Genomic DNA, 457,513 nt, shown 5'->3' on the forward strand with positions numbered 1-457,513 from the left:
TTCGCCACCGGCAAGGCGGCGCCCCATCCTGATGGCGCCAACGCCCTGGCCGTGATCGTGAACGGCGTGAAAGCGGGCAAGAAAGCCATGGTCAGCGGCTATGTGGACTCATCCGGCAGTGCCGCCGCCAACGAAGAGGTCTCCAAGCAGCGCGCCTTTGCCGTGCGCGATCTGCTCAAGACCTTGGGTGTAGCGGAAGATCAGATCGAGTTGGCCAAGCCCGACAACACCAACGCGGGCACAGGCGCACAGGCACGGCGAGTGGAAGTCACGTTGAAATAAGCCAACTTCCCCTGCAAAACAAACCCACCAGCCGGTGGGTTTGTTTTTTGGGGCTCCTGTCTGTGACAATGGCATGATCCGGGTGCACCGCAGCCCTAGTGTCCTGAATTGCAAATTCGTTGAATAAATCTACCGAGAATCAACATCATGCGGCGTTGCAAAGCCTCGCGATACCACTCGCGGTATCGCTGCGTTTTGCGCCTTGCCTGATGTCGATTTCGGCAGATTTATTTATCAACGAACTTACAACTCAGGACACTAGAACGTGTTCACGATCTTAGTTTCCTGCCTCAGACCATAACCGGTATCCGCCTCATGAGCGTTCCAGACAATTCCGCCAACCCGGTGCGCGCGCCGCACCAGCCGATCGCGGGCTACTACCAGACAGAAGCCGAACGCGCCGGATTCCTGCGCGAAATCTTCGACAGCACCGCCGCCGACTACGACCGCGTGGAACGGACCCTGGCCCTGGGCAGCGGCCCCTGGTACAGGCGCCGGGCGCTCGAGCGTGCCGGGCTGCAGCGCGGCATGCAGGTAGTGGATGTCGGCTTCGGCACGGGGCTGGTCGCCACCCAAGCGATCAGCATCATCGGCAGCCCCGACCTGCTGATAGGGGTGGACCCCAGCCCGGCCATGATGGGCGCCAGCCCGCTGGTCTCGAAAGTCAAGCTCGTGGAGGGCAAGGCCGAGCGCATTCCCCTGCCGGATGCCAGCGCCGACTTCATCAGCATGGGTTATGCGTTGCGCCATATCAGCGATCTGAGTGCGGCATTCAGCGAGTTTCACCGCGTGCTCAAGCCGGGTGGGCGCCTGTGCGTGCTGGAAATCACCAAACCGGAGAGCCGTCTGGGCACCGCCGTCCTGAAAGGCTACATGCGAGGCTGGGTGCCGCTTATGGCCAAGCTGACCGGCGCCGGCGCCCATACGCCTCGCATCTGGCGCTACTACTGGGACAGTATCGAAGCCTGCGCGCCTCCCGAGCGTATTCTGGATACTTTGCGCGCCGCCGGACTGGCTGAAGCGAACCGCTATGTGGAGCTGGGCATTTTTTCCGAGTACCGCGCACGCAAGCCTGGTTGACGAGCCGGGGATCCGCAAAAAGCAGCGGTCTCGGCGCTGGTTCTCCGCATCGCTGCTATTCGCACCACTGCTGGGCGGTTGCGCCTGGCTTCCCCGCCCCCTCGAAACCCCTATGCATAGCCAGCTTGAAAGCGTCCATCCCGATCATCGTGCGGATACCTTGATCGTGCTGCTGCCCGGTGCCTACGACGCGCCGAAGGACTTCGTCGAGCAAGGCTTCGTGACAGCCCTGCGGGAAGAATCCCTGCCTGCCGATCTGCTGCTGGTGGATGCGCACACGGGCTACTACACCGCGCAGCAGATCGTGGAGCGTCTGCGCAGCGAGGTCATTGCGCCGGCACGTGCACAAGGCTATGCCCGTATCTGGCTGGCCGGCATTTCCCTGGGCGGCTATGGCTCGCTGCTGTTCGCACGCGAGCATGCAAAGATGATTGACGGCCTGTTCGTGATGGCGCCGTTCCTGGGCCGGCGGGATCTGCCCGCCGCGATCCAGCGCGCGGGAGGGCTGGCCGCCTGGGACGGTCAACTGCCGGATGCGGATACACACGATCTGGAACTGTGGCGCTGGCTGCGCGGCTATGTCAGCAGCCCTGAGGAACGTCCGCCGCTTTATCTCGGCTATGGTGACACCGACCGCTTCGCCTTCAGCCACCGCCTGCTCGCCGCCGCCTTGCCGCCCGAGCGGGTATTTGTCACTCCAGGCGGCCATGAGTGGGCACCGTGGCTGCGGCTATGGCTGCGCTTTCTGGGTTCGGGATCTTTGCCAGCCCATATTCCTTTGTAGGACCGGCCCCTGGGAATCACCGGATTGAACACGAGCCGCCAACGGCTTAGCATGTGAAATTACCTTGATGATCCTGGAGGTTTCCCATGAAAACCATCGTAGATCAGTTGGCCAAGTACGCGGAGTACCACCGCGACCGGCGCAATATCGCCACCCATTTCATCGGCATTCCCATGATCGTGCTGGCAGTACAGGTTCTGCTGGCGCGCCCGGTGTTGATGCAAGGCGCCATACCCATCACAGCCGCGCTCATCATCAGCGTGCTGACCGCCATTTATTATCTTCGGCTCGACAGGCCGCTCGGCCTGCTGATGACAATTCTCCTCGCCATCGGCCTATGGATGGCCCAGGCAGCAGCTGACCAGTCCACTGCCACCTGGCTCTGGATTGGTATCGGGTTGTTCGTGGTGGGCTGGGTCATCCAGTTCGTCGGCCACATTTACGAGGGACGCAAGCCGGCCTTCGTGGACGATGTCATCGGGCTCATCATCGGGCCGCTGTTCGTTGCTGCTGAATTGGTGTTCCTTATTGGCTTGCGGCGGGATCTGCAGCACGCGATAGAAGAGCGCGCCGGCCCCACGCGTACGGGCAAAATCCACGCCACATCCTGAAACCAGGCCCTGGAAAAACACCATTTCCGCATGCAACTCAATTTCATCGCCAACAGCGCCATTGCTTCTCTCTCCGGCCGCACCCTGCCGGTCATCGACCCCTCCGACGGCCAGCCTTTTGACGAAATCCAACGCAGCAACGAACGCGATATAGACGCAGCCGTCCAAGCCGCACGCGAATGCTTTGAGGGCCCATGGAGCGCTCTCTCGGCAGCCGAACGCGGCCGGCTGCTGATGGCGCTTGCCGCCAAGGTGAGTGAACATGCCGAAGAATTGGCCGCCCTGGAGCAGCGCGATTGCGGCAAACCCACCAAGCAGGCCAAGGCCGACGCCGCTGCGCTGGCCCGCTATTTTGAGTTCTATGCCGGCGCCTGCGACAAGCTGCATGGCGAAACCTTGCCTTACCAGGCGGGCTACAGCGTGTTTACCTGGCGCGAGCCGCATGGGGTCACCGGCCATGTCATCCCATGGAACTACCCCATGCAAATCTTCGGCCGCAGCGTGGGCGGTGCGCTGGCAGCGGGCAATTGCTGTGTGGTCAAGCCCTCGGAAGACGCCTGCCTGAGCCTGATCCGCGTAGCGCAACTGGCCGCCGAAGCCGGGTTTCCAGCCGGCGCGATCAACATCGTCACTGGCTACGGCCACGAAGTGGGCGACGCCCTGGCCCGTCACCCGGGCATCGACCACATCAGTTTCACCGGCAGCCCCAGCGTGGGCACCCTCATCCAGCAAGCCGCCGCTGAACGGCATTGCCCGGTCACGCTGGAGCTTGGGGGCAAAAGCCCGCAGATCATTTTTGCCGACGCCGATCTGGACGCAGCCGTTCCGGTCGTCATCAATGCCATCGTGCAGAACGCAGGGCAGACCTGTTCCGCCGGCTCGCGCGTGCTGATCGAGCAACCCATCTACGAGGGCCTTTTGGCCCGTCTGGGAGAGGCTTTCCAGGCGCTCCGCGTGGGCCCGGCGGCGATGGATCTCGATGTCGGCCCGCTGATCCGCCAGACCCAGCAACAACGCGTCTGGGATTTCCTGAGCGATGCGCAAGCAGCCGGTATTCCGCTCGTGGCGCAAGGCGTGGTGGTGGAAGAAGCGCCTGAGTCAGGCTTTTACCAGGCGCCGGTCCTGCTGGCCGATGTGCCGGTATCGCACCGGCTGGCGCAACAGGAAGTGTTCGGCCCGGTGCTCTCGGCCATGTCCTTCAGGGATGAAGACCACGCCGTGGAGCTGGCCAATGCCACCCGTTTCGGCCTGGTGGCGGGCGTCTGGACGAATGACGGCGCCCGCCAGTTCCGTATGGCCCGGCGTGTGCAGAGCGGACAGGTGTTCATCAACAACTATGGTGCTGGCGGTGGGGTGGAACTGCCATTCGGTGGGGTGAAATCATCCGGATACGGCCGTGAAAAGGGCTTCGAGGCGCTCTATGGCTTCACCACCCTGAAAACCGTCGCCATCAAGCATGGCTAAGAAAGTGTTCTGAGAACGTGTTCAAAGGAAACTCTCATGCGCGTAGCAGGTAAATCCATCATCATCACCGGCGCTGGCGGCGGCATCGGGGAAGGCATCGCCCGGCGGCTGGCGGAGGAAGGTGCCAGCGTGATCGTGTGCGACATCGACGCCCAGCTCGGCGAGCAGGTAGCGGCCAGCATTCGTACTTCCGGCGGCAAGGCTGTTTTCTGCACCGCCGACGTCACCCAGGGCGATCAGGTGCAGGCGCTGGTTGAAGCCACGCTGAAAACCAACGGCAAGCTCGATGCCATGGTCAATAACGCCGGCTGGACGCACCGCAACCGCCCGATGCTGGAAGTCAACGAGGCCGAGTTCGACAAGGTCTACGCGGTCAACATGAAAAGCATCTACTGGAGCGCGGTCCACGCCGTGCCCGTGATGAAAAAAGCGGGCGGCGGCAGCTTCATCAATATCGCCAGCACCGCAGGCATCAGGCCTCGGCCGGGGTTGACCTGGTACAACGGCAGCAAGGCGGCCGTGATTGTCACCTCCAAGTCGATGGCAGCCGAACTGGGCCCGGACAACATCCGGGTGAACTGCATCAACCCGGTCTTCAATCCCGACACCGGCCTCTCGGCCGAGTTCGCAGGCGGCCCGGTGGACGAGGCACGCCGCGCCAAATTCCTCGCCACCATTCCGCTCGGGCGCTTCTCCACGGCGCTGGACGTCGCCAATGCCGCGCTTTACCTGGCCAGTGACGAGGCCGCCTTCATCAGCGGCGTGTGCATAGAGGTAGACGGCGCGCGCTGCGTCTAGGATGTGTTCAAAGGAGCCCGGAGCAGCCTCACATCCAGCGCGCCAACTGTTCCACGTCTTCTGGAAACAATTGCCCCTTCTCGGCCTGTGCCACGCGGCCATCCTTGCCACGCACCACCACCACCGGCAAACCTTCAGGCTTGGGAAACACCTTCGCCACCTCGGGACTGACCCATGCAGCCGGGAAGGTATAGCCCTTCTTTTTCAAATAAGCCACGGCTTCCTCAGACTTTTTGTCTATCGACAAGGTCAGCATCTGCAACCCGCGCCCGCGCTGGCTTTCCCAAAGCTTTTGTATTTCAGGGCTCTGCTGGGCACAAAATGGGCACCAGCTCGCCCACCAGTACAACACAAGAGCTTTGCCTTCAGCCTGTGCGGGTTGGAAGCTTCCGCCGCCCAGCAGAGGTACGGCAGCCAAGGAGTAGGCGGAGCCCACGTTCGGTAACGGCGGCTCGGCTCTTTTTTGCGCCAATGCACTCGCCATGAACGAGGGCGCGGCAAGACAGGCGGCCGCCTGAACGACACGGCGGCGCGACAAAGGCATGGCAGTCTCCAATTTCATGACGGAATGGTACCGCGCCATGCCCCTGCCACATACATATGCTTGAGCAGTCATACATAATTCAGCCCATATCCTTATGGCTGAACGCGTGATTCCACTGATCGATCAGCGTAGCCGGCTGCTTGCCGTGCCGCGCGGGGCGCAGCTATTGCCCAAATCCGGGCAACTGGTGGACACGCTGGGCCGCCCTTTGCGCGATCTGCGTATCAGCGTAACCGACCGCTGCAACTTCCGCTGCAGCTACTGCATGCCCAAGGAAGTCTTCGACAAGGACTACCAATACCTGCCGCATGCCAGCCTGCTGACCTTCGAGGAAATCACACGCCTGGCCCGCCTCTTCGTCAGCCAGGGCGTGCACAAACTGCGGCTGACCGGCGGCGAACCGCTGCTGCGCAAGGGCATCGAAAGCCTGATCGAACAATTGGCCGCCTTGCGCACCCCGGACGGTGAACCGCTCGATATCACCCTGACCACCAACGGCGCCCTGCTGACACGCAAGGCCCGGGCGTTGAAAGCGGCCGGGCTGAAGCGCGTTACCGTCAGCCTGGATGGGCTTGACGATGCGGTCTTTCGCCGCATGAACGACGTCGATTTTCCGGTAGCCGAGGTGTTGGCCGGCATCGAAGCGGCCCATGCGGCAGGGCTCGGGCCGCTCAAGGTGAACATGGTGGTCAAGCGTGGTACCAATGAGCAGCAAATTCTGCCCATGGCCCGGCATTTCCGGGGTACCGGCATCACGCTGCGCTTCATCGAATACATGGACGTCGGCGCCACCAATGGCTGGCGCATGGACGAAGTCATGCCTTCCGCCGAAGTGATCGATCTGCTTCAGTCGGAGTTTCCGCTGGTTCCTCTGGAGCCCGCTTCCCCCGGCGAAACCGCCGAGCGCTGGGGCTATGCCGGCGCGGACGGCAGGTACGATCCAGCCCTGGGCGAGATCGGCGCGATCAGCAGCGTCACACGCGCTTTCTGCGGCAGTTGCAACCGCGCTCGCCTTTCCACGGAAGGCAGCGTCTATCTGTGCCTGTTCGCGAGCCAGGGATACGATCTGCGCACGCTGCTGCGCGGCGGTGCGAGCGATGATGAAATCCAAAGCGCCATCACCGCCATCTGGCAGGGCCGCACCGATCGCTACAGTGAATTGCGTGCCTCCCTGCCGTCACAGCCCGGGCAAGCCAGCGCGCGGCGCGTGGAGATGAGTTACATCGGCGGCTGACTTCACTTGTGTATAACCGGGGCATGACTGACATTGCCGCCTCTCCCCCTGCCGCCATCACTGCCCTCCTTCTTGCAGGCGGCCGTGGCTCACGCATGGGCGGAGTGGACAAGGGGCTTCAGCTCTTTCAAAATCAGCCGCTGGCCCAGCACGCGCTGCAGCGCCTGCGGCAGCAAACGCTCCCCCCAGCCCAGTTGCTCATCAACGCCAACCGCCATCTGAGCGAATACGCCGCGTTCGGCGCCCCTGTCTGGCCAGATGCCATAGCCGATTTTGCAGGCCCCTTGGCAGGTTTTCTGGCAGGCCTCGATCACTGCGAAACCCCTCTGCTGCTGACCGTACCTTGCGACGTACCCTACTTTCCGCTCTCGCTCTGCGAACGGCTAGCCCAGTCCCTGCGCACGCAGCAAGCCGAGATCGCCATGGCTGCCGCCTTGGAGGATGGGCGGTTGCGCACCCAGCCGGTGTTCTGCCTGCTCCGCACCAGCCTGGCGAAAAGCCTCGCACACTTCCTGGAAAGCGGCGGCCGCAAGATCGACGCCTGGACCGCGCAACACCAGACCGTGGTGGTGGCTTTTGATGCACCCGGCGACGACCCTCGCGCCTTCGCCAATGCCAACACGATTGCGGAACTGCGGCAATTGGAGCAACCATGAGCCGCCCGGTGATCCGTTTTCTGACAGCCCATGACCTGCCTGCCTACAAGGCACTGCGCGACGGCGGACTGAAGAACGACCCTGAAGCCTTCAGTTCCGATTTCGAATCCGAGGTGCATCGCCCTGTAGAAAGCTATGCTGCGCGGCTCGGCCAGCCGCCTGGTAACGATTTCATTCTCGGCACCTTCGGGCCTGGCGGCGCCCTGCTGGGCGCCGTGGTCTGCGTGCGCGAAGCGCGCCTGAAGACCCGCCACGAAGCCAGCCTGGCCGGCATGATCGTGGCGCCGCAAGCGCGCCGGCAAGGTCTGGGGAAGGCGCTCTTGACCGAATTCGATACGCAGGTGCGCCGCATTCCCGGTATCGAGCATGTCGTGCTGGGCGTGACAGCCAGCAACGCGGGCGCCGTGCGCCTCTATGAGGGCGCCGGCTTCGTACGCTACGGACTGCTGCCTCGTGCGATCAAACTGGCTGACCGCTATTTCGATACAGCGCTGATGGTCAAGACGTTATGAAGGCCATCGCGAAAAGCACGGCGCAAATCGCGGATCAGTTGCAAGCTTACGATCCGCAAGCACTACCCGCCGAAAGCGTGAATACGTTTCTGGCGGAGCTGGTCTCGCCTCTCGCTGAAACCGAAAAGGTGTCGCTTTTCGACGCCCTGGGACGCGTCCTGGCTGAGAACATCGTCTCGCCCTTGAACGTGCCGCCGCACGATAACTCGGCCATGGATGGTTTTGCCTTTGACGGCGCCCAACTGCAGCCAGGTACGCCGTTGCGGCTCACTGTCGTTGGCACGGCTCTGGCCGGCAAGGCCTGGCAGGGTAGGGTTCATTCAGGCGAATGCGTGAAGATCATGACCGGCGCGGTCATGCCCGCGGGGCTCGACACCGTGGTGCCGCAAGAATTCACGCAAGCCGACGGCCCTGCCATCAACATCCCGCCAGGTGCGCTCAAAGCCGGTGACAACAGGCGTCACCGGGGCGAGGATCTCATGGCGGGCCGGACTGCTCTTCATCAGGGCGAACGGTTGGGCTCCGCCGCGCTGGGTCTGTTGGCCAGCCTGGGGATCGCTCAGGTAATGGTCTATCGGCGCTTGCGTGTAGCCTACTTCTCCACGGGTGACGAAATCCTCTCGCTCGGCGAAGCTCCGCGCGAAGGCGCGGTCTACGACAGCAACCGCTACACCGTGTTCGGCATGCTGACACAGCTAGGCTGTGAAGTGATCGATCTCGGCGTGGTCCGCGACGACCCGGTACTGCTCGAAACAGCCTTCATCCAAGCCGCCCGTGCCGATGCAGTGATCACCAGTGGCGGCGTGAGCGTGGGCGAAGCCGATCACACCCGCCAGATGATGAAAAAACTCGGCGACATCGCGTTCTGGCGCATTGCCATGCGCCCCGGGCGGCCAATGGCAGTAGGACGCATCACAGCCGAGCCGGATCATCAGGAAGGCCGCGCCCCGTCTTCCACCAGTGCGGTGCTGTTCGGCTTGCCGGGCAATCCTGTCGCCGTCATGGTGACTTTCATCGCCTTCGTACGCCCCGCCCTCCTGCGCATGATGGGCGCACGACCCGAACAGCCCGTGATGCTGCGCGCCGTCAGCGAACATCCCATACGCAAGAAGCCTGGCCGCACCGAATATCAACGCGGCATCGTCACCCAACACGCGGATGGCCGCCTCACCGTTCGTCTTACCGGCAACCAGGGTTCTGGCGTACTCTCTTCAATGATTCAGGCCAACGGCCTGATCGTGCTGGACCACCAGCAAGGCGCCGTGAAAGCGGGCGAAGAGGTCAGCATCATGATGCTGAATGCTGCTTGAGACAGGGGCCCTCCAAGAACGTGTTCTAAAGGGCCCCCTCAAGCCCCACTCACTTACGCATCAACACCTTCAGCGCATTCTGCAGGCGCCGTGCAGCGGCCTCGTCATGCGGCGCAGCCAGCACCTTGCCGGCATCGGCTGCCCAGGTATCCACAGGCCCCGGCTCGTTGCGCTTGGTCAGCAATTTGAGTTGCAAGGCCCGGCGCGCATCCAGATGCTCCGCAGGCGTAGGTACCTCGGCAGCCATTTCCAGGCGGAGCAGAGGCTCGGCGGCGTTGCCTTGCGGGTTGGCCTGCAGGGCCTGAACCCAACCATTGCGGGTACCGCCGCTCACGCCGCGGCCCAATTCCTGAGCGCTTGGCAGTTGCTCTGGCTGGCGGGCAGCCCAGGCACCCAGCAATTGGGTCAGGGTTTCACCATGCGCTTGGGCAGCCAGCTTCCGCAATTGAGCCTGCGCATGTTCCATGGCGTCGCGTTGGGCGCGGAAGGCCGTATCGCCAAGACGCGGGCCACGCTCGGGCCGGTCGCCAAAACGGCCGCCACGATCGCCGAAGCCGCCTGGGCCTCTGCTGTCGCGGCCATCACGGCCAAAACCGCCACGGCCACCATCGCGCCGATCACCTGGGCGACCATCACGGCGGTCGCCGAATTTACCGCCGCGGCCCGCCGGTGCGGGTTCAACCTTGCGCGCGCCAGGACGATCGTCACCACGCATGGCGACCAGAGGCTTGGCGGACTTGGGAGCGGCGGCCGGAGCGGGGGCGGCCTCGGCAGCCGCATCAGCAGGAGCATCTTCCGCTGTGGTTTCGGCCGCAGCTTCGGCGGCGGCGGGGGTTTCGCTCGCCTGTGCTTCTGCCGCCTTTGGAGCGGACGCAGGCGCCGCGGCAGCCTCTCCGCGCGTGGCGGCTTCCAGTTGCGCCAGTGCCGCGCGGATGCGCTGGGCATCGCCGCTGGCATTGGCCGATTCCAGGGCCTTAGCTGCGTCGAGCACGGCACGGTCATGCGCGCTCATCGCGGCAGCGGCCTGCTCTCGCTGCTGTGTCTTGCGGTTGAAAGCCTCGTCGATCGGCTTGCGGAAAGCATCCCACAGTTTCTGCTCGAACCGGCGATCCAACGGCACCGTCTGGGCCTCGGCTTGCCAGCGCTGCTGCAAAGCCTTCACCGCGTCGATCCGCAGCATGGGCGCAGCGCCCAGCGCCTCGGCTTCAGCAATCATGGCCTGACGGCGCTCGGTGCTGGATTTTTGCGCGGTTTCCAGCGGTGCGGCGGCCGTGTGAATGGCTTCTTTCCACTGTGGTTGCAGTTCGGCAAAGGCTTTTTCAGCCAGATGCCCGGCATTGCGCCAACGCTCGGAGAACTGATGCAACTGGCGATTGAAGGTCTTCCAGTCAGCTCCCTCGCCAGCGCCGGTATTCTTCGCGCCCCAGGCCTTGACTTCCTCGATCAGAAGCAAACGCTCGGCCTTGTGCGCAGCCGCCTCGGCACGCACCGTGGTAAGCCACTGCTCGACGAACTTGTGCGCCTCGTTGCAGGCCCGGTCGAAGCGCTTCCAAAGGCCATGGTTGGGTGCGCCCCCTGATCAGTCGCCTTCCACTCTTCGCGGAGCTTGCGAATGGTTTCCTGCAGCTTGCGCCCACCCATGGCAGGCACGATTTCATACGCTTCTTCGGCGGCTGATGCAGCAGCCGGGGCAGCCACCGGCGCGGGTGCTTCGGCGCTCTCGGTGCCGGCAGACGCAGTCTCCCCTTCAGGCACCGCAGTCTCGGAAGCGGCTTGTTCAACCACCTCAGAAACAGCTTCAGCAGCGGCTTCGGCCTGCGTGGGCTCCGGTGCAATAGCTGGCGCCGGAGCTGCCCCTCGGCAGCCACGGATGGCTCAGCGACGGTTTCGGCAGCTGGCTCGGTCACTGCGGCAGCGGCTGGACGAGGCCCCTTGATCTTGCGTTTGACCAAAAGCGCCTCTGCTTTGGCCACCAGTTGCTCGCGCACCTTGTCGGCGCTCCAACGCTGCCAGCCCTCGAGTTCGCCAGCCGAGACCAGCGCGGCATGCACACGGGCTTCCAGCGCATCGTCGATCAGGCGGCCATGCGTCTTCAGCGACTGGCGCAATGCCGCCGTGGCGCTGTGCGTATTCTTGGTGTTGCCGCTGGCAACAGCCTGCTCCAGCAGCATGACACCCGCCTCTACGGCCTTGCTAGCCGCGGCGCGCTGCTCGGGATCGATAGCTGGCTTGGCCGGGCGCTCAGGCTTCTCGCTGGCTGCGGGCGCCGCAGGCTCGCCACGGGCGGCACGCAGTTCGTCGGCCCAAACGGGCACTGGCGGCAGGGGCGCGCCAGCATCTTCCGCGGCAGCCACAGTCTGGGAAAGCGCGGCACTGAAGGCGTCCCATACGGCAGCCAGTTGGCTTTGAGCGGCTTCGATCTGTGGCGGATAGCGCATATCTACGCTCGGCCACTGGGGATCGTCCTGCAGCGCGCGCGCCTCGGTACGCCAGCGGTCGACATCGGCCGTGATGCCGGCCTGCGCCGTCTGGGCATCGCGCCAGGGTTTGGTGGACAGCAGCTCGATGCGCTGAGCCAGCAGCAAAGCTGCTTCGCGCTGCACCATGACGCGCTGTTGCAGATCTTCCACTTTCTTGATGCGCTCGACCAGCTCACTGCGCAAGACGGACAAAGGCTCACGCGACAGCGGAGCGCCAGCCTTGGCGGCATCGCGCTGCCAGGCCAGGGCGTCGGCAATATTCAGGCGTGACGATTGCAGCAATGCCTCGGCCTTACCCGCCCATTCGGCCGCCACGGCCTCCTGCCCCTTGGCACGGCGCAGTTCGTCGAGCTTCTCGCGCAGCGCCTTGGCGGCGCCCTTGTCCTTGGCTGAAAGCTCCTTGAATACTTCCTGCATCTGCTCGGCGGAAGGCTCTGTCGTCAGCCACTCCCGCACTCGCTGAGCACGCTCACCCGACGTGGCGGCGGAAAAAGCGCCACCGGTGAGCTCGTCGAGCGGATGTGCTTCCGGTGCCGGCTTGGCGGCTGCCTGCGGCTCTTCGGGCTGGTCTTTAGGGTCGCGAGAGAAGGGAAACATAAGCTTCAAAAATTAATCGCCAAAGCGGTGTGAACCCGATATTTTCGCCGGATTACGCATGTAAGGACTCAAACGGAAAAAGCAACCGCTCAGAAAGCCCGCAGGCTTGCTGTTTCTCCCTCTTGGAGAAAGGGAAAAAGGCTGGCTTTTCTCTCTATTTTGAAGGAAGGTTGACACAAGGTCGCGTTCACCGTCCCGGGAACTGTCGATCCTGGCCAAGAGCCTATCCAGCAGGCATTGTCGCCGCTAAAGCCACTCATGCCCTTGACCGGAATCTGAAGCATGACACATTTTATTCGTCCCACCCCCCGGCGACTCTGCTCCTCACTCTATATACCGGGGGCACCAGGCCCCAGGGGCTCCTCGCCCCTACTACGGGCAGTAACCGGTCCGCAAACAGTGCGTCAAGAGCATATTCGAAGCGCTTTACCGGGCGCTCAGATTCAGCTCAGCCCGCGGCGTCCACTGGGCTGCCTTGCCCTGCGTTCCGGAAGCACTGGCCGCGCTGGCGGCCTCCGCCGCGGCCGCGGGAGCGCCCTTGGCAGCCTCGCCCGTACGCGCGGCCCCAAGGAACAAACGGTCCGCGGGAAGTTTCTTGCTCGTCAGGTAGTCTTTCACCGCCACGCCGCGCTGCACCGCGAGCTGGCGCATGGCATCTTCACCAACACTGATATGGGCCAGCAAAAGCGCCTCCATCTCGGGCACAGATACGTTCTTGGTGATGCCGAGGGCATTGCGTGGTTTGCCAGGCAGATCAGCTCGCCGGTACACCTGCTTGAGCAGGGCGGCGTATTCCTCGTCACCCAGGGCCTGCGCATTGGCTGAAGCGCTGGCCGAAGCCGCACTCGCGGCAGGCAAAGGTGCCGACGCGGCGCCCTGGCCCTTCGGCGCTGCCGCCGCGCCGCTCTCGCCGCGCTTTTCCGCATCCACCAAGGCCTTCAGGCGCTCACGCCGCCAGCCATCGCGCTCAGCCTCCAGGCTGGAGGTCCCCACCACGGTCACTTTCAACGCCGGCCTGTCGCTCAGCGCCTTGGCAATCTTGTCCAGCCGCGAGCGGGCGTCCGCACTCAAGGCCGCACTGCCGGGCGCGAATGGCACGTTGGCCAGATCATCCCCCCTGATCCGCCTCCCAGCGCACGCGCCAGCAAGGTAAATGGTGCGGTAATGGCGCGGCCAATCAGGTTCACGATGGCTTTGAAAATAATCGGGCCGATGCTGAATTGCGGGTCGTTGAGCGACCCGCTGATGGGCAGATCCAGATCGATCACGCCATTGCTATCCGCCAACAGCGCCGTCGCCAGCTTCACGGGCAAGCTGGCCGGAGCACCTTCCACCGCCTCACCAAACTCCAGTTGGTTCAGCACCAGGTTGTTGGTGGCCGTCAGGCGCCCGTCCGGCTGGATGGTGTAACCCACATCCAGGCTCAGCTTGCCACGCTCGATACCGTGGCCGGCATACTTCACCGAATAAGGGGTCAACGGCGGCAGCTCCAGATCGCGCACATGGCCTTTGATATCCAGCGCCAGCGGTTTGGCCAGCGGATTGAGCTTGCCCGTGATCTCCAGTGCAGCGCTGCCTTCGGCCCGCCCTGTCAATTGAAGATCAGCCATTTGCGGCGCAGCGGCTGGCGCCACGGAGGAGAATGCACTCAAACTGCCATTCAGCTCGGTCAAATCCGCCGAGTAATTGGGCCGGATGAATCGATCGGAAAACAGCACTTTGCCATTGGCAAGCTGAATCGGGCCGAAGCGGATCACCGGCGCATTGGGATCGGCCGGGCTCTGCGCCGGGGCGGCCACTGAGGCCGGCGCGGCTGGCTCCGAGGCGCCAGCGGAAAATTCCCCCGATGCAGGCATGTTGCTGGCCATTGGCGAGGGGGCGCCTCCCCCTGCCGAGGCGGCTGAAGCACTTGAAGCCGGCGCAGACTCCGCGCTTTCATCGGACTTCACAATGTCCTGAAGATTGATTCGGCCATTGGGATGAATGATGAGCCGGGCAAAGAAATCCGAAAGCAAGGTGTTCTTCACCTCCACCTGCGCCGGCTTTTCAGGCTCCAGTGCCACCTCCAGGCTGCCAAGCTTGAGCAGCTTCCAACTCAGGAACTCCTCACCCAGGCCACCTGCGTTGGCAGTAGGCGCCACCGGCGCTTGCGAAGCCCCTGCTGTACCGGCAGATGCCACCGCCGTGGTAGTCGTGGTGCCGCCCGGGCTGCGCCGAGTGGTGGTGTCGGCTGGCTTTTCCGGCGCGTTGGCATCGGTAGCCGACGTGGGGCGGCTGTGGGTACGCAACTCTTCCACCAGGGCATCACCGCTCACCTTGACGCGTGGACCCTTCGATGTATCGCTATAGGCTACTTGCCCCTTGAAGCTGGTGTCGGCCCGCAAGATATCGATGTTCAGCGCATCGCCAAAATAGGGCTCGAAAGCATGCACCGGCAGACGCCGCGCATCCACGGCGCCCTGTGCCGCCAGCGGAGCGAGGCCCACCGTACCTTGCCAGGAAAGGCTTCCCGGCTCCGCCCGGCCTGTACCGAGCAGCGCTGACACGGTCACCGGCATGGGCTTGCCGCTGTCGAGATCGATTTTCCTGGCCTCCAGCTTGAGCCTGGTCAGCTCCGCCCTCACTGGGCGGGACATGGCGGCATCGCGCCAGCCAATGGCGCCACCATTCAAAGCGAATGCATCGACCACCACTTTCCATGGCGCGTCGTCCTTCGGACTTCCAGACGATTTGGCGGGCGGCGCCGATTTGGCCTCCTCCTTGGATTGGCGCAGCCAGGATTCGAACATCCAGCGCTTGTCCGCATCGCGCTCCACCCGCAGCTTGGGCTCGGAAATCGAGAGCTTGCCCAAGCTGGCAGCGTGGGTGCGCAAATCTATATGTGCATCCGCCAACTCAATCTGCTTGATAGAAACCAGTTGCCCGTCATTGGAGCGGGACTTCCTGCCACTGGAACGTGACGGCTTTTTCCCGCCGTCGCGTTGTCCTGAAACAGCCGCCGCGCCATCCGCCAGTAACAGATTGCTCAGCACCAGCCGCTCGGAGGTCAGCTTGATCTCAGGTGGCGCCCATTGCAAGCCCAGTTGAGCGTCCAGGTTACCCGTCAGGTTGGGAATCAGGGCTTGCGCAAGATATGGAGAAGCCAAGGCCAGCGGCAACCGGTCTATCCGGGCGGTAACATCGGCCTTCTGGTCAGTGGCCGTGCCCTCGAACGCCAGGGAGGGCGCGCTGCCTCCAGCGGCGGCCTCTTCCGGCTTGGCGCCACGCGGGGCCAGCCGTACTGCGGCTTTTCCGCTTGCATCGGTCAACACAGCAGAGCCCTTGAACGACAGCGGCTTGGCAAAAGGGTAGCCAATGGCTTCGGCCGCCAACTCGAACTCCTCCAATTGCACCTTGGCAGCAGGTATCTGGCCTTCTTCCGTCCCTTCGTCGGTAAAGTGAATCGTGCCCCCGTGCACCGCCAGCTTGTCGATCGCCACTTGCAAGACTGGTGCCTTGTCCGCTTCGGCCCCTCCCTGCGCGCTTGCTTTCGGTGCGGCATCGCTCGCGGCCACCTGGGCTTCAACGGCGACCTTTTCCCCCTCTTCCGTCTTCTCCGCCTTGCCCTCATCCACCGTCACCAGCAGATTGATAAGACCTTTCTTGTCGCGCCGCACAGTGACGTTCGGACCGTTCAACTCCACCGAGGCCAGGCGCACAAGCTGCTCCAGTGGCCGCACCTCGGCCAGCTCGACTTTGAGCGCATCAAAAGCCAGCGCGTCCGCGCCTTGCCCATCGACGGATTTCAGCCCACTGACTTCGAAACGGCCCCCAAGCCGGAGCGAAGGCTTCGGCGTCTGCTCGAACCCGAGGCTCAGATCGGCGTCCAGAGTCGCGGCCTTCAGCTTCAGAGGCAATCCAGCCGGTATGTAGCCGATATAGGGTCCCAGATCCAGCTTGGCGAGCCGCAGCACAGCGCTGGTCTCCAGCGACTCCGCGAAAGGCAATGACTGCGCGGTGGAGTCGAATTGGCTTCCATTGGCGACGAAAGCCAGATGCGGAAGAACCTTGACCTTGATCTTGGACGGCAGGTTGCTGATGAAAGGCAGCGTGAGCCGCAGGTCGCGCACCTCATGCTTGCGGCCGACAGACTTATCGTCAAAGTCGATCGCACCGCCGTTCAGATCAATGTTGTAGACGGCAAAGCGCCCAGGCTCGCTCTCTTTCTCCGGCGGCGGCCCAGCAGACAGGCGCTTCAGAATATCGTCGAAATCGTAGTGCCCTTCGCCCTGGTGGGTCACGTGCAATACCGGTTCATCGATCTGGAGCCCATCGATCACCGGCGCCAAGCGCCATATGGATTCAATATCTGCATTGGCATACAGGCGCTTGAGAGTGAACTGCGGCGTCTGGCCGTCAGCACCGGCTATCGCCAGGTCCTGCGCAGTCAGCTCCAAGGTCCAGGGCTTGAAATCGATGGCACCTATGCTGACCTTGCGGCCCAATTGCTCGCTGGCGATTTTCTCGCCCTGCCACTTGGCCAGCGGCGGCACCACCAACCAGAGCAGCAGCCACAAGCCGAGCAGAACGGCCGCGGCGTAGACAGTCCGGCGAATCCACCGGTTTGCAAGAGTCCCCCTGCGCTCCTTGGTTGGTACAGGTGGGGTCGGGGGGAGATTGTTCGGGCCTTTTTCTTGCATTGCTCCCGCATTGTCCACGCAGACGGCGATCGCGAAATCAAGCGAAAGCAATACAAGTTGCAAATAGCTACGAAATCGAGAAAAAACCCCCGCCTCCGCCGCCAAAAGAAAGCCCGGCGCTGACCTGAAGTCGAGGCGCCGGGCCCTTGGCGGCGTGACAAAAGCGTCAAATGCCACCGGTTCCGCTTCGGGAAGCTTGTTGTTCCCGGAAGACGGTAGAAGGCAAGGTATTGCCTTCAAGGTTTGGCTTGGGGTTTGCCTGTCCGATGTATCAGCTACAGCAGATTGGGGCTCCTTTTTGCCTGGAGTGTCCGAGAACCTCGGACGGCCCCACTGTACCCCGAGCCTGCCGCGAAGCCAAAATGAATATTTCAATCCGGCACCACCGCCGATTGAGCGCCTCAATGCCCCTAAAAAAGTGCTCCGGCAACATCGCTCGCGTGCCTCGGAAATCGGGTTTTCTTATATCGAATTTAGAGTTTTTCATCAGTTTTTATTATTGACTGGGTATTAGAAGCCCTCCTAGAATCGCGGCATCCGACATGAATCCCAGGAATTTTCCTGGTCTGCTGCCGATCCTGGCAGGCCCGTGCGACGAGAAGGACGCAAGCAGCGCCAGTTATTTAAGGCGCGCGGCACGGGCTACATACTGAACCGACCCCCATCGGCGAACATCATTTCTTGTGACTGATGAGCACAGAGTGCCGCAGTCACCGGTGATTCGACGGCGGCAAGATAAGGAATGCTATGACAGCGTCTGGAATCACCGGCCTCGCGCGCGGCTTGCGCACGTTCTGCGGTGATGTAGCTGAAGGTTTTTTGAAATCATGCACAACGGCTTTGCCCTGGTGGGCTTGGCTGTGGTGTTCAGCGTCATCACGCTCGGCACGCGCCCTGACCTACGCCAGCAAGGCGAGGAACGCCTGACGGCGTGGCTGACTGCGCGCCAGGCGGCGGCTTCCGGCATCAAACCGGAACCCGGCGCCATTGAGCGCGCCACAGCCGCCAATCCTGGAGACCTTCCTCGCGAGCAGGCCAATGTGGCCTACTGGATTGCCAAGAAGTACCGCGTTGCGCCTGAGCCCTTGGCGGCGCTGGTAGCCGAAGCCTATGAGGTCGGCCGCAGCGCCCGCCTCGATCCCACACTGATCCTGGCAGTGATGGCTGTCGAATCCAGCTTCAATCCCTTCGCCCAAAGCGCCGTGGGTGCGCAAGGGCTGATGCAGGTGATGACCGAGATTCACTCCGACAAATACGTGCACTTCGGCGGCCAGTACGCGGCATTCGATCCCAAGACCAATCTGCGCGTCGGCGTCAACGTATTGCAGGACTGCATCGCCCGCGCCGGCTCCATCGAAGGCGGCCTGCGCTATTACGTGGGCGCGGCCCATCTGCCAAGTGATGGCGGCTACGCCGAGAAGGTGTTGGCCGAATACGGGCGCCTGAGCCAGGTCGCCAAGGGCCGGCCGCTGCCGGTCATCAACCCGGCGCCGAAACTGCGCGCGGCGACCAAGCCGGCTGCGCCCGTCGCGCCACCGGCGCAACAAACCCCCGCTCCTGCCGACTCTCTAGAAATCGCTGCGCTATCCTGATTCCACGGTGGCCGCTCGTAGAGGCCACCGGATCCACTTGTTCTAGGAAATAGCCGAGGGTCCGAACAGATATTGGAGTACGCCGTCCGGGTTGCGCACCGGCGTGCATTCGATCCCCCAGATACGCTTCATCCGCTCTGGTGTCAGTACTTCGCCCACTGGCCCGAAGCAAGCGGCCTCGCCGTGCGCCAACAAGAGAGCGTCGTCGGCATAGGACAGCGCCAAGTTCAGATCGTGAAGCACGGCCACCACCCCTACGCCCTGGTTATTCGCTCTGTCACGCAACAGACCTAGCGCCTGGTGTTGATGAGCCAGATCCAAAGCCGCCGTAGGTTCGTCCAGCAGCAGCCAGCGCGCCGCCTTGCCAGGCCGCGGGCCCCAGATCTGCGCCAAGGCCCGGGCCAGATGCACGCGTGCCTTCTCCCCGCCCGAAAGCGTGTTGAAGATGCGCGACGACAGCTTGGCCACATCCGTGGCTTCGAGCGCGCGCAAAATGATTCCTGCTTCATCCGCATCAGGTTGCTGGCGGTGAGGATACCGCCCCAGTTCCGCCACCTCATGCACGGTGAAATTGAATGCCACCGCGCTGTCCTGTGGCATCACGGCACGGCGCAATGCCAGCTCGCGAGGAGAAAACGACCGGATTGGCCGCTCATCCAGCAACACCTCGCCGGCGTTGGGCCGTCGCTGGGCAGAGAGCAGTGACAGCAGCGTGGATTTCCCCGCGCCATTGGGACCCAGGATCGCAGTGAAACGGCCCGGCTTCAGCGCCGCCGAAACCCCCTCCAACAGGGTTCGGCCTTCCACCACCACCCGGGCATCGATGCATTGCAAGGTCATACCCGGCTCCTGAAACGGCGCAGCATCAGCAGGAACATCGGTCCGCCAATGAACGCGGTAAGCACCCCCAGCGGCAACTCGGCGGGCTGCACCACAGTGCGCGCCACAGCGTCGGCCACCAGCACCAAGGCTGCACCCAACAGCGCCGAGCCAGGCAGGACCACGCGGTGATCGGGCCCCGCGATCAAGCGCACCCAGTGGGGCGCAATCAGGCCCACGAAGCTGATGATGCCCGTGGTCGCCGTGACCGCGCCCACCGCCAGCGCCGCAATGAGCACCACGGCCCGTTTGGTGCGCTCCACATTCACTCCCAGCAGCGCCGCCTGCGCTTCTCCCAGGGCAATCGCATTGAGCGGCCGGGCGCAAGCCATGGCTGCCGCGCAGGTGGCGGCCACCAGCCCGCTCACCAAAGCCACCGCACTCCACCGCGCGCCGCCCAGGCTGCCCAGCAGCCAGAACTGGATATTGCGCAATTGCTCGTCGGTAGATACGAAATTCAGATAGCCCAGGCCGGCTCCCGCCAACGCGTTCACCGCCACCCCGGCTAGCAGCATCACCCCGATGTTAGTACCCGCAGGCCCCTGCGAGAACAGATAGATCAACAGGGTCACGCCCAGGCCGCCCGCAAAGGCCGACAACATCAATGTCCAGCTGCCCAGGGAGTGTTGCAGTTCGGGAAACCATTTCTGGCCCAGGACGATCGTGACCCCCGCAGCCAGAGCGGCACCACTGCTGATGCCGATCAACCCAGGGTCCGCCAAGGGGTTGCGAAACAAGCCCTGCATCAGAGCGCCCGCCACCGCCAGTCCGGCGCCCGCGGCAACCGCCAGGAGCAGGCGCGGCAACCTGATATTGAAGAACACCAGTTGTTCCGGAGAATCTGTCGTACCACCGGACAAGGCGTTGCCCAGCAACCGCATCAGTTGTCCGGGCGAGATCTGATAGGCCCCGCTAGCCCCACCCCATAGGAAAGCCAGAACCACCAGCAGCAAACCCAACGCCAGCGCGCTGCGGGCCGGCAACCGCGCCGGCACGACTCCGGCGCTCACGTGTAAAGCCGGCTGTGGACTTCCTGCACCGCCTGGGGCAGGCGTGGTCCGAAACTCAGCAGCAAAAGCGCATCCAGAACCACTACCGCGCGCTTGCGGTAAGCCGGCGTCAGCGCCAATTCGGGCCGCTGCCAGAATTTGTCGATACCGCCCAGAGCCTGAATGCCAAGATCCGTAGTGAGAATAAAGTCAGGTGCCGCACCAGCCATCGCCTCGGCCGTCATGGGCCGATAGCCTTTGAAGCCCGAGAGCGGATTCAAGCCACCCGCATAGCGGATCATCGCGTCAGCCGCGGTCTCGAGCCCCGCGACCTGCGGCGAAGGACCGTGCGAGAGGATGAAAAGCACACGCGGCTTGGGCTTGCTTTGCGCGGCCACCTGGCGGGTGACCTGCTCCCATTCGGCATCAAGCCTGGTTTGCAGCTCCCGCGCGGCTTCTTCGCGCTGCGCCGCGCGGCCCACCGCGCTCACCTTGGCCTTCACGTCATTCCAGGTGTGCTCGGTTTTCACCAACTCGACCTTGACCCCGGCGCTGCGCAGTTGATCCAGCACGACCGGCGGCCCGGCCTCGGTGGTGCTGATGACCGCGTCGGGTTTCAGCGACAACACACCTTCTGCCGAAAGCTGGCGCATATAGCCCACTTTAGGTGTCTTTTGGGCCGCCTTCGGATACAGGCTGGTGGTATCGGTGCCCACCAACTGCGCCTCGGCCCCCAAGGCATAGACCACTTCAGTAATCGAGCCATCAATGGTGATCAAGCGCGGCAAATGCGACGGACTCTTTGACAGGGGCGATGGCGCCGGCTGCGCATGCAGCCCGAGCGGCAAGCCGGCAGCCAAAGCGGTTGCCAATACCTGGCGGCGTGAAGGATGTGGCACGCTAACTTCTCTCACTTTACTTTCAGGCAGCAACAGCAGAAGACGGCGCTACTTTGTTCACGATGGCTCGCCAATCTTCGCGCTCAGGCTGCCCTGGCTTGCGAGCGCCAAAGAACATGGCCATCAGCTCACCAGTGCCGTCGAACACTTCGACCGAAGTCACCGTGCCATCGGCAGTGGGCTTTTCCACCACCCAGGCATCCGTAATGGCGTCTTCGCGCATATGCAGGCTGAAATCCGGGTCAAGCACATTGAGCCACTGCGCGCCGCGGATTTCCATGGGCTCCACGCGGGTCACCGGGCCGGTATGGATCTGGATGCAACCAGGGCTGCCCACGAACACCATGATGGGCGAGCCCTCGAATGCAGCTTCCTGCAATAGTTGACGCGCCACAGTCAACGGCGCGCGGCGCGTGAACCTTCCGTCCGCCAGACGGAAGCTCTGCTGCCGCTCTGCCCCGAACTTCTTCAACAACGCGAAGAATTCATGGGTGTCCTTCATGGCCTCCCAATCGGTCAGCAAGCCGCCCGTATCAATGGCACCATCGCTTTTCACAGCTTCAGCAGGCGCGCGCGGCGTGAATTCGGGGCTCAGGGTGGCATCGCCAAAGCGCTGCATCACCGCCTCGAAAGTGCCCCTGTCGGTGGCATCGCGGCAGAACACCTTGTGTACGGCCAAGCCATGCGCATCAAAAAACTGCAGGCTCAAGGCAGCAGGCGTTCCCGGCTGAGACGCTGCTTCGGTCACGGCGAAGCCCGCTTTCCAATGCATGAAGAAAAGACGCAGATCAATCGCCTCGCCCAGCGCCAGGCCTACTGGTCCGGTGGCCGACAGTTTTTCGTATACGCCGGTTTTTTCATGCACCGTGGTTTCGTTGCGGGTCAGCGCCATCACGGGACCACAACCGCCTAGCGCCTGCAGGATCTCCAGCCACACGCCGCGCAGCGGCACGGTTTTCAAGGGCCTTTCGTGGGTGCCCGCATGGGCCGCCAGGGCAGCTCCCTCGCTCACGCCAATCGATTCAGCGGCATCCTTGGCGCGCTTGCCCGAAGCTCGGGCCTCGGCAAAGCGCTCTCGTAAAGTTTCTGCGTTCATGGGTTCAATTAATTGGTTGGATGAAAGCGCCCCCGGCCATGGAAAGTCAGGGGTCAAAAGCCGCATCGCGGCTCAAGCAGACGAGAGACTCAGTTCCCGCTGGCTGGCTGAATGCCGAACTCAAATGTCCAGGTCTGAGCGCCGGAATAGGCCGGCGTGGCCGCTGCATATGCAATGCTGGCCAGGCGCATGCGCGCGTAGCTGTTGCCCTCGCCCGACTTCACCAACGTCCCGGCATCGGCATTGGCACCCAGTTGGTGCTGGCTCAGGCCCGCGGCGGCACCGGCAGCGTCGGTGGGGTAGTAGTTGTACCAACCGAAATTCAGGGCATTCGGGTAGCTCCCAGTGTAGGCGGGCGTGAGCTGAGAACCGATGGAATCCTTCACCCAACCCGAAGCCGAACTGGGACCGGTCAGCGCGCCGGTCAGGTCGCCCAGCGTGTCTGCCAGATTCGTGGTCGCGCTGAACTTGGCCACCACGGGAGTGCCATCGGCGCCATAGAAGCCGGCAGGGGTCTTGCTCAGGTAGCCGCCCACGGTAGCGCTGCCGGAGGTACCCCCATTGAGCTTGACGTTGTAGCGGTTGAAGGCGATTTGCCATGAACCCGATTCGGTGGTGGTGGTCTTGTTCGCCAGGTCGTAGTAGACCCAGCCCTGGGTGGCATCCACCGTAGCGGTATTCACCACTGCAGGATTCGACTCATCGACCCAGCGGAACGACGGCCAGCCGGAAGTGGTGCCCGTGGCGCCACCGTAGTAGCCAGTCATTTGCAATGCGTATACCGCGCCTGCTGCGCCAGTAATGTCCGCCGATGCGCTATTGGTGGTCAACAGGAAGACGCGGAAGTTGGGATGCAGCTGATGCGTGCCCATCAGGTCATACTCAAAGGCGGCGACCTGGATCTCGTTGGTCCCAGCAAAAACACTCTTGGCCGTATCAGCGGCATACAGCGTGGCTGGGATGGCCCCGCCGGTGGGATCGACCAGAGCATCTTCCCATTTGAGCAGATCTGTCCAGGTGTGCGCAAAGGGCGTCCCGAAAGCGCCGCCCTGGCCACTGCCGCTGGGGCCGCTGTTGGTGAAAAGCTCAGCCGAGCGCCCGCCGCTTACCAGCTTGACATCCCAAGTGCCTCCCGAGCAAGCCGCTTCGGCTTTGGTATCGAAGTCATAGCAGACAGACTCGCCCGTGGCAGGCAATACCACTTTCCAAGTCGCGCTCTGCGTGAACTTGTTGGTCACCACGGGCGTCGAGCCGCCGTCGTCGGTTCCATCGGAAGAATCACTGCCGCCGCCGCATGCGGCCAGGCTCATCACGGCCACGGCCACGGGTAAGTATTTGAAGAATCGGGTGTTCATGGTTTTCTGCCTTTTGGTGGTGGTGGTTATCAAAGAGCGTTGCCGAAAGCGAACTTGGCGCCAACGTAGATGTAGCGGCCCGAGATGGGTCCGTAATCACTGGTATTGGAAAAATCGCGCTGGCGGTTGGTCAGGTTGTTGACGCCGAAAAACAGCGTCACTGACCGCCCGATCTTGTGGTTCAGGCTCAGATCGAGCGTGGTCCAGCCTGGCGAGCGCGCCCCCGTGGCGGTATCCACGAGTTCACTGCTCTGGTGGCGCAGGCGCAGGCCCAGCATGGTGTCCTGCTGAATACGCCAGTCAGCGCCCAGCCGCACGATATCCCGAGGCCGGCGAGTGAGCACCTGGCCCGTGGTTTCATCTTTAGTGCTCGTGTAGGTGTAGGCGGCATTGAGCCCCAGCGACGGCGTAGCGCGCCAATTCGCACTGATATCGAAGCCGCTGGTGCGCGCGCGCGCCACGTTGGAGTAGGTGTAGGAAGCAATGCCGTCCACCACCGTGGCGTTGGCCAGATCGGTCTGGATCAGATCGCGCACGCGGTTGTAGAACGCGTTGACGTCGATCGACAGCTTCGATCCCCTGCTGAGAGTGGCGCCTAGCTGGAAGCTATTGGACGACTCGGGTTTGAGATTTGGATTGCCGATCACCCGGTAGCCCAGCGCGCTATGATCAAACAGGTAGTAGCGCTCCTTGAGGTTGGGCACTCTGTAGCCCTGCCCTACGCTGGCGCGGAACACGCCTTTCCAATCTTCACCGTTGAGCAAGTTGGCGCGTACGCTCACCTTGGGTGCCCAGTGGCTGCCAAAATCGGAATCGTTCTGGCCGCGAAGACCCAGCAACACTTCCCAGGTATCGTTCAACAGAATATCGTTCTGAACGAATATCTCGGTGTTGGTACGTTTGGCATCTCCGGCCGTGCCCAACTCGGAGCCTCCATTGACCGTCTGGCCCAGCGTCTCGTGATGCCAATCGGTGCCAATCATCCAGAGCTGACGGCCCCAGGCGGGCAGATCGAGCTGGGTACTCAGATGCTGCATGCGCTGCTTCGAACGGCGGTCGCTGGCCAGCACTTCGTTGGAGTAGCCAGGCGAATGGCTGTCATATTGCTCATTCACGCCCTTGACCTGCGCCCGCATCCCGTTGGCAAAGCGCCAATCCACTCCGCCGCTGACGCGGTCGCGCGTGATGCTCTCCAGCTTGCGCTGCGGCACATTCGCCGGCGGTACAAACAGGTTGTATCGCTGCGTATCATCTTCCGTGTAGTGAGAAGCCTCGAGCCACGCACGCCCATGGCGGCTGGGCAGCCACTCGCCCCGTACGCTTGCCTGCTGGCGCAAGTTGGCATCCCCCTGGCGCGGGTAGGCATCCGGATCCACACCGAAACCCGCGTTGTCCAGCCGATCGCCTGAAACCGACAGACGCCACTTTTCTCCGCCGCCACCGAGATTGAAACGTGCATGGCGGTTATTCGCGCTGAAGGAGCGGCCGCTGTCGTTCTGCTGCCCGTAACTGCCCACATCCACCTGAGCCGTTCCGCCAAAGCCAGCGGCCTGCCGCCGTGTGATCACGTTCACCACCCCGCCCATGGCGGAACTGCCATATTGCGCCGAACTTGCGCCTTTGACGACCTCGATGCGCTCCACGTCATCCAGCAGGTATTGGCTCAGATCAACGGTGGAACTGGTGCTGGCGGTAATGGGCAAACCATCGATCAACACCAGCACCTGGTCAGCGCTCAGGCCCTGCAAGGAAAGCTCATAGCCCGATTTGCCCAATACCTCGCGCAACTGCAACCCTGGCACATTCTCCAGCGCCTGCTTGAGCGTGCTGGCGTTCGTGCGCTCGATTTCTTCCCGTGTGACCACTTCGGTACGTACGGGCGTCTCATCGATCTCGCGTTCGGTTCTCGTCGCCGTGATCACGACCGGCTTGAGGCTGGGCGCCTCAGCACTCGGGACTTCGGATTCCTGCGCCTGAACAGAAGCGATGGCAAGCCAGGGGAGCAACCAGCAGGCAGAACGGGGAAGGGAAGCAAACATGAAGGATGAGCAGCGGATTTCGGCAGCACGCGCGCGCCAAGAGACGCGCATGCTCAGAAAACGAAAGCCTCATTACACGAATGAGAAAGGAAATAGGAATGTCAATAAGAATCATTCCTATTACCAAATATAACATGAATGCTCGCCAACTAAACCCTCGCCATCCAAGATCCTCGGTCGTCGGCTAAACTTGCCAACGTGCGCAACTGGCGATAGGTGTCCTCCAAGGAGGCACCGACGTGGAACCGGGGCAGAACTGCCTCCGAACACCACGGGGGAGCGCGCCGCCGGCAGGCTTTTTCTGCACTGGTGTTCCAGCCGTTCGCCTGGGCAGCCCGCAAGAGACGTTCTTCGTAAGTCATGAAGAGCATCTCTGGGGACGTTCCCTTCCACCGAAGGACTGCCACATCATGTACGACCGCAAAAATCTCATCGAACAAACCGATCCCGATGTCTGGGCCGCCGTTCAGGCCGAGCACCAACGCCAGGAAGATCACATTGAGCTGATCGCCAGCGAAAACTACGCCTCCCCTGCCGTGCTGGCTGCCGCCGGCACGCAGCTCACCAACAAATACGCTGAGGGCTACCCAGGCCGCCGCTACTACGGCGGCTGCGAATACGTCGACGTGGTGGAGCAACTGGCCATCGACCGCGTCAAGCAGCTCTTCGGCGCCGATGCCGCCAACGTCCAGCCCCACTGTGGCGCGTCGGCCAACGAAGCCGTGTTCCTGGCATTCCTGAAGCCCGGCGACACCATCATGGGCATGAGCCTGGCTGAAGGCGGCCACCTCACGCACGGCATGCCTCTCAACATGAGCGGCAAGTGGTTCAACGTCGTCAGCTATGGCCTGAACGCACAGGAAGCCATTGACTACGACGCGATGGAGAAAAAAGCGCACGAGCACAAGCCGAAACTGATCGTTGCCGGTGCCAGCGCCTACTCCCTGTCCATTGATTTCGAGCGCTTCGCCAAGGTAGCCAAGGATGTTGGCGCCGTCTTCATGGTCGACATGGCGCACTACGCCGGCTTGATCGCTGGCGGCCAATACCCCAACCCCGTGCCGCACGCCGACGTGGTCACCAGTACCACGCACAAGAGCCTGCGAGGCCCCCGCTCCGGCTTCATCCTGATGAAGGCCGAGCACGAAAAAGCCATCAACAGCGCTGTGTTCCCCGGCCTGCAAGGCGGCCCGTTGATGCACATCATCGCTGCCAAGGCCATCGCCTTCAAGGAAGCGCTCTCACCCGAGTTCAAGCAGTATGCGCTGCAGGTGCGCAAGAACGCCCAAGTCGTGGCCGAAACGCTGATCCAGCGCGGCCTGCGCATCGTGAGCGGCGGCACCGAAAGCCACGTCATGCTGGTCGATCTGCGCTCCAAGAACATCACCGGCAAGGAAGCTGAAGCTGTTCTCGGTGCCGCGCACATGACGATCAACAAGAACGCCATTCCCAACGACCCGGAGAAGCCCATGGTGACCAGCGGCGTGCGTATCGGCACCCCCGCCATGACCACCCGTGGTTTCAAGGAAGAGGAAGCCCGCATCACCGCCAATCTGGTGGCCGACGTGCTGGACAACCCGCGCGACGAAGCCAACCTGAACACGGTCCGCGCCAAGGTCGCCGAACTGACCAAGCGCTTCCCTGTGTACGGATGAAGCACCCCCTGAGTGGCCTTCGGCGCCTTCCCCTACGCCGGGCGCCCCCTTACTCTTCGGGAGGGGGACAACGCCAATGGCCGGCTCAGGTCCGTCCACGGCGTTCGACGTATGGCCTGCTCTGCGGCCCTTCCGCTCACGCGGCCAGGGCAGATTGCAATGGTTAACCAAGAGGTAAACTGCGGATGAAGTGCCCTTTTTGTGCTCACACCGAGACGCAGGTAGTCGACTCCCGCATCTCCGATGAAGGCGACTTCATCCGCCGCCGCCGCCAATGCGCGCACTGCGCCAAGCGCTTCACGACTTACGAGCGGCCGGACCTCAGCTTTCCTTCCATCGTCAAGAAGGACGGCCGGCGCGTGCCTTACGCGCGAGCCAAGCTCCAGGCCTCACTCGACCTGGCTCTGCGCAAACGCCCGGTCAGCACGGAGCAGCAGGATACCGCCATCGAGCGCATCGAAGAAAAGCTCCTCGCCGCCGCCGCGCGGGAACTCCCCTCCTCCCGCATTGGCGAACTGGTGATGCGAGAGCTCAAGAAGCTCGACAAAGTGGCTTACGTGCGCTTTGCCAGCGTGTACCGCAGCTTCGAGGATATCGACGAGTTTCGTGCGCTGGTGGACGAAGTTCGGCGCTAGTCAGGCCTCCCGCCTCAAATTGCGGTAGCTTTCGCATTGCGGCGGCCATCTGCAGCCGCTATCAGGCCGCCGCCCAGGCTCCACTCCACAACCTTCGCAGAGCCAAAGGCGTAAGGATCATCGCGGACCTTCAATCCGCCCGTCTCGCCCGTCCCTATTCCACACGGATAGTGTTGCTCGATCAGCACCTCGCGTTCGCGGCTCAAGCACCAACGCGGCTGCGCGACGGCTTTTGCGGGCGTCAGCCCCTGATCGACCAGGCCAGAGAGCACTTGAGCGAGCGTAGCCGTCTGGCTCAAGCCCCCGGGGGATGCCAGAGCCCATCTTGGCAAGCCATCACGCATCACGAGCACTGGGCACAGTGTGTGCCGCGGGCGTTTGCCCGGCGCCACGCAATTCGGGCCGCCCGGTACCGCGCTGAAGCCGAGCATGCGATTGTTCATCAGGATACCTGTTTCAGCATCGAGGCACGCTGCACCGAATGGACGGAAGACACTTTGTACCAGCACTGCCAGATTGCCATCGGCATCGCCAGCCACCACACAAGCCGTGCCACCAGGGAGTTCCTGCGGTGTATCGAGGGGCTCGCGCATCGCTTGCCGCATTGCATCCAGCAGAGGGCTTAGCTGGGTTTGGCTCAAGGAGGGCTTGCCGTCATGGACCAGGCCCTCGCCAAGCACGAAGGCTGCGCGCATGGCCTGCAGTTGGGCTTCAAGCCTGGCAGGCGCCGGCAATGACGATGGTACGGTTTCGAGCCCAGCCAGTTGCATCAGGAGCAACAGCCCAAAACTGCTCGGAGGCAGTACGTGCACCTGATGGCCGCGGTAGTGACCTTCCAGCGGTATCGTCCACCGTGCCTGATAACGCCTAAGATCCTCGCGTGTAATCAAGCCGCCAGCGCGCTCCACGAAATCCGAGAAGCGATCCGCCAGTTGTCCATCATAAAATTCGCCGGCACCGTATCGCGCAATGCGGGAAAGGCTTTCTCCGAGCGCGGGCTGGTACAGCATGGGTTCGGCGCCGCCGCCAGCCATGAAAAGCCCCCTGCAACCGGGATCGGCGGCCAGATTGGCACGACACTCAACCACGAACTCGCGCATGCCGGAAGCCCTGGGAATACCGCTCGCAGCACCGCTCACCGCCGCCGAAAGCACATCAGCCCATGCCATCCGGCCAAAGCGGGTATGCAGCAGGCTCCACCCTGAGACGATGCCAGGGACCACCGAAGCTCGCGCGCCCCGCCGCGGAATCCCTTCCGGGAACGCTTCCGGAGTCGCTCCCGAAGGAGCCACTCCCGCGGCGTCAAGGCCGTGAATCATGCCAGTCGCTGCGTCCCGGTAAAGGCCGAGCATGTCGCCACCAATGCTGTTGGCATGCGGAAGCGCCACCGCCAGCATCGCCGATGCCGCGACGGCCGCATCGGCCACGTTGCCGCCCTCCCGCATCACCGCAGAGGCTGCTTCGGCCGCTGCGGGATGCCCAGCAGCCACAGCGAAGCGCCGGCCGCGCGCGAAGCTCGCCGGATATGGGGTTATCGAACTCATCGTCGATCCGTTGCAGCGTAAGGAACGAGTCGCCGTTGAATCTGCTCGACCAGCATGATCGACAGGTATCCGAATAGCGAAATCAGCACGATACCCACGAACATGCGCGAGATGGAGAAGAGCTGCCAGGAAGTCCAGATGTAATAGCCAATCCCGCTTTTGGCGCCAATGAACTCTGAAGCTGCGATCAGCACGAAAGCGTGGCCGATGCCCAGCTTGATACCCGTAAAAATGTTGGGCAGAGTTGCCGGCAGCGCAATGCCCGAAAGCTTCTGCCGGAGCGAAGCCCCTGCGTTGCTCGCCACGTCGAAGTAGATCGGGGGAATCTGCAGCACACCACTCAATGTGCTGAAAAAGACGAGGAAAAACACCCCGATCGCCACAAGCATGAACTTGGAGGCATCGCCCAAACCGAAAAGCAGTAGCAGCAGCGGAAAAATGGCGACCTTCGGCACCGTGTAAAGCGTGCTGAATATTGGCGTGAGCACGAGCCGAGGCCATTTGTACAACCCGAGCCAGAGGCCTAACACTACTGCGGGCAGCATGCCCATCACGAAGCCTATGCCTACTCGCCACAAGGTAGCACGGGTATGTGCAGCAATTTCGCCATTGCCGAGATCCTCCAGGAAGGTATCGAAAATGGCGCTTGGGGGTGGGAAAAAGCGCACGTCAAGCCAGCCCAGTCGGCAAACAGCTTCCCACATTGCAAGCAGCAGTATCGGGCTGAACATGGCCGCGATCTCTGCCAGTTTTTCCGCCCGTGAAGGGCACACAAGCCTGTGCAAGCGATCTGTTTCCTGCTCCACGCCGGCCTCTGTCGAAGACAGCGGCGCGGTGCGCTCCTGCCGGACAGTGCTGGTGGTACTGGCGCTCATGCGGCCTCCCGGTTGTCGTGCGAAAGGCCAAGCAGGCGCCAGATTTCGTAGCTCAACTCACCAAACCGCGGCGAGCGCCGCAATTCGATGACATTGCGCGGACGCTCAAAGGGCACCACGATGTGCTGCAGCATTCGTCCTGGCCGGTGAGACATCACGAGCACGCGGTCAGAAAGCACTAGCGCCTCCTCCACGCTATGCGTGATGAACACCACCGTTTTTCCGCTTCGCTCCCAGACGCGCAGAAGCTCCTGCTGCAGTAACAGACGGGTTTGCTCGTCGAGCGCGCCGAAAGGCTCATCCATGAGCAGCACCGGCCGATCCGCGGCCAGAGCGCGCGCCACCGCGGCACGCTGCTTCATGCCGCCCGAGAGCTGATGCGGATAAGCGCGCCGGAAATCGGCCAGCCCGCACAGTTCAAGCAAGCGCGCCACAGGCTCGGCCCATTGTGCGGCTGCAGCACCCGCGACCCGAAGCGGATAGGCCACGTTCTCTTCCACCGTGAGCCAGGGAAACAGGGATTGGTCCTGAAAGACCATACCCGGCCGCCCGCCGCTCACGGTGATGTCGCCCATGACCACCGACTCCAAGCCCGCGAGCAAGCGCAGCAGCGTACTCTTGCCACAGCCCGAAGGACCGACGATGGAAACGAATTCACCCTCCGCCACTGAAAAGGACACCCCGCTCAAAGCCACCACGGAGCGTTGCTGCCGCTCGTCGTAATAGGCGTGTGAGAGATTCGTGGCCGTGATTGCGCTGCTGGCCATGGTTACCTCTTGTCCAGCAGCGCCGCGGCCTTGGCAGCCACCTCGCCCGGATAGAGCGCCGCCCAGTCCAGTGGTTTGCGATAGGAGAGCTTGCCAGCCTGGCGAAAAAACGCCTCCTGCGCCTGAACGGAGGTCAGATCAATAGCGCCGGATCTGTCGATCGTCGGCAACCCGATACGATTCAAGACAGATGCGTCGATCTTCATGTACTTGAGCATCAGCGCCTGCGTGGCGGCATCTTCCCAACCGCCATCCTGCAGGTGGCGCACCGCGCGCAAATAGCCGGCGAGCATGCGCACCACCACATCCTGCTTGGCCTTGAGGAAATCGGCATTGACGAGAATAAAGCCCACCTCCGTGCCACGCGCATAGTCACCGGGCAACAGCTTGGCAATATTTTTCTGTTCGAACATCGTGGCGAAAGGCTCGAACACCACCCCCGCGTCGATAGCGCCATTCGCGAATGCTTGGCCGAAAGTAGGTACCGTGAGATGAATGACCTGCACGTCAGGCAATCCCAGCCCGCCTGCCTTCAAGACCTGGGCGGCGAAATACTCTGTGAAAGCCCCCGCACCAAGCACGCCTACGCGCTTGCCCTTGAGCGAGGACACGGTAGTTCCAGCCTGGGCCATCGCAGGGGACAACATGAAATGTACGGATGAGCGGCCCTTGGTGGGCACGCGCGCCAGGTCCGCCACCACCACCACCCCGGAGCCCGCTGCGGCAGCATTGAACACGCCTGCGCTCCAACTGGCCCCGCCAGCCGTCACGAGGCCACCGGCCACCATCGGCACGGTTTCGGCGGTGGCATCCTTGGGCAGCAGTTCTACATTGATATTGAAATCATCGAAGTAGCCTTTCTCCTTCGCCACGAAAAATGGCGCGTAGTCCGTGACCGGCAGATAGAGCAGCGAGACCTTATCCTTGTTCTGCGCCATGGCTGGCAGCCCAAGGGTGCTCGTGGCGGCGCCCAGCATGAAATGCCGCCGCAGGATGCTGGTGGAGGAGGTCATACCGGACTCCGCTTCAGATCCTGCCGAATTGGGGGTGATCGAACACCGGGATGCGAATACCCCAGGGCGCCATGTTTTGCCGGATCTCCCCAACACTTTCTATCAGTGCCGCCAGTTCGCGCTCCGGCGTGGCGCCGCCCAAACCAGCCTCCGCGGTGATGTTGTTGGCATCGATCAACGGTTGCGTATGCTCGTTTGGCAGCATCCAGATGCAGTGAAAACCCTTGAGTTCTGAGTTTTCCATGACATCGACCGCGATGCGCTCCATCTCGGCGATCAACTCCGGCGTGAAATTCTTGACCCGATGCGCCATGTAGCGCCAGCCAAACTGGATATGGCGCGTTTCGTCCTTCAGGATCAGACGTACCAGCTCCTTGGCCACAGGATCGGTCGCGCTGCGGCGGCGCTCTTCGAACATCTTCGCGGCAATGGTCTCGCCGATGCAGATATGGGCGATCACGAACGCTTCGAACGAAATATCGGGATTCAGTACCTTGTCGCGTATACCGCGATGGCTCGTGCTCTTGGGAGCCTGCTTGGGCGGTGCGCTCAGATAGCCCCCCAGTTTCTCCGCGAAAAGGTAGGACGCCATGCAGTGGCGCGTTTCCTCCAGCGTCTGGACCGACCAAAAGAGCTTGGCATCGATTTCACGATCCGCCTCCATGATGAGGCGCAACAGAACGGCAGGACTTTCCGCGGTACCGGTGTATTCGGTCCAGGCGCGCCGGCTCCAGTACAGACGCGCAGCGTCGAGCTGCTCTCGGCTGTACTTGCTGGCATCGAATTGATCCCATGGAATGGCCGTATTCGGGTCCCAGGCATGCTTGTTCGCCTTGTCCCACAGTTCGCGGATATCCGGAAGGGCTGGCTTGAGCTCCAGAGGAAACCGCTTTTCCTCGAAGTCCAGGACACTGCGGGGGCGGGACTCGGCCATGACAGCGCTCATCAGTGGTCTCCTTTCGTTTATGTGAGCACAAGTATTGGCCGCCGCTATGATTCCCGCAAGAACATAATTCTTCATAGCGATAACGAAAGGTTTTCATTAAATTGAACCTCCGACACATCCGCTGTTTCATTGCCGTGGCAGACACGGGGAGCATTCGCGGCGCGGCGCGTAAGCTCGGCATCACACAGCCGGCCGTCACCAAGGCGGTCCAACAATTGGAATCCTCCCTGGGCACGCCGCTGTTGATGCGAAGCGTCAGCGGCACAGTACTCACCTCCTACGGCGTGGCCTTCCTCGCACGCGCACGATTGGTAGATGGCGAACTGGGGCGCGCACGCGAGGAACTCACGCAACTTACCGGACAGTTCACGGGTTCCGTTGCGATCGGACTTGAACCCACGGTTGCCGAGTTGATAGCGCCGCAGGTGATCTCCGAATTTCAAGCGCGGCGGCCAAACATCACCGTGCGCATCGTCGGTGGCTTACCCACATCGACCTTACAACGCGTCTGTGATGGCAGCCTGGATTTCGTGGTCGGATCAAGGCCCGTAAGCGGTGTTCCGGCTGTCATCGACTCTTGGCCGCTCTATTCGATGAGCTTCGCGATCGCAGTACGCAGACGCCACCCGCTCGCGCGCGCAAAATCTCTCATGGAATTCGCGCATGCACAGTGGATCCTCACCCGCTCGGCCGCCAGCCCCGACGGCCCTCTTGCGCGCGCGTTCGCCGATCTTGACCTTGAGCCGCCACACTGCCGCCTGCTGTCGGATTCCCTGGTGGCTACGCAGAGTATCGTGGCCGCGACCGACTGCGTCAGCCTCATGTCGCTGAGATCGGTCACTCAAGGGATCATGCGGCAACAATTGGTGACGGTAGAAGTACCGCAGTTGAATATCGTAAGTTCCGAAGAGCTTTTCTTCAGGCGCGATGCCCCGTTGCCTCCTGCTGCTCTCGAGCTTGCGACAGCGCTGCGCGAGAGTGTGCAAGCATCCAAGGCTCTGTAGCGCAGGTTGCGGCCACAGGCAACACCCCTCACACGCTCCAAGCCCTGCTGATCAACCCCCGAAACCAACGCAAGGCCGGATCATCCTCCAGGTGCTGATGCCAATAGAGCCTGTATTCGATGGGCGGAACATCAAAAGGCAATGCGTAGCGCTTCAGGGTTTTGTACAGCGCACCGCCCTCCATCAACCGTACGGGCAGCGTCAGCAGCAAATCCTGATGCGTGGCCAAATCCCTGGCGGCCGCATGCGACTGAACGCGCACAGTCACGTCCCGGTGCAAACCCGCACGCTCAAGCGCCGCATCCTCAATGGTCAAGCCGGAGCGCCGGGAGCTGACTGCCACATGCGGATGGTCCAGATACTCTTGCAGCGTGATACCCTCTCCCCGCACCGCCGGGTGGCCGGCTCGTGCCACCACACATAGCTGATCAGCCCCGGGCAAGCGCTCCTGCATCAGCCCATCCCTGACACGCACAGGCGTGTCCAGTGCGCAATCAAGCGCGCCCGTAGCCAGTTCGTCGGCCAGACGCGCCCTGTCAAGAGGCAGGCAATGAAGCCTCGATCGCGGTGACGCCAGCAACAAGCGCTCATACAGCCTGGGTAGAGCGATAGTCTCCAGTGAATCACGTATGCCCAAGCGAAATACTCTCGGCATGCTCCCGGGATCGTACCCGCGCGCACCCGCCAGGGTGGATTGCAGACTGGTCAGCGCGGCATTCACAGGCCCCATGACTTGGCGCGTGAACGGTGTCGGCACTATGGCTGAGCCGTGCCTGACGAACAATTGATCGCCCAATGCAGCGCGGAGCCTGCGCAGCGAATGGCTGATGGCCGGTTGCGTGACGTGCAAGCGCTCGCTGGCGCGCGTCATGCTGCCTTCCTGGAACACGGCTTGAAGTACCACCAGGAGATTCAGATCCAGGCGTTCTATATGAATAGTACTCATGTATGAGCATTTATAAAATTCAGTTGAATAATGTACAAGACCCTCTTACGCTGATGCCTTTCCCAAGTCACGAAAGCAAGCGTCTTGAACACACTTTCCCTGCCGCCAGGCCAGCAAGTGCTGGTCACCGAGTTCGCCGACGATCCTGTCAGCGCGATCGAGCAGCATCTCCGATTGGTGGAGCAAGCCCCTCCTGATCTGGCCCAGCTCAAGCCGGACGAAATTCTGGTGCGCATCCGCAGTGCCGCCGTGGCCTGGGTCGATCTCCTGATGACCAGCGGGCAATATCAGCACATGCCCGAGCCCCCTTACACCCCGGGCATGGAATACAGCGGCGACGTGCTGGCGGTAGGCAGCGATGTCGCTCCCAGCCAAATCGCTGTAGGCGATCGCGTATTCGCTGATTTCATGCAAGTGGGGCCTCGCTCCTACGACGGTTATCAGAAGGCCAGTGGCTATGCGACCTACGCCGTGTTGCCCGCACATGCCGCGTTTCGCATCCCCGACGGGTTCTCATACGATGAGGCCTGCAATCTGCTGGGCAACTACGAAACGGCCTATCACTGCCTGATTACACGAGGGCAAGTCCAGGCGGGTGAAACCGTGCTGATCACGGGCGCTTCCGGCTCGACAGGCATGGCTGCGGTACAAGTGGCCAAACTGCTGGGTGCCACAGTCATTGCGACGGGGCGTTCCGATGAAAAGCTCGCCCTGGTTCGTGACATGGGTGCCGATCACGTCGTGAATACGCGTGCCGAAGAAGGCAATGGCGTGCGGCGGTTCAGGGATGAGATCAAAGCCCTTACGGGCGGCCGCGGTGTCGATGTCGTGTACGACACTGTCGGCGGGGACACCTCTCTGGAATGCCTTCGCGCCATGGCCTTTGGCGGCCGGCTTCTCATCGTGGGCTGGACGTCCACCCCAGATGTTGCACGCGGCAAAGGCCAGCGCGGCGCCCCAAACGCCAACCAGTTGCCCACCAACATCATTCAGATGAAGAGCTTGACCATCATGGGCAGTCCAGCCGTCATCGCCGTCAAGCAAAATCCATCGCTGCGGCCCCCACGGGTAGCCCAGATACTCCAGTGGGTCACCGAGGGGCGGATCCGTCCGCATATCTCGCACCGTTTTCCCCTGCCAGCGTTTCGAGAGGCCATGCTTGCACGTTGGCGGGGCGATGTGCTGGGCGGTTGCGTCCTCCATCCGTGAAGCCTCCGCAAGAGCGCATCCAAGGGGCTATGACGGTCCGGAGGATTGCGCCACCTCCATCAAGGCATCGATCACCTGTTGCATTCCAACGGACAATTCCAGCCTGGAGTGCCTGAGCACGCCCAGCGGCGCAAAGATATCGGCCAACCGGACCGGAAGAATGGCCAAGGCGCCACGGGCTTCGTGGTACCTGGCAATCCCCATCGGCAAGATGGAAAGATGATCGCTGTGATCCATCAGCATCAGGTTGGTCATGGCCGAAGCGGATTCGATGTAGGAATCCACGGGGATGCCCTCTCTCCGGATCAACAGATCCAGCGCCTTGCGCACAGGACTCCCGGAAGGCGGCAGTATCCAGGGGTACTGGGTCAGGTGTGCCCAAGTGCATTTTTTCCTGCCCGCCAAAGGGTGTGAACAAGAAGTCACCACGCACATGGGCTCCTGGCGCAGCGGAATACAGATCAGCTCCGAATGAGCCGAGAAATCTTCGAGCCTGGCCACCACGAGGTCGATCTGACGAGTCTGCAGCTGAGGCATCAGTGTTTCCAGGGATCCCTCCCGGACCACCAGGGACACTTCGGCCGCCCTCTTGCGCAATGCCAGCAAAGCCTGAGGCACCAGGAACGCCGCGGAAGAGGAATTGGTGCCCAGCACCACGCGTTCACGGCCCGCATCGGCTTCAGCCATGCAGTCCGCGCCAAGCCGATCCAGATCGCCCAGGATCCAGCGCGCGTGGCGAATCAATGTCTGTCCATAGGGCGTTGCAAAGGTGCCCTTGGGTGTACGCGTGAACAGGGCGGCCCCCATCAGCGCCTCCAGCTCCGCCAGCATCTTGGATACCGCCGGCTGCGTGGTCGCCAGCCTGCGTGCCGTCTCCCCCACGTGATGGGTTTCTTCCAGATCAACTACCAGCTTGAGATGGCGCAAGCGCAATCGTCCGCGCAAATACCAGTTCTCTCTCAATCCGGGAGGGCTTTTGCCAGTCACGCTCATATCGTTTTTGCAATGTCATTGGCCAATATCGTGATTAGACAGCAATGGCCCCCATTCCTACCATCGGGGCTTGGACATTGAAAAAAGAGACAAACCACTATGAAGCCTCGTCGAACATGGCTGATGGCCGCGTGCTGCCTGTGCTCCCTCGCATCCGGACCTGCGATGGCTGCCGATGCCTATCCGGACCGCCCTGTCACCATCGTCGTCCCCTCAGTGGCTGGCGGCGCAGCCGATGCGGTGGCCCGCACCGTGGCGCAGGGCCTGTCCAAGCGGCTTGATGCTACCGTGGTGGTAGACAACAAGCCCGGCGCCGGCTCGACACTGGGCGCATCGCATGTCGCCAAATCGAAGCCTGACGGCTATACGCTACTCCTCGGCATCGACGCCACGTTTGCTTCCGCGCCTTATCTGATGCCGGTCCAGCCGTTCCGGCCAGTGGAAGATTTTCAGCCGATCGGCACCTTGGCCGTGTTTCCCTATGTCCTGGTGGCCTCGCCCTCGGCCCCTTTCCAATCGGCAGCCCAACTGGTGGAGATGGCACGAGCTCAACCCGGTCAATATACCTACGCCTCAGGAGGTGAGGGATCGATCCACCATCTCATCATGGATGCATTCCAGAAGAGCGCACAGATCCAGCTCCGGCATGTCCCCTACAAGGCGGCACCCCAGGGATTCATCGACATGATGGGCGGTCATGTGGATCTGATGTTCATTGCTCCTGGCACCGGAGCCGGTCCCATCAAATCCAACAAGATCAAGGGCTTGGCGCAAAGCGGCTCCAAAGTGCTTGCCGACCTGCCGGAGATCCCGCTGCTCAAGGACAGCCCCATTTCTCGCAACTTCGTCTTCGAGTCGTGGTTCGGCCTGTTCGCCAGAAAGGGCACACCTGCAGAGGTCATCCAACGGCTTGATCGCGCGCTATCGGAAGTCATGAACTCCGCCGAAGTCAAGAACCAGTTAACGGCCCAGGGTATCACTCCACGCTTCGAGCCGGCCACAGCGCTCGCCAAGCGCGTGGAAGACGATACCCGCCGCTTCGCACCAGTGGTCAGCCAACTCCGGAAACAAAGCGATCAGGATACCCAGAGATGAAGCGGCCCAACATCCTCTTCATTACCACCGACCAGCATCGCGGCGACTGCTTCGGCTTCGCGGGACGCAGGGTCAAGACACCACACCTGGATCTGCTGGCACAGTCGGGAACGCGCTTTTCCGCCTGCATCACGCCGAATATTGTTTGCCAGCCTTCTCGCGCGTCCATTCTCACAGGCCTATTGCCTTTGACCCATGGCGTCTGCGACAACGGGATCGATCTGGACACCACCACAGGAGAAGCCGGCTTCGCTGGCAGCCTGGCAGCCAGCGGCTACCACACCGGATTTGTGGGCAAAGCGCACTTTTCAACCCACCATACTTTCGCCAAAACCGGCCGCCCGGAATGCCAGTTCAGCGAGCCCGATTACGGCGCCGGCTGGTACGGCCCGTACATGGGTTTCGAGCATGTGGAACTCGTCGTCGAAGGGCATAACTATTGGCTTCCCACCCCTCTTCCGGGGGGCCTGCACCATTCCCGCTGGCACTATGGCGACGGGCTCGGGGAACTCCGCAACGAACTCTACAAGAAGGATCTCGGACCACCCACCGGCGCCCCGCAGACCTTCTTCTCCGCGCTGCCCGTTGCCTGGCACAACTCCACCTGGGTCGGTGACCGCGCCATCGACTTCCTTGAGCGCCATGGCAGAAAGCCCGGCACACCTGAGCCTGGTACATCTGCTCAGGAACCCTTTTGCCTGTGGGTTTCGTTCCCGGACCCCCACCACCCGTTCGATTGCCCCGAACCCTGGTCCAGGCTCCACCATCCGGACGAGGTGGATCTGCCCGAACATAGAACCACCGATTTCGAACGGCGGCCGTGGTGGCATCGGGCCAGCATGGAAACCCGGCCGCAAGGCAGCGCGGAAGTACAGGCTGTACGGCAGAACTTCTCCCGGATGCCGACACCGGACGACAAGCAACTGAGACACATTACCGCCAACTACTTCGGCATGATCTCCCTCGTCGACCACCAGGTCGGGCGCATTCTCGATGCCCTGCGCCTGCAGGGACTGGATGAAGAAACGCTGGTGGTTTTCACCTCGGATCACGGCGATTGGCTCGGCGACCATGGCCTGATGCTCAAAGGCCCGATGGCGTATGAAGGGGTTCTGAATGTCGGGCTCATTGTCCGCGGGCCTGGTGTTCAGGCCGGCGTGTCCGTCAGAGAGCCTGTGTCCACGCTGGATCTGGCAGCCACGTTCTACGACTATGCCAAGGCTTCAGCGCTGGCCCCTGTACATGGGCGTAGCCTGCGGCCCCTGTTGGAAAGCAGCCGACACACGCGCGATAGCGCCTTGAGCGAATGGAATGTCGCGGCCTCCAGATGCGGGGTGGAGCTGCAGCTGAGAACCGTGCGTACACGCGACTGGAAGTTGACACTGGAGGCGCATTCCGGTGCGGGCGAAATGTACAAGCTCAGCGATGATCCGACGGAAATGGACAATCTGTACGATGACCCAGGCTACGCGGCCGTCCGCAAAGAGCTTCTCGACATAATTGCCTCACGCCCTCGCGACCAGCTTCAGCAGCCATTGCAACCTTCCGGCATTGCATAGCCCTCCAGCCGGGGCGGAGGGATTCCTCTACCCCTACCGCGCCCTGGCAACCCGCGCTGCAGAAAACAATCCAATCGCAGGAGCCATGGCGAAAACCGCGAACAACCACATCGCGGTGGCTGAGGTGCCCGGCACCCCGCCTGGATCTATCAAGCCCGCCATGTTCGCCACCATACCTGCCAGGGCGGCTCCAAGCGCGGTCGCAAACAACTGAACAGTGGTGATGGCAGCGGAAGCGAGACCTTGCTCGTCCGCGGGAGCGACTTGCAGCACGCGTGTCAGCAGATGGGGCCAGCCGATACCAACGCCCGCACCGGCCACCAGCAGCGCCACGCAGATCGGCGCGAGCGTCTGCCATGTACCGATGCTCGTACCTGGAACAAGAACTGCCAGCGACGCCATGCCGGCGAGAACCACTGCCGGTGCCAAGCGGATATTGCGCCCCACGCGATGCCCCTGCACCCCCGAACTCCAGATGGAGCCCATCGTCCATCCTGCCCCCATCAACGCAGCCAGATAGCCCGCCATGAGTGGCTGCTGCGCATGCAGAACCTGAAGAAACAATGGCACGAATATTTCGCTGCCGGTCACCGTGACGGCCAGCATCATCATCGACAGGAATACGGGGCCGAGGGCGGCATTGAGGCTGAATGACCCTCTGGGCAAAAGCCTCTGCTTCGCGGTGCGCTCCACCCCCATCAAGACAAAAAGAAGCAGCAGGGCTGCGGCTACACCCGCCAGGTTCGACAAAGGATCGGGCGCGATACTCCCCACTGAAACCGCCGCCACGGCCAGACTCAGCAAAAAGAGTTGCGCCACAGGCAGGGCCGGCCGCTTGCCGCGCGCACCATCCGCCTCCCGATCACGTTTGGGCAGCACGCCGAAAGCCAGCAGCGCAAAGAGTGCGATCACCGGCACCATCGTCCAGAATGCCGCACGCCAATGGCCGAGCTCGGCAAAGACACCACCTACGGCGGGCCCCACCAGCGTGGCCACGCCCCACATGCCCGAAACAAGCGCCATAGCTCGGGGCCACAGAGACTCCGGAAAAACCAGTCTGATCATCGAATAGGAGAGGGCTACCAGCAGTCCGCCGCCAAGCCCCTGAATGAACCGCCCCGCCAACATCATGGGCATCGTCAGTGCCAACGCGCATGCGACCGTGCCAAGACCGAAGACGAATGCTGCCACCACATATGCGAGACGCGGCCCGGAGGTCTCGAGCAACCTCACGGACGTGGCCGACCCCACGATGGAGGCCACCACAAAAAGCGTCGTGTTCCATGCATAGTAATCAAGACCACCAATATCGGCTACTACCGAAGGCAGGATGGTGGTGACCAGATAGACGTTGACGGCATGAAGGCCCACGCCTCCCGCCAGTGCAATGGACCTAATGCTGTTGCGGCCGCCGAGCAGCGCGCCCCAGCCTGTTTGAAGCTGTGACATTTTTCGTGTGGCCCTGTCCTTCATGAAAAGAACGCCAGGCGGGAAATCGAAGGAGAAAGAACTGGAGAAGCGCGCACTATACGGGTTGCCCCGCCCCCCACCCCAGCGCCTTGTACAAAGCCACTACGTGAAGATATGAAGCGGTTTCGGCTTGCGCGATCCGCTGCTTCGTCTGGAACAGCGCCCGCTGGTTTTCCAGCACGGCTTGATAGCGTCCGGTGCCCACACGGTAGCGCTTTTCGGCAATCTCGAACGCAGCCTGCGCGTGACGAGCGGACTTCAGCAGAAATGCCAGATGGCGCTGATGCCCGATCAGTTCCGTAACGGCATTTTCAACATCTTCCTGCGCGCGCAACAAAGTCTGTTCATAACCCGCGAAAGCGCCTTGTGAGATTGCTTCCGCCCCGCGCAGCCGCGCACGGGCATTGCCCAGGCGCAACCCCGGCCAACTCAGGCCTGGCGCCAATTCAAAAGCACGCGAAGCAGCGCTGCCAAGATCGCCACCGCGCAATGCAAAGAAGCCAATGAAACCTCCCAGATTCAAGCGGGGATACAAATCGGCAGTGGCGGCCCCCACATTTTCCACGCTCGCCGCCAGCAAGCGCTCGGCCCGCACCACGTCAGGCCACCGCCGAATCAAGCGGTCCGCGTCGCCCACCGGCAGTTGCAATGCCTGCGGCGCGGCTGAAAGCGCGGCTGGACCTGCCAAACCTTGACCAGGGCGCTGGCCTGCCAGCACATCCAGGCGATAGTGTGCTTTCTGCAAGGCTGCGGTCAATGGCGGAATCGCAGCCTCGCTATGCAACAGGTTGGTCCGCGCGTTCTCGACCTCTTCAGGTAGACCCGCACCGGCCCGCAAGGCCGCTTCGGCCAGAGAGACTGTTTCGCGCCAGCTATCAGCCTCCTGCTCCGCCACTTCGAGCTGCCGCTGCATCCCCTGCGCCTCGAACCAGACTCGCGCCACTTCCGCTGCCACGCTCAAGCGCGCCAGTTCCAGCTCCGCCTGACTGGCTTCGGCATAGGCCATGGCGGAATGGCTCAGCCGATCGAGGCGGCCAAAGAGGTCGATTTCCCACTGCACATCGAAACCGGCTTGCCATGACTCGGAAAGGGTTCGCACAGGCGGGCCTCCACCGTCCGGCTGTTGGCTGAGGCTGCGTGTGTAACCCGCGGTAGACGTGACACCGGGCAGGCGATCGAGCTGGCGTTCATCGAAGATGGCGCGCGCGGCCAGCAGGTTGGCACGGGCGCGCCGGATATCGTGGTTGTGTGCAAGCGCAGCATCCACCCACTGCGTAAGGCCCTCGTCTTTGAAAAAACCCACCACCGCGCCGGCATTGCCTCAAACGAGCCGACGGTTGGCAACACCACCTCCACTGGCGGGCTGGCCAGCACGATGGGCGGTGTTTCCGGCTCTATATATCTCGGACCCACTGCGCAACCAGAAACCACAAAGGCTGCCGGCCATATCCATGCGTATCGCAACTGTCTTCCCATGGTGCTCCCTTTCATAGCGCGGCGGCGCCTTCAGTGTTTCCGACCTCCGCCAACGCCCGGGCACGGGCTGTTTGAACACGATGATCGCGTGCCAACCAGCTGTAGACCGTGGGTAACACGAACAAAGTAAACAGCGTGCCAACCACCATGCCGCAGGCAATCACCGTCCCCAAGCCAAAACGGCTGTTGGCTCCCGCACCGCTGGCAAATAGCAGAGGCATCACACCGAAGACCATCGCACCAGTGGTCATCAGCACCGGGCGCAGGCGGATTTGTGCCGCCTTCATGATGGCCTCGCCTCTGCCCAGTCCTTCATGCAACTGCAACTCGTTGGCAAACTCGACCATCAAGATGCCGTGCTTGCTGATCAGCCCGATCAGCGTCACCAACCCGATCTGCGTGTAGATATTCAGCGTGGCCCACCCGAGCGCCAGCGGCAGCAGCGCCCCGCATAGCGACAGAGGCACCGTGATCAAGATGATGAGTGGATCGATCAAGCTCTCATACTGCGCGGCCAGCACGAGATAGATCACAGCCAGCGCAGCCAGGAAGGCGAAAACCAGCGCATTGCCTTCCTGCACATATTGACGCGATTCCGATTGCCAGTCGTGGCTGAAGCCTGGCGGCAAATCCGTCACGGCCTTTTCCAGAAAGCCGATGGCCTGCCCGAGTGAGACACCCGCCGCGGGAATGGCCTGCAGGGTGGCCGAGTTCTGCTGGTTAAACTGGTTCAACCGATTGGGCTCGACCTGCATATCCAGACGCACCACTGAGGACAGCGGCACCAAAGCTCCATCGCCAGTACGTACGTACTGCCGAGCCAGCGCCAGTGGTGTCAGCCTCTGATCGGGCGTGCTTTGCGGAATGACGTCGTACGAGCGCCCCAACAGCCCAAAGCGATTGACATAGTTCTCGCCCACCAGCACACCGAGAGAATCACCAATGTCCCGCATCGCGATCCCCAGGCTACCCGCCTTGGCTCGGTCGATTGACACCTGTACGACGGGGCTGTTGTATTCGAGGTCGCTGTCCACCACCACAAACAGCCCGCTCTTGCGCGCCTTGGCTTTCAACTCTTCCATCGCCCCATACAGCTGCGGATAGTCTTGCGCGCTACGCAGGACGAGTTGCACCGGCAAGCCGCCGCTGCCCCCTGGCAGCGGCGCCATCTGGAACACGAAGATGCTGCTGCCTTCGATCTCGCCCACGGCCCTTTGCAGTTCCGCCACGATCTCATGCTCCTTGCGGCCGCGCTGGCTCCAATCAGACAGGTCAATGCCGCCAAAACTCGCCGCTGGGCCATCAGTGCCATTGATGATCCAGGTGCTCGTGGTTTCCGGTATGGCCGCCATGATGCGATGCAGATCTCCAGCAAATCGCTCGGCGTAGCCGAGATTGGCATATTGCGGCGATTTCACGGCGGTCAATACCGACGCCTGGTCTTCCGGCGGCGCCAATTCACGCTGCGGCAGTTGGTAGAGCAATGGCAGACTGACGCACACGAGCAGCGCGAAACTACCGCTCAACCAGCGATGCCTCAGCGAGAAATCCAGCACCTTTCCGTAACGGCGGGTCAAACCGCCGAAAAAGTGCTCCGCGAGCCGCGCCATGCGCCCCTCCTGCTGCTCCGAAACAAGCAGCAACGAGCTCATCACCGGCGAGAGTGTCAGCGCCACCAGTCCGGAAACCACGACCGCGCCGGCCAAAGTCAAGGCGAACTCACGGAATAGTGCCCCCGTCAGGCCACCCATCAAACCAATGGGCGCATACACGGCAGCCAACGTCAGAGTCATGGCCACCACCGGCCCGGCGATCTCGCGTGCCCCTCTCAATGCGGCCGCTACTGGGGTCTTGCCTTCCTCAATATGGCGGTGCACGTTTTCCACGACCACGATAGCGTCATCCACCACCAATCCGATCGCCAGCACCATCGCCAACAGCGTGAGCAGATTGATGCTGAAGCCGAAAGCCAGCATCAAGCCCGCCGCACCCAGCATGGACAAGGGAATCGCCACCACAGGAATCGCGACGGCGCGAAGTGAGCCCAGGCACAACCAGATCACCAGCACCACGATCAGCACCGCTTCAACCAGGGTGCGCATGACTTCGTCGATCGAGGCCTCGATGAAGCGGGCACGCTCATAACCCAAGTCGGCCTTCACTCCTGGCGGCAAGGTTTTTCTGATCTCCGGCAACAGCTTGCGAATGCCCTCCACGATGACAAGCGGATTGCCCTTGGGCGTGGGGTAGACAGACAGATAGACTGCCGGTTCTCCATTCATGAGCCCGCTTGTCTGGGTGGCTGCAGCGGCCAACTCCACGGTGCCGACATCACGCACGCGCACCAAGCCATTGCCGTCGCTTCGGATGACGAGCTCCCGGAATTCCTCCACGCTGGTGAGATCTGAATTGACCCGCACGTTGGAAACTACATACTGTCCGCGCACCTGGCCCGGCGCGGCCTGGTAGTTGTTGTTACGCACTGCTTCGGCCACATCGGTGGCCGTCAGACCTCGCCCTGCCAAGCGCTCCGCATCGAGCCAGAGGCGCATGGCCAGGCGCTGGCCGCCATCCGCCTGTATCTTCGCCACGCCATCAATGCCGGACAGCACGGGCTCGACCGTGCGGGACAGATAGTCTGTCAGCTCGGGCGTGGACAAACTCCCCGTGGAAAAGCCCACGTAAGCCACCGCGGTCGAATCGCCGGCAGAAAGCTCGACCACAGGGTCATAGGCACGCTCTGGAAGTCTATAGCGCACCTGGTTGACTTTGGCCATGGTTTCGGTCAACGCTTGGGTCGAGTTACGGTTCAACTCCATGCGCAGTGTCACGAGGCTGCGGCCCTGCATGGAGGAAGACGAAAGATAGTCAACCCCTTCCACCGAAGAGACGGCCTGTGCGATGGGCTGGGTCACAAACCCTTGCATCAATTCAGCCGACGCGCCGGGATATTCGGTACTGACCGTGATGGTGGATGTCTCCAATGCAGGGTATTGCCGGATCGGCAGCTTACCCAGCGCGAACAGTCCCAGCAGAACGATCAGGCTGCTGACCACCAGCGCCAGCACCGGGCGGCGCACGAACAGATCAGTGAATTTCATGAGCTTTGGCCTTCCCTTTGGCCTTCCTTCTGACCGTCGGCAGGCCATGTATCGCGCAGAGAGTCATGCATCTTGGCCTCCACTTGCATGCCATCGCTCAGCTTGATCTGGCCAGAAACCACGACCTTCTCGCCCTCCTTGAGGCCGGATTCGATCTCTACCCGTCCCTGCCACCGTTCTCCCGTCTTGACAGATACTCGCTTGACAGTCAATGCGTCCTGTTCGCTCTTCTGCGCGACGAACACCGTCTGCCCATAGGCCGTGTAGGTCACAGCCGTTTCCGGCACGGTCAGCACGGGGGAAGGCGTCTGCGGCCGTACCTGAATGGCAGCAAACATGCCGGCTTTCAACGCCCCCCCGGCGTTGGACAAATGGGCCTGTACCTGCACCGTGCGGGACTTGCCGATCATCGGATCGATCGCCGCCACCTTGGCTTTGAAAACCTTCTCCGGCCATGCATCCACACGGACGTCGACAGGCTGATCCACGCGCAGATGGCTCACGGCCTGTTCAGTCAGGGAGAAGTTCACATTCAGGGTGCTCGCGTCGACCAGGCTGGCAATGGCGTCTCCCGCCTGCAGGTACTGTCCCTCATGAACGCGGCGGATCCCTGCGGCACCGTGGAAAGGCGCACGAACGGCTTTCTGGGCGATCACTGCCTTGATACGCCTCAGTTCGCTTGAAGCCATATCGTATGAAGCCTGAGCGTTGTCGAGTTCCTCCCGCGTCGCTACCTTCTCTTCCTGCAACTGGCGCGTACGGGCCAGCACAGTCTCTGCTCGGCGCAACTGGGCTTCCAGTCGCTGTTGTTCAGCCAGTTCAGGCGCATCGTTGATCTGCACCAGCACATCGCCCTTGGCCACTCGCTGCCCGGATACAAAGGCTATGCGCGTCACGCGCCCGGCAGTCTCCGAAGCCAGCTCCACCTGCCGAATAGCCTCCAGTTCGCCCACGCCATGAAAGGCGCGCTCCGCGTCCGTGCGCTCTACTACGGCCAGCGCCACCTTGGTGGCCGGCCAGCCACCACCTTCGCCCTCCCCTGCCGAGGTACACGCGGCCAATGCCGCCACACAGGCCACCACCGCGGTGCCAATGGATTTGCGCATACGCATTCACTCCTGAAGATGTGCCAGGGCAACGAAAACTGCCTGGTCTTGAGTTGTAGGGTGATTGGCAACTGGGGTTGCCAGATTCAATGCAGCGCACTATAAAACCTCAAGTTAACTTGAGGTCAACGAGAAAGGTTATTGGATATGACAACGAAACAACAGGTGGACTTCTCCCGATTGATGACGGTAGGAGAGGTCTCTCATCGGGCGGGCGTCCCCGTCTCCACCCTCCATTTCTATGAGTCGAAAGGCTTGATCGCCAGCATGCGCAGCGAAGGCAATCAACGGCGTTTCCCGTCGACGGTGCTGCGCTATATCGCCATCATCAAGGTAGCGCAGCGCACCGGCATTCCCTTGGAAGAGATCAAGGAAGCTATAGGCCGGTATCCCCCAGGCAGCAAACTGACCGCCGCCCAATGGCGGGCACTTTCATCACGCTGGCGCGAGAGCCTGGACGAGCGGATCAGGAAACTGACCAGGCTGCGCGATGAACTGAACGGCTGCATCGGCTGTGGCTGCCTCTCCATGAAAGACTGTCCGCTGCGCAATCCTCAGGATATCTTGGGTGAGGAAGGTCCGGGAGCCAGGCTTCTGGAGCGAGCGTAATACGTAGGATGCAGCCTGCCGCTCAACGCCGTCCTTGCGCGGTTTTCCCGCACGCCAGCGCCGCCGCTGCGAGCATGATCGCTGGCAGGCCGTAAAGCCATGATGCCGGCAAGACAGGCAGCAGCACGCCCGCGGTCAGAGGCCCCAGCCCGGCGCCGATATCCCGCCACACCGAACGCGCAGCCAGTGCCCGTACCCGATCGGGACCGGGATGACGGTGCGCCACAATAGGCGGCAAGAGGGGAAGCTGCAGCGCCCGCAACACCACGATCGCGGCCGCGCAAGTCCATAACCAGCCGAGGCCAAAGCCGATCAGCGCCAACGCCGTCAACAGCGAAAGCACCACCAGCAGTTGCTCCGCGCCCCAACGATCGGCCATGCGCCCGCCGAGCGGGCTGAGTGTGATCTCCGCGCCGTAGCGAAGTGCCATGAGCACCCCAGCCATCACCACGGCACCACCCGGCCACACATCCTTGCCCAGCACCGACAGCCCGATGATGAAAAGCCCGTCCAGCGCGAAGCCCTCGAGGAAAGACCAGGTGTCCAGCGCATTCGGAAGCCTGGGTCCTCTGCGCTGGGTGGAAATGCCCAGGTGCGGCTTGCATGGCAAGCGCCTCGCGGCCAACAGACCGCACAAGGCCACCAGGGCTAGCACGACAAAGATCCAGCGCGGGCCGGCGGCCTCGCTTAGCACCGCGGCGGCAGGCAACGCCAGCATCGGCCCCAGCGCGATGAACGCCTGAGCGCGGCCGGAACGCGCTGCAGCCCCTGCTGGCAGCGACGTGGCCAACACCTGCGTGGAGAGATTCAAGGCAGCGAAAGACAAGCCCCAGAGTAGCCGGAGCGGCAGCAAGGCCCAGAAGCCCGTCAGCGTAGCGCAGCCCAACGCACAGACAGCAGCCGCGCTCACGGCCAACGTACATGTCAAGCGGTCTCCATGGCGGGCATAGAAGCGCGCCACCCATCCATAGCCGGCAATACGTACCAAACGGTTGGCCGCAAGCAAAATTCCCGCTTCGGCCAGCGAGATGCCAAAGGCTTCGCCATACATCGGCAAGAGCAGGTACAGCACGACATCAGACGGTAGCGCGGCAGCCAAAGCCATCGCGACATTCCGGGAATCGCGGTTCGCGGTTTCATGGAGGCTGGCGTCCTGGGTATGGGTATCGGCCTGTACGGGCTCCCTGATCGAGGTCTGCATGGCGGAATCGTCCACTATCCGCATGCCGCCGGCAAACGATATTGCGGGTTGGATATGTGTGCGAAAATCTCACGTATGTCGCTTCGCCTGCCGCCTCTGAACGCCGTGCGCGCTTTCGTGGCTGCGGCACGCCACCAGAGCTTCACCAGGGCAGCCGCGGACCTCCACGTCACCCACAGCGCCGTGAGCCGGCAGATCAAGAGTCTGGAAGCATATCTTGGCGTGGCGCTGTTCGAGCGGCATGTCCGCCAGGTGATCCTGACAGTCGAGGGCCAGGCCTTTTACGCGCAAGCCGACGCCGGATTGCAGCAGATCGGCAACGCGGCGAAAGCCTTGATGGCGCGAGCCCCAGCCCGCTCGGTACGGATCAACGTGCGGCCGTCATTCGCCGTACGCTGGCTGATTCCACGCTTACCTGATTTCGTGGCCCAATATCCGGGCATCGAGCCCGAAGTCATGACCAGCACCGCCTCGCCGGAAAAAGCCTCCGAGAGCTTTGATGTCGCCATCCGGCGCGGGCTGCAGGGATGGCCGCCTTCGCTCCAGCTGCATCCCTACCTGAAGGACGAAGCTCTGGTGGTCGGCGCACCCGCCCTGTTCCGCGAGAAAGCCCATCGAGTAAAGTCCCCCCGCGACCTGGCGGAACAAGTTTTGCTCTGCGCCCGATCCCGCAAAGGCGATTGGGACGACTGGCTTCGCCAATCAGGTACCGCCCGCTTCAAGCCAGCGGGCCGCCTGCACCTCGATCATCTTCATCTGGTTCTGCAAGCCGCGGTGGACGGCCTGGGCCTCGCCATGGCGCCGCGCTCGCTGCTGGCTCACGATCTCCAGCAACGGCGGCTCATATCACTGCTGCCGCAGCACAGGCTTTCTCTGGACCGCTACTACTATGGCCTCGCACCCGATGCGCCGCCTGAAGTGCAGTTTTTCGTCAAATGGCTGGAAGACGTGCGACTGGCGGAAGAAGCCGCCCCTCACACCTGAAAAGCAAACATCAAAGCATGAACTCACCCACCCATCACGCTACAGCCACTCATCTTTCAACGGGAACGTCAATGGAAACCAACGCGTTTGCAGACGAACCGCCTGGAGTCCTGTTCGGGCTTCCCATGCGGATGGCTCAAACCATGGCCATCTCCGGAGAGGCCATCGGCGGCGATTTCGTCCGCCTGCGCATGCGGCATCAGGAGGATTACACCAATAGCCGGGGTGACGTGCATGGCGGAGCGATTGCCTCGCTCCTGGACTGCGCCCTGTCGGCCGCGGTCCGCGCGCACGATCCTGCGAATTTTGGGGTAGCCACGATCGATTTGACATTGCACTTCCTCTCCGCAGGCGGAGGCGATCTGATCGCATCCGCCCGGTGTGAACGACGCGGCCGCTCGATCAGCTTCGCGCGCGGGGAAGTCCACACCGAGGACGGTACGCTGGTCGCCATGGCGAGCGGAACCTTCAAGCTCATGGCGCGCCAGCCCGCCACACCAACCGTGTAAACCGCAAGTCCTATCCACCTACCAGCGCCAAGCGGCCCGGCAGTTTCCTGACCAGGTCATCCACCGCCAACCGGGTTTTCAGCGGCACATGGGCGCTGTAGGGGCACAGCGCGTTGATGACATACGACACGCTGGGCAGGCCGGGCAATACTTCGCGCAATTCGCCGCTTTCGAGGTGCCTGCACGCCAACAGGCCCGGGTCGCGGAACTCACGGTTTGAGGCGCCAAGATCAGCACTTCAACTTTTTATGCCGCTGGCGTTGCAGCAGCAATTGCTGCTGCACTTGCTTGAGGTCTACTCCCTTGGCGGCTCTCTCTTGTTCTTCAGCGCGTCCCATGCGGGCATCCAGTGAATAGCATTCCGCCATTTCCTCTGGGGTAAGGTTGTTGCGGTATCTCCGATGCCTGGTTGCCCGCTGATCTGGAGTTTCCCTAAAAACCGGCCTGAAGATATCGGCGGCCTGCTTATTCCATTCTTCGGCCCGTACCTCCGCTCCCTTGCTGCTCTTGCCCGACAGCTTGTCCAGCCCTCGTGTCGGCCTCACGTCCACCCGTTTGGCCCCCATGCACGGCTCATCAGAGTAGCTGATCTTCCCATTCATCTCACACCGATAGACCTGCGCCACCGCCGCGCTGCTCAGCAGCGTCAGGGCGATAACCATTGCGGCCCAATTTCTCATCCTCATTTACCCCCCATCCATTTCCCGAAATTGTCGCAAAATGTGTCTTCACTGAGAAGAGGCTTTGGAGGAAGGCAATGGCGAGACGAGGAAAGTCCAGCACGCTTGAAGATCTCATGGATCTGGTGGCCATGCTGCCTTGGTGGGCGGGTGTGGCATCGGCATTCGCCAGCTACTGGGTGCTACATGCCATTGCAACGCGCCCCTTGCCCATAGGGGGATCTACCCGGCAGGGAGACTTGCTCACGACCGTCATCTGGCAAGGCCTCGCTACCGGCGGTCAGTATTTACTGCCCCTGATCTGCCTCGCGGGCGCCGCCGTATCGGCGATGCGCCAAAAGCAGCGCCGCGCCCTGTTCGAAGCCGCCTCCACGAGCAAGAGCGCCGATGCGCTGCAGGGCATGACGTGGCAGCAGTTCGAGTTGCTGGTCGGGGAAGGATTCCGGCGGCGCGGGTACTCAGTCAAGGAAGTCGGCGGCGGTGGAGCTGATGGCGGCGTGGACTTGGTGCTGACCAAGGCTGGCGAGAAATCATTCGTGCAATGCAAGCAATGGAAAGCCTACAGAGTGGGCGTGCCCATCGTACGAGAGCTGTATGGCGTAATGGCCGCGCACGGCGCCGCGGGAGGTTTCATCGTGACCTCCGGGCGCTTCACGAAAGAGGCCGCCGCATTCGCCAGTGGACGCAACATCCGCCTTGTCGACGGAGAGGCGCTCATGCAGCTTCTGCGCGAAGCCCGCAAACAAAAAACCGAAGTAGGCGCCTCATCTTCCCGTGAACCTGCACCCCTAGTCACAACGGCATCGAGCCCCCCGCGAGCAACCGTCGGCACGGATCAAATGGCAAAGCCGACGATACCGCTCGAACCAAGCTGCCCGATATGCGGCAAACCTATGGTACAGCGTGTTGCGAAGCGCGGGCCCCTAGCTGGAAAACCATTCTGGGGATGCTCTTATTTTTCTGGTGGATGCCGCGGCAAGCGCGAGATCGAGGGCACCTGACTGCAGTATCAGTCTCGAGACCAAGGACAATGACAAAGTCGAGCACTGCAATTGCCCCCTCAACTTATGGACAAGAATACTTGACGATCGACGTGCAGTACGCCAGAGGAGAAATCCATGAGCAACCCAAGCCGGAGCAGCCGTCAGAATGCCAGACTGACGGCCATCGTGATCGGGGCTATCGCGGCCGTCTTCAGCGCTGGTGTCGTGTCATGGGTTACACCAGATGGCAATCTCGTCGTCACATTGGTGCCAGCCCTGGCAGTCGGTCTAGTTGCATACGGCGTTGCGTCATGGTTTTTCCGTCGTAGCCGATCTAAGTAATGAGCCGCCATCGGACAGAAGAACCAACACCGCCTAAAGTACACGCGTTGAGATCTGCATGCCTCCGTATCGAATTGGTGCCAAGTTAGATTTGACCAAAAAGAGACGGATCATCGCGACCACAGACTATTTGACTGCTTCAGGCTGGGAGCGGTCGGTCAACCTTGGTCACCCGATGACCGCTGTCGCCGAAACCTGACGTTTGGCCGACGTGAACCGCGAGGGACCCCGATTGACCGAAAGCGGCTAACCCCTGAGGGCTCGGCGAATTGAACTGCGGCAGCAGTGTCAAACGCGAACGCATGGTGCCGCTCGCCCATGCGCGCTTACGCTCGAAGCATCACACGCACATTTTCAGTCTGTTCGTCGCCGAGGACTTCCATCCAGACTTGCTCTGGGGTCGGTGCGGCCAGCACGATACCAAAGGACCAGAGCAGACGCTCAATATGACAGCCCAGAAGGACAAGATCGCTGTCGCTTGACATTCGTTCCCGGGATTCAAAGAACCGCTCGAGATCTAGCGCGAAGAGCTCGAACCAATCACCCAGGCTAGCCTCTTCCAAAGCCTTGAAGCTTTGGCTTGTTCTCCAGCGCCGGACATGTTCGCCAGTACACGCACACGCGTTCGCTGTAGCACACAGCATTTGCTCTAGATGACCTAGAGCTAGAGTCAACGCGGCGTCTACGTTGCGATGCTCCATGAAGTGCAGACGAGCGTCGGCGATTCCCTTCATGTTGCCCGCGAGCGCCTGACGGTAGAGGGCGTCGGTCGCTGCAAACTCCTCTGCCGAAAGACAACCGAGTTGGGAAAGGCGCATCCCGAAGTAATGAGAGCAGAAGAAGTGCGCGATGCGAAGACCAATCACTTCAAGTGTCGGTCTCGGTTGGGATAAGACGCCCCGGAGACGTTCGGAAATTATGGCGTAGTACGTGGCCCGCCCCGCCTGATGCAGAATTAGCGCGGCTGCAGGACGTGCAAGGGGGCCACCTTTGACAACTTGGTTGACAGATCCGGTGGTGACGAACAGTTCGCTTGAGACACCGTGCGAGGTCTCAGTGACGTGACAGGTCCCCAACTGCACCATCTGGGCGCCGCAATCGTTCAGCGCCATGCCTCTCTGCCGCAGGGACCGCGCGACGTCGTCTGTAATGACGACGGCTTTCACCGTCCGCAAGCCGTCGTGCAGTTCCGCGACATTCATCAAGTTCCGGACCGCGGCCTGCGCCTTGCCACTCTTGCGGCTGGAGGGTTCGAACTTGACGGGCACCCTGACTGGGGCCTGCATCTTGCGACTGACTTCGGCTGAATCGCTTGCGTTCGCGGCGGGTGCCGCGAAAGCCTCGCCCTCAATGAGTTTGCCCATGTAGTCTGCGACAGCTTCGCCGATATGCGCGGCGGCGTGGGTTGATTGGGCATCCACACACGAGCTGATGAAGAACTCCAGTGAGCACTGCGCAAATGCCACATTCAGCACCGACGTCTCCAGCTCCGGGGCAACAGTGCAGCCCACCAGCACCTTGCTGGAGGAAATCGGCATCACCACTCCAGCGAGCTCATCGTCGTTTACCAGCGAATAGGGCTGCATGCCGGTGAAATGAGGGTTGGGCGAGCCTATCGCCAGGCAGTCTGGGAGCACGAAATGCTCCGGCGCATCGACCGCAATGATTCGCCAGTTCATCTCTTTGAGTCGGTCCACGCGGGCCTTTGGCGCCAAGTCCCTGTCCAAGGCTTTGCTGTGGCTGCTGACAATCAGGCCAGGCACTTTGTCGAGGAGGACTTCCAACTGCTCCAGGACCGTAGCCGCCAACGTTGGAAACATCTGCCGGAACTTCTCGCGTGCCCGAAAGTGGACCAGTTTTCCGAAAGCATTCCGGAAGTGCTCCGGCATTTCACCGAACTTCGCCAGGATGTCTTCCTCGATTCGCTCGACAAACATTGAGTCCTGCTTGAGCGAGTCGATCCCGAGTAGGGTACGTGCTTTCTCGTCACTGACCATCGAGTCCACAAAGTGGTCCAGCAGCTCGGTAGCGGCCACAGAGAAGCTACCGCGGACGAAGGCGGAACGGATAGTCAGGTGCACAATGACTGCGGCCGCGACGTTTGCGTCGACCGGGCCAATGGGGGACTCGCGGAGCGCGGTGACCGCTGGCGACAGCACCAGTTCTTCGTACTTGGTGATTCGGTCGTCCAGCGTCTCCTCGTCTGACGGCTCCGAGTAGAAGTCCCGCTGTGCAGCGACACCCTCAGTGGAGGACAGGTAGGGCTCTTGCCCCTTCTTGAAGACGTAGACCTGGGTCTTCTTTCCTTTTGCCTGCCCGAACCCCCGCTGCAGTGCCTGAGGGATGAAATGTTGTTTTCGACCTGCCACTCTGATCTCCTACCGATCAGCAGGGACGCTCTCTTGCGATCCCTTGGCGACCTTAGCGCGATAGCCTGCGCTCGGCTCCTTCAATCCCGCGACGCCCTGAATCGCGCCCTCGTCGATCAGGAACGCGAGAGCGGCAGCTCGCCTGACCCTGCCGTCCAACCCTTCCGGGTCCACTTCCCCGCCTTCGAGCACGAGCGCTTCAAACTCTACGGTGCGGCTGAGGAGTTGGTCGGTGGAGGCGTGCGGCATAAATTGAAGTTCTCGGCCTTGAGTTCTCGTCATCAACTCGGGGCTTTGTTTTCCCACCTCCGGCAGTAGTGATCGTCGATCCCTTGCTGTACCCATGCGCCCAGTTGCTCAGCGTGCTCAATCGCTTCGAACAGCTTTTCCCTGCTGATGTGGATGGTTGCAGAGAGGAAGTCGCTTGAGCTCGCATCGGCGCCTTCGTCCTCTGGGCGGACAAAAAATGGCCTGGGATATGCCTGCAACGACTTATCGTCGTGCGTCAGATGATCCAGGACAAGGTCCGAATGCTGCGCGCGGTTGCGAGCCAAGACGACCTGTTTGAGTACATCTAGGTCGGCAGGACAAGCGGACCAATCAAGCTCGAAGCCTTCAGCAAAGCACGCCACGTAGCCTGCGATGAAGCCTGAGTCGAAAGCCTTCTTGAAGCACTTCGCGCAGGGTGGTTCAGACCATGTTCGTCGCTCCCAGGTAACGAAGAACTGCTTCAATGCATCGGACAGCATTGAGACCGCGGCACGACCAATCAATTCATGTTCGACGTCAGCCTGGAGCCACTCTGCGAGAAAGGCTGGCTCGCCACTCTCGTCGTACGGAGGATCATCGAAAGGTGGGAGGGCATCCTTGATGCGCCGCTTTGTTTCAACAAAGGGCGCTGACGCTGCATCGTAGAAGTGCCGGATAAGGTCCGTACGTTGCTTTAGGAAGAAGTAGACGTCCATGGACACAGGCCACAACGGTCACAATTCCTGGTCATCAGCCGCTTCAGCTACGCCGAGAGGCTGCGCTGCCAGGGCACCGGTGCTGGACATCAACCGCAGAATCTCTCGAAGCTTCTCCAGCAATTCGTCGAAGGTCAGCACTGTGACGTCCTTCGAGCTGTGGCGAAACAGATCGAAAGAGCGCTTCTGTTCGACTGTGGCTGGAGTCCTTCCGGCAACTACCACGCAGTGGACGGCAGCAGCATGCGTGTTCTTGAGGGACGGATCGTGTGATTTCGCGAGAAAGTTGGCCATCAACTGGTAGCGTTGGTCGAGCGCCTGGGCCATCGCGCTTGTTAGGTCCTTGTGTGGGGCATGCAAGTCTCCGCGAAATGTCTTGCTTTCGATGAGCGGCGTCGACGGCCGCTTGATTTCAATGACTGCGAGGCTGCCGGTAAAGTGCTGAGCGAACAGGAAGTCCACAATGCTCTCGCCGGCGCCCTTCAGCATTGTTCCGCCGACGTACGCTTGCTCTTGAACCAAGAAGACTGGATGCGCAAATGCCAAGCTGAGGACGAAAGGATTCGCCTTAAAAAAGGCCTGCCACTTCGGCTCGGGCAAGTTCTTGGTGAGCATCTCCTCAATCTTGAGGATGAGCTGCTTCAAGGTGACATGCTCGATGACGGACTTGAGCTTGAACAGCTCGGCTGGCTGATTGGCGGCCACCTTTGCGGCGTCCTCGCACACGACCGCAGCTGCGGCCAGTGTGTCGTTCTCACTTCGGTTCTGTGACCGTCCACCCAGCTTGACCAACTCGTAAATTTCACCCGGCTTAACCTTGGCAAAACGGCGCTCGAACTTCTGCGGATCGGCCTCGTGAAGCAACTCATTGAAGGCAAGCAACCTACGGTCGCGGAGGGACTGAGCGCGAGCGCGGTTAGTGATTGAGTCGATGGACCGCTTGATGGCCGCGAAGCGGTCCAGGCCGAGTTTGAACTTGGGTAGTTCTACGGACGCACCATCCCCGGGCTCAATCACCAACTCGGTGACTCCCTCGATTTCGAGGATCGCATCTGGGATGAGCCGGTACTCCCATCTAAAGCCCAGGCCGTACTTCGCATGCCGACCAAACCCCGTCGGAAGGTCGTCAAGCATGCCGTCGAAGTCGTCAATGTCCTCTGGGAGATGCCAAGGAAAAACTTCGTCACCGAGGACCGTGATGGTGGTCAACTCGTCGTACTTCGGTGTCAGGAACGCCGGGCGATAAGATGCCGACACCAGCGGAAACATGGTGAGCGCGCGCTCGGTCACCCTTGCAAGAAGAACTGACTGCTGAGTCTTCTCCGCCTCGTCGTTCAGGCGTGCCTCGCCGTGCGCGTAGACCTCAGCACAGTCCTCCCCACCACGATTAGTTCGACGAAGTGATACATGCATCGCTTCGGCATCGGGCCTAGTTCCGGGCTCCAGAACGTCGGTCGGCTCCGACCGACCGGAAAGGTCAAAGTCGAGGTCCTCTTGTTCAGTCTGAGCTTCAATAGCCCGCGTCATCTACTGCTCCCCCGTGCTCGTTGTCTTTTCAATCTCATGCAATCACTCTGAAGCGCTGACATTGTCAATGTCTGCAGTTAGCTCGGACGCTCTCCGGGCGTCACCTACGAAACCGACGGAAGTCGATGACGTCACCGGCATTTCGGATAGGGCTAGCTGAACCAGCATCTCTCGCTCTGGAGTCTCGAAGCATCGCTAGGTCCATAACCTGACCTGGCGCTTCAAAGTAACGCTCTCGAAGGTGGCAGAGCTTCTCAATGTCTAAGGTGGATGTACCAAGGAAAAAAGGAATACGCTCCGCCGACAGCACACCCTCGCTAACTAGAAGTTCGATGCTTCGGCGAAGTAGTCGTGGTTTCTCGGGCGCCCATGCTTGGTCTCCCGGCTCCGACTTGACTCCCCATCGTGCTGACCTTCGCTTGAACAACGCCAGCTTTTCCTCATCGCTCAGGATGCGCAAAGCATGTAGGCGCATGAGCATTGCGGCAACAGAAGTACCCCATCGCTGCTTCAGGGAAAGCAGGCTATCCAAATTCACCGGCAGCCTGACCTCATCCGCAAACGTCTGTGCCGGAAGAAGCAACGCACCAGCAAATTGGTGCGCTTGCCTCTCCATGAGGTTGTAGGCTTCTTTGTCAGGTGGAGGTGGAAGGTCTCGATGGAGAACCAGGTGCCCAATCTCGTGAGCGAGGTCGAACCTGCTCCGGAATGCGTTTGCCTTGTCAGCCGACAAATGCACGAGGGGGCGACCACCAAGTTCTTCACTCCAGCAAGATAGCCCCTCGATGACCGGAATTTCGGTCTCCTCCCGTACAACCACTATGCCGGCACCTTCCGCTGCCAGCAACAGGTCCTGAATCGGCCCCTTACCCAACTGCCACAGTGCGCGGCACTCTTCGGCTGCGGACTCAATGTCGGCGCCGGTAATCTGGTCCGCACTTGTGAAGTCCCGATGTGGAAGGTTCAGGCGAGGAAAGTCAACATGCTCCGACAAGAGCACCGCGACCTCCTGAAGCATCGTTGTGCGAGCTTCAAGCCTCTCTCGACCAGATTTGAGAGCGGACGCGTTGCTTCGGAAGAGCGGAGCAGAAACGCGCTTCATCGGCAACCGGGTGAGCCACTCCGACTTCACATTGAGCACGCTGGCCAAGCGCTGAAAGGTCTCGGCTTCAGGAGACTGGTCGCCCTTACACCACTTCGTAACGGTCGACGCTGCAACACCGACCAGGGCAGCAAGCTGTCCCTTGGTCAAGCCGCGAACCGAGAGCAACTGCTTGAGCCGCTCCGGTTGAAGGTCATCAATTCCCTTGGTCATCACCAGTTTTCTTGTTTGGAACGCTCTTGAGTACAGGCTTAGCGTTGTCGGGCTGGACCACAGTCTCAGGAGCTTCGTATAGCGCCAAAATCTTTGACAGAGGTTGGATGTACAGCCACGACCGCAAGTCGGGCGCCGGCAGGGCCACCATCACCGTGGTCAGCTGAGGCAGACCGTTCTCGTCCTGACCATCCATCACGCCGAGAATGAACAGCGTGGCCTCGGAAATCTCACCATCCGACTTGGCGAACAAGTCGTTCTGCACATAGCGTCGCTCGATGGCAGTGTTGATTTTCGCCAGTTGCGGTCGCGTCTTACCGCGTCGAAGATCAACCCACTTGTGACCGGGAACATTCAACCGCGCGACGTTGAATTTGCCCAGCCGCCCAACCACGACACGGTTACCGCGCAGTGCGGTGGGGTTGGCGCCGTGCGCCTCCAGCGCAACGAACATTGTTTCGTTCAAGGCGAAGTGTTTGTCCTGCCCGCCGGCAGAGCGACGGTGACCAGGCGCGAACCGAGCCCCGTATTCGCGTCCCTTACGGTCTCCGTCCCGGTACGCGTCTTCGAGCGCCATGAAAGCGTCCTTCGCAACGTTCGCGACGATCAACTTCTCAAGCTGGGCTTGGCCTTCAATCGAACTCATGATGAGCGGTGGAGAATTTCCGATGACGTGAATCATACTTCAAAAAGTTTCGTGTAGACTAGGATTTCTGACGAATTCTAGCGTTTAACTGTTGTTTTGTACAGTCGTCGAGGTCATCGAATTGAACAGCCCCGCGCTGCGCAGTCAGCGTAGCTATGCCCCCGTGAATACTTGACTCCTGCGGTGCACGATCCTCCCTCCAGGGCAAGGTGGGGTGTCGCCGCTCTCAACCAACTGGAGCCTTTGTGGCACGTATCCGTCGTCTTGAGATTCGGAACTTCCGGTCCATCCAATCTATGGATTGGGCCCCCTCCGCCGGCGTCAACTGTCTCATCGGGCCGGGCGACAGTGGCAAGTCCACCGTCCTCGACGCGATTGACCTCTGCCTAGGAGCGCGTCGCACGAGTGCCTTCGGGGACATGGACTTCTTTTCCATGAACGTCGACGTGCCCATCACCATCAGCGCCACGCTTGGGGAACTGCCCGCGTCGCTGATGGATATTGACGTGTACGGCGAGTTTCTGAGGGGCTTCAACCTGACCACCGGGTTGGTAGAGGATGAGCCAGGGGTTGGCCTAGAGACTGTCATTACGCTGCGCCTGCAGGTGGCGGCCGATCTTGAGCCCTCCTGGTCGCTGTTCTCCGCACGTGCGGAGCAGCAGCAGCTCGAGCGCACGCTGCCCTGGAAGGAGCGCTTTGCTTTGGCGCCGGCTCGGATAGGTAGCTTCGCGAGTTCAAACCTGTCGTGGAGTCGCAGCTCGGTCCTCAACCGGTTGACGGATGAGCGGGTGGAGCTAGGCGCCGAGCTCGCGCGCGCGGCAAGACAGGCAAGAACGAACTTCGGGAATCAGGCGGCGGCCCATCTCACCCAGACGTTGGACGTGGTTCGGCAGACTGCGCACAACTTGGGCGTTCCGGTCGGTGCCATGCCTCAGGCACTCCTGGACGCACACTCCGTGTCAATTGGCGACGGTGCCATCGCCTTGCACGGCGAGACAGGGATTCCGCTCCGCTCACTAGGGACGGGTTCATCGCGGCTGCTCGTGGCTGGCCTTCAGCGTGCGGCGGCCGGTTCTGCGCCGATTGCGCTGGTCGACGAGGTCGAGTACGGACTGGAGCCTCATCGACTCATGCGATTCCTCGATTCTTTGGGCGCGAAAGAGGTAGCGGTGCCTCCCTTGCAGGTGTTCCTGACCACGCACTCGCCTGTCGCCCTGCGCGAGCTGTCTGGTGGTCAGCTGTTCGTTGTCAGGCCCGCGGGTGGCCACCACGTCGTCAAGCCTGCGGGAAGTAGCAATGAGGTGCAGAGCACCCTTCGTGCTGATCCGGAGGCATTTTTAGCAAAGTCGGCCATCGTGTGCGAAGGGGCCAGTGAGGTTGGCTTCGCCCGCGGGCTTGACCAAGCTTGGGTGCAAGCCGGCCAGCGCTCGTTTTTGGCCCTCGGCGGTTCGTACGTCAACGCTGGTGGGGGAAGCCCGGACAACAGCTTCGCCCGAGGAGCCGCGCTGCTGAACCTGGGCTATCGAGTGCTCGTGTTCATAGATGCTGACAAACCGTGTGCCCCAGGCGTGGCTGAGGCGTTTGTGGCTGCCGGCGGCCAGGTGCTCACGTGGCGGCAGGGTTTAACCCTTGAGGATGAGATGTTTCGGCATCTCCCTGATGCTTCGCTGGACTCGTTGTTGGCGAAGGCCGAAGAGGTCGTTGGCGCGGACATGATGAACGACCACGTTCGTACGAAGTCCCAGGGCCACCGTACTTTGGCTGAAATCAGGGCCGAGCGACAGCAAGGAGCCTACCTGCCCGCAACGCGTGAACTTCTCGGCATCGCCTCCCGTATCCGGAACAACGGGTGGTTCAAGTCGTTGACGACCTACCAGGAGGTCGCGAAAGACATTGTCGCGCCGGCCTACGGCCCCACCACCGAGGCGGGGTTCAAAACCGTTATCGAGCAGCTCTGGGGCTTCACCAGTGCCGCCTGAAATTGACCTCTTAGCTATTGCGAGGGGCTCGGTCACAGCTCCGGCCGGGTGCGGCAAGACCCAGCTGATTGCAGACACCCTCACAGCGCACGCGCATCCGCGTCCAATCTTGGTGCTCACGCACACGAACGCCGGGGTGGCGGCCTTGCGCGCCAGGCTGAAGCGCGCTGGTGTTCCGCGCTCCGCCTACCGCGTCTCGACCATCGACGGCTTTGCAATGAGGCTGATCGCGCGGTTCCCCGGCAGAAGCGGGCACAACCCTGCGATTCTGGAACTGCAGCGTCCCAACACCGACTACCCGGCGATTCGCGATGCGGCGCGGCAACTGCTCGTAGCTGGACATGTCCGTCAGCCGCTGAGCGCGACGTACGCGAGGCTGCTCGTTGACGAGTACCAGGACTGCAACCTAGTCCAGCACGCCATCGTCTCCGGGCTCGCGGAGACTTTGCCAACCTGCGTCCTCGGTGACCCGATGCAGGCGATATTCGGCTTCGGCGCGAATCGCTTGGTGCATTGGGACAACGAGGTCCAAGTTGCGTTCCCGGCCGCTGGTCAGCTCGGTACACCGTGGAGGTGGCGCCTTGCAGGTGCGGACAACCTTGGGAACTGGTTGCTCGGCGTCAGACAGCAACTGCAGGCAGAGCAACCCGTTGATCTGCGTACGGCGCCAGCCGAAGTTCGCTGGGTGCAGCTGAATGCGGGAACAGAAGTCCAGCAGCGTCTGGTGGCCGCCAGGACCGAGGCACCGAATGCGCAGGGAACTGTGCTCATCATCGGTGACGCCATCAACGTTCAAGGGCGCTACCAGCTAACGAGTCAGACCCCTGGCGCAATGACCGTCGAATCCGTCGACCTGCGCGATCTAGTCAGCTTCGCTGGCCAGTTCGACCTGCGGGGAGGCCGCCCTCTATCACAACTTGTCGAGTTTGCTTCGAGCGTGATGACTGGTGTCGGCGCGGCCGCGTTGCTGCCCCGCGTCGAGTCGTTGCGGACCGGGAGAGCGCGGACCCCACCAACACCAACTGAGGCAGAGGCCGTAGCGTTCGTGGCGGAGCCGACCATGCAATGCGCGCTACGCGTTCTACAAGCCCTCTCAAACCAGCCTGGCTCCCGCGTATACCGCCCTGACGTGTTGCATAGCTGCCAATCAGCCATGCAGGCTGCCGCAGGTGGCGAGATCGATCTGCTGAGCGCCGCTGTCCTGGCCCGCGAGCGCAACCGTCACCGTGGACGCCCGATTGCGCGACGCTCCGTGGGGAGCACTCTCCTGCTCAAAGGGCTCGAGGCAGACGTCGCAGTTGTACTTCATCCGGAGCTGATGACGGCTCAGAACTTGTACGTCGCGTTAACGCGCGGTGCGCGCCAAGTCGTTGTCTGCTCGCCAACCCCAGTCATTACGCCGGTGCGTGCTCGATAGGCGGTCGTCCGGTACCTAGCGAACGAGCTTGTCGCGGCACCTAAGCATGAACTGCTCGTAGAGCGGAACGAACAGGTGGGCCTGTTCGTTGAGCACGCGCGCCTCTTCTTTCACCCATTCGGGTCGAGGGCCCATAGCTCTGAGACTGTCCGAAAAAACGGAAGCGAAGGTACCGTTTCCGACGGGAACGGTCTTTTCTACAAGGTGGTCAGATAGCTCAGCTGCAGCCTTGTAGAGCGCCTCGAGGCCTGCCTGCAACTCCTTGTCGATGAACTGCTTCTCGGGAGAGTCCCAGGTTTCGTAGAAGTCGAAAAGTGGCTGGATTGCCTTGCGTTGGAACGGCCCCCCGAAATCGTGGTCGCGAAGGAGTCTTATCGCCGGCTCGAACCCGAGAGTGGCTTTGAGGTCGTCGTACAGGCGCTGGTCGTGCGAAGGCTCTTGCGCAGCTACCGCCCCGCCCCGCAGATGGGGATAGTGCTGAAACAGCCTGGACTCGTCGCGCGTCAGATCGGCCCAGACGTCTGGCCAAAACAGGACGGCGACCTCGAAGGTGCCGGCCTTCGAACGCTGCTCAGACAAGTCGCGCACAAATTCCTGCAAGTGCTTGTCTGTGTCGGCGGTGGTAACCACGAAAAGCTGTTGCAGCGCAGGCTTGAAAGACTCGGCCTTCTCCACCTCGGCGCTAATAGTTGCTGCCGTGAGGCCATCCAGAGTGTTCTTACACTGAAGGCCCACCAAGCGCCCTTTGTCGTCCTGGCCGAAGATATCTACGCCGTCTTGCCGCTGGCCTTGCCTACCATGGCGAGTGAACTCAGGGTTGTCCCAACGATTCTTCGCTGCGGAGCACACGATGGCCTCGAATTCGTCCCACGATCTGGGCGGTGGCATGCGTAAGTCGGCGAGGGTTGGCATACGGCATTATCCGAGCAAGCACATGGCGAGGCTTTACCACCGGAACGAACAGTGACCAGTGGGGCGTCGGTCTCTTCCGTGACGAGTTCATTGTTTTTTCCAGTCCGACGTAAGGAGATGGAAAAACCTGAGGCACCGCATCACGAACGTCGATGTCTGGTCAGTGCTTCAGTGGCAGCTATCGATCACAGAGCTGACGCTGGCGCAGCGGACTCCAAGGGCAGCAATCGCTGCAAAGCAGGCATTGCTGATGAAGCTGACATGGCGGCAGCGCGTCGCATCCTGACTCAGGGTTTACCAAGGATCGCTCTTCAAATCTCTAAGCTATGTATTTCAAGTGAATGACTGGGTAAGCTCGTCCTTGTCCGTCAAGCGAAGAACGACCGGTGCGACTGAATCCCATTTTTTCGTAGAAGCCTATCGCTTGAACATTCTGCTCGTTGACATCGGTTGTCATTCCGGGATGTAACGAAAGGCCATGGCTCACGAGTGCAGCACCAATGCCCATCCCTCTGTAAGCGGGATCAACGAACAGGGCCTCCATGTGCTCCTTGTCGATGTACATGAATGCCAATGGGTAATCATTCCCATCCACAGCAAGCCAGAGCGAAACTTGAGGCAGAAAATCACAGACCATCTCATCGATAGCTCGGCGATCTTCCTTGGACAGAAAGCCGTGGGTGGCATCAACTGCTCGGCGCCAAATTTCAACAGCACGTTGGCCCTCATCAGGACGGGAAGTTCGAATATTGATCATTTTTAATAGCGCGCCGCAAACGATGAGATCAGGCCCGGAGGGCTCATTTACGACGATGGCTGACACAATGTACGGAGCCATCGTCTATAGCGTCGTAAGGCCGAGCAGGCAAACAACCAATATAACGCAAAAGAACACTCCGAGAGTTGCGGCAACTCGGTCCGTGAGAACCCGCTCTCCATCTCGCACAAAAGTCAGTGCTCCTGCCGCTCCGTAAATTCGGCCTTCGTTCCCGCGCTCGCCACGCCACCGTCCTAAAGTAAGCAAGCAGATCACCATCTTGCCTACAGCGACAAAAAGAACATCAACCAATAGCCAGACAACGAATCCAACAATTGCATCGATCAAGGGCGAACGTCCTCCGTTGGCGTGCGGCTCAACATCATCTCAAGTTTTTCTACGGCGAGGATACGAGTACGTTGAGCCTGAGCATCGAAGATCGCAATGTGCGACGGGGAGCTGTCAAGCACAAAGCCTGTGGCGACAACATCACCACCCCTCTTCAACTCAACACAGGGAGCTCTGGAAAGCTCGCAACCTTTTCTGTACTCCACAGCCTCTTTCTCCGCTGCGGCCCTACCGGCGGTTTCTCCAAGGGCAGCTGGAACTGCCATAAAGGCTGTCAGTAGGATAAGCGCGCAGGGAATCGCGCTCGCAAACAGTATCGTGAGCAGCATCTGCCGAATGAATCGTCGCCGCCAAGCGGGCTGCCGCAGCAACCATGCAGGTACTTCGGCTGCGGTACCTCCTATAGGCGAAAGCAGGATAAAAATATAAAAACCGAGTATGACTGCTGAGGCCACAAACCAGTGCAGGTTACCTAATATGGCACCCAGGATGGCTATGAATCGATCAACTACTCCGTAGTACCCGTTGATCAAAATCCAGTCCGTCGTTTTAGGAAATAAGCTTGCGTCTATGCCCCAGTATTTGAGGTAGAACCTATGTCTCACATCGCCAATTAGGTGAAGGGTGACGGTGCCCGCCGCGACGATGGCAGTGGACAAACTGAGCACCGTTGGCCAACTCAGGGGGAGCAATCTCCGGGGTCGGGAAATTTCCTTGGTTTGCGGCATGTGGGCACTGTATCCGCAACAGGCGTGCTCTGGTTCATAGGGTCGCCGGATAGGCCAAATTTTGCCCGCAAAACACGCTGAGTCGCCGAGTACCGCTCGATAGTTCGCAAAACGCGTCAATTGACTAAAAACTGCGGGAGGCTTTCACTAGGCGCCAAGCCTCAGTTGAGAAATCCCCATCATTTCAATAACTTAAGGAGATCCCCACAATCACAGCGAGTGTGAATTTTGATTGGAGCGGGTGAAGGGAATCGAACCCTCGTATGAAGCTTGGGAAGCTGCCGTTCTACCATTGAACTACACCCGCGTGCCGCCGATTCTAGCCGAGCTTTTGGGGCACGCTCCAGCCGCTTTGCACGGCTCCCTCCAAAGTAGCCGGATATGGCCCCTCAATGTAGTCTCCGCAGGCTGCCAGCCCTGGAGCAATGCCTGCGGATGGACGAACCAGTGCGGGTGTGCAGGCGAAGGTAGCGCGCTTTTCGATGATGGTTTGCAGTGGCCTGACAGTCAAGCCCAGTTGGCTCTTGGCCTGTTCGGTCACGGCCCGCTCCAGCGCCGAGCGTTCGCCCTGACTCGCGCTGATGACGAAGGCCAGAAGGCGTGAAGGTTCTTGGCTTTGCGTGATCTGATCCCGATCGAAGACGAACTGCGCCGGATACTGGTCATTGGACCGTAAAGCGAGCAGCGGCCGCGCCAGCAGAGGCGCGGAGCCGGAGGACTCTGCCTGGGCGTATACGGTAGCGATAGCCTGAAAGCGCAGTGCGGCGGCTTGGGCTGCCCATGCTTTCATGTTGCCCTGCAGAGGCTCTTCTGTTTCTGGCGAGGAGTCTGCCAGGATGCGTGCTGATTCAGACGCGGAGACGGCCAGCACCACACTGTCAAAAAGCTCGCCCTCGATCTGCCATTGCGATGCTTGCCGCTTCAGCGCCTCGATTCGCCGGCCTGCAACTACGCGCGCGCCACGCTCACCCAGCCAGCGGCCCGCAGCAGCAGGAAATAGCGCGCTCAAATCGCAGCGCGGCAACAGGAAATTCGAACCACCGCGCTGGCTGAACAAACCATCGTGCAGCACACGCAGAAACACAGTGCCACTTGCCTGCTCCACCGGAGTGTTGAGCGCAGAAACACAGAGCGGTTCGATGAACTCCTTCATGAGCCTGGGAGGCAACCCGGCGCACAGATCGGCCACACTGGTATGTGCTTCACAGCGAAAGCCCGCGCGCTGCCAGCGGCTGGCAGTGCGCAGCAGTGCCAGCTTGTCGCGCCACCTCCAGCCGCGTGCACGCAAGATGCCCGCCAGGGCGTCCAGCGGGGTCGGTAGATCGGGTAATGACAAGCCGGTGCCGTCGGGAAACATCAGCGCCATGGGCAGGCGCAGCAAGGCTTTCTCGGGGTCGACATTGACCAGACGCATCAACCGCAGTGTGTCGGTGTAGGCGCCGATGAGGATGTGCTGACCGTTATCTACCAGGATCTCACGGCCGTCCGGCAATGTGAGCGGCACCCCTCGCGCGCGGCCACCTAGCGTGCGCGCGGCTTCGAATACGGCGACCTGATGGCCGTCCTGCACGGCCCGCACGGCGGCGGCCATGCCGGCCCAGCCGGCGCCAATGATAGCGATGCGTTGGGGAACGGCGGTGATGCGCAAACCGCTGACCCTCACCCCTACCCTCTCCCGCATATGGGAGAGGGATGAAAGCCATTGGATGGCGGGTGCTTGCGCTTCATTCAGAAGCGGCCCAAAGCCTGCATCTTCCAGGCCAGCCACAGCTTGCGCAGCGGAGTCAATGCCACCCGCTGGTGCAGCACCCGGTAGCCATCCGCTTCAATCTCACGCAGCAGCGTGCGGTAGATGCTGGCCATCATCAAACCTGGCTTCTGGGTGCGGCGATCTTCGTCAGGCAGCAGTGCCAAGGCCTTGTCATACATCTGATGCGCGCGCGCCACCTGGAACTTCATGAGCTCGGTGAAACGGTCTGAATACACGCCTTTGATGATCTCGTGCGCCTTCACGTCAAACTGCTGCAGTTCGTTCACGGGCAGGTAGATCCTGTCGCGCCGGGCGTCTTCGCCCACATCCCGGATGATGTTGGTGAGCTGGAACGCCAATCCCAGTGTGTGAGCATATTCAGTGGTCTGGGGCTGGGCCTGACCGAAAATGCGGGCGGCTACCTCCCCCACCACGCCAGCCACCAGATGGCAATAGCGTTGCAGCGCGGTGAAGTCCAGGTAACGGGATTGGGTCAAATCCATCTGGCAGCCTTCGATCACGGCCAGCAGGTGGCGCGCCTCGATGCCATATTCAGCCGCATGCGGCATGAGCGCCTGCATCACCGGGTGCGTGGGCTCGCCGGCGTAAGCGCGGCCCACTTCCGATTGCCACCAGGCCAGTTTGGTAGCCGCCACTCCGGGGTCGCTCACCTCATCCACCACGTCATCCACCTCCCGGCAGAAAGCGTAAAAGGCCGTGATGGCGGCGCGGCGCGGCGCGGGCAGAAACAGAAAGGCGTAGTAAAAGCTGCTGCCCGAGGCGGCAGCTTTTTGCTGGACATAATTTTGCGGGGTGGTGCTCACGAGGGAGATTGTCCCATTAGAGTTCCTCCTACATCCGCAGCATGCGCCACAGAATGACTGGCGCGTCGGATTTGCCGACGGTGGGGCGTTGGCTCAGGGTGGCATAACCAATGGCAGAGATTTTGTCGAGGATGCGCAGGCCGCCCTGCACCACGGCCCGCAATTCCCACCCTCCCCGGCCTGGAATGCGGTGTACCAGCGGGGCGCCCGAGAGCATCATCGTCCTGGCGTCAGCCGCGCACGCGGCGATCAGGCGCGTTGTTTTCTCGTTCTGGCGCAGTTCGGGAAACTGGCGCCCCGGATCGGTCATGCGAATCCCGTGCGCGGCGCATTCCGCCAGCGGCAGGTAGTAGCGTCCACGCGGAATATCCACGCTCAGGTCTTGCCAGAAATTGATCAGTTGCAATGCGGTGCAGATCGCATCGCTCTCCGCGAGCGCCTCTCGGCTGCTCACGCCGTAGAGGTGCAGCAGCAGGCGGCCCACGGGGTTGGCTGAGCGGCGGCAGTAGTTCAGCAGTTCAGCCCTATCGGCATAGGCCGCCTTGGCCCTGGTCTTCGCGACATCCTGCTCAAAGGCTGAAAGCAGGTCATCCAGCGGTTGCAGCGGTAGTTTGAAGGCTTTTATCTGGCTTGCCAGCGGCCCGAACACCTGCGCCCAACGCGCTGAGTGCGCATGGCCTTGCACCACGGCAAGCAGATCGGCGCGGTAGGCGGCCAGATCGGTCAGACGCTCTTCGGCGGAGGCATCACCCTCATCGGCGATATCGTCGGCTGTGCGCGCAAAATGGTAGATGGCCGCGATAGGCGGCCTCAGCTTGGGCGGGCATAGCCACGAGGCTACGGGAAAATTCTCGTAGTGATCGATGGAGGAAGAGCGAGACGCGGGCATGGGTTGGGAATTCAGGGCCGACTCAAAAAGACTTTTCCGATATGACGGATGCGTCATAAGCCTGGATATTGTGACTTGCAAGCCCGCGTTCGCATGGACCTGTCCGCCCATCGGCGAAAATGTGAAGGTTCTACCTCGCACCACCGCCTATGACTCCCCTGCTACGCCGATGGGCCGTTATCACCTGTAGCCTGTTGGCAAGCTTGATCGCCCCGAGCGCCTGGAGCAAAGACTGTGCGCCGCCTTTCACCCTCCCGACAGAGGCCGCACTCACCGCAGCTGCGCAGCAGGCGCAGGATCGGGGCTTCCTCTGGAAAATCAGCAAGCAGGACAGCACGTCCTATCTGTACGGCACCATGCATCTCGGCCGCCTCGATTGGTGGGCGCCGGGCCCACGCGTGACGGCCGCCCTGGAAAGCAGCCGCGTGCTGGCGCTGGAGATGGATTTGAGCGACAACGCCACAGCGACCAAACTCACCCAAGGTATGCGGGCCAAGAAGAATGATCCGCGCCTGCCTTCCGAACTGGCCGCACGCCTGCGCCAGCAGGCGGAAGCCGAATGCCTGGACTGGCAGCCTCTGCAAAATCTGCGGCCTGAGTTTCAGCTCAGCACTGTTCTGGTCATGTCCGCGCGCCGCCAACAACTGGAAGCGGCCTACGGGGCTGAAACCATGCTGACCGCCCTGGCACGGCGCCAAGGCAAGCCGATTCATGCCCTGGAAACAGTCGACGAACAACTTCATGCCTTGCAAGCCTCCGATTCAACTGAGCTCAAGGAGATGATCGAAAGCAGCCTGAAGGACATGGAGGCAGGCAAGGGCCAGGAAATCCTGGTCAAACTAGCCACCGCATGGGCCGCGCGTGATGCCACCGCCTTGCAAAGCTACGATCAATGGTGCGACTGCATGGAGTCAGAGGCTGAACGAGCCATGTCGCGGCGCCTGCTTGATGACCGCAATCAGGTTCTGGCTGGGCGCATCAATGCACTGCACAGCGCCAGTGGCCCGGTGTTCGTCGCAGTAGGCGCCCTGCACATGTTCGGTCCGAGCGGTCTACCCGCACTGATGAAGGCGCTGGGCTATACCGTCGAAGCGGTGTTCTAACCGTGTTCTGCTAGTCAGGCTCAGGCGTTGACATCTACCACGACGCGCCCGCGCACCCGCCCCTCGAGCAAGCGTGCAGCCGTCTGCGCTGCCGCAGCCAGGCCAATGGTTTCCGTGTTGCTCGCCAGCACTTCCTGAGGAAGCTCGCGCACCAGCCGATCCCATGCTTTGACGCGCTTCGCATAAGGCGCGTTCACGCTGTCCACGCCCGCCAGGGTGACTCCACGCAGTATGAAAGGCGCGACAGTCGCCGGAAAATCCATACCCTGCGCCAATCCACAGGCAGCCACCACACCACCGTATTGAATGCTCGCGCACACGTTGGCCAGCGTGTGGCTGCCCACGCTGTCCACCGCGGCGGCCCAGCGTTCTTTCTGCAAGGGCTTGCCGGCCGCATTCAGCGTGGAGCGATCCACCAACTCCTTGGCGCCCAGCGCCTTCAGGTGCTCGGCTTCGTTCAAGCGCCCGGTGGAAGCGTGCACTTCAAAGCCCAACCGTGAAAGCAACGCGATGGCGATGGAGCCCACCCCGCCATTGCCACCCGTGACCAGCACCGGTCCGCGATCGGGGGTCATGCCATTGTCTTGCAGCGCCATCACACATAGCATGGCGGTGTAGCCCGCTGTACCGATGCTCATGGCTTGCGAGGGCGTCATGCCGGCGGGCAGCGGCACCAGCCAATCAGCCTTCACCCGCGCCTTCTGTGCCAACCCACCCCAGTGGGACTCGCCCACACCCCAGCCATTGAGAATGACGGCATCGCCCTTCTTGTAGCGCGCATCGCTGGATTCAAGCACCGTGCCGGCAAAATCGATTCCCGGCACCATGGGGTAGCGGCGCACCACAGGTGCTTTGCCGGTGATGGCCAGGCCATCCTTGTAGTTCAACGTCGAATGGGCCACCTGCACCAGCACGTCGCCCTCAGGCAATTGGGACTCATCCAGCTCGGTCACGGAGGATTGAACCGAGCCTTCCTCGGTCTTGGTAAGCAAAAGCGCCTTGAACATGGTCTTCTTCCAGTCATTGAAAAGCGAGCCTAACTATACGGCGTGTGATACAACCACGTAGACTGTGGCGCGAGATACCATCCGCCTGCTATGCCCCGACATCTGCATCCCCGCGATTTCGCGCACGACGCCCCGGCTGTCGCTCATGCCTTGATCGGCGCCACAATGCTGGTTGACAGCGTGGGCGGCATCATCGTGGAAACCGAAGCCTACGACCGCACTGAACCGGCTTCGCACTGCCACCCAGGCCCCACGCCGCGCAATAAGGTCATGTTCGGCCCTCCCGGGCATGCCTATGTATATCGAAGCTATGGCATGCACTGGTGCCTGAATTTCGTCTGCCGTGAGAACGGCCACGGCGCCGGGGTACTGATACGAGCCATCGAGCCCACACATGGGCTGGATCGCATGCGCGAGCGGCGCGGCTTGCAGGACGAGCGCTTACTGTGCGCCGGACCGGGGCGCCTGGGGCAAGCGCTTGGCATCACGCTGGAGCACTACGGTTTGCGTCTCGACAAGCCGCCTTTCGAGGTCTGGGCCGCCCCTGCCTCCATCACACCGGTGCAAGTGCTGACCGGGCCCCGCATTGGTATCAGCAAGGCCGTGGATCTGCCCTGGCGTTTTGGATTGGCGGGATCGCGCTTTCTGAGCCGGCGGTTCGGTTGAACATCGCGTCAACCGCGGCGTCAACGGCCTCGCAGTTCAAGGGCAACTGCCTCCAGTCTGCGCAATGCCGGCGCGCAATGCCTTGACGGCAGCACCGTCGTCCGCCCCGAACACGTCGCGCGTATAGGCGCATCCGTATGTCGGAGCGGCTACCGTGGCGGCGGTCAGCACGTCGTCACCGGCCGGTTTAATACCTGCAGTTTCCCACTGAATCATGGCGTCGAAAGCTTCCACCTGCTCAGCGACAGTGAAATCGCAGTGGCTGACACCACGGATGGCGCGCTGCACCAGGTTGCCGCTGCTGCCCCCTGCGGCTGCGCGCTGCGCATAGGTCTGCTCCATGCTGAACGGCACGAACAGATCGCCCAGCGTGTGGATGGACACCACCGGCACACTGAACTTGCCGTTGACCTGCGGCACCCAGCGCAGTCCGTCGCGGCGAAGCCGGTTGGCTTCTGGGTCCCCCTGCAGGCGCTGCGCGCTGGCGTTGAGGGCGGCACTGCCGGCTGCGTCGCCGTCTATGACATAGGTCACCTTGGTGGTATCGATCACCGGCTCGGTCAGTACGCCGTCGAGGGCGCTATTTACGTTGAACGCGATACCCCAGGTTGAAGGAAAGCTGCCGCCGAAGGCCCAGCCCTGCGTGAACATGGGCCGCTCACCGCCAGTGAGGTTCTTGACGACCGACAGGTAGGTCATGCCCAATGCCGTAGGCGTGATCTTGGTGTCACCGCCGCCATCCGGAAACTGGCTGAACAGCTGCCCCGTGACGCTGCCCACAATGCTGGCCCATTGATCACGCGGCGTATTGGTGTAACCGGTGAGCGCCTGGGCAGCCATCTGCATGGCGCCGAATTCGTTGAACAGCTCCCTGTCGCCCACCACGCCGCACATGGGCACCGCGCCATCGTAATGCACCTTGTTGTTGGCGTAGTCCAGCGTCTCCTGCTCCACCGCCGCTGCCGTCACGTGGCCGCCCATCGAGTGGCCCGTGATATAGATCTTGCTTGGTTTGGCCAACGATCGGCCGTTGGCGGTCGCGATATCGTTGAAAGCCAGCGCCAGGGCGTTGGTGTCCTCGACGCCAGCACGCACATCGTAATAATTCTTGCTGTAGCTGGACGCAGCCCAAGCATAGCCCTGCTGGATGAGGTGGCGGCGAATGGAGGGGTCCGACACTCCGAGCATGTTGCCGTTGCCGGCGTAGCCATGCGCGTACATCACAAGCTTGCCGTTCCAGTTGGCCGGCACCTCCACATGGTAGGCGGCACCCTCCCGCACGCCAGACCAGCGGCTGGTGGTACTCATGTCCACCACATCACCAGCCGCAGCGGCCATCGGCGCGAAGGTGGGCGCCACAGTACCGGTCGAGAACGTTCGCGAATCCTGGGGACGCGTCTCTTCCGGCTCGTCGCCATCTCCGCCACACGCGGACAAAAGCACGCCCACGGCCAGTGCTACGAAGGTAGTACGGTGCTTCAGCATCATGAAAGAGGTCCCTGCAGTGGTTTATTGGAATTCGCGAGCACAGCCCCGACCGCGCACGCTTCTGGGTGTTTTCTGGCATTTATCCACCCCCCAGACCCCTGAAGTATTCGGATTTACCCTCGAAGCTATCCACCGGGAGGTACTTTGAAAGTGTCCGTGATGTGCTTCTCAGCACGCTCCAGCGCGGCTCTGGCCTGGATCAACCACCTCCAGATTCGACGGCCTGAGTAATGAAGCGCCCTACATCTATCAGCTTGGTTTGACATGATCAGCGATGCTCAGGCTTGTCTTACCTTCTGTAAAGTTGAATTGAATGAACATTTAATTCACAATTTCTGATGCGTAATCTGAACCTTGATCAATTGCAAACACTCGTCGCCATCGCGGACCTCGGCACGTTTGCCGCGGCGGCGCAAGCGCTCCACCTCGCGCCACCCACCGTGAGCCTGCATATCAAAGAGCTGGAAACACGCATGGAGGCGGCGCTGGTGGTGCGCGGCAGAAGGCACGCCGAAATGACGCCAGCGGGCGAGGTGCTGGTCCAGGAGGGACGCAAGCTGCTTGCCGCCAGCGACGACCTCATCGAGCTGGTGCAGCGCCGCGCCGCCGGGCGCGAAGGCCTTGTCAGAATCGGCGTATCGGCCGGTGTCAGTACCCGGCTTTTGCCCTGGATGCTTGCCGCGCTCAGCAAGAAAAATCCGGGAATCGAGGTCAAGCTGGAAGCAGTCGGCTCAGCCGACTCCATGCGGCGCCTGAAAGCGGGAACGCTCGACGTCGGCATCGTGGCCAGCCCTCAACCTCATGTCCCGGAAATCCAGCTGACCCCTTGGCGCAACGATCACATGGTGGCGCTGTTGCCTGCCACCTGGAACGCTCCGGAGCTGGTCACACCCGAATGGCTGGCCACCCGCCGATGGGCTTCTTTCGCGCCGGCGACCCAGATGCATGGCCTCATTGCAAGCTGGTTCGGGCAGGCAGGCCTCAACCCTCGGCCATTCCTCTCTCTGAGCTACCCGGGCGCCTTGAAAAGCCTGGCGCTGGCCAGCCAAAGCGCGGCCATTCTGCCGCTTGAGGAAGTCGAAGAGCTGCAGGACTCACCGGAGGTGCATGTGCGCCGCCTGCATCCCGACCTCATGCGCCCCATGGCCGTGGCACATCGGCGCTCTTCTGCGCGCAGCCTGACGATCGGTCACGTACTGGAGGTCCTTGCTGATTTTTCTTAGGTATTCGTGATTTTTCTTCTGGAATGTCAGCGTTGTCCGACAGCGGGGAGCGTGAAAAGCCGATGACAAGGGCTATTCCGAAGTTCACAATAGCCTTCAATTCAAGCGCGAAAGAATTCGAGCCCACTAGATCTTGAGCTGTTCAGAATGACCACCTTGTTCCGCCCGTTCGTCATAGCCTCCTGCGTTGCAGGAATGCTGCTGGCCGCAGGTTGCGCGAGCGGCCGATTCGCCAGCCAAGGCCGGTTCTTTCAATATGCTTCGGCAGAAGGCAAGGTCTTTGCCGAATACGATGCGCACGACGCCACCACATGCGCCGCCCATTTGGCCAACCTGAGAAAAAACAATTCTCACGGCGCCGATACGCTGCGCTGTTCCGCCGATTCAGCGGCTGCAAGTCTGCCTGTGAGCGCCGGTGCTGCAGACATGCAAGGCACAGATTTCAGCTTCAAATTTGCTTCCAGGGAAGAGTGCCAACGCATGCTTCCCGCCATTACCAGCGGAGGCCGCATCTCGCGCCAGTGCTCTTAAGTATTACCTGATCAAGCCGCAGCCATTTCCTCCTCCCTTCCTCCTCAGGCTGCGGTTTTTCAAGCGATGATCTTGCTTCGGCGGATCATCGCTTTTTCTTTGTGTGGTCTTCCCTCGCGAAATTGCGCCTGCGTCTGACACGGAAATTCTTCCGTTTCACGCACAATGCACTGGTACTTTCACACCATCCAGGAACCTGCATGAGCGACGTCCCCAACTCTTCGCCGCCCGCCGACTACACCCAGGGCCGCGATGGCATGGCCCCTGGCCAGACGGCCAAGGCCCATGCACGCGCCCGCGTTGAATTTCGTGCTGGAGATGGGCCACTCATCGCCATAGAGGCGGATCACGCACTGGAGCTTGAGCGCGCGGAGCAGAGCATGGTGATCAGTTGGCAACAGGACGGCCAACCCATGAATGCCGCCATTCCGGTGGTTGAATTCAACGAGTACATCGATACGGGCAAGATCGTCATCGATACTTGATCGTGTCTTCAAGCTTTCGGCGCCCTTTCCCCTGGCTCACGGTCTCATCTCGCGCATCAGTACATACAGGGCTTGGGCTGGCACCGAAAGGCTGCGTTCGCGCTTGCGCACCAGGTAGATCTGCCTATCCAGCCCCGGCAAGGCGAGCGGCCGTGTAACAAGCCCGGGCTTGTTGAAATGAAAGAGCGTCAATGCCGGCACCACGCTGATGCCCAATCCTGCCGTGACCAACCCTGCCACCGTAGCCAACTGCTCCACCTCCACCAAGGTCTGCATGGTTTCGGGGAAAAAAGCAGCATCCAGGTATTGGCGCACACTACTGTGCCGTGCCAGATGGACGAAAGGCCAACGCCGAAGATCAGCAACTTGCACCCGACGGCGATGAGCGAGCGGATGGTCGTCTCTACACACCAGGTGAAATCCATCCACGCAGAATGGCTCCGCCTGCAGTTCGGGCGCATCGACGCGAATCGCAGCCAACGCAAAGTCCGCTTCACCAGCGGCTACGCGCGCAATGCAAGGTTCTGAAAGCTCATCGGCCATCCCGAACTCAACACCGGGGTAACGCTGCAAGAAAGCTTGCAGCACGCCAGGCAACCATCCGGCCGCCAACGAGGGCAATAGCGCAATTGCTACGCGGCCGCGCTTGAGTTCCGCAGTGTCCTGCATGCTCTGCCAGCACGCGCGCATCTCGGCCTGGATCCGCAAGGCCGACTGCATGAAACGCTCACCTTCGGGGGTAAGCAGAACATGGCGCGTGCTGCGGTCGAACAAGCGCAGCCCAACCGACTCCTCCAGCGCCCGGATCAAAGCGCTGAAAGCCGGTTGCGACAGATGGCACTGCGCCGCAGCCCGGGTGAAATGCTTCTGCTGGGCAAGCGCCAGAAAGGCATCAATATCTCGTGATGAGAGATTTATTCTCATTACAGATTAATTAATCTTAATTATCAATTTTACAACATAGCTTTGAATTCCTATATTGCAGTAGGCGCTTGATGAAAATCACCCGTCGTATCTTCTATTGCCTACTGAAATGCCAGGAACCACCCCCAATGCCCTGTATGAAGGAACCTTCGACCTGGGTCCTTTCGCTTTTGAGCAAGGCGGGCAGATCGATTCGCTTCGCATTGGCTATGCCGCACATGGCCAACTGAACGCGGCTCGCAATAATCTGTTGCTGGTGCTGCCGGGTACGGCCAACACGCGGCACAGCGCCGATGGCTATATTGGCCCAGGCAAAGCCTTCGATACGGATCGCTATTTCGTTGTCGCCACCGATGCCATCGGTGCGGGCACCTCGTCCAAACCATCGGATGGCCTAAGGAGTGAGTTTCCCCGCTACACGGTTCGCGACATGGCGCGGGCGCAACACGCCTTCATGGCCGCGGCCTTCGGCGTGCACCAAGCAGCTGTCGTGGCGGGCGCATCCATGGGCGCCTTCCAGGCCCTGGAGTGGGCCATCCACTATCCCGATTCGCTCGGCAGCGCGATCCTCATGGTGCCTGCTGCACGCACCGGAAACATCATGAGAGCGGTCGTCCGGGTCGCGCTCGAAGCTGTGCGGCTCGATCCCGCCTGGAACGGAGGTCACTATTCCCAACCACCACTGCACGGATTAAGAGCAGCAGGAAGGCTGTACTTCCCATGGACCGTGACCGACGCTTACCTAGAGAGTCTCAGCGAATCGGCCGTAGAAGAGGAGCTTCAGGGTACGGTCGCACGTGCAACCCAATGGGATGCGTGGGACTTCATCCGACGCTATGAGGCCTCTGCCGGCCACGACATCGGCATTCCCTTTGGCGGTGACATGGCGCAAGCCCTCTCGCGCATTGCTGCGCGAATGCTGATACTGCCCAGCTCGACAGACCGTCTCCTGCCTCTCGATTCAGCACGCATCATCGCCAGCCATGTGGCGCATGCGCGCTATGTGGAAGTGCCGAGCGATCGTGGGCATCTCGGGTGGCGCGCGGTAGAAGGCTCGCCGGCAACTCAGCTCATCACGGACGAAATCCGACTATTCACCACGAAAGACAAACCATGCTGAAAAGACGTTCCCTGCTGGCTGCCGCTGCATTTACCCTTTATTCGGCAGCCATGGCCCAAACCTACCCAGCCAAGCCCATCAGGCTGATTGTTCCGTTCGCAGCCGGGCAAGGTGCTGACGCCGCCGCGCGCATCGTGGCACAGAAACTTTCAGAGAACGTCGGGCAACCCTTGGTCATCGACAATCGTCCAGGCGCAGGCGGCATCATCGGCACAGAGGCAGTCGCCAAAGCCGCTCCTGATGGCTATACCCTGCTGGTCGGCTCCAACGGCACGCACGCGGCCAACTCGGCGCTCTATGCGCGCCTGCCGTACAAGGTGCAGGAGGATTTCGTGCCCATCGCCTACATCGGATCAGTCGCCATGGCCCTGATCAGTTCCCCTGCTTACTCAGGCAAGACCCCGCAGGAAGTCATATCGGCAGCGAAAGCCCAGCCCGGAGCACTTAGCGTGGCGCTGCCGAGCTCCACCTCCCGCGTGGTGCTGGAGATGCTGACAAAAGCTTCCGGCGCCGCCTTCAATCCGGTGCTCTACAAAGCCAGCAGTACCGCCACCACCGATGTCATGGGTGGGCATGTGCCGCTCGCCATCGACACCGTTATTGCCGCGGCGCCGCAAATCGCCTCGGGCAAGTTGCGAGGCATTGCCGTGACTTCGAAGCAGAGAACCGCGATCCTTCCGCAAGTGCCCAGCTTCGCCGAGAGCGGCCTGCCCGCCATCGACATCGCCGCATGGAACGCTTGGTTCGCACCGCAGGGCACTCCGCCGGCGGTCGTTGCCAAACTCAATTCCGAGTTGGGCAAAGTGCTCAGTGACGCTGATGTTCAGGGCAAACTCCGTGCACTGGGCTATGAGCCTGATGGAAAGATGGGGCCTGCTCAGGTAAGGGAATTCGTACGCTCGGAAGAGAGAAAATGGGGAGATCTCATTCGAGCTGGGGGCATCAAGGCTGAATAGGCCCACCCTCTGCGAGCCGCCCGCCTCTCACCACAGAATGATCTGCGAGCAGCGGAACAGCGCCATCTTGCGGCCTTTCTCATCCTTCACGGTTGCTGACCAAACCTGAGTCGATCGCCCCAGGTGATCGGCTACGCATTCCACGCTGATCACCCCTTCCTTGGTCGTGCCGAGGAAGTTTGACTTCAGCTCCAGCGTGGTGAATCCTTTGGCGCCTTCAGGCAGGTGCGCCACAGTCGCATATCCCGCGCAGGTATCTGCCAGCACGATCACCGACGCCGCATGCAGGAAGCCATTGGGGGCCATCATCCAGGGGGCGACCGTCATCTCCATGGTCATACGCCCTTCCGAGACGGTCAGCGGCCTCAAGCCATAAGTGTCAGGCAGCGTGCCGCGTTGGCGTTCGATGAATTTTTCAATCGTTTCGGTGGTGCGAAGCATGTGTTTTCCTTTGGTCATGCAGATAGCCGCCAAGATAGCGTTCAGTTCTGGGTATCGCGGATCATCAAGGCAGCCAACGCCAGTACGGAAGCCACGGTCAATACCGTGCCTAAGGCAATGATAGGGCTCGGGCCTGCGAAACTGGCCAGTGTCGTCATGACACCTGCAAGTGCCATCTGAAGGCCGCCCAGCAAAGCGGAGGCCAATCCCGCCTGCTGGTTAAACGGTCCAAGCGCCATGGCCGTTCCCAACGGATTGACCAGACCCATCCCAAACAGATAGAACACCATTGAGAGCGTGAAATACGCGAGGCCACCGCCGCCCATGCCGGCCAGCAAACCCAACGCACCGATCAAGGCCACGAGGCATCCCGCGCGTGCCACCCTAGCAGCCCCCCAGCGGCCAGCCCAACGTGGTGCCAGCATGCCGGACGCAAACACCACGAATACGGTACTCGCGAAAAACATCCCGAGCTGCAGTGCGTTCAAACCCATCCGCGCCATCAGAATCGCTGGCGTGGCCGCGAAGAAAGCGTACAGCCCGCCCAGAATTACGCTCACAGCAAAGGCGGTGCGAATGAAGCGGACATCGGTCAACAGCGCTGCATAGCCTTGCAGCACCACCTTAGGCTCTGCCACCACGCGGCGACTGGCCGGATGGGTTTCGCCAACAACGACCATATAGGCCAGCGCCAGCAATACACCCAGCAACCCCATCAATGTAAAGCTGGCTCGCCAGCCGGGTCCATACTCCATAGCACTGCCCAGCAACGGAGAGAAACCGGGCGCGGCCGCCATGGCCACCATCGTCAACGCCAGTGTGCGCGCAAGTGCTTCACCTTCGAACAGATCACGCGCAATCGCACGCGAAAGGACTGAGGCTGCACACACTCCAAGTGCCTGAATCACCCGTCCAGCCACCAGCATCGGCAATGTCGGCGCCCACGCGCAGATCGCACTGCCAGCCACGAACAACAGCAGCCCGCCAAGTACGAGCGCGCGGCGCCCCCATCTGTCCGACAACGGGCCGACAAACAACTGCCCGATAGCGAAAGCCAGGAAAAAGCTCGACAGGACCACGCCTATGTCGCGCGTGTCCACCCTCAAATCGGACGCCATGCTCGGAAAGGCCGGCAAGATGATATTGGTGGACAGGGTGCCCAGGGCGGCCAACCCGGCAAGCACCGCCAACAGGCGGCCACTGAGAAGATTTGAAGCAAGCCGAGGTACGGCGGCTGAAAAAGAAGCGCGGGTGTTCATGATACGAAGCAAGAAGGCAAGGAATATGCGTTCAAAGCTGCTCCAGCACGGTGGCAATACCCTGCCCTCCGCCTATGCATTGGGTGGCTAGCGCGTAGCGCCCTTGCTGGCGCCCCAGCAATGCGGCTGCCTTGCCGGTAATGCGCGCGCCGGTGGCGCCCAATGGGTGGCCGATAGCCAAGCCACCTCCGTCGATGTTCACGGTAGACATATCCAGTCCCAGATCACGAATGCATGCCAGTGCCTGCGACGAGAACGCTTCGTTGATCTCCACTACGTCGATGTCGTCTACCCCCAAACCGGCGCGCGATAGAGCTTTGCGCGTGGCCGGAATCGGTCCGATCCCCATGACCGCCGGATCAACCCCAACGGTCGCGAAGCTCCGCACCCGTGCCAGCGGGCGCAAGCCATGGCGCGCGGCAAAGTCATCGCGCACCACCAGCACCGCTGCGGCGCCATCGGTCAGCGGGGAAGATGTGCCGGCCGTCACGACGCCGTCAGCCCGGAAAGCGGGCTTTAGGGCAGCCAATGCGTCCAGCGTGGTACCCGGGCGGATACAACCATCGGCGCTGATCACTTCGCCATCCGGCAGGCGGATCGGCACGATCTCGCCGGCCAGCAAGCCCTGTTCTCGAGCTGCTGCGGCCTTCTGGTGAGACTGCAGCGCCAGCAATTCCTGGTCGGCGCGGCTGACGTCCCAACGCTCCGCCACGTTTTCCGCCGTTTCGCCCATGGAAATATAGGCGCTGGAATGGGCCAGCAATTCGGGATTGGGTGAGAAGTTGAAGCCGCCCTGCGGCACCATGCTCATCGATTCCACACCGACGCAGAGGAAAGCGTCGCCCATGCCTGCTTCGATCTGCGCCGCGGCGATATGCACCGCCTGCATCGAAGAGCCGCAGAAGCGGTTCACCGTCACGCCGCCAACCAACTCTGGAAGGCCTGCCAGCAACCCGACGATGCGAGCCAGGTTGTTCCCCTGCGCGGCCTCGGGATAGGCACAGCCCAGGATCACATCCTCCAGCAGCGCCGGATCCAGGTCCGTGCGCTGCATCAAGCCTTGCACGACCTGGGCGGCCAATGTATCGGGCCGCACCTCAGCCAGGCGCCCTTTGCGAGCGAAGTGAAAAGGCGAACGCGCATACGCGGCGATGACTGCTTTCATGGCTCTTTTCCTTGAAGAAATGTGTTTGACCAGGTGAATGTTGAGGCCTGAAGACAATGGCGTAAATGACGTATATAGTCACGAATCAGGACATCACCCCAGAACGGACGGTCTCCATGCATCGCATCGGCTACGTACTCCCTGAAGGTTTTCAGATCATGGCGCTCAGTACCCAAGCGGTGTTCGAGATCGCCAACTTCGCGACAGGCCAGCCTTTCTATGCGCTGGAAACCTACGCCGTCGGGGGTTCCGTACGCTCTTCGACGGGCATCTCGCTGCAGGCGCGCCCTCTCACCGCGCGCAGTACGGCAGATACCTGGCTGGTGGCCGGAGGTGTTCTGCCGTTGTCGAAGCCCATGGCGCCAGAGCTGCCCAGCCTGCTCGGTAAAGTCGCCGCACGTGCCCGCCGCGTCGCCGGTCTGTGTACAGGCGCATTTCCGTTGGCGGAGGCAGGCCTGCTCGATGGCCGGCGTGCCACCACCCATTGGTATTGGGCCGAAGCCTTGCAGGAACGCTACCCTCTCGTGCAAGTCGATGCCGACCGCATCTACATTGCCGATGGTTCAGTATGGACCTCCGCAGGCATGACCGCGGAACTTGATCTCGCACTGGCGTTGGTGGAAAACGACCTGGGCCCCAAGCTGGCACGCTCCGTGGCCCATCGCCTGGTCATGCACCAACGCCGTGCGGGCGGACAATCGCAGCACTCGGAGATGCTCAAGCTTGCCCCCAAGTCAGACCGCATCCAGCAAGCCCTGAACCATGCGCGAAAAAATCTGGCGCAACCGCTCAGCGTAGAGGAGTTGGCCGAAGCCGCGAGCCTGAGCCCTCGCCAGTTCAGCCGGGTTTTCACCGCTGAAACAGGCCAGTCGCCAGCCAAAGCCGTTGAGGGCCTGCGGCTGGAAGCTGCGCGCCTGATGATCGAAAGCAGCCGGCATCCGATGGAGGTGGTGGCAAGAGAAACCGGCTTTCGGGATCGGCGCCACATGCGCGAAGCCTTCATGCGTGGCTTTGGCCGGCCGCCGCAAGCTGTACGGCGTGAAGCAGGAACGCGGAGATAACCCATGCGCGGGAATGCCGGTGCCAAAGCCATGATCTTGACTAAACTGCTTTCGCATTAGCCTTTGGAATTCTTAGCAAGATGCGAATGGAAGACGCCATCATCACAACCACCGCCATCGAAAAGCCCTCTATGGCAATGGCGATGCAGGCACTTGAATCCGCTGCTTTCGCGGCTTGGCCCTCAGAGCACTCTTCCGACCTGAACGGCTGGAATCTTCGGCTGGACCGTGGCTATACCAAGCGCGCCAATTCATTGAATGCGACCGCACATTCGCAGCATTTGTCCGAAGCTGACCTTGATTCGGTGGAGGCCCGCTTTCGGCAACTTGGATTGATGCCAACCATCAGATTGACCTCGTTTTCCTCGGCGCCGGAAGCAGACGAGTTACTGGAGCAGCGGGGTTATCGCCATTCCGATTTATCCCTGGTGATGACACGAGCGCTATCCGGTGCCGATGACCGCGGCCAAGAAAAACAAACAATACTGGAAGAGGCGGAGGAATGGCTGGAAGCGTTTCAGGCAATTTCTGGCAAATCGGGCGATGACCAAACCATCCACCTCGATATTTTGCGGCGCATCAAACACCCTGTCGCATGGGCCGCGTACCCTGCTTCGGGCTCACCGCAATGTTGCGGTCTTGGTGTTCTGGTCGGACAGAATCTGGGATTGTTTGACATTGCAACCCACGCCGATCATCAACGCCAGGGGCTAGCTCAGCAGTTATGCCGCGGACTTCTGGCTTGGGGACATCGCCGCGGAGCGCGCAACGCTTTCCTGCAAGTGATCGCGGCCAATAGCTTTGCCGTCCGCCTTTATGAAAAGCTGGGCTTTCAGGTAGCGTATAAGTATTGGTACAGGATTCGTTAGAGGAGACTAGCTTGCATTCGAGGCACAGTGTTTCTGCCGCTTTTCTCGCCGCAGCCTTGGCCTGCTTGCCAGGGACGAGCGCGGCTGACGATCGCGCCGGCAAATCCGAAAAACCATCCGCATCCGCAACGGAAGCCTCCGCAGTCGAAACGCGCGCCGTCTTTCGCGCCGTCACCAAGGAAGATGAAAGCTTGCGGACGTACGTGCACTTGAAGGTCTTGCCACGGACTAAGCTGCCATTCACGACCTTGCGCTTTCATGTTCGCGACCCAGCCATCCTGGCCGGCTTGAGAGAAGGTGCTAACGTGAAGTTCCGTGCCCAGCGGATCGATGGCGAAAACACCCTGACAACGATTCGTGCCGTTCCCGCTTGCGTACGTTTTCAACACTGTGATTAGCCCCGCCAGCGTTCATTCAGGCGTGACACGCAGAATAGAGGTGGCGCCATCTGCCCCTTCCCCATGCCGACCTCATCTGTGCGCTTAATGTATGAAACCGCTGTCACCGCGCTCCGCGATGCTGCTTCGGAAAGACTCCGCGAAGGCGCGAGCGAAGAAGACGTCGCCCGTTGGGCCGTGAAGGAACGAAACGCACTCAAGCAAGAATACCGAGATCACACGCCCGCTCCAATTCTGACGCGCATCGTCGCCAAAACACAGGCACGCTACGGCAACTCGATGGGACCCACCGCCGACCAGCTCCGGGCGGCCGGCAAGTCATGGAAGGAAATCATAGATTCCGCCACACGCGCCGGCGATCACGGAGCGGCCTTCTTCGGCCAAGACTAGCCTGCCCTACTTCTATTTTGGCCGGACAAGATCGGGCGAATCCTTAGCCAATTGTTCCCACTGCTTCTTCTCGGCACTCATCGCGTCGCGCAACTCCCCCGGAGTACTCCATTTCGAAGCCGCACCCATCTCCTGAAGCTGCTTTTTGATCCGGTCCTGAGACATGATGTCCTTAGTCAGCGTTGCCAGATCGTTGACGATAGATTTGGGAGTGCCTTTGGGTACGAACAGACCGTACCAACTGCTCAGGTCGATATTCACACCAGCCTCGGAAAGCGCTGCGGTGTCCGGTAACGATTCCTGGCGATCCTTGGTAGTGACGGCGATAGGCTTCAATTTGCCAGCCTTGAAGTGCGAAATTCCCGCGGGCACCAACGTGAAGCCCGTATCCACTTCTCCGCTCATGACCGCCAGGAGCGATGGTGCACCACCTTTGTAAGGCACATGCAATATGTTGATGCCAGCAGCCTTTTTGACCAGCGCCACATACAGATCCAGTTGCGCGCTCGATATCGAGTACTTCCCGGGCTTTTTCTTGACCTCCTCCAGATAATCCTTTGCCGTATTGAATGGCGCGTTCGGTCTGGCCGCGATGACGAATGCCTGGCTGGAGACAAGACTAACCGGATCCAGCGCCTCCCCTAAGGGAATGGACGGATAGGGGCCGAAGATGGGATTGATCACCTGCCCGCCGGTCCCGAACAAAAGCGTATAGCCATCCGGCTTGGCGCGCGCGACCCACTCGGCCCCGATGTTGGTGTTGGCGCCAGGCCGGTTGTCGATCACCACGGCCACACCCGTCTTGTCGGTCATTTCCTTGCCGAGAAGGCGCGCAATGATGTCCGTGGTCCCTCCCGCCGCATAGGGAACCACCAGCGTGATGGGTTTGGCGGGGTACTTTTCCTGTGCGTGGGAAATCGATGCAATGGCACTTCCCAAAAACACGCAACCCGCAACGATCCGGGCCGCAAGTTTCGAGTATCTGTGAGTCATGGCGCGTCTCCTGTATTTATTTGCTCGTCTTATCGAATAATCTGGGCGGCACGCAAGGAGGCGATTTCCTCCTCGCTCATTCCAAGCTTTGTCGCCAGGACCTGATCCGTATCAGCACCAAGCAAGTGGCCGGGCTCCCGTATCCCGCCTGGGCTTGCGCTCAGTTTGGGCACCACGCCTGGCAAGACCACTTCACCAAGCCGCGGGTGCGCGACCTTCACCAGCATGTCGCGCGCAGCGAAGTGCGGATCGGCGAAAACGTCGGCAATGGTGTAGACCTTGGCCACCGGCACACCGGCCGCGTGCATCTTGGCGACGATATCGGCGGCCGGGCGTTGCATGGTCCAAGCTTCGACCATCGCATCGACTTCGTCGACTCGCCTTCCGCGCTCGATCTGCGTCGCATAGCGCGTGTCCGCAGCCCACTCTGGGTGATCCATGGCCGCTGCCAGCCGGCCAAAAATTGCATCATTGTTGGCGGCAATCAAGACATAGTTGTCGTCGCGCGTGGGATACAGGCTGTTGGGCGCCGTATTCATCAAGCGCGGGCCTTGGCGCTTGGGCACCACGCCCAATCGGGGAAAGGACGGAACGTAGCTTTCCATCATTGAAAAGGCTGCCTCATAAAGCGCCGCATCAACCACCTGCCCCTTGCCGCTGCGGTGCCGCTGCTCAAGCGCCAGCATGGCACCAAAGGCCGCGTAGACAGCCGTGAGGTAGTCCGTGACCGCCAGTGCCACCCGCGCTGGCGGGCGGTCGGGGTCGCCCGTCAGGTGCCGCACGCCGGCAATTGCCTCACAGATCGCCCCATAGCCCGGAAGATGGCTGTAAGGACCGTCCTGGCCATAGCCGCTGATCCTCACCATGATCAATCCGGGATTGTCACGGCTGAGTTCATCGTAGCCCAAGCCCAGCCGCTCCAGCGTTCCGGGCCGAAAGTTCTCGATCAGGAAGTCAGCCGATTGCGCCAACTCATGGACCAGCGCCCTTCCTTTCTCAGTCTTGAGGTCGATGCAAACCGTACTTTTGTTGCGCAGCATGCTCGCGCAGTACAAGGATTCGCCCTCATCCTGCAATCCCATATTGCGAGCCGGATCTCCTTCAGGGGGTTCGATCTTGATCACTTCGGCGCCAAAATCGGCAAACAGGCGGGCACAAACAGGCCCGGCAATCGTGGAACTCAACTCCAGCACCCGATACCCGGTCAAGGGCCCGGGTGCACCCGTCTTCGCGTCAATCATTGAGGGTTTCCTTTTCTGCATCAGCGCGTGGCGAGTCCAAGATCGGTCAGAACCTCGCGCGAGTCCTGATAGGCTCTCGCCAGTTCGCCACGTGTCTGAGTCGCGTTACGGTAGCGTGGCTCCCATTGGCGCGACTTGACAAATTCAATCCACTCCGGGTCGCTGCTCACTTTCTTGAAGAAGTCGTTCCAGTAGGCAATGGCCTCGGGCGGCACCCCCTTGGAAGTCATGACGCCTTGCGCGCTATCGTAGGTCGCGTTCACGCCCAGTTCTTTCCAGGTGGGAATGCTCGAAAACGGTCCATCCAGCCTGCTGCCGGACGCAACGGCCAGAACCCGGATGCGGCCGGCCTGCATCTGAGCCAGCACATTCGGAGTAGTGGAAGCCATCACATCGAGGTGCCCGCCAAGCATGTTCGTCAGCGATTCCTGGGAAGACTTATAGGGCACCACGACCATCTTGGAGATATCGACCCCAGCGGCCTTGAGTGGCTTGGCGGCCCCCACGTGGATGTGATTGCCAAGCGAGGTCGCTACACCCAACGACAGGCTGTTTGGATTCTTCTTCAAGCGCTCGACCAGATCGAGCGCATCGCGGATCGGTGATTCCGTGCGCACGGATACCGTCACGTACTCGCCGAACAGCAGTGCGAGCATGGTGTAATCTTCGAAGCCAACCGGTAGCTGGCCCATGATCTGGTTGGTCAATAACGAGTATGTAATGACCGACAGGTAGTGAGGATCGCCCGGATGTTGATCCAATGGCGCCAAGGCCATGCGCCCCGCGCCGCCTGGCTTGTTCTCGATGACGATGGGTTTGTCGATCAGATGGCGCTTCTCGGCGATTTCGACGATCTTGCGAGCAGCTTGATCAAGAGCCCCGCCAGGCCCAGCAGGCACGGTATAGGACACCTGCCGCGTCGGCTTCCAGCCCTGCGCATGGGCGGGCGCGGAAATCCCTGCGAGGATCGCTATCCCGGCTACCGCTACCCGGAATCCGCCCGAGATCCGAGCGAGAGTTGCACGCCGGTGGCCGATAGCCTTGGCTTTTGCGTGCTTAGTTATTGTTCGAGTCATGGTGACAGTCTCCTTGGAGTGATACCTGAAATTTCGAACGCACCGGTTCAATCCGGCGTCAGCGCAACCCGCGCTTCTTCAATCCTGTCTGCCGCGCGCAAAGAGCGACGGCGTCGCCGAGCCAGTAGCGGATAGCATCCCTGGTTTCGCTCGGTTTGATGATGTCGGTAATGCCGAATCGCTCTGCCGTGCGAAAGGGCGAACTGAGGCGGTGGTAGTAGGCTTCAAGTTCATCGCGGCGTGCCGCCGGATCCGCTGAAGCCTCGATATCTCGCCGGTAAGCTGCCGCCACGCCACCTTCGATCGGGATCGACCCCCAGCGGGCAGTCGGCCAAGCCACACGATAGTTCAATGACCGCCCCTCGGGCCCGTGCTTGGGGCCGTGCATGCCACCGCCCACGCCGAAGGCGCGCCGCATCATCACAGACATCCACGGCACGGAGGCCTGCTCGATCGCGGCAATGGCGCGGATAGCGTCGCGCATGGTGCCGGCCCTCTCGGCGTCGAGTCCGAACATGACACCAGGCTGATCGACAAAGTTGATGACCGGGATATGGAACGTGTCACACAGATCGACGAAGCGCTCTGTCTTGCAGGCAGCCGCCGAAGTCAGCGCGCCGCCCATCACGCGAGGGTCATTCGCGAATACGCCGACCACATGGCCATCGATGCGCGCGAGCGCGGTGATCGTCGAGCCACCAAAGAGCGGAGAAAGCTCGAACATGCTGCCCTCGTCAAGAACCGCGCGCAGGATCTTGCGCGGATCATAGATGCGGCGGCGATCCTCTGGAATCGCCTGATCCAGCCACAAGGCTTGGTCGGTGGATGGCGCGTTGAAAGATTGGCGAGCGGGAACCTCGAACACATTGGCAGGCATGTAGGAGAGGAAAGCGCGAACCTGGGCAAAAGCATCGAGTTCGGTTTCGGCCACGTTATTGACCACGCCAGACTGCTTGACGTGCACCTGCCAACCGCCGAGCGCCTCCTTGTCGATCTCCACGCCGATGCCCTGCTTGACCACCGGCGGCCCCCCTGCAAACACCTGCGAGGCACCTCGCACCATGACGGAAAAGTGAGAGGCCGCGACCTTGATGGCACCCAGCCCCGCACACGCCCCCAAGGCCACGCCCACGACCGGTACGTGCGACAGAAGGGAAATCGATGGCCAGCTCGAATAGCCGGGAATCTTGGTGGACTGCTGCTGTTCGAGAAGCTTGACGCTGCCCCCGGCGGTGTCAACCATCCGCACCAGCGGAAGCTGCATCTCATGGGCGTAGCGTTCGGCATAGACCCACTTGTCGGACACCGTGGATTCAGAGGACCCGCCTCGGATGGTGAAATCATCAGCCGACAACACCGTGCGGCGGCCTTCGACCTGGCATGTGCCGATCACGGCGTTGGATGGGGTGAACGCCTTGAATGTCCCTTCGTCGTCGTACTTGCCCTTGCCAGCGAGCATGCCGATCTCCCGGAAGCTCCCTGGATCGGCGAAATGCTCGATGCGTTCGCGTACGTTCAGCCGGCCACGTTCGCGGTTTTTCTGGACGGCCTCCTCGCCACCCATTTGGCGGGCGCTGTCACGCCGCGCAGTCAACTCTGTATATCGGTCTTCAGACTGAAGCATGTTTGGCTCGTTCCTTGGAGAGGGGCTTTCGCCCCGGTTGCTCGTGAATCAGCGGGGATGTCTTCTCCTCGCCTTCAAGCGCGGCCAGCGCGGCGTCTCTTGAACCGCGCATCCGGCGGCGCACAAGTTCGGCTGCTTTTTCGCCATTGCCCCGGCTGACCGCTCTGACGATGGCATTCCAGTCACTCAGAGAGCGTGCCATGCCCTGCTCTGTGCCAAAACCAAGCCTGGAATAGCGCAGCATCTGAAGCGCGAGGGACTGCACCATGTCATAAAGCAGCTCGTTGTCGCACAGAGCCCGCAGACCGGTGGTCAGGCGAAATGAGGCAAGGGTGTAGTTGTCGTGCGACCCAGACCGCGCCGCCTCTTCAAGCTTGGCCACGCCCGACTGCAGCCGATCAGCAAACTCGGCCGGATGGTCTCGCATCATGGCGACGTAGCTGGTAGTGATCAACGAGGCCCGTATCTCAAAGATATCCGCCAACTCCTTCGGGCTATAGGTGGAAACGCATGCCCCCTTGCGCGAGGTGATCACTAGAAGACGATCGCGCTCCAGGATCCGTAGTGCTTCGCGAACTGGAGCCCTGCTGACATCGAGAACGGCGCAGATTTCGCTCTCCAGAACCCTTTGCCCGGGCTTCAACCGGTCCAGCACGATCATCCCGGCCAGCCGCGAGGCGATCTGCTCGGCGATGGAAAGCGACGGAGGATCTTGCCCGTCACAACGCAGCAGCACTCGCTGGATATCGCTCGTGAACTCGCTCACCGGCTCCAGGAGCGCAGCGAAGTCCGGAAGGTTGGCTGTCTTTTTTCTCGCCATATTGTGATTATTGTCGACATGAATTATATTTTCAAGCATGCAATTCGAGTTCAAGGAGTTCAATTGATGTCAGGGCCAGAGACAACGACCTTTGAAGGGTTGGAGCAGGAATTCAAGAAGCGTTCAGATAAGGCATTGGCCATGGGCGGGCCCGCCAAGCTGGCCGCGCGGCATGCGGCAGGATTGCTGAACGCGCGCGAACGCATTGACCATCTTGCCGACCCAGACTCCTTCACCGAGTTCGGCCTGTTCGCACAATCGGCCCGTGAGGCAGACCGGGACCGAACCCCGGGCGACGGCAAGATTTCCGGCCTGATCCGCATCGGCGGCCGCTCTGCCGCCGTGGTGTCGAACGACTTCACGGTGATGGGCGCCTCAAGCGCCACGACGAATGGCCGGAAAGTCGGACACGTCAAGGACATGGCGACCCGCCGAGGCCTGCCGATAGTCTTTTTGGGGGAGTCCACCGGAGCGCGGATGCCGGACGTCATGGGGGCGCGTGGCATCGGCGCCGGTGATCGCCCAACGCAGTATCGGCGCATGCGGGAAACACCCTGGGCTTCAGCGGTGCTCGGGCATTGCTACGGTTCCTCATCCTGGTATGCCGCGCTTTCTGATTTCGTCGTGATGCGCAAGGGCGCCGTCATGGCCGTCTCCAGCGTCAAGCTGACCTCCATGGCCATCAGCGAGCGGATGGAGCCGGAGGATCTTGGCGGGTGGCGCATGCATACCGATGTGACCGGCATGGTGGACGCCGCCGTCGATACCGATGAAGAAGCACTCGATCTGGTCAGGAAATTTCTCTCGTACCTGCCCTCACACCATCAGGAAGCCCCTCCCCGAGAAGCCCCCAATCCTGATCTGGTCCCTGACGCCAGCCGCCTGCAAGCCCTGTTGCCGCTTGAGCGTACGCGCGTCTATGACATGCGCAAAATCCTCGATTGCATCGTTGATCGCGACTCCAGACTTGAGCTGAAATCACGCTACGCAAAGAATATAGTGACCTGTCTGGCACGGATTGGCGGGCGCGTGGTCGGGATCATCGCCAACAACCCCTTGCACAAGGGAGGCGCCATTGATGTCGATGCTTGCGAGAAGGCCACTTCGTTCATCGTGCTGTGCGACTCCTTCAACATTCCCCTGTTGTTCTTCGTTGATCAACCGGGTTTCCTGATCGGCATTGAAGGTGAACGGCGCGGCGCAGTGGGCCGGGTCATGAACTGGATGAACGCGCTGTCTCTGGTGACGGTTCCGAAGTTTTCCGTGATTGTCCGCAAGACCTATGGGCAGGCTGTCTTGAACATGGGTGGAGGCGGCAACTCCGATGTGGTGTTGATGTGGCCAAGCGCCGAAGTCAACTTCATGGATCCGAGACATGCCGTGACGATCGTGCATGGCGTCCGGCGCGAAGAAGATCCTGAGCGCTACGATGCGCTGCTCGCGGACATGGCCAAGGAAACCTCGGCCTATGAAATGGCTTCCCCCTACAACGGACACATCGTGGTGCTTCCCGAGAAAACGCGCGACACATTGGGGGAGTTGCTGGACTCGGCAGGGCTTGGCCTTACCGCAGGCGTAGGCGAGCATCTGATGCGGACATGGCCGACCAGCTATTGAACTGGCATGGGAAGCAGTTTGCAATCACTTTCACACACTAGGCAAGGACGCACAACATGGCAAGCATCAAGGTTCATTCCGAAGTCACGGGTTCGGTCTGGAAGCTTTTAAAAAAACCGGGTGAACAGATCTCGGAGGGCGACGAGATCATGTTGGTCGAGTCCATGAAAATGGAGATTCCCGTGATCGCCGACGAAGCCGGTACCATCACGGAAATCATGGTGGCGGAAAGCGATCCCGTGCAGGAAGGACAAGTCGTTGCTATTATCGCGGCGGACTGATCACCACCTCGGGCGTGTTCACGCAGGAGATCAGGTAAGAACTCTTGCCCCCAAGTGAAATCCGACGCTCTCCGCTATCGAATCATCCCATTGATCGTGGCGTGTCCCCTGTTCTTGCAGAACCTGGACACCTCGGTCATGGCCACCGCCCTTCCCTCCATCGCTGAATCCTTGCGGATTCCCGTGCTGGACCTCAATCTGGCGATCGCGTCTTACGTCATCAGCCTGGCCGTTTTTCTGCCGGCAAGCGCTTGGCTCTCCGAGCGTTTTGGCTCGCGCCGGGTATTCTGCGCTGCTGTTCTGGTCTTCTCGCTCGGCTCCGCGCTTTGCGGGGTAGCGAGCACGCTGCTGCAACTCATCCTGTTCCGGCTGCTGCAAGGCGCTGGTGGAGCCATGATGGTGCCCGTGGGCCGGAGCATTCTCCTGCGGAGCGTGCCACCGGATCGCATGGTGTCAGCCATGGTCTGGTTCACGATACCTGGGGCTATCGGCCGCATGATGGGCCCCTTCTTTGGCGGCGCCATTGTCACGATCGCCTCTTGGCACTGGATCTTTCTCGTCAACATTCCATTCGGTATCCTCGGCGTGGCCATGGCGATGATGTTCATCGACGAGGACGAGAAGCCGACGCCGGGGGCGGCTGTCGATATGGATGTACTGGGCCTGGCCATGCTTGGCTCGGGGCTTCTGGGCCTGCTCGGCGGCCTGGAACTCTTTGGCAAACACCTGTTGCCTTCCGCCGTGGTGACCGGGATGATCCTGGCAGGCACGCTGGCGCTGCTGCTCTATGCCGCTCACTGCCGCAGGCATCCCAAGCCCATCCTCGATTTCTCGGTTCTGCGTTTTCCGGTTTTTCGAACCTCGGTCATGGGAGGCATGCCCGTCAGGGTTGCGGCCATCGGCGCGCTTCCGTTCCTGCTGCCGCTGCTGTTTCAGATCGGCCTCGGCATGTCTCCGCTGAAGTCGGGCATCGTCACGATGTTCGTCGCGGTAGGGAGCCTCGCGACCCGGGCAGCGCTCGCGTATGTCATCCGCAGATTCGGTTTCCGGACCCTCCTGGTAGGCGCTTCGCTGATCATGGCATGCCTGATCGCCAGCTACGGCCTGTTCGGAGCGCAGACCCCCATCTGGGTGATCTGCTGCCTTCTGTTTGCCTGCGGCTTGGCAACTTCCATGGTCATGGTGACGCTAAACACCGTGGCTTACACCGACGTCCCCCGCGACCGCGCTCCGCACGCCACGGCGATGTCGTCGATGGCGCAGCAGCTGTCCATCGCGCTTGGCGTCGTCATAGGCGCCTCGGCGGTTTCCTTCAGCAGCTACCTGCACCATCCGGAAACGCAGGGTTTGCAGGCCGGCGATTTTCCGGTGGTGTTCGCGGGCATTGCCTTGATGACCGTGTGGTCCACCGTGGCATTCCGGACGCTGAGCCCCAACGATGGGAACGAACTGCGGCAGCAGCGGTGATCCTTGCGGTCGCTCGGCTCCGGGTAGTCTCTAACGACGTGCCTGGATCATCTTCCAGCCGTTGCCCGATGGGTCGCGGAAACCGGCATCGACCGTGCCGTAGCGTTCTACCGGCTCCTGCGTGAATTCCACACCCCGGGCCCGCATTTGTTCGTAAGCAGCGCGGCAGTCGTTCACGGTCAGAACGAGCGGAGGCATGGCGCCCTTCGCGACAACTGCGCGCACCGCCTGTGCCGTTGCGGCATCCAGCACCGGAGGGCCTGGGACGAACAGACCAAGCTGGAATGATGCCTGCTCCGGGTGTTGCACCGTAAGCCAGCGATAGTCCCCGTTTTTCACGTCGGTGTGCACACGGAACCCGAGCTTCTCGACATAGAACGCAAGCGCCTCATCCTGATCACGCACATACACACCAACTACCTCAACACCTTGCATCTTGGAATCTCCTGTTGTTGAGGCTCGTTTTTATCGTGTATTGCCTGACGGCGCTTCTCCGAAACTGCTGTCGCAAGAATGGGGCGCTGGATGGCTCCGACAATGCAGACTGGTACGCGGCTGAACTCATGGCCCGCTGCTCTGGCGCGCCTTCGGCTCACGCTCGGGCTATCGCCCGTGATGTCGCGAAAGGTACGTCCGAAGGTCCCCAGGCTTGTCCAGCCCGTGTCAAAGGCGATGGTGGTGACAGGCAGATCTGTGTCGCGCAGCAGCGCCATGGCCCGCTCGATACGCCGTGTGAGCAGGTACCGGTGGGGCGGAGTGCCAAAGGCTTGCCTGAAGGACCGCGCGAAATGAGCCTCGGAGACACCACTGACCTCAGCCAGGCGCTCAACCGGCCATTCCTCGTGGGATGCAGCGTCCATGCGGTCCTTCGCTCGCAGCAGGCGGCGCAGCAGTTCAGGGTCCTGGTTCGCAGGGCTTTCATTCATTCCGGGATCGTAAACACATTCCAGCAGCGTGTTCGTGACCTCAAGATTGCCTTGACCTACCCCCCACGCCACGCCATCGTCATACCGGCGAAAGCCGGTATGACGAGGGTAAAAGAACCTGCGGGGAATCATGAACACCCTCTAAGATGCCGGGATGACACTCCCTTCGGACTCCCCCTCCAGCTTCGACACGCTCCCCATTTCCCCTGCTGCCCGGGAGAATCTCCGCCGGCTCGGCTATCTGGAAATGACCGCCATCCAGGCGGTCAGCCTGCCCGCCGCCCTGCAAGGCCGGGATGTGATCGCTCAGGCCAAGACCGGCAGCGGCAAGACTGCAGCATTTGCCTTGGCCTTGTTGGCCAAGCTCGACGCCCGCAGCTTCGCGGTGCAGGCCCTGGTCCTGTGCCCTACCCGTGAACTGGCTGACCAGGTCACGACCGAAATCCGGCGGTTGGCACGCGCCGAAGACAACGTCAAGGTGGTCACGCTCGCCGGTGGCGTGCCGCTGCGCGGGCAAACCACCAGCCTGGAACGCGGGGCGCATGTGGTCGTTGGCACACCTGGACGCGTGATCGACCATATTGATCGAGGCCATCTCAATCTCGATGCGCTCAAGGCGCTGGTGCTCGACGAAGCGGATCGCATGCTGGACATGGGTTTTGTCGATGACATGACGAAGGTGGCGCGCCAATGCCCAGCAGAGCGGCAGACCTTGCTGTTCTCGGCGACCTATCCCGAGGGTATTGCCAAGTTGGCGGCCCAATTCATGCGCGACCCCATCACGGTCAAGGTGGAGGCGCAGCATAGCAGCGAACAGATCGAGCAGCGCTGGTACGAAGTGCATGAAGACCAGCGGCTGCCTGCGGTGGCACGTCTGCTCGAGCACTTCCGGCCAGTCAGCACGCTCGCATTCTGCAACACAAAAGCGCGCTGCCGCGCCCTGGCTGAACTGTTGCAGGCTCAAGGCTACAGCGCGCTCGCGCTGCACGGCGATCTGGAACAGCGCGAACGCGACCAGGTGCTTATCCGCTTCGCGAACGGCAGTTGCTCCGTGCTGGTGGCCACCGATGTCGCCGCACGCGGGCTCGATGTCGCGGGACTTGCCGCCGTCATCAACGTGGACATCTCGCCCGATCCGCAGGCGCACGTCCATCGCATCGGCCGCACCGGCCGCGCGGGCCAGACGGGACTCGCGCTCAGCCTTTCGACACTGGATGAAATGGGCTCTGTCGGGCGCATCGAACAACTACAAGGCAAACCTTCCGTCTGGCATGAGCTCACCGAGCTCACACCAACTGCGGGCGGCCGGTTGCTGCCGGCGATGGCCACTATCCACATCCAGGCCGGGCGCAAGGAGAAAATCCGTCCTGGCGACGTGTTGGGCGCACTTACCGCCGATCTCGGATACACCCGTGAACAGATTGGCAAGATCGACATCAATGAATTCGCGACCTATGTGGCCGTGGAACGCAGCATCGCCCACGAAGCTGCTGCACGCCTTGGCAACGGACGCATCAAAGGCCGCACCGTCAAAGCGCGCCTGTTGAAAGACGCATAGAAATGACTTTGGGAGTGAAGGAGGACGAGGTCGAGATCACCACCATGCGGGCGCAAGGCCCGGGTGGCCAGAACGTCAACAAGGTCTCTTCCGCAGTCCATCTTCGGTTCGATATTCGTGCATCGTCGCTGCCGGCCGCGATAAAGGAGCGCCTGCTGGCGCTGCCGGGCCGCCGGGTCACGAAAGACGGCATTCTGATCCTGAAAGCTCAATCCGCCCGCAGCCAGGAGCAGAATAGGGCACAGGCCCTGGCACGCCTGGAAGCAATCGTGATGGAAGCCTCGCAAGTGCCGGAGATCCGGCGCCCGACAAAACCAACCTATGGATCCAGGCAGCGCCGGCTGGAAGGCAAGGCAGTGCGCTCGCAGGTCAAAGCTGCACGCCGGAAAGTGCAAGAGTAGACTTTTTCTCAGAAAGACGTCCGGTCCGGCTCCCGAAAATCGAGTGCACGCAGCATCCGCGCAGTCTCCAGCGTCAGCCGGTTGAGTGGCCGCGCGGCCGGCAGCGCGATCACCAGCATGTTCCACATGGCGGGCGGACCGATCGGTGCCCAGACCGCGCGCGGCGGCTGCGAGCCTTGCAGCAATGCGCTTTCAGGCAGGATCGAGCACGCGAGACCGGCCTCAACCACGCTCATCGCGCTGTGCACAGCGCCCACTTCAGCCACAAGGTTCAGCCTCAGCTTGCGCGGCAACAACATGGCGTCGACGAGCGTGCGGATCGGGTTCGGGCTGCTGGGCAGCACCATCGGTTCGTCCTGGAGCGCATGCAGGCTAATTTGTGGCGGCAACCGGCGGCCGGACGGCGCCATCAGCACCAGCCGCTCGCGCATCAGCTGCTCATAGCGCAATAGTGGAGTGGGCGCGGGGTCGAACAGCAGGGCAACATCGATGCGGCCGGCGATCAAATCCTCTCGCAGCGACAGGCTCAATCCTTCGCTGACCGACACCATTGCATGCGGCAACCGGCGCCGGAACTCACGGACCAGCGGCACGCACAAACCGGTCGCCACGCGATGCGGCAGGCCCACCACCACGCTTCCGCGCGGCTCGTCACGCATCTCCTTCAACTCGAAGCGGGCCTGCTCGGCCGCCGCCAGCATCGGCCGAGCATGCCCCAGCAATGTCTGGCCGGCCTCCGTGACGGCGACGCCACGGCCAGTGCGCTGCAGCAACCGCTGGCCCAGCTCCTGCTCCAGCAACGCCACCTGACGGCTCAAGCTGGGTTGAGACAGATTGAGTCTGGCGGCGGCGCGGCTGAAGCTGCCCTGCTCAGCCACGGCAACGAAGTATTCGAGCTGGCGCAGATCCATTGAATTAAGACATAACTGGTATAGGCGATATTTAGTTTATCTCTAACCAACATTAATCGACACTGCAGACATGCCCAAGCCCCGTGAAATGCCATGAATAGATTTGAATCCAAGGTAGCCATCGTCACCGGAGCCGGGTGTGTCGGCAGCGGCTGGGGAAATGGCAGAGCCATCGCGGTTCGTCTGGCGCAGGAAGGCGCGAAGGTACTGGCCGTGGACCGCGACCCGGCACGCTTGGCCGAAACACTCGAACTCGCGGGCGATGCACGCGAATCCATCGTGACGCACACCTGCGACGTCACGTCGTCACCAAGCGTGCATGGGATGGTGCAAGCGTGCCTGGAGGCTTTCGGCACCGTGGATGTGCTGGTCAACAATGTCGGCGGTTCGGCGGCCGGCGGACCGGTGGAGATGAGCGAAGACACCTGGGACAACCAGGTGGATGCGAATCTCAAGAGCGTGTTCCTGGCCTGCAAGCACGTGCTGCCGGTCATGCTGGCAAAAGGTGGCGGGGCCATTGTCAACATGGCCTCCACGTCAGGGCTGCGCTGGACCGGCGCCGCCCAGGTAGCCTATGCCGCCACCAAGGCAGGCGTGATCCAGCTTTCACGCGTGGTGGCCGTGCAGCACGCCGCCGGTGGCGTACGTGTCAATACCGTGGTGCCGGGTCAGTTGCACACACCGATGGTGGAGGCCCGGCTGGCAGGCCAACGGGCTGGCGGGGACGTACAGGCGCTCCTGGCAGCCAGGCTGGCGCGCATTCCGCTCGGTTTCATGGGCGACGGCCGTGATACGGCCAGCGCAGTGCTGTTTCTGGCTAGCGAAGAGGCGCGCTTCATCACCGGCACGGAGCTGATCGTGGACGGCGGCATGACCGCTCGCTGCGACTAGCGTGGATTTCGATGTCGAGATAGTCCAGAACGACTTCATAACAACTTCATAAAACATCCAGGAGACATACCGTGAAGAAAAGAAATTGGCTGCTGTTGGCGGCCGCGCTGTGTGCGGCGCCACTGTCAATGGCGCAAACGGGCAACGCCAAGCCCATCAGGATCATCGTGACTTTTGCTGCCGGCGGGCCGGTCGACTTTGTGGCCCGCACCATTGCCGGCCCGATGGGCAAGGTGCTCGAACGCACCGTGATCGTCGAAAACAAACCTGGCGCCAACGGCGCTATCGGTGCCAGCGATGTCATGCGCGCCGAACCCGACGGCAATACCCTGTGGTTGACCAGCGTGGGCGCGGCGGCCATCAACCAGTCGCTGTATGACAAGCTCCCCTATGACATGCAGCGCGACTTCTCACCTGTATCGCTGGTCGTCGACAACAACGAAGTCTTCGTCGTCAAGACGGAAAATCCGGCGCAGGACGCGACCGACCTGATCGCGCGCGCCAAGCGCGGCAAGGAACCCTTGCCGATCGGATCGTCGGGCACGGGCAGCATTCCGCATCTGGCGCTGGCGCAGCTGGAGTCGGCCACAGGCGCGCAACTGCTGCATGTGCCCTACAACGGCATGGCTCCCGCGCTCAACGATCTCATGGGCGGCCAGGTACAAGGGGTATTCGCAGATGTGCCCGCGGTCATGGGGCACCTGAAAGGCGGCCGCCTGAAGGCCTTGGGCATGGCCTCGCAACGGCGCCACCCCGGGTTGCCCGAGGTCAAAACCTTCGAGGAGCAAGGCATCAAGGGAATGGACACCAACAATTGGTATGGCCTGTTCGTGAGCGCCAAAACGCCCGCCGAGGTGATCGACACGCTCAACAAGGCGGTACGGCAGGCGGTGGCCGATCCGGCTACCCATAAGCGGCTGGCCGACTCTGGTGCCGAACCCAAGGCATCGACGCCGCAGGAGCTGAGCGCCCTGCTCAAGGCTGACACCCAGAAATGGGCTCAACTGATCAAAATTCGCCACATCAAGGTCAGCCAATGAACGCGGATCCATCACGCCCCACCCGCGTTCCGTTGATAACGCCCGGCACCCGGCCCGAACTGGCCAGCATCGAACAGCGCATCCTGCACGAGCGCGGCCGTATTTCACTGCTTTACCAGGTTCTCCTCAACAGCGCACCGATCGCCGAGGGTTGGGAGGCCATGCTGACAGCCGTGCGCAACCGCAGCAGCGTACCGGCTGACTTGCGCGAGCTCATCATCCTGCGCGTTGCGGTGCTCAACCGTGCCCGCTTCGAGTTCGACGCACATGTGCCGCATGCCCTGGCGGCGGGCATATCCCAGGCCAAGATCGACGCGTTGCGCGGCAATACGTTGCCAACCGATCTGACCGAGACCGAGCGCCTGGTGCTGACTCTGACAGATCACATGACACGTGACATCGAGGTGCCTGATGCGGTCATGCAACGTGTCGCCGAACAATTCTCAGACACCGAGACGGTCGAGCTGGTCGCCACGGCAGCAGCGTACAACATGGTGTCGCGGTTTCTGGTGGCGCTCCGCGTGGGGCATTGACAAGGCACATCATCCATGGACGATCTGATCCACGAGTGGCGCGGCGATACACTCCCCGTACCTGGCCACCGCAGCGGTCCAGAATCCTTCCATTGCCGTGTGGCAGGCGCTGGAGGGCAGCGCCTGGCGCATCTATGCGCCCAACCCGCCGGCCCTCGCGCTCGGCTGGCAACGCCTGCAGAAATTGCGCTGCATCGACGGGGCCAGTGCGGGTGCGGGCGCGCCCGCACCCATCCACTACGTGGTGGAGGCGGACGTCTCCGCATCGAACGAAGAAGAGTTCAATGCATGGTACGAGACCGAACATTTGCCGGGACTGGCACTGGTGCCGGGCGCGATCCGGGCACAGCGCTGGCGCCGTCTGGAGGGGACACCGAGGTATGTGGCCTGTTATGACCTGCTGTCCATCCAGACGGTAGAGCATCCCGCGTGGTTGGCCGTGCGCCACACCCCCTGGAGCGACCGCGTGCGGAAGATGTTCCTGAACACCCAGCGCACGATGTTCCGCCGCGCCGCACTCCCGCCTTGAACCCTGCCGACCGTTCCACGATGCCCCAAAACGATCCGCCTCCCATACAGACCTATTCAGATACGCCTCGCACGCCTGCCCTCGTGCTGCCGGCCGGAGCCTGTGACAGCCACGTGCATGTGTTTGGTCCGCGCGCACGCTTCCCCTACGCCAGCACGGGCAAATCCCTTCCCGCTGAAGCACCTAAGGAAAAGTTGTTCGCGCTGCACCGGCGAATGGGCATCGAACGCTGCGTCATTGTGCAATCGACGGTGCACGGGCTCGATAACCGGGTCGTGGAAGACGCGATCGACGCGAGCGGCGGCCGCTACCTGGGGATTGCACTGGTCCCGCCTGACGTATCCGATGCGGAGTTGCTGCGCCTGGCCGAGCGCGGCTTTCGCGGCGTACGCTTCAACTTCATGCGTCATCTGAGCGGCGGTGCCGACGTGACGGACATATTGGCGCTGACTCCACGCCTGGCCGCCGTGGGTATGCATCTTCAGGTGCACTTCGAGAGCGCGCTCGTGCACAGCGTCGGGCAAGCCCTGCGTGCCAGCCAGGTGCCTGTAGTGATCGATCACATGGGCCGGATTGATGCCATGCTGGGCGCAGATCACCCGGATTTCCGTGCGCTGATGGCGCTGCTGGAACACCCGCGGATGCATGTGAAAGTCAGCGGCATCGACCGTATCGACAGCAGCCGCCACGCCGGCAGCGGGTACCCCGATGGCGTGGCGATGGCACGTTTACTGGTCAAACGCTTTTCCGAACGCTGTGTCTGGGGGCTCGACTGGCCACACCCCAATCACACCCATATACCGGACGACGGGGAGCTCATAGACGCGCTGGCACAGATCGCCCCCGATGCCGCCCATCTCAAGAGCCTTCTGGTGGACAACCCCCAAAGCTTGTATGGCTTCAAATGAATATTTTCTTCTACATTTTATGATGCAACCATGAAAAATGGCCTGTGATCCGTGCACAATCCGCCGACACATGGAGGGAGCCCTGGCTCCCCTTTTTTGTGGCGGCAGCTCGCGCACGCGCGTCAAAATGCCAATACCAGAATTCATGACTGCTCATTTATGACCAAAAACAATCCATCGCGTGAATTCACCTTGCGCGGCGTTCTTCTGGGAGCGCTCATTACCCTGGCCTTCACGGCTGCCAACGTCTACCTGGGTCTGAAGGTCGGGCTCACGTTTGCTTCGGCTATTCCCGCGGCCGTGATTTCCATGGCGCTGCTGTACCGCTTCAAGGACTCGAACATTCTTGAAAACAACCTCGTTCAAACCCAGGCCTCAGCCGCGGGAACGCTCTCGTCGGTGATTTTCGTGCTCCCGGCGCTGCTCATGCTAGGGCTCTGGACAGGCTTTCCGTTCTGGCAGACGGCGCTGATCTGTGCGGCGGGGGGCACGCTGGGGGTGCTTTATACAGTGCCCTTGCGCCGGGTGATGGTGGTGCAGTCCAACCTGCCCTATCCTGAAGGTGTAGCCGCGGCCGAAGTGCTCCGCGTGGGCGAAAGCCAGCGCCACCGGAGTGAAAGCGGCTCTGCCGGGAGTCCGCAGAATGCCGGGCTGCGTGACCTGGGTTGGGGCGCTGGCCTGGCGGCGCTGTTTGGCTTCATGAGCAGCGGCTTGCGCGTGCTGGGCGAAGCCGTCAGCGTCTGGATTCCTGCAGGCAACGTGGCCTTCCGTGTCGCGGCGGGCTTCTCTCCCGCACTGCTGGCTGCAGGCTATCTCATGGGCATGGCCGCGGGCATTTCCGTGCTGGTGGGATTGGTGCTGTGCTGGGGCATCGTGGTGCCGTGGCTCACGGCTTATGCCACTCCAGCTGCAGGGCAAGCCGTGAGCGAGCTGGCCAATCAGCTCTGGAGCAGCAAAGCCCGTTTCCTGGGCGCAGGGGTCATCGGTATCTCCGCCTTGTGGACAGTGGGCACTTTGGCCCGGCCGATCATCCAGGCCATCCGCAATCAACCAGCCCGGGCATCAGACCCTTCCGCCACAGCCCGCGACGAAACCGACAAGGACATGCCGCGCAGCTGGATGCTGGCCATTGGCCTCGTGGCGCTGGCCGTGCTGTTCCTGGTGGTCAGCAGCTTCGTGCAGCAATACATGCCCGCACTGAGTGACGGGGCCCGTTACGGCCTGTCCGCGCTGTGCATCGTCTTCGCCGCGGTATTCGGCTTCCTGGTGGCGGCAGCTTGCGGGTACATGGCGGGGCTGGTGGGCTCGTCGGCCAGCCCTATTTCGGGCATCGGCATCATCGCCACCATTCTCATGGCGCTCTCGCTGCTGGCGCTGCATGCGGCCGTGCCCGCATTCGCAGACAGCATCTCAGGCAAGCTGGGTGTGGCGCTGGTGCTGTTCATGGTAGCGATCGTCCTGGCCATGGCCGCCATCTCCAATGACAACCTCCAGGATCTGAAGACCGGCTACATGGTTGGGGCCACGCCCTGGCGCCAGCAGGTCGTGCTCATCATCGGCTGCCTGGTTGGGGGCGCCGTGATTCCCCCCGTGCTGGACTTGCTCTACAACGCCTATGGCTTCGCGGGCGCGCTGCCACGGGAGGGCATGGATCCGAACCAGGCTCTGGCCGCACCGCAAGCCACGCTCATGAATCAGATTGCCACTGGCATCTTCAGCAACTCTCTGGACTGGAGCATGCTGGGGCTGGGCATCGCGGTCGGGGTCGTCGTGATCGTGCTGGATGTCATGCTGCGCCGTACCGGCCGAGGCGCCTTGCCGCCGCTGGCTGTAGGCCTGGGCATCTATCTGCCGCCGACCATCGGCCTCACACTCACCATTGGCGCCGTGCTGGGCTTTTTCATGCAGCGCGCCATCAAATCCTATGGCGAACGTGCAGGGAAAACCTGGGTGGCCGCAGCCGAAGAGCGTGGCCTGCTGTTGGCCTCAGGGTTGATCGTGGGTGAAAGCCTGATGGGCTTGCTGATCGCCGCGCTGATCGGTTTCAGCGGCAAGGACGCTCCCCTGGCCATCGTGGGCGACGGCTTCGCCCCCGCCATGTGGCTGGGATTGTTGGGCTTTGCGGGCTTGTGCGCGTTCTTCTACAAGCGTGTGGTGCGCGCTTCCTGACCGAGGAGAGGCCTCCGAGATTTCTCCTGGCCTCTCAAGCTCAGAACTTCATATTGGCTTCGTTGATGCGAAAGAGACAGTGCTCGGCCAGCCAGTGTCCCTCTGGCAAGGCCGGGTGCTGAAAAGTGGCCTCGTCCCTGCGCATACCCAGCCGTTGCATCACGGCTTGAGATCGAAGGTTCTGCAAAGCGGTGAAAGAAACCACCTCTTCCAACCCCAGCGTGGTGAAGGCAAACCGCAAAGAAGCGGCAGCGGCCTCAGAGGCATAGCCCTTGCCCCAATGGGCTCGCGCCAGCCGCCACCCCACTTCCACACAAGGTGAGCAAGGCAAGGCTGCATCGGGTGTGTGCAACCCGACCATGCCAGCAAATGCACCACTGCTCCGCTCTTCAACAGCCCAAAATCCCCAGCCGCGCTCCTCGATGAGGGATTGGCAGCGCAGGGCAATGGCATCGCTTTCCGCGCGCGAGAGCGTGGCCGGAAAATAGCGCATCACTTCCGGATCGGCATTGAGCGCCGCAAACGCGGGCAGATCTTGCGCGCGCCATTGCCTCAGCCGTAAGCGTTCGGTCTGCAGCGTCTGCGATGAAGTAATGGGAACGGCCATCAACCTTTCCTGTGAGGATCTGATACTGAAAGTGCGTCACCTGGCAATGAGCCATCCGAAGCAGGGGCGCGCAGGGGCATTTTCTGCCTGCGCACGCGCAGCACCGGCCATACACGTTCACCCAACGAAACCAGGGCAATCACCGCGAACCCGGCAGGCACACCAAACACGCCTGCCGACATCGGCAGCACACCAGCCCACAGGCCGCCAGGCGCTGCTCCCCACCAGGCGCGTAGCGCCGGGCTGGCCAACAGCATATAGGCCACTGTCAGGCCAGCACCGGCCAGCATCCCAGCCACCACACCACGGCGCGTCGTGCCTCGCCAGAAGATACCCATCACCAACCCGGGGAAAAAGGTAGACGCTGCCAGCGAGAACGATGCCGTGACGAGCGAGATGATTTCCGCCGGCTTGAGCACCGCCACGAACGCGGCCAACATGGCGGTGGCCAGCAGCGCGAATTTCGAGAGGATCACATGGTTTTCAGAGGTGCGCACCATGCCATCCGGGCCAGTGGGAGCTGTATCGTGCACCAGCGCGTTGCTGATGGTAAGCAGAAGGCCATCCGCGGTTGATAGCGCAGCCGCCAGGCCACCTGCAGCCACCAAACCGGAAACCACATAGGGCAAGCCGCCCAGCTCAGGGGTGGCCAGCATGATCATGTCAGCCCCCAGCCTGATTTCTCCAAACTGGAGAATGCGATCGCCGTTCACGTCGGCCACCGAGACCAGCGATGGATCAACCCGCCCCCATTGCGCAATCCAGTTGGGTAGCGCATCGAAACTGCTGCCGACCAGGCCCTGCATGATTTCGTACTTCACCAACACCGCCAATGCCGGTGTGGCCAGGTAAAGCAAGGAAATGAACCCGAGCGACCAGGCCACCGAACTGCGGGTTTCAGCGACCCCTTGCGTGGTGTAGAACCGAGTCAGCAGATGAGGCAGGCTCGCAGTGCCCACCATGAGGCAAAACATCAGCGCCATGAAGTTCAGGCGGGAGGCCTTGAACTCCTGTTGTTCCGCTGGTGAGCCATCGGGATCGCCCGCGAAGGCCTGGCCATGGCGCGGCAAGCCACCAAGCGGCTTGGCTCGTTCGTTGGCTTCGTTCATGGCGCGCGTCCACCGCTCCACCGCGTCAGCCGCGTTGCGCGGAAGAGCCGCCAGTTCACGCCGCGCTTGCATGATGAGCGAAAAATCCACGCCCTGTGCCTTGAGCATCCGAATGCGTTCTTCAAGCTGGGCCCGATCGCTCGCCAGCGCCGCCGCCGGGTCACGCAGCCGGGCGGCGTACTCCTGGGCACGTTCCTGATAAATGGCGCTCACAGCCTGCTCGGCGGGAGACTCGATCAGTGCTTTCTCGAGCCTCTCGATCTTCGGCAACTGCGCACCGTAAGCCACCGGCGCGAGCGGTGTGCCCAATTGCTTGTACGCCAGCCAGGAAACCGGAATCATGAACGCCAGCAGCAACACCACATACTGCGAGACCTGAGTCCAGGTAATGGCGCGCATGCCCCCCAGAAAGGAGCACAGCAGCACGCCCCCAAGACCAAGCAAGATGCCGATTTCAAACTGCACGCCGGTCAGGCGCGAAGCGATCAGTCCGATCCCGTAGATCTGGGCCACCACATACATGAACGAGCAGCCCACGGCCCCCGCTGCGGCCAGCAAACGCGGCCAATAGCCGCCAAAACGCACAGCAAAGAAATCCGGCACGGTATAGAGCCGCATGGTACGCAGGCGCGGCGCGATCAACAGCGCCACGAGGCAAAACCCCCTGTCCAGCCCAGCACGTAAGCCAGCCCGCCTGGCTGAGTCGCGGTGCCCGCGAAACCCTGAAGATAAAGCGCACCGGAGAGGCTGATGAACGACGCCGCGCTCATCCAGTCAGCGGCGGTGGCCATGCCGTTAAACATGGGCGGAATACGCCTGCCAGCCACGTAGAACTCATCAGGATCAGTGGTCCGGCCCCAGATGCCTATCATGGCGTAGAGCATCACCGTGGCAAATAGAAAGATCGGGCCGATCCAGGCACGCGAAAGGCCGGCCTGTTCGGCCCAAGCCATCAAGGCCAGGAAAGCAAGGAATCCTGCAATGAACAGCAGCAACGCCCGGCGCAGGCGTGATTCGTAGCCTCTCGCTTCAACGTTCATTGGCAGCGCCCGCGCGCTTGCGCTCTTCGCGATTTTTCACGATGGCATAGACCACCACGATGCCCAGGAACACCAGCACGGCGCCCTGGGCAGCAAACCAGAAATTGAACGGCCAGCCCGCCACGACCTGTTGCAAGTCGCGCGCGAACCAGCTCACACCGAAGGATGCGACCGCCCACACCACGAGCAGCAGCACCCGCAGCCCATCAAAGCTGCGGGACTCAGCGGTCGTCTTGCCTAGCTCGCGAGCAGGGTCCATGTGTCGATCACGCTGTCTGGATTGAGCGAGATCGAGGCGATGCCTTCTTTTGCCAACCAATGGGCAAAGTCGGGGTGATCGCTGGGGCCTTGGCCACAAATGCCGACATACTTGCCCGCCGCCAGGCATGCGCTGATGGCACGCTGGAGCATGGCCTTGACGGCAGGGTCTCGCTCGTCGAAATCAGCGGCCAGCAACTCCATGCCGGAATCACGGTCAAGGCCGAGGGTCAGTTGGGTCAGATCGTTCGAGCCGATCGAGAAACCGTCGAAGTATTTCAGGAATTGGTCAGCCAGGATGGCGTTGCTGGGCACCTCGCACATCATGACTACCTTCAATTCATTCTCGCCGCGCGCCAAGCCCTGCTCAGCCAGCAGTTGCGTGACCCGCTCGGCTTGGCCCAGCGTGCGCACGAAGGGCACCATGACCTGCACATTGGTCAAGCCCATGTCGTTACGCACGCGGCGCAAGGCTTCGCACTCCATGGCAAAGGCTTCGCGGAAGTCGTTGCTGATGTAGCGCGCCGCGCCACGGAAGCCCAGCATGGGGTTTTCTTCCTCGGGCTCATAGCGGCTGCCACCGATCAGCTTGCGGTATTCGTTGCTCTTGAAATCCGAGAGACGCACGATGACCGGCTTGGGCCAAAACGCCGCGGCAATGGTCGCCACGCCCTCGGCCACCTTGTCCACATAAAAAGCGCGGGGCGACGCATGGCCACGTGCCACGGACTCAACGGCCTTCTTCAGATCGCCATCGACCTGCGGGTAGTCCAGGATGGCCTTCGGGTGCACGCCGATGTTGTTGTTGATGATGAATTCCAGGCGAGCCAAACCCACACCCTCGTTGGGCAACTGCGCGAAATCGAAGGCCAGCTGCGGGTTGCCGACGTTCATCATGATCTTGGTCGGGATCGGCGGCATGACGCCGCGCTTGACCTCGGTCACTTCGGTTTCAAGCAGGCCATCGTAGATGTGGCCGGTATCGCCCTCGGCACAGCTGACCGTCACCAAGGTCCCGGTCTTGAGTCTTTCGGTGGCGTCGCCGCAACCGACGATGGCGGGAATACCCAGTTCCCGCGCGATGATGGCCGCGTGGCATGTACGGCCGCCGCGGTTGGTCACGATGGCGCTGGCGCGTTTCATCACCGGCTCCCAATTGGGATCGGTCATGTCTGTCACGAGCACGTCGCCAGCTTGAACCTGGTCCATCTCGGAGATGTTGTGCACGAGCCGCACCGGGCCGGTACCGATTTTCTGGCCGATGGCGCGGCCTTCGGCCAACACTGCGCCCGTGCTCTTCAGCTTGTAGCGCTGCTCCGTCTTGCCCTTCTGCTGGCTCTTCACGGTTTCGGGACGTGCCTGCAGGATATAGAGCTGGCCGTCAACACCGTCCTTGCCCCACTCGATATCCATGGGCCTGCCATAGTGCTTCTCGATCACCATGGCATAGCGGGCCAGTTGCAGAACGTCGTCGTCGGTCAGCGAATAGCGGTTGCGCTGCTCGGTGGGCACATCGATGGTTTTCACCAGTTTGCCGCTGGCGGCCTTTTCCTCCGGAGTGGAGAACACCATCTGGATAAGTTTCGAGCCCAGGTTGCGGCGGATCACGGCCCGCTTGCCAGCCTTGAGCATCGGCTTGTGCACATAGAACTCATCAGGATTCACGGCACCCTGCACCACTGTTTCACCCAGGCCATGGCTGCTGGTGATGAACACCACTTCCTCGAACCCGCTTTCGGTGTCGATTGTGAACATGACGCCCGCCGCGCCCAGATCGCTGCGCACCATGCGCTGGACACCTGCCGACAGCGCCACACCGGCGTGCTCGAAGCCCTTGTGCACGCGATAACTGATGGCGCGATCGTTATAGAGGCTGGCAAACACCTCCTTCATCTTGTGAAGCACGTCGTCGATGCCGACCACGTTGAGGAAGGTTTCCTGCTGGCCCGCGAAGGAGGCGTCAGGCAGATCTTCCGCTGTAGCGGATGAGCGCACCGCGAAGCTGGCTTGATCGTTGCCAGCGCTCAGGGTAATGAACGCCTCGCGGATGGCCTTTTCCAGATCAGCCGGGAAAGGCTGTGCCTCCACCCAGCCCCGGATTTCAGCGCCAGCGGCGGCCAGTGCGCGCACATCCTCGGTATCCAGGGTGCTTAACCGGGTCTGGATGCGGTCAGCCAGACCGTCGTGCGCCAGGAATTGGCGAAATGCATGCGCCGTGGTGGCAAAGCCGGTAGGCACGCGCACCCCTTCCGGCCCTTGGGTGGGCAGTTGGGAAATCATCTCGCCGAGGCTGGCGTTTTTGCCGCCAACCGCCTCGACGTCAGTCATCCTCAGTTTCTCAAATGGCACGACCAAGGCGGTCGGCTCGAACAGTGCAGACATGGGAAAGCTCCAGAAGTTGAAACCGTTGGAGCGCGCCTCACCCGGACAACCCGGGCAAAACCAAGGCGCGCGCTGCCCGTTCGCATGGATAGGCGATGGAGTTGTGCTTGTAGGCCACTCTCCAAACGTGCGGGCTGAATTCGCATAATGGGGGGATTTTATGTTTTTAGCCAACCGAAGGAATTCTCCCCATGCCTCAGCGTACCGTCTTTTTCGTCTCCGACGGCACCGGCATCACCGCCGAGACCTTTGGCAACGCCATTTTGGCGCAGTTCGATTTCCAGCCGCATCGGGTGCGCCTGCCCTTTATCGACTCGCCTGACAAGGCGCATCAAGCGGTACGGCAGATCAACCACGTGGGTGAAGTCGAAGGCAGGACACCCCTGGTTTTCACCACGCTGGTGGACAAGGAAGTCCTGAACGTTATCCGCACTGGCTGTAAGGGAATGCTGCTGGACATGTTCGGCACATTCGTCCATCCGATCGAGCTTGAACTGGGTATCAAGAGCCTGCATCGCGTGGGACGCTTCTCGGATGTCAGCAAAAGTCAGGCCTACCATGACCGCATAGAGGCAATCAACTACAGCCTGGCGCACGACGATGGCCAGAGTAACCGCGACTTGGCGGCGGCCGATGTGATCCTGGTGGGCGTGAGCCGCAGCGGAAAAACCCCCACCAGCCTCTATCTGGCGATGCAGCACGGGCTGAAGGCCGCCAATTACCCCCTGATCCCCGAGGATTTCGAGCGCCAGCAACTCCCTCCTGCACTCGCGGCACACCGCAAGAAGCTCTTCGGGCTGACCATCGCGCCCGAACGGCTGTCCGAAATCCGCTCCGAACGCCGCCCCAATTCGCGTTATGCGGATCTGGAGAATTGCCGTATGGAGGTGGCAGAGGCCGAAGCCATGATGCGCCGCTCAGGCATCCGCTGGCTCTCCACGACAACCAAGTCGATTGAGGAGATTGCCACCACCATCCTGCAAGAGCTACGGCCAGAACGGCTGAGCTACTGACACAGTATGCAGATTAAAGCCCCAGCGCCGCGATGCCGGCGCGGGCGATCTGTGCGTCTTCGCTCGATTTGACGCCACTCACGCCCACGGCACCCAGGCATTCGCCGTCTTTCATGATCGGCACGCCACCCTCTAGCATTCCCTCGATCTGCGGCGCGGAGAGGAAAGAGTAACGGCCACCGTTGATCATGTCTTCGTAGATCTTGCTCTCGCGCCGCCCCAACGCCGCGGTGCGTGCTTTTGCCTGCGCAATATAGGTACTCACTGGCGCCACCCCATCCAGGCGCTGCAGGTGCAGCAGATGGCCGCCCTCGTCCGCAATGGCAATGACCACAGCCCAATGATTCTTCACGGCCTCGGCTTCGGCGGCAGCGGCAATGGCCTTGGCGTCTGCAAGTTCGAGCGTGTGCTTGGTTTTCATGGTCCAGTCCTCAGATGATCAGATACAAAAAAGATACAGGAGCATAGCCTCTTCAGGGTATCTACAGGTCTCTCTCAGCGCATTGATTTTCACAATACAAAAACACATTTCGGGACGCTGCACGCATCTTTTTGATTTTCAAGGGAATTTTTCATTCTTTCCGTACTCCATACGTACAATGGGACGCTGAGCCGCTGTTGCAGCGTCTTGCATTCCTTTACCTTAGCTTTACTTGCTTTTCGTTCACCACCAAGAGGAGAACCCAACGCATGAATGATCGAGTCCAACCTTTCGGCTACGCTGACGCCTCTGGCGGCGGCCTGGTCTCACAAGAGCAGCGCAACAAAGTGCTGCGCAACACCTACTGGCTGCTGGCGCTCAGCCTCGTGCCCACCGTACTGGGTGCATGGCTTGGCGTGGCCACGGGCATCACACGCAGCCTGACAGGCGGCGTCGGTCTGATCGTTTTCCTGGCAGGCGCCTTCGGCTTCATGTTCGCCATCGAGAAGACCAAGAACTCTGCTGCCGGCGTGCCGGTCCTGCTGGGCTTCACCTTCTTCATGGGCCTGATGCTCTCGCGCATGATCGCCATGGTGCTGGGCTTCAAGAACGGCTCCGAGCTGGTCATGACCGCCATGGGCGGCACGGCAGGCGTATTCTTTGTCATGGCCAGCCTGGCCAGCGTGATCAAGCGCGACATTTCCGGCATGGGCAAATGGCTCTTCGTCGGTGCGCTGGTCATCGTGGTGGGCGCCATCGTCAACGTGTTCGTCGGCTCCACGACCGGCATGCTGGTCATCAGCACCCTGGCCATTGGCGTGTTCAGCTTGTTCATGCTGTATGACCTCAAGCGCATCATCGATGGCGGCGAGACCAACTACATCAGCGCCACATTGGCTCTGTACCTGGACATTTTCAACGTGTTCCAGAGTCTGCTGGCCATCCTGGGCATCACCAGCGGCAACGACTGACGCCCTGATCCTCCACAAGGGCCCCAAAAATGGGGCCCTTTTCTTTGGATCTAAAAAAATCTTTGCAATCCAGATGGCCGCACTCAGGATATGCCTCATCTGGCAGCTATAATGCGTAGTTCGCGGTGGCTATAGCTCAGTTGGTAGAGTCCCAGATTGTGATTCTGGTTGTCGTGGGTTCGAGTCCCATTAGCCACCCCACCCTATAGAAGAAAGCCCGCTACATCCGTAGCGGGCTTTTTGTTTGTGGCCTTCCTTTAATTCGAGCCCCACCAAACACCGCTCCAAGCTCCTATAAACTGAGGCGCCCACCATCGGGCTTCATCTGGAGCATTCCATGCGCAAGTTCTTGATTCTGGCGGCCCTGGCAACCGCATTCGCCAGCCCAGCCTTTGCCGCCAACAAGCAACAGGAAGTCATGAAATCCTGCAACACCGCCGCCACCGGCAAGAAAGGTGACGAGCGCAAAGCGTTCATGAAATCCTGCCTCTCTGACGGGCGCAAAGCGCAGCAGGAAAAAATGAAGACCTGCAACGCAGATGCCGCCGGCAAAAAAGGTGATGAGCGCAAGGCGTTCATGTCTCAGTGCTTAAGCAAATAGAAAACGCTTGCAGTCGCAGGAGGCGCGTCACGCACGAGCCTTCCACATGGTGACTATTCTTTCATTCACGCGATAGGCAGCAGGTCTGCGTCACCTTTCCAGCGCCCCTGGATCCTCTTCCGCGTGAGAATATGACAAAAAAAGTCCCGGGATCTGCGGGACTCTTTTCAGTCTGCTGGCCAGCCCCTTGTATGGAGCCAGCCAGAAACAAATCCATCAACGCTCGGCGGCAGTCACCGGCAGTTCGAGGGATGGCGTTGGCACCAGGATTTCAGCCTTGTAGCGAGTCTTCAGCATGTCGTAGTACGCCATCGCTTCCGCCGTACCCCAAACCTGCTCGTAACGAAGAAGCTCCTGCGCAGCCACATCGGCCGCGGGGGCAGTTCTTGGAACGATCTTGTTGACCCGGGTCACGGCGTATCCCTCTAACCCTAGATCAACACCCACGAAAACCGGCGGCTTGGTGGCGTCTGCCCGCAACACGGCTTCCACCAGTTTGGCAGATTGTTCGTGCGGATTCTCACGCGAAAGCACGACGGGCGCGGGCAGCGTGGTGGCGCTGTCGGGCTTGGCACGCCAGGCAGCCAGGCGAGCTTCGCCTTCCTTGCGAGCCATCTCGGCGCCGCGGTCCTTGATGAAAGCGGCGCGCACTTGGTCCTTCACTTCGGCGAAAGGCTTGGCGTGCGCTGCGGTGTATTGCGTGATCCGGCCTGCAGCCAGTTGGTTAGGACCGATTTCAATAGCTTCCGTATTGCGCTTTTTGCTGAGAGATTCAGACGAGAACAGCGCTGACAGGAACTTGGAGGAAGCCAGTGCCCCGCTGGCACCAGTCGCGGGTGCGCGCGCCACGTTGTTCGCGGTTTGAACAGGCAGCTTCAGCTTGTCTGCAACGGGCTGCAGGCTGTCAGGCTGCTCGAACACGCCGTTGGTGAAGTTCTCACCCATTTCGCTGAACTGGCGCTGCGCCTGCTCGGTACGCATCTGCTCTTCCAGCTTCGGACGCAACTCCTGGAAAGACGGAATCACCGCGGGCTTGATATCCGTCAGTTCGATGATGTGATAGCCGAACTCGCTCTCCACCACGCCACTGACATCGCCTTTCTTGGCCAGTTCGTAGGTGGTCTTGCTGATGGTGGGATCAATGCCCTTGTCGCTTTGGAAGAAGCCCAGATCGCCACCATTGGGGGCGCTCATGTCATCTTGCGAGGAGCTTTTGGCCACAGCGGCAAAGCTGCCAGGCGTTTTCTTGATTTCGGCCAGCAACTCTTCCGCCTTGGCCTTGGCTTTCTCGCGTTCGGCAGCCGGAGCCCCCTTGGGCGCATTGATCAGGATGTGGCTGGCGCGCCGTTCTTCCTTGGTACCGAAAGCGGCCGCGTTCTGGTCGTAGTAGGTCTTGAGTTCCTGCTCGCTCACGGGCACTGACTTCTTGACGCTCGCCAGATCCAGCACGATGTATTCGATGTTGGCCGACTCAGGCGCCTGGTACTGGGCAACATGGCTCTTGTAGTAGCCCTCGAGGTCGGCATCCGTCGGATTGATCTTGCTCGCGAAATCAGCCGGGGAGAAACGCGCGATCTGCACTTCACGCTGCTCCAGGAAAGCGCCGAGCGCCAAATCCGACTGCGCCTGGCTGGCCAGCCCGCTGGCCACCACACCACCCAATACCTGACGCGCGGAAAGATCAGCACGCACGTTGGCTTCGAAGCTTTCAGGCGTGTGGCCCTGGCGCGCCAGCAACTGGCGGTACAGGTCCATGTCCAGCGAGCCATCCGGCTTGCGCAACGAGGCAATGGTGGAATCGTTCTGCAGCTCGGCAGTCAGGCGCGCGTCGGTAGCCACCAGATGCTCATTGGTGGCGGCAGCGGCAAGCACACGGTCTCGCACCAGGCGTTCCAGCGTGCTGTATTTCATGGCCGGGGTATCCAGCATGCGCAGGTCGATGTTGGGATTGGCCGCACGCAAGCGATCGATTTCCTGCCGGTGCGCATTGTCCCATTCCGTCTGCGTGATGTTTTTGCCGTCTACGCGGGCCACCTTGCCGGTGCCTTCGTTCATGCGGCTGTAGCCATCGATGCCGAACAAGACAAACGATGGAATGACCAACAGGAACAGGACCACCATGATGATCCTGGTGTGGTTACGAACAAAATTGAACATGCACGAAACTCTGTTTGGCTGACCGAAATAGAAAAGGCGAACCACTGTTCGCCTTCGTTTTGGTGGGATTTGGAGCCATTTTACTTCTTTAGCCCCACCCCTCAGAACGCAGCGCGCCAGCCAGCCTGCGCAACCCTGGCCGCCTCGAAAGCATTGATGTCAAAATTAGTTACATTGATGCATATCCGCCATGAGCGAGGAGGCCATCCATGACACAGAAAATCGTGCAGATCAGCGCTGGACGAGACCGCTCCATCGCGCTGGACAACGAAGGACGCGCCTGGGGCTGGGGCAGCGTGAAAGTACTGGGCGCGGCATTGCCTCCCGGCTATCCTGCGGACTTGTGCCTTTCCAACCCGACCGAAATTGGCCACAACCGGTATGCGCAACCGGTACCGCAGCGCCTGAATCCAGAAGGTCTGCCCTTTGCCCTGGTCGCCGACGGCCATGCGGATACAGTCGCCGTACGCCGCGAAGGTACCGTTCTAGCGTGCCGCCCCGTGGTGTCGCCTGAACACGGTGTACAGCGCGCGCCTGTCGCCGGCCTGCCCGGATCGCCCACACAAGTGGTGCAAACCGAATCGGCCGCATTTGCGTTGTATGCCGACGGCACAGTGTGGTCCTGGGGCATGCGGGTGCAAGGACAGCTGGGGCGCGACAGCGACAGCCTGATGGCCGCCCCGAAAAGCATCGATGCGCTCCCTCCTGTGGCCTCGCTGGCAGCCGGCCATGGCCATGTGCTGGCGCTTGACCGCAAGGGCCGTGTCTGGACCTGGGGTGCCAACGCGGCAGGCCAATTGGGCCAAGGCGACCTGATTCAGAAAGGCGTCCCGCGGAAGCTCGATTTGCCGGTGCGCATACGCCGTATTGCCGCGGGCGACACGCACAGCCTTGCGGTAGATGATGCGGCGCGCCTATGGGCCTGGGGCTCCAACCATCATGGCCAGGCTGGCGAACTGAACGCACGCCACATTTCCCGGCCTACCCGGGTAGGCACACAGTTTCCCGTCGCCCAGATCGATGGCGGCATGTTCTATTCCGTGGCCACCTCGGTCCACGGCGACGTCTTTGCCTGGGGATGGAACGGACTGGGGCAACTCGGCGCGCAAGTGCCCTCCGCATCCGCTCGCCCCGTGCGCTTGAAAGCCCTGAGCCGTGTCACACAGCTTTCGGCGGGAACCAGTCATGTTCTGGCGCTCAGCGAGCAAGGCGTGCACGCGTGGGGCAACAACCGCTGTTCCGCCTGCGGGGATTTCCCGTCCGTCGAGGTACTGCCTCGTCCCAGCCTTGTAGCCCTTGCTTGAAAGACGGTGCCATGACCTCTTCGAATTCCCTCGAAAACACCAGCCGGCCTTTCGCGCAGCCACGCCGCCGCGACGTTCTTCAATGGATGTTTGGCCTGACGGCTGGCACAGCCGTGTTGCCCTTGGCCGGTTGTGGCGGCAGTGGCAGCGATGCCGCCACCGAAGACACGCTCCCCGAGCCGCAGGTGCTGACGGCCGCCAATGGCAAGCTGGAACTGGAGCTCAAGGCCCAGTACACCACCCAAGCACTGGACATCGCACTGAGCCAGGCGCCGGCCTACCCCGGCGTATCAACCCGGACCGCCACCTATCTGCGCAGTTTCAACGGGCGTTATGCGGCCCCCACGCTGGTGCTGAGCCAGGGTGACACCCTGCGCATCCTGCTGAACAACCAGTTGCCGCCGAACACCCGGCAAACGGGCGTGGGCTATCTGAACTTCCAGAACAGCACGAACCTTCACTTTCATGGCCTGCACGTGGACCCCCGCGAGATCCGCCCTGGGGTTTTTGGAGACTACGTGGTCGATACCGCCGAAGGCGGGGTGCTGCCGGGGCAGACCCGGCAGCACGAGCTGGCCATTCCTTCCGACCACACCAACGGCATCTACTGGTATCACCCTCACCTGCACGGATCGTCGAACGTGCAGGTCTCAAGCGGCATGTTTGGCGCCATCATCATTCGCGACCCGTCCGACCGCTTCATTACCTCGCCCGACATCCGCGAGCGCGTGATTCATGTGCACAAGCTCAACCTAAATGACGGACGCACGGACTCCTTCAAGGACTCCGTCAATGCCCCGACCTCCGCCTTTCTGCTGAACGGGGCCTACCAGCCCACCATCGTGATGCGGCCGGGTGAAGTGCAGAACTGGCATCTGATCAATACATCCTCGTTCTACCCTTTCAATCCAGTGCTTGATGGGCACACGCTCTGGGGCTACGCCAAGGACGGCAACGTCTACGATCGCCGGTTCAAGCCTATGAACGCCGAAACCACAGGCCAGTTTGACGACGCCCACTGGCCGGGGAATGCACTTTTTCCGGGCAACCGCCACTCACTGGTCGTCAAGGCCAGCGATACACCCGGCACCTACTATCTGCGCGCCATGAAGGCGCCGTCCAGCGAGGTGGATGAAGAAATCGTGGCGCGTGTGGTGGTGGAGGGCTCGCCGATGAGCACCCCCTGCCGTCCGCGTCCGATCTGCCACGCTACGACGATCACATTCCGATTACGGATCAGGAGCTGGCGGACCATGGCGGCAAGCAGCGCAATCTGGTCCTGGCCGTGCTCAACAAGGACGATGAGCGGGTGATGAAACCTATCCCTGAAGGTGAAGACTGGTTCGCGCCGCCCGAGGAAGGTTTCATGACGGACAGCGTCTTTGCAGCCGGCTCAGTGGGAAGTAAGCTCATCCCCTTTCAGTCTTCGCTGACGGTCACCCAGACCGTAGCGCTCAATGCCGTCGAGGAGTGGACCATTCATAGTCTCAATGGCTACCCGCATCCATTTCACATCCACGTGAATGACAGCTACGTCGTGAAGATCAATGGCAACCCAGTCACGCCGTTCTGGGCAGACACCATACCGGTCCCCATCAATGGCAACGTGACCTTCCGTATGCGCTTTTCAGACTTCTCCGGCAAGTTTGTATGGCATTGCCACGCCCTGGATCATGAGGACATGGGCATGATGCAATTGGTGGACGTGGTGGCCTGATCAAGCTGAAAGGGCAACGAAAAAGGGCTTAGATCTCTCTAAGCCCTTCTCGTTTTTTTGACGTTTTTAGGTGGTGGGTGCTAACGGGGTCGAACCGCTGACCTACGCCTTGTAAGGGCGCCGCTCTACCAACTGAGCTAAGCACCCCACCGGATAACGCCGGAATTAGTTCAGTGCATCCTTCAAGGCTTTGCCCGGACGGAATTTTGGCACCTTTGCTGCCTTGATTTTAATCGTTGCGCCAGTACGCGGGTTACGGCCCGAGCGTGCCGCCCGCTTGCCAACGGCAAACGTGCCGAAGCCAACCAGTGAAACAGTACCGCCCTTGCGCAAAGTTGTCTTGACGGCTCCGATTGTAGCTTCCAATGCACGGGTGGCCGCAGCCTTGGAAATATCTGCGTTCTTGGCAATGTGTTCGATCAGCTCGGTTTTGTTCACAAAGGTGCCCCTCGTTTCAAGAATTGTGAATTTGGTCAAGCAACTCTGGACGCGCATTGGATGCGCTGCCCATATTCTTCCCTATTGCTCGGCCGGCCATTTCAGCGCTGAATGTGGTTTGTGTCCACAGCCAGTCCATGTGTCGCCAGCGAACCGCTGAATCACCAGCGAGGGAGCATTCTAGACCGAATTACTCGTCTCACTGTGCTGAATCACTCTACATATGCGCATGCGCAACACTACACAACACATGCTCACACTTTAGGTGCCCTGACCACCAGGCTCACCCCTACTGCCGTCAACGCGGTGCCGAGTATGGTCGTCGCGGTAATGGGCTCACTGAACAGCACCCAGGCGATAAGTGCCGTGGTGGGGGGCACCAGGTACATCAGGCTGGCCACGGAGGCCGCCGCGCCGCGCTGGATCAGCATATAAAGCAGCGAGCTGCCACCCAGCGTGAGACCCAGTACCGACCACGCCATGGCGCCAACGACCTCGGCATTCCATTGCACCGAATCAGGCTCGAGCCATGCCAGGGGCGCGGTCATCAGAGCCGCTGCCAGCAACTGCACGGCGTTGGCGCTGCGTACATCGCAGGGTTTGACGAATTGTTTTTGATAGAGCGTGCCGGCGGTGATGGCCACCAGCGCCACGAGTGCCCACGCCATGTTAGTGACGGTCACGTGATCATTCGGGCTGCCATGGGTGAGCTTGTTCGACACCACAAGCACCAGACCGGCAAAGCCCAGCAACAAGCCAAGCCACTGCCGGCCGCTGACCCGGTGAGCGGCTCCGCCCGCAGAAGAAAGCCAGATGGCTGTCAGCACGGGCTGGATACCGACGATCAGCGACGAGAGCCCGGAACCCATGCCGCCCTTGACTGCCGCCCACACGCCTCCCAGGTAGAGCCCGTGCATCAGCATGCCAGTGATGCCCAGGTGAACCCATTGGAGCCCGGTTTGCGGCCAGCGCACGCCCGCCATCACGATCCAGAGCGTGAAGCAGACCACGGACAGCAGGTAGCGCAGTAGCAGGAACGTGAACGGCGGCGCATAGGGCATGGCGTAGCGCGCCACGATGAAGCCCGTGGACCAGATGAGGACGAACACCGCAGGCATGCTGCGGATCAAGGTGCGGCTATCGGCAGTGCCGCTCATTTCGCATGAGCGCGAATGTCCGGAAGCGCCTTCTGCAGGTAATAGATCATCGACCACACGGTGAGCACGGCAGCTATCCAGATGAGCACCGTGCCCCAAAGACGTGTATCGATCAGATCGAACACTCGGCCATCGTAGAGGAGGAAAGGGATGGCGACCATTTGCACCGCGGTCTTGACCTTGCCGAGCATGTGCACCGCCACGCTCCTGCTGGCACCGATCTTGGCCATCCATTCGCGCAGCGCCGAGATCGCGATTTCGCGGCCGATGATGATGAGCGCCACGAACACATCGGCACGCTGCAGGTGCACCAGCACCAGCAGTGACGCGCACACCAGGAATTTATCGGCCACTGGATCGAGGAAAGCGCCGAACGAGGACGTCTGGTTGAGCCGGCGTGCCAGGAAGCCGTCGAGCCAGTCCGTCCAGGCGAAGACGATGAACATCGCGGTGGCCACCAGGTTGCGAGTTTCGGCCGCCAACGGCAGGTAGAACACCCCGACGATGAGCGGAATCGCAACGATGCGTGTCCAAGTCAGGATCGTGGGGATGGTGAAGAACATGGCAAGGATTGTGGCATGACCGAAAGGAAATCAATGCAACGCCCGATATATCTCCTCAGCCAGTTGCCGCGAAACCCCTTCCACCGTGGCCAAATCTTCCACGCTGGCAGCCTCCACACCACGCACTCCGCCAAAACGCTGCAGCAGGCGCGCACGGCGCTTGGGGCCGATGCCGGGGATTTCCTCGATACGGCTGCCGCCCACGCGCACCCGGGCGCGTTGCGCGCGCATGCCGGTAATGGCAAAGCGGTGGGCCTCGTCGCGGATCTGGGCGACCAGCATCAGCGCAGCTGAATCCATGCCGAGATACACGGTTTCACGCCCATCGGCGAACACCAGCTCCTCCAGCCCCACTTTGCGGCCTTCGCCTTTCTTGACGCCGACGATCAGCGAGAGATCCAGGCCCAGGGAGGCAAAAACCTCGCGCGCCATCGCGACCTGCCCCTTGCCGCCGTCCACCAGCACCAGATCAGGCATGCGCGCGGCGGAGGAGGTGTCCTCGGCCTGCATGGCTTCCGCGACCTTGCCGTACCGGCGCTGCAGTACCTGGCGCATGGCGGCATAGTCATCGCCCGGGGTGATTCCCTCGATCTTGTAGCGCCGGTATTCACCGGCCTGCATGCGATGGCTTTGGAACACCACGCAACTGGCCTGCGTGGCCTCGCCAGCGGTGTGGCTGATGTCGAAGCACTCGATGCGCAGTTGCTCGATGTTGTCTGGCGCCAGATCCAGCGCTTCCACCAGCGCCCGAGTGCGGGCCTGCTGCGAGCCCTCTTCCGCGAGCAGCCGCGCCAGTTGCAGCGCCGCATTCTGCTGGGCCATTTCCAGCCACACACGGCGCTGGCCGCGCGGCGCGTGCTGGGCGCTGATTTTTGTGCCGAGCTCTTCCGACAGCGCCTTGAGCAACGCAGCGCTCACAGGCTCACTGGTGATCAGCGAGGCCGGCACGGGTACACCCAGGTAATGCTGCGCGATGAAGGCATGCAGCACCTGCGCCTCCACGGTACGCTGCTCCTCATCGTCCCGTTCCGCTGCCAGGGCCTGCGCATCTTCCACATGCGTGGGAAAGTAGGCCCTGTCTCCCAAATGCCGCCCGCCGCGCACCATGGCGAGGTTGACGCAGGCCCGCCCGCCCTGCACCTTCACGGCCAGGATGTCGGCATCGGCATCCGACCCCACTTCCACCGCCTGCTGGTGCAGCACGCGCGAGAGCGCCTGCATCTGGTTGCGTATCTCGGCGGCCTGCTCGAACTCCAGCGCGGCCGAATGCGCCATCATGCGGCTTTCAAGCGTTTGCAGCACGGTCTGCGTTTCGCCGCGCAGGAATTGCTCGGCATGCCGCACATCACGCGCATAGTCCTCCACGCTGATGTGGCGCACACAAGGCCCCGTGCAGCGCTTGATCTGATAGAGCAGGCAAGGCCGGGTGCGGTTGGCGAACACGGTGTCTTCACAGGTGCGCAGGCGGAAGACCTTCTGCAGCAACAGAATGGTTTCCTTGACGGCCCAAGCCCCCGGATAGGGGCCAAAGTAGCGGTGCCGCTTGTCGGTGGCGCCGCGGTAATACGCGATGCGGGCATAGGCATCAGGTGCAGGAGAACCGGTGCCGTCGTCTTGCGGCGCTTTCAGGCCGCTCCCGGTGATCTTGAGATAGGGATAGCTCTTGTCGTCGCGAAAGATGATGTTGTAGCGCGGCGCCAGCGTCTTGATGAGGTTGTTCTCAAGAATCAGCGCTTCGGCTTCCGAACGCACCACTGTGGTGTCGAGCCGGGCGATCTTGCTCACCATGTGGCCGATGCGGGTGCCGCCGTGGTTCTTCTGAAAATAGCTGGACACACGCTTTTTCAGGTTGCGGGCCTTGCCCACATAAAGCACCTGGTCGGCCGCGTCGTAATAGCGGTACACCCCAGGCAAGCCGGGCAACGAGGCCACCTGAGCCAAAAGCTCGGGACTGTGGGCAGGCAGCGCCTCGGAAGGCGTGGGGCTCTCTGGTATTTCTGGCAACGGCGGAAAATCGCTCATGGCGGAAGTTTAGGCACAATGCGGCGCGTGCATGATTCCACGCCCCTTCTCACCTGGGATATCTTCTGCAAGGTCGTCGATAACCATGGCGACCTAGGGGTCTGCTGGCGCCTGTCTGCCCAGTTGGCAGCACAGGGCCAGCGCGTGCGCTTATGGGTGGACGATGCCGGTGCCCTGCCCTGGATGGCCCCTGGCGCGCTCGAGGGGCATTGGCCCGGCGTACAGGTCATGCCCTGGCGCCAGCCCATGCCCGCCCTTGATCTTGAAGGCCTGCCATTGGCCGATGTCTGGATCGAAGCCTTCGGCTGCGAGGTCCCGCCCGAATTCCTCGCGTGCTTCATGCCGGCGGTTGAATCCGCCGGCCAGGCGCCGGTCTGGATCAATCTTGAATACCTGAGTGCCGAAAGCTACGTGGAGCGCATGCACTGCCTGCCCTCACCCGTGCTGCAAGGATCTGCGGCAGGACAAACCAAATGGTTTTTCTATCCAGGCTTCACTCCGCGCACGGGAGGCCTTCTGCGCGAACCCGATCTGGAAGCCCGCCAGGCGGCATTCGACCGGGCAGCCTGGCTGGCAGCGCACCAGATTGCCTGGCACGGCGAACGCCTGGTTTCCTTGTTCTGTTATGAGCCCAAGGCGTTGGGCGGCTGGCTGAATCAGTTGGCCCAAGGCCCGGAACCGACGCGCATGCTCGTCACGCCAGGGCGTGCCGCGGCGGCCGTCCAGGCCGCGCTCTCCGGCCAGCAAGCTCAAAGGGAACCTCCTCAGTGGGGATCTCTGTCGTTCTCGTACCTGCCTTACTTGCCCCATGGCGCTTACGACGAGTTGCTGTGGGCATGCGATCTGAATTTTGTGCGCGGGGAAGACTCCGTGGTACGGGCCCTCTGGGCAGGCAAACCCTTTGTGTGGCATATCTACCCGCAAGACGATGACGCCCACCATGCCAAGCTGGATGCTTTCCTGAACTGGCTGGATGCGCCCAGCTCATTGCGGCATTTTCACCACACTTGGAACGCCATCAGCCCCGAGCCTTTACCCGTGCCGGACCTGCCCGTCTGGCATGCCCGCGTGCAGGCGGCCCGCGAACGGCTGCGCCTGCAGGAGGGCCTAGCCTCGCAGTTAATGCAGTTTGTAGCCGAAAAGCGATAGAATTCAAGGCTTTGCGGAAATTGCCGGACCGCCCTGGTGTGCCAGAGTGCTCAGTTCGCCACCTTTTCGCCTCCGCTGCAGCGCGCCAGGATCAACAGACACCCCCAGTGCATGAGCAGCGCTGCTCATCCTTCACTCACTGGAACATAGCTATGAAAATCGCCCAGGAAATCCGCGCCGGCAACGTCATCATGCACGGCAAGGACCCGATGATCGTTCTTCGCACCGAATATGCCCGCGGCGGCCGCGGCGCTGCCACCGTGCGCATGAAGCTCAAGGCCTTGCTCAACAACATGGGCACCGAAGTCGTCTTCAAGGCCGACGACAAGATGGACCAGGTCATCCTAGACCACAAGGAATGCACCTACTCCTACTTTGCCGACCCTATGTACGTCTTCATGGACGGTGAGTACAACCAGTACGAAGTCGAAGCCGGCAACATGGGCGACGCGCTGAACTACCTGGAAGACGGCATGGCCGTTGAAGTGGTGTTCTACGACGGCAAGGCCATCTCCGTCGAACTGCCCACTTCCATCGAGCGTGAAATCACCTGGACCGAGCCCGCTGTGAAGGGCGACACCTCCGGCAAGGTGCTGAAGCCCGCCAAGATCTCCACCGGCTTTGAAATCCCGGTGCCGCTGTTCGTCTCCCAAGGCGACCGGATCGAAATCGACACCCGCACTGGCGAATACCGCAAGCGCGTCTGAAGGCAACCGCCCGAAACGGCGGTCACCCTCCATGAAAAAGGCTCCGAAAGGGGCCTTTTTCATTTGAAGCAAGGCATTCATGCTGGGTTTCTAGCTTCTTTTATCATAGCGATCATGGACACCACCGAAGACATCAAGGACTCATCCCACTCTTCGCTTGCCGATGCCTGGGCTGAACTACAGGCCCACGCCGATCACGGCGAGCCTCTGGAGCCGGACGCCTACCGCCTGGCCTTCGCCGATCCCGAATTCCTGCTGCGCAAGGAAATCCGCGGCATCCGCTTTCAGTTGGAACTGCTTAAGCCCGAACTGGGTCTGCAGGCTGCTGGCGTGCACAACACCATCGTGGTATTTGGCAGCGCCCGCTTCGTGTCGCCAGATGCCGCAGAAACCCAACTTGCCGCCGCTCGCGTACAGGGTGATCCGCAGCTCATCGCCCTGGCTGAGCGAGCACTGCGCACCTCTGCGTACTACGAGCAATCGCGGGAATTCGGCCGACTGGTGGCTCAGTACAGCCTCAGGCTGCCCCAGGAAGAGAAGCTGTTCATCTGTACCGGCGGCGGGCCAGGCATCATGGAAGCAGCCAATCGAGGCTCCCACGATGTGGGTGTACCGTCTGTCAGCTTGAACATTGCTCTGCCGCATGAACAATCGGCCAACCCCTACGTCACGCCGAGCCTGTCGTTCAAGTTCCACTATTTCGCGCTGCGCAAAATGCACTTCCTGATGCGCGCAAAGGCACTCATCGTGTTTCCCGGGGGATTCGGCACATTGGATGAGCTATTCGAGGTGCTTACCCTCGTGCAGACAAAGAAAGCCAAGCCTGTTCCCATCGTGCTGTGCGGCCGCGACTACTGGAGCCGCATGCTGCACCTGGATACGCTGGTCGACGAAGGCACCATCTCGCCCGACGACCTGCATCTGTTCACCACGGTAGACACGGCCGCCGAAGCATGGTCGGTGGTTCAGAATTTCTACAAGCTGTAGGCGCCTTCCTCAAGAAAAGGGCAGTTGTTCATCCGATCGGAGAGCGCGACACTTCGCGCACCGATCGAAGTCGTACGGTGCGCTGAAAGAACAGGCTATTGGGCACGCGTAGCCAACTAGGCTCCTTTCCAGGCTCAGCCTCTTCACGCAAGGTGGTGTAGATGAGGTTGATGTCCATCACCTCGCCGCCAAGCCCTGGCTTGTCGCCCCCTTCAAGCAGCTCTATGTGGTCGTGCAGTCCAAACGGGCGCGTCACGAAAATCAACAGAGCGCAGAAGATGTTGGAGAGCACGCTCCAGGCCGCGAAGAAGGCAACTGCGGCCACAGTGGCGAAGCCGGTGAACGCCGTCCAGATCACCGTGCCCGAAACGCCCAGCCGGTCCATGATCAGCAACAGCGCTGCGCTGATAAGAATAAAGCTCACCAGCCGCCGGCTGCCGACGATCAGCTCAAGCGGGAGCTGCTTTTCCCGGCCTAGCCGATTGATGAACCGGTGCAACAAGGAGCGCAGCAGCAACGCTGCCAGGATCACCAAGGCCGACTGCAAGCCGATGGCAATGAGATCGATCCACGGATGAGCCCAACCGGGCAGAATATCTTTCAAGTGTGTCATCAAGGATGGGAGTCATAGGCGTGCCAATTGCTCTCGCGCGAAAAGCATCGAGCCTCTTGGCTCAGCGAATCGAGCGTAGCGCCGGCCTGGGATATACCGGCGTATTCGCCGGATTAGGGCGTGTTCCCACTAAATTCGCCCCCGCGCCGGGGACTGCCGCGCTGTAGTGCAAGGCGCGCCTTGCCGCCAAGGTGCGATCCTTGGCAAGAGGCGCAACGCAGCAATACGGCGCGGCAGTCCCCGGCCCGAAGGGTGAGGTATTGGCCAGCCGCACTCGGCGTTGCCAACCCTCGCCGGGTGTCCAACCCGGCTGCGGTTGGCGCCTTGATTGCCGCTGGCCAATACCTCACGCGGGGGCGAATTTAGTGGGAACACGCCCTAGCTTGAAGCGATGAGCGTTTCGCGGAGAACTCGCTTCAGCACCTTGCCATAGCTGTTCTTCGGAAGCGCATCTTCCCACACATAACGCTTCGGCCGCTTGAACCGGGCGATGCGCTCAAGGCAGTGAGCATCCAGTTCCTGCTCGGCAACGGAAGCTCCCACGGCTTTGACCACAAAGGCCACGACCACCTCCCCCCATTCGGCGTCGGGCACCCCCACCACGCAAACTTCCGACACGGCCGGATGCGTCAGCAAGGCCTCTTCAACCTCTCGTGGATAGATGTTGGTGCCGCCGCTGATCACTACATCCTTGCTGCGGTCGCGCAGCGTCAGGTAGCCTTGCTCGTCCAGCGAGCCCATGTCGCCGGTGTAGAGCCAGCCATCACGCAAGGCATCCGCCGTCCCCTTCGGATTGCGCCAGTAACCCGCCATCACCACATCGCTGCGGCAGATGATCTCACCTGTCTCACCGGCAGGCAGATCGCGGCCATTCCCATCCACCACACGAACCTGCGTGCCGGTTCGCGCGATACCCACCGAGCCGAGCAGGCTGGCCTCGCGGCTCTCATGATCGGCCCGCCGCAGCCAGGTGATCGTCATCGGCGATTCGCCCTGTCCATAGATTTGCACGAAAACCTGGCCGAATGCCGCAAGAGCCTTGTTCAGTTCCTCGACGTACATGGGACCGCCGCCATAGATGATGGTGCGCAGCCCCGACGGCCTGCGGCCCCCAGCCGCCTCTGCCGCGAGGCGAAGTCGCTGCACCATGGTAGGCGCAAGGAAGGCTCCGCAGCCGGGATGCGCGTCGCACAGATCGAGAAATGTGTCTGGCTCAAATCCCGGTGGGTCAGGAATCACCTGCCGGGCACCCCGGGCCACATAAGCCGGAATGTAGATCCCCGAACCATGCGACATGGGCGCTGCATGGATCTGGCTGCAGGTCTCGTCGATGGCCTCCACATCGGCAAGGTGCGACACCGTCATGGCGATCAGGTTGCGCTGCGTCAGCATGGCGCCCTTGCTCCGGCCAGTGGTGCCGCTGGTGTAGAACAGCCACGCCAGCGCTTCAGGTTCGGTCGTGCGGGGCTCCGCAGGCGCGCCGCTGAAAAACGCTTCGTAGCCCGCTTCGCCGATGGTGATCACCCGATCGCCCGAGTGCGGCAGCGCCTCACGCAACCCCGGCGCAAGCGCTGGCGAAGCGAATAGCCAGGACGGCTCCGCATCCTGCGCAATCTCAGCGACTTCTCGGGGATGCAACTTATAGTTCAAGGGAACAACAGCGCTGCCAGCAGCCCAGGCGCCGAAAACCAGTTCCAGATACTCTGGACAGTTCTCGCTGAAGATGGCGATGCGCAGCGGCTCAGCGCCCAGGGCACCTGCCAACCGCAGAGCCCGATCGTGCAGCTGTGCCCAACTTTGCACGCAGCGTGTTCCGCTGAACACCGCCTTGGCCTCTGGCCAGCGCCGCGCAGTGCTTTCGAGTAGAGAGAAGAGGTTCATAGCCTTGATTACTTCCACACGCCTCTCAAGAAACTGCCATCCCAAAAGCAAGCACCGCTTCCATGACTATTTGCCAGTCAGCGTCGCCATCTCCTCCAAGCTGGCAGGCTAACCAGCATGATAGTGGGTTGCTCGCGAATCACGGCAATCCGTGGCACCAGTCAGCAATCAACCGGCAACAGGCACGCTTGTGCTCTGGTTGGTCGAAGAGGTAGTGCTTGGCACCCTGGATCGGTGTGAGCCATTTCCTCTCGTGCTTCACGCCTTCATACAGCATCCTTGCATGACCGGGGTAACAGCCAGGATCCGCCGTTCCATAGATCACATGCACCGGAACTTGCACGGTATTCAAACGCTCCGGTCCATTGCCGTTGGAAAGGCGCATGCTCCATTGCGACAGCCATGAACGCAAACTCGTATAGTGCCCGATCGACGCGGGAATGAAGTTGGCGACTGCAGGCGGCCCCCATTGCGTGGTAGCCGCTCGATCGGAAGGATCCAGTGTCAGATCGACGTTGCGTGGATCCGCCATGGTGCCGTGCACCACAAAGGGAAGATCATCCACCCGGCCGTCTGTCTTCTCTTTCAGCAACGCCAATTGGTCGAGTGCCCATTGCGTGATGCGCTCACTGCGGGCCAATTGAGCTGCTTTGTAACGGTCCAGAAAGGCCGACGTATAGGGAGGTTTGTTATCCGCGTGGAAGAGATCCAGCTCGGGGTCGCGACGGAACGGGTCATGCTCATCCCAAATGGCGGGATCCAGCTTCTCGGTGAGCACGATGTTGCGCCCCGGGTGGGCCATGAGCATGATGAGCGCGTCGGCTGGCGGCAGATCGGCCCTGGTCAGATCCGGCGCCCCCCGCGGGCGGCGCTGTGATGGTCGGCTTTTCGGCCTGGTTCTGATAGAGCGCCACCAACCCTCCCCCGCCTGAGTTGCCGATCAGCACCACGCGCTGATACCCCTCGTTGCGCAGATGGCGGATGACGGAACCTATATCCACCACGCAGTGCTCCAGCAGCAGCATGGCCTCATTGCCTATGTAGCGCGTGCTCATGCCAATAGCGTCCACGCCGCATTCGGCCAAGGCATCCAGCGCGTAGTGCCCCATGAAGTTCGATGAGGGGTGAACCACCACCACGGCGGTCCTGGCGATAGGGCCGCCGATACCGGACGCCCGGTGCCGCGTGCACCATAGCAGGCCTGCACGGCGGGCCACGCCAGATTGCACATCCATATCCCCCATGCTCTGCATGGGAACGGCCAGGAGCTCACGCCGGTTCATTTTCAAGTTCATTTCTTGCATCAGCGTGCATTCCAGGAGGTGTAGTAATCAGCGCGTTCACTGCCCAACGCGGCCCCGCCGAGGAGCAGCGGCTTGAAGGTGTCGAGCATCACGGCGCACTCTTCGGTATGTTTGCCCACGCGTGCCGCGCCGCCCTGGTAGGCATCGGGATGTGGTCCATGGATGTGGCCCGCAGGGTGCAAGCTCAAGGCCCCGCGTTCGATGCCGCTGCCTTTGCGGCTGAAGAAATTGCCTTCCGCATAGAAAATCAGCTCGTCCGAATCCACGTTCGAGTGATAGGAAGGGATGGGCATGGCCCGCGGGTCATAGTCGAGCATCCGGGGCACGAAGTTGCAGAACACGCAACCGGGTGCCTCGAACACCTGATGGACCGGGGGCGGCCTGTGAAAGCTGCCCGTGATCGGGGAAAAATCGGCGATGTTCAGCGCATACGGGTAGTTGCAGCCAAACCAGCCCACCACATCGAAAGGATGGCGCTGGTAGGTGTAGCGAGTCAGGCCGTTGCGGTTCTTGACCAGCACATCGACTTCACTGCCCTCCATCAGCAACGGTCCCTGTGGCCGGCGCAAGTCGAGTTCGGAGTAAGGGGCTTCCTGGTTGTATTGGCCGTAAGCCGTCAAGTAGCGCCGAGGCGGCCGCACATGACCCGCAGTCTCGAAGACCAGTGCGCGAAACGGCTCACGACCTGTAGGCACCCAGCGGTGCGTGGTTGCCTTGGGGATGACCACGTAATCCCCGCGAGCCACATCGATGCTGCCGAAAACCGTCTCCAGGCGTGCGGCACCATCGTGCACATAGAGCAACTCGCCTCCCACGGCATTGCGATAGAGAGACGAAGGCCTTTCACTGACCATGAACGAAACCCGCACGTCCACGTTACCGCAGAGCACTGTGCGGTCCAGCACGGGATCGGCCGTGGCCTGCAGGTTCGCGGTGGTGAAAAGGCGTGGCAGCAGCGGGTGATTGGGCGTGAGCTCTTCCTCAGCGCAAGCCATGAGATCGCACTGCGTCACGGCCGAGGGCGCGTAGCGATGGTAGAGCAGTGACATGTTCGAGGAGAAACCCTCTTCGCCCATCACCTCCGCCGCATAGAGGCCACCTTCAGGACGTTGGAATTGGGAGAAGCGCTTGCGTGGGATATCACCCACTTGCATGAAATAGGGCATGGCGAGAACAAGAGCAAATGAAGGAATGTGATGGCGCCGAGCGTATAGAGCAGCCCCAAAAGTGTCATCCGGGTTTACGACAATAAAATAAAACACTGTTCCAAAATAATATCGCCATCCAGTTGATCGCGGCAAGGCGCGATCCGATCGAGGACGAGATGGAACTGACTTTCGAGGAGTACTTTCCCTACACGCACTACGCGGCCGCCGTGCCCGAGTTGTCCAAGGGCCGCGAAACAAAGCGGCACCGCGTGGTCATTGCCGGCGGTGGCCCCACGGGGCTGGCCCTGGCCCTGGGCCTGGCCAATCATGGTGTGGCCAGTGTGGTGCTGGAATCTGACGATACGGTGTGTTCAGGCAGCCGGGCCGGAGCCTTCACGCGCCGTACGCTGGAAATCCTGGAACAACTGGGCGTCATTGATGAAGTGATGAGAACGGGCCATTCCTGGAGCACGGGCTGGACCTACTTTCGCGATCGGGAAGTCTTCCGGCTGCAGATGCCGCATGACGACAGCCAGAAATACCCGCCGGCCATCAGCCACCTGCAGAACTACATCGAGCAATGCCTGGTGCATGCAGCCGAGCGCCGCAGCGACCTTATTGATTTGCGCTGGCAAAGCCGCGTGCATCAGATGGAGCAGCTTGAGAGCGGTGTTCGGGTGACGGTGCAAACCCCACAGGAAAGCTACACCCTGGAGACCGACTGGCTGGTGGCATGCGATGGTGGCCGCAGCACCGTACGAGAACTCATGGAGTTGCGGATGCAGGGCCAGCGGCATGAAGGCCGTTACGTCATCATCGATATCCGCATCGATACCGAAGGCCTGCCCGTAGGACGCCGCTGCTGGTTCGATCCGCCGTCCAAGCCAGGCGGGACCTTGCTCATGTACAAGAAGCCCGGCGGCATGCTGCGCTTCGACTATCAACTGCGGGACGAGGACGACGAGGCAGAGGAAATGAAACCCGAGCGCGTGTTCGCTCAGGTCGACAGGCACCTGCAAATGATGGGGATCCACAAGAAATGGAAACCAGTCTGGATGAGCCTGTACCGGGCCAGCGCCCTCACCCTTGAGCGCTACCGGCACGGGAGGGTCTTGTTCGCAGGCGATGCGGCCCACCTGGTCCCGATCTTCGGTGTGCGCGGAATGAACTCGGCCATCGATGATGCACACAACCTGGCATGGAAACTCGCTTACGTGGTGCGTGGATTAGCCGGTGCGCCTTTGCTCGAGACCTACAGCCAAGAACGCGTCTATGCGGCCCGCGAAAACCACCGCTTTGCCTCCAAGAGCGCCGAGTTCATGGCCCCTCCCACACCCGCAGCCCGTCTGATGCGCGATGCGGTACTCTCCCTGTGCACCAGTGACCCTTGGTTTAGCAGCCTCGTCAATCCGCGGCAGCACTCAGCCATTCCGTTGGTGTCATCGCCCTTGAATATGCCAGGGGATGTGTCCGATGTCTTCCATTGCGGCCCACGTCCTGGTGACATCCTGGCCGAGTGCCCGCTTGAGTTGAAGGGCCAGCCAGGCCACCTCAGCGATCTGCTGGGACCACGGTTCACCCTGCTCCACTTCAGCGTTTCGGGTGTCTTGCCTGTCGAATGGAAAGACACCACTGCCACGCTGTCATCTCGTGTGCCACTACAAGCTCACACGATCGCACGCGCCAAGTCCGAGCATGCGTCTGCGGTCGATGTCTCAGGCCGCCTCTTCACCATGTACGACGCCGCACCCGGCACGATCTATCTCGTACGGCCGGACGGTCACATCATGGGCCGCTGGAAACATCCGTCCCCTTCCGTACTCGAGGAAGCCTTGGCGCGAGCTCTGCAAACCGAAACGGAGACATTGTGATGAACGACGAAGATCTGGACGTGCTCTACACCAAGCTGTGCGAAAGGATGGGATCACTTGATCCGTCACAGGTGCAAATGGTGTTGGCTCGGCTGGCACTGCTCCTGATGAAACGCGTGGACGCCAGACAAGCCGTGGACGAAGCGATCGAACTCGCTCTCCAGGTGGAGTAGGGCCTTGAAGCGCCCCAAGAGGTGTTGCAAATCCAAAACCTTCGAAACCAAGGAGACATGACATGAGCGCATTCACACGCATCCTGGGCCTGGCAGCCCTTCTCGCCTGTGCGGCCCTGCCAGCCCAGGCCGCCGATGCATTCCCGCAAAATGGCAAGGTGCTGCGGATTATCTCGCCCCTCTCGCCTGGAGGCTCCTCCGACGTACAGGCCCGGGCCATTGCCAACAAGCTGTCTCAGCAACTCGGCATTCCCGTGATGGTAGAGAACAAACCAGGTGCGTCCACAGCCATTGCCGTGCGCGAACTGATGCGTTCCCCGCCCGATGGCTATACCGTGCTCTATACGATCACAGTGACCACCAGCCAGCTTCCGCATCTGTATGAGAAGCCTCCTTTTGACGTGTTCAAGGACATGACCCCGGTAGGCGTGGCGGCGCGCACCCGCACGATCCTGGTGGCAACGGCGAAGGCACCCTACAGCACGCTCAAGGAGCTCGTCTCCTACGCCAAGGCCAATCCAGGAAAAATCAACTACGGCTCCTACGGGCTCGGCTCATCAGGCCACGTGAACGGAGAGTTGCTCAAAGCCAATGCGGGTATCGACATCGTGCATGTGCCCTACAAAGGCAGTACCGATGCCGTACGTGACCTGCTCGCGGGGCAGATCCAGATCGTTTTCGATGGTCCCAGCACAGCCATTGCCAACGCCAAAGGCGGTCTGGTCAAGATCCTGGGCGTCGCTGACAAGGAGCGCTTGCCGGCCATTCCTGAAGTACCCACTCTCACCGAGGCAGGCGTTTCCGGTATCGATCTCCCAGGCCTCGAGCAGTTCTTCGTGCCCGTGGGCACGCCCAAGGAAATCGTGAACAAGCTCAACAGTGAATTGATGAAGGCGGTCCGCTCCCCCGAGGTTTCCGAAATGTATGTCCGTGGCGGCTCCACCGTGGTGGCCAGCACACCCGAAGAGCACGCTCGCATGATGCGCGAAGACAGCGCTCAGTGGGGCGCAGTCATGCGCCGCCTGAACATTCGCGCGGATTGATACGCGGACGCTGAATATCCAAAAGACATCTTCTCGTGCACGTTTTTCTGATCTATGCCGCCTGCGCCATTGCAGGCGGCTTTGCCCTCCGGGTGACCGACCCCATTATCCCCATGGTGGCGGAACAGTTTCACGTCACAGCGGGCCAAGCGGCGTTGCTCACCACCTGCTTTGCCGTCCCCTATGCCATGGCGCAACTCGTACTGGGGCCGTTGGGTGATCGTTTCGGGAAAGCTCAGTGCATTCGCGTGTGCGCGCTCGGACTGGGCGTGGCATTGATGGCAAGCCTTCCGTCCCTGGGCTTCGGAGCTTTGCTGTCTACGCGCGTGTTGGCTGGTATTTTCGCCGGAGGATTGATTCCTCTGGTGCTGGCCAGCCTTGGTGACCGTTTCGAGATCAGGGAGCGGCAGGTCATGATCGGCCGCATGCTTTTTGCCATCATCTCAGGGCAGATGCTAGGCTCTGTGCTGGGCGGTTTCATGGGAGCCCGATGGGGCTGGTGGAGTGCCCTGGCTTCGGCGGCCAGTGTCGCCGTGCTGGCGGCCGTACCGGCCTGGTTCGGCTTGCGGCAACCGTTGCCCGTACCGGCCCCCCCATCTGGCGCAGCTCTTTCGCCCCTCCGCGGCTATAGGCAAGTCTTCCAGAACCCCAAGGCACCATGGGTCTATGCTTGCGTTGCGGCGGAAGGCATCCTTTTCTTCGGTTTCTTTCCGCACGTCAGCGCGCTTCTCGGCAACACAGGGACCACATCGGACCCTGCTCAGGCTGGCTTGGTCCTCGGAGCTTTCGGCATGGGCGGCTTGTTGTACGCCGCCATGGTCCGCCGGCTCGTGACGCGCCTGGGCATCGCGCGCATGTGCTTGTGGGGGTCACTGATGGGTGCCGCATGTTGCGGATTGTTGATACTGAGGCCTGGAATGGAAGGCGCCGCGGCCCTTCTGTTTGCCGCCGGTTTTGGCTTCTATATGTTGCATAACTCGCTGCAGACGCAGGCGACCGAGCTGTCCCCCGTAGCCCGAGCCTCCGGAGTAGCGTTGCTGGCTTTCAGTTTTTTCGCGGGGCAAGGCCTGGGACCTCTGCTCTTTGGCGCACTGCTCAAGCATGGAGGAATTCAAGGCGCGTTGTCGGCAACGGCCATGGGAATGGCCGTGCTCGGCCAAGTGGCAATGCGTTATGTGTGTCCGCCTCTAGAATCCAAAGCGACTTCCGCTTCCTGACCTATGCCATGACCGACGACGCGCTGAACCCCGCCGCCACCTCCAAGGACGAAGTCAGCGCGCTTGCGCGGGGCCTCGCCGTTCTGGCAGCTGTTGCCAAGGCGCCGGGCCCTGTCAGCAATCGTGAATTGGCAGACGCCACCAAGATTCCCAAAGCCACGGTCTCACGCCTCGCGGCCACGCTGGTTTCAGCGGGCTATTTGCGGCAGCAGCCAGACAGCGAGCGCTTCGCCCTGGGAGCCGGGGTGATGGAACTGGGCAGCGCCTACCTCCGCAAGTTCGATCTGCGCAGCCATGCCCGCCTGCACCTCGCCGAGGTCGCGGAGTTTGCGGGCGCAGCGGTACATATGGGTGTACGCGACAGACTGGACATTGTCGTCATCGACGCTATCCGGCCGCACTCCGCCGTCATCCTCTCCCGGTTGGATGTCGGCTTGCGGTTGGCCATACCCTCGTCCGCCATGGGACGGGTATATACCGCCGCTCTGGACACAACCGCACGCACAGACCTTCTGTCAGATCTTCGGCAAGCGGCCGGCAAGGAATGGCGTAAACAGGCTGCCCAGTTGGAAGCGGCTGCAAAAGAATATGCCGAGCATGGTTACTGCTCCTCCTTCGGTGACTGGCATCGCGACATGCATGCGTTGGGAGTAGCCATTCACGGTCCTGGTGGCGAGCTGTACGCCGTCAGTTGCGGAGGCCCAGCCTACTTGCTGACCGAACGTGTCATGCGCGAGAGGATTGCTCCCCGCCTGCTGGATGCGGCGCGCGCGATTTCCAAGGAAGCCGGACAAGCGTGACTCTGGTTCTTCCTCGGCTCCTGGCGAACCGTCTCGCCAGAAATCAAGCAGGTCCGCTCAAAGCGGAGGATTGAACAGCGCATTGAGCTGCGAGCCAGGCGCAGCATCCGCGAACCCGTCGAAACGGCCTTGTTCAGCGAGCGTTTGCGCGGCACGTGTGAAGCCACCCCAGGCAGACCGCGCCAGCGCACCACCGACGCTGATGCGGCGCACGCCCAATGCGGCTATCTCGGCGACTGTCAGGGTACTCGCCGAGCCGACCAGCAGATTGACCGGCTTCGGGGCAACGGCCGCGACCACCGCCGCGATATCTTCCTTGCGGCTGATGCCCGGCGCGTAAAGAACATCCGCGCCCGCTTCGGAGTAGGCTTTCAGCCTGACGATTGTGTCCGCAAGATCCGGCCGTCCAACAATGAAGTTCTCTGCACGCCCCACCAACAACACTTCGCCGCCAGCGTCGTCGATGGCTCCTCGCGCTGCTTTCATCCGGGCAACCGCGTCCGCAACTGAACGGACAGGATCGGCCGCATCACCCGTCGAGTCCTCGATGGACAAGCCAGCGACACCTGTCGCCACGGCGCGGGCCACGCTCTCCCAGACGCCCTGCGGGTTCTCGGCGAAACCCCCTTCGAAATCTGCATTCACCGGGAGATCGGTCGCCTCTACGATGTCTCGGAGATGGGCCAGCACTGTCTCAAGGGACAGCTTGTTATCGGCCTGGCCCAGCGACCAGGCCAGCCCGGAGCTGGTGCTTGCCAGGGCCTTGAACCCGAGGCTTTGCAAGTATTTCGCGCTGCCAATATCCCAGGGGTTCGGGATCACGAAGCAACCGGACACATGCAAAGCCCTGAAGGCCTTGCGCATTTCCGAGATCTTGGCGGGAGTGTGTGCCATGGTGTGTTCCTTGCAGCTCCAGCGCCGATACAAGTATTCGACTGGAGGAGATGCTATGCGTCAGCCAAGCATAGTCGCCTTCCTCAAAGAGCACAATGTACCGCTCGATACGACAGAGAACGACCTATTCGGGTGCATGCAACGAGTCCGCGCGTCGGCACTACCGAGCACGCATCAAAAGACTCTCACACCCAAACAGCTTCAACCCAGTAACCCCATATCAGTTCCCATTGGATCGACCTAGTCCCTGAGCTTCCATCGACAACCCAGCGCCCCTGATAACATTAGTTGACTAAATATAGGAGGCGTCATGAAGATATATGCGCATCTCGCGTTTCGGGTTGTGTTTGCATTTGCAGTTCTGTGTGGTGGCTCAATGGTCAAAGCTCAGGGGCTCTATTTCGACCCAGGAACGCTAAGCTTCTCAAATACTGAAGCTGGAAGCACATCGGCTACACAACAGATCACGGTGACCAATTTCGACCCAGTTGCCCTCACCGTGACGGCTGTCACGCCGCCTGCCAATCCCGCGTTTGAAGTAACCCACGATTGTCCGGTTGGCATCTATCAGCCGTTCGCCTCCTGCACAATTGAAGTCATCTTCACCGTGCCAAATGCCGCGGGCTCAGTGCAAGATGTCTTTCAATTCGAAAGCATCACCTATGGCACTCAGGACATAAGGCTCTCGGGGAACTCGGATGGCGCGCCAGTCAGCACAGTTACTTCCGTACCGACCATCGGCCAATATGGAATCGGGCTACTCAGTCTCTTGATTGGAGCCACTCTAGTCTGGAGTAGATACGGAAAACGCTTTTGCTGAGCTTTGAGGTTGACAGAGAAAGTAGGATTCTGTGTTGATAAGTTATTTTCTTTACACGAGCCGGTTGGTCCCGGAGGCCAACGTCGCGTGCGTAAGCGAAATTGTGAAGAAGGCTCGCCTCGCCAACGCAATTTCAGGGATCACAGGCGTTCTGGGATTCGACGGAGAGAAGTTTGTCCAGTACGTAGAGGGTCCCTCAGCCGCCATCCTCGAACTTCTTGCTGCAATTGAGAGAGACCCCCGTCATACCGACTTTGACATCAAGGCCCAGGGCGAAAGCATTGCTGAACGAAGATTCCAGGAATGGCAAATGGGATATGCTGACCTGGAAGAATTTCCCTTTGATTTTCGAGGCTTGCAGGTCTTGCGTGACCATGCTGCCCTCGAATACTTCCAAGAAAACGCAAAACTGATGGACTTCGCCTAGGGACGCTCTGCACAAATCGAACAGTAAGCGGGCGCTGCGGATCGGGATGGGCTGCAAGGCGCAAACCGCAGTGATACCGGGCGGTATCGCGAGGATTTGCAACGCGGCAGAGCGCCCGAGTCCGCAGATGCACGCGGCGATTGATTTGTGCAGAGCATCCTTAGGACACTCAAAGCAAGAAAAAACCGCCACACGCCTAGAGTTTAGGTGTGTGGCGGTGATCTTATATGGTGGGCTGGGGTCAATTGAAAGATCTTCTAGAAACCCTGTAAATACTAGGCATAGGTGAGATCTCTTCGTTCTTATACCCCCATTTGTACCCCCAACAGATTTTGGCTATGGGCGAACTAACCGAAGCCACTATTAAAAACCGAATTGGCACCACCGACCGCCGCTTCGTGGCCGCGACATGAAGAGCCGGTACGAATAGCCTCTTCCAGGCAGATCCGGCACGTTGGCGATCGTCCTTGCCAACCGCTGCGAATACCGAATGCTGACCGGAACTGGATCGTAGAGAGCGTCGTTGTTCCAGTCCATCTTCGTCAACGCTAGCGCCTCGTGCGCAATGAGATCCAACGAGCCCTTGTCGACATGCCTGGTTAGTTGCAGCGGCTTTGGGATGCTTTTCTTGCCCTGAAACTCAGCTTTTCAGCGGTTGTGGCCGGTGGTCGGCGACGGGCGTAAGTACGCTTTCTGCGGTCAAGCCAACGGTGACCTTTCTCAAGATACCGCATCGGCGGGCACCACTAGTGCCATAACCACCCTGAGCAAGACCGACACGGGCCGAGCCCTCGATTCCACGCTTGAGAACCTGTCGCAAGCCATGGCGCGCGGCAACACCGTGCAGCTGATCGGCTTCGGCGCTTTCAGAGTATCGAACCGCGCTGAGCGCGCCGGCCGTAACCCTGCGACGGGTGAAGCGATGACCATCAAGGCCAGCAAGGTGACCAAGTTCACGCTTGGCAAGGCTCTGAAGGATCGAGTGAACGAGAGCGCCTTATAGGCGTCACACTGATCTGCTCAGACAGGCCAGTGCGTGCATAGGCGTGCCAGCTCTTGCTCCAATGCGCCCAGTTCTTCATTGAACGCTCGCAACTCGGCGATGGTGTACGCTGTGCTTTGTGGCGAGCCCGAGGGGAGCCCTAGGACGTTGACGATCTTGTGCCGGCGAGCTTCAACGACCCATCGCCCGAGGACCATCAGGTTTCGCTGCTCTCGAGCTGCATGTGCTCGCTCGATCCAGCGGTCCAAAGCCGTTCGTCGCTTCGATCCAGCCGGGAACTTGGTGGCCACGTGCTTCGAAAACATATCGAGCCTCGCTTTCACGTTCTGGCGCTCCAACGACTTGGACAGCGCTTCCAGCCTGGCACCGTCGTTGGCCCATGCAAGGCAGAGTCCAAGGCACACATCCACGCACGAGAAGAAGAACGTCTGTCCAAACAATGACGCGGCATCCGTCTGAATGGCCTCGTGGCGAGCCCAGAGCTGGCCCGACGTTTCATTGGGATCAGGTATAGGGTCGGGTTCCAATTCTTGCGTGATTCGGTTGGTGATCAGATTCACTCCAACCCTAACGTGCGTTGCTCGACGGTCGCCGTGATGGAATGAACCCAAAGCAGGCCCCTTGAAGGGGCCTGCTCCCATCACTTCTTGCGGGCAGGTGCTGGTGCGGGACGGCGAATGGTTTCCACCGTCGTCGTTGCAGGCCGGCGCTGCGCCTCACGCACGGGAATAAACTCTCCGGTGCGTGCATCACGTCCAATTTTCTGAGGTACGGTCTTGCTCATGTTGTGCTCACTTTCCTATCGCCCGAAGGCAAGTCGACACTCCGGACGGCTTCAAAGCGTGGCTGTGGCAAAATTCGAGCTGCAGAGGCGCGGGATCTTGCACGGTTTCGCTCCCTTCCCGGTCCGGTAACGGGTCGGCGTGGGCGCCGAGGCGGCAACCTCGGTGCACTACGTTCTTTTGGCCGATCAGGCACCTCCCTGAGTTTGGCTGCGCACACGAGCGCGTTGGCGTACTGCCAGGTTTTCAGCCTGGAAGCGCGAACGCACAATCTGCGCCATTTCGTCGTAAACCGGTGCCACTTTCAACGGATCAGCGATGGTGATGATCAGAGAGAAGGGCTGTGCCCGCGCGGTCTCGTTTGCATGCTCGTGCCGGGTCAGCAGTTGCAGCTTCAAACGCCAACGGTTACCCTTTTCCCCGCTTTCGCCCATGTCGCCGTGGTAGGTGCGTACCGGCGCCCACTTGCGCAAGGTCTCGACTTGGTAGGCCTCGTAGAGCATGCCGGGATTGCGGTGTTCGGGCGGGACCAGTCCCTTGAACTTCTGCGTGATCTCACCCGTCGTACGAGAGACGGTGTCGTGGTAGACGCCCAAATGCGCATCGATGTGTGACTGGCAATACTCGGTGCCCCAGCGCGATCCCCGCGCTGGCGAAAAAGCCAGCGTCATCCAGATCTCACCGAAGTACCTGCCGTTCTGGTAGAGCGAAGGCGGGTAAGGGAAGTGGTCCCACTCCAGGAAATTGCCCGGTCGCAGTACATCGTCGAAAACCAAAGTCGCGCTGTGCGGCGTGCACTCCAGGCAGTACGGCACGGTCGCCGGCAGGCCAAAGCCCAGATAGTTTTCCTCGCCGTCGGGCACGCGCAGGCCAGAGCGGGGATCGCGGGCATGGTGGGTCAGCAGGGCGCGGGCAAGAACCGGGCTAGGGCTGGGCGTGATCTCATGGTAGATCTGGGCCAGCGTGCGTGATACCAGTGGCGCTGCAAAACTCGTGCCCAGGTCCTCGGCGATCCCGGCGTCGGTCAGGGACCGAATCCCGTGCACCGTGCTGCCATCTGTCGTGCAGCTGCCGCCGTAATGCACCAGGTCCGGCTTGATGACGTAGTTAGGGCCGGCGCCGTGCCTCGAGAAGCTGCTGGGCTGATGCTGCTTTGGGCCGCCCTGGCGGAAATCGACGTGGGAGATCGCACCGACCGTGATGCCCAGCACGCTGTCTGCGGGGGCGGTGATGCGGCCAGTGTCCTTCTGAGAGTCGGTGCGCGGGTAGTCCAGCAGCGGTAGTTGCTGGTAGTTGCCCGCACTGATGACGAAGGAGACGTTGAAGCGCTCCTGCAGGTTGTCCAACTCGTTGGCCAGTTCCGAGAAGTCATCAAGCGAGCACACTTCGTCAGTTCCCAGCGATAGGTTCCAGACGCGGTACTTGTTCGCATGCTCGGTCAGGGCCTGTTCGAGTGAGACCAGCAGGTCTTGCTCCATCAGGGCCAGAGTGTCGCCCCGGTCGGGATCGTCGTTGGGAATTACCTGGAGGTCGAAAACGCCACAGGGGCCGTTGTCGATGCCGGCGATTGTGGGGTTGAGCTGCGCACCGAACGTGACCAGGCCGGCCACGAAGGTCCCGTGGGCCTTATTTTGGTCATAGGGTGGAGCAACCTGAACGTCTCGTCCGACAACCCAGCTGGCGAGAGCGGTGTTGCGGTCGGACACGCCGCTGTCGACCACCACCACCACCGGGATGTCGTCCTGGCCAGCTGCACGCACCGGCAGGTCTGGCAGCGCCTGGTTGATGGCAACCTGGGGTCTCACGGTGCGAATCAGGGGCATCTGCGAGATCGAGCGCACGCCTACGATGCGCGACAGCGCTTCCACATCTTGAACCGAACGGCACTCCACCGCGAATGTCCAACTGCGTGTGGCATAGCCGCTGGGATCCACCACCACACCTAGGTCGGCACATCTGTGGAGAAAGTCCTCCACCAACAGCGGTTGCTCGTCGAACTGGCCGTAGTCAAAGAGCTTGACGCGGGCCATGAAGCCGCGGCGCGTGCGCGGGCAGCGCTGCAAGATCTCCTGCGCATCGCGGCTGCCTCGACGCCAGTTGGGCGTCACCGTCTCGATCGACTCGATGCTCGACAGTTCCTTGACAACCTTGTCACTGTCGTTGTCTGTGATCAATGAGCGCAGCGCGCTCAGGCCGTCCGCCGTGGCCATGATGAAGAGTTCGTCCACCCGACCCACACCCACGATGGGGCAGGTCCGTTCCGAGAACAGCCGCAGCGGCCGGTGCGATTTGGCCGTTGCCTTGGCGATCACCTTGACTCGAACCGGGGCTGCGCGCGTCTTGCTCAAGTGCGGTGTGAGCGCCTGGGTCACGGCCCCGACCTGGTTGTCCAGCCGCTGGCGGTACGCCCTGTCTACGTCCCGAAACGGCGCGCCTGCGCCGCCGCCGCCTATTACGGGTCGCTCGATGCCTTGGTCGGGCATGATCAGCTTGATCGGCAATCGCTCGCCGCTACGCGGTGGTCCTTCAGTCGCCATGGTCCTCTCCCTCCATCTTGGTCATGCGGTGCACCGTCGCCTTCGACAGCCCCAGCAACTCGGCTAGCACGGCCAAGCTGTAGAGACGTTCATCGCGTGCTCGCAGCAAATGCACCAGCGAATTGGCGTCCTTGCCCTGCAGTTGGCTGGCAAATCGCGTGCCTTGGTGGTCCAAGGCAAGGTTGAGCAGAATCGGGAAGATGTCCTTGAGGCTAGTGGGTTGGCCGCTGGCCATCTGCCTGCGGCGCAGGCGAGCGGACGCTTCACGGATGTCGGAGCCGGTAAACCCTTCAGAGAGGTCGGCCAGCAGTGTCAGTTCGCGCTCACTGAAGCTCAGGGGCCCCAGGAAGTCCCCCCACATGCGCTGCCGCTGCTCTTGATCGGGCAGGTCCAGGGATACGCGATAGGTAAACCGCCGCCAGACTGCCGCATCGAGCAGGTTCTCGTGATTGGTGGCCGCAAGCACGATGGACTGGCCGCCCAGGCTGTCGAGGTTCTGAAGGAAGCTGTTGACCACACGCTTGAGTTCGCCCATTTCCTGGTCGTCTCCGCGTACCTTGGCGATTGCGTCGAACTCGTCCAAGAACAGCACGCACGGGGTCTTCGCTGCGAAATCAAACAGGGCACGGATGTTCTTGGCCGTGCTGCCGAGAAAAGAGGAAATCAGTCCATCGAGCCGTGCCACGTACAGGTCGAGCCCCAGCTCGCTGGCGATGTAGCGCGCCAAGCGGCTCTTACCGGTGCCAGGTGCCCCGTACATCAGTAGACTCATGGCGCCGGCCAGATCGCTCATTTCCACCAAGGAGCCATAGCTCTTGGCCACGCTGACGAATTCGTGGACCACATCCCACTGCGCCTGTGTCAGTTGCAGCGGCGGCTCATCGCGGCCGCGCAGCTTGACCTGTTCGACCAGCGGAAAGCGACTTTCAGAATCGATCGGTAGCGCGCGGGCAAACCGAGCCTCGGCCGGGCGTAGTTGATGGTCGTTTTCTTCAAGGGCCTTGCGCAGGCGGTTGGCAGTGGCGGCATCGCCTGCCGCCTCCAGTTTTTGGGCCAGAAAGGCGGTGTAATTGCGCACCTTGTCCACATCAAGACGAAGTGCTCCGTTGACGATACGAACAAGCTCACTAACAAAACGAACATCATTAGACATGAGACGATTATCCATGAATTATGGACGATGGTCAATGTTTTGGGGACGATTTCAGCGCTTCTACATCGGCAACCTTCAATCATGCGCTCAAGACCGCCGCCCCAAACGGCTGCACGCCGTACTACGCCAAGATGGGCGTTACCGCGCAGCGCCTCTCACGGACGACGGCTCAGCATTTCGCTCGCGCGAACTCCGTCAAGCCTGCAACGAGTTGGCATCAAGCAGCGTTTCACCAGGCCCTACAGGCCGCAGACCAACGGCAAGGCCGGGCGCTTCATCCAATCAGCTCTGCGAGAGTGGGTTTGTGGCTGGACTTACCAGAATTCTGCCCAGCGCACCGCGGCTCTGGCTCGCTGGCAACTCCATTGCAGCCGCCATCGCCCGCACAGCGGTATCGGCGGCGTCGGGCCGAGCTCCAGACCCAGCTCTTCACGAAACAACGTCTTGATGCTTCACAGCTACCAACCGAAACCATCCTTGGTATCGAAGAATCGGCCATCCCCAGCGCCGATGCCCATCGCGCTTAAGTACAACCGGCGAGTGCAATGCGCTCGGCGCTCATTCGGTCCATGGCAAGCTCTACAAGGCCTAGAACGGGCGCTGTCCAAGCGGCGGCAACTCGACAGCGATGTTGTGCAGCTCCCGCACGAGATGCTGCACATTGACGTGCAGTTCGGGCCCATCGGACAGGTCCACGTACATGCGCCCCGCTAACTCGTCGGGCAGTTGGCGAGGATGGCCCGACTGCCGGATGACGGGAATGAACTTCGCCGTGCCGGCTTCCCTCATCATCTGCGCGGTGACCAGCATCTGCTCATAGCCCACACCGCCTTGCCGCTGCTGCGCCTTTTGCACGTAGGTCTCGGTGCAGATCATCAGCACCCGATCGCTCTCCCGCACACTGCGCGCCATAAAGTGGGCCAAGTCCTCCCCAGGGCGCACATGCCATTGGTCGAGCACCACTTCGATACCGCTTTGCCGTAAGACCATGGCCAATTGCGTGACCCATGCCCGATGCTCCGGTGAATCCCACGAGTACGATATGAAGGCCTTGGGCGGACGGCGCAGTGGTTCGAGTTTGGCCGACGGCAACAGTCCGGCGTGGTGCAGGACGGCGGCCAGGTCGATGTTCTTCACGGCCCAGTGACTGCGATTGACTTCCCATTTCGCTTCGATGTCGAGCTCCGGCAGGATCTGCATCAGACGCTCCTGTGGAATGGGCGCCACGGCATTGTCGAAATTAAAGGTCAAGGCGAATTCCCGCTGCCTGCGGGTAATGCCGGTGATCCGTCCCACGCGTGCCGGTGTATTTAAGAATTTCTCGTACGCGAAGAGCGTCGGTAACGACCTGAGTGCTGCCAGTGCCGCATCATCCAAGGCTTCGAATTTCTGCTTGACCTGGGCATGGGTGTACTCGAAGACCCGGTCGTACTCCATCACCCAGGACGTACCGGTCCACGCGGTTTCGTTCCCGGACATCAACAGGTTGTAAAGCGGATTTTGAATAGTCATGGCTGGAATCGTGCGATGGCGTGATGCATAACCGCCGACTGCGGCATCGGCAAAGTTTGCCATGTCTACACGAGTGCAGCGGCAAACGAAATATGGGAGGTGGATTCAGACGTGGAAGGTGTGGTGGTTCTCGCATCGGTCAACGCGGGGAGTGAGTCATGTTCGTGTTCGCGCTGGAGGTGCCGCTGCTGCAGCCGCCGCCTGCCCCTGCGCCCGACTTGGACACCGGCGCGGCGTGGGCGTGCTCCGCGACTGCCATGTGCAGTTCGAGCGGGTGCTGTACTGCGCGCCGTTCACGCTGGTCGGAAAGATGTCGGCGCCGATGCAAAAGCAAGCCACCGGCTGTCGAACTTGAATGGCGGGTTTCAAGAGCTGGGGTCGCTCAGCTCCACGGACTCATTGGCGAGTTGAGACTCCTCGCAACAATGCCATCTGATCCCTCAACAACTGATTAAGCGCCCGCTGAAGTCCCCTCAATCGCTCTCGTTGACCCCCCTTAAAAGCATTGAGGGCCGAGCGTTGTTTGCCGTCAGTACTCCGTGGCCCGGTTGACCGGCGCCAGGGTTTTAGCTCTTGAATGCATTCTGCCTGCCGCTTTCGCTGCTCGTCAGTCCACTTTCTTGCCGCCATCTGCTTCCTCCACTATCAGTTCGATTGGCGCATTTCTCTTTTTTCTCTCGCGCGACGGTATGACGCCGTTGTTGACCTGCTGGTTTTGCGCCAAATTGGCCTGGCGCACAAACGAAATCTGCTTGGGTCGCTTGACCTCGATCAGAGCTTCTAACGTCGCCCTGCTATTGGACTGAGCCTTTAAAGCAAGCTGAGTGTAGACCTGAGTAGCTTGCCACGTGGATTGGCTCTTGGCTTGCAGGGCGAGCTTTGTGAACATGCTCTGCGTCGCGGGTTTCGGCAATGAGTGCAGGAGTGCTCATTAGGGTCTCTTTGTATCGGAGATTGAACTTTGCCAGACATTAATCGATGTCGGGCGTCTCCTTCAAGGCACATGAACGGGTCGCGCTGCAGAGCTCTCGAGTCTCCTGCTTTGATCAACGCGCCGGATCGTCCCCACCGGGATAAAGCCGTGTTCACTAAACACGCCAGTTAAACGGCAATCTATGCAGCTGCCCCGTAGAGCTCTGCAATGAACCCGTTTAAATCGCCGCCCAGGGCCTCGACCCACAGCTTGAGTTCAACCACATCAAGTCTGCGCACGCCAATCTCGCATTTGCTCACATCAGCTTGCGTCCAATCCAAACGCTGAGCGAGCTCGACCTGACTCACCCCGGCTGAGGTGCGCTTGGCTCGCAGCAGTTTCAACATCTGCTGGTATTCGCGGGAATAGAGGGACTTCTGCATGGGTAATCGAGACCCATGAGCTTCCATGCGAAAACAGAATATGCGAAAATCGCATAACCATTGGAGGGCAGCCCAGGTCACTCCATCGCCAAGCTCGGAAGCGCATCGCAGCTTGGGTTGGACCAGGGGCTAGAGCGAAACAAACAACTTTCAAATTGAGGAGTCCTAATGCGATATCACGCCCTGTCTTCACTCGTTCTGGTTACTGTACTAACGGCTTGTGGTGGAGGCGGCGATGGCGACTCATCTAACCCACCTGCTCCGCCCCCACCTGTGGTCAACCCCATGAGTGGCGCTTGGCAGGGAACTGCTCCCGACGGCAGCGTTTTGAACAGCATCATTCTTGATGACGGCAAGCTCTGGCTCGTCGGTTTGCTGAACGGCAGTCCTTCGGTGCAGGTCTCTGCCAACACTGAGGCCTCCGGTGGAAGCTTTCGCTCTTCCGACGTTCGATATGTCGACTATGGCTCGGGCCGCTTTTTCAGTGGTGCGTTACAGGGCACCTATGCTGCAGGCAGCTCAATCACGGCTACCTTATTGCTCAATGGGGCTCAGGCAGGGTCTTACAGTTTGACTCCTATGCCAAAAACCACGTTCGACTACGACCGCGCGGCCTCCCTCAGTGATCTCGCTGGTTCGTGGACCTCAGGCAAGACTCGAATCCTGGTCGGCGCCAATGGTGCTGTTCAGACTGTGGATAGCACGACTGGTTGCAATAGCAATGGAACAGTGGCGCCTCACGCCAGCAAAAAGAACGTATTCAACTTGAGCGTGACCTTCAGTGCGTCCCCATGCGCACTGCCGGGTCAGAAGCTCGATGGCATCGTGGTTACCTGGGCGGCAGGTGGTCAATCCACGCTCCTGGCGACCGCACTGAATCAAAGCGCCAGCCTTACGCTCGTGGCTGCTCGCCAGTGAATTCAGTCTGCCCTTGACCCTTTCCACTTCAAGAACCAGGAAGCTCTAGATGCAAGGTTTGAATAGATTGAGATCTGCCGCCCTCACTGGCCTGGTGGCTGTTGCTGGCGTGCTCAGTGGCTGTGCCAGCACCAACTCCATGGCACCTGTGGGAGGTGCTGCACCCATGATGTTCCCACTCACTGATGAGCAAGCGGACAGAGTGTTGGCCACTGCCATGGCCAGTGAATTCACTGGTTCGCCGATCTCACGAGTAGAGTTTCCCAACAAGGGATACACCACCACAATACGGTTTCTGTTTGATTCCCACCAGATTACTGCTGTTCGGATCCCTGCAAAGGGCATCGATGGCACCCAACCCGTTGACGGATACTACTTTGAGGTCAACGATGCGGGAACACTCTTGATTTCCGGCCGAAGTCGGGCCACCAAGGTGTATGAGCGGGTCGTGCACGAAGCAGGACTGTTGGCGAAGTCGTTGCCGCAGCGCCGATAGGCCGCACCCCATTTCAATACTTCATTGCCGTGATAGCTGAGGCACGCTAGTGCCCCGCGAAACCTCTGGCAATTCAGGCGAAAACACTGCGTAGTGCGTGCGTACTGATTGCGTCAAATAAAACGGCTCGCAGCTATCTCCATACGGGCCCCGCGCTCAAAGGCGCGTTGGCGAACGCTGGGTTCTGGTGGCGCCTGCTACCGGTTTAGCCCTAGTGGGGAAGGCCCTCGTGATTCAGGACAGTTCTTCTTCACGGCTCGTGCTCAGGCGGGCGAGCGGGGTAAACGGCCAGGCTCGACGGCGCGTCGGAATAGCTGGGCAAGCGTTTCTGCCGCATAGGACAAGGGGACGTCACGCAAGGTCACGAGACCCAGGGTCACGGGGGGAAGGACCTCGCGTATCGGCACGCGCACGATCTGCTCGCCATAAACGGGCACCGAAAGCATCTCGCGCGGGCAAACCAGCAGCGCATCGCTGTGCATCAGCAGGCTCCATGTCACCCCGAATGTGTTCACCTCAATGCAGCGCGCCGGCGGCTGCAGACCGCTGGCCTTGACCCATTCGACGAACTGGATGGCCCGGGAGTCGATGGAGGGATGAACCAGCCAGTCGCAACTGGTGAGGTCATTCCAGGATCGTGCACGAGCTTTGGGGTGGCCTTTCCTGCATGCCACGATCATCTCTAGAGATTTCCATGGCTCAAGCGTCAGATCCGGTGGTAAGGCATCGGTGACTGCGCCGACAGCCAAGTCCACTGACCCTTGACGAAGCCCTGGCACCACCGCGTTCATGAGTCCTTCGACCACGCTCAGGTTTGCTAGTGGGAGCTCCTTGCGGAACTGCGTCGCAACCTGCGGCAGAACGGTCAAAAAGGCGACGGGCGTCAATGCCACGCCCACATGCGCGTGCTCGCCCCCGCGAAGTTGGCGAATGTCCTGACGTGCCAGTTCGTATTGCGCCTGGGCCAGTTGCAGGCGCGGGGTGAGCCGCTTGCCGAAATCGGTCACATTGATTCCGCGCGATGACCGCACAAGCAGGGGTGCATCGAGTTCTTCTTCCAGCTCGCGGATGGCCTTGGTAACGGCCGCTTGAGTTAGGTTGAGACTGCGCGCCGCGCCCCGGATGCTGCCCACCTCCACAACCCGGAGCCATGCCCGTATCTGATGGTCTCTCATCTGCTTGCTACCTGAAAACTCCAAGTTGTCACTCCCTAAAAATTATAGTCTTTTGCTTGTCGTTGAAGAACGATAGATTCCAGACTCGCATTGGAAGGAACACATGAAACACCTCTTGATCTTGTCTCGCGCCCTGGCGATTTCCCTCGCATTGACGACCACGTTCGCCTTGGCTGATTGGCCGGAGCGCCCCGTGCGGATGGTCGTTCCGTATGCCGCCGGGTCGGGCGTTGACGTCGCCATGCGCCCTGTGGCCGACGCGCTTGCGCGCGAACTCGGGCAGCCGGTGGTAGTGGACAACCGTGGTGGGGCCGGCGGCCTCATCGGCACGCAGGTGGTGGCTACTGCAGCGCCCGACGGATACACCATCGGCTTCGGCAACGTGGTGACGCTTGCGATAAACCGTTCGTTCTATACCAAGCTTCCGTACGACCCCGAGAGCCTCATCCCGGTCGGCTTGGCGGTAGGTAACCCCTACGTTGTCATCGCGCGCAACGACTTCCCGGCGTCGAACTTCCGGGAACTCATTGCATATGCGCGCAGCAATCCGGGCCGCGTGATGATGGGCTCTCCGGGACACGGGAGCGCCGGGCATCTCGCCGCAGCAATGATCGAGAGTGCCACAGGGATCTCGTTCTCAATGGTCCCGTACAAGACGGGCTACCAGGGTGTGGGAGACATGGTCAACAAACAACTCGACGTGATGATGGAGAACATTGCTGCGGTCGGGCCGTTTGTTGCCGATAAGCGTGTCAAGGCGCTTGCCGTGACCAGCTTGACCCGGGCAGTGAGCATGCCTGGCGTGCCGACCGTGGACGAGAGCGGGATACAGAAGTATGAAATTCTTGCCTGGGGCGGACTGGTTGCGCCTGCGGGCACGCCCAGGCCTGTTGTGCTCAAGCTTAATGCTGCCTTGGCGCGTGCAATGCAGGACCCCAAGGTGACAGCGGCACACAAGGCGCTTTCCATCGATGCTCACCAATCGACTCCTGAGCAGTTTGCCGAGCTCATCCAGCGCGAAACGGTACGCTGGGGCGAGATGGTCAAGCGCACCGGCGTGAAAGCGGACTGACCGCAGGGAGGCAGAAAGAGTGCTTAGCCCATCTTTATGGATGCCGTTCACCGCCCACGGTGCCTTCCAGAAGTCGCCCCGCATGCTGCACAAAGCGGATGGGGTGTTCTACCAAGCTGCGGACGGCCGCCGTGTTCTGGACGCCGTATCCGGACTTTGGTGCGTCAATATCGGCCATGGTCGCTCACGCATGGCCGAAGTGGTCGCCAGGCAGATCGCCGAACTTGACTACGCACCGATGTTCCAGATGGGGCACAGTATCGGCTTCCGCTATGCGGAAAGGCTGCTTTCCTTCGCACCTTCAGGCTTTGGCCGAGTGTTCCTTGTCAATTCAGGTTCTGAAGCGGTGGACACGGCTCTCAAGCTCGCCCTGAAGTTCCAGAAGGCCCGGGGGGAAGGCGCAAGGACGAGGCTGATTGGGCGCGAGCGCGCTTACCACGGCGTGGGGTTTGGCGGCATTTCCGTGGGAGGAATGCCCGGTAACCGGCGCGATTTCGGGCCGCTGTTGCCAGGTGTAGATCACCTGCCGCACACCCACGGACTGCCGGAAAATCGGTTCAGCCGAGGGCAACCCGCGGCCGGCGCCCATCTTGCCGACGAGCTGGAGCGGATCATCGCCCTACATGACGCCTCTACCATCGCCGCTGTGATCGTAGAGCCAGTCGCGGGCTCGGCAGGCGTTCTCGTGCCGCCAGTTGGATATCTCGAGAAACTGCGCGAGATCACGTCGCGGCACGGAATACTCCTGATCTTCGACGAGGTCATCACTGGGTTTGGCAGGGTGGGCAGTCCGTTCGCGTCCCAGCGACTGGGAGTGGTTCCTGACATGATCGTCGCCGCCAAGGCCATTACGAACGGCACCATTCCCATGGGTGCTGTTCTCGTGCACGGCAGCTTGGTTGACGCCTTCATGGTGAAGGAAAATGAGATCGACCTTTACCACGGCTACACCTCTTCGGCCCATCCTGTCGCATGCGCAGCTGCGTCTTGCGTGCTGGATGCGATTGCGGATGAGTCATTGCTTGAACGCGCCCGCGAACTGGAGCCGTCCCTGGAGCAGGCCATACATGGTCTGCGGCACCATGCGCTGGTAACGGACATCCGGAATATTGGCCTGATGGGCGCGGTGGAGTTGAGCCCCGACGAAGGCGCGCCAGGCCGCCGCGGCCATCATGTACTGCAAGGCTGTTTCGAAAAGGGCCTGCTGGTGCGAGCCACCGGTGACACCATCGCCCTCGCTCCGGCACTGGTGTCAGAGCCAGAGCACATCAACCGCGCAGCGGAAATTCTGGATGACGTTCTTACTAACCTGCATTGACACGCCATGCGTACATCGATCATGAAGTCCTCCCCTGAGTTTGCAAGAGAGATTCCGGCCGCCGTTGCGGCCATGAGCAGGGCGCACTACGCGTTGCTTGAAGCGAATATCGGTCTGGCTGGGCTGGGCCCAGCCGATGTCGGGTACTCGGACCGGGTCAGGGTCATAGATGCCGCTGTGCTGCTGCTATCCAGAGCGAAATGGCTTTACGGCCGGGCGACGGGGGAACTCGCAGATTTCAGTGGTCGTACCGAATCCGCCGCCGATCTGGTTTTAGCCGCCAGCCTGTTCGCAGAGGTGGAAGCAATGGCAGCCGTGAGCAAGGCACCGGACAGCCAGGCCCTGCGCCAAAGCGCTGACATCCACGCTGCCGTCTCCTGCAACGGCACGGAAATCCAGTACTTCCAGGATGTGCCCATCGTCCCGAGTATCTGTCCGGTGGTGGTGCTGGTCGGCAACTCCAAGGAAATGGGCGCACAGTATGTTCGCCAATGCGTTCAGATATTTGGGCCGTTTGTTTTTTCGGCCGTTGCCCGCAAGGAACTGGACGCCGCCCACCTTGATGTCCTGCGGCAATGGCGCGAAATGATGTCGCGGTATACGCCGGAGATCCTGGAAATGGCTGAAGGCATGTCCATAGCAGCTGCAGAACTCGGCATCGCCGTTTCGACAGATCAGGCCTTGTCCATGTGGACGGACATCACAGCGCCCTCCACCGCTCTTGCGCCGATTGGCGTGCTGGATGCGGTGGGCGGGGGCAGGATGAATGCTTATTTTGGCGCCGACGGTAGCACTCCAGTCGAAGCTGAAGATCTCTGCAGCGGATGTGCCGCCTGGGGCAGCGCGTCGGCAGATGGCCAACTCCACTACGCGGCTTCGACCGATCATGACTGCACCTTCCAGGCCACGATCATCGCGTTTCCAGACACCGGCCTTCCGTTTATCTACACGCCCTTCTCCGTCAATGGTTCCATCCCTGGCACGGGCCGCTTCGGATTTGCAGGCCACCCGGGCCACAACCTCGCGGGGCTTGCGTATGTGCACCACGGCGGCGGTGGCAGTTGCGGCGAGCCCCCCGAAAGCTGGGGTTTCGGCGTACCGCGCGGTGCCGTGACGATGCATGTGCTGCGCTACGCTCAGAACGTGCACGAGGCCCGCGAGATGGTTCTGAACATGCCCACCGGCAACGTGGGCCGTCTCTTGGGCACGACCGGCGGTTTCTATGCGGATGCGAGCGGCGGCTTTGTGCTGGAAGAAACGCAGCCGCAACTCGTCGCAAGAGAAAATCAGGTTGACGCAAACGGCGAAACACATTCAGTTCTGTATGCGACCAACAATGTGCAAAGTTCGGAACTCGGCGAATATGGACGACGGTGGGGGATGGAATACAACGTCGAAGCTGGATGGCATACGCTGGACGGAGGCTTGCTAGCGACCGGCTCTCCGGGAGAGATGACGCGGCGGCAGTGGAGCGCTTCAAGCGAGTCGAGAAACCGCTTCTTCTATCGGCACCTTGTCGTCCAGGAAAAAAATGGACTGCTGACTCGCTTCGCGCGCTGTTTTCCATTCCTCCACAGTTCGGCAATGAACTCTGGCGGGCAACGGAATCGCGACTTGTCCGGGGTCAAAAGTTGGCAGGCTCCCCGGCGCATCGGCTCAACGCGTTCGTTTCTTCGGGCAGTCCCTCAAGCGGCCTGTATACAGGCTGTGTGGGATCTCTGGCGCACCGCTCCCTCACGCCCAACCGCCCCGGCCATGGCTACTTTTACGTGGACGAGACATCCACCAGTTGGTCCTTGCAATTAACGGGATCTCCCGCAGCAACCATCGACGCTGCACGAAAGTGCGCCTGCCGATTGCTTCTGCAAGCCGAACGAGCCATGCAAGATAAAGCCGCCAACCTGCCGGAGTGCAGCCTGGTGCACGGATGGCTGGAGCAAGCGCGAGAGGCGTTTGAGCTGAGTTCCGCACATGAGACTTCCGGTGCCGACGAGGCCGCGCGCCAACTGCGAGCCCTAACGCGAGCGCAGGTGAGATCTAGCCAGATACTCGATGCCTTGGCCACCTCCGCGCGCAAGCCCCTTCAGAACGCCATGTAGGGCTCAACTCTAAGTTTTCGCTAACGGCACTGTACAGCGTCGCTGCTGGAACCGCTCTTTATTCGTTTGACCGGCGTTGACCAGCAACATACATCAACGAAAGCTGCAGCCATGAGACTGTCAATCGCGCTCACTTACTGCGTAGTTGATGCTGTTCTGGGCAAAGGATTTGGCGCACGGTGGGCTTCGGTGCGGTCAGCCCTGCCAAACTTGACGAACTCGCAGTTAATGTTTGCCCCGAGCCTCGGCCTCTTTTTGTCCTATGATCTACTCGCTTGATACATCGCTATCGGGCTCCAGGGGTTAACGAGAACGCAGTATTGACAGGAAAAGCGCATTCTCTTTCGCTCGCAATGAGTTGTCTCTCTGAGAGCTGCGGATCTCGTGGTTCAAAGGGAGTATCTCGTGAGCTAGAACGGGCGATTTTGATGGCATGGTTTCCTCGAAAATGAATGAGCATTGATCGAATGCATGGCCACTTTTACATGCCGCTATTCAGTGAAAAGAGCGGCAGTGGCGAGTGGAGCCGCAGAGGTCGAACCCTACACAGGGTAGGGTTCCGGTCAGACTACATGCTCAGCCGACCCGTCTCCGACAAAAGCTCCATCAGCGGCAGAGGATCCCTGTGAACGTGCTCATCAATCATGGGCCAAATCCACTCATGTCGACTTGGCAGATCCAGTTGAAGGAGGGAAGACAGCACTCGCTCTGCCGACTCCCTTCTGGTTCTCGCAGGCATTTTGGGTTCCAAGTGTCGAAACCCATATGGCACAGCTACATCCTTACTGAATGCGTGGATCAACCTATTCAGGCCGAGTTTGTCGATGGGCCGGCATCCCTCGTAAAGGGCGTCGCGGGCAGGACTCAGAAGTACATGCATATGGGGATGCTCCTCATCCATGTGCACGACAGCCAGAAGCACCGGTAGAGACATGGTTCTGCGGATCCATTCAAGGCTCGTCGTGAAGTAGCTCCTGAAATCAATTTGGCTTCTGGCGGGAACGCTGATCAAGACCTCGATCGCTTGACAATAGTCACGTCGCTTGAATTTGTGTGCGTTGTGGCACGCTTGCTTCAACTGGTCGGCCTTTTCAACCAACATGGAGGCCTGGTTCGGTCCTTCCAAGATCTCATTTAAGTGAGTTCGATCCGCCTCGATAGATTGATCATGCTCGGGCGGCATGAACTCCCGAAGGTTGTGCTGAGCCGCTGCAAGCAAGCTCTGGGGTCTGCGACCTCCAATTCGAGAAAGGCCGATGCTTTTCGCACGAAAACACAAAGCAGGCGCTTTCATGCAACCTCCTGAGTCTGGCCAACGGAAGCCACGAAGCGGTCTATGTCGTCTGAACGCCAAACGGTGAGGCGTTCCCCAAAAGCATGGCCGCGCGGAAAGCGGCCTGTTTTAATGCCGGCGTACAAAGTGGAGCGGGAGACCCCAATGCGTTGCAGAACTTCCGGCAATCTCACCAACCGGAGCGGTTGCGGATTTGCGGGCAAGGCGGCGTTGAAGGAGGCGGAGTTGAAAATGCCAGCCGAGGCTGGTTGAGTGGCAGATGTGTTGATATTCATGATCACATTAGTCTTTGTTCGACCCGAAGGCCGAGGGAAGGGCAATGAGTAAATCGTCCCGATCGGTTTACGGTCGATCACACCGGCCAGGCGTAAAGCTTGGCATCGAGGAATAAGCGCTTGTAGAACCTCCTTAGCTGTCAGTGCATCAAGTTGATGCATGAGAGGATGGTATGGACCCAGGCGGCCTGATGGGAGAAACTCCCCTGATTCGAACCCAAGGATTTCTAGACCGAAATGTGGCCCTTTCCTACCCGCGGCAGTAGAGTCGCCGTTATTGCACCGACACCCAAGGACCTTCCGGACTTCAAACTTTTCGAGAAGTCGGACGCCTCAATGAAGCTGTGGTTACCTCAGATCCTGGTAGACCGCATCAACTGGATCAGCCGGGAAGTGGACGTCAGCAGGCCAGACATCGTTCGCGCTTGCTTATTCGAGCACCTCTATGGACGAGTGGCCATGCTGGCTCTCCATGCACACAAGCGCCGTCAAGACGCCGCGCGAGCACCACGGCGCGAGGAAGGCCCATTTAGTGATGAAGTAGATGAGGACCTCACAAGTGACGCGGCGGAGTTCATCCGGCTTCTCAATCAGCACGGAAGGGGAACTTCCCAAAATGCTAAGAGTTCAGCGGGCTCAGATGCCGGCCATCGCGGGCGGTTGGACGTGATGCTCGCTGGCACCAGTCAGGACATCATCCCCAGTGTTACTCGACAAACGTCGTTTGATCTTCAAATGCTGGGTAAGTCAGACGGGGACCTGACCTTCACCCTTCCACGGCGCCTCAAAGAGGACTTGGCGGATCTCGCTGCCCGTCACAAGCTCACGCCCTCGTCGTACACACGCAAGATGCTGGTGCTGATGCTGCTCGGTGAGCCTGTTCACACCTCGTGGCAACAGGCGATCGGTAAGATTTCGAAAGACGTTGAGCGGCTTGAGCAGGAGGACTGACGGCCGCAAGCTACCGAGCTGGGTCCGCGAGCTCAGGCGACTTTCAGCGGCATGACGACAACGTTGTTCCCAAGACGCAGTTGATCCAGGTAATCGGCCCACTGCTGCACCTGCTGCTGTCTCTTGCTGATGTACTGAGTCCGGTTGTAGCTGCGTCCATTGGCATCTTGGACCGCATGGGCCAAGTTAGCCTCGATGGCCAGGGGGTCCAGATCAAGCTCGTCGACCATCATGGTTCTCGCGCTGGCCCTGAATCCGTGCCAGCTCTGCTCTTTGCCATAGCCGAGGCTGTACAAGGCACTGCGCACAGAGTTATCAGACATAGGACGGTCATGATCCCGTTGGCCGGGGAACACATACCGGCCATGGCCAGTCAGAGGGTGCAGTTCACGTAGCAATGCCACGGCTTGCCTGGGCATAGGCACGGCATGGGGGTCGCCATTTTCTTTCTCTTCCACCACGCGCTTCATCTTCGCAGCTGGAATCGTCCACATGGCCCCATCCAAGTCAACTTCTGCCCACTCCATCATGCGCAGGTTACCTGGACGTTGATAGAGCAAGGGGGCAAGAAGCAAGGCAGTGCGCACCAACGGCCCACCTTTATAGGCATGCATCGCCCTGAGCAAATCACCAAATCTCTGAGGGTCAACAATGGCGGGGAATTTCGCACCCCGGTAAGGGGTGAGACGCTTTTTCAGCCCTTCAGTGATGTTGCGTTGTCCTCTGTCGGCAGTGGGAAGCCAATACTCATACACTTGACGCACCAGCATTAAGGCTCGGTCGGCGGTCTCCAAAGCGCCCCGGTCCTCCACCTTCTGCAGTACCGATAGCAACTCCATGGGTTCGATTTCTGCCATGGATCGCTCACCTAGCCATGGGAAGAGGTCACGCTCCATTTGACGTTGGGTTCGCTTGGCGTGCTCTGGACTCCACGAACCCGCTTTCTTGGCATGCCAATCCAGGGCAATGGCCTTGAACAGATCGCCATCTTGCGGCCTGGCTCTCAGCTTCTCGCGCTTACGGACCTGCACAGGGTCCAGGCCTTGAGCTTTCTGAAGCTTGGCCGCATCCCGCGCTTGCCGAGCAGCCATCAAACTCACGGCAGGATAGCCACCCAAAGCGAGCTTCTTCTCTTTGCCATCAATCCGGTATTTCAGAAACCAGCGCTTTGACCCGTTGAGGCCAACTTCCAGATACATCCCACCAGAATCTGCATGACGAGCGTACTTACGATCAGGGGGGCAGGTAGCCGTACGGCAGCGGGCGTCAGTCAGCATCAAGGGGCTCCACGAGGGGGTACATGATAATTTGGGGGTACAAACCCGGCTCAATCATATATCCAGTCGCCTCGTACCCCCGTCCGTACCCCCTCCCCGTCTCGGCTGCCGCTGGACCTTTTCGGACGACCTCAGACTGGAAGTAGTTGATTTTCAAAGAAAAAAGGCGTTCACCGGATGTCAGTGAACGCCTTTGAACGTTGTAATGGTGGAGCTGGGGGGATTTGAACCCCCGTCCGCAAACCTTCCTCGCGCAGATCTACATGTTTAGCGTTCTGGTTTGAATCTCGCTACCCGGATCGCGCAGACGCACGCTATCCGAACAGCCAGTACCCTTGAGTCTCGCCTGCATTCAAGGTACCCGAACACAAGCCAGCCGATGTAAATTCCCCCGCAGCCGGGAGGTCTTGCGACCCCCTTGCCCAGCCCATCGGCCTGCTGTTGCGAGGCTCACCGGCAATTAAGCGGCGAGTGCGAAACGTTCGTCGTTTGCAGTTAGTTTGTTTGAATCTGTTTTACGAGCACATTCAGCTCGACATGCACCACTGCGATTCCAACCCACGTCGAAACCAATGCAGCCCCGTGAGTTGTCTATTTTAGGCTCAATCCAGCAAATTCAAGAGCTCATCCGGGCTATTAATGATGGCATCGGCTTGCCAAGCGGCCAAATCCCCCACACTGCCGAGGTAACCGTAGCCCGCCGCCACGGTGCCTGTGCCAGCAGATTTGCCCGCGATCACGTCGCGCTCATCGTCTCCCACGTAGATGCAATACTCGGGCTGAACACCAGCCCGGCGCATGGCTTCGAGCACCGGTGCGGGGTGCGGCTTCGCGTGCGGCGTGGTGTCTCCGCTCACGATGGTGACCGCATCCGTGAAAAGCGGCATGGTGGCGGTGAGCGGAAGGGTAAAACGCTCGGCCTTGTTGGTGACCACGCCCCAGCTCAAACCGCGGGCCCGCAAAGCGTTCAGCAACTCTTCCACCCCCGCAAAGGCACGGGTGCTGTAGGTCATGCGACGCTCGTAATTGCTGAGAAATTCTTCGCGTAGAACGCCATAGTCGGCATCTTGAGGCGTCAAGCCGAAAGCGACGCCCAGCATGCCGCGCGCGCCAGCGCCAGCCATGGAGCGATAGGTATCCAAGGGTAAGGAGGGCATGCCGCGGGCTATGCGCATTTCATCGGCGGCCAGCCCCAGGTCAGGGGCGCTGTCAATCAAGGTACCGTCCAGATCGAACAATACGCAACGAACGTTGGGAAATATCGGCATGGTCAGATGCTGGCCGGTTTGCGAGTCGCCAGCATGTAGTTCACGCTGGTGTCCGCGGAAAGCCGGTAGCGGCGTGTAAGGGGGTTGTACTCAAGGCCTCGGCTGCCCGCGGAATCAAGGCCGGCATCGCGGCAGTAGCGGGAAAGCTCGCTCGGGCGGATCAAGCGGGCATATTCGTGGGTGCCTCTCGGCACTAGGTTCAACACGTATTCCGCACCGACGATGGCCATCAGGAAAGACTTTGGGTTGCGGTTGATGGTGGAGAAAAAATCCAGCCCCCAGGCTTGGCCAGTGCGGCGCAGGCGCGAACGATGGATTCGGGATCCGGCACATGCTCCAGCATTTCCATGCAGGTGACCACGTCGAATTGCGCAGGCATTTCAGTGGCCAGGGCCTCTGCGGCGACCTCACGGTAAGCGATGTGCGGCGTTTGCGCCTCCAGCGCATGCAGCTGGGCCACCTTGAGGGATTTCTCGGCCAGATCGATGCCCAGGACATCCGCCCCTTTGCGTGCCATGGCGTCGGCCAGGATGCCGCCGCCGCAGCCCACATCCACCACGCGCGCGCCATTCAGCGGGCGCATGCCGTCGATCCAGCCGAGCCTCAGCGGATTGATTTGGTGCAGAGGAGCGAATTCACCTTCCAGATCCCACCAGCGATGCGCCAGCGATGAAAACTTGGCCAGTTCGGCAGGATCGACGTTTGCTTGGTTCATAGGGCGCATTGTCCCACCGGCGTGAGGCATAGTGCGTGCCCTTACTTGGCCTTCCCTGCGGAGATGTCCTGGATCATCCGGGTGGCAAGATACAGGCGCGGCACGATGGTGTTGATCTGCACGTATTCGGCGTTGTTCGAATGCGCACCGTAGCCCGAGAGGCCAAAGCCCTCGATCACGCCTCCCTTGGCTTTCAGGGCTGCAAATGCGGCATCGGTACCACCACCCGTGGCCTTGTCGACGACCTTCATCGGGATCTGCAGTTCCTTCTCATAGACGCCTTGGGCGTACTTCGCCAGGCTGCGGCCAACCTCGTTGGCTTCGAGCGGCGGGCGACGCACTTCGAACTTCAGGTCCACCTTGGCCTCTGGCAGCAGTTTGTTGGACACCTTCTGCTTCATGGCCTCTTCGAGAGCGGTGAAGTCCGCCACGCGTAGCGCGCGCGCGTCGGCCTGCGCAGTGGCCTCCGCAGGAATCACGTTGCGGTTCGTTCCAGCCTTGGAGACCGTCCAGTTGAGCTTGAGGCCGCTCTGCGGTTTGGACAACTCCTTCATCTGCAACAGTTGGTGCGACAACTCGTAGAGCGCATTCACACCATCTTCGGGCTTGGCGCCGGCATGGGAGGCCTTTCCGGTCACCTTCAGGTAGGCAGCGCCAATGCCGCTGGTGGCCAGGCGCAGACTGCCGTCGGTGCCACCGCCTTCGAATGAGAACACGGCATCTTGCTCGGCGCCAAGGCGGGTAATGGTGCTGCGCGCACCGGGAGAGCTGATCTCTTCGTCGCCGTTGATGAGCACGGTGAGCGTGCCGTAGTCTTCGTAGCCCAGTTTCTTGAGCATCTCCACGACATGGATGATCAGCGCCACGCCCTGCTTGTCATCGGAGATGCCCAGGCCGTAGGCTTTGTCGCCCTCGACACGGAAAGGCTGATCTTTGATCATGCCCTTGAGGTAGACGGTATCCATGTGCGCGATCAGCATGATGCGGCTCGTGCCCTTGCCCTTGTATTCGGCGTGCACCATGGGCCCAACCTGCTCGGGAGTGTCATCGAGGCGATAGACGTCGGTCGCGGGAATGACTTCCACCTTGCCGCCCTGTGCACGCAGCTTCCCGGCAACATACTCGGCGATCTGCTTGACGCCCTCCACGTCCTTGCTTCCGGACTCGATATGTACCAGGTCCTTCAAGGTATCGAGCAAAGGTTGTTGCTGCTGCTTGGCCAGCTCCTGGACTGCAGCTTGAGGTGCTGCGTACGCGAAAGTGCCTGCGGCAGCCAGGGCCAACGCCGTGAATGAAATCCTGTAGAAATTGCGACGCATGAGAAATGCTCTCCTATGAGGTGTCTGCGCGAACCGCAGGCATAAAGTGCTGAACATAAATTGTATGAACTGCAATGGCACCCGCGACTCGTGCCAAGGCTCAGGTCAGGGATTCAAGCCGTGCAACCGCGCGAAATCCGCGCGCTCGCTTTCCACATCCCGCTGGGTAATGCACGCCTTGGGAGGAGGCTGTTGACGGGAGCTCCAATAGGCCCGGTAGGCTTGGCTTTGATAGGGATCCACCACCACATACCCCGAGCGCTCGGGACATTGGGCCGTATCGGGGCAATCGCGCCATGTTGCACCATAGATGACCCTGCCGTCGCGGGTCATCCCTGGAAACGCGCTGGCCAATACACGGTAGCGCCCATGATCCAGGCGGAAGGTCTGGCGCTGCACACGATCGAACACATAGACGTAACCCAGATCACTGTAGGTAAGCCAGGTCTGCTCAGCCCCACGGCCGGGAAATCCAAAAATGACCTTGCTCGGCGACAACCCCATATCGACTCTCAGATCGCAAGGGTGTTGTTTGCTCGCGGTCCCGGTAGAAAGCCCATAAACCCGCATGGAGGGCTGGCCTGCTGAAGGCATCTGTGGTACAGCGGAGAATTCGGTGCCGTCGACCGAAATCATTGGCAAGGCGTACACCCCGCCGTCCACGGCTTGGCGGCCCTGGCAAATGAACTGCGGCCCGGTGACGCCGACCACACGAGCCGTGCGTCCATCGTCCTTGACCTCCGTGGTGGCTATTTGCAGAGGGCCCGTGCCCTGGTTGTCCGCATCGGCGTTCTGAGGCCAACTCAGCGAACGGATATAGATACTGCCTGGTGCGCCCAGCGTCACCGGCGGCGTGGCCCCCGGGCCAGCAGGAACGCCCATTTCAGAAGCGGCGGCATAGAAGCCGGTCATACCGGCCTCGAACAGCGGGCGCGCCTCGGTCTGCTTGTTCAGTACGTCCGCAAAACGGTAATGCTCGCCCGTCACGTCCACCAGATAGCGCCAGGTGCCCTGTACCGGAAAGGCCTCATTGGAAAACGGGGTTCGATAGGCTTTCACGGCCCCCTCCCCCAATGCCGGCAACTCCATCAGGCTGACTTTGCCCAGCTTGGCGCCCGAATAGGACCTCAGGATGAAGCGGCCGTCAGGGCTCACACGCTCATAGGAACCAAGGGCCGCCATGCCGTTGTCGTCCGCGCCCACTACCGCGGGATTCAGAGGAAGGTAGGTCAACGGGGGAATGCAGGCGTCCGCGCTCTGCGCTGACGCGATCATGGGCAGCAACGCCCATGCAAAGGTAAGAAGCGGTCTTGCAGGGCCACACCGCAGGGCAAAAGTCAGCAGCATGTAGTGGACTTCAACTGCGCCTCTCGGGCGCGCAAAACGGCAAGCCATGGGCCATCAGGCATGACGCCCAGCACAGGCCAGGGATGGGCTTTGCCGCAGCGAATCACCAGACTGGCAGGCGAATGATTGAGCGCACCCAAGGCGGCGGCCTGGTCTTGTTCAATAGCAGGGGTGTGCAGCAGGTCGGGTTCACCTGCGGCCTCGGTCGCCTCCGCCCATTCGCTGGGCGGCACCCTGGGATCACGAACGCCCACCACCTTGAAACCCACCGCTTCGGCCGCTCTTTTCATTCGCGGCCATTCTTTCAGGGCATAGGGCATGCGCGGGGAAAGGACCATCATGACACTGGTCGCGCGCTCCAGATCCGGCTCAGCCCCAGCCTGACGGCAAGCTTGTGCCCCGGAAACGCTTGAAAACAAAAAAAGCCCTGGGAGCATGAGCCCCCAAGGCTTTTTGAATCCGCTGAAGACGGAAATTACTTGGCGGCGCGGGTGCCGACCACTTCAATTTCCACGCGGCGGTTCTTAGCGCGGCCTTCGGCGGTGCGGTTGTCAGCCACCGGCTGGCTCTCGCCTTTGCCTTCGGTGTAGACACGGTTACGCTCGATGCCCTTGGAAACCAGGTAGGCTTTCACGGCCTCGGCACGACGCACCGACAGTTTCTGGTTGTAAGCGTTGGAACCCACGGAGTCGGTGTGGCCAACAGCAATGATGACTTCCAGGTTGATGTCTTTGACTTTGCCAACCAGATCGTCCAGCTTGGCGCGGCCTTCAGGCTTCAGCACGGACTTGTCGAAGTCGAAGAAGGCGTCGGCAGCGTAGGTCACCTTGCTGGCAGCCACAGGAGCTGGAGCGGGCGGCTTGGCAGCAGGCGCTGGTGCAGGGGCAGGTGCGGCAACAGGAGCCGGAGCAGGAGCAGCGGCAGGCTGCAGGGCACCGTCGCAGTTAGGAGCAGCGGTAGCGGGAGTCCAGTTGGCATCGCGCCAGCACAGTTCGTTGGTGCCGTTTTTCCAGATCAGGTTGCCGTGGCCGTTGCGCCAGTTGTCGGAATTGATCGTCGAGCCGGCAGCGAAGGCGGAACCAGCCACGGTTGCGACAGCGAACATGATCGCTACTTTGTTCAGTTTCTTCATGGTTCTCCTCATGGGAAAAAAACCGCAGCCGGGCTGCGAAAAGTCGGACGCTTCAAGTGACCACCACCAAAAACGTTGAGACGATTGTGCCACACGTCACCCCGCAATCCGCCCCGAACCGGTGTCTGAGCGGCCAGACAGGCGCGGATTTCAAGCGATATGTTGCTTTGGTGCTACAGCACAATGGGCCTAAAATCATCGCCTTTCGTCCGCCGCCCGGTCGCTACTATTAAATATGACTTCATTCGCCAAAGAAACACTCCCTATCAGCCTGGAAGAGGAGATGCGGCGAAGCTATCTCGATTACGCCATGAGCGTGATCGTGGGCCGAGCCCTGCCGGACGCGCGTGACGGCCTCAAGCCCGTCCACCGGCGAGTGCTCTTCTCGATGCATGAGGCCAACAACGTCTGGAACCGCCCCTACGTGAAGTGCGCCCGCGTGGTCGGGGACGTGCTGGGCCGCTTCCACCCGCACGGTGACTCGGCCACGTACGAAGCGCTGGTGCGCATGGCGCAGGACTTCTCGTTGCGCCACCCCCTGATCGACGGGCAGGGTAATTTCGGCTCGGTGGATGGCGACAACGCAGCGGCCTACCGGTACACGGAGTGCCGGCTGGAGAAGATCGCCTCCGAGATCCTGGCTGACATCGACAAGCAGACCGTCGACATGGTGCCCAACTATGACGGCAAGGAATTGGAGCCCACGGTGCTCCCCACCCGTCTGCCCGCGCTGCTGATCAACGGCTCCGGCGGCATTGCCGTCGGCATGGCCACGAATATCCCGCCGCACAACCTCAACGAAGTGGTGGATGCCTGCCTGCACCTGCTGCACCACCCCGAGGCCACGATCGACGAGTTGATGGAGATCGTGCCGGCCCCTGATTTCCCGACGGGCGGCATCATCCACGGCATCCAGGGCGTGAAGGACGGCTACCGCACCGGCCGCGGCCGGGTGGTCATGCGAGCCAAGGCGCATTTCGAGGACATCGACAAGGGGCAACGCCAGGCCATCGTCGTAGACGAAATCCCCTACCAGGTCAACAAAAAGACCCTGCAAGAGCGCATGGCCGAGTTGGTGCACGAGAAAAAGCTCGAAGGCATCAGCCACATTCAGGACGAATCCGACAAATCCGGCATGCGGCTCGTAATCGAGCTCAAGCGCGGCGAAGTGCCCGAGGTCGTGCTGAACAACCTCTACAAGCAGACGCAACTGCAGGACACCTTCGGCATCAACATGGTGGCGCTGGTCGACGGCCAACCCAGGCTGTGCAATCTGAAGGAACTGCTCGACGTCTTCCTGCAGCACCGCCGGGAAGTGGTCACCCGGCGCACGGTGTTCGATCTGCGCAAGGCGCGCGAGCGCGGCCACGTGCTCGAAGGCCTTGCGGTCGCGCTGGGCAATATCGACGAATTCATCCGCATCATCCGTAACGCCCCCACCCCGCCGGTGGCCAAGGCCGAACTGATGGCACGCAGCTGGGATAGCAAGCTCGTGCGCGAAATGCTCACGCGCACACGCGAAGATGGCGTGACCATCACCGCAGATGACTACCGCCCCGAAGGCCTGGAGCGTGAGATGGGCCTGCAGACCGACGGCCTCTATCGCCTGTCCGATACGCAAGCCCAGGAAATCCTGCAGATGCGTCTGCAGCGCCTCACGGGCCTGGAGCAGGACAAGATCGTGGCCGAATACAAGGAAGTCATGAGCGTGATCGAGGATCTGCTCGACATCCTTGCCAAGCCGGCCCGTGTCTCCGCCATCATCAGCGACGAGCTGACCGCGCTGAAAACCGAGTTCGGCCAGACCAAAGCGGGCGCGCGCCGCTCCCTCATCGAGCACAACGCTCAGGATCTGGCCACCGAAGATCTGATCACGCCTGTCGACATGGTGGTCACGCTCAGCCATGCCGGGTACATCAAGAGCCAGCCACTTGGCGAGTACCGCGCGCAAAAACGCGGCGGCCGAGGCAAGCAGGCCACGGCCACCAAGGAAGACGACTGGATCGACCAGCTCTTCATCGCCAATACGCACGACTACATCCTGTGCTTCTCCAACCGCGGACGGCTTTACTGGCTCAAGGTGTGGGAAGTGCCCTCGGGCTCACGAGGCTCGCGCGGGCGGCCGATTGTCAACATGTTCCCGCTGGCCGAGGGCGAGAAAATCAACGTCGTGCTGCCGCTTACTGGCGACGCACGCAGCTTCCCGGACAACCGCTACGTCTTCATGGCCACGTCCATGGGCACCGTGAAGAAAACAGCGCTCTCCGAGTTCAGCAACCCGCGCAAGGCCGGCATCATTGCCGTCGACCTGGACGAGGGAGACTTCCTGATCGGCGCCGCACTGACCGATGGCGCCCATGACGTGATGCTGTTCTCCGATGGCGGCAAGGCCGTGCGTTTCGACGAAAACGACGTCCGCCCCATGGGCCGCAACGCGCGCGGCGTGCGCGGCATGCAACTCGACGACACCCAGGGGGTCATCGCGATGCTGGTGGCCGAAGGAGAGGCCGGAAGCGAAAATGCGGAACCTTCGGCGCGAACCAGCGTCTTAACGGCCACCGAGAACGGTTACGGAAAGCGCACCAGTATTACAGAGTACACACGCCACGGACGCGGCACCAAAGGCATGATTGCGATTCAGCAAAGTGAGCGCAACGGCAAGGTCGTGGCCGCCACTTTGGTCGGTGCCGATGACGAAATCATGCTGATCACCGACAAGGGGGTGCTCGTACGCACTCGCGTCGCCGAAATCCGGGAAATGGGCCGCGCCACTCAAGGTGTTACCCTGATCTCACTGGACGACGGTTCCCAGCTCAGCGGCTTGCAGCGCATCGTTGAAAACGATGCTCAGGAAGCCGTTGCCGATGAAACACCAGACAACACTCCGGAGTAAATCTTGAAAAAAACCTTGGCACAACTTCCACTTGCCATTCTTTTCGCGGCCTCGTTCATGGCCTCGACGCCCGCTGCGGCACAGAACAACGATGCCAAGCGCGCTCTGGCACAGAAAATCTCGCAAATCCAGCAGAAGGCCGACAGCGGCGCCATGGCCGAGCAACTGACAGCCAGCGCAGTGCAACCCCTCATCGCCAGCTGGTCCGAGCGACTCGATGAAACCGTTCCGCCCGCTCGCCAGAAGGAAGTGCGCGACAAGCTGGATGTGGAGTTGAAAAAATTCGCCGAAACCTCGCGCAAGTCCATTGAAGGCCAGATCGCCAAGTCGGCCGACGCCGCGCTGGTGCCCATGCTGATGGAAAAACTCTCCGAAGACGAGATGAAGACCATCATCGCCTACCTGGAATCGCCCGCCGCGGCCAAGTTCCTGGCTCTCGGCCCTGATGCCACCACGGCATGGGCCAAGAAAGTGGTGGAAGCCACGCGCCCCACGGTAGAAAGCGCAGCCAAGACCTTCGACGCCGCAGCCACCAAGATCGTCGGCGCGCCTGCACCCAGCCCAGCTGGAAGCAGCCCCAAGAAGTAAAAACTCGAGTTTGAGTCCGGCAACGCCGCGCAAGTAAAAGTAACTTGCGCGGCGTTGCCGTGTACGATCGTCCTTTTTCAGCCTCTCCCGCTCTCGCGCCATGAAACCGACTCCCGTGCAATCCGACGCCCTGGCTCACCTCCGTGTGCAGATCGACAGCCTGGATTCCCAACTGCTTACCCTGTTGAACCAGCGTGCCAAGGTAGCCGAAGAAGTCGGCGCACTCAAGCGAAACGAAGGCACCCCGTTTTTCCGGCCCGACCGCGTCGCGCAAGTCATCGCCAAGGTGCAGGATGCCAACCCAGGCCCCCTGCTCAATCAGCACATAGGGGCCATTTGGCGAGAGATCATGTCTGCTTGCCTCGCACTTGAGGTGCCGCAGCGCGTGGCCGTGCTGGGTCCGGAAGGCACATTCACCGAACAAGCGGCAGTGGAGTTCTTCGGCAGTGCCGCCAATCTGGTCCATTGCGCCAACTTCGATGAGGTTTTCCACGCCACCGCAGCCGGAACAGCCCAGTTTGGCGTGGTGGCCGTCGAGAACTCCACCGAGGGCGTGGTCGCCCGCACGTTCGATCTGTTCCGTCATTCACCGGTTCATATCGTGGGTGAAGTCAGTCTGCTGGTTCGCCACAACCTGCTGCGCCAGGTCACCGGGCTGGAAGGCATCGAAGTGGTCATGGCTCACCCCCAAGCCCTGATGCAATGCCAAGGCTGGCTCTCCACCCATTTGCCGCACGCCGAGCGCCGCGCCGTCTCCAGCAATGCGGAGGGTGCTCGCCTGGCCGCGGGCAATCCGGCTTGGGCAGGGCTGGCCAGCGAACGTGCCGCCGCGCAGTTCGGCTTGCACATCGTCACGCACGCCATCCAGGACGAAGCCTACAACCGTACACGCTTCGCCGTCATCTGCCTGCCGCAGACCCTGGCCATGCCGGTCGCCACGGGCAAGGACTGCACCAGCCTCGTGGTCTCGGTGCCCAATACACCTGGTTCGGTGCACGACATGCTGACTCCGCTGAAAAAGCACGGCGTCAGCATGACGCGCTTTGAATCGCGTCCCGCCAAATCAGGCCAGTGGGAATATTATTTCTACATTGACCTGGCTGGCCACCCCACCGAGCCCCACGTGGCGGCGGCATTGGCAGAACTGCAGCAGCTCTGCGCGTTCTACAAGGTACTGGGCGCTTACCCACTGGCCCAAGATGTTTGAGCAGTTAGGCCTGATCGGCTGCGGGCTGATGGGCGGCTCGTTTGCCTTGGCCATGAAGCGCGCCGGCCTGGTCCGCCGCGTGGTGGGGTACAGCAAATCGCCCTCGACGACGGAGCGGGCGCGCCAGCTTGGCGTCATCGACGTCGAGGCGCCCTCTGCGCTGCTGGCCGTCTCTGGAGCAGACCTCGTGCTGCTGGCGGTACCGGTGGCAGCCACCGAATCAACGCTCAAGGCCATCCGCCAGTTGATTGCCCCCAATGTGCTCATCATGGATGTCGGCTCGACCAAGCGCGACGTCATCGATGCCGCCCGCCGCGTGCTCAGGAACGATGTGGGTGTGTTCGTACCCTGCCACCCCGTCACGGGGCGTGAGGTATCCGGGGTAGACAACGCCATTGCCGATCTCTATGCCGGCAAGCAGGTGGTCCTCACCCCCATCGAGCGCACCCGCACCGCCCAGCTTCAGAAGGCGGAGCAGCTCTGGCGCGCGCTGGGCTGCTCAGTGGTGCGCATGTCTCCGGAAACGCATGATTCGGCTTTTGCCGCCATCAGTCACCTGCCTCATCTGCTGGCTTTTGCGCTGATGAACGGCATCACCAGCCAAGAGCAAGGCGCCAACTTCCTCTCGCTGGCCGGCCCTGGTTTTCGCGATTTCAGCCGCATTGCCGCCGGTGACCCCGAGATGTGGCGTGATGTGCTGATCGCCAACCGTGAAGAACTCGCGGCCCAGGCCGGCCATTTTCAGCGCGCGCTGGGTGAATTCCAACGCTTGATCGCGGAGGGGCAGACAGACGAGCTGCACCGCTTGATTACCCGGGCCAGCCAAGCCCGTGCCGGCTGGCGAATGACCTCCGGCAGCGCCGACTGACCAGCCCATTTTTCTCCTTCCATCGTGTTCGATACCGCGTTCCTCGATATTCCCGCCCTCGGTACCGCCAGCGGCACCGTACGCCTGCCTGGCTCCAAAAGCATCTCCAACCGCGTCCTGCTGCTGGCTGCCGTGTGCGAAGGCCGCACGGCCATTCACGACCTGTTGGACTCCGACGATACCCGCGTCATGCTGCAAGCGCTGCGCCAGCTTGGATGCGGAGTCACCCTTGAAGAGGGCCGCACCATCGTCGAAGGCATCGGCGGCAGAACACGCAACCGGCAGGCCGAGCTCTTCCTGGGCAATGCCGGCACCGCCATGCGGCCCCTCACCGCCGCGCTGGCCGTACTCGGCGGCGACTATGCCTTGAGCGGCATCGCCCGCATGCATGAGCGGCCCATCGGCGATCTGGTCGATGCACTGCGCGCGCTCGGCTGCCAGGTCGAATACACCGGACAACCAGGCTTCCCCCCGCTTCGCATCGGCGAGCCCGTGCTGAAACTCGACGCCCCCGTGCCCGTGCGCGGCGACGTCTCCAGCCAGTTTCTCACCGCGCTGCTGATGGCGCTGCCGTTGGCGGCCAATCGGCCGGGTGCCGGCGATATCGTCATCGAGGTCGTGGGCGAGCTGATCTCCCGCCCCTACGTGGAGATCACGCTCAAGCTGATGGCCCGCTTCGGCATCCAGGTGCAGCGCGAGGAGTGGTCTCGCTTCGTCATTCCAGCGGGTAGCCGCTATCGTTCGCCAGGTGAGATCCATGTGGAGGCTGACGCCTCTTCGGCCAGCTACTTCATCGCCCTTGGAGCCATTGCTTCCAGCCAAGGGGCGGCGCTGAAAATCGAAGGCGTTGGGCAAGATTCGATTCAGGGCGATATCCGCTTCGTGGAAGCTGCCCTTGCAATGGGAGCCCGAGTGCAAAGCGGGCCCAACTGGCTGGAAGTCTCCCGCGGCAGTTGGCCGCTGAAGGCCATCGACCTCGACTGCAACCACATCCCCGATGCCGCCATGACGCTCGCGGCCATGGCGCTGTACGCAGACGGCCCGAGCCGGCTGTACAACATCGCCAGTTGGCGCGTGAAGGAAACCGACCGCATCGCCGCCATGACCGCCGAGCTGAGCAAGCTGGGCGCCGAAGTCGAGGAAGGCCCGGATTTCATTCGCGTCAGCCCGCCTGCCACCTGGCGGGCAGCCAGCCTGCATACCTACGACGACCACCGCATGGCCATGTGCGGCTCTCTGGCCGCCTTCAACCCCGCGGGGCTGCCGGTACGCATCGAAGACCCGAAATGCGTTGCCAAGACCTTTCCCGACTACTTTGAAGCCTTGTTTTCCGTGGCCCGGCCCGCCGCCAGCGTCCCGGTGATCTGCATCGACGGTCCCACGGCTTCCGGCAAAGGCACCCTGGCCGGCGAACTGGCCCGGCGCCTTGGCTACCACTATCTCGATTCCGGCGCCCTTTATCGGCTGACAGCGTTCGCGGCCCGCCAGCAGGGCCTGGAACTAGACGCCGCCCATGAAGCCCGGATCGCCGAACTGGCGCGCGCACTGCCGGTGCGCTTCACTTCGGAGCAGATCTGGCTGGCAGGGCAAGACGTGACCGAAGCCATCCGCACCGAAGCCGCCGGCATGGACGCCTCACGCGTTTCCGTGCTGCCCGGCGTGCGCCAGGCCTTGTTCGATCTGCAGCGCAGCTTTGCCCGCCTGCCCGGCCTGGTGGCCGACGGGCGCGACATGGGCACCGTCATCTTCCCGGACGCCCCGCTCAAGGTCTATCTCACGGCAGATGCCGCCCAGCGCGCGGAGCGGCGCCATAAGCAGTTGATTTCGAAGGGAATTTCCAGTAAAATCTCCACCCTTCGCGCCGACTTGGAGGCGCGCGATGCGCAGGATAAGACCCGCGCAGCCGCGCCCTTGAAGCCAGCCGAGGACGCATTGCTGCTGGATAACTCCCAATTGACCATTGAAGCTTCGGTCAATCAGGTGCTTGGATGGTGGCAGGAGCGACAACCGTTCTGACGTTCAGGCAGCCTTTCGTTTCGGGTTGCCCTGCTGTTCACATCTGCGGCTCGAACCATGCGTTTTTTCGTTCCACCGGGCTTTTGCCGCACCTGCGCGGCGTTCGGGCCAGGTGGTTTTTTGCAACTTAACCGTGGCTTGGGCCACACCCAGACCGCAGGCAGCTTCAACAAACGGCGGCAATTCCGCCACCGTAAAACCTGCTTCGCGGATTTCAGGAAACCTTAATGTCTGAATCTTTTGCCGCCCTGTTCGAAGAGTCCCTGCAGCGTACCGAAATGCGCCCGGGCGAAGTCATCACTGCCGAAGTGGTGCGTGTCGAACACAACTTTGTCGTCGTCAATGCCGGGCTGAAGTCTGAAGCCTACATCCCAATCGACGAATTCAAGAACGACCAGGGCGAAGTCGAGGTCGAGCCGGGCGCTTTCGTGCCTGTGGCCATCGGCTCCATCGAAAACGGCTACGGCGACACCATTCTGAGCCGTGACACCGCCAAACGCCTGGCCTCCTGGCTGGCTCTCGAGAAAGCCCTCGAATCTGGCGATTTCGTCACCGGCACCACCAGCGGCAAGGTCAAGGGCGGCCTGACCGTGCTGGTCAATGGCATCCGCGCATTCCTGCCGGGTTCGCTGGTTGACACGCGTCCCACCAAGGACCTGACTCCCTACGAAAACAAAACGATGGAGTTCAAGGTCATCAAGCTTGACCGCAAGCGCAACAACGTGGTGCTGTCGCGCCGCGCAGTGGTTGAAGCCAGCATGGGCGAAGAGCGCGCCAAGCTGATGGAAACGCTGAAAGAAGGCGCCATCGTGAACGGCGTGGTCAAGAACATCACCGAGTACGGCGCTTTCGTCGACCTGGGTGGCATCGACGGCCTGCTGCACATCACCGACATGGCCTGGCGCCGTGTCCGCCACCCCTCCGAGGTGGTCACCGCCGGCCAGGAAATCACTGCCAAGATCCTCAAGTTCGACACCGAGAAGAACCGTGTCAGCCTGGGCCTCAAGCAGATGGGCGACGATCCCTGGATGGGCGTCAGCCGCCGCTACCCGCAAGGTACGCGCATGTTCGGCAAGGTCACCAACATCGCCGACTACGGCGCCTTCGTCGAGCTGGAGCCCGGTATCGAAGGTTTGGTCCACGTGTCCGAAATGGACTGGACCAACAAGAACGTTGCACCTTCCAAGGTGGTGTCGCTGGGCGACGAAGTCGAGATCATGGTTCTCGAGATCGACGAAGACAAGCGCCGCATCTCCCTGGGCATGAAGCAATGCCGTGCCAACCCATGGCAAGAGTTCGCTCAGAACACCAAGCGCGGTGACCGCGTGAAGGGCCCGATCAAGTCGATCACCGACTTCGGCGTGTTCGTCGGCCTGGCCGCCGGCATCGATGGCTTGGTGCATCTGTCCGACCTGTCCTGGAACGAGCCCGGCGAAGCCGCTGTGCGCAACTACAAGAAGGGCCAGGAAGTCGAAGCCATCGTGCTGGCAGTCGACGTCGACCGCGAGCGCATCAGCCTGGGCATCAAGCAGCTCGACCAAGACCCGTTCACCACCTTCGTGACGGTGAACGACAAAGGCCAGATCGTGTCCGGTCAAGTCAAGACCGTGGACGCTCGTGGTGCCGAGATCGATCTGGGCAACGACGTGGTGGGCTACCTGCGCGTCTCCGAAATCAGCCGCGACCGCGTGGAAGACGCGAGCCAAGTGCTGAAAGTGGGCGACGAAGTCACCGCCGTGGTGGTCAATGTCGACCGCAAGACGCGTAACATCCAACTGTCCATCAAGGCCAAGGATGCTGCCGACCAGCAGGAAGCCATGCAATCGCTGAACCAACAGGCTTCGCGCGAGCATGCCGGTACCACCAGCCTCGGCGCGCTACTGCGTGCCAAGCTGGACTCCAGCGACAAGTAAGCCCATCCCCGAGCGCCTTGCGGCGCTCCCCCTCAAAGGGGGCGCACTCAGCGGCCGGGCCAAGCCCGCTCCACGAGTGCCCTGAGAGGGGATCGGGAAGATGGTTAAGTAGCAGGACTATGTAGGAGCGGTTTAGCCGCGGATCACCCTGATTCGCAGCTGGCACCGCTCCTACATTTATTTCATGGTATGGGTGGGTAACTGACTTTATGACTCGATCAGATCTCGTTGAATTGCTGGCCGAGCGGTTTGGGCAGCTCACGCATCGCGATGCCGAGGCGGCCGTCAAGACCATTCTGGACACCATGAGTGACGCGCTGACGCGCGGACACCGCATTGAGATCCGCGGTTTTGGCAGTTTCTCCATCAATCGCCGCGCACCGCGCCTGGGACGCAACCCGCGTACCGGCGAAAGCGTGCAGATTCCTGAGCGGCGTGTGCCGCATTTCAAGCCTGGCAAGGCGTTGCGCGAAACGGTCGGCTCACAGCCTGTGGATGCCGAAGAGGCTACACTACGTCAAGGTAAATAAGTTCTCGCGTACTGCACTAGAATCTTCCCGCTCGGGAAGAGAACTTATGACCAAGCTCACCCGGCTGCTGAAGTGGATACTGAAGGCAGCCATTTTTTTGCTCTGTTCGCTTTCGCGCTGAATAACCAGCACGATGCCACGGTGCACCTGCTTTTCGGCCATCAATGGCGAGGGCCCATGATGCTGATCGTGCTAGCCGCCTTTGCGCTCGGCGTAGTGGTGGGCGTGTTGGGCATGCTGCCCGGCTGGTGGAAGCGGCGCACGCCTCCAACCGAGCCTGCAACGCCCGCTGGAGCCTCCGTGCGAGGTGAGGATTCGCTGCTGCCCACTCCACCGCATGGACTTTGATTTTTTCACCTGGATCCTGCTCGGTCTGCCGCTTGCATTCGCACTCGGCTGGCTAGCTTCGCGGCTCGACTTGCGCCAGTTGCGCATCGAGAACCGGCAAGCGCCAAAAGCCTATTTCAAGGGGCTCAACTATCTGCTGAACGAACAGCAGGATCAGGCCATCGATGCCTTCATCGAAGCGGTCCAGAAGGATCCGGACACTTCCGAGTTGCACTTTGCCCTGGGGAACCTGTTTCGCCGCCGTGGAGAATATGAACGCGCCGTGCGCGTGCATGAGCACCTGCTTTCGCGGGCTGACCTGGGTAAAGAAGACCGTGAGCGGGCACAGCATGCGCTGTCTCTCGATTTTCTGAAAGCCGGCCTGCTCGACCGGGCCGAGGATGCCTTGCGCAAGCTGGAAGGCACGCGCTTTCAGGAGCAAGCCTGGCTGACCCTGTTGGCCATCTATGAGCGCTCCCGGGAATGGCCCCAAGCCGCTGAGATGGCTCAGCGCCTCCAGAAGACCGAACACGGCGATTTCACCAGCCGGCTCGCCCACTACCTGTGCGAACAGGCCGCCACCGCGCTGGTCCGGGAAAAGGATCCGGTGGCTGCACGTACGCTCCTGGAAAAAGCGATCCACGACGCACCGCATACTGCCCGCCCCCGCATTCAGTTTGCCGCGCTTTTAGCCAGCCAAGGCAATCAGGCTGGGGCCTTCGACATGCTGGTCAGCGTCCAACAACACGCTCCGCAAGCTTTGCCCCTGGTGGCGGCGGAGCTGCTCCGGACGGCGCAGGCCAGCGGCCAGCGGGAACGCGCGATCGCGCTGCTCGGCCAAAGCCACGCCGAATCACCCTCCCTGGATGTCGCTGAAGCCATCGTGCAAGGTGAAATCGCGGGTGGCAAGCCGGTCGACGAAGCACGCCAATGGTATGTGCAGCACATGAAGCAGGAGCCTTCGCTGATCATGGCGGCGCGCTGGCTGGCGCACGAGCCTTTCGCACACGAGCAGGCCCACCCTATCGTGCAGCAGTCCCTCGATCACGCCGCCCGCCCCTTGGCTCGCTACCGCTGCGCGGCGTGCGGCTTCGAGGCACAAGCCTATTTCTGGCAATGCCCCGGCTGCCAAGCCTGGGACAGCTTTCCACCACGCCGCATTGAAGAGTTGTAGCCTCACAGAGGCTAAGATGCTGGCCCGGGCCCGACGTGGGCCGTTAGTGACAGGTTGAGTTTTCGTGTTCAAGAATCTGATGCTGTATCGCCTCGGCCCAGGCTGGCCGACGACGGCGGCGCAACTCGAAGAAGCGCTGGCCAGCGAGCCCTTTACAGAATGCGGGGCCACGCAACAAAAATCCAGCGGATGGGTCCCCCCGCGCGGCCACGAGCATGGCGCCATGGTCGAAACCGTGGCTGGCCAATGGATCGCGCGCCTCGCGATTGAAACCAAGGCCGTGCCGGGCGACGCCGTGCGGCGCAAGACGCAAGAAGCCATCGATCACATCGAAAAGACCACCGGGCGAAAACCTGGCAAGAAGGAGTCGCGTGATCTCCGTGACGACGCCTTGCTCTCGCTGCTGCCCCAGGCCTTTCCCCGGCGCGGTCAGGTCACGATGTGGATTGATCCGGAAAACCGTTGGCTCGTGCTCGATGCCAGCGCCCAGGGCAAGGCTGATGAGATCATCACCAGCCTTTCACGGGTCGCCGGCCAAGGCTTCAGCGTGAGCCTGCTGCAAACGAAACAGTCCCCTCAGGGGGCCATGTCGGCCTGGCTGGCCGCTGAATCGGCCGACGAACTACCTGATGCCTTCCATGTGGAGCGCGAATGCGAGCTCAAGGGCAGCGGCGAAGAGCCGGCCGTGGTCAAATTCAGCCGCCACAACCTGGCTACCGACGAAATTCGCCAGCACATCCGGGAGGGCAAACTCCCCACCCGGCTGGCGCTGGGCTGGCAGGGCCGAGTGGGCTTCTCGCTCACACAGACGCTGCAGTTGAAGAAAATCGCCTTCCAGGAGGGCGTCTTCGAAGAAACCAGCGCTCAGGACAAGGAAGAAGATCGCTTCGATACCGATGTCGCCCTGGCTACGGGTGAGTTGGGTGCATTGATTCCCGATCTGATCGAGGCACTGGGCGGAGAAGCCGAACCCGGCGACCTGAACGTCAACGCGCCTGCGGCACCTGCTGCTGCGCCGCAGGCCACGGCTCCACAAGGGGCACCCGTTCCTGTCGCGGACGACGAAGATCCGCCCTTCTAATTTGAAGCCTGCATAGGAGACCCACCATGCATGCCGTCATTGCCATCTGTCTGGGGGCCTGCTTCGGTGCACTGGCCCGTTGGCAACTCGGAACCTGGCTGAATCACCCCGGCGCCTGGATGCCTTGGGGCACTCTGGCGGCGAACCTGATTGGTGGCTACGTGATCGGTCTTTGCGTGGCGTATTTTCACCATCACCCAGGGCTTGATCCAGTTTGGCGGCTGATGCTGGTCACCGGCTTTCTCGGCGCGCTGACCACGTTTTCCAGCTTCAGCGCAGAGGTGGTCGACATGCTGCTGCAACAACGCTACCCGCAAGCGGTAGGCACGGTGATCATTCACGTGGCAGGCTCGCTGCTCCTGACCGTGGCCGGATTGAAGACAGCGCTGGCGCTTATGGGCAGGTAGCGCAGTTCAAGTAACTGCGTACCCTATGTTTCAGGGAAGAAGGTTGCGTTGCAAACGCTCTTCAATGCTTCAACCCAGCGCCAGCACCACGGCGCTTTCTTCGATCCGCGCCCAGGCCTTGCTGCCAATACGCAAGCGATTGGGCCGCGCCGCAAAACCCACCAACTGCTGACCAGAGCTCAATGTCAGCGCTAGTTCGTCGTTCAAGGTGCCGCGCGCTACCCGCAGCACTCGGCCAGCCAGGGAATTGCCCCCACGCTCCCCCGCTTCGCGTGGTCCACTGCCCCCCGAGGGGGCTTTTTTTGTCTCGGGGCGGCCCAGCGACAAAAAATTGCCCCCACGCTCCCCCGCTTCGCGTGGTCCGCTGCCCCCCGAGGGGGCTTTTTTTGTCTCGGGGCGGCCCAGCGACAAAAAATTGTCCCCACGCTGCCCTGCATCACCGGCCTCCATTCGCACCGCCGTCGCCTTGCAAAGCGCCAGTACCTGTAAGCCCGGCTCCAGAGACAACAGCTCGATGCTCTCCCGCGTCACGAGGGAAGCCAGCTCATCGCCTCCCGGCAGCGCCAGCACGACGCGCACCACGGGATCGCGGTCACCCGCACTCTCCAGTCGGGCTACCGTGCAGGGCAGATGATTGCGCATGCTGGTACGGGGGCCGGTCAGCGCGCCTACTGAAGGCGAGTTGATACGCTGAAGCACTTCGCGCCGGGCCGCGTCCATCTGCCCGGCCGCCTCCAGCAACCGCATACCGGCGAGCGTAAGCCGGGCCCCGCCACCCCCTGTGCCGCCCACACTGCTGTCGACCAGCAGTTCGCCAGCCAGATTCGTGAGCGTGTGAACGGCCTGCCATGCCGCCTTGTAGCTGACGCCTGCCGAGCGGGCCGCCTGCGAAATGGAACCATGTTGGCCCACCAGATGCAGAATCTCCAGGCGCTTGTCAGCTCGCGCGTAGCCGAGTGAGTTGGCGGAAAGGGGCTTTGTTTTCATGTGCCCTATTTTGAGCCCTGGCGCACTGGAAGCGCACCAGAGAACAGCCCTCGCGCATTCGTACTCAATCCAAAGGCACGATCCGGATCGAAGAGGGATCGGTGGTCTGCGCGCCGGCCACGGCCGCAAACAAGCGGCGGTTGGCGGTATCAACCGCTACGCCCCGAATAGCAGGCCAGCCGGTCGCCAGTGTCTTGACCGCTCCGCTGGTACTGACCTGGTACAGCGTGCCGCCGCTGCCGCCCATGTAGAGTGTGCCATCGGACGCGGCCGCCATGAGATCCAGGCCGTCGAGCGTGGTGAATGTGGCCAGCACTTGGCCGCTATCCGCCCCAAGCGGCTGAACACGGGCGTCTGTCAGTGAATAGGCCGTGACCCGGGCCGTATTCTGGTCCGTCACGATGAGGCGATCGCCTGTCACCGCCAAACCGACCGGTTTGCCCAGCCCCCTGACGAGTTCCTGCTCAGTGCCCTGGCCACCGTTTACCGCCAGTTGGCTGATGCTGCCGGTACCGCCTTTGATGAACCAGCCGTCCACCAGCGCGCCATCGGGCGTGGTCGTGATGCCGATGCGCCGGCGGAGCGCCTCCAGACCGCTCAGGTTGAAGGGCGCCCCCGTCTTGGGAACCGCGACCACCGTGCCGTCCGTGCCGAATCCAAAGCGGGTGGTGTAGAAGGTGCCGTCGGAGGTGCGGGTCAACTGGCCAAGCGTAGCGCCACTGGCAGGGGCCGGCGGCAAGGTAGCCTGGACGTCGAAGCTCTCGTCGCCATTCCAGACTTTGATGGTGTTGGTGGCATCATCGGTCAGGTACAGCCTGGATTCGCCCGCATCCCAATACAGGCCGTTGAGCTTGGCTTTGATAGCGATCGTCGTCGGCCCGCGGTCGATGTCGCCGCTGCCACCGCACGCGGCAAGAGACAGCGCTGCGGCAACCACGCCGCCCAGCAATACACGGGTGTAGTGCTCCCAGGAAACGCCTTGCTTTCTGGAAGGAATCGTCGTTGTGTTCATTGTCTGCCTCGCTTTCTCTGTGTCAGGTAATGGCTGGGGTTGTGGTTGAATACCGGATCGTTATTCTATAAATGAATAGCGATGACGCTGAACAACCATGACACTGAGGAGACCCCCATGCAATACCTTCTTCTCATTCGCTCCGTTCATGACATGAGGCGTGGATTACACTCGCTATTCCTTCATTGAATAGCGAGACCAGTCAGCAACTTGTTTCGCCCGTTTTTCCCAGAGGAGTTTCACATGCGACCCCGTCTTCGCCGTCTGCTTACCCTGAGCGCTGCCCTGGCTTTTACAGCCATCACCTCTGTCTCTCATGCGGAAACCGTGCAGGTCGCCGTGGCCGCCAACTTCACCGCGCCAGCCAAGGCACTGGCCGAGATCCTGGCGAAGACCACAGGCCATGAGGCCAAGCTCTCCTTCGGTGCCACTGGCGCTTTCTATACGCAGATCAAGAACGGCGCTCCGTTTGACATCCTTCTGGCCGCGGATGACGAGCGTCCTGCCAAACTGGAAGAAGAAGGCGGCATCGTGCCCGGTTCGCGCTTCACCTATGCGATCGGCCAATTGGTGTTGTGGTCTGCCAAGCCTGGCTTCGTGGATGATCAGGGCGCGATCCTCAAGGGCGGCCAGTTCAACAAGATCGCCATCGCCAACCCCAAGCTGGCACCCTATGGTGCTGCGGCCATCGAGGTCATGGAAAAGCTGGGCCTCACCGCCGCGCTGCAACCGAAACTGGTCACAGGCGAGAGCATCGGCCAGACCTATAACTTCATCTCTACCGGCAACGCCGAGCTGGGCTTCGTGGCGCTGGCACAGGTGCTCGACGGCGGCAAGCTGAAGAACGGGTCCATGTGGGTGGTGCCGGCCAAATACCATGCGCCTATCGTGCAGGATGCCGTGATTCTCAAGCGCGCAGCCGGCAACCCCGCCGCCAAGGCCTGGATGGATCTCATGCGTTCGCCTCGCACCAAGGATTTCATCCGCAGCTACGGCTACGAAGTGAAGTAATCTTGAAGGTATAAGAACGTGTTCACAATCTCCTCGCGGGTCCGTTGCGCCGAGACGCTGAACATGCTCTGACTCCCTTCCCATGCTTGACGCCACCAGCCTTGCCGCCATCCGCCTGTCGATCGAGTTGTCGCTCCTGACAACGCTGATTCTGCTCGTGATCGGCACACCGCTGGCCTGGTGGCTCGCACGAGGGCGCTCCCGCTGGCGTGTGCCCATCCGCACCCTGGTGGCGCTGCCGCTGGTGCTGCCGCCCTCCGTGCTCGGGTTCTATCTGCTGATGGGGCTGGGGCCCAACGGCCCATTGGGCCAACTCACCCAGGCCCTGGGCTGGGGGCTGCTTTCATTCACTTTCTGGGGTCTGCTGCTGGGCTCGCTGGTGTACTCGCTGCCGTTCGTGGTGCAACCGCTGGTCAACGCCTTCGAGTCCTTTGGAGACCGCCCGCTCGAAGCGGCCGCCACCCTGCGTGCCGGGCCCCTGGATCGCTTCTGGCATGTGGCGCTGCCGTTGGCACGCCCCGGCTATCTGACCGGTGCGGTCATGGGTTTTGCGCACACGTTGGGCGAGTTCGGTGTCGTGTTGATGATCGGCGGCAATATGCCCGGCAAGACCCGCGTGATCTCGGTGCAAATCTACGACCACGTCGAAGCGCTCGAATACACCCAGGCACACTGGCTGGCTGGCGGCATGCTGGTGTTCTCTTTTCTGGTGCTGCTCGCGTTGCATTGGGTCCAGCCGCGGCGGGAGCAGCACGCGTGAATCAGGCTTCAGCCCTCCTGCCCTCCTCTTCGCGCTCACCTTTGCAAGTCCGCGCACGTGTCACACATGGCAGCGGTCCGCAGGCCTTCACCCTGGATGTCGATCTGCCACTGCCCAACCGCGGCGTCACCGCGCTGTTCGGCCCTTCGGGCTGCGGCAAGACCACGCTGCTCCGGGCCGTGGCTGGCCTGATACGCCCGCGCCCAGGCAGAATCGTCATAGGCGGCGACACTTGGCAGGATGACGAAACTGGCATCTGGCTGCCCACGCACAAGCGCTCGCTGGGCTATGTGTTTCAGGAAGCCAGCCTGTTCTCCCATCTCTCGGTGCAAAGCAATCTGGATTTCGGATTGAAGCGAGTACCCGCCGGCGAGCGCCGCATCGCACTCGATCAGGCTATCGAGTTGCTGGGCATCGGTCATTTGCTGCCTCGCCGGCCAGCCCAGCTGTCAGGCGGTGAACGCCAGCGCGTAGCCATTGCCCGCGCGCTCGCCACCAGCCCACGCCTTTTGCTGATGGATGAACCGCTGGCAGCGCTGGACGCTGCCCGCAAGGCCGAACTCTTGCCCTACTTTGAGCGCTTGCAGCATGAGCTGGCGCTCCCCATTCTTTATGTCAGCCATTCGCTGGACGAAGTGGTTCGCCTGGCCGCGCATCTGGTGCTGCTGGACCATGGCCGCGTGCTGGCCAACGGCCGCACTGCGGCATTGTTGACCCGGATGGACCTGCCGCTGGCGCATGGCGACAATGCCAGCGCAGTACTCGAAGGCGAACTGGCAAGCATTGACGCTGAATGGGGGTTGCTGCAAGTGCACTTTGCCGGTGGCCTGCTTCAGTGCGTTCAAGCAACGGGAAGCCGGCCGCGCCATGTGGGGGAACATCTGCGCCTGCGGGTACTTGCACGCGACGTCAGCCTCACGCTGACACCTGCCACCGATACCAGTGTTCTCAACGTATTGCCGGCCACCGTGCGCTCGCTGACGGACGATGGCCCCGCACAGGCCCTGGTCACGCTGGATCTGGAAGGCACGGCCCTGTTGGCACGCATCACGCGCAAATCAGCGGATGCCCTTCAACTCACGGCGGGGCAATCCGTCTTTGCGCAGGTCAAAGGGGTTGCTGTCCTCGATTGAGGGTGGCAGGTGCAACGCCGCGCCGCCCACGTGGCGCTTTCAAAAAGCTTACACCCCCAGGGATACCCCCCTTATACCTCCCCTGGCAGCGCTCATTACAATCGTTCACCACTTTTTGCCCATCAGTGCGCGCGCCCAACCGGCAAGCCACCCGGCATTTTCAGATATTGCGCCATAGAAACCGGAGACCCCGATGCAAGCGCTGCTCAAGCTATCCAGAGCCATCGACTGGCTCAACGCCCAAGTGGGCAAGGCCGTCATCTGGCTGATTTTTGCCGCCACCGTGATCAGTGCACTGAACGCGGTGGTACGCAAGGTGTTCAACTACAGCTCGAACGGGTTCCTGGAAGTCCAGTGGTATCTGTTTGCATGGTCTTTCCTCGTGGCAGCCGGCTACACTCTGTTGCACCGGGAGCACGTACGTATCGACGTGCTGAACAGCAGGTTGTCCAAGCGCACGCAAGTGTGGATCGACATCATAGGCTTTGCCTTCTTCCTCACCCCGTTGTGCCTGGTGGCCATCGATCTGTGCATTCCAATGCTAGTCGAAAAGTATCAATCGGGCGAGATGTCGGGCAACCCAGGAGGCCTGATCCGGTGGCCGGTATGGCTGTCGCTGCCCATTGGTTTCGTCCTGCTGATGCTGCAGGGCTGGTCTGAGCTGATCAAGCGGATCGCTTTCCTGCGTGGCCAAGGGCCCGACCCCATGGGGCGGCTGACCGATAAATCGGCCGAAGAGGAATTGGCAGAAGCCCTGCGCCAACAAGCCGCCGCCCAGGCGGAGGCCAACGCATCCACTCCTGCCCCGCAGGCGCGCTGATCGGCAGGAGCGATATTCATGGAATTCATCGTCACCAACTATGCCCCGATCATGTTCGGGGGGTTGATCATCTTTCTGCTGCTGGGCTTCCCAGTGGCCTTCAGCCTGGGTGCCTGCGGACTGGCCTTCGGTTTTCTCGGCATCGAGCTGGGCATTTTCCCTTCATCCGTGATCGCCTGGCTGCCTCAGCGGCTCATCGGCATCATGGCCAACGACACCTTGCTGGCCGTGCCTTTCTTCACCTTGATGGGGCTGGTGCTCGAACGAAGCGGCATGGCGGAAGACCTGCTCGACTCCGTGGGCCAGGTTTTCGGCTCGCTTCGGGGAGGCCTGGCACTGGCCGTGGTGTTCGTCGGCGCCCTGCTGGCAGCCACGACCGGCGTGGTGGCGGCCTCCGTCATCTCCATGGGCCTGATTTCCATGCCCATCATGCTGCGCTACGGCTATGACCGGCGCCTGGCCAGCGGTGTGATCGCGGCCTCCGGTACGCTGGCGCAGATCATCCCTCCATCGCTGGTGCTCATCATCATGGCCGACCAGCTCGGCCGCAGCGTGGGCGACATGTACAAGGGCGCCTTCCTGCCGGCCTTCATGCTGGTGGGCCTGTATGTGCTGTGGATCGTGATTCTGGCCATCTTCCGCCCGCAGGTGCTGCCTGCACTGCCACCCGAAGCACGCACCCTGCGCGAGCCTGACGGCAGTGCCGGCTACACCTCGCTGGGCGTACTGGCAGCGATTTCAGCCCTGGTGTCCTACTTCCTGGCTAGCCACATGGCGGACATTCACACCTGGTGGCAAGGGGAACTGGTGGAGTCCGTGCCCACCGACGAGAAGGTCGTGGTCGCCATGTGCGGCGGCGTTTTCATTGCCTGGTTGATTGCCATCGTAAACCGCTTTGCCAAGCTGGGGATGCTGTCCAGGCTGGCCGAGCGTGTCACCTTCGTGCTGATCCCGCCGCTGCTGCTGATTTTCCTGGTGCTGGGCACTATTTTCCTGGGCGTGGCCACGCCCACCGAAGGCGGCGCGATGGGCGCGGTAGGCGCGATCATCATGGCGTGGATGCGGGGCCGCATGAGCTTCTCACTGCTCAAGCAGGCATTGGCGTCCACTACCAAGCTGGCCTCGTTCGTGATGTTTATCCTCATCGGCGCCACCGTGTTCAGCCTGGTGTTTCAGGCCGCCGACGGCCCCAAATGGGTGGAACATCTGCTATCTGACCTGCCCGGCGGCCAAGTAGGCTTCCTGCTGCTGGTCAACTTCATGATCTTCTTCCTGGCGTTCTTCCTGGATTACTTCGAACTTTCGTTCATTGTGATTCCGCTGCTGGCGCCGGTGGCCGACAAGCTCGGGATCGACCTGATCTGGTTCGGTGTGCTGCTGGCGGTGAACATGCAGACATCCTTCCTTCATCCGCCGTTCGGTTTCGCCCTGTTCTTCCTGCGCTCGGTCGCCCCAGAAAAGCCCTATGTCGACCGCGTGACCGGCAAAGTCATGGACCCTGTCACGACGATGCAGATCTACAAGGGTGCTATTCCGTTCCTGCTCATGCAGCTGATCATGGTCGGCATCCTGATTGCCTTCCCCACCCTGGTGACGGGCAGCTTGGACAAGAAGGTCGAGGTGAACATGGAAGCCGTCGGCGCACAGATGATGGACGCACTCAAGAATAACGAGGGTTACGGCAGCGACAATCCTTTCGCCTCGCAACCGGGTGAGGCTGCATCTGAGAGCAGTGACGCCTCCGCTCCTGCACTGGAAGCGCCGGCCAGCGAGGAAAGCGGTTACGGCGCCGATGACCCTGCCAAGGCGATGGAAGATGCCTTGAAACCGTCGGAGGCTGCTTCGGGCGCCCAGTAGCCTCACTGCCGGAAAGATGCCTTGGGCGTACACCGAGCCCAAGGCTGAATCCAATCCGCCGGTCACAAAACCATCGGCCACAAAAAAACCACCTCCCGGTGGTTTTTTTGTATGAGAGCGCCGGTAAGCGCTCCCTCCAGTACGCCCTCAGATCTTGACGCTGTTGATGTACTGGTTGAACGGGAACTCCGAGAAGCGGTTCCACAGGATCTGGTCGCGCTGGAAAGCACGCATGTCCTGGTGGATCTTCTTGAACTCTGGTGACTTGGCCTCGTGCTCCTTGAACACTTCCATGGCGCTCTTGAAGCCCGCGTCGATCACGGCCTTGGGGAACGCCTTGAGTTGGGTCTTGTTGGCCACCAGGCGCTTGATGGCGATGGGGTTCACGGCCTGGTACTTGGAAGTCATGTCTGCCGCGGCCACCGCACCGGCCGCCTTCAGGATGGCCTTGTTCTCAGGGGAGAGCGCGTTGAACTTCTTGATGTTGATGAAGAACTCCAGATCGGCGCTGCCTTCCCACCAGCCAGGGTAGTAGTAGTAAGGCGCGACCTTGTTGTAGCCCAGCTTTTCATCGTCGTACGGGCCAACGAATTCCACGGCATCCAGCGTGCCTTTTTCCAGCGCCTGATAGACATCACCGGCAGGCATGTTCTGCGCCACCACGCCCAGCTTGGCCATGGACTCGCCGAACACGCCGCCGCCCATGCGCATCTTCAGGCCCTTGAAATCGGCCACGCTCTTGATTTCCTTGCGGTACCAGCCGCCCATCTGGGTGGTGGTGTTGCCGGCGCTCATGGTGCGGAAATTGTACTTCTCGAAGAAGGCATCCAGCAGCTTGCGGCCGTTACCATGGTCTTTCCAGGCGGCCATTTGCAGCGTGGTCAAACCAAAGGGCACTGCGCAGCTGAAGGCGAAGACAGGGTCTTTGCCGGTGAAGTAGTAGGCCGCGGTTTCGGCCATCTCGATGGTGTCTTTTTCCAGCGCGTCGACCACGCCGAAGGCCGGCATCAGTTCGCCCGCGGGGTGCACGGAAATCTCGAACTTGCCGCCCGACATCGCCTTCACGGTTTCAGACAGCTTCTCGGCGCTGCCGAAGATCGTGTCCAGCGATTTCGGGAAGCTCGAAGCCAGACGCCAGCGCACGGCCGCCTGGGCATGCACGGCGGGCGCTACACCAGCGGCCAGAACGCCGGCAATACCGGTGCGCTTGATGAGTGAACGACGATCCATATTGAACACACTCCTTGACATGAAGTAACGAATTTCAGAAACACACAGTGTAGGGGCAGTACTTACCCCAAGCCATTAGGGATTCACCTGTCGATCGAAGCATGGGCTTGATCGCCAGCAATCTCCCTGCAATTGCTGGTGCCTTGGCGTGAAGTGCGCGGGGAACGAAAACGATCCGAGGCCGCGTTCAGAACGTGCCTACGATTTCAGGCCACGGCTTTCAGTGTTGGAGAGACCGTGGCCGCACCGGCCAGCAGATCGCCGAAGCGCTGCCGCACGGAGGCCTCGATGCCTGCGGCATCCAGCCCTTGCAGGGCAAGCAGCTTGCCAGGATCGCCCTGCTCGATGAACTTGTCGGGTAACCCAAGCTGCAGCAGCGGCTTGATCATGCCTTCGGCTTGCAGTGCCTCGCTGACCGCGCTGCCTGCGCCACCCATGATGGAGCCCTCTTCCACGCTCACCAGCGCGTCGTGGCTTCCTGCAACCTGCCTCAGCAGTTCGGTGTCGAGCGGCTTGGCCCAACGCATGTTGACCACGGTCGCATTCAGGCGCTCAGCGGCCTCCAGCGCCGGATAAAGCAAGGTGCCGAACGCCAGGATGGCGATTCGAACACCTTCCCGGCGAACTTCGCCCCTGCCGAAAGGCAGCGCATCCAGCCCTGGGAACGGCTGCACTCCCACGCCAGCGCCACGTGGATAGCGCACGGCCACCGGATGATTCTGCTCGTAGGCAGTGGAAAGCAGTTGCCGGCATTCGCGCTCGTCCGCCGGGCAAGCCACGCTGACATTGGGCACCGTGCGCATGAAGGCAATGTCGTAATTGCCGGCATGCGTGGCGCCATCAGCGCCTACCAAGCCCGCCCGGTCCAGCGCGAAGACCACCGGTAGGTTCTGGATGGCCACATCGTGAATGAGCTGATCGTAGGCGCGCTGCAGGAAGGTGGAATAAATCGCAACCACCGGCTTGAGCCCCTCGCAGGCCAGGCCTGCGGCAAAAGTCACAGCATGCTGCTCGGCGATGCCGACGTCGTAGTAGCGGTCCGGAAAGCGCCTGTGAAATTCCACCATGCCCGAGCCTTCGCGCATGGCGGGCGTGATGCCGACCAGGCGCTTGTCCTTCTCGGCCATGTCGCACAGCCATTGGCCGAAGACCTGCGTGAAAGTGGTCTTCGGCGGGGTGGCCGGCTTGACCAGCCCCACGGCGGGATCGAACTTGCCAGGGCCGTGATAGGCCACAGGGTCAGCCTCGGCCAGCTTGTAGCCTTGGCCCTTCTTGGTGACCACGTGCAAGAACTGAGGGCCGTCCAACTGCCGGATATTTTCCAGAGTGGGAATGAGGGAGTCGAGATCGTGCCCATCGATAGGGCCAACGTAGTTGAAGCCGAATTTCTCGAACAACGTGGCAGGCACCACCATGCCCTTGGCCTGCTGCTCCAGCCGCTTGGCCAGCTCGAAGAGCGGCGGCGCCACTTTCAGCACGTTCTTGCCGACATTCTTGGCGGCGGCGTAGAACTGGCCGCTCATCAACTGGGCCAGATAACGGTTGAGCGCACCCACCGGCGGGCTGATGGACATGTCGTTGTCGTTCAGCACCACGAGGAGCTTGCAGTTCTCGACGCCCGCATTGTTCAAGGCCTCGAAGGCCATGCCTGCGGTCATGGCGCCATCACCGATGATGGCGACCGCGTGCCGGTCCTCGCCCTTTTGCCGCGCCGCGAGCGCCATGCCCAGTGCAGCCGAGATACTGGTCGATGAGTGAGCGGTGCCGAAGGTGTCGTATTCGCTCTCGGCACGCTGCGGAAAGCCTGAAAGCCCCCCAGTTGGCGCAGCGTGGGCATGCGGTCGCGCCGGCCCGTGAGAATCTTGTGCGGGTAGGTTTGGTGGCCCACGTCCCACACCAGGCGGTCGTACGGCGTGCTGAAAACATAGTGCAGCGCGATCGTGAGCTCCACCGTACCCAGGTTGGAGCTGAGATGGCCGCCAGTGCGCGCCACGTTCTGCAGCACACAGTCACGCACCTCATCGGCCAAGGTCTTCAACTGCCCGCGCGGCATACGCCGCAGATCTGCGGGGCCATGGATGGTATCGAGAAGCGGATAACTCATATCAGTGATTCATTTCAGCCAACCCTAAGGGCCGCGGAGCAGGCCACACCAGGGCACCCGCGGAGCTGGCTCCGCCAGGCCGCCGGGTGCGTCCCCCTTGGGGGGAAGGCGCGCAAGCGACTCAGGGGGATCTCATTTCTGTCTTTTTACCACCAGATCGGCCAACGCGCGCAATCGCGACACGCTGGGCAGGCCGCTCTCCAGCAAGGCGCGATGCGCCTCTGCCAGCAGTTCGTCGGCGAGCGCCTGGGAGCGCTCCAGGCCCATGATCGATACGTAGGTGGGTTTATCAGCCGCCGCGTCCTTGCCGGCGGTCTTGCCGAGCACGGCTGAATCGGCAATGACATCGAGAATGTCATCCACCACCTGAAACGCCAGGCCAATGGCCTCGCCGTATTCGGCGAGCGCTGCCTGGGCGGTAGGCGACAAGGGCGAGTGGGCACAGGCGGCGCCCATCATGACACTGGCCTGCAGCAGCCTGCCGGTCTTGAGCTTGTGCATGCCGCGCAGTTCAGGCTCGGATAGCGCCCGCCCCACGCTGGCCAGATCGATCGCCTGCCCGCCTGCCATGCCATTGCCCCCTGCGGCACCCGCCAGCAGGCGGCACAGGTCAGCCTGCATGGCCGGCGGCATGGAGCCATCCGCTGGGGTCAGCAGTTCAAAGGCCAGCGCCTGCAAGGCGTCGCCAGCCAGCAGCGCCAACGCCTCGCCAAATTGCACGTGGACCGTGGGTTTCCCCCGCCGCAGCACATCGTTGTCCATGCAGGGCATGTCGTCATGCACCAGGGAATAGGCGTGGATCAGCTCCACGGCGCATGCGGCGCGCAAGGCCGCCGGCTCATGGCCGCCAGCGGCCTCGCATGCGCCGAGCACCAGCAGCGGCCGCAGTCGCTTGCCGCCATCGAGCACGGCATAACGCATGGATTCACCCAGCCCGGCAGGCGCATCAGGGCGTACCCATTGCGAAAGCGAACGCTCCACCAGAGCCAGTTGGCTCGCCATCCAGGGTTCGAAATCGAGCAGCGAGAACGTCATTCGGGTGTCCATGGCTTGACTACACCATCCTCCAGCAGCCGCACCTGATCTTCGACCGCCTGCAGGCGGTCGCGGCAATAGGACAGCAATTCGGTACCACGCTGGTAGTGGGCCAGCAGATCCTCGAGCGGCAACTGGCCGGATTCGAGTCCGGCGATGAGCTGCTCGAGTTGCTGAACTGCTTCGCCATAGCTGGCGGCAACCGGCGAACTTTCGCTGGCGTTGGTTTTCTTGGACATCTGGAGATCAATGGGCAATTGGGTATTTTATTTGGTTATCCATACAGTGCGAACCCCAGGGCTGCTTGGCGGGGCCCGAGGCCCTCGTGCTTCCCCGCGCGGTTCCTTCTGGCCAAGAGCAACCTCACGATCGGAAGGGAAGCCTTCACTGTTATAATTTAAAGTTCCCTTGGCATTGCTCAAGGGATTTCTATGCGCCACGTCTTCCGGATCCAATCCGGATGCACAAGCGCTTCCTTCCTGCCCCTTCATAGGGGGAGTCCTGGATCGGAACACCATGTCTGATTTGAGTCTTCAATTACAGCAGGCGGCAAGCCAACTTCCCGTCTCCAGTTATTTCAGCCAAGCGCTGTTCCAGCGCGAAATGGAGCTTATCTTCCAGCATGGCCCCCGTTACGTGGGGCACGAGCTGGCGGTGCCGCACGCGGGCGATTACTTCGCCTTGCCACAGGAAGCCGGCGGCCGCGCGCTGGTGCGCAATGCCAACGGCGGCGTGGAGCTGATCTCCAACGTGTGCCGCCACCGCCAGGCCATCATGCTCAAGGGCCGCGGTTCACTGCAGGGCCAAGGCAAAGGCCATGCCGGAGGCAATATCGTCTGCCCGCTGCACCGCTGGACCTATTCTCCCCAGGGAGAGCTTCTGGGGGCGCCGCATTTCAAGCACGACCCTTGTCTGAACCTCAACAATTACAAGCTGCGCGAATGGAACGGCCTGCTGTTCGAGGACAACGGCCGCGACATCGCCGCCGATCTGGCAGGCATGGGCCCGCGCCATGCGCTCTCGTTCGAGGGCTATGCGCTTGACCATGTCGAGCTGCATGAGTGCAACTACAACTGGAAGACCTTCATCGAGGTCTATCTGGAGGACTACCACGTCGGCCCCTTTCACCCCGGCCTGGGCCAGTTCGTCACCTGCGACGACCTGAACTGGGAATTCGGGCGCGACTATTCGGTGCAGACCGTAGGCGTCGCAAGCCAGTTGGGCAAGCCCGGCAGCCCGGTCTATGAGCGCTGGCACCGCGAGCTGCTCAAGTACCGCGAAGGGCAAATGCCCTCTCACGGCGCCATCTGGCTGACCTACTACCCCCATATCATGGTGGAGTGGTATCCGCACGTGCTCACCGTCTCCACGCTGCACCCGGTCAGCGTCGACAAAACGATGAACATGGTGGAGTTCTACTATCCTGAGGAAATCGTCGCCTTCGAGCGCGAATTCGTCGAAGCGCAGCGCGCCGCCTACATGGAGACCTGTATCGAGGACGACGAGATCGCCGAGCGCATGGACGCGGGCCGCAAGGCGCTGCTGGCGCGCGGCGACAACGAGGTCGGCCCCTATCAAAGCCCCATGGAAGACGGCATGCAGCATTTCCATGAGTGGTACCGGCGGACCATGGGCGCCACCATTTCCACCTGAGAATGTCCTGACGACCACCCGCGCACGCGCCAGCGTGCGCTTTTTTTGGAGAATCGCCGCCCATGCACGCCGTCTGGATGATCGCTGCCTCGTTCTTTCTTGCCAGCATGAGCGTGTGCGTGAAATACGCCTCCCCCTATTTCAGCGCATTGGAAATCGTGTTTTACAGAGGCGCGATCGGCATGGTGTTCCTGTTGGTCATAGCGCGCGCTCGCCGTGTTCCCCTCCGCACGCCTGTGCCCATGATGCATGTGTGGCGCAACGTGGCAGGTGTGGTGGCACTGGCCGCTTCGTTCTATGCCATTGGCCATCTGCCACTGGCCACGGCAATGACACTCAACTACATGAGCGGCGTATGGGTGGCCACCTTCCTCATCGGCGGCACTTTGGCCATGGGCGATCTGGCCGGCATCCGCCGCCAGGGCCCGCTCGTGTTGACCGTGCTGGCCGCCTTCATTGGCGTGGTGATGATGCTGCGCCCCACGTTGGAACAGGATCAGATCTTCGCTGGATTGATCGGGTTGCTGTCAGGCATGATGGGGGCGATGGCCTACGTGCAGGTGGCTGCGCTCGGGCGTGCGGGTGAACCCGAAACACGCACGGTGTTTTACTTCTCGGTCGGCGCCACCGTGGCTGGCGCAGCAGGCATGCTTGTACAAGGGGCGAGCAGCCTCACGCGCATCGAAGCCTTGTGGCTGCTCCCCATGGGGGTGCTGGCCGCGCTGGGCCAGTTGTGCATGACGCGGGCCTATACCCGGGGGGCGGCGATGGTGGTGGCCAATCTTCAATACTCCGGCATTGTGTTCGCCGTGCTCTATGGCATGCTGCTCTTTGGCGACCGGATTCCTCCCATGGGCTGGGCAGGCATGGCACTGATCATTGCCAGCGCCATGGCAGCCACCGCCTTGCGCACGCGTGCGGCCCCGAACCTGCCCGCCGAGGAGCCTTGAGCCCCTGCCGGACTCTTTGGCCTACCGCGCCCGCAGATTGCCTTTTTCGTCCGCGATCACCACCTCCACGCGGCGATTGAGCGCACGGCCTTCGGGCGTCGCATTGCTGGCGACCGGGTAGCTCTTGCCGTAACCCCGCACGGTAATGCGCGCCGCATCCACGCCCCGCATGAGCAGCGCCTGCTGCACCGCCTGGGCCCGGCGCTCGGACAGGGCCTGGTTGGTGGCGTCAGAACCTACCGAGTCGGTGTGGCCTTCGACAATGAGCTTTCGATCAGGGTATTGCCGAAGGAAATCCGCTAGTTGGTCCAGCCGCTGGCCCGCCGTGGGCAGCAGATTGGCTTTGCCGAACTCGAACAGCACATCACCCAGCGTCACCAGCAGGCCGCGTTCGGTTTGCTGTGCTTGCAACTCCTTGAGCTTGACTTCCAGCGCACTGGCGCGCGCATTGGCTTGCGCCGCCTGATTCTGGGCGGCCCGCGCCTCTCCGCGTGCGGTTTCAGCTTCGCGGGTGCGGGCATCCAGACGCAAACGATTGGCCTGGGTGTTGGCCTCCTTCACGCCATCCTCGGCGGTACGCCCCTGCGCCACGGCAAATGCAGTGCCGGCACGCTGGCGCGCAACGTATGCCAAGCTGTCAGCCTCCGCTGCGTCCTTGTCGTCGCGCCAGGCTCGTTCAGCACGAGCCATGGAGTCGGTGGCCTCCTTCAGCTCCAGCGGCGCATGGCGGGCCACATCAGGGTTGGCGGCCACGCGGTTGACTTCAGCGCGGGCCGTTTCCAGGCTGGCAGGCGGCATGCGGGTAGCACAGGCACCAAGAAACAGGGCAGCCGTGACAGCGAATGCGGTGGGAATGAAAACACGTTGGGTCATGGGAACTCCTCTTGTTGGGCGCGTATCACTTGGTGGCAGCGCCGCGCTGCAGTTCGTCATTCAAGGTGCGCACGGTGCCTTGGACTTCCTGCAAGGCTTGCGCGCTCCGCGCCGCCTGCGCCTTGGCTTCCGCCAGACGGGCATCAGCCTGCGCCTGCTCGGCCAATTGGCGTGCCTCGTCATAGTCTTTGTTAGCCATGGCTTTCTCGGCACGTGCCAGCTTGTCGCGCGCGGCTTGCAACTCCACGGGTGCGGCCGCAGCGGTGCCTGGCGCAGTAGTGGCGCGATCCACCGTGGATTTGGCCACGGCCATCTGTTCGCGCGGCGGATTGCCAGCGCAAGCTGCCAGCACGAGCAAGCCAGCCAAGGCGGCGGCCAACGCGGAACGCGTGTGAGGAGATGAATGCGGTTTCATGGAGTCGGTCCTTTCCTTGTACGGCGGACAGAATGGCCAAGCCATCACATCCCGCCTGAGCGAAGACTCCAGAAAATTCTAGGCAGCAGCCTGGCCCGCGAGGTGTCAGTTCAGCCGCCGCATGGCTGGCGGCTTTGTCCGACAAATGCGTAGGCTGTCAGACCATCAATGCATAACCGCTCATGCTTGCTTCATCGCATTGCAATGCGTGACGAAATGCTGCAGGCACCTCAACGGTTCAATGCTCGTGCTCATGCTCGTGCGCATGTTCATGAACATGGGCTGGTTCCCCATGATGTTCATGCGCGCCACCGAGATTTCCTACCAGCACGACCAGGCCCATGCCAATCGCCAGCCAGGTCAGTTGCGCCAGCGTTTGCGGCGCGCTGAGGCGCTTTTGCAGTTGCGGAATCAGATCCGCCAGCGCCACATAAATGAAACTGCTGCTGGCAATGACCAGAAAGTACGGCAGCCATTCATGCATCTGCCCTACCAGCGCATAGCCCACCAGCCCACCAAGAGCCGTGACCGCACCGGCCAGCGACACTTTGGTCAGAGCGGCGCGGCGATTGCTCGAAGAGCCTCGCAGTACGGCCAGATCGCCCATGTGGTGCGGAACTTCATGTGCCAGAACCGCCAGTGCGGCCAACACCCCCAGGCGCATGTCGGCCATGAAGGCAGATGCGATCAACACTCCATCGCCAAAGCAATGAACGCTGTCCCCGGCCAGCACAGCCCAGCCGCCGCCCTGATGCTGGTGCCCATGCGCATGTCCGTGCCCAGGCGAGTGCTCATGCCCCGCATGCGAGTGGTGGTGCGAGGTATCCGCGCCATCGTGCATGGCTTCGGCCAGTGTAGGCAGCGCGGGGGCATGCTCATGGCCGTGGTGCCACAGCTCTGCCTTGTCGAGCAGGAAGAAGAAGATCAACCCGCCCAGCAACACCAGAAAGAGCGAGTGCGCATCGACATGGCTCTCGAATGCCTCGGGCAACAGATGGGTGAATGCGGTGGCCAACAGTGCACCGGCTGCCAGGCTCAACATGTGCTGGGTATAGCGCGCCAGCACGCCGAACGACAACACCGCGGCAAGCCACACACTGCCGATGCCGGCGATCAAGGTGCCGAGAAGGATCGATATCAATAACATGGGGCCGACAAAAAACAAAAAAGCCCCCACGCTGCGCCTTCGGCTAGCGGCCCCCAAGGGGGTGCTTTCTTGCCTTGGGGCGGCCCGGCGACAAAAAAACCGCCCAGGCGGGGCGGCTCGCATGAAGACGCGGCAATCGCAAATCAGGAAACGCCGTGCTGCTTCAACCAGTCCAGAGCCCGCTTCCAGCCGTCTTCGGCGGCTTCCTTGCGGAAGCTTGGCCGGTAATCTGCATGGAAGGCATGCGGCGCATCTGGGTAGATCACGAACTGAGAGGCCTTGGCGGCCGCATTGCCCTGCTCACCAGCTTTCGCCAGTGCAGTTTTCATCTTATCAATCGTGTCAAGCGGTATTCCGGTGTCAGCCCCGCCATACAACCCCAAGACCGGCGCCTTCAACTGGCCGGCCAGATCGAGCGGGCTCTTCGGAGCCAGCGCCGTGGGGTCTCCCACCAGGCGGCCATACCAGGCCACGGCGGCTTTCACCTTCGGGTTTTGCTCGGCATAGAGCCAGGTCTGGCGCCCGCCCCAGCAGAAACCCGTCACGGCGAGCTTGTCGGTATTGCCACCGTTGGCCGCCGCCCAGGCCACGGTGGCATCCAGATCACCCAGCACCTGAGCATCGGGCACTTTGGAAATCACCTCGCTCATCAACTTGGCCATTTCGCCATAACTTTGCGCATCCCCCTGGCGCACGAACAATTCGGGCGCCAGTGCCAGATAACCGGCCTTGGCAAAGCGCCGCGCAGTGTCTGCAATATATTCATGCACCCCGAAGATCTCCGACAGCACCAGCACCACGGGCAAGCCCGTCTTGCCGGCGGGCTGAGCCCGATAGACCGGCATCTTGAAGCCAGCCACATCCACCATCACCTCCCCCGCTTCCAGGCCTTCGGCAGAAGTCTTGATGGCCGTCTGCGCCATGATCGGCAAAGTAGCTGCCGCATATCCCACGCCTACGCCCAACTTGAGCGCGGTACGGCGGGTGGGCACGGCGGACAGGCCGGACGGCCCATCCAGCAACGCCTGCGCATCAGTGACATGATCGTTTTTCAGCATGGCAGCACTCCAGGGTTGGTGAAAACGCGTCAGTCTAGACGGGTTTTTTGTCACCTGGCCGTTTTCAAGGCAAAAAGCTGCCAACTGAACTGAGCGCAGCTTTGAGCTCTCAGCCGTTATATAATCGTTGTTTCCAATAATTCGCCGACGTAGCTCAGTTGGTAGAGCAACGCACTCGTAACGCGTAGGTCACCAGTTCGATTCCGGTCGTCGGCACCATCTCTAAAACCGCACAGTTCAATGAACTGTGCGGTTTTTTTCGCCATCAGAAAAAGCTCGCCTGGGAATCAGCGGACCACGTGATATGGCAAAACGCGGCGCATGGAACCGGGCTCCGCCAATGGTTACTTAACCAAAGTCATCGTGACGGGCGTGGCGGACACTCCTGCGCCCCAGGATCTCCAGGAGTAACGACCATGCCGCGCTCGCTTCACCAAACCGTCAACAGCCCCTGCAGCGCCTCCGGAAAAGCGGCTTGGCCACAAAAGAAATCTCCTGTCTCGGTAGGCTCCGGCTACGCGAGAAAGTCGCTTCATGCCCACAGGTTGCCATCGAAAGCCCCGCCATCGCCATGCCACGCCGAAACCGAGACAGCGCTGATGGCTCTGGTGACGGCGGTGCGGGATGCCGAGGAGGTCTTCGAGACGCTGAACAGGCACACCGATTCGGGCCGCCAGGAGCTCCTGGCGCTGCTGACGCGTTTGCGTGGCCGTCCCGGATGGCAAAACACATTGGCAACGCGCAACCACCGCCTGGGCCTGCACTTGACAAGCCAGGAATTGGCCGAGTTGGCCGCCTGCCGCAGCGGCCTGTACAGATCCCCCGCCGGCCAGATGGTGCGTGCGATCGTCAATGCCGCGCGCAACCGCTGTTTGAAAACCGACGCCGCGCTTGCATCCCAGCGGACCGAACTCTCTTTAACGGGAGACGAACTGCTTGATCTGACCGATCTCTGGGCTGGGCTGCCGTTCGACTTCGAAGACAAGCTGAAGCAGGCCAGAAGCATCCACAGAGCGGCCAAGGAGCGGCAAACGATCCAGTCAGGCTTTTCCATGATTCGGGCCGCCAGAGCATTTATGGAGGCCACGCGGCGCGACGCCACCAACCCTGCGGATCGCCGTCGGTTCACGCCGCAGGAGATTAACCTCGCCCGTACCCACGGCGAACGCCTGCGTGACTCATACGACTTGCAGCTCGCGGACGCCATGCTGCAGCAGGCCTGGGAACGCTATAGCGCCACCCTGGCTGCAGGAAACCAGCCGATCGGCCTGATGCTATCCGCATCGGACTTGAGCCAATTGAACCAATGGCGCGACAACTTCCTGGCCGGTTTCGAGGACGATCTGCACCAACTCAGAATGAGTTACCGCCAACCGGTGGCCGGAATACGGGTCATGCGCGCGAAGAAGCCCGCCTCGCGCACCTCCACGCTCTACGCGCTGCGCCTGGACGGCAGCCAGGCCGCCACGACTATCCAATTGAGCGGACTTCAGTTCTGGGGCGAGTTTCTGCTGGAGAGTTACTATTTGACGTTGCCCTTTGCCGTCATGATCACGCTCTAGCGCAGTGAACCAGCCCGCCATGCAAGCTCCCAACCCGACCTCCGCGCCCCGCGAATTTCTGCTCCACTTGTTGGACGTGGCCGTTGCCCGTGCGCAGCCCTCGCACTGCCTGCCGGCCTTTCTACCCGCCCCCCCAAAGGCCGCACACTGGTGCTGGGCGCAGGCAAAGGAGCCGGTGCCATGGCACATGCAGTGGAAGCGGCGTGGCCGGCGGATACGCCGCTTTCGGGCCTGGTGGTGACACGCTACGGGCACACGCCCGCACGCCCGGCGGGGGTGACACCGCGCATCGAGGTGGTGGAAGCCGCTCATCCGGTCCCCGATGCGGCTGGCATGCAAGCCGCTGAGCATCTTCTGGCCTTGACCGGCGGGCTGACCGCCGATGATCTGGTGCTGTGCCTGATCTCTGGCGGCGGATCGGCGCTGCTCACGCTGCCGGCGGAGGGGTTGAGTCTTGAGGACAAGCAGCGCATCAACCGTCAGTTGCTGGCCAGTGGTGCCGGTATCCACGAGATGAACGCTTTGCGCAAGCACCTTTCACGCATCAAGGGCGGCCGGCTGGCTGCCGCTTGCGGTCCTGCCCAGGTGCTGACGCTGGCCATCAGCGACGTGCCGGGCGACGATCTTGCCGTGATTGCCAGCGGCCCCACCGTGGCCGACGAAAGCACCTGCGCTGAAGCGCTGGCCATTGCCCGGCGCTACGGGATCGAACTACCGGCCCCTGTGACCGCTGCACTGGAAAGCGGCGCGCTGGAAACCCCAAAACCCGGTGATGCACTGTTCGCCCGCCACTCGGCGCGCCTGATTGCCGCCCCGCGCCAGTCGCTCGAAGCCGCCGCCAGCGCAGTTCGCGCCGCCGGGCTGGCTGCTCACATTCTGAGCGACGAAATCGAAGGTGAATCACGTGAAATCGGCAAAATGCATGCGGCCCTGGCGCGGGCCGTCGCGCATGGCCAAGGAGCATTCGAGAAGCCTTGCGTGATCCTGAGCGGCGGCGAAACCACGGTCACGCTCGGCCCGGTAGCTCCTGGCGTTCAACCGGGGCGTGGCGGCCGCGCCAGCGAGTTCTGCATGGGCTTGGCACAGGCACTGCAGGGGCAAGCCGGTGTCTGGGGCCTGGCGGCCGACACCGACGGCATCGATGGAGTGGAAGACAACGCCGGCGCCCTGGTCACCCCCGATACGCTGGCCCGCGCGGAAAGCCGGAAGCTCACCGTGCTGGAATACATGGCGCGGCACGATGCCTATGGCTTCTTCGAAGCTCTGGACGACCTTGTCGTGACGGGCCCCACGCATACGAACGTCAATGATTTCCGGGCCATTCTGGTGACGTGACACCAGGGAACCTGCGCACCGTCCGCCAGGGCGCTCTTTTTTGATATGCATCAATGCTTCTCCCGCTCCGGCACGGCAAAGTTCGGCCATGTTTACCCTCATGCCTCTGGAAGACTCGCCAGGTGATATCTGGACGCTGCCGGCGGGCACCCAATTGATGCGGCGTGCCGATGCCGCTTCCGCCGATGTGCTGCATATCGATGCAGGCCGCGTCGCGCTGGGCGTCGCGGAAAGCGGCGTTCTGGCACACCAGATGGGTACTGTCGAGGGCCCTTCGTGGCTCAATGCAAGCTGTGCCGTGCTGGAACTTGCGCCGGTAGTGGATGCCATCGCCGACACCGAGGTGCAGGTGCGGCGTGTACCGCTCGATGTATTCGAAGCGAGCCTGGCGGAGTTGCCCAGCCCGGCGCTGAAAGTACTGCGCGACGTGGCGCTCGCTCATCGGCAGCAAGCCGAACTGGTCGTCAGCCGCCTGGCCAAGGATGCGGAAGCCCGTTGTGCCGAGTGGTTGCTGCGCCATGCAGAGCCAGCGGAAGACGCACCTAATGCCTTGGCCGTGCCACTGCGCCGGCGCAAGCGCCTGATCGCGGCGGAATTGGGTATCGCACCCGAAACATTCTCGCGTGTGCTGCGCCATTTGCGCGAGCGCCACCTGATCAGCGGGTCAGGCCGCGTACTGAATCTGACCGATTTGCACGGGCTGCGTGTGCTCGCGGGAGCTTGATCTCCAATAAGAAGCAGACTAGGAGCAGACGAAAAAGAAAAGCCCCTTTCGGGGCTTTTCTTTTGGGGGCACTATGCGATCAGGTGGCGACGCGCACCGCCCGCAGCTTCAGGGAAAACTCGCGCAGCGCGGTGATACCGCTCTCCTCGGCACGCTTGCACCATGCCTGCAGATCAGCTGTGAGCTGCTCGCGGTTGCGGCCGGTGTTGAGCCAGATCTGGCGCAGCTCTTCGCGCATGGTCACCATTTTGTCCAGCACGGGCCAAGTGGCGCGAGCTTGCGTCAACTGCGCAGCAGCGGAAGCAGGCACTTTTTCGGCATCGCGGTGCAGCCAGCGCGTGGCCGCCTTGACGATCTGGGCATCTACGGCGCCTGCCTTCAGCGCGGCCACTTCCTTGGCCAGTTGATCACGCATCTGACCAGCGTAGCCTGCCATCACCTCGTAGCGGTGGGCGATGACGGCTTCCAGGGTTTTTTCGTCCGCCACGGGACGCACTTCGCCATAGGTGAGGCGCGGCGGCGTTTTCTTCGCGTTGGCCAAGCCCAACTTGGAAAGCAGGCTGATATAGACCCAGCCGATATCGAATTCGTAGGGCTTGACGGAGAACTTGGCCGACGTGGGATAGGTATGGTGGTTGTTGTGCAGTTCTTCGCCACCGATGATGATGCCCCAGGGCGTCAGGTTGGTGCTGGCGTCTTGCGCCTCGAAGTTGCGGTAGCCCCAGAAGTGGCCCACGCCATTGACCACGCCTGCGGCCCAGAACGGGATCCATGCCATCTGCATGGCCCACAGTGCGGCGCCCAAAGCGCCGAACAGCACCACGTCGATGATCAGCATCAGGCTAATGCCCCATATCGAGTGACCGCTGTAGAGGTTGCGCTCCAGCCAATCGTCGGGGGTGCCGTGGCCGTAGCGGTTCAGGGTGTCTTCGTTCTTGGCTTCGGCCCTGTAGAGTTCCGCGCCCTCCCACATGACCTTTTTCAGGCCGTAGATTTGCGGGCTGTGCGGATCTTCCTCCTGCTCGCACTTGGCGTGGTGCTTGCGGTGGATGGCTGTCCAGGCCTTGGTCGTCATGCCGGTGGTCATCCACAGCCAGAAGCGGAAGAAATGCTTGACCGCGGGGTGCAGATCGAGCGCACGGTGCGCCGAATGCCGGTGCAGATACAGAGTGACGCTGACAATGGTGATGTGCGTGAGCACCAGGCCGATCAGCAGCACCTGCCACCAAGCGAGATCCAGCACGCCGTTGGCCAGCCAGTTCACAGCGCCGTTCACCACCGGAGAATCAAGAAAAAGCGTCATAAAAAGGGAAGTCTTTACAAAATATCCCTGCTGACCGCAGGAACCTGGGTGCGCCACCGGCGCGGGCTGACGTGGAAAATCATTGGTATTCCCCGATGTTCTCCTGGATTTGGAGTAGACACCCGCCAGAAAGGTTCTATTTTAAATTCTCCGTCACAAAAAAACCATTCCATAGGTGACAGAAGGGCGTGATGCTTGATTTGCGTCAGTTTTTGGGGAATTCAACCCTTGTTTCTGCCCAAAATATGCCGTCGCAGCGCCGATTTGCCGCTTTCGCTGCAGGAAATGAGCCCTGAAGCTCAGCGGCTGCGTACCCAGGCGGCCGCGAAGAAACCATCGGTCGCGTGGCGATGAGGCCACAGGCGAAGGTACTGGCCATCGGGAGAACACAGGCTTTCGGCCTGTGGAACGCGCAGGGCCCCCAGTACACCGCCCAGGCCCAGTGTCGAAAAGCCGCTGTGCACGGTCTCAAACGCCTTGGCCACGGCTTCGTTTTCCTCTTCCAGCAGGCTGCAGGTGGCATAGACAAGCCGCCCGCCCGGTTTGAGCAGGCGCGCAGCGGCCGCCAAGATGGCATGCTGGCGTTCCTGCACGGCCAGGATTTCAGCCGCTGACGTTCGCCATTTCAGATCAGGGCTGCGCCGCAAGGTCCCCAGGCCGGAACAGGGGGCATCGACCAGCACGCGGTCCATCTTGCCCGCTAACCGGGCCAGCCGCACATCATTTTCATGGGCAATGGCGCTGGGGTAGACAATATCCAGCCCACTTTTGGCCAGACGGGGCTGCAAAGCCTGCAAGCGGTGGGCAGAGGTGTCGAAGGCATACAGCCGCCCGGTATTGCGCATGGCCGCGCCAATGGCCAGGGTCTTGCCGCCCGCGCCAGCGCAGAAATCAGCCACCATCTCGCCCCGGCGGGCGTCCAACAGCAATGCCAGCAGTTGCGAGCCTTCATCCTGCACCTCGATGGCACCGCGCAGATAAGCATCATTTTTTGAAAGTGAGTGCTTACTCTTCAATCGTAGGCCCCAAGGAGAATACGGAGTCGCTTCGCTCTCGATAGCGACTTTTGAAAGCTCGGCTTGAATCTGAGCGCGCTTTTCCTGCAGGAGATTGACGCGCACGTCGAGCGGCGCGGTATCAAGAAGGGATTGCGCAAGCGGAAGGAACTCGCCCTCTCCCACCTGAGCCTGCAAACGCTCGGCCAGCCAATCGGGCAGGTTGTGACGACAGGCCTCAGGCCATTCGCTCAATGGCGCTTGAGCGGCCTGGAGGCAGCTTTCAAGCCACGCGGCTTCGCTGCTCTCCAGTACAGCCAGCCACCGGCCCGCGTCCGGATCGCCTGATGCCAGGGCCAAAAGGGCCAGCCTGCGTTCGCGCGGGCCCTTGCCCGTGCTCGCCAGTTGATCGAACCAGCGCAGGCGGCGCAGCACGGTATAGGCCGCATCGGCCAGAAGGGCACGTTCACGCGGCCCCAACGAGCGTTGTTCGCGGAAAAAGCGCTGTGCCACAGCATCGAAGGGGTGCTCGAAAGTCAGCGCCAGCCGGAGCAGTTCGGTAGCGGCAGTGAGCAGGGCTTTGGGAGGTATCACGGGTTTAACTTCAATGCTGAAGCCACTCGGCAACGGCGCGCGGGTAGATCAGATGTTCCTGCGTCAACACTCGGGCTGCCAGGGTATCTGCCGTGTCGCCGGCCAGAACCGGAACCACGGCTTGCGCCAGAATGGGACCGTGATCCAACTCCGCGGTGACCAGATGCACCGTGGTGCCCGCCACTTGGCACCCTGCCTCGATGGCTCGCTGGTGCGTGTGCAACCCGGGAAAAGCCGGGAGCAGCGAGGGATGAATGTTGATGATACGCCCCGCGTAGTGCGCGACGAATTCCGGCGTGAGAATGCGCATGAAACCGGCCAGCACCACCAAGGCGGGATCGTGCGCGTCGATCGCGGCCTGAAGTGCCGCATCGAACTCTTCGCGCCTCGCATAGGATTTGTGATCGACCACGGCCGTGGCAATGCCCGCATCGCGGGCCACCTGCAGGCCCGTGGCGCCGGGCCGGTTGCTGATCACCGCCGCGACGCGGGCTCCGATGCGCTCAGCCCAGCGCTCGCGGCCGGCAGCATGCACGATGGCTGCCATGTTGGAGCCGGTGCCAGAAATCAGGATTACGATGTTTTTCATAACGTCTCCTGGGATTATCCTTGGGAGATGACTCTCCGCTCTCTGACTCCCATTGAAGCCCGTGTGCTGGCCACCCTGATGGAAAAAGCGCGTACTGTGCCCGACACGTACCCGTTGTCCCTCAATGGCGTCGTGACGGGGTGCAACCAAAAGACCAGCCGCGAGCCGGTGATGAACGTCAGCGAGGCCGAAGCGCAGGAGGCGCTTGACGACCTGCGCCGCCTGGATCTGGTGCGCGAGGCCAGTGGCGGCCGCGTGGCCCGCTACGAGCACAACTTCCAGCGTGGCGTGGGCGTGCCCGAGCAGTCCTCGGTGCTGCTGGGCCTGCTGATGCTGCGCGGGCCGCAAACCGCGGGCGAGCTGCGCATCAATACGGAGCGCTGGTACCGGTTTGCCGACATTTCATCGGTGGAAGGTTTTCTCGAGGAGTTGCGTGAGCGCTCCGAGGAAAAAGGCGGCCCGCTGGTGGTACGCCTGCCGCGCGCGCCCGGCACGCGCGAGGACCGCTGGGCCCATTTGCTGTGCGGCCCTGTCAACGAAGCCAGCCTCGCGCACGCGGTGAGCCCACTGAGCGCGCCCGCCAGCGGCACGAACGAGCGGCTGGCCGCACTGGAGGCCGAAGTAGCCGCGCTGAAGGCCACTGTCATGCGCCTGTGCACTGAGCTGGGGGTGTCACCGGCCGGACCGGCCGGCGCGGCACCTCATGATACAAACGCAGAGTCAACGGAGATAAATTGATGGATCTCGCATTCACCCCCCAAGAGCAACAGTTTCGCGAAGACATTCGCGCCTGGGTCGCAGAGGCCCTGCCCAAAGATATTTCGGACAAGGTCCACAGCGCCCAGCGCCTCTCGCGCGACGACATGCAGCGCTGGGCCAAGATTCTGGGCAAGAAGGGTTGGCTGGGCTACGGTTGGCCCAAGCAGTTCGGCGGCCCGGGCTGGAACGCAGTGCAGAAACACCTGTTCGAGGAAGAACTGGCCATGGCCGGCGCGCCGCGCATCGTGCCTTTCGGCCCCGTGATGGTGGCCCCCGTGATCCAGGCCTTCGGCAACAAGGAGCAGCACGAGCGCTTCCTGCCCGGCATTGCCAGCGGAGAAGTGTGGTGGAGCCAGGGCTACAGCGAGCCGGGATCGGGCTCCGACCTGGCCTCCGTTCGCACCAAGGCCGAGCGCAAGGGCGACAAATACATCGTGAACGGCCAGAAAACCTGGACCACGCTGGGCCAGCATGGCGACTGGATGTTCAACCTCGTGCGCACCAGCACCGAGGGCAAGCCGCAGACAGGCATCTCCTTCCTGCTGATCGACATGAAGTCGCCCGGTTTGACCGTGCGGCCGATCAAGCTGCTCGACGGCGAGTGCGAAGTGAACGACGTGTTCTTCGACAACGTCGAAGTGCCGGTGGAAAACCTGATCGGCGAAGAAAACAAGGGCTGGACCTACGCCAAGCACCTGCTGAGCCATGAGCGGACCAACATCGCCGACGTGAACCGCGCCAAGCGCGAGCTCGAGCGCCTCAAGCGCATCGCCAAGGCCGAAGGCGTGTATGACGACCAGCGCTTCCGCGATCAGATCGCGCTGCTGGAGGTGGACGTGGTGGCCCTTGAAATGATGGTGCTGCGGGTACTGTCGGCCGAGAAGTCGGGCCGGAACTCGCTCGACATCGCGGGCCTGCTCAAGATCAAGGGCAGTGAAATCCAGCAGCGCTACACCGAGCTCATGATGCTGGCCGCAGGCCCCTACAGCCTGCCTTTCATCTATGAAGCCATGGAAGCCGGCTGGCAGGGCGATCAGGCCGCCGCGGCGGGTCTGCAGGGTTTCCCTGGCGGCGATGTGGCCAACGCGCCTTTGGCGCCGAACTACTTCAACTATCGCAAGACCACCATCTACGGCGGCTCCAACGAAGTGCAGCGCAACATCGTCGCGCAAACGGTTCTCGGCTGAAGCCGCGGCCCAACAGATCAAAGGCAGAAAAACATGGACTTCGATTTTTCCGACGACCAGCAAGCCCTGCGGGATGCCGTCGCCAAGTGGGTTGAAAAGAGCTACGACTTCGAGCGCCGCCGCAAGATCGTGGAGGCTGGCGGCTTCGACCGCGGGGTGTACGGCGAGTTGGCCGAACTGGGCCTGGCAGGCATCTACATCAGCGAAGACAACGGCGGCCTGGGCATGGGCCCCGTGGAAGCCATGGTGGTTCTTGAAGAGCTCGGGCGCGGCATCGTCTGCGAGCCACTCGCGCAGGCCTTCGTGACGAGTGCCACCATTCAGGCCTACGGTTCGCCTGAAGCCAAGCAGCAGTGGCTGCCCAAGATTGCCAGCGGCGAGGCGCTGGTGGTGCTGGCGCACCAGGAACGCAAAGCCCGCTACCGCCTCGATGTGTGCGAGGCCAAGGCCGCCAAGGCGGGCAGCGGCTACACCGTCACGGCGCTGAAGAACATCGTGCCCGCGGGCGACCAGGCCGACGCGTTCGTGGTGCCAGCCGCGCTCGACGGCAAACTGGCCTTGTTCCTGGTGGAGCGCTCCGCACAGGGTGTGAGCACACGCGGCTACCTCACGCAGGATGAAGCCCGCGCGGCCGATCTCAAGCTCGACAACGCCCCTGCCCAGCTCATCACCGCTGATGGCCTGGCGGCGCTGACCTTCGCGGTGGACATTGGCATCACCTGCGCTTGCGCAGAAGGTGTGGGTACGATGGACAAAACCGTTGCCATGACGGTCGAGTACATGAATCAGCGCAAGCAGTTCGGCGTGGTCATTGCCAGCTTCCAGGCGCTGCGCCACCGCGTGGCCGATATGAAGATGCAACTCGAACTCGCCCGCAGCATGAGCTATTACGCCAGCCTGAAGCTGGGCGAAGCGGAAGCCGACCGGCGGCAGGCGCTTTCCCGCGCCAAAGTGCAGCTGGGGCAGTCGATGCGCTTCGTCGGCCAGCAATCGGTGCAATTGCACGGCGGCATCGGAGTGACCGACGAGTATGCGGGCAGCCATTATTTCAAGAAGCTCACGCAGCTTGAAATGACCTACGGCGACACGATGCACCACCTGGGTGAAGTGTCTGCCCGCATGCAGGAAACCGCTGGGGTATTTGCCTGATTCAGGGTATCAGGGCTTTCTCAGTTGCAGGGGCGTATCACAAGGCACCCTACCCTCTCGTCATTTCTGCGAGGGCGGAAATCCGGGGAACTTGGGAAGGCTGCTACTGGATTCCCGCCTTCGCGGGAATGACGAGGGGACGTTTAGGCGCCCTCACGCACATGGGGCCGGGTTCACGGAAGAGATAAACGAACCCTCGCTATCATTGCGGCTACCCATTCGGGACTCGCTGCATGCCGACTACCACGACGCCCACCCACTCCCCTCGTCTCCTGCTGTGGCTCGTGGCCGTCGGCTTTTTCATGCAGACGCTGGATGGCACCATCGTCAATACGGCCTTGCCGGGCATGGCCCGCAGCCTGGGGGAAAGCCCGCTGCGCATGCAGTCGGTGGTGGTGGCCTACGCGCTGACCATGGCGGCGCTGATCCCGGCTTCAGGCTGGCTGGCCGACCGCTTTGGCACCCAACGCGTCTTCTTTTCAGCCATCGTCCTGTTCACCCTGGGCTCCGCGGCCTGCGCGGCGTCCACGCAGCTGGATCAACTGGTAGCGGCGCGCGTGCTGCAGGGCACCGGCGGCGCCATGTTGCTGCCGGTAGGGCGCCTGACCATCCTGCGCGCCTTTCCACGCGAAAAATTCCTGGAAGCCATGAGCTTCGTGGCCATACCGGGGCTGGTGGGCCCTTTGATCGGCCCCACACTGGGGGGCTGGATCGTCGAAGCGGTCTCCTGGCACTGGATTTTCCTGATCAACATCCCCGTCGGCGTGATCGGCGCACTGGCCACGCTGCGCTGGATGCCCAACTTGCGGGGTGACGGCCAGTCCCGCTTCGACCTTTCCGGTTACTTGCTGCTCACGGCCTCGATGTTGGCCATTTCGATCTCCATGGATGGCCTGTCCAGCCTGGGCCTGCGCCATGCCACGGTGCTCGTACTGCTGCTGGGTGGGCTGGCCGCCCTCGCGGCCTACTGGCTGCACGCGCTCAAACACCCTGCGCCGCTGTTCTCGCCGCGGCTCTTCGAAGTGCAGAGTTTCCGCGTCGGCCTGCTGGGCAATCTGTTCGCGCGCATCGGTTCGGGCGCCATGCCCTACATGATTCCGCTCACGATGCAGCTCAGCATGGGCTACAGCCCCGCGCAAGCCGGCATGCTGATGCTACCGGTGGCCCTGGCCAGCATGGCCATGAAACGCTCCACCACGCGCATCATCAAGCACTTCGGCTATCGCCGCGTATTGGCGGGCAACACCCTGGTATTGGGCCTGCTGATGGCCAGCTTCGCCCTGATGTGGCCCGGTCAACCGCTGTGGCTGCGTGTGCTTCAGATGGCGTGCTTCGGCGCCGTCAACTCGATGCAGTTCACGGCCATGAACGCCGTGACGCTGAAAGACCTGGACGTGGCGCGCGCCAGCAGCGGCAATGGCATGCTCTCCATGGTACAGATGCTCTCCATGAGCCTGGGCGTGACGGTATCCGCCGGACTGCTGGCGGTCTTCCAAGGCTGGTTCGCCACGCCGGACCCCCGCGAGGCGCTCAGCGCGTTCCGCGCCACTTTCGTCTGCATCGGCATCATCACGGCCTGGACAGCCTGGATTTTCTGGCAGTTGGGCAACGAAACCGGCAATCAGGCTACGCCCGAACATGACGCGGGAGATCCGGGGTAGGCCTAGCCGTGCAGGCGGGAATCCTTCGGTAAATGCGCCATGAGGAACTCCATCTGGTCGGCCAGGATACGCCGATTGCGCAATATGAAATCTTCCCACAAGCTGGGCACGTAAGGCGCATAGAGCAGCGGCATGCGCGCCTGCTCGGGCGTACGGTTGCTCTTGCGGTGGTTGCAGGCGCGGCAGGCGGTCACCACGTTCATCCAGATATCCCGGCCTTTCTGGCCTTGGGGAATGATGTGCTCCCGGGTGAGTTCGGTTTCGTGGAAATGGTCGCCACAATAGGCGCAGATATTGCGGTCGCGCGCGAACAGCTTGCTGTTGGTGAGGCCTGGACGCAGATCGAAGGGATTGATATTGGGCACGCCACGGGTGCCGATGATGCTGTTGACCGTGATGATCGACTGCATTCCGGTGATCGCGTTGTGGCCGCCGTGAAACACGGCCACCTGCGCACCTGCTTCCCAGCGCACCTCTTCCGCCGCATAGTGGATCACCGCCTGTTCCAGCGAAATCCATGATTGCGGCAAGCCCTGGGCCGAAAGCTTCAAAACCTTCACTAACGCCTCCTTCAAACAGCAATGAGCCACTCAACCGACAGCGTGATGAACCGGCAGCGCCTGCGTTTGGCTTGTGTTCCCGGTTCAAGTCACAATATACGCTAGTTTTAATGACACTTTCACGTCTCGGCTGCACGGGTGTTGCACAAGACGCTATCAAAAGAATATTTTCCCAATGAAGATCTACCGCGGCCTGCGCCACCCCGGCATCGCGCCGGGTTGCGCCCTCACCATCGGCAACTTCGACGGCGTGCACCGTGGTCACCAGGCCATGCTGGCGCTGCTGAGAAACGAGGCCGCGCACCGGGGCGTCCCCAGCTGCGTGATGACCTTCGAGCCGCACCCGCGGGACCACTTTGCCGCCGTGCTGCACAAGCCCGACCTGGCCCCTGCGCGCATCACCACCTTGCGCGACAAGCTGACCGAACTGGCCCGCTGCGGGGTCGATCAAGCCATCGTGCTGCCCTTCAATGCAGCCCTCGCCTCCCAAGCGCCGGAAGACTTCATCCACGAGGTGCTGCTGGAAGGCCTGGGGGTGCGCTATGTCCTGGTGGGCGATGATTTCCGCTTCGGCGCCAAGCGCGCGGGCGACTATGCCATGCTCGATGCCGCCGGCCAACGCCATGGCTTCGACGTGGCCCGCATGATGAGCTATGAGGTGCATGGCCTGCGTGTGTCCTCGTCAGCCGTCCGCGAAGCCCTGGCCGCCGGCAACCTGAAAGATGCCGCCGCCCTGCTGGGCCGCCCTTACTCCATCAGCGGACACGTCGTGCACGGGCGCAAGCTCGGCCGTGCGCTGGCCGAAACGGCGCCCGGCCGCGCGGACGGTTTTCGCACCCTGAACCTGCGCTTTTCGCGCCGCTCCCACGCCTGGAAGCCGGCCGCCAGCGGCATTTTCGTGGTGCAGGTTCATGGGCTGGCCGATCAGCCGCTGCCCGGCGTGGCCAACCTGGGTGTGAGGCCCTCGCTGGATCCGAATGACGTCAACGGCGGCCGCGTGCTGCTGGAGACGCATGTGCTGGATTGGCCCTCGCATCTGGGGCCCGAAGGGGCCTACGGTAAAATCATCCGCGTGGATCTGCTGCACAAACTGCATGATGAATTGCGCTATCACAGCCTGGCGGCCCTAACCGAAGGCATAGCGCGCGATTGCGCCGACGCACGCGCCTGGCTGGCCGCGCCTGCGGAGCGAATTTGAAGGGGCGGCGGACGCCCCTTTGCCTTGTCCGCTTCAGCGCCCCGCTCCCGATTCCATGGCCCCCTGCGCCCTCCCGGCGCAAGCGGCTGATTCGATTTTTGATTCGCTCCTATTTCCGCAAGGTTGTCGCCCCATGAGCACCGAGAACAAAACCGATTACCGCAAGACGCTCAATCTGCCTGACACCCCCTTCCCCATGCGCGGTGATCTGCCCAAGCGCGAGCCTGGCTGGATCCAGGAATGGGATGAGACAGGCCTTTACAAGCGCCTTCGCCAAGCCCGCGCCGGACGGGAAAAATTCATCCTGCACGACGGCCCGCCCTACGCCAACGGCCAGCTGCACAGTGGCCATGCCGTCAACAAGATCCTCAAGGACATGATCGTCAAGGCACGCCAGCTCAAGGGGCTGGATGCGCATTACGTGCCGGGCTGGGACTGCCACGGCCTGCCGATCGAAAACCAGATCGAAAAGCTCTATGGCCGCAATCTCTCGCGCGATGAGATGCAAGCCAAGAGCCGCGCCTATGCCACCGAGCAGATCGCCCTGCAGATGAGCGATTTCAAGCGCCAGGGTGTGCTGGGCGAATGGGACAACCCTTACAAGACCATGAACAAGCCGAACGAGGCGCGCGAACTGCGCCTGTTCAAGCGCCTGATCGAGCGCGGCTTCGTCTACCGGGGCCTGAAGCCCGTCTACTGGTGCTTCGATTGCGGCTCTGCCCTGGCCGAGGCCGAGATCGAATACCAGGACAAGAAGAGCAACACCGTCGACGTCGCCTTCGAAGCCGCCGAGCCCGCCAAGCTGGCCGCCGCCTTCGGCTTGAAGCAGCTGGACAAGCCCGCCTTCATCATCATCTGGACCACCACCGCGTGGACGATCCCGGCCAACCAGGCGCTCAACCTGGGGCCGCACATCGAGTATGCGCTGGTCGACACGCCCAAGGGCCTGCTGGTGCTGGCCAAGGCCCGCGTTGAAGACAGCCTGAAGCGCTTTGGCCTTGAAGGCCAGGTCATCGCGACCACGATGGGCGACAAGCTGGGTGGCCTGGAGTTCAAGCACCCGCTCTATGACGTCCATGAAGGCTACAAGCGCCTCTCGCCCGTCTACCTGGCCGACTACGCCACCGACTCTGACGGTACGGGTATCGTGCACTCCGCGCCCGCCTACGGTATCGAGGATTTCAACTCTTGCGTCTCGCATGGCCTGGCGCATGCCGACATCCTGAACCCCGTGCAGGGCGGCGGCAGCTATGCGGCCGATTTCCCGCTTTTTGGCGGGCTGGACATCTGGAAAGCCGTGCCGGTGATCATCAAGACACTGCAGGACGCCGGCCGTCTGCTCGCCACCAGCACCATCTCGCACAGCTACCCTCACTGCTGGCGCCACAAGTCGCCGGTCATCTACCGCGCAGCCTCCCAGTGGTTCGTGCGCATGGACGAGGGCGAGGGTGTGTTCACGAAGGACAAAGCGCCCGAGTCGCTGCGCACCACCGCGCTGCGCGCCATTGAAAGCACCGCGTTCTACCCGCCTTCAGGCAAAACCCGCCTGCGCGACATGATCGCGGGCCGGCCGGACTGGGTGATCAGCCGCCAGCGCTCCTGGGGCGTGCCAATCGCGTTCTTCCTGCACAAGGAGACCGACGAGCTGCATCCGCGCACCATGGAGATCCTCGACCAGGCCGCTGACATCATCGATCAGGGCGGCATCGAGGCCTGGAGCCGGGTGACGGCGGAAGAAATCCTGGGCGACGAAGACGCCAAGCACTACAACAAGAGCAACGACATTCTGGAAGTGTGGTTCGACTCCGGCTCAACCTTCGATCATGTGCTGTGCGGCACGCATCCGAACGAGCACCACACGAGCGGCCCCGAGGCCGATATGTACCTCGAAGGCCATGATCAGCACCGCGGTTGGTTCCACTCTTCCCTGCTGCTGGCCTCGGCTGTCCGGGGCCGGGCGCCCTACCGCAGCCTGCTCACGCACGGTTTCACCGTCGACGCGCAAGGCCGCAAGATGAGCAAATCGCTCGGCAACGGCATCAATCTGCAGGAAGCCAACAAGAAGTGGGGTGCCGAGATCCTGCGCTTGTGGGTGGCCGCGAGCGACTACTCCGGCGATATCGCTGGCGATGACAAGATCATGGCCCGCGTGATCGACGCCTATCGCCGCATCCGCAACACACTGCGCTTCCTGCTGGCCAACACCAGCGACTTCGACCCAGCCAAGGATGCCGTACCGGCTGGCCAGTTGCTGGAAATCGACCGCTGGGCGCTCTCCCGCGCCGCCGAATTCCAGAAGGACGTGCTCGCGCACTACGAGGTGTATGAATTCCACCCCGTCGTCGCCAAGCTCCAGCTCTTCTGCTCGGAAGACCTGGGCGGCTTCTACCTCGATGTCCTGAAGGACCGCCTCTACACCACCGCACCCCAGTCGCTCGCCCGCCGCAGCGCTCAAACCGCGCTATGGCAGTTGACGCAAGCCATGCTTCGCTGGATGGCCCCATTCCTCAGCTTCACCGCCGAGGAAGCTTGGAAACTGGTGGGCAAAGGCGATTCGATCTTCTTCGAGGAATACTGGTCGTTTGGCGAGCCTGATGCTGCGTTGCTGGCCAAGTGGGCGCGCATTCGCGAGATCCGCGATCTGGTCAACAAGGATATCGAGGCGCTACGCGAAAAGGGCGCCGTGGGCTCCTCCCTGCAAGCCAACGTGGTGCTCACCGCGCAGGCCGATGATCACGCGCTGCTGGCCAGCCTTGGCGAAGATCTGAAGTTCGTCTTCATCACCTCCGCCATTGAGCTGCAACAGGGCGAAACGCTCTCGGTCGCCGCCAGTGCTTCGAAAGACACCAAGTGCGAGCGCTGCTGGCACTACATGCCGGATGTTGGCCAGCATGCCGAGCACCCCACGCTCTGCGGCCGCTGTATCAGCAATTTATACGGCACGGGCGAATCCCGGTCGGTGGCTTGATGAGCCCCCCTGAGTCGCATACGCGCCCTCCCCCTGAGGGGGGACGCTTTCAGCAGCCTGGCAAAGCCAGCTCCGCGAAAGCCCGCGCATGGCTTGCTCCGCAGCCTCTCGAACGTTTACGTTTGATGGACTGTGCCATGGAGAGTGGACATGGCACGCGGTAGCAGCGGTGGAGGCCCTTCGCTGGCCGTGTGGCTGGCGCTGGCCGGGCTGGTGGTGGTGCTCGATCAGTTCACCAAGCAACTGATCCTGGGCAACTACCAACTGGGCGACAGCACCTATGTGACGAGCTTCTTCAACGTGGTGCGCGCCCACAACACGGGCGCGGCATTTTCGTTCCTGGCCGGTGCCAGCGGCTGGCAGCGATGGTTCTTCGTGGCCCTGGCCACCGCCGCCGTGCTGTTCATCATCTGGCTGCTGCGCTCGCACCCAGGGCAGAAGCTGTTCGCCTTCTGCCTGAGCATGATCATGGGCGGCGCGGTCGGCAACGTGGTCGACCGGTTGCTCCACGGTTACGTGGTGGACTTTCTGGACTTCCACTGGTCCTTCCTGAGCCCGCTCTTCTACCGTGGGCACTTTCCCGCGTTCAACGTGGCTGACATGGCGATCACGGTAGGAGCCATCGGTCTGATTCTGGACGAATTGAGACGGGTGAAGAAAAGCAGCTAGAGCCCCCATGGGAAGGCTCTGAGGGCCTCCCAGATTCAGGCCAGCTAAATCGCGCCGACCCGCGTGATTTGCGCCGATGGCGCATCACTCACTATGATGGACGCTTATTCCCTACCCAAAGGAGTATCGTCATGGCATCCATTGGAAACTCCCTGGCTGCGGCTCTCTCCAGGAACTGGTGGGTCGTGTTGTTACGCGGTGTGGTCGCGATTCTGTTTGCGGTGCTCACCTGGGCGCAACCGGGCATCACGCTGGCGGCCTTGGTGCTGGTGTTCGGCGCCTATGCAGTGATCGATGGCGTGCTCGGGGTATGGATGGCCATCAGCAACCGCAAGACCAATCCGCAATGGTGGGTACTGCTGCTGTGGGGCATTGTCAGTGTCATTGCCGGCGTGATGACCTTCGCCGTGCCCGGCATCACGGGCTTGGTGCTTCTGATGTACATCGCCGCCTGGGCAGTCGTTACCGGGGTGCTGCAAATCATGGCCGCCATTCGCCTGCGCAAGGAAATCGAAGGCGAGTGGCTGCTGGGCCTGGGCGGCCTCGCTTCAGTGGTCTTCGGCGGACTCATGATCTGGAATCCCGGCGCCGGCGCGCTGGCCGTGGCTTGGCTGATCGCGGCCTATGCCTTCATCTTCGGCGTGCTGATGGTGCTGCTGGCCTTTCGGGTGCGCAAGCTAGGTCAATAAAGTCGCCCTCATAGCCCGAGCATCAGGTTTCGCCAGCCGGTGATTCGGCGTGTCGCCAGAGCCAACGTGGCCTGGCGCTCAACCTGTTTCCCGGCTGAACGCCCGGTGCATTGCATCGGGCGTTCCTACGTGGAACTACCTGAAATGGCTGTTTCCAATCTCGAAACAGAAGGTTGCTTGGCGAGGAGCCTCAGGAAACACAAGGCCGGATACGCTGGCGAAGTGATGCTCCTGAGTATTTATTTGATTTGAACATGTTTGGAACCAGACGCCACGCCACCATTGCAGCCCGCGCGCATTGCATAGAAGACCTCAGACAGGAAGCCAGGCGTTATCTGCCGCGTGTCATGTTCGATTTTTTCGACGGCGGCGCGGAAGAAGAGCAGACGCTGTCCGCCAACCGGCAAGCTTTCAAGGAGACCTATCTCCGCCCCCGTGTCCTCAACAATGTGGAACGCGTCAACACCGAGATTGATCTGCTGGGTTTACCGGCCAGATTTCCGATCTGCATCGCGCCTACAGGCGGGGTAGGCTACGGAAGGCGCGGCGGCGACATCGCGATTGCCAAAGCCGCGGCCAGGTTTGGCATTCCCTACACGCTCTCGACATCGGCGACCGCTTCCATTGAACAGGTCGCGGAAGCCGCGCCAGGCAGGCTCTGGTTTCAAGCTTATATCCTGAAGGATCAGGCGTTTCTGCACAAGCTGATCGAAAGAGCCCGCGTCGCGGAATACGAAGCGCTGATGATCACCGTCGATCTCCCTGTGGGTGGTAAACGGGAGCGCGATCTCCGGAACGGCTTCCGAGCTCCCTTCAAACTGACCCCCCAGGTGGCCTGGGATGGCATTCAGCACCCCCGGTGGGCGGCCGTTGTGGCCATGCGCGGATTTCCGTTCACAGAGAATCTGCGAGGGCTCGACCGCGCGGCGCCGACCGCAGCGAACGCGGCTTCCGCGGTAGGCAGAAACTACGACCCCACGTTTGATTGGGATCGGCTCCGTCAGCTACGCGACCTTTGGCCCCGCAAGCTCGTGGTCAAAGGGGTCATGTGTGCTGATGATGCACAAAGATTGGCCGACATGGGGTGTGATGCGATCATCGTCTCCAATCACGGCGGCCGCCAGCTCGATGGCGCCATGGCGACGTTCCGCGCCTTTCCTGAAGTGCTTCGCGGCGCGGGCGGCCGGATTCCCGTGCTGGTGGATGGGGGTGTGCGGCGCGGCGTGGATGTGCTGAAGGCCTGCGCCGCGGGCGCGCGAGGCGTTCTGATCGGCCGCGCCACCCTGTTCGGCGCCATGGCCGCCGGGCAGGCGGGGGCCGAACGCGCGCTGGAAATTCTGACCGATGAGCTGGCGCGATCCATGCGCCTGTGCGGCGTTGCAGACGTTGCCCACGTCACGGCCGATCTGATCGGCTCCTGATGAACAACGATCTACCTTCAAAACGTGTTCAAGATCTCCTCACGGGTCCCCTGCATCCGAAAAACTGCGTCTGCCGCGTTGAAAATCCTCGCGATACCACGAGGTATCCCTGCGGTTTTCGCCTTGCATCCACAGCTTTTCGAACACAATGGCCCTCGCGATGAGATCTTGAACACGTTCTGAGAGAACCCGGCATGAAATGGATTCGCTTTACCACCGGCCCCACCACCAGCTATGGCATCGTTGAAGGCACGACGGTGCAGCCTGTCCGGGGAGACCCTTTCACAGGGTACGAACGCCTACCGCAGCGTCTGGACCTGGAAACAGTCAAGCTCGAGGTGCCCGTCATCCCCGGCACCTTCTACGCGGCGGGAATGAACTACGCCAGACACGTTGAAGAAGTCGCGCGAGCCCATGGCGTGCCGGCCCAGTTGCCGCGCCAGGCCGACATCGGATACCGCGCCAACAACGCCCTGCTCCCGCACGGCGAAAACGTGATCATTCCCGCCGATGCCGGCGACAAGATCCAGTACGAGGGCGAGCTGGTGGTGGTCATGGGGCAAAAGGCACGCAATGTCTCTGAAGCAGAAGCGCTCCAATGCGTCATGGGCTACACCATCGGCAACGATGTCAGCGAGCGGGATTGGCAGAAGTCGGACCGCACCTTCTGGCGCTGCAAGAATTCAGATACCTTCAAGCCCATGGGGCCGTGGATCGAGACGGATTTCGACATCTCGAACGCGAGGACACAGGTGCGTGTCAACGGCGCTGTTTCATACGAATTCGATACCGGCGCCATGATCTTCGGCGTATCGCATTTCATCAGCCGGATGTCTCAGTACGTGACCCTGTTTCCCGGTGATGTCATCTGGATGGGAACCGACGGGGCATCGCCTGATCTCCGGCACGGCGACACGGTGGAGATTGCCATCTCGGGTATAGGCGCACTCCGCAATCGCTTTGTGCGGGCCTCGGCATAATCAGGGCAGTGCCCACCGCATCCTCTCCAGCCCCGATGCCGTTCGTTGGATACAAGTCACAGCCTCTGCAGAGGCGGCTCTGCGGAAGTAGCGGGAAAGTGGTGTCTTCACCCCCAACCGAAATTGCGCTATGGATCGTCTGGCCTGTCTGCAAGTGTTTCTGGAAGTTGCCAACGCGGGTAGTTTTGCGCGCGCAGCCATGAAGCTGTCGGTGGCGAAAAGCACCGTCACGAAGCAGGTGGCCTGGCTGGAATCCACCATGGGTGCGCAGTTGCTCAACCGGTCGGCCAAGCAGGTCACCATGACCGAGGCGGGCCGCCGCGTGTTCGATGCCTCGAGCAATCTGCTGGAATGCTATGAGGCCATGACCTCCGAAGTGCGGGACTCGACGCGCTCCCCCAAGGGCATGATCCGGATCGGCACGCCTCCGTCATTCGGCACCTATCACCTCATCCCGGCCGTGACACGCTTCACCGAGCGCTACCCCGAGATAGAGGTCAGTGTGATGTTCGACGATGAAAGAGTCTCCAGCGTCTCCGACTCGCTCGATCTGTCGATCCGGATTCTGCCCGCGCTGGAAGACACGAGCAGCGTTGCCATGCCCCTGATGTCGAGCCCGCAGGTACTGGTGGCCTCTCCTGCTTATCTGAAGCGCCATGGACGGCCGCGCACGGTGCGGGAGCTGGAGCGCCACAATTGCCTGGTCCATACGCTCAAGTCCCAAAGCAGCATCTGGAATTTCGAGGGCGATCCGCCCCAGTCGGTGCGCGTGCGCGGATCGGTGAAATCCAACATGGGCGACGCGCTCAAGCAAGCTGCGATCCTGGGCAGCGGCATTTCCATGCACCCTATCTACATGGTGTCACGTGAAATCGAAACTGGCTTACTGGAGGTGGTTCTTCCGGAATTCGCGCCGCAGGCCAAGGCCGCGATCTATGCCCTGTACTCCACACGCAGGAACTTGCCCTCGCGTGTGCGCTGCCTGCTGGATTACCTGAAGGATTGGGCCCAAAGCCCCTCCACGCGGGCGTGGACGGGGCACAGGCCCTGAGGCCCTGAGGCCCTGAGGCCCTGAGGATCTGAGGATCTGAGGATCTGAGGATCAGGCGAGCACGATGTTCGCTTTCTGAATGAGATCCGTCAGCTTGAGCCGCTCTGCGCCGATGAGCTTCCCGAGGTCTTCGGGCGAGCCACCTCCAGGATTCAGGCCCCTGGCGTAGAAGCGCTCGCGCACGGCGGGATCGGCCATTGTCTCGGTGATGGCCTTGCTCATCTTTTCGACAATCGGGCGCGGCGTTCCAGCACGCGCCGATATGTAGTTGAAGGTGGCCATGTCATAGCCCGGCACTGTTTCCGAAACCAGTGGAATGTTGTTTGGAATGCCCGCCATGCGTTTTGCCGATGACACACCCAGCGCACGCAACTTTCCCCCTTGAATAAGCGGCAAGGAGACGGAGGAGCTGATGAAAGCCATTTGCAGCTCACCCCCGATGATGGCCGTCGTCACAGGAGGCTCGCTCGTGAACGGGATGTGCGTCAAATCGGTGCGGGTTGCCAAGCCGAACGATGCGCCTAGCAGGTGGCCGAAAGTTCCCGTACCGGAACTGCCGTAGTTGATGTTGCCCGGACTGACCTTGGCGGCATTGACCAGATCTTCGAGGCTCCGGTAAGGCAATGAAGGATTCACCACCAGGATGAATGAAGCAGACACGGCCAGGCTCACCGGAATCAGGTCTTTGAGCGGGTCGTACCGGACTGATTTCGGTGGAATGATCTGGGTGGATGGAATGCAGTAGATGAAGGTGTAGCCGTCCGCAGGCGCCAGGAGCCCCACGCTGGCCGCCACTGTTCCGGAGCCGCCGGGCTTGTTTTCGACAATGATGGGCTGCCCCAACCGCTCGGAGACCGTCTGCGCGATGATGCGGGCGGTGGAATCCGAACCGGCCCCCGGAACAGCCGGCACCATCAGGCGGATGGGCTTCGCAGGCCATGCGGCCTCTGTGGCGCTGGCCGCGCGTGAGGCCAGCAGGCCGGGAGCAGCCACCGACGCGTACAACGCGGCAGGAATGGCTTTGAGAATGGTTCTGCGCATATGGTCTCCTTGTGGTTAACGGGAAGCAGGTTCCCCAAAATGGCCTCAAAGCAGGCCGCCAAACGTGCACCCAGACTCCAACCTCCAGCCGTGGCTGGAATCTGTCGTTTGCAATGGATGTTCCGGCCCGCAGGCAGCGGTGTCTTCACCGCGGCCCGTGCGGGATCACGCGCCAGGCGATCCCGGTGGTTCCGGCGGTGTCACCACGTTACGCAGCGGCTCTCCCGCCACGTACCGGGAAAGGTTTTCCAGAAACGCCTGAACTGTCCGTGGGCCATAGCCTGTCGAGGCCGCGGCCAGATGAGGTGACATCAAGGTATGGGGCGTCTCCCACCAGTCCGAAGTGGCACCCAACGGCTCCCCGGCGAACACGTCGCTGTAGTACCCCGCCACGCGGCCACCGATCAACGCCGAGCGAAGATCCGCGTCCGCCACCACCTCTCCTCGTGCCACATTCACGATACGTGCGTGCGAAGGAAGACGCGCCAGGAAAGGCGCGTTCACGAGCCCACGGGTTTGGGCCGTCAAGGGACACGCGAGGAATAGCCAATCGGTCTCAGGCAGCGCTTCCGCAATCTGGCTGAAATCGAACATATGCTCAAAATCCGGCAGTGGCTGAGCGCTCCTGCGCACGCCTGAAACGTGCATGCCCATGGCGCCCGCAATGCGGGCAATCGCCTGCCCGATCGGACCCGTGCCCACCACCAGAGCGCGGCTTCCATCGATATCGTCGGGCCATTGGTCACGCGGAGGCGTTGCCCAGATTTTTTTGGTTTGCGAGTTGACCCAATGGGGCACGTTCTTCGCGAGCGCGAGCATGCCCGCAATCGCGGTGTGCGCCACCGCCTGAGCGCTGGCCCCAGACGAAGTGGTCACCACCGCCCCTCGCCGCATGGCGTTCTGAAGCACCTCGCGGTCCGCACCCGCCGCTTGTGTATGAATCCAGCGCAAGGCGGAAGTCCTGTCGGCCACCCGGGAAAAAGCGCGCAGCCTGGGGTGCGCGCCCCCGGCGTCCTTGCCCCCCATCAGATCAAGTGAAAGAAACGCCACCTCGACCCGATCCAGATGGGCGGGAAACTCGTCCGTCAATGGATCGGTGATGACCAGCTCGCACGGAGCCGGCACGATCCGGCGCACCGCATCGGCGTGGTGCCTGGCAAACTCTTCGGTCACGAGCACATGCATCAGGAAGACTCCGCGATCGAGGCCGGCACGCCACCGTAGAGCGACCATCCGTTGGCCGCCATGGAGCCCGCGTCTATCGGCAGATCGATCCCGGTGATGGCGGAGGCCTTGTCCGACGCCAGGAACTCGATCCCCTCCGCGACCTCTTCGGGCTGAATGCGCCGGCCGAGGGCAATCTGATCCTCGATGTTGGCGGCATAGCGGCCTGGCGGACGGGCCAGCACCCTGGCCACCAGGGTCGCGCCGGGCGATACGGAATTCACCCGCACACCAGACCGCCCCCATTGCCCGGCAAGGTTGGCCGAGATGTTGACCACCGCGGCCTTCGTGGGCCCATAGGCGTGAGTGGGAGAAGATTTGTGCGCGTTGACCGAAGCCACGTTGACAATGCTGCCGCTCCCCCTTTTGGCCATCCTCACACCAAACACACGATTGGCGAAGAAGGTGCCTTCAATATTGACCTTCAGGATCTTGCCGTACAGATCCATGGGAAACGCTTCGGGGGCATAGCGCTCCTGAAACATGGCAGCGCATACGACAAGCGCCTGCACAGGGCCGTGTTGCGCCTCGATCTCCGCCGCCAGTGCTTCGACGCCGGCCTGATCGCTCACGTCAATGCCGTAGGCAGGCCCCCCGACTTCATCGGCCACTTTCTGCGCGTCCGGCAATGAAAGATCCGCCACCGCGACACGCCATCCGCGGGCCTTCATCAAGCGCGCAGTAGCCGCACCAATGCCGTTTCCGCCGCCAAGAATGACCGCCAACTTTCCTTCTGACATTCCAACTCCTTGATTTCAAAGCTTGTACGAGGGATCGATCTGGTCGAGGCGCCGCAGCAAGGCCGGCCACTCCAGCATCCCGTACCGGCGCACCACACCGGGCTTCCACTGCGAATGCGCGTACTTCACGGCCTCCGCGTTCGGGATGTTCAACTCCGTATTGCACGACATGGCATCTATCTGTGATCTGCAGGCGAGCTCCAGACGGTACATGGCATTGAACGCCTCGGGAACTGACTCCCCCAGCGTCAGCAGACCGTGATTGCGCATGATCATGACCTCGGCGTTGCCCATGTCCTTCACAAGCCGCTCGCGCTCCTCCAGATCAAAAGCCTGCCCGGTGAAGTCGTGATAAGCGACGCTATCGAACCTGGTGGAGCTTTGAGTCAGGTAAAGCAAACCGCACTTCAAGGCGGAAACGGCCATGCCGGCGCGGGTGTGCGTATGCATGATGCATTTCATCTCGGGCCGCGCGGCATGAAGCGCGCTGTGCACCACAAAGCCTGCCCGGTTGACGCCCAAATCCAGCTCGGATTTCATGATCACATTGCCATCAATGTCGATCTTGAGCAGGTTCGATGCCGTGATCTCCGTGTACAGCAAGCCATAGGCGTTAATCAGGAAGTGGTTGGGCTCTCCAGGCACTTCAACGGAAATGTGATTGGCGATCATGTCGGTCATGCCATACACATCGGTGAGTCTGTAGGCCGCCGCCAGCGCCACACGCGCCGCCCATTCTTCAGCGCTGACCTTGTCGCGGACCGAACGCACTTCCATGCTGGTTTTCATTCAAAACGTCTCCTGCTTGTTCAATTCAAAAAAAGGGCCACAAAGGATCTTCGGTGGCACGGGATAACAATCAATCGGCCTTCGCACGGATACCGGCACGCTGAATGATCTGCGCCCAGCGCCGGCCATCTTGCGAAAGCCATCCCTTGTATTCCTGCGGTCCGAGATGATCGATATTCACGCCAAAGGATTTGAGCTTGGCACTGACGGCAGATGTCATCAACGCCGCTTCAGCAGCCGCATCGACTTTTTTCGCGATAGCAGCATCCAGGCCCGCGGGCCCAATGATGCCCAGCGGGTGATCGTAGTCACCAAAGCCAGGGAAACCCAGCTCGGAGAGCGTGGGCACCTGCGGGTACTCCGCACTGCGCTTGGCCGCCGTGATGGCAAGAACATGAACTTTGCCGGCCTTCGCCATTTCCGATACGGCTGCCAGCGGCAGGAACATGAAGTCCACTCGGCCTGCAATGACCTCGTTGAGCGCCGGTCCCGTCCCTTTGAAGGGAATATGGTTCATGCTTGCCTGCGTGTACTGCTCCAGCAGTGCGGTCACCAAATGCGCCGCACTTCCGATGCCGGCCGACCCATAGTTCAGCGCATTCGGCGCGCTGCGTGCTTTCTGCAGAAGCTCGCCCATGTTGGAAAACGGCGAACTGGCTCCAACCACCAGCAGTTGAGAGCCTGTGACCAATCGGGTGATCGGCGTGAAATCCTTGATGGGGTCGTACCTGACACGCTCCGGATCCAATAGCGGATTCACGTAGTGAGACAGGCTATTGACCAGCAGCGTGTAGCCATCGGGGGAAGATCGCTGCACCATCTCGGTCGCAATATTTCCATTGGCCCCCGGCTTGTTGTCGATCACCACCGGCTGCCCCAGGCTCTTGCTCATTTCCTGCGCCAGCAAGCGCGCAATGATATCGGTGGGCCCTCCAGCGCTATACCCAACGACAAGCTTGATGGGCCGCTCAGGATATTTGCTCAGGGCTTGCGGCTGCGCGAGGGCAGCCACTGACGAAGTGAGCGTCAGCGCGGCCAAAAGGCGAAAAAAATGAAGTCCCCTCATTGTTTGGCATTCCTTGACTGCGTGGGATCGGGCAGCACACCTCTTGTGTGCACTTCGCACCCGGGTTCAAGTCTAGAAACGAATGGCCCTGACAACACACCTTGTTCGGGAATGCGAGGTTTCGAGATCGGAAACTGAATGAGCCTGCAACCCTCGCCCCGGCCGCCGTATCCTCGCGGCGTTTTGCTCGCAGCAATCAGACCGCAGAACTGCGAAGCAATTGCCCCGTCAGGAACTGGGCACGGGCGCCCGCCACGTAGCAGATCAAATCTTTCAAATGCGCAGCCACAACCGCTTCACCCACCTCGATGGCGTTCACGCGCAATGCACGCGGCGCGAGCTCACAGGCCAATGTGCGCACCATCATGCGCATCGCCGCACTCTCCCCCGCTCGTTGCCAATCCACAGCCTGCTCGGGCGGCAGAAGAAAGGTCAGGCTCGCATGACGCTCAAAGCGGCGGGCAAAGCCATTGACCGCCTCGTGCATGGACGATACCGAACCTCCATCCAAGGCATGAACATCAAGAACAGCCTGGTAGGTATTTTCGGCCGGAGACGCGGGAAGCAGCAATCCCGCCCAACGTTTCGATGCATCACCTTCGACAGACAAACACAGTGGCAGATCCAAGCTCATCGCCGGAGCTGACGCTGGCGCGTATGCGGCACTGCCACCATAAGCCCCCGATCCTCCGTCGAGTTGCAGCACTTCTCCGCGCAACGCGCGAGCGCCGGGACTGGCGAGAAAGCAAATAGCCTCCGCCAACTCCGCAGGCTCAGCCCAACGCCCCAACGGAATCTTCGCTAACGCCCGGGCCGGGTCTAGCCGGCCGCTCTTCACCAGCCGCTCATTGAGTTCGGTTCTGGTGAAGCCCGGGCACAGCACCGAAACGGAGAGATCATCGCGTGCGCGCGCCAATGCCAGCGTCTGGCCAATCAACCCCGCTTTCGTCAAACTGTAGTAGCCGCGAAAAGGAATGGACCTCAACCCAGCATTCGACGATACATTGACGATCCGGGCTCCCGGAGCAAGCCGGACCATCACAGCGGTCACCACCGCGCCAGGCGCCTCCAGATTCACAGCACGCATCACGGCTTGTGCCGAAGGCGTTTGCTCCACGAGGCCGCGACCGCTCGGATCAGCGATGCCTGCGTTGTTCACAACGGCATCCAGGGGTTCCTCGAGGCCGCCCAAAGAGGCGATCTGGATGGGATCCGCCAAATCGATGCACTGGGCTAAGTGTGTACCCGGAAGTGAAGCCACCGTCGCGTCCAGGGCATCTCGGTCCCGGTCGACAAGCACACAGTGCCATCCGCGCTTGGCAAACAATTCAGCCGCCGCACGTCCGATGCCCGCAGCCGCTCCCGTGATCAAAACCCGTCGTGTCATGGTGATGCGATAGAGATGTTTTCAGTCAAGCGGCCATGCGCGATGAGAGGGATATCATTCACTTTGCTTGGGCCGGGCTGGCGTAGGACGCACTCTGTTGATGTCTGGGTCTGGCCTGCCAAACGCAGCGCAAGCAGCACCGTAAGCGCGCGACAAATGGTATCAGCGCTCAAGCACGCAACTTGATTCGATTTTCGAACACCTCCTTTGTAGCGTACGCAATGAAAGAATTTCAAACGCTCAAGATCTTTGCCTTGGCCATGCGCAAGAGGAGCCTGTCTGAAGCGGCCCGCACATTGGGACTGTCGCCCGCGACGATATCGCGCCGGATCAGTGCGCTCGAAGCCGAGCTGGGTGTGCAGTTGCTGGATCGCACGAGCCGCACTCTCAAAGCTACCGAGGCAGGCAGCAAATTTCTACGCCACGCACAGCGTGCCATCGAGGCCATAGATGAAGCAGAGGCAGTAGCGAGAGAAGCCACGGATGTGCCAGAAGGACGCTTGCGGATCCATTCGAGGACCCAGACTGGCCTGAGGCTGATCGCTCCTCTCTTGCCCAAATTTGTGGAGCGGTATCCAGGTCTGCAGATCGAGCACGAACTGTCAGAGCACCCAGTGAACCTGGTCGAGCAGGGTTTCGACATCGACATCCGGACCGGTGTTTCCGACGATTCAAATTTCATCATCAAACGCCTGGCCAGTAGCGATGAGATTCTTGTGGCGAGCCCCGCGTTCGCGCAGGCCCACATGCACATTCAGCACCCCTCTGATTTGATGAACGTGCGCTGCCTCACCTACCAACGAGACTCTGAAGTCGCCCCATGGCACTACTTCGATGAAATGGGCGTCTCGCGTCAGCTCCCCGTGAAAGGAGTCATCAGCTCCAATAGCGGGGAGGTGCTTCGCCTGGCCGCCATCGGTGGCGCGGGGGTAGCCTTGCTGTTCGGTGCCACTGTGCGCTCATCCATCGCAAACGGCAGCCTGGTGCGCTTACTCCCGGAATACCGTTTCGTAGTGACTTCAGTTGCCAACGGCATCTACGCCGTTTTTCGCAGGAGCGACGCCTTGCCGGTGAAAGTCCGTGCATTCATCGATTTCATCTCCGATGAGCTAAAAGCCAACGAAGGCATCTAGCTGCTTTCTGCTTGGACATCCTGAACCGCAAGGCAGACTTAGGTCACACGATAAGTTCAATAAGTTCAAATTGACGTATGAGCAGTGGCAAGACGATGCGTGTGAGAATTGAACTGCACGAGCGGAACGGCAAATTTGCAGCGTGTCTTGCGGATCTTTCCAACGATCATGCGATGCGTTCCAATCTGCTGCGTGAAAAGGGTATCGCACTCCATACTTGCCAGCGCGTCCTCCAGGACCGGGACGCCCTCATAACCCTCACTCCATCGCCCTACCGCGAACCGCGGCCTGCCCTGCGGCTGGCTGAGAAACGCATTCATGACATCAGAATGACCTTCGCTCAGCACATTGGCAGCGAAGTAGCCGCTCTTGACCAAATGCGGATAACACGAGGACGTTTGGTTGACAAAGAAGCAGATCAGGGGCGGCTCCGCGGAGATGGAAGTCAGGCTCGACACCACGATGCCGGAGACCTCTTCTCCGGCTCCTGTCGTGACGATACTGATACCTCCTGGCAACGATCGCATCGCCGCGCGAAACTCGTCGATCGTCACCTCCTCGGTCGCCGTCGTCATATTGACCCGAACACGCAAATGGCCTTTGGCCGTCAAATCCCCCACCAGCGCCGCATTCGAAACAACCTTGGAAAAAGCAGCTTCCCAAACTGGATCTCCCGCCAGTCCGCTGATGAAGCGCACCACCGCGGGTGCGAGCGCGATGTAGTGTTCATCTTCGCGGTGGCCGATCTTGGCGATGGTACGTTCGAGCCTTTGCGCGGGCTGTGGGTCGATCAGAACGTCCAGCCGGTCTGCATCCATCGCCTCCCGAAGAACGACATTACCCGAATTGGTCAGGTGAACTCGCATGCTGCTTTCCTTGCGGCTTGGCGGGCGTCAGTTGGGTTTCATGCGGTGGCTGCCATCCGATTAACTTCCTTGCGAACCGCCGGAATGATCCGCTCCCCCCAGAGGTCAATCTGTTTCAGCATGGTTTTCTGATCGAAATCACCGAGCTGGGTCTGCCAGGCAATATGCTTCGGCCGAAGGATACTGATCTCGGCGAGCAGCTTGTCGATCACTTCGTTGACCGAGCCTACTGGCAAATTCGCGCGCATCTGCTCAAGGCTGAGATCCGTCTCTGAAGGGACCTCCTGGATCATGTAGCCGTCATCGGACTGTTGCCTCCGGTGCTTCAGGCTTTCCGAAAGCCGGCGTTGGAACCGCGCATTGTCCAGGTAGGCGTTGATCTCCGAGGCATTGTCCGAGGCATACCCGCAACGAAGCAGCCCGAATTTCACCTCGCTGTCCAAGTCTTTGCCGTTGTCCTCAGCGATCTTCTCCAAGCGGCCGCGCAAGCTGGCGAGCGCATCCGCCCCGCCCAGAAGCGCGGTCACAAACAGGTTATGCCCCTCCCGCACAGCGCGTCCAAGCGTGGCGGGATTTCCAGATGTGACCCACAACGGAGGCATCGGCTTTTGAGCACATCGTACGGCAATGGCGCTCGGTGGAATTTGCAGGTGCTTGCCTGAATAGGAAAAGGTGCTCTGAGTAAGCGCTTTGGGCAGTACATCGAGGAATTCGTTGTAAATAGCAGGTGCGTCCTCCAAGTTCGTGCCAAACCGCTCGAACTCAAACTGCTGATACCCCGACCCTACCCCCAACTCCAATCGCCCGCCCGACACCGTGTCAACAAACCCCACTTCGGCAAGAAACCGGGCCGGGTGATACAGAGGCAGAATGCAGACAGCGGTTCCCAGTCTGATGGTGGATGTCTTGCCCGCCACATGCGCAATAGTCATCAGGGGCGACGGCGAAAGGGAATAGTTGTTGAAATGGTGTTCCGCATACCAGGCCGCGTTGAATCCTGCTTGCTCGGCCGCTACGGTCTGCTCAATCGAGTTGCGAATGACATCCGCGGAGGTCTGGTGATAGCCGCGCTGCTGCGCCAGGGTAAAAACTCCAAATTCCATATCAAATCTCCAGGAAACAACCTCGGCTGAGCCGATGACTATTGAAACTTCAATGGCAAGGTGCCGGCGGCAGAGCGTCTATCCCGAGCAGAGTGGACACCAGCGGATACTGCGCTTCGGTCATTCTTTTTCCCAACGCAATCACGCATCCCGCGTCCTTGGCCGCTTTCAGCAAAGGCGTCATCTCGGGCACCATGATGATGTCGGAGACAATCTGATGAGGCGCCAACATCGAGTAATCAAAGAGAAGCTTGTCTTCAACTCCCATGCCCTGGGACGTGGTGTTGACGATGAAGTTCGCCTCGCGAACGTCCTCTTCAACCCCTCGGTCGCTTGCGCTCACCACACACTCCGGGTAGGCCCTGATGACCTCTTGTGCCAACGCGACCGCCCGCCCCATGTTCCGGTTTCGAATAACCAGTTCGCCCACACCTGCGGATGCGAGCGAAAACGCCACCGCACGGCCCGCTCCCCCCGCTCCGAACTGCAGCACCCGGCGGCTGCGGACATCGATGCCATCTTTGGCCAGGCCGTCCAGATATCCCTGCCCATCAACGTTGTCGCCGACCAGGCTTCCATCGGGACGGCGGGCAACCGTATTGACCGAACCGATCAGCGCAGCCCGTTCCGTCAAGGAATCCAGCAAGGGCAGGATCGCAATCTTGTGCGGGATCGTGATTCCGAAGCCAATGACGTTATGCATGCGCCGGATGCTTTGCACGACTAACACCAGATCTTCGGCTCTGACATGGAGAGGAAAACCGCCACGTCCAACCCATCGGCTTCATAGCGAAGATTTGAATGGTGTGACGCCATCACCTGTTGAACCGGATCGGCAAGAATGAACCGGATGCGCGTCTTCCCAGTGACTTTCATTGCAACCTCGCGAGAAATCCTGTCAGTCAGTTGGCCAGATAGCCACCGTCCACGGGCAAAACCACTCCCGTGATATGTGCGGCCATGGTGGAGGCAAGAAATACCACCGGACCGGCGATGTCATCTGGCTGAGCAGGGGTTTTGAGAAGCGTCCGCTCGACCATGGTCCGCAGGTGTTCCGGATTGGTGGCGATATGCTGGGTAAGAGGCGTCATGACCAAGCCTGGCGCGACCGCGTTGACTCGCACGCCAGAAGGCCCCAGGTCACGCGCCAGGAATTTGGTCAACTGCGCCACGGCACCTTTGGACGCGCCGTACACCGCATGTGCCCGCGTCGCGACGAAGGACGTCAGCGAGGCGACGTTGACAATAGCGCCCCGGGTGGCCTTGAGGTCGTCCGCGCTGGCCATGGAAAGATTGAGCACCCCCTTGACGTTCACGCTCATGACGCGATCGAACTCGGCAACAAGCGCTTGTCCTTCGGTGGCGTCCTTGCGCCCACTGACGCCCGCGTTATTGACCAGAACGCCGAGAGCGCCCCAGGAAGCTCGAATCCGGGCCACCACGCTCTCGCATTGAGCGAGGTCGCTGACGTCGAGTTGAAACACGCGGCACCGCTCGGGATGTACTCCCATCTGATCCACAGCCGCCTGAGCTGATTCAGCCTGGATATCGGCAATGGCGACGCGGCAGCCTGCCCGGAGGAGGCTTCTCGCACAGGCCAGTCCAATCCCTTGGCTTCCGCCGCTCACAAGGGCAATCGTGTCATTGAACATGGGTTCTCCTCTTGCTGCCCAGTTCATTTCACGGATACCGCCTGCTGGATCTTGCGCAGTTGGGGAACCCATCTGTCCGTCTCGGAACGCACGTAAGCGTCGTACTCTGCGGCGGTGCTGCCTTTGGCCTCGATGCCCATTTCCGCAGCTCTTGCGCGAAACGCGGGGCTGCTCAGTACGTCGTTGAATACCCGGTTCAACTCGTTGATGGTTTCGGTCGGTGTTCCAGCCGGCGCAGACAATCCATACCAGATGTTTCCGTCGAAATCGTATCCTTGCTCCTTGAAGGTTTCGACGTCGGGAAATTGCGGAAGCCGTTTGTCTCCCATGACACCCAACAATTTCAAGCGGCCATCACGCACATAGGGCATGGGCCCTGAGGGACCCGAACCGAGAATATCGATCTGTCCGCCCATCAGCGCCGTCAGCCCTGGAGTGTCGCCGTTGAAAGGGACATGGGTAGTCTTGAATCCGTATTTGGCTTCGAAAGCCACTGGCGCCAGATTGGTGATGATCGCGGCTCCAGGCGATCCGCGATTGATTTTTTCTGGATTCGCCTTGGCGTAAGCCACGAGGCTGCGAATGTCCTTGAAAGGTGAATCGCTGCGAGCCACGATCACTGTAGGTTGCAAGCCGATGTGAGTAACACCCCTCAACTCTTTCTGCGGGTCGTAGGGCAGCTTGTCGACCAGCACGGTGTTGCTGACCAGGAGTCCGAGAGACGAAAACAGAAGCGTGTGGCCGTCAGGCTTGGCGCGAGCCACCGTGCTTGCAGCAATCACGCCGCTCCCTCCAGGCTTATTCTCGACAACGACCGCCGTGCCTTTCTTGGCCAGTTCGTTGGATATCAAGCGCGCATACAGATCGGTTCCACCTCCTGGAGCGAAAGCCACGACGATCTTGATGGGTTGTGCCGACGGACCTGATGGGCTCTGCGCGAATGCGGCGAATGCGGTGGCAAAGAATGCCCAACAGGCAATGCCTGAGCGGATTTTCATTGGTGTCTCCGAATCTCTATTTGCGGAACTCGCGGATCACACAGGCTGAAACGCGAAAGCCTTTTCAAGGCAGCTTTGACTGAGATCTCGCATCGCCTCAAGTCCGAAATGAGTATAGAAGCGCAAGGGCTTCACATGGTTGTGCAAGATCTGCAAAGGAGGTATTACGGCTTCGCACAACGACGTCCTTCACGGAGGGAAAACCGGCATCAGCGATCAAGCGCGCATCGGCTGGCTGATGCGTCGCTGGCATCCTCTCGAGCGGAGGACGCCAGTCGAAAAGTCCTCCGCCACATGACCCAAGTGGAGATCATTTCCCGGGCGGAAACGAGAGATTGCCAACGCAGGTAACCCGCAGGCATGCCGCGCACATAGCATGTGACTCATTCGCAATCAATACGGAACAGATGGATGTTGAGCATCAGCAGGAACGTTGGCGGCTTGGGCGCAACCGTGACAGGCGTTGATTTGTCAGAGCCTTTGTCGGAAGGGAATTTCACCGCACTCTTTGCCGCACTGGGCGAGCACAGCGTCCTGCGATTTCCGGCCCAGTCCCTCACGCCCGAGAACCTGCGGGATTTTTCGGCGCACTTCGGGGTGCTGCAAAAAGGGTTCTCCGACAAGGGGCCATATGAGCGCGGAGTGCCGGAAGTCAGCATCCTCTCGAACATCGTCCGGGACGGAGTTCCCATCGGCATTGGCGATGCGGGCCAGGATTGGCATACCGACATGTCCTACAACCAGACGGTAGGCTTCACCAATGTGCTCTATGCGCTCGAAGTGCCCTACCGCGATGGCAAGGTGCTGGGCGACACGCTGTTTGCCAACATGTATGCCGCGTACGATGACTTGCCCGCGGAGTTGAAACAGCGGTTGGAAGGGCTGACCGCCACACACGATTTCAACAAATTCTGGGAAGAAATGCGCCGCCGGCCCGGGAGCGCGCGTGCACCGTTGACACCGGAGGAACGCGCCAAGCGCCCGCCTTCCGTGCATCCCATTTTTCTGACGCATCCGATCACGGGCCGGAAGGTCTTGTATTGCAACCCAGGGTATGCCATCCGGATCAACGAACTTCCCGAGAAAGAGAGTGATGCGCTGCTGGACACCCTGTTCCGCCATCAGCTGCAGGAAAAATACATCCATGCCCATCACTGGACCAAGGGCGATGTGCTGATGTGGGACCACATCTCGACACTGCATAACGCGGTAGCGGACTACCGCCCGCACGAACACCGGCTCATCAAGCGCTGCCAGGTGATGGCAGACAAGGTGTTCGATCGGGATTTTGTGCAGCGTGTGCTTGGCACGGCAACAACGGCTTGAGCCAGACCATGAATATCAACGCCCATGTTTTCAAGGCATGCGAGCAAGCCATCTCCCGGTTCTATGCACGGCTGGATGGCCTTGAAGCAGGGCCCGTCGGGGCCATGTTCGCCGCAGACGGGGTATGGCATCGGCAAGGGGCGGTGCTGCGAGGTGGTGCGGCAGTGGACGCCGCCCTGGCTCAAAGGCCGGCGGGACGCCGTTCGGCCCATTTGATCAGCAATCTCTTTTTCAATGCGCAGGATGACTTGCAGATTCGCGCCAGCTATCTGCTGCAGGTTTTCCGGCACGACGCAGGGCCTGAGGCAGATCCGCGCGATGCGGCTCCCATCGCCAGCAGCCTGCTGGCGATTACCCGCACCGAAGATCTGTATCAGCGCGCCGGGAACGGAGAATGGATGCTGCTGAACAAGCAAAGCCGCCCTTTGTTCACACAAAGTGGCGCATGAGCAAGCTCAACCGGTTTCTGGCACTGGACGACTTCGAGACCGCGGCGCGGCGCCACTTGCCAGCTCCCGTCTTTGGCTACATTTCAGGGTCCTCGGAACAAGGCCGCTCGCTGCGCGCCAATGAGGCTGTTCTGGAAAGCTACGGGTTCATCACGCGCGTATTGCGGGATGTCTCGCAGCGCTCGCAAAAAACCGAGCTCTTGGGCCAGACTTATGAGAGCCCTTTCGGTATCGCGCCCATGGGCCTCAGCGCACTCTCCGCCTATCGGGGGGATCTGGTGCTGGCCAGAGCGGCAATGAAGGCAGGAATACTTTCCGTGATGAGCAGCGCATCCCTGATTCCGCTGGAAGACGTGGCCCGCGAATGTCCCGGCATCTGGTTTCAGGCCTATCTCCCGGCCGAGGCGGCGCGTGTCGATGCGATGCTGGATCGCGTGGAACGCGCCGGCATCAAGACCTTGATGGTGACGGCGGATGTCCCTGTGCCGGCCAATCGCGAGAACAACGTACGCGCCGGTTTTTCGGCACCTCTTCGGCCTGGCCTCCGGCTGGCCTGGAACGGGCTGACCCGGCCGCGATGGCTGGCCGGGACTTTTCTGCGGACCTGGGCGCGCCATGGCATGCCGCATTTCGAGAATACGCACGCCACGCGCGGCCCATCATTGATCTCCTCGAAGGTGGTGCGGGATCTCTCCGGACGCGAGCGCTTCAACTGGAGCACCCTGGAGCGCATCCGCCAACGTTGGCGCGGCCATCTTGTGGTGAAAGGCGTCCTGCATCCGGATGATGCCCGGCAAGCGCAGCAATTGGGTGCTGATGGCGTGGTGCTCTCCAACCACGGCGGCAGGCAGCTCGATGGCGCGGCGCCTGCGTTGTGCATGCTGGAGGCTGCGGTACGCGCCACAGGCCCGCAATACCCCGTTCTCGTGGACGGCGGTTTCCGCCGCGGAACCGACGTGCTGAAAGCCTTGGCCCTGGGGGCCCGCATGGTGCTCGTCGGCAGGCCGTTCAACTATGCCGCGGCGGTCGCCGGGGAGCAAGGCGTGCGCCACGGCATATCACTGCTCCAGGCCGAGATAGACCGGAACCTGGCGATGCTGGGAGCACCAAACTGCGGAGAGCTGGGGCCGCATTACCTGCAGCGGATACCAGCAGGTTTTCAGTGACTGCGGAAGGCTAGGGTGTGTTCACACTAGTCTATTTTCAGCTGCGCGCTCTTGGCCATACCTTGCCATGCATCAATATCACTCCTGACCACGGCAGCGAACTGATCGGCGGTCTTGAAGGCCGGCAGTGTCATGTTCTGCGCGGCGAATTTCTGCTTCACATCGTCCTTGGCCAGGATCTTGCCAATTTCCTGGTTCAGCCGGTTCACGATCGCGGGCGGCGTGGCCCCGGGCGCGAAGATGCCGAACCAACCATCGGCCTCGAATTTGAAACCTTGCTCGCTCAGTGTGGGCAGGCTGGGGAGTGCGGGCGCGCGTATGGAACCCGAGACACCGAGTGCGGTCAGCTTGCCGGCATTGATGTGGGGAATGGGCGAAGCGATGTCCGTGAACGCCACCGGCAGGGTTCCCGCCATCAGGTCCGTGATTTCCTGGGCGGTTGTCTTGTACGGAATGTGAGGGATGAACAGCCCGTATTGTTTCTTGAGGCCCTCCATCACCAGATGCCCGGTGGAGCCATTGCCCCAGGATCCGTACGACAGCTTGCCTGGGTTGGCCTTGGCGTACTTCACAAAATCCTGGAGATTCTTGAAGTTTGTCGAAGGGTTCGCGAGCAGCAGGATCCCTCCCGTTCCGAACTGAGCCACCGGCGCAAAATCCTTGCGTACATCGAAAGGCAGCTTGTTCAGAATGATGGGATTGATGGCCACCGCCGACGAAGGTGCGATCAGGATCGTGTAGCCATCCGGCGCTGCCTTCGCAACGGCATCCATACCGATGATGCTGTTGGCACCCGGCTTGAAATCCAGCACGAGCGGCTGTTTGAGCGCTTCTTGCAAGGGCAGCTGGATGATGCGCAGCAGGTTGTCCATGGCCCCTCCCGGTGGGCCTGGCACGATGACCTTGATGGGCCGGGTGGGCCAGTCGGCTTGCGCCAGGGCGGCCGGAGCACCCAGGCATGCGGCGGTGGCCAGTAACGCGCGGCGGCGTGTGAGGGCGTGAACCATGATTTGTCTCCTGAAATAAGGGTTCTTCTGCGGCTCTTGTATTGCTCTTGTATCGGTCGGGCCTTGTTGATAATTTACCTGCCGGTTAGTAAAATGTCAATTGAGCGAGCTACTCGCGGCAAGACGACGATGAGGAGAGGCCACGACCTTCCTCGCACAACCAGGAGACAAAATGCTTGAACCGCTGATCGACGCGGCCTTCGAATACGCATTCCCGTTGTACGAAATGGCGCGCACCCGGCACCGCGCCGTGGAAGACTTGGCGAATCCGCGGCGCCACCAACCCAATACCGTTCAGCATGAGCGCCGTCTCAGCGATCACACCTCGCGCTGGATCACGGCGCCGAACAACGACACGCTTTACTCCAACGCATGGCTGGATCTCAGCGCCGGCCCGGTGCACATCCGAGTGGAAACCATGCCGGCGGGCCGCTATTGGTCCTTGGCCTTCCTGGACGTATGCACGAACCACTTCGGGATCGTGGGAGAACGCCTGGATGGCACAGGTCCTGTGGATCTCTGGGTCCTCGGGCCCAAGGAGCAGGAGAGTATGCCGGGCCGGCAAGAGATCCGCGCCCCGGGGAATGACGTGTGGCTGTTCATCCGTTGCCTGGTCGATGGCCCTGATGATTTGCCCCGAGCCCATGCCATGCAGGAACGCATTGGGATCACACCTCCCGCGACGGCAGCCTATCACCCTCGCGTGGTGCCAGTGTCCTCGCGCGATCCGCAGAATTTCCTGGCCGTGACGAACGAGCTCCTCGGACGGAATCCGCCACCGGAAGCAGAACGGGCGCTATTGGCTCAGTGGGCAGGAATCGGCGTGCGCCCCGGGGTTTCCGAAGCCTGGGCCGAGCTCGGCGATGACGCCCGGGCGGCCTGGGAGCGCCGCATCGGATTGGCGCACGACAAGCTCAGGCAAGCCTCCGCGAGCGGCAGGCGTGAGATGCAAGGATGGTTCGCTTCCGCCGCCGATATGGGTAATTTTGGCCAGAACTACCCGCTGCGGGCCTCCGTGGCACTGGGCGGCCTGGGTGCACTGCCGCCCATGGAAGCGATGTACTTCGTCCGCTTTCACGACGATGTCAAGCAACTGCTGGATGGCCGTCATCGCTACGTGCTGCACGTTCCCCCTTCCGGGATTCCAAGCGACTCTTTCTGGTCGTTCTCCATGTACGAACCCACCGCTGACAGTCAGCGCTTTTTTGTGAACAACCCCATCCGCCGTTACTCCATCGGCAACCGCACAGGCGGTATCGTTCTGAACCCGGATGGCTCGCTCGATATCGCCCTGCAGCACGACGAACCCGCGGATGCGCATCTGCGCGCCAACTGGCTGCCGGCACCGGCTGGTCCATTCCAGATCTCACTGCGTACCTACATGCCGCGCGCGGAGCTGCGTGAAGGCCGCGCCGCCATGCCCCGCATCGTCCGCCAGGAAAGGTAATTCCATGAAGCCCGCACATCCCAGTACCCTGGCTGCTCAAGCCCGCACCCTCGATGAACTCGATTTCACTGACCGGCGCGATTTTGAAGATGCCCGGCGCGGCTTCATCGACACTCTGCCGGAGGCCCATATCGAGGCCGATTCCGGCGGTGTTTCGTGGTCCATGCGGCCCTACGGTTTTCTCGCGGGCCAGGCACCGGCCACGGTGAATCCCAGCCTGTGGCGCATGTCGCAGTTGAACGCGATCCATGGTCTTTTTCGAGTCAACGAGCGGGTCTACCAGGTGCGTGGCTTCTCGCTGTCCAATGTGACCTTTGTCGAAGGCGATTCGGGTGTCATCGTGATCGACCCGCTGCAGTTCACGGAACATGCGCGCGCCGCCTTGGCGCTGTACCGCAAGCATCGCGGCGACCGCCCCGTGACCGCGGTGATCTACACGCACAGCCACCGGGATCACTACGGCGGCGTACGCGGAGTGATCAGCCCCGAAGACGTGAAAAACGGCGTGGAGGTGATCGCCCCCTTTGGGTTCACCGAGGAATCCTTCTCCGAATCCATTCTGGCGGGCGTGCCCATGCGGCGCCGCGCGCTGTTCCAGTTTGGCTGGTCCCTGGAGCCGGGCGAGATGCTGCACGTCGATAGCGGCCTGGGCAAGGCGGTAGGGCGCGGCGGTGATGGTTTCATCGCCCCCACCACGCTCATCACGCAACCGGTGGAGCGCCGGAAAGTCGACGGTGTGGACATCGTGTTCCACCTGACTCCGGGCACCGAAGCGCCTGCTGACATGAACATGCTCTATCCGGGCTTGCGCGTGCTCAACCTGGCCGAGAACGCCTGCCATACGATGCACAACCTATGCCCTCTGCGCGGCGCGAAGACGCGTGACGCGCTGGCCTGGGCACATTACCTGAACCAGGCCCTGGACCGCTTCGTGCCGCAGGTCGACGCCTTGATCGTCCAGCACCATTGGCCTGTGTGGGGACAGGAGCGCATCGGCGAATACGTGGCCGGCCAGCGTGACATGTACCGCTACCTGCACGATCAAACACTTCGTCTCATGAGCCACGGCCTGACGCCGAAGGAGATTGCGGAAGAACTGCTGATGCCCAGCAAGCTCTCGCGGCAATGGTTCGCGCGAGGCTATTACGGCGCTGTGGCGCACAACGTGAATGCGATCTACGCCCACTACCTCGGCCCTTACGACGGTAATCCGGCCCATCTCAATCCGCTGCCGCCGGCGCAGGCAGGGTCGAAGTATGTGGAATACATGGGAGGCGCGGATGCTGTCGTGGAGCGAGCGCAGGCCGACTTCAAAGCCGGCCACTTCCGCTGGGTGATCGAAGCGCTCAATCACGTGGTTTTCGCGGATCCAGGACATCGCCCCGCGCGAGAACTGGCCGCCGATGCCATGGAACAACTGGGGTATCAGTCAGAATCGGCCACCTGGCGGAACGCCTACCTTCTCGGGGCGCGCGAACTTCGCAGCACCTCCCAGGCGTCCACGCCACGCGGCGTCGGCATCAGCCCGGACGTCGTGGCAATTTTGCCGTTCAGCAGTTTCCTTGAATACCTGGGTATTCGCGTCAATGGACTCAGGGCTCAGGACATCGAAGCGCGCTTCGATTGGCGGCTGATAGATTCGGCTGGCGTGGACTCGCATCGTCTGGTGATTTCAAACGGCGCGCTCAATCACCTGCCAGGCAGCCACGGGGACCACGCTCACGCGGTGATCGACATGCAGCGCGACACACTTCCCAAGCTTTCGGCAGGGCGCGACGCCCTGCTGGCGGGGCTGGATGCGGGCGATCTTCAGGTGACCGGCGATGCGGCGCTGTTCCGCCGCTTCCTGGAGGCGCTGGATGAGTTTGATCCGATGTTCAATGTGATCGAGCCTTGAGAAGAAAGTAGAGTCCCGCACGGGCATGAACGCCCACCCTACGAGACTCTGCTCTTTCGCAACTCAGAGCGTGAGGATCGTCGAGCCCGTGGTCTGGCGCGCTTCCAGCGCCCGGTGCGCGGCCTGCACCTCGGCCAGCGGAAAGCGTTGATCGATGTGAATCTTCACCTTGCCTGAGCGCACCACGTCGAACAGATCGTCCGCCATTTTCTGGCAGCCCTCGCGGGTGGCGATGTGCACGAACAAGGTGGCGCGGGTCACATAGAGGCACTTGGCAGCCAGGGTGGCTGGCGCGAATGGCGGCACGGGGCCGCTGGCGTTGCCGAAGCTGGCCATAAGGCCGAATGGCCGCAGGCATTCGAGCGACTTTTCCCAAGTGTCTTTGCCAACAGAGTCGTACACCACCTTCACACCCTTGCCTCCGGTGATCTCTTTCACGCGCGCGGCGAAATCCTCGGTCCGGTAGTTGATCGCGTGCGCCGCGCCGTTGGCCAGAGCCAGCCGGCACTTCTCATCAGAGCCCGCGGTAGCGATGAGCTGGTAGCCCAGCGCCTTGGCCCACTGGGAGGCAATCAGACCCACACCGCCGGCAGCGGCATGCCACAGGATGTGATCGCCGGCCTGCAGTCCTTCCGCGGGCAGCGTCTTGCGCAACAGGTACTGCGCCGTGAGACCCTTGAGCATCATGGCCGCGCCGGTTTCGAAGCTGATATCGTCCGGGAGCTTGCACACCGCCAGCGCGGGCATGACACGCACTTCGCTATAGCTGCCTGGCGGATTGCTGGCGTAGGCGGCACGGTCGCCCACCTTCAGATGCGCCACGCCCTCACCCACCGCCTCCACGATGCCGGAGCCTTCCATGCCGAGCGTCAGCGGCATGGGCAAGGTGTACAGGCCGGTGCGCTGGTAGACATCGATGAAGTTCAGGCCGATCGCCTTGTGGCGGATACGGATCTGCCCTGGGCCAGGCTCTCCCACGGGCAACTCCACCAGTTGCATCTCTTCAGGCCCGCCTGGGCGATTGATCTGGACGGCGAGTGGCATGGCAGTGTGACTCCAAACAAGACTTGAGAAGCCGGATGGTGCCATGCCTGAAAGACCTTCATGCGCTGGGGGCAAGGCGCGGTCATGGCACGATAGCGGGGTGCGCCAATTTGACCGTCTTTCTCCTCTCACCATTGCCTTCCTGACCATCGCTCCGCTCCTGTGGGCCGGCAACGCGGTGGTTGGCCGCCTGGTGGCCGACCTGATACCGCCTCTCACCTTCAACTTCCTGCGCTGGCTTCTGGCGTTCTTCATCCTGCTGCCGCTGGCCGCTTGGGTATTGCGGCCCGACAGCGGGCTTTGGAAGCACTGGGGGCGATTTGCCCTGCTGGGGCTCTTCGGCACGGGGCTGTACAACGCCCTGCAATACCTGGCACTGCACACCTCCACCCCCATGAACGTCACGCTCGTGGGCTCCAGCGGGCCGTTGTGGTCGCTGGCTTTGGGTTACCTGTTTTTTGGGGTTCGCGTCACCCGAGCGCAAATGCTGGGCGCGGTGCTGTCCATCGCCGGGGTAGCCGTGATTCTGGCGCGCGGGGAATGGACTCAATTGACCACGCTTCACCTGGTGCCGGGTGATGTGTACATGCTGCTGGCCACGATGTCATGGGCCTTGTACTCGTGGATGCTGGCCCGCACCGCAGAGCCCAAGGGCATCCTCTCCGATAGCGCGGCCTTCCTGATGGCACAGCTGGTGTTCGGGCTGGGATGGTCGGGCCTGCTCAGCGCCGGAGAGTGGGCAGTGACCGACGCGCACATCCACTGGGGTATGCCGGTGCTGGCAGCCCTGCTCTATGTGGCCATCGGCCCCGCGGTACTGGCCTACCGCTGCTGGGGCGTGGGCGTGCAGCGGGCCGGCCCCGTGGTGGCGGGCTTTTTCTCCAACCTCACGCCGGTGTTCGCGGCGGTATTGTCAGCCCTGTTCCTGGGAGAAATGCCACGCCTTTATCACGTGGTGGCGTTTGTATTGATTGTGGCGGGGATCGTGGCTTCGTCGCGGCGCTAGTACGGCGCCTCAATGGCCGGGCAGCCATGAACGAAAGCCTGCGATCAGTATTTTCAAGCCCGCCGGAAACGCGGTGGCTGAATCCAGGGCCGAGAATGCGCCAATGAAAAACCGCGCGTGCTCCACCTCATTGAAAGGGTGCCCTTCCACCTGATCGCGAATGAACCGCTGGTGAAAGCGCGGCAACTGCCTGCTCACTTCCGAATAGGAGGAAGAGATCACGTAGAGCGACAGCAGGTGGTAGCCGGTCGCCGCCTGCTCGGGCTGAAAACCGCCTGACCGGAAGATTTTCGCCATCCGGTCGAGATAAAGCACGCCGTAATCAGTCTCGCCCTGAGGCACCTGCTGAAACAGCCGGAACCGGTTGTTCGACATCATGTAGCGCAGCACCCCGCCGTACTCCACGCCAATGCGGAATGCCTGCTGCGCGCCCTCCCAGAGATCCTCCTCCCAGTCGCCCGTCAATGGCGGCATACCCGCCATCAGTGCCTTGAAGTACAGGTTGGCCACACCGGAAATGAGGTCGTCGCGGCTGCCAACGTAGTAGTGGATCAGGGCTGGCGCCACGCCCAACTCCCGGGCCAGGCCCACCATGGAGATCTCGCTCAGCGGCTGAACCCTGGCCAGCTCGATCGCCTTGGCAAGGATTTGCTCACGGGTCAGCACCGGGGCAGCCTCGCCGTCCCCCAACACGGGTTTGGGAGGGCGCCCCCGCCTGCGCGGCGGGGCCTGATCGCCCTCTTTGGCGGCCGCTATTTCCACGACATCCTTCTGAAGCTGTTTCGCGTTCGATCTGCTCAAGACAACGATCCTCAGGGTTTACACCTATTAAATTAATACCGTCTCAATTATTTAATTGAGACCATATCAATTTTTTGCTCCACATCAAAATCCATGAACCAAGATCCAGATAAAGGAAAGGTCACCGCGGGCTTGCGGGGAGCGGGCTGGAACCCGGCTCGCATGGATCGGCCGTTTCGTACTACGCCTTACGCGCTACGCACCGCAGACGCGCAACGCACTCTGGGCCTGTTGTATTCCCAGTCAGGCCATGAGAAGACTGTAGTGTGCCTGATGCATCCGCGCGAATTCATCGGTACGCCCTATCTGGTGCCCGATGTCCTGGATGCCGGTTGCGCGGCCTGGGTGCAAGCCCCGCGTGCCATCGGCACCGACTTGCGGCTGGAACACGAGGCTGCACTGCTGGACGTTGCTGCCGGCATGGCTCATTTGCGCCAGTTGGGCTTCACTCGCATCGTGCTGCTAGGCAACTCGGGTGGCGCGGGCTTGTACGCCTTCTACACCCAGCAATCGCTCCGCGCCCCGGCCAGCCGCATCACCCGTACCCCGGGCGGGCGGCCCGTGAAACTGGCCGAAGCCGACATGCCGGCCCCCGATGACCTGGTGTTCGTGTCGCCTCATCCGGGTCAGGGCCAGCTGCTGCTGAACGGCATCGACCCCTCGGTGACCGATGAAAACGACCCCTTCTCCGTCGACCCTTCACTCGATCCGTTCGATGCCGCCAATGGCTTCGTGCCCGCTCCGGCATCTTCACGCTACAGCGCCGAGTTCGTCGCGGCCTACCGCGCAGCGCAACACGCACGCGTGGAACGGCTCGATGCTCGCGCACACGCCATGCTGGCCGAGCGCGCCCGCGCCAGGCAGCAGTTGAAGTCCGGAGACGGCAGCAAGGCGACTCGCCAGCGCGCGGCCCATACCCAGATCTCGCTGCTCTGGCGTACCGATGCGGACCTGCGCTGCTGGGATCTCTCGCTCGACCCCTCGGACCGTGAAGCCGGCACGCTGTGGGGACGGGATCCCTATGCCTCCAACTACGGTAGCGTCGGGTTCGCCCGCATGATCACGCCGGAATCCTGGCTGTCGACCTGGTCGGGTATCAGCTCGAATGCCAGCTTCGCCAAATGCGGGGCCGAAGTCACGCTACCGTCCTTCGTCATCGAATACACCGGCGACCAGGCAGCCTTTCCCTCCGACATGGACGCCATTTACACCTGCCTGGGTACCAGCGCCAAGCGGCGCGAACGCGTGCAGGGCAACCACCACGGCCAGCCACTCGCCGCCGGAGAGGAAAGCGGCCAGGTGCTGGCAGGCCGGCTGCTGCAGGAATGGCTGCACGCGCCCTCGAAATAACTCACACCCTATTCAATCCTGGAGACAACCATGCGCCTTTCCCTCACCCGCCGCCTGGCCGCAGGCGTTCTGCTGGCCTGCGCCGGCACCGCTTTCGCCCAGAGCGCGCCCTGGCCGGCCAAGCCCATACGCCTGCTGGTGGCGGCCCCTGCCGGCAGCGCGCCCGATCTGATCGCCCGCATCATCGGCGACAAGCTCTCGCGCCAATTGGGCCAACCCATCCTGGTCGACAACAAGCCCGGTGCGAACGGCATCATCGCCATGCATGCCTTGAGGGACGCGCCCGCGGATGGCTACACCCTGGCGCTGCCGCAAGCGGCGGCGGTGGTCGTGACACCGTTCACCTACAAGAATGCCAACTACGACTCCACACGTGATTTCGAGACCATCGCGGTGGTCGGCAAAACGCCGATGATGTTCGTGGCGCACAACGCGCACCCAGCCAAGACCCTGGCCGATGCCATCGCCATGGCACGCGCCAAGCCGGATACCGTCTCCGTGGGCAACCCCACCCGGACCTCGATCCCGCATCTGGCCTCGGAATTGGTGGCCCAGAAGGCCAATGCCCAGTTCCAGCAGGTGGCCTTCGCAAACACCGGACAAGGCATCCAGGCCGTGGTGGCCGGCGATATCGCCATGTATGTCGACGGCGTCGGCCCGCTGTTGCCGCTGACGAAAGGCGGCAAGATGCGCGCACTGGCGGTCGCGTCCGAAACAGAGCTGCCGGGGCTGGAGGGCATCCCCCTGGCCAACAAGACGGTACCCGGCCTCAGCGTCTACGGTTGGTTCGTCATGCAAGCGCCCAAGGGCACGCCCGCGGCCATCCTGGCCCGTCTCAACACGGAAGTGAACAAAGCCATGCAGGAGCCGGATGTGGTGGCCAAGTTCCGTGAGTTCGGCACTTATCCGACGCCAGGCGATATGAAAGCGGCGAAAAGCTTCCTCGCCGAAGAGAACGCGCGATTCGGTGGCGTGATCAAGACCTTGAACCTGAAACCGGAATAAGAGATTCGACCATGCGAACACCACTGCAGTATCAGGTGCAGGACCCCTTGCCCGGCGTGGTCTATGCACCGCCAGGCGACCTGCGGCGCTATCTCGATGCCGGCCTGCTGACGCGCGAGACCATGCCCGAGGCCCTTCGTGCCTCCTTTGCGGCCCACGGCCCCCGTATCGCACTGGCCAGTGCCGAGGGTGAACTGACTTATGAACAGCTCGATGAAACCACCGACCGGCTCGCCGGTGCCTGGCTCGAGCTAGGCTTGCGCCCGCTGGACCGCGTGGTGTTCCAGATCGGCAACTGTCCCGAATTGGTGCTGGGTTTCATCGCCTGCCTGAAGGCAGGCCTGATCCCCGTCTGTACCCTGGCCGCGCACCGCGAGCAGGAGATCGGGTACCTGGGCGTCCACTCCGCGGCCCGCATGCACTTCGTGCAGGGCGACGACCCGAAGTTCAACGATGTCGCCTTCGCCGAACAGATGCGCGGTGAAATTCCCTCCATGAAATGGACGGTCCAGGCACGCGGCGCCCGGCTCGGCACGGCGCTGCATTTGCGCGAACAGTTGGAAACCATGCCGCTCGCCCGTGCGCGCGAATTGCTGGGCCAGGTACACATCGATCCCTTCCAGGTAGCGGTGTTCCAGCTCTCCGGCGGCACGACCGGCGTGCCCAAGATCATCCCGCGCTTCCACAACGAATACATCTACAACATGCGCGCGGTCGGGCAGTTCCTGGGGTATGGCCCGGACGATTGCCTGTTCATGCCGATGCCCATGATGCACAACCTGAACATGGGTTGCTGCTTCGGCCCCTTCCTGCTCAGCGGCGGCACGGTGGCCGTCTCTACCGCCATGACCGCCGACGCCTTGGGCCAGGTGTTCCGGCAGTACCGCCCAACCTGGACAGCCATCGCCGGTCCGATCCTGGAAAAGCTCAAACCCGCGATCCAATCCGGCCTGCTGCCGCTGGACCGCCTGCGCGGCGTGATCAGCGCCAACAATGCGCCTGCCCTGCGCGCGCTTCTGAAAGCGCCGGTGCATCACATCTTCGGCATGACCGAGGGCGTGATCATGCTGACCCGCGAAGACGATCCTCAGGTCGTGCAAGACACCATGGTCGGCCACCCGGTGTCGGGCATGGATCAGGTGAAGCTGTTCCAGATCGGTACCGAGGAGGAGATCACCGAGGAGGGTGTGATCGGCGAATGCGCCTTCGCGGGGCCCTACACGATCCACGGTTACTACGACGCCGCCGACAGGAACGCGCAGACATTCACGAGCCACGGGTTTTACCGTTCCGGCGATCTGATGCTCTTCCGCGATATCGGCGGCGTGCGTTACTGGCAGTTCTGCGGGCGCACGAAAGACGTGGTCGACCGCGCGGGCGAAAAGGTCAACTGCGAGGAAGTGGAACTACTGGTGTCACGCCATCCCGCCGTCACGAGCGCGGGCGTGGTCGGCATGCCGGACAAGGTCTATGGGGAGCGCATCTGCGCATTCATCACGCTGGCTGACCAGCATGCCGCGCCCACGGTGGCGGCCCTCGGCATCTTTCTCCAGGAGCAGGGGCTGGCCCGCTTCAAGTGGCCCGAGCGCATCGAGGTGCTGGCCGAGCTGCCGCTCACCAAATCCGGCAAGCTCAGCAAGCCTCTGCTCAAACAATTGATTACCGACAAGCTCGCCGCGGAAGCGGCCGGGCATTGAATGCAAAGGAGTTTTCCGATGACCACCCCGACCAACCCCACCATTCCTCTTTCCGGTGTTCACCATACGGCACGGCCCACCTGGAAACTGGCTGAAACGGTGCACTTCTACCGCGACCTCCTCGGCCTTCCCCTGGTGCACGCCATTTCTGCGCGCGGCTGGGGGCCGGAAGATCATGCCGACTTCCTGCACTTCTTTTTTGATAGCGGCAACGGCAGCACCATTGCCTTCTTCTATTACATCGGCACCACGCCACCGGATTTCGCGGCCGCACGAGACGACTACCGCTACCGCGCGACCCATACCGCCTGGCGGGTGGAGACCCGGGAGCAGTTGCTGGATTGCCGCGCCAAAGTGGAAGCTGCCGGCATCCCGATCACGCACCAGATTCGCCACGAGACGATCGAATCCATCTATTTCAACGATCCCAACGGCTATATGTTCGAGGTGACCTGGCAGGTGCGGCCGTTCGAGAAAACCGATCGCGATGACGCCGCGCGCACCTTGGCCGCCGCCATCGAACTCGAAAAGCAGCGGCCGGAATTCAAACAGATTGATCAAGTCTGGGCGCTGAAGGGTGCGGAACTCGAAACAGCCTTCGCAGCGGAGGAAGCATGATGCCCACCATCTTCGTTCTCGACGTTCCTGAGTTTCGCCCCTTCGTGGATCATGCTCTTTCCGTGGAAGGATGCAGCGTACAAGGCCCCCGGCTGGGCTACTGGCGCCTGGCGCGTGCCGGCTCGCTCGAATTCACACGCAAGGCGATGGGCCTGAAACCCGCGGTCTGGCACGGCGCGCTCACCGCCGGCATGGTCGGGCGGATTACGCACTTCGACAACGACCGGCTTGTGGTGGAGGAATCATGAAAGTCGCCATCGTGGGCGGAGGCCCTTCGGGCCTCTACCTGGCCATTCTCCTCAAGCGGCGCCAACCCGAATGGCCGATCACCGTGATCGAGCAGAACAGCGCCGGCTCCACCTTCGGCTTTGGCGTGGTGCTGGCCGATTCAGGCCTGAACCGGCTCCAGGAAGCAGATGCCCAGGTGCACGCCCAGTTGATCGAGCAGATGCACTTCAACGGCAGCCAAACCATCAAGGTGAAGGAAGAGCCGATCGTGCTGAAACACCCGGCCAAGGGCGGTGCGATCACCCGCCTGACCTTGCTGCGCGTGCTGCAGAAAGAAGCCGCCGAACTCGGCGTCGGCATCCGGTACGGTGAACGCATCGAATACCCCCGGCATCTGGACGCCCTGGGTTTGGGTGATGCCGATATCGTGGTGGGCGCTGACGGCGTGAACTCAGCCGTGCGTGCAGCCTTCGAGCCCGAGTTCGGCACCTCCCGCCAGTACCTCCGCAACCACTTTGCCTGGTTCGGCACCGCCCGCGCCTTCGACAACCCGGCGCTCGTGTTCCGCCAATGGCAAGGCGGCTCCTTCGTCGCCCATTACTACGCGTACACGGACCATGCCAGCACTTTCGTGGCCGAATGCGACCATGCAACCTGGGAACACCTGGGGATGGAGGCCATGTCCAATGAGGAGCGGCAGGCGCTCTTCGAGCGCGTCTTCGCACCAGAGCTGGCTGGCGACCGGCTGATTTCCAACAACTCGAACTGGCGTCAGTTCCCGGTCATCCAGAATGCCCGCTGGACAGCAGGCAAGCATGTCCTGATCGGGGATGCGCACACCAGTGCTCACTTTTCCATTGGATCCGGCACACGGATCGCCATGGAAGACGCCATCGCCCTGGCCGACGCGCTGACCGCGCCGGGAACCATGTCACCGCTGGAACGCCTGGAGGTCTTCGTGAACTCCCGTGGCCCTGAGAAAGCCAAGCTCCTCGGAGCATCGCGTAAATCGTACCTCTGGTATGAAGACATCGGAGAGTGGATGCAGCGCTACACCCCGTTGGAATTCGTGCACGCTTTCATGACTCGCACCGGGCGAGTCGATGAAGGCCGCCTGGCCTCCCAGTACCCAGAGTTCTTCGCTCATCTGGTTCAAGCTGGTGTGGTCAGCGCCGCCACCATGCAAGCGGCAAGGCAAGCAGCATGATGGGCGATTTCGAACGCGTGGTGTCACGCGAGCCGCTGGTCATCGAGCGGCGGGTGCGCTGGGCCGAATGTGACCCAGCAGGCGTGGTCTACACCGGCAAGTTCACGGAGTATCTGCTTTCGGCGATGGCTCATGTGCTGGATACGCTGGCCGGGGAGCAACGGTACTTCAAATGGGCCGAAGCGCTGGGTATCGACACGCCATGCAAAGGGCTGGAGATGGAATTTCACAGCGCCCTGTGGCCTGACGATGTCTTCCGCATGCATTGCTCCGTGGCGGCTATTCGGCAGAGCAGCTTCGACGTGCTTGTGCAAGCCTATGAAATTGGTACCGAGCGCCACATTTTCACGGGCCGCTTTTCACCCATCTGCATCAGCCGCCAGGTGCGAAAGCGCGTGGACATTCCACCCCAACTCCTGGAGGCGCTCAGGCGCCTGTGAACCCGAGAAGAGAACACGCCACCATGATCAAGAATTTCCGAATCGGGCAGATCGTTCCCAGCTCGAACACCACGATGGAGACCGAGATTCCGGCCATGCTGACGGCACGCCAGCAGATCCGGCCTGCCGACCGCTTCACCTTCCACTCCAGCCGCATGCGCATGAAGAAGGTGGTCAAGGAAGAACTCGCGGCCATGGATGCCGAATCCGACCGCTGCGCCATCGAACTCAGCGACGCGCGTGTCGATGTGCTGGGCTATGCCTGCCTGGTGGCCATCATGGCCATGGGGCCGGGCTATCACCGCGTGTCTCAGAAGCGCTTGCACGAACGCACCGAGGAAAACGGCGGCACGGCACCAGTCATTACCAGCGCGGGCGCCCTGGTCGATGCGCTCAAGATCATGAAAGCCAAGAAGATCGCCGTCGTCGCACCTTACATGAAACCGCTGACGGAACTGGTGGTGGACTATATCCGGCGAGAGGGCCACGAGGTGGTGGACTACCGCGCGCTGGAGATTCCCGACAATCTGGAGGTGGGCCGCCATGATCCGGCCCGGTTGCCGGAGATCGTGCGCTCGCTGAACTATGCGGATGCGGATGCGATCGTGCTTTCCGCCTGTGTGCAGATGCCCTCGCTGCCTGCCATTGCCAAGGTGGAGGCCATGACGGGCAAGCCGGTGGTGACCGCCTCGGTGGCCACCACCTACATGATGCTCAAGGCGCTGCAGCTGGAGCCCGTGGTTCCCGGTGCCGGCGCGCTTCTTTCCGGCGCTTACGGGACTTGAGGCGTCAGTACGTCCCCGGATACAAACCGCCGTCCGGCAGGATATTCTGGCCGGTGAGATAGCCCGCCTGCTTGCTGCACAGGAACGCGCAGATCGCGCCAAACTCCTCTGGCGTACCAAAGCGCTTGGCCGGCACCACCTTCTCCTGCATGGCACGGACCTCATCGAGAGACTTGCCTGTTTTGTCGGCGGTGCCCTTGAAGGTACTTGCCAGACGGTCGGTATCGAACTTGCCCGGCAGCAGATTGTTGATGGTCACGCCTTTCGAGGCCAATTGCGGATTGCGTGCCAGGCCAGCCACAAAACCCGTGAGACCGGAGCGTGCGCCGTTGGACAGGCCCAGGATGTCGATCGGGGCCTTCACGGCGCTGGAGGTGATGTTGACGACGCGGCCAAAGCCCCGCGCGGCCATGCCGTCCACCACGGACTTCATCAGCTCGATGGGGGTCAGCATGTTGGCATCCACGGCCTTGATCCACGCCTCACGGTCCCAGTCGCGGAAATCACCCGTCGGCGGGCCGCCTGCATTCGTGACCACGATGTCGTAGTCCTGACGGGCAGCGAACACGGCTGCACGGCCTTCCGGCGTGGTGATGTCAGCCGCCACGGAAATGATTTCAGGCTTGCCGCCCGCCGCGCCCGCCCTCAGCCTGGCGGCAGCGGCCTCAAGCGCCTCCTGGCCTCGCGCCACCATGACGACGTTGACACCTTCGCTTGCCAACGCCTGTGCGCAACCCAGGCCAAGCCCCTTGCTGGCACCGCACACCAGCGCCCATTTTCCCGCGATACCCAGATCCATGCGATTTCTCCTAAGAACGTGTTTGGAATTCAGAGCGCGTTCAACGCCGTGTACGGCTGAACATGTAGATGCCGACCATGACCAGCAGTGTGCCAGCGGCCAGCCAAGGCGTGAACGGCTCGCCCAGAAAGACGATGCCCATGCCAATGGTAGCCAATGGGCCGATCATGCCTACCTGCGAAGCCAGATCGGGCCCCAGGCGCTCGATGCCCATCATCATCAGCAGCACGGGCACGGCCGTACAGAGCGTGCCATTGAGCAAGGACAGCCAGAGGACCTCCGGCGCCACCAACGCCGCCGACAAAGGCCGCATCAGCAGAAACTGCGCTATACAGCATACACATGCCACCGCGGTCGCCAGACCTGCCAGGCGCAACGACCCCAGCCGCTTGACGAACTCTCCACTATAGAAAAGATAGACGGCGTAGGTGCAGGTGGAGAGCATCACCAGCAAGGCACCCCAAGCGGTCGCCGTGCCGGGAACCAGACGCAACTCCACCCCGAACACCAACAAAGCGCCGCTGTAGCTGACCATCGCGGCCACGACTTCGGCGCTGCTGATGCGCCGGCCTTTCAGAATCCAGCCGAGGGCCAGCACCATGGTGGGTGCCAGGTAAAGAATGAGACGTTCCAGGCTGGCTGTGATGTATTGCAGCCCCACGAAGTCGAGCATGCTGGAGAGGTAGTAGCCCGAAAACCCGAGCCCCAGCACACCGGCCCAGTCGCGGCGTGTCAGCGGGGTTTGCCTCGCCCGGCCCACCAGGTCATGACGATGAAAAATGGCAGCGCGAACACCATGCGGTACATGATCAGCGTGGCTGGATCCACGCCATAGCGGTAGGCCAGCTTCACAATGATCGCCTTGCCGGCGAAACCGATGGCACCAACGGCCGCCAGGAATATGCCAGCCGCCATGCTGCCGGCGGCATTCGATTCTTTCGTCATCTTCCAGTCAAAACCCTGCGGCAACCCCATCCCGCCGCGCATCGCTGGCAGCCACGTAGCCCTCGACGGTAGGATCACCCACACGCCAGATGAACTGGCCGGCACCGAAATCCTGGTAGGAATCGTTGATGAGCTCCGTACGGTGGCCGCGCTCCACCAAGCCCTGCACGGCAGCCGCGTTCATGGTGGATTCCGCATTGATCGACAGACCTTGATTGAAGCGCCACCGCGGGGCATCGCACGCGGTCTGCGGATTCTGGCCATAGTCGAGCATGCGCACCAGCGCCTGCACATGGCCTTGCGGCTGCATGTTGGCGCCCATGACGCCGAAGCTCATCACGGGTTGGCCGTCCTTGGTGAGAAACGCGGGAATGATGGTGTGGAATGGCCTCTTGCCCGGCTCCACCACATTCGGGCTATCGTCCTGGAGGCTGAAGCCCACCCCGCGGTTCTGCAGGCTGATGCCGTAGGCAGGCTCCACGCAGCCGGAGCCGAAGCCCATGTAGTTGCTCTGAATGAAGCTGACCATCATGCCGCTCTCATCGGCGGCCGTCAGATAGATGGTGCCGCCTTTGGCCGGATTGCCGGCGCCAAAATCCTGCGCTCGATTCATGTCGATCAGTTTGGCGCGGCTCTTCAAGTAGCCGGCATCGAGCATTTGCGCGGGAGTCACCGCCATTGAAGAGGGTTCTGCCACATAGCGGTAGACATCGGCAAACGCGAGCTTCATGGCCTCGATCTGCACATGCTGGGAATCCAAGCCATCCACCGGCAAGGCCGCCATGTCAAACTGCTCCAGAATGCCGAGCGCGATCAGCGCTGCCATGCCTTGTCCGCTGGGCGGAATCTCGTGCAGCGCGTAGCCACGATAGTTCTGCGAGATCGGTGTGACCCATTCTGGCTGGAAACCGGCAAAATCCGCGGCCGTCAGCGCGCCGCCATGGCGCGCTGACATGGCCACGATGGCCTGGGCAATCTCGCCTTGGTAGAACGCATCGCCGCCACTCTCGGCAATGGCCCGAAGCCCGCGCGCGGCGGCAGGAAACCGGAACAATTCGCCAACTTGGGGCGCGCGGCCCCACGGAAGGAAACATTCGGCAAACCCCGGCAACGATTGCAGCTCCGGCGTGGCGGCGGCCCATTTCTGCCGCACCACCACCGGCACCAGATAGCCGCGCTCGGCGATCTCGATGGCCGGTTGCATGAGATCGGCAAAGGGCAGCTTGCCAAAACGCCGCGAAAGCGCGGCCCACCCGGCCACCGCACCCGGCACAGTGACGCTGTCGAATCCGCGCTTCGGTGGCGTTGCGGCATCACTGCCATATTTTTTCCTGAAATAGGACTGGCTCCAGCCTTGCGGTGCCCTGCCCGCGGCATTCAAGCCGTGCAGTTGCTGGCCGTCCCAGAGAATGCAGAACGCATCGCTGCCCAGGCCATTGCTAACCGGTTCGCAGATCGTCATCACGGCTGCGCCGGCCACGGCTGCATCCACCGCATTGCCGCCCCGCTCCAGCATGCGAAGCCCCGCCTGGGCTGCCAGCGGATGCGAAGTGGCAACGACGTTGCGCGCGAACACAGGCAAGCGAGTGCTCGTGTAGCGATTGGTGTAATCGAATGTCATGACTGGAAGTCCTGTCTGCGATCCTGGCATGGTACCGGCAACTGGCCAACACTCGTGCGCGCTCGACTATCGCAGCCGGGGCGACTAGGGCGTGTTCACACTAAAGAGACAACTCAAAAAAAACGGCACCCGAAGGTGCCGTTTTCTCGCTGTGCAGCTTTTTCAATCCTCGACGAAGGCTTCTTCGCGCTTGGATTTCACCGATGGCAGCAGCACGATGATCAGCAGCAGCAGTGCCATTCCCAGCAACACGGCCGACAGTGGACGCGTGACCAGCACGCTCCAGTCGCCGCGGGAGAGCAGCAGCGCACGCCGGAGGTTCTCCTCCATCATGGGGCCCAGAATGAAGCCCAGCAGCAAAGGCGCGGGTTCCATGCCCAGCTTGATGAAAGCGTAGCCAATGATGCCGAACCAGCCCACCATCCAGACGTCGAATGTGTTGTTGTTGGTGGAGTACACACCGATGGCGCAGAACAGCACGATGGCAGGGAACAGCCAGCGGTAAGGCACTGTCAGCAGCTTGATCCACATACCGATCAGCGGCAGGTTCAAGATGATCAGCATGGCGTTGCCGATCCACATCGAAGCGATCAGGCCCCAAAACAGTTCAGGGTTGCTGGTCATCACCTGAGGGCCAGGCTGAATGTTGTGAATGGTCATCGCACCCACCATCAGCGCCATCACGGCGTTGGGCGGAATACCGAGCGTCAGCAGCGGAATGAACGAAGTCTGGGAGCCCGCGTTGTTGGCGGATTCCGGAGCGGCGACGCCACGGATGTTGCCTTTGCCGAACGGCACTTCACCAGGCTTGAGCTTGGTTTTCTTTTCCAGGGTGTAGGCTGCGAATGCGGACAGCAGTGCACCGCCGCCAGGCAGGATCCCCAGGGTAGAACCGATCAGGGTACCGCGCAGGATGGCTGGCGTCATGAACTTCCAGTCTTCCTTGGTCGGGTAGAGGTGCTCCACCTTGCCGGTGAATACTTCGCGGTGGTCGTCGGGCATCGACAAGTTGGCCACGATTTCGCCGTAGCCGAACACACCCATGGCAATCACGATGAAGTTGATGCCGTCGGTCAGTTCAGGAATATCGAACGAGTAGCGTGCAACACCGGAGTTCACGTCGGTGCCGACCAAACCCAGGAGCAGGCCCAGCACGATCATGCCGATGGCTTTGATCAGGGAGCCAGAGGCCAGCACCACAGCGCCGATCAGGCCCAGAACCATGAGCGAGAAGTATTCGGCCGGGCCAAACTTGAATGCCACTTCAGTCAGCGGGATCGCGAAAGCAGCCAGAATCAGCGTACCGAAGCAGCCTGCGATGAAGGAGCCGATACCTGCGGCGGCCAGCGCCGGCCCTGCTCGGCCCTTGCGCGCCATCTGGTAGCCGTCGATCACCGTCACCACGGAGGATGATTCACCCGGCAGGTTCACCAGAATAGCGGTGGTTGATCCGCCGTACTGTGCGCCGTAGTAGATACCGGCCAGCATGATCAGCGCCGCCACGGGTGGCAGCGCATAGGTGGCGGGCAGCAGCATGGCGATGGTGGCCACGGGGCCCACGCCAGGCAAAACGCCGATCAGCGTACCGAGAATACAGCCGATGAGGGCGTACAACAGGTTTTGCAGCGTGAATGCGACGCCAAAACCTAGCGACAAATGCTCAAAAAGTTCCATGTTTCTGGCCCCCTCAACCGCCGATGAAGCTCGGCCAAACCTGGAACTGAAGTTTCAAGCCCCATACGAACGCCACCCAGCTGCCGATAGCCAGGACGGTGGCAAGAATCAGGACCTCGCCCCACTTGAATTGGGAGCCCGCCATCGCCGCCACGATCGTGAGCGCATAGATGGCCGCGATCATGCCCATGGCTGGAATACCCAGACTCGGGATACCGCCCAGCAGTATGCCGAACAAGAGGTTGGCCAGGACGATGAAGATCAGCGGCTTCCAAGCCCATTTGCCGATACGGTCGCCATCGGGTGTTTCCACCACGAGCGCCTTGAAGGACACGATGACGCCGATGATGGTCAGCACAATGCCGAGCATCATCGGGAAGTATCCCGGTCCCATTCGGGCGCCATCACCGACGGTGTAGTTGGTAGCGCCAACGGCAAAGCCGATGCCAACCCCCATGTACACCAATCCGGCGAAAAAGTCTTTCTGACTCTTGATCTGCACGAATCATCTCCAATATGCAGTTATTCCAGCGGCGATTGTGACGAGCGGATACGCGCGTCTTCATGTGGATTTCACCTATTAGGCCCCCGGAATAACCCTAATCAAGCTACCCCCTGAGTCGCTGTCGCGCCTTCCCCCCTAAGGGGGACGCAGCCAGCGGCCTGGCGAAGCCAGCTCCGCGGCCTTTTGATCTTGCGCCCTCTCCCGCCTGCTGATGGGCTTATGCCAGCGGCGGAGTGGCGGAGATGACTTCCTGCAGGGTGGTCACGCCCTCGGCTACCCGCAGTGCGCCGGCCAGGCGCAGGGGGCGCATGCCGTCGCTGATGGCCTGTTTGCGTAACGAGGCCAGGCCTGTGTTGCTCTGGACCTGGGTCTTGAATTCTTCGGTGACCGCGAGCAGCTCATAGATGCCCATGCGGCCTCTGAAGCCGGTCATGCGGCAATCGACGCAGCCCACAGGCTTGTAGGGGCGGTAGCTGCCGTTGTTGATCTTCCAGGGCTTGATGGCTTCGGTCAGCATCTCGGCCGAGGCCTCTTCGTCGAGCACCCTGCATTGCTTGCACAGCAGGCGGATCAGTCGCTGGGCCAGCACCCCGAGTACGGTAGCGCTCAGCAAGTAGGGCGGCACGCCCAGCTCCATCAGGCGCGTGAGCGCGGAGGGCGCATCGTTGGTGTGCAGCGTGGTGAACACCAGATGTCCGGTAAGTGCCGCTTGCACAGCCATCTCGGCGGTTTCGAGGTCGCGGATCTCACCGATCATGATGATGTCCGGGTCCTGCCGCATGAGCGCGCGCACCCCTTCAGCGAATCCGAAGTTGAGTTGCGGCTGTACCTGTGTCTGGTTGAGGCGTGGATCTATGTTCTCGATCGGGTCCTCGATGGTGCTGACGTTCACCTCTTCTGTGGCCACCCGCCGCAGCGTGGAATACAGGGTGGTGGTCTTGCCCGAGCCCGTTGGGCCCGTCACCAGAATGATGCCGTGAGGCCGCTCCACCAGCGCCTGCCAGCGCGCCGCGTCGTGCGAGGTGAAGCCCAGCGCAGCCAGGTCTTTCACCGCCGTGTCAGGGTCGAAAATGCGCATCACGAGCTTCTCGCCGAAGGCCGTGGGCAAGGTCGACAAACGCATCTCGATCTCGTCTCCACGCGGGTTGCGCGTCTTGATGCGGCCATCCTGAGGGCGGCGCTTCTCAACCACGTCCATGCGTCCCAGGAGCTTGATGCGGGCGGTGATGGCGTTCATCACCCCGGGCGGCACCTGGTACACCGGGTGCAGCACGCCATCGATGCGAAAGCGGATCACGCCCTGCTCCCGCCGCGGCTCCAGGTGGATGTCACTGGCACGCTGATCGAAGGCATACTGCCAGAGCCAGTCGACGACCTGGATCACGCCCTGGTCGTTGGCGTCCAGCTGGTGGCCTGTCTTGCCCAACTCCACCAACTGCTCGAAGCTGGCAGTACCCGCCGCGCCTCCGCTCTTTTGCGCAGCCCGCACTGATTTGGCGAGAGCGAAAAATTCAGCGGTGTAGCGCTTGATGTCCACCGGGTTGGACACCACGCGGCGCACTGGGCGCTTGGCCTGGCGCTCCACCTCGGCCACCCAGTCATCAATGAAGGGCTCGCTGGTGGCCACCACCACTTCATTGGGTGCGATTTGCACTGGAAGCACCTTGTGGCGCTCCGCATAGACCGCACTCATGGTGTCTGCCACCTTGCCAGCATCCACCTTCAAAGGGTCTATGCGCAAATACTCCAGGCCGGCGCGCTGAGCGAGGTATTGCGTGAGTTGCTCCACTTCCATCGGCCGCCCATCGGCAGCGGCTTCCACCCCCACGGCGGCCAGGCGGACCAGCGCCGGTTGGGCACTTTCGGCTTGCGAACACCGTGCGATGGTGCGTGCGGCTTCGGATTCGGTGATGACGCCATCTTCGAGCATCCACTCCACTAGCTGGCGCCAACGGACTGGGCCGCGGTAGGGAAACTGGTTCATGAGAAGAAGCGTCCGGCGTGGGTGAAGACGTGTAAACGCCTCAGGGGGCCAAATCTATCCCGCCCGATGGTGACAGGGCAGATTTGAAACCCACCCCTACGGTGCGAGAGCCTTCGGGCGGTTGCGGAGCAAACCACGCGTGGTAGCCGCGGAGCTGGCTTTGCCAGGCCGCTGGCTGCGCCTCCCTCCCGAAGAGAGAGGGGCGCCCGGCGTAGGGGAAGGCGCGTAAGCGCCTCAGGGGGTTCATCATCTCTCTAGCGCCTTGAAAACCTTCAGCCATTTGCGTGCCGGCAATTGCCAGCGGGCTTCAATGGCTTCGGCCTTGGCGGCCAGCGCGTCCCGCTTGGGCCTTGTGGGTGTGCGCTGCGCCAGCACCACGGCATTGCCTTCGCGTGTCGGCTTGAACGCCCATACAGCCCGTGCACCGAAGGCTTCAACGATCTGTGCCAGGCTACGCTCGAAGCTGGCGGAGCGGCCGAACAGGTTCACGGTCATGCAGCCGTCTTCCGTCAGCAGACGCCGGCAGTCGGCATAGAACTCCGCGCTGTCGAGTATGGGCGCTGCCGCATCGTCGTCATAGAGATCGACGGCCAATGCGTCCACGGTGGAAAACCACTCGTCCTTCTGGATTTCATGCCCGGCGTCTGCAATCACCACGCGCATCCTCTCGCCTTCCGGAGGCAGCCGCAGCCAGGCCCTGCAGACATCCGCCACGCGCGGGTTGATCTCGACTGCGGTGCAAGTCATGCCGAGTTTCTTGTAGCAAAACTTGGTGATGGCCCCGGCCCCCAAACCCAGTTGCATGGCATGGCGCCCCTTGACCGACTCGGGCGGCACGAAGAGCAGCCAAGCCATCATGCGCTGCACATATTCCAGATCTATGTCATAGGGCGCTGCCACGCGCATCGAACCCTGCACCCACTCGGTGCCCAGGTGCAGATAGCGCACGCCGTCGAATTCGGAGAGATTGACCTCGCTGGAGGCCGCTGCTTGGTTGGATTTCACAACAAGTATTATGGTCCCCGCTGGATTGGCCCCCCTGAGGCGCTTATGCGCCTTCCCCCAGGGACGCCACCAGCGGCCGGGCCAAGCCCGCTCCGCGGCGGCCTTGTGTGGCTTGCTCCGCAGCCGTCTGACACTTGAAGTCATCTGCAAGCGGACTGAGGTGCTCAGAAGGCACTCACCATCTCAGCATGCACTGGTGAGTTTTTTCTGCCACATCATCGCATCGCCCCAAGCGGAGTCCAACGTATAAGGGGCGAACCCCTCCTTCTCATACAACCGCCGTGCCGGCGCATTGCCCGCCAGCACTTCCAAGGTCAGCTTGCATGCTCCGCGGCGAATGGCTTCACGCTCGACGCATTCGAACATGGCCTTGCCCACCCCTTGTCCTCGCCAGTTCGCCAGCACCACCACGTCATGGACATTGATCAGTGGCCGCGCCGCGAAAGTGGAGAAGCCTTCCACGCAATTGATCAGGCCCACTGCCTGCCGCACGTCACCCTCACCAGCCCATGCCAGCACCGAAAAAATTTGCGGCCGAGCGGCCATTTCAGCTAGGAGCCGGGCCTTCACCTCAGGGGCCAGAGGCTGACCGCCGCCCGAGGGTTCGCTGGCATAGCCATCAAGCAGCGTGACAACAGCTTGCACATCCTGCGGGTCCTGATAGTGAGCCAAGGCCACGTTCAGCATGCAGATTCACCCGCCTTGAACAGCAGCGACCAACCGCTCCGCGCAAGTCTGCGCCTGCGCGGGGTCCTGGGCCTCCACCATCACGCGCAGCAGCGGTTCGGTACCGCTGGGGCGGATCAGCACGCGGCCGCCATCGCCCAGCTCTGCCTCGACCGCGCGCGTCTCGGCGGCCAGGCGCTGGTTGTTTTTCCAGTCCTGCCCCTCTTGCAAGCGCACGTTGATGAGCACCTGCGGAAACAGCACCACGCCGGCCAACAGCTCGGCCACCGTCTTGCCGCTTTCGGCGCAAGCTTGCAGCACTTGCAACGCCGAAACCAAGCCATCTCCGGTGGTGTGCTTGTCCAGCACCAGCAAGTGGCCCGAACCCTCGCCGCCCAGCGTCCATCCACGGCGCAGAAGCTCCTCGAGCACGTAGCGGTCACCCACCTTGGTCCGCACGAATTCAAGGCCCAGCTTTTTAAGTGCCACCTCCACCGCCTTGTTGGTCATCAACGTACCAGCCACGCCGGCCAATTGCGGGCTGCGCGCCGAGCCGCGCAGGGCGGTATCGCGCGCCAGCCGGTCAGCGGCCAGCAGGTACAGCAGCTCGTCGCCGTTGTACAAGCGGCCTGAAGCATCGACCATCTGGAGGCGGTCGGCATCGCCGTCGAGGGCAATGCCGTAGTCGGCCTTATGCTCCGCCACGGCACGCACCAGGGCATCGGTGTGCGTGGCCCCGACTCCATCGTTGATGTTCAACCCGTCAGGCGTACAGCCAATGGCAATCACATCGGCGCCCAGCTCGTGGAACACCTTGGGTGCGATCTGATACGCCGCACCATGCGCACCGTCCACCACGATCTTCATGCCGCGCAGTGTCAGGTCGTTGCTGAAGGTGCTTTTGCAGAATTCGATGTAGCGCCCATCGGCATCGGCCAGCCTGCGCGCACGGCCCAGGTTGGCCGAATCCACCCACTGGGCAGGTTCGTTCAGAATGGCCTCGACCTCTTCTTCCCATTGGTCGGGCAGCTTGGTGCCGCCCGCGCTGAAGAATTTGATGCCATTGTCCGGATAGGCGTTGTGGCTGGCGCTGATGACCGCCCCCAGGCTGGCCCGTTGGGCGCGAGTCAGGTAGGCCACCGCAGGCGTGGGCACAGGGCCGAGCAACACTACGTCGGCCCCAGCTGAATTAAGACCTGATTCGAGCGCGCTCTCCAGCATGTAGCCGGAAATGCGAGTGTCCTTGCCGATCAAGACGGTCGGATGACGTTCGTGGCGCCTGAGGACCCGCCCAACGGCGTGACCCAATCTCAGCACGAAATCCGGCGTGATGGGATCACACCCCACGGTGCCACGAATGCCATCAGTCCCAAAATATTTTCGGCTCATTTTTTTCTTGTATCGCTTGCGAAAGCAGCATTGATTTGATAGTTATCCAACACGTCTGGAGATTATCCAGGATCTAAATTTGGATACACCTTAGCGTCTGTTACGCGACGTAGGCGTCACGTTCCTGGCGCTTCACGAAGGCCATGATTCTCAACGCCTGCACCGTTTCCTGAACATCGTGCACTCGCAGCACCCGCGCGCCCCGCTCGGCGGCAAGCAACGCCGCAGCCACGCTCCCGATCACGCGTTCAGCCGGCGGCGGCGCTTCGGCAGCGTCGCCCTGCAGCGCCGCCCCGATGGACGATTTGCGCGACCAGCCGGCCAGCAAGGGAAAACCTGCGGCCAACAATTCTCTCTGGCGTGCCAGCAGCGAAAAATTCTGAGCCACGGTCTTGCCAAAGCCAATGCCCGGATCCAGCGTGATCCGGTCTTTATGCACGCCATATGCTTGCAAAGCCTGAGCTGCCCGCTCTAAAAACTGGAGCACCTGCGGCAATACATCACCTTCCATGGGCGCCATTTGCATGGTCTGAGGATCCCTGTGCATGTGCATCAGGCAAACACCGCAAGTAGGATGCCTGCCCACCACGTCCAGCGCATTGGGGCCGCCGGCGCTTGCCTCGCGGCGCAACCCCCAAATGTCATTGATGATGTCGGCGCCCAGGTCCAGCACGGCAGCCATGACCTCCGGCTTGTAGGTGTCCACCGAAATGGGCACACCCAGCTTAACGGCCTCTCGCACCACCGGAACCACGCGCGCCAGTTCTTCCTGCAGCGGTACGGCGGGGCTGCCAGGGCGGGTGGATTCACCGCCCACATCCAGGATATGAGCGCCCTCGCGCAGCATCTGCTCGCAGTGGCGCAACGCGGAGTTGCTATCAGCGTGCTGTCCGCCATCGGAGAACGAATCCGGCGTGACGTTGACGATGCCCATCACCTTGGGTTCACTCAAATCGATGTCGTAGCGGGTGGTTTTCCACAGCATGTGAGATGCCTCAAATAAAGCCCGGAGATAAAAAATGCCCCCACGCTCCCCACTTTGTGTGGTCCGCTGCCCCCGAGGGGGTGTTTTTTATTTTTGGGGTGGCGCGGCGATAAAAAAGCGGGGCTCAAAAGCCCCGCTTGCAATGGTGATGGTGGTTACTTTCCGGTTTTCACGTCAGGCCACGGTAGGCGCCGGATCGACCGGTTTAGCGGCCGGCGTGCCACCAGTGCCGCCGCCAGGCGACGATGGCGTGCGCGGCGTGAAGTCCTTGGGCGGACGGGGCTCACGGCCGGCCATGATGTCGTCCAGTTGCTCGCCGTCAATGGTCTCCCAGTCCAGCAGCGCCTTGGCCATGGTGTGCATCTTGTCCTGGTTGTCTTCGATCAGCTTGCGCGCCAGAGCGTACTGCCCATCGATGATGCGGCGCACTTCGGCATCGACCTTCTGCATAGTCTCTTCCGAGATGTTGGTGGTCTTGGTGACGCTGCGGCCCAGGAACACCTCGCCTTCGTTCTCGGCATACACCATGGGACCGAGCGCCTCGCTCATGCCATATTTCATGACCATGTCGCGTGCCAGATTGGTGGCGCGCTCGAAATCGTTGCTGGCGCCGGTGGTCATCTGGTTCATGAACACTTCCTCCGCGATACGGCCGCCGAACAGCATGCTGATCTGGTTCAGCATGTATTCCTTGTCGTAGCTGTAGCGGTCGTTCTCGGGCAGGCTCATGGTCACGCCAAGGGCGCGGCCGCGAGGAATGATGGTGACCTTGTGCACCGGATCACACTTCGGCAGCAGTTTGCCGATCAGCGCGTGGCCGCTCTCGTGGTAGGCCGTGTTGCGGCGCTCCTCCTCGGGCATGACCATGCTCTTGCGCTCGGGGCCCATCAGGATCTTGTCCTTGGCGCGCTCGAAATCCTGCATTTCAACCACGCGCGCATTGCGGCGTGCGGCCATCAGCGCGGCTTCGTTGCACAGGTTGGCAAGATCAGCCCCGCTCATACCGGGCGTACCGCGCGCAATGATGCTGGCGCTCACGTCCTGGCCGATAGGGATCTTGCGCATATGCACCGTGAGGATCTGCTCGCGGCCACGGATATCGGGCAGCGTGACATAGACCTGCCGGTCGAAGCGGCCGGGACGCAGCAAGGCGGCATCGAGAATGTCGGGGCGGTTCGTGGCCGCGACGACGATCACACCGAGGTTGGTTTCGAAACCATCCATCTCCACGAGCATCTGGTTCAAGGTCTGCTCGCGCTCGTCATTACCGCCACCCAGGCCCGCGCCACGCTGGCGGCCCACGGCGTCGATTTCGTCGATGAAGATGATGCAAGGCGCGTTCTTCTTGGCGTTTTCGAACATATCGCGCACACGGGCCGCGCCCACACCGACGAACATTTCAACGAAATCGGAACCCGAGATGCTGAAGAACGGTACCTTGGCTTCACCGGCAATGGATTTGGCCAGCAGCGTCTTGCCGGTGCCGGGAGGGCCGACCAGCAGCAGACCGCGCGGAATGCGGCCGCCGAGTTTCTGGAATTTCTGGGGATCCTTCAGGAAATCCACCACTTCCTTGACTTCTTCCTTGGCCTCATCACAGCCAGCCACGTCCGCGAAGGTGACCTGGTTGTTGTTTTCATCCAGCATGCGCGCCTTGGATTTGCCGAAGCTGAACGCGCCGCCCTTGCCGCCACCCTGCATCTGGCGCATGAAATACACCCACACCCCGATCAGCAGCAGCATCGGACCCCAGCTGACCAGCAGAGTCATCAGCAGCGAGCCTTCCTCGCGCGGCTTGACGTCGAACTTGACGCTGTGATTGATCAGATCGCCCACCAGCCCCCTGTCCAGATAGGTGGCTTGGGTGCGCACGCGCCGGTCATCATTCATGACGGCCACGATGTCCGTACCGCCCTGCCCCTCCTGAATGGTGGCACTTTTGACGCGGTTGTTGCGCACCTCATCAAGGAAATCGGAATAGGCGATGTGATTGGCACTCGCCATGCGGCCGCCATCGAATTGCTTGAACACGGTGAACAACACCATGGCAATGACCATCCAGACGGCGATCTTCGAGAACCACTGATTCTTCAAGGCCTTACGCTCCAGTCGAAAAAAAGCCGCTATATGAATTTCGCATCCCCGAGGGGATGTTTTTGCCTTGGGGCGGCCCGGCCGGCAAAAAAACTCGGCAATGCCGAGCATATGAAGCTCATTTTAGGGGTTTCAAGGCGCCAAGCGTGCCAAACAGCGCCACCAACCATGTTGGCAGAGGCTGCATTTGTAACGTTTTGGCACACCAAGCCTGCTGACACCGTGAAAACTTGACACGCGTCAAGCCATCGCGCCAAAGCAATGACGCCAAGGGATGGCACGGGCTAATTCTTCAGACCCATGCCCACCAAAAAGGTTTCCGACGATTTATCCCGCGACGCCTTGGGCTTGATCGGCTTGACCACGCGGAACGTTTCCTTGAACAACTTCACCAGTTGGCTGTAGCCGCTGCCGTGAAACAACTTGACCACCAATGCGCCTTCCGGTTTCAGGTGCGCCTGAGAGAAATCCACCGCCAACTCCACCAAATGCGCAATGCGCGCGGCATCGCTCGACTCGATGCCCGACAGATTGGGCGCCATATCGGACACCACCACATCCACCTGGCGTCCTGCCACGGCCTTCTGCAACTCGGCAAGCACCTCGGGCGCCCGGAAATCCCCCTGGAGAAAGGCCACGCCTTCGATGGGATCCATGGGCAGGATATCGAGTGCGATGATGGTCCCATTCAGCTCACCCACGGCTGCGCCGCCCGGAGACAGCTTGCGCCGCAGGTACTGGCTCCAGGCGCCCGGAGTGCTGCCCAGGTCCACCACCAGGTGGCCAGGCTTGATCAGGTGCAGCGCCTCATCGATCTCCTTGAGCTTGTAGGCGGCACGGGCACGGTAGCCCTCCTTCTGCGCCAGCTTCACATAGGGATCGTTGATGTGGTCGTTCAACCACGCCTTATTGACCTTTTTAGACTTTGTTTTAACCTTCATGGAGCGCCGATAATACGGCCATGCCTCAAATCGAACTCACACCTGCGGCGCGCAAGGCGCACCGCGCCGATGCCCATCACCTCGATCCCGTCGTGATGATCGGCAGCGATGGCCTCACACCCGCGGTGCACAAGGAGGTTGATGCCGCCTTGAATGCGCACGGCCTCATCAAGATACGCGTGCTGGGAGACGACCGCGCGGCACGCGAGGCGATCTATCAGCAATTGGCGGGGGAACTCAACGCCGCGCCCATCCAACATATCGGCAAACTGCTGGTATTGTGGCGCCCCCAGCCCGAAAAAGCACGCGCTGTCGATGAAGACCGTATGCCCGGGCCCAAGGACGTCAAGGTGCTCAAGTACAGCAAGCGCGGCGGCCAGCGGCCCGAAGTGAAGGTGCTGCGGGTGCTTGGCAACCAGCGCCTGACCCCCGGCGGCAAGATCAAGCGCACCAGCCCCAAACAGAAATCGGTCAAGAAGGGCCGCCACGACTGATGGCTTCCAGTCCTGCCGATTCGGAAGTGAAGGCGGATGCGGGCAAGCGCCACATCCTATGCATGAAATGGGGCACCAAGTACGGCCCCGAGTACGTCAACCGCCTCTATGGCATGGTGCGCCGGCACCTGACGGGCGATTTCCAGATGATCTGCCTGACCGACGATGCGAACGGCATCCGGCCGGAGGTGCTGTGCCGCCCCATCCCGCTGCTGGACTTGCACCTGAAGCCCGGCCAGCGCGATGGCGCCTGGAAGAAGCTCACCACGTTCGAAGCCGACCTGTACGGCCTGCGCGGCACCGCGCTCTTTCTGGATCTGGATGTCGTGGTCGTGGGCAGCCTGGATGATTTTTTCACCCAGCCGGGCGAGTTTCTCATCATCCACGACTACCCTCGCTTCTGGCGCTTCGGCGAACGCATCGTCGGCAATTCCTCGGTCTACCGCTTCAAGCTCGGTGCCCACGCCGATGTGCTGGCGCACTTTCGCAACCACATGGCCGAGGTGCAGAAGCAGCACCGCAATGAGCAGGAGTACCTCTCGCACTTCCTGCACCGCCAGGGCAAACTGGGTTACTGGCCTGCCTCATGGTGCCCGAGCTTCAAATACCACGGCATCCCGCCTTGGCCTACCAACTATTGGAAAGCGCCATTCGTTCCCAAGGATGCGCGCATCGTGATCTTCCACGGCGAGGTCAACCCGCCTGACGCTCTGGCCGGCAAGCGCAACAAGCGCTTTGCCTTTATCAAGCCGGCGCTTTGGGTTGCGGACGCCTGGAAAAGCTAGGCCCGCGCACGTCTGCTCTCTACTCTGTTCACCCGCGCGCAAGCCACTCGCTCAGGGCGGTTTTCTGGCGCGTCAAGTTGTGAACACAAGAAATCTCAGGGTTTCTCCTAGCTATTTTGTAGTACTTCTTGATCTAAATTAATTAACCGACCGGTCGGTTTTTACGAACAATCCGGTCGGTTATTGACTTGCATGCTCGCCTCGGCGCGTGCATCCCCACGATCAACACCTACAAGACCAGGAGAAGAGGGTATGTCAGACAAGCCTACGGGCATCAGGAGACTGGGCCGCCACGCAAAGCCCATCGCGCTCATCGGCGCCATTTGTGCACTGCTGGCAGGATGCGGCGGAGACTCCAATGACTCAGTGACACCGGGCGCTCTGAAAGCAGAGATCAGAAGAACGACTGGCGGAGTCCCTCACATCAGGGGCGACAACTATGCGAGCGTAGGCTTTGGCATGGGTTATGTCTGGGCCGAGGACCATGGCTGCGCCATGTCCGGCCGCTGGCTGACGGTAGGTGCCGAGGTGGCGAAGCGCTTCGGCGCCGACGGCCCGAAATTCGCGTTCGATGCCCGAAATGGCAATCTCGCCAGCGATCTCTACATCAAGAAGCTGATCGACGAGGGATGGATCGACAAGCTGTTGCAAAACACCGGGCCTACCGGCGTGTTGCCCGAAGTCCGTGAGCTGGTGCGCGGCTATGCGGCCGGCTACAACCAATACCTCAAAGAGGTCAAGAACGTTTTCAGGGACTCGCGGTGCGATGGCGCCGACTGGATCCGCCCCATCACGGAGCGGGACGTCTACCTCAATGCGACTTTCTGGGCCGACATGCTCACGGCCGTGCGCAACGAGCTGTCCGGCTTCATGGCAGCCGTGCCTCCTGGGGCCCCTGCGACACCGCAAAGCAAGGCAGCCGCCGTGCTCGCGGACATTCCAGCGCCGAAGGTCACGGCCAGCAACATGATCGCACTGGGCCGCGACGCGACCCAAAGCGGCCACGGCATGGTGTTCTCCAACCCTCACTGGGAATGGGGAACCGCCGATGCCATGGTGGGCGCCCATCTCACGATCCCGGGCAAACTCAACGTCAACGGCATGACATTCGGTGCCAGCCCGGTGATTGGCATCGGCCACAACGACAAGGTCGGCTGGGGAGCCACCTCTGCGGGTGCGTCAGTCACCAACGGGGTTCGCTACCGTCTGGACCTCGTACCCGGCTCCCCTACCAGCTACATGGTCGATGGCGTCCGGCATGAGATGACCCCCACGAAGGTCACCGTGCAAGTCCGCAATGCGGCCGGACAGCTCGAGCCCTACACCCATACGTTCTATGAGACCATCTTCGGTACGGTCTCGGCCTCCACCAGCCGCCCGTGGACCGCGGAGCATGCCTATACGTGGAAGCACAGCCCGCTGAAGGTATCAGGCTTGAACATGTGGCACATGTACAGCCAGGCCAAGACGGTGGACGATATCCATGCCGCGAACAGCGCAGCCATGGGCGTGGCCTGGATCAACATGGTGGCAGCCGACACCAGCGGCCGCGCCTACCGTGCGATGCCCACGCCGCTGCCTTACGTCACCGACGAGATGATGAAGCAGTGCGCCGTCGAGACCGGTGTCTTGAACGGCAGCAACGGCACCTGCGCGCCGAAGAACGACCCGGGAGCGCCGTTCCCCGGCGTTTTCCCGCCCTCCATGATGCCCTACCAGTTCCGGGACGACTACGTGTTCAACACGAATGACTCGCACTGGATCACCAACCTGAAGCAGCCGCTCGAAGGATATCCGGCTCTGTTCGGACCAGAACGGGTGGTGTTGAGCCACCGTACCCGCAGCGCGCTGCAGATGCTCGAGGAACGGATTGCGGGCACCGACGGTCTCCCCGGCAAGGGCTTCACCTTCGATCAATTCGTGAATGTCCTGTTCGATGGCCGCGAGTTTGCCCGCATGTGGCGGCCGGACCTGCTGGCATTCTGCGCGGAGCTCCAGACACGCCCGGACGCCCCAGCCAGTTTGCCGCAGGCCTGCAAAGCCATTGAGGCCTGGGGTGGAACCTATCACCTCGATGATCCGGGTGCGGTCTTGTTCCGCCGCTTCGTCGAGCGCACCGGCACCAGCGCCGATCGCTACACGGTACCGTTCGATCCTGCGGACCCCTACGGCACCCCGCGTGGCTTGAACAAATCCGATGCGGTGCGCGACGCGCTCTACGGTGCGGTGGACGATCTCGTCAAAAATGGCATCCCCCTGGACGCGCCGCTGCGGGGCTATCAATACCGGCTCGTCGGCTCCGAGCGCATCCCCTTCCTGGCGGCAACATTTTCCAGCGTCTCAACGGCAAGCCTTTCGCTGGCGCCAATGGCTGGGAAGGTACCAATGGCAGCAGCTTCATCTACTGGGTGGAGATGGCTCCCAGTGGTCCGGTAGGCAAGCAGATCCAGGTGCAAGGCCAGTCGTCCAACGACAAGTCACCTTACTTCTCATCCCAGACGCGAATGTACAGCGAGGGCAAGTACCTGGACATCCGGTACACGGAAGATCAGATCTCTGCTGATCCGAACCTCACCAGCAAGGTCATTCAAGGAAACGCGCCATAAAGCGCCACCAAGGCCCGCTCCTCAGCAACGGGCCTTGGGATCTCTTAGAACGTTTTGATCTAAATAGCGACAGATTTTTCGCCGTCATTCCCACCTACGCGGGAATGACGATCAATCACAGTCAATATCAAACTCGAAGCGGCTCTAAAAGCACGCTCACCTGTTGGCGAGCAGCTCCTGGCCATAAGAGCTGGCCAAAAAGAGGAAGGCTGCCATGTTCAGGATGACGGTGCCCCAGAACACCGTGCGAAACTCCATCTTCGAAGACTTGTGCCTGAGCGCCTGCTGGGCCACTAGCGCTCCGGGCCAGCCCCCCAGCAACGCCATGAGATGAAGCGTTTGCTCTGAAATTCGCCACGCACCGCGTTTCGCAGCCGACTTATCCACGGCGTAGGTCACGAAGGTGATCACACTGAGCCCCAGGTAAGCCCAAAGCGCCCAACGCGGCGGATGGCCAAGCGCGTACCCCAAAGCCAAAACGACAAGGAACACCGGAATAGCAAAGAGACTGGCAGTACCCCATTGAGCCGGCCTGTCTTTCCTGGCGCGCAAGGGAGCACGGCTTCGGGCTCGGAGCAGTTCGACGTTAGACGCGCGCTTCTTTCCCTGCGGCCCCATTTCCACCTCGAACGTGACGCGCTGAGCCACCTGGGGGCGTTCGCGTGGGTCGCGGAACGCCTTCGCATGAACAAAGATCTCTTGCCCGCCCTGGGTAGGTTCGATGAAGCCAAAGCCTCGGTCATCATTCCAAGACTTGATGACTCCTTCGAATCGCATGTTCTAGATGGCCTTGCCCGTACCAACCCCAACCAAAGGCCTACCGGTCAGGCGGGTGAGAATCGCCAGCGGGCTGGACTGAGGATCGACCTCACGCCCTGGAGGCAGGTACAGGGTCTGCTCCATCATGAACTGGCCGCTCATGACGGCATGAGTAGCCTGATCGGAAAAGCATACCCATACGCTGCCGGGCGGAAAGGGCATCCTGGTCTGCGTACCGTTCTTCTGATAATTCTCATCGAACTTCATCAGGTCATGCAATTGCAGCATGAGATGGTCGTACTCGCTGCGCAGCGATTTGGTGACGTGCAGCGCGTTCAGCGCCTTGGCTTGCCACAGACGGTAAGGCTTGGCCCGAGGCAGGAATTGCCGTGCCACGGCCTCGAAATCATCGCCCAGGCGCCATACGCGCGCCACGCCCTGCGGATTGAGGTTCGTGAACACACGCAGAATGCGTTCGCCGTAATTGGGGCGCGAAGGGAAGGCGTCGACGTGCATGCGCTGGTCGTCGGCACGAACGGACTGCGCGCGCGTTTCCACTTGCTTGGGCCGGAAACTGGTGGGTGCCAGGCGCAGCAAACCCTTGTACTCGGGCAGCAAGCCATCGATCAGTTGAATGGCCTGCTGGCGAAAGCGCCCGACCATGGCCGCCAGCGCTTCTTGTTCGTCCTCGCTGCCGGCTGCCCCCTTGAGCACCCCATCGGCCCCCAGGCTGACATTGCGTGTGCCGGCTTTGAGCATGTCCTCACGCAGCAGCGGTTGCTCCTCTGGCCGCAGCGCGAAGCCCAGTTGGGGAAAATAAAGCACCTTGCCGGCCTCCACCGCCTGAGTCCATTCGGGCCGGGAGTGGGCCTGGCTCCAGTCGGTCAGGCCGATATCGACAATGGGTGAATTCATGGCTGTTTTCGAGGATCGGCCATGCGCCAGAGCACGATGGCGGCGCACAGCCATTGCACGCCGTACATCACCGAGCCGGCGCTGTGCCAGAAGCGAAGATTCTCGCGCGCCACAATGCGCGGCGCCACGGCATATTCGACCAGCAATGCCAGCAGCAGGCCCAGAACGATGAACAGCATGGAGGCTTGAGGACGCTCTACCTTAGACGAATTCCCGCCCACCCGGTTGACCAGCATCAAGGCCACGCAGCAAACCGCCGATACCCAGGTTTGCGCCGTGAACAGCTTGGCTGCCATCAGGCCCGCCATGGCAGGCGTGGGCAGGTTCATGAACAACATCGGCACTACCATGAACCCTACGGCTGTCAGGCTTCCCCACCATAAGGCAGAAGCGAACAGAGGCAGGCGCACAGTCACGTCAAAGGTCTCCGATGGTCAGTGATTCTTCCGGTTCTGCAAAGCCTGCAAATCAGGCGTACTTGACCGCTATTACCTCGTAGTGCTTCACGCCGCCCGGCGCCTGCACTTCGGCGGTGTCGCCCTCTTCCTTGCCGATGAGCGCGCGCGCGATCGGGCTGGAGATATTGATCAGGCCTTGCTTCAGATCGGCCTCGTCTTCGCCAACGATCTGGTAGGTCACCTGCTCTCCGGAGTCTTCCTCTTCCAGATCCACGGTAGCGCCGAACACCACCTTGCCGCCGGCGTCCAGCTCGGTTGGATCGATGATCTGGGCGGCCGCGAGTTTGCCTTCCACCTCTTTGATGCGGCCTTCGATGAAGCCCTGGCGGTCCTTGGCGGCATCGTACTCGGCGTTTTCGCTCAGATCACCCTGCGCACGCGCTTCGGCGATGGCATTGATGACTTCCGGGCGATCCTTCGTCTTCAGGCGGTGCAACTCGGCCTTCAGCTTCTCGGCACCGCGCTTGGTAATGGGGATAGTGGCCATGTCTCAAATTTCCTTGCACAAAAGCGAAACCGCCGAGTGTTTCCCCTCGGCGGTGTCTGTCTGGTCATTATGCCTTGGATTGATTCATAAAACAGGCCCCTTCGATCGCTCGCGAAGGCGCGCATGCGCAACCTCGGAAACAATGACTTTCAAGATACTTTGTGATACATTTTAATTCAACAGCACGTGTTTGAACACGCTCCGAGCGCTCTCGAGGGTAGGAACTTTCAGTATCCATATAGGAGACCCCCGCATGCTCACTCGCAGAAATACGTTGAAGGCCGCTCTCGCCGCTTCTTTCACCATGCTTGCGGGCCCTGCACTTGCCCAGCAGATGTGCGCCGTACAGACCGTGCAGGGTCAAGGCCAGCTCAAGCCTGAAGAAGCGCTTGCCCTGCTCCGAGAAGGTAACAAGCGCTTTCTCTCTGGCCAGACCATGCATTGCGATTTGCTCCGGCAGGTGCGAGATACTTCCAGCGGCCAAGCCCCGTTTGCGGCTGTGGTGGGCTGCATTGACAGCCGGGTGCCTCCGGAATTGGTGTTCGACCAGCGCATCGGCGATATTTTCGCGGCCCGCATCGCCGGCAACTATGTCAACGACGACATCATCGGCAGCCTGGAATTCGCGACCCAGATCACCGGCGCCAAGGCCATCGTGATACTGGGCCACAGCGAATGCGGCGCGATCAAGGGCGCAGTCGATGACGCCAAGCTAGGCCTGCTGACTGGCGTGCTGGCCCAGATTCGCCCTTCGCTGGCCAAGCTCAATTACCAAGGCGTTCCCAGCTCCAAGGACAAGGAACTGGTACAGCGCGTGGCCGAGCAAAATGTGCGAGATGCGATGGCACGCTTGACGGCGCGCAGCGAGATACTGGCCCGGCGTGTGCAAGACGGCCAACTGAAGATCGCCGGGGCCATGCATGATGTCCAGACCGGCAGAATCAGCTGGATAGGCTAGCCAGCACGGGAGCAGCGCCGGGGCTAGGGCGTGTTCACACTAAATTCACCCCCGCGCCGGGGACTGCCGGGCTGTAGTGCAAGGCGCGCCTTGCCGCCAAGGTGCGATCCTTGGCAAGAGGCGCAACGCGGCAATACGGCCCGGCAGTCCCCGGCCCGGAGGGTGAGGCACTGGCCAGCCGCACTCGGCGTTGCAATTCCTCGCCGGGTGTCCAACCCGGCTGCGGGTTGCGCCTTGATTGCAGCTGGCCAGTGCCTCACGCGGGGGTGAATTTAGTGTGAACACGCCCTAGTCCTTTCTGCGCACACTCCAGAGCCCCAGGCCGGCAGCCAGCAGACCCAGGATCATCAGGCTGCCCTCGCCCGCGTCAGGTGCTGCGACGATCTCCTGCCCCTCCTTCGCCTCATGGGCAGATCTCGCTTTCGGCAAGACGCCCGCCAACACAGCAGCGTCGCGCCCATAGCCCGCATCTTGACTGTGTTGGTCTGGTCCGGGGGCACGGATCGGAAGATCCCCGCCGTTGAGATGGGATCGATGGAAGCCCGCGCCGGATTCATTGACCGGCCCCGCATACGCGATCGGATGAACAGCGCATGCGAGAACCGCCAGACTCCATGCGCTGTACAGGGATCGCGAAATTCTCATGGAAAACTTTGAAAAAGAACACCCATCCGACGGACTGTGGTCCGTCGGGCTGGAGTGGTGGTGAAAGAGAAACGCAGCACGCGCCTGCATGCGCATGGTGCTAGTGCCGCGCATGCGGGGCTGCGCGGAAAATGATGATCGAAGGACGGCCTTCAGGCCGGCTTCAAATCCGCTCCCACATAAGTGAGAGAGCGGAGTTTGGAGGGAACAATCAGGCTGCAGCTGCCAGTTGCTCGTGCATTTCCTGCACGGACACAACGGCCAACTTGTCCATGAATCTCATGCCTTCGACCGCGGCCTCGGCACCAGCAATGGTGGTAATGGTGGGCACGCGTGCCAGCAAGGCACTGGTACGGATGGCACGGCTATCGGCGATGGCGTTGCGGCGCTCTTCGACCGTGTTGATGACCAAGGCAATCTCGTTGTTCTTGATCATGTCCACGATATGCGGCCGGCCTTCAGTGACCTTGTTGACGGTCTCGCAGGGCACGCCAGCCGCCTCGATGGCAGTGGCTGTGCCGCGCGTGGCGATGAGCTTGAACCCCATCGACACCAGATCGCGCGCAATCTTCACGGCCGTCGGCTTGTCGCTGTTCTTCACGGTGAGGAACACCTTGCCGGCGGGCGTGCCGTCCGCCTTCAGCGCACGCGGCAGGCGTTCTCCGGCGCCCATCTGGGCCTTGATGTAGGCTTCGCCGAAAGTCTTGCCTACGCCCATGACCTCGCCGGTGGATTTCATCTCGGGGCCGAGAATGGTGTCCACACCCGGGAACTTGACGAACGGGAACACGGCTTCTTTCACGCTGAAATAAGGCGGCGTGACTTCCTGGCCGATACCCTGCTCATCCAGCGTCTGGCCTGCCATGCAGCGTGCGGCCACTTTGGCCAGCTGGACACCCGTGGCCTTGCTCACGAAAGGCACTGTACGGCTGGCGCGCGGGTTGACCTCCAGCACGTAGATGATGTCCTGTTTGCTGCCGTCGGGCTGCGGTTTTTCCTGAATGGCAAACTGCACGTTCATCAGGCCGACCACGTTCAGGCCTTCAGCCATAGCCGCCGTTTGGCGCTTCAGCTCGTCAATAGTCGGCTGCTTGAGGTAATACGGCGGCAGCGAGCAACCAGAGTCGCCTGAGTGCACGCCCGCCTGCTCGATGTGCTCCATGACACCGCCAATCAGCACCCGGCCGGAGGCATCGCGGATGGCATCCACGTCGCATTCGATGGCGTCGGAAAGGAAGCGGTCCAGCAGCACAGGAGAATCGTTGCTGACTTTCACGGCCTCGCGCATGTAGCGCTCCAGATCGCGCTGCTCGTGCACGATTTCCATGGCACGGCCGCCCAGCACGTACGAAGGCCGAACCACCAGCGGGTAGCCCAGCTCGGCCGCTTTTTCCAGCGCTTCGCCTTCGGCGCGCGCGGTGGCATTGGGCGGCTGGCGCAAGCCGAGTTCGTGCAGCAGTTTCTGGAAACGCTCGCGGTCTTCGGCGGCGTCGATCATGTCGGGGCTGGTGCCGATGATAGGCACGCCTTCAGCCTCCAGGCCGAGCGCCAGTTTCAGCGGCGTCTGGCCGCCGTACTGCACGATCACGCCAGTGGGCTTTTCCTTGTCGACGATTTCGAGCACATCTTCGAGCGTGAGCGGCTCGAAGTAGAGGCGGTCGGAGGTGTCGTAGTCGGTGGAAACCGTCTCGGGGTTGCAGTTGACCATGATGGTTTCATAGCCATCCTCGCGCATGGCAAGGGCGGCGTGCACGCAGCAGTAGTCGAACTCGATGCCCTGGCCGATGCGGTTGGGGCCGCCGCCCAGCACCATGATTTTCTTCTTGGTGGTGGGCTCTGCCTCGCACTCGGCCTCGTAGGTCGAGTACATGTAGGCGGTGTTGGTGGCGAACTCGGCGGCGCAGGTGTCCACGCGCTTGTACACGGGGCGCACGTTCAGCGCGCGGCGGGCTTCGCGGACAGCCTTGTCGGTGGTTTTGAGCAGTTTGGCCAGACGCCTGTCGGAGAAGCCTTTTTTCTTCAGCGTCAGCAGCTCGTCCTTGGACAGCTTGGCAAGCGCTTGATCACCATGCTGCTCGGTGTGCTGGTCCAGATCCAGCTCGATCTTCACGATCTCTTCGATCTGCACCAGGAACCACTTGTCGATCTTGGTGATGGCGTGCACTTCGTCCAGCGACCAGCCGGCCGCGAAGGCATCGCCCACATACCAGATACGCTCGGGACCGGGCTCGCCCAGTTCCTTTTCCAGTACCTCACGGTCCTGGGTTTTTTCGTTCATGCCGTCCACGCCGACTTCGAGGCCGCGCAGCGCCTTCTGGAAGCTTTCCTGGAAAGTGCGGCCAATGGCCATGACTTCGCCCACGCTCTTCATCTGCGTGGTCAGGCGGTTGTCAGCGGCGGGGAATTTCTCGAACGCGAAACGCGGGATCTTGGTGACCACATAGTCGATGGTCGGCTCGAAACTGGCTGGCGTGGCACCGCCGGTGATCTCGTTGCGCAGCTCATCCAGCGTGTAGCCCACGGCCAGCTTGGCCGCCACCTTGGCAATGGGGAAACCCGTGGCCTTGGAGGCCAGCGCCGACGAACGCGACACGCGCGGGTTCATCTCGATCACGATGATGCGGCCGTCCTTCGGATTGACCGAGAACTGCACGTTGGAGCCGCCGGTGTCGACACCGATCTCACGCAGCACCGCCAGGCTGGCGTCGCGCATGAGCTGGTACTCTTTGTCGGTCAGGGTTTGCGCCGGGGCCACGGTGATGGAGTCACCCGTGTGCACACCCATTGGATCCAGGTTCTCGATGGAGCAGACGATGATGCAGTTGTCCGCCTTGTCGCGCACCACTTCCATCTCGTATTCTTTCCAGCCAAGCAGCGATTCTTCGATCAGCAGCTCGCTGGTGGGCGAGGCTTCCAGGCCGCGCTTGCAGATGGTCTCGAATTCCTCGGGGTTGTAGGCGATGCCGCCGCCGGTGCCGCCGAGCGTGAAACTGGGGCGTATGACGGTGGGGAAACCCACGTGCTTCTGCACCGCCCAGGCCTCTTCCATGGTGTGGGCAATGCCCGAACGCGCGGAACCGAGGCCGATCTTGGTCATGGCCTCCTTGAACTTCAGGCGGTCCTCGGCCTTGTCGATGGCTTCGGGGGTCGCGCCGATCAGTTCGACGTTGTACTTGGCCAGCACGCCATTGCGCCACAGATCCAGCGCGCAGTTCAGTGCCGTTTGCCCGCCCATCGTGGGCAGGATGGCGAAACCGCCGGGGCGCCGGGCGCGCTCCTTGGCGATGATCTTCTCCACCGTCTGCCAGGTGATCGGCTCGATGTAGGTCACATCCGCCGTAGCCGGATCGGTCATGATGGTGGCGGGGTTGCTGTTGATCAACACCACTTGGTACCCCTCTTCGCGCAGCGCTTTGCACGCCTGCACGCCGGAGTAATCGAACTCACAGGCCTGGCCGATGACGATGGGGCCTGCGCCGATGATGAGGATGGTATCTAGGTCTGTTCTTTTGGGCATGGGAGCTGTCTGGAAAAGCGCGGCCTGGGGAAACTCGGGCTAAAAACGTGGTGGTTCGACGCAACCCTTCAGCCGCGCGCCTGTTCCATCAGGCTGGTGAAGCGATCGAACAGGTAGCCGATATCGTGCGGACCGGGCGAAGCCTCCGGGTGGCCCTGGAAGCAGAAAGCCGGGCGATCCTTGAACGCGAGCCCCTGCAAAGTACCGTCGAAGAGGCTGATGTGGGTAGGCTCCAGCGTGCTGGGCAGCGAAGCCATGTCCACCGCGAAGCCGTGGTTCTGGCTCGTGATGCTGACGCGGCCGGTGGCCAGCTCTTTCACCGGGTGGTTGGCACCGTGGTGGCTGTTGTCCATTTTGAAGCTTTTGCCGCCGGCAGCCAGCGCCATGATCTGATGGCCGAGGCAGATGCCGAAGGTGGGCATACCGCTCGCCACGATGTCGCGCGTGGCGGCAATCGCGTAGTCGCAAGGCTCTGGATCCCCAGGGCCGTTGGAAAGAAACACGCCGTCCGGCTTCATGGCCAGCACTTCGGCAGCGGAGGTTTGCGCCGGCACCACGGTGATCTGGCAGCCGCGCTCGGCCAGCATGCGTAGGATGTTGTACTTGACACCGAAGTCGTAGGCTACCACCTTGAAGCGGGGCTCCTTCTGAGTGCCGTAACCCTGGCCCAGCGCCCATTCGGTCTGGTTCCATTCGTAGGGAGTGGACGTGGTCACGACTTTGGCCAGGTCCAGCCCGGCCATGGATGGCGCAGCGCGCGCGGCATCCAGGGCAGCGTCGATATGAGCCTGGGTCACGGCCTGGCCGGCGGGCAAGGCGGCAATGGCACCATTTTGGGCGCCCTTGGTGCGGAGCAGGCGGGTCAGCTGGCGCGTATCGATGCCGGCAATGGCGACCGTGCCTTCGGCCTTGAGGTAATCGCTCAGGGACTGTTCAGCGCGGAAGTTGCTGTGCAGCAGCGGCACATCGCGGATGATGAGGCCGGCGGCTTGCACCTTGGCGGATTCGACGTCCTCGGCATTGATGCCGTAGTTGCCGATGTGCGGGTAGGTGAGCGTGACGATCTGCTGGCAGTAGCTCGGATCGGTGAGGATTTCCTGGTAGCCGGTAATGGAGGTGTTGAACACGACCTCGCCAACGGTGGTACCGGCAGCCCCAATGGACTGACCGATGAAGACGCTGCCGTCGGCGAGGGCGAGGATGGCGTACGGGAATTTCCCCTCGAGTGACGAAAGCACAGGGTTCTCCGGGTGGTTACGGTCGCCTGCGCATGCCGCGCCCGCGTCTTGGACGCGGGGTCTCTCGGAAGGAATGGGATGCCTGGCTGCGGTGGGGCGACGCTGTTTCGAGAAAAGCTCTTGATTATAGCCGCCAGCCACCTGTCCCCGGCCCCCGTAGGGACTGTTTTACCCCCTTTTTCCGAGACGGTGAAGAGGAATCAAGGGCCGGAGAGCTCACTTTTCCCCGCCGTTACCGTCACCTGCGCGCGGTAGCGCTGGCGTGCAGACAAATGGCAGCGGCAGCGGAGACATTAAGAGACTCCTCGCCGCCAGGTTGCGCGATGCGCACAGCCTGGGCCGCGCGTGCCATCAACTCGGCACCGACCCCCTGCCCCTCATGCCCCATGATCCAGGCACAAGGCCAGGGCAGCTTGCCTTGGTGCAGGAAGTCGCCCTCATGGGAACTGGTGACCAGCAACGGCACGCGCAATGCCGCCAGGCCTGGGACAGACAGCCCTTCCACCAGATCAAGGCCAAAATGAGCCCCCATGCCGGCCCGCAGGACCTTGGGCGACCAGAGCAGCGCGCTCCCTTTGAGCGCCAGCACCTGCCGGAACCCGAAAGCACCCGCACTGCGAAGGATGGAGCCGACATTGCCGGCATCCTGCACGCGATCGAGGATCACGGTGGGCGCATCAGGATTCAGGGCTGGCGCGGCGGGCATTTCAATCACGAACGCCATTGGCGCGGGCGATTCGAGGCCACTCATGTGCGCCATCAAGGTATCGCTGACAACGATATTCCGTCCAGGTGCACGTGCCCGGTAGGCCTCAGCTCCTGGCCAGCAGGACTCGGTGAACACCGCTATCGCGGGCGCTACACCCCGTGCCAGGGCGGCGCGGCAAAGGTGATCGCCCTCGACCCACACCCTGCCCTGCTTGCGATAGGCCCCGCTGTCTTGTGCGAGACGCTTGAAATCCTTGATCAGCGGGTTGTCCCGTGAGCTGATCCAGGTCGGTTCAGCGGTACTCACGGTGTGACCTCCACGCCCGCCGAAAGCACTTGCGCTACGGGCGAGAACGAACGCCGATGGTGTTCGCAGGCGCCATGCTGGCGCAACGCCACAAGATGGGCGGGTGTGCCATACCCCTTGTGCGCCGCGAAGCCATACTGCGGCCAGGCCGCATCCACCTCCACGCACCAGCGGTCACGGTAAACCTTGGCGAGGATCGACGCCGCAGAAATGGCAGGCACCAGGGCGTCGCCCCCTACCACGGCTTCGGCTCGCACCTTGAGCGCGGGAAGCCTGTTGCCGTCCACCAACACTTTCACGGGCGGCAGACGCAGTTGGGCCACGGCACGCTGCATGGCCAGCAAGGTGGCCTGGAGGATATTGATACTGTCGATTTCCTCCACCGAGGCCTGGGCGATAGCGCAGCACAGGGCTTTGGCACGAATCTCATCGTACAGCCGCTCACGCCTCGAGGGGCTGAGCTGCTTGGAATCAGCCAGCCCCTCGATCGGTTGGCGCGGATCCAGGATCACGGCTGCGGCCACGACCGGACCCGCCAACGGACCACGCCCAGCCTCGTCCACGCCGGCGATCAAACCCGGTGAATCCCAATCCAGCGGGCGTTGCTCAGCGTGCAAGAAGCGTTTCGATCGCATTGGTGGCCAGGCGAGCAGTATCTCGCTGCAATTCATAGTGCAGCGCGGTAAAGCGTTGTTCAATATCGGAAATTTTCTCAGGAGCGCCCAACCAATCCAATACTGCATCGGCCAAAGCCCGAGGAGTGGCGGCGTCCTGCACGAGTTCGGGCACTACGTACGGGGCGTCCGGGCGGTCCGCAAAGGCATGAGCCGCCATATCTGGAGGACGGTGCAGCCACTCGCGCGGCGCGCAAAGCACATTGGGCAAACCAATCCAGGGCAATTGGCGCTTGCGGCGCATCAACCAATAACTAAGGCCGGGCATGGCGTAAGCGATCACCATGGGACGCTTGAACAGCGCGGCTTCCAGTGTGGCCGTGCCGCTGGCGATCAGCGTGGCATCGCAGGCAGCCAGGACGGCATGTGACTGGCCCGGCACCACTTTCAGCGCGGATCCCAGACCGCTCGCCTCGGCTGCTGCCTGGATGCCTGCCAGCAGGTGAGGCACTGCCGGCACGGCGAATTGCGCGGTAGGGCGTGCTTGCCTGATCAGCCCGGCGGCCGCCAGAAAACGGGGCAGCAGATGCTTGATTTCAGCCGAGCGGCTGCCAGGCAGCAGCGCGATCACAGGGCTGCTCTGGTCGAGCCCCAGATCCCTTCGAGCCGCAGCCCGGTCCGGCACCATGGGAATGACACTCGCTAACGGATGACCCACATAGGTAGCAGCGATACCTTGCGCGGCGAGCAATTCTGGCTCGAACGGGAACAGGCAAAGCACATAGTCGGCCCCAGCCTTGAGCTTGAGGAGTTTTTCCGGACGCCAGGCCCAGAAGGAGGGACTGACGAAGTGCAGCGTTTTGAGGCCGGCGCTCTTCAGGCGCGCTTCCAGGTCGAAGTTGAAATCGGGCGCATCGACGCCAATGAACAGATCAGGTTTTTCCTGCACCAGCCTGTCCGCGAGCTGGCGGCGGATTCGCAGCAATTCCGGCAGGCGCGGCAACACTTCCAGATAACCGCGCACCGCGAGCTTCTCGGTAGGCCACCAGGCGTCGAAGTGCTGTGCCGCCATCTGCGGGCCGCCAATCCCGCGCGCCCGCAGACCCGGCCAGCGGGTGCGCAGACTCTTCAGCAGCAGGCTTGCCAGCAGATCGCCGGAAGGTTCGCCCGCCACCATCGCAATCGTTGGCGCTGCATCCATAAGAAATGACCCCCACGCTTCCCCGCTCCGCGTGGTCCGCTGCCCCCCGAGGGGGCGCCTTTCATCTTGGGAGCGGCCCGGCGATGAAAGATCAGCGAACGATGCCACGGGAGGCACTGTCCAGGAAATCCTGCATCAAACTGATATCAGCATCTGCCTCGGCGACCTCACCACGCAACGCATCGATCTGCTGGCGGGCGGCCTCCAGTGTCAGCCCCTTGCGGTAGAGCAGCCGGTGCATCTGCTTGATGAGCGTGATGCGCTCAGGTGAATAGCCGCGGCGCCGGAGTCCCTCGGCATTGATGCTTTGGGCCTCGGCCGGATTGCCAGCCGCGGTGACGAAAGGAGGCAGGTCCTGCGATAGCCGGGTTTGAAAGCCGGTCATGGCGTGCGCGCCTATGCGCACGAACTGATGGATCCCCGTCAGGCCGCCCACGAACACCCAGTCTCCCAGGTGCACATGCCCGCCCAGAGTGGCCGAATTGGCCATGATGATGTGGCTGCCCAACTGGCAATCATGCGCGATGTGCACGTAGGCCATGATCCAGTTGTCATCGCCCACACGGGTAACGCCCGCGTCCTGCACCGTGCCGGTGTTGATGGTGACGAACTCGCGGATGGTGTTGCCGTCGCCGATTTCCAGGCGCGTGGGTTCTCCGCGGTATTTCTTGTCTTGCGGGGCGGCGCCAATGCTGGCGAACTGGAAAATCCGGTTGTCCCGCCCCAGGGTAGTATGCCCCTCGATCACGCAATGCGGCCCGATCGTGGTGCCGGCACCTATCCGCACATGCGGACCAATGACGCTGTAAGCCCCCACGGCAACGCTCCCGTCAAGCTCTGCTTGAGGGTCAATCAATGCGGTCGGATGGATCTGTATCATTTCAGAAGATTCCGGCGAACGGCTGCATCCGGAAGGTGAGCTGGGCCGGCTCCAGGAATGTCATCGGACTTTCCGCATGGTGCACATGAGCGCCGCTTCGCAAGCCAGGTCATCGTCCACGGTGGCTTTGCAATTGAACTTGTAGATGCCTGCGCGCACACGATCTATGGCCGCGTGCAAAATGAGCTGATCACCCGGCTCCACCGGGCGTTTGAAGCGGGCGCCATCGATGCCGACGAAGTAGAAGACGGTATCGTCATCGAGCGAGATGCCTTCGGTCTGGAACGAAAGCAGGGCCGAAGCCTGGGCCAGCGCCTCCAGCATCAGTACCCCCGGCATGACGGGCCGCTGCGGGAAGTGGCCGGTAAAGAACGGTTCGTTCACCGTCACGTTCTTGAGGGCACGCAGTTGCTTCGCCTGAAGATCCACGTCAAGCACGCGATCCACCAGCAGAAAAGGATATCGGTGCGGTAGTTTGGAAAGAATCTGGTGGATGTCCATCATGGCGGGTTGCTTCCAGGCTGTTTTCTGTACCTATAGCCACTAGAGCCGGCTGGCGGGCCTGTTGAGACTGACTACGATTTTGGCGCCCACATTGTACAAGTGGGTACAAGCGGGGCCTCGGACACCTTCGCCGCCCTCAAAGAGCGCTTGAAATGGCGCCCGAGATCCCGCTCACCGGCCCTTTGGAAGCAATGCTTCCAACCGTTTGAGCCGCTCGCGCAGGCTGTGAATGTGTTTGAGCGTGGCCGCGTTCTTCTCCCATACGCCGTTCTCGTCGATCGGGAAGAAGCCCGTGTAATGGCCGGGTTTGAGAATCGAGCGCGTCACGATCGAGGCGGAGGAGATGTGCACGTTGTCGGCAATGGTCAGATGGCCGAGAATCATGCCGGCACCGCCCACGGTGCAATGCGCGCCGATGCGGGCGCTGCCCGCCACGCCCACGCATCCAGCCATAGCCGTGTGTTTGCCAATGTGCGTGTTGTGTCCGATCTGGATCAGGTTGTCGAGCTTCACTCCGTCCTCGATCACGGTATCGTCGAGCGCACCGCGGTCAATGCAGGTGTTGGCACCAATTTCGACGTCATCGCCGATACGCACGGCGCCCAGTTGTTCGATCTTGACCCACGCCCCGTCATGGTGGGCGAATCCGAAGCCGTCGCCGCCGATGACGGCGCCGCTCTGGATCAGGCAGCGGGCACCGATTGCGCATTCTTCAGCCACGGTCACGCGTTCCTTCAGAACCGTGCCGGCACCGATGCGCGCGCCGCGGCCCACGAAGCAAAACGCGCCGACACTGGCGCTGGGGTCAATGGAGGCCCCCTCTTCCACCACGGCGGTGGGGTGCACGCCCGGCACGGAAGACCGGCCATGGGCCTTTTTCCACAACTGCGTAAGGCGCGCGAAGTATAGATGAGGGTCGTCCGTGACGATGCAATCACCGCGCCGCTTCGCCTCCTCTGCCTGCGCATGCGCCACGATCACGCAGCCCGCGCGCGAGCTTGCCAGCAGGTGAGCTAGCCGCGGATTGACGAAATAGCTGAGTTCACTGCTTTCCGCGCCTTCCAGAGGCGCCAAGCGCGTAATGGCCCGCTCGGCGTCGCCAAACAGCTCACCGCCGAGTGCATCGACGATGGCCTTGACCTTCAGGCTCACACCACCTTGCCTCACTTGGCGCCGTTCAGCGCCTTGATCACCTTGTCGGTGATATCGAGCCTGGGGTTGATATACACCGCCTCCTGCAGGATGACATCGTATTTCTCAGCCTCGGCCACTTGGCGCACCACGCGGTTGGCGCGGTCAAGCACCTGTTGCAGCTCTTCGCTCTTGCGAGAGTTCAGGTCTTCCTGGAATTCGCGGCGGCGGCGCTGGAACTCGCGGTCTTGCTCCACGAGCTGGCGCTGGCGCGTCTGGCGCTGGCTGTCGCTCATGGTAGGCCCCTCGCGATCAAAGCGGTCGGAGGCGGTTTTCAGCGCCGTGCCAGCAGCATCAAGCTCTTTCTCGCGGCGGGAAAACTCCTGCTCCAGCTTGGCTTGAGCCGCTTTCGCGGGTTCGGCATCACGCAGCATGCGGTCGGTGTTCACGAACCCGATGCGCACGCCATCCTGCGCCATGGCTGCGGGCGCCATCAAGGCGGCGCTCATCAGCACCGCAACGCTTACGCAACGGAGTGTCAACTTCTTCAAAACGAGGTCCCGATCTGGAATTGCAATTTCTGAATTCTATCGCCCGGCTTCTTGCGAAGCGGCACGGCGAAGGCAAAACGCAGCGGCCCGAGCGGCGATATCCAGCTGAAACCAATGCCCGTGGAGGCGCGTAGCCCCCCGCACTGAGCTTTTCGTTGTCGCCATAGAGGCCGCCGATGTCGACGAAGCCAAACAAGCGCAGGGTGCGGTCATTGCCGACGCCTGGGAAGGGCGTGATGAACTCGGTGTTGAGAGTCACCTTGCGCGTGCCGCCGATGAAAGCGCCTGTCACGTCGCGCGGTCCCAGCGTGGACTGATCGTAGCCCCGCACCGAGCCCAAGCCGCCGGAGTAGAAATTCTTGAATACCGGGAATGGCCTGCCACTCAGGCCCTTGCCCCAGCCTACTTCACCGTTGAAAGCCAGCGTGTACTGCTTGGACAGCGGAATGTACTGCTGATACTGGTAGTTACCCTTGATATAACGGGCATCGCCCAGCAGACCCAGCTCACCCATCAAGCGCTGATAGCGGCCAGAGTTGGGGGCCAGCGCGCTGTCACGGGAATCGCGCGACCAGCCCAGGGTGAACGGGAAGGAGGTGCTCGAATAACCGAATTGCTCGGCGTAGGCGAGATAGGCCGCCGGGATGTTGGTGCCGGGCTTGATCTGCGTGCGCTCGGCATTCATGCCAAGGTACACGGTATCCAGCTCAGTCACGGGCACACCGAACTTCAGCCCGCCGCCCATGGTGACCAGGGTGTAGTTGCCCCCCTGATCCTGGTAGGGCTTCTGGGTCTTGTAGAAGACATCCACCGTGCGCGAGATGCCGTTCGCAGTGAAATAGGGATCAGTGGCGCTGACCACGACCGTACGGTTGTACTTGCCGGTGTTGAGCTGCAGGTCAAGCCGGTTGCCGGAGCCGAACACGTTGTCCTGCGACAGGCCGAAGGTAAACGAGAGCTTTTCGGCCGACGAGTAACCTGCGCCGATCGACACGCTGCCGGTGGGCTTTTCCTTCACCTGGACATTCAGATCCACCTGATCTGGTGCGCCAGGCACTTCCGCCGAGGTGATGGACAGCTCGGTAAAGTACCCCAGCCGGTCTACCCGGTCGCGCGAGAGCCTGATTTTCTCGCCGTCATACCACGAAGACTCATACTGGCGGAACTCGCGCCGGATGACTTCGTCGCGTGTCTTGGCATTGCCCTGGATGTTGATGCGCCGCACGTAGGCCCGGCGCGAAGGATCGGCATGAAGCACGATATTCACGCGGTTGTTGGCCCGGTCGACATCAGGACGCGGCTCCACGGTGGCGAAGGCGAAGCCATAGTCGCCGAAGTGATCGGTGAAGGCCTTGACGGTGGCAGCTACCTGGTCGGCGTTGTAGGCCTCGCCCGGCTTGATGGTGACAAGGGACTTGAACTCGTCGTCCCTGTCCAGGTAGTTGCCATCCAGCGACACGCCAGAGACGACGAAACGCTCGCCTTCAGTGACGTTGATGGTGATATTGATGGATTCCTTGTCGGGCGCCATCGCGACCTGGGTGGAATCGATCTTGAAATCGAGATAGCCGCGCGTGAGATAGTACGAGCGCAGTGCTTCCAGATCGGCATTCAGCTTGGCGCGCGAATACTGGTCGCTCTTGCTGTACCAGCTCATCCAGCCACCGGAATCGAGATCGAACAGATCCTTGAGCGTGCCGGTGGAGAATGCCTGGTTGCCGACGATGTCGATGCTCTTGATGCGTGCAGCCCGGCCTTCCGTGATGTTGAAGGTGAGATTGACCTGGTTGCGCTCGGTCGGGGTAACGGTGGTCACCACTTCGGCGCCATAGAGGCTGCGGTTGATGTACTGACGCTTGAGCTCCTGCTCGGCGCGGTCGGTCAAGGCCTTGTCATAAGGGCGGCCAGGCGCAAGGCCTGCATCGCGCAGCGCTCCTTGCAGCGCCTCCTTGTTGAATTCCTTGTTGCCGGCGAATTCGACCGACGCCACCGTGGGCCGCTCCTGGACGATCACGACGAGCACATTGCCGCTGACTTCCAGCCGCACGTCAGTGAAAAGTCCCAGGGCGAACAGCGAACGGATGGCGGCCGCCCCTTTGTCGTCGTTGTAGGTGTCGCCGACGCGCACGGGGATGGAGGCAAACACCGTGCCCGGCTCGACGCGTTGGAGGCCCTCCACGCGGATATCGGAAACAGTGAACGGATCGACCGCCCAGGCCATTTGCGCGGCGAAGGCCAGCGAAACGAAAGAGGCCACGGTGCGCAAGCGGAAACGGTGAGCTAGTAACTTCATGAGCGAGTGCGTTTGGAGCCGGCTTCAGTGCGGCAAGTGAATCAGCCTAGACGGTTGGCAACATCGTTGTACATTGCGATCGCCATCATGGTCAGCAACAGGAACATGCCTATATATTGAAGGCGGTCAAGCCAGACACCGGAAACGGGCTTACCCGTTACCATCTCCCAAAGATAATACATCAGGTGCCCGCCATCAAGGACAGGGATAGGCAACAGATTGAGCACGCCCAGGCTGACACTGATGAAGGCGAGAAACCCCAGATAGTAGGTCAAGCCGAGACTGGCGGACTTGCCGGCGTAGTCGGCAATCGCGATCGGCCCGCTCAAATTCTTCAAGGAAAGCTCGCCCACGATCATGCGGCCAAGCAGGCGCAGCGAGAGGGTCGAGACCTCCCACACGCGCACTACCCCTGCCCACAGGCCGTCCAGCGGACCATGGCTGACCAGCACCATATCCGGCGCGCCCCCCACATAGGCACCAATGCGGCCGATCCGCTGACCGCCATCCTCACGCAGATCGGGTTGCACTTCGATCGACATCGTCCGGCCAGAGCGCTCGATCTGCCAGGTCGTGGCAGGGGGCGGGCCGTCCTTGGCGGATGAGCGGATCAATTCCCGCAACTGTTGTCCGTCGACAATCACCGTATTCCCGATTTTCACCACCAGATCGCCGGGCTGCAAGCCGGCGCGCTCGGCGGCGGCGCCTTCGGCCAGTTCGCCGATTTCGGGGCGGGAAAGCGGGGCCAGAATACCGATCTGGCGGAACAGCCCCGCATTGACCTCATTGACCGAAAGCCCGGACAAGGGCAGCCTCAGCTCACGGCCTCGGCCTTCGGTGCCCGCAGAAACCTCGAGCAGCACGTCCTTACCGTCGAGCGCACCGCGGGTCAGCACCCAGCGCAGGCTTTCAAAGGAGGCCACAGGCTCCAACTCGTCTCCCACGAGGGCGGCTCGGCGCACTAATTCGCCCCCTTGCAGGCCGGCACGCTCGGCCAGGGAGTCGGCCACAGGGGGGCCAGCACGGCGCGCGGCTCTTCGACGCCAATCCAGCTCACCAGCGCGTACAGAAGCACAGCCAACACCAGATTGGCCACCGGCCCGGCGGCAACAATCAGGGCACGTGACCGCAACGGCTGCGTATTGAACGCCAGGTGGCGCTCTTCAGCCGCCACGGGCCCTTCGCGCTCGTCGAGCATCTTGACGTAGCCACCCAGCGGGAGCGCACAGAGGACGAATTCAGTCCCTTGCCCGGGCCGCTGCTTCTTCGGCTGCCAGCGCACCAACGGCCTGCCAAAGCCGACGGAGAAACGCAGCACCTTGACCCCGCAAGCCACGGCCATGCGGTAGTGTCCCCATTCGTGCACGGCGATCAGCACGCCCAGGGCGACGACGAAAGCGACCAGCGTTAGCATTCAGGACTCCCCCTGAGGCGCTTACACGCCCTCCCCCAGAGGGGGACGCCGCCAGCGGCCTGGCAAAGCCAGCTCCGCGGCAGCCCCGAATAAGCGCCATCTGGGAACGTCTTACTCTCACTTCGCACGGCGACGGACCTCTTCTTCAGCCGCGCGGCGGGCGGTGGCATCCAGGGCCAGCAGTTCTGGCAAGGAGCCCGGCGCCACGAGAGGGACGGCGGCCAGGGTGGCGGCATTGATCGCGTGAATATCGGAAAAACCGATGCGCTGCTCCAGGAAGGCGGCTACAGCGACCTCATTGGCAGCGTTGAGCACGGCGGTGGTTCCTTCTGGGGCACGTAGAGCGTCCCATGCCAGGAACAAGCCTGGGAAACGCTCACGGCTCGGGGGCTCGAAGTGAAGCCCGGCCAGCGTGGAAAAATCGAGCCGGGCAGCACCGCTTTCGATCCGCGCAGGCCATGAGAGGCCGTAGGCAATCGGCACGCGCATATCAGGCGTGCCCAATTGCGCAAGCACCGATGCGTCGGTGAACTCGACCATCGAGTGGATGATCTGCTGAGGATGAATCACGACTTCGATCTGCTCCGGGGTCAGATCGAACAGCCAGCGCGCTTCGATGACTTCGAGCGCCTTGTTCATCATGGTGGCCGAGTCCACCGATATCTTGCGGCCCATCGCGAAGTTGGGGTGCGTGCAAGCCTGGTCGGGTGTCATGCGCGGCAAGTCGGAAAGCGGTGTCTGGCGGAAGGGTCCGCCCGAGGACGTGAGGTGAATGCGGCTGATGCGCCCTGCCCAACCGGCAGGATCTTCCGGAAGACACTGGAAAATCGCCGAATGCTCGCTGTCGATCGGCAACAGGGTAGCTCCGCCTTCCCGCACGGCATTGATGAAGAGCTGCCCCCCTACGACCAGAGCCTCCTTGTTGGCCAGAAGCAGGCGTTTGCCCGTCCGTGCCGCCGCCAGGCAAGGGGCCAGGCCCGCAGCGCCGACAATGGCGGCCATGACGGTATCCGTACCATCATCGGAGGCAATGCGTTCGATGGCTTCCGCGCCGGCGGTCACCACGGTGTCCAGCCCGTTTTGGCGGATCTTCTCCGCCAGCGCGCAGGCGTGGGCTTCGCTGGCCATCGCCACAACCCGAGGCTTGAAACGTGCCACCTGCGCCAGCATGGCGTCCACTTGCGTGGCCGCCGTGAGCGCGACCACCTCGAAATGCTCAGGATGGCGAGCCACTACATCCAGCGTGTTGGTCCCAATGGACCCTGTGGAGCCGAGAATGGCCACACGCTGTTTCTTGATCATCTTCACGCAGCACCTCTGCTTACAGTCACCAGCATCATGGCCAGCGGCAAGACCGGGAGCAGAGCATCCACCCGGTCGAGTACACCGCCATGGCCAGGAAGCAGCCCGCTCGAATCCTTGACGCCGGCGCTGCGTTTGACCAGGGACTCCACCAGATCACCCACGACGCTCATGGCCGACAGAAAGACGCAGCCCGCCAGTAAAAACCACCCGCCACGCTCGTAGAGGCGCGTGTACAGGCTGGGGGAGCCTACCGAATAGGTCCGGTCAACCCAGATCCAGATGCAAGCCACCAGCAGCACGCCGAGCATGCCGCCCCATACGCCTTCCCAACTCTTGCCCGGACTGATGGCCGGCGCCAGCTTGGCTCGGCTGAATTTTCCACCCATCCCCCGGCCGACAAAATAGGCAAACACGTCCGCGGCCCATACCAGCACGAAAATCGACAACAGAAAATTGATGCCGACGGTACGGGCTTGCGCCATGGCCAGCCAAGCTGTGCACAGCACCGCGATGCCGCCCAGCCAGCGCAACCCGCGCGGCAGCCGTGGCCAACCCGGTACGCCGCGCTGAATCAACCATGCGCCGCCCGGCACCCCGACCAAGGCCGCCGCCAGCCAGAGCAACGGCATCGGCCGCTCCACCGCCCCGCTCCACCACATCAGAGCGCAGAGCAAGGCGCAGAGGGCTCCGGATGCGAGCGCCACCGCCCCGCTCCACCCCACCAGGCGCGACCACTCCCATGCAGCCGCGGCGATCAGCACCAGAGACAAGGCGATGAAAGGCGCGGGCGCCCGCGCGAACAAGGCCGGCAGCAGGATAGCCAGCAGAATCAGAGCGGTAATGACGCGCTGTTTGAGCATATCAGTGGCGCCCAACCGCCCGAAAGCACCGATGCGCTCGCCCGGTGAGCAGCAAGCGAAGTGAGCATGGATGCTTCATCTCAGGCCACGGCTTGCGTGCCAGCCTTGGCAACTTGCGCCGAAGTCTTGCCGAAACGCCGTTCACGTTGCGCGAAAGCAGCCAATGCTTCATCCAGCGCTGCCTCGTCGAACTCAGGCCACAGGCGGTCGCTGAAAAACAATTCGCTGTAGGCGCATTGCCACAGCAGGAAGTTGCTGATGCGCTGCTCACCGCCCGTACGGATCAACAGATCCGGGTCAGGCACATGGGCGAGCGCCATGGCGCGGCCCAGCGACTCCTCAGTGACGGGCTGACCGGCCCGCACCACGCTGGCGGCGGCCTGCACGATGTCCCAACGGCCGCCATAATTGAAGCAGACATTGAGCACCATGCCTTTGTTGCTGGCGGTCTCGGCCTCGGCCGCCGCCAACCCCGCGCGTACGCGCTCCGACAGCCCCGAACGTTCGCCGACGAAATGCAGGCGGATGCCCGCGCTCTTGAGCTCCGGCACCTCGCGCGTGAGCGCAGTGGCCAGCAGATCCATCAAGCTGCTCACCTCTTCGGCGGGGCGATTCCAGTTTTCGGACGAAAAGGCGAACACGGTGAGCACCTGCACCCCCGTTCGGCGCACGCGCGTATGCAGCGCCGTAGCGATTCAACCCCTTGACGATGGCCGGCCACCCGCGGCAGCAGGCGCCGATGCGCCCAGCGGCCGTTGCCATCCATCACGATGGCCACGTGGTGCGGCACGCTAGTGTGGCGGGATTTCGTCATACGCTGGCTCAAACAGCCATGATTTCCTGTTCCTTGGAAGCCACGAGCACATCGATCTCGGCGATGTGCTTGTCGGTGACTTTCTGCACGTCGGCTTCGGCGCGCTTCTGATCATCCTCAGAGGCTTCCTTGTCCTTCACCAGCTTTTTCACGGCCTCGTTGGCATCGCGGCGCAGGTTTCGGATGGCGATCTTGGCTGCTTCACCTTCCTGGCGCACGACCTTGGTCATTTCCTTGCGGCGCTCTTCGCTCATCGGCGGCATCGGCACACGGATGAGGTCCCCCATGTTGGCGGGATTGAGGCCCAATTCGCTTTCGCGGATGGCTTTTTCGATTTTCGCGCCCATGCCTTTTTCCCACGGCTGCACGCTGATCGTGCGCGCATCCAGCAAGGACACGTTGGCCACCTGCGACAGCGGCACATTGTTGCCGTAGTACTCGACGTGGATGGTGTCCAGCAGCGCGGGATTGGCCCGGCCGGTGCGGATCTTGGTCAGGTTGTTCTTGAAGGCCGCAATGGATTGATCCATTTTGCCCTGGGTGGTTTGCTTGATTTCGGCAATCGTCATATGAGTCTCTCCATCGTGGAATTATCGCCACGTACCGGCGCCGGCGCGAAACGCCAACAGCCGGCGGACTGAATCAGCCTTCGCGGGGCCCAAAAATAGAGCTGCTGCAGGCCTAAGAACGTGAACACGCTCTAAACGTGCACCAGGGTGCCTTCGTCTTCTCCCATCACCACGCTCTTGAGCGCGCCCGCCTTGAAGATCGAAAACACCTTGAGCGGCAGCTTCTGGTCCCGGCACAGGGCAAAGGCGGTCGCATCCATGATGCCGAGGTTGCGGCTCATGGCTTCGTCAAAAGTGATTTTGGCGTAACGGGTGGCCTCAGGGTCTTTCTTGGGATCCGCAGTGTAGACGCCATCGACCTTGGTAGCCTTGAGTACCAGCTCTGCCCCGATCTCAGCGCCCCGCAGCGCTGCCGCAGTATCGGTGGTGAAGAAGGGGTTGCCGGTGCCCGCGGCGAACACAACCACCTTGCCTTCTTCCAGGTATTGCAGCGCCTTCGGCCTCACATACGGCTCGACCACTTGCTCAATCGCAATGGCCGACATCACCCGGGCCGTCAGGCCGCTCTTGTTCATGGCATCTGCCAGCGCCAGCGCGTTCATCACAGTGGCGAGCATTCCCATGTAATCGGCCGTGGCGCGGTCCATGCCGGCGGAACCGCCCGCCACACCGCGGAAAATGTTGCCGCCGCCAATCACCACCGCCACCTGGACACCCATGTGAGTGACCTCAGCGATTTCGCCCACGATACGCTCGATGGTGGCGCGGTTGATGCCAAAGGCATCGTCGCCCATCAGGGCTTCGCCAGAGAGCTTGAGCAGAATTCGCTTATGGGCAGGTTTGGCTTTGGTCATCGGCAGGCTCCGGGGGGTGTGCGACGGTACGACAGTCTACAAGTGATTGATTCAAAAGGCCGCGGAGCTGGCCGTTGGGAGGTGTATTTCAGGAAAAAAGCGGCTAGCCACTCCGGACACGCCGCTTACCCTCACCCGGCTCTCTCCCGCGCGCGGGAGAGAGAATAAAAATCAGACGGCTGCGGAGCAAGCCATCTCAGGGCAACCGCGGAGCTGGCTTTGCCAGGCCGCTGGTTGAGTCCCCCTTTAGGGGGAAGGCGCGCAAGCGCCTTAGGGGGTTAGCTTTTTTACCCCTTTTTAGCAGCAGCGACCTGAGCAGCCACTTCGGCGGCGAAGTCGTCCTGCTTCTTCTCGATGCCTTCGCCCACCACATAGAGCGTGAAGCCCTTGACCGTGGTGCCGCGCTCCTTGAGCATCTGCTCAACGGTCTGCTTGTCGTTCTTCACGAACGGCTGGTTGAACAGCGACACCTCCTTGAGGTATTTCTGCACCGAACCTTCGATCATCTTGGCAGCGATATCGGCCGGCTTGCCCGATTCCTGGGCCTTGGCGGTCGCCACGCTGCGCTCTTTCTCGATCAGCTCGGCAGGGACTTCGCTGCTGGCCAGGGCCACAGGCTTCATGGCGGCCACGTGCATGGCGACGTCACGGGCGGCGGCTTCATCGCCTGCATATTCCACCAGCACGCCAATGCGCGTGCCGTGCAGGTACGAGGCAACCTGGCTGCCAGCCTTGCGCACGAAGCGGCGGAAGCTCATGTTTTCACCGATCTTGCCGATCAGGCCCACGCGCACGTCTTCCAGCGTCGGACCGAAATCGCCCATCGTGAAAGGCAGCGCACCCAGGGCAGCCACATCAGCGGGATTGTGCTCGGCCACCAAGTCAGCAGCAGCCTGCGCCAGAGCCAGGAAGCTGTCGTTCTTGGTCACGAAGTCGGTTTCGCAGTTCACTTCGACCATGGCGCCGGTTTCGCCCTTGATCGAGGCCGTCACCACACCTTCGGCGGTCACGCGGGAAGCGGCCTTGCCAGCCTTGGTGCCCAGCTTGACGCGCAGCAGCTCTTCAGCCTTGGCCATGTCGCCATCGGCTTCGGTCAGGGCTTTCTTGCACTCCATCATGGGGGCGTCGGTCTTGGCGCGCAGTTCGGCGACCATGCTTGCAGTGATTGCTGCCATCGGTTTGCTCCAATCTTTCAGTAAGGCGCCAACTCGGATAAGCGTCAGCGCACAAAAAACAATTTAAAAAAAGGGGCGCTACACGCCCCTGTTGCCGCAGGCCGGGACCGGCCTTGCCAGATCAGGCGGCGCTGCCGTCCTCGACTTCGACGAATTCGTCTTCGCCTTCGGCGGCCACAGCCTTGACCACGTCGTTGACCGCATTGGCGCGGCCTTCAAGAATGGCGTCGGCGATACCGCGGGCGTAGAGAGTCACGGCCTTGGCGGAGTCGTCGTTGCCAGGAATCACGTAGTCGATGCCTTCGGGCGAATGGTTGGAATCGACCACGCCAATCAGGGGAATGCCCAGCTTCTTGGCTTCGGACACGGCAATCTTGTGGAAGCCGACGTCGATGATGAAGATGGCATCAGGCAGGGCGTTCATGTCTTGAATGCCGCCGATGTCCTTCTCGAGCTTGGCCATTTCACGTGTGAAGGTGAGCTGTTCTTTCTTGCTCATGCCTTCGAGGCCGGCTTCCTGCTGAGCCTTCATGTCCTTCAGACGCTTGATGGAGGTCTTGACGGTTTTGAAGTTGGTCAGCATGCCGCCCAGCCAACGCTGCTCGACATAGGGCACGCCGGCGCGGCGGGCTTCTTCGGACACGATTTCACGGGCCTGGCGCTTGGTGCCCACCATCAGGATGGTGCCACGGTTGGCAGCCAGCTGGCGCGCGAACTTTTGCGCCTCCTGGAACATCGGCAGCGATTTTTCCAGGTTGATAATGTGGATCTTGTTGCGGTGACCGAAGATGTACGGAGCCATCTTGGGGTTCCAGAAGCGCGTTTGGTGACCGAAGTGGACGCCAGCTTCCAGCATTTCACGCATGGTGACGGACATGAGTATTCCTTTGACAAAGGTTGGGTCTAAAATCCAGCCCGCTCATTGCCCTTGGCCACTGCGGATTTCCATCGAGGAAATCCCAAGAACCCGGGGCAACACCTTGTAGGGACTGGTTTGCGATTTGTCTTGCCGGGCGCCACAAGTTGTAAAGGCACCATCAGCAAAACCTGTCGATTATAGCTCGGCGCAACAAACCCCTCTTCCAACCCCCTACTTCCCATCGCGCCGCAGCCACGTCAGCGCCGGCCGGCCGCTCCATCGAAGCCCCTGCCTCCTTCCATGAACATCGCCATCATCGGTGCCGGCATCATCGGCGTCACCACTGCCTATGAGCTGGCTGCCGACGGGCACGCCGTGACCGTGTTCGAGCGCCATACCAGCCTGGCCGAGGAAGCCAGCTTCGCCAATGCGGGCGTCATTTCAACCAGTTGGGCCACTCCCTGGCAAGCTCCGAGCATGGCGAGCAGACTGGGCCAGACCGCGCTGGCGCGCCCAGCCATGGTGCGCATGGTGCGCCCCTGGAATGCCGCAGATCTGGGCTGGATGCGCCGCTGGTCGGCGGCTCGCCAGCCAACCACCTATACCGCCAACCGGGCCCGCCTGCAGCGCCTGGCGCTCTATAGCCGGCATCAACTCCAGGAACTCTCCGAACGCCTGACCTACACCTTCGACCGCAAGGAAGGCTATCTGGTGCTGCTGCGCAGCGAAAAGGATCATCATCTGGCGCAACCCGGCATGGAGGCCCTGCGAGAGCTGGGTGTACCGTTCCACGCCATCAGCGCGGCGGAGGCCCGGCAGATCGAACCCGCCCTGCACCCGCACACCCCACTGGCCGGCGCCCTTCATTTTCCGCAAGATGAAGTCGCCAATTGCCGTCAATTTGCGGTCATTGTGCGCGATGCGGCCGAGCAGTTCGGGGCACGTTTTTTGTTCAATACCCCAGTCGCAGGCATCGACAAGACCCAACCCGCCACCCTCCACCTCGAAAACGGGGCCGGCACGCAGCGCTTCGACGCCATTGTGCTGTGCGCCGGAGCGCAATCCGCCTCCCTGCTGGCTTCACTGGGCATCGGATTGCCCTTGCGCCCAGTCTATGGCTATTCAATCAGCGCCCATATTCCCGAACCTATCAATGCCCCGCGCAGCGGGGTAATGGATGAGCACTACAAAGTCGCGATCACTCGCCTTGGCCAACGTGTGCGCGTGTCGGGCATGGCGGAAATCGGCGGCGGCCCCTCCCATCTCGAAGACCGCGCCATGCGCACGCTCTACAAAGTGCTGGCCGACTGGTTCCCCGCAGCCGCGCGCTTGTCGATGGGGGTGCAGATCTGGAAAGGAGCCCGCCCCATGCTTCCAGACGGCCCCCCCGTCATCGGTGCGAGCGGTATCCCCGGCCTGTGGCTGAACCTGGGCCATGGAGCCAGTGGCTGGACCCTGGCGTGCGGATCAGCCCGGGTGCTGGCCGACCAAATCAGCGGACAGGCCCCTCAGATAGATATGGAAGGACTGGGGCTCGAACGCCTTTTCGGACGTTAAGAACTACGATGGCCGGCCGCGCGGCGGCGCCTGCGAACGAATCAGATCCAAGGCACACCGTAGTAGTCATACACTTTCCGGCCATAGTCCTCTGTGTATTCTGGATGAGAATCCTGTGCATAGCGCGGCGCCTTTTCAATCTGCTCCTTGGAAAGCGAGATCACGTATCCGCCCATGCCGGTGTCGTACTTCATGGAATCCCAGGGTAATGGGTATCGGTCCGTCCCGATGCCCAGAAACCCGCCGAACTCCATGACGGCATAACGGACATGCCCGGAAAGCTTATCGATCATGAGGTGATCGATAGAGCCCAATTTATCCCCATTGGGGTTGTATACGGCCGTTCCGTTGACCTTGTCCGAAGAGATAACACTGGATGTCGTGTTCATGCTGATCCTCCTGTGGAGAGGGTTGATGGAAACGATGATGAGCATCACCGCAGCGAGAACTTCCAGTCTCGGACTTTGCGCAGCCAAGGGCTGTAGGACCAAGGCCCCCATGCACCCAAGACATCTGCCAGCAGGCCGGTCATCCGCCCAAAGCGCCATTTCACGTGCGCTTTGAGATTGTTTCTGGAATCATGCAACCATGCCGCGCTTATTCTCCCCCTTGAAAATCCGCTATTGCACGATACAGCGGCCACGCGCCTGATCGAACAGGCCGCAGCCCTGCAGAGCCCTCCCCACGCCCTGATGCAACGTGCCGGACTGGCCGTGGCCCGGTTGGCCCTCGCCCTGGCGCCGCACGCGCGGACGATATGGATCGCCTGCGGCCCCGGCAACAATGGAGGCGATGGATTGGAGGCCGCGATGCACCTGCGCCACTGGGGTTTGAACCCTGTGGTGACATGGCTGGGCAATGCCGAGCGAGCGCCTGACGATGCACGCGCATCCTTCGCACGGGCGCGCGGTGCGGGCGTGCATTTTGCCGACGAGCCACCTCTGCTCGAAGCAGATGACCTGTGTATTGATGCGCTCCTGGGTATCGGCGCCGCACGTGCGCCTGGAGGACGCATGGCCGACTGGCTCACCCGAATGGCGGTAAGCCCGGCGCTCAGGCTGGCTGTCGACCTACCCAGCGGATTGAACGCGGATACAGGCGAGTGGTTGGCGCCGGAAGCGGCCTCCTCAGGACCTCACACCCGCACGCCACGCCATCACACCCTGAGCCTGCTCACGCTCAAGCCTGGCCTTTTCACGGCGCACGGCCGCGACGCGTGCGGCACGCTTTGGTTTGATGATCTGGGTGTCACGCCCACAGAGCCCGCCACCGCCCGGCTGAACGCGCCACCCCCTTCCGCCCCGCGCCCGCACGCCAGCCATAAAGGTACGTGGGGTGATGTCGCGGTGATCGGCGGCGAGAGCGATGCCGCGCGCGGCATCGCCATGTGCGGAGCCGCCTTGCTGGCAGCCCGCGCAGCATTGCACGGAGGTGCCGGGCGTGTGTATGTCAGCCTGCTGGGCGATGCCGGCCCCATGCTCGACATGACAGCACCAGAGTTGATGTTCCGCCGCATCGATGCGCTGGAGCTACAGACCCTCACCGCGGTGTGCGGCTGCGGCGGAGGCGAGGCCGTCAGATCTGTGCTGCCTCAAGTACTGAAGACCGCACCGCGCCTTGTCCTGGATGCCGACGCCCTGAATGCGATCGCGGTCGACGCCGTCTTGCAAACGGCACTGGCTAACCGGGCGCCACAGGGGCAAGCCACAGTGTTGACTCCGCACCCGCTGGAGGCAGCCCGTCTTCTGGCCCGCCCCACCGCCCAGATACAAGCAAGCCGCCTGGCCGCGGCCCACGAACTGGCACAACGCTTTCAGTGTGCCGTCGTACTCAAAGGCTCCGGCACGGTCATCGCCGCCCCCGGCCATATACCGCGCATCAACCCCACAGGCAACGCGCGCCTGGCCACGGCCGGCACAGGCGATGTGCTCGCAGGCATGATCGGCGCCCAACTGGCTGCAGGAAGCGATGCCCTGGAAGCGGCCAGCACCGCCGTCTGGCGGCACGGCCATGCCGCCGACATCTGGCCCAGGGAAACCCCGCTGACGGCGGGAAGACTGTGCTGAGAACGTGTCCTAAACGAAAGGCCGCGGAGCAGGCCATCCCAGAGCACCCGCGGAGCTGGCTTTGCCAGGCCGCCAGGTGCGTCCCCCTGGGGGAAGGCGCGCCAGCGCCTCAGGGGGGCCTACCCCCTCCCCACGAACGGCATCTTGGTGGCCATTACCGTGTGGAACAACACATTGGCCTGCAAGGGCAAGTTGGCCATGTAAACCACCGACTGGCCGACGACCGCCACGTCCATGCGAGGCTCCTCCATCGTCTGGCCGTTGGCCTGCAGAATGCCGGCCGCCATGCGTTCGGTCATCTCGGTCGCGGCATTGCCGATATCGATCTGCCCCACCGCGATATCGTGCGCACGGCCATCCAGCGCCCCCGTCTTGGTCAACCCGGTCACGGCGTGCTTGGTCGCTGTGTAGGCGATCGAATGCGGGCGCGGCGCATACGCGGAAATGGAGCCATTGTTGATGATGCGGCCGCCGCGCGGCGACTGCGACTTCATCACACGGAAGGCCGCCTGCATGCAATAGAACATGCCGCTCAGGTTGACATCGACCACTGTCCGCCATTGCTCCGCGGTCAACTCGTCCAGAGGGACCGCCGGCGCCCCCGTGCCCGCGTTGTTGAATAGCAGATCAACCCTGCCAAAGGCGTTCACCGCTTCATCGAACAGGTGCTTGACCGCCACCGAATCAGCCACATCCGTAGGCACCGCCAACGCCCGGGCGCCAGCCCCCGACTCCTCGATGACCTGCTGCAGCGGCCCGGCCCGGCGGCCAGCCAGCGCCACTTGCCAGCCATCTGCCAACAGGGCCAGGGCGGCAGCCTTGCCAATGCCGGAGCCGGCACCAGTGACGATGGCAGCCCGACGTGCGGATGAACGCGTGGATGCATTACTCATGACTCATGACCTCGCCGTTCAACGCCGTGATTTCTTCTGTTTACCGCCTCGTGCCTTGGCCGCCGCCTTCTTGACAGCGGATTTCAGAGCCTCGATGGGCGAAGGATGGTGACGAACACCGGCAGCCGCCTCGATATCGCCCCGCTCCTTGTCTCGCGCCTTGCGCGCTGCACGTTTGGCCGAGCTCTTGGAGGGCACGCCGCGTTCGCCAGCCAGTCCCACCCCCTTGTCACGCAAGGCGCGGGTGGTCAGATCTTCGCCGTCATGCACCAGCCGGAAGTCGATCTTGCGGCCGTCCAGATCCACTCGGCTGACCTGCACGCGCACCCGCGTGCCCAGACCGTAGCGGATACCCGTGCGTTCACCACGCAACTCCTGCCGCACTTCGTCGAAGCGGAAATATTCACCACCCAGCTCGGTGATGTGCACGAGGCCTTCCACATAGAGCTCGTCCAGCGTGACGAACAACCCGAAAGTGGTCGCAGCCGTCACCGCGCCGCTGAACTCCTCGCCCAGGTGCTCGCGCATGTATTTGCACTTGAGCCAGGCCTCCACATCCCGGCTGGCCTCGTCCGCGCGGCGCTCATTGGCGCTGCAATGCAGGCCGGCAGCCTCCCAGGCGAGCAGCTCGGCAGAGGGCCGCTTGAGGGGCCGATCATCGGCACGCTGGCGCGAGGCCTTGTTCTTCTGCAGACGGCGGCTGAGTTTTTCATGGGCCTCGCCTGGCGTGGGCAACTCCGGCAACTGATAGCGGCGCTTGGCCAGGATGGCCTTGATCACGCGATGTACCAGCAGATCGGGGTAGCGCCTGATCGGACTGGTGAAGTGCGTGTAGGCCTCATAGGCCAGGCCGAAATGGCCGCTGTTATGCGGCGAATAGATCGCCTGGCTCATCGAGCGCAGCAGCATCATATGGATCTGCTGAGCATCAGGGCGGTCCTTGGTGGCCTCCGCGATGTGCTGGAACTCGCTTGGCTTGGGAACCTCGCTGACGGAAAGACCCAGACCCAACGCTTTCAGGTAATTGCGCAGAATGTCCTGCTTCTCGGGTGTGGGACCTTCATGCACACGGTACAGGCCGGCGTGCTTGCCTTGCTGAATGAAGTCGGCGCTGCAAACGTTGGCCGCCAACATGCATTCCTCGATCAGCCTGTGCGCCTCATTCCGGGTGCGCGGCACAATTTTTTCGATGCGGCCATTTTCGTCGCAGACGATCTGTGTCTCGGTGGTTTCGAAATCCACCGCGCCGCGCTCTGTGCGGTTTTTCAGCAACACACGGTACACATCGTGCAGGTTGATCAGATCCTGCACGCGCGCCTTCCGCTTGGCGGCCTCGGGGCCACGCGTATTGGCCAGGATCGCAGCCACCTCGGTATACGTGAAGCGCGCATGGCTCCACATGACTGCCGGGTAAAACTGATAGGCATGCACCTCGCCCTTGGCGGTCACAAGCATGTCACACACCATGCACAGGCGCTCGACCTCCGGGTTGAGTGAACACAGGCCGTTGCTCAGCTTTTCGGGCAGCATGGGGATGACGCGGCGCGGGAAATACACGCTGGTCGCCCGGTCATAGGCATCCACATCGAGCGGATGGCCCGTCTGCACGTAGTGACTCACATCAGCAATGGCTACCAGCAGGCGCCAGCCCTTGCTGCGCCCCACCTTGGCGGGTTCGCAATACACGGCATCATCGAAATCGCGCGCGTCCTCGCCATCGATGGTGACGAGTGCCACGTCGGTCAGATCGACGCGGCCGCGCTTGTCCTGGGCGCGCACCTGCTCAGGCAAGGCACGCGCCTCGCCGATGGCGGCATCGGAGAACTCGTGCGGCACGCCGTATTTGCGCACCGCGATCTCGATCTCCATGCCGGGGTCATCCACTTCGCCCAACACCTCCTTCACGCGGCCCACGGGTTGACCGTAGAGCGCAGGCGGCTCGGTCAGCTCGACCACCACGACCTGGCCTGGCCTGGCCTGGCCGACGGCCGCCTTGGGGATCATGACATCCTGGCCATAGCGCTTGTCTTCAGGTGCGACCAGCCACAAGCCTGCTTCATTCAGCAGACGCCCGATGATCGGATGCGGCGGCCTCTCGACGATCTCGACCACGCGCCCTTCGGGCCTGCCACGCCGATCCTGCCGCACCACACGTACCTTGACGCGGTCTCTATGCAACACCGCGCGCATCTCATTAGGGGGTAAATAAACGTCTGGTTCCCCATCGTCGCGGACCACAAAGCCGTGCCCGTCACGGTGGCCTTGAACCACGCCTTCAATTTCTTCCAACATTCCGCCGGATTTCTCCAAATTTTTGATATACAATTCGATCTTTCCTGAAATGCCCAGGTGGCGGAATTGGTAGACGCACTAGTTTCAGGTACTAGCGGGTAACTCCGTGGAGGTTCGAGTCCTCTCCTGGGCACCAACGATTATGTTGGCAATATGACTGGAAATTTGCCACAAGCATATTTCTTTTTAAAGAAAGCCACCTTCGGGGGGCTTTTTTGTTGCCTGATTCCATAAATATACAATTCGATCTTTCCTGAAATGCCCAGGTGGCGGAATTGGTAGACGCACTAGTTTCAGGTACTAGCGGGTAACTCCGTGGAGGTTCGAGTCCTCTCCTGGGCACCAACGATTATGTTGGGTAATACCACTGGAAATTTGCCATAAGCAAATTTCTTTTTAAAAAAGCCACTTCCAGGTGGCTTTTTTGTTGCCCGATACCACAGTTAATACCCCCACAAGCGGCCGCGGAGCAGGCCACTCAAGAGCAGCCGCGGAGCTGGCTTTGCCAGGCCGCTGGCTGCGTCCCCCGGGGGATGGCGCGTAGCGCCTCAGGGGAGAGAGTTAGATAGGGACAGCGACAAGATCATGTCCCTGGGTGCCCACGATGCGTGCGCGCGTAAATTCCCCTACCTTGAGTTGCTTGCTGATCTTCTCGGGCGGCAGCAGGTGCACCACACCGTCGATCTCGGGCGCATCCGCATAGCTGCGGCCCACACCGCCGCGCCGGCCCAGCGCGGGCGCTGAATCCACCAACACTTGCATCGTGGCGCCCACGCGTTCACGCAGCTTGGCAGTGGAAACCTCTTCGGCTACCGCCATGAAGCGCGCCCGCCTCTCTTCGCGCAGCTCAGCAGGCAACATGCCTGGCAATGCATTGGCCGTAGCCCCCTCGACCGGCGAGTAGGCAAAGCAGCCCGCCCGGTCAATGCGCGCTTCGCGAATGAAATCCAGCAGGTGCTCGAATTCCGCCTCCGTCTCTCCCGGAAAGCCGGCGATGAATGTGGACCGGATCACCAGTTCGGGGCACAGCTCACGCCAGCGGGCAATGCGCTCCAGATTCTTCTCGCCACTGGCGGGCCGCTTCATGCGGCGCAGCACGTCCGGGTGACTATGTTGCAGGGGAACGTCCAGGTAAGGCAGCACCTTGCCCTCCGCCATCAGCGGCACGATGGCATCCACGCTGGGATAAGGATAGACATAGTGCAGGCGCACCCAGGCGCCATGCGGTTCAGCCAGCTCGGCCAGCGCCTGCACCAGTTCGAGCATGCGCGTTCTCACCGGGCGGCCGTCCCAGAAGCCGGTACGGTATTTGGTATCCACCCCATAAGCGGAAGTATCCTGGCTGATCACCAGCAACTCTTTCACCCCGCCTTCGAACAAGGCACGCGCCTCCTTCAGGACATCGCCGATCGGCCGGCTGACCAGATCGCCGCGCATGGAGGGGATGATGCAGAAGGTGCAGCGGTGGTTGCACCCCTCGCTGATCTTCAGATAAGCATAGTGGCGCGGCGTGAGCTTGAGCCCTGCGTCACCGAAAGCGCCCGGCACCAGATCGAGAAACGGATCATGCGGCTTGGGGCAGTGCTGGTGCACCGCGTCCATTACCTCCTGAGTAGCATGCGGGCCGGTGACCGCCAGCACGGAGGGATGCAGCGATTTGACGAGATTGCGGGAATCATCCTCGGCGCCCGCCGCGCTACCGCTCGCGACGGTTTTCGCGCCCAGGCAGCCCGTGACGATCACCTTGCCATTGACGGCCAGCGCCTCGCCGATGGTATCCAGACTCTCCTTCACGGCATCGTCAATGAAACCGCAGGTATTGACGATCACCAGATCGGCGCCGTCAAAGGTCTTGCTCGTCTCATAGCCCTCGGCTGAAAGCTGGGTCAGGATCAGCTCCGAATCCGTTAAAGCCTTTGGACAGCCCAGACTGACGAAGCCAATACGTGGGGCGGGCGTGGAAATTTCACTCATACCCGGATTGTCGCAGGCCCGAAGACAAAGCACATCTGTCTTGTGGAAACCCTGCGAAGGTTCGCAAGGCTGCGGAGCAAGCCAAGCGGGGCCGCCGCGGAGCTGGCTTCGCCAGGCCGCAGGCGGCGTCCCTCGTTTTCATTGCCGGGCCGCTCCCAAAATGAAAACCACCCCACGGGGGGCAGCGGACCACGCGAAGCGGGGAGCGTGGGGGCCACTTTTCGGGGATGGCGCGCAGCGCCTCAGGGGGCGTCCTTTATCTCTTCATGCTGAAAGCATCCAGCATTTGCTCGGTCTGCTTCTGCATCTGCTCCTGCATCTGCAGGAAGACGTTTTTCGATTGTTCCAGATAGCTGCCCACCATGCCCTGCATCATGGGCGACTGCATGCGCATGAACTGAGACCAGGTCTCGGGCGTCAAACCCTGAGATTGTTCGGCCAGCTTGTTCTGGATTTCCATGAGTGACTGGATATTCTTTTCGATGCAAGCCCCCATGAAACCCTGCATCGCATGCCCATAGAAGCGGATGATATTGGCCAGCACCGCCTCGGTCAGCATCGGCGCCCCTCCGGCCTCCTCCTCCAGAATGATCAGCAGCAAAATGCTGCGCGTCAGGTCCTCACCCGTCTTGGCATCGGATACCACGAACGGTTCATGCGCCATCACCAGCGCCCGCACCTCGGTCAACGTGATGTAGGAAGACGTGCGCGTGTCGTACAGCCGCCGATTGGGGTACTTCTTGATCGTCCGCGGCGTCTTGGCTTTTGCTTCGCCCTGCGTCTCGGATGGCTTGTTACGTGATGTCATGAAAACTGAGACTCCCCCTCAGGCAAATGCTGCACTGCAACCATTCTAGGAGGGGCATGGGCAAAACCATGACAAGGCTTTCCCTTATACGCCGCACAAAAATCCCCATGGGCTTTCGCGCCTCAAGCGGTCCACCACCCCAAAATGGGGGGAATTCGGGTCAGCCTCCCATCAAACGGAGAACGTGGCTGAACGCCGCGTGGTAATAAGCTTCGTAGTTCTCCCGCTCCACAAAGCCAATATGCGGGGTGGCCAGGACATTGGAGAGCGCAATCAGCGCGCTGCTGGCGGTGCCGGCCGGCTCGCTCTCGAACACGTCGATCGCGGCGAAACCCGGCCTGCCGCGCCCGAGTGCAGCAGCCAACGCGCCGGGCGCAATCAATTCCGCCCGGGCTGTATTAACCAACAGCGCGTCCGTCTTCATGAGGGCTAGGTCCGCCGGGGTCACGATCCCGATGGTGTCAGCCACGAGCTTGAGGTGCAGGCTGAGGACATCGCTCCCTGCGAACAATTCGCGCCTGCCCTCATACGGCACATGGCCATCAGCAAGGGCCTGCGCGCGGGCACGGTCACTCCCCCATACCCGCACGTCCATACCGAACGCCTGTCCGTAGCGGGCTACTTGCCTTCCGACCCTTCCGTATCCCCAGATTCCTAATGTTTGCCCTCGGAGCCCGCGCCCAAGGGATTGCTGCCAGAGACCAGCGCGCAAGGCATTGGCTTCCTGCACCAAGTTTCTTCGGGACGCGAGTATGAGTGCCCAGCAAAGCTCGGCGGTCGGTGCGCCCGACCCGCCACCGTCCACAGTGTCAATGCCAAGCCGGTTGCACGCATCCCGGTCGATGCAATTGGGGAAAAGCCCCGCTGCACTGATCAGGCGCAGTTTGGGCAGCCGCTCCAGCAAGCGGGCTGACAGCGGTGTTCGCTCGCGGATGACGACCAATACCTGAAAATCTTTCAGCCGCTCCTCGAGCAGACCCTCATCGCGGACCGAGTCGTGAAAAATGGTCACGTCCCGGTCCTGGATCAACTGGTACGCATCCAAGGTGCGCACACACGCCTGATAGTCGTCCAGAATGGCAATCCGCATTTCGCTCTGTATCTTGTTCGGCATGTTGTTTTGAACCTCGTTCATTTTCAGGAGCATCCGCCAATTGAATCACCCGTTCGCGAAAGCCCTGAGCCCGCCGCCAGCGGCACCCCACAGCTAGGAGCCCCCGATGGATTCGCTTCGTAGTATCGAAATCTTCGTACAGGTCGTGCACCACGGGAGCTTGTCGGCAGCCGCCAGGAAGCTGGGGACCTCCGCTGCCTCGGTCTCGCGCCAAGTCTCGGCGCTGGAGGATAGCCTGGGCGCCAGGCTCCTCAATCGCACCAGCCGGAAGCTGACGCTCACCGAAGCGGGAGAAGCTTACTTCCACCACGCGGAGCAGATTCTTCATCATGTGGACGAAGCCACACAAAGCGTCACGAATCTCCAGCGCGCCCCCAGGGGAACGTTGAGGGTCCATTCCAGAATTCTGGTCGGCCAACTGTTCATCATTCCCGCCATCGCTGAATTCCTGATCGCCCAGCCCGAGATCAAGATCGACCTGATGTTGTCGAATCTCTCCGTGGACCTGGTGGAACAGAACATTGACGTCGACATCCGCATTGGTAAGTTAAGCGATTCCTCCCTGATCGCCAAGCGCCTGACGCTCAGCGACAGGGTGGTCTGCGCCTCGCCAGCCTATCTGAAGAGAAGCCCGAAGATCCGTCAGCCGCAGGACCTGGGCGCACATAACTGTCTCACCTACCGCCTCAGCAAAGGCAACGTCCAGTGGCGCTTCATGAACGGCAAAGGCGTTACCACCGATGTTCCTGTGAATGGATCGCTCCAGACCGATTATGGGCCGGCCTTGCGTACGGCGGCCCTCGCCGGATTGGGGCTCGCGCTCATGCCAGACTGGTCGGTTCGCGAAGACATCGAGCGCGGCACGCTTGTGCGCCTGTTCCCGGAATTCAAGGCCAGCTTCCTGGAGTTCGACAATGGCGTATACGCGGTTTATCAACGCAGCCGCCATATGTCAGCCAAGGTGCGCCTTTTCGTCGATCACCTTACCGGCCTGTTTGACAGATCGTGATGGCGGCTGCCTGATGCCGAAGCTTCCTGAGAACGTGCCCAACGTCAATCAACTGTGATCTTCGCTGATTCGATGATGCTCTTGTAGCGCTGGATGTCCTCATCGAGTGTTTTCGCGAACTCACGCGGCGGCAGAGCTTGCACCACATTGCCCTGCTCCTGCATCCGCGCTTTCACTGTGGGGCTTTCCAGGGAGGCTTTGAGCCCGCTGTAAAGCTTGTCGATCACCGGCGCCGGTGTCTTGGCTGGCGCGAAAACGCCCAGCCAGTAGACCGCGGAGAAATCCCTCAAGCCGCTCTCCGACACCGTCGGCACATTTGGCATGAGATCGGAACGGTTGGAGCTGGTCACCGCGATGGCGCGAAGCTTTCCACTCTCCACAAGTGCCTTGGAGCCGCCAAACGTATCAAAGACGAGTTGCACCTCGTTCCCGACCAGGCCCGTGATCGACGGACCGCCTCCTTTGTAGGCCACGTGAACCATCTCCATGCCCGCGGCCTTCTTGAACAGCTCCCCAATCAGATGGCCGGAAGAGCCCTGTCCTGCCGAACCAAAATTGAGCTTTCCAGGATGCGCCTTCGCATAGGCGATCAACTCAGCCACGCTCCTGACCGGCAATGCCGGATTCACGACCATCAAATAGGGTCCTGTCACTGCGAGCGTGACGGAAGCCAGATCGCGCTTGATGTCGTAAGAAGCGTTTTTCTTGAGCGTCGGATCTGTCGCGATGACCGAGGTGTGAAACAGCAGCGTATAGCCGTCGGCCGGTGCGCGCACCACCGCCTCCGTACCGATGGCGCCGGCGGCCCCAGGTTTGTTGTCCACGATGACGGTCTGGCTCAGACGCGGCCCGAGGTCCGCCGCCAGAAGCCTCGCCGCGGGGTCTGTCGAACCACCCGGTGGATAGGGAACGATCAGCCTGATCGGCTTGTCGGGAAAAGCCGGTGCCTGCGAGATCGCCGCCAGAGGCCAGGCCAGAATGCCGCCGACGATGGCAGCCAGCGCCGCGCGCCGCCATGAATCCATCATATTGAGTCTCCTTTTTGGTGTCATGAATATGGGCAGGGCCACTTGATGCTTTATTTCATGTGCGCGCCGGATGCCTCGATGATGGCTTTCCACTTGGCACGCTCGGAATCAACCTGCCGGGCAATCTCCTCTGGAGTGCTCTGGCTCACCAGCACGCCCAGTTCCAACAGCTTCTGCTTGGTTTGCGGTTGCCCCAATACCGAATTGACTTCCTTGTTCAAACGATCCACGATGTCTTTCGGTGTCCCCCCACGGACGGAAAGGTAGTTCATGGGCGATGCATCGAATCCGGGAAAGGTCTCGGCAAGCGTCGGTACGTCCGGCAGACTGGGCGAGCGCTGCTGATAGCCGACCGCGATGGCGCGCAACTGGCCCGAGCGGATCATGGGAAGAAACGCGGCCACGGTATCCAGGCTCCAGTCCACATTGCCGGCCACCAGATCCTGCAGTGCGGCGCCAGTCCCCTTGTAGGGCACGTGCACCGTGTCGATCTGGGCGACGGACTTCAGATATTCACCCGCCAGGTGCCCGCCTGATCCAATGCCGGGACTCGCGAAACTGAGCTTGCCAGGATGAGCCTTCGCGTAGGCAATGAATTCATTGACGTTTCTGACGGGCAGCTTGGGATTGACCACCAAGGCGTTGATGAACACGCCCAGACGGGCCACCGGCAGCAAATCCTTTACAGGGTCGTAAGGAAGCTTGCCCATCAGGAACGGATTGGTGATCTGCGGCCCGGGCGAGGTGTGCAGCAGCGTCATGCCGTCCGGAGCCGATTTGGCCACGAAATCCGCGCCAATGGTAGCGTTGCCGCCGGGCTTGTTGTCGACCACCACGGGATGCCCCAATGCTTGGGCAAGCGGCTCCGCGATGACCCTGGCCATCACATCCGAACCGCCCCCCGCGGCGAAAGGCACCACGAAGCGGATCGGCCGCGACGACAGGGCTTGAGCAAGCACGCCGCCTGCTCCCCAAGATGCCGCGGCAAGTACAAGGCTGCGTCTGGTGAACGCTCGTCCGAACGCCATGATGGTCTCCAAGTTCTCTTTCTAGGCAGACGAAACCGTATCACCGGGCCAAGCACTGAACCAGACCGATCAGGCGTGAAGCAGCTTTTCAGATTTCGCAAGCATGGGTTCCGCGGCCCTGCGGATGAAAAGGAAAAAACGCCCGGAGTTTGCAGTTTTCGTACAGCTGCTGCACGGCTCGCGCTCTTGTTGGAACCAGCTCACATCCGTATAACCAAGGGCATTCGATGCAACCCAAGAAGAGGAACCAGATGGCCGTTGGGCGATATACGACAGACTTGGACAAGGGCGATGTGCTCGGCCCTGTCGACTACACGATGAGCAAGTTCGTGGTTCGCGAGTACTGTCACGCGAACGAACTGCATCAGGAGTGCTACCAGGGCAAGGACGTGAGGTTCGCGCCCCCGACGCTGGTCCACCTGGACAAGCTCAAGCTTTACAAGGTCGCCTGCCCGGCTGGCACTGGACCAAGCGCACGCATTCACTACCAATACGACGCCACGATCCACGCCCCAATACCCGTGGGCGTTCCGCTGCGGGTCGCCGGGGTCGTCACGGACCGGTACACCAAGAAAGACCGCGAATATGTGGAGACGCGCATAGACCTTAAGACCGCCGAAGACGATCGTCCCCTGGTCACGTATCGCGACACCATCATCGTTTCCTACAGCCAGAAACAAAGCTAAGGAGGACCATGAAAATGAATAACAGCCAGCAGTTTCCTCCTGGAATGGAGTTCCGCCTCGCGCCCCGCCCGATGACCCGCGAACGGATGCGTTGGTATGTGGATATCCAGGAAACCGTTCAGGTGGACGACGGACGCATCCACACGCAACCCCCCACGATCCACGATGACGAGGAATACGCGCGCAAGCAGGGGCTTCCCGGCATCATCTCGGACGGCATGATCACCACGAACTGGATCCATGGCCTGCTGATCGACGTGTTCGGCGACAGCGCTGCCGGAACCGGGAGCCTTCGGACCAAATACATCGCCCCCATCTACGAAGACATGCTGGTCACGACGTGCGCGCGTGTCAGCGGCGTCACCAGGAACGAGCATGGCCACCCGGTGTACCAGATGGATGTCTGGTGCGAAGACGACACCGGCCGCAAGCTGACCGTAGGAGACGCCTGCGTGATTCAAGTAGCCTGAATGCAGGGATAAGCCCATGTGGAACATTCTCGAAGGTACTCGCATCCTGGATCTCTCCCGGGTCTTCGCGGGCCCGGCGGCCACGCAAATACTCGGAGACCTGGGCGCAGAAGTCATCAAGGTGGAAGAACCGGAGGTGGGCGACGAAGCACGCGGCTTCGGCATGACGCAGGAAATGGTGGCGTCCGGAATCACGGTCAGCCCTTCGTTCCTGGCCTTGAACCGCAACAAGAAAAGCATGGCCATCAACCTGGCTTCCGCCTCCGGCCAGGAGCTGGTGCGCAAGCTGATCGCCGGCTGCGATGTAGTGGTCAACAACTTCCGGCCCGGGACCATGGAACGGTACGGCCTGGGCTATGAATCCTTGCGCGGGCAACGCCCCGATTTGATCTTCTGCCAGTTTTCCGCGTACGGAGACCAGGGCCCCCTCACCATGATCGGTGCCAACGACCTGGCACTCCAGGCCCACAGCGGCCTCATGAGCATCACGGGTGAGCCGGACCGCCCTCCCGTGCGCTGCGGCACCTCCCTCGTTGACCTGCACGCCAGCCTGGCGCTCGTGGTAGCCATCATGGCGGCCTTGATGCACCGCCAGAAGACCGGCGAAGGACAAATCGTCGAGACCTCGTTGCTGCAGAGTTCGGCCCACCTGATGAACTATTTTTATGGCGAATACTGGGCCACGGGCGTTATCCGCAAACCCATGGGCACCGCCAACCACCTGAGCGTGCCCAACCAGGTATTCCCAGCCCAGGACGGGCAGGTGGTGATCATCGCCCCGGGCAATGAGATGTGGCTGCGGTGCGCGCAGGCCCTGGACGCCGAAAAACTGGACCGCCCGGAATGGCGCGGCCTGCTCGACCGGCAGAAATACCGCGCCGAACTTGTGCAGGCCGTAAGCGAGGTCACGCTCACGATGAGCTGCGACGACATCATCAGGCGGCTGGGCCCGGTCAAGGTGAATGTGGCCAAGGTCAACCATATCGGCGAGGCGGCGGACCATCCCCAGCTCGCGGCCGCCGATGCGCTGACCAGCTTCGAGATGAACGGTCAGCCCCTCAAGGCCGTCAAGTCCCCTTTCAATCTCAAAGGCACGCCAGGCAGGCCCGACAACCGGCCGCCTGAACTGGCAGAGCACACGGACGACATCTGCCGGGCGCTCGGCCTGACGGATGAAGAACTGGCCGCGTTCCGCTCCGCCGGCGCCTTCGCCGCGCCAAAAAGGTAAAGCTCGCGCAGAGCGAACCACTACTTCCCGAGGAAATCCGATGAAGAACCTGGACATTCAAGTGAAGGACCACATCGCGGTCATCACCATGAATCGCCCGCCTGTCAACGCCACCGGCTTGCAGATGCGCGCCGAAATCACCCAGGCCTTCGACGCGATGGGCGACCGCGACGACGTGCGTGTGGTCGTGTTCACCGGTGCCGGCAAAGCGTTCTGTGCAGGAGCCGATATCAAGGAACGAACCCAGCTCACAGGAGAAGCGGGCGAGTACAGCGCGCTCAACCGGCTCACGCGTGAGATGTTCTATTCGATTCTCGAATGCCCCAAGCCGGTGATTGCCGCGGTCAACGGCGCCGCCTTGGGCGCCGGGATGGCTCTGGCCTTGTGCTGCGACATTCTGCTGGCCAGCGAAGACGCCATTTTCGGCATGCCGGAAATCGACGTGGGGTTGGCGGGCGGCGTGAAATACCTGCAACGGCACCTGTCTCCGTCCAAGGCCAGGCGGATGCTGCTCACTGGGAAACGCTTCCCGGCTTCCGAGTTCCATCGGCTGGGGGTACTGGAAGAATGCGTGCCCGCCAAAGAACTGATGGACGCAACCATGGAAATCGCCCGTGAGATCACGGAGAAGAGCCCCGTGGCCATCCGCATGCTCAAGGAGTCCTTCGGCATGGTGGAGAACCTGTCGCTTCGCGACGGCTACCGGATCGAACAAAACCAGACCAAGGCCATGAGCAAGACACTCGATGCGGCGGAGGCACAACGCGCGTTCGTCGAAAAACGCAAACCTGTTTTCGTGGGGCGTTGATCATGAGACTGCAAGGATTCACCGCCATCGTCACAGGTGCAGGCGCGGGCTACGGCGCCGCCATGGCGCAACGCTTCGGAGCGGAAGGCGCCCGCGTCGCCTGCGTGGACATCAACCACGAAGCCGCGCAAGCCACCGCTGACGCCATGATCCAGCGCGGCCAGACAGCCATGGCCTTGCATTGCGACGTCTCGGACGGTTCGTCCGTCGCCGCCATGTGCGACGAAGTGGTCCAGCGCTGGGGCAGCTTCAACGCCCTCATCAACAATGCGGCGTTGACACAGAAACCAGCCCGCATCGCCAAGACGCCGGAACCCGACGTGGACAGGCTGCTGGCCGTCAACATCAAGAGCCTGTATCACATGGCGGTTCACGCCGTGCCGGTGATCCGCAAGGCGGGCAGCGGCTCAATCATCAACATTGCGTCGGTCACCGGCCTGCGCCCGCGCCCCGGCATGATCTGGTACAACGCCACCAAGGCGGCGGTCCTGTCCATCACGCAATCCATGGCGGCCGAACTGGCCGCCGACGGCATCCGCGTCAACGCGATCGCTCCCGTGGCCGGGCGTACACCGATGTTCGATTCCATGTTCGGCGAGCACCTGGATGAAGGCATCAACCGGGTGCTCGAAACGATTCCGCTGGGACGCCTCTGCGCCCCTGAAGACATCGCCAATGCCGCGGTCTACCTGACTTCCTGCGAGGCCAGCTACATCACAGGTATCGTTCTGCCGGTGGATGGCGGGAGGTTGGTGGGATAGAGGTTGTCACTCTCCCGCATGCGCGGGAATGACGGCCAACACGTTTTAAGCGCCAGCCCCCAAGGACATCTGCGCGCGGTTTTCCGCCTCGACCGCCTGATCAAACGCAGCCAGGCCGATCTCGTTCATCACACGTTTGTACTGTGCACTGACGCGCGGATCCAGAGCAGCCAGGCGCTTCGCCAAGCTCAGTGCCGCCTCGTCGAAGCCTGATTCCGGGACCAGGTGGGACACAAGCCCCCACCCAAACGCCTGCTCCGCCGAGAACTCGTCGCCGAAGAGCATCAGTGACTTGGCTCGAGCCAAACCCACGCTGGCAGCCAATGTGGCCGTCAGTCCGCCCGTCACGAACACACCCAGGGAAGCCTCCGGCAACTTGAACCGGGCGCTGATGGCCGCTACGGCGACATCCGCATCCAGCATCCATTCAAAACCAGCGCCAACGGTCCAGCCGTGAACGGCAGCCATGACGGGCTTGGGAATTGCAACCAATGCTTTCGACACGGCCTGGACCAACTCAAGATCCCGATCAGTCGGCGGCGCGCCTACATCCCGCCCAGCACAGAAAGCCCGGCCGGAGCCACGCAAAAGCATCACACGGACATCCTCATGGCGGCTTGCGGTCTCTATCGCGCCGAGCAACTGTTCGGCCAGATCGTTGTCGATGGCATTGAGCTTCTCCGGCCGGTTCAATGTGACGGTCATGACGCCATCTGAGACGTTGACCAAGATCTTGTCGGCATTCATACAGGACTGAAACTCCAAGGACATGTTGAGCAAGTATTTCCCTCTATTTTCAGCCATTGGGAACATCTGCTCCAACGCTTTGGCCGGCCGGCAGGCAGGCAGCACCTTGAAACAGTCTGTTGATGGGCTCTTTCGGTCCACAGATAGCTCAGGGGTGCAACGCTCGAATACCACGGTACTCGGGTCCAACTCTTCCGTCTGTACGCCCTGTCTTTCCACCCTCACCATGCGTGATTTCCCATTTGCGGAAAAATGTAGTAAATCGAATTAATATCAAGCACCCAGGCTGAAGGAACCCCGCCATGAATATGACACGTCGCGCATTCGCCGTGCTCGGCTCGAGCGCGGTGTCCTCAGCCTTTGCCGCGCCCGCACAAACACAGCCACAGCCACAGCCAACACTGCGGGAAAAAAAGCTCACGATCCTTGTAGCCCAACCGCCAGGAGGTATCTCGGACTCCTTGGCGCGCGCCATCGCCCCTACCCTGAGCGAAGGGTTGGGGCGAACGGCAGTGGTCGAGAACGTGGCGGGTGCCAGCGGCTCGCTGGCCGCGAGCCGCCTCCTGGCCGAGGAACCCGACGGCGACACGGTGCTCGTCGGATCGCCTTCCGAAACAATCCTCGCGCCACTCACTCTGCGCTCGGTGCAGTACCGGGCCACCGATTTCCGCCTCCTGGGCCTGATCACCAGCTCCCCGCTTGCCATGTACGCGCGTGGCGACTTACCCGCCAGCAATCTGGACGAACTTGTGGCTTTAGGGCGTCAAACCGGCGGCAAGATCCTAAGCTACGGCACCACAGGGTTCGGCAGCCTGTTCCATCTCCAGACGGAACGCCTGCTGGCGACCGCAGGCATGAAAGCCGTGCACGTCCCCTACCGCGGGGGAATGCCCATGCTGCTGGATCTGCAAAGTGGTATCGTCGATTTTGCAATGCTGCCTGTCGACACGCTGCTGGAACGCAAGGTGGCCAGCGGCAAGATCAAAGTGTTGGGCATCGCGTCGCCGCGGAAACTTGCTCGCTTTCCCGAAGCGGTTCTCTTCGACGAAAGCAAATCTGCCCCCCGCTTCGGCCACCCCACCATCTGGGTCGGCCTGCTGATTCCAGCAGCACTGAACGCCGGCGCCAGTGCCCACTTGCACAAGGCAGCCATGGACACACTTGGCGACGAGGAAGTTCGGGAGGCCATCGAACGAATCGGAGGCAAAATCCCGCCACCCATGTCCATGGCGGATGCCGCCCGCTTCTACGCGGCTGACGCCGCGAAGCTTCAAGCGCTGGTGAAAGCAGCTCAGATCCAAGAGGGCTAAAGCAGTCGTCAGCGGCGAGAGGTCTCGGCGAGATGCTCCACGGCGCGGAGGGCCAACCCGAAGGACTGAGCCAATCCGTTGCCCGGCAAATACCCATCGCCTCCATGGCCCGACAAACCGGCGGCGCATCCTCCCGCTGCATAGACGCCCGCCATGGGGCGATCTCCGGCATCCAGCACGCGGCCATCGCCGTCGGTGAGCAGTCCGCCCTGGGTATGGGCCAATGATCCAGTGACCCAGGAGGCACGGAAAGGCGCCTGCAATGGTTGCTCAAAGTGCGTGCGGCCCAAGGGATCGTTGGCCTCGCCTTGCGCACAGCGCTGTGCCAGTTGCACGCTCTCTCGCAACGCAGCCAATGGCACCTGGGCTTGCCGCGCCAATGCTTCCAGGTCGTCAGCCTCCATCACCCGGCCCGCGGCGCGTGCTGCCGCGTAAGCTGAATGGTTTCCCAGGCGCTGCTCGATGGCGGCGTCAAATACTTCCAAAGCCTGCTGGCCCGGTTGCCCCAGCACTTTGGCGGCAAGCGCGGAAGGCCCCACATCTTCACGCACGAAACGTTGTCCCGCACGGTTGAGCATGATGCCGCCCAGAGTGGGAATGGACATGCCCAGCCGCGTGCGGCCGTCAGGATGGGTGTGGCCTTGGCCTTGGTAGCCGTCCATGCCCCCCAGTGCCGCGCCCCAAGCCCGCGCCAGGGCGATGGTAGAGCCGTCCTGACTGGGTGCGCCGCTGTGCAGTGCGCCCGCCATCTCGGGAATGAACTCGGCCACCATTTCCGGCGCCGCACCAAAGCCACCGCCAGCCAGCAACAGGTGCCGTGCATGGCTCAGGCCTCCGGCGTGCTGCAGCGTGAAGCGCCCGTCACCACGGTCAATGCGCGAGATGCCCGTATCGGGATGGCACTGCAGTCCGGCGCACCGGCCCAGCGCCTCGCGCAGGCTGGCGTGCAACGCCGCTCCTGATGCAGGGGTGACGGAATGGAAGCGCACCGTCCGATGGCCAGGCGCCGGCACATCCGCGAGGAAACGCACGGGCACTCCAGCCTGCAGCAGAGACTCCACCACCGTGGGCAGCACCTCTGCCACGCTGGCGGCAATGCGCTCATTGCATGAAGTCCCGGCGAATTGCCGCAGGTCTTCCAGCCAGACCTCAGGGGAATCAGCGACCCCCGCATCGGCCTGCAGCCGCGAACCGGCAGCCGGAAACAGGCCGCCGCTGAGCAGCAAATTATTAGGCTGGGACCAGAAGGGATCGAACACGGCCACGCGCAGCCCCAATGCGCTGGCGCGCAGCGCGGCCATCATGCCCGCGGCGCCCGCCCCAAGAATGGCGAGATCGTAAGGAGTAGTAGACATCAAGAAGTGGAAAGCGACGAATGAAACCCCTGCTAGCGTGATCACCCAGGCTGGGGGCTCTCGCGTGGCGCCAAGCGGCGGCCTGTCACAGGGCTACTCTTGTTTGATGCCGGAGAGTTGCACCGCGCGCTGGAATTTCTTGAGTTCCGCCTGCTGGAAGCTGGCGGTCTCGGCGGGCGTGGAGCCCACCACCGTGGCGCCCTGTGCCTCCAATTGTGCACGGACGGCAGGGTCGTTCACAGCGCGCTTCACCTCAGCCGAGATCTTGGCCACGATGTCGGCCGGCGTGCCAGCCGGGGCCATCAGCACAATCCAGGCCGAAGCATCAAAACCGGGCAGGAACTCGGACATCGCGGGCACATTGGGCAATAGTGGCGAGCGCTTGGCCGAGGTGACCGCCAACGCGGTCACCTTGCCGGACTTGATCTGGCTCACCAGCGATGGCAAGCCTTCCACGCCCGTCTGGATCTCACCAGACATCACCGCCTGCACCGTCGGTGCACCACCACGGTAGGCGACATGGGTCATCTTCAGGTTGGCGTCGGCCTTGATCAGTTCCATCACCAGATGGCTGGTAGTACCCTGGCCCGAAGAGCCATGGGCGATGGTGTCGGGTTTGGCGCGTGCCGCGGCGATCAGATCAGGGATCGTCTTGATAGGCTGGTTGGGGTTGGCGACCACCACTTGCGGAAACGACACCATCTGCGAGACCGCCGTGAAATCCTTCACCGCATCGTAAGGCAGCTTGGCGAACAGCCAGGGGTTGATGGCCATGGTGCCGGGCGAACCCAGCAGCAGCGTGTAGCCATCCGGCTTGGCCCGCGCCGCGTAGTCTGTACCGATGTTGCCCGAAGCCCCCGTGCGGTTGTCGACGTTGATTGCCTGGCCCAGGTTCTGGGTCATCTTGGTGGCGATGAGACGAGCGACCACGTCCACCGCAGAACCAGCCGCAAAAGGGTTCACCATCATCACGGGCCTGGTGGGCCAGGCTGCGGCGGTAGCTTGCGCTGCAGCGCCGAGAGGCCAGGCTGCAACGAGGGCAGCGGTCATCAAACCGAGAGTGAAAGTCCTGCGGGAATTCATGGAGCAATCCTTGAACAACAAAAAGGATAAGTCCGCCTGGAAGTGAGGCGATGTGCTTGCGGCGATGTACGTGCTCGCGCAGTCTACAAAGCGCGTGGAATCAAGTAAATAGAACAATAGATAGGACATTTAAGCGGTCTATGATCCGATGCCGTGATCACCCCACCGCCTACCTCGAGAAGCTCTGGCATTGAGCCGCCCGCGCACCCGCACTACCCTCATTTGTTTTCGCCTTGCACGCTCGCGGGCAAGACCTTGAAGAACCGCATCGTGCACGCGGCCATCTCGCTGCACTTTCCTGTGCATGACGATGTGCCCGAGGGACTGATCGACTACCACCGCACGCGTGCCGAAGGCGGTGCAGCCATGTTGATCGCGGAGCCGGTAGGGATCGCTCCGCACCAAAGCAACCAACGTGTGCCGGCCTGGAACGGGCGGATGGCCTCGGGTCTTGCGCGTTGGGCCGAAGCGGTGGAATCACTGGACTGCCGCCTGCTCGCGCAGGTGCAGGACACGGGGCGCGGACGCCACATCCCGGGGCGGTACGCCAGCGCGATCGCGCCTTCGGCGCTGCCGGACGACATCACGGGCAGCATGCCCCGCGCCATGTCCGCATCCGATATCGGCGCCTTCATCGCGCACACCGCGGAGTCCTGCGCGCAGCTGCAGCGCGCGGGCTTCTCGGGTGTGGAAGTTTCAGCGGGGCACGGTCACCTGTTCCACCAATTTCTGTCGGCCTACTCCAATCATCGCGAGGACGAATGGGGTGGAGACTTCGAGGGACGCTGCCGCTTCCTGGTTGCCACTTGCGAGGCCATCCGCCAACGCTGTGGCAGCGGCTTCATTCTGGGAGTGAAGCTGCCGGGCGACGATGGCATCGCAGGCAGCATCGACGAGCCCACAGCCGCGGCCATCGCCCGCCACCTGTGCAGCCGCGTACAGCCGGACTTCCTCTGTTACGCGCAGGGCTCGCACCACCGCACGCTGGAAATGCACCTGCCCGACGGCACTTACCCGCGTCTGCCCTTTCATGCGATGGTGCGGCGCCTGGCCGCGCAGACCCCAGGCATCCCGGTGATGACACTGGGCCGCTTCACGGATCCCGCCGAGGCCGAGGGAGCGCTCGCACAAGGTGACATCGCGCTGGCCGGCCTGGGACGCGCGCTGATCACCGACCCTGCCTGGCCGCGCAAAGCCGCGGAAGGCCGCGCACGCGACATCCGCTACTGCGTGTCCTGTAACACATGCTGGAAAGTCATCGTCACCCATACGCCGATTGCTTGCGACAACAACCCGCGCGTGGGTAGTTTGCGGGAGCTCACGCCGCTGCCACTGGCCGCGCGGCCACGGCGCGTGGCTGTGGTGGGCGCAGGCATCGCGGGCCTGGAAGCGGCCCTCAGTGCCGCCCAGCGAGGCCACGCCGTGACTGTCTATGGCGCCTCAGCCGAGCCCGGCGGCAAGACAAGGCTGTACGCCGCGCTGCCGGCCGCCGAGTCGCTGTCAAGCATTTACGACTACCAGTTTGTAGAAGCGCAAAAAGCCGGCGTGCAATTCAAGATGGGCCACGCCGTGAGCACCGCGCAACTGATCGCCACGGCGCCGGAGGTGGTGGTGCTGGCCACGGGCGCCACCATGAGTTGGCCCCCCTGCCTGCCAATAGATCTGCGCGCGCAGGGCTGGTTGCCTGATCTCCGCGAAGCGATGGCGAGTCTGGCGGGCGTGCGGCAACCGCAGCCCGGGACGGCCGTGGTACTCGATATGGAGCAGACCGAGGGCACCTATGCGGCCGTGGAGCGACTGCGGGATCTGTTCGCGCATGTGGTGGTGTTGTGCCCGCGCGAACGCATTGCCGAGGACTGCAGCCTGGTCACACGCCAGCGCGTGCAGCGGCGCTTTCACGAACGCGGCATCACCGTGCACTGCCTGGCTGAACCGGTCTGGAGCGAGGCCTTCGAGGAAACCGCCACGCTGCATTGGCGCAGTGTGTTCGGCGGGGCATTGCAGCCCATTGAGGATGTGGCCCTCTTCACCTATGCCACGCCGCGCGTGCCGGATTCCGCCTTGGAACAGATGGAGCCGGCGCTGCAGGCCGCGGGCATCACGGTGCATCGTGCGGGCGACTGCCTGACGCCGCGCGGCGTGCTGGAAGCCACGGCTGAGGGTCATTTGGTGGGATCGAAAGTCTGAAGATGCATGCCTTTTGATGATGTGGCCCGCGCCATCCAAAGCGCCGGCAGCGGGTCTCGTCAGTTTGTCCAGCGGCGGGCCAAGGCCGGAGCCAAACCAAGCGTGCCTTTGGGTGCCGGCCGCCGGTAAGTTCCGGCCGAGGCCTTGCGCACGTTCAGCGTCACCAGGGCCTCAGCCTGCTTGACCGCTGCGGCCATTGGATCCACCACGGGCACCGGGATGCGCTCGCGCACCTTCGCGGCCAGGCCCGCGAGCGGAGCGCCGGCCAGGATCACCACATCGGCTTCGTCCTCTTCGACAGCCCGGTTGGCGAGATCGACGAGAAGTGCCTCCTTCTCGCTTTGAACATCGGAAATCGACGCAAAGGCGCCATCGAGCATGCGAATACCGGCCAATCGCCCTGCCAGCCCATTGGCTTCGACACAATCGGCATACCAAGGGCCGAGCGACTGCGCGAAGGTGACGACCGCGAAACGCCGGCCCAGCATGCACGCGGTCAGCATCGCGGCCTCGGCCATGCCCACCACCGGAATGTCGAACATCTCGCGCGCGCCCGCCAGCCCCGGGTCGCCAAAGGCCGCGATGATGGCTGCATCACAGCGCTCGGCATGCTCGGCCAGCATTTCCAAAGCGATGGCGCCCCCAATCTGCGCTTCCGCACGCGTGGCGATATAAGGGAAGCCGCGCGATGCGGTCAACGCCTCCAGCTCTGTGCCAGGGGCCGCTGCAGGTAAAGCGGCCTGCATCAAACGTTCGGTGATCGGCACACTGGTGTTGGGATTCAAAATCAGCACTTTCATCAAAATTCTCCTTATGTTCTCCGTCTGGTGCGGCCGATGCGGCTATAGCGGCTATGGCCTTGACCGCTCCGCCAGCAAGGGAAGAGCCGCCATCAAGGCGGCCGCGGCCAAAAGCAGATAAGACGTGCTGGTGCCCCACAACGAGCCAATCCATGCAAAGATGCCGGGCGCCAGCGCAAGGCCGGAATAGCCAAACATCAACACCGCCCCTGTCACCGCCGCAGCGGCCGGAGGCCCGGCGCGGCGCGCCACTTCAGCGATCATCACGCCGTTCCAGCCGCTGGCCGCCAGGCCCAATCCGAAAGCGAGCGCCCAGAGGGCCGTTTCCCCAAGGAACGGTCTCCCCAAGACAAGTACCGCGCAGCTCAGGGCCATGGCCATCCCCAAAAGGCCAAGCAGGAGAATCGAACGCTCCTTCCTCGCATTGACACGGCGCGCCACCCAACCCCATAGCAGCCGGCCGACAAATCCTCCAGCTTGCATCAGCGCCACGAACGACGCCGCGCGCGCCACCGTCCAACGCCAATCACTTACGACCTGCGTGATGAGAAAGGTGTTGAGGCACATCTGCATGGCCGAGAACGCACAGGTCGCGACAGCCAATCGGCGCAAGGCAGGCCTGGACCAGACCTCGTGCAGCGAGGCCAACATCCCTTGCTGAGGGCCGCGCGAGGCATCTGCCGCGATGGCTGCTCCCGGCAATACTCTAGCTTTCGGAACGCTGGCACACCACCACGCGGTCATGCCAGCGAGCAATGCTACGAACCCGAACGGCAACCCGGCGGACATCTTCGACAGCCAAGGAAGGGCAAGCGAGCCGGTCATGGCGCCGATCTGGTTACCCGTTTGCCGAATAGAAAACACCCAAGGACGTTGTTCTGCCGGTGTGGCGCGGGTCAAGACCGCCACGCTGGCAGGTGTCTCGGGACCATAAGCCAAGCCGAGCAGCACAATGGCGAGCCACATAGTCCACGGAGCGGCACCACCTTGCAACGAGGGCCACCATGCCAGCGGCACCATCGCCACAGCCACCAGGGCCGCACACACGGCGGCAGTTCGGGTGTCGCCCAGCCATTGAATCCAGCGCCCGGCAGAAAGAGACCCCAGCGCGCCCAAACCGAACAACAGCGTATGCAACAGTCCCAGCTGTGCGAGCGAGAGTCCCAACTGCGGCGCCAGGGTCGCCAAGCTGAAGGCGCCCATCGCGACAACCGCCTGCAGCGCAGTCATAGGCGGCAATGCACCGGCAACGGTGGCCTTGGCCGGCGTCAAACTCGCTGCGCCAGAATTCGCCGCCTGCATCATCGTTCGGCAATTCCGTTCATGTCCGGTGGTTCATCGGATACGCCGGCTGATGCCGGTCAGGCGCTCCATCACGACCATCAGGATCAGGGTGATGAGCACCAACAGGCTGGAGATGGCTGCAATGCTCACATCCAAACGGCTCTCCAGGTCCTGCCACATGCGGATCGGCAGCATGTCCGTCGCCGCGTCGCGCAGGAACAGCGAGACAGGCACATTGTCGAACGACGACATGAAGGCGATGAAGGCACCGGCCCCCACGCCGGGCGAAATCAGAGGCAGGGTCACCCGGCGCAAGGTGTAGAGACGGCTGGCCCCAAGACTGGCCGAGCTTTCCAACAGCGCGGGCGGCAGTTGCGCGATGGCAGCGATCGTCGTGCGGATCACGTAGGGTGCGGCGACCACGCTATGGCCGATCACCAAGGTTCCCAGCGACAGCGGGACACCCATTCGCGCAAAATAAATCAGGGCCGCGAGACCGAAGGCCAGCGTCGGCAAGATCAGGGGCGACATGAAGAAGCCATCGAGGACACGCGCCAACGCGCGCTCCGAACGGGCGATCGCCAGCGCGGCCGGCACGCCCAGCAGCACCGAGAGCAATGTAGCCCCGGCGGCCACCTTGACGCTGTTGACGAGCGCGTACAGCAATTGGTCATTGTCCGGCAGCTCCAGATACCAACGCATGGAGTAGCTTGGCGGTGGGAACTTGAGGGAATACCCGTCCGTGAACGAAACGATGATGACCACCACCGTGGGGGCCAGGAGCAGTACCAATGCCAGCAAGGCAATGCCTACGAACACCGCATGAAACGCGATGGTGGATGTGGTGTGGCGGCGGGCCATGTCAATGCTCCCTCAAGCAGCGGCGCGTTGGCTGGCGCGGCCCAATAAACTGAATGCAGCAACACAGGCCATCACCGCCGCAAGAAAGACCAGGGAAAGCGCTGCCGCGAACGGCCAGTTCTGCAGCGCCGAAGCCTGTTGGTAGATGTACATCGGCATGAACAGCATCTGTCCTCCGCCAACCAGAGATTGCGAGACGAAGGCGGTGATACTCGCCGTGAAGGTCAGCAGGCACCCCGCAACCACGCCCGGCAGGGTCAACGGCAGCGTGATGCGAAAAAAGGTGCGCCAGGCACTCGCCCCCAAGGCAGAGGACGCATCTTCAAGATTGGGGTCGAGCTTTTGCAAGGCAGTGATCAATGGCAATGCCATCAACGGTAGTTGCACGTTGGCCAAGGTCGTAATCACGCCGCCCCGGGTGTAGAGCAGCTTGAGCGGTTCCTCGACCCACCCGAGGTCCAGCAGCGCCGCATTCACAATCCCCTGGCGCCCCAGGATGACCACCCAGGCGAAGGTTCTGACGACCACACTGGTCAGCAATGGCATCACGATCACGAGCATCAGAATCGGCTGCAACCGCGCTGGCCCGTGAACGTAGCTCCACGCCAGCGCGTAGCCGAGCAGCAGGCACAGCAGCGTGACTTGCACACCCAGCCACAAGGTGTCGAACAGCACCTTGAGCGAGAACCCATCCCCGAAAAGCTTCGCATACTGGTCCATGCCAAAGCGTGTGAATTGGGGGTCCGCGTAGATGCTGACCAGCGCGAGCAGCAACAGGGGTGCCAGGAAGAAAATGACGAAGAACGCCGCCAGGGGCGTTGACAGCGCCAGGCTATAGCCCGTGGGTGAAGGGCCCTTGAGTGCGGCAGTGCTCATCGTCATCGCTCCGGCAGGTCAGACCTTGATTTCGCGGTTGAACCGGTCAATCCAGGCCGCGCGGTGCTCGTTGATCTTCTTCCAATCCTGGAAGATGAACTTGCGCTTCATCTCCTCTGCGTCCTTCACCAGCACGCGAGCGATTTCACCTTCCAGCTTGACCTTGGAGTTGGTGGGAACGATCAGATAAGGCTCCCGCATCAGCTTGCTCTGCACCTCGGGCGACATGGCCGTCTCGACCAGTTGAATCGCCAGTTCCTTGTTCGGGGTGTTCTTGACGATCTCGATCTGTGTGCGGAACGCAATCGCCCGCTCTTTCGGGGCAACAAACTCCACAGGCACGCCACGTGCTCTCAGCAATTGGATGGCATTGAAGTTGCCAGGCGCGATGTCGATCTGGCCCTGCTGGAACAGCGCCGCCAAAGCACCGGGGTTGGCTGCCACCGCCCCCACATTGGGCCGCAGCCGCTCGATCGCCTTGAAGCCCTCTTCGACATTGCTTTCGCTGCCGCCATGCATGCGAGCCAGCTCCACAAGAAACGCGGTGCCCAGCGTCGAATTGAGGTTGGTGATCCCGACACGTCCCTTGTACTCGGGCTTGAACAGGTCGTTCCACGACGTCGGCGGCGTTTTGATCTTCTCCGGGTTGTAGGTGATGCCCACCACCTGGAAAAACACAGCCGGCGCGATAGGATCTTGCGCGTCCGGAATCAAGTCCTTGAAGTTCTTGCTTTGCGCAAAGGGGAACGGCTCGACAATTCCTTGCGCCACGGCCGTCAAGGCCGGACCCGGATCATGCAGCATCACATCGATCGGCGGGTTGTTGCGCGCCGCGGTGACCTTGGCGATCTGGTCCACCGACAGCATCGGATCGAGCAGCATGTCTTGGCCGGTAGTGCGCTTGAAGGCGGGCGACATCACAGCCTTGTGCGCCTCTTCCCAACTGCCCGTGAAGGTTGCAAAAACCAGTTTGCGCGCCTGCGCATGGCCGATGCCGGGGAATAGTTGCATGGCCGACAGCGTGAGTGCGCTGCCTAACAAATGACGTCGGGAAATGTCCATGGCGGTCCTCGTTCAGTAAGTCAATGGGAAGGGTTGGCGGAGAAAGGGGGCCGCCTCAAGGGGCGGCGAAAACGGCAACGGCGGCAGGCGAAACAGGACGCACCCAGACCGGGGTTCCCGCCGCGCGCGGCAGCGTGCCTGCAGAACGCGGTTCGGCCAGCTTGAGGCGCTCGCCCTGCGGCGTCACGATCTCATGAACCATGGTGGCGCCGAGCGGCATGCCCAGTTCAACGGTCGCTTGCAGGGCGCCTTCGCCTTGGGTACACAAGGCCAGGTTTTCTGGCCGCACACAAACGAGCACCGCACTACCGGGCGCCAGGTTTGTCGCCGCGCGCGTTGCCATGCGCGTGCCGTCTTGCAGCTGAACCACGGCACCTTGCCCGTCAGACGCCACCAACTGGGCCGGCAACACGTTGGCGGTGCCGACGAACTGGTTGACAAAGTAAGTGGCGGGGGTGTCGTACACAGTCGAAGGCGCCGCGAACTGTTCGAGCCGCCCTTGGCTCAGCACGGCGACACGGTCAGCCATGGCCAGCGCCTCCTCCTGATCGTGGGTGACGATGATGGCGGTGGTGCCGGCAGCCCGCTGGATGCGGCGGATCTCGATTTGCATGTCCATGCGCAGGCTTTTGTCCAAAGCGGAGAACGGCTCATCCAGCAAAAGCACGCGCGGCTCAATGGCCAGTGCCCGGGCCAGGGCCACACGTTGTTGCTGCCCTCCTGAGAGTTGGCGCGTCAGACGGTCCGCGAGGTGCCCCATTTGCACCAGATCCAGCATCTCTTGTGTGCGCCGCTTGGCAGCGGCTTTGTCGGTGCCGCGTGCGTCGAGACCGTAGGCGACGTTTCGCGCCACGGTCATGTGCGGAAACAGCGCGTAGTTCTGGAACACGATGCCGATGTCCCGCTGCGCCGGCGGCAGTTCGTCTATGCGCCGGCCACCGACCACTACCTTGCCGGAGGTTTGTTGTACAAAGCCGGCAACGATGCGCAGCAGCGTGGTCTTACCGCAACCCGACGGGCCGAGCAGCGCTACCAACTCGCCTGCATTGATCTCCAGCGTCACATGATCAACCGCAAAGGCCCCGCTGTTATAGCGATGCGAGATGTTGTCCAAGGTGAGCGATTGGCCTGCGTTTGCTTGCATAGTGAGTCCTGATTCGCAAAACTCATGCCACTTTGTATCCAAAACATGGAAACATCGAAAACATTCAGTTTTTTCAATGCTTTATCGCTCTGGAATCGTTCTTGCTTGCTTGGCTCCAAGTCCGTTTTCAACTACTGTCTGGTGCACATTTTTTGGAAATTTCGCACCATATTGGATACAAAATGATTTCTTCGGTGCATCCAAAAACCAATACAACCCCGTTTCACCTTCTCAAGGCCCGCGAGATCGCTAGCGCCGTGCGATCAAGCGCCTGCTCCGCCTTCGATGTTGCCCAAGCCTTCTGCGAACGCATCGCCATCTGGCAGCCACCACTCAACGCCTTTGCCGACTTCGATCCTGCGGTGCCGTTGGCAGCTGCATGCGAGGTCGATCGCCGGCTGGCGGCGGGTGAGCAGCTACCGCTGGCCGGCGTGCCGTTCACCGTCAAGGACAATCTTTGGCTCGAAGGCCGGCCAGCCACGTTCGGCTCGAAACTTTTCGAAGGGTTTATCGCGCCCCGGGACTCCTGGGCCGTAGCGCGCCTGCGCGCGTTAGGCGCGGTGCCGCTGGGGGTCACCAACTGTTCCGAATTTGCCTGCAAGGGCATCACCGCCACGCCGCTGCATGGGCAAACCTCCAATCCATGGGATCTGTCACGCACGCCAGGCGGATCGTCGGGCGGCGCGGCGGCGGCGGTCGCGGCCGGGCTTGGGCCGTTAGCCCTTGTCACCGACGCCGGAGGCTCCACACGCAGGCCCGCGGCGCACACCGGGCTGGTGGGCATGAAGCCCACCCTGGGCCGTGTTCCCAATCCCTGGGGCTTTAACGACCCCAACCATCTGCTGTCGGTGATCGGCCAGATTGGACGCGATGTGGAGGATGTGGCCAGCATGCTCGACGCCCTGACCGCCTGGGCACCTGACGATCCCCTGTCCAGCCCCGCGTTTTCCCAACCGGACGTCATGGCACAGTTGAAAACACCGCTCCCGCGCTTGCGTTTGGCGTGGTCACTGGACTTGGGATGCGGGTTGCCGGTGGACGACGACGTCGCCGCAGCGCTGCAGTCTGGAGTCGACCGGCTCCGCACCGCGGGATGGGTCATCGAAGATGCGCATCCGCAATGGCCGGAGGCGGCGCGCGAGTACCCGCTGATTGCTTTGCAACAGGCCGGCTTGGCCCAGCTTTTTGGCGAGCGTTGGCGAACAACCCCTGAGCTGTTCGATCCGGACATTGGCGAACAGATCGAACTGGGCTTCAGGGTCAGTGGCCAACGCTTGGCGGAACTGCTGCGGCTGCGCGAACAGATCCATGCAAGCTTCGCGCGCTTTTTCGAGCAGTATGATGCACTGCTGTGCCCAGTGGCCCCCGTTGAAGCTTGGCCGCTGGGCCAATTGGGGCCACCACAAATCGGCGGCATGCCCGCAGGACCACGCGGGCACGCGGCCTTCACGCCATTGTTCAACTATGCGAACTTGCCAGCCCTGTCACTGCCCTGCGGCAGCGGGGCCCAGGGCCTTCCGGTGGGCTTGCAGATTGCCGGACCACGCTTCGCCGATGCCCGTGTGCTGCAGGTGGGGTGGCATGCGGAACAACTCTTGGGGCCAGCCCCGGCTTCGCCGTTGATGGCCTCGCTCTAAGAACGTGTTCATTGAGAGGGTGTGAACAACCTCAGCCGAAGAGCGCAGCCGCCAGGTCGTGTTCGTCGCCGGCAGGGAGTCGGCCGAGGCGCAGCGAATGTTCGATGTGATGCAGGTGTTCCACCATCAGCGCCGCCGCGGCATCGCTTTCACCGGCTTCGATGGCCTCGATCAACCGGCTGTGCTCGTCATTCGGACAGGCGGCTGCCATCGGCGCATCAAAGGTCAAGATAGCCAGACAGGTTAGCGGCGTCATCGCGCGCATCATGCGCGCCATCATCCCGCTGCCCGACAACTCCGCGAGCAACACGTGAAAATCACCCGAAAGCCGCAACACCATGCGGCGATCGCCCTTGGCGTGCGCCTCTGCCTCGCGGTCGGTATGCGCCCGCAGTTGTGCGATGGCCGTGGGCTGGGCGCCTTCGGCAATGCGGGCTGTCAGGCGGCGCACCACTGCGGGCTCCATGGAGCGGCGGGTTTCGAGAACGTCATGGGCTTCTTCTGCCGTGGGCGTGGTCACAAAGGCCCCCCGGTTCGGGATCAGCGTCACCAGTTGCTCCACAGCCAACCTTTGCAATGCGCCGCGCACTTGTGTCCGGCTCACGTGAAACAGTTCCGCCACACGCTCTTCGGCCAGTTTGGTACCAGGCAGAAGGCGGTATTCAACGATGGCGTTGTACACGCGTTGGTGGATGTCGGCCTGCGAGGCGGGTTTGCCGCGCGGGGCGAGCTTGTAGGCGCTGGATGAAGTCGAAGACATGCTTTGCATGGATACAAAAACCATGCCAATGGTATCCAAATTGTGATCCTATTTCTCAATTTTCCGGAAGTAACGGAACTGAGAGGAGGTCTTCATGACTTTTTGCAAATAAGAATCATTCTCGATTATGATGATTCGTCCACACAGTCGTTTCGAGGCCATTCATCCATGAACGATACCCCCGCCAAACCCGGGCTTGCCCCATACGGCGCGCCGTCCCCCTCCTGCAGACCGGCTGGCGATACCGCCCCAGGCGGCGAACGCGCTGCCGGTGTCCATGCCCGCCATTTGCCTGGCCCCCTGCTACCCGAGTGGAAGGCGCTTATGCGCAGGGGCATGAATGCGGATCGGGGCCGGGCGCCCGAGCAAGCGCAGGCGCTCTATCTGCTCGCACGGGACATCGCGCAGACATTGCTCGAGGGGTCAGCGGACCCGATGCCGGCCGACGACCGTGTCGCCGCTTTTGTGGTCACTCATCTGAACCTCTCGGATTCTTTCTCCGATGCGGGACAGCCGGAAGCCGCGGTCCCCCATCTGTGCAGTGCGCACCGGAAACTGATCGCGCTGCTGGTAGTTGACGGCGTGGCGTCCGACCTGCGCCAGGCGGCCTGGCGCCACTCCCGGGAAACCCATGCCGCGCTGATCCAGCACCTGTCCGAATACGGTGACCATCCCGACATCATGGCTGCGCTTCACACGGGGTGCATTCCCATGACCGCGCCCGAGACGCCCGCGCATTGATCTTCGCGCCCGCCTTTTCCTTCCGCACCCACTCCATTGCCACCATGCCTTACACCCTGCCTGAGCTCGGCTACACCTACAACGCGCTTGAACCGCACATCGATGCGCAAACGATGGAAATTCATTACACGAAGCACCATCAGACCTACGTGAACAATCTCAATGCCGCGCTGGAAGGCACCGAGTTCGCGAACCTTCCCATTGAGACCCTGATCGCCCGCACGGCGTCACTACCTGAAAATCTGCGAGCGCCCGTGCGCAACAATGGCGGCGGACATGCCAATCACAGCCTGTTCTGGAAAGTGATGTCCCCCACTGGCGGTGGCTTGCCCACAGGCGATCTCGCCAAAGCCATCGATGCCGAACTAGGAGGCATCGATGCCTTCAAGGATGCCTTCACCAAAGCCGCACTCACCCGCTTCGGCAGCGGCTGGGCCTGGCTATCGGTAGACAAGCAAGGAAAACTGGCGGTCGAGAGTTCTGCCAATCAGGACAACCCGGTCATGGCCGACATCGGATCGGGCAACACGGGGATTCTGGGGCTCGACGTCTGGGAACACGCCTATTACCTCAAATACCAAAATCGCCGCCCTGAGTACATCGCGGCGTTTTACAACGTGATTGATTGGCCCGAGGTGGCTCGGCGCTACTCGGCGGCACGAAGCTAAGTGAATACCGGCTTTCGCTGGTATGACGATGCGAGCGCCGAATGGCCGTTGATTTGGCCATGCAAAGGGCTCCCAACGGATGAGCAGATGAGGGCTGATTCTGCTGGCCCCTATGACTGGCGTCCTGGGATTTCGCGCACGCCGCCAATCCTGAAAAATCCCCCAGAAATGTTCCCAAGACATTTCCGGCAAAACAAAAAGCCTTCCAGGTCATTGATCTGGAAGGCTTTTTACCAATGGTTAGTTGGTAGGCGCGATTGGACTCGAACCAACGACCCCCACCATGTCAAGGTGGTGCTCTAACCAGCTGAGCTACGCGCCTGAAGATTCGAAGGGGCGTAGTGTAGCAGATCCTTTAGCGCCTTTTGGCAACACGCACACCAGAAACTTCCCGGACCATCCGCAAGACCTGCGCCAAGCGCTGTGTATCGGCTACTTCGACGGTGAAAGTCATCCAGGCCCAACCCTTGACGGACTGAGTCTTCACGCCGATCACGTTCATCTTCTCGCGGGCAAAGACATCGGAAATGTCGCGCAGCAAACCCTGCCTGTCTGTGGCTTCCACCGCCACGTCCACTGGATAGGCCACGCTTTGGCGGGCAGCGGAATCGCTCCAGCCCACATCGATCACCCGGTCTGGGTCACGCGCCAGCAGATCGCGGAAATTGGCGCAGTCACGACGGTGCACACTGACGCCACGGCCACGGGTGACAAACCCGCCAATCTCGTCGGGCGGCGCAGGTTTGCAGCAGCGTGCCGGCTGGGTGAGCAGCGAATCGAGGCCCACCACGAGCACACCGCCACGCGCGGTACTGGCCGGGCGCGCCTTGCGCAACAGCACCTGCTCGTCAGGATCCGGCTGCGGCTCAGGCGGGCGCAGCACAGTCTCGATACTGCGCAGAGAAAGCTCATCCTTGCCGACCGTCTCGAAGAGTGCGTCGGGTGTCTTGAAGCCCAGATCGCTCGCCAATTGATCAAGCGACAGCGCTGTGCGGCCCTCGCGCTGCAGCAGCTTCTCGACCATCTCGCGGCCACGCGCCACGGTCTCGCGCGTGTACTGGGCGTTGAACCAGGCGCGCACCTTGGCTTTGCCCCGTGAACTGGCCAGGTAGCCCAGGTCCGCATTGAGCCAGTCGCGCGAAGGGCCGCCCTCCTTGGCCGCGTTGATCTCGACCGTCTGGCCGTTCTGCAACGGGGTGTTGAGCGGCACCATGGCGCCGTCGACGCGCGCGCCGCGGCAACGGTGGCCCAATTCGGTATGCACCGTGTAGGCGAAATCAACGGGAGTCGCACCGGTCGGCAGCTCGACAATAGCCGCCTCGGGTGTGAGCACATAGATATGTTCGTCGAACAGGCCCTGCTGCGGCTCGCTGCCCGTGAGGTCGCGCTCCCAGGCCAGCAATTGGCGCAGCACCGCGATCTTCGCGTCGTATTCGCTGGCAGCCACCACGCCCGCATAACCTTTGGTGCCTGCCTCCTTGTAGGCCCAATGCGCTGCCACGCCGTGCTCGGCGTGCTGGTGCATCTCCGGGGTTCGGATCTGGATTTCCCAGGCCAGGCCATCGGCATCGCGCACCACAGTATGCAGAGACTGATAGCCGTTGATCTTGGGGCGCGCGATGTAGTCGTCAAACTCGTCAGGCACCGGGGTGTACTGCTCATGCACCCAACCCAGGGTGGCATAGCAATCTGCCACGGTGGGCACCAGCACGCGCAGCGCGCGCACATCGAACACCTTGTCGAAATCCAGCCCCTTGCCCCGCATCTTGCGCACGATGCTGGAGATGTGCTTGGGCCGGCCTGATACCTTCGCGGCAATGCCTTGCGCACACAGGGCCTCCTCGATGACGGCGCGGCGCTGGGCCATGGCAGCCTCGCGCTCCACGCGGCGCTCGTCCAGCAGCGACGCCACCAGCTTGTAGGTATCAGGCTCCTGGGCGCGGAAAATCAGGTCTTCCATCTCCCACTTGATCTGCCAGATACCCAGCCGGTTGGCCAGGGGCGCGAAGATTTCATGCGATTCACGCAGCAAGCTGGGTGAAGGCGGCCGGCGCATGGCCGCGCAATACCGCAAAGTCTGCAGCCGCGAGGCCAGGCGCAGCAGCACCACGCGCAGATCACGGCTGAAAGCCAGCAGCATCTTGCGCACGTTCTCGGCCTGCTGGCCGGCTTGCTCGGAACCTGCAGCAAGCTCCTGCCGGCCGGCGCGCGAGCGCTGCTGGACACGCTCCAGCTTGGCGGTTTCCACCGCAAGCCGCGCGAAACTGTCGCCGAAAACCTTGCCGATCACTTCGGCGGGCCGGTTGAGCTGCTCGCTGGCATAACTCAAATACACCGCGGCCTGCATGGCTTCGGAGCCACCGATGGTTGCCAGGATGTCCGCGACGGCATCCGCATGCGCAAGCACGTTCTCGCCTGTTGCAGTGACTTCGTCCGCAATCAGAGGCTCGGCGAAGGCACGGGCGCGGGCACGCACGTCATCCAGCGCCGGCAGGGATTGAGCCGTTGCCGTGATCAACTCTGCCACAGGCTCGCCGGAAGCCAGCATGGAGGTCGGCAACTGCTTCATGATGCGTTGGGATGGCCCAGCAAAAAATCAAGCACGGTGCGCACCTGATCTTCGGCCACCAGGGTAGGTGCATGGCCAATGCCTGCAAATTCAATGACCCGCGCGCGGGGTCCTTGCTCGGCCATGGCTTGCGCGGTAGCAGGCGACAGCAGATCCGAAACCGCGCCACGCAACACCAGCGTGTCGGCTGTGATCTGCCCATAGATCTGCCACATGGCCGCCTCGCCCTGAATCGAAGCTTCGCGCGTCAGGTGGCCATAGGGCACGGCGATCGCGGGATCGTAGTGCAGGCGAAAGCCGCCTTCCGGCAACGGCTTGAACATGGGGCGCGAGAGCGCCAGCCATTGCTCATCGGTGTGCGGGCCGAAGCTGGCGGAGATGGCGCGCATGGCCGCGGCCCCTTGCTCCACGGTGGCAAACGTGCCGCTCTTGCCCAAATACTGGCCGATCCGCTCCAATGCGCTCCATTCGATGCTGGGGCCAACATCATTGAGCACCAATCGGCGTACCGGCACCGGCAAGGGAAGACTTGGCATGCCCGCCAGCGACATGCCGATGATGCCGCCCATGCTGGTTCCCACCCAATCGAGCGTCTTCAAGGGAGCGCTCTGATGAAGCCGCGTCAGCATGGCCAGCATGTCGCCGACGTAGGTCGTGAACTGGTAGCCCATCGGGTCCTTGAGCCAATCGCTCTCTCCGCGGCCGACGACGTCCGGGCAAACCACTCGCACGGGCTCGCCCATTTCCGCGGCGCGCTTGAGCAGGGCCCGCGCCAGAACATCGAAATCGCGCCCCTGGCGTGAAAGGCCGTGCGCGCAAACAATCAGGTGCGGTGCTGCGGCATCGCCCCATTGCCACCAGGCCATACGGTGACCTTCAGCAGAATCAGAGCATTGGACATGATGCAGCGTGGGCTCGGTCATAGTATGAAGCAATTTAGGTACCGTCCCGGCATCGTAATTCAATTATCAAAGGAGACTAGCGTAGTGGGCCTCAGCCCTTCTCTCAGAGGGGGAGAAACCCTGAGAGCACGTTCACGATCTCCGCATGGATTCCGTGCGCGAAGCCCTTGGACGTGCTCCGAACGAGTTCCTGTACTCCCCCGAATAGGGGCGGCTAAAGCCCTTAGCGCGCCTGCACCGAGCCCGAGACAGTGACTTGCACCACACTCTTGCCCGGCTCGACCGCCACGGGCGCCGCATCGGCTTCCTTGCTAAAGCCGCGCGCTTGCATGGCCATGGGGCGCGGACCGGGGAAGCCCGCATCATTGCTGTCCACCGTGACCTCCTTCAGGCTATAGCCGCCGAAACCAAAAGCCTTGGTGATTTCGGTGGCGCGCGCCTTGAAGCGCTCGATGGCCTCGGCCTGCGCTTCACTTTGTACCTTGGCTCGCTGCTCCCGGCTCAAGTTGAAGGAAACGTTGCCGATGGACATGGTGGTGGCCCGTGCCGCAGCCTGGGTGATGCGCGGGAAATCCCGCCCTTCCAGCAACAGCTCTGCGTGGCCCTGCCAGCCATTGATCTTGCTGTCTTTGCCGTAGCGTGGATTGACACTGAAAGTGCCCGTTCGCACATCCATCTGTCCTGGCTGCGCGGTCTTCTTGACCTCCGCCAGTGCCGCATCGAGCGCCTTGCGCAACTCATCCTGCACGCCCGCGGCATTCGAGCCTTCGCGCGTGGCGGTGAGCGAGAGGGTCAGCATGTCCTGCACGACTTCCACCTGGCCCGCCGCCGAGAGATGAAACACGTTCTGCGAAGGGGCCGGAGCGGCCTGCGGCGCCTGAGCATGGGCTGCGGTACCGGCTGCGCATAGTGCCAGGGCGGCCAGCAAGGCGGTGCGGTTCTTCATGAGTAGGGTCCTTTGACAAAGTGTGAATCATGGCCTTTCCGTGGCTTGGTGCGACCGCGCCCGCCATAACGGAAAGTACAAAGATTGAAGTTGGTGCCAAAGGTGCCCAGGTTCAAGAGGGCGCGTCAGATTTCGGATTTCAGATTGTGAACACGCGCTCTATAAACAACACGCGCCCTGAAGTGCTCTTACGGCAAGCGAAAGTCAGCGGCGGACGGGCAGGATATCGGGCCCGGCCATCCGGCTGCCCGCCATACCGTTGCTCACGTCGGCCTGGCCTGCCGCGCGGCGCACCTGATCCCGCAGCTCCGACCGCTCTGCCGGCGTCAATCGGCGCTCCACCATGGTGGATTCTCCGCCCGATTCGCGCTGCTGCGTCTGAATCGTCATCCATAGAGCGCTTCGCTTGATAGGCTCATTTTGCGGGGTAGCCGAATAAGGCGCTGTGGCCTGCGTGATCGTGGGCTGCCCTTGCCCGGCGCCTTCGCCGACAGGCTGCGCCCACACCCCCCTCAGCAACGCGGTGGTGCCCATGAAAAGAACTGCGATTTTCGATACCATCATCATGACAAGCAGTACCTTCTCATAGGGTTGAGTATTTGTCCTACAGAAGTGCCCAATCACGGGCAACAGTTGTAACTCTGTGAAAACCTGTTCGGGAAAACCCCAAATGCGCCGGAAATCGCTGTAACAATGGGGCTGTTACAAATTCGACCAAGGACTTCGATGAGCCAGGTTGCCAACCGAACTGACAAGATTGCCGTCGTCGACGACGACGCGCGTATCCGCGATTTGCTTCGCCGCTACCTCTCCCAGGAAGGGTTTGAAGTGATTGTGGCGGAAGACGCCAAAGCACTGTCGCGCATCATGCTGCGCGACACCATTGACCTGATCGTTCTCGATCTGATGATGCCGGGTGAAGATGGGCTTTCCGTATGCCGCCGCCTGCGCGCAGCGGGCGACAAGACGCCGATCATCATGCTCACCGCCAAGGGCGAGGATGTGGACCGCATTGTCGGCCTGGAAGTCGGCGCCGACGACTATCTCGGTAAGCCCTTCAACCCTCGCGAACTGCTGGCCCGGGTGCATGCCGTGCTGCGCCGCCGCCCGCCACAGGAAGCACCGGGCGCGCCTTCGGCAGAGAACGAGAGCGTGGCTTTCGGACCTTTCCAGTTCGACCTGGGCGCTCGTACGCTCCACAAGAATGGCGAGGAAATTTCACTCACGACGGGTGAGTTCGCGATGCTCAAGGCGCTGGTGCGCCACCCCCGCCAGCCGCTGTCGCGCGAAAAACTGGCGCAACTGGCGCGCGGCAGGGAATTCGAGCCCTTCGATCGCAGCTTGGACGTGCAGATCTCGCGCCTGCGCAAGCTGATCGAGCAGGATGCCGCCAGCCCGCGCTATATCCAGACCGTCTGGGGTGTCGGCTATGTGTTCGTGCCCGATGGCGCGGGCTGAGATAACGCTGTTAATCTAACGGCCTATGGCGGCCGTTTCTGATTTCGACGAATCCAGCACTTCGCAGGTGCCGGATGCGGATGTGTTCGACACCATGAACGCACCGCTTGAATATGCGCCCGAATCCGAGGGTGCCGAGGGTGGTTTCAGCCTGTTCTGGCGAACCTTCTTTCTGCTCAGCCTGTTGCTGCTGGGCTCTTCGGTCGGCTGGTATCAGCTGTTCCGCACCCTTGAATATGAACCCCGGGTCATTGAGAACGCGCGGCAAGTGGCCTCGCTGGTCAATCTCTCCCGGGCGGCGCTGGTGCACTCCGATGCCATTGCCCGTGTCTCGCTCATCAAAACGCTGGCCGAGCAGGAGAAAGTACGCATCCTTCCACGGGAGCCTGGCGATAAGTTCGAGCTGTTCGCTCACACCGAGCTGGAGCAGCGCATGAACCGCGAACTGGTCGCCCGCCTGGGACGCGGCACCGTGGTGGCCAGCAGTGTCAACAACGAGCCTGGCCTATGGGTAGGCTTTGCCATCGAGGGTGACTCCTATTGGCTCCTGATGGACCGGTCGCGTATCGGCTCGCTGCTGGGCGGCAGCGCCTGGCTGCTATGGCTGGCTACGTTGGGGGTGATCTCCCTCATAGGTGCAGCCCTGCTGGCACGGCTGATCGACCGGCCGTTGCGCCAGTTGTCCATCGCGGCGGCGCGCGTGCGGGAGGGCGACTACCTGAAAAGCCGGCTTGACGAGCGCGCGCTGTCAAGCGAGGTGCGCGCGGTCAATATCGGCTTCAACCGCATGGCTGACCAGCTCTCGAAAATAGAGCAGAACCGGGCTGAAATGCTGGCCGGTATTTCGCACGATCTGCGCACCCCGCTGGCGCGGCTGCGGCTGGAAACCGAGATGAGCGTGCCGGACCCCGAAGCGCGCGAGCACATGGCGGCCGACATTGCCCAAGTCGACTCCATCATCAACAAGTTCCTCGACTATGCGCGGCCCGATCACGTGAACCTGCAGGCTTTGCCGCTGGCGGAACTGGTCACGGCCAGCGTGATGCCATTCACCGCGCGCGAGGACATGCAGGTGAAAATCGATGTGCCGGCCGACCTTCGTGTCATGGGCGATGAGATCGAGCTCTTGCGCACCCTGTCGAACCTGCTTGAAAACGCGCGCCGCTACGGCCAGACGCCAGGCACCAGTATCACGCAAGTGCATATTGCCGCGGCAGGACGGGACCACTGGGTCATCGTGCGTGTACGCGACCATGGCCCTGGCGTGCGCTCCGAGGTGCTTCCCGACCTGACACGGCCCTTCTTCCGCGGCGACACCGCCCGCACCTCGGCGACCGGCGCAGGGCTGGGCCTGTCCATCGTCGCCAAGATGGTGGGGCACATGGGGGGTACGCTGGTCATGAGCAACAGCTCCACCGGCGGGCTGGTCGCCACCATCCGCCTGCAGCAAGCATCGGATGCGCGCACAGGCTCCATGCTGAAGAAAAAGCGCTAGAACCAACCGTCCGAGCACACCGCCGATGAGCCTCCAGACCCGTTTCATGGGTGCCTTGCTGATCCTGGGCCTGGGCGCAGCGGCCTCCGCGCGCGCGGACTATCGGCCTGAAGGCACTTGCGACGGGCTTCCCGCCATTACCTCCCTCAAGGTGGCCCCTCAGTTCTGCCTGGCTTTGGCGGCATCCCGTCTGGGCATGCCGCGCGGCGTCCTGGCCCTGAGCAACCGGCGGCTGCTCGTGGCCGACATGGGCAGTTGGGATCCACGCCGCGGGCGCCTGCTGGAGTTGGTGCGCGACAAGGACGATGGCGCCTTCCGTGTGCAGGTACTGCTCAAAGGCCTGAACAGGCCACACGGGCTGAGGCAAGATGCCGAGGGAAGAATTCTGCTCGGGGAATCCGACCGAATCAGTTGGCTTGAGCTTCCTGCCAACGGGCAAACGGCGAAACTGCATCCCATTATCACGGAGCTGCCAGCGGACGGCCGGCATCCTCTGAAGACCTTTGCCGTGGGACCCAAAGGCGAACTTTTTCTGAATCTGGGCGCCCCTACGGACCATTGCGAACCGTCATCTTCAGCCGAAAAAAAACCGGCAACCGCCTGCAATGAAGGCACAGGCCCCCAGGCACGCGCGGCCGTGTGGAAATACGAGCGCGTCAGCCCCTCGCCCGAGCGCTGGGAGGGACATCCTTTTGCGCTGGGACTCAGAAACTCGATGGGACTGGCCGTACACCCGGAGTCCCGGCAGCTTTGGCAGGCCGAGAACAGCCGCGATACCCTGCCGGGTGACGTCTACTCGAAAACCCAGCCACCGGATGAGCTGAACGCATTGGCGGAAGGGAAACACTACGGGTGGCCTCACTGCACAGGAACCGACGTGTTCGACAAACGCTTTGGAGCCAAAAGCTGCGCAGACTTCACCTCGCCCGCCAAACTGATTCCTGCGCATGCAGCCCCATTGGGCATGATGTTCTATACCGCCAGGCAGGCTCCGCCAGAATGGCGTGGTGCGCTGGTCATGGCTTGGCACGGCTATCAAAACACCGGGCACCGGTTGATGGCATGGCGGTTCGACTCGAAACATCAGCCTCAAGGAAATGCCGCCCCCTTGATTTCCCGCTGGAACATGCAAGCCAACCGGCATCCGCTTGGCGCTCCAGTGGAGGTGACCCAGGACGAAAGCGGCCGGCTCTGGATCACGGAAGACCGGAACGGAACCCTGCTGGTACTGGTTCCCAAGAAGGAGGGCCACTGATATGCCATGGCCGCGCCTCGATACGCGCGTGCCTGTCTCACTCGAGCTTGATGTTGGCACGCCGGATGATGTCGCCCCATTTCTGATGCTCCGCCATCACATAGGCTTTGGCCTTGGCTTGGGTTGAGCCTGGCGTAGGCTCAACGCCAGACTGAATCATCTTTTCACGCACGCTGGCGTCGTCCTGAAGCTTCATGAGCTGGAGCGACAATTTCTCCAGAAGAAGCCGAGGCGTGCCGCGGGGCACTGCAAATGCAGCCCAGGTCATGGCATCGAAACCCGGATAGAACTCAGCCACAGCCGGAACTTCGGGCAGATCAAAATAGCGCGTAGGAGAACTCACCGCGAGAGCTCGAAGACGCCCCGCCTTCACATGCGTCATCGCCGCCGAGGTCGTCTCGAACAGCGTATCGATCTGTCCTCCGATCAGGTCAGTGAGCGCTGGCGCGGCGCCTTTGTAGGGCACATGAACGAGCTTGGTACCCGAAGTCGCCTTGAACATCTCCATGGCCAGATGATTGGTCACGCCGTTGCCACCTGAGCCGCAATTGAACTCTTTCTTCTTGGCGGCCGCGACCAGATCTGGAAGCGTCTTGAACGGGGAATCGGCTTTCACCAGCAGAATGAGCGGCGACCGGCCTACCAGTCCCACAGGCTCCAGATCCTTCATGGGATCGAAGCCGAGGTTGGAATACAGATGCGGCGCCACGGTCAGCGGCCCGCTCGACGTGAATAGAAGGCTGTATCCGTCAGGTGCCGATCTGGCCACGTCTCTGGCAGCCAGCGTCGCACCGGCGCCAGGGCGGTTGTCCACCACGAACGGTTGATTGAACTTCTTTTGCAGTTCATCCGAAAGGATGCGCGCCAGCACATCGCTCCCCTGCCCTGCGGGAAAGCCAAGAATGACCTTCACCGGGCGCTTGGGCCAATCAGTGGTGTCTGTCGCCTCTGCTCGAATGACCGAGGGAAGCGCCCCAAGGGCGCCCATGGCAAGTAAATGCCTCCGATGAACCATGGTGTAGTCTCCTGATGTGATCGAGATGCCGGTCTCCATCAACTGCACAACCGGCCCTTTTTCATTAAAGGCTCAACCACCGCGATCAACAAGAGACTTCCCCCTCTCCCGCCAAAGACATCATGAGTGTGATGACACGCGCCTTCTTCCTGCGGATGCGTTTGATCCGCCGATGTCTGCTTCAAAATTCATCGGCATGATGAATCCCAAAATACGGCGTAGCGCTCTCTACACGCCAGGCGCAAATCCCACTGTCCTTCAAAAAGCCGCCCGCTCGGACGCCGATGTTCTGATCTTCGATCTGGAAGATGCCGTCGCTCCCGGCGCTAAAGCCGATGCCCGCCAGCATGTGATCAAGGCACTTTCTGACCCCGCTCTGCGCGGGCGTTCAGTCGTTGTTCGCGTGAATGGTCTTGGCACACCATGGTGCGAAGAAGACGTGCGCGCCGTGGCGGGTGCTCCCATCGCGGGCGTGCTCTTTCCCAAGATCAATACCCCGCAGGACGCCCAAGCGGCGCAAACCATGTTGAACATGCACGGGGTTTCGCGAAGCGTCGACCTTTGGTGCATGATCGAAACGCCTCTGGCAATCCTGAATGTTCAGGCCATCGGCCAACTGGCCGGACAGCAAGGCTCACGGATCACGACCTGGGTGCTGGGGACCAATGATCTGGTGAAGGAGTTGCGCGCCAGGCACACTCCTCAGCGCGAAGGCCTTGTACCCATGTTGGCTCTGGTCCTGCTCGCCGCGCGAGCGAACGGCCTCTGCGTTCTCGACGGCGTGCACAACGATGTCAAGGACGAAACCAGCTTTGAGTTCACATGCCAGCAAGGGCGGCAAATGGGCTTCGATGGCCGCACGCTGATCCATCCCAGCCAGATCGCAGGTTGCCACCTCGCTTACTCGCCGACAGATGCAGAGATCACAGATGCGCGCGAGATCATCGAAGCGTTCGCTCTCCCGGAAAACAAGGGCAAGGGCGTCATCCAGCTCAAGGGCCGGATGGTGGAGTTGCTGCATGCGGAAATCGCCGAACAGATCCTGAGGACAGCAACAGCTATCGAACTCGCCGCCGGCGCAAGAGCATCCGATTCACAAACGCCGGCTTGAAAAAATGGGCTGGAGCCGGTCGAAAGAGGCTCCGCCAACCGTTCAAAGCCGCACGGTGACGCACTTCACATGGGTGTAGTGCTGTAGCGCTTCCAAGCCCTTTTCCCGGCCATAGCCGCTGAGCTTATATCCTCCCAGCGGGGTCTCCACGCCGCCAGCCATGTACTCATTGACGTAGACCTGACCCGCTTCCAGAAGACCCGCCACGCGGTGGGCACGCGAGAGATCCCTGGTCCAGATGCCCGCGGCCAAACCATAGTCGGTGTCGTTGGCAATCCGAATCGCATCACTCTCGTTATCGAATGGGATCACACATGCAACGGGGCCGAATATCTCTTCCCTCGCAATGCGCATGTCATTGCGCACGCCGCTATAAATAGTGGGCGATACATACCAGCCGCCCTCCAGCGCAGGGTCGTCCGGTAGATGGCCGCCCACTTCGGCCACGGCCCCTTCCGCCTTGGCGATGGCGTAATAGTCCTGCACTTTCTCATACTGCGCCATGGTCGTCATTGGACCAATCGTGCTGTCGTCTCGACCGATCGTGTAGGCATCCATGGCCTCTTTCATGGCCTCGACGAAGCGATCATGAATCGAACGTTCCACCAGGACGCGAGTTCCTGAGAGGCAAACTTGGCCCGCGTGCGTAAGAAACCCCTTCAACACGCCTGGCGCTGCGGCATCAAGATCCGCATCAGCGAATACGATGTCGGGCGACTTCCCTCCCAGCTCCAGAGTCAGTGGCAACACGCGATCAGCCGCCAGCCGGCCTATTTCCTGGCCCGCCCGAAGCGAGCCTGTGAATGAGACTTTCCGCACCCTCGGGTGCAAAACGAGTGCCTCACCTGCCTCACGTCCTATACCGGTGATCACGTTAAACACGCCTGCCGGCACACCGCACTTGATCAACAGGCGTGCCAGGAAAAGAACTGATCCTGAGGTCGCTTCCGATGGCTTCACGACGACAGTGTTCCCCGCCGACAACGCCGGCGCGCAAGCGCGACCGGCCTGGTTAAGAGGTGCATTCCAAGGAAGGATCGCACCCACCACCCCATAGGGCTCGCGACGCGTATAGGAGTGATAGCCCGCCCCCAAACCAACGGTGTCGCCATGCAAGGCAGTCGCCAAGCCGCCGTAAAGCTCGAAATACTGCGCTGTGCCCTCTATCTCGCCCAGCGCCTGCACCCTGGATTTTCCCGTTTCCAGGCATTCGATCTCAGCAAGCTCGCCGGCCTGATCACGGATGGCATGCGCGGCAGAGGTCAGAAGCCTGCCTCGTGCGAGAGGCCGCATATCTCGCCACGCTGCAAAGGCCTTCTCCGCGGACTGCACGGCGAGATCAACATCCGCAGCGTTTCCACGCCCGACAAGACTGACCGGCTGGCCTCTCCGGGGGTCAAAGCCATCAACATATTCGCCCGAGGACGGCGCGAGCTCCTGACCATTGACAAAATGATGGCGCTTGGGAAGGTTCATGATTTCTTTCCTGTCAGTTCTTACAGCAATCGACGCCACGCTTTCAACGGGCATCGTCAAGAATCATGTCGGCGGCTTTCTCTGCAATCATGATGGTTGGTGCATTCGTGTTGCCGCTAACAATTTCAGGCATGACCGATGCGTCGACGACCCGAAGGCCCTCCACGCCATGCACGCGAAGTTTGGCATCCACGACAGCGAGGCTGTCGTGCCCCATTCGGCATGTTCCGACGGGGTGATAAAGCGTCTGACTATTGCGACGGACGAACTCGAGAATCTGCTCATCCGTTTTCACATTGGAGCCCGGCAAGTCCTCACGCACGACGAGATCGCCCAGAGGAGGCATGGAAGCGATGCGCCGTATCCAATGCAAAGTCGCGATCATGACGCGTTCGTCATCAGGATCGCTCAGGTAATTGGCAATGATTGCGGGTGCCGCCGTCGGGTCAGATGATCGGAGTTCGATGCGTCCCCTTGAGCGAGGACGCAACATCGCGCTGGCAAATTGCACCCCCGCGAAGGGATGCATTTTCAGCTTGTTCTTCGAATCGAATGCAAAGCTGAGAGGCCTGAAACTCAACTGTATATCCGGCACCTCCATCGCCACGTTGCTGCGTACAAATGCCACCGCATGGGAAGCACCAACAGCCAGCGGCCCCTTGCCGCGGAGCAGATAGCCAGCGCCATGGAGGAACTTCTGCCACCCCGAAAGCGACTGATTGAGCGACGCGCCGCGATGCACTTCGTATCCGGCATTCACTGCCAAGTGATCCTGCAAGTTGGCACCAACTCCTGGCAAAGGATGCTCCACTCGAATGCCTTGCCCGGCCAGTTGCGCCGGATCCCCAATACCGGACAGCATGAGCAGATGAGGCGAACCAATCGCGCCTGCGCTCAGGATGACTTGCCGGCGTGCCTGCGCCAGGAATATTGAGCCGTTCCGCCGGTACTCGACGCCAACGGCCCTGCGCTCCCGCAGTTGGACACGAGATACGACCGCTCCTCCGGTGATCGTGAGATTTTTGCGCTGTCGTGCAGGTCCAAGGTAAGCACGAGCAGTCGATGAGCGCTTGCCATCGCCGATGGTGTGCTGCAGGAATCCAACCCCGTCCTGTGTTTCCGCCGCGATATCGCCTTGCCTCATCAACCCCAGTTTCGCGCCCGCCTGAACAAAGGCCTCGGTCGTTCGATGCTGACGATCGGGATAGCTCACTCGCAGCGGCCCGTTGCCTCCCCGGTATTGAGACTCGCCATGGTCGTTGGTTTCGGAACGCTTGAAATACGGCAAGACCTCTTCGGACGACCAGCCCTCATTCCCCAAAGCACTCCATCGGTCATAGTCGTACGCGAAGCCTCGTACATAGACCATGCCGTTGATCGCGCTTGATCCACCCAGAATCTTGCCTCGCGGCCAGTAAAGCTGGCGCCCTGCCAGATTCGGCTCCGGCTCAGTGGAGAACTTCCAATTGATGCGCTGGTCGAAAAATACGTTGCCGACGCCAGCGGGCGTACGGACCCAAAACGGCTCCGCATCCGGTCCAGCCTCCAGCAACAGAACCGAGACCGTGGGATCGGCGCTCAATCTATTGGCCAACACGCAACCGGCCGACCCACCTCCTACGATCACATAGTCATAGGCAGTGTCAGATGTCATGGTGCTCATGGGAAGAAAATCGTCGTTGACAAGGTTAAGCAGCCAGGTATCGCTTCGCCACTTCCGGCCTGGCCTGAAACTCCGCGATGTCCCCTTGGAACACAATGACGCCGTGGTCAATGACGGCGACGCGGGAAGCGATGTCCATGCAGAAGCGCATGTTCTGCTCAGCCACGAGCAGCGTGACGCCCTGTTGGCGAAGCTGAAGAATCAAGGCCTGGATCTGATCCATGATCACCGGTGCCAAGCCTTCGCTGGGCTCATCGAGCAGCAGCAAGTCAGGATTGCCCGCCAGCGCACGGCCTATCGACAACATTTGCTGCTGACCGCCAGACAACAAGCCTGCCGACTTTCGGCGCGCCTCGCCCAATAGGGGAAAGAATTCGTAAATCCTCTGAAGTGGCCAATGGTCTTGCCCTCCAGGCCCCTTCTTCATGCCCAGCCGAAGGTTTCCTTCCACGGTTTGAAGCTTGAAGATCTGACGATCCTCAGGAACATAACCGAGGCCGATATTGGCGATCTGATCGGGGCGCAGTTTCGAAACGTCACGCCCATTCACCTGCACCGCGCCGCCCCGGGGTGGAGCAAGCCGCATGATCGACTTCATGGTCGTACTCTTGCCTGCGCCGTTTCTTCCCAAAAGGGCAACGCAGTCCCCCTGTGCCACGGTCAGATCAAGGCCAAAAAGGATCTGGCTGGTGCCATAGAAGGTTTCCACGCTCCGGACTTCGAGAAGAGGCGTGGTTACCCGGGTGGCGCTCCGTGAGGCAGAAGAGGCATCTGAAAAGGGTGATATGGGCCTCATGCGATCTCCTCGGCATGGCTGCCCAGATACGCAGTCACCACCGCAGGATCACTGCGTACCGCAGCGGGTGCGCCGCGAGCAAGAATTGCGCCGTATGAAAGCACCGTGACGTCCTGAGCAATGGAAAAGACAATATCCATGTCGTGCTCGATGAACAGAACCGTCAAGCCTGTGGTCTTCCAGAGCCTCTGAACCGTCTCGACCATGTGCCACCTCTCCTCGGGCCCCATACCGGCGGTCGGCTCATCCAGCAGCAACACAGAGGGCGACAGACACAGTGCAATACCGATATCCACCATCTTCTGATCGCCGTGGCTCAACTGGGCAACGGGCCTGTGCGCGACAGCGCCAAGCTCCAGCAGCTCGATCACCTCATGGGCTCTATCAAGAGACTGGCGCCGGGGGAACTCTGAAAGCAATCCCTTGACGCCCAGGTGCGACGATGCCATCGCGGCGCTGAAACTCTCCAGAGGCGTGAACGTGGGAAATAAGCTGGCCACCTGAAATGCACGCGCCAACCCACGTGCCGCCACCATCCTTGGCGGCAAGCCTCGCAGTGAGGTACCGTCCAGGAGAATATCCCCTCGATCCGTTCGCACGGTACCGCATATCAGATTGAAAAGAGTGGTCTTCCCCGCCCCGTTCGGACCAATGATGGCAGAGAGACTCCCGCGTGCGAATTCGAGCGAAACACCCTGGATGACGTGGTTGCCACCGAAGGATTTGGAGACATTGTGTATAGAAAGCATGTCTACCCCTCAGTCGTCATCGCCATGGAGGCACCGCCCCCTGAAACGACCGATGCGGGCATCCTTCCCCGCGCCGTGCTAACACGCCGCGCTCTGCGCGCCTGAAACCGCTCATACAGCAAATCGACCGGACCCTTGCGAACGAGAAGGACGATCGCCAGAATCAACAGTCCCAGCACAAGGCTCGTGTTCCCCGTATAGCGAGTGGTACCGTCAATCAAGAGCCGGAGCAGCGCAGCTCCCGCCAATGGTCCGTAGAAAACGCGAGATCCGCCCAGGAGAATGGCCACGATCGCATCGCCTGAGGTGGTCCACAAGGCCATCGTCGGATAAGCGCCCGCCACCAGCAGCGTTGCCAGGGCTCCCGCCACGGATGCGAACATCGCCGAAAGCGCAAACGCCGTCAGCTTCGTGGTGTAAACGTTCACGCCTAGATACGCGCACCTTGATTCGTTGTCGCGGATCATCCGCAACGTCGCACCGAAAGAGGAGCTCACCAAGCCACGCATGGCGAATGCACTGAGACAGAACACGGCTACGATGAACAAGTAGCGAGGAACCCCCGCGGACAGGCTTACACCGAACATTGAGGCTTCGCGCACCATGCCGTTCAGCCCCTGATCACCGCCCGTCACAGGTGCCCATATCTCGATCATGTTGTAGAGCAACATCGCCACCGCGAGCGTGATGAAAGAAAAATGGGTCTCACGCAAGCGAACGCATACGGACCCCACAAGAAACGCCAGCACCGTAGAAGAGCCCACCGCGACGGCGAAGGCCATTGGCGTGTTCCACCCTGCCTGAAGCCCCATGCAGAACGCGTAGGCGCCAGAGGCAAAAAACATGGCGTGCCCAAACGAGACCATGCCTGTATATCCCACCAGCAGATTCAACGACATGGCCAACAGGCCATAGACGAGAATGAATGTCACGATGTCAAGGATTGCTGCTGACGAAGCCACCAACGGAACCAACAGCAGCAGTAACGGCAGGCAATGAAGCAGCAACGCGATCGAAGCCTTGTTTTGTGTTGTCATGAGATCTTCTCCGCGTCCTAGTGAGTGCGCGCGGTGCGCGCGAACAGGCCATTCGGTCTGAGAACCAGTACGGCAGCCATGAAGAAAAACATCACCCCTTCCGTAAACAAAGGGAAACCGATGGATCCGAAAGACCGCGTAAGCCCGAGTAGAAGCGCGGCTACCAGGGCACCCGGAATGGACCCCATGCCGCCAATGACGACTACTACGAACGATTCCAAAAGTATCGAGAACCCGGTACCTGGAAGAATGGCGCGCATCGGTGCCGACAGCGCACCTGCCACGCCAGCCAAGCCGCAGCCCAGGGCAAGAACAATTGCCGCATAGAAATTAATGGGTTTTCCCAACGCTGCGGCCATCTGCGGCAACTCCGCGACAGCTTGCATCGTCAAGCCGAACCGGGTTCGTGTGATCAACAACCAGATGAAAAAGCCAATGGCAGCCGACACCGCCATCAGCACCAGGTAGAAGACAGGGATGACTCCACCTTGAAAGCGTACCGGCGGCAGTCTCATCGACTCTGGCATACCCAAGGAAACGGCTGACGGCCCCCAGATCAGCTTGGCGACATCATCGATCACCATGACGAGCGCGTAGCAAGCCACCAACTGCATCAAGACATCCGCGCCCCTGATCGGCCGCACGACCCAACGCTCGAACAAGATCCCGGCCATTGCCGCGAATAGCGCTGCGCCCAGGACAGCCATCGCATAGCTGCCTGTACCCTGATACACGGAATACGCCGTGTAGGCGCCCAGCATGTAGAACGCCCCATGCGCAAAATTGGCAATGCCAAGAACACCGAATACCAGCGTCAGCCCAGATGCTGTAAGAAACATCAAAAGGCCGATCACCAGGCCACTCGTGGTTTGCGTCACCAAGCAGGAAGATGATGACAGGCAATTCAGCAGCGCATCGAATTCCATGGACTTCTCCTTCAGAAATCCCGTAACTCAGATGTAGCCCTGCTTCTTCTTCCAGGCAGCCTCCTGCTCGAGAATCACCGTCCAGTCCGCGGTGACCCAGTCCTTCACGAAAGGCTCTGCGGGAACTGCCACGCCATAGGCCATCGGATAGTTGATGAGTGTGTTGTCTTCGGCACGCAGAGTCACCTTTCCATCCAGGCCGAACGGCACCTGCACGGTGCTTCCGCGAATAGCCTCGGCTACTTTCACCGCATCGGGATTGCCCTTTGTCGCTCGCAAGCCATCGACAATGAATTGAGCCGCTGCCCCTGTCTGCCAAGACCAGTTGTGAGGCTTGGGGCCTTTGCTGACCTTGACGTAATCGTCATACCATTTCCGGTTTGCAGCTGTAGCCGGGTAGCTCCAGTTGTAGCGGTTTTGAACAAAGAGATTCGGAGGCTGCTGCTTCACGACATCTATGACGCCATAGTCCGAGTAAAGTGGAAGAACATTCAACTTGTCCTTGAACAACCCATAGAGTTCGCCTTGCTCTACAAGCGACATCACATCGCCACCAAAACACAGGGAGTAGATTCCCTGAGGATTCGAAGACAGCATCTTCGTGACTACGTCGGTGAAGTCAGGTGCGCCGAATTTGGGCCAAACCTGTGCAACCACATTCATCTTTCCGCCAAAGTGCCGGAAATAGTCGATGAACTGTTGAGTCGTCTCACGGCCGAAGGCATAGTCTGGAGCGCAGGTCGCCCATCGGGTGATGCCGCGCTCTTTCGCCACACGTGAAATCAGTGCACCGCCGGCAATCGCATCATGGATGCCCTGCCTTGCCACACGGAAGGCCAGGGGATTGAATTTCTTGGGGTCTGCCGTCAGCGAAGAAGCTTCCGAGTTCAGTTGGAAACAGGCGACCTTAGCGTCACGAATACTCTCGTTGATGGCAGCCGCCGCCGAAGAAGACTCGGCGCTCATGATGATGGAGCAGCCGTCTGTTCCGATCAAGCTTCGCATGTTCTTCACCGCCTCCTCCGGCAGATTGCGTGAATCGCGCACAATCAACTCAAGCTTCCGCCCCTCGATACCTCCTCCCGAATTCACCTGATCAAAGAGCAGCTTAGTTGCGACAACCTGGCCGAGACCTGCATACGCGAAGCGCCCTGTCGTCACCGCGCTCATCCCGATCTTGATGCTGCCAGACTGAGCTTTGACAAAGGCCGGTGCCCCTCCGGCGGAAGCGGCGGCCACCGCACCACCTGCTTTCAAAACCTGCCGCCGTGAAAACACTGCCACGGCCCCAGACCCTTGTTCTTCAAGCATTCTTGTCTCCTTGTTTTCCCGCTCTCATCGGGGGTTGATGCGTATGCTGTTCTCGGAAGCGGCATTCGCTGATACGGAGCGCAGTATTTCCGGACGAGCAAAGCGATGTAAAGACGTTTTGACAAATAGCACATACGTGATGCGCCACGTCGCGCGCCACGGGATGCGGACGCATCACATATGTGCTTTCTGTTCGACACAGGTTTCTCCACCTTCGCTTTTGCCGCATAGTTCTTTCCATCGAATGTGGAGCGACAAAAGCGTGAGAACCTCTCCGGACACCCCTGGTGTGCGTGCCGACTCATCGGCCTTGACAGCTGCATTGATTCAGCGATCTTTCGCCGTTGGCCAGGCGCCGCTGCGCCCAGACATGCAGGAGCTTGCGCGGCAATGTGTACTGGATTGGGTCGGGGTCGCGCTGGCCGGCTCCAGCGAGCCATTGGTTCAGCACCTGACAGCGCAGGCCCAGGAAGACGGCGGGCACTCCCAGGCCTCGCTCATTGGAAGCGATCTGAAGGTCAGCATCCGGCAAGCCGCCCTGATCAACGGCGCCACAGGGCATGCGATCGACTACGATGATGCGAATACCGGCGCGCAGGGCCATGTGACCACCGCCGTGCTTCCCGCCACGTTGGCCGTGGCGGAAGCCCAGGGGCTCGGTGGCGATGCGTTGCTCCGCGCCTTTGCCGCAGGCTATGAGATGACTGGCATGGTAGGCCAGTATGTCGGGCGCGAGCACTATGAGCACGGCTTTCACGGCACCTGCACGGTGGGGTCCTTCGGCGCGGCTTGCGCTGCGGCGGTACTGATGGAACTGGATGCCGCCACCACCGCAGTTGCCCTGGGTATCGCCGGCACGCAGGCTGGCGGCATGAAGGCCCAGTTCGGCACGATGTGCAAGCCGCTGCACGCAGGCAAGGCCGCTGAAAACGGCGTCACAGGCGCGCAGCTTGCCGCACGCGGTTTCACCGGCCGGCCGGATCTGCTGGAAGCGGTGCAGGGCTTCGGTGCTGTGACCAGTCCGCGTACCGATGCGCGAGCCGCGCTGAAAATCCCTCAAGGCGGTAGCCATCTTCACCACAACCTGTTCAAGTATCACTCCGCCTGCTATGGAACGCATGCCTCCATCGAGGCGTTGTACTCGCTCCGCCAGGCGCACGGGATCCAGCCAGAAGACGTCTTGAGTGTCGAGCTTGATGTCGAGCCTGGCATGAAACGCATGTGCAGCATTGCCGAGCCCCGCACAGGCCTGGAAGCCAAGTTCAGCCTGAGCCTGAATGCGGCCTTGGTGCTGGCTGGTGAAGACACTTCGTCACCGGCCACTTATTCGGATGAAACCGCACGCCGCTCCGATCTGGTGGCCCTGCGTGACCGCGTGGAGCTTCGGTTCATGCCTGCAGCGTGGCCGTTGATGACCGCAGGCGCCAGGATCCGTACGCATGATGGCCAGGAATTCTCGGCTCACCACGACGCCAGCATCCCTGATGCCGACCTGCGCCGGCAACGCGTGCGCCTGGAACGCAAGTTCATGGCCCTCGCGGAGCCCGCCGTCGGCATGAGCAGCGCCCATACCATCCTCCGCGCGATTGCGGAGATGGAACGATTCAAGGACATCGGTTCGCTGATGTCCTTGCTTAGACAACCCACCAGAAAGCCATCATGAGCCAAGATATCGTCGCGCGCGCCAAACCCCGGGAGAAGGGCTATTGGTATGAGGATTTTGAAATCGGAAGAACGTTCGTTCACCACTGGGGGCGCACGATCTCGCAGGCCGAGAACGCCCTGTTCACCACCCTCACCCTTCACTTCAACCCTCAATACACGAACGTTGAATTCGCGAAAGCGATGGGGCACCGTGACACCCTGGTGAATCCGCTGCTGGTCTTCAACACGGTCTTCGGCCTCTCCGTGCAGGACCTGAGCGAGCACGGCACCGCCTTCCTTGGCGTGAATGAGTTGAACCATGCGGCGCCGTTCTACCCAGGCGATACGCTCTTTGCGCGATCGACTGTGATCGATCAACGCCTCTCTAGCAGCAAGAAGGGCATGGGCATCGTTGGCTGGCATACGCAGGGCTTCAATCAACAGGATGAGTTGATCTGCGAGTTCAAGCGCTCGAATCTGATTTTCCTGCGGGAAGGGCCATCACGATGAACATCTTGATGACCGACGATCGCAGGGCCATCCAGGAGCAGGCACGCGAATTCACCATGCGCGAAGTGCTACCGGTAGCGAACGCCTTGGATCCCGAGAAGGGTGAGATCCCCATGTCCTTGCGGGAGAAGATGGCCGAGATGGGGTACTTCGGCATCCTCATCGACGAAGAGTATGGCGGCTTGGGCCTGGGGGTCTTCGAGTACTGCCTGGTCGCGGAGGAACTGGCCCGTGGCTGGATGAGCGTGGCTTCGCTGATCGCTCGCGCCAACAACCTCCCTGGCATGGAAAAGCTCTCCGCACAGCAAAAGCAGGATCTGATGCCGAAGGTCGCCCGCGGCGAGTGGCTGGGGGCGTTCGCGATGTCCGAACCCAATGCCGGCTCGGATATCGGCAACATCAGCTGCAGAGCCCGGCTGGAGGGTGACTCGTGGGTGATCCACGGTAATAAATACTGGTGCACTTTCGCCGACGGTGCTGACTACCTCGTCGTCATCGCACGTACCAGCCCTGCGCCGGAGGGCAAGAAGCACAAAGGGCTCTCGGCCTTCATGATCCCCAAGAAACGGGGTGAGCTGCCGGAAGGTATCCAGGGCGCGCCAATTCCCAAGATCGGCTATCACGGCTGGAAAACCTGGGAGCTGGCGTTCGACGGGTTTCGCGTGCCCGCCAACGCACTTCTGGGAGAAGAAGGCGAGGGCTTCTACCTTGCCACGCAGGGCTTGGAGAAAGCCCGCGCCCACACGGCAGCGCGTGCGATCGGACTGGCCCGCGGCGCACTGGAAGATTCGATCGCCTACGCTCATGAGCGGGAACAGTTCGGATCCCCGATAGCCGGGTTCCAGGCCATCCGTTTCAAGATCGCGCAGATGGCCACAGACATCGAAGCAGCGCGCCAGCTCAACTATTTCGTCTGCGCTCAGATCGATGCCGGAGGCCGCTGCGATCTGGAAGCCTCCATGGCGAAGCTGTACGCCACGGAGATGGCGGAACGGGTAACCAGCGAGGGACTGCAGATTCATGGCGGCGCGGGATACACCACGCTCCACGCCGTGGAACGCTATTGGCGCGACGCGCGCCTGACCAAGATTTTCGAGGGAACTTCCGAGATCCAGATGCGGATCATTTCGGACCGCCTGCTCGGCAAGCACTAAGGAGACATTCATGAAGCTCAACCTTCTGACCGAACGCGACAATTACTTCGAGGACTTCACGCCAGGCACGGTCATCCGCCACGTGCGCAGCAAGACATTGGAGCCTCTCGATCAGGTGCTGATCACCAACCTGGTGATGAACACCGCATCAGGACACTTCGACGAGGAAGTCATGAAAACCCATCCTGCCGGCAAACGTCTTTCCTTTGGCGGTGTGAACATTGCGATGTTCGTCGGCCTGGCCAGCCAGGACACGGCCGAGAACGCGATCAGCGAACTCGGCATGGACAAGATCCGGCTGCAGGGGCCCGTCTTTCATGGCGATACCTTGACCGCCTACACCGAAGTGCTCGAGGTGCAACCCGCCGGACGCGATGATGCGGGCATCGTCCGGTTCAAGCACTATGGCACCAAACAGGATGGCAGCCTTGTCTTCGAAGGTGAGCGCACAGTACTCATGAAACGCCGCTCACACTGGGGAGCACGCTGATGCCTGCCGCCGGATTTGGCGCACTGGACGGCGTGCGTGTCATTGATTTCACGCAAATGCTCGCCGGCCCGTTCTGCACACAGCTGCTGGCCGACCAGGGCGCTGAAGTCATCAAGATCGAGCCCGTGGAAGGAGAGGAAAGCCGGCAGGCCGGACCGTTCCGGCCGGAAGACAAGCTTCGCGATTTCGGTGGCTATTTTGCCTCGGTCAATCGCAACAAGAGGTCTATCGGGCTCGATCTGAAGGACCCGGCCGCCCGCGGCATCGCGTTGGAGTTGATCGATACCGCGGACGTCGTGGTCGAGAACTACCGTGCCGGCGTCATGGACCGGCTCGGCCTCTCCTATGAAACATTGCGGGAGCGCAATCCCAAGCTGGTCTATGCCTCGATCCGCGGTTTCGGCGATCCCCGCACAGGCAAAAGCCCTTACTCGGAATGGCCTGCATTCGACGTGGTCGCCCAAGCCATGGGCGGATTGATGCAGATCAACGGTCCGGACCGCCACACACCGCTGAAGGTCGGGCCTGGTGTCGGCGATTTGTATCCAGCCACCTTGTGCGCCTACGGTGTCACCGCTGCCCTGTTCCGCGCAGCCCGCACAGGCGAGGGGCAATTTGTCGATGTCTCCATGGTGGATGCGGTACTGGCGCTCTGCGAGCGCACGGTGCACCAGCATTCGTTCCAGGATCTGATTCCTTTTCCTGAAGGAAACAGACACCCCCTTCTCTCGCCCTTTGGGCTTTTCAAGGCCAAAGACGGGTTCGTGACCCTCGCGGCTCATTTCGACGCCATGTGGGTGAAGCTGTGCAAGCTGATCGACCGGCCTGATCTGATCACGGACAGCCGGACCGCCACCGCGGCTGCCCGTGTGGACCACCGGGACTTCGTCTACGAGCAACTGGAAAACTACACGTCCGAGCGCACGAAGCGGGAATTGACGGACCTGCTGGGCGGAAAGATTCCGTTCGGACCGGTGTACAACGTGGCGGAAGTGTTCGCGGACCCTCATATCGCGGCGCGCGAAATGATCGTCAAGGTGGCGCACCCGGGGCTGGACCGCGAGATGTCCATCGCAGGGATTCCACTGAAGATGACAGGCACGCCCGGGCGCGTAGCCCGGCGGGCCCCCATGGTCGGCGAGCACACCGGCGAAATCCTCCGCGAGATCGGGATCCCCGAGGCGCGCGTGAGCGAACTGCGCGCCCAGGGCTCGATTGGCTGAGCACATGCCCGCATGACCGCCTGATCTTGAATTTTTACTTGAAGGAAATTTTCATGGCAACGACTCGCCCTCGCCGTGCCCGCCGCGTGCAGCTTTCAACCCCGGGTTCATCCGAGAAGATGATGGCCAAGGCTGCCGCCAGCGCGGCCGACCACGTTTTCCTGGATCTGGAAGACGCCGTGGCTCCCAGCCAGAAGGTGGCGGCGCGCGGGAAAATCGTGGAGGCCTTGAACACCCTGGACTGGGGCCAGAAGGTCCGGTGCGTCCGCATCAATGATCTCTCGACCGAGTATGCCTATGAAGACATCATCGAAGTGGTGGAAGGCGCCGGACGCAATCTCGATACGATCATGATGACCAAGGTCACGAGTGCGGCGGACGTGCTGTTTGCCGACCGGCTCCTTTCCATGATGGAAAAAAAGCTCAAGCTGGAACGCCGCATCGGCCTGGAAGCCTTGATCGAAGAAGTAGAAGGCATGCAGAACATCGAGTCGATCGCGCGCTCCAGCGACCGTCTGGAATGCCTCATTTTCGGCATGGGGGATTTTTCCGCCTCCATGGGTATCAGCCTCGACGCCGCGATCGGCGGCCACTCGCCCTATCCAGGAGACATGTGGCACTACGCCCGGTTCCGCCTCGTGATGGCTTGCCGGGCAGCAGGGCTGGATCCTGTCGACGGCCCGTATGCGGATTTCAACAACGGCGAGGGCTACAGGAACGAATGCAGCCGTGCCGGCACGCTCGGCTGCGTCGGCAAGTGGGCTATCCATCCGAACCAGATCGCCATCGCCCGCGAGGTCTTCAGCCCTGACCCCGCGAAAGTCGCCACAGCACGCAAGATTGTGCAGGAGTATGCTGCCGCGGAAGCAGCAGGCTCGGGCTCGATCAACGTCGATGGTGTCATGGTCGATGTCGCCACGGTGCGGCTGCTTCGGAACGGCGTTCTCAGCCGTGCTGATCTGTACGGCATGTAAGAACGTGTTCACGATCTAAGGATTCAAGGAGGGCGCCATGCCAAGAAGGGCTCTGAGCAAGGATGATCGCGGCAAATCCGACAAGGAGATGAGCAGCCGCGAGCTGGCTGGCGTGATCAAGTCGGCCAAGCGGGCGCTGGAGCTCTTCGACTACTTTGCAGAGTGCCGCCGCCCGCTGTCGGTCACGGACATCGTGCGCGGGCTGGACTACCCTCAATCCAGTGCGTCGGCGCTCCTCAAAAGCCTGACGAAACTGGGCTACCTGGATTACGACCGCTACCAGCGGTTGTACATGCCTACGCTACGCGTCGCGCTTTTCGGGGGCTGGGTGCAGGACGAGCTCTTCAGCCACAAGAGCCTTTCCCACCTGATTGATGAATTGCGGATCGCCAGCGGCGCCCAGACCATCATCCTGGGCATGCAGAATGACATCTATGTGCAATACATCCACATGGTGCAATCGCCCCGGCAGGACATTCCAGCCTGGTACATCAAGCCAGGCTCGCTCCGCCCCTCTGCCGCTCAGCCACAGGGAGAATCCTGCTGAGCCGCAAAAGCGACGTCGAAGTGCAGCAATTGCTGTGGCGCATCAATGCCGAGGAAGAACCCGACCGGCGGTTACAGGTCGGAGATCTTCTCAAGGAACTGGATCTCATCCGCCGGGAAGGGTACGCCTATACGGAGGGCATGGTCACGCCCCACACTGGCGTCATTGCTGTGGAAATGCCCACGCCGCCGAGCCAGCCCCCTATGGCCCTTGGAATCGGAGGCCCCATCGACATCCTGAGGCAGGAAAAAGACCGCTACCTCGAGCTGCTGCGCCATGCACTGCAGCCCTACCAAGTTCGAAGGTCTCCTGTCAGGCTTTGAATTAATCTCTATTGCTTGCCTGCCGTCTGCGCATAAAGAAGCACGGCAGCACGCGCCTCGATCGACACCCCCTGTCCTACAGGCCCCAGGCGTTCAGCGGTCTTTGCTTTCACGTTGACCTTCTCCGGGGCCACCTGAAGCACTTCTGCGATGCGTTGGCACATGGCGCCGATGTATGGCGCCAGGCGCGGCGCCTGCGCGATCACGGTGCTGTCGACGTTGCCAATCCGCCAGCCCTTTTCACGCACGCGGCGCGCGGCTTCGGTCAACAGCGTGGCGGAGTCGGCTCCACTGAAGGCTTCATCGGTATCGGGAAAGTGCCGCCCGATATCACCCAACCCTGCCGCACCCAGGAGCGCATCGGTGATCGCGTGCAGCAACGCGTCGGCATCCGAATGCCCGAGCAGGCCATGTGTGTGGGGAATCTGGACACCCCCCAGCATCAGCTTTCGGCCAGGCACCAGGGCGTGCACATCCCAACCCTCTCCAACGCGAATGGGGGGGAACAGATTAACGTCGCTCATCTCTTTCGGCCTCTCAGGATAGCCTCCGCCAAGGCGAAATCCTCGGGGTACGTCACTTTGAAATTGCTCGCACTGCCAGACACCAGGAGCGGGGAATGGCCCGCTGCTTCCATGGCGCTGGCCTCGTCAGTGATGCCAGCAAAGCCAGCACCCGCATGCGGCGCCAGCGCATCCCGCAGCATGCCGACGCGAAACATCTGCGGTGTCTGCGCCAGCCACTTGTGGCTGCGATCAATGGTCTCACCCACGCGGCCGTCTTGCTCGCTTTTCAGCGTGTCAGCCAAGGGCAGCGCCAGCAGGCCGCCAATGGCGTCAGGCAGGCAGGCATCGATCAGTGCCTCGATCTGAGCGGGGGTCACGAGGCAGCGCGCCGCATCGTGGACCAGCACCCAATCACCTGGATCGGCGCCTTGAGCCAGCAATTGTTCCAAGCCGTTGAAGACGCTTTCGGCCCTGGTCTTGCCACCGCAATCGGCCACGGAAACCAAGGGGTTCGGAGTCTCAAGAAAGCGGTCGCCCGCCGCGACCACGACCAGCACGCGCGCCATGCGGGGTACCGCCGCGAAGGCTGCCAGCGTATGCAGCACCATGGGCTGGCCGGCCACCGGCTGGTACTGCTTGGGCTGGACGGTGCCCGCACGCGAACCGGTACCGGCGCATGGCAGCAAAGCAAAGCAACGTTCCGGCAAACTCATCCGCGGATCACTCGCCATTCAAGAGCGCCCACATCCGGCCGGGTGAAAGCGGCATTTGCAGGTGCGGCGCCAGATCGGCGCGGCCCGCGCGCGCGAGCGCATCCGCCACGGCGTTGACGATACAGGGCGTAGCACCGATGGTGCCCAGCTCGCCCACGCCCTTCACGCCCAAAGGGTTGTTGGTGCAGGGAGTCGACTCGTCCATTTCTGTCTTGAACAGCGCGGCCATATCGTGGGCGCGAGGCGCGGCATAGTCCATGAGGCTGCCGGTCATCAACTGGCCGGAATCAGGGTCATACACCACCTGCTCCATCAACGCCTGGCCGATGCCCTGCACGGCGCCTCCATCAAGCTGGCCACGCACGATCATCGGGTTGACCACACGGCCGACGTCATTGACTGAAGAGTAAGCCACGATCTCCACAGTGCCCGTATGCGGATCCAGCTCGATCTCGCTGATGTGGCAGCCATTCGGCCAGGTGGGACCCGCCACGCGATGGGTATGGTCGACGAAGATCTGCCCGCCCTCCTGCTTGGCAGCGAGCTCGAACAGGCCAATGCCATGATCGGTGCCCACTACTTCGAAGCGGCCGCCCGCATAGCGGATGTCTGGCGGCGCGGCTTCCAGCTCCCGGGCAGCCAGTTGCCTGGCTTCCTCGATGGTGCGCTCGGCCCCTGTCTGCATGGCGGAACCACCGGTGAAAAGCGAGCGCGAGCCGGCGCTGCCGAAACCGTTGCCCCGGTCCGTATCGCCCAGCACCACTCGCACCTGGCTGATCGGCACGCCGAACGTGTCGACCACCAACTGGGCCAGCGTGGTGGCAATGCCTTGGCCCATCTGATTGACGGCGCTATAGACCTCGATGATGCCGCCGGCCTGCACGCTAAGGGTGACCCGCTCTTCCAGCGCATTGCCCCCCGTCCACTCCAGGAATGTGGCGATACCCAGTCCGCGCCACAAGCCGCGCGCCTTGGATTCCGCCGCGCGCTGCTCGAAGCCATCCCAATCGGCCCGCGGAAGCGCCTGATCCATCACCCGTTCGAAACGGCCCACATCGTAGATCTGCCCCATGGGATTGGTGTAGGGCATCTGCTCGGGCTGGATGAAGTTGCGCCGCCGCAGCTCGACACGATCGATGCCGGTCTGGCGAGCGGCCTCGTCCATCAGCCGTTCGATGTTGAAAATGGCCTCTGGACGCCCCGCACCCCGGTAGGCACCGGTGGGCGCCTGGTTGGTGAGCACAGCGCGAAAATGGAAATCGATCACCGGCACGTGGTAGACGCTCGTCTGCACCCATGGGCCGATCAGCAACTGGATCGCGATACCGCTGCCGGTGGCATAAGCGCCTACGTTGGCATCGGAATGCACGCGCAAGGCCAGGATTTTCCCGCCGGCATCCATCGCGAGCTCGGCATGGGCTTGCAAATCGCGCCCATGCGAGGTGCTGAGAAACTCCTCGCTGCGGTCGGCGCGCCAGGATACTGGCCGGCCGGTGGCGCGGGCAGCCCAAGCGATCACGGCGTCTTCGGCGTAGGAACCCGCTTTCATGCCGAATCCGCCGCCCACGTCTCCCACGCGCACGCGCACAGCCTCGGGTTCCACCCCCAGGACATTGCTGACAGATGCGCGCACGGCCGTCGGCATCTGCGAGCTGATGTGCATATCGACGCGGTTGTTCGCCGCGTCCCAGGCCGCGCGCACGGTACGCGGCTCCAGGGTGAGGGCCACCAGGCGCTGGTGCGTGAGGTCCAGCTGCACCCGGTGCGCCGCGCGCTCGAACGCAGCCGCAGTAGCAGCCGCGTCGCCGTGCCGGGCCTCACAGGAAATGTTGTCAGGGGCGGCGTGCCATACCGTTGCGCCGCCGTTCAGCGCGGCGGCCAGCGTGGGTACGGCCGGCTGCTCCTCGTAATCCACGAACACGGCCTCGGCCGCATCGCGCGCCTGCTGCAGGCTATCCGCCACGATGGCAGCCACCGGCTCGCCCACGAAACGCACGGTGTCGCGGGCCAGCACCGGCCGCGGCGGCGTGGCGCAATCGCTGCCATCGGCCCGCTTGAAGCCCGCGCCCACCGCCATGGTGCCGGCATCGGCAAAATCCGCGCCCGTCAGCACCGTGCGGACGCCAGGCATGCCCCGGGCAGCCTCTGCATCCACCGCGCGCACATGGGCATGGGGGTACGGAGAACGAACGAATACCAGGTGGCCATCGGCCGCTTCGCTCAGATCGTCGGTGTAGCGCCCCTGGCCTTTGAGCAAGGCTTCATCTTCCAGGCGGCGCACCGCGTGGCCGCTGCCGAAACGGGCGGCAGTATCCAAAGTGGTGGTCATGGGGGTGAATTCTGTGAGTTCGCGTAAGAGGGAGCTGTCAACTATAGAGGCAAGCATGCCTTTCTGCTTGAACATGCCTGGCTATGCATCTGCGCAGAAACCCGCCCCTCCAGAGCATAGGTATCTGCACATCTGTTCCCGTCATTCCCGCGAAGGCGGGAATCCAGGGTTACGTGGCGCTACGCCAGCAAAAGCACTCGCGTTCCATCCCCATTCTGCCAATCCCACTGCAAACCATGTTGGGTATCCGCGCTTCTTTTCCCTGGATTCCCGCCTACGCGGGAATGACGAGGATGAAATCCAAGGATGTGTAGATACCTATGCCTCCAGGGAAACGGCATCAAATCCCCCAGGTTCATTCTGTTTTCGTAAAATCAACAGCTTGACCTGAAGCCATACCCCCGCCCATCGCGGCCCGGGGGTTTTGTCGTTTTCGTTACGCATCATGGATTTGCCCAAACTCACCCCCGGCAAGCGTTTCACCCTGCCGCGCCCGCCCGGCTCTGCAGACGCGCTGATGCTGGCTCAACTGGCCGCCCGCGAGAAGGTGGCCGGCCGGTTGACGGCCATTTTCACCGCCGATCCGGCCGACGCACGCCGGCTGCAGGATGAGCTGGCCTTCTTCGCGCCCGAGTTGCGCGTGGTCATGTTTCCGGATTGGGAGACCCTGCCGTACGACAGCTTCTCGCCCCATCAGGACCTGATCAGCGAACGCCTGGCTACCTTGTGGGCGATCAAGCAGCGAGAAACCGACGTGGTGTTCGTACCCGCGACCACGGCGCTCTACCGCCTTGCGCCACCTGCCTTCATGGCAGGCTACACATTCCATTTCAAGACCGGGCAGAAGCTTGATGAAGCCGCCCTGAAGTCGCAGCTGACACTGGCCGGCTACACGCATGTCACCCAGGTTTCTGCGCCGGGCGAGTATGCGGTGCGCGGCGGCCTGATTGATCTGTTTCCCATGGGCAGCCCGATGCCCTACCGGGTGGATCTGTTCGACGATGAGATCGACTCCATCCGCAGCTTCGACCCGGACACCCAGCGCAGCCTGTATCCCGTACCGGAAGTGCGTCTGCTGCCCGGGCGCGAGTTTCCGATGGACGACGACGCGCGTGCCAAATTCCGCAATCGCTGGCGCGAACTGCTGGAGGGCGATCCGACCAAGAGCCGTATCTATAAAGATATGGGCAACGGCGTGGCAACGGCTGGCATCGAGTACTACCTGCCGCTCTTCTTCGACCACACGGCCACGGTGTTCGACTATCTGGGTGAGGAAGCCGTGCTGGCACTGCATGGCGATCTGGAAGCAGCCTTTCAGCAGTTCTGGCAGGACACCCGCGAACGCTACCGGCTGGCCCAAGGCGATCCGGAGCGGCCCGTGCTGCCGCCGGACACTCTGTTCCTGGATGCGGAAGGTTTTTACCTCGTCGCCAAGCCGCATGCGCAATTGGCACTCCGCGCACCCTCCCCGCCGCTGCGGCCGGCCAGGAAGACTCCGCTGGCGAAATGTCCAGTGCCTTTGCCGAGTTCGAGGCTCTGCCCCCGTTGACGGTGGTGCGCGGGGCCGAGGATCCGCTGGCCCGGCTGCATGCCCATATTGCCGCCACGCCTCAACGCGTGCTGCTGCTGGCCGAAAGCGACGGCCGGCGCGAAAGCCTGCTGGACTTCCTGCGCGCCTCGGGCTTGAACCCGCCGGCTTTCGATTCGCTGGCCGAGTTCCTGGCTACGCCTGATGAAAAAACCGGCATTGCCACCGCCGCCGTGGCGCAGGGCTTCGCCTGGCAGGAAAGCGGCATCGATCTGGTGACGGAGACAGAGCTGTTCGCCACCGGCGCCAGCACGCGCCGCCGCAAGAAGCAGGAGCAGGTGAGCGATGTCGATGCGCTGATCAAGGATCTGAGCGAGCTCAATGTGGGAGATCCGGTGGTGCATACGCAGCACGGCATTGGCCGCTATCGCGGTCTGGTGAACATGGATGTGGGGGGCAAGAATCCTGACGGCTCGCCCGCGTTGCAGGAATTCCTTCATCTCGAGTATGCGGGCGACGCGGTGCTGTATGTGCCGGTATCCCAGTTGCATCTGATCGGCCGCTACACCGGTGTGTCGGCCGACGAAGCGCCTCTGCACAAGCTGGGCAGCGGCCAATGGGAAAAAGCCCGGCGCAAGGCTGCCGAGCAAGTGCGGGACGCCGCCGCCGAATTGCTGAACATCTACGCCCGCCGCGCCGCGCGCGAAGGCCATGCCTTCCGCTATTCGCCGCAGGACTACGAACAGTTCGCCGCCGACTTCGGTTTTGAGGAAACCGCCGACCAGAAGGCCGCCATCCATGCGATCATCCAGGACATGATCAGCCCGCAGCCGATGGATCGCCTGGTGTGCGGCGACGTGGGTTTCGGCAAGACCGAGGTGGCCCTGCGCGCCGCGTTCGTCGCCGTCACCGGCGGCAAGCAGGTAGCCTTTCTCGCCCCCACGACGCTGTTGGCGGAGCAGCATTTCCAGACGCTGCAGGACCGCCTTGCCAAGTGGCCGGTGAAGGTGGCGGAGATGAGCCGTTTCCGCTCCCAGAAAGAAATCAACGCCGCGCTCAAGGGTATCTCTGACGGCAGCGTGGACATCGTGGTAGGCACGCACAAGCTGTTGTCCGAGAAAACCAAGTTCAAGAACCTGGGCCTGCTCATCATCGATGAAGAACATCGCTTTGGCGTGCGCCACAAGGAGGCAATGAAGCAGTTGCGCGCCGAGATCGACGTGCTCACACTCACCGCCACGCCAATTCCACGCACCATGGGCATGGCGCTGGAGGGCTTGCGCGACTTGAGCGTCATCGCCACAGCGCCGCAGCGGCGGCTCGCCATCAAGACTTTCGTGCGAAACGAAGGCACGGGCGTGATCCGGGAAGCGGTGCTGCGCGAATTGAAGCGCGGCGGACAGGTGTACTTCCTGCACAACGAGGTGGAAACCATCGAAAACCGCCGCCAGGCGCTGGAGAAGATCCTGCCCGAGGCGCGCATCGCCATCGCGCACGGCCAGATGCCCGAGCGCGAGCTGGAACGCGTCATGCGCGACTTCGTGGCGCAGCGCTTCAATGTGCTGCTGTGCTCGACCATTATCGAGACGGGCATCGACGTACCTACCGCCAACACCATCGTCATCGCTCGCGCCGACAAGTTCGGGCTGGCGCAGTTGCACCAGTTGCGCGGCCGTGTGGGGCGCAGCCACCATCAAGCGTATGCATACCTGATGGTGCCTGAGATCGACAGCTTGACCAAGACAGCGGCGCAGCGGCTCGACGCCATCCAGCAAATGGAGGAACTCGGCAGCGGCTTCTACCTGGCCATGCACGATCTGGAAATCCGCGGCGCCGGTGAGGTGCTGGGCGAAAACCAGAGCGGCAACATGATGGAGATCGGCTTCCAGCTCTACAACGAGATGCTGGCCGAGGCCGTGCGAAGCCTGAAGGCGGGCAAGGAACCCGATCTCCTGAGCCCCATGCAGGCTACCACCGAGATCAATCTGCATGCCCCTGCCCTGCTGCCCAACGATTACTGTGGCGACGTGCACCTGCGCCTGTCCTTCTACAAGAAACTCGCCACGGCCAAGACCAGCGAGCAAATCGATGCGCTGCTGGAGGAAATCGTCGACCGCTTCGGCAAACTTCCTGCCCAAGCCCAAACGCTCATCGACGTGCACCGCCTGCGCGTGCTCTCGCAACCCTATGGTGTGCAGAAGGTGGATGCCGCGCCCGGCGTGATCAACATCACCTTCACGCCCAACCCGCCGATCGATCCGATGGCCATCATCCAGATGATCCAGAAAAACCGGCATATCAAGCTGGCGGGCAATGAGAAGCTGCGTATCGAGCGCGAGTTACCGGAACCGAATGCACGCGCGCAAATGGTGCGCGACGTGCTGCGCAATCTGGGCAAACCCATTACGGTGGCGGCATGAAGATGCTTCCTGAGACCGCTGAGCTCCAGCTCGGCATTCGTGGACCTCGCACACGCGGCAGGTGCCAAGCTGGAGCTTGGCGGTCCCAGGTGCGGACAGCCTTGTGCGCGCTCCTACTGGTCACCAGTACAGGCGGACGGGCTGCCGATGTGGATGCCCCGCCGCTGATCCAGCACTTCGCAGCCGATGTGATGCATGCCAACGATGCAGACGGCCGGGCCTTTGGCATCATCGACAAGCCCCAGGCAGCTATCTGGGTGTACGACGGCCAGGGAAAGCTGCTGGCCCGCAGCCCGGTACTGGTCGGCCAGGCCCGGGGCGATGTGGCGCCGCCTGACATCGGCACACGGCCCCTGAGCAAGGTACGGCCCCACGAAAAAATAACCGCCAGCGGCCGCTACATGACGGAGGCCGGGCGCAACACCAATGGCGAAGACATCGTGTGGCTCGACTATGACGCCGCCTTGTCGATGCACCGGGTACGTCACGTTCCTGGAGAGAACCGCCCCGCGCGATTGGCCACGCCTGATGTGGCGGACAATCGCATCTCCTATGGCTGCGTGAACGTACCGCCTGATTTCTATGACAGGCAGATCAAGCCCTTGTTCAGCAACCGCCCGGGCGTGGTGTATGTCCTGCCCGAGGGAAAACTGGTTTCGCAGGTTTTTCCGTTCGCCACCGATGCGCATCGATGGGCGCGCTGAGAGGGCTCATCCAGATAATTTTCAACGTTGAAACATCATGACCTCCATGCAAACCGCTGTCTCATCAAAAATCGAAGGCCTCGTCATCCAAGGATTCACGCCGCCGCTGCGCCTGAAGGATTTCGGGCTGATCGCTTTCGACATGGATTCCACGCTGATCAATATCGAGTGCGTGGACGAGATCGCCGATGCGGCGGGCCGCAAAGCCGAGGTAGCCGCCATCACCGAAGCGGCGATGCGTGGTGAAATCACGGACTACAAGGAAAGCCTGCGCCAACGCGTGGCCCTGCTGAAAGGCGTGACGGTGGCGCACATGCAGCAGGTATATGACCAGCGCCTGCAGCTCAACCCCGGTGCTGCGGAACTGGTGGCCGCGTGCAAGGCGGCAGGGCTGAAAACCCTGCTGGTCTCCGGCGGCTTTACTTTCTTCACTGACCGCATCCGGGACCACCTGGGCATTGACTACACCCGCTCCAACATGCTTGAGGTGGAAGACGGCGTGCTCACAGGCCGCATGACGGATCAGGCCTGGGGCGATATCTGCGATGGCGCGGAAAAGCAGAAAATGCTGCTGCAAACCTGCGCGGAGCTGGGAATTCCCGCCAAGCAGGTCATTGCCATGGGAGATGGCGCGAACGACCTGCCGATGATGAGCGTAGCAGGCCTGTCGGTGGCCTACCACGCCAAACCTGCCGTCAGGGAGAAAGCGATGGTGGCGATCAATGAAGGAGGATTGAACCGGCTCCTGGAAGTCGTGCAACCGTAATGCGGATCAATGCGCTGGAGGCCTATTCGGTCCAGCTCGTTGCGCCCGCTGAGACAGTAAGCTCGGATACAGACAGCGGTATCGCAACAGGTGTTCAGTCCTTGGGCAACGAACTGGCAATGGATTCGTAAGCCTTGCGCTCCCGCTCGGTCTGGCGTGTCCAATCAGCACCTCCCAGGAACGATAGGAACGGCGCGTCGTTCCTGGCGGCCTTGATGTATTCGGGGTCCTTCATGGCGGCTTCGATCGCTTTTTGCAAACGATCAAGGATGGGTGCTGGAACCCCCTGCGGGGCCGCGAACCCGCGCTCCGCATTCATCTCCACCGGGAACCCCAGCTCGAAGGTTGTTGGCACACCGGCTATGCGCTGGACCTTTTCCCGGTTGAACTGCGCCAGCAGACGCACGGGTTTGGCCTCATTTTCCGGGTCGGGAATTTCCGAGGCGGCAACAAAAGCAATATCGAGCGTACTTCCGGCCAAGGCCGTCTTCTGCTGCGTCGTGCCGTTGTAGGGAATCGCATTGAATTTGACACCAGCGGCCGCTTCCAGGCGGGCCATGGCCAGATGGCCATTGGTACCTACCCCGTTATGTCCAGCCGAAATGGAGCTCGGCGACTGCTTAAGCATCGAGATCACCTGCTTGAGCTCACCCAGCTTGCTGCCTTTCGAAACAACCATTACCGTAGGGTCGCTGACCACACGTGCCACCAAGGAAAGATCCTTGGTCGAATAGGACGCCTTGCGGTACATGGGGACGAAGAAGTAGCCAGGAAGATTCACGACCACCAACGAATAACCATCCGGTTTGGCTCTCATCACGGAATTGATGGCGATTTCCCCGGATGCGCCGGGCCGATTCTGTATCACCAGTTGCGCACCATCGCCCAGGTGTTTGGCAATGAAAGGGGCCAGAGTGCGTGCCATGACATCCGTGCTTCCTCCCGGGGCAAATCCCACACTTACATTGATGGGCATATCCGAAGGCCACGCCGCATGCGCCAGTGATGCACAACTCAGCCCAAGCAAAGCCATCGCGGTACGGAATCTGGTTTTCTGCATGTTGTCTCGTCTCCTAGTGGTTGAATCATCGTCGAATCGGCGTGAGGAGCATCTCCTCATTGGACCGCTATGCTGCGTGCGAATCCCGAGAAACGAAAGCGACATTTATTCATCTGTTGGCATTCGCTTTTTCGAAGCTTGAAGGCAGCCAGAGCCATTCCCAAAACGACAGTCACAAGTTGAAAAAAACTCGCTTTTCACCTTCAGCCACCGTTCCTAAACTGCTCCCGACCGAACCAAAGAAGAGGGGATTCCATGAGCGGTTTCTTGCTGTACGAGCAGATGGATGGCGTGGCCGTTGTCACGATGAACCGGCCGGAAGAGCGCAATGCGCTCACCGAGGAACATCAAATGCTGGAGTTTGTGGAAATGTGCGCGCGCGTTCGGCGAGACCGCAGCGTGCAGGCTTTGGTGTTGACGGGCGCCGGCTCCGCTTTCTCCGCGGGTGGAAACCTCAAGAACATGCGCGACAAGAAAGGTTTCTCGGCAGGACTGCCTGCAGACATTCGCGACGCATATCGCAATGGCATCCAACAGATTCCACTGGCCTTGTATGAGCTGGATATTCCCACCATCGCGGCCGTCAATGGTCCTGCCATCGGTGCAGGCATGGACCTTACCTGCATGTGCGATATCCGGATTGCCTCCGAACGTGCAAGCTTCGCCAGCAGTTTTGTAAAGCTTGGGATTGTTCCTGGAGATGGCGGGGCATGGTTGCTCGCTCGCACCATCGGGCAGCCCAAGGCCATGGAGCTGATGCTGACGGGCGACACCATCAACGCTGCACGCGCCTTGGAGTTGGGCGTGGTATCCCGCGTGGTGGCACATGAGGAGCTCATGCAACAAGCGCTCGATCTTGCAAGACGCATTGCCGCCAATCCCTGGAGAACCGTGCGGCTAACGAAGCGATTGCTGCGGGAAAGCGATGGCATGTCGCTCTCAACGTCCCTCGAATTCGCTGCCGCATACCAGGCCCTGGCTCACTATACCCCTGACCACGATGAAGCGGTGCTTGCATTCCTCGAGAAGCGCAAACCCGTCTTCACCGGCGCCTGAGGACTGCAGATGATCGACTTCGGTCAACAGCCGGCAGATCTATCCGGCTACGAGGAGACGCGCCACCGCGTCCGCTCCTTCCTAGCCGCAGAAATGGCGCGAGGCAGCTTCAAGCCGTGGCAGGTCACCTGGACAACCTACGATCGCGCGTTCAGCAAAAGAGCAGGCGCCGAGGGGCTCATTGGGATGACCTGGCCACGCATCTATGGCGGCCATGAACGCACGGCCTTGGAACGCTATGTCGTGATCGAGGAAATGCTTGCGGCTGGCGCACCATGCGGAGCTCATTGGATCGCCGACCGGCAATCCGGCCCTCAGATTCTCAAGCACGGCTCCGAGCGAGCCAGACAAGAGCTTCTTCCTCGGGTTGCACGCGGGGAATATGCGTTCGGAATTGGAATGAGCGAGCCGGACTCCGGATCCGATCTCGCCGCGGTACGGACACGGGCTGAAAAAGTCGCCGGCGGCTGGGTGATCAATGGCACCAAGGTCTGGACAACCAATGCACATCAGGTCGATGCGCTCATCACGTTGGTCCGAACCTCCCCCTCTGGAGAGAAAAAACACGAGGGGCTCACCCAGATGATTACGCCCATGGATGCTCCAGGGGTCACCGTCCGGCCAATCCTCGATCTGTCAGGCCACCATGAGTTCAACGAAGTCCATTTCGATCACTATTTCGTGCCGGACGACATGCTGGTGGGTCAACCGGGCAGCGGATGGGCCATGGTCACGGCCGAACTGGCCTATGAACGTAGCGGACCTGACCGGTATCTCAGCGCCTGGCAACTCCTGGCTGCCCTCATAGATCGTGTGGGCCCCAAACCAGACCGCATGCAAGCCGTAGCCCTGGGCCGCCTGGTTTCGCATGCCATTGGCCTGCGGCGGATGTCGACTGTCGTGGCGGGCATGCTGGATCGTGGAGCGAATCCGCAAATTGAAGCCGCTCTGGTCAAACACCTGGGCACCGAATTTGAACGAGAAATTCCCGAGGTAGCCCGATTGATCGCTGATGGCTCGTCATCCGATGAGGCCACGGCGGATCGATTTGACGAGGCCTTGAAGCAAATCACTTTGACCGCACCCAGCTTTACCTTGCGTGGCGGCACGCGTGAAATCCTGCGCGGCGTGATCGCACGTGGATTGGGACTACGATGAGTAACGGCGAGAATTTTTCCTCCATCATTTCGGATCAGGTGAACCGCCAGTTTCACGAAATGGTCACACGTGAGCAATCGGGCAAGACACGCGCCAGCGAATGGCAATCTGATTTGTGGCACTCGCTCGAAGAGTCCGCGTTGTCTCTGGCATTGGTGCCGGAAAGCCAGGGAGGGGTCGGCCTCGATGCACGCGATGCATTCGAAATCATTCGGCTGTCCGGCTACCACGGGCTTCCCTTGCCGCTCGGAGACACCTTGCTGGCCAAAGCCATCTGGTGCGGCGCCGGGGGTCACCTGGAAGCGCTTGGCGAGAACCCTGTCCTGCTCGCCCCGTCCCCGGACGGCCGCCCTTTGGTTTTGCGTTTTTCCGGCGGTGAAGCAAGCGTCAGCGGCGCTACTGGATCCATCGCGTTAGGCGATCTTTCTGCGCCGATATTGCTGCACGCACAAACCGAGCAGCAGGCACATTTTCTTGTGCTGCTCGAAACCGAAGGGCTGCATCGCAAGCCCTGCGCCGGTCCTGCCATGGAGGCACGATCCGCCCTCCGGCTTGACGGCAACCTGGTTCCAGCGGGGCGATGCCTACCCTGGAGCATCGGGGACTCCTTGGCACACCTGGGATATGGCGCCCTCCTTCGATCCGTTCAGATGGTCGGGGCCATGCAGCGGTGCGTGGAATTAGGATTGCAGTATGCCGCCGAACGGCTGCAGTTCGGACGCCCCATTGGCCGTTTCACGCCAGTGCAGGACATGCTGGTGGAAGCCTCGGCGGAAATGGCCGCCGCCCTCGCCAGCGCGGTGCTGGCGATTGAGCGGTGGCAGTTGCATCCTACCACGGACAGTCTCTTCTGTATCGCGAGTGCCAAAGTGCGTTGCGGTGAAGCAGCAGGCAAGGTGAGTGCTTTGATTCATCAGATTCACGGAGCCATCGGATTCACCCAAGAGCACGTTCTGCATCAATTTACACGCCGCCTCTGGGCTTGGCGTGACGATTTCGGCACCGAGACTTTCTGGAGCCAATGGCTCGGTGCCCAGGCTTGTTCCGCAAAGGGTATCCATCTATGGCAGCGTATTGCGAGTCTTTGAAGGCAAAGACATGAAAAACACTCAGTTTCGCAGAGGCCCTCTGGAAGGCACACGCATCGTCGATCTCACCACGGTGGTTCTCGGTCCCTATGCAACGCGCATCCTCGCTGATCTCGGCGCAGATGTCATCAAGGTCGAAACCTTTTCAGGCGACCAGACGCGTCACTACAAGCCGCTGAAGCATGATGGCATGTCCGGCTACTTTCTCAATCTGAATCGCAACAAACGCAGTGTCGCCGTCAATCTGAAAACACCTCAGGGCAAGGAAATTCTCTCCCGGCTTCTGGGCGGCGCGAATGCATTCGTGCACAACATGCGCCAGCAGGCCGCAGATAGATTGGGCCTCAGCTACGAAGACGTGCGGAGACTGAATCCAGAGATCGTTTACTGCGGCGCCGTGGGTTTTGGTTCAGCGGGCCCCTATTCCGGACGTGCGGCATATGACGACGTGATACAGGCCGGATCAGGCTTGGCGGGGTTGTATGCCATGGTGCATGGAGAGCCCGCTTTCGCCCCCACTGTGTTGTGCGACAAAGTGACTGGCCAGACGGTGGCCTATGCCGTCATGGCGGCCCTGCTGCAACAAGCGAAGGGGGAGGCGGGCAGGCAGTCGAAGTGCCAATGCTGGAAACGGCAGCGGAATTTGCACTGGTCGAGCATTTGCACGGCTCGACCTTTTCTCCGCCGCTCGGAGGAGTTGGATTCAAACGGGTTCTCAGCAGATACCGGAAGCCATTTCGAACCAGTGACGGCTACATGTGCATCCTCCCATACTCGGACAGCAATTGGGCTGACTTCTTCCGTTTTGTAGGACGAACCGAGCTTCTTGATGATGCTCGATTTAGCGCCTTGTCCGAACGAGTCGAGCATATCGACTTGCTGTACGCCATGGTGGAAGAAGAGGCGCCACGCTTCTCCAATGCCCAGTGGCAGGTTTTCTGCGACAAAGTCAGCATCCCCTGCATGCCGGTGCGTAGTCTCGAAGAGGTCATTGATGATGAGCATCTCAAGGCCGTCGGCCTGATTGCACTGCATGAGCATCCTACGGAAGGGGCTTACCGTGTCGTGCGCAGTCCCGTGCAGTTCGAAGCGCCCTTTCAGATTCATCACCACGCTCCCCGTCTAGGGCAAGACACGATAGGCGTTCTGGAAGAAATTGGATTCTCCAGCACTCAGATCGAGGGCTTTCTGCATTCAGGTGCCGTGCAAGCCGTCAATGGAGAGATCTCCACCTGAATTCCCAAGGGGTTTGATAGACTGGTTAGCGCTATGACCCTTAAACAACTGGAGGCGTTTTACTGGGCGGCCAAGCTCGGCACCTTTGCCCTCGCCGCCCAGCGATTGCACGTCACCCAATCGTCCCTCTCCAAGCGTATCGCAGAGCTCGAAGCCAGCCTGGGCCAGCAGTTGTTCACCCGCACCAGCCGTTATGCCGCGCTGACCGCAGCCGGTGAAACACTGCTCGTCAAGGCGGGAGCGATGCTGGAATTCGAGCGCGACATCCGCGCCAGTCTGGGTACTCGGCGACAGGAGATTCGAGGAGCTTGCCGGTTTGGATTAACCGAATTAGCCGCAACCACCTGGTTTCCAGCCTTTGCCGCCCGTCTTGAGCAGGGCTACCCCTACGTGGTACTTGAGCCACGCGTGGGCTTGTCCAAGCCACTGGAACTCTCGGTCACCCGTGGAGAACTGGATCTCGCCAGCATCGCAGGCCCCGTGAGCGCTTCTGAATTGCAAAGCCGTACGGTCGCTGAAATCCAATTCATCTGGACAAGCTCCCCGACCCGCTTGCGGCGGCGCACTCTGCTGACCCGCAAGGACTTCGAGGCGCATCCCGTCATCAGCAATCCGCAGGATTCAGGCCTCGCGTCAGCCTTCGATACGTGGGCTCAAACCAATGGCATGCACGGAGGAAAGACTATTCAATGCAATAGCCGTGCGGCAATCATTGCCCTGACCATCGCAGGAGCCGGTATCAGCTTTCAGCCACGCAAGTATGTGCAGCCACTTATCGCTCGAGGGCTTCTGGTGCCTCTTGAAAGCGAGGCGCCGATACCGCCACTTCCATACAACCTGATCTGGCGGAGCGACGATGACAGGCCTCTGATTCGTACGATCGTGGGACTGGTGCAGGAAGAAGCCGACTTCGACATGGACAACATCCTATGGACCACCACGGTCCAGGAAAGTCCGGCATCCGCGCCGTAAGACCGCCAGACATCTACTCGGGCGCGACGTGCTCACCCCATTCGTATAGAGCTTCGAGGATACCCTGCCCGCGCTCATCCACTGTCTCGCTGAGCGTATCAATGCGATCAAACAGTGCCTGCACAGTCAGTGCGCCATCTTCGCCATCGATCAGGCGTGCCGTGCGATGGGCATTCCAGCGCTCGGCGTCGGCTTCGCTCAGCGTCTCGGGGTAGTTGCGGGCCCGGTAGCGGAAGAGCAATTCGCCCAGCCGCGCATCATCGAACCCGGTGCGCGCCACGGCCAACTCGGCGGGCGACAGGCGCAACAAATCCTCCAGCCGGCGCCGGTCGGCGTTGCCCACGAAGCCGCCGTACAGGTCTTCGTCCACGTCCACTGGCTCACCGGATCTCGGGCGTGCATACACCTCTGACCACAAGGCGCTCATATCAGGAAGCCCTTGCAAGCGGCCGAAGTGGCGTTCGGCCAGTGCCATGTCGATTCCCCAGCGCTCAGCCAACTCCGGACGCAAGGTCTTCAAGTTGCCGATAACGATGGGCGATTTGTTCAGGTGCACGCTCTTGACAGGCAGCCGGGTCACGCCTTCAGGCAAGTTGGCAGCCGCAGTGAACATGCGCTCGCGAATTGCTTCCGGCTTCAGGTCAGCCAGCTCGGAGGGATCGGCGGACAGATCCCATGCCAGCAGCTCGTTCTTGTTGCTCGGATGCATGGCCAGTGGCGCCATGAGGGCCAAGCAGCCTCGGGCGGCGCCGAACATGCCCGACACGTGCAGGAAAGGCCTGGCATTGGCCAGCGTGGTCGGCAGGCGCAGTTCCTGGGCTACGCGGTCTTTCTTGTGGAGCGACAGGCAGAAATCGAACAGTTTCTCGTTGGTACGGCGCAGCAGACGCGCCAGCGCGATCGTGGCGCGCACGTCGGAGAGCGCATCGTGCGCGGCCTCGTGCAGCAAGCCGTTGGCCGCGCTCAGCCGCTCGAGCTTGAAGGAAGTGAGGCCATCGTCGCCGACCGGCCATTCAATGCCTTCGGGGCGCAAGGCGCGAGCGCAGCGCACGACATCCAGCAGATCCCAGCGGCCACATCCGTTCTGCCATTCGCGTCCATAGGGATCGCGCAGGTTGCGCCACAGCATATGGCGTGTGACCTCATCGTCGAAACGGATCGAGTTGTAGCCCACGCCAATGGTGCCTGGCTCCGCCAGGGCGGCCTGGATACGGGCCGCGAACGCGTGCTCGGGCATGCCCTCTGCCAAGCATTGCTGCGGGGTGATGCCCGTGATCAGGCAGGCCTCCGGCTCAGGCAGCGAGTCTGTTGGCGGCTGGCAGTAGAACATCATCGGCTCGCCGATTTCGTTCAGATCGGCATCGGTACGCACCGCCGCGAACTGGGTGGGCCGATCACGGCGCGGATTGGCGCCGAAGGTTTCGTAATCGTGCCAGAGGAAGGTATGGGGCATCGGAAATTTTCGATTGAAGCAGGGCATGTGCAACCGTCATACCCGCGCAGGCGGGAATAACGGAGTCCCTTTGTTGCGGATAGCTTAGCGCAACGCAAGCCCCTGTCCACAAAAAAGGCCAACCGCTTTCGCGGCCGGCCTTTTTTCAAGCTGGCGTGACGATCAGACTTAACTCAGTCCGCCGCCACCTGTTCTTCCGGTTCAGCAGGCTCGGCCCGCGCACGATCCTTCTTCGGGGTCGGCGTGATGTCGAGCACCACTTCGTCCTTGTCGTCCAGATCGACGCCCAGCCTGCCGCCTTCCGTCAGGCGGCCGAAGAGCAGTTCGTCTGCCAGCGCCTTGCGGATGGTGTCCTGGATGAGGCGCTGCATCGGCCGCGCGCCCATCAACGGATCAAAGCCCTTCTTGGCAAGATACTTGCGCAACTTGTCGCTGAAGGTGACTTCGACCTTCTTCTCGGCCAGTTGCTGCTCGAGCTGCAGCAGGAACTTGTCGACGACGCGCAGAATGACCTGCTCGTCCAGCGCCTTGAAGTTGACGATGGCATCCAGCCTGTTGCGGAACTCCGGCGTGAACAAGCGCTTGATATCGGCCATTTCATCGCCCGCCTGGCGCGGGTTGGTGAAGCCGATGGTCGACTTGTTCATGGTCTCGGCGCCCGCGTTCGTCGTCATGATGATGATGACGTTGCGGAAGTCAGCCTTGCGTCCGTTGTTATCGGTCAGGGTGCCATGGTCCATCACCTGGAGCAGCACGTTGAAGATGTCCGGGTGCGCCTTTTCGATTTCGTCGAGCAGGAGCACGCTGTGCGGCTTCTTGGTGACGGCCTCCGTGAGTAGGCCGCCCTGGTCGAAACCGACATAGCCCGGAGGCGCGCCGATCAGTCGGCTGACGGCATGGCGCTCCATGTACTCGGACATGTCGAAGCGGATCAGATCGACACCCATGATGTAAGCCAGTTGCCGGGCAGCCTCGGTTTTACCGACACCGGTGGGGCCGGAGAACAGGAACGAGCCGATCGGCTTGTCGCCCTTGCCCAGGCCCGAACGCGCCATTTTCACGGATGCGGCCAGCACATCGAGCGCCTGGTCTTGCCCGAACACGACCGATTTGAGGTCACGCTCCAGCGTCTGCAGCTTGCTGCGGTCATCGTTGCTGACGTTGGCCGGGGGAATACGGGCGATTTTCGCCACGATTTCCTCGATCTCGGTCTTGCCGATGGTCTTCTTGCGCTTGGAGGCCGACGCAATGCGTTGTGCCGCACCGGCCTCGTCGATGACGTCGATCGCCTTGTCGGGCAGATGGCGGTCGGTGATGTACTTCGCAGACAGCTCAGCCGCCGCTTGCAGCGCCGCCAAGGCGTATTTGACGCTGTGGTGCTCCTCGAAGCGGGATTTCAGCCCTTTCAGGATATCCACCGTTTCAGAGACCGATGGCTCGACCACGTCCACTTTCTGGAAGCGCCGCGACAGCGCCGCATCTTTTTCGAAGATGCCGCGGTATTCGGTGAAAGTGGTAGCGCCGATGCACTTGAGCTGGCCGCTGGAAAGCGCCGGCTTGAGCAGGTTCGACGCGTCCAGCGTGCCGCCCGAGGCCGCACCGGCCCCGATCAGGGTGTGGATCTCGTCGATGAACAGAATGGCGTTCGGCTTGTCCTTCAGGTTCTTGAGCACGCCCTTGAGCCGCTGCTCGAAATCGCCGCGGTATTTGGTTCCCGCCAGCAGCGCGCCCATGTCCAGCGAGTACACAGTGGCCTCGGCCAGGATTTCCGGCACGCTGCCTTCGGTGATGCGCCAGGCCAGGCCCTCGGCGATGGCCGTTTTGCCGACACCAGCCTCACCCACCAGCAGCGGGTTGTTCTTGCGCCGGCGGCACAGGATCTGGATGGTGCGTTCGACCTCGTAGTCGCGCCCGATCAGAGGGTCAATCTTGCCCTCCTTGGCGGCCTGGTTGAGGTTTTGCGTGTACTGCTCCAACGGCGAGGCTTTCTCGTTCTTCTCGCCGCCCTCTTCGCCCTCAGGGGCGCCGGGTTGGCCTTCGGCCGGCTTGGCAGCCTCTGGGGGATCGCTCTTGCGGATGCCGTGGGCAATGAAGTTGACCACATCCAACCGCGTGACACCCTGCTGATGCAGGTAATACACTGCGTGCGAATCCTTTTCGCCGAAGATCGCCACCAGCACGTTCGCGCCGGTCACTTCCTTCTTGCCGTTGCCGGTGGACTGCACGTGCATGATGGCGCGCTGGATAACGCGCTGGAACCCCAGCGTGGGCTGAGTATCGACGTCGTCGGTGCCGGCGACCTGCGGCGTGTTGTCCTTGATGAAGTTCGCGAGCGACTTTCGCAAGTCGTCGATGTTGGCAGAGCAGGCCCGCAAAACCTCGGCCGCGCTGGGGTTGTCCAGCAGGGCGAGCAGCAGGTGCTCGACAGTGATGAATTCATGGCGCTGTTGCCTTGCCTCGACAAAGGCCATGTGCAGGCTGACTTCCAGTTCCTGGGCAATCATGATGGTTTCCTTCTTTACGCCGCTACCTTACTACCGATAAGCAGAGATGTCTCGGCGTTTCGATAGTCAAAAATGGGGGAAGTTCGGTGTTATTCAACACTGTGGGCTCTTGGAACGTGTCACGTTCCTATTCAACGGGTTCGCTGATGCACTGTAGCGGGTGGCCGGCCTGGCGGGCGGCATCCATCACCTGGTCGACCTTGGTGGCGGCCACGTCGCGCGAATACACGCCACAGACGCCTCTGCCGTCCAGGTGGATCTTGAGCATGATCTGGGTAGCTGTTTCGCGGTCTTTGTTGAAAAACTCCTGAATGACCACCACGACGAACTCCATGGGGGTGAAATCGTCGTTGAGCATCACGACCTGATGCATCTGGGGCGGTTTGACTTTCTGAGGCACCCGTTCCAATACGACCTCGCCGCCCTGGTCCGGCAACTGGACAGGCGCGTTGGGGCCGGACGGAGCCGGTGGCCGGGTAGGGTTGGATGTAGCCATGAAAATCATTCTATCGGTCTGCCTGAATTCCGGAGTCCGTCGACCGAGCATCGACTGGGAGCGGAAGATGGGTTCCCACCATATGAGACCGTTTTGACTCAGTGCAAGACCCATGCCATCTAGGGCATGTCATCCATTAACCCCTTCCTATCTACGAGAAATCACCCAGGCGCCAACGATTGACAAGCCCAAAGCTGTTACCGCAAACTCCCGGAGCAAGAAGAACGGAAGTAAAGGAGACAGCGCATGCCCAGCGGAAAAGTCAAGTGGTTCAATGACCTCAAGGGTTTTGGGTTTATAGAGCCGGATGGTGGTGGGCCCGACGCCTTTGCCCATTTCTCAGCCATAGAAATGGATGGTTTCAAGACACTCAAAGAGGGCGCCCGGGTAAGTTTCGATCTGGATCAGGGACCGAAAGGCCTTCTGGCGCTCCATATCCGGGCAGAGGGTTCAGACGTGCTCTTGCCTCAAAACCCGGCGGAAACGCCTGCACCCACGACCGGCGGAGATGCTCAGGCAGAAGCCAGGGCCTGAGTATCGGCAGACGTATCGCTCCACCAAACAGAAAGCCCGGAAATTCCCGGGCTTTCTGCCGTTCGAGCGCCTAGGAGCGTGTCAACTCACTCATCCATGGCATCGATCATCACTTGCCCAAAACCGGAGCAGCTGACCTGGGTCGCGCCATCCATCAAGCGCGCGAAGTCATAGGTGACCTTCTTGCTCTGGATCGCCCGCTCCATGCTGGCGATGATCAAATCGGCAGCTTCCTTCCACCCCATGTGGCGCAACATCATCTCGGCGGAGAGAATTTCAGAACCGGGGTTGACGTAATCCTTGCCCGCATACTTGGGGGCAGTACCGTGCGTAGCCTCGAAACAAGCCACGCTGTCACTCATGTTGGCGCCAGGGGCGATACCAATACCGCCCACCTGGGCCGCCAGGGCGTCAGAGACGTAGTCACCGTTGAGGTTGAGCGTGGCGATCACGCTGTATTCCGCCGGGCGCAGCAGGATCTGCTGCAGGAAGGCGTCGGCAATGGCGTCCTTGATGACGATATCCGACCCCGTCTTGGGGTTCTTGAACTTGCACCAGGGGCCACCGTCGATCAGCGTGGCACCAAACTCCTTTTGCGCCAACGCGTAGGCCCAATCACGGAAGCCACCTTCGGTGTACTTCATGATGTTGCCCTTGTGCACGATCGTCACGCTGGGTTTGTTGTTGTCAATGGCGTACTGGATGGCCTTTCGCATCAGGCGTTCCGTCCCCTCGATGGAGACCGGTTTGATGCCGATGCCCGATGTCTCCGGGAAGCGGATCTTCGAGACCCCCATTTCCTTGGTAAGGAATTCGATCAGCTTGACCGCCTTGGGGCTCTTGGCCTCGTATTCGATACCGGCGTAGATGTCTTCCGAGTTCTCGCGGAAGATCACCATGTTCACCTTCTGCGGTTCTTTGACAGGTGAAGGCACGCCCTGGAAATACTGCACGGGGCGCAGGCAGACGTAAAGATCGAGCTCCTGGCGCAACGCCACGTTCAGCGAGCGGATTCCGCCGCCGACCGGGGTAGTCAGCGGCCCCTTGATGGACACGACGTATTCCCGCACGGCCTCCAGGGTTTCCTGGGGCAGCCACTCGTCGGGGCCATAGACGCGGGTGGATTTCTCACCGGCATAGACCTCCATCCAGTGGATCTTGCGGCGGCCGCCGTAGGCTTTTTCGATGGCGGCATCGACCACCTTGATCATCACCGGCGTGATGTCCATGCCCGTGCCATCGCCCTCGATGTAGGGAATGATCGGCTGATCAGGCACGTTGAGCGAAAAATCGGGGTTGACGGTAATTTTTTCGCCGCCCTGGGGCACCTTGATGTGCTGATACATGCTTGTGGTCTCCGCAATACTGACAATGAACCCGGCCCTGGGAAACTCCAGGGTAACAAATCATTCTAGCCCTATGGCCTTCCATGGACAGGGGCCAGAAGGGGTGACAATAAGAGTGTGTCTAGAACGTGTTTACGTTCTTGGAACGGCTTGTATTTGAGTTCTTGTACCCATCCCTATGACATCTCTCTTCCGCAGCCTCCTGCTCGCTGCCACTCTGCTGGCTGGTTTGTCGGCTTTCGCGCAACAAGGCCCCACCGGAATTCCGCAGCTCGACCTGCCGCGTACGGCCATCTCCGTGGGCATGCTCCGCATCGATGCACAGGTGGCGAGCACCCCTCAGCAGCGCGAAATCGGCCTGATGTACCGCAAGGAAATGCCCCTGCATGAGGGCATGATCTTTGTGTTCGAGCGGCCTGGCGTGCAGTGCTTCTGGATGAAGAACACGTTGCTTCCGCTCACCGCCGCTTTCGTGGAGGATGACGGCACCATCACCAATCTGGCCGACATGAAGCCCCTGGATGAAACCAGCCACTGCTCCACCAAGCCGGTGCGCTATGTGCTGGAAATGAACCAGGGCTGGTTCGAGCAGCGCCACTTGCATGCGGGCGCCAAATTGCGCGGACCGGTGTTCGCGAACAACCCGCGCTGAAACCAGGGCTGAGGACTCTACGCCGGCTGTGCTCCCAAGTGCGACAGCAAGCTCCGGGTGATCGCCGGCAGTTCATGCCAATCGCGAAAGCACAGGCATAACTGCCTGCGCGCCCAATCGTCCGTTAGAGCTACCGTGCGATAGCCGTGCCCTCGCTGATGGCGCCTTGCAATCCCCTGGGGAACGATACCCAGGCCTACGCCGTGCCCCACCATTTCGCATAACCCTTCGAAAGTCTTCATGCGAATGCGCCACGCCACAGGCTCGCGCGCGCCCTGGCTGGCAGCCCGGGCCTTTTCTTCGATATGGTCCTGCAACGCGTTGCCCGGAGCCAAGCCCACGAAAGATTCGCCCAGGACATCCGCAAGGCGTGCCGTCCTGCGCTGCGTCAGGCGATGGCCGGTGGGTACGAGCAGCACCAGATGATCCTTGGCCACAGGCTGCAGCGTCAGGCCGGCTTCCAGCGCCAGGTTTTCAACCGCATCGGAAATCATCCCGGCGTCGGCCAGCCCGGCCACCATGAGTTTGATGATCTCCGCGCTGGTGCGCTCTTTCAATTGAACATACAGCCTTGGCCGGGCAGCCAGCCAGGGCGCAAGCTTGCTCGGCAGAAATCCGGTCAGCGCCCCTGTGTTCGCATAGAAATGCAGCGTGCCACGCGCACCGGCGGCAAAATCCCGCAACTCGCCTTTGAGCGCGGCCTGCTGGCGCAGTATCAAGCGCGCATGGTGTGCCAGGGCTTCCCCGGCCTCGGTGGCCACCACCCCGCGCGGGCGGCGCTCCAGCAGGGACACGCCGGCATCGGCTTCCATGTGGCGAAGGCGCTCACTGGCCGACGCCAACGCCAGATTCGCGCGCTCGGCTCCGCGGGTAATGCTGCCGGCGTTCACGACGCTCAGGAAGAGATGAAGATCCGCTATATCTAGTCGCATGGCATTGCCGATCTTCCCACCCTTCGGAAAGGCCGAAGGCTTGGCTGAAAACTCCGCATTGTGCCAAGGCCGCCGGGAAGCTCCAATGCACCTATGCACGAATTTCCGATCGCCCTGTGGTTGTTCACCCTCATTTTCCTGGCTGCCGGGATGGTCAAGGGCGTGACCGGCATGGGCTTGCCCACGGTCGCCATGGGCCTTCTGGGGACGGCCATGCCGCCCTCAGTGGCGGCGGCGATGCTGGTGCTGCCCTCCTTCATCACCAACGTCTGGCAATTGCTGGCCGGGCCAGCCAAAGGCAGGCTGCTGCGGCGCCTCTGGCTGATGATGCTGGGGATTGTGCTGGGTACCGTTCTGGGCGCCGCGCTGCTGGTGCGGGTCGATCCATCATGGTCAAGGCTGGCGCTTGGTATCTCGCTCATCGTCTATGCAGGGTACGCCCTGGCTTCGCCCCTCTCTCGATCCCGCCCCGCATCGAACGCTGGCTGTCACCCCTCATTGGCGGCGTGACCGGGGTGGTCACCGGCGCCACCGGGGTGTTCGTCATGCCAGCCGTGCCTTATCTGCAGGCCCTGCGTCTGGACAAGGATGAGTTGGTGCAGGCCCTGGGCCTGTCTTTCACAGTATCCACCGTGGCGCTGGCCTTCGGCCTGTTCTCCCAGGGCGCCTTCCGCCTGGATCAGTGGGGGTTCTCGGCGCTGGCGGTCATTCCCGCCTTGGCAGGAATGTGGGCTGGCCAGAAGGTCCGCGCGTGGATCAGCCCCGCCCGCTTCAAGCAGTGCTTTCTGCTGTTCCTGGTCGTGCTGGGGTTGGAGCTGGCGTGGCAGCCGTTCGGTTGAAGTCAAGCGCCCTTGAGCCGGACCCCGTCCAAACTCGGGGCGCTCAAAGGCGCCGCCTGGCTGCCGGGCAGCACACGGCCAAAGCGGCCGCCCGTATTGGGCTGCGCGTTCCATTCGGCCAGAGCTTGCGCCATCTCCTCGTGCGTGCGGGCCACAAAATTCCACCACACTACGATGTCTTCACCAAAAGGCACGCCGCCCAGCAGCAGCAGTTGCGCTTCCTTGTCGCAAGCCACCTCCAGCGCCGTACGGCCAGGCGCAAAGTACAGCCATTCGCCGGGTTTGACCGATTCGCCGCCAACCGATAGCTCGCCGCGCAGCACCATGGCGGCGTATTCGAATTCGGCCTGCAGAGGCACTTCGGTCCGCGCGGGGCCACTGGCAGTCAGGTCGATTCCCACGAGCGGCGTGTAGACCGTGGCGGGCGATGTCTGCCCCCAGGCAGTACCCGCCAGCACGGTGGCCCGAAAGCCGCCCGCCTCGACGGCGGGCAGATCAGGGTAGTTTTGAAATGCCGGCTCGCGCTCGTGTTCGCCCTTGGGCAACGCGATCCACAATTGCGCGGCGTGCAAACGCGTGCCGTCATGCAGCGAATCTTCGGTGTGTGAGATACCGCGGCCGGCGGTCATCAGGTTGACTTGTCCGGGACGGATGACTTGCTCGTTGCCCAGGGAATCCCGGTGCACGACTTCGCCCTCGATCAGCCAGGTGAAAGTTTGCAGGCCGATATGCGGATGCGCCCCGACATGCATGCCCTTGCCAGGCGCGAATTGCTGGGGGCCGGCATGATCCAGAAAGCACCAGGCGCCCACGGTACGGCGCTCACGGTAAGGTAGCGCGCGGGCCACCGGTGTGTCTTCGCCGATGATGGAAATACGGGAAGCGTAGCGTTGGGGAGCTGCTGCAGTGGTCATGGCACCCTCACTTGGCGCCATGCGCCAGCGAAATGGATTGGTATTCGGGATGCTTGTCGATGTAGGCCTTCACGAACGGGCAATCTGGCCGCACCTTGAGCTGGTTGCTGACCGCGTAGTCCAGGATGTGCCGGACCAGCGCGCTGCCGACGCCACGGCCTCCCAGTTCCTTGGGCACGATGGTGTGCAGGTAGGCGATGCCACCGGGAAAGCGCTCGAACACTTCATAGGCCATGTGGCCGTCCACTACCAATTCGAAGCGGCTCTCGGCTTCGTTCAGGACAACAGGGGGTAGTTCGGCGGTCATGGGGCTTCCTTATGAAAACGTTCCGGTGATTTTTGCACAGGCTTGCCGCCCATGACAAAACGCCCGGAAAGCTTGCACTTCCCGGGCGTTTTGTCGCTTTAGCGCGGCCGTTGATCAGGCGTTCGCCGATTCCAGCGCTTTGTTGAAGGTCGCGCTCGGGCGCATCACCTTGCTGAGCTTCTCGATATCGGGCTTGTAGTAGCCGCCGATATCGACCGGCTTGCCTTGCACGTCGGCCAGTTCCTTGACAATGGCCTGCTCATTGGCGGCCAGGGCCTTGGCCAGCGGCTTGAAGTGCGCGGCCAGTTCGGCGTCTTCGGTCTGGTTGGCCAGCTCTTCCGCCCAGTACATTGCCAGGTAGAACTGGCTGCCACGGTTGTCGAGCATGCCGGTCTTGGGGTTGGGGTTCTTGTTGTTGTCGAGGAGCTTGCCGGTCGCGGCGTCCAGCGTCTTGGCCAGCAGCTTCGCCTTGGCATTGTGGGTCTTCAGCCCCAGGTCTTCCAGCGAAACAGCCAGTGCCAGGAACTCGCCAAGCGAATCCCAGCGCAGGTGGTTTTCCTCCACCAGTTGCTGCACGTGCTTGGGAGCCGAGCCGCCGGCACCTGTCTCATACATGCCGCCGCCAGCCATCAAAGGCACGATGGACAGCATCTTGGCACTGGTGCCCAGTTCCATGATGGGGAAGAGGTCCGTCAGGTAATCGCGCAGGATGTTGCCCGTGGCGCTGATGGTGTCCTGGCCGCGGATCACGCGCTCCAGCGTATAGCGCATGGCGCGCACCTGGCTCATGATCTGGATGTCGAGGCCCGTGGTGTCGTGCTCATGCAGGTACATCTTGACCTTGGTGATGAGCTGCGCCTCGTGCGGACGGTAGGAATCGAGCCAGAAGACGACCGGCATGCCAGAGTTGCGCGCGCGCGTGACAGCCAGCTTCACCCAGTCGCGGATGGCAGCGTCCTTGACCTGGCACATGCGCCAGATATCGCCGGCTTCCACGTTCTGGCTCATGAGCACTTCGCCCGTGTTCAGATCAGTGATGTTCGCAACGCCGTCCTCGGGAATCTCGAAGGTCTTGTCGTGCGAGCCATATTCTTCCGCCTGCTGCGCCATCAGGCCCACGTTGGGCACGGTGCCCATGGTCTTGGGATCGAATGCGCCATGCCACTTGCAGAAGTTGATCATCTCCTGGTAGATGCGGGCGAAGGTGGATTCAGGCATCACGGCCTTGACGTCCTTCAAGCGGCCGTCAGCACCCCACATCTTGCCGCCGTTGCGGATCATGGCCGGCATGGAGGCGTCGACGATGATGTCGTTGGGTGAATGAAAGTTGGTGATTCCCTTGGCGGAGTCCACCATCGCCAGCTCGGGGCGGTGCTCATGGCAGGCGTGCAGGTCGCGCTTGATCTCGTCCTGGGTGCTCTGCGGCAGCGTGGCGATCTTGTTGTAGAGATCGACCATGCCGTTGTTGACGTTGACGCCCAGCTCTTCGAACACCTTGGCGTGCTTCTCGAATGCTTCGCGGTAGAAGATGCGCACGCAGTGGCCGAACACGATGGGGTGCGACACCTTCATCATGGTGGCCTTCACGTGCAGGGAGAACATCACGCCGGTCTTGCGCGCGTCTTCGATCTCGTTTTCATAGAAGGCCAGAAGCGCCTTCTTGCTCATGAACATGGAATCGATCACCTCGCGGTCCTGCAGGGAGACCTTGGGCTTGAGCACGATGGTCTTGCCGCTCTTGGTGATGAGCTCCATCTTCACGTCGCGCGCGCGGTCCAGCGTCATGGATTTTTCGCCATGGTAGAAGTCGCCGTGGTGCATGTGCGAGACGTGGCTGCGCGAAGCCTGGCTCCAGTCGGCCATGCTGTGCGGGTTCTTGCGTGCGTAGGCCTTGACCGCATTCGGGGCGCGGCGGTCGGAGTTGCCCTCGCGCAGCACAGGGTTCACCGCGCTGCCGATGCACTTGTTGTAGCGGGCACGGATGTCCTTTTCCTGGTCGTTCTGCGGGTTTTCGGGGTAATCGGGAACCTTGTAGCCCTTTTCCTGCAGTTCCTTGATGGCGCTCTTGAGCTGCGCCACGGAAGCACTGATGTTGGGCAGCTTGATGATGTTGGCCTCAGCCTTCAGGGTGAGCTTGCCCAGCTCGGCCAGGTTGTCAGGCAGGCGCTGCGCCTCGGTCAGGTTCTCGGGAAACTGGCCCAGGATGCGCCCCGCCACCGAAATATCGCTGGTTTCGACGTCAATGCCCGCGGGCGCGGTAAAAGTACGAATGATGGGCAAAAACGACGCTGTGGCCAGCAGCGGCGCCTCGTCGGTCAGGGTATAGACGATGGTGGATGGCTTGTCGCTCATGAGGGATCTCCAACAACTGTTATCGGCATGCTGCGCCCGAAGGCGCCAAAAAAACGCCCCCGTGCGCAGCATGTAGGCATGCCTTCCCGCCCTCGTACCTTTTGGGTACGAGGGCGGTCGCAGACCGTATTTTGACAAATGGCGCGGCAGCACTTTGACAGCCCGGCCTTTCCGGGGGCTCGCAAGCCCCCTCTTGGCCCTCATGAGCCCTTCACCAGCCCCTCGTGGGCCCCCTTCCGGGGGCTATAGCCAAGGGCCGGCGATTCGGATCACAATGGGGGCATGGATGCCCTGCTGCTGTCACGGATCCAGTTCGGGTTCGTCATTTCCTTCCATATCCTGTTTCCGGCCTTCACCATCGGCCTGGCAAGTTGGCTGATGTTCCTGGAAGGCTGCTGGCTGCGCACGCGCGAACAGGCGTGGATGGATCTCTATCGCTTCTGGGTCAAGGTGTTCGCGATCTCCTTCGGCATGGGGGTGGTCTCGGGCATCGTGATGAGCTTTCAGTTCGGCACCAACTGGGCCATGCTCTCGGAGCGGGCCGGCAGCATTCTCGGGCCGCTGCTCAGCTACGAAGTGCTCACCGCCTTCTTTCTGGAGGCAGGTTTCCTGGGCGTGATGCTGTTCGGCCAGAAGAAAGTGGCGCCCGCGGTGCACTTTTTCTGCACCTGCATGGTGGCGCTGGGCACGCTGATTTCCACGTTCTGGATCATCGCGGCCATCAGTTGGATGCACACCCCCCAGGGCCATGAGGTGGTGAATGGCATATTCGTGCCCGCCGACTGGCGGGCCGTCATCTTCAACCCTTCCATGCCCTACCGGTTGGCCCACATGGTGCTGGCGGCCTTCATCACCACCTGCTTCGTGATCGGCGGCGTGGGCGCCTGGCATCTGCGGCGCAGCACCTATCCGGCACTGGCGGGGCGCATGCTCAAGCTGGCCGTGGCCTTCGGTGCCATTGCCGTGCCGCTGCAGGTGCTGGTGGGAGATCAGCACGGCCTGAATACGCTGAAGCACCAGCCGGTCAAGGTGGCGGCCATGGAAGCACACTGGGAGCAAGGTCCGCCGGGCGAAGGCGTCCCACTGATATTGTTTGCCGTTCCTCGGCAGGCCGAAGCCCGCAATGACTACGAAATCGCCGTGCCCCGCCTGGGCAGCCTGATCCTCACCCATACCCTGGATGGCGAGATCAAGCCCCTTGCCGCCGTGCCGGCCGGCGACCGTCCGCCGGTCGCGCCGGTTTTCTACGCCTTCCGGGTGATGGTGGGCCTGGGCATGCTCATGCTGCTGCTCGTGCTGGCTTCGGCCTTCGCCTGGTGGCGCGGACGCCTGGTGGGCTCCCCCTGCTGCTGAACGCATGGCGGCTCCTCAGCCCCGCGGGCTTCATCGCCCTGCTGGCCGGGTGGTGGGTGACGGAAATAGGGCGCCAGCCCTGGGTAGTGTATGGCCTGATGCGGACCTCGGAGGCGGTCAGCCCCAATCTGGTGGCGCCGCAGGTAGCCGCCTCCATCGCGGGCTACGCCAGTGTCTATGCGGTGGTTTTCGGGGCGGGCATCTGGTATTTGTACCGCCTGCTGAAAAAAGGCCCGCAGCCGCACGAAGCACCGCCGGAACCCGAGGGCGGCCTCAAGACACCCGCCCGGCCGCTCTCCGCCGCGGGGGAGGCCGATATCGAGGAAGGGGTGCCCAGTGACCGCCAGTGAATGGTTGCCCGTGGTCTGGTTCGGCATCATCGGGTTCGGGGTCCTGATGTATGTGCTGCTCGATGGCTTCGTGCTCGGCCTGGGTATTCTGGCGCCTTTCGCCCGCGACGAGGCGCAACTCGACCACATGATGAACACCGCCGCGCCGATCTGGGACGGCAACGAAACCTGGCTGGTGCTGGGTGGCGCGGGGCTGTTGGCGGCCTTTCCGAAAGCCTACGCGGTGGTGCTTTCGGCGCTGTATTTGCCGGTGCTGGCCATGTTGCTGGCCTTGATTTTCCGCGGCGTGGCGTTCGAGTTCCGGTTCAAGGGACAAGGCTTTGCCAAGCGCGCCTGGGGCGCCGCCTTCAGCGCAGGCTCCATCGTGACGGCGTTCATGCAGGGGGTGATCCTGGGCGCGCTGATCACCGGCCTTCCTCTGCATGAGGGCCGCTACACCGGCGGCGCATTGAGCTGGTTCAGCCCGTTTTCCATGCTCACGGGGGCTGCGCTGGTTTTCGGCTATGCGTTGCTAGGCACAGGCTGGCTGATCCTGAAAACCGAGGGCCCGCTGCATCAATTGGCGCGTGCCATGGCCCGGCCGCTGGTATTGGCCATGCTGGTGTTCATGGGCCTGGTGAGCGCGTGGCTGCCTTTTCTGGATTCGCGCTTGATGGCACGCTGGTTTTCAGATGGCCACTTCCTGTGGCTCTCGCCGGTACCGGTGCTTACCCTGGCGGCCGCCTTCATGCTTTGGCGGGACGCCCTGCCCTCCGCCCAAGGCAGGAAATCGCACGATGCGCGGCCTTTCCTGTGGACGCTAGCGCTCTTTCTGCTCGGTTTTGCAGGCCTGGTGCTGGGAATGTGGCCGTTCATCGTGCCCCCGCAGCTCACGATCTGGGACGCGGCCTCTCCACCGGAATCACAAGGCTTCCTGCTCTGGGGCCTGGTCTTCCTGCTGCCGCTCATTCTGGGCTATACCGCCTGGTCTTATTCGGTTTTTCGGGGCAAGGTGGCGGCGGACAGCGGATATCACTGATCTGAACATTACCCTCATTCATGAAACAGTGTGTTGAACGGCAGTGGCTGGTGGCCCTGCCGGATTGCCGTTAAGGTTGAGTCCTTCAACCCCTATCGCAATCCATCATGTCCAAAGTCCTGGTTCTCTACTACTCCACTTACGGCCACCTTGAAACAATGGCCAACGCTGTTGCCGAAGGCGCCCGCTCCACCGGCGCCCAGGTCGATATCAAGCGCGTCCCCGAGACCGCTCCGGAAGACGTGGCCAAGGCAGCTCACTTCAAGCTCGACCAGGCGGCTCCGGTGGCCAGTGTTGCGGATCTGGAACACTACGACGCCATCGTGATCGGCGCCCCCACCCGCTTCGGCCGCATGCCTTCTCAAATGGCCGCCTTCCTGGATCAGGCTGGCGGCTTGTGGGCCCGCGGTGCACTCAATGGCAAAGTGGGCGGCGCCTTCACCTCCACCGCGACTCAACATGGCGGCCAGGAAGTGACGCTGTTCTCCATCATCACCAACTTGCTGCACTTCGGGATGGTGGTGGTTGGCCTGCCCTATAGCCACGCCGGGCAGATGACGCTGGACGAAATCGTGGGCGGCAGCCCTTACGGCGCCACCACCATCGCCGGTGGCCAGGGCCAACGCCAGCCGAGCGCCATCGAGCTGGAAGGCGCTCGCCACCAGGGCAAGTTGGTCGCTGAAACAGCCAACAAGCTGTTCCCGGGCTAAGCCCCTCTGGGCTTAAGCGTTAAGCAGCTTTCCAGACGATCAGCAGATCCTTGGCGTGCACGCGATCCCCTGGCTTGACCAGCACGCGGTCGATCACGCCATCCCGCTCGGCTGTCAGATGGGTTTCCATCTTCATGGCCTCCAGTGACAGCAGCGTAGCTCCTGCTTTCACGGGCTGCCCTGCGGCCACCGGCACCGTCACGATGGAGCCCGGCATCGGCGCCCCCACGTGCAGAGGGTTGCCGGCTTCGGCCACCTCGCGCTGAGCCGCCGCCGCGGCTCCGGCCTTGGCCACGCTGGTCATGCGCGACTGGCCGTTCATCTCGAACTGCACCTTGGCGACGTTCTCTTCCTCGTGAATGGTCTGCAGGCTCACCAGTAGTGTCTTGCCGGCTTCGATCTCCAGCGCCACTTCGTCGCCCGGCTTCATGCCATAGAAGAACGTGGGCGTGGGCAGCACAGAGACGTCACCGTGCTTTTGCACATGCTGATGGAAATCAGCCGCCACCTTGGGATACATCAGCGCGCTAGCCAATTGCTGGTCATTCATCTCCTCCACGGCCATGCCGCCAGCCTGTGCGGCCCGCATACGCGCCGCCTCCAGGTCGACGGGCGCCAGATGATCGCCCGGGCGATAGGCCTCGGGCGGCTCGCTCTTGAGGACCTTGCGCGAAAGCGCCTCGGGGAACCCATCAGGCGGGAAACCGAGCTCTCCCTTGAAGAGGGACACCACCGACTCAGGGAAAGCCACTTCATGCGCGGAATCGGCTACCTGGGCGGAGGTGAGATCGTTGGCCACCATCATGATGGCCATGTCGCCCACCACCTTGGAGGTCGGGGTGACTTTCACGATATCGCCGAACAACTGGTTGACGTCCGCATAAGCCTGCGATACCTCGGTCCAGCGGTGCTCCAGCCCCATGGCGCGCGCCTGCTCGCGCAGGTTCGTGTACTGGCCGCCGGGCATCTCGTGGCGGTACACGTCGGCGGTGCCGGAGCGGATGTCGCTCTCGAAAGGCGCGTAAAAGCGCCGTACACCCTCGAAGTAGGTCGATGCCCTGTGCAGCGCGTGTTGCGAAAGGCCCGGATCGCGCTCGGTGCCTGCAAGGGCAGCCGCCATGGACGAAAGGTTCGGCTGCGCCGTGAGGCCGCTCATGGCGTCCAGCGCGCCATCCACCGCATCACAACCGGCCTCCACCGCCGCCAGCACCGAGGCGGCGGCAATACCGCTGGTGTCGTGGGTATGGAAGTGCACAGGCAAGCCGGTTTCCTCTTTCAGTGCCTTGACCAGCGCGGCGGCGGCGCGCGGGCGGCAGATGCCCGCCATGTCCTTGATGGCCAGAATATGGACGCCGGCCTGCTGCAACTCCCTGGCGATGCCAACGTAATACTTCAGGTCATACTTGGCTCTGGCGGGGTCGAACAGATCCCCCGAGTAGCAGATCGCGCCTTCGCAGAGTGCGCCCGTTTCCAGCACGGCATCAATGGACACGCGCATGTTGCGCACCCAGTTCAGGGCGTCGAAGACACGGAACAGATCCACGCCCGCCGCGGCCGCCTGCTGGACGAAGAACCTGACCACGTTGTCGGCATAGCTGGTGTAGCCCACGCCATTGGCGCCGCGCAGCAGCATCTGCAGCAGGGTATTGGGCACGCGTTCGCGCAGTTGCGCCAGGCGCTGCCAGGGGTCCTCCTTGAGAAAGCGCATGGCCACATCGAAAGTGGCCCCGCCCCAGCACTCCAGAGAGAACAGCTGCGGCAACTCCCGCGCATAGAACGGCGCGATGGGCAGCATGTCCGCCGTGCGCATGCGCGTGGCGAACAGCGACTGATGGGCATCGCGCAGCGTGGTGTCGGTCATCAGGACCGGCTTGCTCTCGAGCATCCACTGGGCGAACTTCTTCGGGCCCAGCGCCTTGAGGCGGTCCCGGGTGCCCGGCGGGATGGGCGTGCTCAAGTCCACGCGAGGCAGCACAGGCTTGGGAAACGGCATCTCGGGCATCTTGCGGCCCGCCATCTCGGGGTTGCCGTTCACGGTCACGTCGGCCATGAAGCCCAGCAGCTTGCTACCGCGGTCGCGCCGCTTGGCAAACTCCAGCAGTTCTGGCGTGGTGTCGATGAAGCGCGTGGTCACGCTGCCCGCCGCAAAATCCGGGTGATTGATCACGTTCTCCAGGAACTGGAGGTTGGAAGCGACACCGCGGATGCGGAATTCGCGCAGCGCCCGGTCCATGCGCTGCACGGACTCCCGGGCCGTAGGCGCCCAGGCGGTGACCTTGACCAGTAGAGAATCGTAGTATGGCGTAATGACAGCGCCGCCATAGGCCGTGCCGGCATCGAGACGGATGCCAAAGCCGGAAGCGCTGCGGTATACAGTCAACCGGCCGTAGTCGGGCAGGAAACCATTCTCAGGGTCTTCCGTGGTGATGCGGCATTGCAGCGCCGTGCCATTGAAACGGATATCGCCCTGGGCCGGTACACCGCTTGCAGGCGCCCCCGCCCCCTCGGCAGCCTCCTCGGTCACGCCGATCTGGCCGCCTTCGCTGATGCGCAGCTGCGCCTTGACGATGTCCACCCCGGTGATCAGTTCCGTGACCGTATGCTCGACCTGGATGCGCGGGTTGACCTCGATGAAGTAGAACTGGCCGCTGTCGGCGTCCATCAGGAATTCCACGGTGCCGGCGTGGGTATAGTCCACGGCCTTCATCAGCCGGATGGCGCTGGCGCACAGCTCTTCACGTTGTGCGTTGTCCAGATAGGGCGCCGGCGCGCGCTCGACCACTTTCTGGTTGCGGCGCTGCACGGTGCAATCGCGCTCGAACAGGTGCACCACATTGCCATGGCGATCACCGAGGATCTGCACTTCCACGTGGCGCGCGCGCTGCACCAGCTTCTCGAAATAGACCTCGTCGTTGCCGAAGGCGGACAAGGCTTCGCGCCGGGCAGCCGCCAGCGCATCGGGCAACTCCGCCTCGTTCTGGATCACCCTCATGCCACGGCCGCCGCCGCCCCAACTGGCCTTGAGCATCACGGGATAGCCGATACCTGCCGCCAGCTTCTTGCATTCATCCACGTCCAGGGGCAAGGGAGGCGTGGCAGGCATCACCGGCACCCCGGCAGCCACAGCGGCATTGCGCGCCGCCACCTTGTTGCCCAGAGTGCGCATGACTTGAGGGCTAGGGCCGATCCACTCGATGCCCGCGGCGATGACGGCTTCGGCGAAATCGGGATTCTCGGAAAGAAAGCCGTAGCCGGGATGGATGGCATCGACCTTCGCATTCCGGGCAATGCGCAGAATGTCTTCAATGTCCAGATAGGCCTGCAGGGGCTTCTTGCCTTCTCCCACCAGGTAACTCTCGTCGGCCTTGAAACGGTGCAGGGCCAACCGATCCTCGCGCGAGTAAATCGCCACGGTGCGCATGTTCATCTCCGAGGCGGCGCGCATCACGCGGATGGCGATCTCGGAGCGGTTGGCGATCAGGACGGATTCGATTTTGCGGGAGCTTGAGTGATGGTTGGGCAGCGACATGGGAATTTCAGTCAACAGTGCACATCGGCACATCTCAGGGGATTTGTGTTGAGTTGCCAGGGACCCGATTCAACACGCGTGCGGTGGCTGATCAGCCGCCAGCATTATTAGTGATATGGGCAGGTTTAAAACCTGCCCCTACGCCATGCAGGCCCATTAAGGCAACGCTGAATAAGTTCTCATGCATGCCCCAAAGGAAAAGCCACCCGAAGGTGGCTTTTCCTGGTCAGAAGCGCGAGAACCGGATCAACCGAAGTTCTTGGCCGCGAAATCCCAGTTGGCCAGACTCTCGAAGAAGGTTTCGACAAACTTTTGGCGCAGGTTGCGGTAATCGATGTAATACGCGTGCTCCCACACGTCGACGGTCAGCAGCGCGGTGTCGCCGGTGGTGAGGGTGCCGGCGGCGCCCATGTTGACGATGTCCACGGAGCCATCGGCTTTTTTCACCAGCCAGGTCCAGCCGGAGCCGAAGTTGCCCACGGCGCTGGTCACGAAGGCTTTCTTGAAGTCGGCGAAGCTGCCCCACTTCTTGTTGATGGCATCAGCCAGGGCGCCGGTCGGTTCGCCGCCGCCTTGGGGCTTCATGCAGTTCCAGAAGAAGGTGTGGTTCCAGATCTGGGCGGCCTGGTTGTACATGCCACCGCTGGATTTCTTGATCACGTCTTCGAGTTCCATGTTCTCGAACTCGGTGCCTTTCTGCAGCTCGTTCAGCTTGTCGACATAGGCTTTGTGGTGCTTGTCGTGGTGAAACTCGAGCGTTTCCTTGCTGTAGCCGGTCAGCGAGTCGTAGGCATACGGCAGGGGGGAAGAGTGCGTTCCATGCGTGGGTCCTTTTAGGTGGGTTGGTAATTCGAGTGGGCCAGCCTCTCATCATAGGCGAGCTGACGTGCCGGATTGTAGGAAGTCAGCGCAAATGCGAGCCGAGCACAGAGAGATCAACCTTGCCATCAGCAAGGGTGGCCGAAAGCGTTTGGCCTGGGCGCACGGCAGAGGCCCGTGTCACCGGGTGGGCGTTTTCATCTTCGAGCCAGGCGTAGCCCCGCTCGAGCACCCGCTGCGGGTCCAGCGCGGCCAGGCGCAGTGCAGCACGTTCCAGGCGCTCCTTGGTGGCAGCCAGCGTGCGGTCGGCGGCAGTTGGCAGGCGCGCGGCGGCGCGCTCCAGACGCTCTCCTTCGCGTACCAGCCACGGCCCGGGGACGCGGCTCAGACGCTCGCTCTGGCGTGTCAGGGCGGCACGCTCGCGCTCCAGCCTCAGCCGGGTGGCATGCCCAAGGCGCTGGATCTGGCGGTCAATCAAGCGGCGCTCCCCAGCCAGACGGGCCGAAGGGCGGCCCAAGCGGCTCTGGGCCACGTCCAGGCGCTGCGCTTCCGCATCCAGCCTCCGGACAAGCGCCTGAGACAGGCGGGCAGAAGACTGATCCAGTGCCAGGAGCAGGCTTTCACCCGGCACGCTGGCCAGTTCGGCCGCGGCCGTGGGCGTCGGCGCGCGCAGGTCGGCGACGAAATCGGCAATACTGAAATCGGTTTCGTGGCCCACGCCCACGATCACTGGCACCGGGCTGCGGACAATGGCCCGCGCCAGGGCTTCATCGTTGAAGGCCCACAGGTCTTCTATCGAACCCCCACCCCGCACCAGCAAAATGAGATCGATGGGCTCGGCATCTTCTGGCGGGTCCTCCGCCAACTGATAGAGCTGCGCCAGCGCCCCGATCAGCGCCTCAGGCGCTCCGGCCCCCTGCACAGGGGCTGGCGCCAGCACCACGGGAATATGCGGCACACGGCGTGCCAGCGCGGTCAGCACATCATGCAAGGCTGCCGCGCCGAGCGAGGTCACGAGGCCAATGGCACGCGGCATCGCGGGCAGGGGCCGCTTGCGCGCGGCATCGAACAGCCCTTCTGCCTCGAGCTGCGCCTTCAAGCGCAGGAATTGCTCGAACAACTGGCCCTGCCCGGCACGCGACATGGACTCGACGATCAGCTGCAGATCACCCCGCGCCTCGTACACGCCCAAGCGGCCGCGCACTTCCACGGAATCACCCTCGCGCGGATTGAAGTTGAGCAGCCCCGCGGCGCGGCGGAACATGGCGCAGCGCAATTGGCCGCCTTCGTCCTTGATCGAGAAATAGCAATGCCCGCTGGATGCGCGTGTAAAGCCCGAAATCTCTCCCCGCACCGCGACAGGATTGAAGCGTGCTTCCAAACTGTCCGCTACGGCGCGGCACAGCGCGCCAACCGGCCACACAGACGGCGCCACTGCTGGGTTTCGATTGAAAAAGCCAGTATTCATGCCCTTTGGCGGACGGTTTGGCGGCGCAGGGCGCCAGGACTATTCCACAACCCGGCGATGGCGGGGCCAAAGTGAGAGAACCATGCCGGAAACGCTGATTCGCACATATAAGTCATTGATTTTGTTTATATTTTTTCTGCTTACCAAATCATCAAACTGTCACAAACCGCGTCAAATGGTGCTTTCGAACGGTTATCAAGGCACTTCTTCACAAAGTTATCCACAGAAATTGTGGTCTTGTGCAGGCATTCCAGGCCGTTGATAGGCACGCAAGCCAGAATCGGCGCTGGCCCGCATTCCCCCATGCGCGATAATCGCCCGCATCCATTTTTTCCTGATTTGACGCCAACCTAGTGCCGTGAGTTGACAGTTTGCAGCGAAAGCAGACGGCCACCCTTCAAGGCATCAGGGGCAAGCGGAGACACAAGCCTTGCTTTCAATCATACAAGCCGCCGGCTGGCCGATCTGGCCGCTGATTCTGTGCTCCATCCTGGCGCTGGCCTTCGTGCTGGAGCGCTTCATCAAGCTCAAGCAGGACCGGGTGTTCCCCCTAACCTGGCGGATGAGGCCATTGGCGTCTCCCGCGAGGCCGTTCCCGCGCCAGACATGGTCCATCAGTTGGAGCAGAGTTCCGCCCTGGGACAGGTGCTGGCCGCAGGCTGGCGCGCCATTGCCAGCAACCCACGGTGCAGCGAAGAGGAAATGCGTGCCGCCATGGAGGCTGCCGGCCGCAAGGTCGCGCATCAGCTGGAGCGTTATCTGCCGGCGCTGGCCACCATTGCCTCTGCAGCCCCCCTGCTGGGCCTGCTGGGCACGGTGATCGGCATGATCGAGATCTTCGGTTCCCAGGCGCCCACCGGCTCGCTCTCGGGCGGTAACCCGGCACAACTGGCTCACGGCATCTCCGTGGCCCTCTACAACACCGCCTTCGGGCTGATCGTCGCGATTCCAGCGCTGATCTTCTGGCGCTACTTCCGTGCCCGCGTGGATGGCTATGTGCTGGAGCTCGAGCTGGCCGCCGAACGCTTCGCGCGCCACCTGGAGCCGCTGTGCCCCGGCCCCCTCAAGGAGTCTGCACGGTGAAGTTCCGGGCCCGCCCACCAGAGGAACCGGAGATCAACCTGATCCCGTTCATCGACGTGCTGCTGGTGATCCTGATCTTCCTCATGCTGACCACCACCTACAGCAAGTTCACCGAAATGCAGCTGACGCTTCCGGTGGCCAACGCCGACGCCCAGCGCGACCGGCCCAAGGAAGTCGTCGTGGCCGTCTCCGCCGATGGCCGCTACATGGTCAACCGTGAGTCGCTGGCGGGAGGCGGCGTGCAAGCGCTGTCCGCAGCCCTGCGGGCGGTTGCCGCCAAGGACAGCATCGTCATCATCAGCGCCGATGCCCTGGCAAGCCATCAATCGGTCATCACGGTGATGGAGGCCGCGCGGCACGAAGGACTGACTCATATCACTTTTGCCGCTAGAAGTGGCCCCCCTAAGGCGCTTACGCGCCTTCCCCCAGGGGACACCGCCAGCGGCCTGGCAAAGCCAGCTCCGCGGCGGTATGCGCATGGCTTGCTCCGCAGCCTCACGAATCATTCGTTTCATGTGCTGCGGTTGATGTGCGACACTCTGAGAAACTGATGCGCCATGCAGCCCTCCGTCCGCGCCCAGATTGAACAGGCACTGCTGCGCGGCTGGAACCGGCGCGGCTTGCTGGCCTGCGCCTTGTGGCCGGTCTCGCTTCTCCACGGCGCATTGCTCGCACTCCGGCGCACGTTTTACCGTACTGGCCTGCTGAAAACCGAGCGACTGCCGGTGCCTGTGGTCGTGGTCGGCAATGTCATCGCGGGTGGCGCGGGCAAAACACCGGCTACGCTGGCTATCGCCGAGCACCTGCGGGCGCGGGGCTGGCATGTGGGCATCATCTCGCGCGGACATGGGCGCCGCACGGATGATTGCCGCGAGGTGCACCCTGATAGCTCGCCGCTCGACTCAGGCGACGAACCTCTCCTGTTGCGCCGCCGGGCACAGGTGCCGGTATTCGTCGCCGCGCGCCGCGCCGATGCAGGCAAAGCCCTGCTGGCCGCGTACCCCGCCGTCAACATACTGATCTGCGATGACGGCTTGCAGCATCTGGCATTGGCGCGTGATGTGGAAGTGTGTGTGTTCGACGCGCGTGGCATTGGCAACGGCTGGCTGCTGCCGGCCGGCCCTCTGCGCGAAGCATGGCCACGCACGGTCGATCTGGTGCTGCATGCGGAGGGCACGCCCATCTCCTCGCCTTCGGCGCCCGCCTTTGGCACGCGCCGCACACTGGCCCCGCATGCGGTGCGCGCCGATGGCACACGGGTACCGCTGGCCAGCCTGCGCGGGCAGCCGCTCGTGGCGCTGGCGGGCATTGCCCAGCCGGGGGCCTTCTTCGAGATGCTGCGCGCTGAAGGGATGACCCTTGCACGCACCGTGCCGCTGCCGGATCATGACGATTTCGAGCATCTGCCGCCTATGCCGGACGGGCCAGCCACGCTGCTCTGTACCGAAAAAGATGCCGCCAAGCTATGGCGCCACCGGCGCGACGCCTTGGCCGTGCCCCTGATGCTGCAAGTGCCACGCACTTTCTTCGATGCGCTCGATGCAAGGCTATCATCCCATTCTGTATGAAACCCTGGCTGATTCTGTCCCTGGCGATCGTCTCCGAAGTCATCGGCACCGCCGCCCTGAAGGCCAGCGACGGCTTCACGCGCTTGTGGCCTTCGCTGCTGGTAGTGCTGGGCTACGGCACGGCTTTCTTCTGCCTGTCGATCACGCTGCGCAGCATTCCCATGGGAGTGGCCTACGCCATCTGGTCTGGCCTCGGCGTGGTGCTCATTACGGCGGTGGGCTGGCTTTTGTTCGGACAGAAGCTTGATACCCCCGCGCTCATCGGCATGGCGCTCATCGTGGCTGGCGTGCTGGTCATGAATCTGTTTTCCCGTACCACGGCGCACTGAGGTGCGAACACACATGGATCCCAAACTGCTCGAACTGCTGGTCTGCCCTATCACCAAAGGCCCGCTCGACTACAACCGAGAGAAAAACGAACTCATCTCCCGCTCCGCGCGCCTGGCCTATCCCATCCGGGACGGCATCCCGATCATGCTGGAAGGCGAGGCACGCCAGGTCTCCGAGGAGGAAATCGAACAGATGCCCAAGCGCACTCCGCTGGCCGGTTGACCCCAAGGCGGCCGTGAACTTCACTGTCCTCATCCCTGCCCGGCTGGCTTCCACCCGCCTGCCGAACAAGCCACTGGCCGACATCGGCGGCAAGCCCATGATCGTGCGCGTGGCCGAACGGGCCGAGCAATCAGGCGCTGCGCAAGTGGTGGTGGCCGCCGACTCGCCGGAAGTCCTGGAGGCCTGCGCGGCCCATGGCGTCCGTGCCCTGGCCACACGCGCGGACCATCCCAGCGGCAGCGACCGCCTGGCCGAGGCATGCGAGCAACTCGGGCTGAATGGCAGCGATATCGTGGTCAACGTACAGGGCGATGAGCCGCTGATCGAGCCCACATTGATCGATGCAGTGGCGAACCTGCTGCAAACACAGCCCGCGGCTCAGATGGGAACTGCCGCGCACGCCATTGAAAGCCTGGAGGATTTCACCAACCCAAACGTGGTGAAAGTCGTGACAGACCGGCAAGGCCTGGCGCTCACCTTCAGCCGCGCGCCGCTCCCCTGGTGGCGTGACGGCTTTGCCCAAGGCATCACCGCGCTCCCTACCGACCCCGCGCCCCTGCGCCATATCGGCATCTACAGCTACCGTGCCGCCTTCCTGCGCACCTTTCCCACGCTGCCACCGGCGCCCCTGGAGCAATGCGAGTCGCTGGAACAGCTGCGCGCGCTCTGGCACGGCCACCGCATCTCCGTCTACGTCACCCCCCATGCGCCCGGCCCGGGTATCGATACCGAGCAGGATCTGGAACGCGTGCGAAAGCTCTGGATGGCCTCGGCACCCGCACGCTGATTCCCTCGTGCGGGGGGCTGTGGCCAGCCCATGCTATTCTCGCTTTCGACAAATGGGGCACGCCCGGTACCGTATTGCATTGCCATGAGCATGTAACACCGCACTGCGGAGACCTATACGCATCCACCTGAGGGACACATGAAACTGATTCTTCTGGGCGCCCCTGGCGCCGGCAAAGGCACGCAAGCGACCTTTATCTGCCAGCAGTACGGCATTCCACAGATTTCCACCGGCGACATGTTGCGCGCGGCAGTGAAAGCCGGCACGCCACTGGGCCTGCAGGCCAAAAGCGTGATGGACTCAGGCGCTCTGGTGAGCGACGACATCATCATCGGCCTGGTCAAGGAGCGTATCGCTCAGCCTGACTGCGCCGCAGGCTTCCTGTTCGATGGCTTTCCGCGCACCATCCCGCAAGCCGAGGCCATGAAGCAAGCGGGCGTGAAGCTCGACTATGTGCTGGAGATCGACGTTCCCTTCGACGCCATCATCGAGCGCATGAGCGGCCGCCGCAGCCACCCCGCATCCGGCCGTACCTATCACGTGAAGTTCAACCCGCCTAAAGTGGAAGGCAAGGACGACGTGACTGGCGAGCCGCTGGTTCAGCGTGAGGACGACAAGGAAGAAACCGTGAAAAAGCGCCTGCAGGTCTATGACGAGCAGACGCGCCCCCTGGTCGATTACTACAGCACCTGGGCCAAGACCGAGCCGGGCAACGCTCCCAAATACCGCGCCATCAGCGGCACGGGTACGGTCGACGAAATCACCGCGCGCGCGCTGGCAGCCCTGAAAAGCTGACACCACCGCCCGCTCGTACCCCGGCGGTACACGGCCCCAAAGACAGCCACCAGGTTTCCGGTGGCTGTCTTTTTTTGCCGCACGCCCAGCACTTTCCCTCAAAAGGCGCGTGGGCACTTGCGCTGCCACAAAAACTGATTAAAAATACAGTTACTGGATATCAACACAGGTTTTTGACTCCACACCCCGTGCCAGCGACATTCATCAACCCCCTGCACGGCAGCCAGAGGACTTCACCATGATCGACAGCCCCAAGCTCACTGCCCGCCAGCAACAGATTTTGCAGTTGGTGCAAAACGCCATCGCTCGTACCGGCGCACCACCGACGCGGGCCGAAATCGCCTCTGAACTCGGCTTCAAATCCGCCAACGCGGCGGAGGAGCATCTGCAGGCCCTGGCGCGCAAGGGCGTGATCGAACTCGTGAGTGGCACCTCGCGCGGCATCCGCCTGAAAGGCAGTGCACGGCCAACATCCGCGGCGCAACAGATGGCGCTGCCGGGCCTTGCCCAACTGGCCCTGCCCCTGATCGGCCGCGTGGCTGCAGGCTCCCCCATCCTGGCGCAAGAGCACGTCGATCAGACCTATCACCTCGAATCCAGCCTGTTCGCGCAAAAACCCGACTATTTGCTGCGCGTACGCGGCATGTCCATGCGTGATGCCGGCATCATGGATGGCGATCTTCTCGCCGTTCAGTCCACCCGCGAGGCACGCAATGGCCAAATCGTGGTCGCCCGGCTGGGAGACGACGTCACGGTCAAGCGCTTCCACCGGAACAAGAACCTGATCGAGTTGCACGCCGAAAACCCTGACTACCCCACCATCGTGGTAGAGCCAGGAGAGCCGTTCGAGATCGAGGGCCTGGCCGTCGGTCTGATCCGCAACAGCATGCTGATGTAGCTTCCTCACGCCACCGGCAGGTGGCGGGCGTGCAGACGATCGGAGCTCGCGCGACGCGTGGGCCGGGTCTTCCACACCCTGCGGTGGCGTGATCCTGAGGTATTTCACCTCCTTCGCAATCCTGCCTGTGTTCAACCTCTGTTCACGAAAAGGTTTCACATGGGATCGAATGTCTTCAAACTGCCCGGCGCCGGGATTTTCAGCCACACCGCCAACCCATCAGGTGCGGAAGCGGCCTACATGGAATCCAGGGATTCCAAGGATTCCAAGGATTCCAAGGATTCCAAAGCCTCTCTTTTCCCCGCCTTTACGGTTCCCAGCTTCCGTCGCCGGACGGCTTCTTCGCCCACCCAAGCCGCCTCGTCCGGAGAGCAATGGGCCCATGCCGCACGGCGGCGCGCAGCCTTGCGCTTGGTTGAATCATCGTTTCCGGCATCCCTTCCCACCTCTGCCACCTGCCGGCCGCCATTGCCGGCGCAGCCTCTGCGCGTCATGCGCCTGGTAGAGGCCGGGCAAGCCCCCGGCACCGCCGGCCGCCTGCGTCTGTCCGGCCGTCTGGCGGATGTCTGCGCCGAACTCGACCGCATGGCCGCCGCCGAGTCGGGGCCTGGACCACACGCGCTGCGCGCCTGAGTACAAAGCCGCTGCAAAACCCCAAGCCGCGTACTCTCTGAAGTACCTTTACATATCCCTTTTTTCTGCGAAAAGAGGGGTTTGAGCCTGTTCCTGCATACGTGTTTTGTTAGACCTTAAGTGTCAAACGTAACTTAGGCATGCACAATGCGGGGATGAACATCGTGATCCTCGACGACTATCAGGATGCAGTGCGCAAGCTGCCTTGCGCTTCCAAGCTGGAAGCTTGGCCGGCCATGGTCTACACCAATACCGTGAAAGGTTTGGGCCAACTCTCTGTGCGTCTGCGCGATGCCAACGTCATTGTGCTGATTCGCGAGCGCACGCAGCTGTCTCGCCAGTTGATCGAAAAACTGCCCAAGCTGAGGATGATTTCCCAGACGGGCCGGGTCAGCGGCCACATCGACATCGATGCCTGCACCGAACGCGGCATTGCTGTCGCCGAGGGCGTAGGGTCTCCCATTGCGCCGGCGGAGCTGACCTGGGCACTCATCATGGCCGCGATGCGGCGCCTGCCCCAGTACATCGGCAACCTCAAGCACGGCGCCTGGCAGCAATCCGGGTTGAAATCAGGCTCCATGCCGCCGAATTTCGGCGTGGGTCAAGTGTTGCGCGGCAAGACCCTCGGCATATGGGGCTACGGCAAGATCGGTCAGCTGGTGGCTGGCTATGGCCGCGCTTTTGGAATGCAGGTGCTCGTGTGGGGCTCTGAAGCATCCCGCGCCCGTGCCATGGCCGATGGCTATAACGCCGCCAACTCCCAGAAGGCCTTCTTCTCCGAGTGCGACGTGCTTTCGCTGCACCTGCGCCTGACCGACAGCACACGCTCCATCGTGAGCCTGGAGGATCTGAGCCGCATGAAGCCCACGGCCTTGCTGGTCAACACTTCGCGTGCCGAGTTGATCGAGCCCGATGCCCTGGTTAGCGCCCTCAACCGCGGGCGCCCCGGCATGGCCGCCGTCGACGTCTTCGAAACCGAACCTATCCTGCAGGGCCATGCCCTGCTGCGGCTGGAAAACTGCATCTGCACTCCGCACCTGGGCTACGTAGAGCAAGACAGCTACGAGCAATACTTCAACGCCGCCTTCGACAACGTGGTGAATTTCCTGCGCGGCACCCCCACCAATATCGTTAATCCAGGGGCTTTGCAAGTCAGGAGATAGCGGTGCGGCCATAATCGCAGGCCATGACTACTCCTCGCTTCTCCACCGTCGGCATCGTCGGCACTGGCGCCATGGGGCGCGGTATCGCGCAAATCGCCGCCCAGTCCGGCTCTACCGTGCTGCTCTATGACACCCAGGCCCAGGCCGTCGCCAAGGCGCGCGAAGCCATCAGCGCCCAATGGGACAAGCTGGTTGACAAGGGCCGGCTGGCCCCTGAAGCCGCAGCGGCACAAAAGGACCGCCTCAAGCCCGCCGCCACGCAGGCAGAACTCGCCGACTGCGACCTCATCGTCGAGGCCATCGTTGAACGTCTGGATGTCAAGAAGGCCCTGTTTGCAGAGCTGGAGGCCATTGTCAAACCCAGCGCCGTACTGGCCACCAATACGTCTTCCCTGTCCGTGACGGCCATCGCGGCGAATCTCAAGCGCCCTGAGCAATTCGCGGGCTACCATTTCTTCAACCCTGTGCCGCTGATGAAGGTGGTCGAGGTCATCGCAGGCCTCAAGACCAGCGCAGAAACCTGCGCCGCGCTCACCGAGTATGCGCGCCAGATGGGCCATACTCCCGTGCAAGCCGGGGATACTCCGGGCTTCATCGTCAACCACGCTGGCCGCGGCTACGGCACGGAGGCGTTGCGGATCGTGAGCGAAGGCGCCGCTGATTTCGCCACCATTGACCGCATCCTGAAAGACCAGGTCGGCTTCAAGCTTGGCCCGTTCGAGCTGTTCGACCTCACGGCCCTGGATGTTTCCCACCCCGTGATGGAATCCATCTACCGCCAATACTACAATGAGCCGCGCTACCGCCTGAGCGTGATCACCGCACAGCGCCTGGCTGGTGGCGTGGTCGGTAAAAAGGTGGGGGAAGGCTTCTACACCTACGTCGACGGCGTCGCGCAAATGGCGGCCGAGCCGCCGGTGCCGCAAGTGAAGGATTTGCCGCCCGTGTGGGTTTCCACCCGCGCCGCCCGCCGCTCGGAATTGCTTCAGCTGCTGAAAGATCTGGGTGCCAAGATCGAAACCGGCCAATCGCCCTCCCCCGAGGCACTGACCCTCGTGGCGCCGCTGGGTTTCGATGTCACCACCGTGGCGGTGGTGGAACGGCTGGATCCTGCCCGCACCATCGGTATTGACATGCTGGTGGATGACAAAGCCACCAAGCGGCGCGTGCTGGCCACCAATCCGGCCACCCGCAGCGACATGCGCGATGCCGCGCATGCTCTGTTCGCGCGCGACGGCAAGGCGGTGAGCGTGATCCGCGACTCGGGCGGTTTCGTCACCCAGCGTGTCGTGGCCACCATCGTCAACATCGCCAGCGATATCTGTCAGCAGCGCGTGTGCAGCCCGAAGGACCTGGAAACCGCCGTCACGCTCGGCCTGGGCTACCCCATGGGTCCGCTGGCCATGGGCGATCAGTACGGCCCGGCCAACGTCCTGGAAGTGCTGTTCAACATGCAGACCGTCTATGGCGATACCCGTTATCGCCCCAGCCCCTGGCTGCGCCGGCGCGGCGCCATTGGCTTGTCGCTGATGCACGAGGAGGCGTAAGCCCATGACCGCTGAATTGCGCAGCACGGCCGAAGGCCGCACGATGGTGCTGACCATCAGCAACCCCGAGCACCGCAATGCGCTCGGGCCCGAGATCTACGCCGCCGGGGTCGAAGCCCTTAATGCGGCCGAATCCAATCCGGACGTGCGCAGCGTGGTCATCACTGGTGAAGGCGGCGTGTTCAGCGCGGGCGGCAATCTGCAGCGGCTGATGGCCAACCGGCAGCAACCGCCCGAGCATCAGGCCCGGAGCATCGAAGGCCTGCACAACTGGATCGAGGCCATCCGCGCCTTTCCCAAGCCCATCGTGGCGGCCGTCGAAGGGCCCGCCGCGGGCGCGGGGTTTTCGCTGGCACTGGCCTGCGACATGATCGTCGCAGCCAACAATGCGGTTTTCATCATGGCCTACAGCAACATCGCCATCTCCCCCGATGGCGGCGGCAGCTGGAGCCTGAGCGCCGCCATGCCCCGCCAGTTGGCCACCGAGCTGCTGATGTGCGGCGAGCGCATCACCCCCCAGCGCCTGCACGAACTGGGAGTCATCAACAAGCTGACCGACGCCGGCGAAGCGCTCTCCACGGCGCTGGCCCTGACCGAAAAGCTCAATGCCCGCGCGCCCAACGCCCTGGCCAGCGCCAAGGAATTGCTGAACGATGCGCCCGGCCATACTCTGCCGGAGCATCTGGCTCAGGAACGCGATCACTTCGTGAAGAACCTGCACCATGCAAATGCGGGTATCGGTATTGCCGCCTTTCTGAACAAGCAGAAACCGCAATACGAATAGCGCGGCCATCCACTGCTTCAAGGTCACGCTTTCAGCGTGTTCACGGCCCCCTCGCGGGGCCGTTTTGCCAAGAAACAGGGCCAAAAGGAGGCCGCCGGCCCCGCAAACCGCCCCCAAGAGCTGCCTCCAAGGTGACAATGGAGGCGTGAAAAATCTCTCCCGCAGTCACCGATAAGACAGCCCATGGACGCTCCCATTCTTACCATGGAGGAACGCGAGGCGATCAACAGTGGTCGCTGGTTTTCCTCACTCTCTCCTTCCCTGCGGCACGATATCCTGCGATGCGCCCAAGTCCGACGCTTTTCCGATGGCGAAGTCATTGCCACACGCGGTGGCCCTCCAGAGCAATGGATTGCATGCGCCAAAGGCGCGGTACGCGTCAGCTCCACCTCCCTCACGGGCAAGCAAGTCACGCTCACCTACGTGGAGCCGGGCATCTGGTTTGGCGATGTGGCCATGTTCGACGGGGAGAGGCGGACGCACGACGTGTATGCCCATGGGCCGACCACCATCGTGGCGGTGAGCCGGGCCGATTTCCAGAAGATTCTCAGCCAGCATTCCGAGCTTTACGAGGCGCTGCTGCAATTGCAATCGCGCCGCATCCGTCTGCTGTTCGGCCAGGTGGAAGATCTCAACACTCTTCCCTTGCGCGCACGCCTGGCCAAACAGCTTGCCCACCTGGCACGCAGCTATGGTGTGCCCGTCGCGGAAGACAGCGAGGAAACACGCATCACCCTGCAACTGGCGCAGGAAGAGCTGGCCCAGTTGCTGGGAGCCTCCCGCCAGCGCGTGAACCAGGAACTCAAGTCCATGGAGCGCGAGGGCGTGATCCGCATCGAGCCCTCCGGCCTCATCGTGCGCGACCGCTATGCCCTTCGGCGCATCGCGGAAACCTGAAGCCGATGGGCGCCGCCCTGTCGGCCGCCCTTTGATTTCGTCAGAGAACCCTACCTGCCCCTACCTGCATGAGCACCTCCGACTCTCAAACCAGCCCCAGCCCGGCCTCCGAGGCCCACGCCATTGATGCCGGCGCCTTGTCCGCATGGCTGACCAGGAACCTCGAAGGTTTTTCCGGCCCGCTTACCATCGAAAAGTTTTCAGGCGGGCAATCCAACCCCACCTATAAACTGGTCACCCCCAAGCAAAGCTACGTGATGCGGGCCAAGCCGGGTCCGGTGGCCAAGCTGTTGCCCTCGGCACATGCGATCGAGCGCGAGTTCGCCGTCATGAGCGGACTGCATGGCACGGATGTGCCCGTGGCCAGGATGTACGCCCTCTGCGAAGACGAATCCGTGATCGGCCGCGCTTTCTACGTCATGGAATTCGTGCCGGGCCGTGTCCTGTGGGACCAGACCTTGCCCGGTATGAGCCCCGCCGAACGTGCGGCGATCTATGACGAAATGAACCGCGTCATCGCCGCCCTGCATACGGTGAAGTTCGCCGAGCGCGGCCTGGCCAACTATGGCAAGCCCGGCAACTATGTCGAGCGCCAGATCGGCCGCTGGAGCAAGCAATACCAAGCGTCGGTCACCCAGCCCATCGCCGAGATGGACCGCCTGATCGAATGGCTGCCCGAACACATTCCCGCCAGCGCCAAGAGCGACAGCCTGGTGAGCATCGTGCATGGCGACTACCGTCTCGACAACCTGATGTTCGACCCCCAGCAGCCCCGCGTGCTCGCGGTGCTGGACTGGGAGCTGTCCACCCTCGGTCATCCTCTGGCCGACTTCGCCTATCACTGCATGTCGTGGCATATTCCGAACGCCTCCTTCCGGGGCATTGGTGATGCCGACATCGCGAGCCTGGGCATCCCCTCCGAACAGGACTACATCCGCCGCTACTGCGAGCGCACAGGCTTCAGCACCCCCGAAGCCCTGGCACCGGATTGGAATTTCTACCTCGCCTACAACATGTTCCGCATTGCGGCCATTTTGCAAGGCATCGCCAAGCGCGTGGAAGCTGGTACGGCGTCGAGCGCGGAAGCGCGCGCCAATGGCTCCCGCGCCCGACCCATGGCCGAGCTGGCCTGGAAATTTGCCCAGAAGGCTTAGCCACCGGCCCCCAAAACAGCTCTCGCGTTCACCAGACCAAGCTCGCCCCATCCAGGTGAGCCTCACTTTTTCATAAGGACGACAACATGGATTTCGAGTACTCCGCCAAGGTCAAGGACATGCAGGCGAAGCTGCGAGCCTTCATGGATGAACACCTCTACCCGAACGAGAACGTGTTCCATGAGGAAATTGCAGCCAACCGCGCCAAGGGCAATCCCTGGGTCCCCACTAGGATCGTTGAAGAGCTGAAGCCCAAGGCGCGCGCCGCCGGCCTGTGGAACCTGTTCCTGCCTAAATCCACTCGTGCCCCCCAGGGCCTTTCGAACCTCGAGTATGCGCCGCTGTGCGAAATCATGGGCCGGATTCCATGGGCTCCCGAGGTCTTCAACTGTTCCGCGCCCGATACCGGCAACATGGAAACCATCGAGCGCTACGGCTCGGAAGCGAACAAGGAGCAATGGCTGGAGCCCCTGCTCCGCGGTGAGATCCGCTCGGCCTTCCTGATGACCGAGCCGGCCGTGGCCTCTTCCGACGCCACCAATATCGAGTGCAGCATCCGCCGCGAAGGCGATGAGTACGTGATCAACGGCCGCAAGTGGTGGTCTTCCGGTGCCGGAGACCCACGCTGCGCGGTCTTCATCGTCATGGGTAAAACCGATCCCGAAGCGCCCCGCCATTCCCAGCAATCCATGGTTCTGGTGCCGTCCAACGCCAAAGGCATCAAGGTCATACGTCCGCTCACGGTTTTCGGCTACGACGACGCACCTCACGGCCACATGGAAGTGGAGCTCAAGGACGTGCGCGTGCCCGCCAGCAACCTGCTGGTGGGTGAAGGCAGCGGCTTCGCCATCGCCCAAGGCCGCCTCGGCCCTGGCCGTATTCACCACTGCATGCGCTCGATCGGCGTGGCTGAACGCGCGCTGGAACTGATGTGCGACCGTTTGAAGGCCCGCGTCGCCTTCGGTAAACCGCTGTCCTCACAAGGCGTGTGGCGCGAGCGGATAGCCGAATCACGCTGCATGATCGAACAGGCCCGCTTGCTGACCCTCAAGGCCGCCTACATGATGGACACCGTAGGCAACAAGGTCGCTCAAGCCGAAATCGCGATGATCAAGATCGTGGCGCCCAACATCTCCCTGCAGATCATCGACTGGGCCATGCAAGCGCATGGTGCCGCAGGTATCAGCGGCGACACACCATTGGCCTACATGTACGCCCATCAGCGTACGCTGCGCTTCGCGGATGGCCCGGATGAGGTGCATCGCAACGCGCTCGCGAAAGTAGAGCTGGCTGCGGTGAAAAGCTGACGGGCCGGCCACTGCCGTGAAATGACTGCCGCTCTGCGCGTTCGGTGTGTGACTCACCCGCGCAGAGCAAGCAGTTAACCCTGGCGTTTCTTCGTGGCTGCCTGTTCCAAAGGAAGCAGCCGCTCCACGACAGATTCAGGGAAGACCTGTTCGAGTTCATTGGTGAACACGTTCAAATAGTCACTCATATTTTTTTGTTCCGCATTGAATTTCTCTTCCAGAAAATCCAGGAACAAGCGCACCCTTCGAGGGAGATATTTGTTGTCACGGCGGACAATGAATACCCCGTCTTCCTGCGAAATATAACTTCCCAGAACCACGCTTAGTTCCCCTGAGCGAAGGTACCGCACCGCATCCCAGATGGTCTTCCTCGTAATGCCGCGCCCGGCCATTGCCCATTTCGTGGCCATTTCGCCGTCATTGACAACCCAACTTTGGCTTGGAAGCGTCGTGTAGCTCGTCTCTAGGCCGTCGCGCTCAAAATAATATTCGTTCAGAACTTTCGTCTGGGTTGCCAGAACAATGAACTTGTGCTCCGCGAGGTCCTCAGGAGTTTGAGGGTATCCGTACTCTTCGAGGTAAGCGGGTGAGGCGCATAGAACGCGGTAGTTGGCCGCGAGCCTCTTGACCACCAGTGCGCTCTCCACGGGCTTGGCGAATCTGATCGCGACATCGACATCATTTCGCAATATGTCGGAGAAATCATCTTCCAGGAAAAGAGAGACCCTGATATCCGAATAGGTCTTGAGAAAGTCGTCGATCCAGCCAGAGACATACTTCTTTCCGAAATCCGTAGCCGCTGATATCTTGATACTGCCATCCGCAGATTTCTGTCCGGATTTCAACCTCAGCTCAGCACCATCAATGATGTGCAAGGCGGCCACACACTCCTTCAGGTAATCCTGCCCTTCCTCGGTCAGCATCAGTCTCTTGGTGGAGCGGTTGAACAGCTTGACCCCTAAGTACCGTTCCAGCTTGCTCAGTCTCACGCTCGCCGCAGCCACGGAAAATCCGAACCCGGAAGCAGCAACCGTCAAGCTTCCCACATCTGCCACAGCCACGAATAACCTAATGTCGCCCAAATGATCACTGGACGACTTCATAGAAAATCCTTTAACTTAGATTCACTCACACAATACCTCCGGGGGTGCCCGAACGGATGCAACCTGCCCAGAATAATCGCTGCAACCATTTTTATCGGCTCAAGGCCAGCTGCAGCACGGCGCAGACAGCCATCACGGCGATAAGCACCGATATCGCAACAAACAGCAAAGATTGGACACACAGGCTGGGAAAGCGTATGCCATTCATGCCTGTGCCGCTCAAAGCCTGAACCACAAAGGCTTTGCATTATCAAGCGAACAATAGAGAAATATTTTATTGATTTTTTTGAATCATATTTAATAAATATTAAATACTCTTCAAATCACAGTTCAATATCCATCTCGCGCCGAGCTTATCACGGCCTTGAGGTGCCGCTGGCGGGTGCCCCGGGCAGCCCATCCAGCAATTCATGACTGGCCTTGCGAAAGCGTTCCACCAGAAAATCGAGCAACTCCTGCACGCGAGGCACCTGATAGCGATTGCGGTGAAAAATGGCATAGAGCCCCGATTCCTCTACCGTGTACTCGGGCAGAACGACCTTCAATCGCCCAGCGCGTATATCCTCTGCCGCATCCCAGATGGTCTTGCGCGTAATGCCATGACCAGACATCGCCCAGATCCTGGCCAGTGCGCCATCATTGGTTTCCCATGACCGCTCCATAGGGATGCGCTGTGTCCAACGCTGGCCGTTGGCCATGAAGTGGTAGTCATTCAGCGGGCCGGCATTGTTCACCAGAATCACAAACCGGTGCTTGTGCAGTTCTTCAGGTGTTCGCGGCACACCGAAACTCTCCAGGTAGTCTGGCGCGGCACACAGCACACGCCAGTTCGGCGCCAGAAGGCGAGCCACCAGGTCGCCGTCGGATGGTTTGCCGAAACGCACCGCAATGTCCACATCGTCCTCCAGCAGATTCGACAGCGAATCCGTCAAAGTCAAGGCCAGCTGCAGTTGCGGATGGCTTGAGCAGAATTCCTCCAGCCACTGGTTGAGCCGGTGGCGCCCGAAATCGGTGGTGGCGGAAATACGCAGTCTGCCGCGCACCTGGCCTTGCCCCGCCAACAATTCTGCCTTGGCGTTTTCGAGCGCCTCCAGCGCCACGCGGCAGTGCTGCATATACACATGACCTTCATTGGTCAGGCGCAGGCTTCGGGTGGTGCGGTCAAACAGCTTGGTTTGCAACGAAGCCTCCAGCTTGGTCAGGCGGGCGCTGGCCGCCGCAGCCGAGAAGCCCAGTTTGCGGCCGGCAGCAGAAAGGCTCCCCAGCCCCGCAGCTTCGACGAAAAGCCGAATGTCGCCCAATTCATCCGCAGCCATTGTTAATATAGATTTGAAAGTTATTTATCTTTTTTTCCAATTTTCAAATTCTAATTGACGAAATGAAGAGGGCGACGCAGATTTGTAATCACTCTTCTCAACAGCAAGAAACATTTCACGGCCGCCATGTTCCTGCCCAACAACGGCAGTGCAACGCGTGAGAACCGGCTCCCGCCATATTGCCTGCGTCCATACCCTGGGAACTCCTGTGTGGCCCCCGAGGTGCTGCCGGGCCGCGGGCCTCTTTCCCTGTCTCAGCTTTTTCGTCGGACTTCGCGCCACTGGCGAGCGAAATCAGTCCTGAGCAGACACAATGCGCATTGAATATTGCTTACTTTTCGGGAGGCCCGCCTTTGATCGACGTCTACTCCTGGCCCACACCCAATGGCCACAAGGTGCACATCATGCTGGAGGAATGCGGACTGCCCTACCAGGCGCATCCCGTCAACATCGGCAAGGGCGATCAGTTCCAACCCGAGTTTCTGAAAATCAGCCCCAACAACAAGATCCCGGCCATCATCGACCCCGATGGGCCAGACGGCAAGCCCATCCCGGTGTTCGAGTCCGGAGCCATCCTGCTGTACCTGGCCGAAAAGACCGGGCAATTCATGCCCAGCCGCACGCGGGAAAAATATGAAGTGCTGCAGTGGCTGATGTTCCAGATGGGCGGTGTCGGCCCCATGCTGGGCCAGGCGCATCACTTTCGCATCTATGCGCCGGAGAAAATAGCCTACGCCATCGACCGATATACCAACGAAGCCAAGCGCCTGTATGGCGTGCTAGACCGGCAGTTGCAGTCGCATGCCTATGTCGCCGGAGAAGACTACACCATTGCCGACATCGCCATCTTCCCGTGGCTGCGCTCATGGCAGAACCAAGGCATCGACTGGGCCGACTTCCCCACGCTCAAAGCCTGGTTCGACCGCATTGGCGAGCGTCCTGCCGTGCAGCGAGGCGTTCAGGTACTGGCCGATTTGCGCAAGGGTCCGCACTCGGCCGCAGAAAAAGAAGTGCTGTTTGGAAAAACACAGTACGAAAAGCGCTGAAGGCCCCCAAACAGCATGTAGAATCACGCCTTCGTCGGAGCGTAGCGCAGTCTGGTAGCGCATCTGCTTTGGGAGCAGAGGGTCGCGAGTTCGAATCCCGCCGCTCCGACCATTGTCTATAAGGGGCTACAGCCATCAAAGCTGTAGCCCCTTTTTTTGTCGTCCTCTTCTTTGCCCGATCACAAGGCGGTCACAACCGGCCCTTTGCCTTCCGCGATCTCCGGCGCAGGTCCTATATAGCGAGCGCTTGGCCTGATGATTTTGGGGTCACGGGCCTGCTCCAGCACATTGGCGCCCCAACCCATGATGCGCGCCACACAGAAGGTAGGCGTGAACAGCTCCGGCTTCAACCCTGCCAAGGCCATCACCACGCCCGCATAAAACTCCACGTTCGCATACAGCTGGCGGCCGGGCTTGAGTTCGGCCAGCGCCGCTTCAATGGCGGCTTCGAGCGCCGCAGCGCGAGCGACCAAAGGGTCCTCATAGGCTGCCGCCAAGCGCCGGAGAAACACGGCCCTGGGGTCATGCGTACGATACACCGCATGCCCGAAGCCCATGATGCGGCGCCCCTCGGCAATCTGGCGGCGGACCCAGTCCGTGGTGTTGGCAATATCCCCCACTTCGTCCAATGCCTGCAGCGCGCGATCCGGCGCGCCGCCATGCAATGGCCCCAGGAATGAACCAATGGCGGCGCCGATACACGACGCCACATCAGAGCCGGTCGAGGCCACAACACGCGCCGTGAACGTAGACGCATTGAAGCCGTGGTCGATGGTCGTCACCAGATATTGCTCGACTGCGCGTGCATCCTGCTGGTTGGGCATCGTGCCGCTCACCATGCGCAGATAGTCGGTTGCGTGCGGCAGCAGAGGATCAGCGGCGATCGGCTCCTGCCCTTGAGCGACCCGGTATGCGGCCGCCAGCACGGTGGGCGCCACCGCAGCCATGCGCAGCACATCCTCATAACGATCCTGCTCGGGCAAGTCGTACATGGGGCGCATGCCCTCGGACACCCCGAGGGCACTCACCACCGTGCGCAGCACCTGAAGCGGATTCGCCGACGGCGTCGCCAACGATCGCACCAAAGCCTCCATCGCCGGTGCCATGACCCTGTATTGGCCAAGCCGGGCCGCGAAATCCTGAAGCTCCTCAGAACCGGCCTCCGGCAGCGAACCGTGCAGCACCAGATACGCCGCCTGCTCGAAGCTGTAATGCGCCGCGACCGAGACGGCATTGCGCCCGCGATAGTGATAAAAGCCCTGTTGGCCCAGCACGTCTCCGATTTCGGTATCGGCGACGATGACGTTCTTGAGGCCAGCAGGGGCTTGAATAAATGTGGTGGAAGCGTTCATGATGTGGTCAGTTTGAGGATGTTGATCAACATCGTCAATCTTGATTGAGTCAACACCATGGACCACTTCATTCCGACCTCCGAAGCCGCGCGCCGCCTGGGCGTGAAGCCCGCCACGCTGTATGCCTATGTCAGCCGCGGCCTGCTGCGTTCCATTCGGCAGCCGGGCCAGCAGGAGTCGCTTTTTGACCGGCAGGAAATCGAACAACTGGGGCGCAGCAATTCATCGGCACGGCGTGAAAGCCCGAACCTGCTGCGCTTTCGCGCCGTGGTCACACAGGTCTCGCGCATGGATGAAACGCATCTGTACCTGCGCGGCCATCCCATGGACGAGTTGTGCGGGCACGTCACTTTTCTGGAGGCCGCGCGCATCGTGCTGGCGCGCCCCAAAGCCGAGGCTATCCGTTTGCAACTGCCCGCCGCGCCCTGTGAACTCGTTCAGTCGCTGCAGCTGAACCGGCGTCTGCCGGTGGCCATCGCGCTGTTGGGTGCGCTCGATCCGCAGCGGGAATCGCTTGATCCCGACCGTCATGCTGGATGGAGCCTTGGATTGATCGGTCTGGCACCGAGCCTCGCCGGCCCGGAAATCGAACTGGCCGATCCGCTCGTGCAAGCCTTGCTCGTGAGCTTGATCGACAATGGCCTGGCAGCGTCCACCACCGCGGCACGCGTGGCGGCATCGGCACGTGCGGGCTGGTACGACACCCAATCGGCGGGGTTGGCCGCCCTCGCCGGACGGCTGCATGGCACCGCCCCTGTGGAAGCGCGCAGGTTGCTGCGCGATGTGCTCCAGGGCCACCCTGTGTCGGAGGCGGTCAGACAGCGCGAGGATACCCTTGGACACATGCCGGGCTTCGGGCACATGATCTACCGGGGTGATGATCCACGGGCCCGGGCCCTCATGGATCTGCTCCGCGTCAGCCGCAATGGTACGCGTGAATTGGAAGCCTTGCATGCGATCCAGCGCGCAATCCAGCGCCCCGTGAATGTGGATGGCATGTCGGCCGTGATCTGCGAGGCGCTTCGCCTGCCTGATCAAGCAGGCGAGTTCCTCTTTCAACTGAGCCGGACTGCCGGCATCACCGCGCATGCCTTGGAGGAGTACCAGGAAGCGCCTCTGCGCTGGCGGGCGACAAGCGCCGCCTGAGCCTACTTCACGCTAAGCGATTTTCTTCACTTCCTTTTCTGCGGGCACTTCGGACTTGAGCGCGGCCATCTGCATCGACAGATCGAACAGGCGCGCCTTGCTGGCATAGTGGCGATCCAGGCGCCACTCATCCAGAATCTCGAGCGCGAGCTTGAACTGATCGAAGCTGAGCAGGTACAGATCAGAAATGGGGAAATCCGCTTCGGACTCCAATGCCAACACCAGGCGCGCCAAAATCTTGGCATTGGCGTTGTCTGGTTTGCGCTCTATGAACTTACGGGCTTCTTTGATGGCTCGCATGGATGCAGTTTCTGTAGGGAGGTGATTCGGTGCTGCAAACCCCATTGGACGATGTCCGAGTTTGCAGCCAGATACACGTCATCACGCCTGGCTCACAAGCCCGTGCTGACGAGGAAGGGTATACCCCTATGAAGGAATCCTAGCTTATTAAAGCCGGGCAATCTACCTCGTCATTTTTCTGTCATCACAATGTCATTGAATGTTGGGGCGGCCCCTCCCCTGCCTTGAGTAGCTCCCCCTGCCTGGTCCTCCGTGGAACTCCAGGGGTGCGGTAAACTCGTTAGCTTGAGCACCTGCCCGTAGCTCAGTTGGATAGAGCAACGGCCTTCTAAGCCGTGGGTCGGGGGTTCGACTCCCTCCGGGCAGGCCATGAATACGTTCAGGCTCTCAGCGGGTCTGCTGCTCCAGCATGAACCCCGCAAAGAACTGCGCCAAGGTCTCATGTGCATCCAGCGGCAGCACATGGGCGATGTACTGATCAGGGCGTACGATGACGAGCGCGCCTTGGGTTCGGTTCACGCCGCGCTGCTCGAAGATATCAGCGCCCGACTTCGCATCAGCGCAGAAGATCTTTTCGTAGTCCATGAGCTGATGGCGGCCCTTGCGGGGCTTCAGCAGTGCGGGCATGGATTCAAAGGCCAACGCCTCATGAGGCTGCTGGAAGATCGCCCGTACGTCAAAGACCGCGTCGATATCTTGCCCCGCAGGCGTGTACAGGCGCACAGGGGAGTTCGGCGATTCCTCAAGAAATGCACACAAGGCCCGCACACCAGCGTTCTGATCCAGGTGGTCGTTGAGCCCCGCAAAGGCATACAGGCGCCACCGGCCGTCGGCCTCGGCCACGTGGCCCAGGTGCAGGGGACGGGCATCCGTGATGCGCACCACGGGGGCGGAATGGAAACGCGTCCCTACGGTGAAGCCGGCCGCCAGATGCTGGTGCGCAGCCTCGCCGCAGATGGCCGATGCGCTGTAGTGCGTACCAACCCCTGCCGTGAAACGCCCATGCTGTTGGAAGTAACGCTGGAATTCCTTCGGATCCACCCCTTCCGCAGCCGATTCGCCGGAACTCTTGGGGCGGTCGCTGAACATCTTGGCCCACTCGCGGTCGAAATCGATCAGTTGCTGGGCCACGACCTGGCGCTCGCTGGAGTAGGTATGCAGTAGTTGCGGCTTGCACTGCCCGCGCAACACCGCGGCAAGCTTCCAGCCCAGGTTGAAGCTGTCCTGCATGGAAAAATTCATGCCCTGCCCAGCCTTGGGGCTGTGCGTGTGGCAGGCATCGCCGGCGATGAACACGCGCGGCAGCCGTGAATCAACGTCCTGCGCGGGAACGTCATCGTACTTGTCGCAGATGCGCTGGCCGATCTCGTAGACGGACCACCAAGGCACTTCCTTCACTTCCAGCGTATAAGGATGCAGGATACGCCTTGCGGTGTCGATCAGCCGGTCCACCGTGATCCCGCGGTTGGAGACGCGCTCGTCTTCGCCCAGCTTGTCCATTTCCACATACAGGCGCACCAGATAACCGCCTTCGCGCGGGATAACCAGCAGGTTGCCATGCTCGGACTGCACCGCCGATTTGTAGCGGATGTCGGGAAAGTCCGTCACGGCCAGGATGTCCATCACCCCCCAGGCCTGGTTCGCCGAATCGCCAGCCAGGTGCCGGCCAATCGCCCTTCGCACCGCGCTGCGGGCACCGTCGCAACCGACCACATAGCGGGCGCGGATCTCCTTCGTAGCCTGCGCATCGGGCGCGCCCTCGGAGTTGGCGCGGGCCAGGCGCACCGTCACCGGGTAGTCCGCCGCCTGCGGATCGGTCTTGACGTCAACCACGCTGTACCCATAGCAGGGCCGCAGCCGGGAGGGCGAGTTGGCCATGCGCTCCAGGTAGAAGTCATGTACGCGCGCCTGATTGAGCACCACGTGCGGGAACTCCGACAAGCCGTCTTCCGTATCCTGCACTCGGCCATGGCGGGCGATGCGGCCTGGGTTACTTTCGTCCGGCTTCCAGAATGTCACCTCGTTGATCCAGCAAGCCTCCTTGAGCACACGCTCCGCGAAACCGAAAGCCTCGAACATCTCCATGGTCCGGCAGGCAATGCCATCGGCCTGCCCCAACTGAAGCGGGCCATCCTTCTGCTCGATGATGCAGGTGCTGATGTCTGGAAACGCCGCCAACTGGGCGGCGAGTGTCAGGCCGGCAGGACCGCAGCCGACAATCAGCACATCCACCTGCGCGGGCACCCCATCGGTTTGCGCCAGGGCGTGCGGTGCCGCTTCGGCGATCCGCGGATCGCCAGGTTTGAAGGTGTTCAGGTGAAATTGCATGATGATCGCCGCCGGTGACTCCGAAAAGGCCCACTGGGCCGCCCTGCTGCCAAATGACTGCTGTTCAGGGGTATTGAAGCCAAATTTCACTTATTCGTAAATGGAAAAATTTTTAACCATTTATGATGTGACTTTATGAATAAGCCCAGAGCTTCGGCACTCACGATCAAGCAGCTGCGTGCCTTCGTCGCGGTCTACCAATTGCGCGGCTTGAGCGCTGCCGCCGCGCAGCTGCATATCACCCAGTCGGCTGTCAGCGTCCTGATCCGGCAGATGGAGCAGGAGCTCGGGATGCGCCTGTTCGACCGCACCACGCGATCGCTCCAGCCGACTTCCGCTGCAGAGAACGCCATTGAGATCGCGCAACGCGTCCTGCAGGACATGGACTCGCTGGGCGTCGGGCTACACGATCTGTCCAAGCTGCGGCGTGGCCGCGTCACCGTGGCCTGTACACCGACTTTGGCCAAAATCCTTCTTCCCAAGGTCATTGGCCAATTCATCCAAGCCTACCCTGGTGTACATGTGGATGTGGATGACTCTCCACCAGACCAGTTCATCAGCCGGCTGATCGCCGAGCATGCGGACTTCGGCGTGGGAACACCTGATCAGGCTGGCGACGGCATACGGATGCAACGCCTGATGGGAGACCATTTGAGCATCGTCTGCAGAACCGACCATCCGATGGCGGCGCAACGTTCGGTCCGTTGGAAGGAATTGGACCGCCTGCCCGTCATTACAGTGCACCCTGGCTATGGCGTACGCCCCTTGATCGATCAGGCGGCGGCAAGGGCCGGCATCCGCCTCAATGTGGCGCATGAGGTGACCTTGATGTCGACGGCGCTCTGGATGACCGCCTGCGGATTGGGGCCTTCGGTGATGCCGGACGCCTATGCGAGCTACTCGCCCGACCCCAGCCTGGTGGTCAGGCCCTTGGTGAACCCCAAGGTTCCCAGGGACATCTACGTGCTCGTCAAGTCAGGCCGTTCACTGTCTCCCGCCGCACAGCAATTCGTTCACATGCTGAAAGCGCAAACGCCAGTCAACGGGGGATAAGCGCCCTGTCCAGCGCCTCTCGCAGTTGCCTTGTGGAAACGGGCTTGTGCAGCAACAGCGCCGATGTGGACCGCGCATCGCGCAACCGTTGCGGCGAGGTGTCCCCTGTCATGATGATGGCGGGCACAGGTCTCTGCAGATGATCGCGCAGGATTTGCAGCGCTTGCTTGCCAGTTTCTTCATTGCGGAGCCTGAAATCAGTCACGATCACGTCGGGCGGTGGAATATCACGCAGTTTCGCCTGCGCGTCGGCCGCTGATTCGGCGCACATGCACAGCCCGCCCCAGCTTTCCAGCAGCGATTGCATCCCTTGACGCACCGCCTCGTCGTCATCGATCACCAGAATGCGCCGCCCCGCCAAGCCATGATCGGCCACCGCGGGCTGGCGCGTGGAAGCCTTGTCCTCCAGCGCGCCGGACCAGACGGGCAGCCAGAGGCGGAACACCGAGCCGCGTCCCGCGCGCGAGCGCACTTCGATCCGGGCCTGCATTTCCTGGACCAGGCGCCGCGAGATGGCCAGGCCCAAGCCTAGCCCTTTGCGGCGGTCGCGCTCGGGATTGCCCAGCTGATGGAATTCTTCGAAGATCTCCTCCAGGTGTTCGGTCGCGATGCCGCAGCCTGTATCCCATACCTCCAGCGCGAGGCGGCCGGCTCGCACGCGGCAGGCCACCAACACCCCGCCAGCCTGGGTATAGCGCAGCGCATTGGAAATCAAGTTGCGCATCACCAGATCGACCAGCGCCTTGTCGGCCAGCGCAGCGGCCGTGGTTTCCCGTGTGCGGTAGACCAAGGATGAGGCATCCGCCTGAACACCAAACTCCTGCTCCAGCGAACGCAGCAGCGGCTGCACCGCGAAGGGAGCCGCCTGCGCCTTCACGACCCCTGCGTCCAGGCGTGAATAATCCAATAGCGTGGTGAGCATCTCCGAGGCGGCAGCGGAGGCCATGCGGGCATGGCCCAGCACCGTGACCTGCTGAGCCGACACGGGCGACGACAAGGTGCTGCGCTCCAGCGAATCAAGGAACAAACCCAGCGCATGCAGGGGCTGGCGCAGATCGTGGCTGGCAGCCGCAAGAAACTTCGACTTGGCGAGGTTGGCGGTTTCAGCGCGGTCACGCTCCACTTTCAATTGATCAACCAGCGCCGCATTCTCGAACCGGAGGCGCACGCTTTCGCGCAAGGTGCTGTAGGTGACGCGGCTGTAGTACAGATTGACGCCGAACAGGCAAACGGCGAACACGCCATAGACCGGTGCCAGCCCTTCTCCCAGCGCGAAATTGCGCGCCGCGAACGGCAGGACGAGCAAAATCTGCGCCATGGCAGCAGCGGGGGAAATGCCGCGAACGAGGCGATCGTGCCGCACGAAAGACCGGTGATGACAATGCAGATGAAGGCCACCAGTTGCGGCTGCTCGGGCAAGTAGAGCCCCCAGCCGATCCAGCCCCACAGCGCGCTCGATACGCTGCTGCCGATGGTGAAGCGCCAGGCCCACTCGCTGCTTTGCGCCGGTAATGCGTGCCTGGCATGGGCGAAACCGAGCGCCAGGCGTGCCAACCCGACGAGATAGACCAGGCCCGCCCAAGCGAGGAGGACAACCTGCGATCCGTAGGACCACAGCACGGCGATCACCGGGATCGGAATCACGAAATTCGCGAACAGCACGGCGCGCGATTGCCTGTAGAGCACGCGGACCAGAGCGGCGTGCTCGGAATCTTTGAGATCGCTGCTCACTGAGGGCTCATGAATTCAGGATCAACCGGAGATGGCCAATCCACCAATCCCAGGCGCTGCGCGCACAGCAGCGCCGCGCTGCGGCTGTCCACCCCCAACTGCGCGAAGATGGCCGTGACGTGCACACGCACCGTGTTCTCGCTCAGGCCCAGATCGCGCGCGATCACTTTGTTGGGCTTTCCCGTACACAGCAGGCGCAATACGTCAAGCTGGCGCGAGGTCAGCGCGGCCTTGGCAGGGGAGTGAGCAGACGCATTCGCGGCTGGAAAACACGATTGCCCGGACAGCACCAAGCCGATGGCCTCCAGAATGTCATCGCCGCTGGCCGACTTGGGAAGAAAACCATCCGCACCACGCGCGCGCGCTTCGCGCACGGCATCGGGCCCCACGCTGGCAGACACCAGCACAATGCGGGCCCTGGGAAACGCCTCGCGCAAGGGGCGTACGCCATCAAGCCCGCTCATACCCGGCATCAGGATGTCGAGCAGCACCAGGTCCACCTCTTCCCCGTCGCCAGTGCCGCCCATTGACTTCAACCCACAAGCCTGGGCAATGGAACCTGCTTCGGAAATCGTGCCGACATCGGGGTGCTCCTGCACGATGAGGCGCAAGCCGGTGCGAAACAAGGTGTGGTCGTCAATGAGCAATAGATGAGCTGCCATGCGCTCAGTATGACTCCCCTGAGTCAGGATTCGCCTAATCTATTTGTATTATGGACTTGGACTAAGGTGACCACCCATACTGCCCCTCGGTAACTAAAAGCGTCTACATGGACGCCACAAGAGGATCTCAGATATGGAAGGAAAGATGCTGCGCCGTACATTGGCGGTGTGCGGGCTACTGCTCGTAGGGGCCGCGCCACTTGCGCACGCGGCGCGCATCACCGTGGGGACGTTGGATGATGTCAGCAACTCTCAATGCACGCTGCGCGACGCCATCACCGCGGCGACAAATAACGCAACCGCTGGCGCTTGCCCGGCTGGCGATGCGGACAACGCGGCCGAAGATGAGATCGTCTTTGACCCCGCGCTGTTTCCCGCTGGCGCCCAAAAAACGTTGGCGCTGTCCAGCCAACTGCCGCCCCTCAATGGATTCATCGCCATCAAAGGCCCCGGCGCCCAGACTCTGACCGTGCGCCGCGCAGACGACGCGCCGCTCTTCCGCATTCTGACCGTCGACAAAATCGGCTCTCGCCTGCGCCTCAGTGACATCCGCCTAGCCAACGGCGCGGTCGTCGACGACCATGGGGGAGGCATTTTCAGCTGGGGCGATCTGGAGCTGACACGCTGCACGATAGAGAACAACCAGGCGATCCGCTCGGCCAAACCCGGCACCGTGGTCGCCATGAGACCGTCTGGTGGCGGGATTCATTTTCGCGGCTCGGTATTGACGATTACCGACAGCCGCATCGCCAACAACCGCGTCGCGGCGAGCAGCCAGTCCCCCACGGACGATGGCGGGGGCGGGGGAATCTATCAGCGCGACGGCACGTTGGTCATGCGCGGAAGCACCGTGGTGGGCAACAGTACCAGTGCAGGCGGGGGCGGTATCAGCGGCCAATCGATGACGATCGAGAACAGCGAAATCGCGTTCAACCGGGCCTCAAGCGGCGGCGGCATTTTTGCCAGCGGGATGCCGCAGATCCGCACCAGCGCCATCCATGACAACACTGCGACCGAAGAAGGTGGCGGCCTCATCGTCTATGGCAGCGACATCCGCCTGGAGCGCCTGAGCGTGTATGCCAACCACGCAGGCGGCAGTGGCGGCGGCATTCTGACGCGCACCTCCGACAAAGATCAATTCCAGCTGGTCAACAGCACGCTGTATGGCAACAGTGCCGGCATGGGGGGTGGCGGTATCGGGATCGGCTCCCAAAGCTCTTTCGACAAGCTCGTTCTCATCCACAACACCATCGCAGGCAACAGCGCCAACACAGGGGGCGGACTGGATCTCTTCGTGCCTGAGGGCTACCTCCAGAACGGCTTGACGCTGGCCGCGAACATCATTGCGGGCAATCACGCGAATGCGTCGCCTGACATGGACGCCTATATCAACGGGTCACCCGTGCGGAACTTGTTCAGCAATTCATCAGGCATTGGCAACTTCCAGTCCGGTGATCTGGTGACCGATGCCCGCCTGGGCCCCTTGCTGGATGATGGTCTCGCACGGGTGCAAACCGTGCTGGCCGCTAGCCCCGCGGTCAATGCTGTCGATTGCTATCAGGTCTCGGTGGACCAAACCGGCGGACCTCGCCCGCTCGACGGCAAATGCGAGATCGGCGCCCATGAGTTCCGGGGCAACCTGGAGCAAAGCCTGCGTTTCGATGCGCCGCGCGATCGCCTGCTGAGCGAGGGTGCGTTCCAGGCCGCTCTGGCCGCCACGCGCCCGCTGGGCACCGACGCGGGCGGACAGTTGACGCTGGCCACGCTGACACCGCAGATATGCACGGTTTCGGGCCGTATGGTCACCCCGCGCGCCATCGGTTTGTGCACGCTCGAAGCTTCACTGCCTGCCGGAAGCGGAGGCGCTGGATTGCCTCGGCTGGCTGTGCAGCGAAGCTTTCTAATCAGCGAGGTGAGCATCAGGACCGCGCAGGTCATCGAGTTTCCTGCGTTGGCGGACCGCGTGGCGAGCGATCCACCCCAAACGCTCAAGGCGGTTGCCAGCTCAGGCCTGGCTGTGCGCTACACCGCGCAAGGCCCATGCTCGATCGTGTCTGGTGCGGTGGCAGCGGGGGGCGCCAGCGGAACAGGGGTCTGCACCGTCACCGCCACACAGGAAGGCAATACCAGCTATGCCTCCGCGGCGCCCGCCACACGCAGCTTCACCGTCTTCGCTAACGGCAGCACCGCACCGATCATCGTCACCACGCTGAACGACGAAAGCGCTACGCACTGCACGCTGCGCGACGCCATCCGCTCCGCCAACGACAACACCGCACGCGGCGCGTGTACGGCAGGCGACCCCAATGGGCTAGTCACCGATGAAATCACATTCGATACGAACCTGTTCGACGGCACGCCCCAACAGATTCGGCTCGGCACTGCACTGCCCGCGCTGCGCGATCATGTCATCCTGACCGGCCCTGGCGCGGACCTGCTGGAGCTGCGCCGCGACTTCGGCTATGGCACGGCGCAACAACGGTTCCGCATTCTCACCGTGGCCTCTGGCGCTACCGCCACGGTCAGCGGCCTCAGCCTGAGTGGCGGTGTGGTGGGCGACACGCCGAGCAGACTCGGCCCCTCAGGGCGGACGGACTCTGACTATGGCGGCGGCATCCGCAACGACGGCACCCTCACGCTGCGCCGCTGCATCGTCAAGGACAACAAAGCCTATGCGGGCTTCATACCCACCGGCAACCGCCAGGGCTACTCCACCCCCACCTCCGGGGGCGGCATCTACAGCCGAGGCGAGCTAGTCATTGAGGACTGCGAAATCAGCGGCAACCAAACCGTCATTGGCGACGGCGGGGGCATCCACGCCGTCGGCCCTCTCACGCTGCGCAACAGCCTGATCGACAACAACAACGCGGTCGGCCGCCTCAACAAGGTCCCGGTCATGACACAGGACAGCAAGGGCGGCGGGATCCGCAGCGATGGCTTGCTCACCGTCGTCAACAGCACGGTCACCGGCAACCGCGTGAACGGCTATGGCGGCGGGATCGCCAGTTTCGGCACGGTCAACCTGCAGCACGCGACGATCTCCGGCAATCGCTTCTACGAAGTACGTGCCCTCGTAGGAGGTGGCGGCGGCGTCCATGCACCGGGCGGCGGCACGGTGACCAACAGCGTGATTGCCGGGAATTTCAAGGGAGACACTTCCATCCCCGCGAACCTGAGTGGGAATCTGACATCATCCGGCACCAACCGTATCGACGGCGATGCCCAGCTTGGGATGCTTGCCGCCAATGGCGGGCCGACACGCACGCTCCTGCCTCAGCCCGCAAGCCCGGTGATCGATGCGGCGTCCTGCCTTCCAGGCATCGTGCTCGACCAACGCGGCCAACCACGCCCTGGTCTGAACTCTGCGGGCTCGCGCTGCGACATCGGCGCCGTCGAAGTTCAAAAGGGAGGTGCTTCAAGCCGCGCCCCGCAAAGCATCGACTTCCCTGCGGTCGGCGCGCGTACGCCGGGCGCGGCATTCCCGCTTGAAGCCAGCGCAAGCTCCGGTCTGCCGATCAGTTTCACTGCGCAGCCCGCGGGCATTTGTACGGTCACTGGCAAGGTACTGACGCCGCTCGCTGTGGGCTCATGCACGGTCACCGCCAACCAGGCGGGCAACACGGAATTCGAGGCAGCATCGGCGGTGCCCCGGAGCTTCAACATCCAGCCTCCTGTACTGCTCGAACAGATCATCGCGTTCACCACCGGTGTACCGGCGAGCGCCACAGTAGGGGACACCTATGAGGTAGCGGCCACGGGGGGCGCATCGGGCAATCCCGTCACGTTCTCCATTGGCCCCGAGGCGGCCGCCATCTGCACTCTGGTGCCGAACAGCCATGCCGTCAGTTTCACGGCCGCGGGCCTGTGCATCATCAACGCGGACCAAGCGGGCAACGCCAGCTATGCCGCCGCCCCGCAAGTACAGCAAAATGTGCCTGTAGCGCCGATTCCCCGCCCTGCTCCACCGCAGTTGACCGCGATCAGCAATGGCACCCTCACTGGCACCGCAGCGCCGCAAAGCACCGTTGAGGTATTCGACGGCATCATGTCTCTGGGCAGTACGACCGCCGATCCTTCAGGTCATTTCTCGCTCACGCACACGTTGAGCACCGGCCCGCACAGCCTCACGGCCACCGCCAGCAACGGCGGCGGCACCTCCGGAGCCAGCGCGCCACTGACCCTGGATGTTCCGTTGTTCGATGGTCCCGTCAGCGGCGGCAAAGCCGACAGGGTCCGCATCACTAGCGACATCAACGGCTGCAAGCTGCAAGACGCCGCTCCGCGATGGCTGCAGGCTCCCGGCCCGTTACCGGCGCACGCCACGGCCCCGCTGGGTGCATTGGCCTTCACGGTCCTGGAGTGTCCTGCCGGCACCCTGACCGTGCAAGTGGACTATCCGGCGGACAGCCTGGCCGGCCTGACGGCCTACAAGCACGGCCCCGGAGGCTGGTTCGCTCATGGAAGCACCCATGCCAACGGCGATAGCGTGACCTACACCGTGGCTGATGACGATGCCGGCGACAGCGACCCAACTCCTGGTGTCATAGAGGATCCCCATGCGATGCTCCATTTGGTTGCACCTCCCGCCGCGCTGCAACCGGTACCCACGCTCTCTACCTGGAGCCTGGGGCTGCTGGGGGTCCTGGCTTCGCTGCTTGGCGCGGGCAGGGTCCGCCGCGCGGGCTTCAAAGTAGCTGCTTCGGACCGCCGGTGCACATGAGTTCCCCGATGCACCTGCGCTAGCCCCGGGCCGGTGGCTTGAACACCAGGGACAACGGGCACTACATCCAACTCAGCGTCTGGCCTCCGTCCACCACGACAATGCTCCCTGTCATGTAGGCGCTCGCATCGGAACACAGCAACAGCAACGCGCCGTTCAGATCGGAGACTGTCCCGAATCTACGCATCGGTGTTCGCTTGCGCATCGCCTCGGAAAACCCTTTCTCTGCGAGTGGCGCTTGCATGTCCGTGTCGATGTTGCCCGGGCACAGAGCATTGACACGAATCCCCTTGCCAGCCAGTTCCAATGCCATCACCTGGTTGAGCTGCAGCAAAGCCGCCTTGGAAGCCGCATAGCTTGCCATGTAGCTGCCCGCCCTGAGGCCGGCGGTCGATCCGACATTGACAATACATCCTTGCCCTCGGGCAGCCATGCGCCGAGCGGCCTCCTGCGCGACCATGAAGGAGCCCTTGAAGTTGACGTCGATCACACGCGCCATTTCTTCGACGCGCTGCTCCAGAAACTTGGCCGCGTAGATCACGCCGGCATTGTTCACCAGGACGTCAATGGGCGCCGCAAGCTGAGTTTCGGCCTCGTCAAATGCTCGGCGCAGGCTTTCGGGATCCGCAATGTCCATGTAGACGCCCACCGCATTGCCACCCTGTTCGACAATTTCCCCAGCCAGACGCCGGGTCGTCTCAACGCGCCGCGCGGCCAGGGCCACTGCGGCACCTTGCGCGGACAAAAGCTGCGCGGCATGGCGCCCAATGCCTGAGGAGGCGCCGGTCACCATTACGGTACGGCCTTTCATGCCGAAGAGATGGCCTGCGGCCGCCATGTTCTGCCGGGCATCCGGCGAGGAAAAATCCGTCATGTTCATTCTGCCTGCGCAGCAAGGCGCGACTCCTCTGCCGCCTCCTTGAAGATGCCTTTGGCCATCTGGGAAGGCTCGAGCGCTGCCCTGGCCATGTTGACTTCGGCACGGATCTCGTGGGCGAGCTTTCCGCCACCGCCGAGAACGGCGAATTCGGCCATATGGCCGGCCAGACGCCACCGGCCTTCTGCGGCCAGCACTTTCGCCCGCTCGGCCATGGTGTGGGCACCACCCACAAGGGCGCATAGCTCCGCGGCCAGGTCAGTATCGCGCGCAGGCTTGAGGTTGGCCGGGTTTCCGTCCCACCACCCTCCAACCAGGCGTGCTATGTTGCGAACGACGAACTCCGGATCATCGTAGTTGGGCTGCAGATAGGGCCTATCTTTCAGTTCCGCTGGAGGCTTCACCCGATGGAGGATTTCGTCGAGCCTGGCGCCCTCGTTGAGCAGGCGTATGGTCTGGTCATGAAGCGACTGCAACCAGGTGGCGGTATCTTCGAGATAAGGCCGGACGATATCCCAGCCGTCCAGAATCGGACCATGGCCGCCCACCACCACTTCCGGCCTGCGCTCCAGCATGTCCCGCAACGCGGCAGCCCACCCCGCGGCATAGCGCTGGACTTTCTGCGGATTGCCTGCATTGGGTGAAGCCCAGATCACGAAATCCCCTGCAACCACCGCCTTGCGGGCACCATCCCATAGCCACAGATGATCGTCGGTTTCGCCCTTGCCATGGCGGATCTCGAAGCGGGAGCTTCCCACCACGACATCGAGATGGTCACGCACCAGGACATCTGGCTCAGGATACGTGGTTGGCCACGGAAACTCGGTACGGGTGTATTGGCGGCGATTGATCCGCGCATTGTGTGCCGCGGTCTCCGTGTAGCGGCGAAAGCGGGTCATGGCATTCTCATGTGCGATCAGCCTGGGCGCAGGCAGGCCTCTTTCGTGGGCTTCCCGCATATACAAGGCCACGCCATTGACGTGATCGAAATGGCCGTGCGTCAGAACGATCGTGTGAACCGGCTCGGCCGGTGCCCACTCACGCAGCGCCTGGTGAACCAGCGGCGCGGATTCGACCGATCCGCTATCACAGATCAATAGCCCTGCATCGGTTCTGAAGGCTGTGACGTTCGCCCCCAGCCCGCGGCAGACAACCGTCGCCATGCCCTCGCGGGGCTCCATGACCGTCACCTTGGGAAGATGGCGGAACCAGTCAAGAATGTTCAGATCGCCTGCGACGATCTTTCGTGCCGCTGCACCGGCTGATCCCTCAGCATGCGAAGTGGCGGCGCCCAGAGAGCGTTTTTCCATGAATCAGTCTTTCCTCAGATTGGCGGCCTTGATGATGGACGCCCACTTTTCACGATCAGCCTGAAGATAGTGCGCCAGCTCATCAGCGGGTCCGGTCGTGATTTCACAGTTCAGCCCCGCCAGCGCGGTCTGAATACGGGGTTCGGCGAGCGCTTCGCGGATTGCCTTGTTGATCTGCGCCACAGTTGCGGAATCCGTGCGCGCCGGAGCCACGATGGCCAGCCACCCGTCCACCTCGTAGTCCCGTATGCCTGTCTCGGCCACCGTGGGAACCGCGGGAAGGGACTTGATGCGGCGCGCCGAGGTGGCAGCAAGGGGACGCAGTTTTCCCGACTCGATCAGGGGTGCGGCCAATGCAATGGTGATCGCCATGAAGCTCAACCGCCCAGTCACCAGATCGGCGATGGCGTCCGACTGGCTTTTGTAGGGGACATGGACAAAACGTACACCGGTACTCGAGTTCAGCAGTTCGCCGGCCAAGTGGGGTGAAGAACCAATACCGGCGGAGCCGTAGGTGAGGTTCGCTCCCGGCCTACGGGCAGCGCCGATGAGTTCCTCCAGATTCTTGTAGGGTTCCTTGGAACTCACCACGATGACGTTCGGAATGGCACCTACCATCGCCACCGGCGCAAAGTCCTTGATAGGGTCCCATTTCAATCCGGCCTGCAGCGAGGGATTGATCGTGAATCCCGGGCTGGCCAGAAGCAGCGTCATGCCATCCGCAGGCGCGCGCGCGACGAACTCCGTACCGATACTGCCGCCGGCTCCCGGCTTGTTCTCCACAATCACCCGCCGGCCCGTGCGCGCCGACATGTCATCGGCGAGCAGCCTGGCCACGGAGTCACCAACGCCTCCAGTGGTGAAAGGCACCACGATGCGCATGATACGGTCCGAGGACGCCTCGGCAGCAGATGAGGGCGGCGCCGCCAGGACTGCTGCGCCCAATGCCATAAAAGTTCTTCGGTCGCACTTCATGTAGGTCTCCTTGAAATCTCGTTGCCGGCATCCGCGCCCGGTGCGCGGCAGCATTCACTCCCTGGGCCTGAATCTCGGCAGTGAGATCTCAGGCGTCACATCGTCGAAATGAACGGACACGCGCATTCCCGCGTGAAGGGCCTCGGGCTCACAGCCAATCACGTTGCTCGCCATGCGGACTCCTTCCTCGAGATCGATCAGCGCGACGGTGTAGGGCACCTCAGCGCCATAGACCTCCGCCGGCACGGGGTGGCGCACCACGATCCAGCTGAAGACCGTCCCTCGGCCTGAGGCTGGCATCCAGCGGGCCTCGCGGGAGTTGCAGTTCGGGCACACAGGCCCGGCCGGAAAGCGGAACGATGCACAGGCCTCACAGCGCTGGATCAACAGCCGATGCTGCTTGCAGCCGTCCCAGTAAGGGGCGGAATCGGCATCCGGTGCAGGCAGGGGTTTGGAATACGGGTTCATGTCTCAATTCCTCAGAAGCAGCGCGCTGCCGCAGGTCATGGCGCCGGCTGTTGTCATGGCGATCCGCGCATCGGCGACCTGGTTGGCGCCTGCGGTCCCTCTCAATTGGCGTACAGCCTCCAGCACATGGTTGAAGCCGTGGATGTATGCCTCCGAAAGCAACCCCCCATGGGTATTGACTGGAAGACGCCCTCCTTTCGCGATATGGCCTGCCTGCACAAAAGGTCCTCCCTCGCCCTCCGCGCAGAAGCCAAAGCCCTCGAGCTGCATCAGCACGCTGTAGGTGAAGCAGTCGTAGATTTCCGCCACATCCACGTCTTTCGGACCAACTCCGGCGCTGCTCCAAAGGTCGGCAGCGATGTAATGTGAATAGTTACGGGCGTGCTCCGGCCAACGCAGGGCGTCGAACAGGTCGTCCCCCTGGTTCGGCCCCCCGCCGTAGGCGCCTCCCATGATGTGCACGGGTTTTTGCCTGAGATCCCGGGCTCGGTCCCGGTGCGTGACCACGACGGCACAGGCGCCGTCGGATTCCAGGCAGATGTCGAGCATCCGGAACGGATCAACGATACGGCGCGAAGACATATAGTCGTCCAAAGTGATGGGCTGGCGTTGCATGGCCCGCTCATTGGCGACCGCGTTTGCGCGCGTGGAAATGGCCACGGCGGCCAATTGCTCGCTCGTGGTTCCATACCTGATCATGTGACGCCTGCACCACATGGCCATGGCCTGGGGGTAGGTGATCCATCCGTAAGGCGCCGTATGCTGTGTGATGCCGGCAGCCTTCATTTCACGGCCGCCTCCCAGGCGAAAGCCAGACCGGCCGTTCATGGCGCGATAACAAACGACATGCGTCGCCAGCCCTGCCTCGAGTGCCGCCACCGCGGCCAGGACAATGAGGTTGGCGGCATTGCCGCCACTGGCATAGTCCACTGCATACATGGCCTGTGGAATGCCGAGTGCGGTCGCCACGGAGATGGCTGGAACGGAGTCATTGAAATTGAAGCTCACGATGCCATCGACTTCCCCGCGCTGCAACCCGGCGTCTTCGATGGCCTTCTGGCAGGCCTCGCTGGCCAGATCGAGCACGGTACGGCCTGATTTCTTGGTGTAGCTGGTTTCGCCGATCCCGACGATGCAGTACTTGTCACGAAGGCTGAATGTCACTGTCTATCCTTTGAATGACCGGTAGGCCGGTTGACGTTTTTCCGCGAATGCACGAAGCCCTTCCGTGGCATCCGTATCTGTCGTGGCATAGCGATGCACATAGTCGATCTCGAACTCGAGCGCTTCGGCCAGGGGCATTCCCATACCTTGGTTGACGAGGTGCTTGACGCCTCGCAAGCCGCCCGGGCTGTGTTCAACCAGCTTCCTGGCGAATGCCCGGGCACGCGGCATCAGTTCGCTGCCGGGTACCACTTCGTTGGCAAGCCCGATATCCATCGCTTCCTGGCCGCTCAAAAACCTGCCGCTGAGCATCAGGTGCTTCGCCCGCAGCGAGCCGATGGCCCGCGGCAGCCGCTGCGAGCCGCCCGCGCCCGGCAGTTGCCCGAAGTTGAGATGCGCATCTCCTATTTGCGCATCCTGCGCGGCCAGCACGATGTCGCAGGCCAGAAGCAGCTCAAGACCGCCAGCCGCGCAGGCGCCGTTGATCGCCGCAATGAATATCCGCTCAGACCGTTCTATCGCCACCAGCATGTCGCGGAAGTCGAAGAGGAATGCACGGAAATCTTCGGGGCGCTTGTACAGGCCGATATAGCCCGTCAGATCGCCACCCGCGCAGAACGCACGGCCTGCGCCCGTCACCAGGACAGGCGGTCCCGCGCCCAGCTGGTTCACGGCTTCTTTCAACTCCCTGACCGTTGACCAGTCAAGAGGATTCAGCTTTTCCGGCCGATTCAAGGTGAGCACGGTGCACGCGGCATCGTGCTCGATCAGTATGTTTTGCCCCATAATCCCACTGTCCGACAATCAGACCAAAGAATAAGTTATCCTTCGAGGCAATGCAAGCCCCTACCCCACACCCCGCCGCAACCCCCTTCGGGAAAATCCCGCAGTCACTGGCTTATCAGCAAGTGTTTTCCGCGATCGAGAAAGCCATTGAATCGGGCCGCCTCGCGATCGGCGACACGCTGCCCGCGGAAGCAGACCTGGCCGAGCAGTTCGGCGTGAATCGATCAACGGTGCGCGAGGGATTGCGGTTGCTGGAACATGCCAGCCTTGTTCGCAGAGACGGCAAGCGGCTGGTCATTGCGCTTCCGCGCTACCTGGATCTGGCGGCGCGGGCATCCCGCGCGCTCGCCATGCACCGTGTGACGTTCATGGAACTCTGGGAGGCGTCGATGACGATCGAACCTCTGATCGCGAGCCTCGCAGCCCAGCGGGTGACCGCAGCCCAGCTCGCCGCATTCGACAAGAACCTCGCCCAGATGGAAGAAAGCATCGATGACGTCGAGCGGGTTCTGGCGCTGGATGTGGCCTTCCACAATCTGCTTGCCGAGGCTGCCGGCAACCGTGCCCTCATCCTGGCCCGTGAGCCCATCGGCCTGCTTTTCCGGCCGGCCGGAGAAGTCATTCTCCCGCGCCTCAAGACACAGCACCGGATTCTGGCGGCCCACCGGTTCGTGGTGGATCAACTCAAGCAGCACGATGTGGAGGGCGCGCGCGCCTGGATGCATCGCCACATGGCGGACTTCAAACGCGGCTACGAAGCGACCGGCATGAACCCCAACGAGCCGCTCGATCCGTGACCATGAACTCGACGAACAACCCCGCCGGCGCTCTCGCGGGCGTCCGTATCCTGGATATGGCCACCGTGCTGGCGGCACCCATGGGCGCCACTCTGTGCGCGGACCATGGCGCCGATGTGGTCAAGCTGGAACTGCCTGACGGAAGCGACGCGCTTCGCGGATTGCAGCCCATCAAGGATGGCGTGCCCTTGTGGTGGAAAGTCGGCAACCGGGGCAAGAAGGGGATTACGCTGGACGTGCGCCAACCGCGTGGCCGTGAAATCCTGTTGGCGATGCTGGGCCGGTTCGACGTGCTGGTCGAGAACTTCCGCACGGGCACCATGGACCGCTGGGGTTTGGATATCGAGACCCTGCATCGTGCCAACCCAAGGCTCGTCGTCGTGCGGCTGACCGGCTTCGGCCAATCGGGTCCCTACAAGGCCCGCCCTGGTTACGCCCGGGTGTTCGAGGCCATGAGCGGTTTCACCAATCTCACCGGGGAGGCGGGCGGACCACCGCTGCACAGCAACTTCCCCATCGGCGACGCGGTCGCCGGCGTATTCTGCGCGTTCGCCATCGCCTCGGAGATGGCCCGGTTGCGCGGAAACCCCGAGGCGCTCGGAAGAGAGGTCGATCTCGCGGCCACGGAGGCGCTCATCCGCATACTGGACCCCCTGCCGATAGAGCATGAGCAACTCGGTCTGGTTCGTGGCCACGAAGGCAATCGGGCGAGCTATACCGCTCCGTCGAACATGTACATCAGCCGCGACGACGTGTATTTCTCGCTGGTGGCCTCATCGAACCCCATTTTCAAAAGATTGTGCGAAGCGATCGGGCAACCCGAGCTGGCAGCAAACCCGCGGTTTCAATCCAATACCGCCCGTGTCCAAAACCTGATCGCGCTGGACGGGGCGCTTTGTGCGTGGTTCCGCTCACATGAGTTCGAAGACATTTCTGCCAGGCTCGAAGAAGGTGAAATTCCTTTCAGCAAGATCTTCACTGTCGAGGATGTCGAAAATGACCCACACTTCCAAGCGCGCAAGGTCATTGTCCGGTTGGAGGACCCTGAATGCGGCTCCGTGGCGGCACCCTGCATCGTGCCGCGTATCGTGGGCCAGGAGTTTCCGCTGCCGCGCAGCGGCCCCGGCGTAGGCGAGCACAACGCCGAGTTCTATGCCCAGCTCGGGATCGAGGGAGAGGAACTCGAACGCTTGCGGATCGACAAGATCATCTGAAGCCACGGCAGACCCCCCCGCCAGGGTCTGCCGCGTACGCTCCTCACTGCATCTGCTGCAGATTGCCAATGCGCACCAGCATTTCGGTGAACATCTGCATGTCGGCGTCCAGGTCCACGATTTCCTTGAACTCCTTGGCGTTGTGGGCCGTGTATTTCTTGCCGGGCATGGCGGGGCCGAAGTTGATGGCATTGGGCATCTGCTTGGCCGTGGTGCTGCCTGCGGTGGAAACAGGCTCGGCTGGTAGTCCGGTGGTGTCGCCAAATACATTCAGCAGTGTCGCCAGCCAAGCGCCCTTGGGATCGCGCGCCATCCAGTTGCCTTGCGAGTGGCTGACTTCCACTGCGAGCGAATCGGCGGCTGCCCATTCGCGCACCTTGGCCTGCGTGGCCGCTGACAGAGCTTCAGGCGTGTTGCCGCGCGGCATGCGCACGTTGGCCGTGACCGACACCTTGCCACCGCTGGCCTGGATCACCGTGGGTGACATGGTGAGCGGCCCCATGAAGCTGTCCGCATAGGCCAGCCCCATCTTGTTGCCAAGGTAGTCGAGACCGAACAGATCGACGATGTAGCGCGTGGCTTACGAGAAACCGTTGTCGGCCAGCTTCAGGCCGCTGCTTTGAAGGAACAGCGCCAGCCGGGGCAAGGGGTTCACGCCCTCTTCAGGCCGCGAACCGTGCGCCGACGAACCAGTGACCTTGACGTCGACACCGGTCGCGTCAGCCTTGGCGCTGATGCTGAACTTGCCGCCCTGGCCTTCATACTGGCTGACAAAACCAGGCACCGCTGCCTCGATCTGCGCCGCGAGTGCCACGGGATCCGCCGACTGCAGGCGTGCCGTGGCCGTCTCGGGAATGGCACTGGCCGATGCCGCGCCGGCCATGGCGGTGATGGTCACAGCATCCGCAGCGGGGGTACCGACCACCGCCTCAGGGAACTGCGCGCGCAGCGAACCCGAACCCTTTTCGGCCACCACCGCCGGATACTTGCTGTCGAGCACGATGTTGTACTCGGGCAGGGCCGTCTTCTGTTTGTAATAGTTCATGCCCTCGCCACCGCTCTCCTCGGTGGTCTCGATCATGAGCCGGATCGTGCGCGACAAGGGCAGACCGCTGTCCTTGACGGCTCTCATGGCGTACAGCACGGTAGCGATGGAGCCTTTGTCATCAATGGTCCCACGCCCATAGAGCAGGCCGCCCACGCGCGTCTGCTTGAAGGGGTCGAGTTGGGTACCGTCTTCCAGCACCCATTCGGAGGGCACCACCGGCACCACGTCGCCGTGCGTCAGGATGCCGAACTCATCCGGACCGCTGCCGGGCAGCTTGACCTCGAAGATGCGGTTGTCCACGTTGCGGTATTGCAGGCCAAACTCGCCCGCCATCTTGCCCACCAGCTCGCCCAATGCAATGATGTTCGGATCCTCATAGGGCGGGACGCCGCCGCGCACCGTAGGCAACGCCACCATCCGGGCCATGTCCTCGATGACGCCCCCCTGGTTCCGCAACCGGTTATGCAGGCCCAGCAATCGGCTCACGTTGAGCAGATCATCCCCCGCGAGCGCCACCTTGTTTCTGTCCTTGTAGCGCTGCACCAATTGCTGGAGCTCGGGCCTGTCCTTGGCCACTTGGTCGAGGAAGGCTTCGAAGCCCTCGGGCGGGGCGCCGGATTGGCGCGCCACGATGGCATCGAGATCGGCCTTCTTGAGGGTGCCCGCCAAGGGCTGGACATCGTCATCACCGCCACAAGCCGCAAAGCTCACGACCGTGGCGGCCATCACGGCAGCCCACCATTTCTTCTGCATTGAAGTCTCCTTTGAACCTTCTTAGTATGGGCACGCGGATATCATCATCAGCACACTTGTTGTAACACAATGTAGCACCCAACGCCTGTCAAGTCTTCCAGACTAGGACCATCAGGATGATGGCGGGACAAGGAGATCGACGCCGCCCATGAACAACGGCTCGATTCTGAAGAACTGGAAACGCCAACGCCCATCGCTGCCACATACGCACTCCGCGTAGATATCCGCGATCAGTATCGGCGGAGCGGACGGCAGGACTGGCTCGCCGTCGTTGGCATAGACCGTCATCGACCCCTCGACCACGCCCCGCTCAGGCGCATTCAGGCGAGCGCGCAAATTGGAGACCAGGTGCCTCACGAGACGCGGGTGACCTCGTTGACGCCTGTACTCGTAGTAGGCGGCAACGGCCACTCGGCCGCTCATGCGGTGCCCACACATCAGATAGAGGCAATCATCGGTATAGAACTCGAGCGCCCGTGCCGCGTCATTCGCATCCACATCCCGCCAATAGTCGACGACAAGGTCTTGGAGAGCACTACGTTGCAGGTAATCCTGAATGGCGGCGTGATCTGTCACTTCATCATCTCCTTCCATTTCGCGGCCTGCGTCCGGACAAAGGCATCCATATCCTGCGGCGTTCCGGAAAGCGTCTCGGCAGCCGCATCGCTGAGCATCTTCTTGAAGTCAGGCTCGTCCAGCGATGCGCGGATCGCGTCGTTGAGTTTTTTCACGACATCCGGTGACATGCCCTTCGGACCGGCAATGCCATACCAGAGAGACATGTCGAAATGGGGGTACCCCTGTTCAGCGAATGTGGGCAGGGCGGGCATGTCGGCGGGGCGGGCCCGCCCTGTCACCGCCACTCCGCGCAGGCGGCCGTTCTGCAAGTAACTGCGCAAGCTTTGCAGACTCAACAATGTGGAATCCACCTGACCGCCGAGCAGGTCCGTCAATACGGGAGCCGTTCCTTTGTAGGGAATGTGCATCAAGCGCGCGCCCGCCTGCTTTGCAAAGCTCTCCATGGCGTAGTTGGTGGCACCGCCCTCACCCAGCGATGCATAGGAGACCGTCCCGGGATCCTTCCTGGCGGCATTGACGTAGTCCTCCAGCGTCGCCCCCTTGAATTTGGGACCAACCGCCAGAACCACGGGCACCGATGCCAGCATGCCGACCGAGGTGAACTGCGTGACGGGATCGGTGCTGGGCGTCTGCAGCATCTTCACCGTGCCGTCCGAAGAAGTCACGAGCAGGGTGTATCCATCCGGTGCGGCGCGCATGACGTATTCCGATCCGATCAAGGCGGAAGCGCCGGGCTTGTTGTCCACGACAAAGGAAACCCCCAGGCGCTTGCCGAGCTTTTGGGCCAGCATCCTCCCCAGGTTGTCCGTCAGCCCGCCTGGCGGCCAAGGAACCACGATCGTGACCGGCCGCTCCGGGTACCCCGCCGCGTGGCTCCATGAGGCGAAAAAGCACAGGGATGCGATGAGCGCGGCCCCTATCCAACGAGATCTCATGTCCTCTCTCCTTGATGTGGTGGTCCGGGTGGACCGAGCAATGCATCGGCGATCTGCCGCGCTGTATTGAGCGAATCGGTCAAGCCCAGGTGCCCGTGCCCTGTGGCCATCCACAGGCCCCCATGCCCCGCGGCCGCACCGACGACCGGAATCGAATCCGGCATGCACGGCCGGTGCCCCATCCACGTCCGCGTGGAAATGCCCTCCAGGCCGGGAAATGTTTCGCGCGCGATGCGGCTCAGGATCGCGGCGCGGCGCTCGTCGGGCGGCGCCTGCAGTCCGCCGATCTCGACCGTGCCTCCGATCCGAAGGCCCTCCTCCATGGGCGTGACAAAGGCCTTGCGATCTGCCAGGACCACTGTCCGTGAGACGATGCCGCTCCCACCCAGAAACTGCACGTGATAGCCACGCTGGCTCTCCAGCGCCAGAGGAATGCCCAAGGGCGCCAGCAGCTCCCGCGACCATGCGCCGGCGGCCACGACGGCATGGTCGAACACAAGGCGGTCCGCCTCTTCATCAGGGGTTTCCATCCGCCAGCCATTGCCCTGGCGCTCCAGCCGCGACACCTTGCGGCGAACGAACCGCCCTCCCGCGCCTGTAAACGCCGATGCCATGGCCTTGACGTAGCGGAAAGGGTTCAGGATCGTCGCGTGATCGGCCAGGTACATCCCGATCTGGTAGCGGGCAGGCACGGCGGGTTCCAGCGCCTGGATACCGGCATGATCCAGGCGCTCCACCTGAAAGCCATAGGCTTCCCGCATGCGCCAGCCTCCGGCATCCTTCGAGAGCGCTGCCTCATCAGGATAAAGATGCAGGTGCCCCCGCTTGAGAAAGAGCTCCGGTACGCCCAGCTCGCGGCTCATGGCCTCGTGCGCATCGAGTGCGCCTGCATGCAAGGCGGCCAGCTTGGCCGCCGAAGCCTCGGCCACAGCCGGCCGGGCCGAGGCCACGAAGCGCATCAGCCAGGGCAGCGCGCGCGGCAGATAGCGCACAGGAAGATAGAGCGGGCTGGCTTCATCCAGCAGCATGCTGGGCACGGAAGCCAGCACGCCTGGCATGGCCAGCGGTGCCACCGATCCGGGGCTGATGGCGCCGGAATTGCCGAAGCTGCATCCGCTGCCTGGTTCATCCCGATCCACGAGGGTCACGTCCGCGCCGCGCTTGCGAAGCGCAAGGGCGATGCTGGTGCCAATGATGCCGGCGCCCACCACACCGATACGCAAGGTGCTGGGAGTCATCTCTTCTGGCGCTTGTCGGAAACGATGCGGCCATTCTTGATGACCAATTGCAGGCGCCGCACATGATTGATGTCTTCCAGCGGATTGGAGGCCACCACGATCAGATCAGCCGTTTTCCCGACCTCCACGGTGCCCAGCTGATCGCCGACGCCGCAGATCGCCGCGCCATGGCGCGTGGCCGCCACCAGCGCCTGCCAGGGCGTCGCCCCGTCGCGAACCCACAACCCCAGCTCGAGCAACGCGGCATCCTTCAGCGGACGGATGTCGGAGCCCAGCGCCATCTTCACGCCCGCCTTCAGGGCCTTGTTGAAAGCGCTCTGATGGACGTCGGAGGCCGCATCCGCACGGCAGCACAGCGAGTGCGACAGGTTACGGTTGCGCACCCAGCGCTGCTCCCAGTCGTTGGTGGCCTGGGTGGGCGTCAGGTGGCTGATGGCAAGCGTGGGAACGTACCAGACATCATGCTTGAGGAACAGCTCGATGCACTCATCGTCCATGATGTAGCCGTGCTCAATGCTGTGTGCGCCATTGAGGATCGCGGCCTTCACTGTGGCCGGGTTGGTGGCATGCGCCATGACTTTGAATTCACGCAGCTTGCAGATATCGAACGCCGCCTTCAGCTCGTCGGGCAAAAGAAAGGAATGCCGGTGCAGATCCCAAGCTGGCCCCATGATGCCGCCCGACATGTTCAGCTTGATGTGATCCACTCCGTTCTCAATCTGCTCCCGGATGGCCTTCACGAAGCCATAAGGCCCGTCCGCGGCCAGGATGTGACCGGAATGCTGGAAGTGTCCCGCGGTGGTGGTGATGAAATGGCCCGAGGCGAACAAATGCGGCCCCAGGTGCTGCCCGGAATCGAATGCCCTTTTCCAAGCGACATCCATATAGCTGTGCGTGCCCGCGCAACGGAAGCCGACAATGCCGGAATCGAGAAGTCCCGCCTGCAGGCGGTGCCCGAAAAGCGTGACCTGCTCAGCGAGCGGCAACTCGCCGTGAGGGTAGTAGTCAGGGTGAATGTGGACGTCCCAAAGCCCTGGCATCAGGTAGGCACCGTCCAAATCAATCACCTCGGCATCGGCAACGGCTGGTGCGGCGTTGCCATGGAAGATCTCCTTGATCTTGCCGTCTTCGAGCAGCACGGCGCAATCGGGCTGCGCCCTGGGTTCAATGGCATCGATCAGGGAAACGTGGGTCAACAAGGTCTTCATAGGTACTCCTGGATTCATCCAGCCACTTCACAACTTCATTTGGCAATTTCACTCGGCAACGATGCCCACCTTGGCCGCAAGATCCTTGTACTTGCCGACTTCGGACTGCACGAAGCGCCGAAACTCCTCCGGCGTCTGAGGAGAAGCGACGATGCCCTTGTCGGTAAAGGATTTCGTCAGCTCGGGCGTGCCCAGCACCGCGGCGGCTTCGGTATTGATGCGCTCGATCAGGGTGGAGCTGGTCTTGGCCGGTGCGAACAATCCGAACCAGGTGCCGCCGGAAAACGCCGGCAGGCCAGCTTCGGCGAACGTGGGAACCTGGGGCGCATTGGGCAGCCGCTGGCGTGCCGCCACGGCCAGCGCGCGCAGCTTGCCTGCCCTGACATGTTCGAGCACCGCCGGCGGCGTGTCGAAGGTGAACTGCACTTGCCCGGCAATGAGGTCCGTGATGGAAGGACCACTGCCTTTGTAAGGTACGTGAACGCTGTTGGTGCCGGTCAGTTGCTTGAACAGTTCCCCGGCCAGGTGATTGGAGGTATTGTTGCCGAAGGAGGAGAAGTTCAGCTTGCCTGGATGGGCTTTCAGATAGGCGATGAACTCCGCCAGTGTGTTCGCCGGCACCGAAGGATTGACCACCAGAAAAAACGGCACCTGGCCCACAAGGGTGATCGGCAGGAGATCACGCACCGGGTCATAGGGCATGGCTTTCATCGTGATCGGTGCAATCGCTACCTCAGGGGCTGCCGCCAGCAGCAAGGTATACCCGTCGGGCTCCGCGCGCACCACTGCGCTCGCGGCCAGGGTACCGCCGGCACCGCCTCGGTTGTCCACCACGATGGGCTGCCCGAGCCTTCGCCCAAGTTGTTCGGCCAGCAGCCGGCCCGCCACATCGGTGCTGCCGCCGGGCGGGTAGCCGATAAGCATCCGGACCGAGCGGCTCGGCCAGGAAGCGGGCTGTGCAACGCCGGCAGCTGGTGCAAGCGCTGCGAGGCTGGACAGAATAAGCGTGCGACGGTGCATGGCCAATCTCCGTGGGTGGACGACCCCACTCTACGTGGCATGCTTGCGGGCGCACAATGCACATTTATTGGATACCAATACATGAAGAAGAATTGGCAGACGGCCACCGATGCAGACCCTCGGCTGTTCATCGGCTCCATCGCCAAGTGCTTCCAGATGCTGGAGGCCTTGAATACGGCCAGCCGAGCCGCGGGGCTCACCGAGCTGGCACGCCTCTCGGGGCTCGATCGAAGCAGTGCGCAACGGATCACGCACACCTTGCGCGCGCTCGGCTATCTGAAGCAGGACCCTGTGAACAAGACCTTTCGCCTATCGGGCCGGATGCTCGAGTTCGGCTATACGGTGCTGTCCACCAATGAGCTGCGAGAGCGGGCTGCGCCTCACCTGGAGGAACTGAACCGGCGTACCGGCGAAACGGTGAACCTGATGGAGCTGGAAAGCGACGAGATCGTCTACGTGGCGCGCTATCCCAGCCGGCATGCGGTCAGCGTTGACCTCCACGTAGGCTCGCGCCTGCCGGCCTTCTGCTCTGCCGCCGGCCGGGCCATTCTGTCTCAACTCGAACCGGCCGATGCGATGACCCGCTTGAAGAACGTTCACCGCGCGGCGATGACCGCTCGGACCGTGACAGATCTTGCCGCCTTGTCCCGGCTTCTGGCCGAGGCGAGGCAGCAGGGCTTCGCGCTGAACGATCAGGAAGCCTTCATCGGAGACATCTCCGTCGCCGCGCCCCTGTTGACGGCGGATGGCAAGGTCCTCGCCGCCGTCAACATTGCTGTGCCCTGGCCGCGTTGGCAATTGGAAGACGTCCTGGCGCGGCTGGTGCCCCTGCTGCTAAGAACAACCAAAGCCATCAATCGCGATATCCGGTTCCTTTAGGGCGTGTTCACACTAAGCCGCATGGCGCACCGGCTCCCGGTGCGCCTCCCGAAGCACCCGCTTCAGCAGCTTGCCGTTCTCATTGCGCGGCAACTCATCCATGAATTCAACGCTGCGTGGGCATTTGATGCGGGACAGCTTGCCCCTGCACAAAGCCAACAATTCCTCAGCCAGTTCCTGTGTTCCGGGGACCCCGGCCTTGAGCTGCACCACCGCCTTGACCTCCTGCCCGTATTCCTCATTCGGCACGCCGATGACAGCCGATTCGGCGACCGCGGGATGCTCGTCGAGGACGATCTCCACCTCGCGCGGATAGATGTTCACGCCTCCGCAGATGATCAGGTCGGTGCGCCGGTCGCTTAAATACAGGAAGCCCTCGGAGTCCATGTGCCCGAGATCACCATAGGTTCCCCACCCGCGTCCGTTGAATGCCTGGCGGGTCTTTCCCTGATCGTTGTGATACTCAAAAGCCACGCCGCCGTCGAAGTAGATCATCCCGATCTCTCCGACGGGAATTTCGGCATCCGCGTCGTCTTCCGCCACCACGTGCACCGTGCCGCAGATCGGTCGGCCGACCGATCCCGGATGGGCCAGCCAGTCTTCGGAGCCGATGTGCGTGACACCGACGTTTTCCGAGCCGCCGTAATATTCCTCGATCACCGGCCCCCACCATTCGATCATGGCCCGCTTCACGTGAACCGGGCAAGGCGCTGTCGCGTGGATCGCACACCGCATGCTTGAAACGTCGTGCTTCTGTTTGGCCTCCGGCGGCAACGCCAGCATGCGCACGAGCATGGTGGGCACCCAGTGGGAATGGGTCACACGGTGGCTCTCGATCGTTTCCAGTGCCAGCAGGGCATCGTACTTGCCCATGATGACGCAGGTGCCTCCGCATTCGATCGTCCGGATATTGAAACGCCCCAAGGCGTGATAAAGCGGCGAAGTCGACAGATAGACGGACTGCGCATCGAAGCGAAAGATCGAGCGCAGGCGCTGCTCCAGCAACGGCAGCTCCCGGCGCCGCTCGAACGGCAGGAGCGCCCGGCGTATCCCCTTGGGAAACCCGGTCGTCCCGGACGAATACATGAACTCCCGCCCCATGGGATGCTCAGGCAGCGGCGAAACCTCCGGAAACGCGTTCAGCGCATCCGGGTATGACGCCAAGCCAGGTGCTTCGCCATCGACCAGATAACGATGGGGAAGCTCCTCAGGCCGCAACTGCCCGGCGGCCTCCGCGGCCAGCCCGGCCGTGGCCCTGCTGGCCATCAGCACCAGGGCCTTGCTGTCGCGCAGGATGTAGGCGACCTCGGCCCCCTTCAAATGGGTGCTGATGGGCACATAGTAGAGCCCCGCGCGGCGAGCACCCCACCACAACTCGAAAGTCCGCACATGGTTCTCGAGCAGCAGTCCGACCGTATCGCCCGGCTGCAGACCGAGCGAAATCAGCCATTGCGCCGCCCGGTTGCCCCGCTCATCCAGTTCGCGGTAGGTCAAATTCCCCGAGCCATCGGCCATGCGAATGGCTGGCTTGTCCGGTTGTTTGATCGCCCAATCATGCAGCGACGGCATTACTTGCCTCCCACGCGTTCAATCAGTTCAAGAACTTTGCGCGCTTGCTTGAGATGCGGCATATCCAGCATCTTGCCATCCAGGCCCACCGTTCCGAGACCGGGATTGGCGGCAAAGACGTCGACTACGCGCCGCGCCCAGGCGACTTCGTCCGCCCTTGGAGTGAAAGCCTCGTTGATGACATCCACTTGCGCCGGATGGATGGCAATTTTCCCGGTGTAGCCGGATTGGCGCGATTGCTGGGCTTCTGCCCGCAGCCCGTCGGAGTCGCGATAGTCGGCCCAGATGGTGTCGACCGGCTGCACGTTGGCGGCAGCCGCCCCGGAAAGGCAAAGCGCCTTGGCCATGGCATACACGGTGTCGTATTCGCCCGTTGGCCGGCGATTGGCGCTGGCGCCCAGTGCGGCCGCGATGTCCTCGGCGCCCCAGGTCAAGCCGTGGAGCCGGTCGCTGCAGCCAGCGTAGCCACCCAGTGCGAACAGGGATTGAGGTGTTTCGGTCGCCACCGGCATGATGCGTATCAGGCCGGGGCTGAGGCCCTCGCGCGCCTCCAGCGCATCAAGGCAATACCCCAGATGGGCGATATCCGCCGGCCCATCGACCTTGGGAAGCAGAATACCGTCCGGCGCGCCAGCCACGACCGCCGCCAGATCCAGCATGGATGCCGGTGTTCCCAACGGATTGATCCTGACCCACAGCTTCTGCCGGGAGCGGTCCGGCCGGGACTTCAGGTACTCGACCACCATGCCGCGCGCCAGATGCGTACGCGACGGCGCTACTGCATCCTCGAGATCGAGGATCAGCGCGTCCGCCTTCGATTCCACGCCCTTGGACAGCTTGCGCTCGCTGTCGCCAGGCACGAACAGCAAAGACCTGAGCGGCGCATTCAGCTGGTCCGTCATGCTTTCTCCTTGGGCAACCGGTACATCAGCGCGCTGCGCTTGCAAGATGCCACCAATTCGTTGCGCTGGTTGTATGCGGTGTGCTCCAGCAGCACGATCCCGTTGTCCGGCCTGGAGCGGCTTTCGCGCTTCTCCAGAACCTTGGTCTGCACCCGCAGCGTATCGCCAGCGAAGACTGGCTTGGGAAACCTGACTTCATCCCAGCCAAGATTGCCAACCGTGGTGCCCAGCGTGGTATCTCCCACGGAGATGCCCACCATCAAGCCCAGCGTGAACGCGCTGTTCATCAGAGGCTTTCCGAACTCTGTCGTCCTGGCGTATTCAGCATCGATATGAACCGCTGCGGGGTTGTGCGTCATGCAACTGAACATCAGATTGTCTGTCTCGGTGACCGTTCGGCGTATGTCATGGATGAACACACGCCCCACCTCGAACTGCTCGAAATACAAACCTGCCATGAATCGCTTTCTTCACTTTGTTTACATGCATAACATATTCCATGAAATTCACATTATTGGCAAGCAACACTAGTAGTTACCCTAGATAGTATTTGCCTCATAATAATTGTGGTATCGTTGCATACTATATAAAACATGAAAGGTCACAGAAGGTGGCGACGACTACGGCCTACGGCATCACGGGCTTCGGCGGCTATGTTCCCCGATGGAGACTTGAGCGAAGCGCGATAGCGGCTGCCCATCAATGGATGGCGCCGTCGCTGAAGGGACTTGCAAAAGGGCAGCGCGCCTTCTGCGGCTGGGACGAAGACAGCATCACCATGGGCGTCGAAGCCGCCCGCGACGCGCTCAGCGAGCGCCCGCGCAAGGGCATCTCCCGCGTGACATTCGCATCCACCACGCCGCCTTTCGCGGATCTTCAGAACGCCACGATCGTGGCCAACGCGCTCAGCCTGCCCCGGCACATCCGCACCCTGGATATCGGCCAGTCTCAGCGTGCCGGCACCAGCGGATTGCTTGCTGCCCTTTCCGACGGCTCCGCGGAGACCCTGTTCGTGGCCAGCGACCGGCCCCGCGGCAAACCAGCCAGCGTGCAGGAAATCGGCAATGGCGCCGGTGCAGCAGCGTTCACGCTCGGAACCGACGGTGTCGTGGCTGAACTGCTCGGGTCGGCCAGCGAGAGCGCCATGTTCGTGGACCATTTCCGTGCGGCAGACGGCCAGTACGACTACTTCTGGGAAGAGCGCTGGATACGCGATGAAGGCTACATGAAGCTGGTGCCTCCAGTGATTGCGGCCGCCCTGGCTGAGGCCGGTGTCGGCGCCAAGGACATCCAGCACTTCATCCTGCCTTCGAGCTTCAAGGGCATCGCCACCGCAGTGGCCCGTGCCACGGGCATCCTCGCTGAATCCGAGGCCGATGCCCTCACCCAGAGCTGTGGCTACACCGGGGCCGCGCACGGCCTTCTGATGCTGGCCCATGTGCTGGAGCGCGCGCAAGCCGGCGAGCATATTCTGCTGGCAGGGTTCGGCCAAGGGTGCGATGCCTTGGTACTGCGCGTGACCGATGCCATTGCTCAGGCCCGCCCACGCCGAGGCATCAGCGGCGCGCTGGCAGATGCGCTGAAGACCGACGCATATTTGCGTCTGGCAGTCAACGAAGGAAGCATCGATCCCGACTGGGGCATGCGGGCTGAACGGCCGGTCAAGACGGCACTCACGGAGCAGTACCGCTCGAACGAGCAGATTTCCCACTTCCAGGCGGGGCACTGCCGAGCCTGCGGCACGCTTCAGTTTCCCCAACTGCCCTTCTGTGTGAATCCGGCCTGCAACGCGCCGTCCAGCCAGTTCGATCAGGTGGCGTTGGCCGACGCCAAGGCGCGCGTGATGACCTTCACCGCGGATTGGCTTTCCTATCACCCCGCTCCGCCGCTTTATGTCGGCTTCGTGCAGTTCGACAACACCGCGCGGCTGATGATGGAGATCGTCGACGTGGGCCCCTCGGGGCTGGAAGTTGGCACACCGGTGAACATGGTGTTCCGCATCAAGGACATGGACCGGGTACGGCAGTACCCGCGCTACTTCTGGAAAGCCACGCCTTCTCAGGCGTGATGGCGACCGGATATCGACCGCAACCGGATATCGACTGGAAATAAGTCATGGCTACAGGCATCAAGGACAAGGTCGCCATTCTTGGCATGGGTTGCTCCCGCTTCGGTGAGCGTTGGGACGCCGGCACCGCCGATCTGCTCGCGGAAGCCTTTACGGAGGCACTTGCCGATGCGGGCATAGAACGCCGGCAGATCGAGGCCGCCTGGTACGGCTCCGGAGTGGACTCGGTCAACGTCGGCAACTCGGCGATTCCCGCTTCCATGGCGCTGCGCCTGGACGGCATTCCCGTCAGCCGGGTGGAGAATATGTGCGCCACCGGCACGGAGGCGCTGCGCAGCGCGGCGTATGCGGTCGCGTCTGGCGCGGTGGACATCGCGCTCGCCATTGGAGCGGAAAAGCTCAAGGACACGGGCTACGGAGGCCTCCCCTCTCCTTCAAAGGCACCTTGAACGACCTCTGGCTGAACCTGGGATCCGCCCCTGCGGGCTTTGCCCAGCTGGCCGCCGGCTATCGCAACAAGCACGGCATCTCGGCTGAGCGCCTGAAAGAGGCCTTGGCTCATGTCTCCTGGAAAAGCCATGAGAACGGAGCGCTCAGCCCGAAGGCTCACTTGCGCAAGCGGGTCAGCAAGGAACAGATCATGAATGCCCCCATGATCGCCGAGCCGCTGGGCTTGTTCGATTGCTGCGGCGTCAGCGATGGCGCGGCCGCGGCCATCGTGACCACGCCGGAGATCGCGCGCGCCCTGGGCAAGCGGGATCTGGTGTCGATCAAGGCCATCCAGTTGGCCATCGGCTCCGGCGTCGAATCCTCAACCGATCAGTGGGACGGCGCCAGCGTGCGCACCACACGCCTGGCAGTCAAGAAGGCCTATGCGGAAGCAGGTATTGACAACCCGCGCGAGCAACTGGATCTGATCGAAGTCCACGACTGCTTCTCGATCACCGAGTTGGTGACGATGGAAGATCTTTTCATCTCGCCGGAAGGCAAGGCGGTCGACGACATCCTGGATGGGTTCTATGACCGCACGGGCGGCGGCGTACCCTGCCAGGTCGACGGCGGGTTGAAGTGCTTCGGCCACCCCATTGGTGCCTCGGGCCTGCGCATGGCCTACGAGGTCTATACCCAGCTTCTCGGGCGTGCGGGAGAACGGCAGCTTTCGTCGCCGTCCGTGGGTCTGACGCACAACCTCGGCGGCGTCCCCTTCCAGGGCATCGCGGCCATTTCCATCCTGGGCCTGCACGCCTGAGCATCATCCTCCATCGGAGAAGAAGGAATAATCATGAAACTTTGTGAAGGCCGAATCGCCATCGTGACCGGCGCGGGCCGAGGCCTCGGGCGGGCCCACGCGCTGATGCTGGCCAAGCATGGCGCCAAGGTAATCGTCAACGACCTGGGCTCCAGTGCCGATGGCATCGGGCAAGACACCTCGCCGGCTCAAGAAGTGGTAGAGACCATTCGCGCCGCAGGCGGCGAGGCGGTGGCCAACGGGGCCAACGTTGCCACCTGGGACGGTGCCAAATCCCTGATCGATACCGCCGTGAGCCATTTTGGCGGACTGGATATCCTGATCAACAATGCCGGCATCCTGCGGGACCGCATGCTGATCAACATGACGGAACAGGAATGGGATTCGGTGACCAACGTCCATCTCAAAGGCACGTTCGCACCGACACACCATGCGGCCAACTACTGGCGCCAGCTGAGCAAGGATGGCAAGAAGGTCGATGCGCGGGTAATCAACACCAGCTCGCATTCCGGGCTGTTCTGCAACATCGGCCAGGCCAACTACGCGGCCGCCAAGGCGGGTATTGCCGCCTTCTCGCTGGTCGCCGCGCGGGAGCTTCAACGCTACGGAGTCACCGTCAACGCCATCGCCCCGCGCGCCACCACGCGCATGACCGAAGGCTTGGTCCAGTGGACTCCCGAGCAACTGGAGCGCCGGGAGCCCGAGTGGATCGCGTCACTCGTCACTTGGCTTGCCAGCGGCCAGTCCAGCGGCGTCAGCGGCCGCGTCTTCGAGGCATGGGGTTATGGGTATTCGGTAGCGGAAAGCTGGCAGCATGGCCCGCTCGCAGAAGCCAGCAAGGATCCTTCCACGTTGGGGCCGGAGATCACCCGCATCGTGGGAGAAGCGCGCAAGAACGCGGGCATCGACCGCGATACCTGGATGGACATCTGACGGCCATGCTCGACAAAACCGTCGGCAGCCTGAGCGAAGCTGTCAGCGAAATTTCCGACGGCTCGACCATTCTCGTGGGTGGATTCGGAGGCTCAGGCGCTCCGATTGCCCTGCTTGACGCGTTGATCGGACACGGTGCGCGCGACCTGGTCATCGTCAGTAACAACGCGGGTAGTGGCCCCGAAGGCCTCAATGCCTTGATCGCGACTGGACGGGTACGCAAGCTCATCTGCTCCTATCCGAAGTCACCCGCCACGAGCCAGCCGCTGGCGGCAGCTTTCGAGCAGTTGTACCGCGCCGGCAAGATCGAGCTGGAGTGCATTCCTCAAGGCACCCTGGTGGAGCGGATGCGTGCCGCGGGCGCTGGACTCGGTCCGTTTTTCTCGCCCACGGGATACGGAACGCTGCTGGCGGAAGGCAAGGAAAGCCGCGTCATCGATGGCGTCGGTTATGTGCTCGAACAACCGATCCGCGCGGACTATACGCTGGTCAACGCCGATCGCGCGGACCGCTGGGGCAACCTGACCTACCGTCTGGCCGGCCGCAACTTCGCCCCGGTCATGTGTACCGCGGCGCGGTGCACCATCGCCCAGGTCCGTGAGATCGTGCCCCTGGGCTCGATCCTGCCCGAGCAAGTCATCACTCCCGGGATCTTCGTTCAGAAGGTAGTTTGCCATGCCGCCTGACCATACGACGAATACGGCGCTCCGCCGCCTCGATCGAGCCTCCATGGCCCGCCTCGTCGCCAACGACATTCCCGATGGCTCGTTCGTGAACCTTGGCATCGGCTTGCCGGTATTGGTGGCAGGCCAACTGCCGCCCGGGCGCGAGATCATCCTGCACAGCGAGAACGGCATTCTCGGCATGGGTCCTCTCGGCCCCGGGAAAGACCCGGATCCGGATCTCGTCAACGCGAGCAAGGAGCCCGTCAGCTTGCTGGCTGGCGCCTCCATCAGCGACAGTGCGTTGTCTTTCACCATGATGCGCGGCGGACACCTGGATCTGAGCGTGCTGGGCGGGCTCGAAGTCTCCGCGCAAGGTGACCTGGCGAACTGGCATACCAATGTGCCCAACGCCATCCCCGGGGTGGGCGGCGCGATGGATCTGGCCATAGGCGCCAAGCGCGCTTTTGTCATGATGGAGCATCAAACCCGGGACGGTCGTCCCAAGATCGTCGAACGCTGCAGCCTGCCCCTGACCGGCGCTGGCGTAGTGGACCGCATCTACACGGATCTGGCGGTCATCGACGTCAAGCCGGACGGGCTGTGGGTTCAAGCCATGGCCGAAGGTTTGACTCGCGAGCAACTCCAGGCAAGAACAGGGGCCCCGCTTCGCTGGATGCAGGACTGCCGTACGCTACCCGTCAACGCCTGATCCTGATGCACCCATTTCAACAGCCGCGCCACACAGGCTGACGGCCTTGGGCGAAAGCATCGACCGACTCGCGGTAGTCGGCAGAATGGCGCAACGCCTCGATCGAGGGCGCCTGCAGCGCCCACCCCGCCTCGTCGCCCTGGCCGGCGCAGGTGCGCACGACCGTGACCGAAGCCTGCACCGAGAGCGGTGCCTGTTGCGCGATGCGCTCTGCCAGCGCTCGCGCCTGTGCAAGCGCCTGACCCGGCTCGCACAGATGATTGATCAAGCCGAGCGTCTGCAGGCGCTCGGCCGGCCACGGCTCACCGGTCAGCACCATTTCCATGGCCAGGTTGCGCGGCAGCCGTTGCGGCAGGCGGAAAAGACCACCGGCCGAGGCAATCACGCCGCGCCGCACTTCCGGCAGGCCAAACGCGCTGGTACGGGAAGCCACGATCAGATCGCAAGCCAGCGCGATTTCCAAACCGCCCCCGAGTGCCAACCCCTCGACCGCCGCGATCAACGGCTTGGCCGGCAGTTGTTCGAGCAACCCGAACCAGCCACGCCGTTCGCCCCTGGGGAGCACACCTTCGCGTGCGGCAGCCTTGAGATCAGCGCCCGCGCTGAACACCGTGGCCGATCCCGTGATGATCGCCACCCGCAGGTCGCCATCGGCCTCGAACCGGTCGATCTCGGCCTCGATTGCTCTTGCGGTCGCCAGATCAATGGCATTGCGGACTTCGGGGCGATCGATCGACAGCACCAGCACAGGGCCAGACGCCTGGCACGAAAGCCTTCTGCGCTCCATGCCATCAACCACGGAGGGCTCCTTCAGCCAGCAGACGGCGGAGCTCGCGCCGGAGGAGCTTGCCTTGCGGACTGTACGGCAAGGCCTCCACGATGCGGATCTCCCGCGGCCGCTTGATACGGCCAAGCCGTTGAAGCGCAAAGGCATCGACGGCACCCATGGCATCCGGCAGCAAACCGTCCTCCAGAGCCTGTTTGCCGAGCACCACGAAAGCCACCGGACGCTCGCCAAACTCGCTGTCGGGCGCCCCCACAACCGCTACTTCAGCGACGCTGGGCATTTCCAGCAGTGCTGCCTCCAGCTCCTGCGGATAGATATTGACACCGCCAGAGATGATCATGTCGTCGAGGCGGTCCGTCAGAAAAAGGTAGCCGTCCGGGTCGACGTAGCCTATGTCGCCAAAGGTCTGCCACCCTTGGCGGCTCGTGCGCATGGCTGTTTTCTCTGGAGCACCGTGATAAGCGAATGGCGCGATGCCGGAAAAAAACACACGTCCGGCTGTCCCGTCGGGCAGTTCCTCGTCACCATCGCCCAGGATGTGCAACTGGCCCTTCCTGGCACGCCCGACAGATCCCGGCCGGTGCAGCCACTCATCAGCTGTGATGGCTGTCAGCCCCACGCCTTCGCTGCCCGAATAGTATTCTTCCAGTATGGGGCCCCACCAGTCGAGCATGGCCCGCTTGACCGGCATGGGACATGGTGCGGCGGAATGCAGAGCAAGCCGATGATGCGGCGCCTTGAATCGTTCGCGCTGCTTTTCGTCCAGGGCCAGCAGGCGCTGAAACATGGTCGGCACCCATTGGGAGTGCGTGATCTGCTCGCGCTCCAGCAAATCCAGCGCCTTGCTCGCTTCGAACTTCTGCATCACATACACCGAGCCGCCCGCCGCCAGAAATGCCAGGCCGAACCGGAGTGGTGCTGCGTGGTAGAGCGGCGCGGTAGAGAGGTACCGCGAACCCTCTGACACATCGAACATGGCGATCAGATCCTGCGCAAAGGGCGGGCAGGTAGACACGGTCGGAGACAAGGCTCGCCATACCCCTTTGGGGTGGCCGGTGGTGCCCGACGTGTACATCATGAGCGCCCCGGACGACTCGTCCGCCACGGGAGTCACCGGCGCGCTCGCCAGCAGTGGATCCATGGGCAGGAATCCGCCGACTTCGCCACCCACGCTCAACCAGACCTGCGAACCGCTCACGATCGAATGCAATGTCTTCAGAATCTGGCCCAGGCCCGCATCGGCAAGCACCACGCGTGCGCCACAGTCACGCACGATGTAGGCTGCATCTTCCGCCGAGGCGGTGGAAGGGACTGGCGTGATGTAGGCCCCCAGGCGATACGCCGCCCAGACCACGGCGAATACCGAAGCGCCATTGCCCATCAAGGCCGCGATATGGTCTCCCCGCTGGATCCCTTGCGCGCGCAGCACATGGGCCATGCGATTGGCCTGGGTTTCGAGTTCGCCGTAGCTTGTATTCACGTCCCCCACGCGCACCGCCAGGCGGCCGGGGTCGCTGAGCGCCCAATGGCGCAGATCCAGTGTCATGCCTTCTCCTCCAGAACGAATGACTCAGCTCAGCCGGCCTCCCGGTTAGAACGCCACTTGATCTCCGCCCTTGAGCTGAAGAATCTCACGGGCCTCGGCCGGCGTGGCGACTTCCAGGCCCAAACCCTCGATGATCTCCCGCGCCTTGAGAACCTGTTCCGCATTGGTCTTGGCGAGTTGACCGGCCCCGATCCACAGGCTGTCTTCCAGGCCCACGCGCACGTTGCCGCCCATGGACGCGGCCATGGCCGCCACCGGCATCTGGTTGCGGCCCGCCCCAAGCACCGACCAGCGGTATGCATCGCCGAACAAGCGGTCCGCGGTACGCTTCATGTGCATCACATCTTCAGGGTGAGCGCCTATGCCCCCCAGAATGCCGAACACCGTCTGCACAAAGAACGGCGCTTGCACCAGGCCCCTATCGACGAAGTGAGCCAGGTTGTACAGGTGTGAGGTGTCGTAGCACTCGAACTCGTAGCGCGTACGGTTGGGCGCCAGCTCTCGAAGCGAGGTCTCGATGTCACCGTAGGTGTTCCGGAAAATCAGGTCCTTGCTGCCTTCCAGGTAGGGGCGCTCCCAGTCGTGCTTGAATTCCTTGAAGCGGTTCAGCATGGGAAACAGGCCGAAGCCCATGGTGCCCATGTTCATGGAAGCCACCTCGGGTTTGAGCACCAGCGCCGGCTGGATACGTTCCTGGACCGTCATGTATGGCGAACCACCCGTCGTGAGGTTGACCACGGCATCACAGCTCGCCCGGATTTTTTCAAGAAACGGCCGGAAGGCTTCGGGCCGTTGATCGGGTCGCCCTGTCTTGGGGTCACGCGCATGCAGATGGATGATCGCCGCACCGGCACGCGCCGCGCCAATAGAAGACTCCGCGATCTCCTCAGGCGTCACTGGCAGATGCGGCGACATGGATGGCGTATGGATGGCACCGGTCACGGCGCAACTGATGATGACTTTTCCGCGCTGCATTTCAACTTCTCCTTCGTTCCTTCCGGCCAAGCATCCGCTCATACCGTAGATACCCGCAGATTTGGGATAAGAATCATTCGATACCGTATGGTACAGTACTTTTTAGCAATCACAACCAAAACGGAGACAAGGCATGAAAGCATTGTTGTGCGAGGGCTGGAATGGGTATCGGGGCCTGAAGTTCGTGGATACACAACCACCTGCCTTGCCTGCTGGCTGCGTCCGCATTGCGGTGGCGTATTCCACGGTAAGTTTCGGCCAGTTGCTCGTCGTGGCAGGCAAGTATCAGCGCAAGCCGCCCCTGCCCTTCGTGCCCGGCACCGAAATCTCCGGCGTCATTCTGGAAACGGCACCGGACGTCTCTGGTTTCAAACCTGGCGACCGCGTCGCCGCCAGCCTCGACTGGGGAGGCTACGGCGAGCAAGCCATCGCCACGGTAGAGACGGTATGGCATGTGCCAGACGGCGTCGGGCTCAAGGATGCTGCCACGATCCCCTTGACCTATGGCACCGCCTATGCGGCGCTCCATTGGCGAGGTGGCCTTGTCCCAGGGCAAACACTGCTGGTCCATGGGGCCGCGGGCGGAGTCGGCCTTCCTGCGGTCGAGTTGGGCACACTCGCGGGCGCTCGCGTGCTGGCGGTGGGCAGCAGCCAGGAACGGTTGCAGCTGGCTCGCGCCCATGGGGCCGACGAGGGGCTTTTGCATACGGAGCCAGATCTCGGACAACGCATCAAAGCCTTGACCGAAGGGCGCGGTGCGGATTTGGTGTTCGATCCTGTAGGCGGAGCGCTATTCGACGAAACGCTGCGTGGCACCGCGCCACTCGGACGCATTCTGATCATCGGATTCGCCAGCGGCACCATTCCGCAGATACCGGCCAATATCCTGCTGGTCAAGAACATCGACGTGATCGGATTCAACTTCGGGATCTATCTTGGCTGGTCACCCGTCGATGAACGCAAGCGCCATGCGGAAAAACTCCGGACGATGATGCAGACGCTCTTCGGCCTGGCGCTCGAGGGCCGAATCAGGCCCACCTCCTCGGATTGCTTTCCTCTTCAGGAGTTCAGTTCTGCCTTCGAAGCCGTGGAAAGCAGGAAGTCCTTTGGACGGGTGCTGATCGAGGTGGGAGGCGGCTAAGATTTTCGCAAAAGCTCCTCTCCGTCATTCCCGCGCAGGCGGGAATGACAAAAGTGACATTCAGGGCTTTTACGACAACCTCTACCGCCGCTTCTACAAGCTCTGCTTTAGGAGTGCATCAATCGACCAACGCCCCTGCCGTTCGCAACCCTGCCATTTCCTCGGCCGAAAACCCTGCTTCCCTCAGTACGGCGTCATTGTCAGCCCCCACACCAGGTACTTGCGCCGCCATGGCAGCAGGATCGGCGCCAGGATGGCGGGCTGCAGGCAGCGCGCCGACACCAGGCAATTCAATCGTCCCGAAAATACCTTGCTGGCGCGATTGCGGATGATCGGCCAGTTGGGCGTAGTCAAGCACTTCGGCGTGCAGCACCCCATGATGCCGCAAACGCTCTACCCACCACGCAGACGGCTGGCGCCTCAGACAAGCCGCCGTCGCCGTGTTGAGCACCGATGCGTGGGCCAACCGGGAAGCCATGTCTACGAAACGCGCGTCGGTCTTCCAGTCGGTCTGTCCCAGCGCCTCACAAAGCGATGCAAACATGGCCTCATTGCCGATTGCCAAGGAGATGAAACCATCCGCTGTCTGAAACATCCCGCTGGGGGCGCTGCTGGCGCTGGAAGGCGCGGGCGACCCCGCAGCGGCGCGCAAAGCGCTCTCCACGATGGCCGTCGACTGAAACGCGGCGCATGCCTGCAACAGCGACACTTCCACGTGATCGCCCACGCCTTCTCTTTCGCGGCGCAGCAATGCAGCCGTGGTCATCTGCGCGGCATACAGGGCCGTGGCGATATCCGCGACATGAAGCCCGATCCGCCGGGGGTGCCCGTTTCGTCGCCATTGACCTTCATCATGCCCGTCATGGCCTGCATCACGGTATCCGTCGCCGGTAGATCCACCAGAGGCCCATCAGCGCCAAATCCCGAGATCGACACATAGACCAGGCGCCGATCAGCCGCGCACAGAGCGGCCGCACCCAGCCCCAACCGTTCGGCCACACCAGGGCGAAAGCTCTGCACCACCACGTCGGCCCGGCGCGCCAACCGCCTCGCGGCGGCCACACCATCGGGCTTTCGAAGATCAAGACAAAGGCTGCGCTTTCCGGCGTTGCAGGCCAGAACAGGGGCCGTGAACCCCGCCACCGGAGCGAACCCCATCTTGCGCGCCCAATCCCCGCCGGGAGGCTCCAGCTTGACGACTTCCGCCCCCTGCTGCCGCAACATGAACGCGCAGTAAGGCCCCGCGATCCCCTGACTCAGATCCAGAACCCGCAGGCCTGCGAGTGCAGCCGATAACCGAGTCACGTCAAAATCAATCGAAGTTGATATTGGGCAAGGCCGCGAAAATCTTGGTCCACCGCGACAGTTCGTCATTCAGGGCCGCCGTGGAGGCCGTGCTATCAAGGCCAGTCGCATCGGCGCCAAATACCGCGAACCTGGCTTTGAACTGCGTTGATTTCACGATCTTCACGGTCTCGCTCGACAGCTTGTCGACGATGGCCTTGGGCGTGCCGGCGGGCGCAAACAGCCCCCACCATGGAGAGAAAGGCTCCATGCCCGCCACCCCTTGCTCGGCAAACGTCGGTACCTCTGGCAACGAAGCCGAACGCTGGCTGCCCGTGACCGCCAGCGGGCGCAGCTTTCCGTCCTTGACAAAAGGCGCTGGCACCCCGATGTCAGCCACCGCGAATTGAATCTGCCCGCCGACCAGCGCGGTAATTTGGGGCGAAACACCTGCGTACGGCACGTGAATCAGCTTGATCCCGGTCTGCTTGCTGAGGTATTCACCCAGCAGATGCGCGCTCGATCCGTTGCCATAAGAACCGTAGCTGAGCTCACCGGGTTTTGCTTTGGCCGCCGCGATCAATTCCTTGACCGATTTCACGGGCACCGCTGAATTGGCATACAGCACCAGGGGTGTGGTGCCGACATGCGAAACCGCAATCAGATCTTTCTTGACGTCATACGGCAAATTCTTGCGCGTGAACGGCGCCATCACGATCGGCGTGCTGGTGGTAAACAGCAGCGTATAGCCATCCGGCTCGGCCTTGGCCACTTGCGCCGTTCCCAAAGTCTGTGCAGCGCCCGGCTTGTTCTCCACCACCACCGGTTGGCCCAGCGACTTGGTGAGCCCTTCGGCCACCAGGCGTGCCACCACATCGCTCGGGCCGCCCGCGCTGGCGGGAATGATCAGCCGGATCGGCTTGTTCGGATAAGCCGATTGAGCGTGTGCCGGAGCGGCAGCGCCAAGCGCCACGGCAAGAAGCATGAGCAAGCGACGGTTCAAGACGGTCTCCAGTTGGAATTAGTTATCTAGCATATGGTATATAGACACTACCACAACGTCAACATCGGCATCAGTACGACTTCGGCAGATTGAGCACCTTCTCCGCGATGAAGGACAGGATCAATTGCGGGGAGATCGGCGCAATGCGCGGCAGCATGGCTTCGCGCATATACCGCTCCACGTGGAATTCTTTGGCGTATCCAAAGCCACCGTGGGTCAATACGGCGGTCTCGCACGCACGGAAACCCGCTTCTGCGCAGAAGTACTTGGCCGCATTCGCCTCAGCCCCGCAGGAGCGGCCCTGGTCGTAAAGCCAGGCCGCGCGCTGATACAGCAACGTGCCTGCCTCCAAATCCACCCATCGCTCCGCGAGCGGATGCTGAATGCCCTGGTTCTTGCCGATGGGCCGGTCGAACACGATCCGCTCGCCCGCATAAGCGGCCGCTTTCTGGAGAGCCACGCGGCCCAGCCCCGTCGCTTCGGCGGCCAGCAGCACGCGCTCCGGGTTGAGGCCGTGGAGGATGTACTCGAATCCCCGGCCCTCTTCTCCGATCCGGTCTTCCACCGGAATCTCCAGGCCGTCAATGAAAAGCTCATTCGAATCCACGGCCTTGCGCCCCAGTTTCTCGATCTCGCGCACCTGGATCTTGTTTCTATCCAGGTCGGTATAGAACAAGCTCAGCCCCCGGGCTGGGGTAGAGACCTCTTCAACGGGGGTCGTTCTCGCCAACAGCAGAATCTTGTGCGCCACCTGGGCGGTCGAGATCCAGACTTTCTGCCCATTCACCACATAGCGATCACCCTTGCGCACAGCCATGGTCTTGAGCTTGAGCGTGTTCAGGCCGGTGTTCGGCTCCGTCACGCCAAAGCAAGCCTTGTTCTTTCCATCGATGATGGGGGGCAGCCAGCGGCGCTTCTGCTCATCGCTGCCATGCACCACCACCGGGTGCAGGCCAAACACGTTCATGTGAATCGCCGACGCGCCAGAGAGCCCCGCCCCGGTGCCGCTCACGGTTTCCATCATGTGGGCCGCTTCCGCGATCCCCAGGCCGGCGCCGCCATATTCCTGCGGCATGGCGATACCCAGCCAACCCGCCCCCGCCATGGCGGAATAGAAATCCTCCGGAAAGCCGCCTTCGCGATCCTTCTTCAGCCAATACTCATCGTCGAACGGCGCGCAAACCTCCTGCACGGCGGCGCGTATGGCTTGCTGGTCATCTGTGGTGTCGAAGTTCATGTTTGATGTAATTCAAGATATGGAAACGAAGGAGCCGGGCCGGCTCATACAGGGTCCCAGCAGAAGACGTCGCGCGACTTGTCGAGTGCGAAGAAGGAGGGGCGCATCATGGGCAGGGCACGCTCCAGGCATGTGCCGACGGTCCAGCCCGCCTCGCCTGCGTGGGCAGTCCGGATCGGCCGCGGTTGCGAGAACAGATAGATCTCGTTGTTGCGCACGCCGAAAATCTGCCCCGTCACGTCCTGGGCGGCATCCGCCAGCAGCGCGCAGGTGAAAGGCGCGATCTTGGCGGCCTCCATGCGCGAGTTGACCCGCATGCGCTCCTGGCCTTCCGGTGTGTCGGTGGGGATGGTATTGACCATGCGGGTGAACGCGAACGGTGCGATGCAGTTGGAGCGCACATTGAAACGCGCCATATCCAGCGCGATCGATTTGGACAGCCCCACCACGCCCATTTTGGCGGCGGCGTAATTGGCTTGCGCGTTGTTGCCGATCAGGCCGGAGGTGGATGTCATGTGCACGAACGCACCGCTCTCTTGCCCCTTGAAGTGCGGCGCCGCCGCGCGGGACATGTTGAAGCTGCCCTTCAGGTGCACCCGGATCACCGCGTCGAACTCGTCTTCGGACATCTTGTGGAACATGACGTCACGCAGGTTTCCGGCGTTGTTCACCACGGCATCGATCCGGCCGTACAAGTCCAGCGCCTGCGTGATGATCGCCTGGGCCGATTTCCATTCGGCCACGCTGTCCGTGTTCGCCGAGGCGGTACCGCCGAATGCCTTGATTTCATCAGCCGTTTGCTGCGCCGGGCCGGCACCGCCGCCGGTACCGTCGATGTTGACGCCCAGATCGTTGACCACCACTTTGGCCCCCTGCCGCGCGGCCTCGATCGCGATCGCCTTGCCTACGCCAGCGCCTGAGCCCGTCACCACCACCACTTTGCCATCCAACCATGTCTGCATGTCCTGCTCCTTCTTTCCTGAATACTGATTGCTGATATGACCTGTCAAAACCGGTCAAAGCCGGATAAGGCGCTTGCCGGTGTTCGTCCCGGCATACAGCTCGGCGATCGATCCCGGTGCGTGCTCGATGCCATCGACGATCTCCTCCCGGTACCGAAGTTGCCCGCCGCGTACCCAACCCGCCAGCCGGCTGACTGCCTCCTCATAGCGGTGTTCGTAGTCCCAGACCAGAAACCCTTGCATGCGAGCCGCCTTGTTGAGCAGATGGCGCTCCGGGCGCGGGCCTGACGGCCACGGATCCCAACTGGCGACCGAGGCTGTTCCGCAGATCACGATCCGCGCCCCCTTGGCGATGTGGCGCAACACGGCATCGCTGATGGCGCCGCCCGTGTTGTCGTGATAGACGTCGACCCCGTCCGGGCAAGCCTCGGTCAGGCGCTCCTGGAAGCTTGGGTCCTTGTAGTCGATGGCGGCGTCGAAGCCGAACTCTTCCAGGCAGAGCCGGACTTTGTCCGCGCCGCCCGCGATGCCTACGGTCCTGCACCCAGCCAGTTTGGCCAATTGCCCGACCGCCGAACCGACGGCCCCCGCCGCGGTCGACACCACGACGGTATCGCCGGGCCGCGGCTGCCCGATCTCATTCAGCGCAAAGTAGGCGGTCACGCCATTGATGCCGAGAATGCCGAGCGACAGCGTCAAGGGCAGGTCCGCCTCGCGCACCTTTCTTCTGATCGGGCCGCCGGTGGTCACGCAGTAGTCCTGCCAGCCCAACATGCCCATGACCTTGTCACCCACGGCATAACCCGCATGCCGGGACGCCACCACCTCACCCGCGGAGAAGGCCCGCATCACTTCGCCGATGCCCACCGCATCCGAGTAGTTCGCAGCCGCGTTGACCCAGCCGCGCATCGCGGGCTCCACCGACAAAAACTCGTTCCGGACCAGCAGCTCGCCTTCGGCCAGCTCTGGAACAGGGTTCGTCACGATCTCGAAGTGGCGCGCCTCCGGGATACCCACCGGCCTCGACTTGAGAATCACCTGGCGATTTGGATGACACACCCCTGCCATATCACCTTCCGCGTTTGAAAAGATCGCGCGAAATGATCTGCTTCATGACCTCCATCGCGCCGCCTGCGATCTTGACGATCCGGGCGTCTGCGTAGGCGCGGCAGACCGGGAACTCCCACATGTACCCCCAACCACCATGCAGTTGCAGGCACTCGTCGACCACGCGGCAGTGCAGGTCGGACAGCTGCATCTTGGCGATGGCAGCCGTCACGGGATCCAGCTCGCCCCGCAACTGCTGCTCGATGCAGCGGTCGACAAAGGCCCGGGACACCACCGTGGCCGCGTGCAGCTCGGCCAGCTTGAACTGGGTATTCTGAAAATCCGCGATCGTCTGGCCGAAGGCTTTGCGCTCGCGGGTGTATTCCACCGTCTGCTCGATCGTCACTTCCGCGACCACGCAGCTGCGCACCGCCTGAACCAGGCGCTCATGCGCGAGATTGGCGGTCAGGTACTTGAAGCCCACATGTTCTTCTCCAATCAGGTTCGAAGCCGGCACCCTGACTTCATCAAAGAACAACTCGGAGGTGTCCTGCGCGTGAAGTCCCAGCTTCTTCAGGTTGCGCCCCCGCTTGAACCCGGGCCGGTTCGTCTCGACCAGGAAAAGGCTGATGGCCTCCCGCGGACGCTCAGGATCGGACTTGGTCACGAGCATGATCACATCGCTCGTCTGGCCGTTGGAGATGTAGGTCTTCTGTCCGCTGATGACGTATTCGTCTCCCTCGCGGCGCGCCGTCGTGCGGATGCCACGTACATCGCTGCCGGCGCCAGGCTCGGTGATGCCCAATGACCCAATGATCTCGCCCGACACCATGCCAGGCAGCCACTTCTTCTTGAGCTCTTCGCTGCCGAAGCGCTCGATATAGGTGGCCACCATGTCCGAGTGAATATTGAACCCCGGGCCCGTCACGCCGGCGCGGGCCATCTCCTCGATCACAACGCAGTTGTAGAGAAAGTCGGAGCCAGACCCGCCGTATTCCTCCGCCACATTGCAGCACAGCATGCCCGCCGCACCCGCCTTGCGCCAGACCTCCCTGGGCACGAGGCCATCTTCTTCCCATTGGGCGTGATGCGGCTTGAGTTCCGTTTCGACGAAGCGCCGCACCGAATCGCGGAACATGTCGTGGTCAGGGGTGAACAACGGTCGGGCGAGCGACATAGGTCTCCTTGGCAATGGTGATTGAAAGCCTGCGGCCTCACACAAAATAGGCCGCTACGTTTTATTTATGCTAGCGTACCATATATATGAGGCCAGCATCAACCACTTCCGTGCCAAGAACGTATTCAGGCTCTCAGAGCCGTGCCGCGATGTCTTTCCAGGCCCTCTCCAACTCAGGCCTGAAGGATGGGGCGGCCACGCCAATCAGCGCTTCGGCCCGCTCATGCACGCTGGCGCCTTCCAGCCGGGCGATGCCATATTCGGTCACCACGGCATCCACATCGACGCGGCTAAGGGTGGCCATGCCCTGAAAGTCCAGGGACGGGACGATCCGGGAAACGGCTCCGGCGCCACTGGTATGGGTGGCGCCCAGCACCACGATGCTCTTGCCGTGTTCAGACTGCCGCGCCGCCCGTGCGAAATCCGGTGCTCCGCCAGGACCGCTGATGGCCCGGCCGTCCGCATGCTCCAGGTTGCATTGGCCGAACAAGTCGACCTCCAGGGCGGCATTGACGGCTATGAAGCGATCCAGGCCGGTGAAGGCGCCTGGCAGATGCGTGTTCTCGCAACCGGCCACACGCAGTGGCGCAAAATCCGGCACCCAACGGTAGAGCGCATCGCTGCCCACCAGCACGCAAGCGGTATGAAGAAAATCCAGATCCAGCGCACCGGCCTCCGCCAGATCCTTCAGCCCATCGGAGAGCATGCCCGAATGCAGGCGCAGTTTCCGCCGGCCGCTCAGCAGCTTCATCAACGCAGTCGGCACCTTGCCCAACCCCACCTGCAGTGCACAGCCGTCTTCGATGAGGGGAGCAATATGGGTGCTGATGGCCTCGGATGCCGAATCGGTCTCCGGTTGGTAGACGGGCAACCGGGTGTCCGCCTCGCAAACGTAATCCAGATCATCCAATGCCACGCTGGGCGCACCTCGCAGCCGTGGTACGGCATGATTGATGAGCCCGAGCACCCGCCGGCTTTTCCCGAGGGCGATGGGTGTGAATTCAGCCGCAAGTCCCAGCGAGCAGCGGCCGGATGCATCGGGCGGTGACACCTGAATGACCACAAGATCGACCTCCACATTCTCCCGCAGATGGCGTACAAAGCCGGCATAGCTCATCGGAAGGGCCCGATAGCGCCGCTCACGCTGTGCCTCAGCAAGATTCCTCTGCATGAACAAGCCCGTTACACGGGCCGAGGGCGCCATGGCGTCCACGTCCAGGCGATTGATCCCGGGAATGCAGCTGGTCAGCATCTGCAAGCCTTCGGTTCGTTCCGGCTGCCGGTACAAGGCGTCCATGAACGCCTGCGGCATGCCGGCCGATCCGGGTACGAATACGAGCCGGCCAGGTTCGGCCAATGCGGCCAGTTCTGCTTCACTGATGATCTTAGGCATGCTTCAACTATGACAATCTGTATCTATACATACGTTCAGGCTATGGTCAACAGTTTTTCCCGCGCCAGGTCCCCTGCGAACCTGCTCACGACCTGAAAATATCAACCAGCCTCATACTCGATAATGTATGCTGGCACATAGTAATATCAAGCGCATCGCAATTGAACAGCAGGGGCTGAAAATGAAAGCAACGGAAAAGAAGACCAGCATGGCGTCGGCAAAGACCGGCACACGCACGTCCGCCAAGGCAGCCAAAGCCCGTGGCACAAATACGCCGCGCATCGCGGACTCCGACAACTGGGATCAGCGCCTGGGTTTTCTGATGCACGACGTCTCCCGCTTGCGGCGCACGGTATTTGATGATTTCGTGAAACCGCTCGGCGTGACACGTTCGCAATGGTGGGTTCTGGCGCACCTCTCCCGTCACGACGGCATGATCCAGAGCGATCTGGCCAATATCCTCGAGCTGGGCAAGGCGGCGCTGGGCGGCCTCATAGACCGCCTCGAATCCTCCGGCCTGGTGGAACGCCGCGCAGACGAGATCGACCGGCGCGCCAAACGCGTCTACCTCTCATCCATGGGCACGCACCTCATTGCCGAGATGCGCGTCAAAAGCCATGAGCTGAGCGAACGCATGCTGCAGGGGCTCGATCTACCCTCACGCAAGTTGCTCGCGGACATGCTGGCCCAGGTCAAGCACAATCTTCTCGTCATCCGTGACGAGATGGGTGTGCTTGAACAGGGTGAAGGCGAGGACGAATGACCCTCGCCTCTTCATGAAACCGAGGCGCCAGACGACTTGACGATAGGCGCCCATTTGCGGATTTCATTCTGGACAAAAGCCTGGTATTCAGCCGGCCCCAAAGGCGCGGGTTCGGCCCCGAGTTCGCGTATCGCCGCGGCGACACCCGGGTCCTTGAGAGCGGACACGATCTCGCTTCCGAACTTATCCAGGATGGCCTTGGGCGTGCCGGTGGATGCCGAGAGGCCATACCACGAGAAGATATCGAACTCGCCAATCCCCGCGGCCTCCTGAATCGTGGGCACGTCCGGGAAACTTTGCGAGCGCTTGTTTTGAGTCATCGCCAACAGCCGCAGCTTCCCCGCCTTGACGTGCTGCACATAGAGAGGCAAGTTGTCCATTGAAAAAAGCACCTCCCCGCCGAGCAAGGCCGTGACGTTCGCCGCGGTTCCCTTGTATGGCACGTGCTTGCCGTCGACACCGACACGCTGGACAAACAGGTGCCCGCCCAGATGCGACGAAGTCCCGACCCCCGCTGACCCGAAAAACACCTTCTCCGGATTGGCCTTCATGTAGGCAATCAACTCACCAATGGACTTGATGCCCGAATCCGCGCGCACCACCACCGCATTGGTCATGGTGGAGATACGCGCCACGCCCGGCAGATCCTTGGCAGGATCGAACGTCGGCTTGGCATACAGGGCCAGTCCGATCGCGTTGGTAGCCACGTTGCTCACGTAATAGGTGTAGCCATCCGGCGGCGCCGACGACGTCAGGCCAGCCGCGAGCATGCCCCCTGCCCCTGGTTTGTTGTCGATATAAAGCGATTGCCCCAAGCGTTCCCGCAGCCGCGTTTCCACGGCTCGCACGAACATGTCGCTGCCTCCTCCCGCTGAGCCGCCCGAAATAATGCGCAGCGGGCGGCTGGGCCAATGATCCTGAGCCAGAACACTGCCGGGCCATGCGCCCAAGGCCAGCGAACTGGCAACGAGTTTCCTTCTGGTGATGTTCATCGTTGTCTCCTTGAATTGATTCGAACTTTTCAATGGTCTCCGTACGCGGATCACGAGGCTCAGCTAGGCTTCAAGCCCGCAGCCTGGATCAACTTGCCCCATTTCTCTTTTTCCGTAGCGCCAAACACCTTGAGTTCCTCCATGGATTTGCGCTGCGGCTCGATCCCCAACTGCAGCAGCTTGTCATGCACTTCCGGCTTGGCCAAGGCTTTGTTGAGCGCGGCAGACAGCACATTCAGGGCTTCCTGCGGCGTCCCCTTCGGCGCATAGAAGACATTCCAACCCACGAGTTCGTACCCGGAGATACCCTGTTCCGCCAGGGACTTGACCCCCGGCAGCAGCTTGCTGGACTGGGCAGAAGTCACCCCCAGCGCCTTGACCTGGCGGCTGGTGACCGCGTTGCGCAGAGAGGTGATCGTGTCGACCATGAACTCGACCTGATCGCCCAGCACCCCGGTCAAGGCCTGTGCGCTGCCCTTGAAGTCGATCGGGAACATGGGCGCGTCCGCCCGTGCCTTGAAGAGCTCGTACGCCATGCGGCAAGTCGTGGTGGACACCCCGATGTTCAGTCCTGCGGGTTTGGCCCGCGCCGCCCGGACCAGATCCTGCATGGAATCGATGGTGTTGGAAGGCTTCGTCACGAACACCAGGGGCAGAATGCCCACCATGGCGATGGGCTCGAAATCAGCCTGCGGGTCGAAGCCGGGGCTGGTGTAGAGGAACGAGTTCGCCGCGTGCGTGGCATTGGTGCCCAGCATGATGGTGTAGCCATCGGGCGCGGACCGCGCCGCCGCCTGGGTGCCCACATTGCCGCCCGCGCCCGGCCGGTTGTCGACCACGATCGGCTGTTTGATCTCCTTGGCCAACTCATCGCCAATGTAGCGGGCAGCGATATCCGTGCCCTGCCCCACCGCATAGGGGACGATCAGCCGGATCGGCTTGCTGGGATAGGACTGAGCCATGGCGGGCGCTGCGGCAGCGAATGCAAAACTCATCACAAGTCGGGGAAAAGAGCGCAGAATACGCAGTGAACGCATGGAAGTCCTCGGTTGCAAGGGAAAATTTGTATGCTAGCTACTCGTATGCTAGCAAACCTTTTAAATCAACCGACAGGGTTTACCCTTAATTCCATGAATTGGCGTTGGCTCGACTTTGCCAATCAAACGCGCAGGGGGTCGAGTGGTGGCCTCTCAACCAGCTCGAAAGCGCGGATCAAGCTGTCAGCAGCGTAGCCACCGGTATCGCTGCCAGACGATGGCGCGCTTCTTCAAACTCCTGCCGCATGCGGCGCGCGAGCATCTCCACCGGGGGCAGGTCATGGATTGTCCCGATACCTTGTCCCGCGCTCCAGATATCCTTCCAGGCACGGGCCTTGGAGCCTGCGTCGGTCACTTGCAGGGAGCCTAGCTGACGCTCGGGCAGATCGTCAGGGTCCAAGCCGGCAGCCACGATGCTCGGGCGCAAGTAGCTTCCAGGCACACCCGTGAAGTAATGGGTGCGGCAAATATCCTGTGCCGTGCCTTCAAGGATCATCTGTTGATAGGCTGGCGCGGCATCGGCTTCCTGCGTGGCAATGAAGCGCGTACCCATGTAGGCGAGATCGGCACCAAATGCCAGCGCAGCGGCCACGCCTCGTCCGTCGGAGATGGCCCCGGACAGCACGAGTATGCCGTCGAATATTTCGCGGATTTCCGAAAGCAGCGCGAACGGATGCAGCGCACCGGCATGGCCTCCTGCGCCGGCGGCCACGGCAATCAGTCCGTCCACACCTTCGGCGATCGCCTTTCGGGCATGGCGCAGATTCGTCACGTCGTGAAGCACGATACCGCCGTAGGCATGTACACGGTCGACGATGGCACGCGATGCCCCCAGCGAGGTGATCACCAGCGGCACACGCTGCCGCTCGCAGGCGGCCAGGTCATGTTCGAGGCGCTGGTTCGAAGCGTGCGAAATCAGGTTGATGCCAAAGGGGGCGACCCGCGCCTCGGGGTGCATGGCACGAAAGGTGTCCAGCGCAGAGCGGATCTCGATCAGCGCGGGCTCGAACGCTTCCGCCGGGCGCACGCTCAATGCGGGCATGCTGCCGATCAATCCGGCTTGGCATTGTGCGACCACGAGCCGCGGGCCGGAAACGATGAACATGGGTGCGCAAAGCACCGGCAGCGCGATATGGTCCTGAATGAAGCTGGGCAAGGCCATGGTTTCACACCTCAGAAATTGTCATCCCCTGCGACCTGCGCCATGTCAGGCGCACGGCATGCATCCACATATTCGCGCCGCAAGCGGCGTACCAGATCGGACACACTGGGTATGTCGTGGATCAGCGAAATGCCTTGCCCCGCGCTCCACACGTTCGCCCAAGGCCGTATCCCCGCCGGCAGGTGCTCTGTGCCGTGACCGCCGCGCGGCAACGGCAGTGCGGCAAGATCAAGCCCCACGGCCTCCAGGGAAGCCTTGAGCCAATTGGCGGGCACTCCATTCACAGCGGGCGTGTAAAGCAGATCGGCAGCGCCCTGGCTCACCAGCATCTGCTTGTAGGCTTCGGGAGCACCGGACTCCTGCGTGGCGATGAAACGGGTGCCGAGGTACGCAAGATCCGCACCCAATACCTCGGCAGCGCGAATAGCGGCACCGTTGGATACCGCACCCGCCATGACGATGGTGCCATCGAATATGGCACGGATCTGCGGAATCAAGGCCAGGTGACTGACGGTACCCGAATGGCCTCCGCCCCCTGCCCCGATGGCAATGATGCCGTCCGCGCCGGCACGAATGGCTTTTTCCGCGAAACGCAAGGAAGTAGCATCGTGCCAAACGACTCCACCGGCATCGTGTACCTGCCGGATCGCCTCACTCGGGTCGCCGGCCACCGTGACCACGATGTCCACGCGAGCCGCAGCGCATATCGCCAGGCAGCGCCGCATGGTGGCTGGATCGGCCTTGAGATCGATGTTGGTCGCCAGCGGACCGACGCGCGCGGCCGGATGCGCCTGCTGCCAGGCATCCAGTTCTGCCCGGACAGCCAGCATCTCGGCTTCGAACTGGTCCAGCGAACGGCAGTTGCGCGGGTTTGTGCCGGCCGCGATGCCAGCCTTGCAAGCCTCCACCAGCAACCGGGGTGTGCTGACGAGAAACATGGGCGCGCAAAAGGCCGGCAGGACCAGACGGCTGCGCAGGCGCGGGTCAAGTGCCATGGATTTTTCGTCCTCTGGTGTTCATTTCTTTTGCCATTGATAGAGCGGCAGCTCCTTGTTGAGAAAGCGGCGCACGGCGTCCTGATGCTCAGGCGAGGACATCGCAATTCCTTGCGCATAAGCCTCGGTGGCAAGCGCGGCCGAGAGACCGGATTCGAACGATGTATTCAAGCCATGCTTGGCCATGCCCAGCGCTGGCCCTGACGCCTGCGCGAAACGCGCACCCAGCGCCTGGGCGTGCGCGAGGACATCGCCATCTTCAGCAATCTCAAGCACGAGGCCTAAGGCCAAGGCTTCCCGCGCATCGATCTCGCGGCCGGTAAACACAATTTCCTTGGCACGTTGCAGGCCTACCAGGCGTGGAAGCGTGTGCATGAGCCCCAGGTCGGGTACCAGGCCCATCCGCAGAAATGCCGAGCAGAAGCGCGCCCGCGGGCTGGCGACGATGAAGTCAGCGGTGAGCGCCAAGCCCATGCCCGCCCCGTAGGCTACGCCGTCAACCGCTGCGATCACGGGCCGCTCACAGTTGAGCATTTCGGTGATGAAGTGGTGCGCGCCAAGCAGCCGTATCCGGCCCTGCGGCGCCGTGAGTGCGGCTTGCATGCCCTGAATATCGCCGCCAGAACAAAAATGCCCGCCGTTGCCCGTGAGCACGACAGCCTTGATGGCTGGTTGCTCACGAATTTTCCCCATGTATTCCAGGATGCGCGACCGCAAGGCATAGCTCAATGCGTTGCGGCGTGCCGGCCGGTTCAATGCGATCGTGGCGACGCTATCCCGCACCTCGAAGAGCAGTTCATCGTTCTCTGTATTGGCATTCATTCGGGCATCACCTTGGCCGCACGGGCCGCCTGCATGAAAAACTCCACTTCCTCGCGGCCGACTTTGGCCAACTGCCGTGGCTCCATGGCAATAGGTTGCAACGAATTCTCTCGCAGCACCTTCTGCACCGGCTCCATGGAGATCACCTGCGCCACGGCATGGCTCAGGCGCGCCAAAATCGGCTGGGGCGTGCCCGCGGGCGCCCAAAGCGCAGTGGTGTAACCCACGCGATAGCCGGGCAGACCTGCTTCGCCCGGCGTCAGCGCGTCTGGAAAAGTGTCCAACCGGGGCTCCGAGGTGTACATAAGCGCGCGCACCTTGCCGCTCTGCACCAACTGCACGTAGGTTCCAGGCCCGTCGTAGGTGCCGTGTATCTCTCCACTCAACAGCGCAGTCACGGCCGGAGCGCTCCCCTTGTACGGCACGGTTTGCGCATCCACTCCTCCAGCTTTCTTCAGCACCTCGAAACCCAGTGTGGACAGCGGCGACACCACCCCCACATTGGTTTTCCCCGGATTTGCTTTCACATAGGCCAGGAACTCCTGGATCGTGCGCGCGGGGAAGCTGGCATTCACAAACAGCATGTAGCCCCCCGGCACATGGAGGACACTGCCGCCAGGTCCTTAAGGACATCAAAAGGCGGATCCTTGATGAAAGCCCTGCTCAGTCCGCCAATGGGTGCGCTCAGCAGCGTATAGCCGTCGGCGGGGGCGCGCGTGACGGCGCTCACCGCGATCACACCATTGCCACCTGGGCGATTGTCGATCACCACCGGTGTCTTCAGTACTTCACCCATGTAACGGCCCACCAGGCGCGCCACAATGTCTCCGGTACCTCCCGCCGCATTCGGCACGATGATGCGGATCGGCTTGGCCGGAAAATCGTCCGCGGCGCGTGCATTGCCGACGGCGGCGCACGCCCCGATACCCGCAGCGATCCACTGCCTTCTATTGAATCCATCCATCGGTAAGTCTCCTTGCGTTGACGCTGACAGTTGTTCAATCCGGCAGATGCAGCACCTGCCGGGCAAGAATGTTTCGTTGCACGTCGTTCGTGCCCGCGTAGATGAAGCCGTACAAAGCGGTCATGTGCGCGCCCGCAGTCCCTATGCGTTCGCCACCCAGATCCAGCGTGCCCATGGATTGCCCGTCCTCCGCAGCGGCTTCGACGGTGGCCGCCGTGATGCGCTCGCAGGTTTCGGTCGCCCAGATCTTGCACATGCCCACAGACGCAGGCAATTCGTCACCCCGGCGGATATACGCCGCGAAGTGGCTGTACAGGGCACCGACATCCAGGGTGTCGAGCTCGAGTGCGGCGAAACGCTGCGTGAACGCCGAGTCCTTGAAAAGGCCGCGCGCCTGGCCCAGACTCTCGAGCTGATAGAGCGCAACCCGCGCGTTGTTCGGTGTGCCCACGGTCACGCGCTCAAAGCCGAGCAATGCCTTGGCCAGCGCCCATCCGCCATGCAGTTCTCCCACCAGGTTGTCACTCGGCACGCGCACCTCGTCGAAGAACACCTCGCAAAACTTGTCATGGCCCGCCATGTCACGGATAGGGCGCACGGTGATGCCCGGCGTTTCCATATCGATCAGCACGAAGCTGATACCCGCCTGTTTCGGCCCCTCGTCGCGGGTGCGCACCAGTGCGAACATGTGCGTGGCCTCCGCTGCCATCGAGGTCCATATCTTCTGACCATTGATGACAAAGTGGTCCCCCTCCTGGCGGGCACGCGTACGAAGGCTGGCCAGATCAGATCCGGCATTGGGCTCCGAATAGCCTTGGCACCATATCGTTCGTCCTGTGAGAATGCCGGGCAGGAACCGCTGCTTCTGAGCTTCGGTCCCGAAGCGGATCAGCAACTGGCCCAGCATGCCCACGGAGGATTCCGTCGGTGCCCGCGGTACGCCAAATCGTTCCTGCTCTTCGAACATCGCGAGCAGGCGTTCCTGCGGCAAGGCCAAGCCTCCGTGCTCCTTGGGCCACGCGGGTGCGGCCCACCCACGGCGCCCCAGCGTGTGAAAGAAAGGCTGCCATTCCGACCACTTTGCGTTGCGCGGCAGAAAGCGCAGCTCAGGTGGAAAATTGGCTTCGAGAAAGTCGCGCACCGCGGTTCGGAACTGGGCTTCGTCAAGCTCCTCGAGCGGCGCCTCAGGGGGATAAGGCGCTCGAGGCCGGAATTCCCGCTCGGCACGTGTGGGCCGCAGCCGATACCAGCGCTGTTGGTGCGCGGTGGCGTTGCCAAGCCAGGCAGACAGATGCAACGCGCGCCGGAAAAAGCCGCTGACCGACAACTCATCGGTCGCACCGATGGCACCATGCAATTGAATCGCCGTGCGTGCCAGGCGGATGCCCATCGCCGCGCAACGCGCCTTTGCGCGGCTCGCAAGCCGGGCCAGCCGATCAGGCTCATCAGCCAGCTCGGTCAATATTTCCTCGAGACAGGCCCTCGACACCGAAATGTCCAGGTACATGTCGGCGCAGCGGTGCTGAAGCGCCTGAAAGCTGCCCAGCGGCCTGCCGAATTGCACGCGCGTGCGCAAGTGCTCCAGGGTGCGTTGCAACAGTTCGCTGCTCCCTCCCACGAGCATCGCGGACTGCACCAATCGGGCACGGTCACAGGCGTGCTGCACGGCGGCCAGAGCAGGCGTACCGATGAGCAGGCAATGACCGGGCTCCACCCGCACGTCCTCGAACTCCAGC

The 457,513-nt window shown here is 61.8% G+C and carries 398 protein-coding genes, 9 tRNA genes, 1 other RNA gene and 25 pseudogenes (2 of these 433 running past the window's edge); 195 read left to right on the forward strand and 238 right to left on the reverse strand.

Annotated elements, in window-relative coordinates; genetic code table 11:
- The 6 genes from WJU18_RS23020 to WJU18_RS23045 form a co-directional block, all read left to right on the forward strand.
- Positions 1-282: the 3' portion of a sodium-translocating pyrophosphatase gene (locus WJU18_RS23020; protein WP_423455875.1), read on the forward strand. Its footprint begins 2,160 nt before the window's first position; only the last 282 of its 2,442 coding nucleotides appear in the window; its start codon lies off the left edge, out of view; the stop codon is at positions 280-282.
- Between the two features lie 315 nt (positions 283-597).
- Positions 598-1,362, forward strand: a complete 765-nt coding sequence (locus tag WJU18_RS23025; RefSeq protein ID WP_423455877.1) for a class I SAM-dependent methyltransferase — start codon at positions 598-600, stop codon at positions 1,360-1,362.
- A gap of 112 nt (positions 1,363-1,474) precedes the next feature.
- Entirely contained in the window at positions 1,475-2,146 is a 672-nt protein-coding gene (locus WJU18_RS23030; RefSeq protein ID WP_423455879.1) for an alpha/beta hydrolase, read from the forward strand.
- An 86-nt stretch (positions 2,147-2,232) separates the two neighbouring features.
- Positions 2,233-2,757 carry a DUF962 domain-containing protein gene (locus WJU18_RS23035; protein ID WP_423455881.1) on the forward strand — a complete coding sequence of 175 codons (525 nt, stop codon included), beginning with the start codon at positions 2,233-2,235 and terminating at the stop codon, positions 2,755-2,757.
- Positions 2,758-2,787: 30 nt separating this feature from the next.
- Entirely contained in the window at positions 2,788-4,221 is a 1,434-nt protein-coding gene (locus tag WJU18_RS23040; RefSeq protein ID WP_423455883.1) for an aldehyde dehydrogenase family protein, read from the forward strand.
- A gap of 36 nt (positions 4,222-4,257) precedes the next feature.
- Positions 4,258-5,019, forward strand: coding sequence for an SDR family oxidoreductase (locus tag WJU18_RS23045; RefSeq protein ID WP_423455885.1), 762 nt, complete (start codon positions 4,258-4,260; stop codon positions 5,017-5,019).
- A 28-nt stretch (positions 5,020-5,047) separates the two neighbouring features.
- Here WJU18_RS23045 and WJU18_RS23050 read toward each other — a convergent pair whose 3' ends face one another.
- Positions 5,048-5,563 carry a TlpA disulfide reductase family protein gene (locus WJU18_RS23050; RefSeq protein WP_423455887.1) on the reverse strand — a complete coding sequence of 172 codons (516 nt, stop codon included), beginning with the start codon at positions 5,561-5,563 and terminating at the stop codon, positions 5,048-5,050.
- A gap of 94 nt (positions 5,564-5,657) precedes the next feature.
- Between WJU18_RS23050 and moaA the strand changes: the two genes are divergently transcribed.
- Genes moaA through glp form a run of 4 tightly spaced genes read left to right on the forward strand, consistent with a single transcriptional unit; the run spans position 5,658 to position 9,275 of the window.
- Complete coding sequence (gene moaA / locus WJU18_RS23055) at positions 5,658-6,797, forward strand: GTP 3',8-cyclase MoaA (RefSeq protein WP_423455889.1); 1,140 nt, start codon at positions 5,658-5,660, stop codon at positions 6,795-6,797.
- 23 nt (positions 6,798-6,820) lie between these two features.
- On the forward strand, positions 6,821-7,453 hold the full coding sequence (gene mobA, locus WJU18_RS23060) for a molybdenum cofactor guanylyltransferase MobA (RefSeq protein WP_423455891.1): 633 nt from the start codon (positions 6,821-6,823) through the stop codon (positions 7,451-7,453).
- Positions 7,450-7,965, forward strand: a complete 516-nt coding sequence (locus WJU18_RS23065; protein WP_423455893.1) for a GNAT family N-acetyltransferase — start codon at positions 7,450-7,452, stop codon at positions 7,963-7,965. The genes mobA and WJU18_RS23065 overlap by 4 nt, the downstream gene beginning before the upstream one ends.
- Positions 7,962-9,275: a gephyrin-like molybdotransferase Glp gene (gene glp, locus WJU18_RS23070; RefSeq protein ID WP_423455895.1), complete on the forward strand. Its 1,314-nt coding sequence runs from the start codon at positions 7,962-7,964 to the stop codon at positions 9,273-9,275. The genes WJU18_RS23065 and glp overlap by 4 nt, the downstream gene beginning before the upstream one ends.
- A 49-nt stretch (positions 9,276-9,324) precedes the next feature.
- Here the strand turns inward: glp and WJU18_RS23075 are convergent.
- From WJU18_RS23075 to WJU18_RS23090, 4 genes and pseudogenes are all read right to left on the reverse strand, one after another.
- Positions 9,325-11,035 (reverse strand): annotated as a pseudogene (locus WJU18_RS23075) (DUF349 domain-containing protein); the annotation flags it as partial.
- A gap of 189 nt (positions 11,036-11,224) precedes the next feature.
- Positions 11,225-12,352: pseudogene (locus WJU18_RS23080) on the reverse strand (DUF349 domain-containing protein); the annotation flags it as partial.
- Between the two features lie 426 nt (positions 12,353-12,778).
- Positions 12,779-13,450, reverse strand: a complete 672-nt coding sequence (locus WJU18_RS23085; protein WP_423455897.1) for a hypothetical protein — start codon at positions 13,448-13,450, stop codon at positions 12,779-12,781.
- Positions 13,420-17,031, reverse strand: a complete 3,612-nt coding sequence (locus WJU18_RS23090) for a DUF748 domain-containing protein (protein ID WP_423455898.1) — start codon at positions 17,029-17,031, stop codon at positions 13,420-13,422. The genes WJU18_RS23085 and WJU18_RS23090 overlap by 31 nt, the downstream gene beginning before the upstream one ends.
- Positions 17,032-17,778: 747 nt before the next feature.
- Here WJU18_RS23090 and WJU18_RS23095 point away from each other — a divergent pair.
- Positions 17,779-18,623, forward strand: a pseudogene (locus WJU18_RS23095) (transglycosylase SLT domain-containing protein).
- Between the two features lie 42 nt (positions 18,624-18,665).
- On the opposite strand, the gene WJU18_RS23100 reads toward WJU18_RS23095, so the two are convergent.
- The 6 genes from WJU18_RS23100 to WJU18_RS23125 all read right to left on the reverse strand — a co-directional run bounded on the left by WJU18_RS23100 (position 18,666) and on the right by WJU18_RS23125 (position 25,880).
- Complete coding sequence (locus WJU18_RS23100) at positions 18,666-19,463, reverse strand: heme ABC transporter ATP-binding protein (protein ID WP_423455900.1); 798 nt, start codon at positions 19,461-19,463, stop codon at positions 18,666-18,668.
- On the reverse strand, positions 19,460-20,512 hold the full coding sequence (locus tag WJU18_RS23105; protein WP_423455901.1) for a FecCD family ABC transporter permease: 1,053 nt from the start codon (positions 20,510-20,512) through the stop codon (positions 19,460-19,462). The genes WJU18_RS23100 and WJU18_RS23105 overlap by 4 nt, the downstream gene beginning before the upstream one ends.
- Positions 20,509-21,390, reverse strand: a complete 882-nt coding sequence (locus tag WJU18_RS23110) for a heme/hemin ABC transporter substrate-binding protein (RefSeq protein ID WP_423455902.1) — start codon at positions 21,388-21,390, stop codon at positions 20,509-20,511. Before WJU18_RS23110 ends, WJU18_RS23105 begins: the two co-directional genes overlap by 4 nt.
- 22 nt (positions 21,391-21,412) lie before the next feature.
- Positions 21,413-22,486 (reverse strand): hemin-degrading factor, encoded by a 1,074-nt coding sequence (locus WJU18_RS23115; protein ID WP_423455904.1) that lies wholly within the window; start codon positions 22,484-22,486, stop codon positions 21,413-21,415.
- Between the two features lie 89 nt (positions 22,487-22,575).
- On the reverse strand, positions 22,576-23,841 hold the full coding sequence (locus WJU18_RS23120; protein ID WP_423455905.1) for an HmuY family protein: 1,266 nt from the start codon (positions 23,839-23,841) through the stop codon (positions 22,576-22,578).
- Positions 23,842-23,870: 29 nt separating this feature from the next.
- Positions 23,871-25,880 (reverse strand): TonB-dependent receptor plug domain-containing protein, encoded by a 2,010-nt coding sequence (locus WJU18_RS23125; protein ID WP_423455906.1) that lies wholly within the window; start codon positions 25,878-25,880, stop codon positions 23,871-23,873.
- 410 nt (positions 25,881-26,290) lie between these two features.
- Here WJU18_RS23125 and glyA point away from each other — a divergent pair, with 410 nt between their 5' ends.
- Positions 26,291-27,535 carry a serine hydroxymethyltransferase gene (gene glyA / locus WJU18_RS23130; RefSeq protein ID WP_423455908.1) on the forward strand — a complete coding sequence of 415 codons (1,245 nt, stop codon included), beginning with the start codon at positions 26,291-26,293 and terminating at the stop codon, positions 27,533-27,535.
- Between the two features lie 185 nt (positions 27,536-27,720).
- Positions 27,721-28,170 (forward strand): transcriptional regulator NrdR, encoded by a 450-nt coding sequence (nrdR, locus tag WJU18_RS23135; protein ID WP_423455910.1) that lies wholly within the window; start codon positions 27,721-27,723, stop codon positions 28,168-28,170.
- A 14-nt stretch (positions 28,171-28,184) separates the two neighbouring features.
- On the opposite strand, the gene WJU18_RS23140 is transcribed toward nrdR, so the two are convergent.
- From WJU18_RS23140 to WJU18_RS23160, 5 genes are read right to left on the reverse strand one after another with little or no spacing between them, the layout of a single operon-like run.
- Complete coding sequence (locus WJU18_RS23140; RefSeq protein WP_423455911.1) at positions 28,185-29,714, reverse strand: gamma-glutamyltransferase; 1,530 nt, start codon at positions 29,712-29,714, stop codon at positions 28,185-28,187.
- The gene (locus WJU18_RS23145) at positions 29,711-30,589 is read right to left on the reverse strand and encodes an ABC transporter permease (RefSeq protein ID WP_423455912.1); all 879 of its coding nucleotides are present in this window, start codon (positions 30,587-30,589) and stop codon (positions 29,711-29,713) included. The genes WJU18_RS23140 and WJU18_RS23145 overlap by 4 nt, the downstream gene beginning before the upstream one ends.
- Entirely contained in the window at positions 30,586-31,356 is a 771-nt protein-coding gene (locus tag WJU18_RS23150) for an ABC transporter ATP-binding protein (RefSeq protein ID WP_423455914.1), read from the reverse strand. The genes WJU18_RS23145 and WJU18_RS23150 overlap by 4 nt, the downstream gene beginning before the upstream one ends.
- 2 nt (positions 31,357-31,358) lie before the next feature.
- Positions 31,359-32,369, reverse strand: a complete 1,011-nt coding sequence (locus WJU18_RS23155) for an ABC transporter substrate-binding protein (RefSeq protein ID WP_423455916.1) — start codon at positions 32,367-32,369, stop codon at positions 31,359-31,361.
- A 13-nt stretch (positions 32,370-32,382) separates the two neighbouring features.
- Entirely contained in the window at positions 32,383-33,315 is a 933-nt protein-coding gene (locus WJU18_RS23160) for a hypothetical protein (protein WP_423455918.1), read from the reverse strand.
- 101 nt (positions 33,316-33,416) lie between these two features.
- Here WJU18_RS23160 and WJU18_RS23165 point away from each other — a divergent pair, with 101 nt between their 5' ends.
- A complete protein-coding gene (locus tag WJU18_RS23165; protein ID WP_423455919.1) occupies positions 33,417-34,319 on the forward strand; it encodes a LysR family transcriptional regulator in 903 nt (300 codons plus the stop codon).
- Positions 34,320-34,347: 28 nt separating this feature from the next.
- Here the strand turns inward: WJU18_RS23165 and WJU18_RS23170 are convergent, their stop codons facing one another.
- Positions 34,348-35,265, reverse strand: a complete 918-nt coding sequence (locus WJU18_RS23170; protein ID WP_423455920.1) for a LysR family transcriptional regulator — start codon at positions 35,263-35,265, stop codon at positions 34,348-34,350.
- 84 nt (positions 35,266-35,349) lie between these two features.
- Between WJU18_RS23170 and WJU18_RS23175 the strand changes: the two genes are divergently transcribed.
- A complete protein-coding gene (locus WJU18_RS23175; protein ID WP_423455921.1) occupies positions 35,350-36,474 on the forward strand; it encodes an NADPH:quinone oxidoreductase family protein in 1,125 nt (374 codons plus the stop codon).
- Between the two features lie 27 nt (positions 36,475-36,501).
- Here WJU18_RS23175 and WJU18_RS23180 read toward each other — a convergent pair whose 3' ends face one another.
- Positions 36,502-37,461, reverse strand: a complete 960-nt coding sequence (locus tag WJU18_RS23180; RefSeq protein WP_423455923.1) for a LysR family transcriptional regulator — start codon at positions 37,459-37,461, stop codon at positions 36,502-36,504.
- A gap of 105 nt (positions 37,462-37,566) precedes the next feature.
- Here WJU18_RS23180 and WJU18_RS23185 point away from each other — a divergent pair, with 105 nt between their 5' ends.
- A complete protein-coding gene (locus WJU18_RS23185; RefSeq protein WP_423455925.1) occupies positions 37,567-38,562 on the forward strand; it encodes a Bug family tripartite tricarboxylate transporter substrate binding protein in 996 nt (331 codons plus the stop codon).
- Positions 38,559-40,121: a sulfatase-like hydrolase/transferase gene (locus WJU18_RS23190; protein ID WP_423455927.1), complete on the forward strand. Its 1,563-nt coding sequence runs from the start codon at positions 38,559-38,561 to the stop codon at positions 40,119-40,121. Before WJU18_RS23185 ends, WJU18_RS23190 begins: the two co-directional genes overlap by 4 nt.
- 33 nt (positions 40,122-40,154) lie before the next feature.
- Here the strand turns inward: WJU18_RS23190 and WJU18_RS23195 are convergent, their stop codons facing one another.
- From WJU18_RS23195 to WJU18_RS23210, 4 genes are all read right to left on the reverse strand, one after another.
- Entirely contained in the window at positions 40,155-41,570 is a 1,416-nt protein-coding gene (locus WJU18_RS23195; RefSeq protein WP_423455928.1) for an MFS transporter, read from the reverse strand.
- 76 nt (positions 41,571-41,646) lie between these two features.
- Positions 41,647-42,894: an efflux transporter outer membrane subunit gene (locus tag WJU18_RS23200; RefSeq protein ID WP_423455929.1), complete on the reverse strand. Its 1,248-nt coding sequence runs from the start codon at positions 42,892-42,894 to the stop codon at positions 41,647-41,649.
- 184 nt (positions 42,895-43,078) lie between these two features.
- Complete coding sequence (locus WJU18_RS23205; protein ID WP_423455931.1) at positions 43,079-46,168, reverse strand: MexW/MexI family multidrug efflux RND transporter permease subunit; 3,090 nt, start codon at positions 46,166-46,168, stop codon at positions 43,079-43,081.
- Positions 46,165-47,274, reverse strand: a complete 1,110-nt coding sequence (locus tag WJU18_RS23210; RefSeq protein WP_423455933.1) for an efflux RND transporter periplasmic adaptor subunit — start codon at positions 47,272-47,274, stop codon at positions 46,165-46,167. Before WJU18_RS23210 ends, WJU18_RS23205 begins: the two co-directional genes overlap by 4 nt.
- Positions 47,275-47,421: 147 nt before the next feature.
- On the opposite strand from WJU18_RS23210, the gene soxR reads away from it, so the two are divergent.
- The gene (gene soxR, locus WJU18_RS23215) at positions 47,422-47,883 is read left to right on the forward strand and encodes a redox-sensitive transcriptional activator SoxR (protein WP_423455934.1); all 462 of its coding nucleotides are present in this window, start codon (positions 47,422-47,424) and stop codon (positions 47,881-47,883) included.
- Between the two features lie 22 nt (positions 47,884-47,905).
- Here the strand turns inward: soxR and WJU18_RS23220 are convergent, their stop codons facing one another.
- On the reverse strand, positions 47,906-48,988 hold the full coding sequence (locus tag WJU18_RS23220; protein ID WP_423461078.1) for an MFS transporter: 1,083 nt from the start codon (positions 48,986-48,988) through the stop codon (positions 47,906-47,908).
- Positions 48,989-49,159: 171 nt separating this feature from the next.
- On the opposite strand from WJU18_RS23220, the gene WJU18_RS23225 reads away from it, so the two are divergent.
- The gene (locus WJU18_RS23225; protein ID WP_423455935.1) at positions 49,160-50,068 is read left to right on the forward strand and encodes a LysR substrate-binding domain-containing protein; all 909 of its coding nucleotides are present in this window, start codon (positions 49,160-49,162) and stop codon (positions 50,066-50,068) included.
- A gap of 71 nt (positions 50,069-50,139) precedes the next feature.
- Entirely contained in the window at positions 50,140-50,577 is a 438-nt protein-coding gene (locus WJU18_RS23230; protein ID WP_423461079.1) for a PaaI family thioesterase, read from the forward strand.
- Between the two features lie 10 nt (positions 50,578-50,587).
- Here WJU18_RS23230 and WJU18_RS23235 read toward each other — a convergent pair whose 3' ends face one another.
- Both WJU18_RS23235 and WJU18_RS23240 read right to left on the reverse strand, forming a co-directional pair.
- Positions 50,588-50,737: a hypothetical protein gene (locus WJU18_RS23235; protein WP_423455936.1), complete on the reverse strand. Its 150-nt coding sequence runs from the start codon at positions 50,735-50,737 to the stop codon at positions 50,588-50,590.
- A 70-nt stretch (positions 50,738-50,807) separates the two neighbouring features.
- A complete protein-coding gene (locus WJU18_RS23240) occupies positions 50,808-51,239 on the reverse strand; it encodes a DUF4124 domain-containing protein (RefSeq protein WP_423455938.1) in 432 nt (143 codons plus the stop codon).
- A gap of 95 nt (positions 51,240-51,334) precedes the next feature.
- Here WJU18_RS23240 and WJU18_RS23245 point away from each other — a divergent pair, with 95 nt between their 5' ends.
- On the forward strand, positions 51,335-52,258 hold the full coding sequence (locus WJU18_RS23245) for a restriction endonuclease (protein WP_423455940.1): 924 nt from the start codon (positions 51,335-51,337) through the stop codon (positions 52,256-52,258).
- Between the two features lie 650 nt (positions 52,259-52,908).
- Here WJU18_RS23245 and WJU18_RS23250 read toward each other — a convergent pair.
- From WJU18_RS23250 to WJU18_RS23275, 6 genes are all read right to left on the reverse strand, one after another.
- Entirely contained in the window at positions 52,909-54,951 is a 2,043-nt protein-coding gene (locus WJU18_RS23250; protein ID WP_423455941.1) for a DUF4238 domain-containing protein, read from the reverse strand.
- A 9-nt stretch (positions 54,952-54,960) separates the two neighbouring features.
- A complete protein-coding gene (locus WJU18_RS23255; protein ID WP_423455943.1) occupies positions 54,961-55,200 on the reverse strand; it encodes a hypothetical protein in 240 nt (79 codons plus the stop codon).
- Between the two features lie 32 nt (positions 55,201-55,232).
- Complete coding sequence (locus WJU18_RS23260) at positions 55,233-55,916, reverse strand: hypothetical protein (protein WP_423455945.1); 684 nt, start codon at positions 55,914-55,916, stop codon at positions 55,233-55,235.
- An 18-nt stretch (positions 55,917-55,934) separates the two neighbouring features.
- The gene (locus WJU18_RS23265; protein ID WP_423455946.1) at positions 55,935-57,443 is read right to left on the reverse strand and encodes a Shedu immune nuclease family protein; all 1,509 of its coding nucleotides are present in this window, start codon (positions 57,441-57,443) and stop codon (positions 55,935-55,937) included.
- 100 nt (positions 57,444-57,543) lie between these two features.
- Positions 57,544-58,758, reverse strand: a complete 1,215-nt coding sequence (locus WJU18_RS23270) for an XRE family transcriptional regulator (RefSeq protein ID WP_423455948.1) — start codon at positions 58,756-58,758, stop codon at positions 57,544-57,546.
- The gene (locus WJU18_RS23275; RefSeq protein ID WP_423455950.1) at positions 58,742-59,440 is read right to left on the reverse strand and encodes a hypothetical protein; all 699 of its coding nucleotides are present in this window, start codon (positions 59,438-59,440) and stop codon (positions 58,742-58,744) included. Before WJU18_RS23275 ends, WJU18_RS23270 begins: the two co-directional genes overlap by 17 nt.
- A 209-nt stretch (positions 59,441-59,649) precedes the next feature.
- Here WJU18_RS23275 and WJU18_RS23280 point away from each other — a divergent pair, with 209 nt between their 5' ends.
- On the forward strand, positions 59,650-61,383 hold the full coding sequence (locus WJU18_RS23280; RefSeq protein WP_423455951.1) for an ATP-dependent nuclease: 1,734 nt from the start codon (positions 59,650-59,652) through the stop codon (positions 61,381-61,383).
- Complete coding sequence (locus WJU18_RS23285; RefSeq protein WP_423455953.1) at positions 61,373-62,800, forward strand: UvrD-helicase domain-containing protein; 1,428 nt, start codon at positions 61,373-61,375, stop codon at positions 62,798-62,800. Before WJU18_RS23280 ends, WJU18_RS23285 begins: the two co-directional genes overlap by 11 nt.
- 15 nt (positions 62,801-62,815) lie before the next feature.
- On the opposite strand, the gene WJU18_RS23290 is transcribed toward WJU18_RS23285, so the two are convergent.
- The 7 genes from WJU18_RS23290 to hpnC all read right to left on the reverse strand — a co-directional run bounded on the left by WJU18_RS23290 (position 62,816) and on the right by hpnC (position 69,008).
- A complete protein-coding gene (locus WJU18_RS23290) occupies positions 62,816-63,712 on the reverse strand; it encodes a hypothetical protein (RefSeq protein ID WP_423455955.1) in 897 nt (298 codons plus the stop codon).
- A 319-nt stretch (positions 63,713-64,031) separates the two neighbouring features.
- Positions 64,032-64,469, reverse strand: a complete 438-nt coding sequence (locus WJU18_RS23295) for an acetyltransferase (RefSeq protein ID WP_423461080.1) — start codon at positions 64,467-64,469, stop codon at positions 64,032-64,034.
- Positions 64,470-64,813: 344 nt separating this feature from the next.
- Positions 64,814-65,476, reverse strand: a complete 663-nt coding sequence (locus WJU18_RS23300; protein ID WP_423455956.1) for a hypothetical protein — start codon at positions 65,474-65,476, stop codon at positions 64,814-64,816.
- Positions 65,477-65,778: 302 nt separating this feature from the next.
- Positions 65,779-65,852 (reverse strand) — tRNA-Gly (locus WJU18_RS23305).
- Between the two features lie 12 nt (positions 65,853-65,864).
- Positions 65,865-67,208 carry a hydroxysqualene dehydroxylase HpnE gene (gene hpnE / locus WJU18_RS23310; RefSeq protein WP_423455958.1) on the reverse strand — a complete coding sequence of 448 codons (1,344 nt, stop codon included), beginning with the start codon at positions 67,206-67,208 and terminating at the stop codon, positions 65,865-65,867.
- A gap of 65 nt (positions 67,209-67,273) precedes the next feature.
- The gene (hpnD, locus tag WJU18_RS23315) at positions 67,274-68,119 is read right to left on the reverse strand and encodes a presqualene diphosphate synthase HpnD (protein ID WP_423455960.1); all 846 of its coding nucleotides are present in this window, start codon (positions 68,117-68,119) and stop codon (positions 67,274-67,276) included.
- Positions 68,120-68,147: 28 nt separating this feature from the next.
- A complete protein-coding gene (gene hpnC, locus WJU18_RS23320) occupies positions 68,148-69,008 on the reverse strand; it encodes a squalene synthase HpnC (RefSeq protein ID WP_423455962.1) in 861 nt (286 codons plus the stop codon).
- A gap of 203 nt (positions 69,009-69,211) precedes the next feature.
- Between hpnC and WJU18_RS23325 the strand changes: the two genes are divergently transcribed.
- A complete protein-coding gene (locus WJU18_RS23325) occupies positions 69,212-70,111 on the forward strand; it encodes a TraB/GumN family protein (RefSeq protein WP_423455963.1) in 900 nt (299 codons plus the stop codon).
- Positions 70,112-70,131: 20 nt separating this feature from the next.
- Here the strand turns inward: WJU18_RS23325 and WJU18_RS23330 are convergent, their stop codons facing one another.
- Positions 70,132-71,118, reverse strand: a complete 987-nt coding sequence (locus tag WJU18_RS23330) for an MDR family oxidoreductase (protein ID WP_423455965.1) — start codon at positions 71,116-71,118, stop codon at positions 70,132-70,134.
- Between the two features lie 90 nt (positions 71,119-71,208).
- Between WJU18_RS23330 and WJU18_RS23335 the strand changes: the two genes are divergently transcribed.
- Entirely contained in the window at positions 71,209-71,784 is a 576-nt protein-coding gene (locus WJU18_RS23335) for a DNA-3-methyladenine glycosylase (protein WP_423455967.1), read from the forward strand.
- A gap of 36 nt (positions 71,785-71,820) precedes the next feature.
- On the opposite strand, the gene WJU18_RS23340 is transcribed toward WJU18_RS23335, so the two are convergent.
- Positions 71,821-73,269: an alpha/beta hydrolase gene (locus tag WJU18_RS23340; RefSeq protein WP_423461081.1), complete on the reverse strand. Its 1,449-nt coding sequence runs from the start codon at positions 73,267-73,269 to the stop codon at positions 71,821-71,823.
- Between the two features lie 341 nt (positions 73,270-73,610).
- On the opposite strand from WJU18_RS23340, the gene WJU18_RS23345 reads away from it, so the two are divergent.
- The 3 genes from WJU18_RS23345 (at position 73,611) to WJU18_RS23355 (ending at position 75,511) form a co-directional block, all read left to right on the forward strand.
- On the forward strand, positions 73,611-74,495 hold the full coding sequence (locus WJU18_RS23345) for a LysR family transcriptional regulator (RefSeq protein ID WP_423455969.1): 885 nt from the start codon (positions 73,611-73,613) through the stop codon (positions 74,493-74,495).
- A gap of 147 nt (positions 74,496-74,642) precedes the next feature.
- Entirely contained in the window at positions 74,643-75,026 is a 384-nt protein-coding gene (locus WJU18_RS23350; protein WP_423455971.1) for a hypothetical protein, read from the forward strand.
- A 200-nt stretch (positions 75,027-75,226) separates the two neighbouring features.
- Positions 75,227-75,511 (forward strand): hypothetical protein, encoded by a 285-nt coding sequence (locus WJU18_RS23355; protein WP_423455973.1) that lies wholly within the window; start codon positions 75,227-75,229, stop codon positions 75,509-75,511.
- Between the two features lie 36 nt (positions 75,512-75,547).
- On the opposite strand, the gene WJU18_RS23360 is transcribed toward WJU18_RS23355, so the two are convergent.
- Complete coding sequence (locus tag WJU18_RS23360; protein WP_423461082.1) at positions 75,548-76,429, reverse strand: LysR family transcriptional regulator; 882 nt, start codon at positions 76,427-76,429, stop codon at positions 75,548-75,550.
- Between the two features lie 115 nt (positions 76,430-76,544).
- On the opposite strand from WJU18_RS23360, the gene WJU18_RS23365 reads away from it, so the two are divergent.
- Both WJU18_RS23365 and WJU18_RS23370 read left to right on the forward strand, forming a co-directional pair.
- Entirely contained in the window at positions 76,545-77,555 is a 1,011-nt protein-coding gene (locus tag WJU18_RS23365) for an alpha/beta fold hydrolase (protein WP_423455975.1), read from the forward strand.
- On the forward strand, positions 77,549-78,511 hold the full coding sequence (locus tag WJU18_RS23370; protein WP_423455976.1) for a Bug family tripartite tricarboxylate transporter substrate binding protein: 963 nt from the start codon (positions 77,549-77,551) through the stop codon (positions 78,509-78,511). Before WJU18_RS23365 ends, WJU18_RS23370 begins: the two co-directional genes overlap by 7 nt.
- Before the next feature lie 27 nt (positions 78,512-78,538).
- Here WJU18_RS23370 and WJU18_RS23375 read toward each other — a convergent pair whose 3' ends face one another.
- The 3 genes from WJU18_RS23375 to WJU18_RS23385 are packed head-to-tail and all read right to left on the reverse strand — an operon-like array spanning position 78,539 to position 81,376.
- Positions 78,539-78,952 carry a PaaI family thioesterase gene (locus WJU18_RS23375; RefSeq protein ID WP_423455977.1) on the reverse strand — a complete coding sequence of 138 codons (414 nt, stop codon included), beginning with the start codon at positions 78,950-78,952 and terminating at the stop codon, positions 78,539-78,541.
- Between the two features lie 41 nt (positions 78,953-78,993).
- Positions 78,994-80,211 (reverse strand): Bcr/CflA family efflux MFS transporter, encoded by a 1,218-nt coding sequence (locus WJU18_RS23380; RefSeq protein WP_423455978.1) that lies wholly within the window; start codon positions 80,209-80,211, stop codon positions 78,994-78,996.
- Positions 80,212-80,242: 31 nt separating this feature from the next.
- Positions 80,243-81,376 (reverse strand): thiolase family protein, encoded by a 1,134-nt coding sequence (locus tag WJU18_RS23385; protein ID WP_423455979.1) that lies wholly within the window; start codon positions 81,374-81,376, stop codon positions 80,243-80,245.
- Positions 81,377-81,492: 116 nt separating this feature from the next.
- On the opposite strand from WJU18_RS23385, the gene WJU18_RS23390 reads away from it, so the two are divergent.
- The 3 genes from WJU18_RS23390 to WJU18_RS23400 all read left to right on the forward strand — a co-directional run bounded on the left by WJU18_RS23390 (position 81,493) and on the right by WJU18_RS23400 (position 84,094).
- Positions 81,493-82,437, forward strand: a complete 945-nt coding sequence (locus WJU18_RS23390) for a GlxA family transcriptional regulator (RefSeq protein ID WP_423461083.1) — start codon at positions 81,493-81,495, stop codon at positions 82,435-82,437.
- Positions 82,438-82,523: 86 nt separating this feature from the next.
- The gene (locus WJU18_RS23395; protein ID WP_423455981.1) at positions 82,524-83,306 is read left to right on the forward strand and encodes a GNAT family N-acetyltransferase; all 783 of its coding nucleotides are present in this window, start codon (positions 82,524-82,526) and stop codon (positions 83,304-83,306) included.
- A 485-nt stretch (positions 83,307-83,791) separates the two neighbouring features.
- On the forward strand, positions 83,792-84,094 hold the full coding sequence (locus tag WJU18_RS23400) for a hemagglutinin (protein WP_423455983.1): 303 nt from the start codon (positions 83,792-83,794) through the stop codon (positions 84,092-84,094).
- A gap of 12 nt (positions 84,095-84,106) precedes the next feature.
- Here WJU18_RS23400 and WJU18_RS23405 read toward each other — a convergent pair whose 3' ends face one another.
- Genes WJU18_RS23405 through WJU18_RS23425 form a run of 5 tightly spaced genes read right to left on the reverse strand, consistent with a single transcriptional unit; the run spans position 84,107 to position 89,911 of the window.
- A complete protein-coding gene (locus tag WJU18_RS23405) occupies positions 84,107-85,087 on the reverse strand; it encodes a Bug family tripartite tricarboxylate transporter substrate binding protein (RefSeq protein WP_423455984.1) in 981 nt (326 codons plus the stop codon).
- A gap of 29 nt (positions 85,088-85,116) precedes the next feature.
- Positions 85,117-86,328, reverse strand: a complete 1,212-nt coding sequence (locus tag WJU18_RS23410) for a CaiB/BaiF CoA transferase family protein (RefSeq protein WP_423455985.1) — start codon at positions 86,326-86,328, stop codon at positions 85,117-85,119.
- Positions 86,329-86,348: 20 nt separating this feature from the next.
- Entirely contained in the window at positions 86,349-87,404 is a 1,056-nt protein-coding gene (locus WJU18_RS23415; RefSeq protein WP_423455987.1) for a Bug family tripartite tricarboxylate transporter substrate binding protein, read from the reverse strand.
- Positions 87,405-87,462: 58 nt separating this feature from the next.
- Entirely contained in the window at positions 87,463-89,028 is a 1,566-nt protein-coding gene (locus WJU18_RS23420; RefSeq protein WP_423455989.1) for an acyl-CoA carboxylase subunit beta, read from the reverse strand.
- Positions 89,015-89,911 (reverse strand): GntR family transcriptional regulator, encoded by an 897-nt coding sequence (locus tag WJU18_RS23425; protein WP_423455990.1) that lies wholly within the window; start codon positions 89,909-89,911, stop codon positions 89,015-89,017. Before WJU18_RS23425 ends, WJU18_RS23420 begins: the two co-directional genes overlap by 14 nt.
- Before the next feature lie 3 nt (positions 89,912-89,914).
- Here WJU18_RS23425 and WJU18_RS23430 point away from each other — a divergent pair, with 3 nt between their 5' ends.
- The 3 genes from WJU18_RS23430 (at position 89,915) to WJU18_RS23440 (ending at position 93,213) form a co-directional block, all read left to right on the forward strand.
- Positions 89,915-91,465: an acyl-CoA carboxylase subunit beta gene (locus WJU18_RS23430; protein WP_423455992.1), complete on the forward strand. Its 1,551-nt coding sequence runs from the start codon at positions 89,915-89,917 to the stop codon at positions 91,463-91,465.
- 56 nt (positions 91,466-91,521) lie between these two features.
- Positions 91,522-91,746, forward strand: a complete 225-nt coding sequence (locus tag WJU18_RS23435) for a biotin/lipoyl-binding carrier protein (protein WP_423455993.1) — start codon at positions 91,522-91,524, stop codon at positions 91,744-91,746.
- A 96-nt stretch (positions 91,747-91,842) separates the two neighbouring features.
- Positions 91,843-93,213, forward strand: coding sequence for an MFS transporter (locus WJU18_RS23440; protein ID WP_423461084.1), 1,371 nt, complete (start codon positions 91,843-91,845; stop codon positions 93,211-93,213).
- Positions 93,214-93,243: 30 nt separating this feature from the next.
- On the opposite strand, the gene WJU18_RS23445 is transcribed toward WJU18_RS23440, so the two are convergent.
- Positions 93,244-93,648, reverse strand: coding sequence for a VOC family protein (locus tag WJU18_RS23445; protein WP_423455995.1), 405 nt, complete (start codon positions 93,646-93,648; stop codon positions 93,244-93,246).
- Positions 93,630-94,139: a helix-turn-helix domain-containing protein gene (locus WJU18_RS23450; protein WP_423455997.1), complete on the reverse strand. Its 510-nt coding sequence runs from the start codon at positions 94,137-94,139 to the stop codon at positions 93,630-93,632. The genes WJU18_RS23445 and WJU18_RS23450 overlap by 19 nt, the downstream gene beginning before the upstream one ends.
- A 154-nt stretch (positions 94,140-94,293) precedes the next feature.
- Between WJU18_RS23450 and dbpA the strand changes: the two genes are divergently transcribed.
- Positions 94,294-95,697, forward strand: a complete 1,404-nt coding sequence (dbpA, locus tag WJU18_RS23455; protein WP_423455999.1) for an ATP-dependent RNA helicase DbpA — start codon at positions 94,294-94,296, stop codon at positions 95,695-95,697.
- A gap of 2 nt (positions 95,698-95,699) precedes the next feature.
- The gene (gene arfB / locus WJU18_RS23460; RefSeq protein WP_423456001.1) at positions 95,700-96,098 is read left to right on the forward strand and encodes an alternative ribosome rescue aminoacyl-tRNA hydrolase ArfB; all 399 of its coding nucleotides are present in this window, start codon (positions 95,700-95,702) and stop codon (positions 96,096-96,098) included.
- Between the two features lie 8 nt (positions 96,099-96,106).
- Here arfB and WJU18_RS23465 read toward each other — a convergent pair whose 3' ends face one another.
- Entirely contained in the window at positions 96,107-97,009 is a 903-nt protein-coding gene (locus tag WJU18_RS23465) for a LysR family transcriptional regulator (protein WP_423456003.1), read from the reverse strand.
- A 93-nt stretch (positions 97,010-97,102) separates the two neighbouring features.
- On the opposite strand from WJU18_RS23465, the gene WJU18_RS23470 reads away from it, so the two are divergent.
- From WJU18_RS23470 to WJU18_RS23495, 6 genes are all read left to right on the forward strand, one after another.
- Entirely contained in the window at positions 97,103-97,900 is a 798-nt protein-coding gene (locus WJU18_RS23470) for an SDR family NAD(P)-dependent oxidoreductase (RefSeq protein WP_423456005.1), read from the forward strand.
- A 71-nt stretch (positions 97,901-97,971) separates the two neighbouring features.
- Positions 97,972-98,940 carry a Bug family tripartite tricarboxylate transporter substrate binding protein gene (locus tag WJU18_RS23475; RefSeq protein WP_423456007.1) on the forward strand — a complete coding sequence of 323 codons (969 nt, stop codon included), beginning with the start codon at positions 97,972-97,974 and terminating at the stop codon, positions 98,938-98,940.
- A complete protein-coding gene (locus tag WJU18_RS23480; RefSeq protein WP_423456009.1) occupies positions 98,937-99,473 on the forward strand; it encodes a carboxymuconolactone decarboxylase family protein in 537 nt (178 codons plus the stop codon). Before WJU18_RS23475 ends, WJU18_RS23480 begins: the two co-directional genes overlap by 4 nt.
- Positions 99,474-99,570: 97 nt before the next feature.
- A complete protein-coding gene (locus WJU18_RS23485) occupies positions 99,571-100,002 on the forward strand; it encodes a hypothetical protein (protein WP_423456011.1) in 432 nt (143 codons plus the stop codon).
- Between the two features lie 20 nt (positions 100,003-100,022).
- On the forward strand, positions 100,023-100,910 hold the full coding sequence (locus tag WJU18_RS23490; RefSeq protein WP_423456013.1) for an amidohydrolase family protein: 888 nt from the start codon (positions 100,023-100,025) through the stop codon (positions 100,908-100,910).
- A 159-nt stretch (positions 100,911-101,069) separates the two neighbouring features.
- On the forward strand, positions 101,070-103,079 hold the full coding sequence (locus WJU18_RS23495; RefSeq protein WP_423456015.1) for an OPT family oligopeptide transporter: 2,010 nt from the start codon (positions 101,070-101,072) through the stop codon (positions 103,077-103,079).
- A 40-nt stretch (positions 103,080-103,119) separates the two neighbouring features.
- Here the strand turns inward: WJU18_RS23495 and WJU18_RS23500 are convergent, their stop codons facing one another.
- The 4 genes and pseudogenes from WJU18_RS23500 to ppsA form a co-directional block, all read right to left on the reverse strand.
- Positions 103,120-103,686, reverse strand: coding sequence for a GNAT family N-acetyltransferase (locus WJU18_RS23500; RefSeq protein WP_423456016.1), 567 nt, complete (start codon positions 103,684-103,686; stop codon positions 103,120-103,122).
- Positions 103,686-105,835, reverse strand: a pseudogene (locus WJU18_RS23505) (VC_2705 family sodium/solute symporter). The gene WJU18_RS23500 and the pseudogene WJU18_RS23505 overlap by 1 nt, the downstream one beginning before the upstream one ends.
- Positions 105,825-106,094: a DUF4212 domain-containing protein gene (locus WJU18_RS23510; RefSeq protein ID WP_423456017.1), complete on the reverse strand. Its 270-nt coding sequence runs from the start codon at positions 106,092-106,094 to the stop codon at positions 105,825-105,827. Before WJU18_RS23510 ends, WJU18_RS23505 begins: the two are co-directional and overlap by 11 nt.
- Positions 106,073-108,475, reverse strand: coding sequence for a phosphoenolpyruvate synthase (ppsA, locus tag WJU18_RS23515; RefSeq protein WP_423456018.1), 2,403 nt, complete (start codon positions 108,473-108,475; stop codon positions 106,073-106,075). The genes WJU18_RS23510 and ppsA overlap by 22 nt, the downstream gene beginning before the upstream one ends.
- Positions 108,476-108,666: 191 nt before the next feature.
- On the opposite strand from ppsA, the gene ppsR reads away from it, so the two are divergent.
- Positions 108,667-109,488: a posphoenolpyruvate synthetase regulatory kinase/phosphorylase PpsR gene (gene ppsR / locus WJU18_RS23520; RefSeq protein WP_423456020.1), complete on the forward strand. Its 822-nt coding sequence runs from the start codon at positions 108,667-108,669 to the stop codon at positions 109,486-109,488.
- A 13-nt stretch (positions 109,489-109,501) separates the two neighbouring features.
- On the opposite strand, the gene WJU18_RS23525 is transcribed toward ppsR, so the two are convergent.
- Positions 109,502-109,909, reverse strand: a complete 408-nt coding sequence (locus WJU18_RS23525) for a GlcG/HbpS family heme-binding protein (protein ID WP_423456022.1) — start codon at positions 109,907-109,909, stop codon at positions 109,502-109,504.
- 269 nt (positions 109,910-110,178) lie between these two features.
- Here WJU18_RS23525 and WJU18_RS23530 point away from each other — a divergent pair, with 269 nt between their 5' ends.
- The 3 genes from WJU18_RS23530 (at position 110,179) to WJU18_RS23540 (ending at position 111,481) form a co-directional block, all read left to right on the forward strand.
- Positions 110,179-110,880: a Bax inhibitor-1/YccA family protein gene (locus WJU18_RS23530; RefSeq protein WP_423456024.1), complete on the forward strand. Its 702-nt coding sequence runs from the start codon at positions 110,179-110,181 to the stop codon at positions 110,878-110,880.
- A 125-nt stretch (positions 110,881-111,005) separates the two neighbouring features.
- Positions 111,006-111,081 (forward strand) — tRNA-His (locus WJU18_RS23535).
- 136 nt (positions 111,082-111,217) lie between these two features.
- Complete coding sequence (locus WJU18_RS23540; RefSeq protein ID WP_423456026.1) at positions 111,218-111,481, forward strand: PsiF family protein; 264 nt, start codon at positions 111,218-111,220, stop codon at positions 111,479-111,481.
- Positions 111,482-111,697: 216 nt separating this feature from the next.
- Here WJU18_RS23540 and WJU18_RS23545 read toward each other — a convergent pair whose 3' ends face one another.
- Positions 111,698-113,638: a SurA N-terminal domain-containing protein gene (locus WJU18_RS23545; protein WP_423456027.1), complete on the reverse strand. Its 1,941-nt coding sequence runs from the start codon at positions 113,636-113,638 to the stop codon at positions 111,698-111,700.
- A 209-nt stretch (positions 113,639-113,847) separates the two neighbouring features.
- On the opposite strand from WJU18_RS23545, the gene WJU18_RS23550 reads away from it, so the two are divergent.
- The 3 genes from WJU18_RS23550 to WJU18_RS23560 are packed head-to-tail and all read left to right on the forward strand — an operon-like array spanning position 113,848 to position 116,659.
- A complete protein-coding gene (locus WJU18_RS23550) occupies positions 113,848-114,942 on the forward strand; it encodes an RCC1 domain-containing protein (RefSeq protein WP_423456028.1) in 1,095 nt (364 codons plus the stop codon).
- An 11-nt stretch (positions 114,943-114,953) separates the two neighbouring features.
- Positions 114,954-116,255 carry a multicopper oxidase family protein gene (locus WJU18_RS23555; RefSeq protein ID WP_423456029.1) on the forward strand — a complete coding sequence of 434 codons (1,302 nt, stop codon included), beginning with the start codon at positions 114,954-114,956 and terminating at the stop codon, positions 116,253-116,255.
- Positions 116,255-116,659 carry a multicopper oxidase domain-containing protein gene (locus WJU18_RS23560; RefSeq protein WP_423456031.1) on the forward strand — a complete coding sequence of 135 codons (405 nt, stop codon included), beginning with the start codon at positions 116,255-116,257 and terminating at the stop codon, positions 116,657-116,659. Before WJU18_RS23555 ends, WJU18_RS23560 begins: the two co-directional genes overlap by 1 nt.
- Before the next feature lie 71 nt (positions 116,660-116,730).
- On the opposite strand, the gene WJU18_RS23565 is transcribed toward WJU18_RS23560, so the two are convergent.
- The 5 genes from WJU18_RS23565 to uvrC form a co-directional block, all read right to left on the reverse strand.
- Positions 116,731-116,806: transfer RNA gene (locus WJU18_RS23565), tRNA-Val, on the reverse strand.
- A gap of 18 nt (positions 116,807-116,824) precedes the next feature.
- Positions 116,825-117,097 (reverse strand): HU family DNA-binding protein, encoded by a 273-nt coding sequence (locus WJU18_RS23570; protein ID WP_124862790.1) that lies wholly within the window; start codon positions 117,095-117,097, stop codon positions 116,825-116,827.
- A 254-nt stretch (positions 117,098-117,351) separates the two neighbouring features.
- Positions 117,352-118,254, reverse strand: a complete 903-nt coding sequence (locus tag WJU18_RS23575; protein WP_423456033.1) for a DMT family transporter — start codon at positions 118,252-118,254, stop codon at positions 117,352-117,354.
- On the reverse strand, positions 118,251-118,817 hold the full coding sequence (pgsA, locus tag WJU18_RS23580) for a CDP-diacylglycerol--glycerol-3-phosphate 3-phosphatidyltransferase (protein WP_423456035.1): 567 nt from the start codon (positions 118,815-118,817) through the stop codon (positions 118,251-118,253). Before pgsA ends, WJU18_RS23575 begins: the two co-directional genes overlap by 4 nt.
- Before the next feature lie 30 nt (positions 118,818-118,847).
- Positions 118,848-120,839, reverse strand: a complete 1,992-nt coding sequence (gene uvrC / locus WJU18_RS23585) for an excinuclease ABC subunit UvrC (protein WP_423456037.1) — start codon at positions 120,837-120,839, stop codon at positions 118,848-118,850.
- Between the two features lie 27 nt (positions 120,840-120,866).
- Between uvrC and earP the strand changes: the two genes are divergently transcribed.
- The 3 genes from earP to WJU18_RS23600 all read left to right on the forward strand — a co-directional run bounded on the left by earP (position 120,867) and on the right by WJU18_RS23600 (position 123,682).
- The gene (gene earP, locus WJU18_RS23590) at positions 120,867-121,988 is read left to right on the forward strand and encodes an elongation factor P maturation arginine rhamnosyltransferase EarP (RefSeq protein ID WP_423456038.1); all 1,122 of its coding nucleotides are present in this window, start codon (positions 120,867-120,869) and stop codon (positions 121,986-121,988) included.
- A 152-nt stretch (positions 121,989-122,140) separates the two neighbouring features.
- Positions 122,141-122,695, forward strand: a complete 555-nt coding sequence (gene efp, locus WJU18_RS23595; RefSeq protein WP_423456040.1) for an elongation factor P — start codon at positions 122,141-122,143, stop codon at positions 122,693-122,695.
- Between the two features lie 114 nt (positions 122,696-122,809).
- Positions 122,810-123,682 carry a TIGR00730 family Rossman fold protein gene (locus WJU18_RS23600; protein ID WP_423456041.1) on the forward strand — a complete coding sequence of 291 codons (873 nt, stop codon included), beginning with the start codon at positions 122,810-122,812 and terminating at the stop codon, positions 123,680-123,682.
- 28 nt (positions 123,683-123,710) lie between these two features.
- On the opposite strand, the gene WJU18_RS23605 is transcribed toward WJU18_RS23600, so the two are convergent.
- From WJU18_RS23605 to WJU18_RS23625, 5 genes are all read right to left on the reverse strand, one after another.
- The gene (locus tag WJU18_RS23605) at positions 123,711-124,295 is read right to left on the reverse strand and encodes a mechanosensitive ion channel domain-containing protein (protein WP_423456043.1); all 585 of its coding nucleotides are present in this window, start codon (positions 124,293-124,295) and stop codon (positions 123,711-123,713) included.
- A 378-nt stretch (positions 124,296-124,673) separates the two neighbouring features.
- A complete protein-coding gene (locus WJU18_RS23610; protein WP_423456045.1) occupies positions 124,674-126,176 on the reverse strand; it encodes an AMP-binding protein in 1,503 nt (500 codons plus the stop codon).
- Between the two features lie 139 nt (positions 126,177-126,315).
- Positions 126,316-126,984 carry an alpha/beta fold hydrolase gene (locus WJU18_RS23615; protein WP_423456047.1) on the reverse strand — a complete coding sequence of 223 codons (669 nt, stop codon included), beginning with the start codon at positions 126,982-126,984 and terminating at the stop codon, positions 126,316-126,318.
- Positions 126,917-127,480 (reverse strand): hypothetical protein, encoded by a 564-nt coding sequence (locus WJU18_RS23620; RefSeq protein WP_423456049.1) that lies wholly within the window; start codon positions 127,478-127,480, stop codon positions 126,917-126,919. Before WJU18_RS23620 ends, WJU18_RS23615 begins: the two co-directional genes overlap by 68 nt.
- On the reverse strand, positions 127,480-128,634 hold the full coding sequence (locus WJU18_RS23625; RefSeq protein ID WP_423456050.1) for a homogentisate 1,2-dioxygenase: 1,155 nt from the start codon (positions 128,632-128,634) through the stop codon (positions 127,480-127,482). Before WJU18_RS23625 ends, WJU18_RS23620 begins: the two co-directional genes overlap by 1 nt.
- Before the next feature lie 170 nt (positions 128,635-128,804).
- On the opposite strand from WJU18_RS23625, the gene WJU18_RS23630 reads away from it, so the two are divergent.
- The 5 genes from WJU18_RS23630 to WJU18_RS23650 all read left to right on the forward strand — a co-directional run bounded on the left by WJU18_RS23630 (position 128,805) and on the right by WJU18_RS23650 (position 133,732).
- On the forward strand, positions 128,805-130,499 hold the full coding sequence (locus WJU18_RS23630; RefSeq protein ID WP_423456053.1) for an FAD-dependent monooxygenase: 1,695 nt from the start codon (positions 128,805-128,807) through the stop codon (positions 130,497-130,499).
- A complete protein-coding gene (locus tag WJU18_RS23635) occupies positions 130,499-130,672 on the forward strand; it encodes a hypothetical protein (RefSeq protein ID WP_423456054.1) in 174 nt (57 codons plus the stop codon). Before WJU18_RS23630 ends, WJU18_RS23635 begins: the two co-directional genes overlap by 1 nt.
- 62 nt (positions 130,673-130,734) lie before the next feature.
- Positions 130,735-131,715, forward strand: coding sequence for a Bug family tripartite tricarboxylate transporter substrate binding protein (locus WJU18_RS23640; RefSeq protein WP_423456056.1), 981 nt, complete (start codon positions 130,735-130,737; stop codon positions 131,713-131,715).
- A gap of 35 nt (positions 131,716-131,750) precedes the next feature.
- On the forward strand, positions 131,751-132,932 hold the full coding sequence (locus WJU18_RS23645; protein ID WP_423456058.1) for an MFS transporter: 1,182 nt from the start codon (positions 131,751-131,753) through the stop codon (positions 132,930-132,932).
- Positions 132,893-133,732 (forward strand): IclR family transcriptional regulator, encoded by an 840-nt coding sequence (locus WJU18_RS23650; RefSeq protein ID WP_423456060.1) that lies wholly within the window; start codon positions 132,893-132,895, stop codon positions 133,730-133,732. Before WJU18_RS23645 ends, WJU18_RS23650 begins: the two co-directional genes overlap by 40 nt.
- Before the next feature lie 57 nt (positions 133,733-133,789).
- Here the strand turns inward: WJU18_RS23650 and WJU18_RS23655 are convergent, their stop codons facing one another.
- Positions 133,790-134,626 carry an isocitrate lyase/PEP mutase family protein gene (locus tag WJU18_RS23655; protein WP_423456061.1) on the reverse strand — a complete coding sequence of 279 codons (837 nt, stop codon included), beginning with the start codon at positions 134,624-134,626 and terminating at the stop codon, positions 133,790-133,792.
- Positions 134,627-134,936: 310 nt separating this feature from the next.
- On the opposite strand from WJU18_RS23655, the gene WJU18_RS23660 reads away from it, so the two are divergent.
- The 3 genes from WJU18_RS23660 to WJU18_RS23670 all read left to right on the forward strand — a co-directional run bounded on the left by WJU18_RS23660 (position 134,937) and on the right by WJU18_RS23670 (position 136,876).
- Complete coding sequence (locus WJU18_RS23660) at positions 134,937-135,446, forward strand: hypothetical protein (protein ID WP_423456063.1); 510 nt, start codon at positions 134,937-134,939, stop codon at positions 135,444-135,446.
- A gap of 31 nt (positions 135,447-135,477) precedes the next feature.
- The gene (locus WJU18_RS23665; protein WP_423456065.1) at positions 135,478-135,873 is read left to right on the forward strand and encodes a BLUF domain-containing protein; all 396 of its coding nucleotides are present in this window, start codon (positions 135,478-135,480) and stop codon (positions 135,871-135,873) included.
- Positions 135,874-136,627: 754 nt separating this feature from the next.
- Positions 136,628-136,876 (forward strand): HU family DNA-binding protein, encoded by a 249-nt coding sequence (locus WJU18_RS23670; protein ID WP_423461085.1) that lies wholly within the window; start codon positions 136,628-136,630, stop codon positions 136,874-136,876.
- 17 nt (positions 136,877-136,893) lie between these two features.
- On the opposite strand, the gene WJU18_RS23675 is transcribed toward WJU18_RS23670, so the two are convergent.
- The 4 genes from WJU18_RS23675 to WJU18_RS23690 form a co-directional block, all read right to left on the reverse strand.
- Positions 136,894-137,436: a hypothetical protein gene (locus tag WJU18_RS23675; protein ID WP_423456067.1), complete on the reverse strand. Its 543-nt coding sequence runs from the start codon at positions 137,434-137,436 to the stop codon at positions 136,894-136,896.
- A gap of 80 nt (positions 137,437-137,516) precedes the next feature.
- Positions 137,517-137,660, reverse strand: a complete 144-nt coding sequence (locus tag WJU18_RS23680) for a hypothetical protein (RefSeq protein WP_423456069.1) — start codon at positions 137,658-137,660, stop codon at positions 137,517-137,519.
- Positions 137,661-137,846: 186 nt separating this feature from the next.
- Entirely contained in the window at positions 137,847-140,195 is a 2,349-nt protein-coding gene (locus WJU18_RS23685) for a S8 family peptidase (protein ID WP_423456070.1), read from the reverse strand.
- Positions 140,185-141,348, reverse strand: a complete 1,164-nt coding sequence (locus WJU18_RS23690) for an AAA family ATPase (protein ID WP_423456071.1) — start codon at positions 141,346-141,348, stop codon at positions 140,185-140,187. Before WJU18_RS23690 ends, WJU18_RS23685 begins: the two co-directional genes overlap by 11 nt.
- 119 nt (positions 141,349-141,467) lie before the next feature.
- Here WJU18_RS23690 and WJU18_RS23695 point away from each other — a divergent pair.
- Positions 141,468-141,807, forward strand: a pseudogene (locus tag WJU18_RS23695) (integrase core domain-containing protein); the annotation flags it as partial.
- Between the two features lie 129 nt (positions 141,808-141,936).
- Here the strand turns inward: WJU18_RS23695 and WJU18_RS23700 are convergent.
- The 3 genes from WJU18_RS23700 to WJU18_RS23710 form a co-directional block, all read right to left on the reverse strand.
- Positions 141,937-142,860: a toll/interleukin-1 receptor domain-containing protein gene (locus WJU18_RS23700; RefSeq protein ID WP_423456073.1), complete on the reverse strand. Its 924-nt coding sequence runs from the start codon at positions 142,858-142,860 to the stop codon at positions 141,937-141,939.
- A 607-nt stretch (positions 142,861-143,467) separates the two neighbouring features.
- A complete protein-coding gene (locus WJU18_RS23705) occupies positions 143,468-143,749 on the reverse strand; it encodes a hypothetical protein (RefSeq protein ID WP_423456075.1) in 282 nt (93 codons plus the stop codon).
- Positions 143,750-143,973: 224 nt separating this feature from the next.
- A complete protein-coding gene (locus WJU18_RS23710; protein WP_423456077.1) occupies positions 143,974-144,216 on the reverse strand; it encodes a helix-turn-helix domain-containing protein in 243 nt (80 codons plus the stop codon).
- A gap of 285 nt (positions 144,217-144,501) precedes the next feature.
- Between WJU18_RS23710 and WJU18_RS23715 the strand changes: the two genes are divergently transcribed.
- Positions 144,502-145,134, forward strand: coding sequence for a hypothetical protein (locus tag WJU18_RS23715; RefSeq protein WP_423456079.1), 633 nt, complete (start codon positions 144,502-144,504; stop codon positions 145,132-145,134).
- Positions 145,135-145,300: 166 nt separating this feature from the next.
- Complete coding sequence (locus WJU18_RS23720; protein ID WP_423456081.1) at positions 145,301-145,630, forward strand: hypothetical protein; 330 nt, start codon at positions 145,301-145,303, stop codon at positions 145,628-145,630.
- A gap of 263 nt (positions 145,631-145,893) precedes the next feature.
- Here the strand turns inward: WJU18_RS23720 and WJU18_RS23725 are convergent, their stop codons facing one another.
- Entirely contained in the window at positions 145,894-146,829 is a 936-nt protein-coding gene (locus WJU18_RS23725) for a LysR substrate-binding domain-containing protein (RefSeq protein ID WP_423456083.1), read from the reverse strand.
- A 79-nt stretch (positions 146,830-146,908) separates the two neighbouring features.
- Between WJU18_RS23725 and WJU18_RS23730 the strand changes: the two genes are divergently transcribed.
- The 4 genes from WJU18_RS23730 (at position 146,909) to WJU18_RS23745 (ending at position 151,294) form a co-directional block, all read left to right on the forward strand.
- On the forward strand, positions 146,909-147,877 hold the full coding sequence (locus WJU18_RS23730) for a Bug family tripartite tricarboxylate transporter substrate binding protein (protein WP_423456085.1): 969 nt from the start codon (positions 146,909-146,911) through the stop codon (positions 147,875-147,877).
- 82 nt (positions 147,878-147,959) lie between these two features.
- Positions 147,960-149,195, forward strand: a complete 1,236-nt coding sequence (locus WJU18_RS23735) for an aminotransferase class III-fold pyridoxal phosphate-dependent enzyme (protein ID WP_423456087.1) — start codon at positions 147,960-147,962, stop codon at positions 149,193-149,195.
- Positions 149,196-149,201: 6 nt separating this feature from the next.
- Entirely contained in the window at positions 149,202-151,001 is a 1,800-nt protein-coding gene (locus WJU18_RS23740) for a hypothetical protein (protein ID WP_423456088.1), read from the forward strand.
- A 74-nt stretch (positions 151,002-151,075) separates the two neighbouring features.
- Positions 151,076-151,294 carry a hypothetical protein gene (locus WJU18_RS23745; protein WP_423456090.1) on the forward strand — a complete coding sequence of 73 codons (219 nt, stop codon included), beginning with the start codon at positions 151,076-151,078 and terminating at the stop codon, positions 151,292-151,294.
- A 568-nt stretch (positions 151,295-151,862) separates the two neighbouring features.
- Here the strand turns inward: WJU18_RS23745 and WJU18_RS23750 are convergent.
- Together WJU18_RS23750 and WJU18_RS23755 are read right to left on the reverse strand one after the other, a co-directional pair.
- Positions 151,863-152,588 carry a plasmid recombination protein gene (locus WJU18_RS23750; protein ID WP_423456092.1) on the reverse strand — a complete coding sequence of 242 codons (726 nt, stop codon included), beginning with the start codon at positions 152,586-152,588 and terminating at the stop codon, positions 151,863-151,865.
- Positions 152,585-153,025: a helix-turn-helix transcriptional regulator gene (locus WJU18_RS23755; RefSeq protein WP_423456094.1), complete on the reverse strand. Its 441-nt coding sequence runs from the start codon at positions 153,023-153,025 to the stop codon at positions 152,585-152,587. Before WJU18_RS23755 ends, WJU18_RS23750 begins: the two co-directional genes overlap by 4 nt.
- A 174-nt stretch (positions 153,026-153,199) precedes the next feature.
- On the opposite strand from WJU18_RS23755, the gene WJU18_RS23760 reads away from it, so the two are divergent.
- A complete protein-coding gene (locus WJU18_RS23760) occupies positions 153,200-153,814 on the forward strand; it encodes a hypothetical protein (protein ID WP_423456096.1) in 615 nt (204 codons plus the stop codon).
- A 32-nt stretch (positions 153,815-153,846) separates the two neighbouring features.
- Here WJU18_RS23760 and WJU18_RS23765 read toward each other — a convergent pair whose 3' ends face one another.
- From WJU18_RS23765 to ompA, 8 genes and pseudogenes are all read right to left on the reverse strand, one after another.
- Positions 153,847-155,091, reverse strand: a complete 1,245-nt coding sequence (locus WJU18_RS23765) for a tyrosine-type recombinase/integrase (protein WP_423456098.1) — start codon at positions 155,089-155,091, stop codon at positions 153,847-153,849.
- A gap of 206 nt (positions 155,092-155,297) precedes the next feature.
- Positions 155,298-155,673, reverse strand: a transfer-messenger RNA (tmRNA) gene (gene ssrA / locus WJU18_RS23770).
- 20 nt (positions 155,674-155,693) lie between these two features.
- Positions 155,694-156,353: an HAD family hydrolase gene (locus WJU18_RS23775; protein ID WP_423461086.1), complete on the reverse strand. Its 660-nt coding sequence runs from the start codon at positions 156,351-156,353 to the stop codon at positions 155,694-155,696.
- 8 nt (positions 156,354-156,361) lie between these two features.
- A pseudogene (ubiG, locus tag WJU18_RS23780) lies at positions 156,362-157,074 on the reverse strand (bifunctional 2-polyprenyl-6-hydroxyphenol methylase/3-demethylubiquinol 3-O-methyltransferase UbiG).
- A gap of 41 nt (positions 157,075-157,115) precedes the next feature.
- Complete coding sequence (locus WJU18_RS23785) at positions 157,116-158,393, reverse strand: M20/M25/M40 family metallo-hydrolase (protein ID WP_423456100.1); 1,278 nt, start codon at positions 158,391-158,393, stop codon at positions 157,116-157,118.
- Positions 158,394-158,498: 105 nt separating this feature from the next.
- Positions 158,499-159,740: a hypothetical protein gene (locus tag WJU18_RS23790; RefSeq protein ID WP_423456102.1), complete on the reverse strand. Its 1,242-nt coding sequence runs from the start codon at positions 159,738-159,740 to the stop codon at positions 158,499-158,501.
- Positions 159,731-160,081: a hypothetical protein gene (locus WJU18_RS23795; RefSeq protein ID WP_423456104.1), complete on the reverse strand. Its 351-nt coding sequence runs from the start codon at positions 160,079-160,081 to the stop codon at positions 159,731-159,733. Before WJU18_RS23795 ends, WJU18_RS23790 begins: the two co-directional genes overlap by 10 nt.
- Before the next feature lie 134 nt (positions 160,082-160,215).
- Positions 160,216-160,872: an outer membrane protein OmpA gene (ompA, locus tag WJU18_RS23800; protein ID WP_423456106.1), complete on the reverse strand. Its 657-nt coding sequence runs from the start codon at positions 160,870-160,872 to the stop codon at positions 160,216-160,218.
- A gap of 235 nt (positions 160,873-161,107) precedes the next feature.
- Between ompA and gyrA the strand changes: the two genes are divergently transcribed.
- The 11 genes from gyrA to crcB all read left to right on the forward strand — a co-directional run bounded on the left by gyrA (position 161,108) and on the right by crcB (position 173,876).
- The gene (gene gyrA, locus WJU18_RS23805) at positions 161,108-163,765 is read left to right on the forward strand and encodes a DNA gyrase subunit A (protein ID WP_423456108.1); all 2,658 of its coding nucleotides are present in this window, start codon (positions 161,108-161,110) and stop codon (positions 163,763-163,765) included.
- Positions 163,766-163,768: 3 nt separating this feature from the next.
- A complete protein-coding gene (locus tag WJU18_RS23810) occupies positions 163,769-164,353 on the forward strand; it encodes a DUF2059 domain-containing protein (protein WP_423456109.1) in 585 nt (194 codons plus the stop codon).
- A 100-nt stretch (positions 164,354-164,453) separates the two neighbouring features.
- A complete protein-coding gene (pheA, locus tag WJU18_RS23815) occupies positions 164,454-165,560 on the forward strand; it encodes a prephenate dehydratase (RefSeq protein ID WP_423456111.1) in 1,107 nt (368 codons plus the stop codon).
- Complete coding sequence (locus WJU18_RS23820) at positions 165,553-166,428, forward strand: prephenate dehydrogenase (RefSeq protein WP_423456113.1); 876 nt, start codon at positions 165,553-165,555, stop codon at positions 166,426-166,428. The genes pheA and WJU18_RS23820 overlap by 8 nt, the downstream gene beginning before the upstream one ends.
- Before the next feature lie 24 nt (positions 166,429-166,452).
- Positions 166,453-168,444: a bifunctional 3-phosphoshikimate 1-carboxyvinyltransferase/cytidylate kinase gene (locus tag WJU18_RS23825; RefSeq protein WP_423456115.1), complete on the forward strand. Its 1,992-nt coding sequence runs from the start codon at positions 166,453-166,455 to the stop codon at positions 168,442-168,444.
- A gap of 227 nt (positions 168,445-168,671) precedes the next feature.
- On the forward strand, positions 168,672-170,357 hold the full coding sequence (rpsA, locus tag WJU18_RS23830; RefSeq protein WP_423456117.1) for a 30S ribosomal protein S1: 1,686 nt from the start codon (positions 168,672-168,674) through the stop codon (positions 170,355-170,357).
- A gap of 209 nt (positions 170,358-170,566) precedes the next feature.
- Positions 170,567-170,887: an integration host factor subunit beta gene (locus tag WJU18_RS23835; RefSeq protein ID WP_423456118.1), complete on the forward strand. Its 321-nt coding sequence runs from the start codon at positions 170,567-170,569 to the stop codon at positions 170,885-170,887.
- Positions 170,888-170,959: 72 nt separating this feature from the next.
- Positions 170,960-171,235 (forward strand): LapA family protein, encoded by a 276-nt coding sequence (locus WJU18_RS23840; RefSeq protein ID WP_423456119.1) that lies wholly within the window; start codon positions 170,960-170,962, stop codon positions 171,233-171,235.
- A complete protein-coding gene (gene lapB, locus WJU18_RS23845; protein ID WP_423456121.1) occupies positions 171,225-172,388 on the forward strand; it encodes a lipopolysaccharide assembly protein LapB in 1,164 nt (387 codons plus the stop codon). Before WJU18_RS23840 ends, lapB begins: the two co-directional genes overlap by 11 nt.
- 64 nt (positions 172,389-172,452) lie before the next feature.
- Positions 172,453-173,469 (forward strand): recombination-associated protein RdgC, encoded by a 1,017-nt coding sequence (locus WJU18_RS23850; protein WP_423456123.1) that lies wholly within the window; start codon positions 172,453-172,455, stop codon positions 173,467-173,469.
- 26 nt (positions 173,470-173,495) lie between these two features.
- Positions 173,496-173,876: a fluoride efflux transporter CrcB gene (gene crcB / locus WJU18_RS23855; protein ID WP_423456125.1), complete on the forward strand. Its 381-nt coding sequence runs from the start codon at positions 173,496-173,498 to the stop codon at positions 173,874-173,876.
- A gap of 69 nt (positions 173,877-173,945) precedes the next feature.
- Here the strand turns inward: crcB and WJU18_RS23860 are convergent, their stop codons facing one another.
- Entirely contained in the window at positions 173,946-174,863 is a 918-nt protein-coding gene (locus WJU18_RS23860) for a TOBE domain-containing protein (RefSeq protein WP_423456126.1), read from the reverse strand.
- 64 nt (positions 174,864-174,927) lie between these two features.
- The gene (locus tag WJU18_RS23865; RefSeq protein ID WP_423456128.1) at positions 174,928-175,875 is read right to left on the reverse strand and encodes a hypothetical protein; all 948 of its coding nucleotides are present in this window, start codon (positions 175,873-175,875) and stop codon (positions 174,928-174,930) included.
- Between the two features lie 243 nt (positions 175,876-176,118).
- On the opposite strand from WJU18_RS23865, the gene modA reads away from it, so the two are divergent.
- The 5 genes from modA (at position 176,119) to WJU18_RS23890 (ending at position 181,456) form a co-directional block, all read left to right on the forward strand.
- Positions 176,119-176,886 (forward strand): molybdate ABC transporter substrate-binding protein, encoded by a 768-nt coding sequence (gene modA / locus WJU18_RS23870; RefSeq protein WP_423456130.1) that lies wholly within the window; start codon positions 176,119-176,121, stop codon positions 176,884-176,886.
- Between the two features lie 82 nt (positions 176,887-176,968).
- A complete protein-coding gene (gene modB / locus WJU18_RS23875; protein ID WP_423456132.1) occupies positions 176,969-177,646 on the forward strand; it encodes a molybdate ABC transporter permease subunit in 678 nt (225 codons plus the stop codon).
- A gap of 41 nt (positions 177,647-177,687) precedes the next feature.
- Positions 177,688-178,779, forward strand: a complete 1,092-nt coding sequence (gene modC / locus WJU18_RS23880) for a molybdenum ABC transporter ATP-binding protein (protein ID WP_423461087.1) — start codon at positions 177,688-177,690, stop codon at positions 178,777-178,779.
- Positions 178,780-178,972: 193 nt separating this feature from the next.
- Complete coding sequence (locus WJU18_RS23885; RefSeq protein WP_423456133.1) at positions 178,973-179,599, forward strand: TRAP transporter small permease subunit; 627 nt, start codon at positions 178,973-178,975, stop codon at positions 179,597-179,599.
- A gap of 18 nt (positions 179,600-179,617) precedes the next feature.
- Complete coding sequence (locus WJU18_RS23890) at positions 179,618-181,456, forward strand: TRAP transporter large permease (protein ID WP_423456134.1); 1,839 nt, start codon at positions 179,618-179,620, stop codon at positions 181,454-181,456.
- Positions 181,457-181,603: 147 nt separating this feature from the next.
- Here WJU18_RS23890 and WJU18_RS23895 read toward each other — a convergent pair whose 3' ends face one another.
- The 4 genes and pseudogenes from WJU18_RS23895 to xseB all read right to left on the reverse strand — a co-directional run bounded on the left by WJU18_RS23895 (position 181,604) and on the right by xseB (position 186,064).
- The gene (locus WJU18_RS23895; RefSeq protein ID WP_423456136.1) at positions 181,604-182,686 is read right to left on the reverse strand and encodes a TRAP transporter substrate-binding protein; all 1,083 of its coding nucleotides are present in this window, start codon (positions 182,684-182,686) and stop codon (positions 181,604-181,606) included.
- A 206-nt stretch (positions 182,687-182,892) separates the two neighbouring features.
- A pseudogene (gene dxs, locus WJU18_RS23900) lies at positions 182,893-184,790 on the reverse strand (1-deoxy-D-xylulose-5-phosphate synthase).
- A 132-nt stretch (positions 184,791-184,922) separates the two neighbouring features.
- A complete protein-coding gene (locus WJU18_RS23905) occupies positions 184,923-185,837 on the reverse strand; it encodes a polyprenyl synthetase family protein (protein WP_423456138.1) in 915 nt (304 codons plus the stop codon).
- Positions 185,822-186,064, reverse strand: a complete 243-nt coding sequence (gene xseB, locus WJU18_RS23910) for an exodeoxyribonuclease VII small subunit (RefSeq protein ID WP_423456140.1) — start codon at positions 186,062-186,064, stop codon at positions 185,822-185,824. Before xseB ends, WJU18_RS23905 begins: the two co-directional genes overlap by 16 nt.
- A gap of 277 nt (positions 186,065-186,341) precedes the next feature.
- Between xseB and WJU18_RS23915 the strand changes: the two genes are divergently transcribed.
- Both WJU18_RS23915 and WJU18_RS23920 read left to right on the forward strand, forming a co-directional pair.
- Positions 186,342-187,478 (forward strand): aromatic ring-hydroxylating oxygenase subunit alpha, encoded by a 1,137-nt coding sequence (locus tag WJU18_RS23915; RefSeq protein ID WP_423456142.1) that lies wholly within the window; start codon positions 186,342-186,344, stop codon positions 187,476-187,478.
- Between the two features lie 62 nt (positions 187,479-187,540).
- Positions 187,541-188,428, forward strand: coding sequence for a DMT family transporter (locus WJU18_RS23920; RefSeq protein WP_423456144.1), 888 nt, complete (start codon positions 187,541-187,543; stop codon positions 188,426-188,428).
- 21 nt (positions 188,429-188,449) lie between these two features.
- On the opposite strand, the gene WJU18_RS23925 is transcribed toward WJU18_RS23920, so the two are convergent.
- The 4 genes from WJU18_RS23925 to WJU18_RS23940 form a co-directional block, all read right to left on the reverse strand.
- The gene (locus WJU18_RS23925) at positions 188,450-189,301 is read right to left on the reverse strand and encodes an OmpA family protein (protein ID WP_423456146.1); all 852 of its coding nucleotides are present in this window, start codon (positions 189,299-189,301) and stop codon (positions 188,450-188,452) included.
- Positions 189,302-189,326: 25 nt separating this feature from the next.
- Complete coding sequence (locus WJU18_RS23930; protein ID WP_423456148.1) at positions 189,327-189,716, reverse strand: DUF4398 domain-containing protein; 390 nt, start codon at positions 189,714-189,716, stop codon at positions 189,327-189,329.
- Between the two features lie 238 nt (positions 189,717-189,954).
- Complete coding sequence (locus tag WJU18_RS23935) at positions 189,955-190,863, reverse strand: ZIP family metal transporter (RefSeq protein WP_423456150.1); 909 nt, start codon at positions 190,861-190,863, stop codon at positions 189,955-189,957.
- Positions 190,864-191,006: 143 nt separating this feature from the next.
- A complete protein-coding gene (locus WJU18_RS23940) occupies positions 191,007-191,921 on the reverse strand; it encodes a dienelactone hydrolase family protein (protein ID WP_423456151.1) in 915 nt (304 codons plus the stop codon).
- Between the two features lie 143 nt (positions 191,922-192,064).
- Between WJU18_RS23940 and WJU18_RS23945 the strand changes: the two genes are divergently transcribed.
- The 4 genes and pseudogenes from WJU18_RS23945 to WJU18_RS23960 all read left to right on the forward strand — a co-directional run bounded on the left by WJU18_RS23945 (position 192,065) and on the right by WJU18_RS23960 (position 195,542).
- Positions 192,065-192,140, forward strand: a tRNA-Thr gene (locus WJU18_RS23945).
- Positions 192,141-192,337: 197 nt separating this feature from the next.
- Positions 192,338-193,483 carry a hypothetical protein gene (locus WJU18_RS23950; protein ID WP_423456152.1) on the forward strand — a complete coding sequence of 382 codons (1,146 nt, stop codon included), beginning with the start codon at positions 192,338-192,340 and terminating at the stop codon, positions 193,481-193,483.
- Between the two features lie 19 nt (positions 193,484-193,502).
- Positions 193,503-194,818 (forward strand): annotated as a pseudogene (locus tag WJU18_RS23955) (glycerate kinase type-2 family protein).
- 88 nt (positions 194,819-194,906) lie between these two features.
- Positions 194,907-195,542: a Crp/Fnr family transcriptional regulator gene (locus WJU18_RS23960; RefSeq protein ID WP_423456154.1), complete on the forward strand. Its 636-nt coding sequence runs from the start codon at positions 194,907-194,909 to the stop codon at positions 195,540-195,542.
- A 79-nt stretch (positions 195,543-195,621) separates the two neighbouring features.
- On the opposite strand, the gene WJU18_RS23965 is transcribed toward WJU18_RS23960, so the two are convergent.
- From WJU18_RS23965 to purN, 3 genes are all read right to left on the reverse strand, one after another.
- Positions 195,622-196,845 (reverse strand): DesA family fatty acid desaturase, encoded by a 1,224-nt coding sequence (locus tag WJU18_RS23965; RefSeq protein ID WP_423456155.1) that lies wholly within the window; start codon positions 196,843-196,845, stop codon positions 195,622-195,624.
- Between the two features lie 299 nt (positions 196,846-197,144).
- The gene (locus tag WJU18_RS23970) at positions 197,145-198,431 is read right to left on the reverse strand and encodes an RsmB/NOP family class I SAM-dependent RNA methyltransferase (RefSeq protein ID WP_423461088.1); all 1,287 of its coding nucleotides are present in this window, start codon (positions 198,429-198,431) and stop codon (positions 197,145-197,147) included.
- 13 nt (positions 198,432-198,444) lie between these two features.
- Entirely contained in the window at positions 198,445-199,023 is a 579-nt protein-coding gene (gene purN, locus WJU18_RS23975; protein ID WP_423456157.1) for a phosphoribosylglycinamide formyltransferase, read from the reverse strand.
- A gap of 27 nt (positions 199,024-199,050) precedes the next feature.
- Here purN and WJU18_RS23980 point away from each other — a divergent pair, with 27 nt between their 5' ends.
- From WJU18_RS23980 to mdtD, 4 genes are all read left to right on the forward strand, one after another.
- The gene (locus WJU18_RS23980; RefSeq protein ID WP_423456159.1) at positions 199,051-199,761 is read left to right on the forward strand and encodes a YceH family protein; all 711 of its coding nucleotides are present in this window, start codon (positions 199,051-199,053) and stop codon (positions 199,759-199,761) included.
- The gene (locus WJU18_RS23985) at positions 199,761-200,969 is read left to right on the forward strand and encodes an acyl-CoA dehydrogenase family protein (protein ID WP_423456160.1); all 1,209 of its coding nucleotides are present in this window, start codon (positions 199,761-199,763) and stop codon (positions 200,967-200,969) included. The genes WJU18_RS23980 and WJU18_RS23985 overlap by 1 nt, the downstream gene beginning before the upstream one ends.
- Positions 200,970-201,002: 33 nt before the next feature.
- Positions 201,003-202,118, forward strand: a complete 1,116-nt coding sequence (locus tag WJU18_RS23990) for an acyl-CoA dehydrogenase family protein (RefSeq protein ID WP_423456161.1) — start codon at positions 201,003-201,005, stop codon at positions 202,116-202,118.
- Between the two features lie 233 nt (positions 202,119-202,351).
- A complete protein-coding gene (mdtD, locus tag WJU18_RS23995) occupies positions 202,352-203,779 on the forward strand; it encodes a multidrug transporter subunit MdtD (RefSeq protein ID WP_423456162.1) in 1,428 nt (475 codons plus the stop codon).
- 2 nt (positions 203,780-203,781) lie between these two features.
- On the opposite strand, the gene WJU18_RS24000 is transcribed toward mdtD, so the two are convergent.
- The gene (locus WJU18_RS24000; RefSeq protein ID WP_423456164.1) at positions 203,782-204,339 is read right to left on the reverse strand and encodes an HNH endonuclease; all 558 of its coding nucleotides are present in this window, start codon (positions 204,337-204,339) and stop codon (positions 203,782-203,784) included.
- A 175-nt stretch (positions 204,340-204,514) separates the two neighbouring features.
- On the opposite strand from WJU18_RS24000, the gene WJU18_RS24005 reads away from it, so the two are divergent.
- From WJU18_RS24005 to WJU18_RS24035, 7 genes are all read left to right on the forward strand, one after another.
- Positions 204,515-205,537: a bifunctional riboflavin kinase/FAD synthetase gene (locus tag WJU18_RS24005; protein ID WP_423456165.1), complete on the forward strand. Its 1,023-nt coding sequence runs from the start codon at positions 204,515-204,517 to the stop codon at positions 205,535-205,537.
- Positions 205,538-205,670: 133 nt separating this feature from the next.
- Positions 205,671-208,505: an isoleucine--tRNA ligase gene (gene ileS / locus WJU18_RS24010; protein ID WP_423456167.1), complete on the forward strand. Its 2,835-nt coding sequence runs from the start codon at positions 205,671-205,673 to the stop codon at positions 208,503-208,505.
- A gap of 150 nt (positions 208,506-208,655) precedes the next feature.
- Positions 208,656-209,174: a signal peptidase II gene (lspA, locus tag WJU18_RS24015; protein ID WP_423456168.1), complete on the forward strand. Its 519-nt coding sequence runs from the start codon at positions 208,656-208,658 to the stop codon at positions 209,172-209,174.
- 131 nt (positions 209,175-209,305) lie between these two features.
- On the forward strand, positions 209,306-209,863 hold the full coding sequence (locus tag WJU18_RS24020) for an HdeD family acid-resistance protein (RefSeq protein ID WP_423456170.1): 558 nt from the start codon (positions 209,306-209,308) through the stop codon (positions 209,861-209,863).
- Positions 209,864-210,117: 254 nt separating this feature from the next.
- Complete coding sequence (locus tag WJU18_RS24025; RefSeq protein ID WP_423456171.1) at positions 210,118-211,284, forward strand: alpha-hydroxy acid oxidase; 1,167 nt, start codon at positions 210,118-210,120, stop codon at positions 211,282-211,284.
- Between the two features lie 194 nt (positions 211,285-211,478).
- The gene (locus WJU18_RS24030) at positions 211,479-212,264 is read left to right on the forward strand and encodes a fumarylacetoacetate hydrolase family protein (protein WP_423456173.1); all 786 of its coding nucleotides are present in this window, start codon (positions 211,479-211,481) and stop codon (positions 212,262-212,264) included.
- A gap of 130 nt (positions 212,265-212,394) precedes the next feature.
- Entirely contained in the window at positions 212,395-213,315 is a 921-nt protein-coding gene (locus WJU18_RS24035; protein WP_423456175.1) for a LysR substrate-binding domain-containing protein, read from the forward strand.
- 51 nt (positions 213,316-213,366) lie between these two features.
- Here the strand turns inward: WJU18_RS24035 and WJU18_RS24040 are convergent, their stop codons facing one another.
- The 6 genes from WJU18_RS24040 to WJU18_RS24065 all read right to left on the reverse strand — a co-directional run bounded on the left by WJU18_RS24040 (position 213,367) and on the right by WJU18_RS24065 (position 219,562).
- Complete coding sequence (locus WJU18_RS24040) at positions 213,367-214,356, reverse strand: Bug family tripartite tricarboxylate transporter substrate binding protein (RefSeq protein ID WP_423456177.1); 990 nt, start codon at positions 214,354-214,356, stop codon at positions 213,367-213,369.
- A 165-nt stretch (positions 214,357-214,521) separates the two neighbouring features.
- Positions 214,522-215,541 (reverse strand): D-2-hydroxyacid dehydrogenase, encoded by a 1,020-nt coding sequence (locus WJU18_RS24045; RefSeq protein WP_423456178.1) that lies wholly within the window; start codon positions 215,539-215,541, stop codon positions 214,522-214,524.
- Positions 215,541-216,320, reverse strand: coding sequence for an SDR family NAD(P)-dependent oxidoreductase (locus WJU18_RS24050; protein WP_423456180.1), 780 nt, complete (start codon positions 216,318-216,320; stop codon positions 215,541-215,543). Before WJU18_RS24050 ends, WJU18_RS24045 begins: the two co-directional genes overlap by 1 nt.
- 15 nt (positions 216,321-216,335) lie before the next feature.
- Positions 216,336-217,109, reverse strand: a complete 774-nt coding sequence (locus WJU18_RS24055; RefSeq protein WP_423456182.1) for a class II aldolase/adducin family protein — start codon at positions 217,107-217,109, stop codon at positions 216,336-216,338.
- Between the two features lie 70 nt (positions 217,110-217,179).
- Positions 217,180-218,175 (reverse strand): Bug family tripartite tricarboxylate transporter substrate binding protein, encoded by a 996-nt coding sequence (locus tag WJU18_RS24060; protein WP_423456184.1) that lies wholly within the window; start codon positions 218,173-218,175, stop codon positions 217,180-217,182.
- Positions 218,176-218,371: 196 nt separating this feature from the next.
- Complete coding sequence (locus WJU18_RS24065; RefSeq protein ID WP_423456186.1) at positions 218,372-219,562, reverse strand: SDR family oxidoreductase; 1,191 nt, start codon at positions 219,560-219,562, stop codon at positions 218,372-218,374.
- Positions 219,563-219,783: 221 nt separating this feature from the next.
- Between WJU18_RS24065 and WJU18_RS24070 the strand changes: the two genes are divergently transcribed.
- Positions 219,784-220,695: a LysR substrate-binding domain-containing protein gene (locus WJU18_RS24070; RefSeq protein WP_423456187.1), complete on the forward strand. Its 912-nt coding sequence runs from the start codon at positions 219,784-219,786 to the stop codon at positions 220,693-220,695.
- Between the two features lie 65 nt (positions 220,696-220,760).
- Here WJU18_RS24070 and WJU18_RS24075 read toward each other — a convergent pair whose 3' ends face one another.
- From WJU18_RS24075 to WJU18_RS24100, 6 genes and pseudogenes are all read right to left on the reverse strand, one after another.
- Positions 220,761-221,561, reverse strand: coding sequence for a flavin reductase family protein (locus tag WJU18_RS24075; RefSeq protein WP_423456188.1), 801 nt, complete (start codon positions 221,559-221,561; stop codon positions 220,761-220,763).
- Positions 221,562-221,599: 38 nt separating this feature from the next.
- A complete protein-coding gene (locus WJU18_RS24080; RefSeq protein ID WP_423456190.1) occupies positions 221,600-222,664 on the reverse strand; it encodes an LLM class flavin-dependent oxidoreductase in 1,065 nt (354 codons plus the stop codon).
- A gap of 49 nt (positions 222,665-222,713) precedes the next feature.
- Positions 222,714-223,280, reverse strand: a complete 567-nt coding sequence (locus WJU18_RS24085; protein WP_423461089.1) for a shikimate dehydrogenase family protein — start codon at positions 223,278-223,280, stop codon at positions 222,714-222,716.
- Positions 223,269-223,406, reverse strand: a pseudogene (locus WJU18_RS24090) (hypothetical protein); the annotation flags it as partial. The gene WJU18_RS24085 and the pseudogene WJU18_RS24090, both read right to left, overlap by 12 nt.
- Positions 223,407-223,566: 160 nt before the next feature.
- A complete protein-coding gene (locus tag WJU18_RS24095; RefSeq protein WP_423456192.1) occupies positions 223,567-224,316 on the reverse strand; it encodes an SDR family NAD(P)-dependent oxidoreductase in 750 nt (249 codons plus the stop codon).
- Positions 224,317-224,339: 23 nt separating this feature from the next.
- The gene (locus WJU18_RS24100; protein WP_423456194.1) at positions 224,340-225,314 is read right to left on the reverse strand and encodes a Bug family tripartite tricarboxylate transporter substrate binding protein; all 975 of its coding nucleotides are present in this window, start codon (positions 225,312-225,314) and stop codon (positions 224,340-224,342) included.
- 411 nt (positions 225,315-225,725) lie between these two features.
- Here WJU18_RS24100 and WJU18_RS24105 point away from each other — a divergent pair, with 411 nt between their 5' ends.
- Genes WJU18_RS24105 through WJU18_RS24115 form a run of 3 tightly spaced genes read left to right on the forward strand, consistent with a single transcriptional unit; the run spans position 225,726 to position 228,255 of the window.
- Entirely contained in the window at positions 225,726-226,640 is a 915-nt protein-coding gene (locus WJU18_RS24105; protein WP_423456196.1) for a TauD/TfdA dioxygenase family protein, read from the forward strand.
- Positions 226,641-226,648: 8 nt separating this feature from the next.
- Positions 226,649-227,089, forward strand: coding sequence for a nuclear transport factor 2 family protein (locus WJU18_RS24110; RefSeq protein WP_423456198.1), 441 nt, complete (start codon positions 226,649-226,651; stop codon positions 227,087-227,089).
- Positions 227,035-228,255 carry an alpha-hydroxy acid oxidase gene (locus WJU18_RS24115; RefSeq protein ID WP_423456200.1) on the forward strand — a complete coding sequence of 407 codons (1,221 nt, stop codon included), beginning with the start codon at positions 227,035-227,037 and terminating at the stop codon, positions 228,253-228,255. Before WJU18_RS24110 ends, WJU18_RS24115 begins: the two co-directional genes overlap by 55 nt.
- Positions 228,256-228,281: 26 nt before the next feature.
- On the opposite strand, the gene WJU18_RS24120 is transcribed toward WJU18_RS24115, so the two are convergent.
- On the reverse strand, positions 228,282-229,262 hold the full coding sequence (locus WJU18_RS24120) for a Bug family tripartite tricarboxylate transporter substrate binding protein (RefSeq protein WP_423456201.1): 981 nt from the start codon (positions 229,260-229,262) through the stop codon (positions 228,282-228,284).
- 172 nt (positions 229,263-229,434) lie between these two features.
- On the opposite strand from WJU18_RS24120, the gene WJU18_RS24125 reads away from it, so the two are divergent.
- Both WJU18_RS24125 and WJU18_RS24130 read left to right on the forward strand, forming a co-directional pair.
- A complete protein-coding gene (locus WJU18_RS24125; RefSeq protein WP_423456202.1) occupies positions 229,435-230,709 on the forward strand; it encodes a DUF1254 domain-containing protein in 1,275 nt (424 codons plus the stop codon).
- Positions 230,710-230,713: 4 nt separating this feature from the next.
- Positions 230,714-232,606: an alkyl/aryl-sulfatase gene (locus WJU18_RS24130; protein WP_423456204.1), complete on the forward strand. Its 1,893-nt coding sequence runs from the start codon at positions 230,714-230,716 to the stop codon at positions 232,604-232,606.
- A 63-nt stretch (positions 232,607-232,669) separates the two neighbouring features.
- Here the strand turns inward: WJU18_RS24130 and WJU18_RS24135 are convergent, their stop codons facing one another.
- Entirely contained in the window at positions 232,670-233,650 is a 981-nt protein-coding gene (locus WJU18_RS24135) for a quinone oxidoreductase family protein (RefSeq protein WP_423456206.1), read from the reverse strand.
- A gap of 43 nt (positions 233,651-233,693) precedes the next feature.
- On the opposite strand from WJU18_RS24135, the gene WJU18_RS24140 reads away from it, so the two are divergent.
- Positions 233,694-234,656: a DMT family transporter gene (locus WJU18_RS24140; protein ID WP_423456207.1), complete on the forward strand. Its 963-nt coding sequence runs from the start codon at positions 233,694-233,696 to the stop codon at positions 234,654-234,656.
- Positions 234,657-234,665: 9 nt separating this feature from the next.
- Here WJU18_RS24140 and WJU18_RS24145 read toward each other — a convergent pair whose 3' ends face one another.
- Positions 234,666-235,457: a TetR/AcrR family transcriptional regulator gene (locus tag WJU18_RS24145; protein WP_423456209.1), complete on the reverse strand. Its 792-nt coding sequence runs from the start codon at positions 235,455-235,457 to the stop codon at positions 234,666-234,668.
- A 93-nt stretch (positions 235,458-235,550) separates the two neighbouring features.
- Between WJU18_RS24145 and WJU18_RS24150 the strand changes: the two genes are divergently transcribed.
- From WJU18_RS24150 to WJU18_RS24185, 8 genes are read left to right on the forward strand one after another with little or no spacing between them, the layout of a single operon-like run.
- Entirely contained in the window at positions 235,551-236,807 is a 1,257-nt protein-coding gene (locus WJU18_RS24150) for an alpha/beta hydrolase (protein WP_423456211.1), read from the forward strand.
- 30 nt (positions 236,808-236,837) lie between these two features.
- Complete coding sequence (locus WJU18_RS24155) at positions 236,838-237,812, forward strand: Bug family tripartite tricarboxylate transporter substrate binding protein (RefSeq protein ID WP_423456213.1); 975 nt, start codon at positions 236,838-236,840, stop codon at positions 237,810-237,812.
- An 11-nt stretch (positions 237,813-237,823) separates the two neighbouring features.
- Positions 237,824-239,509, forward strand: a complete 1,686-nt coding sequence (locus WJU18_RS24160) for an AMP-binding protein (protein WP_423456215.1) — start codon at positions 237,824-237,826, stop codon at positions 239,507-239,509.
- An 18-nt stretch (positions 239,510-239,527) separates the two neighbouring features.
- The gene (locus WJU18_RS24165; RefSeq protein ID WP_423456217.1) at positions 239,528-240,127 is read left to right on the forward strand and encodes a VOC family protein; all 600 of its coding nucleotides are present in this window, start codon (positions 239,528-239,530) and stop codon (positions 240,125-240,127) included.
- On the forward strand, positions 240,124-240,375 hold the full coding sequence (locus WJU18_RS24170; protein ID WP_423456218.1) for a hypothetical protein: 252 nt from the start codon (positions 240,124-240,126) through the stop codon (positions 240,373-240,375). The genes WJU18_RS24165 and WJU18_RS24170 overlap by 4 nt, the downstream gene beginning before the upstream one ends.
- Positions 240,372-241,562 (forward strand): FAD-dependent monooxygenase, encoded by a 1,191-nt coding sequence (locus tag WJU18_RS24175; RefSeq protein WP_423456220.1) that lies wholly within the window; start codon positions 240,372-240,374, stop codon positions 241,560-241,562. Before WJU18_RS24170 ends, WJU18_RS24175 begins: the two co-directional genes overlap by 4 nt.
- Complete coding sequence (locus WJU18_RS24180) at positions 241,559-242,002, forward strand: acyl-CoA thioesterase (RefSeq protein WP_423456222.1); 444 nt, start codon at positions 241,559-241,561, stop codon at positions 242,000-242,002. The genes WJU18_RS24175 and WJU18_RS24180 overlap by 4 nt, the downstream gene beginning before the upstream one ends.
- Before the next feature lie 23 nt (positions 242,003-242,025).
- Positions 242,026-242,787, forward strand: coding sequence for a maleate cis-trans isomerase family protein (locus WJU18_RS24185; protein WP_423456224.1), 762 nt, complete (start codon positions 242,026-242,028; stop codon positions 242,785-242,787).
- Positions 242,788-242,791: 4 nt separating this feature from the next.
- On the opposite strand, the gene WJU18_RS24190 is transcribed toward WJU18_RS24185, so the two are convergent.
- The 12 genes and pseudogenes from WJU18_RS24190 to WJU18_RS24245 all read right to left on the reverse strand — a co-directional run bounded on the left by WJU18_RS24190 (position 242,792) and on the right by WJU18_RS24245 (position 257,395).
- Positions 242,792-243,586 carry an SDR family oxidoreductase gene (locus WJU18_RS24190; protein ID WP_423456225.1) on the reverse strand — a complete coding sequence of 265 codons (795 nt, stop codon included), beginning with the start codon at positions 243,584-243,586 and terminating at the stop codon, positions 242,792-242,794.
- Between the two features lie 40 nt (positions 243,587-243,626).
- A pseudogene (locus tag WJU18_RS24195) lies at positions 243,627-244,531 on the reverse strand (DMT family transporter).
- Between the two features lie 7 nt (positions 244,532-244,538).
- Positions 244,539-246,152, reverse strand: coding sequence for a gamma-glutamyltransferase family protein (locus tag WJU18_RS24200; protein WP_423456227.1), 1,614 nt, complete (start codon positions 246,150-246,152; stop codon positions 244,539-244,541).
- A gap of 162 nt (positions 246,153-246,314) precedes the next feature.
- Positions 246,315-247,826, reverse strand: a complete 1,512-nt coding sequence (locus WJU18_RS24205; RefSeq protein WP_423456229.1) for a tripartite tricarboxylate transporter permease — start codon at positions 247,824-247,826, stop codon at positions 246,315-246,317.
- Positions 247,827-247,839: 13 nt separating this feature from the next.
- Positions 247,840-248,328 (reverse strand): tripartite tricarboxylate transporter TctB family protein, encoded by a 489-nt coding sequence (locus WJU18_RS24210; protein WP_423456231.1) that lies wholly within the window; start codon positions 248,326-248,328, stop codon positions 247,840-247,842.
- Positions 248,329-248,548: 220 nt separating this feature from the next.
- Positions 248,549-250,315, reverse strand: coding sequence for a GspE/PulE family protein (locus WJU18_RS24215; RefSeq protein WP_423456233.1), 1,767 nt, complete (start codon positions 250,313-250,315; stop codon positions 248,549-248,551).
- Positions 250,316-250,561: 246 nt separating this feature from the next.
- Positions 250,562-251,320, reverse strand: coding sequence for a spermidine synthase (locus tag WJU18_RS24220; protein WP_423456235.1), 759 nt, complete (start codon positions 251,318-251,320; stop codon positions 250,562-250,564).
- Positions 251,321-251,503: 183 nt separating this feature from the next.
- A complete protein-coding gene (locus tag WJU18_RS24225; protein WP_423456237.1) occupies positions 251,504-252,007 on the reverse strand; it encodes a GNAT family N-acetyltransferase in 504 nt (167 codons plus the stop codon).
- 6 nt (positions 252,008-252,013) lie between these two features.
- Positions 252,014-253,375 (reverse strand): phosphoglucosamine mutase, encoded by a 1,362-nt coding sequence (glmM, locus tag WJU18_RS24230; RefSeq protein ID WP_423456239.1) that lies wholly within the window; start codon positions 253,373-253,375, stop codon positions 252,014-252,016.
- Between the two features lie 100 nt (positions 253,376-253,475).
- On the reverse strand, positions 253,476-254,360 hold the full coding sequence (folP, locus tag WJU18_RS24235; protein ID WP_423456240.1) for a dihydropteroate synthase: 885 nt from the start codon (positions 254,358-254,360) through the stop codon (positions 253,476-253,478).
- A 174-nt stretch (positions 254,361-254,534) separates the two neighbouring features.
- Positions 254,535-256,454, reverse strand: a complete 1,920-nt coding sequence (ftsH, locus tag WJU18_RS24240; RefSeq protein ID WP_423456242.1) for an ATP-dependent zinc metalloprotease FtsH — start codon at positions 256,452-256,454, stop codon at positions 254,535-254,537.
- 284 nt (positions 256,455-256,738) lie between these two features.
- Complete coding sequence (locus tag WJU18_RS24245; RefSeq protein WP_423456243.1) at positions 256,739-257,395, reverse strand: RlmE family RNA methyltransferase; 657 nt, start codon at positions 257,393-257,395, stop codon at positions 256,739-256,741.
- 20 nt (positions 257,396-257,415) lie between these two features.
- On the opposite strand from WJU18_RS24245, the gene WJU18_RS24250 reads away from it, so the two are divergent.
- From WJU18_RS24250 to WJU18_RS24260, 3 genes and pseudogenes are all read left to right on the forward strand, one after another.
- Positions 257,416-257,889, forward strand: coding sequence for a YhbY family RNA-binding protein (locus tag WJU18_RS24250; RefSeq protein WP_423456245.1), 474 nt, complete (start codon positions 257,416-257,418; stop codon positions 257,887-257,889).
- Between the two features lie 62 nt (positions 257,890-257,951).
- Positions 257,952-258,674: a glycosyltransferase gene (locus WJU18_RS24255; protein WP_423461090.1), complete on the forward strand. Its 723-nt coding sequence runs from the start codon at positions 257,952-257,954 to the stop codon at positions 258,672-258,674.
- Between the two features lie 252 nt (positions 258,675-258,926).
- A pseudogene (locus tag WJU18_RS24260) lies at positions 258,927-261,280 on the forward strand (penicillin acylase family protein).
- Between the two features lie 156 nt (positions 261,281-261,436).
- On the opposite strand, the gene WJU18_RS24265 reads toward WJU18_RS24260, so the two are convergent.
- From WJU18_RS24265 to greA, 4 genes are read right to left on the reverse strand one after another with little or no spacing between them, the layout of a single operon-like run.
- Positions 261,437-262,057 carry a DUF1294 domain-containing protein gene (locus WJU18_RS24265; RefSeq protein ID WP_423456247.1) on the reverse strand — a complete coding sequence of 207 codons (621 nt, stop codon included), beginning with the start codon at positions 262,055-262,057 and terminating at the stop codon, positions 261,437-261,439.
- Between the two features lie 3 nt (positions 262,058-262,060).
- On the reverse strand, positions 262,061-262,954 hold the full coding sequence (locus WJU18_RS24270; RefSeq protein WP_423456248.1) for a Kdo hydroxylase family protein: 894 nt from the start codon (positions 262,952-262,954) through the stop codon (positions 262,061-262,063).
- The gene (locus WJU18_RS24275; RefSeq protein WP_423456250.1) at positions 262,951-263,370 is read right to left on the reverse strand and encodes a DUF4149 domain-containing protein; all 420 of its coding nucleotides are present in this window, start codon (positions 263,368-263,370) and stop codon (positions 262,951-262,953) included. Before WJU18_RS24275 ends, WJU18_RS24270 begins: the two co-directional genes overlap by 4 nt.
- 52 nt (positions 263,371-263,422) lie before the next feature.
- A complete protein-coding gene (gene greA / locus WJU18_RS24280) occupies positions 263,423-263,899 on the reverse strand; it encodes a transcription elongation factor GreA (protein WP_423456251.1) in 477 nt (158 codons plus the stop codon).
- 253 nt (positions 263,900-264,152) lie between these two features.
- Here greA and WJU18_RS24285 point away from each other — a divergent pair, with 253 nt between their 5' ends.
- Positions 264,153-264,857: a carbonic anhydrase family protein gene (locus WJU18_RS24285; protein WP_423456253.1), complete on the forward strand. Its 705-nt coding sequence runs from the start codon at positions 264,153-264,155 to the stop codon at positions 264,855-264,857.
- Positions 264,858-265,145: 288 nt separating this feature from the next.
- Here the strand turns inward: WJU18_RS24285 and WJU18_RS24290 are convergent, their stop codons facing one another.
- The 19 genes and pseudogenes from WJU18_RS24290 to rpsB form a co-directional block, all read right to left on the reverse strand.
- Positions 265,146-265,502 (reverse strand): hypothetical protein, encoded by a 357-nt coding sequence (locus tag WJU18_RS24290; RefSeq protein ID WP_423456255.1) that lies wholly within the window; start codon positions 265,500-265,502, stop codon positions 265,146-265,148.
- 211 nt (positions 265,503-265,713) lie between these two features.
- Positions 265,714-269,019: a carbamoyl-phosphate synthase large subunit gene (carB, locus tag WJU18_RS24295; RefSeq protein ID WP_423456257.1), complete on the reverse strand. Its 3,306-nt coding sequence runs from the start codon at positions 269,017-269,019 to the stop codon at positions 265,714-265,716.
- Between the two features lie 68 nt (positions 269,020-269,087).
- Complete coding sequence (gene carA, locus WJU18_RS24300) at positions 269,088-270,257, reverse strand: glutamine-hydrolyzing carbamoyl-phosphate synthase small subunit (protein ID WP_423456259.1); 1,170 nt, start codon at positions 270,255-270,257, stop codon at positions 269,088-269,090.
- A 238-nt stretch (positions 270,258-270,495) separates the two neighbouring features.
- Positions 270,496-271,272, reverse strand: coding sequence for a TrmH family RNA methyltransferase (locus WJU18_RS24305; protein WP_423456261.1), 777 nt, complete (start codon positions 271,270-271,272; stop codon positions 270,496-270,498).
- Positions 271,269-271,907, reverse strand: a complete 639-nt coding sequence (gene rnhB / locus WJU18_RS24310; protein ID WP_423456262.1) for a ribonuclease HII — start codon at positions 271,905-271,907, stop codon at positions 271,269-271,271. The genes WJU18_RS24305 and rnhB overlap by 4 nt, the downstream gene beginning before the upstream one ends.
- The gene (gene lpxB, locus WJU18_RS24315) at positions 271,879-273,087 is read right to left on the reverse strand and encodes a lipid-A-disaccharide synthase (RefSeq protein ID WP_423456264.1); all 1,209 of its coding nucleotides are present in this window, start codon (positions 273,085-273,087) and stop codon (positions 271,879-271,881) included. The genes rnhB and lpxB overlap by 29 nt, the downstream gene beginning before the upstream one ends.
- Before the next feature lie 91 nt (positions 273,088-273,178).
- A complete protein-coding gene (lpxA, locus tag WJU18_RS24320; RefSeq protein ID WP_423456266.1) occupies positions 273,179-273,967 on the reverse strand; it encodes an acyl-ACP--UDP-N-acetylglucosamine O-acyltransferase in 789 nt (262 codons plus the stop codon).
- A gap of 60 nt (positions 273,968-274,027) precedes the next feature.
- Positions 274,028-274,471: a 3-hydroxyacyl-ACP dehydratase FabZ gene (fabZ, locus tag WJU18_RS24325; RefSeq protein WP_423456268.1), complete on the reverse strand. Its 444-nt coding sequence runs from the start codon at positions 274,469-274,471 to the stop codon at positions 274,028-274,030.
- A gap of 171 nt (positions 274,472-274,642) precedes the next feature.
- On the reverse strand, positions 274,643-275,623 hold the full coding sequence (gene lpxD / locus WJU18_RS24330) for a UDP-3-O-(3-hydroxymyristoyl)glucosamine N-acyltransferase (RefSeq protein ID WP_423456270.1): 981 nt from the start codon (positions 275,621-275,623) through the stop codon (positions 274,643-274,645).
- 11 nt (positions 275,624-275,634) lie between these two features.
- Entirely contained in the window at positions 275,635-276,096 is a 462-nt protein-coding gene (locus tag WJU18_RS24335) for an OmpH family outer membrane protein (RefSeq protein WP_423461091.1), read from the reverse strand.
- 53 nt (positions 276,097-276,149) lie between these two features.
- Positions 276,150-278,446, reverse strand: a pseudogene (gene bamA / locus WJU18_RS24340) (outer membrane protein assembly factor BamA).
- A gap of 41 nt (positions 278,447-278,487) precedes the next feature.
- Positions 278,488-279,860 (reverse strand): annotated as a pseudogene (gene rseP / locus WJU18_RS24345) (RIP metalloprotease RseP).
- Positions 279,861-279,977: 117 nt separating this feature from the next.
- Positions 279,978-281,162 carry a 1-deoxy-D-xylulose-5-phosphate reductoisomerase gene (ispC, locus tag WJU18_RS24350; protein ID WP_423456271.1) on the reverse strand — a complete coding sequence of 395 codons (1,185 nt, stop codon included), beginning with the start codon at positions 281,160-281,162 and terminating at the stop codon, positions 279,978-279,980.
- Between the two features lie 2 nt (positions 281,163-281,164).
- Positions 281,165-282,025, reverse strand: a complete 861-nt coding sequence (locus tag WJU18_RS24355) for a phosphatidate cytidylyltransferase (protein ID WP_423456273.1) — start codon at positions 282,023-282,025, stop codon at positions 281,165-281,167.
- 80 nt (positions 282,026-282,105) lie between these two features.
- Positions 282,106-282,839, reverse strand: a pseudogene (gene uppS, locus WJU18_RS24360) (polyprenyl diphosphate synthase).
- Positions 282,840-282,847: 8 nt separating this feature from the next.
- Positions 282,848-283,408: a ribosome recycling factor gene (frr, locus tag WJU18_RS24365; RefSeq protein WP_423456274.1), complete on the reverse strand. Its 561-nt coding sequence runs from the start codon at positions 283,406-283,408 to the stop codon at positions 282,848-282,850.
- A 131-nt stretch (positions 283,409-283,539) separates the two neighbouring features.
- Positions 283,540-284,262: a UMP kinase gene (pyrH, locus tag WJU18_RS24370; protein ID WP_423456276.1), complete on the reverse strand. Its 723-nt coding sequence runs from the start codon at positions 284,260-284,262 to the stop codon at positions 283,540-283,542.
- A 287-nt stretch (positions 284,263-284,549) separates the two neighbouring features.
- Positions 284,550-285,437: a translation elongation factor Ts gene (gene tsf, locus WJU18_RS24375; RefSeq protein WP_423456278.1), complete on the reverse strand. Its 888-nt coding sequence runs from the start codon at positions 285,435-285,437 to the stop codon at positions 284,550-284,552.
- A 121-nt stretch (positions 285,438-285,558) separates the two neighbouring features.
- Positions 285,559-286,314, reverse strand: a complete 756-nt coding sequence (gene rpsB, locus WJU18_RS24380) for a 30S ribosomal protein S2 (protein WP_423456280.1) — start codon at positions 286,312-286,314, stop codon at positions 285,559-285,561.
- A 282-nt stretch (positions 286,315-286,596) separates the two neighbouring features.
- On the opposite strand from rpsB, the gene WJU18_RS24385 reads away from it, so the two are divergent.
- Complete coding sequence (locus tag WJU18_RS24385) at positions 286,597-287,853, forward strand: D-amino acid dehydrogenase (protein WP_423456281.1); 1,257 nt, start codon at positions 286,597-286,599, stop codon at positions 287,851-287,853.
- Between the two features lie 41 nt (positions 287,854-287,894).
- Here the strand turns inward: WJU18_RS24385 and WJU18_RS24390 are convergent, their stop codons facing one another.
- Positions 287,895-288,242: a PRC-barrel domain-containing protein gene (locus tag WJU18_RS24390; RefSeq protein WP_423456283.1), complete on the reverse strand. Its 348-nt coding sequence runs from the start codon at positions 288,240-288,242 to the stop codon at positions 287,895-287,897.
- Positions 288,243-288,476: 234 nt separating this feature from the next.
- On the opposite strand from WJU18_RS24390, the gene WJU18_RS24395 reads away from it, so the two are divergent.
- Entirely contained in the window at positions 288,477-289,919 is a 1,443-nt protein-coding gene (locus tag WJU18_RS24395) for an NAD(P)H-hydrate dehydratase (RefSeq protein ID WP_423456285.1), read from the forward strand.
- Positions 289,920-290,038: 119 nt separating this feature from the next.
- Here the strand turns inward: WJU18_RS24395 and WJU18_RS24400 are convergent, their stop codons facing one another.
- Together WJU18_RS24400 and rnr are read right to left on the reverse strand one after the other, a co-directional pair.
- A complete protein-coding gene (locus WJU18_RS24400) occupies positions 290,039-290,812 on the reverse strand; it encodes an SDR family oxidoreductase (RefSeq protein WP_423456287.1) in 774 nt (257 codons plus the stop codon).
- Between the two features lie 18 nt (positions 290,813-290,830).
- Positions 290,831-293,104 carry a ribonuclease R gene (gene rnr / locus WJU18_RS24405; RefSeq protein ID WP_423456288.1) on the reverse strand — a complete coding sequence of 758 codons (2,274 nt, stop codon included), beginning with the start codon at positions 293,102-293,104 and terminating at the stop codon, positions 290,831-290,833.
- 51 nt (positions 293,105-293,155) lie between these two features.
- On the opposite strand from rnr, the gene WJU18_RS24410 reads away from it, so the two are divergent.
- Both WJU18_RS24410 and WJU18_RS24415 read left to right on the forward strand, forming a co-directional pair.
- A tRNA-Leu gene (locus tag WJU18_RS24410) sits at positions 293,156-293,240 on the forward strand.
- 124 nt (positions 293,241-293,364) lie between these two features.
- Positions 293,365-293,449: transfer RNA gene (locus tag WJU18_RS24415), tRNA-Leu, on the forward strand.
- Positions 293,450-293,665: 216 nt separating this feature from the next.
- Here WJU18_RS24415 and rimO read toward each other — a convergent pair.
- From rimO to WJU18_RS24430, 3 genes are all read right to left on the reverse strand, one after another.
- The gene (gene rimO / locus WJU18_RS24420; protein WP_423456290.1) at positions 293,666-295,078 is read right to left on the reverse strand and encodes a 30S ribosomal protein S12 methylthiotransferase RimO; all 1,413 of its coding nucleotides are present in this window, start codon (positions 295,076-295,078) and stop codon (positions 293,666-293,668) included.
- Between the two features lie 256 nt (positions 295,079-295,334).
- Positions 295,335-295,886 carry a polyhydroxyalkanoate synthesis repressor PhaR gene (gene phaR, locus WJU18_RS24425; protein WP_423456292.1) on the reverse strand — a complete coding sequence of 184 codons (552 nt, stop codon included), beginning with the start codon at positions 295,884-295,886 and terminating at the stop codon, positions 295,335-295,337.
- 160 nt (positions 295,887-296,046) lie between these two features.
- The gene (locus WJU18_RS24430; RefSeq protein WP_423456294.1) at positions 296,047-297,033 is read right to left on the reverse strand and encodes a D-2-hydroxyacid dehydrogenase family protein; all 987 of its coding nucleotides are present in this window, start codon (positions 297,031-297,033) and stop codon (positions 296,047-296,049) included.
- Between the two features lie 73 nt (positions 297,034-297,106).
- Between WJU18_RS24430 and WJU18_RS24435 the strand changes: the two genes are divergently transcribed.
- Positions 297,107-298,009: a LysR family transcriptional regulator gene (locus WJU18_RS24435; protein ID WP_423456296.1), complete on the forward strand. Its 903-nt coding sequence runs from the start codon at positions 297,107-297,109 to the stop codon at positions 298,007-298,009.
- Between the two features lie 44 nt (positions 298,010-298,053).
- Here the strand turns inward: WJU18_RS24435 and WJU18_RS24440 are convergent, their stop codons facing one another.
- Entirely contained in the window at positions 298,054-299,037 is a 984-nt protein-coding gene (locus WJU18_RS24440; protein WP_423456298.1) for a Bug family tripartite tricarboxylate transporter substrate binding protein, read from the reverse strand.
- Positions 299,038-299,087: 50 nt separating this feature from the next.
- Positions 299,088-300,065 carry a Bug family tripartite tricarboxylate transporter substrate binding protein gene (locus WJU18_RS24445; RefSeq protein ID WP_423456300.1) on the reverse strand — a complete coding sequence of 326 codons (978 nt, stop codon included), beginning with the start codon at positions 300,063-300,065 and terminating at the stop codon, positions 299,088-299,090.
- A 251-nt stretch (positions 300,066-300,316) separates the two neighbouring features.
- Between WJU18_RS24445 and WJU18_RS24450 the strand changes: the two genes are divergently transcribed.
- Genes WJU18_RS24450 through WJU18_RS24470 form a run of 5 tightly spaced genes read left to right on the forward strand, consistent with a single transcriptional unit; the run spans position 300,317 to position 304,018 of the window.
- Positions 300,317-300,751: a hypothetical protein gene (locus tag WJU18_RS24450; protein ID WP_423456302.1), complete on the forward strand. Its 435-nt coding sequence runs from the start codon at positions 300,317-300,319 to the stop codon at positions 300,749-300,751.
- Positions 300,752-300,759: 8 nt separating this feature from the next.
- Positions 300,760-301,221: a MaoC family dehydratase gene (locus tag WJU18_RS24455; RefSeq protein ID WP_423456304.1), complete on the forward strand. Its 462-nt coding sequence runs from the start codon at positions 300,760-300,762 to the stop codon at positions 301,219-301,221.
- A 16-nt stretch (positions 301,222-301,237) separates the two neighbouring features.
- The gene (locus WJU18_RS24460; protein ID WP_423456305.1) at positions 301,238-302,449 is read left to right on the forward strand and encodes a CaiB/BaiF CoA transferase family protein; all 1,212 of its coding nucleotides are present in this window, start codon (positions 301,238-301,240) and stop codon (positions 302,447-302,449) included.
- Between the two features lie 40 nt (positions 302,450-302,489).
- Entirely contained in the window at positions 302,490-303,257 is a 768-nt protein-coding gene (locus WJU18_RS24465; protein WP_423456307.1) for an enoyl-CoA hydratase/isomerase family protein, read from the forward strand.
- Positions 303,258-303,259: 2 nt separating this feature from the next.
- Positions 303,260-304,018, forward strand: coding sequence for an SDR family oxidoreductase (locus WJU18_RS24470; protein ID WP_423456309.1), 759 nt, complete (start codon positions 303,260-303,262; stop codon positions 304,016-304,018).
- Between the two features lie 45 nt (positions 304,019-304,063).
- Here WJU18_RS24470 and WJU18_RS24475 read toward each other — a convergent pair whose 3' ends face one another.
- On the reverse strand, positions 304,064-304,765 hold the full coding sequence (locus WJU18_RS24475; RefSeq protein ID WP_423456311.1) for an enoyl-CoA hydratase/isomerase family protein: 702 nt from the start codon (positions 304,763-304,765) through the stop codon (positions 304,064-304,066).
- A 302-nt stretch (positions 304,766-305,067) separates the two neighbouring features.
- On the opposite strand from WJU18_RS24475, the gene WJU18_RS24480 reads away from it, so the two are divergent.
- Positions 305,068-306,075, forward strand: coding sequence for a tripartite tricarboxylate transporter substrate binding protein (locus WJU18_RS24480; protein WP_423456313.1), 1,008 nt, complete (start codon positions 305,068-305,070; stop codon positions 306,073-306,075).
- Between the two features lie 8 nt (positions 306,076-306,083).
- Here the strand turns inward: WJU18_RS24480 and WJU18_RS24485 are convergent, their stop codons facing one another.
- Positions 306,084-307,430 carry an FAD-dependent oxidoreductase gene (locus tag WJU18_RS24485; RefSeq protein WP_423456315.1) on the reverse strand — a complete coding sequence of 449 codons (1,347 nt, stop codon included), beginning with the start codon at positions 307,428-307,430 and terminating at the stop codon, positions 306,084-306,086.
- Between the two features lie 93 nt (positions 307,431-307,523).
- Positions 307,524-308,513: a Bug family tripartite tricarboxylate transporter substrate binding protein gene (locus WJU18_RS24490; RefSeq protein WP_423456317.1), complete on the reverse strand. Its 990-nt coding sequence runs from the start codon at positions 308,511-308,513 to the stop codon at positions 307,524-307,526.
- Positions 308,514-308,666: 153 nt separating this feature from the next.
- Here WJU18_RS24490 and WJU18_RS24495 point away from each other — a divergent pair, with 153 nt between their 5' ends.
- Positions 308,667-310,700, forward strand: a complete 2,034-nt coding sequence (locus WJU18_RS24495; protein ID WP_423456318.1) for an FAD-dependent oxidoreductase — start codon at positions 308,667-308,669, stop codon at positions 310,698-310,700.
- A gap of 59 nt (positions 310,701-310,759) precedes the next feature.
- On the opposite strand, the gene WJU18_RS24500 is transcribed toward WJU18_RS24495, so the two are convergent.
- The 6 genes from WJU18_RS24500 to WJU18_RS24525 form a co-directional block, all read right to left on the reverse strand.
- Positions 310,760-311,500, reverse strand: a complete 741-nt coding sequence (locus tag WJU18_RS24500) for an aspartate/glutamate racemase family protein (RefSeq protein WP_423456320.1) — start codon at positions 311,498-311,500, stop codon at positions 310,760-310,762.
- A 51-nt stretch (positions 311,501-311,551) separates the two neighbouring features.
- On the reverse strand, positions 311,552-312,730 hold the full coding sequence (locus WJU18_RS24505) for an MFS transporter (protein ID WP_423456322.1): 1,179 nt from the start codon (positions 312,728-312,730) through the stop codon (positions 311,552-311,554).
- 105 nt (positions 312,731-312,835) lie between these two features.
- Positions 312,836-313,645 (reverse strand): ABC transporter permease, encoded by an 810-nt coding sequence (locus tag WJU18_RS24510; RefSeq protein ID WP_423456324.1) that lies wholly within the window; start codon positions 313,643-313,645, stop codon positions 312,836-312,838.
- 12 nt (positions 313,646-313,657) lie between these two features.
- Positions 313,658-314,521, reverse strand: a complete 864-nt coding sequence (locus WJU18_RS24515) for an ABC transporter permease (protein ID WP_423456325.1) — start codon at positions 314,519-314,521, stop codon at positions 313,658-313,660.
- Positions 314,522-314,539: 18 nt separating this feature from the next.
- A complete protein-coding gene (locus WJU18_RS24520; protein WP_423456327.1) occupies positions 314,540-315,583 on the reverse strand; it encodes an ABC transporter substrate-binding protein in 1,044 nt (347 codons plus the stop codon).
- A gap of 55 nt (positions 315,584-315,638) precedes the next feature.
- Positions 315,639-316,727: an ABC transporter ATP-binding protein gene (locus WJU18_RS24525; RefSeq protein WP_423456329.1), complete on the reverse strand. Its 1,089-nt coding sequence runs from the start codon at positions 316,725-316,727 to the stop codon at positions 315,639-315,641.
- 182 nt (positions 316,728-316,909) lie between these two features.
- Here WJU18_RS24525 and WJU18_RS24530 point away from each other — a divergent pair, with 182 nt between their 5' ends.
- On the forward strand, positions 316,910-318,364 hold the full coding sequence (locus WJU18_RS24530) for an amidase (RefSeq protein ID WP_423456331.1): 1,455 nt from the start codon (positions 316,910-316,912) through the stop codon (positions 318,362-318,364).
- A gap of 31 nt (positions 318,365-318,395) precedes the next feature.
- Here the strand turns inward: WJU18_RS24530 and WJU18_RS24535 are convergent, their stop codons facing one another.
- A complete protein-coding gene (locus WJU18_RS24535) occupies positions 318,396-319,148 on the reverse strand; it encodes a GntR family transcriptional regulator (protein ID WP_423456333.1) in 753 nt (250 codons plus the stop codon).
- A 144-nt stretch (positions 319,149-319,292) separates the two neighbouring features.
- Between WJU18_RS24535 and WJU18_RS24540 the strand changes: the two genes are divergently transcribed.
- The gene (locus tag WJU18_RS24540) at positions 319,293-319,865 is read left to right on the forward strand and encodes a hypothetical protein (protein WP_423456335.1); all 573 of its coding nucleotides are present in this window, start codon (positions 319,293-319,295) and stop codon (positions 319,863-319,865) included.
- Positions 319,866-319,909: 44 nt separating this feature from the next.
- A complete protein-coding gene (locus WJU18_RS24545; RefSeq protein ID WP_423456336.1) occupies positions 319,910-320,533 on the forward strand; it encodes a superoxide dismutase in 624 nt (207 codons plus the stop codon).
- Between the two features lie 245 nt (positions 320,534-320,778).
- Here the strand turns inward: WJU18_RS24545 and WJU18_RS24550 are convergent.
- The 5 genes from WJU18_RS24550 to WJU18_RS24570 form a co-directional block, all read right to left on the reverse strand.
- Positions 320,779-320,855, reverse strand: a tRNA-Val gene (locus WJU18_RS24550).
- Between the two features lie 33 nt (positions 320,856-320,888).
- Positions 320,889-323,102, reverse strand: coding sequence for a RelA/SpoT family protein (locus tag WJU18_RS24555; RefSeq protein ID WP_423456338.1), 2,214 nt, complete (start codon positions 323,100-323,102; stop codon positions 320,889-320,891).
- On the reverse strand, positions 323,099-324,025 hold the full coding sequence (locus WJU18_RS24560) for an alpha/beta fold hydrolase (RefSeq protein ID WP_423456340.1): 927 nt from the start codon (positions 324,023-324,025) through the stop codon (positions 323,099-323,101). The genes WJU18_RS24555 and WJU18_RS24560 overlap by 4 nt, the downstream gene beginning before the upstream one ends.
- Positions 324,026-324,227: 202 nt before the next feature.
- The gene (locus WJU18_RS24565; RefSeq protein WP_423456342.1) at positions 324,228-324,950 is read right to left on the reverse strand and encodes an SIMPL domain-containing protein; all 723 of its coding nucleotides are present in this window, start codon (positions 324,948-324,950) and stop codon (positions 324,228-324,230) included.
- 204 nt (positions 324,951-325,154) lie between these two features.
- Positions 325,155-325,517: a hypothetical protein gene (locus WJU18_RS24570; RefSeq protein ID WP_423456344.1), complete on the reverse strand. Its 363-nt coding sequence runs from the start codon at positions 325,515-325,517 to the stop codon at positions 325,155-325,157.
- A gap of 159 nt (positions 325,518-325,676) precedes the next feature.
- Here WJU18_RS24570 and ompR point away from each other — a divergent pair, with 159 nt between their 5' ends.
- From ompR to WJU18_RS24585, 3 genes are read left to right on the forward strand one after another with little or no spacing between them, the layout of a single operon-like run.
- Complete coding sequence (ompR, locus tag WJU18_RS24575; protein ID WP_423456346.1) at positions 325,677-326,408, forward strand: two-component system response regulator OmpR; 732 nt, start codon at positions 325,677-325,679, stop codon at positions 326,406-326,408.
- A 25-nt stretch (positions 326,409-326,433) separates the two neighbouring features.
- On the forward strand, positions 326,434-327,903 hold the full coding sequence (locus tag WJU18_RS24580; protein ID WP_423456348.1) for an ATP-binding protein: 1,470 nt from the start codon (positions 326,434-326,436) through the stop codon (positions 327,901-327,903).
- A gap of 25 nt (positions 327,904-327,928) precedes the next feature.
- Positions 327,929-329,158, forward strand: a complete 1,230-nt coding sequence (locus tag WJU18_RS24585) for a PQQ-dependent sugar dehydrogenase (RefSeq protein WP_423456350.1) — start codon at positions 327,929-327,931, stop codon at positions 329,156-329,158.
- 37 nt (positions 329,159-329,195) lie between these two features.
- On the opposite strand, the gene WJU18_RS24590 is transcribed toward WJU18_RS24585, so the two are convergent.
- Complete coding sequence (locus WJU18_RS24590; RefSeq protein ID WP_423456352.1) at positions 329,196-330,173, reverse strand: Bug family tripartite tricarboxylate transporter substrate binding protein; 978 nt, start codon at positions 330,171-330,173, stop codon at positions 329,196-329,198.
- A gap of 25 nt (positions 330,174-330,198) precedes the next feature.
- Between WJU18_RS24590 and WJU18_RS24595 the strand changes: the two genes are divergently transcribed.
- Positions 330,199-331,284 (forward strand): HpcH/HpaI aldolase/citrate lyase family protein, encoded by a 1,086-nt coding sequence (locus WJU18_RS24595; RefSeq protein WP_423456354.1) that lies wholly within the window; start codon positions 330,199-330,201, stop codon positions 331,282-331,284.
- Positions 331,285-331,326: 42 nt separating this feature from the next.
- Here the strand turns inward: WJU18_RS24595 and WJU18_RS24600 are convergent, their stop codons facing one another.
- The 7 genes from WJU18_RS24600 to WJU18_RS24630 are packed head-to-tail and all read right to left on the reverse strand — an operon-like array spanning position 331,327 to position 339,242.
- Positions 331,327-332,814, reverse strand: a complete 1,488-nt coding sequence (locus WJU18_RS24600; RefSeq protein WP_423456356.1) for an aldehyde dehydrogenase family protein — start codon at positions 332,812-332,814, stop codon at positions 331,327-331,329.
- The gene (locus WJU18_RS24605; protein ID WP_423456358.1) at positions 332,804-334,423 is read right to left on the reverse strand and encodes a GMC family oxidoreductase; all 1,620 of its coding nucleotides are present in this window, start codon (positions 334,421-334,423) and stop codon (positions 332,804-332,806) included. Before WJU18_RS24605 ends, WJU18_RS24600 begins: the two co-directional genes overlap by 11 nt.
- Before the next feature lie 25 nt (positions 334,424-334,448).
- Positions 334,449-335,219 carry an ABC transporter ATP-binding protein gene (locus WJU18_RS24610; protein ID WP_423456360.1) on the reverse strand — a complete coding sequence of 257 codons (771 nt, stop codon included), beginning with the start codon at positions 335,217-335,219 and terminating at the stop codon, positions 334,449-334,451.
- Positions 335,216-335,968: an ABC transporter ATP-binding protein gene (locus WJU18_RS24615; protein WP_423456362.1), complete on the reverse strand. Its 753-nt coding sequence runs from the start codon at positions 335,966-335,968 to the stop codon at positions 335,216-335,218. The genes WJU18_RS24610 and WJU18_RS24615 overlap by 4 nt, the downstream gene beginning before the upstream one ends.
- Before the next feature lie 2 nt (positions 335,969-335,970).
- On the reverse strand, positions 335,971-337,005 hold the full coding sequence (locus tag WJU18_RS24620; protein WP_423456363.1) for a branched-chain amino acid ABC transporter permease: 1,035 nt from the start codon (positions 337,003-337,005) through the stop codon (positions 335,971-335,973).
- A 17-nt stretch (positions 337,006-337,022) separates the two neighbouring features.
- The gene (locus tag WJU18_RS24625) at positions 337,023-337,931 is read right to left on the reverse strand and encodes a branched-chain amino acid ABC transporter permease (protein ID WP_423456365.1); all 909 of its coding nucleotides are present in this window, start codon (positions 337,929-337,931) and stop codon (positions 337,023-337,025) included.
- Positions 337,932-337,958: 27 nt separating this feature from the next.
- Positions 337,959-339,242: an ABC transporter substrate-binding protein gene (locus tag WJU18_RS24630; RefSeq protein ID WP_423456367.1), complete on the reverse strand. Its 1,284-nt coding sequence runs from the start codon at positions 339,240-339,242 to the stop codon at positions 337,959-337,961.
- Positions 339,243-339,504: 262 nt separating this feature from the next.
- On the opposite strand from WJU18_RS24630, the gene WJU18_RS24635 reads away from it, so the two are divergent.
- From WJU18_RS24635 to WJU18_RS24670, 8 genes are read left to right on the forward strand one after another with little or no spacing between them, the layout of a single operon-like run.
- Positions 339,505-340,905 carry an MmgE/PrpD family protein gene (locus WJU18_RS24635; RefSeq protein ID WP_423456369.1) on the forward strand — a complete coding sequence of 467 codons (1,401 nt, stop codon included), beginning with the start codon at positions 339,505-339,507 and terminating at the stop codon, positions 340,903-340,905.
- Positions 340,902-341,396: a MaoC family dehydratase gene (locus WJU18_RS24640; RefSeq protein ID WP_423456370.1), complete on the forward strand. Its 495-nt coding sequence runs from the start codon at positions 340,902-340,904 to the stop codon at positions 341,394-341,396. Before WJU18_RS24635 ends, WJU18_RS24640 begins: the two co-directional genes overlap by 4 nt.
- A gap of 8 nt (positions 341,397-341,404) precedes the next feature.
- Positions 341,405-342,550 carry an acyl-CoA dehydrogenase family protein gene (locus tag WJU18_RS24645; RefSeq protein ID WP_423456372.1) on the forward strand — a complete coding sequence of 382 codons (1,146 nt, stop codon included), beginning with the start codon at positions 341,405-341,407 and terminating at the stop codon, positions 342,548-342,550.
- A gap of 10 nt (positions 342,551-342,560) precedes the next feature.
- Positions 342,561-343,040 (forward strand): MaoC family dehydratase, encoded by a 480-nt coding sequence (locus WJU18_RS24650; RefSeq protein WP_423456374.1) that lies wholly within the window; start codon positions 342,561-342,563, stop codon positions 343,038-343,040.
- A complete protein-coding gene (locus WJU18_RS24655) occupies positions 343,040-344,263 on the forward strand; it encodes a CaiB/BaiF CoA transferase family protein (RefSeq protein ID WP_423456376.1) in 1,224 nt (407 codons plus the stop codon). Before WJU18_RS24650 ends, WJU18_RS24655 begins: the two co-directional genes overlap by 1 nt.
- A 53-nt stretch (positions 344,264-344,316) precedes the next feature.
- A complete protein-coding gene (locus WJU18_RS24660; RefSeq protein WP_423456378.1) occupies positions 344,317-345,237 on the forward strand; it encodes an HpcH/HpaI aldolase/citrate lyase family protein in 921 nt (306 codons plus the stop codon).
- Between the two features lie 37 nt (positions 345,238-345,274).
- The gene (locus WJU18_RS24665) at positions 345,275-345,784 is read left to right on the forward strand and encodes a helix-turn-helix domain-containing protein (protein ID WP_423456380.1); all 510 of its coding nucleotides are present in this window, start codon (positions 345,275-345,277) and stop codon (positions 345,782-345,784) included.
- A gap of 20 nt (positions 345,785-345,804) precedes the next feature.
- Positions 345,805-346,107, forward strand: coding sequence for a hypothetical protein (locus WJU18_RS24670; protein WP_423456382.1), 303 nt, complete (start codon positions 345,805-345,807; stop codon positions 346,105-346,107).
- Positions 346,108-346,115: 8 nt separating this feature from the next.
- Here WJU18_RS24670 and ispF read toward each other — a convergent pair whose 3' ends face one another.
- The 3 genes from ispF to WJU18_RS24685 are packed head-to-tail and all read right to left on the reverse strand — an operon-like array spanning position 346,116 to position 349,655.
- The gene (gene ispF / locus WJU18_RS24675) at positions 346,116-346,631 is read right to left on the reverse strand and encodes a 2-C-methyl-D-erythritol 2,4-cyclodiphosphate synthase (RefSeq protein ID WP_423456384.1); all 516 of its coding nucleotides are present in this window, start codon (positions 346,629-346,631) and stop codon (positions 346,116-346,118) included.
- On the reverse strand, positions 346,628-347,326 hold the full coding sequence (ispD, locus tag WJU18_RS24680; protein ID WP_423456386.1) for a 2-C-methyl-D-erythritol 4-phosphate cytidylyltransferase: 699 nt from the start codon (positions 347,324-347,326) through the stop codon (positions 346,628-346,630). Before ispD ends, ispF begins: the two co-directional genes overlap by 4 nt.
- A gap of 7 nt (positions 347,327-347,333) precedes the next feature.
- Positions 347,334-349,655, reverse strand: a complete 2,322-nt coding sequence (locus WJU18_RS24685) for a xanthine dehydrogenase family protein molybdopterin-binding subunit (protein ID WP_423456388.1) — start codon at positions 349,653-349,655, stop codon at positions 347,334-347,336.
- Between the two features lie 445 nt (positions 349,656-350,100).
- Here WJU18_RS24685 and mfd point away from each other — a divergent pair.
- The 3 genes and pseudogenes from mfd (at position 350,101) to serB (ending at position 355,073) form a co-directional block, all read left to right on the forward strand.
- Positions 350,101-353,603, forward strand: a pseudogene (gene mfd, locus WJU18_RS24690) (transcription-repair coupling factor).
- Positions 353,604-353,704: 101 nt separating this feature from the next.
- A complete protein-coding gene (locus tag WJU18_RS24695) occupies positions 353,705-354,307 on the forward strand; it encodes a L,D-transpeptidase (protein ID WP_423456389.1) in 603 nt (200 codons plus the stop codon).
- 37 nt (positions 354,308-354,344) lie between these two features.
- Complete coding sequence (gene serB, locus WJU18_RS24700; RefSeq protein ID WP_423456391.1) at positions 354,345-355,073, forward strand: phosphoserine phosphatase SerB; 729 nt, start codon at positions 354,345-354,347, stop codon at positions 355,071-355,073.
- A 94-nt stretch (positions 355,074-355,167) separates the two neighbouring features.
- Here the strand turns inward: serB and WJU18_RS24705 are convergent, their stop codons facing one another.
- Entirely contained in the window at positions 355,168-356,133 is a 966-nt protein-coding gene (locus WJU18_RS24705; RefSeq protein WP_423456393.1) for a tripartite tricarboxylate transporter substrate binding protein, read from the reverse strand.
- Between the two features lie 255 nt (positions 356,134-356,388).
- Between WJU18_RS24705 and WJU18_RS24710 the strand changes: the two genes are divergently transcribed.
- The 5 genes and pseudogenes from WJU18_RS24710 (at position 356,389) to WJU18_RS24730 (ending at position 361,643) form a co-directional block, all read left to right on the forward strand.
- On the forward strand, positions 356,389-357,189 hold the full coding sequence (locus WJU18_RS24710) for a crotonase/enoyl-CoA hydratase family protein (RefSeq protein WP_423456395.1): 801 nt from the start codon (positions 356,389-356,391) through the stop codon (positions 357,187-357,189).
- 9 nt (positions 357,190-357,198) lie between these two features.
- Entirely contained in the window at positions 357,199-358,347 is a 1,149-nt protein-coding gene (locus WJU18_RS24715; protein ID WP_423456397.1) for an acyl-CoA dehydrogenase family protein, read from the forward strand.
- Positions 358,344-359,435 carry an acyl-CoA dehydrogenase family protein gene (locus tag WJU18_RS24720; RefSeq protein WP_423456399.1) on the forward strand — a complete coding sequence of 364 codons (1,092 nt, stop codon included), beginning with the start codon at positions 358,344-358,346 and terminating at the stop codon, positions 359,433-359,435. Before WJU18_RS24715 ends, WJU18_RS24720 begins: the two co-directional genes overlap by 4 nt.
- 10 nt (positions 359,436-359,445) lie before the next feature.
- A pseudogene (locus WJU18_RS24725) lies at positions 359,446-360,671 on the forward strand (CaiB/BaiF CoA transferase family protein).
- 33 nt (positions 360,672-360,704) lie between these two features.
- Positions 360,705-361,643 carry a LysR family transcriptional regulator gene (locus WJU18_RS24730; RefSeq protein ID WP_423456401.1) on the forward strand — a complete coding sequence of 313 codons (939 nt, stop codon included), beginning with the start codon at positions 360,705-360,707 and terminating at the stop codon, positions 361,641-361,643.
- A 13-nt stretch (positions 361,644-361,656) separates the two neighbouring features.
- Here WJU18_RS24730 and sbcB read toward each other — a convergent pair whose 3' ends face one another.
- The 3 genes from sbcB to clpS form a co-directional block, all read right to left on the reverse strand.
- Positions 361,657-363,096, reverse strand: a complete 1,440-nt coding sequence (gene sbcB, locus WJU18_RS24735) for an exodeoxyribonuclease I (RefSeq protein ID WP_423456403.1) — start codon at positions 363,094-363,096, stop codon at positions 361,657-361,659.
- 173 nt (positions 363,097-363,269) lie between these two features.
- Positions 363,270-365,600, reverse strand: a complete 2,331-nt coding sequence (gene clpA / locus WJU18_RS24740) for an ATP-dependent Clp protease ATP-binding subunit ClpA (protein ID WP_423456405.1) — start codon at positions 365,598-365,600, stop codon at positions 363,270-363,272.
- A 127-nt stretch (positions 365,601-365,727) separates the two neighbouring features.
- Positions 365,728-366,105, reverse strand: coding sequence for an ATP-dependent Clp protease adapter ClpS (clpS, locus tag WJU18_RS24745; RefSeq protein WP_423456407.1), 378 nt, complete (start codon positions 366,103-366,105; stop codon positions 365,728-365,730).
- A gap of 237 nt (positions 366,106-366,342) precedes the next feature.
- On the opposite strand from clpS, the gene WJU18_RS24750 reads away from it, so the two are divergent.
- Positions 366,343-366,630, forward strand: a complete 288-nt coding sequence (locus tag WJU18_RS24750) for a cold-shock protein (protein WP_423456408.1) — start codon at positions 366,343-366,345, stop codon at positions 366,628-366,630.
- 86 nt (positions 366,631-366,716) lie between these two features.
- Here WJU18_RS24750 and icd read toward each other — a convergent pair whose 3' ends face one another.
- Positions 366,717-367,976, reverse strand: a complete 1,260-nt coding sequence (gene icd, locus WJU18_RS24755) for an NADP-dependent isocitrate dehydrogenase (protein WP_423456410.1) — start codon at positions 367,974-367,976, stop codon at positions 366,717-366,719.
- A 178-nt stretch (positions 367,977-368,154) separates the two neighbouring features.
- Here icd and WJU18_RS24760 point away from each other — a divergent pair, with 178 nt between their 5' ends.
- Positions 368,155-368,628, forward strand: coding sequence for a DUF192 domain-containing protein (locus WJU18_RS24760; protein WP_423456412.1), 474 nt, complete (start codon positions 368,155-368,157; stop codon positions 368,626-368,628).
- A gap of 17 nt (positions 368,629-368,645) precedes the next feature.
- Here the strand turns inward: WJU18_RS24760 and WJU18_RS24765 are convergent, their stop codons facing one another.
- Positions 368,646-369,560, reverse strand: a complete 915-nt coding sequence (locus WJU18_RS24765) for a LysR family transcriptional regulator (RefSeq protein WP_423456413.1) — start codon at positions 369,558-369,560, stop codon at positions 368,646-368,648.
- 93 nt (positions 369,561-369,653) lie between these two features.
- Here WJU18_RS24765 and WJU18_RS24770 point away from each other — a divergent pair.
- A pseudogene (locus WJU18_RS24770) lies at positions 369,654-370,399 on the forward strand (sulfite exporter TauE/SafE family protein).
- 2 nt (positions 370,400-370,401) lie between these two features.
- On the opposite strand, the gene WJU18_RS24775 reads toward WJU18_RS24770, so the two are convergent.
- The 3 genes from WJU18_RS24775 to WJU18_RS24785 form a co-directional block, all read right to left on the reverse strand.
- Positions 370,402-371,313 (reverse strand): pirin family protein, encoded by a 912-nt coding sequence (locus tag WJU18_RS24775; RefSeq protein WP_423456415.1) that lies wholly within the window; start codon positions 371,311-371,313, stop codon positions 370,402-370,404.
- Positions 371,314-371,320: 7 nt separating this feature from the next.
- On the reverse strand, positions 371,321-371,620 hold the full coding sequence (locus WJU18_RS24780) for a GNAT family N-acetyltransferase (RefSeq protein ID WP_423456417.1): 300 nt from the start codon (positions 371,618-371,620) through the stop codon (positions 371,321-371,323).
- A gap of 114 nt (positions 371,621-371,734) precedes the next feature.
- A complete protein-coding gene (locus WJU18_RS24785) occupies positions 371,735-373,972 on the reverse strand; it encodes an NADP-dependent isocitrate dehydrogenase (protein WP_423456418.1) in 2,238 nt (745 codons plus the stop codon).
- 282 nt (positions 373,973-374,254) lie between these two features.
- Here WJU18_RS24785 and WJU18_RS24790 point away from each other — a divergent pair.
- The 3 genes and pseudogenes from WJU18_RS24790 (at position 374,255) to wrbA (ending at position 377,403) form a co-directional block, all read left to right on the forward strand.
- Positions 374,255-375,675, forward strand: a pseudogene (locus WJU18_RS24790) (cytochrome ubiquinol oxidase subunit I).
- Positions 375,662-376,693, forward strand: a complete 1,032-nt coding sequence (cydB, locus tag WJU18_RS24795; RefSeq protein ID WP_423456419.1) for a cytochrome d ubiquinol oxidase subunit II — start codon at positions 375,662-375,664, stop codon at positions 376,691-376,693. Before WJU18_RS24790 ends, cydB begins: the two are co-directional and overlap by 14 nt.
- Before the next feature lie 107 nt (positions 376,694-376,800).
- Positions 376,801-377,403 carry an NAD(P)H:quinone oxidoreductase gene (wrbA, locus tag WJU18_RS24800; RefSeq protein WP_423456421.1) on the forward strand — a complete coding sequence of 201 codons (603 nt, stop codon included), beginning with the start codon at positions 376,801-376,803 and terminating at the stop codon, positions 377,401-377,403.
- 19 nt (positions 377,404-377,422) lie between these two features.
- On the opposite strand, the gene WJU18_RS24805 is transcribed toward wrbA, so the two are convergent.
- The 3 genes and pseudogenes from WJU18_RS24805 to xseA all read right to left on the reverse strand — a co-directional run bounded on the left by WJU18_RS24805 (position 377,423) and on the right by xseA (position 383,219).
- Entirely contained in the window at positions 377,423-380,932 is a 3,510-nt protein-coding gene (locus WJU18_RS24805) for a pyruvate carboxylase (protein ID WP_423456423.1), read from the reverse strand.
- 246 nt (positions 380,933-381,178) lie between these two features.
- Positions 381,179-381,753: pseudogene (locus WJU18_RS24810) on the reverse strand (superoxide dismutase).
- An 83-nt stretch (positions 381,754-381,836) separates the two neighbouring features.
- Entirely contained in the window at positions 381,837-383,219 is a 1,383-nt protein-coding gene (gene xseA, locus WJU18_RS24815; RefSeq protein ID WP_423456424.1) for an exodeoxyribonuclease VII large subunit, read from the reverse strand.
- A 430-nt stretch (positions 383,220-383,649) separates the two neighbouring features.
- Here xseA and WJU18_RS24820 point away from each other — a divergent pair.
- The 15 genes and pseudogenes from WJU18_RS24820 to WJU18_RS24890 all read left to right on the forward strand — a co-directional run bounded on the left by WJU18_RS24820 (position 383,650) and on the right by WJU18_RS24890 (position 396,387).
- Positions 383,650-384,302, forward strand: a pseudogene (locus WJU18_RS24820) (MotA/TolQ/ExbB proton channel family protein).
- Positions 384,299-384,697 (forward strand): annotated as a pseudogene (locus WJU18_RS24825) (ExbD/TolR family protein); the annotation flags it as partial. The pseudogenes WJU18_RS24820 and WJU18_RS24825, both read left to right, overlap by 4 nt.
- Positions 384,698-384,859: 162 nt before the next feature.
- Complete coding sequence (gene lpxK, locus WJU18_RS24830) at positions 384,860-385,870, forward strand: tetraacyldisaccharide 4'-kinase (protein WP_423456426.1); 1,011 nt, start codon at positions 384,860-384,862, stop codon at positions 385,868-385,870.
- On the forward strand, positions 385,867-386,199 hold the full coding sequence (locus WJU18_RS24835; protein WP_423456427.1) for an SMR family transporter: 333 nt from the start codon (positions 385,867-385,869) through the stop codon (positions 386,197-386,199). The genes lpxK and WJU18_RS24835 overlap by 4 nt, the downstream gene beginning before the upstream one ends.
- Positions 386,200-386,212: 13 nt before the next feature.
- The gene (locus tag WJU18_RS24840; protein ID WP_423456428.1) at positions 386,213-386,422 is read left to right on the forward strand and encodes a Trm112 family protein; all 210 of its coding nucleotides are present in this window, start codon (positions 386,213-386,215) and stop codon (positions 386,420-386,422) included.
- Positions 386,423-386,435: 13 nt separating this feature from the next.
- Entirely contained in the window at positions 386,436-387,209 is a 774-nt protein-coding gene (kdsB, locus tag WJU18_RS24845; RefSeq protein ID WP_423456430.1) for a 3-deoxy-manno-octulosonate cytidylyltransferase, read from the forward strand.
- 138 nt (positions 387,210-387,347) lie between these two features.
- Entirely contained in the window at positions 387,348-388,004 is a 657-nt protein-coding gene (adk, locus tag WJU18_RS24850) for an adenylate kinase (protein ID WP_423456432.1), read from the forward strand.
- A 238-nt stretch (positions 388,005-388,242) separates the two neighbouring features.
- The gene (lexA, locus tag WJU18_RS24855; RefSeq protein WP_423456434.1) at positions 388,243-388,902 is read left to right on the forward strand and encodes a transcriptional repressor LexA; all 660 of its coding nucleotides are present in this window, start codon (positions 388,243-388,245) and stop codon (positions 388,900-388,902) included.
- Between the two features lie 159 nt (positions 388,903-389,061).
- On the forward strand, positions 389,062-389,535 hold the full coding sequence (locus WJU18_RS24860) for a hypothetical protein (protein WP_423456436.1): 474 nt from the start codon (positions 389,062-389,064) through the stop codon (positions 389,533-389,535).
- A 155-nt stretch (positions 389,536-389,690) separates the two neighbouring features.
- Positions 389,691-390,698, forward strand: a complete 1,008-nt coding sequence (locus tag WJU18_RS24865) for a D-2-hydroxyacid dehydrogenase family protein (protein ID WP_423456437.1) — start codon at positions 389,691-389,693, stop codon at positions 390,696-390,698.
- A gap of 23 nt (positions 390,699-390,721) precedes the next feature.
- Positions 390,722-392,245 (forward strand): 3-hydroxyacyl-CoA dehydrogenase, encoded by a 1,524-nt coding sequence (locus WJU18_RS24870; RefSeq protein WP_423456438.1) that lies wholly within the window; start codon positions 390,722-390,724, stop codon positions 392,243-392,245.
- A 4-nt stretch (positions 392,246-392,249) separates the two neighbouring features.
- The gene (locus WJU18_RS24875; RefSeq protein ID WP_423456440.1) at positions 392,250-393,029 is read left to right on the forward strand and encodes an oxepin-CoA hydrolase, alternative type; all 780 of its coding nucleotides are present in this window, start codon (positions 392,250-392,252) and stop codon (positions 393,027-393,029) included.
- Between the two features lie 183 nt (positions 393,030-393,212).
- On the forward strand, positions 393,213-393,926 hold the full coding sequence (locus tag WJU18_RS24880) for a Crp/Fnr family transcriptional regulator (RefSeq protein WP_423456442.1): 714 nt from the start codon (positions 393,213-393,215) through the stop codon (positions 393,924-393,926).
- Between the two features lie 68 nt (positions 393,927-393,994).
- Positions 393,995-395,080 (forward strand): phosphotransferase, encoded by a 1,086-nt coding sequence (locus tag WJU18_RS24885; RefSeq protein WP_423456444.1) that lies wholly within the window; start codon positions 393,995-393,997, stop codon positions 395,078-395,080.
- 86 nt (positions 395,081-395,166) lie between these two features.
- Positions 395,167-396,387: an acyl-CoA dehydrogenase family protein gene (locus WJU18_RS24890; RefSeq protein WP_423456446.1), complete on the forward strand. Its 1,221-nt coding sequence runs from the start codon at positions 395,167-395,169 to the stop codon at positions 396,385-396,387.
- A gap of 74 nt (positions 396,388-396,461) precedes the next feature.
- Here WJU18_RS24890 and WJU18_RS24895 read toward each other — a convergent pair whose 3' ends face one another.
- From WJU18_RS24895 to WJU18_RS24905, 3 genes are all read right to left on the reverse strand, one after another.
- Positions 396,462-397,490 carry a LysR family transcriptional regulator gene (locus tag WJU18_RS24895; protein ID WP_423456448.1) on the reverse strand — a complete coding sequence of 343 codons (1,029 nt, stop codon included), beginning with the start codon at positions 397,488-397,490 and terminating at the stop codon, positions 396,462-396,464.
- A 91-nt stretch (positions 397,491-397,581) separates the two neighbouring features.
- Positions 397,582-397,698, reverse strand: a complete 117-nt coding sequence (locus tag WJU18_RS24900; protein WP_423456449.1) for a hypothetical protein — start codon at positions 397,696-397,698, stop codon at positions 397,582-397,584.
- Between the two features lie 148 nt (positions 397,699-397,846).
- Positions 397,847-398,806, reverse strand: coding sequence for a LysR family transcriptional regulator (locus tag WJU18_RS24905; protein WP_423456451.1), 960 nt, complete (start codon positions 398,804-398,806; stop codon positions 397,847-397,849).
- A gap of 353 nt (positions 398,807-399,159) precedes the next feature.
- Here WJU18_RS24905 and WJU18_RS24910 point away from each other — a divergent pair, with 353 nt between their 5' ends.
- Together WJU18_RS24910 and WJU18_RS24915 are read left to right on the forward strand one after the other, a co-directional pair.
- A complete protein-coding gene (locus WJU18_RS24910) occupies positions 399,160-399,852 on the forward strand; it encodes a glutathione binding-like protein (RefSeq protein WP_423456452.1) in 693 nt (230 codons plus the stop codon).
- Positions 399,853-399,887: 35 nt separating this feature from the next.
- Positions 399,888-399,964, forward strand: a tRNA-Pro gene (locus tag WJU18_RS24915).
- A gap of 67 nt (positions 399,965-400,031) precedes the next feature.
- Here WJU18_RS24915 and WJU18_RS24920 read toward each other — a convergent pair.
- Positions 400,032-401,204, reverse strand: a complete 1,173-nt coding sequence (locus WJU18_RS24920) for a citrate/2-methylcitrate synthase (protein WP_423456453.1) — start codon at positions 401,202-401,204, stop codon at positions 400,032-400,034.
- 57 nt (positions 401,205-401,261) lie between these two features.
- Here WJU18_RS24920 and WJU18_RS24925 point away from each other — a divergent pair, with 57 nt between their 5' ends.
- Positions 401,262-402,350 (forward strand): citrate/2-methylcitrate synthase, encoded by a 1,089-nt coding sequence (locus WJU18_RS24925; RefSeq protein WP_423456454.1) that lies wholly within the window; start codon positions 401,262-401,264, stop codon positions 402,348-402,350.
- A 12-nt stretch (positions 402,351-402,362) separates the two neighbouring features.
- On the opposite strand, the gene WJU18_RS24930 is transcribed toward WJU18_RS24925, so the two are convergent.
- Positions 402,363-402,650, reverse strand: a complete 288-nt coding sequence (locus WJU18_RS24930; RefSeq protein WP_423456455.1) for a hypothetical protein — start codon at positions 402,648-402,650, stop codon at positions 402,363-402,365.
- A gap of 293 nt (positions 402,651-402,943) precedes the next feature.
- Between WJU18_RS24930 and WJU18_RS24935 the strand changes: the two genes are divergently transcribed.
- Positions 402,944-403,020 (forward strand) — tRNA-Arg (locus tag WJU18_RS24935).
- 17 nt (positions 403,021-403,037) lie between these two features.
- On the opposite strand, the gene WJU18_RS24940 is transcribed toward WJU18_RS24935, so the two are convergent.
- Positions 403,038-404,978 (reverse strand): FAD-binding monooxygenase, encoded by a 1,941-nt coding sequence (locus WJU18_RS24940; protein ID WP_423456457.1) that lies wholly within the window; start codon positions 404,976-404,978, stop codon positions 403,038-403,040.
- 135 nt (positions 404,979-405,113) lie between these two features.
- Between WJU18_RS24940 and WJU18_RS24945 the strand changes: the two genes are divergently transcribed.
- Positions 405,114-406,031 (forward strand): LysR family transcriptional regulator, encoded by a 918-nt coding sequence (locus WJU18_RS24945; RefSeq protein WP_423456459.1) that lies wholly within the window; start codon positions 405,114-405,116, stop codon positions 406,029-406,031.
- On the opposite strand, the gene WJU18_RS24950 is transcribed toward WJU18_RS24945, so the two are convergent.
- Genes WJU18_RS24950 through WJU18_RS24960 form a run of 3 tightly spaced genes read right to left on the reverse strand, consistent with a single transcriptional unit; the run spans position 406,018 to position 408,424 of the window.
- Positions 406,018-407,271, reverse strand: a complete 1,254-nt coding sequence (locus WJU18_RS24950) for a hybrid sensor histidine kinase/response regulator (protein WP_423461092.1) — start codon at positions 407,269-407,271, stop codon at positions 406,018-406,020. The two genes, WJU18_RS24945 and WJU18_RS24950, sit on opposite strands and share 14 nt — an antisense overlap.
- On the reverse strand, positions 407,157-407,762 hold the full coding sequence (locus WJU18_RS24955) for a hypothetical protein (protein WP_423456461.1): 606 nt from the start codon (positions 407,760-407,762) through the stop codon (positions 407,157-407,159). Before WJU18_RS24955 ends, WJU18_RS24950 begins: the two co-directional genes overlap by 115 nt.
- The gene (locus WJU18_RS24960; protein WP_423456463.1) at positions 407,759-408,424 is read right to left on the reverse strand and encodes a response regulator; all 666 of its coding nucleotides are present in this window, start codon (positions 408,422-408,424) and stop codon (positions 407,759-407,761) included. Before WJU18_RS24960 ends, WJU18_RS24955 begins: the two co-directional genes overlap by 4 nt.
- Positions 408,425-408,557: 133 nt before the next feature.
- Between WJU18_RS24960 and WJU18_RS24965 the strand changes: the two genes are divergently transcribed.
- A complete protein-coding gene (locus WJU18_RS24965; protein WP_423456465.1) occupies positions 408,558-413,144 on the forward strand; it encodes an IPTL-CTERM sorting domain-containing protein in 4,587 nt (1,528 codons plus the stop codon).
- A gap of 61 nt (positions 413,145-413,205) precedes the next feature.
- Here WJU18_RS24965 and WJU18_RS24970 read toward each other — a convergent pair whose 3' ends face one another.
- The 6 genes from WJU18_RS24970 to WJU18_RS24995 all read right to left on the reverse strand — a co-directional run bounded on the left by WJU18_RS24970 (position 413,206) and on the right by WJU18_RS24995 (position 418,724).
- Positions 413,206-414,018 carry an SDR family NAD(P)-dependent oxidoreductase gene (locus WJU18_RS24970; protein WP_423456466.1) on the reverse strand — a complete coding sequence of 271 codons (813 nt, stop codon included), beginning with the start codon at positions 414,016-414,018 and terminating at the stop codon, positions 413,206-413,208.
- A 2-nt stretch (positions 414,019-414,020) separates the two neighbouring features.
- Positions 414,021-415,331 carry an alkyl sulfatase dimerization domain-containing protein gene (locus WJU18_RS24975; RefSeq protein ID WP_423456468.1) on the reverse strand — a complete coding sequence of 437 codons (1,311 nt, stop codon included), beginning with the start codon at positions 415,329-415,331 and terminating at the stop codon, positions 414,021-414,023.
- Positions 415,332-415,334: 3 nt separating this feature from the next.
- Complete coding sequence (locus WJU18_RS24980) at positions 415,335-416,282, reverse strand: tripartite tricarboxylate transporter substrate binding protein (protein WP_423456470.1); 948 nt, start codon at positions 416,280-416,282, stop codon at positions 415,335-415,337.
- 78 nt (positions 416,283-416,360) lie between these two features.
- Entirely contained in the window at positions 416,361-416,774 is a 414-nt protein-coding gene (locus tag WJU18_RS24985; RefSeq protein ID WP_423456472.1) for a Zn-ribbon domain-containing OB-fold protein, read from the reverse strand.
- A 3-nt stretch (positions 416,775-416,777) separates the two neighbouring features.
- A complete protein-coding gene (locus WJU18_RS24990) occupies positions 416,778-417,938 on the reverse strand; it encodes a thiolase C-terminal domain-containing protein (RefSeq protein WP_423456474.1) in 1,161 nt (386 codons plus the stop codon).
- Positions 417,939-417,941: 3 nt separating this feature from the next.
- A complete protein-coding gene (locus WJU18_RS24995; protein WP_423456476.1) occupies positions 417,942-418,724 on the reverse strand; it encodes an enoyl-CoA hydratase/isomerase family protein in 783 nt (260 codons plus the stop codon).
- A gap of 50 nt (positions 418,725-418,774) precedes the next feature.
- Here WJU18_RS24995 and WJU18_RS25000 point away from each other — a divergent pair, with 50 nt between their 5' ends.
- Positions 418,775-419,521, forward strand: coding sequence for a FadR/GntR family transcriptional regulator (locus tag WJU18_RS25000; RefSeq protein WP_423456478.1), 747 nt, complete (start codon positions 418,775-418,777; stop codon positions 419,519-419,521).
- 2 nt (positions 419,522-419,523) lie between these two features.
- Entirely contained in the window at positions 419,524-420,735 is a 1,212-nt protein-coding gene (locus WJU18_RS25005; RefSeq protein WP_423456480.1) for a CaiB/BaiF CoA transferase family protein, read from the forward strand.
- A 43-nt stretch (positions 420,736-420,778) separates the two neighbouring features.
- On the opposite strand, the pseudogene WJU18_RS25010 reads toward WJU18_RS25005, so the two are convergent.
- From WJU18_RS25010 to WJU18_RS25035, 6 genes and pseudogenes are all read right to left on the reverse strand, one after another.
- Positions 420,779-422,509: pseudogene (locus WJU18_RS25010) on the reverse strand (dipeptidase).
- A gap of 258 nt (positions 422,510-422,767) precedes the next feature.
- Positions 422,768-423,130 (reverse strand): annotated as a pseudogene (locus WJU18_RS25015) (nuclear transport factor 2 family protein); the annotation flags it as partial.
- Positions 423,109-424,050 carry a Bug family tripartite tricarboxylate transporter substrate binding protein gene (locus WJU18_RS25020; protein WP_423456481.1) on the reverse strand — a complete coding sequence of 314 codons (942 nt, stop codon included), beginning with the start codon at positions 424,048-424,050 and terminating at the stop codon, positions 423,109-423,111. The gene WJU18_RS25020 and the pseudogene WJU18_RS25015, both read right to left, overlap by 22 nt.
- Positions 424,047-425,288, reverse strand: a complete 1,242-nt coding sequence (locus WJU18_RS25025) for an NAD(P)/FAD-dependent oxidoreductase (RefSeq protein WP_423456483.1) — start codon at positions 425,286-425,288, stop codon at positions 424,047-424,049. Before WJU18_RS25025 ends, WJU18_RS25020 begins: the two co-directional genes overlap by 4 nt.
- The gene (locus tag WJU18_RS25030) at positions 425,285-426,496 is read right to left on the reverse strand and encodes an amidohydrolase family protein (RefSeq protein WP_423456485.1); all 1,212 of its coding nucleotides are present in this window, start codon (positions 426,494-426,496) and stop codon (positions 425,285-425,287) included. The genes WJU18_RS25025 and WJU18_RS25030 overlap by 4 nt, the downstream gene beginning before the upstream one ends.
- 48 nt (positions 426,497-426,544) lie before the next feature.
- Positions 426,545-427,516, reverse strand: coding sequence for a Bug family tripartite tricarboxylate transporter substrate binding protein (locus WJU18_RS25035; protein ID WP_423456487.1), 972 nt, complete (start codon positions 427,514-427,516; stop codon positions 426,545-426,547).
- Positions 427,517-427,597: 81 nt separating this feature from the next.
- Here WJU18_RS25035 and WJU18_RS25040 point away from each other — a divergent pair, with 81 nt between their 5' ends.
- The gene (locus tag WJU18_RS25040) at positions 427,598-428,395 is read left to right on the forward strand and encodes an IclR family transcriptional regulator (protein WP_423456489.1); all 798 of its coding nucleotides are present in this window, start codon (positions 427,598-427,600) and stop codon (positions 428,393-428,395) included.
- Between the two features lie 12 nt (positions 428,396-428,407).
- Here WJU18_RS25040 and WJU18_RS25045 read toward each other — a convergent pair whose 3' ends face one another.
- From WJU18_RS25045 to WJU18_RS25055, 3 genes are read right to left on the reverse strand one after another with little or no spacing between them, the layout of a single operon-like run.
- Positions 428,408-429,964 (reverse strand): AMP-binding protein, encoded by a 1,557-nt coding sequence (locus WJU18_RS25045; RefSeq protein ID WP_423456491.1) that lies wholly within the window; start codon positions 429,962-429,964, stop codon positions 428,408-428,410.
- Positions 429,964-430,866: an HpcH/HpaI aldolase/citrate lyase family protein gene (locus WJU18_RS25050; RefSeq protein WP_423456492.1), complete on the reverse strand. Its 903-nt coding sequence runs from the start codon at positions 430,864-430,866 to the stop codon at positions 429,964-429,966. The genes WJU18_RS25045 and WJU18_RS25050 overlap by 1 nt, the downstream gene beginning before the upstream one ends.
- Positions 430,863-431,324, reverse strand: coding sequence for a MaoC family dehydratase (locus tag WJU18_RS25055; protein WP_423456494.1), 462 nt, complete (start codon positions 431,322-431,324; stop codon positions 430,863-430,865). Before WJU18_RS25055 ends, WJU18_RS25050 begins: the two co-directional genes overlap by 4 nt.
- Before the next feature lie 152 nt (positions 431,325-431,476).
- Here WJU18_RS25055 and WJU18_RS25060 point away from each other — a divergent pair, with 152 nt between their 5' ends.
- Genes WJU18_RS25060 through WJU18_RS25085 form a run of 6 tightly spaced genes read left to right on the forward strand, consistent with a single transcriptional unit; the run spans position 431,477 to position 436,490 of the window.
- A complete protein-coding gene (locus tag WJU18_RS25060; RefSeq protein ID WP_423456496.1) occupies positions 431,477-432,934 on the forward strand; it encodes a hydroxymethylglutaryl-CoA synthase family protein in 1,458 nt (485 codons plus the stop codon).
- 47 nt (positions 432,935-432,981) lie between these two features.
- The gene (locus WJU18_RS25065; protein WP_423456497.1) at positions 432,982-433,383 is read left to right on the forward strand and encodes a hypothetical protein; all 402 of its coding nucleotides are present in this window, start codon (positions 432,982-432,984) and stop codon (positions 433,381-433,383) included.
- On the forward strand, positions 433,380-434,183 hold the full coding sequence (locus tag WJU18_RS25070; RefSeq protein WP_423456499.1) for an acetyl-CoA acetyltransferase: 804 nt from the start codon (positions 433,380-433,382) through the stop codon (positions 434,181-434,183). Before WJU18_RS25065 ends, WJU18_RS25070 begins: the two co-directional genes overlap by 4 nt.
- Positions 434,184-434,216: 33 nt before the next feature.
- Positions 434,217-435,116, forward strand: a complete 900-nt coding sequence (locus WJU18_RS25075; RefSeq protein ID WP_423456501.1) for an SDR family oxidoreductase — start codon at positions 434,217-434,219, stop codon at positions 435,114-435,116.
- A gap of 5 nt (positions 435,117-435,121) precedes the next feature.
- The gene (locus WJU18_RS25080) at positions 435,122-435,802 is read left to right on the forward strand and encodes a 3-oxoacid CoA-transferase subunit A (RefSeq protein WP_423456502.1); all 681 of its coding nucleotides are present in this window, start codon (positions 435,122-435,124) and stop codon (positions 435,800-435,802) included.
- Entirely contained in the window at positions 435,792-436,490 is a 699-nt protein-coding gene (locus WJU18_RS25085; RefSeq protein ID WP_423456503.1) for a 3-oxoacid CoA-transferase subunit B, read from the forward strand. Before WJU18_RS25080 ends, WJU18_RS25085 begins: the two co-directional genes overlap by 11 nt.
- A gap of 16 nt (positions 436,491-436,506) precedes the next feature.
- Here the strand turns inward: WJU18_RS25085 and WJU18_RS25090 are convergent, their stop codons facing one another.
- From WJU18_RS25090 to WJU18_RS25100, 3 genes are read right to left on the reverse strand one after another with little or no spacing between them, the layout of a single operon-like run.
- On the reverse strand, positions 436,507-437,289 hold the full coding sequence (locus WJU18_RS25090; RefSeq protein WP_423456505.1) for a crotonase/enoyl-CoA hydratase family protein: 783 nt from the start codon (positions 437,287-437,289) through the stop codon (positions 436,507-436,509).
- Positions 437,282-438,823 carry an AMP-binding protein gene (locus tag WJU18_RS25095; RefSeq protein WP_423456507.1) on the reverse strand — a complete coding sequence of 514 codons (1,542 nt, stop codon included), beginning with the start codon at positions 438,821-438,823 and terminating at the stop codon, positions 437,282-437,284. Before WJU18_RS25095 ends, WJU18_RS25090 begins: the two co-directional genes overlap by 8 nt.
- Positions 438,824-438,868: 45 nt before the next feature.
- Positions 438,869-439,798: a 3-keto-5-aminohexanoate cleavage protein gene (locus WJU18_RS25100; protein ID WP_423456508.1), complete on the reverse strand. Its 930-nt coding sequence runs from the start codon at positions 439,796-439,798 to the stop codon at positions 438,869-438,871.
- Between the two features lie 133 nt (positions 439,799-439,931).
- Here WJU18_RS25100 and WJU18_RS25105 point away from each other — a divergent pair, with 133 nt between their 5' ends.
- Complete coding sequence (locus WJU18_RS25105; protein ID WP_423456510.1) at positions 439,932-440,939, forward strand: NADPH:quinone oxidoreductase family protein; 1,008 nt, start codon at positions 439,932-439,934, stop codon at positions 440,937-440,939.
- Between the two features lie 118 nt (positions 440,940-441,057).
- Here the strand turns inward: WJU18_RS25105 and WJU18_RS25110 are convergent.
- The 7 genes and pseudogenes from WJU18_RS25110 to WJU18_RS25140 all read right to left on the reverse strand — a co-directional run bounded on the left by WJU18_RS25110 (position 441,058) and on the right by WJU18_RS25140 (position 449,042).
- Positions 441,058-442,313, reverse strand: a pseudogene (locus WJU18_RS25110) (CaiB/BaiF CoA transferase family protein).
- Complete coding sequence (locus WJU18_RS25115; RefSeq protein ID WP_423456512.1) at positions 442,252-443,226, reverse strand: Bug family tripartite tricarboxylate transporter substrate binding protein; 975 nt, start codon at positions 443,224-443,226, stop codon at positions 442,252-442,254. Before WJU18_RS25115 ends, WJU18_RS25110 begins: the two are co-directional and overlap by 62 nt.
- A gap of 70 nt (positions 443,227-443,296) precedes the next feature.
- On the reverse strand, positions 443,297-444,463 hold the full coding sequence (locus tag WJU18_RS25120) for an acyl-CoA dehydrogenase family protein (protein WP_423456514.1): 1,167 nt from the start codon (positions 444,461-444,463) through the stop codon (positions 443,297-443,299).
- A 44-nt stretch (positions 444,464-444,507) separates the two neighbouring features.
- Positions 444,508-445,425: an SDR family NAD(P)-dependent oxidoreductase gene (locus WJU18_RS25125; protein WP_423456516.1), complete on the reverse strand. Its 918-nt coding sequence runs from the start codon at positions 445,423-445,425 to the stop codon at positions 444,508-444,510.
- A gap of 54 nt (positions 445,426-445,479) precedes the next feature.
- Positions 445,480-446,463, reverse strand: coding sequence for an NADP-dependent oxidoreductase (locus WJU18_RS25130; RefSeq protein ID WP_423456517.1), 984 nt, complete (start codon positions 446,461-446,463; stop codon positions 445,480-445,482).
- A gap of 31 nt (positions 446,464-446,494) precedes the next feature.
- On the reverse strand, positions 446,495-447,649 hold the full coding sequence (locus WJU18_RS25135) for an acyl-CoA dehydrogenase family protein (protein WP_423456519.1): 1,155 nt from the start codon (positions 447,647-447,649) through the stop codon (positions 446,495-446,497).
- A gap of 133 nt (positions 447,650-447,782) precedes the next feature.
- Complete coding sequence (locus tag WJU18_RS25140; protein WP_423456521.1) at positions 447,783-449,042, reverse strand: acetyl-CoA hydrolase/transferase family protein; 1,260 nt, start codon at positions 449,040-449,042, stop codon at positions 447,783-447,785.
- Positions 449,043-449,223: 181 nt separating this feature from the next.
- On the opposite strand from WJU18_RS25140, the gene WJU18_RS25145 reads away from it, so the two are divergent.
- Complete coding sequence (locus tag WJU18_RS25145; RefSeq protein ID WP_423456523.1) at positions 449,224-449,805, forward strand: MarR family winged helix-turn-helix transcriptional regulator; 582 nt, start codon at positions 449,224-449,226, stop codon at positions 449,803-449,805.
- A gap of 11 nt (positions 449,806-449,816) precedes the next feature.
- On the opposite strand, the gene WJU18_RS25150 is transcribed toward WJU18_RS25145, so the two are convergent.
- The 7 genes and pseudogenes from WJU18_RS25150 to WJU18_RS25180 form a co-directional block, all read right to left on the reverse strand.
- Positions 449,817-450,797 carry a Bug family tripartite tricarboxylate transporter substrate binding protein gene (locus WJU18_RS25150; protein WP_423456525.1) on the reverse strand — a complete coding sequence of 327 codons (981 nt, stop codon included), beginning with the start codon at positions 450,795-450,797 and terminating at the stop codon, positions 449,817-449,819.
- A 59-nt stretch (positions 450,798-450,856) separates the two neighbouring features.
- Positions 450,857-451,792, reverse strand: a complete 936-nt coding sequence (locus tag WJU18_RS25155) for a Bug family tripartite tricarboxylate transporter substrate binding protein (RefSeq protein ID WP_423456527.1) — start codon at positions 451,790-451,792, stop codon at positions 450,857-450,859.
- A gap of 217 nt (positions 451,793-452,009) precedes the next feature.
- Entirely contained in the window at positions 452,010-452,996 is a 987-nt protein-coding gene (locus WJU18_RS25160; RefSeq protein ID WP_423456529.1) for an NAD(P)H-dependent flavin oxidoreductase, read from the reverse strand.
- An 11-nt stretch (positions 452,997-453,007) separates the two neighbouring features.
- Positions 453,008-453,991: an NAD(P)H-dependent flavin oxidoreductase gene (locus tag WJU18_RS25165; RefSeq protein ID WP_423456531.1), complete on the reverse strand. Its 984-nt coding sequence runs from the start codon at positions 453,989-453,991 to the stop codon at positions 453,008-453,010.
- Between the two features lie 21 nt (positions 453,992-454,012).
- Complete coding sequence (locus WJU18_RS25170; protein WP_423456533.1) at positions 454,013-454,813, reverse strand: enoyl-CoA hydratase/isomerase family protein; 801 nt, start codon at positions 454,811-454,813, stop codon at positions 454,013-454,015.
- Positions 454,810-455,777: pseudogene (locus WJU18_RS25175) on the reverse strand (Bug family tripartite tricarboxylate transporter substrate binding protein). Before WJU18_RS25175 ends, WJU18_RS25170 begins: the two are co-directional and overlap by 4 nt.
- A gap of 34 nt (positions 455,778-455,811) precedes the next feature.
- Positions 455,812-457,513, reverse strand: partial view of an acyl-CoA dehydrogenase gene (locus WJU18_RS25180; protein ID WP_423456535.1) — the 3' portion only. Its footprint extends 638 nt past the window's final position; the window shows 1,702 of its 2,340 coding nt (coding positions 639-2,340); the start codon falls outside the window, past its right edge; the stop codon is at positions 455,812-455,814.

The organism is Ottowia sp. VDI28 (assembly GCF_049532675.1).
Taxonomy (GTDB): domain Bacteria; phylum Pseudomonadota; class Gammaproteobacteria; order Burkholderiales; family Burkholderiaceae_C; genus Ottowia.

What these genes read in the sequence shown, in the direction of transcription:
- WJU18_RS23185 (WP_423455925.1), top strand. Translation starts at nt 37,567, where the DNA reads ATGAAGCCTCGTCGAACATGGCTGATGGCCGCGTGCTGCCTGTGCTCC.
- WJU18_RS24985 (WP_423456472.1), bottom strand. Translation starts at nt 416,774, where the DNA reads ATGAACCCGTATTCCAAACCCCTGCCTGCACCGGATGCCGATTCCGCC.
- WJU18_RS23145 (WP_423455912.1), bottom strand. Translation starts at nt 30,589, where the DNA reads ATGAGCGCCAGTACCACCAGCACTGTCCGGCAGGAGCGCACCGCGCCG.
- WJU18_RS24945 (WP_423456459.1), top strand. Translation starts at nt 405,114, where the DNA reads ATGAATAAGCCCAGAGCTTCGGCACTCACGATCAAGCAGCTGCGTGCC.
- WJU18_RS24995 (WP_423456476.1), bottom strand. Translation starts at nt 418,724, where the DNA reads ATGGGGCAAAACATACTGATCGAGCACGATGCCGCGTGCACCGTGCTC.
- WJU18_RS23760 (WP_423456096.1), top strand. Translation starts at nt 153,200, where the DNA reads ATGAAGCTGTGGTTACCTCAGATCCTGGTAGACCGCATCAACTGGATC.
- WJU18_RS23680 (WP_423456069.1), bottom strand. Translation starts at nt 137,660, where the DNA reads ATGAGCAAGACCGTACCTCAGAAAATTGGACGTGATGCACGCACCGGA.
- WJU18_RS23245 (WP_423455940.1), top strand. Translation starts at nt 51,335, where the DNA reads ATGGCGAGACGAGGAAAGTCCAGCACGCTTGAAGATCTCATGGATCTG.
- WJU18_RS23635 (WP_423456054.1), top strand. Translation starts at nt 130,499, where the DNA reads ATGAACGACGAAGATCTGGACGTGCTCTACACCAAGCTGTGCGAAAGG.
- WJU18_RS24025 (WP_423456171.1), top strand. Translation starts at nt 210,118, where the DNA reads ATGTTTGGAACCAGACGCCACGCCACCATTGCAGCCCGCGCGCATTGC.
- WJU18_RS23655 (WP_423456061.1), bottom strand. Translation starts at nt 134,626, where the DNA reads ATGGCACACACTCCCGCCAAGATCTCGGAAATGCGCAAGGCCTTCAGG.
- WJU18_RS23160 (WP_423455918.1), bottom strand. Translation starts at nt 33,315, where the DNA reads ATGAGCGCTGTCATGGCCGAGTCCCGCCCCCGCAGTGTCCTGGACTTC.
- WJU18_RS23025 (WP_423455877.1), top strand. Translation starts at nt 598, where the DNA reads ATGAGCGTTCCAGACAATTCCGCCAACCCGGTGCGCGCGCCGCACCAG.
- WJU18_RS24720 (WP_423456399.1), top strand. Translation starts at nt 358,344, where the DNA reads ATGAGTAACGGCGAGAATTTTTCCTCCATCATTTCGGATCAGGTGAAC.
- WJU18_RS23150 (WP_423455914.1), bottom strand. Translation starts at nt 31,356, where the DNA reads ATGGCCAGCAGCGCAATCACGGCCACGAATCTCTCACACGCCTATTAC.
- WJU18_RS24590 (WP_423456352.1), bottom strand. Translation starts at nt 330,173, where the DNA reads ATGGTTCATCGGAGGCATTTACTTGCCATGGGCGCCCTTGGGGCGCTT.
- WJU18_RS24055 (WP_423456182.1), bottom strand. Translation starts at nt 217,109, where the DNA reads ATGAAAACCAGCATGGAAGTGCGTTCGGTCCGCGACAAGGTCAGCGCT.
- WJU18_RS24480 (WP_423456313.1), top strand. Translation starts at nt 305,068, where the DNA reads ATGAATATGACACGTCGCGCATTCGCCGTGCTCGGCTCGAGCGCGGTG.
- WJU18_RS24250 (WP_423456245.1), top strand. Translation starts at nt 257,416, where the DNA reads ATGCCTCAAATCGAACTCACACCTGCGGCGCGCAAGGCGCACCGCGCC.
- rpsA (WP_423456117.1), top strand. Translation starts at nt 168,672, where the DNA reads ATGTCTGAATCTTTTGCCGCCCTGTTCGAAGAGTCCCTGCAGCGTACC.
- ispC (WP_423456271.1), bottom strand. Translation starts at nt 281,162, where the DNA reads ATGATCAAGAAACAGCGTGTGGCCATTCTCGGCTCCACAGGGTCCATT.
- lexA (WP_423456434.1), top strand. Translation starts at nt 388,243, where the DNA reads ATGATCGACAGCCCCAAGCTCACTGCCCGCCAGCAACAGATTTTGCAG.
- hpnC (WP_423455962.1), bottom strand. Translation starts at nt 69,008, where the DNA reads ATGCCCGCGTCTCGCTCTTCCTCCATCGATCACTACGAGAATTTTCCC.
- WJU18_RS24610 (WP_423456360.1), bottom strand. Translation starts at nt 335,219, where the DNA reads ATGAGGCCCATATCACCCTTTTCAGATGCCTCTTCTGCCTCACGGAGC.
- WJU18_RS23090 (WP_423455898.1), bottom strand. Translation starts at nt 17,031, where the DNA reads ATGCAAGAAAAAGGCCCGAACAATCTCCCCCCGACCCCACCTGTACCA.
- lpxK (WP_423456426.1), top strand. Translation starts at nt 384,860, where the DNA reads ATGCAGCCCTCCGTCCGCGCCCAGATTGAACAGGCACTGCTGCGCGGC.
- WJU18_RS24355 (WP_423456273.1), bottom strand. Translation starts at nt 282,025, where the DNA reads ATGCTCAAACAGCGCGTCATTACCGCTCTGATTCTGCTGGCTATCCTG.
- WJU18_RS23600 (WP_423456041.1), top strand. Translation starts at nt 122,810, where the DNA reads ATGGACACCACCGAAGACATCAAGGACTCATCCCACTCTTCGCTTGCC.
- WJU18_RS23415 (WP_423455987.1), bottom strand. Translation starts at nt 87,404, where the DNA reads ATGACTCGAACAATAACTAAGCACGCAAAAGCCAAGGCTATCGGCCAC.
- WJU18_RS25120 (WP_423456514.1), bottom strand. Translation starts at nt 444,463, where the DNA reads ATGAACTTCGACACCACAGATGACCAGCAAGCCATACGCGCCGCCGTG.
- efp (WP_423456040.1), top strand. Translation starts at nt 122,141, where the DNA reads ATGAAAATCGCCCAGGAAATCCGCGCCGGCAACGTCATCATGCACGGC.
- WJU18_RS23700 (WP_423456073.1), bottom strand. Translation starts at nt 142,860, where the DNA reads ATGACTATTCAAAATCCGCTTTACAACCTGTTGATGTCCGGGAACGAA.
- WJU18_RS23260 (WP_423455945.1), bottom strand. Translation starts at nt 55,916, where the DNA reads ATGGACGTCTACTTCTTCCTAAAGCAACGTACGGACCTTATCCGGCAC.
- WJU18_RS24625 (WP_423456365.1), bottom strand. Translation starts at nt 337,931, where the DNA reads ATGGAATTCGATGCGCTGCTGAATTGCCTGTCATCATCTTCCTGCTTG.
- WJU18_RS25160 (WP_423456529.1), bottom strand. Translation starts at nt 452,996, where the DNA reads ATGGCCTTGCCCAGCTTCATTCAGGACCATATCGCGCTGCCGGTGCTT.
- WJU18_RS23620 (WP_423456049.1), bottom strand. Translation starts at nt 127,480, where the DNA reads ATGCAAGAAATGAACTTGAAAATGAACCGGCGTGAGCTCCTGGCCGTT.
- WJU18_RS24200 (WP_423456227.1), bottom strand. Translation starts at nt 246,152, where the DNA reads ATGACATTCGATTACACCAATCGCTACACGAGCACTCGCTTGCCTGTG.
- wrbA (WP_423456421.1), top strand. Translation starts at nt 376,801, where the DNA reads ATGTCCAAAGTCCTGGTTCTCTACTACTCCACTTACGGCCACCTTGAA.
- WJU18_RS24005 (WP_423456165.1), top strand. Translation starts at nt 204,515, where the DNA reads ATGAAGATCTACCGCGGCCTGCGCCACCCCGGCATCGCGCCGGGTTGC.
- WJU18_RS25055 (WP_423456494.1), bottom strand. Translation starts at nt 431,324, where the DNA reads ATGGCAGGTTTGTATTTCGAGCAGTTCGAGGTGGGGCGTGTGTTCATC.
- WJU18_RS23750 (WP_423456092.1), bottom strand. Translation starts at nt 152,588, where the DNA reads ATGAAAGCGCCTGCTTTGTGTTTTCGTGCGAAAAGCATCGGCCTTTCT.
- WJU18_RS23885 (WP_423456133.1), top strand. Translation starts at nt 178,973, where the DNA reads ATGCAAGCGCTGCTCAAGCTATCCAGAGCCATCGACTGGCTCAACGCC.
- WJU18_RS23270 (WP_423455948.1), bottom strand. Translation starts at nt 58,758, where the DNA reads ATGACCAAGGGAATTGATGACCTTCAACCGGAGCGGCTCAAGCAGTTG.
- WJU18_RS24125 (WP_423456202.1), top strand. Translation starts at nt 229,435, where the DNA reads ATGCTTGAACCGCTGATCGACGCGGCCTTCGAATACGCATTCCCGTTG.
- WJU18_RS23375 (WP_423455977.1), bottom strand. Translation starts at nt 78,952, where the DNA reads ATGCTTCGCACCACCGAAACGATTGAAAAATTCATCGAACGCCAACGC.
- tsf (WP_423456278.1), bottom strand. Translation starts at nt 285,437, where the DNA reads ATGGCAGCAATCACTGCAAGCATGGTCGCCGAACTGCGCGCCAAGACC.
- WJU18_RS24710 (WP_423456395.1), top strand. Translation starts at nt 356,389, where the DNA reads ATGAGCGGTTTCTTGCTGTACGAGCAGATGGATGGCGTGGCCGTTGTC.
- WJU18_RS23630 (WP_423456053.1), top strand. Translation starts at nt 128,805, where the DNA reads ATGGAACTGACTTTCGAGGAGTACTTTCCCTACACGCACTACGCGGCC.
- nrdR (WP_423455910.1), top strand. Translation starts at nt 27,721, where the DNA reads ATGAAGTGCCCTTTTTGTGCTCACACCGAGACGCAGGTAGTCGACTCC.
- WJU18_RS23240 (WP_423455938.1), bottom strand. Translation starts at nt 51,239, where the DNA reads ATGGTTATCGCCCTGACGCTGCTGAGCAGCGCGGCGGTGGCGCAGGTC.
- WJU18_RS24970 (WP_423456466.1), bottom strand. Translation starts at nt 414,018, where the DNA reads ATGACGGATTTTTCCTCGCCGGATGCCCGGCAGAACATGGCGGCCGCA.
- WJU18_RS24705 (WP_423456393.1), bottom strand. Translation starts at nt 356,133, where the DNA reads ATGCAGAAAACCAGATTCCGTACCGCGATGGCTTTGCTTGGGCTGAGT.
- WJU18_RS23470 (WP_423456005.1), top strand. Translation starts at nt 97,103, where the DNA reads ATGAATAGATTTGAATCCAAGGTAGCCATCGTCACCGGAGCCGGGTGT.
- WJU18_RS25145 (WP_423456523.1), top strand. Translation starts at nt 449,224, where the DNA reads ATGAAAGCAACGGAAAAGAAGACCAGCATGGCGTCGGCAAAGACCGGC.
- WJU18_RS23355 (WP_423455973.1), top strand. Translation starts at nt 75,227, where the DNA reads ATGAGCGACGTCCCCAACTCTTCGCCGCCCGCCGACTACACCCAGGGC.
- WJU18_RS25080 (WP_423456502.1), top strand. Translation starts at nt 435,122, where the DNA reads ATGCTCGACAAAACCGTCGGCAGCCTGAGCGAAGCTGTCAGCGAAATT.
- WJU18_RS24020 (WP_423456170.1), top strand. Translation starts at nt 209,306, where the DNA reads ATGGCATCCATTGGAAACTCCCTGGCTGCGGCTCTCTCCAGGAACTGG.
- mdtD (WP_423456162.1), top strand. Translation starts at nt 202,352, where the DNA reads ATGCCGACTACCACGACGCCCACCCACTCCCCTCGTCTCCTGCTGTGG.
- WJU18_RS24045 (WP_423456178.1), bottom strand. Translation starts at nt 215,541, where the DNA reads ATGCATGTGCTCGTGACCGAAGAGTTTGCCAGGCACCACGCCGATGCG.
- lspA (WP_423456168.1), top strand. Translation starts at nt 208,656, where the DNA reads ATGGCACGCGGTAGCAGCGGTGGAGGCCCTTCGCTGGCCGTGTGGCTG.
- WJU18_RS25050 (WP_423456492.1), bottom strand. Translation starts at nt 430,866, where the DNA reads ATGACGGACCAGCTGAATGCGCCGCTCAGGTCTTTGCTGTTCGTGCCT.
- WJU18_RS24890 (WP_423456446.1), top strand. Translation starts at nt 395,167, where the DNA reads ATGGATTTCGAGTACTCCGCCAAGGTCAAGGACATGCAGGCGAAGCTG.
- WJU18_RS23920 (WP_423456144.1), top strand. Translation starts at nt 187,541, where the DNA reads ATGCACGCCGTCTGGATGATCGCTGCCTCGTTCTTTCTTGCCAGCATG.
- WJU18_RS23865 (WP_423456128.1), bottom strand. Translation starts at nt 175,875, where the DNA reads ATGAACACAACGACGATTCCTTCCAGAAAGCAAGGCGTTTCCTGGGAG.
- WJU18_RS23860 (WP_423456126.1), bottom strand. Translation starts at nt 174,863, where the DNA reads ATGAAAACAAAGCCCCTTTCCGCCAACTCACTCGGCTACGCGCGAGCT.
- WJU18_RS23985 (WP_423456160.1), top strand. Translation starts at nt 199,761, where the DNA reads ATGGATCTCGCATTCACCCCCCAAGAGCAACAGTTTCGCGAAGACATT.
- WJU18_RS23435 (WP_423455993.1), top strand. Translation starts at nt 91,522, where the DNA reads ATGGCAAGCATCAAGGTTCATTCCGAAGTCACGGGTTCGGTCTGGAAG.
- WJU18_RS23765 (WP_423456098.1), bottom strand. Translation starts at nt 155,091, where the DNA reads ATGCTGACTGACGCCCGCTGCCGTACGGCTACCTGCCCCCCTGATCGT.
- ileS (WP_423456167.1), top strand. Translation starts at nt 205,671, where the DNA reads ATGAGCACCGAGAACAAAACCGATTACCGCAAGACGCTCAATCTGCCT.
- WJU18_RS23495 (WP_423456015.1), top strand. Translation starts at nt 101,070, where the DNA reads ATGACCAAAAACAATCCATCGCGTGAATTCACCTTGCGCGGCGTTCTT.
- WJU18_RS24110 (WP_423456198.1), top strand. Translation starts at nt 226,649, where the DNA reads ATGAATATCAACGCCCATGTTTTCAAGGCATGCGAGCAAGCCATCTCC.
- WJU18_RS25065 (WP_423456497.1), top strand. Translation starts at nt 432,982, where the DNA reads ATGGCTACAGGCATCAAGGACAAGGTCGCCATTCTTGGCATGGGTTGC.
- WJU18_RS25020 (WP_423456481.1), bottom strand. Translation starts at nt 424,050, where the DNA reads ATGAGATCTCGTTGGATAGGGGCCGCGCTCATCGCATCCCTGTGCTTT.
- WJU18_RS24525 (WP_423456329.1), bottom strand. Translation starts at nt 316,727, where the DNA reads ATGCAAGCAAACGCAGGCCAATCGCTCACCTTGGACAACATCTCGCAT.
- WJU18_RS23120 (WP_423455905.1), bottom strand. Translation starts at nt 23,841, where the DNA reads ATGAACACCCGATTCTTCAAATACTTACCCGTGGCCGTGGCCGTGATG.
- WJU18_RS24905 (WP_423456451.1), bottom strand. Translation starts at nt 398,806, where the DNA reads ATGGCTGCGGATGAATTGGGCGACATTCGGCTTTTCGTCGAAGCTGCG.
- WJU18_RS23710 (WP_423456077.1), bottom strand. Translation starts at nt 144,216, where the DNA reads ATGCAGAAGTCCCTCTATTCCCGCGAATACCAGCAGATGTTGAAACTG.
- WJU18_RS24650 (WP_423456374.1), top strand. Translation starts at nt 342,561, where the DNA reads ATGAAGCTCAACCTTCTGACCGAACGCGACAATTACTTCGAGGACTTC.
- frr (WP_423456274.1), bottom strand. Translation starts at nt 283,408, where the DNA reads ATGACGATTGCCGAAATCAAGCAAACCACCCAGGGCAAAATGGATCAA.
- WJU18_RS24615 (WP_423456362.1), bottom strand. Translation starts at nt 335,968, where the DNA reads ATGCTTTCTATACACAATGTCTCCAAATCCTTCGGTGGCAACCACGTC.
- WJU18_RS24105 (WP_423456196.1), top strand. Translation starts at nt 225,726, where the DNA reads ATGTTGAGCATCAGCAGGAACGTTGGCGGCTTGGGCGCAACCGTGACA.
- WJU18_RS25150 (WP_423456525.1), bottom strand. Translation starts at nt 450,797, where the DNA reads ATGAACATCACCAGAAGGAAACTCGTTGCCAGTTCGCTGGCCTTGGGC.
- WJU18_RS23555 (WP_423456029.1), top strand. Translation starts at nt 114,954, where the DNA reads ATGACCTCTTCGAATTCCCTCGAAAACACCAGCCGGCCTTTCGCGCAG.
- WJU18_RS24180 (WP_423456222.1), top strand. Translation starts at nt 241,559, where the DNA reads ATGATGGGCGATTTCGAACGCGTGGTGTCACGCGAGCCGCTGGTCATC.
- uvrC (WP_423456037.1), bottom strand. Translation starts at nt 120,839, where the DNA reads ATGAGCGATTTTCCGCCGTTGCCAGAAATACCAGAGAGCCCCACGCCT.
- WJU18_RS25000 (WP_423456478.1), top strand. Translation starts at nt 418,775, where the DNA reads ATGCAAGCCCCTACCCCACACCCCGCCGCAACCCCCTTCGGGAAAATC.
- WJU18_RS24175 (WP_423456220.1), top strand. Translation starts at nt 240,372, where the DNA reads ATGAAAGTCGCCATCGTGGGCGGAGGCCCTTCGGGCCTCTACCTGGCC.
- WJU18_RS25125 (WP_423456516.1), bottom strand. Translation starts at nt 445,425, where the DNA reads ATGCAGACATGGTTGGATGGCAAAGTGGTGGTGGTGACGGGCTCAGGC.
- ppsA (WP_423456018.1), bottom strand. Translation starts at nt 108,475, where the DNA reads ATGTCTGCACTGTTCGAGCCGACCGCCTTGGTCGTGCCATTTGAGAAA.
- WJU18_RS23730 (WP_423456085.1), top strand. Translation starts at nt 146,909, where the DNA reads ATGAAACACCTCTTGATCTTGTCTCGCGCCCTGGCGATTTCCCTCGCA.
- WJU18_RS24975 (WP_423456468.1), bottom strand. Translation starts at nt 415,331, where the DNA reads ATGGAAAAACGCTCTCTGGGCGCCGCCACTTCGCATGCTGAGGGATCA.
- WJU18_RS24060 (WP_423456184.1), bottom strand. Translation starts at nt 218,175, where the DNA reads ATGAGGGGACTTCATTTTTTTCGCCTTTTGGCCGCGCTGACGCTCACT.
- WJU18_RS24535 (WP_423456333.1), bottom strand. Translation starts at nt 319,148, where the DNA reads ATGGTTTTTGTATCCATGCAAAGCATGTCTTCGACTTCATCCAGCGCC.
- WJU18_RS23905 (WP_423456138.1), bottom strand. Translation starts at nt 185,837, where the DNA reads ATGGACACCCGAATGACGTTCTCGCTGCTCGATTTCGAACCCTGGATG.
- pyrH (WP_423456276.1), bottom strand. Translation starts at nt 284,262, where the DNA reads ATGACCAAAGCCAAACCTGCCCATAAGCGAATTCTGCTCAAGCTCTCT.
- rpsB (WP_423456280.1), bottom strand. Translation starts at nt 286,314, where the DNA reads ATGTCCGTCACCATGCGTGAAATGCTGGAAGCTGGCGTCCACTTCGGT.
- WJU18_RS23500 (WP_423456016.1), bottom strand. Translation starts at nt 103,686, where the DNA reads ATGGCCGTTCCCATTACTTCATCGCAGACGCTGCAGACCGAACGCTTA.
- moaA (WP_423455889.1), top strand. Translation starts at nt 5,658, where the DNA reads ATGGCTGAACGCGTGATTCCACTGATCGATCAGCGTAGCCGGCTGCTT.
- WJU18_RS24100 (WP_423456194.1), bottom strand. Translation starts at nt 225,314, where the DNA reads ATGAAAATCCGCTCAGGCATTGCCTGTTGGGCATTCTTTGCCACCGCA.
- WJU18_RS24775 (WP_423456415.1), bottom strand. Translation starts at nt 371,313, where the DNA reads ATGACCACTGCAGCAGCTCCCCAACGCTACGCTTCCCGTATTTCCATC.
- WJU18_RS24390 (WP_423456283.1), bottom strand. Translation starts at nt 288,242, where the DNA reads ATGAACACGACATCCAGTGTTATCTCTTCGGACAAGGTCAACGGAACG.
- soxR (WP_423455934.1), top strand. Translation starts at nt 47,422, where the DNA reads ATGACAACGAAACAACAGGTGGACTTCTCCCGATTGATGACGGTAGGA.
- WJU18_RS23335 (WP_423455967.1), top strand. Translation starts at nt 71,209, where the DNA reads ATGCCCCGACATCTGCATCCCCGCGATTTCGCGCACGACGCCCCGGCT.
- adk (WP_423456432.1), top strand. Translation starts at nt 387,348, where the DNA reads ATGAAACTGATTCTTCTGGGCGCCCCTGGCGCCGGCAAAGGCACGCAA.
- WJU18_RS24140 (WP_423456207.1), top strand. Translation starts at nt 233,694, where the DNA reads ATGCCTGAAAGACCTTCATGCGCTGGGGGCAAGGCGCGGTCATGGCAC.
- WJU18_RS25040 (WP_423456489.1), top strand. Translation starts at nt 427,598, where the DNA reads ATGAAGAAGAATTGGCAGACGGCCACCGATGCAGACCCTCGGCTGTTC.
- WJU18_RS23835 (WP_423456118.1), top strand. Translation starts at nt 170,567, where the DNA reads ATGACTCGATCAGATCTCGTTGAATTGCTGGCCGAGCGGTTTGGGCAG.
- WJU18_RS24640 (WP_423456370.1), top strand. Translation starts at nt 340,902, where the DNA reads ATGAGCCAAGATATCGTCGCGCGCGCCAAACCCCGGGAGAAGGGCTAT.
- WJU18_RS23720 (WP_423456081.1), top strand. Translation starts at nt 145,301, where the DNA reads ATGATGTTCCCACTCACTGATGAGCAAGCGGACAGAGTGTTGGCCACT.
- WJU18_RS23785 (WP_423456100.1), bottom strand. Translation starts at nt 158,393, where the DNA reads ATGCGTCGCAATTTCTACAGGATTTCATTCACGGCGTTGGCCCTGGCT.
- WJU18_RS25100 (WP_423456508.1), bottom strand. Translation starts at nt 439,798, where the DNA reads ATGCAGCGCGGAAAAGTCATCATCAGTTGCGCCGTGACCGGTGCCATC.
- WJU18_RS23990 (WP_423456161.1), top strand. Translation starts at nt 201,003, where the DNA reads ATGGACTTCGATTTTTCCGACGACCAGCAAGCCCTGCGGGATGCCGTC.
- WJU18_RS25030 (WP_423456485.1), bottom strand. Translation starts at nt 426,496, where the DNA reads ATGAAGACCTTGTTGACCCACGTTTCCCTGATCGATGCCATTGAACCC.
- WJU18_RS24630 (WP_423456367.1), bottom strand. Translation starts at nt 339,242, where the DNA reads ATGCTTGAAGAACAAGGGTCTGGGGCCGTGGCAGTGTTTTCACGGCGG.
- lapB (WP_423456121.1), top strand. Translation starts at nt 171,225, where the DNA reads ATGGACTTTGATTTTTTCACCTGGATCCTGCTCGGTCTGCCGCTTGCA.
- modB (WP_423456132.1), top strand. Translation starts at nt 176,969, where the DNA reads ATGCTTGACGCCACCAGCCTTGCCGCCATCCGCCTGTCGATCGAGTTG.
- WJU18_RS24190 (WP_423456225.1), bottom strand. Translation starts at nt 243,586, where the DNA reads ATGGATCTGGGTATCGCGGGAAAATGGGCGCTGGTGTGCGGTGCCAGC.
- WJU18_RS24400 (WP_423456287.1), bottom strand. Translation starts at nt 290,812, where the DNA reads ATGAGTAATGCATCCACGCGTTCATCCGCACGTCGGGCTGCCATCGTC.
- WJU18_RS23820 (WP_423456113.1), top strand. Translation starts at nt 165,553, where the DNA reads ATGTTTGAGCAGTTAGGCCTGATCGGCTGCGGGCTGATGGGCGGCTCG.
- glyA (WP_423455908.1), top strand. Translation starts at nt 26,291, where the DNA reads ATGTACGACCGCAAAAATCTCATCGAACAAACCGATCCCGATGTCTGG.
- WJU18_RS23960 (WP_423456154.1), top strand. Translation starts at nt 194,907, where the DNA reads ATGTTTACCCTCATGCCTCTGGAAGACTCGCCAGGTGATATCTGGACG.
- WJU18_RS23290 (WP_423455955.1), bottom strand. Translation starts at nt 63,712, where the DNA reads ATGCCAACCCTCGCCGACTTACGCATGCCACCGCCCAGATCGTGGGAC.
- WJU18_RS24285 (WP_423456253.1), top strand. Translation starts at nt 264,153, where the DNA reads ATGCTCACTCGCAGAAATACGTTGAAGGCCGCTCTCGCCGCTTCTTTC.
- WJU18_RS24030 (WP_423456173.1), top strand. Translation starts at nt 211,479, where the DNA reads ATGAAATGGATTCGCTTTACCACCGGCCCCACCACCAGCTATGGCATC.
- clpA (WP_423456405.1), bottom strand. Translation starts at nt 365,600, where the DNA reads ATGATTGCCCAGGAACTGGAAGTCAGCCTGCACATGGCCTTTGTCGAG.
- WJU18_RS24335 (WP_423461091.1), bottom strand. Translation starts at nt 276,096, where the DNA reads ATGGCGCCCGCAGCCATGGCGCAGGATGGCGTGCGCATCGGGTTCGTG.
- WJU18_RS23140 (WP_423455911.1), bottom strand. Translation starts at nt 29,714, where the DNA reads ATGAGTTCGATAACCCCATATCCGGCGAGCTTCGCGCGCGGCCGGCGC.
- WJU18_RS24885 (WP_423456444.1), top strand. Translation starts at nt 393,995, where the DNA reads ATGAGCACCTCCGACTCTCAAACCAGCCCCAGCCCGGCCTCCGAGGCC.
- WJU18_RS25165 (WP_423456531.1), bottom strand. Translation starts at nt 453,991, where the DNA reads ATGGCACTTGACCCGCGCCTGCGCAGCCGTCTGGTCCTGCCGGCCTTT.
- WJU18_RS25140 (WP_423456521.1), bottom strand. Translation starts at nt 449,042, where the DNA reads ATGCCTAAGATCATCAGTGAAGCAGAACTGGCCGCATTGGCCGAACCT.
- WJU18_RS24040 (WP_423456177.1), bottom strand. Translation starts at nt 214,356, where the DNA reads ATGCGCAGAACCATTCTCAAAGCCATTCCTGCCGCGTTGTACGCGTCG.
- pheA (WP_423456111.1), top strand. Translation starts at nt 164,454, where the DNA reads ATGAAACCGACTCCCGTGCAATCCGACGCCCTGGCTCACCTCCGTGTG.
- WJU18_RS24485 (WP_423456315.1), bottom strand. Translation starts at nt 307,430, where the DNA reads ATGTCTACTACTCCTTACGATCTCGCCATTCTTGGGGCGGGCGCCGCG.
- WJU18_RS23445 (WP_423455995.1), bottom strand. Translation starts at nt 93,648, where the DNA reads ATGCAAGGTGTTGAGGTAGTTGGTGTGTATGTGCGTGATCAGGATGAG.
- WJU18_RS24750 (WP_423456408.1), top strand. Translation starts at nt 366,343, where the DNA reads ATGCCCAGCGGAAAAGTCAAGTGGTTCAATGACCTCAAGGGTTTTGGG.
- lpxB (WP_423456264.1), bottom strand. Translation starts at nt 273,087, where the DNA reads ATGGATGCAGCGCCAACGATTGCGATGGTGGCGGGCGAACCTTCCGGC.
- WJU18_RS23540 (WP_423456026.1), top strand. Translation starts at nt 111,218, where the DNA reads ATGCGCAAGTTCTTGATTCTGGCGGCCCTGGCAACCGCATTCGCCAGC.
- WJU18_RS24245 (WP_423456243.1), bottom strand. Translation starts at nt 257,395, where the DNA reads ATGAAGGTTAAAACAAAGTCTAAAAAGGTCAATAAGGCGTGGTTGAAC.
- WJU18_RS23350 (WP_423455971.1), top strand. Translation starts at nt 74,643, where the DNA reads ATGACCACCTTGTTCCGCCCGTTCGTCATAGCCTCCTGCGTTGCAGGA.
- WJU18_RS24115 (WP_423456200.1), top strand. Translation starts at nt 227,035, where the DNA reads ATGGATGCTGCTGAACAAGCAAAGCCGCCCTTTGTTCACACAAAGTGG.
- WJU18_RS24135 (WP_423456206.1), bottom strand. Translation starts at nt 233,650, where the DNA reads ATGCCACTCGCCGTCCAGATCAATCGCCCAGGCGGGCCTGAAGAGATG.
- WJU18_RS23525 (WP_423456022.1), bottom strand. Translation starts at nt 109,909, where the DNA reads ATGAAAACCAAGCACACGCTCGAACTTGCAGACGCCAAGGCCATTGCC.
- WJU18_RS23735 (WP_423456087.1), top strand. Translation starts at nt 147,960, where the DNA reads ATGCTGCACAAAGCGGATGGGGTGTTCTACCAAGCTGCGGACGGCCGC.
- WJU18_RS24920 (WP_423456453.1), bottom strand. Translation starts at nt 401,204, where the DNA reads ATGAACGCTTCCACCACATTTATTCAAGCCCCTGCTGGCCTCAAGAAC.
- WJU18_RS23040 (WP_423455883.1), top strand. Translation starts at nt 2,788, where the DNA reads ATGCAACTCAATTTCATCGCCAACAGCGCCATTGCTTCTCTCTCCGGC.
- WJU18_RS25085 (WP_423456503.1), top strand. Translation starts at nt 435,792, where the DNA reads ATGCCGCCTGACCATACGACGAATACGGCGCTCCGCCGCCTCGATCGA.
- WJU18_RS24685 (WP_423456388.1), bottom strand. Translation starts at nt 349,655, where the DNA reads ATGACCACCACTTTGGATACTGCCGCCCGTTTCGGCAGCGGCCACGCG.
- fabZ (WP_423456268.1), bottom strand. Translation starts at nt 274,471, where the DNA reads ATGATGGACATCCACCAGATTCTTTCCAAACTACCGCACCGATATCCT.
- WJU18_RS24445 (WP_423456300.1), bottom strand. Translation starts at nt 300,065, where the DNA reads ATGGCGTTCGGACGAGCGTTCACCAGACGCAGCCTTGTACTTGCCGCG.
- WJU18_RS24860 (WP_423456436.1), top strand. Translation starts at nt 389,062, where the DNA reads ATGGGATCGAATGTCTTCAAACTGCCCGGCGCCGGGATTTTCAGCCAC.
- WJU18_RS24540 (WP_423456335.1), top strand. Translation starts at nt 319,293, where the DNA reads ATGAACGATACCCCCGCCAAACCCGGGCTTGCCCCATACGGCGCGCCG.
- WJU18_RS24600 (WP_423456356.1), bottom strand. Translation starts at nt 332,814, where the DNA reads ATGCCCGTTGAAAGCGTGGCGTCGATTGCTGTAAGAACTGACAGGAAA.
- glmM (WP_423456239.1), bottom strand. Translation starts at nt 253,375, where the DNA reads ATGAGCCGAAAATATTTTGGGACTGATGGCATTCGTGGCACCGTGGGG.
- WJU18_RS23045 (WP_423455885.1), top strand. Translation starts at nt 4,258, where the DNA reads ATGCGCGTAGCAGGTAAATCCATCATCATCACCGGCGCTGGCGGCGGC.
- WJU18_RS24435 (WP_423456296.1), top strand. Translation starts at nt 297,107, where the DNA reads ATGGATTCGCTTCGTAGTATCGAAATCTTCGTACAGGTCGTGCACCAC.
- WJU18_RS24385 (WP_423456281.1), top strand. Translation starts at nt 286,597, where the DNA reads ATGAACATCGCCATCATCGGTGCCGGCATCATCGGCGTCACCACTGCC.
- WJU18_RS24785 (WP_423456418.1), bottom strand. Translation starts at nt 373,972, where the DNA reads ATGAGCGACAAGCCATCCACCATCGTCTATACCCTGACCGACGAGGCG.
- WJU18_RS25105 (WP_423456510.1), top strand. Translation starts at nt 439,932, where the DNA reads ATGAAAGCATTGTTGTGCGAGGGCTGGAATGGGTATCGGGGCCTGAAG.
- WJU18_RS25035 (WP_423456487.1), bottom strand. Translation starts at nt 427,516, where the DNA reads ATGCACCGTCGCACGCTTATTCTGTCCAGCCTCGCAGCGCTTGCACCA.
- WJU18_RS24840 (WP_423456428.1), top strand. Translation starts at nt 386,213, where the DNA reads ATGGATCCCAAACTGCTCGAACTGCTGGTCTGCCCTATCACCAAAGGC.
- WJU18_RS23575 (WP_423456033.1), bottom strand. Translation starts at nt 118,254, where the DNA reads ATGAGCGGCACTGCCGATAGCCGCACCTTGATCCGCAGCATGCCTGCG.
- WJU18_RS23895 (WP_423456136.1), bottom strand. Translation starts at nt 182,686, where the DNA reads ATGGATCGTCGTTCACTCATCAAGCGCACCGGTATTGCCGGCGTTCTG.
- WJU18_RS25095 (WP_423456507.1), bottom strand. Translation starts at nt 438,823, where the DNA reads ATGACACTGGATCTGCGCCATTGGGCGCTCAGCGACCCCGGCCGCCTG.
- WJU18_RS24155 (WP_423456213.1), top strand. Translation starts at nt 236,838, where the DNA reads ATGCGCCTTTCCCTCACCCGCCGCCTGGCCGCAGGCGTTCTGCTGGCC.
- WJU18_RS23115 (WP_423455904.1), bottom strand. Translation starts at nt 22,486, where the DNA reads ATGAACGCAGAAACTTTACGAGAGCGCTTTGCCGAGGCCCGAGCTTCG.
- WJU18_RS23155 (WP_423455916.1), bottom strand. Translation starts at nt 32,369, where the DNA reads ATGACCTCCTCCACCAGCATCCTGCGGCGGCATTTCATGCTGGGCGCC.
- WJU18_RS23255 (WP_423455943.1), bottom strand. Translation starts at nt 55,200, where the DNA reads ATGCCGCACGCCTCCACCGACCAACTCCTCAGCCGCACCGTAGAGTTT.
- WJU18_RS23950 (WP_423456152.1), top strand. Translation starts at nt 192,338, where the DNA reads ATGCCGCGCTCGCTTCACCAAACCGTCAACAGCCCCTGCAGCGCCTCC.
- WJU18_RS24805 (WP_423456423.1), bottom strand. Translation starts at nt 380,932, where the DNA reads ATGTCGCTGCCCAACCATCACTCAAGCTCCCGCAAAATCGAATCCGTC.
- WJU18_RS23295 (WP_423461080.1), bottom strand. Translation starts at nt 64,469, where the DNA reads ATGATCAATATTCGAACTTCCCGTCCTGATGAGGGCCAACGTGCTGTT.
- WJU18_RS23275 (WP_423455950.1), bottom strand. Translation starts at nt 59,440, where the DNA reads ATGATTCACGTCATCGGAAATTCTCCACCGCTCATCATGAGTTCGATT.
- WJU18_RS23560 (WP_423456031.1), top strand. Translation starts at nt 116,255, where the DNA reads ATGAAACCTATCCCTGAAGGTGAAGACTGGTTCGCGCCGCCCGAGGAA.
- WJU18_RS23545 (WP_423456027.1), bottom strand. Translation starts at nt 113,638, where the DNA reads ATGTTCAATTTTGTTCGTAACCACACCAGGATCATCATGGTGGTCCTG.
- WJU18_RS23705 (WP_423456075.1), bottom strand. Translation starts at nt 143,749, where the DNA reads ATGTTCACAAAGCTCGCCCTGCAAGCCAAGAGCCAATCCACGTGGCAA.
- rnr (WP_423456288.1), bottom strand. Translation starts at nt 293,104, where the DNA reads ATGTTGGAAGAAATTGAAGGCGTGGTTCAAGGCCACCGTGACGGGCAC.
- modA (WP_423456130.1), top strand. Translation starts at nt 176,119, where the DNA reads ATGCGACCCCGTCTTCGCCGTCTGCTTACCCTGAGCGCTGCCCTGGCT.
- rimO (WP_423456290.1), bottom strand. Translation starts at nt 295,078, where the DNA reads ATGAGTGAAATTTCCACGCCCGCCCCACGTATTGGCTTCGTCAGTCTG.
- WJU18_RS24780 (WP_423456417.1), bottom strand. Translation starts at nt 371,620, where the DNA reads ATGACCGCCGAACTACCCCCTGTTGTCCTGAACGAAGCCGAGAGCCGC.
- WJU18_RS24460 (WP_423456305.1), top strand. Translation starts at nt 301,238, where the DNA reads ATGTGGAACATTCTCGAAGGTACTCGCATCCTGGATCTCTCCCGGGTC.
- WJU18_RS24205 (WP_423456229.1), bottom strand. Translation starts at nt 247,826, where the DNA reads ATGGAACTTTTTGAGCATTTGTCGCTAGGTTTTGGCGTCGCATTCACG.
- WJU18_RS23365 (WP_423455975.1), top strand. Translation starts at nt 76,545, where the DNA reads ATGCCAGGAACCACCCCCAATGCCCTGTATGAAGGAACCTTCGACCTG.
- WJU18_RS23640 (WP_423456056.1), top strand. Translation starts at nt 130,735, where the DNA reads ATGAGCGCATTCACACGCATCCTGGGCCTGGCAGCCCTTCTCGCCTGT.
- WJU18_RS24980 (WP_423456470.1), bottom strand. Translation starts at nt 416,282, where the DNA reads ATGGCATTGGGCGCAGCAGTCCTGGCGGCGCCGCCCTCATCTGCTGCC.
- WJU18_RS24450 (WP_423456302.1), top strand. Translation starts at nt 300,317, where the DNA reads ATGGCCGTTGGGCGATATACGACAGACTTGGACAAGGGCGATGTGCTC.
- WJU18_RS24430 (WP_423456294.1), bottom strand. Translation starts at nt 297,033, where the DNA reads ATGCTCCTGAAAATGAACGAGGTTCAAAACAACATGCCGAACAAGATA.
- WJU18_RS24520 (WP_423456327.1), bottom strand. Translation starts at nt 315,583, where the DNA reads ATGGACATTTCCCGACGTCATTTGTTAGGCAGCGCACTCACGCTGTCG.
- serB (WP_423456391.1), top strand. Translation starts at nt 354,345, where the DNA reads ATGACCTCCATGCAAACCGCTGTCTCATCAAAAATCGAAGGCCTCGTC.
- WJU18_RS23450 (WP_423455997.1), bottom strand. Translation starts at nt 94,139, where the DNA reads ATGAATGAAAGCCCTGCGAACCAGGACCCTGAACTGCTGCGCCGCCTG.
- WJU18_RS23915 (WP_423456142.1), top strand. Translation starts at nt 186,342, where the DNA reads ATGTCTGATTTGAGTCTTCAATTACAGCAGGCGGCAAGCCAACTTCCC.
- WJU18_RS24595 (WP_423456354.1), top strand. Translation starts at nt 330,199, where the DNA reads ATGCCGGTCTCCATCAACTGCACAACCGGCCCTTTTTCATTAAAGGCT.
- WJU18_RS23755 (WP_423456094.1), bottom strand. Translation starts at nt 153,025, where the DNA reads ATGCATCAACTTGATGCACTGACAGCTAAGGAGGTTCTACAAGCGCTT.
- WJU18_RS23490 (WP_423456013.1), top strand. Translation starts at nt 100,023, where the DNA reads ATGCCCCAAAACGATCCGCCTCCCATACAGACCTATTCAGATACGCCT.
- WJU18_RS24870 (WP_423456438.1), top strand. Translation starts at nt 390,722, where the DNA reads ATGACTACTCCTCGCTTCTCCACCGTCGGCATCGTCGGCACTGGCGCC.
- WJU18_RS23065 (WP_423455893.1), top strand. Translation starts at nt 7,450, where the DNA reads ATGAGCCGCCCGGTGATCCGTTTTCTGACAGCCCATGACCTGCCTGCC.
- WJU18_RS23340 (WP_423461081.1), bottom strand. Translation starts at nt 73,269, where the DNA reads ATGCTGAAGCACCGTACTACCTTCGTAGCACTGGCCGTGGGCGTGCTT.
- WJU18_RS24130 (WP_423456204.1), top strand. Translation starts at nt 230,714, where the DNA reads ATGAAGCCCGCACATCCCAGTACCCTGGCTGCTCAAGCCCGCACCCTC.
- WJU18_RS23685 (WP_423456070.1), bottom strand. Translation starts at nt 140,195, where the DNA reads ATGGCGACTGAAGGACCACCGCGTAGCGGCGAGCGATTGCCGATCAAG.
- WJU18_RS24035 (WP_423456175.1), top strand. Translation starts at nt 212,395, where the DNA reads ATGGATCGTCTGGCCTGTCTGCAAGTGTTTCTGGAAGTTGCCAACGCG.
- WJU18_RS24150 (WP_423456211.1), top strand. Translation starts at nt 235,551, where the DNA reads ATGAACCAAGATCCAGATAAAGGAAAGGTCACCGCGGGCTTGCGGGGA.
- WJU18_RS24270 (WP_423456248.1), bottom strand. Translation starts at nt 262,954, where the DNA reads ATGAATTCACCCATTGTCGATATCGGCCTGACCGACTGGAGCCAGGCC.
- WJU18_RS24760 (WP_423456412.1), top strand. Translation starts at nt 368,155, where the DNA reads ATGACATCTCTCTTCCGCAGCCTCCTGCTCGCTGCCACTCTGCTGGCT.
- WJU18_RS24255 (WP_423461090.1), top strand. Translation starts at nt 257,952, where the DNA reads ATGAAATGGGGCACCAAGTACGGCCCCGAGTACGTCAACCGCCTCTAT.
- xseA (WP_423456424.1), bottom strand. Translation starts at nt 383,219, where the DNA reads ATGAATACTGGCTTTTTCAATCGAAACCCAGCAGTGGCGCCGTCTGTG.
- WJU18_RS24930 (WP_423456455.1), bottom strand. Translation starts at nt 402,650, where the DNA reads ATGCGAGCCATCAAAGAAGCCCGTAAGTTCATAGAGCGCAAACCAGAC.
- ppsR (WP_423456020.1), top strand. Translation starts at nt 108,667, where the DNA reads ATGCCTCAGCGTACCGTCTTTTTCGTCTCCGACGGCACCGGCATCACC.
- WJU18_RS24475 (WP_423456311.1), bottom strand. Translation starts at nt 304,765, where the DNA reads ATGAATGCCGACAAGATCTTGGTCAACGTCTCAGATGGCGTCATGACC.
- WJU18_RS24565 (WP_423456342.1), bottom strand. Translation starts at nt 324,950, where the DNA reads ATGAAGAACCGCACCGCCTTGCTGGCCGCCCTGGCACTATGCGCAGCC.
- WJU18_RS24580 (WP_423456348.1), top strand. Translation starts at nt 326,434, where the DNA reads ATGGCGGCCGTTTCTGATTTCGACGAATCCAGCACTTCGCAGGTGCCG.
- WJU18_RS24585 (WP_423456350.1), top strand. Translation starts at nt 327,929, where the DNA reads ATGAGCCTCCAGACCCGTTTCATGGGTGCCTTGCTGATCCTGGGCCTG.
- arfB (WP_423456001.1), top strand. Translation starts at nt 95,700, where the DNA reads ATGACTTTGGGAGTGAAGGAGGACGAGGTCGAGATCACCACCATGCGG.
- WJU18_RS24225 (WP_423456237.1), bottom strand. Translation starts at nt 252,007, where the DNA reads ATGCTGAACGTGGCCTTGGCTCACTATCAGGACCCGCAGGATGTGCAA.
- phaR (WP_423456292.1), bottom strand. Translation starts at nt 295,886, where the DNA reads ATGACATCACGTAACAAGCCATCCGAGACGCAGGGCGAAGCAAAAGCC.
- crcB (WP_423456125.1), top strand. Translation starts at nt 173,496, where the DNA reads ATGCATGCCGTCATTGCCATCTGTCTGGGGGCCTGCTTCGGTGCACTG.
- WJU18_RS24730 (WP_423456401.1), top strand. Translation starts at nt 360,705, where the DNA reads ATGACCCTTAAACAACTGGAGGCGTTTTACTGGGCGGCCAAGCTCGGC.
- WJU18_RS23480 (WP_423456009.1), top strand. Translation starts at nt 98,937, where the DNA reads ATGAACGCGGATCCATCACGCCCCACCCGCGTTCCGTTGATAACGCCC.
- WJU18_RS24865 (WP_423456437.1), top strand. Translation starts at nt 389,691, where the DNA reads ATGAACATCGTGATCCTCGACGACTATCAGGATGCAGTGCGCAAGCTG.
- WJU18_RS24290 (WP_423456255.1), bottom strand. Translation starts at nt 265,502, where the DNA reads ATGAGAATTTCGCGATCCCTGTACAGCGCATGGAGTCTGGCGGTTCTC.
- WJU18_RS25170 (WP_423456533.1), bottom strand. Translation starts at nt 454,813, where the DNA reads ATGAATGCCAATACAGAGAACGATGAACTGCTCTTCGAGGTGCGGGAT.
- sbcB (WP_423456403.1), bottom strand. Translation starts at nt 363,096, where the DNA reads ATGCCCCATACCTTCCTCTGGCACGATTACGAAACCTTCGGCGCCAAT.
- glp (WP_423455895.1), top strand. Translation starts at nt 7,962, where the DNA reads ATGAAGGCCATCGCGAAAAGCACGGCGCAAATCGCGGATCAGTTGCAA.
- WJU18_RS23715 (WP_423456079.1), top strand. Translation starts at nt 144,502, where the DNA reads ATGAGTGGCGCTTGGCAGGGAACTGCTCCCGACGGCAGCGTTTTGAAC.
- WJU18_RS24570 (WP_423456344.1), bottom strand. Translation starts at nt 325,517, where the DNA reads ATGATGATGGTATCGAAAATCGCAGTTCTTTTCATGGGCACCACCGCG.
- WJU18_RS24665 (WP_423456380.1), top strand. Translation starts at nt 345,275, where the DNA reads ATGCCAAGAAGGGCTCTGAGCAAGGATGATCGCGGCAAATCCGACAAG.
- WJU18_RS23265 (WP_423455946.1), bottom strand. Translation starts at nt 57,443, where the DNA reads ATGACGCGGGCTATTGAAGCTCAGACTGAACAAGAGGACCTCGACTTT.
- clpS (WP_423456407.1), bottom strand. Translation starts at nt 366,105, where the DNA reads ATGATTTTCATGGCTACATCCAACCCTACCCGGCCACCGGCTCCGTCC.
- WJU18_RS24605 (WP_423456358.1), bottom strand. Translation starts at nt 334,423, where the DNA reads ATGAGCACCATGACATCTGACACTGCCTATGACTATGTGATCGTAGGA.
- WJU18_RS24875 (WP_423456440.1), top strand. Translation starts at nt 392,250, where the DNA reads ATGACCGCTGAATTGCGCAGCACGGCCGAAGGCCGCACGATGGTGCTG.
- WJU18_RS24925 (WP_423456454.1), top strand. Translation starts at nt 401,262, where the DNA reads ATGGACCACTTCATTCCGACCTCCGAAGCCGCGCGCCGCCTGGGCGTG.
- WJU18_RS24835 (WP_423456427.1), top strand. Translation starts at nt 385,867, where the DNA reads ATGAAACCCTGGCTGATTCTGTCCCTGGCGATCGTCTCCGAAGTCATC.
- WJU18_RS23980 (WP_423456159.1), top strand. Translation starts at nt 199,051, where the DNA reads ATGACTCTCCGCTCTCTGACTCCCATTGAAGCCCGTGTGCTGGCCACC.
- WJU18_RS24660 (WP_423456378.1), top strand. Translation starts at nt 344,317, where the DNA reads ATGGCAACGACTCGCCCTCGCCGTGCCCGCCGCGTGCAGCTTTCAACC.
- WJU18_RS23935 (WP_423456150.1), bottom strand. Translation starts at nt 190,863, where the DNA reads ATGTTATTGATATCGATCCTTCTCGGCACCTTGATCGCCGGCATCGGC.
- WJU18_RS23400 (WP_423455983.1), top strand. Translation starts at nt 83,792, where the DNA reads ATGTATGAAACCGCTGTCACCGCGCTCCGCGATGCTGCTTCGGAAAGA.
- WJU18_RS24545 (WP_423456336.1), top strand. Translation starts at nt 319,910, where the DNA reads ATGCCTTACACCCTGCCTGAGCTCGGCTACACCTACAACGCGCTTGAA.
- WJU18_RS23390 (WP_423461083.1), top strand. Translation starts at nt 81,493, where the DNA reads ATGCATCGCATCGGCTACGTACTCCCTGAAGGTTTTCAGATCATGGCG.
- WJU18_RS25025 (WP_423456483.1), bottom strand. Translation starts at nt 425,288, where the DNA reads ATGACTCCCAGCACCTTGCGTATCGGTGTGGTGGGCGCCGGCATCATT.
- lpxA (WP_423456266.1), bottom strand. Translation starts at nt 273,967, where the DNA reads ATGATACAGATCCATCCGACCGCATTGATTGACCCTCAAGCAGAGCTT.
- WJU18_RS24185 (WP_423456224.1), top strand. Translation starts at nt 242,026, where the DNA reads ATGATCAAGAATTTCCGAATCGGGCAGATCGTTCCCAGCTCGAACACC.
- WJU18_RS24095 (WP_423456192.1), bottom strand. Translation starts at nt 224,316, where the DNA reads ATGTTCAATGACACGATTGCCCTTGTGAGCGGCGGAAGCCAAGGGATT.
- WJU18_RS24510 (WP_423456324.1), bottom strand. Translation starts at nt 313,645, where the DNA reads ATGGCCCGCCGCCACACCACATCCACCATCGCGTTTCATGCGGTGTTC.
- WJU18_RS23030 (WP_423455879.1), top strand. Translation starts at nt 1,475, where the DNA reads ATGCATAGCCAGCTTGAAAGCGTCCATCCCGATCATCGTGCGGATACC.
- WJU18_RS24500 (WP_423456320.1), bottom strand. Translation starts at nt 311,500, where the DNA reads ATGAAAGTGCTGATTTTGAATCCCAACACCAGTGTGCCGATCACCGAA.
- WJU18_RS23790 (WP_423456102.1), bottom strand. Translation starts at nt 159,740, where the DNA reads ATGCTGCTGACTTTTGCCCTGCGGTGTGGCCCTGCAAGACCGCTTCTT.
- WJU18_RS23615 (WP_423456047.1), bottom strand. Translation starts at nt 126,984, where the DNA reads ATGCTCATGGCCCACCCGGGGCGCAACATCGTGCTCACCGAGAAGCTG.
- ompA (WP_423456106.1), bottom strand. Translation starts at nt 160,872, where the DNA reads ATGAAGAAACTGAACAAAGTAGCGATCATGTTCGCTGTCGCAACCGTG.
- WJU18_RS23530 (WP_423456024.1), top strand. Translation starts at nt 110,179, where the DNA reads ATGAATGATCGAGTCCAACCTTTCGGCTACGCTGACGCCTCTGGCGGC.
- WJU18_RS23940 (WP_423456151.1), bottom strand. Translation starts at nt 191,921, where the DNA reads ATGCTGAAAAACGATCATGTCACTGATGCGCAGGCGTTGCTGGATGGG.
- WJU18_RS24170 (WP_423456218.1), top strand. Translation starts at nt 240,124, where the DNA reads ATGATGCCCACCATCTTCGTTCTCGACGTTCCTGAGTTTCGCCCCTTC.
- WJU18_RS23430 (WP_423455992.1), top strand. Translation starts at nt 89,915, where the DNA reads ATGTCAGGGCCAGAGACAACGACCTTTGAAGGGTTGGAGCAGGAATTC.
- WJU18_RS23330 (WP_423455965.1), bottom strand. Translation starts at nt 71,118, where the DNA reads ATGTTCAAGGCGCTTTTGCTTACCAAGACCGAGGAAGGCTCGGTTCAA.
- WJU18_RS24560 (WP_423456340.1), bottom strand. Translation starts at nt 324,025, where the DNA reads ATGACCGAGCCCACGCTGCATCATGTCCAATGCTCTGATTCTGCTGAA.
- WJU18_RS23605 (WP_423456043.1), bottom strand. Translation starts at nt 124,295, where the DNA reads ATGACACACTTGAAAGATATTCTGCCCGGTTGGGCTCATCCGTGGATC.
- gyrA (WP_423456108.1), top strand. Translation starts at nt 161,108, where the DNA reads ATGACTTCATTCGCCAAAGAAACACTCCCTATCAGCCTGGAAGAGGAG.
- WJU18_RS24265 (WP_423456247.1), bottom strand. Translation starts at nt 262,057, where the DNA reads ATGCGATTCGAAGGAGTCATCAAGTCTTGGAATGATGACCGAGGCTTT.
- carB (WP_423456257.1), bottom strand. Translation starts at nt 269,019, where the DNA reads ATGCCCAAAAGAACAGACCTAGATACCATCCTCATCATCGGCGCAGGC.
- WJU18_RS24440 (WP_423456298.1), bottom strand. Translation starts at nt 299,037, where the DNA reads ATGATGGATTCATGGCGGCGCGCGGCGCTGGCTGCCATCGTCGGCGGC.
- WJU18_RS23690 (WP_423456071.1), bottom strand. Translation starts at nt 141,348, where the DNA reads ATGTCTAATGATGTTCGTTTTGTTAGTGAGCTTGTTCGTATCGTCAAC.
- WJU18_RS23205 (WP_423455931.1), bottom strand. Translation starts at nt 46,168, where the DNA reads ATGAAATTCACTGATCTGTTCGTGCGCCGCCCGGTGCTGGCGCTGGTG.
- WJU18_RS24215 (WP_423456233.1), bottom strand. Translation starts at nt 250,315, where the DNA reads ATGAACCAGTTTCCCTACCGCGGCCCAGTCCGTTGGCGCCAGCTAGTG.
- WJU18_RS23625 (WP_423456050.1), bottom strand. Translation starts at nt 128,634, where the DNA reads ATGCAAGTGGGTGATATCCCACGCAAGCGCTTCTCCCAATTCCAACGT.
- WJU18_RS23405 (WP_423455984.1), bottom strand. Translation starts at nt 85,087, where the DNA reads ATGACTCACAGATACTCGAAACTTGCGGCCCGGATCGTTGCGGGTTGC.
- WJU18_RS25135 (WP_423456519.1), bottom strand. Translation starts at nt 447,649, where the DNA reads ATGTCGCTCGCCCGACCGTTGTTCACCCCTGACCACGACATGTTCCGC.
- WJU18_RS23550 (WP_423456028.1), top strand. Translation starts at nt 113,848, where the DNA reads ATGACACAGAAAATCGTGCAGATCAGCGCTGGACGAGACCGCTCCATC.
- folP (WP_423456240.1), bottom strand. Translation starts at nt 254,360, where the DNA reads ATGCTGTGGAAAACCACCCGCTACGACATCGATTTGAGTGAACCCAAG.
- WJU18_RS23220 (WP_423461078.1), bottom strand. Translation starts at nt 48,988, where the DNA reads ATGGCTTTGGCTGCCGCGCTACCGTCTGATGTCGTGCTGTACCTGCTC.
- WJU18_RS25155 (WP_423456527.1), bottom strand. Translation starts at nt 451,792, where the DNA reads ATGAGTTTTGCATTCGCTGCCGCAGCGCCCGCCATGGCTCAGTCCTAT.
- purN (WP_423456157.1), bottom strand. Translation starts at nt 199,023, where the DNA reads ATGAAAAACATCGTAATCCTGATTTCTGGCACCGGCTCCAACATGGCA.
- WJU18_RS24050 (WP_423456180.1), bottom strand. Translation starts at nt 216,320, where the DNA reads ATGTCAGAAGGAAAGTTGGCGGTCATTCTTGGCGGCGGAAACGGCATT.
- rnhB (WP_423456262.1), bottom strand. Translation starts at nt 271,907, where the DNA reads ATGCGATCGAAACGCTTCTTGCACGCTGAGCAACGCCCGCTGGATTGG.
- WJU18_RS24895 (WP_423456448.1), bottom strand. Translation starts at nt 397,490, where the DNA reads ATGAAGTCGTCCAGTGATCATTTGGGCGACATTAGGTTATTCGTGGCT.
- WJU18_RS23035 (WP_423455881.1), top strand. Translation starts at nt 2,233, where the DNA reads ATGAAAACCATCGTAGATCAGTTGGCCAAGTACGCGGAGTACCACCGC.
- WJU18_RS23385 (WP_423455979.1), bottom strand. Translation starts at nt 81,376, where the DNA reads ATGAAAGCAGTCATCGCCGCGTATGCGCGTTCGCCTTTTCACTTCGCT.
- WJU18_RS25005 (WP_423456480.1), top strand. Translation starts at nt 419,524, where the DNA reads ATGAACTCGACGAACAACCCCGCCGGCGCTCTCGCGGGCGTCCGTATC.
- WJU18_RS23410 (WP_423455985.1), bottom strand. Translation starts at nt 86,328, where the DNA reads ATGATTGACGCGAAGACGGGTGCACCCGGGCCCTTGACCGGGTATCGG.
- ompR (WP_423456346.1), top strand. Translation starts at nt 325,677, where the DNA reads ATGAGCCAGGTTGCCAACCGAACTGACAAGATTGCCGTCGTCGACGAC.
- ispF (WP_423456384.1), bottom strand. Translation starts at nt 346,631, where the DNA reads ATGAGCGACGTTAATCTGTTCCCCCCCATTCGCGTTGGAGAGGGTTGG.
- WJU18_RS23890 (WP_423456134.1), top strand. Translation starts at nt 179,618, where the DNA reads ATGGAATTCATCGTCACCAACTATGCCCCGATCATGTTCGGGGGGTTG.
- WJU18_RS24465 (WP_423456307.1), top strand. Translation starts at nt 302,490, where the DNA reads ATGAAGAACCTGGACATTCAAGTGAAGGACCACATCGCGGTCATCACC.
- WJU18_RS24715 (WP_423456397.1), top strand. Translation starts at nt 357,199, where the DNA reads ATGATCGACTTCGGTCAACAGCCGGCAGATCTATCCGGCTACGAGGAG.
- WJU18_RS23660 (WP_423456063.1), top strand. Translation starts at nt 134,937, where the DNA reads ATGAAGATATATGCGCATCTCGCGTTTCGGGTTGTGTTTGCATTTGCA.
- WJU18_RS24505 (WP_423456322.1), bottom strand. Translation starts at nt 312,730, where the DNA reads ATGACTGCGCTGCAGGCGGTTGTCGCGATGGGCGCCTTCAGCTTGGCG.
- WJU18_RS23125 (WP_423455906.1), bottom strand. Translation starts at nt 25,880, where the DNA reads ATGTTTGCTTCCCTTCCCCGTTCTGCCTGCTGGTTGCTCCCCTGGCTT.
- pgsA (WP_423456035.1), bottom strand. Translation starts at nt 118,817, where the DNA reads ATGTTCTTCACCATCCCCACGATCCTGACTTGGACACGCATCGTTGCG.
- WJU18_RS24645 (WP_423456372.1), top strand. Translation starts at nt 341,405, where the DNA reads ATGACCGACGATCGCAGGGCCATCCAGGAGCAGGCACGCGAATTCACC.
- WJU18_RS23610 (WP_423456045.1), bottom strand. Translation starts at nt 126,176, where the DNA reads ATGAACCTCTTCTCTCTACTCGAAAGCACTGCGCGGCGCTGGCCAGAG.
- WJU18_RS23170 (WP_423455920.1), bottom strand. Translation starts at nt 35,265, where the DNA reads ATGAGTACTATTCATATAGAACGCCTGGATCTGAATCTCCTGGTGGTA.
- xseB (WP_423456140.1), bottom strand. Translation starts at nt 186,064, where the DNA reads ATGTCCAAGAAAACCAACGCCAGCGAAAGTTCGCCGGTTGCCGCCAGC.
- WJU18_RS23925 (WP_423456146.1), bottom strand. Translation starts at nt 189,301, where the DNA reads ATGACCCAACGTGTTTTCATTCCCACCGCATTCGCTGTCACGGCTGCC.
- WJU18_RS24070 (WP_423456187.1), top strand. Translation starts at nt 219,784, where the DNA reads ATGAAAGAATTTCAAACGCTCAAGATCTTTGCCTTGGCCATGCGCAAG.
- WJU18_RS24655 (WP_423456376.1), top strand. Translation starts at nt 343,040, where the DNA reads ATGCCTGCCGCCGGATTTGGCGCACTGGACGGCGTGCGTGTCATTGAT.
- WJU18_RS24515 (WP_423456325.1), bottom strand. Translation starts at nt 314,521, where the DNA reads ATGAGCACTGCCGCACTCAAGGGCCCTTCACCCACGGGCTATAGCCTG.
- WJU18_RS23740 (WP_423456088.1), top strand. Translation starts at nt 149,202, where the DNA reads ATGCGTACATCGATCATGAAGTCCTCCCCTGAGTTTGCAAGAGAGATT.
- WJU18_RS23380 (WP_423455978.1), bottom strand. Translation starts at nt 80,211, where the DNA reads ATGAACACCCGCGCTTCTTTTTCAGCCGCCGTACCTCGGCTTGCTTCA.
- WJU18_RS23465 (WP_423456003.1), bottom strand. Translation starts at nt 97,009, where the DNA reads ATGGATCTGCGCCAGCTCGAATACTTCGTTGCCGTGGCTGAGCAGGGC.
- WJU18_RS23510 (WP_423456017.1), bottom strand. Translation starts at nt 106,094, where the DNA reads ATGGACCCTGCTCGCGAGCTAGGCAAGACGACCGCTGAGTCCCGCAGC.
- WJU18_RS23965 (WP_423456155.1), bottom strand. Translation starts at nt 196,845, where the DNA reads ATGACGCTTTTTCTTGATTCTCCGGTGGTGAACGGCGCTGTGAACTGG.
- WJU18_RS23230 (WP_423461079.1), top strand. Translation starts at nt 50,140, where the DNA reads ATGGAAACCAACGCGTTTGCAGACGAACCGCCTGGAGTCCTGTTCGGG.
- WJU18_RS24960 (WP_423456463.1), bottom strand. Translation starts at nt 408,424, where the DNA reads ATGGCAGCTCATCTATTGCTCATTGACGACCACACCTTGTTTCGCACC.
- WJU18_RS23930 (WP_423456148.1), bottom strand. Translation starts at nt 189,716, where the DNA reads ATGAAACCGCATTCATCTCCTCACACGCGTTCCGCGTTGGCCGCCGCC.
- WJU18_RS23420 (WP_423455989.1), bottom strand. Translation starts at nt 89,028, where the DNA reads ATGCTTCAGTCTGAAGACCGATATACAGAGTTGACTGCGCGGCGTGAC.
- WJU18_RS23195 (WP_423455928.1), bottom strand. Translation starts at nt 41,570, where the DNA reads ATGTCACAGCTTCAAACAGGCTGGGGCGCGCTGCTCGGCGGCCGCAAC.
- WJU18_RS23370 (WP_423455976.1), top strand. Translation starts at nt 77,549, where the DNA reads ATGCTGAAAAGACGTTCCCTGCTGGCTGCCGCTGCATTTACCCTTTAT.
- WJU18_RS24455 (WP_423456304.1), top strand. Translation starts at nt 300,760, where the DNA reads ATGAAAATGAATAACAGCCAGCAGTTTCCTCCTGGAATGGAGTTCCGC.
- icd (WP_423456410.1), bottom strand. Translation starts at nt 367,976, where the DNA reads ATGTATCAGCACATCAAGGTGCCCCAGGGCGGCGAAAAAATTACCGTC.
- WJU18_RS25045 (WP_423456491.1), bottom strand. Translation starts at nt 429,964, where the DNA reads ATGCCGTCGCTGCATGATTGGGCGATCAAACAACCGGACAAGCCAGCC.
- WJU18_RS23100 (WP_423455900.1), bottom strand. Translation starts at nt 19,463, where the DNA reads ATGACCTTGCAATGCATCGATGCCCGGGTGGTGGTGGAAGGCCGAACC.
- WJU18_RS25075 (WP_423456501.1), top strand. Translation starts at nt 434,217, where the DNA reads ATGAAACTTTGTGAAGGCCGAATCGCCATCGTGACCGGCGCGGGCCGA.
- WJU18_RS24765 (WP_423456413.1), bottom strand. Translation starts at nt 369,560, where the DNA reads ATGCGACTAGATATAGCGGATCTTCATCTCTTCCTGAGCGTCGTGAAC.
- WJU18_RS24940 (WP_423456457.1), bottom strand. Translation starts at nt 404,978, where the DNA reads ATGCAATTTCACCTGAACACCTTCAAACCTGGCGATCCGCGGATCGCC.
- WJU18_RS24530 (WP_423456331.1), top strand. Translation starts at nt 316,910, where the DNA reads ATGATTTCTTCGGTGCATCCAAAAACCAATACAACCCCGTTTCACCTT.
- WJU18_RS24880 (WP_423456442.1), top strand. Translation starts at nt 393,213, where the DNA reads ATGGACGCTCCCATTCTTACCATGGAGGAACGCGAGGCGATCAACAGT.
- WJU18_RS23050 (WP_423455887.1), bottom strand. Translation starts at nt 5,563, where the DNA reads ATGCCTTTGTCGCGCCGCCGTGTCGTTCAGGCGGCCGCCTGTCTTGCC.
- dbpA (WP_423455999.1), top strand. Translation starts at nt 94,294, where the DNA reads ATGACACTCCCTTCGGACTCCCCCTCCAGCTTCGACACGCTCCCCATT.
- WJU18_RS23210 (WP_423455933.1), bottom strand. Translation starts at nt 47,274, where the DNA reads ATGCGCAAATCCATTGGCACCGCGGTGGTGGCCTGTGTGGCGGCATTG.
- WJU18_RS23190 (WP_423455927.1), top strand. Translation starts at nt 38,559, where the DNA reads ATGAAGCGGCCCAACATCCTCTTCATTACCACCGACCAGCATCGCGGC.
- WJU18_RS24120 (WP_423456201.1), bottom strand. Translation starts at nt 229,262, where the DNA reads ATGGTTCACGCCCTCACACGCCGCCGCGCGTTACTGGCCACCGCCGCA.
- WJU18_RS24965 (WP_423456465.1), top strand. Translation starts at nt 408,558, where the DNA reads ATGGAAGGAAAGATGCTGCGCCGTACATTGGCGGTGTGCGGGCTACTG.
- WJU18_RS24490 (WP_423456317.1), bottom strand. Translation starts at nt 308,513, where the DNA reads ATGAATTCCCGCAGGACTTTCACTCTCGGTTTGATGACCGCTGCCCTC.
- WJU18_RS24470 (WP_423456309.1), top strand. Translation starts at nt 303,260, where the DNA reads ATGAGACTGCAAGGATTCACCGCCATCGTCACAGGTGCAGGCGCGGGC.
- WJU18_RS23795 (WP_423456104.1), bottom strand. Translation starts at nt 160,081, where the DNA reads ATGATGGTCCTTTCCCCGCGCATGCCCTATGCCCTGAAAGAATGGCCG.
- WJU18_RS24165 (WP_423456217.1), top strand. Translation starts at nt 239,528, where the DNA reads ATGACCACCCCGACCAACCCCACCATTCCTCTTTCCGGTGTTCACCAT.
- WJU18_RS24080 (WP_423456190.1), bottom strand. Translation starts at nt 222,664, where the DNA reads ATGGAATTTGGAGTTTTTACCCTGGCGCAGCAGCGCGGCTATCACCAG.
- WJU18_RS24160 (WP_423456215.1), top strand. Translation starts at nt 237,824, where the DNA reads ATGCGAACACCACTGCAGTATCAGGTGCAGGACCCCTTGCCCGGCGTG.
- mobA (WP_423455891.1), top strand. Translation starts at nt 6,821, where the DNA reads ATGACTGACATTGCCGCCTCTCCCCCTGCCGCCATCACTGCCCTCCTT.
- WJU18_RS24900 (WP_423456449.1), bottom strand. Translation starts at nt 397,698, where the DNA reads ATGAATGGCATACGCTTTCCCAGCCTGTGTGTCCAATCTTTGCTGTTT.
- WJU18_RS23345 (WP_423455969.1), top strand. Translation starts at nt 73,611, where the DNA reads ATGCGTAATCTGAACCTTGATCAATTGCAAACACTCGTCGCCATCGCG.
- ispD (WP_423456386.1), bottom strand. Translation starts at nt 347,326, where the DNA reads ATGAGTTTGCCGGAACGTTGCTTTGCTTTGCTGCCATGCGCCGGTACC.
- WJU18_RS23395 (WP_423455981.1), top strand. Translation starts at nt 82,524, where the DNA reads ATGGAAGACGCCATCATCACAACCACCGCCATCGAAAAGCCCTCTATG.
- WJU18_RS24065 (WP_423456186.1), bottom strand. Translation starts at nt 219,562, where the DNA reads ATGACACGACGGGTTTTGATCACGGGAGCGGCTGCGGGCATCGGACGT.
- WJU18_RS23745 (WP_423456090.1), top strand. Translation starts at nt 151,076, where the DNA reads ATGCAAGATAAAGCCGCCAACCTGCCGGAGTGCAGCCTGGTGCACGGA.
- greA (WP_423456251.1), bottom strand. Translation starts at nt 263,899, where the DNA reads ATGGCCACTATCCCCATTACCAAGCGCGGTGCCGAGAAGCTGAAGGCC.
- WJU18_RS24620 (WP_423456363.1), bottom strand. Translation starts at nt 337,005, where the DNA reads ATGACAACACAAAACAAGGCTTCGATCGCGTTGCTGCTTCATTGCCTG.
- WJU18_RS23225 (WP_423455935.1), top strand. Translation starts at nt 49,160, where the DNA reads ATGTCGCTTCGCCTGCCGCCTCTGAACGCCGTGCGCGCTTTCGTGGCT.
- WJU18_RS24075 (WP_423456188.1), bottom strand. Translation starts at nt 221,561, where the DNA reads ATGCGAGTTCACCTGACCAATTCGGGTAATGTCGTTCTTCGGGAGGCG.
- WJU18_RS24555 (WP_423456338.1), bottom strand. Translation starts at nt 323,102, where the DNA reads ATGAAGCAGTTGCCGACCTCCATGCTGGCTTCCGGCGAGCCTGTGGCA.